410 protein-coding genes, 7 tRNA genes, 6 rRNA genes, 15 pseudogenes and 2 riboswitches (2 of these 440 cut by a window edge) are annotated in these 461,373 nt (G+C 56.9%); of the genes and pseudogenes, 201 read left to right on the top strand and 237 right to left on the bottom strand.

Features of this window, described 5'->3' with window-relative positions; genetic code table 11:
* The 7 genes from thiH to DTA24_RS26725 form a co-directional block, all read right to left on the bottom strand.
* Positions 1-301, bottom strand: the 5' portion of a protein-coding gene (gene thiH, locus DTA24_RS26755) for a 2-iminoacetate synthase ThiH (RefSeq protein WP_012543211.1). Its footprint begins 833 nt before the window's first position; 301 of the gene's 1,134 nt are visible here — the first part of the coding sequence; it begins with the start codon at positions 299-301; the stop codon falls past the left edge of the window.
* Positions 298-1,068 (bottom strand): thiazole synthase, encoded by a 771-nt coding sequence (gene thiG / locus DTA24_RS26750; RefSeq protein ID WP_016160090.1) that lies wholly within the window; start codon positions 1,066-1,068, stop codon positions 298-300. Before thiG ends, thiH begins: the two co-directional genes overlap by 4 nt.
* A gap of 1 nt (position 1,069) precedes the next feature.
* A complete protein-coding gene (gene thiS / locus DTA24_RS26745) occupies positions 1,070-1,270 on the bottom strand; it encodes a sulfur carrier protein ThiS (RefSeq protein ID WP_008807998.1) in 201 nt (66 codons plus the stop codon).
* Complete coding sequence (gene thiF, locus DTA24_RS26740) at positions 1,254-2,009, bottom strand: thiazole biosynthesis adenylyltransferase ThiF (protein WP_032732187.1); 756 nt, start codon at positions 2,007-2,009, stop codon at positions 1,254-1,256. The genes thiS and thiF overlap by 17 nt, the downstream gene beginning before the upstream one ends.
* Entirely contained in the window at positions 2,002-2,637 is a 636-nt protein-coding gene (gene thiE, locus DTA24_RS26735; protein WP_086892842.1) for a thiamine phosphate synthase, read from the bottom strand. Before thiE ends, thiF begins: the two co-directional genes overlap by 8 nt.
* Positions 2,637-4,532 (bottom strand): phosphomethylpyrimidine synthase ThiC, encoded by a 1,896-nt coding sequence (gene thiC, locus DTA24_RS26730; RefSeq protein WP_022064760.1) that lies wholly within the window; start codon positions 4,530-4,532, stop codon positions 2,637-2,639. The genes thiE and thiC overlap by 1 nt, the downstream gene beginning before the upstream one ends.
* An 86-nt stretch (positions 4,533-4,618) precedes the next feature.
* Positions 4,619-4,743: riboswitch (TPP riboswitch) on the bottom strand.
* A 53-nt stretch (positions 4,744-4,796) separates the two neighbouring features.
* Positions 4,797-5,294, bottom strand: a complete 498-nt coding sequence (locus tag DTA24_RS26725) for an Rsd/AlgQ family anti-sigma factor (protein WP_049139155.1) — start codon at positions 5,292-5,294, stop codon at positions 4,797-4,799.
* Between the two features lie 93 nt (positions 5,295-5,387).
* On the opposite strand from DTA24_RS26725, the gene nudC reads away from it, so the two are divergent.
* From nudC to DTA24_RS26695, 6 genes are all read left to right on the top strand, one after another.
* Positions 5,388-6,161 (top strand): NAD(+) diphosphatase, encoded by a 774-nt coding sequence (nudC, locus tag DTA24_RS26720; RefSeq protein WP_008807994.1) that lies wholly within the window; start codon positions 5,388-5,390, stop codon positions 6,159-6,161.
* Between the two features lie 40 nt (positions 6,162-6,201).
* Positions 6,202-7,266 (top strand): uroporphyrinogen decarboxylase, encoded by a 1,065-nt coding sequence (gene hemE, locus DTA24_RS26715; RefSeq protein ID WP_008807993.1) that lies wholly within the window; start codon positions 6,202-6,204, stop codon positions 7,264-7,266.
* A 12-nt stretch (positions 7,267-7,278) separates the two neighbouring features.
* Positions 7,279-7,950 (top strand): deoxyribonuclease V, encoded by a 672-nt coding sequence (gene nfi / locus DTA24_RS26710; protein ID WP_008807992.1) that lies wholly within the window; start codon positions 7,279-7,281, stop codon positions 7,948-7,950.
* Positions 7,951-7,992: 42 nt separating this feature from the next.
* Entirely contained in the window at positions 7,993-8,583 is a 591-nt protein-coding gene (locus DTA24_RS26705; RefSeq protein ID WP_012543208.1) for a YjaG family protein, read from the top strand.
* A 186-nt stretch (positions 8,584-8,769) separates the two neighbouring features.
* A complete protein-coding gene (gene hupA / locus DTA24_RS26700) occupies positions 8,770-9,042 on the top strand; it encodes a nucleoid-associated protein HU-alpha (RefSeq protein WP_002884342.1) in 273 nt (90 codons plus the stop codon).
* Positions 9,043-9,054: 12 nt separating this feature from the next.
* Complete coding sequence (locus DTA24_RS26695; protein WP_012969176.1) at positions 9,055-9,750, top strand: DUF1481 domain-containing protein; 696 nt, start codon at positions 9,055-9,057, stop codon at positions 9,748-9,750.
* Positions 9,751-9,753: 3 nt separating this feature from the next.
* On the opposite strand, the gene zraP is transcribed toward DTA24_RS26695, so the two are convergent.
* Positions 9,754-10,191 (bottom strand): zinc resistance sensor/chaperone ZraP, encoded by a 438-nt coding sequence (zraP, locus tag DTA24_RS26690; RefSeq protein ID WP_012969175.1) that lies wholly within the window; start codon positions 10,189-10,191, stop codon positions 9,754-9,756.
* Between the two features lie 259 nt (positions 10,192-10,450).
* On the opposite strand from zraP, the gene zraS reads away from it, so the two are divergent.
* Both zraS and zraR read left to right on the top strand, forming a co-directional pair.
* On the top strand, positions 10,451-11,845 hold the full coding sequence (gene zraS / locus DTA24_RS26685) for a two-component system sensor histidine kinase ZraS (protein WP_008807988.1): 1,395 nt from the start codon (positions 10,451-10,453) through the stop codon (positions 11,843-11,845).
* A complete protein-coding gene (gene zraR, locus DTA24_RS26680; RefSeq protein ID WP_123837143.1) occupies positions 11,832-13,163 on the top strand; it encodes a sigma-54-dependent response regulator transcription factor ZraR in 1,332 nt (443 codons plus the stop codon). The genes zraS and zraR overlap by 14 nt, the downstream gene beginning before the upstream one ends.
* On the opposite strand, the gene purD is transcribed toward zraR, so the two are convergent.
* The gene (gene purD / locus DTA24_RS26675) at positions 13,153-14,448 is read right to left on the bottom strand and encodes a phosphoribosylamine--glycine ligase (protein ID WP_123837142.1); all 1,296 of its coding nucleotides are present in this window, start codon (positions 14,446-14,448) and stop codon (positions 13,153-13,155) included. The two genes, zraR and purD, sit on opposite strands and share 11 nt — an antisense overlap.
* Before the next feature lie 15 nt (positions 14,449-14,463).
* A complete protein-coding gene (gene purH, locus DTA24_RS26670) occupies positions 14,464-16,053 on the bottom strand; it encodes a bifunctional phosphoribosylaminoimidazolecarboxamide formyltransferase/IMP cyclohydrolase (RefSeq protein WP_016160095.1) in 1,590 nt (529 codons plus the stop codon).
* A 627-nt stretch (positions 16,054-16,680) separates the two neighbouring features.
* On the opposite strand from purH, the gene DTA24_RS26665 reads away from it, so the two are divergent.
* The 4 genes from DTA24_RS26665 to rrf (DTA24_RS26650) all read left to right on the top strand — a co-directional run bounded on the left by DTA24_RS26665 (position 16,681) and on the right by rrf (DTA24_RS26650) (position 21,783).
* Positions 16,681-18,220 (top strand): 16S ribosomal RNA (locus DTA24_RS26665).
* 85 nt (positions 18,221-18,305) lie between these two features.
* Positions 18,306-18,381: transfer RNA gene (locus DTA24_RS26660), tRNA-Glu, on the top strand.
* A 191-nt stretch (positions 18,382-18,572) separates the two neighbouring features.
* Positions 18,573-21,476, top strand: a 23S ribosomal RNA gene (locus tag DTA24_RS26655).
* Between the two features lie 191 nt (positions 21,477-21,667).
* Positions 21,668-21,783 (top strand): 5S ribosomal RNA (rrf, locus tag DTA24_RS26650).
* Together the 16S, 23S and 5S rRNA genes with 1 tRNA gene alongside form the textbook arrangement of a ribosomal RNA operon.
* A 380-nt stretch (positions 21,784-22,163) precedes the next feature.
* Here the strand turns inward: rrf (DTA24_RS26650) and DTA24_RS26645 are convergent.
* Positions 22,164-22,619 (bottom strand): acetyltransferase, encoded by a 456-nt coding sequence (locus tag DTA24_RS26645; protein ID WP_008807332.1) that lies wholly within the window; start codon positions 22,617-22,619, stop codon positions 22,164-22,166.
* 156 nt (positions 22,620-22,775) lie between these two features.
* On the opposite strand from DTA24_RS26645, the gene metA reads away from it, so the two are divergent.
* The 4 genes from metA (at position 22,776) to aceK (ending at position 28,838) form a co-directional block, all read left to right on the top strand.
* Positions 22,776-23,705: a homoserine O-acetyltransferase MetA gene (gene metA, locus DTA24_RS26640; protein ID WP_012969171.1), complete on the top strand. Its 930-nt coding sequence runs from the start codon at positions 22,776-22,778 to the stop codon at positions 23,703-23,705.
* Positions 23,706-23,965: 260 nt separating this feature from the next.
* The gene (gene aceB, locus DTA24_RS26635) at positions 23,966-25,567 is read left to right on the top strand and encodes a malate synthase A (RefSeq protein WP_008807330.1); all 1,602 of its coding nucleotides are present in this window, start codon (positions 23,966-23,968) and stop codon (positions 25,565-25,567) included.
* A gap of 79 nt (positions 25,568-25,646) precedes the next feature.
* Entirely contained in the window at positions 25,647-26,951 is a 1,305-nt protein-coding gene (gene aceA, locus DTA24_RS26630; RefSeq protein ID WP_032701149.1) for an isocitrate lyase, read from the top strand.
* A gap of 102 nt (positions 26,952-27,053) precedes the next feature.
* Complete coding sequence (aceK, locus tag DTA24_RS26625) at positions 27,054-28,838, top strand: bifunctional isocitrate dehydrogenase kinase/phosphatase (RefSeq protein WP_046621885.1); 1,785 nt, start codon at positions 27,054-27,056, stop codon at positions 28,836-28,838.
* Positions 28,839-28,888: 50 nt separating this feature from the next.
* On the opposite strand, the gene iclR is transcribed toward aceK, so the two are convergent.
* Complete coding sequence (gene iclR / locus DTA24_RS26620) at positions 28,889-29,719, bottom strand: glyoxylate bypass operon transcriptional repressor IclR (protein ID WP_004206826.1); 831 nt, start codon at positions 29,717-29,719, stop codon at positions 28,889-28,891.
* Between the two features lie 194 nt (positions 29,720-29,913).
* Between iclR and metH the strand changes: the two genes are divergently transcribed.
* Positions 29,914-33,597 carry a methionine synthase gene (metH, locus tag DTA24_RS26615; protein WP_008807326.1) on the top strand — a complete coding sequence of 1,228 codons (3,684 nt, stop codon included), beginning with the start codon at positions 29,914-29,916 and terminating at the stop codon, positions 33,595-33,597.
* Between the two features lie 130 nt (positions 33,598-33,727).
* A complete protein-coding gene (locus tag DTA24_RS26610; RefSeq protein ID WP_008807325.1) occupies positions 33,728-35,359 on the top strand; it encodes a Na/Pi cotransporter family protein in 1,632 nt (543 codons plus the stop codon).
* Positions 35,360-35,446: 87 nt separating this feature from the next.
* Here DTA24_RS26610 and DTA24_RS26605 read toward each other — a convergent pair whose 3' ends face one another.
* The 8 genes from DTA24_RS26605 to DTA24_RS26570 all read right to left on the bottom strand — a co-directional run bounded on the left by DTA24_RS26605 (position 35,447) and on the right by DTA24_RS26570 (position 41,988).
* Positions 35,447-36,256 (bottom strand): shikimate 5-dehydrogenase, encoded by an 810-nt coding sequence (locus DTA24_RS26605; RefSeq protein ID WP_008807324.1) that lies wholly within the window; start codon positions 36,254-36,256, stop codon positions 35,447-35,449.
* The gene (gene sorE, locus DTA24_RS26600; RefSeq protein WP_008807323.1) at positions 36,249-37,481 is read right to left on the bottom strand and encodes an L-sorbose 1-phosphate reductase; all 1,233 of its coding nucleotides are present in this window, start codon (positions 37,479-37,481) and stop codon (positions 36,249-36,251) included. The genes DTA24_RS26605 and sorE overlap by 8 nt, the downstream gene beginning before the upstream one ends.
* A 72-nt stretch (positions 37,482-37,553) precedes the next feature.
* Entirely contained in the window at positions 37,554-38,378 is an 825-nt protein-coding gene (locus DTA24_RS26595; RefSeq protein WP_002884590.1) for a PTS system mannose/fructose/sorbose family transporter subunit IID, read from the bottom strand.
* A gap of 11 nt (positions 38,379-38,389) precedes the next feature.
* Positions 38,390-39,190 (bottom strand): PTS mannose/fructose/sorbose transporter subunit IIC, encoded by an 801-nt coding sequence (locus tag DTA24_RS26590; protein ID WP_002884608.1) that lies wholly within the window; start codon positions 39,188-39,190, stop codon positions 38,390-38,392.
* A gap of 65 nt (positions 39,191-39,255) precedes the next feature.
* A complete protein-coding gene (locus tag DTA24_RS26585; RefSeq protein WP_004151751.1) occupies positions 39,256-39,750 on the bottom strand; it encodes a mannose/fructose/sorbose PTS transporter subunit IIB in 495 nt (164 codons plus the stop codon).
* Positions 39,750-40,157: a PTS sugar transporter subunit IIA gene (locus DTA24_RS26580; protein WP_002884611.1), complete on the bottom strand. Its 408-nt coding sequence runs from the start codon at positions 40,155-40,157 to the stop codon at positions 39,750-39,752. Before DTA24_RS26580 ends, DTA24_RS26585 begins: the two co-directional genes overlap by 1 nt.
* 9 nt (positions 40,158-40,166) lie before the next feature.
* Positions 40,167-40,970: an SDR family oxidoreductase gene (locus DTA24_RS26575; protein ID WP_022065225.1), complete on the bottom strand. Its 804-nt coding sequence runs from the start codon at positions 40,968-40,970 to the stop codon at positions 40,167-40,169.
* Positions 40,971-41,040: 70 nt separating this feature from the next.
* On the bottom strand, positions 41,041-41,988 hold the full coding sequence (locus DTA24_RS26570) for a sugar-binding transcriptional regulator (RefSeq protein ID WP_002884616.1): 948 nt from the start codon (positions 41,986-41,988) through the stop codon (positions 41,041-41,043).
* Between the two features lie 349 nt (positions 41,989-42,337).
* Here DTA24_RS26570 and rluF point away from each other — a divergent pair, with 349 nt between their 5' ends.
* A complete protein-coding gene (rluF, locus tag DTA24_RS26565; protein ID WP_004178264.1) occupies positions 42,338-43,213 on the top strand; it encodes a 23S rRNA pseudouridine(2604) synthase RluF in 876 nt (291 codons plus the stop codon).
* On the opposite strand, the gene DTA24_RS26560 is transcribed toward rluF, so the two are convergent.
* A complete protein-coding gene (locus DTA24_RS26560; RefSeq protein ID WP_012969166.1) occupies positions 43,210-43,482 on the bottom strand; it encodes a DUF3811 domain-containing protein in 273 nt (90 codons plus the stop codon). The genes rluF and DTA24_RS26560 overlap by 4 nt on opposite strands.
* 199 nt (positions 43,483-43,681) lie before the next feature.
* On the opposite strand from DTA24_RS26560, the gene DTA24_RS26555 reads away from it, so the two are divergent.
* Positions 43,682-44,038, top strand: a complete 357-nt coding sequence (locus DTA24_RS26555) for a type II toxin-antitoxin system RelE/ParE family toxin (RefSeq protein WP_012969165.1) — start codon at positions 43,682-43,684, stop codon at positions 44,036-44,038.
* The gene (locus tag DTA24_RS26550; RefSeq protein WP_008807319.1) at positions 44,035-44,373 is read left to right on the top strand and encodes a helix-turn-helix domain-containing protein; all 339 of its coding nucleotides are present in this window, start codon (positions 44,035-44,037) and stop codon (positions 44,371-44,373) included. The genes DTA24_RS26555 and DTA24_RS26550 overlap by 4 nt, the downstream gene beginning before the upstream one ends.
* Before the next feature lie 36 nt (positions 44,374-44,409).
* Here DTA24_RS26550 and panS read toward each other — a convergent pair whose 3' ends face one another.
* Both panS and lysC read right to left on the bottom strand, forming a co-directional pair.
* On the bottom strand, positions 44,410-45,339 hold the full coding sequence (gene panS, locus DTA24_RS26545) for a ketopantoate/pantoate/pantothenate transporter PanS (protein WP_002884627.1): 930 nt from the start codon (positions 45,337-45,339) through the stop codon (positions 44,410-44,412).
* A gap of 139 nt (positions 45,340-45,478) precedes the next feature.
* Positions 45,479-46,828 (bottom strand): lysine-sensitive aspartokinase 3, encoded by a 1,350-nt coding sequence (lysC, locus tag DTA24_RS26540; protein WP_008807318.1) that lies wholly within the window; start codon positions 46,826-46,828, stop codon positions 45,479-45,481.
* A gap of 179 nt (positions 46,829-47,007) precedes the next feature.
* Positions 47,008-47,243, bottom strand: a riboswitch (Lysine riboswitch).
* Between the two features lie 349 nt (positions 47,244-47,592).
* Here lysC and pgi point away from each other — a divergent pair.
* Entirely contained in the window at positions 47,593-49,242 is a 1,650-nt protein-coding gene (gene pgi / locus DTA24_RS26530) for a glucose-6-phosphate isomerase (RefSeq protein WP_012543196.1), read from the top strand.
* 47 nt (positions 49,243-49,289) lie between these two features.
* Here pgi and DTA24_RS26525 read toward each other — a convergent pair whose 3' ends face one another.
* Together DTA24_RS26525 and DTA24_RS26520 are read right to left on the bottom strand one after the other, a co-directional pair.
* Positions 49,290-49,745 (bottom strand): acyltransferase, encoded by a 456-nt coding sequence (locus DTA24_RS26525; protein ID WP_032734029.1) that lies wholly within the window; start codon positions 49,743-49,745, stop codon positions 49,290-49,292.
* A gap of 8 nt (positions 49,746-49,753) precedes the next feature.
* Entirely contained in the window at positions 49,754-50,263 is a 510-nt protein-coding gene (locus DTA24_RS26520) for a GNAT family N-acetyltransferase (RefSeq protein ID WP_123837141.1), read from the bottom strand.
* Between the two features lie 144 nt (positions 50,264-50,407).
* On the opposite strand from DTA24_RS26520, the gene psiE reads away from it, so the two are divergent.
* Positions 50,408-50,818, top strand: coding sequence for a phosphate-starvation-inducible protein PsiE (gene psiE / locus DTA24_RS26515; RefSeq protein WP_046882476.1), 411 nt, complete (start codon positions 50,408-50,410; stop codon positions 50,816-50,818).
* Between the two features lie 193 nt (positions 50,819-51,011).
* Here psiE and malG read toward each other — a convergent pair whose 3' ends face one another.
* From malG to malE, 3 genes are all read right to left on the bottom strand, one after another.
* On the bottom strand, positions 51,012-51,902 hold the full coding sequence (gene malG, locus DTA24_RS26510; RefSeq protein WP_002884725.1) for a maltose ABC transporter permease MalG: 891 nt from the start codon (positions 51,900-51,902) through the stop codon (positions 51,012-51,014).
* 156 nt (positions 51,903-52,058) lie between these two features.
* A complete protein-coding gene (gene malF / locus DTA24_RS26505; protein WP_008807314.1) occupies positions 52,059-53,603 on the bottom strand; it encodes a maltose ABC transporter permease MalF in 1,545 nt (514 codons plus the stop codon).
* 117 nt (positions 53,604-53,720) lie between these two features.
* Positions 53,721-54,911, bottom strand: a complete 1,191-nt coding sequence (gene malE, locus DTA24_RS26500; protein ID WP_008807313.1) for a maltose/maltodextrin ABC transporter substrate-binding protein MalE — start codon at positions 54,909-54,911, stop codon at positions 53,721-53,723.
* 370 nt (positions 54,912-55,281) lie between these two features.
* On the opposite strand from malE, the gene malK reads away from it, so the two are divergent.
* The 5 genes from malK to ubiA all read left to right on the top strand — a co-directional run bounded on the left by malK (position 55,282) and on the right by ubiA (position 60,374).
* Entirely contained in the window at positions 55,282-56,391 is a 1,110-nt protein-coding gene (gene malK, locus DTA24_RS26490) for a maltose/maltodextrin ABC transporter ATP-binding protein MalK (protein ID WP_008807312.1), read from the top strand.
* An 85-nt stretch (positions 56,392-56,476) separates the two neighbouring features.
* Positions 56,477-57,766 (top strand): maltoporin, encoded by a 1,290-nt coding sequence (locus DTA24_RS26485; protein ID WP_008807311.1) that lies wholly within the window; start codon positions 56,477-56,479, stop codon positions 57,764-57,766.
* Positions 57,767-57,880: 114 nt separating this feature from the next.
* The gene (gene malM, locus DTA24_RS26480) at positions 57,881-58,810 is read left to right on the top strand and encodes a maltose operon protein MalM (RefSeq protein ID WP_008807310.1); all 930 of its coding nucleotides are present in this window, start codon (positions 57,881-57,883) and stop codon (positions 58,808-58,810) included.
* Between the two features lie 187 nt (positions 58,811-58,997).
* On the top strand, positions 58,998-59,495 hold the full coding sequence (ubiC, locus tag DTA24_RS26475; RefSeq protein ID WP_022065222.1) for a chorismate lyase: 498 nt from the start codon (positions 58,998-59,000) through the stop codon (positions 59,493-59,495).
* Positions 59,496-59,507: 12 nt separating this feature from the next.
* Positions 59,508-60,374 (top strand): 4-hydroxybenzoate octaprenyltransferase, encoded by an 867-nt coding sequence (gene ubiA, locus DTA24_RS26470; protein ID WP_008807308.1) that lies wholly within the window; start codon positions 59,508-59,510, stop codon positions 60,372-60,374.
* 57 nt (positions 60,375-60,431) lie between these two features.
* Here ubiA and plsB read toward each other — a convergent pair whose 3' ends face one another.
* Positions 60,432-62,855, bottom strand: coding sequence for a glycerol-3-phosphate 1-O-acyltransferase PlsB (gene plsB / locus DTA24_RS26465; RefSeq protein ID WP_008807307.1), 2,424 nt, complete (start codon positions 62,853-62,855; stop codon positions 60,432-60,434).
* 128 nt (positions 62,856-62,983) lie between these two features.
* Here plsB and DTA24_RS26460 point away from each other — a divergent pair, with 128 nt between their 5' ends.
* From DTA24_RS26460 to DTA24_RS26445, 4 genes are all read left to right on the top strand, one after another.
* Complete coding sequence (locus tag DTA24_RS26460) at positions 62,984-63,352, top strand: diacylglycerol kinase (RefSeq protein ID WP_008807306.1); 369 nt, start codon at positions 62,984-62,986, stop codon at positions 63,350-63,352.
* 122 nt (positions 63,353-63,474) lie between these two features.
* Complete coding sequence (gene lexA / locus DTA24_RS26455; protein ID WP_004206291.1) at positions 63,475-64,083, top strand: transcriptional repressor LexA; 609 nt, start codon at positions 63,475-63,477, stop codon at positions 64,081-64,083.
* 69 nt (positions 64,084-64,152) lie between these two features.
* Positions 64,153-65,469, top strand: coding sequence for an MATE family efflux transporter DinF (gene dinF, locus DTA24_RS26450; protein WP_008807305.1), 1,317 nt, complete (start codon positions 64,153-64,155; stop codon positions 65,467-65,469).
* 235 nt (positions 65,470-65,704) lie between these two features.
* Entirely contained in the window at positions 65,705-65,914 is a 210-nt protein-coding gene (locus DTA24_RS26445; RefSeq protein ID WP_004206293.1) for a CsbD family protein, read from the top strand.
* A gap of 95 nt (positions 65,915-66,009) precedes the next feature.
* On the opposite strand, the gene zur is transcribed toward DTA24_RS26445, so the two are convergent.
* Complete coding sequence (gene zur / locus DTA24_RS26440) at positions 66,010-66,525, bottom strand: zinc uptake transcriptional repressor Zur (RefSeq protein ID WP_012543190.1); 516 nt, start codon at positions 66,523-66,525, stop codon at positions 66,010-66,012.
* 249 nt (positions 66,526-66,774) lie between these two features.
* Between zur and DTA24_RS26435 the strand changes: the two genes are divergently transcribed.
* From DTA24_RS26435 to pspG, 3 genes are all read left to right on the top strand, one after another.
* Positions 66,775-67,263 carry a cupin domain-containing protein gene (locus DTA24_RS26435; protein ID WP_002884935.1) on the top strand — a complete coding sequence of 163 codons (489 nt, stop codon included), beginning with the start codon at positions 66,775-66,777 and terminating at the stop codon, positions 67,261-67,263.
* Positions 67,264-67,363: 100 nt separating this feature from the next.
* Positions 67,364-68,362: a tRNA dihydrouridine(20/20a) synthase DusA gene (dusA, locus tag DTA24_RS26430; RefSeq protein WP_100751362.1), complete on the top strand. Its 999-nt coding sequence runs from the start codon at positions 67,364-67,366 to the stop codon at positions 68,360-68,362.
* Positions 68,363-68,501: 139 nt separating this feature from the next.
* Complete coding sequence (gene pspG / locus DTA24_RS26425) at positions 68,502-68,744, top strand: envelope stress response protein PspG (protein WP_012543188.1); 243 nt, start codon at positions 68,502-68,504, stop codon at positions 68,742-68,744.
* A 181-nt stretch (positions 68,745-68,925) separates the two neighbouring features.
* Here pspG and DTA24_RS26420 read toward each other — a convergent pair whose 3' ends face one another.
* Entirely contained in the window at positions 68,926-69,909 is a 984-nt protein-coding gene (locus DTA24_RS26420; RefSeq protein ID WP_008807300.1) for a quinone oxidoreductase, read from the bottom strand.
* 169 nt (positions 69,910-70,078) lie between these two features.
* Between DTA24_RS26420 and dnaB the strand changes: the two genes are divergently transcribed.
* The 6 genes from dnaB (at position 70,079) to DTA24_RS26390 (ending at position 75,789) form a co-directional block, all read left to right on the top strand.
* Positions 70,079-71,494, top strand: coding sequence for a replicative DNA helicase (gene dnaB, locus DTA24_RS26415; protein ID WP_008807299.1), 1,416 nt, complete (start codon positions 70,079-70,081; stop codon positions 71,492-71,494).
* A gap of 31 nt (positions 71,495-71,525) precedes the next feature.
* Positions 71,526-72,605: an alanine racemase gene (gene alr, locus DTA24_RS26410; RefSeq protein ID WP_008807298.1), complete on the top strand. Its 1,080-nt coding sequence runs from the start codon at positions 71,526-71,528 to the stop codon at positions 72,603-72,605.
* A gap of 176 nt (positions 72,606-72,781) precedes the next feature.
* Positions 72,782-73,975 carry an aromatic amino acid transaminase gene (tyrB, locus tag DTA24_RS26405; protein ID WP_008807297.1) on the top strand — a complete coding sequence of 398 codons (1,194 nt, stop codon included), beginning with the start codon at positions 72,782-72,784 and terminating at the stop codon, positions 73,973-73,975.
* A 193-nt stretch (positions 73,976-74,168) separates the two neighbouring features.
* On the top strand, positions 74,169-74,882 hold the full coding sequence (gene aphA / locus DTA24_RS26400) for an acid phosphatase AphA (RefSeq protein ID WP_008807296.1): 714 nt from the start codon (positions 74,169-74,171) through the stop codon (positions 74,880-74,882).
* 130 nt (positions 74,883-75,012) lie between these two features.
* Positions 75,013-75,429 carry a secondary thiamine-phosphate synthase enzyme YjbQ gene (locus DTA24_RS26395; protein WP_008807295.1) on the top strand — a complete coding sequence of 139 codons (417 nt, stop codon included), beginning with the start codon at positions 75,013-75,015 and terminating at the stop codon, positions 75,427-75,429.
* A 3-nt stretch (positions 75,430-75,432) separates the two neighbouring features.
* Positions 75,433-75,789, top strand: coding sequence for an MmcQ/YjbR family DNA-binding protein (locus DTA24_RS26390; RefSeq protein WP_008807294.1), 357 nt, complete (start codon positions 75,433-75,435; stop codon positions 75,787-75,789).
* On the opposite strand, the gene uvrA is transcribed toward DTA24_RS26390, so the two are convergent.
* Complete coding sequence (gene uvrA / locus DTA24_RS26385) at positions 75,790-78,615, bottom strand: excinuclease ABC subunit UvrA (RefSeq protein ID WP_008807293.1); 2,826 nt, start codon at positions 78,613-78,615, stop codon at positions 75,790-75,792.
* A 251-nt stretch (positions 78,616-78,866) separates the two neighbouring features.
* Here uvrA and ssb1 point away from each other — a divergent pair, with 251 nt between their 5' ends.
* Complete coding sequence (gene ssb1 / locus DTA24_RS26375) at positions 78,867-79,394, top strand: single-stranded DNA-binding protein SSB1 (protein WP_008807292.1); 528 nt, start codon at positions 78,867-78,869, stop codon at positions 79,392-79,394.
* A gap of 150 nt (positions 79,395-79,544) precedes the next feature.
* Here the strand turns inward: ssb1 and DTA24_RS26370 are convergent, their stop codons facing one another.
* The gene (locus DTA24_RS26370; protein WP_012543186.1) at positions 79,545-81,125 is read right to left on the bottom strand and encodes a lytic transglycosylase F; all 1,581 of its coding nucleotides are present in this window, start codon (positions 81,123-81,125) and stop codon (positions 79,545-79,547) included.
* Positions 81,126-81,713: 588 nt separating this feature from the next.
* Here DTA24_RS26370 and DTA24_RS26365 point away from each other — a divergent pair.
* Positions 81,714-83,972: a TonB-dependent siderophore receptor gene (locus DTA24_RS26365; protein WP_008807289.1), complete on the top strand. Its 2,259-nt coding sequence runs from the start codon at positions 81,714-81,716 to the stop codon at positions 83,970-83,972.
* A gap of 263 nt (positions 83,973-84,235) precedes the next feature.
* Here DTA24_RS26365 and DTA24_RS26360 read toward each other — a convergent pair whose 3' ends face one another.
* Positions 84,236-84,604, bottom strand: a complete 369-nt coding sequence (locus tag DTA24_RS26360) for a helix-turn-helix transcriptional regulator (RefSeq protein WP_008807288.1) — start codon at positions 84,602-84,604, stop codon at positions 84,236-84,238.
* A 33-nt stretch (positions 84,605-84,637) separates the two neighbouring features.
* Positions 84,638-86,398 (bottom strand): tannase/feruloyl esterase family alpha/beta hydrolase, encoded by a 1,761-nt coding sequence (locus tag DTA24_RS26355; RefSeq protein ID WP_032741334.1) that lies wholly within the window; start codon positions 86,396-86,398, stop codon positions 84,638-84,640.
* Between the two features lie 625 nt (positions 86,399-87,023).
* On the opposite strand from DTA24_RS26355, the gene bamA reads away from it, so the two are divergent.
* Positions 87,024-89,447 carry an outer membrane protein assembly factor BamA gene (gene bamA / locus DTA24_RS26345; protein WP_032731696.1) on the top strand — a complete coding sequence of 808 codons (2,424 nt, stop codon included), beginning with the start codon at positions 87,024-87,026 and terminating at the stop codon, positions 89,445-89,447.
* Positions 89,448-89,486: 39 nt separating this feature from the next.
* On the opposite strand, the gene DTA24_RS26340 is transcribed toward bamA, so the two are convergent.
* Complete coding sequence (locus DTA24_RS26340; protein ID WP_023323470.1) at positions 89,487-90,653, bottom strand: L-dopachrome tautomerase-related protein; 1,167 nt, start codon at positions 90,651-90,653, stop codon at positions 89,487-89,489.
* A 129-nt stretch (positions 90,654-90,782) separates the two neighbouring features.
* On the opposite strand from DTA24_RS26340, the gene DTA24_RS26335 reads away from it, so the two are divergent.
* Entirely contained in the window at positions 90,783-91,730 is a 948-nt protein-coding gene (locus tag DTA24_RS26335) for a LysR family transcriptional regulator (protein ID WP_110196172.1), read from the top strand.
* Between the two features lie 270 nt (positions 91,731-92,000).
* Positions 92,001-92,354, top strand: a complete 354-nt coding sequence (locus DTA24_RS26330; protein ID WP_008807283.1) for an anti-adapter protein IraM — start codon at positions 92,001-92,003, stop codon at positions 92,352-92,354.
* 38 nt (positions 92,355-92,392) lie between these two features.
* Here DTA24_RS26330 and DTA24_RS26325 read toward each other — a convergent pair whose 3' ends face one another.
* Genes DTA24_RS26325 through DTA24_RS26315 form a run of 3 tightly spaced genes read right to left on the bottom strand, consistent with a single transcriptional unit; the run spans position 92,393 to position 94,945 of the window.
* A complete protein-coding gene (locus DTA24_RS26325; protein WP_110196171.1) occupies positions 92,393-93,154 on the bottom strand; it encodes an inositol monophosphatase family protein in 762 nt (253 codons plus the stop codon).
* A gap of 10 nt (positions 93,155-93,164) precedes the next feature.
* On the bottom strand, positions 93,165-94,178 hold the full coding sequence (locus DTA24_RS26320; protein WP_023323471.1) for a LacI family DNA-binding transcriptional regulator: 1,014 nt from the start codon (positions 94,176-94,178) through the stop codon (positions 93,165-93,167).
* A complete protein-coding gene (locus tag DTA24_RS26315; RefSeq protein WP_012969156.1) occupies positions 94,175-94,945 on the bottom strand; it encodes an MBL fold metallo-hydrolase in 771 nt (256 codons plus the stop codon). Before DTA24_RS26315 ends, DTA24_RS26320 begins: the two co-directional genes overlap by 4 nt.
* 162 nt (positions 94,946-95,107) lie before the next feature.
* Here DTA24_RS26315 and DTA24_RS26310 point away from each other — a divergent pair, with 162 nt between their 5' ends.
* The 4 genes from DTA24_RS26310 to DTA24_RS26295 are packed head-to-tail and all read left to right on the top strand — an operon-like array spanning position 95,108 to position 99,056.
* Entirely contained in the window at positions 95,108-96,139 is a 1,032-nt protein-coding gene (locus DTA24_RS26310) for an ABC transporter ATP-binding protein (RefSeq protein ID WP_023323472.1), read from the top strand.
* Positions 96,140-96,168: 29 nt separating this feature from the next.
* Positions 96,169-97,308 carry an extracellular solute-binding protein gene (locus DTA24_RS26305; protein WP_008807278.1) on the top strand — a complete coding sequence of 380 codons (1,140 nt, stop codon included), beginning with the start codon at positions 96,169-96,171 and terminating at the stop codon, positions 97,306-97,308.
* A gap of 60 nt (positions 97,309-97,368) precedes the next feature.
* Positions 97,369-98,202 carry an ABC transporter permease gene (locus DTA24_RS26300; protein ID WP_063105933.1) on the top strand — a complete coding sequence of 278 codons (834 nt, stop codon included), beginning with the start codon at positions 97,369-97,371 and terminating at the stop codon, positions 98,200-98,202.
* Positions 98,199-99,056: an ABC transporter permease gene (locus DTA24_RS26295; RefSeq protein ID WP_012543174.1), complete on the top strand. Its 858-nt coding sequence runs from the start codon at positions 98,199-98,201 to the stop codon at positions 99,054-99,056. The genes DTA24_RS26300 and DTA24_RS26295 overlap by 4 nt, the downstream gene beginning before the upstream one ends.
* A gap of 46 nt (positions 99,057-99,102) precedes the next feature.
* Here the strand turns inward: DTA24_RS26295 and DTA24_RS26290 are convergent, their stop codons facing one another.
* Complete coding sequence (locus DTA24_RS26290; RefSeq protein ID WP_008807275.1) at positions 99,103-99,384, bottom strand: YjcB family protein; 282 nt, start codon at positions 99,382-99,384, stop codon at positions 99,103-99,105.
* Positions 99,385-99,892: 508 nt separating this feature from the next.
* Here DTA24_RS26290 and DTA24_RS26285 point away from each other — a divergent pair.
* A complete protein-coding gene (locus DTA24_RS26285) occupies positions 99,893-101,497 on the top strand; it encodes an EAL domain-containing protein (RefSeq protein WP_032731712.1) in 1,605 nt (534 codons plus the stop codon).
* On the opposite strand, the gene soxS is transcribed toward DTA24_RS26285, so the two are convergent.
* Complete coding sequence (gene soxS, locus DTA24_RS26280) at positions 101,482-101,811, bottom strand: superoxide response transcriptional regulator SoxS (RefSeq protein WP_004151738.1); 330 nt, start codon at positions 101,809-101,811, stop codon at positions 101,482-101,484. The genes DTA24_RS26285 and soxS overlap by 16 nt on opposite strands.
* Before the next feature lie 84 nt (positions 101,812-101,895).
* Between soxS and soxR the strand changes: the two genes are divergently transcribed.
* The 4 genes from soxR (at position 101,896) to DTA24_RS26260 (ending at position 106,816) form a co-directional block, all read left to right on the top strand.
* Positions 101,896-102,354, top strand: coding sequence for a redox-sensitive transcriptional activator SoxR (gene soxR, locus DTA24_RS26275; protein WP_004206331.1), 459 nt, complete (start codon positions 101,896-101,898; stop codon positions 102,352-102,354).
* Between the two features lie 259 nt (positions 102,355-102,613).
* The gene (locus DTA24_RS26270) at positions 102,614-103,282 is read left to right on the top strand and encodes a glutathione S-transferase family protein (RefSeq protein WP_012543173.1); all 669 of its coding nucleotides are present in this window, start codon (positions 102,614-102,616) and stop codon (positions 103,280-103,282) included.
* A 390-nt stretch (positions 103,283-103,672) separates the two neighbouring features.
* Positions 103,673-105,022, top strand: a complete 1,350-nt coding sequence (locus DTA24_RS26265) for an NCS2 family permease (protein WP_008807272.1) — start codon at positions 103,673-103,675, stop codon at positions 105,020-105,022.
* Positions 105,023-105,169: 147 nt separating this feature from the next.
* Positions 105,170-106,816, top strand: coding sequence for a Na+/H+ antiporter (locus DTA24_RS26260; protein WP_012543172.1), 1,647 nt, complete (start codon positions 105,170-105,172; stop codon positions 106,814-106,816).
* A 162-nt stretch (positions 106,817-106,978) separates the two neighbouring features.
* Here DTA24_RS26260 and DTA24_RS26255 read toward each other — a convergent pair whose 3' ends face one another.
* The gene (locus DTA24_RS26255; RefSeq protein ID WP_012543171.1) at positions 106,979-107,860 is read right to left on the bottom strand and encodes a LysR family transcriptional regulator; all 882 of its coding nucleotides are present in this window, start codon (positions 107,858-107,860) and stop codon (positions 106,979-106,981) included.
* A 105-nt stretch (positions 107,861-107,965) separates the two neighbouring features.
* On the opposite strand from DTA24_RS26255, the gene DTA24_RS26250 reads away from it, so the two are divergent.
* From DTA24_RS26250 to DTA24_RS26220, 7 genes are all read left to right on the top strand, one after another.
* Positions 107,966-108,376 carry a CidA/LrgA family protein gene (locus tag DTA24_RS26250; protein WP_008807270.1) on the top strand — a complete coding sequence of 137 codons (411 nt, stop codon included), beginning with the start codon at positions 107,966-107,968 and terminating at the stop codon, positions 108,374-108,376.
* Positions 108,369-109,058, top strand: a complete 690-nt coding sequence (locus DTA24_RS26245; protein WP_008807269.1) for an LrgB family protein — start codon at positions 108,369-108,371, stop codon at positions 109,056-109,058. Before DTA24_RS26250 ends, DTA24_RS26245 begins: the two co-directional genes overlap by 8 nt.
* A gap of 510 nt (positions 109,059-109,568) precedes the next feature.
* Positions 109,569-110,126, top strand: coding sequence for a fimbrial protein (locus DTA24_RS26240; RefSeq protein WP_074442684.1), 558 nt, complete (start codon positions 109,569-109,571; stop codon positions 110,124-110,126).
* A gap of 60 nt (positions 110,127-110,186) precedes the next feature.
* Entirely contained in the window at positions 110,187-110,876 is a 690-nt protein-coding gene (locus DTA24_RS26235; protein WP_032691118.1) for a fimbrial assembly chaperone, read from the top strand.
* Positions 110,830-113,409, top strand: coding sequence for a fimbria/pilus outer membrane usher protein (locus DTA24_RS26230; protein WP_109849132.1), 2,580 nt, complete (start codon positions 110,830-110,832; stop codon positions 113,407-113,409). The genes DTA24_RS26235 and DTA24_RS26230 overlap by 47 nt, the downstream gene beginning before the upstream one ends.
* Positions 113,410-113,445: 36 nt before the next feature.
* Positions 113,446-113,997, top strand: a complete 552-nt coding sequence (locus DTA24_RS26225) for a fimbrial protein (RefSeq protein ID WP_044613841.1) — start codon at positions 113,446-113,448, stop codon at positions 113,995-113,997.
* A 19-nt stretch (positions 113,998-114,016) separates the two neighbouring features.
* The gene (locus DTA24_RS26220) at positions 114,017-115,114 is read left to right on the top strand and encodes a type 1 fimbrial protein (protein WP_038422004.1); all 1,098 of its coding nucleotides are present in this window, start codon (positions 114,017-114,019) and stop codon (positions 115,112-115,114) included.
* A gap of 54 nt (positions 115,115-115,168) precedes the next feature.
* On the opposite strand, the gene actP is transcribed toward DTA24_RS26220, so the two are convergent.
* From actP to acs, 3 genes are all read right to left on the bottom strand, one after another.
* A complete protein-coding gene (gene actP / locus DTA24_RS26215) occupies positions 115,169-116,821 on the bottom strand; it encodes a cation/acetate symporter ActP (RefSeq protein ID WP_024623073.1) in 1,653 nt (550 codons plus the stop codon).
* Positions 116,821-117,132: a DUF485 domain-containing protein gene (locus DTA24_RS26210; protein ID WP_004177812.1), complete on the bottom strand. Its 312-nt coding sequence runs from the start codon at positions 117,130-117,132 to the stop codon at positions 116,821-116,823. Before DTA24_RS26210 ends, actP begins: the two co-directional genes overlap by 1 nt.
* A gap of 183 nt (positions 117,133-117,315) precedes the next feature.
* Positions 117,316-119,274: an acetate--CoA ligase gene (acs, locus tag DTA24_RS26200; RefSeq protein WP_123837140.1), complete on the bottom strand. Its 1,959-nt coding sequence runs from the start codon at positions 119,272-119,274 to the stop codon at positions 117,316-117,318.
* 100 nt (positions 119,275-119,374) lie between these two features.
* On the opposite strand from acs, the pseudogene DTA24_RS26195 reads away from it, so the two are divergent.
* Together DTA24_RS26195 and gltP are read left to right on the top strand one after the other, a co-directional pair.
* Positions 119,375-119,575: pseudogene (locus DTA24_RS26195) on the top strand (hypothetical protein).
* 111 nt (positions 119,576-119,686) lie between these two features.
* Positions 119,687-121,000, top strand: coding sequence for a glutamate/aspartate:proton symporter GltP (gene gltP / locus DTA24_RS26190; protein WP_012543161.1), 1,314 nt, complete (start codon positions 119,687-119,689; stop codon positions 120,998-121,000).
* 34 nt (positions 121,001-121,034) lie between these two features.
* On the opposite strand, the gene DTA24_RS26185 is transcribed toward gltP, so the two are convergent.
* Positions 121,035-121,721 (bottom strand): tetratricopeptide repeat protein, encoded by a 687-nt coding sequence (locus tag DTA24_RS26185; protein ID WP_008807260.1) that lies wholly within the window; start codon positions 121,719-121,721, stop codon positions 121,035-121,037.
* A 353-nt stretch (positions 121,722-122,074) separates the two neighbouring features.
* Positions 122,075-124,222: a formate dehydrogenase subunit alpha gene (fdhF, locus tag DTA24_RS26175; RefSeq protein WP_077625434.1), complete on the bottom strand. Its 2,148-nt coding sequence runs from the start codon at positions 124,220-124,222 to the stop codon at positions 122,075-122,077.
* Positions 124,223-124,494: 272 nt separating this feature from the next.
* Here fdhF and DTA24_RS26170 point away from each other — a divergent pair, with 272 nt between their 5' ends.
* Positions 124,495-125,223 (top strand): response regulator transcription factor, encoded by a 729-nt coding sequence (locus DTA24_RS26170; RefSeq protein WP_082228431.1) that lies wholly within the window; start codon positions 124,495-124,497, stop codon positions 125,221-125,223.
* A 42-nt stretch (positions 125,224-125,265) separates the two neighbouring features.
* Here DTA24_RS26170 and DTA24_RS28950 read toward each other — a convergent pair.
* The 7 genes and pseudogenes from DTA24_RS28950 to DTA24_RS26140 all read right to left on the bottom strand — a co-directional run.
* Positions 125,266-125,349, bottom strand: a pseudogene (locus DTA24_RS28950) (hypothetical protein); the annotation flags it as partial.
* A 324-nt stretch (positions 125,350-125,673) separates the two neighbouring features.
* Positions 125,674-126,321: a transglycosylase domain-containing protein gene (locus DTA24_RS26165; RefSeq protein WP_123837138.1), complete on the bottom strand. Its 648-nt coding sequence runs from the start codon at positions 126,319-126,321 to the stop codon at positions 125,674-125,676.
* A complete protein-coding gene (locus DTA24_RS26160; RefSeq protein WP_123837137.1) occupies positions 126,300-126,848 on the bottom strand; it encodes a hypothetical protein in 549 nt (182 codons plus the stop codon). Before DTA24_RS26160 ends, DTA24_RS26165 begins: the two co-directional genes overlap by 22 nt.
* 480 nt (positions 126,849-127,328) lie before the next feature.
* Positions 127,329-127,544, bottom strand: a pseudogene (locus tag DTA24_RS26155) (sugar kinase); the annotation flags it as partial.
* Positions 127,545-127,618: 74 nt separating this feature from the next.
* Positions 127,619-128,560, bottom strand: coding sequence for an ABC transporter substrate-binding protein (locus DTA24_RS26150; protein ID WP_012543155.1), 942 nt, complete (start codon positions 128,558-128,560; stop codon positions 127,619-127,621).
* Positions 128,561-128,590: 30 nt separating this feature from the next.
* Complete coding sequence (locus DTA24_RS26145; protein WP_123837136.1) at positions 128,591-129,589, bottom strand: ABC transporter permease subunit; 999 nt, start codon at positions 129,587-129,589, stop codon at positions 128,591-128,593.
* A complete protein-coding gene (locus DTA24_RS26140) occupies positions 129,586-131,106 on the bottom strand; it encodes a sugar ABC transporter ATP-binding protein (RefSeq protein ID WP_064324014.1) in 1,521 nt (506 codons plus the stop codon). Before DTA24_RS26140 ends, DTA24_RS26145 begins: the two co-directional genes overlap by 4 nt.
* A gap of 179 nt (positions 131,107-131,285) precedes the next feature.
* On the opposite strand from DTA24_RS26140, the gene DTA24_RS26135 reads away from it, so the two are divergent.
* On the top strand, positions 131,286-133,571 hold the full coding sequence (locus DTA24_RS26135; protein WP_123837135.1) for an ATP-binding protein: 2,286 nt from the start codon (positions 131,286-131,288) through the stop codon (positions 133,569-133,571).
* A 70-nt stretch (positions 133,572-133,641) separates the two neighbouring features.
* Positions 133,642-133,995 (top strand): DDRRRQL repeat protein YjdP, encoded by a 354-nt coding sequence (gene yjdP, locus DTA24_RS26130; RefSeq protein ID WP_012543151.1) that lies wholly within the window; start codon positions 133,642-133,644, stop codon positions 133,993-133,995.
* Between the two features lie 22 nt (positions 133,996-134,017).
* On the opposite strand, the gene phnP is transcribed toward yjdP, so the two are convergent.
* From phnP to DTA24_RS26070, 12 genes are all read right to left on the bottom strand, one after another.
* Positions 134,018-134,776 carry a phosphonate metabolism protein PhnP gene (phnP, locus tag DTA24_RS26125; protein WP_044649739.1) on the bottom strand — a complete coding sequence of 253 codons (759 nt, stop codon included), beginning with the start codon at positions 134,774-134,776 and terminating at the stop codon, positions 134,018-134,020.
* 15 nt (positions 134,777-134,791) lie between these two features.
* A complete protein-coding gene (gene phnN / locus DTA24_RS26120) occupies positions 134,792-135,355 on the bottom strand; it encodes a ribose 1,5-bisphosphokinase (protein ID WP_012543150.1) in 564 nt (187 codons plus the stop codon).
* On the bottom strand, positions 135,355-136,491 hold the full coding sequence (gene phnM / locus DTA24_RS26115; protein ID WP_040971115.1) for an alpha-D-ribose 1-methylphosphonate 5-triphosphate diphosphatase: 1,137 nt from the start codon (positions 136,489-136,491) through the stop codon (positions 135,355-135,357). The genes phnN and phnM overlap by 1 nt, the downstream gene beginning before the upstream one ends.
* Positions 136,488-137,168: a phosphonate C-P lyase system protein PhnL gene (gene phnL / locus DTA24_RS26110; protein ID WP_008807247.1), complete on the bottom strand. Its 681-nt coding sequence runs from the start codon at positions 137,166-137,168 to the stop codon at positions 136,488-136,490. Before phnL ends, phnM begins: the two co-directional genes overlap by 4 nt.
* A 107-nt stretch (positions 137,169-137,275) precedes the next feature.
* A complete protein-coding gene (phnK, locus tag DTA24_RS26105) occupies positions 137,276-138,034 on the bottom strand; it encodes a phosphonate C-P lyase system protein PhnK (RefSeq protein ID WP_012543148.1) in 759 nt (252 codons plus the stop codon).
* The gene (locus DTA24_RS26100; RefSeq protein WP_002885202.1) at positions 138,031-138,879 is read right to left on the bottom strand and encodes an alpha-D-ribose 1-methylphosphonate 5-phosphate C-P-lyase PhnJ; all 849 of its coding nucleotides are present in this window, start codon (positions 138,877-138,879) and stop codon (positions 138,031-138,033) included. Before DTA24_RS26100 ends, phnK begins: the two co-directional genes overlap by 4 nt.
* Positions 138,872-139,936, bottom strand: coding sequence for a carbon-phosphorus lyase complex subunit PhnI (locus DTA24_RS26095; protein WP_072125546.1), 1,065 nt, complete (start codon positions 139,934-139,936; stop codon positions 138,872-138,874). Before DTA24_RS26095 ends, DTA24_RS26100 begins: the two co-directional genes overlap by 8 nt.
* Positions 139,937-140,521 (bottom strand): phosphonate C-P lyase system protein PhnH, encoded by a 585-nt coding sequence (gene phnH / locus DTA24_RS26090; protein ID WP_008807244.1) that lies wholly within the window; start codon positions 140,519-140,521, stop codon positions 139,937-139,939.
* On the bottom strand, positions 140,518-140,970 hold the full coding sequence (gene phnG, locus DTA24_RS26085; RefSeq protein ID WP_008807243.1) for a phosphonate C-P lyase system protein PhnG: 453 nt from the start codon (positions 140,968-140,970) through the stop codon (positions 140,518-140,520). The genes phnH and phnG overlap by 4 nt, the downstream gene beginning before the upstream one ends.
* The gene (phnF, locus tag DTA24_RS26080; protein WP_032701139.1) at positions 140,971-141,696 is read right to left on the bottom strand and encodes a phosphonate metabolism transcriptional regulator PhnF; all 726 of its coding nucleotides are present in this window, start codon (positions 141,694-141,696) and stop codon (positions 140,971-140,973) included.
* A 155-nt stretch (positions 141,697-141,851) separates the two neighbouring features.
* Positions 141,852-142,286 carry a VOC family metalloprotein YjdN gene (yjdN, locus tag DTA24_RS26075; protein ID WP_002885221.1) on the bottom strand — a complete coding sequence of 145 codons (435 nt, stop codon included), beginning with the start codon at positions 142,284-142,286 and terminating at the stop codon, positions 141,852-141,854.
* Between the two features lie 228 nt (positions 142,287-142,514).
* A complete protein-coding gene (locus tag DTA24_RS26070; RefSeq protein ID WP_008807241.1) occupies positions 142,515-142,850 on the bottom strand; it encodes a zinc ribbon domain-containing protein YjdM in 336 nt (111 codons plus the stop codon).
* A 544-nt stretch (positions 142,851-143,394) separates the two neighbouring features.
* On the opposite strand from DTA24_RS26070, the gene proP reads away from it, so the two are divergent.
* The gene (gene proP, locus DTA24_RS26060) at positions 143,395-144,897 is read left to right on the top strand and encodes a glycine betaine/L-proline transporter ProP (RefSeq protein ID WP_008807240.1); all 1,503 of its coding nucleotides are present in this window, start codon (positions 143,395-143,397) and stop codon (positions 144,895-144,897) included.
* Positions 144,898-144,946: 49 nt separating this feature from the next.
* Here the strand turns inward: proP and melR are convergent, their stop codons facing one another.
* Positions 144,947-145,885 (bottom strand): transcriptional regulator MelR, encoded by a 939-nt coding sequence (gene melR, locus DTA24_RS26055; RefSeq protein ID WP_008807239.1) that lies wholly within the window; start codon positions 145,883-145,885, stop codon positions 144,947-144,949.
* Positions 145,886-146,124: 239 nt separating this feature from the next.
* On the opposite strand from melR, the gene DTA24_RS26050 reads away from it, so the two are divergent.
* From DTA24_RS26050 to DTA24_RS26035, 5 genes and pseudogenes are all read left to right on the top strand, one after another.
* On the top strand, positions 146,125-147,477 hold the full coding sequence (locus tag DTA24_RS26050) for an alpha-glucosidase/alpha-galactosidase (protein WP_012969136.1): 1,353 nt from the start codon (positions 146,125-146,127) through the stop codon (positions 147,475-147,477).
* 93 nt (positions 147,478-147,570) lie between these two features.
* The gene (melB, locus tag DTA24_RS26045; RefSeq protein ID WP_008807237.1) at positions 147,571-148,986 is read left to right on the top strand and encodes a melibiose:sodium transporter MelB; all 1,416 of its coding nucleotides are present in this window, start codon (positions 147,571-147,573) and stop codon (positions 148,984-148,986) included.
* Positions 148,987-148,991: 5 nt separating this feature from the next.
* Positions 148,992-149,123: pseudogene (locus tag DTA24_RS29135) on the top strand (hypothetical protein).
* Between the two features lie 138 nt (positions 149,124-149,261).
* Complete coding sequence (gene parM, locus DTA24_RS26040) at positions 149,262-150,218, top strand: plasmid segregation protein ParM domain-containing protein (RefSeq protein ID WP_004146678.1); 957 nt, start codon at positions 149,262-149,264, stop codon at positions 150,216-150,218.
* A gap of 9 nt (positions 150,219-150,227) precedes the next feature.
* Entirely contained in the window at positions 150,228-150,599 is a 372-nt protein-coding gene (locus DTA24_RS26035; protein ID WP_016160127.1) for a plasmid partitioning/stability family protein, read from the top strand.
* A gap of 210 nt (positions 150,600-150,809) precedes the next feature.
* Here the strand turns inward: DTA24_RS26035 and cbpM are convergent, their stop codons facing one another.
* Together cbpM and cbpA are read right to left on the bottom strand one after the other, a co-directional pair.
* The gene (gene cbpM / locus DTA24_RS26030; protein ID WP_012543142.1) at positions 150,810-151,115 is read right to left on the bottom strand and encodes a chaperone modulator CbpM; all 306 of its coding nucleotides are present in this window, start codon (positions 151,113-151,115) and stop codon (positions 150,810-150,812) included.
* Positions 151,115-152,032, bottom strand: a complete 918-nt coding sequence (cbpA, locus tag DTA24_RS26025; RefSeq protein ID WP_123837134.1) for a curved DNA-binding protein — start codon at positions 152,030-152,032, stop codon at positions 151,115-151,117. The genes cbpM and cbpA overlap by 1 nt, the downstream gene beginning before the upstream one ends.
* Before the next feature lie 75 nt (positions 152,033-152,107).
* Here cbpA and DTA24_RS28560 point away from each other — a divergent pair.
* Positions 152,108-152,215 (top strand): annotated as a pseudogene (locus tag DTA24_RS28560) (hypothetical protein); the annotation flags it as partial.
* Here the strand turns inward: DTA24_RS28560 and DTA24_RS26020 are convergent.
* Positions 152,178-152,861, bottom strand: a complete 684-nt coding sequence (locus DTA24_RS26020; protein WP_008807233.1) for a TerC family protein — start codon at positions 152,859-152,861, stop codon at positions 152,178-152,180. The pseudogene DTA24_RS28560 and the gene DTA24_RS26020 overlap by 38 nt on opposite strands.
* Before the next feature lie 224 nt (positions 152,862-153,085).
* Here DTA24_RS26020 and DTA24_RS26010 point away from each other — a divergent pair, with 224 nt between their 5' ends.
* Complete coding sequence (locus DTA24_RS26010; protein WP_123837133.1) at positions 153,086-153,871, top strand: DsbA family protein; 786 nt, start codon at positions 153,086-153,088, stop codon at positions 153,869-153,871.
* A 46-nt stretch (positions 153,872-153,917) separates the two neighbouring features.
* On the opposite strand, the gene pgaD is transcribed toward DTA24_RS26010, so the two are convergent.
* Genes pgaD through pgaA form a run of 4 tightly spaced genes read right to left on the bottom strand, consistent with a single transcriptional unit; the run spans position 153,918 to position 160,159 of the window.
* Entirely contained in the window at positions 153,918-154,367 is a 450-nt protein-coding gene (gene pgaD / locus DTA24_RS26005) for a poly-beta-1,6-N-acetyl-D-glucosamine biosynthesis protein PgaD (RefSeq protein WP_123837132.1), read from the bottom strand.
* Entirely contained in the window at positions 154,367-155,695 is a 1,329-nt protein-coding gene (gene pgaC, locus DTA24_RS26000; protein WP_008807230.1) for a poly-beta-1,6-N-acetyl-D-glucosamine synthase, read from the bottom strand. Before pgaC ends, pgaD begins: the two co-directional genes overlap by 1 nt.
* Complete coding sequence (pgaB, locus tag DTA24_RS25995) at positions 155,688-157,703, bottom strand: poly-beta-1,6-N-acetyl-D-glucosamine N-deacetylase PgaB (protein WP_064160982.1); 2,016 nt, start codon at positions 157,701-157,703, stop codon at positions 155,688-155,690. Before pgaB ends, pgaC begins: the two co-directional genes overlap by 8 nt.
* Before the next feature lie 8 nt (positions 157,704-157,711).
* A complete protein-coding gene (gene pgaA / locus DTA24_RS25990; protein WP_164481357.1) occupies positions 157,712-160,159 on the bottom strand; it encodes a poly-beta-1,6 N-acetyl-D-glucosamine export porin PgaA in 2,448 nt (815 codons plus the stop codon).
* A 632-nt stretch (positions 160,160-160,791) separates the two neighbouring features.
* Between pgaA and DTA24_RS25985 the strand changes: the two genes are divergently transcribed.
* Complete coding sequence (locus tag DTA24_RS25985; protein WP_012969132.1) at positions 160,792-161,358, top strand: helix-turn-helix transcriptional regulator; 567 nt, start codon at positions 160,792-160,794, stop codon at positions 161,356-161,358.
* Here the strand turns inward: DTA24_RS25985 and DTA24_RS28555 are convergent.
* Positions 161,356-161,475 (bottom strand): annotated as a pseudogene (locus tag DTA24_RS28555) (hypothetical protein); the annotation flags it as partial. The gene DTA24_RS25985 and the pseudogene DTA24_RS28555 overlap by 3 nt on opposite strands.
* Before the next feature lie 128 nt (positions 161,476-161,603).
* Between DTA24_RS28555 and DTA24_RS25980 the strand changes: the two are divergent.
* On the top strand, positions 161,604-161,960 hold the full coding sequence (locus DTA24_RS25980) for a PerC family transcriptional regulator (RefSeq protein WP_306431235.1): 357 nt from the start codon (positions 161,604-161,606) through the stop codon (positions 161,958-161,960).
* A gap of 472 nt (positions 161,961-162,432) precedes the next feature.
* Here DTA24_RS25980 and DTA24_RS25965 read toward each other — a convergent pair.
* The 7 genes from DTA24_RS25965 to aspA all read right to left on the bottom strand — a co-directional run bounded on the left by DTA24_RS25965 (position 162,433) and on the right by aspA (position 170,464).
* Positions 162,433-162,508 (bottom strand) — tRNA-Phe (locus tag DTA24_RS25965).
* 115 nt (positions 162,509-162,623) lie between these two features.
* Positions 162,624-164,711 carry a DUF1176 domain-containing protein gene (locus DTA24_RS25960; protein ID WP_042946867.1) on the bottom strand — a complete coding sequence of 696 codons (2,088 nt, stop codon included), beginning with the start codon at positions 164,709-164,711 and terminating at the stop codon, positions 162,624-162,626.
* 67 nt (positions 164,712-164,778) lie between these two features.
* The gene (locus tag DTA24_RS25955; RefSeq protein ID WP_123837195.1) at positions 164,779-165,354 is read right to left on the bottom strand and encodes a transcriptional regulator; all 576 of its coding nucleotides are present in this window, start codon (positions 165,352-165,354) and stop codon (positions 164,779-164,781) included.
* A gap of 35 nt (positions 165,355-165,389) precedes the next feature.
* Positions 165,390-167,186: a protein-disulfide reductase DsbD gene (locus DTA24_RS25950; protein ID WP_123837130.1), complete on the bottom strand. Its 1,797-nt coding sequence runs from the start codon at positions 167,184-167,186 to the stop codon at positions 165,390-165,392.
* Positions 167,162-167,485, bottom strand: coding sequence for a divalent cation tolerance protein CutA (cutA, locus tag DTA24_RS25945; RefSeq protein WP_008807222.1), 324 nt, complete (start codon positions 167,483-167,485; stop codon positions 167,162-167,164). Before cutA ends, DTA24_RS25950 begins: the two co-directional genes overlap by 25 nt.
* 125 nt (positions 167,486-167,610) lie before the next feature.
* A complete protein-coding gene (locus tag DTA24_RS25940; protein ID WP_008807221.1) occupies positions 167,611-168,912 on the bottom strand; it encodes an anaerobic C4-dicarboxylate transporter in 1,302 nt (433 codons plus the stop codon).
* Positions 168,913-169,027: 115 nt separating this feature from the next.
* Entirely contained in the window at positions 169,028-170,464 is a 1,437-nt protein-coding gene (gene aspA, locus DTA24_RS25935) for an aspartate ammonia-lyase (RefSeq protein ID WP_123837129.1), read from the bottom strand.
* Between the two features lie 338 nt (positions 170,465-170,802).
* Between aspA and DTA24_RS25925 the strand changes: the two genes are divergently transcribed.
* Positions 170,803-171,279, top strand: a complete 477-nt coding sequence (locus DTA24_RS25925) for an FxsA family protein (RefSeq protein ID WP_012543133.1) — start codon at positions 170,803-170,805, stop codon at positions 171,277-171,279.
* Positions 171,280-171,329: 50 nt separating this feature from the next.
* Here the strand turns inward: DTA24_RS25925 and yjeH are convergent, their stop codons facing one another.
* A complete protein-coding gene (gene yjeH / locus DTA24_RS25920; RefSeq protein ID WP_012543132.1) occupies positions 171,330-172,580 on the bottom strand; it encodes an L-methionine/branched-chain amino acid transporter in 1,251 nt (416 codons plus the stop codon).
* 232 nt (positions 172,581-172,812) lie between these two features.
* Between yjeH and DTA24_RS25915 the strand changes: the two genes are divergently transcribed.
* The 3 genes from DTA24_RS25915 to DTA24_RS25905 all read left to right on the top strand — a co-directional run bounded on the left by DTA24_RS25915 (position 172,813) and on the right by DTA24_RS25905 (position 175,404).
* Positions 172,813-173,106, top strand: coding sequence for a co-chaperone GroES (locus tag DTA24_RS25915; RefSeq protein WP_003855929.1), 294 nt, complete (start codon positions 172,813-172,815; stop codon positions 173,104-173,106).
* A 37-nt stretch (positions 173,107-173,143) separates the two neighbouring features.
* On the top strand, positions 173,144-174,790 hold the full coding sequence (groL, locus tag DTA24_RS25910; protein WP_008807218.1) for a chaperonin GroEL: 1,647 nt from the start codon (positions 173,144-173,146) through the stop codon (positions 174,788-174,790).
* Positions 174,791-175,050: 260 nt separating this feature from the next.
* The gene (locus tag DTA24_RS25905) at positions 175,051-175,404 is read left to right on the top strand and encodes a DUF4156 domain-containing protein (protein WP_004152419.1); all 354 of its coding nucleotides are present in this window, start codon (positions 175,051-175,053) and stop codon (positions 175,402-175,404) included.
* A gap of 53 nt (positions 175,405-175,457) precedes the next feature.
* On the opposite strand, the gene yjeJ is transcribed toward DTA24_RS25905, so the two are convergent.
* From yjeJ to DTA24_RS25865, 8 genes are all read right to left on the bottom strand, one after another.
* The gene (gene yjeJ / locus DTA24_RS25900; protein ID WP_123837128.1) at positions 175,458-176,321 is read right to left on the bottom strand and encodes a YjeJ family protein; all 864 of its coding nucleotides are present in this window, start codon (positions 176,319-176,321) and stop codon (positions 175,458-175,460) included.
* 14 nt (positions 176,322-176,335) lie between these two features.
* Complete coding sequence (locus DTA24_RS25895) at positions 176,336-178,459, bottom strand: peptidase domain-containing ABC transporter (protein ID WP_123837127.1); 2,124 nt, start codon at positions 178,457-178,459, stop codon at positions 176,336-176,338.
* A complete protein-coding gene (locus DTA24_RS25890; RefSeq protein ID WP_110196165.1) occupies positions 178,452-179,738 on the bottom strand; it encodes an HlyD family secretion protein in 1,287 nt (428 codons plus the stop codon). The genes DTA24_RS25895 and DTA24_RS25890 overlap by 8 nt, the downstream gene beginning before the upstream one ends.
* Before the next feature lie 98 nt (positions 179,739-179,836).
* Entirely contained in the window at positions 179,837-180,187 is a 351-nt protein-coding gene (locus tag DTA24_RS25885; protein ID WP_012969127.1) for a hypothetical protein, read from the bottom strand.
* Between the two features lie 330 nt (positions 180,188-180,517).
* Positions 180,518-181,552 carry a fimbrial protein gene (locus tag DTA24_RS25880; RefSeq protein WP_012969126.1) on the bottom strand — a complete coding sequence of 345 codons (1,035 nt, stop codon included), beginning with the start codon at positions 181,550-181,552 and terminating at the stop codon, positions 180,518-180,520.
* A gap of 22 nt (positions 181,553-181,574) precedes the next feature.
* Complete coding sequence (locus DTA24_RS25875; protein ID WP_094955298.1) at positions 181,575-184,118, bottom strand: fimbria/pilus outer membrane usher protein; 2,544 nt, start codon at positions 184,116-184,118, stop codon at positions 181,575-181,577.
* 34 nt (positions 184,119-184,152) lie between these two features.
* A complete protein-coding gene (locus DTA24_RS25870; protein ID WP_016160140.1) occupies positions 184,153-184,839 on the bottom strand; it encodes a molecular chaperone in 687 nt (228 codons plus the stop codon).
* A 58-nt stretch (positions 184,840-184,897) separates the two neighbouring features.
* On the bottom strand, positions 184,898-185,461 hold the full coding sequence (locus tag DTA24_RS25865) for a fimbrial protein (RefSeq protein ID WP_016160141.1): 564 nt from the start codon (positions 185,459-185,461) through the stop codon (positions 184,898-184,900).
* Positions 185,462-185,939: 478 nt separating this feature from the next.
* Between DTA24_RS25865 and DTA24_RS25860 the strand changes: the two genes are divergently transcribed.
* Positions 185,940-186,584 carry a winged helix-turn-helix domain-containing protein gene (locus DTA24_RS25860; protein WP_023296918.1) on the top strand — a complete coding sequence of 215 codons (645 nt, stop codon included), beginning with the start codon at positions 185,940-185,942 and terminating at the stop codon, positions 186,582-186,584.
* Between the two features lie 132 nt (positions 186,585-186,716).
* On the opposite strand, the gene epmB is transcribed toward DTA24_RS25860, so the two are convergent.
* The gene (epmB, locus tag DTA24_RS25855) at positions 186,717-187,745 is read right to left on the bottom strand and encodes an EF-P beta-lysylation protein EpmB (protein ID WP_008807210.1); all 1,029 of its coding nucleotides are present in this window, start codon (positions 187,743-187,745) and stop codon (positions 186,717-186,719) included.
* Between the two features lie 41 nt (positions 187,746-187,786).
* Here epmB and efp point away from each other — a divergent pair, with 41 nt between their 5' ends.
* The 4 genes from efp to sugE all read left to right on the top strand — a co-directional run bounded on the left by efp (position 187,787) and on the right by sugE (position 189,323).
* Positions 187,787-188,353 (top strand): elongation factor P, encoded by a 567-nt coding sequence (gene efp / locus DTA24_RS25850; protein WP_002885506.1) that lies wholly within the window; start codon positions 187,787-187,789, stop codon positions 188,351-188,353.
* A 73-nt stretch (positions 188,354-188,426) separates the two neighbouring features.
* Positions 188,427-188,558, top strand: coding sequence for an entericidin A/B family lipoprotein (locus DTA24_RS25845; RefSeq protein ID WP_002885511.1), 132 nt, complete (start codon positions 188,427-188,429; stop codon positions 188,556-188,558).
* Between the two features lie 158 nt (positions 188,559-188,716).
* Positions 188,717-188,863: a lipoprotein toxin entericidin B gene (gene ecnB, locus DTA24_RS25840; RefSeq protein WP_004206423.1), complete on the top strand. Its 147-nt coding sequence runs from the start codon at positions 188,717-188,719 to the stop codon at positions 188,861-188,863.
* Between the two features lie 142 nt (positions 188,864-189,005).
* Positions 189,006-189,323 carry a quaternary ammonium compound efflux SMR transporter SugE gene (gene sugE, locus DTA24_RS25835; RefSeq protein ID WP_008807209.1) on the top strand — a complete coding sequence of 106 codons (318 nt, stop codon included), beginning with the start codon at positions 189,006-189,008 and terminating at the stop codon, positions 189,321-189,323.
* Here sugE and DTA24_RS25830 read toward each other — a convergent pair.
* From DTA24_RS25830 to frdA, 5 genes are all read right to left on the bottom strand, one after another.
* Positions 189,320-189,853 (bottom strand): lipocalin family protein, encoded by a 534-nt coding sequence (locus DTA24_RS25830; RefSeq protein ID WP_012969121.1) that lies wholly within the window; start codon positions 189,851-189,853, stop codon positions 189,320-189,322. The two genes, sugE and DTA24_RS25830, sit on opposite strands and share 4 nt — an antisense overlap.
* Before the next feature lie 113 nt (positions 189,854-189,966).
* On the bottom strand, positions 189,967-190,326 hold the full coding sequence (frdD, locus tag DTA24_RS25825) for a fumarate reductase subunit FrdD (RefSeq protein WP_002885526.1): 360 nt from the start codon (positions 190,324-190,326) through the stop codon (positions 189,967-189,969).
* Between the two features lie 10 nt (positions 190,327-190,336).
* Entirely contained in the window at positions 190,337-190,732 is a 396-nt protein-coding gene (gene frdC / locus DTA24_RS25820) for a fumarate reductase subunit FrdC (RefSeq protein WP_023339441.1), read from the bottom strand.
* A 10-nt stretch (positions 190,733-190,742) separates the two neighbouring features.
* Positions 190,743-191,477, bottom strand: a complete 735-nt coding sequence (frdB, locus tag DTA24_RS25815; protein ID WP_004177729.1) for a fumarate reductase iron-sulfur protein — start codon at positions 191,475-191,477, stop codon at positions 190,743-190,745.
* On the bottom strand, positions 191,470-193,260 hold the full coding sequence (gene frdA, locus DTA24_RS25810) for a fumarate reductase (quinol) flavoprotein subunit (protein ID WP_023339442.1): 1,791 nt from the start codon (positions 193,258-193,260) through the stop codon (positions 191,470-191,472). The genes frdB and frdA overlap by 8 nt, the downstream gene beginning before the upstream one ends.
* A gap of 275 nt (positions 193,261-193,535) precedes the next feature.
* Here frdA and epmA point away from each other — a divergent pair, with 275 nt between their 5' ends.
* Positions 193,536-194,513 carry an elongation factor P--(R)-beta-lysine ligase gene (gene epmA, locus DTA24_RS25805; protein ID WP_008807206.1) on the top strand — a complete coding sequence of 326 codons (978 nt, stop codon included), beginning with the start codon at positions 193,536-193,538 and terminating at the stop codon, positions 194,511-194,513.
* A 188-nt stretch (positions 194,514-194,701) separates the two neighbouring features.
* On the top strand, positions 194,702-196,204 hold the full coding sequence (gene yjeM, locus DTA24_RS25800; protein ID WP_012543119.1) for a glutamate/gamma-aminobutyrate family transporter YjeM: 1,503 nt from the start codon (positions 194,702-194,704) through the stop codon (positions 196,202-196,204).
* Between the two features lie 37 nt (positions 196,205-196,241).
* Here the strand turns inward: yjeM and mscM are convergent, their stop codons facing one another.
* The 3 genes from mscM to rsgA all read right to left on the bottom strand — a co-directional run bounded on the left by mscM (position 196,242) and on the right by rsgA (position 201,780).
* Positions 196,242-199,571 (bottom strand): miniconductance mechanosensitive channel MscM, encoded by a 3,330-nt coding sequence (gene mscM / locus DTA24_RS25795; protein ID WP_022064597.1) that lies wholly within the window; start codon positions 199,569-199,571, stop codon positions 196,242-196,244.
* A gap of 24 nt (positions 199,572-199,595) precedes the next feature.
* A complete protein-coding gene (asd, locus tag DTA24_RS25790; RefSeq protein WP_012969117.1) occupies positions 199,596-200,558 on the bottom strand; it encodes an archaetidylserine decarboxylase in 963 nt (320 codons plus the stop codon).
* Between the two features lie 160 nt (positions 200,559-200,718).
* Positions 200,719-201,780 (bottom strand): small ribosomal subunit biogenesis GTPase RsgA, encoded by a 1,062-nt coding sequence (rsgA, locus tag DTA24_RS25785; protein WP_008807202.1) that lies wholly within the window; start codon positions 201,778-201,780, stop codon positions 200,719-200,721.
* 94 nt (positions 201,781-201,874) lie between these two features.
* On the opposite strand from rsgA, the gene orn reads away from it, so the two are divergent.
* Entirely contained in the window at positions 201,875-202,420 is a 546-nt protein-coding gene (orn, locus tag DTA24_RS25775) for an oligoribonuclease (protein WP_004206435.1), read from the top strand.
* A gap of 40 nt (positions 202,421-202,460) precedes the next feature.
* Here orn and DTA24_RS25770 read toward each other — a convergent pair whose 3' ends face one another.
* Positions 202,461-203,192 (bottom strand): transporter substrate-binding domain-containing protein, encoded by a 732-nt coding sequence (locus DTA24_RS25770; RefSeq protein WP_016160145.1) that lies wholly within the window; start codon positions 203,190-203,192, stop codon positions 202,461-202,463.
* Positions 203,193-203,485: 293 nt separating this feature from the next.
* On the opposite strand from DTA24_RS25770, the gene DTA24_RS25760 reads away from it, so the two are divergent.
* The 3 genes from DTA24_RS25760 (at position 203,486) to DTA24_RS25750 (ending at position 203,853) form a co-directional block, all read left to right on the top strand.
* A tRNA-Gly gene (locus DTA24_RS25760) sits at positions 203,486-203,561 on the top strand.
* Positions 203,562-203,629: 68 nt separating this feature from the next.
* A tRNA-Gly gene (locus DTA24_RS25755) sits at positions 203,630-203,705 on the top strand.
* A 72-nt stretch (positions 203,706-203,777) separates the two neighbouring features.
* Positions 203,778-203,853: transfer RNA gene (locus tag DTA24_RS25750), tRNA-Gly, on the top strand.
* A gap of 270 nt (positions 203,854-204,123) precedes the next feature.
* Here the strand turns inward: DTA24_RS25750 and queG are convergent.
* Positions 204,124-205,263, bottom strand: coding sequence for a tRNA epoxyqueuosine(34) reductase QueG (gene queG / locus DTA24_RS25745; RefSeq protein ID WP_012543115.1), 1,140 nt, complete (start codon positions 205,261-205,263; stop codon positions 204,124-204,126).
* A gap of 13 nt (positions 205,264-205,276) precedes the next feature.
* Here queG and nnr point away from each other — a divergent pair, with 13 nt between their 5' ends.
* The 9 genes from nnr to hflC all read left to right on the top strand — a co-directional run bounded on the left by nnr (position 205,277) and on the right by hflC (position 215,519).
* A complete protein-coding gene (nnr, locus tag DTA24_RS25740; protein ID WP_164481355.1) occupies positions 205,277-206,788 on the top strand; it encodes a bifunctional ADP-dependent NAD(P)H-hydrate dehydratase/NAD(P)H-hydrate epimerase in 1,512 nt (503 codons plus the stop codon).
* Positions 206,781-207,242, top strand: coding sequence for a tRNA (adenosine(37)-N6)-threonylcarbamoyltransferase complex ATPase subunit type 1 TsaE (tsaE, locus tag DTA24_RS25735; RefSeq protein ID WP_012543113.1), 462 nt, complete (start codon positions 206,781-206,783; stop codon positions 207,240-207,242). Before nnr ends, tsaE begins: the two co-directional genes overlap by 8 nt.
* 16 nt (positions 207,243-207,258) lie before the next feature.
* Positions 207,259-208,614 (top strand): N-acetylmuramoyl-L-alanine amidase AmiB, encoded by a 1,356-nt coding sequence (gene amiB / locus DTA24_RS25730; RefSeq protein WP_008807196.1) that lies wholly within the window; start codon positions 207,259-207,261, stop codon positions 208,612-208,614.
* A 10-nt stretch (positions 208,615-208,624) separates the two neighbouring features.
* Positions 208,625-210,484 carry a DNA mismatch repair endonuclease MutL gene (gene mutL / locus DTA24_RS25725; protein ID WP_016160149.1) on the top strand — a complete coding sequence of 620 codons (1,860 nt, stop codon included), beginning with the start codon at positions 208,625-208,627 and terminating at the stop codon, positions 210,482-210,484.
* A complete protein-coding gene (gene miaA / locus DTA24_RS25720) occupies positions 210,477-211,427 on the top strand; it encodes a tRNA (adenosine(37)-N6)-dimethylallyltransferase MiaA (protein WP_123837126.1) in 951 nt (316 codons plus the stop codon). Before mutL ends, miaA begins: the two co-directional genes overlap by 8 nt.
* A gap of 92 nt (positions 211,428-211,519) precedes the next feature.
* Entirely contained in the window at positions 211,520-211,828 is a 309-nt protein-coding gene (gene hfq, locus DTA24_RS25715) for an RNA chaperone Hfq (protein ID WP_002885659.1), read from the top strand.
* A gap of 75 nt (positions 211,829-211,903) precedes the next feature.
* Positions 211,904-213,184, top strand: coding sequence for a ribosome rescue GTPase HflX (gene hflX / locus DTA24_RS25710; protein ID WP_004146725.1), 1,281 nt, complete (start codon positions 211,904-211,906; stop codon positions 213,182-213,184).
* Between the two features lie 65 nt (positions 213,185-213,249).
* On the top strand, positions 213,250-214,512 hold the full coding sequence (gene hflK / locus DTA24_RS25705) for an FtsH protease activity modulator HflK (protein ID WP_012543112.1): 1,263 nt from the start codon (positions 213,250-213,252) through the stop codon (positions 214,510-214,512).
* Between the two features lie 2 nt (positions 214,513-214,514).
* A complete protein-coding gene (hflC, locus tag DTA24_RS25700; protein WP_002885662.1) occupies positions 214,515-215,519 on the top strand; it encodes a protease modulator HflC in 1,005 nt (334 codons plus the stop codon).
* Positions 215,520-215,601: 82 nt separating this feature from the next.
* On the opposite strand, the gene DTA24_RS25695 is transcribed toward hflC, so the two are convergent.
* Positions 215,602-215,892 (bottom strand): hypothetical protein, encoded by a 291-nt coding sequence (locus tag DTA24_RS25695; protein ID WP_008807192.1) that lies wholly within the window; start codon positions 215,890-215,892, stop codon positions 215,602-215,604.
* Between the two features lie 223 nt (positions 215,893-216,115).
* Between DTA24_RS25695 and DTA24_RS25685 the strand changes: the two genes are divergently transcribed.
* From DTA24_RS25685 to DTA24_RS25660, 6 genes are all read left to right on the top strand, one after another.
* On the top strand, positions 216,116-216,313 hold the full coding sequence (locus tag DTA24_RS25685; protein ID WP_002885664.1) for a DUF2065 domain-containing protein: 198 nt from the start codon (positions 216,116-216,118) through the stop codon (positions 216,311-216,313).
* Positions 216,314-216,415: 102 nt separating this feature from the next.
* Positions 216,416-217,714 (top strand): adenylosuccinate synthase, encoded by a 1,299-nt coding sequence (locus DTA24_RS25680; RefSeq protein ID WP_008807190.1) that lies wholly within the window; start codon positions 216,416-216,418, stop codon positions 217,712-217,714.
* 150 nt (positions 217,715-217,864) lie between these two features.
* Entirely contained in the window at positions 217,865-218,290 is a 426-nt protein-coding gene (nsrR, locus tag DTA24_RS25675) for a nitric oxide-sensing transcriptional repressor NsrR (RefSeq protein ID WP_002885667.1), read from the top strand.
* A gap of 36 nt (positions 218,291-218,326) precedes the next feature.
* Positions 218,327-220,765, top strand: a complete 2,439-nt coding sequence (gene rnr, locus DTA24_RS25670) for a ribonuclease R (RefSeq protein WP_008807189.1) — start codon at positions 218,327-218,329, stop codon at positions 220,763-220,765.
* A gap of 82 nt (positions 220,766-220,847) precedes the next feature.
* Entirely contained in the window at positions 220,848-221,579 is a 732-nt protein-coding gene (gene rlmB, locus DTA24_RS25665; protein WP_008807188.1) for a 23S rRNA (guanosine(2251)-2'-O)-methyltransferase RlmB, read from the top strand.
* 125 nt (positions 221,580-221,704) lie between these two features.
* A complete protein-coding gene (locus DTA24_RS25660; protein ID WP_016160152.1) occupies positions 221,705-223,342 on the top strand; it encodes an isovaleryl-CoA dehydrogenase in 1,638 nt (545 codons plus the stop codon).
* Here DTA24_RS25660 and yjfN read toward each other — a convergent pair.
* Together yjfN and bsmA are read right to left on the bottom strand one after the other, a co-directional pair.
* Complete coding sequence (gene yjfN / locus DTA24_RS25655; RefSeq protein WP_008807186.1) at positions 223,333-223,608, bottom strand: DUF1471 family protease activator YjfN; 276 nt, start codon at positions 223,606-223,608, stop codon at positions 223,333-223,335. The genes DTA24_RS25660 and yjfN overlap by 10 nt on opposite strands.
* 137 nt (positions 223,609-223,745) lie before the next feature.
* Positions 223,746-224,054, bottom strand: coding sequence for a biofilm peroxide resistance protein BsmA (gene bsmA, locus DTA24_RS25650; RefSeq protein ID WP_008807185.1), 309 nt, complete (start codon positions 224,052-224,054; stop codon positions 223,746-223,748).
* 209 nt (positions 224,055-224,263) lie between these two features.
* Here bsmA and yjfP point away from each other — a divergent pair, with 209 nt between their 5' ends.
* On the top strand, positions 224,264-224,980 hold the full coding sequence (gene yjfP, locus DTA24_RS25645; protein ID WP_032736721.1) for an esterase: 717 nt from the start codon (positions 224,264-224,266) through the stop codon (positions 224,978-224,980).
* On the opposite strand, the gene ulaR is transcribed toward yjfP, so the two are convergent.
* Entirely contained in the window at positions 224,977-225,732 is a 756-nt protein-coding gene (gene ulaR / locus DTA24_RS25640) for an HTH-type transcriptional regulator UlaR (RefSeq protein WP_008807183.1), read from the bottom strand. The genes yjfP and ulaR overlap by 4 nt on opposite strands.
* Before the next feature lie 107 nt (positions 225,733-225,839).
* Positions 225,840-226,904: an L-ascorbate 6-phosphate lactonase gene (gene ulaG, locus DTA24_RS25635; RefSeq protein WP_123837125.1), complete on the bottom strand. Its 1,065-nt coding sequence runs from the start codon at positions 226,902-226,904 to the stop codon at positions 225,840-225,842.
* Between the two features lie 366 nt (positions 226,905-227,270).
* Here ulaG and ulaA point away from each other — a divergent pair, with 366 nt between their 5' ends.
* Genes ulaA through DTA24_RS25605 form a run of 6 tightly spaced genes read left to right on the top strand, consistent with a single transcriptional unit; the run spans position 227,271 to position 231,680 of the window.
* Positions 227,271-228,671, top strand: coding sequence for a PTS ascorbate transporter subunit IIC (gene ulaA / locus DTA24_RS25630; RefSeq protein ID WP_012543107.1), 1,401 nt, complete (start codon positions 227,271-227,273; stop codon positions 228,669-228,671).
* Between the two features lie 12 nt (positions 228,672-228,683).
* Positions 228,684-228,989, top strand: a complete 306-nt coding sequence (gene ulaB, locus DTA24_RS25625; RefSeq protein ID WP_123837124.1) for a PTS ascorbate transporter subunit IIB — start codon at positions 228,684-228,686, stop codon at positions 228,987-228,989.
* 9 nt (positions 228,990-228,998) lie between these two features.
* Positions 228,999-229,466 carry a PTS ascorbate transporter subunit IIA gene (gene ulaC, locus DTA24_RS25620; RefSeq protein ID WP_008807180.1) on the top strand — a complete coding sequence of 156 codons (468 nt, stop codon included), beginning with the start codon at positions 228,999-229,001 and terminating at the stop codon, positions 229,464-229,466.
* A gap of 13 nt (positions 229,467-229,479) precedes the next feature.
* On the top strand, positions 229,480-230,130 hold the full coding sequence (gene ulaD, locus DTA24_RS25615; RefSeq protein WP_016831385.1) for a 3-keto-L-gulonate-6-phosphate decarboxylase UlaD: 651 nt from the start codon (positions 229,480-229,482) through the stop codon (positions 230,128-230,130).
* Positions 230,131-230,139: 9 nt separating this feature from the next.
* Entirely contained in the window at positions 230,140-230,994 is an 855-nt protein-coding gene (locus DTA24_RS25610; protein ID WP_004177694.1) for an L-ribulose-5-phosphate 3-epimerase, read from the top strand.
* Positions 230,994-231,680 (top strand): L-ribulose-5-phosphate 4-epimerase, encoded by a 687-nt coding sequence (locus DTA24_RS25605; protein WP_012969108.1) that lies wholly within the window; start codon positions 230,994-230,996, stop codon positions 231,678-231,680. The genes DTA24_RS25610 and DTA24_RS25605 overlap by 1 nt, the downstream gene beginning before the upstream one ends.
* A gap of 65 nt (positions 231,681-231,745) precedes the next feature.
* On the opposite strand, the gene DTA24_RS25600 is transcribed toward DTA24_RS25605, so the two are convergent.
* Entirely contained in the window at positions 231,746-232,939 is a 1,194-nt protein-coding gene (locus tag DTA24_RS25600; protein ID WP_008807176.1) for an MFS transporter, read from the bottom strand.
* 149 nt (positions 232,940-233,088) lie between these two features.
* Positions 233,089-233,364, bottom strand: coding sequence for a DUF1471 domain-containing protein (locus DTA24_RS25595; protein WP_002885689.1), 276 nt, complete (start codon positions 233,362-233,364; stop codon positions 233,089-233,091).
* 341 nt (positions 233,365-233,705) lie between these two features.
* On the opposite strand from DTA24_RS25595, the gene rpsF reads away from it, so the two are divergent.
* Genes rpsF through rplI form a run of 4 tightly spaced genes read left to right on the top strand, consistent with a single transcriptional unit; the run spans position 233,706 to position 235,144 of the window.
* On the top strand, positions 233,706-234,101 hold the full coding sequence (rpsF, locus tag DTA24_RS25590; protein ID WP_008807174.1) for a 30S ribosomal protein S6: 396 nt from the start codon (positions 233,706-233,708) through the stop codon (positions 234,099-234,101).
* Positions 234,102-234,106: 5 nt separating this feature from the next.
* On the top strand, positions 234,107-234,421 hold the full coding sequence (gene priB, locus DTA24_RS25585) for a primosomal replication protein N (protein ID WP_002885722.1): 315 nt from the start codon (positions 234,107-234,109) through the stop codon (positions 234,419-234,421).
* Between the two features lie 4 nt (positions 234,422-234,425).
* Positions 234,426-234,653, top strand: coding sequence for a 30S ribosomal protein S18 (gene rpsR, locus DTA24_RS25580; protein WP_000135199.1), 228 nt, complete (start codon positions 234,426-234,428; stop codon positions 234,651-234,653).
* Positions 234,654-234,694: 41 nt separating this feature from the next.
* Positions 234,695-235,144 (top strand): 50S ribosomal protein L9, encoded by a 450-nt coding sequence (gene rplI, locus DTA24_RS25575; protein WP_008807173.1) that lies wholly within the window; start codon positions 234,695-234,697, stop codon positions 235,142-235,144.
* A gap of 108 nt (positions 235,145-235,252) precedes the next feature.
* Here rplI and DTA24_RS25570 read toward each other — a convergent pair whose 3' ends face one another.
* Positions 235,253-235,924, bottom strand: coding sequence for a LysM-like peptidoglycan-binding domain-containing protein (locus DTA24_RS25570; protein ID WP_012543105.1), 672 nt, complete (start codon positions 235,922-235,924; stop codon positions 235,253-235,255).
* Positions 235,925-236,142: 218 nt separating this feature from the next.
* On the opposite strand from DTA24_RS25570, the gene fklB reads away from it, so the two are divergent.
* Together fklB and cycA are read left to right on the top strand one after the other, a co-directional pair.
* Positions 236,143-236,763 (top strand): FKBP-type peptidyl-prolyl cis-trans isomerase, encoded by a 621-nt coding sequence (gene fklB / locus DTA24_RS25565; RefSeq protein WP_002886687.1) that lies wholly within the window; start codon positions 236,143-236,145, stop codon positions 236,761-236,763.
* A gap of 305 nt (positions 236,764-237,068) precedes the next feature.
* A complete protein-coding gene (gene cycA / locus DTA24_RS25560; RefSeq protein WP_008807170.1) occupies positions 237,069-238,472 on the top strand; it encodes a D-serine/D-alanine/glycine transporter in 1,404 nt (467 codons plus the stop codon).
* A gap of 63 nt (positions 238,473-238,535) precedes the next feature.
* Here the strand turns inward: cycA and ytfE are convergent, their stop codons facing one another.
* From ytfE to DTA24_RS25540, 4 genes are all read right to left on the bottom strand, one after another.
* Positions 238,536-239,198: an iron-sulfur cluster repair protein YtfE gene (ytfE, locus tag DTA24_RS25555; protein ID WP_008807169.1), complete on the bottom strand. Its 663-nt coding sequence runs from the start codon at positions 239,196-239,198 to the stop codon at positions 238,536-238,538.
* Positions 239,199-239,280: 82 nt separating this feature from the next.
* Positions 239,281-240,252, bottom strand: coding sequence for a DMT family transporter (locus tag DTA24_RS25550; RefSeq protein WP_012969105.1), 972 nt, complete (start codon positions 240,250-240,252; stop codon positions 239,281-239,283).
* Positions 240,253-240,328: 76 nt separating this feature from the next.
* The gene (locus DTA24_RS25545) at positions 240,329-241,153 is read right to left on the bottom strand and encodes an AraC family transcriptional regulator (protein ID WP_012543102.1); all 825 of its coding nucleotides are present in this window, start codon (positions 241,151-241,153) and stop codon (positions 240,329-240,331) included.
* A gap of 77 nt (positions 241,154-241,230) precedes the next feature.
* The gene (locus DTA24_RS25540; RefSeq protein ID WP_012969103.1) at positions 241,231-242,079 is read right to left on the bottom strand and encodes an SDR family oxidoreductase; all 849 of its coding nucleotides are present in this window, start codon (positions 242,077-242,079) and stop codon (positions 241,231-241,233) included.
* Positions 242,080-242,169: 90 nt separating this feature from the next.
* On the opposite strand from DTA24_RS25540, the gene DTA24_RS25535 reads away from it, so the two are divergent.
* Positions 242,170-242,541, top strand: a complete 372-nt coding sequence (locus tag DTA24_RS25535) for a winged helix-turn-helix transcriptional regulator (protein WP_012543100.1) — start codon at positions 242,170-242,172, stop codon at positions 242,539-242,541.
* A gap of 386 nt (positions 242,542-242,927) precedes the next feature.
* Here DTA24_RS25535 and cpdB read toward each other — a convergent pair whose 3' ends face one another.
* On the bottom strand, positions 242,928-244,871 hold the full coding sequence (cpdB, locus tag DTA24_RS25530) for a 2',3'-cyclic-nucleotide 2'-phosphodiesterase (RefSeq protein ID WP_012543099.1): 1,944 nt from the start codon (positions 244,869-244,871) through the stop codon (positions 242,928-242,930).
* Positions 244,872-245,063: 192 nt separating this feature from the next.
* Here cpdB and cysQ point away from each other — a divergent pair, with 192 nt between their 5' ends.
* The gene (cysQ, locus tag DTA24_RS25525) at positions 245,064-245,807 is read left to right on the top strand and encodes a 3'(2'),5'-bisphosphate nucleotidase CysQ (RefSeq protein WP_012543098.1); all 744 of its coding nucleotides are present in this window, start codon (positions 245,064-245,066) and stop codon (positions 245,805-245,807) included.
* Here cysQ and DTA24_RS25520 read toward each other — a convergent pair.
* The gene (locus tag DTA24_RS25520; protein WP_008807162.1) at positions 245,797-246,354 is read right to left on the bottom strand and encodes a YtfJ family protein; all 558 of its coding nucleotides are present in this window, start codon (positions 246,352-246,354) and stop codon (positions 245,797-245,799) included. The genes cysQ and DTA24_RS25520 overlap by 11 nt on opposite strands.
* Before the next feature lie 323 nt (positions 246,355-246,677).
* Between DTA24_RS25520 and DTA24_RS25515 the strand changes: the two genes are divergently transcribed.
* Positions 246,678-246,884, top strand: a complete 207-nt coding sequence (locus DTA24_RS25515) for a DUF1107 domain-containing protein (protein ID WP_002886707.1) — start codon at positions 246,678-246,680, stop codon at positions 246,882-246,884.
* A 61-nt stretch (positions 246,885-246,945) separates the two neighbouring features.
* On the opposite strand, the pseudogene DTA24_RS25510 reads toward DTA24_RS25515, so the two are convergent.
* Both DTA24_RS25510 and DTA24_RS25505 read right to left on the bottom strand, forming a co-directional pair.
* A pseudogene (locus DTA24_RS25510) lies at positions 246,946-247,083 on the bottom strand (helix-turn-helix domain-containing protein); the annotation flags it as partial.
* 62 nt (positions 247,084-247,145) lie between these two features.
* Positions 247,146-248,483 carry a hemolysin family protein gene (locus tag DTA24_RS25505; protein WP_008807158.1) on the bottom strand — a complete coding sequence of 446 codons (1,338 nt, stop codon included), beginning with the start codon at positions 248,481-248,483 and terminating at the stop codon, positions 247,146-247,148.
* Positions 248,484-249,005: 522 nt separating this feature from the next.
* Between DTA24_RS25505 and DTA24_RS25500 the strand changes: the two genes are divergently transcribed.
* Entirely contained in the window at positions 249,006-249,758 is a 753-nt protein-coding gene (locus tag DTA24_RS25500; RefSeq protein ID WP_123837123.1) for an oligogalacturonate-specific porin KdgM family protein, read from the top strand.
* 104 nt (positions 249,759-249,862) lie between these two features.
* On the opposite strand, the gene DTA24_RS25495 is transcribed toward DTA24_RS25500, so the two are convergent.
* Entirely contained in the window at positions 249,863-250,885 is a 1,023-nt protein-coding gene (locus DTA24_RS25495) for a LacI family DNA-binding transcriptional regulator (RefSeq protein WP_023339457.1), read from the bottom strand.
* Positions 250,886-251,176: 291 nt separating this feature from the next.
* Here DTA24_RS25495 and DTA24_RS25490 point away from each other — a divergent pair, with 291 nt between their 5' ends.
* The 3 genes from DTA24_RS25490 to DTA24_RS25480 all read left to right on the top strand — a co-directional run bounded on the left by DTA24_RS25490 (position 251,177) and on the right by DTA24_RS25480 (position 254,299).
* Positions 251,177-252,109, top strand: a complete 933-nt coding sequence (locus tag DTA24_RS25490) for a dihydrodipicolinate synthase family protein (RefSeq protein WP_022065390.1) — start codon at positions 251,177-251,179, stop codon at positions 252,107-252,109.
* A 129-nt stretch (positions 252,110-252,238) separates the two neighbouring features.
* Positions 252,239-253,528 (top strand): Nramp family divalent metal transporter, encoded by a 1,290-nt coding sequence (locus DTA24_RS25485; protein ID WP_012969097.1) that lies wholly within the window; start codon positions 252,239-252,241, stop codon positions 253,526-253,528.
* A gap of 99 nt (positions 253,529-253,627) precedes the next feature.
* Positions 253,628-254,299 carry a hypothetical protein gene (locus DTA24_RS25480; RefSeq protein ID WP_110196162.1) on the top strand — a complete coding sequence of 224 codons (672 nt, stop codon included), beginning with the start codon at positions 253,628-253,630 and terminating at the stop codon, positions 254,297-254,299.
* A 30-nt stretch (positions 254,300-254,329) separates the two neighbouring features.
* On the opposite strand, the gene msrA is transcribed toward DTA24_RS25480, so the two are convergent.
* Positions 254,330-254,965: a peptide-methionine (S)-S-oxide reductase MsrA gene (gene msrA / locus DTA24_RS25475; protein ID WP_008807152.1), complete on the bottom strand. Its 636-nt coding sequence runs from the start codon at positions 254,963-254,965 to the stop codon at positions 254,330-254,332.
* A 208-nt stretch (positions 254,966-255,173) separates the two neighbouring features.
* Between msrA and tamA the strand changes: the two genes are divergently transcribed.
* The 3 genes from tamA to DTA24_RS25460 are packed head-to-tail and all read left to right on the top strand — an operon-like array spanning position 255,174 to position 261,027.
* The gene (gene tamA, locus DTA24_RS25470; RefSeq protein ID WP_008807151.1) at positions 255,174-256,907 is read left to right on the top strand and encodes an autotransporter assembly complex protein TamA; all 1,734 of its coding nucleotides are present in this window, start codon (positions 255,174-255,176) and stop codon (positions 256,905-256,907) included.
* Positions 256,904-260,680: an autotransporter assembly complex protein TamB gene (gene tamB / locus DTA24_RS25465; protein ID WP_008807150.1), complete on the top strand. Its 3,777-nt coding sequence runs from the start codon at positions 256,904-256,906 to the stop codon at positions 260,678-260,680. Before tamA ends, tamB begins: the two co-directional genes overlap by 4 nt.
* 2 nt (positions 260,681-260,682) lie before the next feature.
* Positions 260,683-261,027 (top strand): gamma-glutamylcyclotransferase, encoded by a 345-nt coding sequence (locus tag DTA24_RS25460; protein ID WP_008807149.1) that lies wholly within the window; start codon positions 260,683-260,685, stop codon positions 261,025-261,027.
* 143 nt (positions 261,028-261,170) lie between these two features.
* On the opposite strand, the gene DTA24_RS25455 is transcribed toward DTA24_RS25460, so the two are convergent.
* Together DTA24_RS25455 and ppa are read right to left on the bottom strand one after the other, a co-directional pair.
* Positions 261,171-262,358, bottom strand: coding sequence for a hypothetical protein (locus tag DTA24_RS25455; protein WP_046881699.1), 1,188 nt, complete (start codon positions 262,356-262,358; stop codon positions 261,171-261,173).
* A 74-nt stretch (positions 262,359-262,432) separates the two neighbouring features.
* Positions 262,433-262,963: an inorganic diphosphatase gene (gene ppa, locus DTA24_RS25450; protein ID WP_002886766.1), complete on the bottom strand. Its 531-nt coding sequence runs from the start codon at positions 262,961-262,963 to the stop codon at positions 262,433-262,435.
* A gap of 403 nt (positions 262,964-263,366) precedes the next feature.
* Here ppa and ytfQ point away from each other — a divergent pair, with 403 nt between their 5' ends.
* The 4 genes from ytfQ to yjfF all read left to right on the top strand — a co-directional run bounded on the left by ytfQ (position 263,367) and on the right by yjfF (position 267,970).
* A complete protein-coding gene (ytfQ, locus tag DTA24_RS25445; RefSeq protein WP_046881700.1) occupies positions 263,367-264,323 on the top strand; it encodes a galactofuranose ABC transporter, galactofuranose-binding protein YtfQ in 957 nt (318 codons plus the stop codon).
* Between the two features lie 123 nt (positions 264,324-264,446).
* A complete protein-coding gene (ytfR, locus tag DTA24_RS25440) occupies positions 264,447-265,949 on the top strand; it encodes a galactofuranose ABC transporter, ATP-binding protein YtfR (protein ID WP_008807146.1) in 1,503 nt (500 codons plus the stop codon).
* Positions 265,950-265,959: 10 nt separating this feature from the next.
* Complete coding sequence (gene ytfT / locus DTA24_RS25435; RefSeq protein WP_022065395.1) at positions 265,960-266,985, top strand: galactofuranose ABC transporter, ATP-binding protein YtfT; 1,026 nt, start codon at positions 265,960-265,962, stop codon at positions 266,983-266,985.
* On the top strand, positions 266,972-267,970 hold the full coding sequence (gene yjfF / locus DTA24_RS25430; protein ID WP_002886825.1) for a galactofuranose ABC transporter, permease protein YjfF: 999 nt from the start codon (positions 266,972-266,974) through the stop codon (positions 267,968-267,970). Before ytfT ends, yjfF begins: the two co-directional genes overlap by 14 nt.
* 42 nt (positions 267,971-268,012) lie before the next feature.
* Here yjfF and fbp read toward each other — a convergent pair whose 3' ends face one another.
* Complete coding sequence (fbp, locus tag DTA24_RS25425) at positions 268,013-269,011, bottom strand: class 1 fructose-bisphosphatase (RefSeq protein ID WP_008807144.1); 999 nt, start codon at positions 269,009-269,011, stop codon at positions 268,013-268,015.
* 175 nt (positions 269,012-269,186) lie between these two features.
* Here fbp and mpl point away from each other — a divergent pair, with 175 nt between their 5' ends.
* Positions 269,187-270,560 carry a UDP-N-acetylmuramate:L-alanyl-gamma-D-glutamyl-meso-diaminopimelate ligase gene (gene mpl, locus DTA24_RS25420; protein WP_023296931.1) on the top strand — a complete coding sequence of 458 codons (1,374 nt, stop codon included), beginning with the start codon at positions 269,187-269,189 and terminating at the stop codon, positions 270,558-270,560.
* A gap of 68 nt (positions 270,561-270,628) precedes the next feature.
* A complete protein-coding gene (locus tag DTA24_RS25415; protein WP_123837122.1) occupies positions 270,629-271,156 on the top strand; it encodes a GNAT family N-acetyltransferase in 528 nt (175 codons plus the stop codon).
* A 47-nt stretch (positions 271,157-271,203) separates the two neighbouring features.
* Here DTA24_RS25415 and DTA24_RS25410 read toward each other — a convergent pair whose 3' ends face one another.
* Complete coding sequence (locus tag DTA24_RS25410) at positions 271,204-272,412, bottom strand: aldose 1-epimerase family protein (RefSeq protein WP_060876401.1); 1,209 nt, start codon at positions 272,410-272,412, stop codon at positions 271,204-271,206.
* Positions 272,413-272,596: 184 nt separating this feature from the next.
* On the opposite strand from DTA24_RS25410, the pseudogene DTA24_RS28540 reads away from it, so the two are divergent.
* Positions 272,597-272,712, top strand: a pseudogene (locus DTA24_RS28540) (hypothetical protein).
* 333 nt (positions 272,713-273,045) lie between these two features.
* On the opposite strand, the gene yjgA reads toward DTA24_RS28540, so the two are convergent.
* Positions 273,046-273,597 carry a ribosome biogenesis factor YjgA gene (gene yjgA, locus DTA24_RS25405; RefSeq protein WP_004177664.1) on the bottom strand — a complete coding sequence of 184 codons (552 nt, stop codon included), beginning with the start codon at positions 273,595-273,597 and terminating at the stop codon, positions 273,046-273,048.
* 95 nt (positions 273,598-273,692) lie between these two features.
* Here yjgA and pmbA point away from each other — a divergent pair, with 95 nt between their 5' ends.
* Together pmbA and cybC are read left to right on the top strand one after the other, a co-directional pair.
* Positions 273,693-275,045, top strand: a complete 1,353-nt coding sequence (gene pmbA / locus DTA24_RS25400; protein WP_064166991.1) for a metalloprotease PmbA — start codon at positions 273,693-273,695, stop codon at positions 275,043-275,045.
* A gap of 36 nt (positions 275,046-275,081) precedes the next feature.
* A complete protein-coding gene (gene cybC / locus DTA24_RS25395) occupies positions 275,082-275,468 on the top strand; it encodes a cytochrome b562 (RefSeq protein ID WP_100781444.1) in 387 nt (128 codons plus the stop codon).
* A 54-nt stretch (positions 275,469-275,522) separates the two neighbouring features.
* On the opposite strand, the gene DTA24_RS28535 is transcribed toward cybC, so the two are convergent.
* Complete coding sequence (locus DTA24_RS28535) at positions 275,523-275,654, bottom strand: hypothetical protein (RefSeq protein ID WP_012543089.1); 132 nt, start codon at positions 275,652-275,654, stop codon at positions 275,523-275,525.
* 103 nt (positions 275,655-275,757) lie between these two features.
* On the opposite strand from DTA24_RS28535, the gene DTA24_RS25390 reads away from it, so the two are divergent.
* The 12 genes from DTA24_RS25390 (at position 275,758) to DTA24_RS25335 (ending at position 285,120) form a co-directional block, all read left to right on the top strand.
* The gene (locus tag DTA24_RS25390; protein WP_008807140.1) at positions 275,758-276,096 is read left to right on the top strand and encodes a PRD domain-containing protein; all 339 of its coding nucleotides are present in this window, start codon (positions 275,758-275,760) and stop codon (positions 276,094-276,096) included.
* 10 nt (positions 276,097-276,106) lie between these two features.
* A complete protein-coding gene (locus DTA24_RS25385; protein WP_004206501.1) occupies positions 276,107-276,469 on the top strand; it encodes an SFCGS family glycine-rich protein in 363 nt (120 codons plus the stop codon).
* 2 nt (positions 276,470-276,471) lie between these two features.
* Positions 276,472-276,771: a DUF4312 family protein gene (locus tag DTA24_RS25380; protein WP_004206503.1), complete on the top strand. Its 300-nt coding sequence runs from the start codon at positions 276,472-276,474 to the stop codon at positions 276,769-276,771.
* A gap of 21 nt (positions 276,772-276,792) precedes the next feature.
* Positions 276,793-277,569, top strand: coding sequence for a DUF4311 domain-containing protein (locus DTA24_RS25375; protein ID WP_002886897.1), 777 nt, complete (start codon positions 276,793-276,795; stop codon positions 277,567-277,569).
* A gap of 13 nt (positions 277,570-277,582) precedes the next feature.
* Positions 277,583-278,227 carry a DUF4310 family protein gene (locus DTA24_RS25370; RefSeq protein WP_004152267.1) on the top strand — a complete coding sequence of 215 codons (645 nt, stop codon included), beginning with the start codon at positions 277,583-277,585 and terminating at the stop codon, positions 278,225-278,227.
* A 113-nt stretch (positions 278,228-278,340) separates the two neighbouring features.
* A complete protein-coding gene (locus DTA24_RS25365; protein ID WP_012969089.1) occupies positions 278,341-279,474 on the top strand; it encodes an amidohydrolase/deacetylase family metallohydrolase in 1,134 nt (377 codons plus the stop codon).
* Positions 279,458-280,576 (top strand): DgaE family pyridoxal phosphate-dependent ammonia lyase, encoded by a 1,119-nt coding sequence (locus DTA24_RS25360; protein WP_012543087.1) that lies wholly within the window; start codon positions 279,458-279,460, stop codon positions 280,574-280,576. Before DTA24_RS25365 ends, DTA24_RS25360 begins: the two co-directional genes overlap by 17 nt.
* On the top strand, positions 280,573-281,313 hold the full coding sequence (gene dagF / locus DTA24_RS25355; protein WP_008807137.1) for a 2-dehydro-3-deoxy-phosphogluconate aldolase: 741 nt from the start codon (positions 280,573-280,575) through the stop codon (positions 281,311-281,313). The genes DTA24_RS25360 and dagF overlap by 4 nt, the downstream gene beginning before the upstream one ends.
* Before the next feature lie 125 nt (positions 281,314-281,438).
* Complete coding sequence (locus DTA24_RS25350) at positions 281,439-282,593, top strand: lactonase family protein (RefSeq protein WP_123837121.1); 1,155 nt, start codon at positions 281,439-281,441, stop codon at positions 282,591-282,593.
* 22 nt (positions 282,594-282,615) lie between these two features.
* On the top strand, positions 282,616-284,526 hold the full coding sequence (locus DTA24_RS25345) for a BglG family transcription antiterminator (protein ID WP_032731805.1): 1,911 nt from the start codon (positions 282,616-282,618) through the stop codon (positions 284,524-284,526).
* A gap of 77 nt (positions 284,527-284,603) precedes the next feature.
* On the top strand, positions 284,604-284,846 hold the full coding sequence (locus DTA24_RS25340) for a type II toxin-antitoxin system RelB/DinJ family antitoxin (RefSeq protein WP_002886901.1): 243 nt from the start codon (positions 284,604-284,606) through the stop codon (positions 284,844-284,846).
* Positions 284,836-285,120: a type II toxin-antitoxin system RelE family toxin gene (locus tag DTA24_RS25335; protein ID WP_022065401.1), complete on the top strand. Its 285-nt coding sequence runs from the start codon at positions 284,836-284,838 to the stop codon at positions 285,118-285,120. Before DTA24_RS25340 ends, DTA24_RS25335 begins: the two co-directional genes overlap by 11 nt.
* Positions 285,121-285,123: 3 nt before the next feature.
* Here the strand turns inward: DTA24_RS25335 and nrdG are convergent, their stop codons facing one another.
* From nrdG to treR, 5 genes are all read right to left on the bottom strand, one after another.
* Positions 285,124-285,588 carry an anaerobic ribonucleoside-triphosphate reductase-activating protein gene (gene nrdG / locus DTA24_RS25330; RefSeq protein ID WP_022065402.1) on the bottom strand — a complete coding sequence of 155 codons (465 nt, stop codon included), beginning with the start codon at positions 285,586-285,588 and terminating at the stop codon, positions 285,124-285,126.
* 249 nt (positions 285,589-285,837) lie between these two features.
* Positions 285,838-287,976 carry an anaerobic ribonucleoside-triphosphate reductase gene (gene nrdD, locus DTA24_RS25325; RefSeq protein WP_077139001.1) on the bottom strand — a complete coding sequence of 713 codons (2,139 nt, stop codon included), beginning with the start codon at positions 287,974-287,976 and terminating at the stop codon, positions 285,838-285,840.
* Positions 287,977-288,361: 385 nt separating this feature from the next.
* Complete coding sequence (gene treC, locus DTA24_RS25320; RefSeq protein ID WP_077139002.1) at positions 288,362-290,017, bottom strand: alpha,alpha-phosphotrehalase; 1,656 nt, start codon at positions 290,015-290,017, stop codon at positions 288,362-288,364.
* Positions 290,018-290,068: 51 nt separating this feature from the next.
* Positions 290,069-291,487: a PTS trehalose transporter subunit IIBC gene (gene treB, locus DTA24_RS25315; RefSeq protein ID WP_008807131.1), complete on the bottom strand. Its 1,419-nt coding sequence runs from the start codon at positions 291,485-291,487 to the stop codon at positions 290,069-290,071.
* Between the two features lie 132 nt (positions 291,488-291,619).
* On the bottom strand, positions 291,620-292,567 hold the full coding sequence (gene treR, locus DTA24_RS25310) for a trehalose operon repressor TreR (RefSeq protein ID WP_008807130.1): 948 nt from the start codon (positions 292,565-292,567) through the stop codon (positions 291,620-291,622).
* Between the two features lie 113 nt (positions 292,568-292,680).
* Between treR and mgtL the strand changes: the two genes are divergently transcribed.
* A complete protein-coding gene (gene mgtL, locus DTA24_RS29130) occupies positions 292,681-292,800 on the top strand; it encodes a mgtA regulatory leader peptide MgtL (RefSeq protein ID WP_353074613.1) in 120 nt (39 codons plus the stop codon).
* Positions 292,801-292,945: 145 nt separating this feature from the next.
* Complete coding sequence (gene mgtA / locus DTA24_RS25300; RefSeq protein ID WP_123837120.1) at positions 292,946-295,654, top strand: magnesium-translocating P-type ATPase; 2,709 nt, start codon at positions 292,946-292,948, stop codon at positions 295,652-295,654.
* 71 nt (positions 295,655-295,725) lie between these two features.
* Here the strand turns inward: mgtA and ridA are convergent, their stop codons facing one another.
* The 5 genes from ridA to DTA24_RS25280 form a co-directional block, all read right to left on the bottom strand.
* A complete protein-coding gene (gene ridA, locus DTA24_RS25295) occupies positions 295,726-296,112 on the bottom strand; it encodes a 2-iminobutanoate/2-iminopropanoate deaminase (protein ID WP_002886926.1) in 387 nt (128 codons plus the stop codon).
* A 152-nt stretch (positions 296,113-296,264) separates the two neighbouring features.
* A complete protein-coding gene (pyrI, locus tag DTA24_RS25290) occupies positions 296,265-296,726 on the bottom strand; it encodes an aspartate carbamoyltransferase regulatory subunit (protein ID WP_002886927.1) in 462 nt (153 codons plus the stop codon).
* 13 nt (positions 296,727-296,739) lie between these two features.
* Positions 296,740-297,675, bottom strand: coding sequence for an aspartate carbamoyltransferase (pyrB, locus tag DTA24_RS25285; RefSeq protein WP_064160880.1), 936 nt, complete (start codon positions 297,673-297,675; stop codon positions 296,740-296,742).
* A gap of 2 nt (positions 297,676-297,677) precedes the next feature.
* Positions 297,678-297,737: a pyrBI operon leader peptide gene (locus tag DTA24_RS28965; RefSeq protein ID WP_227650304.1), complete on the bottom strand. Its 60-nt coding sequence runs from the start codon at positions 297,735-297,737 to the stop codon at positions 297,678-297,680.
* Entirely contained in the window at positions 297,712-297,816 is a 105-nt protein-coding gene (locus DTA24_RS25280; RefSeq protein WP_012969080.1) for a pyrBI operon leader peptide, read from the bottom strand. The genes DTA24_RS28965 and DTA24_RS25280 overlap by 26 nt, the downstream gene beginning before the upstream one ends.
* A gap of 194 nt (positions 297,817-298,010) precedes the next feature.
* Between DTA24_RS25280 and DTA24_RS25270 the strand changes: the two genes are divergently transcribed.
* Positions 298,011-298,463, top strand: a complete 453-nt coding sequence (locus DTA24_RS25270; protein WP_064324029.1) for a YhcH/YjgK/YiaL family protein — start codon at positions 298,011-298,013, stop codon at positions 298,461-298,463.
* Positions 298,464-298,524: 61 nt separating this feature from the next.
* Here the strand turns inward: DTA24_RS25270 and argF are convergent, their stop codons facing one another.
* On the bottom strand, positions 298,525-299,529 hold the full coding sequence (gene argF / locus DTA24_RS25265; protein ID WP_012543079.1) for an ornithine carbamoyltransferase: 1,005 nt from the start codon (positions 299,527-299,529) through the stop codon (positions 298,525-298,527).
* Entirely contained in the window at positions 299,499-299,594 is a 96-nt protein-coding gene (argL, locus tag DTA24_RS29125) for a putative translational regulatory protein ArgL (protein WP_370736902.1), read from the bottom strand. Before argL ends, argF begins: the two co-directional genes overlap by 31 nt.
* A gap of 98 nt (positions 299,595-299,692) precedes the next feature.
* Between argL and rraB the strand changes: the two genes are divergently transcribed.
* Positions 299,693-300,115 (top strand): ribonuclease E inhibitor RraB, encoded by a 423-nt coding sequence (gene rraB, locus DTA24_RS25260; RefSeq protein ID WP_008807126.1) that lies wholly within the window; start codon positions 299,693-299,695, stop codon positions 300,113-300,115.
* 49 nt (positions 300,116-300,164) lie between these two features.
* Positions 300,165-300,929 carry a tRNA isopentenyl-2-thiomethyl-A-37 hydroxylase MiaE gene (gene miaE, locus DTA24_RS25255; RefSeq protein WP_008807125.1) on the top strand — a complete coding sequence of 255 codons (765 nt, stop codon included), beginning with the start codon at positions 300,165-300,167 and terminating at the stop codon, positions 300,927-300,929.
* Positions 300,930-301,212: 283 nt separating this feature from the next.
* On the opposite strand, the gene DTA24_RS25250 is transcribed toward miaE, so the two are convergent.
* From DTA24_RS25250 to pepA, 4 genes are all read right to left on the bottom strand, one after another.
* On the bottom strand, positions 301,213-301,716 hold the full coding sequence (locus DTA24_RS25250) for a GNAT family N-acetyltransferase (RefSeq protein ID WP_008807124.1): 504 nt from the start codon (positions 301,714-301,716) through the stop codon (positions 301,213-301,215).
* A gap of 121 nt (positions 301,717-301,837) precedes the next feature.
* Positions 301,838-304,693 carry a valine--tRNA ligase gene (locus tag DTA24_RS25245; RefSeq protein WP_032736732.1) on the bottom strand — a complete coding sequence of 952 codons (2,856 nt, stop codon included), beginning with the start codon at positions 304,691-304,693 and terminating at the stop codon, positions 301,838-301,840.
* Positions 304,693-305,136, bottom strand: a complete 444-nt coding sequence (gene holC / locus DTA24_RS25240; RefSeq protein WP_008807122.1) for a DNA polymerase III subunit chi — start codon at positions 305,134-305,136, stop codon at positions 304,693-304,695. The genes DTA24_RS25245 and holC overlap by 1 nt, the downstream gene beginning before the upstream one ends.
* 121 nt (positions 305,137-305,257) lie before the next feature.
* The gene (pepA, locus tag DTA24_RS25235; protein WP_008807121.1) at positions 305,258-306,769 is read right to left on the bottom strand and encodes a leucyl aminopeptidase; all 1,512 of its coding nucleotides are present in this window, start codon (positions 306,767-306,769) and stop codon (positions 305,258-305,260) included.
* A 389-nt stretch (positions 306,770-307,158) separates the two neighbouring features.
* Between pepA and lptF the strand changes: the two genes are divergently transcribed.
* Together lptF and lptG are read left to right on the top strand one after the other, a co-directional pair.
* Positions 307,159-308,256, top strand: a complete 1,098-nt coding sequence (gene lptF, locus DTA24_RS25225; protein ID WP_012969078.1) for an LPS export ABC transporter permease LptF — start codon at positions 307,159-307,161, stop codon at positions 308,254-308,256.
* Positions 308,256-309,338, top strand: coding sequence for an LPS export ABC transporter permease LptG (gene lptG / locus DTA24_RS25220; RefSeq protein ID WP_008807120.1), 1,083 nt, complete (start codon positions 308,256-308,258; stop codon positions 309,336-309,338). Before lptF ends, lptG begins: the two co-directional genes overlap by 1 nt.
* A 52-nt stretch (positions 309,339-309,390) precedes the next feature.
* Here the strand turns inward: lptG and DTA24_RS25215 are convergent, their stop codons facing one another.
* Positions 309,391-310,893 carry a helicase HerA-like C-terminal domain-containing protein gene (locus tag DTA24_RS25215; protein ID WP_008807119.1) on the bottom strand — a complete coding sequence of 501 codons (1,503 nt, stop codon included), beginning with the start codon at positions 310,891-310,893 and terminating at the stop codon, positions 309,391-309,393.
* Positions 310,894-310,991: 98 nt separating this feature from the next.
* Positions 310,992-311,813 (bottom strand): TIM barrel protein, encoded by an 822-nt coding sequence (locus tag DTA24_RS25210; RefSeq protein ID WP_008807118.1) that lies wholly within the window; start codon positions 311,811-311,813, stop codon positions 310,992-310,994.
* A 352-nt stretch (positions 311,814-312,165) separates the two neighbouring features.
* Between DTA24_RS25210 and DTA24_RS25205 the strand changes: the two genes are divergently transcribed.
* Both DTA24_RS25205 and iolB read left to right on the top strand, forming a co-directional pair.
* On the top strand, positions 312,166-313,671 hold the full coding sequence (locus DTA24_RS25205; RefSeq protein WP_004146794.1) for a CoA-acylating methylmalonate-semialdehyde dehydrogenase: 1,506 nt from the start codon (positions 312,166-312,168) through the stop codon (positions 313,669-313,671).
* Positions 313,672-313,689: 18 nt separating this feature from the next.
* The gene (iolB, locus tag DTA24_RS25200) at positions 313,690-314,499 is read left to right on the top strand and encodes a 5-deoxy-glucuronate isomerase (RefSeq protein ID WP_022065407.1); all 810 of its coding nucleotides are present in this window, start codon (positions 313,690-313,692) and stop codon (positions 314,497-314,499) included.
* 725 nt (positions 314,500-315,224) lie between these two features.
* Here iolB and DTA24_RS25190 read toward each other — a convergent pair.
* Positions 315,225-316,082 carry a MurR/RpiR family transcriptional regulator gene (locus DTA24_RS25190; RefSeq protein ID WP_004206536.1) on the bottom strand — a complete coding sequence of 286 codons (858 nt, stop codon included), beginning with the start codon at positions 316,080-316,082 and terminating at the stop codon, positions 315,225-315,227.
* Positions 316,083-316,233: 151 nt separating this feature from the next.
* On the bottom strand, positions 316,234-318,147 hold the full coding sequence (locus tag DTA24_RS25185; protein ID WP_012543073.1) for a bifunctional 5-dehydro-2-deoxygluconokinase/5-dehydro-2-deoxyphosphogluconate aldolase: 1,914 nt from the start codon (positions 318,145-318,147) through the stop codon (positions 316,234-316,236).
* A gap of 505 nt (positions 318,148-318,652) precedes the next feature.
* Here DTA24_RS25185 and iolD point away from each other — a divergent pair.
* Genes iolD through iolE form a run of 4 tightly spaced genes read left to right on the top strand, consistent with a single transcriptional unit; the run spans position 318,653 to position 323,502 of the window.
* Positions 318,653-320,593 (top strand): 3D-(3,5/4)-trihydroxycyclohexane-1,2-dione acylhydrolase (decyclizing), encoded by a 1,941-nt coding sequence (iolD, locus tag DTA24_RS25180; RefSeq protein ID WP_008807115.1) that lies wholly within the window; start codon positions 318,653-318,655, stop codon positions 320,591-320,593.
* A gap of 46 nt (positions 320,594-320,639) precedes the next feature.
* Positions 320,640-321,653, top strand: coding sequence for a Gfo/Idh/MocA family protein (locus DTA24_RS25175; protein WP_004152192.1), 1,014 nt, complete (start codon positions 320,640-320,642; stop codon positions 321,651-321,653).
* Positions 321,654-321,694: 41 nt separating this feature from the next.
* Positions 321,695-322,579, top strand: a complete 885-nt coding sequence (locus DTA24_RS25170; RefSeq protein WP_004152193.1) for a sugar phosphate isomerase/epimerase family protein — start codon at positions 321,695-321,697, stop codon at positions 322,577-322,579.
* Between the two features lie 23 nt (positions 322,580-322,602).
* Positions 322,603-323,502 (top strand): myo-inosose-2 dehydratase, encoded by a 900-nt coding sequence (gene iolE, locus DTA24_RS25165; protein ID WP_048271432.1) that lies wholly within the window; start codon positions 322,603-322,605, stop codon positions 323,500-323,502.
* Between the two features lie 270 nt (positions 323,503-323,772).
* Here iolE and DTA24_RS25160 read toward each other — a convergent pair whose 3' ends face one another.
* The 8 genes from DTA24_RS25160 to DTA24_RS25125 all read right to left on the bottom strand — a co-directional run bounded on the left by DTA24_RS25160 (position 323,773) and on the right by DTA24_RS25125 (position 332,297).
* Entirely contained in the window at positions 323,773-325,083 is a 1,311-nt protein-coding gene (locus DTA24_RS25160; protein WP_110196153.1) for an ABC transporter substrate-binding protein, read from the bottom strand.
* Positions 325,084-325,222: 139 nt separating this feature from the next.
* Entirely contained in the window at positions 325,223-326,293 is a 1,071-nt protein-coding gene (locus DTA24_RS25155) for an ABC transporter ATP-binding protein (RefSeq protein ID WP_110196152.1), read from the bottom strand.
* Positions 326,294-326,298: 5 nt separating this feature from the next.
* The gene (locus DTA24_RS25150) at positions 326,299-327,123 is read right to left on the bottom strand and encodes a phosphodiesterase (RefSeq protein WP_064141883.1); all 825 of its coding nucleotides are present in this window, start codon (positions 327,121-327,123) and stop codon (positions 326,299-326,301) included.
* A gap of 10 nt (positions 327,124-327,133) precedes the next feature.
* Positions 327,134-328,021: a carbohydrate ABC transporter permease gene (locus tag DTA24_RS25145; RefSeq protein ID WP_019724873.1), complete on the bottom strand. Its 888-nt coding sequence runs from the start codon at positions 328,019-328,021 to the stop codon at positions 327,134-327,136.
* Positions 328,011-328,895: a carbohydrate ABC transporter permease gene (locus tag DTA24_RS25140; protein ID WP_004146807.1), complete on the bottom strand. Its 885-nt coding sequence runs from the start codon at positions 328,893-328,895 to the stop codon at positions 328,011-328,013. The genes DTA24_RS25145 and DTA24_RS25140 overlap by 11 nt, the downstream gene beginning before the upstream one ends.
* 130 nt (positions 328,896-329,025) lie before the next feature.
* Positions 329,026-330,045 carry an NADPH-dependent aldehyde reductase Ahr gene (gene ahr / locus DTA24_RS25135; RefSeq protein ID WP_123837118.1) on the bottom strand — a complete coding sequence of 340 codons (1,020 nt, stop codon included), beginning with the start codon at positions 330,043-330,045 and terminating at the stop codon, positions 329,026-329,028.
* A gap of 111 nt (positions 330,046-330,156) precedes the next feature.
* Positions 330,157-331,626, bottom strand: coding sequence for a SulP family inorganic anion transporter (locus DTA24_RS25130; RefSeq protein ID WP_123837117.1), 1,470 nt, complete (start codon positions 331,624-331,626; stop codon positions 330,157-330,159).
* On the bottom strand, positions 331,623-332,297 hold the full coding sequence (locus DTA24_RS25125; protein ID WP_123837116.1) for a carbonic anhydrase: 675 nt from the start codon (positions 332,295-332,297) through the stop codon (positions 331,623-331,625). The genes DTA24_RS25130 and DTA24_RS25125 overlap by 4 nt, the downstream gene beginning before the upstream one ends.
* 595 nt (positions 332,298-332,892) lie before the next feature.
* Here DTA24_RS25125 and DTA24_RS25115 point away from each other — a divergent pair.
* Positions 332,893-332,977, top strand: a tRNA-Leu gene (locus DTA24_RS25115).
* 164 nt (positions 332,978-333,141) lie between these two features.
* The gene (locus DTA24_RS25110) at positions 333,142-334,398 is read left to right on the top strand and encodes a tyrosine-type recombinase/integrase (RefSeq protein WP_123837115.1); all 1,257 of its coding nucleotides are present in this window, start codon (positions 333,142-333,144) and stop codon (positions 334,396-334,398) included.
* A gap of 32 nt (positions 334,399-334,430) precedes the next feature.
* Here the strand turns inward: DTA24_RS25110 and DTA24_RS25105 are convergent, their stop codons facing one another.
* The 13 genes and pseudogenes from DTA24_RS25105 to DTA24_RS25050 form a co-directional block, all read right to left on the bottom strand.
* On the bottom strand, positions 334,431-335,111 hold the full coding sequence (locus DTA24_RS25105; RefSeq protein WP_123837114.1) for a hypothetical protein: 681 nt from the start codon (positions 335,109-335,111) through the stop codon (positions 334,431-334,433).
* Positions 335,112-335,115: 4 nt separating this feature from the next.
* Positions 335,116-336,228, bottom strand: a complete 1,113-nt coding sequence (locus tag DTA24_RS25100) for a hypothetical protein (protein WP_227540383.1) — start codon at positions 336,226-336,228, stop codon at positions 335,116-335,118.
* Positions 336,216-337,283, bottom strand: a complete 1,068-nt coding sequence (locus DTA24_RS25095) for a hypothetical protein (protein ID WP_123837113.1) — start codon at positions 337,281-337,283, stop codon at positions 336,216-336,218. The genes DTA24_RS25100 and DTA24_RS25095 overlap by 13 nt, the downstream gene beginning before the upstream one ends.
* A gap of 646 nt (positions 337,284-337,929) precedes the next feature.
* Positions 337,930-338,496, bottom strand: coding sequence for a phage polarity suppression protein (locus DTA24_RS25090; RefSeq protein ID WP_123837112.1), 567 nt, complete (start codon positions 338,494-338,496; stop codon positions 337,930-337,932).
* Positions 338,497-338,513: 17 nt separating this feature from the next.
* Positions 338,514-338,759: pseudogene (locus DTA24_RS25085) on the bottom strand (ogr/Delta-like zinc finger family protein).
* Positions 338,756-338,893, bottom strand: a pseudogene (locus tag DTA24_RS28670) (glycoprotein 3); the annotation flags it as partial. The pseudogenes DTA24_RS28670 and DTA24_RS25085, both read right to left, overlap by 4 nt.
* Positions 338,880-338,987 (bottom strand): annotated as a pseudogene (locus DTA24_RS25080) (capsid protein); the annotation flags it as partial. The pseudogenes DTA24_RS25080 and DTA24_RS28670, both read right to left, overlap by 14 nt.
* A gap of 175 nt (positions 338,988-339,162) precedes the next feature.
* Positions 339,163-339,468 carry a hypothetical protein gene (locus DTA24_RS25075; protein WP_043875888.1) on the bottom strand — a complete coding sequence of 102 codons (306 nt, stop codon included), beginning with the start codon at positions 339,466-339,468 and terminating at the stop codon, positions 339,163-339,165.
* A 50-nt stretch (positions 339,469-339,518) separates the two neighbouring features.
* Positions 339,519-340,847: an McrC family protein gene (locus DTA24_RS25070; protein ID WP_123837111.1), complete on the bottom strand. Its 1,329-nt coding sequence runs from the start codon at positions 340,845-340,847 to the stop codon at positions 339,519-339,521.
* Positions 340,844-342,826, bottom strand: coding sequence for an AAA family ATPase (locus DTA24_RS25065; RefSeq protein ID WP_043875886.1), 1,983 nt, complete (start codon positions 342,824-342,826; stop codon positions 340,844-340,846). Before DTA24_RS25065 ends, DTA24_RS25070 begins: the two co-directional genes overlap by 4 nt.
* A 29-nt stretch (positions 342,827-342,855) precedes the next feature.
* The gene (locus DTA24_RS25060) at positions 342,856-346,104 is read right to left on the bottom strand and encodes a type I restriction endonuclease subunit R (protein ID WP_123837110.1); all 3,249 of its coding nucleotides are present in this window, start codon (positions 346,102-346,104) and stop codon (positions 342,856-342,858) included.
* Positions 346,101-347,459, bottom strand: a complete 1,359-nt coding sequence (locus DTA24_RS25055; protein ID WP_102781452.1) for a restriction endonuclease subunit S — start codon at positions 347,457-347,459, stop codon at positions 346,101-346,103. Before DTA24_RS25055 ends, DTA24_RS25060 begins: the two co-directional genes overlap by 4 nt.
* Positions 347,459-349,819: a type I restriction-modification system subunit M gene (locus DTA24_RS25050; protein ID WP_164481353.1), complete on the bottom strand. Its 2,361-nt coding sequence runs from the start codon at positions 349,817-349,819 to the stop codon at positions 347,459-347,461. The genes DTA24_RS25055 and DTA24_RS25050 overlap by 1 nt, the downstream gene beginning before the upstream one ends.
* A 348-nt stretch (positions 349,820-350,167) precedes the next feature.
* Between DTA24_RS25050 and DTA24_RS25045 the strand changes: the two are divergent.
* Positions 350,168-353,682 (top strand): annotated as a pseudogene (locus tag DTA24_RS25045) (AAA domain-containing protein).
* Between the two features lie 191 nt (positions 353,683-353,873).
* Here DTA24_RS25045 and DTA24_RS25040 read toward each other — a convergent pair.
* The 3 genes from DTA24_RS25040 to DTA24_RS25030 are packed head-to-tail and all read right to left on the bottom strand — an operon-like array spanning position 353,874 to position 355,379.
* A complete protein-coding gene (locus DTA24_RS25040) occupies positions 353,874-354,353 on the bottom strand; it encodes an Hcp family type VI secretion system effector (protein WP_072045965.1) in 480 nt (159 codons plus the stop codon).
* 2 nt (positions 354,354-354,355) lie between these two features.
* Positions 354,356-354,703, bottom strand: coding sequence for a hypothetical protein (locus tag DTA24_RS25035; RefSeq protein ID WP_008807090.1), 348 nt, complete (start codon positions 354,701-354,703; stop codon positions 354,356-354,358).
* Position 354,704: 1 nt separating this feature from the next.
* On the bottom strand, positions 354,705-355,379 hold the full coding sequence (locus DTA24_RS25030) for a hypothetical protein (RefSeq protein WP_100631264.1): 675 nt from the start codon (positions 355,377-355,379) through the stop codon (positions 354,705-354,707).
* A 451-nt stretch (positions 355,380-355,830) separates the two neighbouring features.
* Here DTA24_RS25030 and DTA24_RS25025 point away from each other — a divergent pair, with 451 nt between their 5' ends.
* The 3 genes and pseudogenes from DTA24_RS25025 to DTA24_RS28665 form a co-directional block, all read left to right on the top strand.
* Entirely contained in the window at positions 355,831-356,208 is a 378-nt protein-coding gene (locus DTA24_RS25025) for a DUF2778 domain-containing protein (protein WP_123837108.1), read from the top strand.
* Entirely contained in the window at positions 356,183-356,449 is a 267-nt protein-coding gene (locus tag DTA24_RS28940) for a hypothetical protein (RefSeq protein ID WP_123837107.1), read from the top strand. Before DTA24_RS25025 ends, DTA24_RS28940 begins: the two co-directional genes overlap by 26 nt.
* A 1-nt stretch (position 356,450) precedes the next feature.
* Positions 356,451-356,543 (top strand): annotated as a pseudogene (locus DTA24_RS28665) (type VI secretion system tube protein Hcp); the annotation flags it as partial.
* Between the two features lie 20 nt (positions 356,544-356,563).
* Here the strand turns inward: DTA24_RS28665 and DTA24_RS25015 are convergent.
* Positions 356,564-357,433 (bottom strand): phosphorothioated DNA-binding restriction endonuclease, encoded by an 870-nt coding sequence (locus DTA24_RS25015; protein ID WP_123837106.1) that lies wholly within the window; start codon positions 357,431-357,433, stop codon positions 356,564-356,566.
* A gap of 179 nt (positions 357,434-357,612) precedes the next feature.
* On the opposite strand from DTA24_RS25015, the gene DTA24_RS25010 reads away from it, so the two are divergent.
* Positions 357,613-358,251, top strand: coding sequence for an HNH endonuclease (locus tag DTA24_RS25010; protein WP_117133605.1), 639 nt, complete (start codon positions 357,613-357,615; stop codon positions 358,249-358,251).
* Between the two features lie 82 nt (positions 358,252-358,333).
* Here the strand turns inward: DTA24_RS25010 and DTA24_RS25005 are convergent, their stop codons facing one another.
* A complete protein-coding gene (locus DTA24_RS25005) occupies positions 358,334-360,013 on the bottom strand; it encodes a glycoside hydrolase family 43 protein (protein WP_123837105.1) in 1,680 nt (559 codons plus the stop codon).
* A 58-nt stretch (positions 360,014-360,071) separates the two neighbouring features.
* Positions 360,072-361,511: an MFS transporter gene (locus DTA24_RS25000; RefSeq protein WP_164481374.1), complete on the bottom strand. Its 1,440-nt coding sequence runs from the start codon at positions 361,509-361,511 to the stop codon at positions 360,072-360,074.
* Between the two features lie 427 nt (positions 361,512-361,938).
* Here DTA24_RS25000 and xylA point away from each other — a divergent pair, with 427 nt between their 5' ends.
* Together xylA and DTA24_RS24990 are read left to right on the top strand one after the other, a co-directional pair.
* Positions 361,939-363,258, top strand: a complete 1,320-nt coding sequence (gene xylA, locus DTA24_RS24995) for a xylose isomerase (protein ID WP_023296978.1) — start codon at positions 361,939-361,941, stop codon at positions 363,256-363,258.
* Between the two features lie 268 nt (positions 363,259-363,526).
* Positions 363,527-364,909, top strand: coding sequence for a carbohydrate porin (locus DTA24_RS24990; RefSeq protein ID WP_012543013.1), 1,383 nt, complete (start codon positions 363,527-363,529; stop codon positions 364,907-364,909).
* Positions 364,910-365,148: 239 nt separating this feature from the next.
* Here DTA24_RS24990 and DTA24_RS24985 read toward each other — a convergent pair whose 3' ends face one another.
* The 10 genes from DTA24_RS24985 to DTA24_RS24935 form a co-directional block, all read right to left on the bottom strand.
* A complete protein-coding gene (locus DTA24_RS24985; RefSeq protein WP_110196637.1) occupies positions 365,149-366,108 on the bottom strand; it encodes a YbgA family protein in 960 nt (319 codons plus the stop codon).
* On the bottom strand, positions 366,105-366,656 hold the full coding sequence (locus DTA24_RS24980) for a DUF3833 domain-containing protein (protein ID WP_080783384.1): 552 nt from the start codon (positions 366,654-366,656) through the stop codon (positions 366,105-366,107). Before DTA24_RS24980 ends, DTA24_RS24985 begins: the two co-directional genes overlap by 4 nt.
* Positions 366,653-367,177: a hypothetical protein gene (locus tag DTA24_RS24975; protein WP_012543011.1), complete on the bottom strand. Its 525-nt coding sequence runs from the start codon at positions 367,175-367,177 to the stop codon at positions 366,653-366,655. Before DTA24_RS24975 ends, DTA24_RS24980 begins: the two co-directional genes overlap by 4 nt.
* Entirely contained in the window at positions 367,174-367,659 is a 486-nt protein-coding gene (locus DTA24_RS24970; protein ID WP_064143110.1) for a DUF2878 domain-containing protein, read from the bottom strand. The genes DTA24_RS24975 and DTA24_RS24970 overlap by 4 nt, the downstream gene beginning before the upstream one ends.
* Positions 367,656-368,876 carry an SAM-dependent methyltransferase gene (locus tag DTA24_RS24965; protein ID WP_016160201.1) on the bottom strand — a complete coding sequence of 407 codons (1,221 nt, stop codon included), beginning with the start codon at positions 368,874-368,876 and terminating at the stop codon, positions 367,656-367,658. The genes DTA24_RS24970 and DTA24_RS24965 overlap by 4 nt, the downstream gene beginning before the upstream one ends.
* Positions 368,873-369,595: a DUF1365 domain-containing protein gene (locus DTA24_RS24960; protein WP_110196636.1), complete on the bottom strand. Its 723-nt coding sequence runs from the start codon at positions 369,593-369,595 to the stop codon at positions 368,873-368,875. Before DTA24_RS24960 ends, DTA24_RS24965 begins: the two co-directional genes overlap by 4 nt.
* A 1-nt stretch (position 369,596) precedes the next feature.
* Positions 369,597-370,856, bottom strand: coding sequence for an NAD(P)/FAD-dependent oxidoreductase (locus DTA24_RS24955; protein WP_032740360.1), 1,260 nt, complete (start codon positions 370,854-370,856; stop codon positions 369,597-369,599).
* Entirely contained in the window at positions 370,853-371,572 is a 720-nt protein-coding gene (locus tag DTA24_RS24950; RefSeq protein WP_032736750.1) for an SDR family NAD(P)-dependent oxidoreductase, read from the bottom strand. Before DTA24_RS24950 ends, DTA24_RS24955 begins: the two co-directional genes overlap by 4 nt.
* Positions 371,569-372,003 (bottom strand): nuclear transport factor 2 family protein, encoded by a 435-nt coding sequence (locus DTA24_RS24945; RefSeq protein WP_023323565.1) that lies wholly within the window; start codon positions 372,001-372,003, stop codon positions 371,569-371,571. Before DTA24_RS24945 ends, DTA24_RS24950 begins: the two co-directional genes overlap by 4 nt.
* Before the next feature lie 230 nt (positions 372,004-372,233).
* Positions 372,234-372,962, bottom strand: coding sequence for a MerR family transcriptional regulator (locus DTA24_RS24935; RefSeq protein WP_008807075.1), 729 nt, complete (start codon positions 372,960-372,962; stop codon positions 372,234-372,236).
* A 116-nt stretch (positions 372,963-373,078) separates the two neighbouring features.
* Here DTA24_RS24935 and DTA24_RS24930 point away from each other — a divergent pair, with 116 nt between their 5' ends.
* A complete protein-coding gene (locus tag DTA24_RS24930) occupies positions 373,079-373,612 on the top strand; it encodes a lipocalin family protein (protein ID WP_002887259.1) in 534 nt (177 codons plus the stop codon).
* A gap of 9 nt (positions 373,613-373,621) precedes the next feature.
* Here the strand turns inward: DTA24_RS24930 and DTA24_RS24925 are convergent, their stop codons facing one another.
* From DTA24_RS24925 to DTA24_RS24905, 5 genes are all read right to left on the bottom strand, one after another.
* Positions 373,622-373,969 (bottom strand): DUF1294 domain-containing protein, encoded by a 348-nt coding sequence (locus DTA24_RS24925; RefSeq protein WP_008807073.1) that lies wholly within the window; start codon positions 373,967-373,969, stop codon positions 373,622-373,624.
* A gap of 72 nt (positions 373,970-374,041) precedes the next feature.
* The gene (locus DTA24_RS24920; RefSeq protein ID WP_071583367.1) at positions 374,042-377,191 is read right to left on the bottom strand and encodes a CusA/CzcA family heavy metal efflux RND transporter; all 3,150 of its coding nucleotides are present in this window, start codon (positions 377,189-377,191) and stop codon (positions 374,042-374,044) included.
* Positions 377,192-377,202: 11 nt separating this feature from the next.
* Positions 377,203-378,465, bottom strand: a complete 1,263-nt coding sequence (locus tag DTA24_RS24915; RefSeq protein ID WP_123837104.1) for an efflux RND transporter periplasmic adaptor subunit — start codon at positions 378,463-378,465, stop codon at positions 377,203-377,205.
* A 44-nt stretch (positions 378,466-378,509) separates the two neighbouring features.
* Positions 378,510-378,854, bottom strand: a complete 345-nt coding sequence (cusF, locus tag DTA24_RS24910) for a cation efflux system protein CusF (RefSeq protein WP_038422771.1) — start codon at positions 378,852-378,854, stop codon at positions 378,510-378,512.
* A 17-nt stretch (positions 378,855-378,871) separates the two neighbouring features.
* The gene (locus DTA24_RS24905) at positions 378,872-380,257 is read right to left on the bottom strand and encodes an efflux transporter outer membrane subunit (RefSeq protein ID WP_123837193.1); all 1,386 of its coding nucleotides are present in this window, start codon (positions 380,255-380,257) and stop codon (positions 378,872-378,874) included.
* A 172-nt stretch (positions 380,258-380,429) separates the two neighbouring features.
* On the opposite strand from DTA24_RS24905, the gene cusR reads away from it, so the two are divergent.
* Positions 380,430-381,113, top strand: a complete 684-nt coding sequence (gene cusR, locus DTA24_RS24900) for a copper response regulator transcription factor CusR (RefSeq protein ID WP_110196632.1) — start codon at positions 380,430-380,432, stop codon at positions 381,111-381,113.
* Positions 381,103-382,536, top strand: coding sequence for a Cu(+)/Ag(+) sensor histidine kinase (locus DTA24_RS24895; protein ID WP_012543000.1), 1,434 nt, complete (start codon positions 381,103-381,105; stop codon positions 382,534-382,536). Before cusR ends, DTA24_RS24895 begins: the two co-directional genes overlap by 11 nt.
* A 63-nt stretch (positions 382,537-382,599) precedes the next feature.
* On the opposite strand, the gene DTA24_RS24890 is transcribed toward DTA24_RS24895, so the two are convergent.
* Positions 382,600-383,721 (bottom strand): cupin domain-containing protein, encoded by a 1,122-nt coding sequence (locus DTA24_RS24890; RefSeq protein WP_012542999.1) that lies wholly within the window; start codon positions 383,719-383,721, stop codon positions 382,600-382,602.
* Between the two features lie 592 nt (positions 383,722-384,313).
* Here DTA24_RS24890 and DTA24_RS24885 point away from each other — a divergent pair.
* From DTA24_RS24885 to DTA24_RS24855, 6 genes are all read left to right on the top strand, one after another.
* Positions 384,314-385,853 (top strand): 16S ribosomal RNA (locus tag DTA24_RS24885).
* Positions 385,854-385,938: 85 nt separating this feature from the next.
* Positions 385,939-386,014: transfer RNA gene (locus DTA24_RS24880), tRNA-Glu, on the top strand.
* Between the two features lie 187 nt (positions 386,015-386,201).
* Positions 386,202-389,105 (top strand): 23S ribosomal RNA (locus DTA24_RS24875).
* Positions 389,106-389,296: 191 nt separating this feature from the next.
* Positions 389,297-389,412 (top strand): 5S ribosomal RNA (rrf, locus tag DTA24_RS24870).
* A gap of 394 nt (positions 389,413-389,806) precedes the next feature.
* On the top strand, positions 389,807-390,082 hold the full coding sequence (locus tag DTA24_RS24860) for a DUF2574 family protein (protein ID WP_012542998.1): 276 nt from the start codon (positions 389,807-389,809) through the stop codon (positions 390,080-390,082).
* Between the two features lie 323 nt (positions 390,083-390,405).
* Complete coding sequence (locus tag DTA24_RS24855) at positions 390,406-390,723, top strand: hypothetical protein (RefSeq protein ID WP_012969041.1); 318 nt, start codon at positions 390,406-390,408, stop codon at positions 390,721-390,723.
* Positions 390,724-390,763: 40 nt separating this feature from the next.
* Here the strand turns inward: DTA24_RS24855 and DTA24_RS24850 are convergent, their stop codons facing one another.
* Genes DTA24_RS24850 through DTA24_RS24840 form a run of 3 tightly spaced genes read right to left on the bottom strand, consistent with a single transcriptional unit; the run spans position 390,764 to position 395,696 of the window.
* Positions 390,764-391,888 carry an ABC transporter permease gene (locus DTA24_RS24850; protein WP_012969040.1) on the bottom strand — a complete coding sequence of 375 codons (1,125 nt, stop codon included), beginning with the start codon at positions 391,886-391,888 and terminating at the stop codon, positions 390,764-390,766.
* Positions 391,888-394,632 carry a ribosome-associated ATPase/putative transporter RbbA gene (rbbA, locus tag DTA24_RS24845; RefSeq protein ID WP_123837103.1) on the bottom strand — a complete coding sequence of 915 codons (2,745 nt, stop codon included), beginning with the start codon at positions 394,630-394,632 and terminating at the stop codon, positions 391,888-391,890. Before rbbA ends, DTA24_RS24850 begins: the two co-directional genes overlap by 1 nt.
* Positions 394,629-395,696 carry an HlyD family secretion protein gene (locus tag DTA24_RS24840; protein WP_123837102.1) on the bottom strand — a complete coding sequence of 356 codons (1,068 nt, stop codon included), beginning with the start codon at positions 395,694-395,696 and terminating at the stop codon, positions 394,629-394,631. The genes rbbA and DTA24_RS24840 overlap by 4 nt, the downstream gene beginning before the upstream one ends.
* A 403-nt stretch (positions 395,697-396,099) precedes the next feature.
* On the opposite strand from DTA24_RS24840, the gene DTA24_RS24835 reads away from it, so the two are divergent.
* Positions 396,100-397,494, top strand: a complete 1,395-nt coding sequence (locus DTA24_RS24835) for a GGDEF domain-containing protein (RefSeq protein WP_123837101.1) — start codon at positions 396,100-396,102, stop codon at positions 397,492-397,494.
* Positions 397,495-397,542: 48 nt separating this feature from the next.
* Here DTA24_RS24835 and trpS read toward each other — a convergent pair whose 3' ends face one another.
* The 18 genes from trpS to DTA24_RS24745 all read right to left on the bottom strand — a co-directional run bounded on the left by trpS (position 397,543) and on the right by DTA24_RS24745 (position 413,102).
* Positions 397,543-398,550 (bottom strand): tryptophan--tRNA ligase, encoded by a 1,008-nt coding sequence (trpS, locus tag DTA24_RS24830; RefSeq protein ID WP_012542992.1) that lies wholly within the window; start codon positions 398,548-398,550, stop codon positions 397,543-397,545.
* A 200-nt stretch (positions 398,551-398,750) separates the two neighbouring features.
* Positions 398,751-399,080 (bottom strand): DMT family transporter, encoded by a 330-nt coding sequence (locus DTA24_RS24825; RefSeq protein ID WP_004204123.1) that lies wholly within the window; start codon positions 399,078-399,080, stop codon positions 398,751-398,753.
* A 17-nt stretch (positions 399,081-399,097) separates the two neighbouring features.
* Entirely contained in the window at positions 399,098-399,511 is a 414-nt protein-coding gene (locus tag DTA24_RS24820) for a DMT family transporter (protein WP_023296995.1), read from the bottom strand.
* Positions 399,512-399,542: 31 nt separating this feature from the next.
* Complete coding sequence (locus tag DTA24_RS24815; protein WP_032731572.1) at positions 399,543-400,208, bottom strand: hypothetical protein; 666 nt, start codon at positions 400,206-400,208, stop codon at positions 399,543-399,545.
* A 12-nt stretch (positions 400,209-400,220) separates the two neighbouring features.
* Complete coding sequence (locus DTA24_RS24810) at positions 400,221-400,841, bottom strand: phosphate propanoyltransferase (RefSeq protein ID WP_023296997.1); 621 nt, start codon at positions 400,839-400,841, stop codon at positions 400,221-400,223.
* Complete coding sequence (locus tag DTA24_RS24805) at positions 400,838-401,236, bottom strand: BMC domain-containing protein (RefSeq protein ID WP_012542988.1); 399 nt, start codon at positions 401,234-401,236, stop codon at positions 400,838-400,840. Before DTA24_RS24805 ends, DTA24_RS24810 begins: the two co-directional genes overlap by 4 nt.
* Before the next feature lie 12 nt (positions 401,237-401,248).
* Complete coding sequence (cutD, locus tag DTA24_RS24800; RefSeq protein WP_022065980.1) at positions 401,249-402,196, bottom strand: choline TMA-lyase-activating enzyme; 948 nt, start codon at positions 402,194-402,196, stop codon at positions 401,249-401,251.
* 85 nt (positions 402,197-402,281) lie between these two features.
* Positions 402,282-405,668: a choline trimethylamine-lyase gene (gene cutC, locus DTA24_RS24795; protein ID WP_123837100.1), complete on the bottom strand. Its 3,387-nt coding sequence runs from the start codon at positions 405,666-405,668 to the stop codon at positions 402,282-402,284.
* A gap of 131 nt (positions 405,669-405,799) precedes the next feature.
* The gene (locus DTA24_RS24790) at positions 405,800-406,981 is read right to left on the bottom strand and encodes a 1-propanol dehydrogenase PduQ (protein WP_123837099.1); all 1,182 of its coding nucleotides are present in this window, start codon (positions 406,979-406,981) and stop codon (positions 405,800-405,802) included.
* A 17-nt stretch (positions 406,982-406,998) separates the two neighbouring features.
* Complete coding sequence (locus tag DTA24_RS24785) at positions 406,999-407,256, bottom strand: EutN/CcmL family microcompartment protein (protein ID WP_004146127.1); 258 nt, start codon at positions 407,254-407,256, stop codon at positions 406,999-407,001.
* A gap of 24 nt (positions 407,257-407,280) precedes the next feature.
* Entirely contained in the window at positions 407,281-408,882 is a 1,602-nt protein-coding gene (locus DTA24_RS24780; RefSeq protein ID WP_123837098.1) for an acetaldehyde dehydrogenase (acetylating), read from the bottom strand.
* 53 nt (positions 408,883-408,935) lie between these two features.
* Positions 408,936-409,214: a BMC domain-containing protein gene (locus DTA24_RS24775; protein WP_004146125.1), complete on the bottom strand. Its 279-nt coding sequence runs from the start codon at positions 409,212-409,214 to the stop codon at positions 408,936-408,938.
* A 12-nt stretch (positions 409,215-409,226) separates the two neighbouring features.
* Entirely contained in the window at positions 409,227-409,511 is a 285-nt protein-coding gene (locus DTA24_RS24770; RefSeq protein ID WP_002442227.1) for a BMC domain-containing protein, read from the bottom strand.
* A gap of 17 nt (positions 409,512-409,528) precedes the next feature.
* Positions 409,529-409,807 carry a BMC domain-containing protein gene (locus tag DTA24_RS24765; RefSeq protein WP_012542984.1) on the bottom strand — a complete coding sequence of 93 codons (279 nt, stop codon included), beginning with the start codon at positions 409,805-409,807 and terminating at the stop codon, positions 409,529-409,531.
* Between the two features lie 446 nt (positions 409,808-410,253).
* Positions 410,254-410,772: a FidL-like protein gene (locus DTA24_RS24760; RefSeq protein WP_049152923.1), complete on the bottom strand. Its 519-nt coding sequence runs from the start codon at positions 410,770-410,772 to the stop codon at positions 410,254-410,256.
* Complete coding sequence (locus tag DTA24_RS24755; RefSeq protein ID WP_049152924.1) at positions 410,769-411,572, bottom strand: winged helix-turn-helix domain-containing protein; 804 nt, start codon at positions 411,570-411,572, stop codon at positions 410,769-410,771. The genes DTA24_RS24760 and DTA24_RS24755 overlap by 4 nt, the downstream gene beginning before the upstream one ends.
* Before the next feature lie 21 nt (positions 411,573-411,593).
* Entirely contained in the window at positions 411,594-412,178 is a 585-nt protein-coding gene (locus tag DTA24_RS24750; protein ID WP_123837097.1) for a TetR/AcrR family transcriptional regulator, read from the bottom strand.
* A gap of 141 nt (positions 412,179-412,319) precedes the next feature.
* Positions 412,320-413,102, bottom strand: a complete 783-nt coding sequence (locus DTA24_RS24745) for an NAD(P)H-dependent oxidoreductase (protein ID WP_012542981.1) — start codon at positions 413,100-413,102, stop codon at positions 412,320-412,322.
* 86 nt (positions 413,103-413,188) lie between these two features.
* Between DTA24_RS24745 and DTA24_RS24740 the strand changes: the two genes are divergently transcribed.
* Positions 413,189-414,097: a LysR family transcriptional regulator gene (locus DTA24_RS24740; protein ID WP_016160219.1), complete on the top strand. Its 909-nt coding sequence runs from the start codon at positions 413,189-413,191 to the stop codon at positions 414,095-414,097.
* Complete coding sequence (gene fosA, locus DTA24_RS24735) at positions 414,091-414,510, top strand: FosA5 family fosfomycin resistance glutathione transferase (protein WP_023297004.1); 420 nt, start codon at positions 414,091-414,093, stop codon at positions 414,508-414,510. Before DTA24_RS24740 ends, fosA begins: the two co-directional genes overlap by 7 nt.
* Before the next feature lie 72 nt (positions 414,511-414,582).
* Here the strand turns inward: fosA and DTA24_RS24730 are convergent, their stop codons facing one another.
* Positions 414,583-415,995 (bottom strand): PLP-dependent aminotransferase family protein, encoded by a 1,413-nt coding sequence (locus DTA24_RS24730; RefSeq protein WP_012969021.1) that lies wholly within the window; start codon positions 415,993-415,995, stop codon positions 414,583-414,585.
* Positions 415,996-416,172: 177 nt separating this feature from the next.
* Here DTA24_RS24730 and DTA24_RS24725 point away from each other — a divergent pair, with 177 nt between their 5' ends.
* From DTA24_RS24725 to DTA24_RS24710, 4 genes are all read left to right on the top strand, one after another.
* On the top strand, positions 416,173-416,337 hold the full coding sequence (locus DTA24_RS24725; RefSeq protein WP_008807599.1) for a DUF1127 domain-containing protein: 165 nt from the start codon (positions 416,173-416,175) through the stop codon (positions 416,335-416,337).
* Positions 416,338-416,502: 165 nt separating this feature from the next.
* Positions 416,503-416,967 (top strand): MarR family winged helix-turn-helix transcriptional regulator, encoded by a 465-nt coding sequence (locus DTA24_RS24720; protein ID WP_008807598.1) that lies wholly within the window; start codon positions 416,503-416,505, stop codon positions 416,965-416,967.
* Positions 416,968-416,973: 6 nt separating this feature from the next.
* Positions 416,974-418,041, top strand: coding sequence for an HlyD family secretion protein (locus DTA24_RS24715; RefSeq protein ID WP_008807597.1), 1,068 nt, complete (start codon positions 416,974-416,976; stop codon positions 418,039-418,041).
* A complete protein-coding gene (locus tag DTA24_RS24710) occupies positions 418,031-419,095 on the top strand; it encodes a DUF2955 domain-containing protein (RefSeq protein WP_008807596.1) in 1,065 nt (354 codons plus the stop codon). The genes DTA24_RS24715 and DTA24_RS24710 overlap by 11 nt, the downstream gene beginning before the upstream one ends.
* A 2-nt stretch (positions 419,096-419,097) precedes the next feature.
* Here the strand turns inward: DTA24_RS24710 and DTA24_RS24705 are convergent, their stop codons facing one another.
* The gene (locus tag DTA24_RS24705) at positions 419,098-420,012 is read right to left on the bottom strand and encodes a LysR substrate-binding domain-containing protein (protein WP_123837096.1); all 915 of its coding nucleotides are present in this window, start codon (positions 420,010-420,012) and stop codon (positions 419,098-419,100) included.
* Between the two features lie 363 nt (positions 420,013-420,375).
* Here DTA24_RS24705 and DTA24_RS24700 point away from each other — a divergent pair, with 363 nt between their 5' ends.
* The 3 genes from DTA24_RS24700 to DTA24_RS24690 are packed head-to-tail and all read left to right on the top strand — an operon-like array spanning position 420,376 to position 422,643.
* The gene (locus tag DTA24_RS24700; protein WP_008807594.1) at positions 420,376-421,059 is read left to right on the top strand and encodes a nucleoside recognition domain-containing protein; all 684 of its coding nucleotides are present in this window, start codon (positions 420,376-420,378) and stop codon (positions 421,057-421,059) included.
* Positions 421,052-421,519: a YjiG family protein gene (locus tag DTA24_RS24695; protein WP_038422074.1), complete on the top strand. Its 468-nt coding sequence runs from the start codon at positions 421,052-421,054 to the stop codon at positions 421,517-421,519. Before DTA24_RS24700 ends, DTA24_RS24695 begins: the two co-directional genes overlap by 8 nt.
* A gap of 20 nt (positions 421,520-421,539) precedes the next feature.
* Positions 421,540-422,643, top strand: coding sequence for a M20 peptidase aminoacylase family protein (locus DTA24_RS24690; RefSeq protein WP_023297005.1), 1,104 nt, complete (start codon positions 421,540-421,542; stop codon positions 422,641-422,643).
* A 134-nt stretch (positions 422,644-422,777) separates the two neighbouring features.
* Here DTA24_RS24690 and DTA24_RS24685 read toward each other — a convergent pair.
* The 8 genes and pseudogenes from DTA24_RS24685 to DTA24_RS24650 all read right to left on the bottom strand — a co-directional run.
* Positions 422,778-423,029 (bottom strand): annotated as a pseudogene (locus DTA24_RS24685) (DUF3343 domain-containing protein); the annotation flags it as partial.
* A complete protein-coding gene (gene yjiL, locus DTA24_RS24680) occupies positions 423,026-423,793 on the bottom strand; it encodes a putative 2-hydroxyacyl-CoA dehydratase activator YjiL (RefSeq protein WP_008807591.1) in 768 nt (255 codons plus the stop codon). The pseudogene DTA24_RS24685 and the gene yjiL, both read right to left, overlap by 4 nt.
* Positions 423,794-423,802: 9 nt before the next feature.
* Positions 423,803-424,954, bottom strand: a complete 1,152-nt coding sequence (locus DTA24_RS24675) for a double-cubane-cluster-containing anaerobic reductase (RefSeq protein ID WP_123837095.1) — start codon at positions 424,952-424,954, stop codon at positions 423,803-423,805.
* A gap of 97 nt (positions 424,955-425,051) precedes the next feature.
* On the bottom strand, positions 425,052-425,291 hold the full coding sequence (locus DTA24_RS24670; RefSeq protein WP_008807589.1) for a DUF2164 domain-containing protein: 240 nt from the start codon (positions 425,289-425,291) through the stop codon (positions 425,052-425,054).
* Between the two features lie 25 nt (positions 425,292-425,316).
* On the bottom strand, positions 425,317-426,564 hold the full coding sequence (gene mdtM, locus DTA24_RS24665) for a multidrug efflux MFS transporter MdtM (protein WP_012969015.1): 1,248 nt from the start codon (positions 426,562-426,564) through the stop codon (positions 425,317-425,319).
* A gap of 53 nt (positions 426,565-426,617) precedes the next feature.
* On the bottom strand, positions 426,618-427,910 hold the full coding sequence (locus DTA24_RS24660) for a DUF445 domain-containing protein (protein WP_008807587.1): 1,293 nt from the start codon (positions 427,908-427,910) through the stop codon (positions 426,618-426,620).
* The gene (locus DTA24_RS24655) at positions 427,903-428,565 is read right to left on the bottom strand and encodes a LysE family translocator (protein WP_008807586.1); all 663 of its coding nucleotides are present in this window, start codon (positions 428,563-428,565) and stop codon (positions 427,903-427,905) included. Before DTA24_RS24655 ends, DTA24_RS24660 begins: the two co-directional genes overlap by 8 nt.
* Before the next feature lie 47 nt (positions 428,566-428,612).
* A complete protein-coding gene (locus DTA24_RS24650; RefSeq protein WP_008807585.1) occupies positions 428,613-429,428 on the bottom strand; it encodes an AraC family transcriptional regulator in 816 nt (271 codons plus the stop codon).
* A 217-nt stretch (positions 429,429-429,645) separates the two neighbouring features.
* On the opposite strand from DTA24_RS24650, the gene DTA24_RS24645 reads away from it, so the two are divergent.
* Together DTA24_RS24645 and DTA24_RS24640 are read left to right on the top strand one after the other, a co-directional pair.
* Positions 429,646-430,584 carry an Rpn family recombination-promoting nuclease/putative transposase gene (locus DTA24_RS24645; RefSeq protein ID WP_100751434.1) on the top strand — a complete coding sequence of 313 codons (939 nt, stop codon included), beginning with the start codon at positions 429,646-429,648 and terminating at the stop codon, positions 430,582-430,584.
* 158 nt (positions 430,585-430,742) lie between these two features.
* Positions 430,743-432,113 (top strand): NAD-dependent succinate-semialdehyde dehydrogenase, encoded by a 1,371-nt coding sequence (locus DTA24_RS24640; protein WP_022065036.1) that lies wholly within the window; start codon positions 430,743-430,745, stop codon positions 432,111-432,113.
* A gap of 49 nt (positions 432,114-432,162) precedes the next feature.
* On the opposite strand, the gene DTA24_RS24635 is transcribed toward DTA24_RS24640, so the two are convergent.
* The 5 genes from DTA24_RS24635 to DTA24_RS24615 all read right to left on the bottom strand — a co-directional run bounded on the left by DTA24_RS24635 (position 432,163) and on the right by DTA24_RS24615 (position 436,854).
* Positions 432,163-432,483, bottom strand: coding sequence for a hypothetical protein (locus DTA24_RS24635; protein ID WP_072125496.1), 321 nt, complete (start codon positions 432,481-432,483; stop codon positions 432,163-432,165).
* Positions 432,483-433,028: a YfaZ family outer membrane protein gene (locus DTA24_RS24630; RefSeq protein WP_008807582.1), complete on the bottom strand. Its 546-nt coding sequence runs from the start codon at positions 433,026-433,028 to the stop codon at positions 432,483-432,485. The genes DTA24_RS24635 and DTA24_RS24630 overlap by 1 nt, the downstream gene beginning before the upstream one ends.
* Before the next feature lie 393 nt (positions 433,029-433,421).
* Positions 433,422-434,378 carry a GTPase gene (gene yjiA / locus DTA24_RS24625; protein WP_008807581.1) on the bottom strand — a complete coding sequence of 319 codons (957 nt, stop codon included), beginning with the start codon at positions 434,376-434,378 and terminating at the stop codon, positions 433,422-433,424.
* Between the two features lie 11 nt (positions 434,379-434,389).
* On the bottom strand, positions 434,390-434,593 hold the full coding sequence (locus DTA24_RS24620) for a YbdD/YjiX family protein (protein ID WP_002887451.1): 204 nt from the start codon (positions 434,591-434,593) through the stop codon (positions 434,390-434,392).
* Positions 434,594-434,703: 110 nt separating this feature from the next.
* The gene (locus DTA24_RS24615) at positions 434,704-436,854 is read right to left on the bottom strand and encodes a carbon starvation CstA family protein (RefSeq protein WP_008807580.1); all 2,151 of its coding nucleotides are present in this window, start codon (positions 436,852-436,854) and stop codon (positions 434,704-434,706) included.
* A 540-nt stretch (positions 436,855-437,394) separates the two neighbouring features.
* Between DTA24_RS24615 and DTA24_RS24610 the strand changes: the two genes are divergently transcribed.
* The 7 genes from DTA24_RS24610 (at position 437,395) to DTA24_RS24580 (ending at position 450,227) form a co-directional block, all read left to right on the top strand.
* Positions 437,395-439,077, top strand: a complete 1,683-nt coding sequence (locus DTA24_RS24610; protein WP_064160788.1) for a ShlB/FhaC/HecB family hemolysin secretion/activation protein — start codon at positions 437,395-437,397, stop codon at positions 439,075-439,077.
* 133 nt (positions 439,078-439,210) lie between these two features.
* On the top strand, positions 439,211-447,073 hold the full coding sequence (locus DTA24_RS24605; protein ID WP_413773790.1) for a hemagglutinin repeat-containing protein: 7,863 nt from the start codon (positions 439,211-439,213) through the stop codon (positions 447,071-447,073).
* Entirely contained in the window at positions 447,066-447,284 is a 219-nt protein-coding gene (locus DTA24_RS24600; RefSeq protein ID WP_012969007.1) for a hypothetical protein, read from the top strand. The genes DTA24_RS24605 and DTA24_RS24600 overlap by 8 nt, the downstream gene beginning before the upstream one ends.
* Before the next feature lie 81 nt (positions 447,285-447,365).
* Positions 447,366-447,611, top strand: coding sequence for a hypothetical protein (locus DTA24_RS24595; RefSeq protein WP_012969006.1), 246 nt, complete (start codon positions 447,366-447,368; stop codon positions 447,609-447,611).
* A 21-nt stretch (positions 447,612-447,632) separates the two neighbouring features.
* Positions 447,633-448,256 carry a hypothetical protein gene (locus DTA24_RS24590; protein ID WP_072001809.1) on the top strand — a complete coding sequence of 208 codons (624 nt, stop codon included), beginning with the start codon at positions 447,633-447,635 and terminating at the stop codon, positions 448,254-448,256.
* Positions 448,253-448,582: a hypothetical protein gene (locus tag DTA24_RS24585; protein ID WP_049017800.1), complete on the top strand. Its 330-nt coding sequence runs from the start codon at positions 448,253-448,255 to the stop codon at positions 448,580-448,582. Before DTA24_RS24590 ends, DTA24_RS24585 begins: the two co-directional genes overlap by 4 nt.
* Positions 448,583-449,207: 625 nt before the next feature.
* The gene (locus tag DTA24_RS24580) at positions 449,208-450,227 is read left to right on the top strand and encodes a hypothetical protein (protein ID WP_227540381.1); all 1,020 of its coding nucleotides are present in this window, start codon (positions 449,208-449,210) and stop codon (positions 450,225-450,227) included.
* A gap of 431 nt (positions 450,228-450,658) precedes the next feature.
* Here DTA24_RS24580 and DTA24_RS24575 read toward each other — a convergent pair whose 3' ends face one another.
* The 12 genes and pseudogenes from DTA24_RS24575 to DTA24_RS28510 form a co-directional block, all read right to left on the bottom strand.
* Entirely contained in the window at positions 450,659-451,171 is a 513-nt protein-coding gene (locus DTA24_RS24575) for a 4-hydroxyphenylacetate 3-monooxygenase reductase subunit (RefSeq protein WP_012542962.1), read from the bottom strand.
* 19 nt (positions 451,172-451,190) lie between these two features.
* Entirely contained in the window at positions 451,191-452,753 is a 1,563-nt protein-coding gene (gene hpaB, locus DTA24_RS24570) for a 4-hydroxyphenylacetate 3-monooxygenase, oxygenase component (RefSeq protein WP_002887473.1), read from the bottom strand.
* A gap of 225 nt (positions 452,754-452,978) precedes the next feature.
* The gene (hpaA, locus tag DTA24_RS24565) at positions 452,979-453,869 is read right to left on the bottom strand and encodes a 4-hydroxyphenylacetate catabolism regulatory protein HpaA (RefSeq protein WP_012969005.1); all 891 of its coding nucleotides are present in this window, start codon (positions 453,867-453,869) and stop codon (positions 452,979-452,981) included.
* Positions 453,870-453,878: 9 nt separating this feature from the next.
* Positions 453,879-455,255 (bottom strand): 4-hydroxyphenylacetate permease, encoded by a 1,377-nt coding sequence (gene hpaX / locus DTA24_RS24560; protein WP_123837093.1) that lies wholly within the window; start codon positions 455,253-455,255, stop codon positions 453,879-453,881.
* 118 nt (positions 455,256-455,373) lie between these two features.
* Positions 455,374-456,165 carry a 4-hydroxy-2-oxoheptanedioate aldolase gene (gene hpaI, locus DTA24_RS24555; protein ID WP_012969004.1) on the bottom strand — a complete coding sequence of 264 codons (792 nt, stop codon included), beginning with the start codon at positions 456,163-456,165 and terminating at the stop codon, positions 455,374-455,376.
* Positions 456,166-456,175: 10 nt separating this feature from the next.
* Entirely contained in the window at positions 456,176-456,979 is an 804-nt protein-coding gene (gene hpaH, locus DTA24_RS24550) for a 2-oxo-hept-4-ene-1,7-dioate hydratase (RefSeq protein ID WP_002887487.1), read from the bottom strand.
* Between the two features lie 108 nt (positions 456,980-457,087).
* A complete protein-coding gene (locus DTA24_RS24545) occupies positions 457,088-457,468 on the bottom strand; it encodes a 5-carboxymethyl-2-hydroxymuconate Delta-isomerase (protein WP_039102809.1) in 381 nt (126 codons plus the stop codon).
* 9 nt (positions 457,469-457,477) lie between these two features.
* Positions 457,478-458,335, bottom strand: coding sequence for a 3,4-dihydroxyphenylacetate 2,3-dioxygenase (hpaD, locus tag DTA24_RS24540; protein ID WP_002887492.1), 858 nt, complete (start codon positions 458,333-458,335; stop codon positions 457,478-457,480).
* 1 nt (position 458,336) lies between these two features.
* Positions 458,337-459,803: a 5-carboxymethyl-2-hydroxymuconate semialdehyde dehydrogenase gene (gene hpaE, locus DTA24_RS24535; RefSeq protein ID WP_023297017.1), complete on the bottom strand. Its 1,467-nt coding sequence runs from the start codon at positions 459,801-459,803 to the stop codon at positions 458,337-458,339.
* Complete coding sequence (locus DTA24_RS24530; protein ID WP_008807571.1) at positions 459,800-460,564, bottom strand: fumarylacetoacetate hydrolase family protein; 765 nt, start codon at positions 460,562-460,564, stop codon at positions 459,800-459,802. Before DTA24_RS24530 ends, hpaE begins: the two co-directional genes overlap by 4 nt.
* The gene (locus DTA24_RS24525; RefSeq protein WP_012969003.1) at positions 460,561-461,193 is read right to left on the bottom strand and encodes a fumarylacetoacetate hydrolase family protein; all 633 of its coding nucleotides are present in this window, start codon (positions 461,191-461,193) and stop codon (positions 460,561-460,563) included. Before DTA24_RS24525 ends, DTA24_RS24530 begins: the two co-directional genes overlap by 4 nt.
* A gap of 58 nt (positions 461,194-461,251) precedes the next feature.
* Positions 461,252-461,373, bottom strand: a pseudogene (locus tag DTA24_RS28510) (hypothetical protein) (it continues 43 nt past the right edge of the window).

Raw genomic sequence — 461,373 nt, 5'->3', positions numbered from 1 at the left:
TAATGCGATTGCTCATTGAGAAGCCGCAGTAGGTGCAGTCATTGGCGCACAGGTTGGAGAGATACAGTGGTACGTAAAAGCTGACGGTATTGCCGAAGCGCTGCCGGGTGAGCCGCTGCGCACGCTGGGCCAGCGGTTCAAGATAGTTGGCCGCCGCCGGTGAAAGCAGGGCCATCATGTCGTCACGGGTGAGCTGTTTGGCCGCCAGCGCCCGTTCGACGTCGGCGGCGGTTTTGCTGTTGATGCGCAGGCGGATGTCGTCCCACTCCAGCTCCCGCCAGCGATCGCTGAAGGTTTTCATGCCAGCGCCTCCAGGAATCCGGTCAGCGGGCTGGTGGCCTGCGCCTGCGTACTGCGTGCCCCCGGTCCGGCCTGACGCGCCAGTAATCCGGCATCGACTGCCATACGGAAGGCGCGGGCCATGGTCACGGGGTCGTCGGCGACGGCAATGGCGGTATTGACCAGCACCGCATCTGCGCCCATCTCCAGCGCCTGCGCCGCATGGCTCGGCACGCCGATCCCGGCATCAACCACCACCGGTACCGTCGCCTGTTCGATAATAATCTCCAGCATAGCCCTGGTTTCCAGCCCCTGATTGGAGCCGATCGGCGCACCCAGCGGCATCACCGCCGCGCAGCCAGCCTCTTCCAGCCGTTTACACAGCACCGGATCGGCGCCACAGTAGGGCAGGACGACGAACCCTTCGCGCACCAGCAGCTCCGCCGCCTTCAGGGTTTCAATCGGGTCAGGCAGCAGCCAGCGGGCATCCGGGTGGATCTCCAGCTTCAGCCAGTGGGTGCCCAGGGCTTCCCGCGCCAGGCGGGCGGCAAACACCGCCTCTTCCGCCGTCTTGGCGCCTGAGGTATTCGGCAGCAGGTTAACGCCCGCCGCCAGCAGCGGCGCGAGAATCGCGTCATTGTTCTGGCGTAAATCGACGCGCTTCATCGCCAGCGTCACCAGCTGGCTTCCCGAGGCGCGAATCGCCTCGACCATCACCTCCGGGGCGGCGAATTTGCCGGTACCGGTAAAAAGATGGGATTCAAACGTTTTGTCTGCAATACGTAACATGTCAGCCTCCAGCGATAACCTGAAAAAGCAGGATCCGATCGCCTTCCTGTAAGAGATGATCTTCCCACCGGTCGCGCGGCAGGATGTGTTGATTAAGCGCCAGCGCAACGCCCGGCTGCAGCTGTTCGAGCTGGGTCAGCAGGGCGCTGACGCTGAGATTGTCGGCACATGCCAGCGGCTCGTCGTTAAACCAAATCTGCATGCCGCCCTCCGCACACCGGGCAATTCCGGGAGCGCTGTAGCGCCAGATTACGCCAGTTGCTGGTGCGGGCGTCGAACAGCCGCAGGGTATTACGCGGCGTCGTCATGCCGCTGAGCAGCTTAATCGCCTCCAGCGCCTGCAGCGTGCCCATCATGCCGACGACCGGGCCGACGATCCCCGCGGTGCGGCAGTTGCGCTGCGGTTCGTCGCTATCCGGCCACAGGCAGCGATAGCAGCCCTGCGCCCAGGGGGGAGTGAGCACCATCAACTGACCGCCGAAGCCGACGGCGCTGGCGGTCACTAACGGGGTGTTGAGGGCCACACAGGCGGCGTTGATTGCCTGGCGGGTCACCATGTTATCGGTGCAGTCCAGCACCACGTCCGCTTTCGCCACCTCAGCGCGCAGCGCCTCGCCGCTCAGACGTTGCTGGAGCGCAACCAGTTTGATCTGCGGGTTTAGCTGACTGAGCCGGGTCTTTGCCGCCGCGGCTTTTGGCCGGTCGATATCCTCGCTGGTGAACAGGATCTGCCGCTGCAGGTTGCTGAGATGCACGGCGTCGTCATCGGCCAGGGTCAGCGTCCCGACGCCCGCTCCGGCAAGATAGAGTGCCGCCGGGGAGCCCAGCCCGCCAAGGCCGATAATCAGCACCCGGCTGGCTAACAGTTTCTGCTGACCCTCGATGGCAATATCCTCCAGCAGCAGCTGGCGGCTATAGCGCATAAAGTCGTGATCATTCATCGCCTGCTCCCGCCAGCGCCAGCAGCTGGTCTGTCGCTGCCCGCCAGTCCGCCGCCTGGGTAATAGCGCTGACCACCGCGATGCTGCCGACGCCGGTCGCCAGTACGCCCGGCGCTTTTTCCAGACTGATGCCGCCGATCGCGACGGTGGGGTAATCCGCCAGGCGTTGAATATGTCTGGCTAGCTGGTCGAGGCCCTGCGGCGCGGAAGGCATCTGTTTGGTTTGCGTCGGGAAGACGTGGCCCAGCGCGATGTAAGAGGGGCGCGCCGCCAGCGCGACATCAATTTCCATATCGTCGTGAGTGGAGACGCCGAGACGCAGTCCGGCTTTGCGGATAGCGCTCAGATCGGTGGTTTCCAGATCTTCTTGCCCCAGGTGTACCCCGTAGGCCTGATGCTTAATCGCCAGCTGCCAGTAATCGTTAATGAACAACCGGGCGTGATAGCGGCGGCCAAAGGCGATGGCGGCGATCACGTCATCCTCCACGTCGCTGTCACGTTGGTCTTTAATGCGCAGTTGAAGAGTACGCACTCCCGCCTCCAGCAGGCGCTCAATCCACGCCACGCTGTCAACCACCGGGTAGAGTCCAAGACGAAATGGGACGGGTGGAAAATCAGGTTGATACATCAGGCTTCCTCCTGTTTCAGGTAGATTTCGCCGCCACGGGCACGGAAGTGATGCGACATATCGGCCATGCCAGCTTCGATATTTTGCTTCGCGGCGTAGTCGCGGACTTCCTGGGTGATTTTCATCGAACAGAATTTCGGCCCGCACATGGAGCAGAAGTGGGCGACCTTGCCGGATTCCTGCGGCAGGGTTTCATCGTGATAGGCCCGCGCGGTGAAGGGGTCGAGCGCGAGGTTGAACTGGTCTTCCCAGCGGAATTCGAAACGCGCTTTGGACATCGCGTTGTCGCGGATCTGCGCCCCGGGGTGGCCTTTCGCGAGGTCGGCGGCGTGGGCGGCGATTTTGTAGGTAATCAGCCCCTGTTTCACATCCTCTTTGTTGGGCAGGCCGAGATGCTCTTTTGGCGTGACGTAGCACAGCATCGCGCAGCCAAACCAGCCAATCATTGCCGCGCCGATACCGGAAGTGAAATGATCATAGCCCGGCGCGATGTCGGTGGTGAGCGGGCCTAAGGTGTAGAATGGCGCTTCGTGGCAATGCTCCAGCTCTTCGGTCATATTGCGGCGGATCATCTGCATCGGCACGTGGCCGGGGCCTTCAATCATCACCTGCACGTCATACTCCCAGGCGATTTTCGTCAGTTCGCCCAGCGTATGCAGCTCGGCGAACTGCGCCTCGTCGTTGGCGTCCTGGATCGAGCCGGGGCGCAGACCATCGCCGAGGGACAGCGACACGTCATAGGCGGCGCAGATTTCACAGATTTCGCGGAAGTGCTGGTAGAGGAAGTTTTCCTGATGATGCGACAGGCACCACTTGGCCATGATGGAACCACCGCGCGACACGATACCTGTCAGGCGCTTCGCGGTCATCGGCACGTAGCGCAGCAGTACGCCGGCGTGAATCGTGAAGTAGTCGACGCCCTGTTCGGCCTGTTCCAGCAGGGTATCGCGGAAGGCTTCCCAGGTCAGGTTCTCGGCAATGCCGTTGACCTTCTCCAGCGCCTGGTAAATCGGGACGGTACCAATCGGCACCGGGCTGTTGCGCAGGATCCACTCGCGGGTTTCGTGGATATAGCGGCCGGTGGAGAGGTCCATCACCGTGTCGGCGCCCCAGCGGGTTGACCAGACCAGTTTTTCCACCTCCTCTTCGATGGAAGAGGTCACCGCCGAGTTGCCGATATTGGCATTCACTTTCACCAGGAAATTGCGGCCGATAATCATCGGCTCAGATTCCGGGTGGTTGATGTTGGCGGGGATGATGGCGCGTCCGGCGGCAACTTCATCGCGGACGAACTCGGGGGTAATGTTTTCCGGCAGGCGGGCACCGAAGCCTTCCCCGGCATGCTGCTGGCGCAGAACCTCGCTGCGGATACGTTCGCGACCCATGTTTTCGCGAATGGCGATGAACTCCATCTCCGGCGTGACGATCCCCTGGCGGGCGTAGTGCAGTTGGGTAACGCATTTCCCGGCGACGGCGCGTTTGGGCGTCAGCAGGCCGCTGAAGCGCAGCTCATCGAGACCGTCATCGGCCAGCCGCGCTTTGGTATAGGCCGAGCTGCGTTCGCTGAGCGGAGCGCAGTCGTTACGCGCGTCGATCCACGGCTGGCGCAGCTTTGCCAGCCCCTGGCGGACATCAATGCCAATATCCGGGTCGCCATAAGGGCCGGAGGTGTCATATACCGGGATCGGTTCATTGGCTTCGTACCGGGGGTTATCTTTATCGCCGCCGACGAGGGTCGGGCTGAGCTGAATTTCACGCATCGGGACGCGGATATCCGCTTGTGAGCCGTGAACGTAGATGCGGCGTGAATTGGGAAAAGCGGTACCTGCCAGCGTATCAATGAATCGCTGCGCGTGCTCGCGTTGTTCCCGACGGGTGAGTTTGGTAGTAGACATAGCGCATTCCAGTTAAAAAAGGAGATGGCTTGTCAGACGACGGATGGAGTAACAGATGCGACCGGTCCAGAACGGACAGGAGCGACCAGCAGTTTACTCTTGTTCCCTTCGCAGGTATTAGCCTGATCAGGTTCCGCGGATCCCGAATTAACGGTCTCAGCCTTTTCCACTTTAGCCAGCGCATGGAAAATAGGCACTCCGACAAGATGACGTCCCCTCCGGAGAGGGGGAATGGAGGTAAACTACTCGTTAATTGCGCACAACTCAAGCGGTCGGCGCAATATTATCGCGCACGTCGTTGCTCAGGTTATGCGCGACGGCGAGGGCGATCAGTTTATCCTCCAGCGCGAAACGTGCTTCCAGCGACTCGCCGATATCCGACAGCGCCTGCTGAAATTCAAGGTAGTTATCGTGATCGATAGCGTTTTCGAGGCAGGTATCGTAGTAGTCCATCATCTGCTGGGTATTGGCTTCCAGCTGTGGATAAAGCCGGGTGGCGGCTAAAAGTGGGGTATCGCCTTCCATTTCGCCAATAATGCGTTCATAAATATTAAAATGACCGGATGAGAGGTAATCCACCAGACTTTGGCAAAAGTCATCCAGCGCCTTTTCGTTTAGCCGCATAAATGACTCTTTGCCCGGTTTCAGGCCAACCAGATTGTAGTAAGCCACGAGCAGATGCTTACGCACTTGTAGCCAGCGATCGACCAGTTCATTACTACCGCCAACGCGCTCCGTCAGATTTTCCAGCTGGTTTAGCATGATTGACTCCGCTAGTTTTGATTTAAATCTGCTCACCAAAATGTAAATATAATGTTAACAACATGCCAGTGAAGCAAAGGTAGTGCAATAGATATGGATCGTATTATTGAAAAATTAGATCGCGGCTGGTGGGTTGTCAGTCACGAACAAAAATTATGGTTGCCTGGTGGAGAATTACCACATGGCGAAGCGGTTAATTTTGATCTTGTCGGACAGCATGCGCTGCATATTGGCGAGTGGCAGGGCGAGTCCGTCTGGATGGTGCGCCAGGATCGCCGCCATGACATGGGATCGTTACGCCAGGTTCTGGATCAGGATCCGGGTCTCTTCCAGCTGGCGGGGCGAGGGATCCAGCTCGCCGAATTTTATCGATCGCATAAATTTTGCGGCTACTGTGGCCATCCGATGCATGCCAGCAAAAGCGAATGGGCGATGCTGTGCAGCCACTGCCGTGAACGCTATTACCCGCAAATTGCCCCCTGCATTATCGTCGCTATCCGTCGCGATGATTCGATCCTGTTGGCGCAACATACCCGCCATCGTAACGGCGTGCACACCGTGCTGGCCGGGTTTGTCGAAGTGGGTGAAACCCTTGAGCAGGCAGTGGCCCGCGAGGTGATGGAGGAGAGCGGCATCAAGGTGAAAAACCTGCGCTATGTGACCTCTCAGCCGTGGCCGTTCCCGCAGTCGCTGATGACCGCCTTTATGGCGGATTACGCGGATGGCGATATCGTGGTCGACAAAAAAGAGCTGCTGACCGCGGACTGGTACCGCTATGACAATCTACCGCTCCTGCCACCGCCGGGCACGGTGGCGCGTCGGCTTATCGAAGATACGGTGGCGATGTGTCGGGCAGAGTTCGAGTGACATGTTACACTGGGCGCATCAACGCTAAAGGAATGTAAAAATGACCGAACTGAAAAACGATCGTTACCTGCGCGCGCTGCTGCGTCAGCCGGTTGATGTCACCCCGGTGTGGATGATGCGTCAGGCGGGCCGCTATTTACCGGAGTACAAAGCCACCCGTGCGCAAGCGGGCGACTTTATGTCGCTGTGTAAAAATGCCGAGCTGGCCTGCGAAGTGACGCTCCAGCCGCTGCGCCGTTACCCGCTGGATGCGGCGATCCTCTTTTCGGACATCCTGACGATCCCGGACGCCATGGGTCTGGGGCTGTACTTTGAAGCTGGCGAAGGTCCGCGCTTCACCTCGCCGATAAAAAGCAAAGCCGACGTCGACAAGCTGCCAATCCCGGATCCGGAGCAGGAACTGGGCTATGTCATGAACGCCGTGCGTACCATTCGCCGCGAACTGAAAGGCGAAGTGCCGCTGATCGGCTTCTCCGGTAGCCCCTGGACGCTGGCGACCTATATGGTGGAAGGCGGCAGCAGCAAAGCGTTCACCGTGATCAAAAAGATGATGTACGCCGAACCGCAGGCGCTGCATGCGCTGCTGGAGAAGCTGGCGAAGAGCGTCACCCTGTACCTCAACGCGCAGATCAAAGCCGGCGCGCAGTCGGTGATGATTTTCGACACCTGGGGCGGGGTGCTGACCGGTCGCGACTATCAGCAGTTCTCGCTCTACTACATGCATAAAATTGTCGATGGCCTGCTGCGGGAGAATGAAGGCCGCCGCGTGCCGGTGACCCTGTTCACCAAAGGCGGTGGCCAGTGGCTGGAAGCGATGGCGGAGACCGGCTGTGACGCGCTGGGGCTCGACTGGACCACCGATATCGCTGATGCTCGCCGTCGTGTAGGTCACAAAGTGGCGCTCCAGGGCAATATGGACCCGTCGATGCTGTATGCGCCAGCCCCGCGTATTGAAGAGGAAGTGGCGACTATTCTCGCCGGCTTCGGCCAGGGCGAAGGTCATGTCTTTAACCTTGGTCACGGCATCCATCAGGATGTCGACCCGCAGCATGCGGGCGTCTTTGTTGAGGCGGTGCATCGTCTTTCCACACCCTATCATCAATAGGAGATAAGCCGTATGGATTTAGCCGCGCTACGTACCCAACAACAACAGTTAGCCGCGTCGGTCGAGCGAGCGGATCGACTGGATCGCGACCCGCCGGCGTTGATCGGCGGCGCGGATGTCGGGTTTGAGCAGGAAGGGGAAGTGACCCGGGCTGCGATGGTGCTGCTGACCTGGCCTGAGCTTGAGCTGGTGGAGTATCAGGTGGCGCGCGTCGCCACCACCATGCCCTATATTCCCGGCTTTCTCTCGTTTCGCGAAACACCTGCGCTGCTGGCGGCGTGGGAGCAGCTTTCGCAAAAACCGGACCTGCTCTTCGTCGACGGCCACGGTATCTCCCATCCCCGGCGGCTCGGCGTCGCCAGCCATTTTGGTCTGATGATTGACGTGCCGACCATCGGGGTGGCGAAAAAACGGCTGTGCGGAAAAATCGGCGAACTGGGTGATGAGCCCGGCGCACTGGCCCCGCTGATGGATAAAAATGAGCAACTGGCCTGGGTCTGGCGCAGCAAAGTGCGCTGCAACCCGCTGTTTATTAGCACCGGTCACCGGGTGGGCATGGACAGCGCCTTAATGTGGGTTGAGCGCTGCATGCGAGGCTATCGTCTCCCCGAGCCGACGCGCTGGGCCGATGCGGTGGCGTCCCGTCGTCCGTCGTTTGTGCGTTGGCAAGCAAATCACGGCTGATTCAGGTACACTGCGCCTAATTTCTGACTTCGAGAATTCATCATGTTACAAAACCCGATTCACCTGCGCCTGGAGAAGCTGGAAAGCTGGCAGCATGTCACTTTTATGGCCTGCCTGTGCGAGCGTATGTACCCTAACTACGCCATGTTCTGCAAGCAAACCGAGTTCGGCGACGGCCAGCTGTACCGTCGTATCCTGGACCTGATCTGGGAAACGCTGACGGTTAAAGATGCGAAGGTGAATTTCGACAGTCAGCTGGAGAAGCTGGAAGAGGCCATCCCGGCGGCAGATGATTTCGACCTGTACGGTGTTTATCCGGCTATAGACGCCTGCGTGGCGTTGAGCGAACTGATCCATTCGCGTCTGAGCGGTGAAACACTTGAGCACGCGATTGAGGTGAGCAAGACATCCATCACCAGCGTGGCGATGCTGGAAATGACCCAGGCCGGTCGCGAAATGACCGATGAAGAGCTGAAAGCGAACCCGGCGGTAGAGCAGGAATGGGATATTCAGTGGGAAATTTTCCGCCTGCTGGCCGACTGTGAAGAGCGTGACCTTGAGCTGATAAAAGGTCTGCGCGCGGACCTGCGTGAGGCCGGTGAGAGCAATATTGGTATAAATTTTCAGCAGTGAGACCAGAAAACGTGATTTACCGCCTGAATTGTAGCGTCTGAAGGCTTCCATTCCGCCCCCCGTCTGGTCTACATTTGGAGGGCGAAAAAAAGTGGCTATCGGTGCGTGTATGCAGGAGGGTGCTTTTTTGGCATTTCCGTCGCACTCGATGCTTAGCAAGCGATAAACACATTGTAAGGATAACTTATGAACAAGACTCAACTGATTGATGTAATTGCGGACAAAGCTGACCTGTCCAAAGCACAGGCTAAAGCTGCCCTGGAATCTACCCTGGCTGCAATTACTGAGTCTCTGAAAGAAGGTGATGCTGTTCAACTGGTTGGTTTCGGTACCTTCAAAGTGAACCACCGCGCTGAGCGTACTGGCCGCAACCCGCAGACCGGTAAAGAGATCAAAATCGCTGCAGCTAACGTGCCGGCATTTGTTTCTGGCAAAGCACTGAAAGACGCAGTTAAGTAAGACCGCGTGGCAGTGAACAGTTTTATCGAAGGGGCTATTAAGCCCCTTTTGTCTGTCTGGCGCCGGCCTCTGGCGCTGGCGGGCATCCTGTTGCTGACTGCCTGCAGCCACGACGCCTCGCTTCCACCGTTTACCGCCAGCGGTTATGCGGATAATCAGGGGGCGATGCGTATCTGGCGTAAAGATTCAGGTGATGAAGTCCATCTTCTCGCCGCTTTCAGCCCGTGGCGTCACGGGGATACCTCGACCAGTGAATATCGCTGGCAGGGCGATCAATTGACGTTTATCGAACTCAATGTCTACGGTAAGCCGCCGGAACATATTCGCGCCCGCTTCGACGCGCAGGGCGATCTCAGCTTTATGCAGCGGGAAGTCGACGGGCAGAAGCAACAGCTCTCCAGCGACCAGGTCGCACTGTATCGTTATCGCGCCGAGCAGATCCGCCAGACCAGCGATGCTCTCCGCCAGGGACGCGTCGTCCTGCGTCAGGGGCGCTGGAACGCTGCCGCGCATACCGTGTTGACCTGTGAAGGTCAGACGGTTAAGCCTGACCTCGATAGCCGGGCCCTGGCGCATATTGAACGTCGCCAGAGTCATTCCTCCGCCGCGGTGAGCATCGCCTGGCTGGAGGCGTCTGAAGGCTCTCAACTATTGCTGGTCGCCAATGAAAACTTCTGCACCTGGCAGCCGACAGAAAAAAGCTTCTAACGATTACCAGTGGTTCATGCCCCTATGACCACCGCCGTTACCGCGGCAGCCGTTGTATCCCATTCCTGCGCCACGGGGAACGCCCGCCTCAGCCAGGGCGACATCAAACTTCACCCGCTGCTGATCCAGCTTCTGGCGTAAGCCTTCCATCTCCTGAGCGACAGCTTCAATCTTTCCACTGTCCGGCTTTTGCGTCGTGAGCAGCGCATTGTACTCATAGCGTTTGGACTGCAGCTGCTGGCGCAGGGCGCTGGTTTGCGCAGCGTAATCGTTATGCAGCTTTTGCGCGGTAGCCTGCTGCTCCTGGGTCAGCTGGCTGTAACCCTGATTGCCCATCCCGGTGTTATTGCCCCAGTGATGGTTGGCCCAGGCCGCGTTGCTGCCAAAGGTCAGTACGGCAAGGGTGACGAGGGTGAGAGGTAAGTTACGGTTCCGTTTCATGGCATTATCTCCTGTGTGGTTTCTCTCGTTATTGCATCTTCCATGCCAGCCTGAAAAAGCCCGCCCGTACGGGCCTGCCGGAGGAGCCGATGGGGAAGGTGAGTAAAAATGACCCGTTCCTGGCGGGTCAGGCGGGTCATTTTTACTCGCTAAACCGCAGGCGATATGTTTGAGAACAGGATTGACGGCGTGGGAAAATGGCATGATTTCTGCTGAAGGATCCTGCAGAAAGCGAAAAGGATATGACAAGGACTCACCGATGAAGATCAAACCTTTCTCCCGGCACGCCGCTGCGGACGCCCTGAGCTGGCTGCTGACCGGCGCAATGGTGCTGTTGGTCATGCTGTTCTCCGTAATGATCGTCCGCGACTACGGTCGTGAGACGACCGCCGCCCGACAAACCATTGAGGAGAAGGGGAGCGTGCTGATCCGCGCGCTGGAGTCTGGCACGCGCGTCGGGATGGGGATGCGTATGCATCATGCGCAGCTGCAGGCCCTGCTGGAAGAGATGGCCTGGCAGCCCGGAGTGCTGTGGTTCGCGGTGACCGATGAAAACGGTAAAATCATCGCCCATAGCGATCCGCAACAGGTGGATAACGCGCTGTACAGTCCGGCGCAGATGCGCGAACTCCACGTGAGCGAACAGGCCCGCTGGCGCCGGCTTAGCGAACCGCAGCCGGCGCTGGAGATCTATCGCCAGTTCCGCCCGCTCAATCCTGCTCGCGGCCATCATATGGGGATGATGAATCGCGGCAACAGCGCGCTGGCTCAGCCCACTGTCCCGCAGGTGATTTTTATCGCCTTTGATAGCCGCGAGCTGGATGCGGCGCAGGCCCGCGGCCAGCGCAACATGATGATCATGCTGGGTGCCGCGGCGCTGGTCATCGCGGCGACGATCCTCGCTCAGTTCTGGTTCCGCCGCTATCGTCGCTCACGCCAGCAACTGCTGGAGGCGATGGCCCGCAAAGAAAAGCTGGTGGCGCTTGGCCATCTGGCGGCGGGTGTCGCGCATGAGATCCGCAATCCGCTCTCTTCGATTAAAGGGCTGGCGAAGTATTTTGCCGAACGCACTCCCCCAGGCGGCGAAGCGCAGCAATTAGCCCAGGTGATGGCGAAAGAAGCCGACCGCCTGAACCGGGTGGTCAGCGAGCTGCTGGAGCTGGTCCGGCCCGCGCATTTAAATTACCAGCCGGTGGATATCAACGCGCTTATCCGGCACTCATTGCAGCTGGTAAGCCAGGATGCGCAGAGTCGCGGGATCGCACTGCAATTTACTCCGCGCCCTGAGTTAACCACGATCAACGCCGATGCTGACCGCCTGAACCAGGTGCTGTTGAACCTGTACCTGAACGCGATGCAGGCGATTGGCCGTGATGGCGTCATTCACGTATCGGCAAGCGAAGCCGATCGTCAGCGGGTGAAAATCGTCGTCACGGATAGCGGTAAGGGGATGAGCGATGAAGAGCTGCAGGCCATCTTCACACCGTATTTCACCACCAAGGCGGACGGCACGGGGCTGGGGCTGGCGGTGGTACAGAATATTATCGAACAACATGGCGGGACAATCCGCGCCGAAAGCCAGCCGGGGGCCGGAGCGATATTTACGCTTTGGCTACCGGTGGAGGCTCAACGGAGGGAAGATGAGCAGCGGTAAAGTACAGATTCTGGTTGTCGATGATGACGTCAGCCACTGCACAATTCTGCAGGCGCTGCTGCGCGGCTGGGGCTATCAGGTGGCGTTAGCTCACAACGGCCTGCAGGCGCTGGAGCAGATCCAGCACCAGGTCTTCGACCTGGTGCTGTGCGATATCCGTATGGCGGAGATGGACGGTATCGCGACGTTAAAAGAGATAAAAGCCTATAACCCGGCGATACCGGTGCTGATCATGACGGCGTTTTCCAGCGTCGGTACGGCGGTGGAGGCCATTAAGTCCGGGGCGCTGGATTATCTGGTCAAACCGCTGGATTTTGACACCCTGCAGCAGACGCTGGTTCAGGCGCTGGCACACACGCAACAGAGCAAGATCGATCCCAGCGTTGCGACGGATTCACGGTGGGGCATGATTGGCGAAAGCCCGGCGATGCAGGCGCTTATCAACAATATTACGCTGGTGGCGCCCTCGGATGCGACGGTGCTGATCTGCGGCGAATCGGGAACCGGTAAAGAACTGGTGGCGCGCGCCATTCACGCCTGCAGCGAACGCCGCGAGAAGCCGCTGGTGACGCTAAACTGCGCGGCGCTGAATGAGTCGCTGCTGGAGTCCGAGCTGTTCGGTCATGAAAAAGGGGCGTTTACCGGGGCGGATCGGCGGCGGGAAGGGCGTTTTGTCGAGGCGGATGGCGGCACGCTGTTCCTTGATGAAATTGGTGATATCTCACCGCTGATGCAGGTGCGTCTGCTGCGGGCGATTCAGGAACGCGAGGTGCAGCGCGTTGGCAGTAACCAGACGCTTGCCGTTGATGTGCGGCTGATTGCCGCTACCCATCGTAATCTGGCGGAGGAGGTGAGCGCCGGGCGCTTTCGCCAGGATCTCTATTATCGCCTGAACGTCGTGACCATTGATATGCCGCCGCTGCGTCAGCGCCGGGAAGACATTCCTCTACTGGCGCAACACTTTCTTAAGCGCTATGCCGAACGCAATCGCAAAACGGTGCAGGGGTTTACGCCGCAGGCGATGGATCTGCTGATCCACTACCCCTGGCCGGGTAATATCCGTGAACTGGAAAACGCGGTGGAGCGGGCGGTGGTGCTGCTGACCGGAAACTATATCTCCGAACGAGAACTGCCGCTGGCGATAGCGGGCACGCCGTTGCCGTCGGGTGGTAGCGAGAACGCGCTGATTCAGCCGTTAGTGGAAGTTGAAAAAGAGGTGATTCTGGCGGCGCTGGAAAAAACGGGCGGCAACAAAACTGAAGCCGCCCGTCAGTTAGGCATTACGCGGAAAACGCTGCTGGCAAAACTTAGCCGTTAGCTTTTTCACGTTCGATGGCGCGCCAGCCGATATCGTTACGGCTAAAGCTGCCGTCCCAGCGAATATCGGTCAGCAGTTGATAGGCGCGCTGCTGCGCCTGCGCCACGGTTTCACCCAGCGCGGTCACGCACAGCACGCGCCCGCCGTTGGTGACGACGCGCTGGTCGTCTGCCAGTTTGGTGCCGGCATGGAAGACTTTACCATCTGCCGCTTCCTGCTGCGGCAGGCCGAAGATCTCATCACCCGTGTTGTAATTGCCCGGATAGCCGCCGGCGGCAACCACCACACCCAGCGACGCGCGGTCATCCCACTCGGAGGTTTTCTCGTCCAGTTTGCCCGCGCAGGCGGCGAGGCACAGATCTACCAGGTCGGACTTCATGCGCAGCATGATCGGCTGGGTTTCCGGATCGCCAAAGCGGCAGTTGAACTCAATTACCTTCGGGTTACCCTGTTTGTCGATCATCAGACCGGCATACAGAAAACCGGTATAGGTATTGCCTTCAGCGGCCATGCCTTTCACGGTGGGCCAGATAATCCGCTCCATGGTGCGCTGATGGACTTCATCAGTCACGACCGGCGCCGGAGAATAAGCGCCCATCCCACCGGTGTTCGGGCCGGTATCGCCGTTGCCGACGCGCTTGTGATCCTGGCTGGTGGCCATCGGCAGGACGTGCTCGCCGTCGACCATGACAATAAAGCTGGCTTCTTCGCCATCGAGGAACTCTTCAATCACGATGCGGTGGCCAGCATCGCCAAAGGCGTTGCCGGCCAGCATATCTTTGACCGCCGCCTCAGCTTCCTCAAGGGTCATCGCCACGATAACGCCTTTACCCGCTGCCAGACCGTCGGCTTTGATGACGATCGGCGCGCCTTTCTCCCGCAGATAAGCCAGCGCAGGCTCGACCTCGGTGAAGTTCTGGTATTCCGCCGTCGGGATATGATGACGAGCGAGGAAATCTTTGGTGAAGGCTTTTGAGCCTTCCAGCTGCGCGGCGCCTTCGGTTGGCCCGAAGATGGTCAGCCCTGCGGCACGGAATGCGTCCACTACGCCAATGACCAGCGGCGCTTCCGGGCCTACGATGGTCAGATCGATGTTCTCATCCTGCGCGAAGCGAAGCAGCGACGGAATATCGGTAACGCCGATGGCGACGTTTTGCAGCGACGGCTCCAGCGCAGTACCTGCGTTGCCCGGCGCGACGTAGACGGTATCAACCAGCGGCGACTGGGCCGCTTTCCAGGCCAGCGCGTGCTCACGCCCGCCGTTGCCGATTACTAATACTTTCATCTGTAGCTCCGTGAATTAATGGCGGAAGTGGCGCATGTCGGTGAAGATCATGGCGATACCATGTTCGTCCGCGGCAGCAATCACTTCGTCGTCGCGGATAGAGCCGCCCGGCTGGATCACACAGGTGATGCCTACTGCGGCTGCGGCATCAATGCCGTCGCGGAACGGGAAGAAGGCGTCAGAGGCCATGGCGGAGCCTTTCACTTCCAGACCTTCGTCACCGGCTTTAATCCCGGCAATTTTCGCTGAGTAGACGCGGCTCATCTGACCGGCGCCTATGCCGATGGTCATGTTGTCTTTGGCATAGACGATGGCGTTGGATTTAACGAATTTCGCCACTTTCCAGCAGAACAGCGCATCGCGCAGTTCCTGCTCGCTCGGCTGACGTTTGCTGACCACGCGCAGTTCGCCCGCAGTGACCATGCCGAGATCGCGGTCCTGAACCAGCAGGCCGCCATTGACACGTTTGAAATCGAGGCCGGCAACGCGAGTATCCCACTGGCCACAGACCAGTACGCGGACGTTCTGTTTCGCGGCGGTGATCTTCAGCGCTTCTTCGCTGGCGGACGGCGCGATGATCACTTCGACGAACTGGCGAGAGATGATCGCCTGCGCGGTTTCTGCATCCAGCTCGCGGTTAAAGGCGATGATGCCGCCGAACGCGGAGGTTGGGTCGGTTTTGTATGCGCGATCGTAGGCGTCGAGAATCGAGTCGCTGACGGCAACGCCGCATGGGTTAGCGTGCTTGACGATCACGCAGGCTGGCTCATTGAACTCTTTCACGCACTCCAGCGCCGCATCGGTATCGGCAATGTTGTTATAGGAGAGCGCTTTACCCTGCAGCTGGGTAGCGGTTGCCACGGAAGCTTCTTTGACATTCTCTTCTATATAGAAGGCAGCCTGCTGGTGGCTGTTTTCGCCGTAGCGCATATCCTGCTTCTTAATGAAGTTCAGATTCAGGGTGCGCGGGAAGCGGCCAGCGGCTTCTTTGCTTTCGCCGTGATAGGCCGGAACCATGCTGCCGAAGTAGTTAGCGATCATGCTGTCGTAAGCTGCGGTGTGTTCGAAGGCTTTAATGGCGAGATCGAAGCGGGTGTTCAGCGTCAGGGAGCCTTCGTTGGCGTCCATCTCATTAATGATGGCGTCATAGTCGCTGCTCTTCACTACGATAGCGACGTCTTTATGGTTCTTCGCTGCGGAGCGCACCATAGTCGGGCCGCCGATATCAATGTTTTCCACCGCGTCTTCCAGCGAGCATCCTTCACGAGCGACGGTCTGGGCAAATGGGTAAAGGTTAACGACCACCATATCGATAGGCGCAATACCGTGCTGCTGCATGATACCGTCATCCTGACCGCGACGACCGAGGATGCCGCCGTGTACTTTCGGATGCAGGGTCTTCACGCGTCCATCCATCATTTCCGGGAAACCGGTGTAGTCAGAGACTTCGGTAACCGGCAGGCCTTTATCTGCCAGCAGGCGGGCGGTGCCGCCGGTGGACAGCAGCTCGACACCACGAGCGGAAAGCGCCTGCGCGAATTCGACGATACCGGCCTTGTCAGAAACACTGAGCAGAGCGCGGCGGACTGGACGACGTTGTTGCATGGTATTAAATCCCCAGGATTTGAACATTACAGAGAGCGTTAGGTGAGTTTTTGCCTAAAAACTCACCTAACGCACCCAACCGGGCATCCGTGTCATAGCGCGGCATTGTAACGAAAACGTTTGCGCAACGCTCGCGAATTTTTATCTTTCTCTTTCAGCCACCGTTTCTTCTTTATATAGAAGCTGACCCACCGGGCTTTTGTCGCCCTTTCATCGCGCTTCTGTGGATAATTCTGTGTGTAAAAGGGTATAAAGCGGGGTTTTGCTGGGGAATGCAGCAGTCAGTCATTTTTCTGCCATTTTTCTATTGCAGGCGCTCGAGAACTCCCTATAATGCGCCTCCATCGACACGGCGGATGTGAATCACTTCACACAAACAGCCGGTTCGGTTGAAGAGAAAAATCCTGAAATTCAGGGTTGACTCTGAAAGAGGAAAGCGTAATATACGCCACCTCGCGACAGAGCGCTAAAGCGCGTCGCAACTGCTCTTTAACAATTTATCAGACAATCTGTGTGGGCACTCAAAGTGACATGGATTCTTAACGTCCTCGGACGAAAAATGAATACCAAGTCTCTGAGTGAACATACGTAATTCATTACGAAGTTTAATTCACGAGCATCAAACTTAAATTGAAGAGTTTGATCATGGCTCAGATTGAACGCTGGCGGCAGGCCTAACACATGCAAGTCGAGCGGTAGCACAGAGAGCTTGCTCTCGGGTGACGAGCGGCGGACGGGTGAGTAATGTCTGGGAAACTGCCTGATGGAGGGGGATAACTACTGGAAACGGTAGCTAATACCGCATAACGTCGCAAGACCAAAGTGGGGGACCTTCGGGCCTCATGCCATCAGATGTGCCCAGATGGGATTAGCTGGTAGGTGGGGTAACGGCTCACCTAGGCGACGATCCCTAGCTGGTCTGAGAGGATGACCAGCCACACTGGAACTGAGACACGGTCCAGACTCCTACGGGAGGCAGCAGTGGGGAATATTGCACAATGGGCGCAAGCCTGATGCAGCCATGCCGCGTGTGTGAAGAAGGCCTTCGGGTTGTAAAGCACTTTCAGCGGGGAGGAAGGCGGTGAGGTTAATAACCTCACCGATTGACGTTACCCGCAGAAGAAGCACCGGCTAACTCCGTGCCAGCAGCCGCGGTAATACGGAGGGTGCAAGCGTTAATCGGAATTACTGGGCGTAAAGCGCACGCAGGCGGTCTGTCAAGTCGGATGTGAAATCCCCGGGCTCAACCTGGGAACTGCATTCGAAACTGGCAGGCTAGAGTCTTGTAGAGGGGGGTAGAATTCCAGGTGTAGCGGTGAAATGCGTAGAGATCTGGAGGAATACCGGTGGCGAAGGCGGCCCCCTGGACAAAGACTGACGCTCAGGTGCGAAAGCGTGGGGAGCAAACAGGATTAGATACCCTGGTAGTCCACGCTGTAAACGATGTCGATTTGGAGGTTGTGCCCTTGAGGCGTGGCTTCCGGAGCTAACGCGTTAAATCGACCGCCTGGGGAGTACGGCCGCAAGGTTAAAACTCAAATGAATTGACGGGGGCCCGCACAAGCGGTGGAGCATGTGGTTTAATTCGATGCAACGCGAAGAACCTTACCTGGTCTTGACATCCACAGAACTTTCCAGAGATGGATTGGTGCCTTCGGGAACTGTGAGACAGGTGCTGCATGGCTGTCGTCAGCTCGTGTTGTGAAATGTTGGGTTAAGTCCCGCAACGAGCGCAACCCTTATCCTTTGTTGCCAGCGGTTAGGCCGGGAACTCAAAGGAGACTGCCAGTGATAAACTGGAGGAAGGTGGGGATGACGTCAAGTCATCATGGCCCTTACGACCAGGGCTACACACGTGCTACAATGGCATATACAAAGAGAAGCGACCTCGCGAGAGCAAGCGGACCTCATAAAGTATGTCGTAGTCCGGATTGGAGTCTGCAACTCGACTCCATGAAGTCGGAATCGCTAGTAATCGTAGATCAGAATGCTACGGTGAATACGTTCCCGGGCCTTGTACACACCGCCCGTCACACCATGGGAGTGGGTTGCAAAAGAAGTAGGTAGCTTAACCTTCGGGAGGGCGCTTACCACTTTGTGATTCATGACTGGGGTGAAGTCGTAACAAGGTAACCGTAGGGGAACCTGCGGTTGGATCACCTCCTTACCTTAAAGAACCTGCCTTTGTAGTGCTCACACAGATTGTCTGATGAAAGTAAAGAAGCAAGGCGTCTTGCGATTGAGACTTCAGTGTCCCCTTCGTCTAGAGGCCCAGGACACCGCCCTTTCACGGCGGTAACAGGGGTTCGAATCCCCTAGGGGACGCCACTTGCTGGTTCGTGAGTGAAAGACGCGTGCCGATGTATCTCAAAACTCATCTTCGGGTGATGTTTGAGATATTTGCTCTTTAAAAATCTGGATCAAGCTGAAAATTGAAACGACACATATTTAATGGTGTGTTCGAGTCTCTCAAATTTTCGCGACACGATGGTGTTTTACGAAACATCTTCGGGTTGTGAGGTTAAGCGACTAAGCGTACACGGTGGATGCCCTGGCAGTCAGAGGCGATGAAGGACGTGCTAATCTGCGAAAAGCGTCGGTAAGGTGATATGAACCGTTATAACCGGCGATGTCCGAATGGGGAAACCCAGTGTGATTCGTCACACTATCGTTAACTGAATACATAGGTTAACGAGGCGAACCGGGGGAACTGAAACATCTAAGTACCCCGAGGAAAAGAAATCAACCGAGATTCCCCCAGTAGCGGCGAGCGAACGGGGAGCAGCCCAGAGTCTGAATCAGCTTGTGTGTTAGTGGAACGGTCTGGAAAGTCCGACGGTACAGGGTGATAGTCCCGTACACCAAAATGCACAGGTTGTGAACTCGAAGAGTAGGGCGGGACACGTGGTATCCTGTCTGAATATGGGGGGACCATCCTCCAAGGCTAAATACTCCTGACTGACCGATAGTGAACCAGTACCGTGAGGGAAAGGCGAAAAGAACCCCGGCGAGGGGAGTGAAAAAGAACCTGAAACCGTGTACGTACAAGCAGTGGGAGCACCTTCGGGTGTGACTGCGTACCTTTTGTATAATGGGTCAGCGACTTATATTCTGTAGCAAGGTTAACCGTATAGGGGAGCCGCAGGGAAACCGAGTCTTAACTGGGCGTTAAGTTGCAGGGTATAGACCCGAAACCCGGTGATCTAGCCATGGGCAGGTTGAAGGTTGGGTAACACTAACTGGAGGACCGAACCGACTAATGTTGAAAAATTAGCGGATGACTTGTGGCTGGGGGTGAAAGGCCAATCAAACCGGGAGATAGCTGGTTCTCCCCGAAAGCTATTTAGGTAGCGCCTCGTGAACTCATCTTCGGGGGTAGAGCACTGTTTCGGCTAGGGGGTCATCCCGACTTACCAACCCGATGCAAACTACGAATACCGAAGAATGTTATCACGGGAGACACACGGCGGGTGCTAACGTCCGTCGTGAAGAGGGAAACAACCCAGACCGCCAGCTAAGGTCCCAAAGTCATGGTTAAGTGGGAAACGATGTGGGAAGGCACAGACAGCCAGGATGTTGGCTTAGAAGCAGCCATCATTTAAAGAAAGCGTAATAGCTCACTGGTCGAGTCGGCCTGCGCGGAAGATGTAACGGGGCTAAACCATGCACCGAAGCTGCGGCAGCGACACTATGTGTTGTTGGGTAGGGGAGCGTTCTGTAAGCCTGCGAAGGTGGCCTGTGAGGGTTGCTGGAGGTATCAGAAGTGCGAATGCTGACATAAGTAACGATAAAGCGGGTGAAAAGCCCGCTCGCCGGAAGACCAAGGGTTCCTGTCCAACGTTAATCGGGGCAGGGTGAGTCGACCCCTAAGGCGAGGCCGAAAGGCGTAGTCGATGGGAAACAGGTTAATATTCCTGTACTTGGTGTTACTGCGAAGGGGGGACGGAGAAGGCTATGTTAGCCGGGCGACGGTTGTCCCGGTTTAAGCATGTAGGCGGAGGTTCCAGGTAAATCCGGTACCTTTTAACGCTGAGGTGTGATGACGAGGCACTACGGTGCTGAAGTAACAAATGCCCTGCTTCCAGGAAAAGCCTCTAAGCATCAGGTAACATTAAATCGTACCCCAAACCGACACAGGTGGTCAGGTAGAGAATACCAAGGCGCTTGAGAGAACTCGGGTGAAGGAACTAGGCAAAATGGTGCCGTAACTTCGGGAGAAGGCACGCTGGTGTGTAGGTGAAGTCCCTGCGGACGGAGCTGAGACCAGTCGAAGATACCAGCTGGCTGCAACTGTTTATTAAAAACACAGCACTGTGCAAACACGAAAGTGGACGTATACGGTGTGACGCCTGCCCGGTGCCGGAAGGTTAATTGATGGGGTTATCCGTAAGGAGAAGCTCTTGATCGAAGCCCCGGTAAACGGCGGCCGTAACTATAACGGTCCTAAGGTAGCGAAATTCCTTGTCGGGTAAGTTCCGACCTGCACGAATGGCGTAATGATGGCCAGGCTGTCTCCACCCGAGACTCAGTGAAATTGAACTCGCTGTGAAGATGCAGTGTACCCGCGGCAAGACGGAAAGACCCCGTGAACCTTTACTATAGCTTGACACTGAACATTGAGCCTTGATGTGTAGGATAGGTGGGAGGCTTTGAAGCGTGGACGCCAGTCTGCGTGGAGCCAACCTTGAAATACCACCCTTTAATGTTTGATGTTCTAACGTAGGCCCCTGACCGGGGTTGCGGACAGTGTCTGGTGGGTAGTTTGACTGGGGCGGTCTCCTCCCAAAGAGTAACGGAGGAGCACGAAGGTTAGCTAATCCTGGTCGGACATCAGGAGGTTAGTGCAATGGCATAAGCTAGCTTGACTGCGAGCGTGACGGCGCGAGCAGGTGCGAAAGCAGGTCATAGTGATCCGGTGGTTCTGAATGGAAGGGCCATCGCTCAACGGATAAAAGGTACTCCGGGGATAACAGGCTGATACCGCCCAAGAGTTCATATCGACGGCGGTGTTTGGCACCTCGATGTCGGCTCATCACATCCTGGGGCTGAAGTAGGTCCCAAGGGTATGGCTGTTCGCCATTTAAAGTGGTACGCGAGCTGGGTTTAGAACGTCGTGAGACAGTTCGGTCCCTATCTGCCGTGGGCGCTGGAGAATTGAGGGGGGCTGCTCCTAGTACGAGAGGACCGGAGTGGACGCATCACTGGTGTTCGGGTTGTCATGCCAATGGCACTGCCCGGTAGCTAAATGCGGAAGAGATAAGTGCTGAAAGCATCTAAGCACGAAACTTGCCCCGAGATGAGTTCTCCCTGAGACTTTAAGTCTCCTGAAGGAACGTTGAAGACGACGACGTTGATAGGCCGGGTGTGTAAGCGCAGCGATGCGTTGAGCTAACCGGTACTAATGAACCGTGAGGCTTAACCTTACAACGCCGAAGCTGTTTTGGCGATTTGAGAGAAGATTTTCAGCTCTGATTCAGAGTCCGAAGGATTTTGCGCTGAGACAAGGCGGCAAACGAGGCGATGGAAGGAGCATACATAAGTATGTGACTGACACTCGCGAGAGCAGCCAACGCAGTATGAGCGCAAAAGACACAGGACGAGCACAAAGAATTTGCCTGGCGGCACTAGCGCGGTGGTCCCACCTGACCCCATGCCGAACTCAGAAGTGAAACGCCGTAGCGCCGATGGTAGTGTGGGGTCTCCCCATGTGAGAGTAGGGAACTGCCAGGCATCAAATAAAGCAGAAAGCCCAGTCGAAAGACTGAGCTTTTTGTTTTTGTTATATCTGTTGTTTGACGATGAGCGCTCTCCGGAGCAGGACAAATCCGCCGGGAGCGGATTTGAACGTTGCGCAGCAACGGCCGGAGGGTAGCGGGCAGGACGCCCGCCATCAACTGCCAGGCATCAAACAAGTAAAAAGCCCATCCTGCCGGATGGGCTTTTTGCGTTTCAGTGGTCCGGCAACCGTGCCGGCATGTCTCCCCGGTGGCGCTGCGCTTACCGGGGCTACGGATTCGCACCCGCCCTGCACGACCTGTAGCCCGGACAAGGTGCGCAGCACCGCCTCCGGGGAGGCCCCTGTCTAAGAGTCAGCAGTTGCGACGTCAATCTTAGTCTGCTTCAGCCTGCTGCTCATGTATCAAATTCAATAACGGATACGGTTGCCCCAGATCGTCCGTCTCAGAACGCCCTGTCACGTTAAAACCCATCCTCTGATAAAACCCGACCGCTTGTTCATTCTGCTCATTCACATTCGTCGTCAGCTTTGGCGTTAACGACAGGGCATGCTCAATCAGCAATTTCCCCACGCCACAGCCGCGGACATCCGGATCGACGAACAGCGCATCCATATGCTCTCCGGTAAGCAGCATAAAGGCGATCGGCTGGTCCTGGGTGTTAGCCGCCACCCACAGCGGAGCCTCCGGTAAAAATGCGCGTACCATCTCCTCCAGCTCCTTTCGATACGCTTTTGACAGAAAATCGTGCGTGGCGTCGACCGACCGACACCATATCGCAATCAGTTTATCCCCTTCATCTGGCCGGGAACGGCGGATGCTAATAACCATATTTTCTCCTTTTCTTCATTCTTATATTCTAACTCAACGCGCGCCGTGAAATTTTCTCACCGTGAACATGCAGACTCGACATTCACCCGATTCCTGGTTATCTTCAGCTATCTGGATGTCTAAACGTTTATACGTATGCTATGAGGTAATACAGTTATGCCAATTCGGGTGCAGGACGAGCTACCAGCCGTCAGTTTCTTGCGCAATGAAAACGTCTTTGTGATGACGACAACACGTGCAACGACTCAGGAAATTCGCCCCCTGAAGGTGTTAATCCTCAACCTGATGCCGAAGAAAATCGAGACGGAAAATCAGTTCCTGCGTCTGCTGTCGAACTCTCCGCTGCAAGTGGACATCCAGTTGTTGCGTATTGATGCGCGTGAGTCGCGTAATACGCCGACGGAGCATCTGAATAACTTTTACTGCAATTTCGATGAGATCTGCGATCAGAACTTTGATGGCCTGATTGTCACCGGTGCCCCCTTAGGCCTGGTTGAGTTTAACGATGTTGCTTACTGGCCACAGATCAAACAGGTGCTGGAGTGGGCGAAGGATCACGTCACCTCCACGTTGTTCGTCTGTTGGGCGGTTCAGGCCGCGCTGAATATTCTGTACGGCATTCCGAAGCAGACCCGCGCCGAAAAGATTTCTGGCGTTTATGAACACCATATTCTGCATCCACACGCCTTACTGACCCGCGGTTTCGACGACTCTTTCCTGGCCCCGCACTCACGCTATGCTGATTTTCCGGCGGGACTTATCCGCGACTACACCGATCTCGAGATCCTCGCGGAGACGGAAGAGGGCGATGCGTATTTGTTTGCCAGCAAAGATAAGCGCATCGCCTTTGTTACCGGCCACCCGGAGTACGATGCCAATACCCTGGCAAGCGAATATTTCCGCGATGTGGAAGCCGGTTTGAATCCAGAGGTTCCTTACAACTATTTTCCGCAAAACGACCCGCAGAACAAACCGCGCGCCACCTGGCGGAGCCACGGCAATCTGCTGTTTGCTAACTGGCTTAACTATTATGTCTACCAGATTACACCATACGATCTGCGCCATATGAATCCTACACTGGAGTAATACTCTACACGAAACGATCCTAAAGCGTTTCAGCACTTTGCCTCTGGCACCTTCGGGTGCCTTTTTTATTTCCGAAATTCACTTCATGCTCAATGATAACTTTAATTCCATTGTTATCAATATGTTAACTCTATTTTAAAATTAAAATGGAAATTGTTTTTGATTTTGAAAATTAATTGAGTAGTCTTAATTGTGCTGAGCGAAAGCTACACAACGATCTCTCGCTCGCTTCCAGCGGATCAACCAAGAGGAACAGCACAATGACGCAGCAGGCGACAATCACCGATGAACTGGCCTTTAGTCAGCCCTATGGCGAGCAGGAGAAGCAGATCTTAACGCCTGAGGCGGTAGAATTTCTGACGGAACTGGTGAGCCGCTTTGCGCCGGCGCGTAATAAGCTACTGGCCGCGCGTCAGCAGCAGCAGCAGGCCATTGATCAAGGTGTACTTCCTGACTTTATTTCGGAAACCGCTTCCATTAGAAATGGAAACTGGACCATCCGCGGTATCCCGGCGGATTTGCAGGATCGCCGTGTTGAAATCACCGGTCCCGTTGAACGCAAAATGGTCATTAACGCGATGAATGCCAACGTCAAAGTCTTTATGGCGGACTTTGAGGATTCGCTGGCGCCTGACTGGCGTAAAGTCATTGATGGCCAAATTAACCTGCGTGATGCCGTGAACGGGACTATTAGCTACACCAACGAGGCCGGCAAAATCTACCAGCTGCAGCCCAATCCCGCTGTGCTGGTATGCCGTGTGCGCGGCCTGCACCTGCCGGAAAAGCACGTCACCTGGCGTAATGAGGCCATCCCCGGCAGTCTGTTCGATTTTGCGCTCTATTTTTTTCATAACTACCAGGCGCTGCTGGCGAAGGGGAGCGGTCCCTACTTCTATCTGCCAAAAACCCAGGCCTGGCAGGAGGCGGCATGGTGGAACGATGTCTTTAGCTTTACGGAAGATCGCTTTGACCTGCCGCGCGGCACCATCAAGGCCACGCTGCTGATTGAGACGCTGCCAGCGGTGTTCCAGATGGATGAGATCCTGCATGCGCTGCGCGACCATATTGTTGGCCTGAACTGCGGCCGTTGGGACTACATCTTCAGCTATATCAAAACGCTGAAAAACCATCCGGACCGCGTGTTGCCTGACCGTCAGGTGGTGACGATGGATAAACCGTTCCTCAGCGCCTACTCACGATTGTTGATTAAGACCTGCCACAAACGCGGTGCGTTTGCGATGGGCGGCATGGCGGCGTTTATCCCGAGCAAAGATGCCGAACGTAACCGTCAGGTGCTGAGCAAAGTCACCGCCGATAAAGAGCTGGAGGCGAACAATGGTCACGATGGCACCTGGATTGCCCACCCGGGGCTGGCGGATACCGCTATGGCGGTGTTTAACCGCGTACTGGGCGATAAGCCGAATCAGCTCTCGGTCACCCGGAGCGCGGATGCGCCAATTACCGCCGAACAGCTGCTGGCCCCCTGCGAGGGCGAGCGCACGGAAGCCGGGATGCGCGCCAACATTCGCGTGGCGGTGCAGTACATCGAAGCCTGGATCTCCGGCAACGGTTGCGTCCCGATTTATGGCCTGATGGAAGACGCCGCGACGGCCGAGATCTCGCGCACCTCTATCTGGCAGTGGATCCATCATCAGAAAACCCTGAACGACGGCACCCCGGTCACGAAGGCGCTGTTCCGCCAGTGGCTGGCGGAAGAGCTGATGGTGATTCAGGAGGAGCTGGGAGAGCACCGTTTCAGCCACGGCCGCTTTGACGATGCGGCGCGACTGATGGAGCAGATCACCACCTCCGACGAGCTAATTGATTTTCTGACATTACCGGGCTACCGCCTGCTGGCCTGATCGCCAGATGGTGTGGTTCGCCATTTAGTCCTTCACCAATGCGCCTGGGGAGCCAGGAAATTATATGGAGCATCTGCACATGAAAACCCGTACCCAACAAATCGAAGAATTAAATAAAGAGTGGACGAACCCGCGCTGGGAAGGCATTACCCGCCCGTACAGCGCGGAAGAGGTGGTGAAGTTACGCGGCTCGGTGAATCCGGAATGCACGCTGGCGCAGCTTGGCGCGGCGAAAATGTGGCGTCTGCTGCACGGTGAGGCGAAAAAAGGGTACGTCAACAGTCTCGGCGCGCTGACCGGCGGCCAGGCCTTGCAGCAGGCGAAGGCGGGTATCGAAGCCATTTATCTCTCCGGCTGGCAGGTGGCGGCGGATGCTAACCTGGCGTCCAGCATGTATCCGGATCAATCGCTGTATCCGGCCAACTCGGTACCGGCGGTGGTGGATCGGATCAACAACACTTTCCGTCGTGCCGATCAGATCCAGTGGTCGGTCGGGATTGAACCGAACGATCCGCGTTATATCGACTACTTCCTGCCGATCGTGGCGGATGCGGAGGCCGGTTTTGGCGGCGTCCTTAACGCCTTTGAGCTGATGAAATCGATGATTGAAGCCGGTGCAGCGGCGGTTCACTTCGAAGATCAGCTGGCGTCAGTGAAGAAGTGCGGTCATATGGGCGGTAAAGTGCTGGTCCCGACCCAGGAGGCGATTCAGAAGCTGGTGGCGGCGCGTCTGGCAGCCGACGTGATGGGGGTCCCGACGCTGGTGATCGCCCGTACCGATGCCGATGCGGCCGATTTAATTACCTCTGACTGCGATCCGTACGATCGTGAGTTTATTACCGGGGATCGCACCAGCGAAGGGTTCTTCCGCACCCACGCCGGGATCGAGCAGGCGATCAGTCGCGGGCTGGCTTATGCGCCGTACGCGGATCTGGTGTGGTGCGAAACGTCGAAACCGGATCTTGAGCAGGCGCGCCGCTTTGCTGAGGCTATCCATGCGCGTTTCCCGGGCAAATTGCTGGCCTATAACTGCTCACCGTCGTTTAACTGGAAGAAAAATCTCGATGATAAAACCATCGCCAGCTTCCAGCAGCAGCTGTCGGACATGGGATACAAATACCAGTTTATTACCCTCGCCGGGATCCACAGCATGTGGTTCAACATGTTCGACCTCGCCCATGCCTACGCTCAGGGTGAGGGGATGCGCCACTATGTTGAGAAAGTGCAGCAGCCGGAATTCGCTGCCGCGCCGGAAGGCTATAGCTTCGTCTCGCACCAGCAGGAGGTGGGCACTGGCTACTTCGACAAAGTCACTACCATTATCCAGGGCGGCGCCTCATCGGTGACGGCGCTGACCGGCTCGACCGAAGAAGATCAGTTTTGAGCCATGCCCGGCGGCGCGACGCTGACCGGGCCTGGGAAGGGATGCAGGCCGGATAAGCGAGCGCGCCATCCGGCATGACGTGGTGCCGGATGGGGGAAAGCGATGACGCGTGGCCTGGAACTACTGATTGCCCAAACCATTTTACAGGGATTCGACGCCCAGTACGGGCGTTTCCTGGAGGTGACCTCCGGCGCGCAGCAGCGCTTTGAACAGGCTGACTGGCACGCCGTACAGCAGGCGATGAAGCAGCGTATCCATCTCTACGATCACCACGTTGGCCTGGTGGTAGAGCAGCTGCGCTGCATTACCGAAGGGAAAAGTACCGACGTCGATTTTCTTCTGCGGGTGAAACAGCAGTACACCCAACTGTTGCCGGATTACCCTCGCTTTGAAATTGCCGAGAGCTTTTTCAATTCGGTCTACTGCCGACTGTTTGACCACCGCTCGCTGACACCCGAGCGGCTCTTTATTTTCAGTTCTCAGCCCGAGCGCCCCTTTCGCACCCTCCCGCGACCGCTGGCGAAAGATTTCTTTCCGGAACGCGGCTGGTCGCACCTGCTGGGCAAAGTACTGTCCGATTTGCCGTTGCGGCTGCCGTGGCAGAACAAAGCGCGGGATATCGGCTATATCATTGCCAGTCTGCAGGAGGCGCTGGGGGAGGAACTGCTCGCCACCTGCCATCTGCAGGTCGCCAATGAGCTGTTCTACCGGAATAAAGCCGCCTGGCTGGTGGGCAAACTGGTCATGCCGATGGCGACGCTGCCTTTTTTGCTGCCGATCCACCGCAGCGATGAGGGTGAGCTGTTTGTTGACACCTGCCTGACCACCCATGCCGAAGCGAGCATCGTTTTTGGCTTCGCGCGTTCCTATTTTATGGTTTATGCGCCGTTGCCCGGCGCTCTGGTGGAATGGCTGCGTGAGATCCTGCCGGGCAAAACGACGGCCGAGCTGTACATGGCGATTGGCTGTCAGAAGCACGCCAAAACCGAAAGCTATCGCGAATATTTACACTACATTACTCGCTGCGATGAGCAGTTTATTGAAGCGCCGGGCATTCGCGGGATGGTGATGCTGGTGTTTACCCTGCCGGGGTTTGACCGGGTGTTTAAGGTGATCAAAGACCGCTTCGCGCCGCAGAAAGAGGTGACCGCCGCCCACGTGCGCGCCTGCTATCAGCTGGTAAAGGAGCATGACCGCGTCGGGCGGATGGCGGATACCCAGGAGTTTGAAAATTTCGTGCTGGATAAACGGCAAATCGCGCCGGCGCTGCTGGCGCTGTTGCAGGCGGAAGCGGGGAACAAACTCACCGATCTCGGCGACCGCATCGTCATCAGTCATCTCTATATTGAACGGCGAATGGTGCCGCTCAACCTGTGGCTGGAGCAGGTTAACGGCCAGGCATTGCGTGATGCGGTAGAAGAGTATGGTAATGCTATCCGCCAGCTGGCCGCCGCCAACATCTTTCCCGGCGATATGCTGTTTAAAAACTTCGGCGTCACCCGCCACGGCCGGGTGGTGTTCTACGACTATGACGAAATTTGCTATATGACAGAGGTGAATTTCCGCCAGATCCCGCCGCCGCGCTATCCGGAAGATGAGCTGGCCAGCGAGCCGTGGTATAGCGTCTCGCCGGGGGATGTGTTTCCGGAGGAGTTCCGCCACTGGCTGTGCGCCGACCCGCGCGTTGGGCCGCTGTTTGAGGAGATGCATGCCGACCTGCTGCGCGCGGACTACTGGCGCGAGCTGCAGACGCGGATTAAAAACGGCCATGTGGAAGATGTTTACGCCTACCGGCGCAAGCAGCGTTTTAGCGTGCGCTATGGCGCCGACAGTAGGCCGGATAAGGCGTTTACGCCGCCATCCGGCAGGGTGCGCCGATCTGCCTGATGGCGCTACGCTTATCAGGCCTACTTAAAATGCCCCTGTGGGGCATTTTTTTATTTAACCCCGCCATACGCCAGCGTCACTTCCTTCGCCGCTTTGATCACCAGCGCGCCCAGCTCGGTCACCCGGTCATCGGTCATGCGTGAAATCGGCCCGGAGATGGAGATTGCCGCGAACGGTTCGCGATGTTCATCATAAATGCAGGCGGCGACGCAGCGCAGGCCGAGCGCGTGCTCCTCGTCATCGAAAGAGTAGCCCCGCTTGCGGGTCTGCGCTAAATCTTCCTTCAGATGCAGCGGCGAGACCAGCGTGGCATGCGTATAGGCATGCAGCCCTTTACGGTGCAGCAGGCTGGTGACCTGCTCTTCGCTTAATTGCGAGAGAAACGCCTTCCCGGCGCCGGAGGCGTGCATCGGCAGCTTACCGCCGATCGGCGCCGACATACGCATCAGCTGGGTGCACTGCACCTGGTCGATAATGATCGCCTGGTGGTCGCTCTGGTCAAGCACCGCCAGATTCACCGTTTCACCGGAATCTTCCATCAGCTGGCGCAGGATCGGGTGGACAATCGCCAGCAGATTGCGGCTTTGCAGAAAGCTGCTGCCGACCACGAAGGCATGCGCCCCGACGGCCCAGTGGCCCAGCTCGCCCACCTGGCGGACGAAGCCCAGCTGCTGCATGGTGGTCAGCAGGCGGTGGGTGGTGGAGTTGGGCAGACCCGCCTGCTGCGCCAGCTCGGTTAGCGCGACGCTGCTGTGGGACTCGGCAATCCATTCGAGCAATTTCAGGCCGCGGGTCAGCGACTGAACCTGACCGCCAGCCTGCTGGGCGGTGGCAGCCGCGGGTTTTCTGCCGCGTTTCGCGGGAACGGGGGTAGTGGCCATCGCGGACTCCTTTTTCTGTATCGTGGAAATGATTTTCGTTTTATTTGGCGATAATGCAATCACAACCGGACTCATCGGAGGAGTGAAGCTGAACATGTCTCATATTGCCTGTTGTTGTCTTTTCCGCTCCGGTGGTTTATGCCAGTATGGTTTGTTGGCTATTTGGCCTGAGTTGAGCGTTGTCGGGAGCAAGTGTGAGCAGCAAAGTTGAGCAACTGCATCAGCAGTTAAAAGAACGTATTCTGGTTCTGGATGGGGGCATGGGCACCATGATCCAGGGCTATCGTCTGAGTGAGCAGGACTTTCGCGGTGAGCGCTTTGCTGACTGGCCGTGCGACCTGAAAGGCAACAACGACCTGCTGGTGCTCAGCAAGCCCGAGGTGATCCGCGAGATCCACGACGCCTACTTCGAGGCCGGTGCGGATATCATTGAGACCAACACCTTTAACTCGACGACCATCGCGATGGCGGATTACCAGATGGAATCCCTGTCGGCCGAGATCAACTTTGCCGCGGCGAAGCTGGCCCGCGCCAGCGCCGACGCCTGGACGGCCCGCACGCCGGAAAAACCGCGCTACGTCGCGGGCGTGCTTGGCCCGACCAACCGTACCGCCTCTATCTCGCCTGATGTGAACGATCCGGCGTTCCGTAATATTACCTTTGACCAGCTGGTGGCCGCCTATCGCGAATCCACCCGGGCGCTGGTGGAAGGTGGCGTGGATCTGATCCTGATTGAAACGGTATTTGATACTCTGAACGCCAAGGCGGCCATCTATGCGGTGAAAGAGGAGCTGGAGGCGCTGGGCGTTGACCTGCCGCTGATGATCTCCGGCACCATCACCGATGCGTCCGGCCGCACGCTTTCCGGACAGACCACCGAAGCCTTTTATAACTCGCTGCGTCACGCCGAAGCCTTATCGTTTGGTCTGAACTGCGCCCTCGGGCCGGACGAACTGCGGCAGTATGTCCAGGAGCTGTCGCGCATCGCCGAATGCTACGTCACGGCGCACCCGAACGCCGGTCTGCCCAACGCCTTCGGTGAATACGATCTGGATGCCGACACCATGGCGACGCAAATTCGCGAATGGGCGGAAGCCGGTTTCCTCAATATCGTTGGCGGCTGCTGCGGTACGACTCCGGAGCATATCGCCGCCATGAGCCGGGCGGTGGCCGGTTTACCGCCGCGCCAGTTGCCGGAACTGCCGGTGGCCTGCCGCCTCGCCGGCCTGGAGCCGCTGAACATCGGCGACGACAGCCTGTTCGTTAACGTCGGCGAACGTACCAACGTCACCGGCTCGGCGAAATTTAAGCGCTTGATCAAAGAAGAGAAGTACAGCGAAGCGCTGGACGTTGCCCGTCAGCAGGTCGAAAGCGGCGCGCAGATTATCGATATAAACATGGATGAGGGGATGCTCGACGCGGAAGCGGCGATGGTGCGCTTCCTCAACCTGATTGCCGGCGAGCCGGACATTGCCCGCGTGCCGATCATGATCGACTCCTCCAAGTGGGAAGTCATTGAAAAGGGTTTGAAATGCATTCAGGGCAAAGGCATTGTTAACTCGATTTCGATGAAAGAGGGCGTTGAACCTTTTATCCACCATGCGAAGCTGGTTCGCCGTTATGGCGCCGCGGTAGTGGTGATGGCCTTTGACGAAGTGGGCCAGGCCGACACCCGCGAACGCAAAATTGAGATTTGCCGTCGCGCTTACAAAATTCTCACTGAAGAGGTCGGCTTCCCGCCAGAAGATATCATCTTTGATCCCAATATCTTTGCGGTAGCGACCGGTATCGAAGAGCACAATAACTATGCGCAGGACTTTATCGGCGCCTGCGAAGACATCAAACGCGAGCTGCCGCATGCGCTGATCTCCGGCGGCGTCTCCAACGTGTCGTTCTCGTTCCGCGGTAATGACCCGGTACGTGAGGCGATCCACGCCGTGTTCCTCTACTACGCGATCCGTAACGGCATGGATATGGGGATCGTCAACGCCGGCCAGCTGGCGATTTACGACGATCTGCCGGGCGAGCTGCGCGACGCGGTCGAAGATGTGATCCTTAACCGCCGCGATGACAGTACCGAACGGTTACTTGAGCTGGCGGAAAAATATCGCGGCAGCAAAGCGGACGACGGCGCGAATGCTCAGCAGGCGGAATGGCGCAGTTGGGACGTGAAAAAGCGTCTCGAATATTCGCTGGTGAAGGGCATTACTGAATTTATCGAACAGGACACCGAAGAGGCGCGTCAGCAGGCTGCCCGCCCGATTGAGGTGATTGAAGGGCCGCTGATGGACGGCATGAACGTGGTCGGCGACCTGTTCGGCGAAGGTAAAATGTTCCTGCCGCAGGTGGTGAAATCCGCTCGCGTGATGAAACAGGCGGTGGCCTACCTCGAACCTTATATCGAAGCCAGCAAAGAACAGGGCTCCAGTAACGGCAAAATGGTGATTGCCACCGTAAAAGGCGACGTTCACGACATCGGTAAAAACATCGTCGGCGTGGTGCTGCAGTGTAATAACTACGAAATTATCGATCTTGGCGTGATGGTCCCGGCAGATAAAATTCTCAAAACCGCCAAAGAGGTCAATGCGGATCTGATCGGCCTTTCCGGGCTGATTACTCCGTCACTGGACGAGATGGTTAACGTGGCGAAAGAGATGGAGCGCCAGGGCTTTACCATCCCGCTGCTGATCGGTGGCGCGACTACCTCGAAAGCGCATACGGCGGTGAAAATCGAGCAGAACTACAGTGGCCCGACCGTTTACGTACAGAACGCCTCGCGCACCGTCGGGGTGGTGGCTGCGCTGCTCTCGGATACGCAGCGCGATGATTTTGTCGCCCGCACGCGTAAAGAGTATGAGACCGTGCGTATCCAGCATGGGCGTAAAAAACCGCGCACGCCGCCGGTGACCCTGGCCGCCGCGCGGGAAAACGATCTGGCCTTCGACTGGGAGAGCTACACGCCGCCGGTGGCCCATCGCCTGGGGGTACAGGAGGTGGAAGCGAGCATCGAGACGCTGCGCAACTACATCGACTGGACGCCGTTCTTCATGACCTGGTCGCTGGCGGGCAAATACCCGCGGATTCTGGAGGATGAAGTGGTGGGCGAAGAGGCACAGCGCCTGTTCAAAGACGCCAACGATTTGTTAGATAAACTCAGCGCAGAGAAAACCCTGAACCCGCGCGGCGTGGTCGGGTTGTTCCCGGCCAACCGCATTGGCGACGATATTGAAATTTATCGCGATGAAACCCGCACCCATGTGCTGACGGTGAGCCATCACCTGCGCCAGCAGACGGAAAAGGTCGGCTTCGCGAACTACTGCCTCGCCGATTTTGTCGCGCCGAAGCTGAGCGGCAAGGCGGACTACATCGGCGCCTTTGCCGTGACCGGCGGCCTGGAAGAGGACGCGCTGGCGGACGCCTATGAAGCGCAGCATGATGACTATAACAAGATCATGATCAAGGCCATCGCCGATCGTCTGGCGGAAGCCTTCGCCGAGTATCTGCACGAGAAAGTGCGTAAGGTCTACTGGGGGTATGCGGCCAATGAGAACCTCAGCAATGAGGAGCTTATCCGCGAGAACTACCAGGGGATCCGTCCGGCGCCGGGGTATCCGGCCTGTCCGGAGCACACCGAAAAAGGCACCATCTGGCAGCTGCTGGACGTCGAAGCCCATACCGGCATGAAGCTGACCGAATCGTTCGCCATGTGGCCGGGGGCATCGGTTTCCGGCTGGTACTTCAGCCATCCGGACAGCAAGTACTTCGCCGTGGCGCAGATCCAGCGCGACCAGGTCGAAGACTACGCGCTGCGTAAAGGGATGACCCCGGCGGAAGTCGAGCGCTGGTTAGCGCCTAATCTGGGCTATGATGCCGACTAAATCGTCACCTTTCCTTACAACAAACAAGGCGCTCTGTGAGCGCCTTGTCTCTTTATTGAGGTTAACCCCTTATACTGAGAGAGGTTCCTGATCTTCGGAAAACCTATAACGATAAGGAGAAGCTGATTCCGTGTTAACTCTGCTACACCTGTTGTCCGCGGTTGCTCTGCTGGTGTGGGGCACGCATATTGTGCGTACCGGGGTGATGCGCGTCTATGGCGCTCGCCTGCGTACCGTTCTCAGTAGCAGCGTAGAGAAAAAGCCGCTCGCCTTCTGCGCGGGTCTTGGCGTCACTGCGCTGGTGCAAAGCAGCAATGCCACCACCATGCTGGTGACCTCGTTTGTCGCCCAGGATCTGGTGGGCCTGACGCCAGCGCTGGTAATGGTGCTGGGGGCCGACGTCGGGACGGCGCTGATGGCGAGGGTGCTGACCTTCGACCTGTCGTGGCTATCGCCGCTACTCATTTTTATCGGGGTGATCTTCTTCCTTGGCCGCAAGCAAACCCGCGCCGGGCAGCTGGGGCGAGTGGGGATTGGTCTGGGGCTGATCCTGCTGGCCCTGGAGCTGATTGTGCAGGCCGTGAACCCCATCACCCAGGCCAACGGCGTGCAGGTGATTTTCGCCTCGCTGACCGGCGATATCATGCTGGATGCCTTAATTGGCGCCGTATTCGCGATCATCAGCTACTCCAGCCTGGCGGCGGTGCTGCTGACGGCGACGCTGACCGCGGCGGGAGCAATCTCCTTCCCGGTGGCGCTGTGCCTGGTAATTGGCGCCAACCTGGGCTCCGGGCTGTTGGCGATGCTCAACAACAGCGCGGCAAACGCGGCGGCGCGCCGCGTGGCGCTGGGTAGCCTGCTGTTTAAGCTGGTGGGGAGCCTGATTATTCTGCCATTTGTCCATCCGCTGGCCGCGGCGATGCACAAGCTGCCGTTGGCGGAGTCTGAGCTGGTTATCTACTTCCACGTCTTTTATAACCTGCTGCGCTGCATCGCGATGGTGCCCTTTGCCGGACCGATGGCGAAGCTGTGCCAGCGTATGATCCGCGATGAGCCCGAGCTGGATAACCAGCTGAAACCCAAGCATCTTGACCCGTCGGCGCTGGATACGCCAGCGCTGGCGCTGGCCAATGCCGCGCGCGAGACGCTGCGCATTGGAGATGCGATGGAGCAGATGCTGGGGAGCCTGCATAAAGTGATGCATGGCGAACCGCGTCAGGAGAAAGAGCTACGTCGTATGGCGGACGATATCAACGTGCTCTACACCGCCATTAAGCTCTATCTGGCGCGAATGCCAAAGGATGAGCTGGCGGAGGAGGAGTCCCGGCGCTGGGCGGAAATCATTGAGATGTCGCTAAACCTCGAGCAGGCGTCCGATATCGTCGAGCGGATGGGCAGCGAGATCGCCGATAAATCGCTGGCGGCGCGGCGCGCCTTCTCGGTGGAAGGGTTAAAGGAGCTGGATGCGCTGTACGATCTGCTGCTCAGCAATCTGCAGCTGGCGATGTCGGTCTTCTTCTCCAGCGATGTACCCAGCGCCCGCCGTCTGCGGCGCAGCAAACACCGGTTCCGCATTCTTAACCGCCGTTACTCGCATGCGCACGTTGACCGTCTGCATCAGCAGAACGTGCAGAGTATCGAAACCAGTACGTTGCACCTGGCGCTGCTGGGGGATATGAAGCGTCTGAACAGCCTGTTCTGCTCAGTGGCTTACAGCGTGATGGAGCAGCCGGATGAAGACGACGAACGGGATGACTACTGAGACGGATTATTTTTCCGTCTATGTCGCTTCTTTTCTGGCGAGGTAGCCCTCCCGGGACGTGGCTGACGCCTTCCCGGGAGGGACATCCTAGCTTCTGGCAAACGCCGAGGCTTCTGCCACCAGCGCGTTATCCGGTCGTACGCCGGTATAAAGGGCGAACTGCTCGACAGCTTGCAGGGCAATGACTTCCGCACCGCTGATGGTTTGCTTACCCCGTTGTTGCGCCAGGCGGATCAGCGGAGTTTCCGCCGGCAACGCGACCACGTCAAACACGACGCTGGCCTGGGCCACCATGGCCTTGCTGAACGCCAGCGTGTTACTTTCCGCTCCCCCTGCCATGCCCAGCGGTGTGACATTGACCAGAATCTCGGCTGCGATCCCTTCGGGCAGGGGCTGCCACTGAAAGCCATACTGTTTTGCCAGCGCCAGGCCGCGCTGGCGATTGCGGGCCGCAATGATCACGTCGCGGAAACCGGCATCACGGAAGGCGGCAATGACGGCTTTCCCCATGCCGCCGCTACCCTGAATCATCACTCTGGCGTTGGTATCGAGCCGATGGCTGGCGATCAGGCTTTTGACCGCGATGTAATCGGTGTTTAGCCCGGTTAACTTCCCGTCGTCATTGACGATGGTGTTGACGGAGTCGATGACTTTTGCTGACGGATCGATCGCGTCAAGAAACGGTATGCAGCTCTCTTTAAACGGCATGGAGACCGCACAGCCGCGGATACCCAATGCGCGAACCCCTTTTACCGCCGCCTCAATATCCTTAGTCGTAAAGGCTTTGTAGAGGTAGTTCAATCCCAGCTTGTCATACAGATAGTTATGAAAGCGGGTGCCGAAGTTGCCGGGGCGACCCGCCAGGGAGATGCACAGCAGCGTATCGCGGTTAATCATGCGTAATATCCTCCGCGTGGGCCAGCAGATACGCTTCAGCCTCCTGGGACCAGATCCCATGGTGACGCGCCACAATCGCTGCCAGTTCGGGATCGGCGATCTCGCCCAGCGGCGTGAGCGGGAAGGCTTTTCCAGTATACACCAGCTTTTTTCCCCCGCCGACGGCAGGCAGATCGAGGGTGGTTTCGCCCGCGGCGTTCAGGCCGAGAATATGGGTGACCACTTTCGCCGTCTGGACCTTTTTCGCCTGCATCAGCGCCACCGCGGCGCGCATATCGTCAGTATTACCGCCGGAGGTGCCGACGTAGTGGGTAAAGGCGTAGTGCACGTCGTAGAAGTTGATCGGGGCGCTGAATTGCTTATCCTGGGGGCCAGCAAAGAAATTCAGGCAGCCGTCCGGGGCCAGCAACGAGGAGGCCAGGGTGATCAGCTGTTCGTTTGGCACAAACACGAAGATATCGTCGAAGCCATGGCCGCCGCTGAGCGCCAGCAGCGTATCGCGACTGGCCTCATGGCCGTCGAGGTAGTGGATCAGCGTCTGCGGCTCAGAGGGGTAATGACGGCGGGCGTAGCTGAGCTTCGGCTTATTGGTATCGGTCACTACCAGTAGTGAAGGATTGATGGGGCCGTGCAGCGCATAGTCGATAGCCAGCAGCCCCATCGGCCCCGTCCCGCCCAGGATCAGAGTGCGTCCCTGAGGACGGATCCCCATCACGTGGTTGTAACTCCCCTCCTGCAGATGATAATTGGCGTTGAAAGCGCCAATGACGCAGGAGAGCGGCTCCACCAGCGATCCTTCAAACCAGGTATCCCCCTCCCAGGTGAGCAGGCAATCCTGCGCCATCACCTCATTGGGGATCACCACATGGGTGGCTTCGCCACCGATCCATGGGAATGAGTAGCCGGGGCAGTCGGGTCGGTCGGGCAACTGCAGGTTGGCCTGGATCACGTAGCGCTGCCCTGGCTGAAACTTATGCTGCCACTTTTTACCGACGGCAAGGATTTCGCCGCAGAATTCATGACCGATAATAATGGGCCTGGTGGCCACATCATCTGGCACCTTTTTATGATCGGCACCCTGATTGGCCTCTTTCCATGAGGAAAGACACAGGCTGTCCGTGACCACCCGGGCGAGGATCTCATCGTCCTGCATCGCCGGGAGGGTAAAGGTTTCCAGGCGCAGGTCTCGTTTGCCATACAGGCGCAGGGCCGTTGTTGTTTGCATAAACCACCTCATCCCCTTCATCTTTCGGGGCTATGTTGTTGACGTCACCCCGGCATCGCCGGGGCGGAATAATCAGGACAGAAAGCCGAGGGCGTTGCCGATAATGCCTAAGCCGAAAAGGGCGAAAATCAGCCAGACCGGATTCACTTTCTTGTTCAGCAGACGCACCATCAGTAGCGTCAGGCCCAGCGCCAGCAGGCCGGGGCAGAGCTGATCGAGGATGTTCTGGACGGTCATCGTGACGGTGGCGCCGTCTGCACCGGGCGTTTGGGAAACCACCAGCGGCACATTGATGGTGGTCCATTTGGTCACCAGCACCCCCATGACAAACAGGCCGAGAATGGAGGCGCCTTCGGTCAGCTTCTGCAGCAGGTTACCGCCCATATCGCTGACGATATTGACCCCTTTACGGAAGCCCAGTTGCAGGCCGTACCACTTCATTGCCAGCCGCACTGCATTGAAAATAAAGAAAAATAACAAAGGTCCCAGAATGTTGCCGGAGAGGGCCAGCGAGGCGCCAAGGGCCGCGGTAATCGGCCGCAGCGTGCCCCAGACCAGCGGGTCGCCGACGCCGGCCAGCGGGCCCATCAGACCCACTTTGATGCCGTTGATAGCGCCATCGTCAATGGCCGCGCCGTTAGCCCGGGCCTCCTCCATGGCGGCGGTGACGCCGATCACCGGGCCACACACCGCCGGCGTGGTATTAAAGAACACCAGATGACGCTTCAGCGCCGCGACCTGATCGGCTTTGAGCGGATACAGGCGTTTGATCGCCGGGATCATGTCGTAGCAAAATCCCAGGCCATGAATACGTTCGAAGTTAAAGGAGGCCTGCTGGAGGTTGGAGCGGAGAAACATGCTCACCAGGTCGCCTTGCGTGATTTTTTTCTGTTCCATTTTCGGCTCCATTAGTCGTCAAGCTGGTCAAGGGCGGGGGCAGAGGGGGCAGTGGAGGCGGCGGGTTCAGCCTTACGCCACTGTGGATTGAGCTGGATGTAGATCAGCGCGATGATGACGCCCACGCCGCCGAAGGCCAGCAGGCTGAAGTCGAGATAACCCCCGGCGAGAAAACCGAGGAAAAAGAAGGGCATCAGGTATTTCACGCCCATCATTCGCAGCACCATCGCGTAGCCCACGACGACAATGAAACCACCGGCAATCTGCAGGCCGCGGGTGACGAATTCCGGGATCGCGCTGAGCATACTGCTGACCATATCCGCGCTAACGAACAGCGAGACCACCAGCGCCGGGATTGCCACGCGCAGTGCCTGCACCCCCAGCGCGGAGACATGCAGCAGGTCGATGGTGCGAAAGCGCGCCTCCTCGGCCGCTTTGTCCGCGGCGTGCTGGAACACCACGGTAATGGTGCGAGCGAAAACGGTCAGCACCTGCCCGGCGGCGGCCACCGGCAGAGCAATGGCGATACCGGTGGCAATGCTCTGGTGGCCCACAATCACCAGAATGGCGGAGATAATGCTGGCCAGCGCCGAATCTGGCGACTGCGCTGCCCCCACGTTCATCCAGCCGAGGGCGATCAGCTCCAGCGTACCGCCGAGCATAACCCCGGTTTTTAAATCGCCCAGGATGAGGCCAATCACGGTACAGGCGATAAGGGGCCGATGGGTCTGAAATTCATCCAGCACGCTGCCCATTCCGGCAATACAGGAAAAAATAAATATGGCTATTATCTGTAGGGTACTAATTTCCATAATTTTTGACCTTTAAGGTGTGAGTCATCCTGCCTGCTACGGCATATCACAACAGGCGCTATTTTTTATTCGCAGAAAGCTGTTTCGTTAATTTTGTCGAGAATATTGACTGACGGATCTGATGCGACCACGCGTAAATCGAGTTTTACGCCCAGTTTATCGAGTTCACGGAATGCCTGAATATCCTGCGGATCCAAAGAAACGGCTTTGGTTAGCTGTTTTTTACCGGGTCGCCAGGCCATGCCACCAATATTTAACGTGGCGATCTGCACGCCCTGGCGCACCATCGTTAAAACATCGTGTGGATTGGTAAATAAATAAAAGACGGTCTCGTCCTGATATTGCGGGTTATGATAGACCGCAACCGCTTTTTCCAGACTGACAACGTTTACCTTCATGCCTGGCGGAGCCGCCTGGCGCAACAGGGTCCGGCGAACCTCATCGTTAAATACATCGTCATTGCAGATAATTATCCGCTGGGCGTTGGCGACTTTTGACCACACGGTGGTGACCTGGCCATGAATCAGTCGGTCATCAATACGGGCGAGGGTAATTTGCATCAGAACTCCTCCTCAACGGTTTCTGGCTGCTGCCAGACCACACAGCACTGACTGGCGATGGCCTGCAGATGCTGGCATAAGTCATCGGCGCTCAGGGTATGCTGGTTATCCACCAGCTCGAGCGCCAGCGGCAGCGACAGGCCGCTAATCACCCGGATCTGCGGGTGACGCATTGCCAGCCCGGCTGCGGCATTCCATGGGCTTCCGCACTGCAAATCTACCGCGATTACCCACTCCTCATCGGTGTGGGCGCTTACTAACTTTTCCAGGTTAATGGCGATATCCGCCGCGTTTTCGCCGGGGACAAACGCGACGGCGCTGACGTTAACCTCGCCGTAGACCATGCATACCGAATCAAGCATGGCCCCGGCCAGCTGGCCGTGGGCGCAGAAGATAGCGTGAACCATACTGCCTCCTTAACCGCGCGTTTTTCCGCCGGCAATGTTAGTGGTGACTCCAGTGATGTAGCTGGCGCGCGCTGACAAGAGATAGCAAACAAAATCAGCCACTTCCGAGAGCTTTCCTGCCCGCCCGATGGGAATGGCGTTTTTGGTATATCCCTCGCGAAGTTGCTCGACGGTGATATTGCGCGTCCAGGCCAGCGCCTCTTCATATTCCGGTGTCCGCAGACCGGTTTTTTCGAGGATCCCCGGCGCAACGCCGACCACGCGGATCCCATATTTACCCAATTCTTTGGACCAGGAGCGGGTAAAGCTGTTGAGCGCGGCCTTGGTCGCGGCGTAGCAGCTTTGACCTTCAGAGCCTTCCAGGCCGCTCTCCGAAGAGACATTGACAATCACACCGGCGCGCTGTTTGACCATTTGACGCGCCACCGCCTGCGACATGAAAAACACCCCTTTCTGGTTGATATTGACCATTTTTTCAAAAGCGGCTTCGTTTAATTCATAGCGGCCGGCCGGTGCTTTTTCGTCGACTAATAAACGCGGGAAATTCACGCCAGCGTTATTGACCAAACCATCAATACGCGACCAGCGCTGAATAATGGCATCGATAGTCTGTTGCACCTCTGTCGCGCTGGAAATATCCGTCGGCCAGAAGTGATAATTATCGCCATTGTGATGACGATCGCCGCCATGAATATCAATCATCTGGACATGAGCACCTTGTGATAATAATTCATCGACAATGGCCAGCCCAATTCCCGAGGCGCCGCCGGTCACGATAATGATGTTATCTTTTAAATTTAACCAGGTATTCATTATTCACTCCCATTTCTTTAGATAAAGGGATCCCCCGCAGCGGGTGCTGCGTGAAATCATATCCTGTGTGTTATTTCAGTAATAACTCAGCCGTTTCTCTGTTTGTCACCAGACAATTAATATAGCGTCCGTGCAATGCGCCAAGAATGCCAGAGTATTTCTCTTCCCCCATGGCGATGCCGATGGAATAGCGAGCCTGGCGGAGCTTCGCCATTTCGATCGACAGGGTTTTTTCGCTCATATTGGTATCGACTAACCCGCCGTTAATATCGTAGAAACGCGAACAGATATCCCCGGCGACGTGGCGGGCGTTGAGATCGTCGCTCTCTTCGCTGCCGTAGAAGGCGTGCCAGTTTGCGCCGTCGCGAATGGCCGGTGAACCAATACCCACCAGCGCCACATCCAGGCTGTCCCAGTAGGATGAGATGGTTTTAAAATGCTGGGACTGCATGATGCCGTTGCGGATCAGCGGGTTATCCAGCAGAGCTGGAAAATCGGCAAGGTGGGATTCCGCTTTCAGTCTGGCTGCCGCGCCGTAGGTTAACGTATTCACATGGTAGCGGCTCTCCAGTTTACCGGAAGGCCCGCCGATGATGGGGACGCAGATCACCTGGCGTGACTGGCTGGCCTGCGGCAGGTTCTCCACCAGCGAACGCACGGCGCGACCCCATGAAAAACCGATGATATCGCCGGGCTCCAGCAACCGATCGACAAGCAGGGCGCCATGCTGGCCCATCGCACTCAGCTGTTCTTCTTCCAGCAGCCCATCACTGCTGGCAACCACCGCCTCTTTCAGACCAAATTTTTGCTTGAGCTGTTGCTCGAGCCACAGGTTCTCGTTGTAGTCATAGTTGATGGCGATGGTGACAATGCCCTGCTCGCGGCCGCGCTTCAGCAGGCGACTGATGGTGGTGCGATAGATCCCCAGCTCGCGAGCGATTTGCGCCTGAGTCATATCCTGCTCGTAATAGAGCTGGGCGATTTTGACAATCAACCGGATATCATCGCTGTTTTCCATGGTCATCTGCAGGCTCCTGCACATTTGTGCAAATCGCGGGTTTGTGCTGTTGATCTGATATAACCCTATTAGAGCCACCGTTTAAAGCGATTTTCTTTTATTTCATCACCCTAATCTGGCGAATAATCTTGCACATTTGCGTTATCAATAGCGGGTTGTTGGCACCTTTGTGCATTGCACGCTAAATCGCTGATTCTGTGATATTTCATCATGCAAAGTTGCCAGGCGTTGAGCGGGACACTTTTGTGAAAAAAGGCGTAGTCGATCACACCTTGCGCCGGAGGGCGCAAAGGCACATCTTTTTTCTCGCCCACAAGGTAGGGTATATTTCGCTTTTACAGGAGAATCTATGCTGCCCGACTCATCAACCCGATTAAATAAATACATCAGCGAAAGCGGCATCTGCTCGCGTCGCGAAGCGGACCGCTTTATTGAACAAGGCAACGTCTTTATCAATGGCAAGCGCGCCACCATTGGCGATCAGGTGAAGCCTGGCGATTTAGTCAAAGTTAACGGACAGTTGATTGAGCCGCGTGAAGCGGATGATCTGGTGCTGATTGCGCTGAATAAGCCGGTCGGCATTGTGAGCACCACGGAAGACGGCGAGCGCGACAACATTGTCGATTTCGTCAACCACAGCAAGCGAATCTTCCCTATCGGCCGTCTGGATAAAGATTCTCAGGGGCTGATCTTCCTCACCAACCACGGTGATCTGGTGAACAAGATCCTGCGCGCCGGCAACGACCATGAAAAAGAGTATCTGGTGACGGTCGATAAGCCGGTGACCGATGAGTTCATTCGCGGGATGGGCGCGGGGGTGCCGATTCTCGGGACGGTGACGAAAAAATGTAAAGTGAAGAAAGAGGCGCCGTTCGTTTTCCGCATCACTCTGGTGCAGGGGCTGAATCGCCAGATCCGTCGTATGTGCGAGCACTTTGGCTATGAAGTGACGAAGCTTGAGCGTACGCGGATCATGAACGTGAGCCTGACGGGGATCCCCTTGGGTGAATGGCGTGATCTAACCGATGACGAGCTGATCGACCTGTTCAAGCTGATTGAAAACTCCTCTTCCGAAGCGAAGCCGAAAGCCAGGCCGAAGGCCAAAGCGGCGACTCCCGGCATCAAGCGCCCGGTGGTGAAGATGGAAAATAGCAACGATAAGGGCCGCCCGGCTGGTAACGGGAAACGTTTCACCCAGCCGGGACGTAAAAAGAAAGGGCGTTAACGCCTGCCGCGGGTCGGCGTATTCGCCGACCAGGAAAAGGTCGCTTCTTTATCCGTTTTATAAGCCTGCTGTTTTTTCACCTGGCGGGCTTTCTTCGCATCCGCTTCACGCTGCGCCATCAGCTTATCGATATATTCCTTTTTCACGCTGTTCGTTTCCGCATTGCTCAGCGGGCGGCCATGCGCAATACGCGCGCGGTCAAGCAGCGTTTTCAATTCGCGCTGTTCGCGCTCGGTCATCTCTTTTTGTGTAATACGGGGGAGTGCCATGGTGGTGCCCTCAGTCAGACCAGAGCACCCAGTGTACGGCAATCAGCGCAAAATAGAACGCATCCGGAAAGCGCCTCGCAGAATATTTCCCTCGTTCGTGACCAGTGCGCGGGTCTGGCTTAGGGTAACGGCACGCCTACTGGCCAACGACGACAAATTTTGGGCGGGAGATGTATAAAATTTTATACAAGGATGTGGTATGCTCAATCAGCAACAGAAATTAAGGCGTATCGTCTGGATGGGCTCTTCCTTTGACGATCTGCGCCAGTTTCCTGAGGACGTCCGCAGAGATGCCGGATTCCAGCTTTATCGTTTACAGTCGGGTTTAGAGGCTGCGGACTGGAAAGCGATGCCTCAACTGGGGCGGGGCGTTGAAGAAATCCGCCTGCGCCACTTTTCCGGTGCATATCGGGTAATTTATCTGGCCCGTTTTGCAGAGGCGATATATGTCCTGCACTGTTTTAACAAAAAGACGCGGCGTACCGCCGAACACGAAAAACAGATTGTCAGAAACCGTTTGCAGGTAATACAGCAGGAACACAGGAGTCATAAATGAATCGTAAGAGGGTGGATGGTATTCGTCATGTGACCTCTGAAGAGAGCAATATATTCAGTGAACTGGGCTTTGATGATGCTGACGCAGAGCAGCTTCGGGGACAAGCGGAAAAAGAAGTTGAGCAGTTGATGGCGCTTAAACGACAGTTAATGCAGGAAATCGCTGAGTGGATAGATGAACATCAATTGAAGCAGGCCGATGCTGCCGCGAAGTTGAGCATTTCGCGCCCGCGTATTTCAGATGTGGTCAATCAGAAAACCAGTAAGTTTACCCTGGATGCGTTAGTCATGATGTTAATGAAGTTAGGTAAACCAGTACGTTTGCAGATTGGATAACGCACACGCCCGGGCCTGCGCCCGGACGTATCACGCTCAGCGCTTGTCGGCTTTTTTGGCGATAGGCTTTCCTGACCAGTACCCGGCCAGCAGCGAACCGGACAGGTTATGCCAGACGGAGAACAGCGCGCCTGGCAGCGCCGCCAGCGGGCCGAAGTAAATTTTACCCAGCGCGGCCGCCAGGCCAGAGTTCTGCATCCCCACCTCGATCGCCAGCGTACGGCAGGTGGATTCATCAAAACCAAACAGACGTCCGCCCCAGTAGCCGCCAAGCAGGCCAATGGTGTTATGCAGGATCACCGCGATAATCACCACCAGGCCGACGGAGGCGATATGGGCGGCGGAACCCGCCACCACCGCGCTGATGATCGCCAGTATGCATACCATCGAGAAAGCGGGCAGGAACGGCTCTACCGCTTTCACCACCTTCGGCAGCAGATGATGGACAATCAGTCCCAGCGCGATGGGGATGACCACAATCTGCAGAATGCTGAGCAACATGCCCATGACGTCGACCTGAATATGCGCGTCGACGTACAGACGGGTGAGCAGCGGTGTCGCCACGACGCCGACGAGGGTGGAGACCGAGGAGATGGTCACCGACAGCGCCACATCCCCTTTGGCAAGAAAGATCATCACGTTGGAGGCAGTCCCGCTGGCGACGCTGCCGACCAGCACCATCCCGGCGGAAAGCTCCGGCGGCATATGAAACAGCAGCGCCAGCAGCCAGGCGGCGAGCGGCATCACCAGATAATGGAGAAAGATCCCCGCAGCGACCGGCGCCGGGCGCGACAGGACGCGTTTGAAATCCTCCAGCTTCAGATGCACACCCATACCGAACATGATCAGCATCAGCAGGGTGGTGACCCATGGGCCAATTGGGGTGAAGGTGGTGGGAGTGTAATAGGCCAGAACGGAGAGCAGCAGTGCCCATAACGGGAACAGCCGCGTCAGAGTTGCGAGCATGTTGTGTTCCTTGCGATACGCGAACCGGGCCGCGCCATCCCGATGGGGCGGCGAGCAGGTCCGCTGGTTGTGTTGATGTTGTTATAAAAAAGCCGGGTTCGAGCCCGGCTATAGGTATTGTTTATCGTGCTAAGAAATTTTATTCAAACAAATTATGATGCAGCTTCTGCACCACCTTCTCCGCATCGGCGCCAGGCACCAGGAAGCAGAGGTTATGGCTGGAGGCGCCATAGCAGATCATGCGGATATTAAACGGCTCGAGGACGCCAAAGACCTCTTTACCGACGCCGCAGGCTTTCGACAGCTCATTGCCAATCAGGGCCACCAGCGCCAGGTCTTCCTCCACTTCCACGCGACACAGCGAGGAGAGCTCGGTCAGCAGCGCCTGGGTCAGCAGGGTATCGCCCGCAGAGGTCGAGCCGGTGGTGTCCATGGTCAGGGCCACGCTCACTTCGGAGGTGGTGATCAAATCGACGGAGATGTTATGGCGCGCCAGAATGCCGAATACCTCGGCGAGGAAGCCGCGGGAGTGCAGCATATTCAGGCTGTGCAGCGTCAGCAGCGTCTGGCGGCGACGCAGCGCCAGCGCGCGGAACAGCGGCGGGTTCTCGGTGGTTTTACACACCAGCGTACCGCCCGCTTTAGGCTCTTTACTCGAGCCGACAAACACCGGAATATCGCTGCGCACGGCAGGCAGCAGGGTCGCCGGGTGCAGCACTTTGGCGCCAAAGGTGGCCATTTCCGCTGCCTCTTCAAAGGCGATGACGTCGATGCGTTTCGCCGCTGGCGCCACGCGCGGATCGGTCGTATAGATCCCGGGCACATCGGTCCAGATATCGACGCGGGTGGCATTCAGCGCTTCGCCGAGCAGAGCGGCGGTATAATCGCTGCCGCCGCGGCCAAGGGTGGTGGTGCGGCCTTTCGCTTCGCTGCCGATAAAGCCCTGCGTCACCACCAGGCCTTCCGCCAGGCGCGGCGCCAGCTGCTGCTGGGTCAGTTCGGCGACGGCGGCGATGTCCGGTTCGGCGCGGCCAAAGCGATCGTTAGTGCGCAGCACTTTACGGGCGTCAAACCACTGCGCCTGAATACCGCGTTCACGCAGAATTTCTACAAACAGCAGGGTGGACATCAGTTCGCCATGGCTGACCAGTTCGTCGGTCAGGGCGGTCGAGGAGGCGAGCGCGGCGGCTTCCGCCAGCGTCGTGATATTTTCCAGCAGGCGCTCAATCTCTTCGCGGATCACGTTGGGATAGCGCAAACGCTCCAGAATATTGAACTGGATCTGGCGCAGAGCATCCAGCTGGGAAAAACGTTCGGTGGGTTCCAGCCCTCCCGCTAAGGCCACCAGAATGTTGGTCACGCCGGCAGAGGCGGAGAGCACAACAATACGGGTATTGGCATCGAGCAGCGCCACATCGATGCTGCGGTTCATAGCGTCAAAATCGGCAACGCTGGTGCCGCCAAATTTGGCGACGACTAGATCTGTCATAACAACCTCGTGTCAGGGGGCCTGACTTATTAAAACGATTCCTGAACACCGATCGTGGCAGGGGCTGGACGCCGCCGGATCGCAACAAAATGTCTTAATAAGCCAGGCCAAATTATTCAGCCATGGCACAAGGGAAGAGCGATAAACAGGGTGGCGCAGAGTGATAAACAACTACGATGTCACCCAGAAGTGCTCCACCTTGTAGACCCGACTCACCGCTCTGGGCGCTGAGGTGTTCGGGTATGAAACGCCCGACTGCGAACGTTTCTGGTGACAACCCAGGGGATTCAGCCCCTGTGGCCGGTGAGGAGCGTGACCAGACGCTCTTTCACCTCGGCGTTGCTCCCCCTCACGTATTTTCCCCGGACTGGTTCCTCCAATACGGTTACCTGGGCAACGCACCTCTTCTGGCAATTACCGACGTCTTTCACCTGGCCGGGGGAACAGGGACATTATATCCCCCGCGAATACCCTTTCGCTGTAGCGTGAAATGCGCGAGCAATAGATACCTACCAATACGTAAGCACTGCGGATATATAAAGGCTTAACACCAGCTATGTCAACGCTGCGGTTATGCGGATTTTTCATGCCCCTGCGGCTAACAGAAAAAAGCCTTATGATAGCTATACTAATGGGGCTTTTTACTCCGTTTTGACCCGATTCCTGACCGGCGTCAGGGACAAGTCACAAAAATCATCACAATTTTCCGTCACCGGCGCTACAATCGACCGAAGTCACAATCTCAAATCAGAAGAGTATTGCTAATGAAAAACATCAACCCAACGCAGACCTCTGCCTGGCAGGCATTACAGAAACACTTCGACGAAATGAAAGATGTCACTATCAGCGAGCTGTTCGCCAAAGATAGCGACCGTTTTTCTAAGTTTTCCGCGACGTTCGACGATCTGATGCTGGTGGACTTCTCCAAAAACCGCATCACCGAAGAGACGCTGGCTAAACTGCAGGATCTGGCGAAAGAGACCGATCTGGCAGGCGCCATTAAATCGATGTTCTCCGGCGAAAAGATCAACCGTACCGAAGACCGTGCGGTACTGCACGTCGCGCTGCGCAACCGCAGCAATACGCCGATTGTGGTTGATGGCAAAGATGTGATGCCGGAAGTGAACGCTGTGCTGGAGAAGATGAAAACCTTCTCAGAAGCGATTATCTCCGGTAGCTGGAAAGGCTATACCGGCAAACCGATCACCGACGTGGTTAACATTGGTATCGGCGGTTCCGACCTCGGTCCGTTCATGGTCACCGAAGCGCTGCGTCCGTACAAAAACCACCTCAACATGCACTTTGTCTCCAACGTCGATGGCACCCACATCGCTGAAGTGCTGAAGAACGTCAACCCGGAAACGACCCTGTTCCTGGTGGCGTCCAAGACCTTCACCACTCAGGAAACCATGACCAACGCCCACAGCGCGCGCGACTGGTTCCTGGCGACCGCGGGCGACGACAAACACGTGGCCAAACACTTCGCGGCGCTTTCTACCAACGCGAAAGCGGTTGGCGAGTTCGGCATCGACACCGCCAACATGTTTGAATTCTGGGACTGGGTTGGCGGCCGTTACTCCCTGTGGTCGGCGATTGGCCTGTCCATCATTCTCTCCGTGGGCTTCGACAACTTCGTTGAGCTGCTGTCCGGCGCGCATGCGATGGATAAACACTTCTCCACCACCCCGGCGGAGAAAAACCTGCCGGTGCTGCTGGCGCTGATCGGTATCTGGTACAACAACTTCTTCGGAGCAGAAACCGAAGCGATTCTGCCGTACGACCAGTATATGCACCGTTTTGCCGCCTACTTCCAGCAGGGCAACATGGAGTCCAACGGTAAGTATGTTGACCGTAACGGCCACGCGGTAGACTACCAGACTGGCCCGATCATCTGGGGTGAGCCGGGCACCAACGGTCAGCACGCGTTCTACCAGCTGATCCACCAGGGCACCAAAATGGTACCGTGCGATTTCATCGCCCCAGCTATCACCCACAACCCGCTGTCCGACCATCATCCGAAGCTGCTGTCCAACTTCTTCGCTCAGACCGAGGCCCTGGCTTTCGGTAAATCCCGTGAAGTGGTCGAGCAGGAATATCGCGATCAGGGTAAAGATCCGGCGACCCTGGAGCACGTGGTGCCGTTCAAAGTGTTTGAAGGCAACCGTCCGACGAACTCCATCCTGCTGCGTGAAATCACCCCGTTCAGCCTGGGGGCGCTGATTGCCCTGTACGAGCACAAAATCTTCACCCAGGGCGCGATCCTCAACATCTTCACCTTCGACCAGTGGGGCGTTGAACTGGGCAAACAGCTGGCTAACCGCATCCTGCCGGAGCTGAAAGACGGCAGCGAAGTTAGCAGCCACGACAGCTCGACTAACGGCCTGATTAACCGTTATAAAGCCTGGCGCGCATAATCTTGCGCAGCTAAGACGCAATGCCGACCCTTAGGTCGGCATTTTTTTTACAGCCGCCGCAGCAGCCTCGCCGGATTCCCCGCCCACACCCCTTTCTCGGTAATGGACTTCGTCACCACGCTGCCCGCGCCTATCACCACCCCATCGCAGATGCTGACGGCCAGAATCGTGGCGCCGCTGCCGATCGACACGTCATCGCCAATCTCAATTCGCCCCCAGCTGGCGCGGTCGGCGTTTGGTTTACCCTCGCGAAACAGGTCGTTGGCGAACATCACGCCGTGACCGATAAAGCAGCGCTGGCCGATGGTGACGTACTCGCAGATAAAGGTATGGGACTGAATTTTACTGTTCGCGCCGATGCGGGTATTGCCCTGGATCTCAACGAACGGCCCGACGAAGACGTTATCGCCCAGTGTGCAGTCGTACAGGTTGGCGGGCTGGTAGATCACCACGTTCTCACCGCTGGTGACGTTGCGGATCGCCGTTTCCCGAAGGGTATGCATAGTGCCTCTCAGATCGGTTTGGCCAGAATATGTAAGGTGCTTTGCTGGCTGGCGGAATGAAATGCGACATCTTTCACGTGCTGCATCCCCTGACGTTCGTAAAAGCGGCGCGCAGCGGGGTTATCGGCGAGCACTTCCAGCCACAGCCAGCGTTCACCGGCCGCTTTTGCTCTCGCCTCGACGGCGCGAAATATCTGCTCGCCGTAGCGTCGGCCCGTTGTGTCAGGCAGCAGATAGAGCTTATGCAACAGCGTACCGGACGGACCTTCAGGACTTATCGCCTGACGACAGGCGTATTTCGCAAAGCCGACAGGGTGGGGGGCTTCAGCAATCAACCAACAGCACTGGGAATCGGTCAGGCTGCGTTGCAGCGAGGCCAGGGAATACTCTTGTTGCAGGTAGCACGCCAGCTCGTCGGCGTTATGCCAGAGGTGAGCAAAGTGATGGCGATAGCTGGCACTGCCCATTTCATTGAGTAAAGCCGCATCCTCTGCGCGTGCGGTACGAATCTTCAGCATGGTTGTTTCCTTTTTAACCCGTCCGTCTGGGCTGTGATTGTTACATCTTCGCCGGTGGTGGCAAAAAGTTAGCGAATAATGTCGATCTGGATCACATTTTTGCGTTATACAGGTCTCAAAGAAGCATAATGATGAGGGGTATTTATGTCGTCGGTTTATCGTCCGCTGGTGAATTTTATCGCCACCGCGATGCAAACGGTTTTGAATCTTGGGCTGCTGTGCCTGGGGATTATTTTGATCGTCTTCCTCGGGAAAGAGACGCTGCATCTGGCCGATGTCCTCTTTACCCCGGAGCCGACCAGTAAGTACCGGCTGGTGGAAGGTCTGGTGGTCTACTTCCTCTACTTCGAGTTTATCGCGCTGATCGTCAAGTATTTTCAGTCGGGGTTTCACTTCCCGCTGCGCTATTTCGTCTATATCGGCATCACCGCGATTGTGCGCCTGATTATCATCGACCATGAGTCGCCGATGTCGGTGCTGATTTACTCTGCTGCGATCCTGATCCTGGTGATTACGCTCTGGCTGTGTAACTCCAATCGCCTGAAACGCGAATAAAAAAAAGCGGCCTCCAGGGCCGCTGACCAACAGTCACAAATAAAATTTATGTAGGGTCCAGTTGAGGATAGCAGTGGCATTGGCCTTACTTTTTCAGCTGAGGGCGACGGCGACAATACCCGGTTGGGGTCGTGTATTGCGGCTAGACCGTCGGCCCTCATCTGAAATTTGGGGCCGGTGTTACAAAAAAAACTTAACCTTTCACCCCACCCGCCGTCAGGCCGTTAACCAGCCAGCGCTGCGCCAGCAGGAAGACGACCGTGATCGGGATGGCGGAGAGCACCGCCGCAGCGGCGAAGTCGCCCCACAGATAGTTCTGCGGGTTGAGATACTGTTGCATACCTACCGCCAGGGTATAGCTGTTCACATCGCGCAGCAGCAGCGAGGCGACGGGCACTTCGGTGATGGCCGCGATGAACGACAGAATAAACACCACCGCCAGAATCGGCACCGACAGCGGCAGCAGCACGAGGCGGAAAGCCTGCCATGGGGTCGCGCCATCCAGCGCCGCCGCTTCTTCCAGCGAACCATCGATGGTTTCGAAGTAGCCTTTAATCGTCCAGACGTGCAGCGCGATACCGCCCATATAAGCGAAGATCACGCCGCCGTGGGTGTTGAGGCCGACGAACGGGATGTACTGGCCCAGGCGATCAAACAACGCATACAGAGCCACCAGCGACAGCACCGCCGGGAACATCTGGAAAATCAGCATCCCTTTCAGCAGCGTCGCTTTCCCCGGGAAGCGCATACGGGCAAAAGCGTAGGCGCAGGTGGTGGAGAGGGCGACGATACCGATCGCGGTAATGCCGGCGACCTTAATCGAGTTCCACAGCCACAGCAGCACCGGGAACGGCGGCGGCGTGACGCGGCCATCGGCGTGTTCGACGCTGAAGCCTAACGCCAGACGCCAGTGTTCCCAGGAGATGGTATCCGGGATCAGGCTGCCGGTGGCGAAGTTACCCTCGCGCAGCGAGATGGCGATAACCATCAGCAGCGGAAACATAATCGCCGCGATAAAAATCAGTAGCAGGAGATGCGTAGTAAATAAACGTAGCTTCTGCGATTTGGGTTGGACCATAGCCATTGTAATTTTACTCCCCTTGACTTCGCTCCAGGCTATTTTGCTTGCCATTTTGAACTCGGGCAGTGCTCAGAATCCTCACGTACTACGTGTACGCTCCGGTTCTTCCGCGCTGGCCGAGTCCAAACTGTCCGCGCCAATAACGCCTGGTAATTCCAATTAATCAAACTTCATGCGTGTGGCTTTCAGATTCACAATCGCTAACGCGCCAACCAGCAGGAAGATAAGCGTTGCGATAGCCGCCGCCAGGCCGAAGTCCTGACCGCCGCCGCCTTCAAAGGCGATGCGATAGGTGTAGCTCACCAGCAGGTCGGTATAACCGGCCGGGGTGGTGGTGCCGAGACGGTCCGGGCCACCGTTGGTCAACAGCTGAATCAGCACAAAGTTGTTAAAGTTAAAGGCGAAGCTGGCGATCATCAGCGGTGTCAGCGGTTTGATCAGCAGCGGCAGCGTAATTTTAAAGAAGTTCTGGAACGGACCGGCGCCATCCATCGCCGACGCTTCGTACAGATCGTCCGGAATCGCCTTCAGCAACCCCATGCACAGGATCATCATGTACGGATAGCCCAGCCAGGTATTGACGATGATGATCATGGTACGCGCGGTGGTCGGGTCGCTAAACCAGGCCGGCTTAATGCCGAACAGCGCGCTGAGCATCATATTGATTTCACCAAAGCTCTGGTTGAACAGCCCTTTGAAAATCAGAATCGAAATAAACGACGGTACGGCATACGGCAGAATCAACAGGACGCGGTAAATTGCTTTGCCTTTCAGCGCTTCCCACTGCACCAGACAAGCCAGCACCATTCCCACGGCCACGGTCAAAATCACCGTCAGCACCGAGAACACCACGGTCCAGACGAAAATAGCGAAGAACGGTTTCTGGATCCCTTCGTCCTGGAAGACGCGAGTGAAGTTATCCCAGCCGATCGTCACGGTGTAGCCCGGGCTCAGCTTTTCAGTGCCCCAGCTGCCGTCGGCGTTAATCGCCTGGTAGAAGCCTACGTCATTGTTCGGGCGGTATTTAACGTGGGTCTGATTGTTGGTCAGCACCCCATCTTCGCTAAGCGTATACAGCGGTTGAGTGCCAGAGAACTGACGCAGCGAGCTCATGATCACTTTGCTGTCATCCGGCAGCACCGCGGTCAGTTGGTTCAGCGCGGTGCGGTTCTGGGTAATGACGCGCAGGCTGACGCGCTCGCCTTCCGGCAGGGCATCGGTTTCTTTTAACGCCAGCTTCTGCTCACCGCCGAATTTAAAAGCGTCGGAAAGGTAGTTTTTACCGCTCTCGCCGTCGGTCAGGGCCAGTTTCCACTCGTCCCCCGCCGGGATCAGCGTGAAGTTATAGGCTTTGCCAGCCTGGAAAGAGCGATCCATCAGCACCTGCTGCGCACGTTCAAAGGTCAGCTGGTTGGTGCTGCTGTAGTTAGTGAAGGCGATGGCAATGGTACAGATCAGCGGAAACAGGACGAACAGACCCATGCCGGCGAGGCCGGGATAGACATAGCGCCAGGCATAAGCCTTGCGATTAGCGAAAATATACAGGCCAACTGAGCTTAAAATCAGCGTCATGATGGCGAACAGGTACTCCCCCTGGGCGTACATCAAAACAACAAGGTAACCCACCAGCAGGCACAGTAAGCCAATCACAGACCATGTGAGTTGCGGACTTTGCCACCAGTGTTTCTTTTTAACGGCATCCATGGGGATCATCCTCTACAGCGGTGAAAACTTATTTGTCAGGCGGCGCTTCGCTTACCTGACCTACGGTCCGAGCCGTAGTGGTAGGGCGGGTAAGCGCAAGCGCCACCCGCCGTTTTCTTACTTGGTGATACGGCTCTGTGCATCCTTCAGTGCAGCATCGACCGTCTGGCGACCGCTGGCGGCGTTGATTACCGCGGTACGAACGGCATACCAGAAGGCAGACATCTGCGGGATGTTAGGCATGATTTCGCCATTCTGGGCGTTCGCCATGGTGGCGGCGATGCGCGGATCTTTTTCCAGTTTCTCCTGGAAGGATTTCAGCGCGACAGCACCCAGCGGTTTGTCGTTGTTAACCGCTTCCAGACCCTGATCGGTCATCAGGTAGTTTTCGAGGAACTCTTTCGCCAGCTCTTTGTTCGGGCTGGCGGCGTTGATACCGGCGCTCAGCACGCCAACGAACGGTTTCGATGGTTTGCCTTTAAAGGTCGGCAGCAGGGCGACGCCGTAATTAACCTTGCTCTTATCAATGTTAGACCACGCCCACGGACCGTTGATGGTCATGGCGGTTTCGCCTTTGTTGAAGGCGGCTTCCGCGATGGAGTAATCCGTGTCGGCATTCATGTGCTTGTTCTTGATCAGGTCAACCAGGAAGGTGAGACCCGCTTTCGCGCCTGCGCTGTCTACGCCGACGTTTTTCACGTCATATTTGCCGTTTTCAAACTTGAAGGCGTACCCGCCGTCGGCAGCGATCAGCGGCCAGGTGAAGTACGGTTCTTGCAGGTTGAACATCAGCGCGCTCTTACCTTTCGCTTTCAGCGCTTTATCCAGCGCCGGGATCTCTTCCCAGGTTTTCGGCGGGTTCGGCACCAGGTCCTTGTTATAAATCAGGGACAGGGCTTCAACCGCCACCGGATAGGCGATCAGTTTGCCGTTAAAGCGCACGGCATCCCAGGTGAAGGGATAGAGTTTGTCCTGGAACGCTTTGTCCGGGGTGATTTCAGCCAGCAGGCCGGACTGTGCGTAGCCGCCGAAACGGTCATGCGCCCAGAAGATGATGTCCGGGCCGTCGCCGGTCGCCGCAACCTGCGGGAACTTCTCTTCCAGCTTGTCCGGATGCTCTACGGAAACTTTAATGCCGGTGTCTTTTTCAAACTTTTTACCCACTTCAGCGAGGCCGTTATAGCCTTTGTCGCCGTTAATCCAGATAACCAGCTTACCTTCTTCAATTTTTGCGAGGGCAGAGGCGGAAAACATCATCGTGGTCAGTGCTGACAGCGCGAGGATGCGAGCGCCAGTTTTGATTTTCATATACCCGTCCTATTTGGTGATGTACTCGTGGATACACTTCGGTGGCTTAACGATGATGAGTTTCCTTTTTTAACAACCCCTTTCCATCCTCCCCAGGTCTACGCCCCACCCGCTGGTTGTGTGATCTCCATTGCAAAAACGGCCGTATTGCGTCCTGGAGCACAGAAAAAAGTGCCCAATTTTGTCGTCCCCATCACGAAATCACGCTGCGTCCGCCATCCCCCGCGGCGAGAGGCAATCTCTCATCCTCCCATCTCCTCCCCCATAAAAAAGCCGGGGGGTGGAGGATTTGCCAGCCTAAGGAATGCCGCATAGTCGACCCATCTTGAATGTGTCTTTAAGTGACAGGTTGTAACGAAGGGAGAAGGGCATGGCGAGCGTACAGCTGCGAAATGTAACGAAAGCCTGGGGCGACGTGGTGGTATCTAAAGATATCAATCTCGAGATCCAGGATGGGGAGTTCGTCGTGTTTGTTGGACCGTCGGGCTGCGGCAAATCCACCCTGCTGCGTATGATTGCCGGACTGGAAACCGTCACCAGCGGCGATCTGTTTATTGGCGATACCCGGATGAACGACGTGCCGCCAGCCGAACGTGGCATCGGCATGGTATTCCAGTCATATGCGCTTTATCCCCATCTTTCCGTTGCCGAAAATATGTCTTTCGGCCTCAAGCTGGCCGGCGCGAAAAAAGAGGTTATTAACCAGCGTGTGACTCAGGTGGCTGAGGTCTTACAGCTGGCGCATCTCCTGGAGCGTAAACCGAAAGCGCTTTCCGGTGGTCAGCGCCAGCGTGTGGCGATCGGTCGTACGCTGGTGGCAGAGCCAAGCGTCTTCCTGCTGGATGAACCGCTCTCTAACCTGGATGCCGCCCTGCGCGTCCAGATGCGTATCGAGATCTCCCGTCTGCATAAGCGACTGGCCCGCACCATGATTTATGTCACCCACGATCAGGTGGAAGCGATGACCCTCGCCGACAAGATCGTGGTTCTGGACGCCGGCCGTGTGGCGCAGGTCGGGAAACCGCTGGAGCTCTATCACTATCCGGCTGACCGCTTCGTTGCTGGCTTTATCGGTTCGCCGAAGATGAACTTCCTGCCGGTCAAAGTCACGGCGACGGCTATCGATCAGGTGCAGGTAGAACTGCCGAACCGTCAGCAAGTCTGGCTGCCGGTGGACAGCGCCAACGTTCAGGTGGGCGCCAACATGTCCTTAGGTATCCGCCCGGAGCATTTACTGCCCAGCGATATCGCCGATGTGACCCTCGAAGGCGAGGTTCAGGTCGTCGAACAGCTCGGTCATGAAACGCAAATTCATATCCAGATCCCCGCCATCCGTCAGAACCTGGTTTACCGCCAGAACGACGTGGTGTTGGTAGAAGAGGGAGCCACATTCGCCATCGGTTTGCCGCCAGAACGTTGCCACTTATTCCGTGAGGATGGCACCGCTTGTCGTCGGCTGCATAAAGAGCCGGGCGTGTAAGGCTTCCCATTAAAAAAAGGCGCGAACCCGGCAGGCGGTACACCGGCGAAGCGTTCAAAGAAAAGCAATGATCTCAGGAGATAGAATGATGATTACTCTGCGCAAACTTCCTCTGGCGGTCGCCGTCGCAGCAGGCGTAATGTCTGCTCAGGCGCTGGCTGTCGATTTCCATGGCTACGCGCGTTCCGGCATTGGCTGGACCGGCAGCGGCGGCGAGCAACAGTGCTTCAAAGCGACCGGTGCTCAAAGTAAATACCGTCTTGGTAACGAATGTGAAACCTATGCGGAACTGAAGCTGGGCCAGGAACTGTGGAAAGAAGGGGATAAGAGTTTTTATTTCGATACTAACGTTGCCTATTCCGTGAATCAGGAAGATGACTGGGAAAGCACCTCTCCGGCGTTCCGTGAAGCCAACATCCAGGGTAAAAACCTGATCGACTGGCTGCCGGGCTCCACGCTGTGGGCGGGTAAACGCTTCTATCAGCGTCATGACGTTCACATGATCGACTTCTACTACTGGGATATCTCCGGCCCGGGTGCAGGTCTGGAAAACGTTGACCTTGGCTTCGGTAAGCTCTCTCTGGCCGCTACCCGTAACTCAGAAAGCGGCGGTTCTTATACCTTCTCCAGCGATGACACCAAAAAATATGCAGCGAAAACGGCCAACGACGTCTTTGACATCCGTCTGGCGGGCCTGGAAACCAACCCGGGCGGCGTGCTGGAGTTAGGCGTCGATTACGGCCGTGCGAACCCGCAGGATGACTACCGCCTGGAAGACGGCGCGTCGAAAGACGGCTGGATGTGGACCGGTGAACATACTCAGTCCATCTGGGGCGGCTTCAACAAGTTTGTCGTTCAGTACGCGACCGACGCAATGACCTCCTGGAACAGCGGCCACTCTCAAGGGACCAGCATCGATAACAACGGCAGCATGATCCGCGTTCTGGATCACGGTGCGATGGACTTCAACGATGACTGGGGCCTGATGTACGTGGCGATGTACCAGGACGTGGACCTGGACAGCAAAAACGGTTCGACCTGGTACACCGTGGGTGTCCGTCCGATGTACAAATGGACGCCGATCATGAGCACCCAGCTGGAAATCGGTTACGACAACGTGAAATCCCAGCGTACCAGCGAAAACAACAACCAGTACAAAATTACTCTGGCTCAACAGTGGCAGGCAGGCAACAGCGTCTGGTCTCGTCCGGCTATCCGTATTTTCGCAACCTACGCGAAGTGGGATGAAAACTGGGGTTACAGCAACGCCTCCGGTCTGCAGACCAAAGACAGCAGCGGAAGCGGCATGTACACCTCCAGCCGCGGTGACGACAGCGAAGTTACCTTCGGTGCCCAGATGGAAGTGTGGTGGTAATACCGTCCGCAGGACGGGTGTAACCTGGGAGGGGCGTCAGCCCCTCCTGACTATTCAGGGTTAGCGCGCTATTGCCTGGCTACCGCTAAACCGATGCTATCCAAGGTGAGAAGAATGAAAATGAAGAAAACTCTCGTCGCTCTGTGTTTATCCGCAGGGATGTTGGCATGCGTGCCGGGGATGAGCCTTGCCGATGTTAACTTTGTACCGCAGAACACCAGCGCCGCGCCGTCTATTCCAGCCAGCGCGCTGCAGCAGCTGATCTGGACGCCTGCCGATCAATCAAAGACGCAGAGCGTTGATTTAACCACCGGCGGTCAACGCCTGGATGTCCCGGGGATCGTCGGACCGGTCGCCGCCTGGAGCGTACCGGCCAATATCGGTGAGCTGACCCTGACGCTCGACAGCGAACTGAACAAACATAAGCAGATTTTTGCGCCGAACGTGCTGATTCTGGATCAGAACATGACGCCAGCGGCGTTCTTCCCCAGCAACTACTTTACCTATCAGCAGCCGGGCGTCATGACCGCTGACCGCCTGGGCGGCGTGATGCGCCTGACCCCGGCGCTGGGCCAGCAAAAACTCTATGTGCTGGTGTTTACCACTGAAAAAGATCTCCAGCAGACCACGACCCTACTGGATCCGGCGAAAGCCTATGCCAAAGGCGCCGGCAATGCGGCCCCGGATATCCCGGATCCGATCGCTAAACATACCACCGATGGCGTGCTGAAGCTGAAAGTGAAAACCAATAGCACCTCCAGCGTGCTGGTGGGCCCGCTGTTCGGCTCCTCCGGCCCGGGTCCGGTCACCGTAGGCAATACCGCCGCGCCGGTGGCCGCGCCAGCCGCCGCTGCTGCTGCTGCGCCGGCAGCCAAAAGCGAACCGATGCTCAGCGATACCGAAACCTACTTCAACAACGGTATTAAGCAGGCGGTGAAACAAGGTGACATCGACAAAGCTCTGAAATTGATGAACGAAGCTGAGCGCCTCGGCTCGAAATCCGCTCGTTCCACCTTTATCAGCAGTGTAAAAGGCAAGGGGTAATCGTCTCCCCACAATGCTGATGTTTAGGCACAGCCTTTAGGTGCATCCTTCGGGATGCACCTTTTTTTGCACGCGCGGCAGCCTGTTGCATGGCTGTTGCGTGAATGATCGTATATTGACGTTTGCCCGCCACCAACCGCCTATTCTGCGATACAATGCTTTCACGTTATGTACCGGAGAATCAGGCATGTCCCATCCTGCGCTTACGCGACTGCGTGCGCTGCGCTATTTTGCCGTTATGCCATCCCTGGCGCCGCCCCTGAGTGACTGGCTGCTGCTGGAGGACTCAATGACCCAGCGCTTTGAGCAACAAGGAAAGCAGGTCACCGTGACCCTGATTAACGAAGGGTATATTGAGCGTGAGGCGCTGACTGACGAAGCGGCGCTGCTACCTGACGAGCCGCGCTACTGGCTGCGGGAGATTATACTCAATGCCGATGGCGAACCCTGGCTGGCCGGGCGCACGGTGGTGCCGGAGTCGACACTGTGTGGTCCGGAGCTGGCGCTACAGCAGCTCGGGCAGATCCCGCTGGGCCGATACCTGTTCACGTCGTCGACATTAAGCCGCGATTTTATTGAAATTGGTCGCGATGCAGCGCTGTGGGGGCGTCGTTCCCGCCTGCGGCTGAGCGGCAAACCCCTGCTGCTGACCGAGCTGTTTTTGCCTGCGTCGCCGTTGTACTAAGAGGAAGAAAAAATGGAGTGGAGTCTGTCGCAGAATAAGCTGTTGGCGTTTCATCGCCTGATGCGCACTGACAAACCGATCGGCGCTTTGCTGCTGCTGTGGCCGACGCTGTGGGCGCTGTGGGTGGCCTCGCCGGGCGTCCCGCCGCTGTGGATCCTGGCGGTATTCGTCGCCGGCGTCTGGCTGATGCGCGCCGCCGGCTGCGTGGTGAATGACTATGCCGATCGAAAATTTGATGGTCACGTAAAGCGTACCGCCCGTCGTCCGCTACCGAGCGGCGACGTTACCGAGAAAGAGGCGCGAACGCTGTTTATCGTTCTGGTGTTGCTCTCCTTCCTGCTGGTGCTCACCCTCAACACCATGACCATTCTGCTGTCGGTCGCGGCGCTGGCCCTGGCATGGGTCTACCCGTTTATGAAGCGCTACACTCATCTGCCGCAGGTGGTGCTGGGGGCCGCCTTTGGCTGGTCGATCCCGATGGCCTTCTCGGCCGTTAGCGAATCGCTGCCGCTGAGCTGCTGGCTGATGTTCCTCGCCAACATTCTGTGGGCGGTGGCCTACGATACCCAGTATGCGATGGTGGATCGCGATGACGACGTGAAGATCGGCATCAAGTCCACGGCGATCCTGTTCGGCGAAAACGATCGTCTGATTATCGGTATCCTGCAGGTGGCCGTGCTGGCGCTGATGGGCGCGGTGGGCTGGCTGAATGGGCTGGGCTGGGAATACTACTGGTCGTTGTTTGTCGCGGCAGGTCTGTTTGGCTGGCAGCAGAAGCTTATCTTCAATCGCGAGCGCGATAACTGCTTCAAAGCGTTTATGAACAATAACTACGTCGGGCTGGTGCTATTCCTGGGCCTGGCGATGAGCTACCTGTAATCCCCTGTCAGCTTCCCCCCGGTGTATCGGGGGGAAGCGAGGGCAGAAAACACCGCGTTACGCGTCATCCTGCGTGACGCTTTCAATCGTCAGCCGCACATCCGACGTAATCAAGTCCGCCAGCATCCGATAAACCTTCAGGGTCTCTTCCGGCTCGGCATCGCCGGTGTCGCTAATGTAGCCTTCATCGCGCAGGGTCAGCACCAGGGTGCTGAACACCGCTTTGTCGAAGAACTCCGGCGCGTTAATGCCATGCAGCACCGACAGGCGCTGGGCCACGGTACGACTCTCTTTTTCCAGCGAACTGCGGTTGATTGACGGGTTGGCGCTCAGCAGCCAGAAGGTGATGGCATAGCGCTGCAGCGTCTCGCGCGCGCCCGCGGCCAGCAGTTGCAGGGAGCGAGAGTGCGACGGATTGAGGCTCATCACCTCGCCATCGACGACGATCAGCTCCTGACGCAGCATCTCGGCAATCAATGCATCCACCACCCCGGCCAGCTCTGCTTTCTCCCAGCGCAGGAACAGCTCGGCCTTGAGGAACGGATACAGCGTTTCGACATGGCGCAGCACTTCGGTGCGGCTGAGCTGACGATGCTGAGTCACCAGGGCGGCTAACAGCGACGGTATCACCAGCATATGGGCGATGTTGTTGCGATAGTAGGTCATCAGCACCGCCTGCTCGCGCGGCAGGATGATGATATCGCCGATGGTGTCCTTCTCCACTTCGAACTTGTTCATTTGCAGCGCGTGGTCGATAAGCTCGCTGGCCGAAGCGGAAGGTGTCGTCGCATCTGGCGAATAGGGCACATTGCGCAGCAGCGCGAGGTAGCACTCCAGCTGTTGGGTGAGCTGCTCCCGGGTCAGTGAACGCTGACGCGAGGCCAGCAGCGCCGTGCAGCACAGGTTCATGGCGTTGGCCGCGCCGGCGTTGTTGATGCGCACCATCAGGTCAGCGGCGATGTTGTTCACCGTTGGCGTCAGCCAGGAAGGGCGGATGGCTTCGATCGGGTCGATGGCTTCCCGCCACTCCGGCACATGGTGGTTAAGGTAGGTCATCAGCGGCAGTGGTTCGCCGAAGTTGACATAGCCCTGGCCAAGGTTGCGCAGCTTGCTCAAGCCACGCACCATCTGCGGCAGGCTCTCTTTCTCTTTGGTGGCGCCGCGCAGCTCTTTAGCGTAGGTGCCTACTTCCATCACGTGTTCATAGCCGATGTAGATAGGCACCAGAGTGATCGGCCGGGTGCCGCCGCGCAGCATCGCCTGGATGGTCATCGACAGCGTACCGGTCTTCGGATCGAGCAGACGGCCGGTACGGGAGCGGCCGCCTTCGACGAAATACTCGACGGAATAGCCGCGGCTGAACAGCTCGCCAAGATATTCACGGAACACCGTGGAGTAGAGCTTGTTGCCCTTAAAGGTGCGACGGATGAAGAACGCGCCCAGGCGGCGGAAGATCGGCCCGGCAGGCCAGAAGTTGAGGTTGATGCCCGCCGCGATATGCGGTGGCACCAGGCCCTGATGATACAGGACGTAGGAGAGCAGCAGATAGTCCATGTGGCTGCGGTGGCAGGGGACATAGACAATCTCATGGCCGTCGTGAGCCAGCTGGCGCACGCGCTCGGCGTTATGCACGTTGATCCCCTGGTACAGGCGGTTCCAGGTGAAGCCGAGAATGCGGTCGGTCAGGCGGATCATCTCATACGAGAAGTTCGCGGCAATCTCTTCCATCAGCGCGATAGCGTTCTGCTGAGCCTTCTCATGCGAAATTTTCTTGCTGCGCGCTTCGTCTTCCACCGCGCGGGCAATCGCTTTCGAGGCCAGCAGTTTATTAAACAGATCCTGGCGAGCCGGCAGACGCGGGCCGACGGCGGCCAGGCGCTGGCGGGCAAAGTGCATCCGGGCGACGCGAGCCAGCTTCTGGGCGATGATCTTATCGGTACCGTGCTCATCCGCCATGCGGCGCAGCGACACGGAAGGCGAGAAACGCACGAAACTGTCGCGGCCGAGCCAGGAGACGGCGAAAAATTTCTGGATACCGTTCAGCATCCGCAGCGGCGGATTGACTTCCCCTTTCTCACGACCCGGCGAGCGGCCGAACATCACCGAGACCGGCACCATTTGCACATCGAGGTCCGGATGGTTGCGGTGCAGATCGAGGTAGTCGTGGAACAGCTTGATGGACTCTTCTTTTGGCGTGTAATAGGTAAATACGCGCGGCCCACCGTGGATGAATACGTAACGCGGCAGCAGCGCGCCGTCGATCTCCAGCGGTTCAAGCGGATCGGGTAAATCATGCGCCAGGCATTGGGCGCGCAGCGTCAGCAGGTCCGCCTTGGAATTATAGGGCAGGACGTACATGACCGGACGCGAGGTATCGAGTCCTAATTCCTGGGCAGGCTCTGCCGGAATAGACTTGCTTTTTACCAGCACCCGTAATGGTAAATTCAGTAATTTATAGTAAATTCGTTGCCAGCCGGACATAAACGATGTGAAGCCTCTGGTTAATCATGCAAATGCGCGGCAAGAATAACAGAAAGTGGGCAAAATTTCCGTTACCACGCGGCAAACGCGTACACTCATCGACGTCATTTACGTAAAAAGGTTTTGTGATGGCCAATAATACCACCGGGTTAACCCGAATCATTAAGGCGGCAGGTTACTCCTGGAAAGGATTTCGCGCAGCGTGGATCAACGAGGCCGCGTTTCGTCAGGAAGGTATCGCCGCCATCGTGGCCGTCGCGATAGCCTGCTGGCTGGACGTCGACGCCATCACCCGCGTATTGCTGATTGGGTCGGTCCTGCTAGTGATGATAGTCGAAATTCTCAACAGCGCGATTGAGGCGGTCGTGGACCGTATTGGCTCGGAATATCATGAGCTTTCAGGGCGCGCCAAAGACATGGGGTCGGCGGCGGTCCTGCTGGCGATTATCATCGCGCTGATCACCTGGGGAACGCTGCTGTGGAGCCATTATCACTAACGTTCTTCGCTAAGCCTCGCAAAATATAAACAATCTGCCGATTTTTGTGTGCCATGTGGTTCCAAAATCACCGGTAGCTGTATATACTCACAGCATAACTGTATATACACCCAGGGGGCGGAATGAAAGCGTTAACGACCAGGCAGCAAGAGGTGTTTGATCTCATTCGGGATCATATCAGCCAGACGGGCATGCCGCCGACGCGTGCGGAAATTGCTCAGCGCTTGGGGTTCCGTTCCCCAAACGCGGCGGAAGAACACCTGAAAGCGCTGGCGCGTAAAGGCGCGATCGAGATCGTCTCCGGTGCTTCTCGCGGTATCCGCCTGCTGACGGAAGAAGAACATGGCCTGCCGCTGATCGGCCGCGTCGCCGCCGGCGAGCCGCTGCTGGCGCAGCAGCACATTGAGGGGCACTATCAGGTCGACCCGTCGATGTTTAAACCCAACGCGGATTTCCTGCTGCGCGTCAGCGGCATGTCGATGAAAGACATCGGTATCCTTGATGGCGATCTGCTGGCGGTCCACAAAACCCAGGACGTGCGTAACGGCCAGGTGGTGGTAGCGCGCATTGACGACGAAGTGACGGTGAAGCGCCTGAAAAAGCAGGGTAACGTCGTCGAACTGTTGCCGGAAAACAGCGAATTTACCCCTATCGTTGTCGATCTGCGTCAGCAGAGTTTTACCATTGAGGGGCTGGCCGTTGGCGTGATCCGTAACGGAGAATGGCTGTAGCGCCTGCCCCTGCGCAGCGTCATCTGATGCATGACGCTGCGACGTTTGTCCTCAATCAGGTCTCCGAACATGCTGCTCAACGCTGCCGATAAAGCGCTGTGGCGCCTTGCGATCCCGATGATTTTCTCCAATATCACCGTCCCGCTGCTGGGGCTGGTGGATACCGCGGTGATCGGCCACCTTGACAGCCCGGTATACCTCGGCGGCGTCGCGGTTGGGGCGACGGCTACCAGTTTCCTCTTCATGCTGCTGCTGTTTTTGCGCATGAGCACCACCGGGCTCACCGCTCAGGCCTGGGGTGCCAAAGATCCGCTGCGACTGGCGCGGGCGCTGGTGCAGCCGCTGGCTCTGGCGCTGGGCGCCGGGGTTCTCATCATCCTGTTTCGCCTGCCGCTGATTAACCTCGCTCTGCATATTGTCGGCGGCAGTGAGGCGGTGCTTGAGCAGGCGAGACGGTTTCTCGAAATCCGCTGGCTCAGCGCCCCCGCCTCGCTGGCCAATCTGGTGCTGCTCGGCTGGCTGCTGGGAGTCCAGTACGCCCGGGCGCCGGTGATTCTGCTGGTGGTCGGTAATCTGCTCAATATTGTGCTCGACCTGTGGCTGGTGATGGGCCTGCGGATGAACGTCCAGGGGGCGGCGCTGGCCACGGTCACCGCGGAGTATGCCACTCTCATTATTGGCCTGATGATGGCGAAGCGGGTGCTGACGCTGCGCGGCGTGTCGCTGGCAATGCTGAAAAACGCCTGGCGCGGGGATCTGCGCCGTCTGCTGGCGTTGAATCGGGACATCATGCTGCGTTCCCTGCTGCTACAGCTGTGCTTTGGCGCGCTGACCGTGTACGGCGCGCGTCTGGGCAGCGACATTGTGGCCGTCAATGCGGTACTGATGACCATGCTGACCTTTACCGCCTATGCGCTGGATGGTTTTGCCTATGCCGTGGAGGCCCACTCCGGCCAGGCCTACGGCGCGCGCGACGGCAGCCAGCTGCTGGAAGTCTGGCGGGCGGCCTGCCGGCAGTCTGGCATGGTGGCGCTGGCGTTTGCCCTGATTTATAGCCTGGCGGGGGAGTACATCATCGCCCTGTTAACCTCGCTGCCTTCTCTGCAGCAGCTGGCCGATCGCTATCTGATCTGGCAGGCCATCCTGCCGGTGGTGGGCGTCTGGTGCTATCTGCTGGACGGCATGTTTATCGGCGCCACACGCGGCGCGGAGATGCGGAACAGCATGGCGGTCGCCGCGGCGGGGTTTGCTGTAACGCTGCTTTCGGTCCCGCTGCTCGGTAACCACGGTCTGTGGCTGGCGCTGGCGGTGTTCCTCGCCCTGCGCGGCCTGTCTCTGGCGCTGATCTGGCGTCGCCACTGGCGACACGGCACCTGGTTTAGCTAGTCATTGCCGTTCATCACGGCCATCTATGAATTCCCGCAGTTGCGCGCCGCTTACCGGGGCAACTCAGTAGCCCGGCTCAGCGTAGCGCAAGCCGGGAAAATCGCCTCAGCCTTACCCATCGGTATGATGGTTAAAAATTCCGAATAACGAATCGGTACCAGCATTCTCATCTATAGTTAATACCATGTCCGGTACAAAACGGGCTGTAAACCCACCGAATGATGAGGACGTTATCATGAATAAAGACGAAATCGGCGGTAACTGGAAACAGTTGAAAGGTAAAGCCAAGGAACAGTGGGGCAAACTTACCGATGATGATATGACCGTGATCGAAGGTAAGCGCGATCAGCTGGTCGGTAAAATTCAGGAACGGTACGGCTATGCGAAGGATCAGGCTGAGAAAGAAGTCTCAGACTGGGAGCATAAAAACGACTACCGCTGGTAGCGTTCCGTGGCTCAAAGAATAAAGCATTTGTGTTAGTGCCTGTCTGAATGGCGTAAGGATGCGCCGTTAACCCTGTTTCCCGCTGCGGCTGACGCTCAGCGGGCTTTCTTTTTCAGCTGAATGGAATGGTCGTGCTGGCAGTGTCCCGGCGTGCTGCAGGCTTCGACTTCCACGCAGTCTGCACAAAGGCCGTGAGCTTCAATCACGTTGTGGCGCAGGGCAAAGCCCATTCTGGCCGCTAACGTATGCATGATATCTTCCACCCCTTCCGCCGCCTCTTCCTTCACCACGCCACAGCGGTCACAGATAAACATGGCTGAGCTATGGGTCGGCTGGTCAAAGAGATGGCACAGCACATAGCTGTTGGTCGATTCAACCTTATGAACAAAACCCTGCTCGAGTAAAAACTCCAGCGCGCGGTAAACCGTCGGCGGTTTAGCCTGCGGCTCTTTGTCACGCAGGAGATCCAGCAGATCGTAGGCGCTGATCGCCCCTTGTTGCAGGCTCATCAGGCGCAACACCTCCAGACGCTGTGGGGTCAGGCGTACGCCGCGCTGCGCGCATAGCTTTTCAGCATGCGCTAACATCTCTTGCGAAGGGGTCTTATCCATGAGCATCCTCGGGTTGTGTGAATTTGAATCTGTTACTTTATCACGTTCCTCAGAAAACACCGAGAGCCGGCAGGTGATACGGGTCATACTTCAGATTGTCGGTACCTGCGCCAGTTCCGGGTGCTGGCCGCTGACTTTCGTGCAGACTACGCCTTAGTCGATCGCTAAAACCGTCCTGCCCGATTTAATCGCAACACGCATGACCCTGGGTATGCTATATCTGAAGTGTCTCATTTTCGGGAGAAAACGATGAAACGACCTGATTGCATTCGCCACTGGCGCGAACTGGAAGGGCCCGACGATGCCACTTATCCCGACAGCCCGGAGCGTTTTTCGATTGGCGCGCCGCTGGGGCGCGGTTTACGTCTCAACCGGCTGGGGATCCACCACGAGCGACTGCCGCCCGGGCGGCGCACCTCGTACCCGCACGCGGAGAGCGATGAGGAAGAGTTCATCTACGTGCTGGAGGGCTATCCGGAAGTGTGGATAAACGGCTATCTCTGGAAGCTGGAGCCAGGGGACAGCGTGGGTTTTCCCGCGGGTACCGGTATCTGCCACACTTTTCTCAATAACACCGAGCAGGAGGTTCGTCTGCTGGTGGTGGGCGAGGCCAACAAGAAATACAACCGCATCTATTATCCGCTCAATCCAGGCTATGCCGCGACGCGCCAGGATCGCTGGGTTGACCATCCGCCGCAATTCTTCGGTCCACACGACGGCAAGCCGCGGAAAAAGTAATCGACCCGGGGAAGGGGCGAAGCGCGGCGCACTATGCGCCTGTGGTTTATCTTTGTGCTATAGTAGCGCCCCTTTTTACCCGGATGCTTATTTATTCGCCATGATGCCTGAATCAACGTCACCTGTTTTCCCTGCTCACCGCTTCTCCATCGCGCCGATGCTCGACTGGACTGACCGACACTGCCGCTACTTCCTGCGGCTGCTGTCGCGGCATACGCTGCTGTATACCGAAATGGTGACCACGGGGGCGATTATTCACGGCAAAGGTGACTATCTGGCCTATAGCGAAGAAGAGCACCCGGTTGCTCTGCAGCTCGGCGGCAGCGATCCGCAGGCCCTGGCGCAGTGCGCGAAGCTGGCTGAAGCGCGTGGCTACGATGAGATCAATCTCAACGTCGGCTGCCCCTCCGACCGCGTGCAGAACGGGATGTTTGGCGCCTGTCTGATGGGCAATGCGCCACTGGTGGCCGACTGCATCAAGGCGATGCGCGATGTGGTGTCGATTCCGGTCACGGTGAAAACCCGTATCGGGATTGACGATCAGGATAGCTATGAGTTTCTATGCGAATTCATTGAGACGGTCTCCGGCAAGGGCGAGTGTGAGATGTTTATTATTCACGCCCGCAAAGCCTGGCTCTCCGGCCTGAGCCCAAAAGAGAACCGCGAGATCCCGCCGCTGGATTACCCCCGTGTCTGGCAGCTGAAGCGCGACTTCCCTCACCTGACGATGGCGATTAATGGCGGGATCAAATCGCTGGACGAAGCCAGACTGCAGCTTGAACATATGGATGGGGTAATGGTCGGGCGTGAGGCCTATCAGAACCCGGGTATTCTGGCCTCGGTCGACCGCGAAATTTTCGGCACCACCGGCGCGGATGCCGATCCGGTGGCGGTGGTGCGAGCCATGTACCCGTATATTGAGCGCGAGCTCAGCAATGGCACCTATCTGGGCCATATTACCCGCCATATGCTGGGGCTGTTTCAGGGGATCCCCGGCGCTCGCCAGTGGCGTCGCTACCTGAGCGAGAACGCGCATAAAGCCGGCGCCGATATTGCGGTGCTGGAGCATGCGCTGAAGCTGGTGGCCGATAAACGTTAATTTCTGACGAAAACCTGGTGAAATTGACCACGCCTCGCGCACTGACGCGGGGCGTTTTCTTTTAAAGTCAAATGCTTATGTTTGGCATGCTTTTTGTAATACCTGCAGAGTGAAGTATTCATTCGTTGGGGAGAGAACCATGCTGGAACTGCTATTTGTCATTGGATTTTTTGTCATGCTGTTGGTGACCGGCGTATCGCTGCTGGGGATTATCGCGGCTATCGTGGTCGCTACCGCGCTGATGTTCGTCGGCGGCTTGTTCGCCTTGATGATCAAATTACTGCCGTGGTTGCTGCTGGCCGTGGTGGTGGTGTGGATTATTCGGGCGCTGAAATCCCCGAACGGAAACGCTTTTCGCGACAATAACCGTTGGCGTTACTAAGGTATTGAGGGGTCTGTCACAACCTGAACAATTTTGCAGACAACCGCGTAGGCATTACTGAGCAAATCTGTCACTATTAGCGCGTTAACGAATTCATCGCGCTGTACCCTACATACAGCCGAACTAAAAAAAAGTAAGGGCTTCCCAGGTGGAAGCCCTAAACTTTTGTCCCTTTGTCCGCTTACGGCAGCAGCAGACTAGACCCCTGAGTTACCCGGCTTTCCAGAACTTCATGCGCCCGACGGGCCTCGGTCAGCGGATAGGTCTGACTCTCGGGTACGTCCACTTTGATTACCCCACTGGCGATCAGTGAAAACAGTTCACTGCAGGCTTCCGCCAGCTCTTCCCGGTTGGTGATATAGCCCTGCAGCGATGGGCGGGTGACGTACAGAGAACCTTTCTGATTCAGGATCCCCAGATTGACGCCGGTCACCGGGCCGGAGGAGTTGCCAAAGCTGACCATCAGGCCGCGTCGCTGCAGGCAGTCCAGAGAGGCTTCCCAGGTATCTTTCCCCACCGAGTCGTAGACCACGGCCACTTTCTTACCGTCGGTAAGCGCCTTGAGCCGCTCCACGATTTGCTCTTCGCGATAGTTAATCACCTGCCAGGCGCCAGCCTCTTTGGCACGCTGGGCTTTCTGCGCGCTGCCGACGGTGCCGATAAGTTTCGCGCCCAGCGCTTTCGCCCACTGACAGGCAATCAGCCCCACGCCGCCGGCGGCCGCGTGAAACAGGAATACTTCATTAGGCTTAATTTCATAGGTTTTGCGCAGCAGATACCACACCGTCAATCCTTTCAGGAACGATGCCGCGGCCTGTTCGAAAGAGATGGCGTCCGGCAGGACCGCGGCTTTGTCGGCCAGCACATTGTGTACCGTGCTGTAGGCGCCGAGCGCCGACTGCGCGTACACCACCCGATCGCCTACCTTAATGTGCGTTACCCCATGGCCAACTTTACTGACGACGCCGGCTGCCTCGGTGCCCAGACCGCTCGGCAGCGATGGTGGCGGATAGAGGCCGCTACGAACATAGGTGTCGATATAGTTGATACCGATGGCTTTGTTTTCGACCTGAATTTCATGTTCCGCAGGATCGCGGGGCGTGAACTCAACCGCCTGAAGCACCTCCGGCCCGCCGTGTTTTGAAAATTCGATGCGTGTTGCCATGTTCGCTCCTGTGTTGTTCTGAGATTATCCAGTAAGCTTAACAGCCTGCGGCGGCGGTGACGGATTTTCTTATCCGCCTCAGGCCTGCCACGCTTAATGGGTTCTTTAGCGGCAATGGCTTTCTCGCTATACTGTCACGCTCTTTTCCGTATCGGTGAAATGTTAGGCTATGGCAGGAAATAAACCCTTCAACAAACCACAGACAGAAACCCGCGAACGCGATCCGCAGCTCGCCGGGCTGAAAGTCCCGCCGCACTCGATTGAAGCGGAGCAGTCGGTGTTGGGCGGTTTAATGCTGGATAACGAGCGCTGGGACGACGTCGCCGAACGCGTGGTGTCGGAAGATTTCTATACTCGTCCGCATCGTCATATCTTTACCGAGATGGCGCGTCTGCAGGAGTCAGGTAGCCCGATTGACCTGATCACCCTTGCGGAGTCGCTGGAGCGTCAGGGGCAGCTGGACAGCGTCGGCGGCTTCGCCTACCTGGCCGAACTGTCCAAAAACACGCCCAGCGCGGCGAACATCAGCGCCTATGCTGACATCGTGCGCGAACGCGCGGTCGTGCGCGAGATGATTTCGGTGGCCAACGAGATCGCCGAAGCCGGCTTCGACCCGCAGGGGCGAACCAGCGAAGATCTGCTCGATCTCGCCGAATCCCGGGTTTTCAAAATCGCCGAAAGCCGGGCCAATAAAGACGAAGGGCCGAAAAACATCGCCGATGTGCTTGATGCCACCGTCGCCCGTATCGAACAGCTGTTCCAGCAGCCGCATGACGGTGTCACCGGGGTGAATACCGGCTACGACGACCTCAACAAAAAGACCGCTGGCCTGCAGCCGTCGGATCTGATTATCGTCGCCGCCCGTCCGTCGATGGGTAAAACGACCTTCGCGATGAACCTCGTGGAAAACGCGGCAATGCTGCAGGATAAGCCGGTACTCATCTTCAGTCTTGAGATGCCCTCGGAACAGATCATGATGCGTTCTCTGGCCTCGCTGTCGCGCGTCGATCAGACCCGCATTCGTACCGGTCAACTGGACGATGAAGACTGGGCGCGGATCTCCGGCACCATGGGCATCCTGCTGGAAAAACGCAATATCTATATCGATGACTCCTCCGGCTTGACGCCGACGGAAGTGCGCTCCCGCGCGCGGCGTATCGCCCGTGAGCACGGCGGCATCGGACTTATCATGATCGACTACCTGCAGCTGATGCGCGTGCCGTCGCTCTCCGACAACCGTACCCTTGAGATCGCCGAAATCTCCCGCTCGCTGAAGGCGCTGGCGAAAGAGCTGCAGGTGCCGGTGGTGGCGCTGTCGCAGCTGAACCGCTCGCTGGAACAGCGCGCCGATAAACGCCCGGTCAACTCCGACCTGCGTGAGTCCGGATCCATTGAACAGGATGCCGACTTGATCATGTTCATTTACCGTGATGAGGTTTATCACGAGAACAGCGATCTTAAAGGCATCGCGGAAATTATCATTGGTAAACAACGTAACGGCCCGATCGGCACCGTGCGACTGACCTTTAACGGCCAGTGGTCGCGTTTCGATAATTATGCCGGCCCTCAGTATGACGATGAGTAAACCTCTGTCTGTCTTTTTTTAAGGAATTCAAATGCAAGCGGCAACTGTAGTTATCAACCGCCGCGCTCTGCGACACAACCTGCAACGTCTGCGTGACCTGGCGCCTGCCAGCAAACTGGTTGCGGTGGTGAAAGCGAACGCCTACGGACACGGCCTCCTTGAGACCGCGCGAACGCTGACCGACGCCGACGCCTTTGGCGTCGCCCGCCTGGAAGAGGCGCTGCGCCTGCGAGCAGGAGGCATCGCCCAGCCGATCCTCCTGCTGGAAGGCTTTTTTGCTGCGGAAGACCTGGCGGTGATCGCCGCCCAGCGCCTGCATACGGCGGTGCATAGCCCCGAACAGCTGGCGGCGCTGGAGCAAGCCGATCTCCCCGAGCCGGTAACCGTGTGGATGAAGCTGGATACCGGCATGCATCGCTTAGGGGTGCGCCCGGAGGAAGCCGAGGCGTTTTATCAGCGTCTGAGCCAGTGTAAAAACGTCCGCCAGCCGGTGAACGTGGTGAGCCATTTCGCCCGCGCCGATGAGCCGACCTGCGGCGCCACCGAACGCCAGCTGGATATCTTCACCACCTTTACCGAAGGCAAACCGGGGCTGCGCTCTATCGCCGCCTCGGGCGGCATTCTGCTGTGGCCGCAATCGCATTACGACTGGGTGCGCCCCGGGATTATCCTGTATGGCGTGTCGCCGCTGGACGATCGCTCCACCGGGAAAGATTTTGGCTGCCAGCCGGTGATGACCCTGACGTCCAGCCTGATTGCGGTGCGCGAGCATAAAGCAGGGGAGCCCGTCGGCTACGGCGGCACCTGGATCAGCGAACGCGATACCCGTCTCGGCGTGGTGGCGATGGGCTATGGCGACGGTTATCCGCGCGCCGCGCCGTCGGGCACGCCGGTGCTGGTCAATGGCCGGGAAGTGCCGATTGTCGGCCGGGTAGCGATGGATATGATCTGCGTTGACCTCGGACCGCAGGCCCAGGATAAAGCCGGCGACGCGGTAGTGCTATGGGGAGAGGGGCTCCCGGTAGAGCGCATCGCCGAGATAACGAAAGTGAGTGCTTACGAACTTATTACGCGACTGACCTCCCGCGTCGCCATGAAATACCTCGACTAAGCACCAGCCGTACCGGATAACCCTGATGTTATCCGGTACGCCATCGGCACAGCCGCGAGCGAATAAGCGGTTTATGCCACCTCGCGGTCATTTTCCCCTCAACATCCTCTCGACCTGCCGTCATATCCGGTTTATTGTGTAAGAACCTGCCCTATGTAAACCTGGAGATACATCGCGTGTTTCAAAAAGTTGACGCCTACGCCGGCGACCCTATTCTTTCTCTGATGGAACGCTTCAAAGAAGATCCGCGAAGCGACAAAGTCAACCTGAGTATCGGGCTGTACTACAACGATGACGGCATTATCCCGCAGCTGCAGGCGGTGGCGGAAGCGGAAGCACGCCTGAACGCCGGGCCGCATGGCGCCTCGCTGTATCTGCCGATGGAAGGGTTGAGCGGCTACCGTCAGGCGATTGCGCCGCTGCTGTTTGGCGCAGAGCATACCGCGCTTAAGCAAAACCGCATTGCCTCCATTCAGACGGTCGGCGGTTCGGGCGCGCTGAAGGTCGGGGCCGACTTCCTCAAACGCTACTTTCCGGAGTCTCATGTCTGGGTCAGCGATCCGACCTGGGAAAACCACATCGCCATTTTTGAAGGGGCTGGCTTCGAAGTAAGTACTTACCCCTGGTTTGACAAAGCCACCAACGGCGTGCGCTTTGAGGACCTGCTGGCGACGCTGCAAACGCTGCCGGCGCGCGATATTGTGCTGCTGCACCCTTGCTGCCACAACCCGACCGGCGCCGACCTGACGCCAGCCCAGTGGGACCGCGTGGTTGAGGTATTACAAGCGCGTCAGCTGATCCCCTTCCTCGACATCGCCTACCAGGGCTTTGGCGGGGGGCTGGAAGAGGATGCTTACGCCATTCGCGCCATCGCCAGCGCCGGGATGCCGATGCTGGTCAGCAACTCGTTCTCCAAGATTTTCTCCCTGTACGGGGAGCGTGTCGGCGGCCTGTCAGTGGTCTGTGAAGACAGCGAAACTGCAGGCCGCGTGCTGGGTCAGCTGAAGGCCACCGTGCGCCGCAACTACTCCAGCCCGCCAAGCTTTGGCGCGCAGGTGGTGGCGACGGTGCTGAACGATGCAGCTCTGAAAGCTACCTGGCAGGCGGAAGTGGACGCCATGCGCGCGCACATCCTGACCATGCGCCAGGCGCTGGTCGACGCGCTGCAGCAGGTTGCTCCGGGCAGCAAGGTGGATTACCTGCTTAAGCAGCGCGGGATGTTCAGCTACACCGGCTTCAGCGCAGCGCAGGTCGATCGTCTGCGCGACGAGTTTGGCGTCTACCTGATTGCCAGCGGTCGTATGTGCGTGGCAGGGTTAAACTCACGTAATGTTCAGCAGGTGGCGAAAGCCTTTGCTGCGGTGATGTAAGCCGCTCTCCAGTGGGTTGCCGCTGCCGGTCAACGGGCAGCGGCAACCTCCTCTCTGATTGTGATCATCCTCTTTTTCTATGACATCTACGCGAAAAAGGCTTTTCATCCACGCGATCGGCGGGTAAGGTCGGGGCGTTGCTAAGCATGCACATTATTAAAAATAATAATGATTGATAGATTTAGGGATAAATATGCGCAAACTTACTCTCGCCTTTGCGGCGGCTTCTCTTTTGTTCACGCTGAACAGCGCCGTTGTGGCGCGCGCCTCTACGCCACAGCCGCTGTGGGTGGGCACCAATGTGGCCCAGCTGGCCGAGCAGGCGCCGATCCACTGGGTTTCGGTGGCGCAAATCGAGAACAGCCTGCTGGGGCGGCCGCCGATGGCCGTCGGCTTTGATATCGATGACACCGTCCTCTTCTCCAGTCCGGGCTTCTGGCGCGGGCAAAAAACTTTCTCCCCCGGCAGTGAGGATTACCTGAAAAACCCGCAGTTCTGGGAAAAAATGAACAACGGCTGGGATGAATTCAGCATGCCGAAAGAGGTGGCGCGCCAGCTGATTGCGATGCATGTGAAGCGTGGGGACAGCATTTGGTTCGTCACCGGCCGCAGCCAGACCAAAACAGAAACCGTTTCTAAAACCCTGCAGGATGATTTTCTCATTCCGGCCGCCAATATGAATCCGGTGATTTTCGCCGGTGATAAGCCTGGCCAGAACACCAAGACCCAGTGGCTGCAGGCGAAGCAGATAAAGGTTTTCTACGGCGATTCGGATAACGACATCACCGCTGCCCGTGAGGCCGGCGCCCGTGGGATCCGCGTGCTGCGGGCCGCCAACTCCTCCTATAAGCCGCTGCCGATGGCCGGGGCGCTGGGCGAAGAAGTGATCGTCAATTCCGAATACTGACGATCGCCTGAACGCGATAAACGGCAGCGGTAGCGCTGCCGTTTTTTTATGCAAAATCAGGGGTGGAAGGTTTTACCTTTTCACGTATTGCTGCACACTTAGAAGGATTCATTCGCAAAAGGAGTCGATGATGTGGTATCAGCAAACCCTGACGCTTGGGCCAAAATCCCGCGGTTTTCATCTGGTCACCGATGAGGTCCTCGGTCAGATTCGCGGGCTGTCCGGGGTGAAGGTTGGCCTGCTGCACCTCCTGCTCCAGCATACTTCCGCTTCCCTGACGCTCAACGAAAACTGCGATCCCACCGTCCGCTATGACATGGAGCAGTATTTTCTCAACGCCGTGCCGGACAATGCGCCGTACGAACATGATTATGAAGGTCCTGACGATATGCCTTCGCACATCAAATCATCGATGCTTGGCGTGTCGCTGATGCTGCCGGTCGAGGACGGGCGCGTCAGGCTGGGAACCTGGCAGGGCATCTGGCTGGGGGAGCATCGGATACACGGCGGTTCGCGGCACATCGTTGCGACGCTCATGGGGGAATAAAAGATGACAATTTCGGAGTTATTGCAGTACTGCATGGCGAAACCGGGAGCGGAGCAGAGCGTCCATAGCGACTGGAAAGCCACGCAGATCAAAGTCTCGGACGTGCTGTTTGCCATGGTGAAGGAAGTGGAGGACCAGCGGCCGGCGGTCGCGCTGAAAGCGAGCCCGGAACTGGCGGAGCTGCTGCGAGAGCAGCATCGCGATGTCCGGCCCAGCAAGCATCTCAATAAAGCGCACTGGAGCACCGTCTTTCTGGATGGCTCGCTGCCGGATTCGCAAATCTACTACCTGGTCGATGCATCTTACCAGCAGGCGGTGAAAATGCTGCCGGAGTCGGTCCGGCAGCAGCTATCCCGCTAATTATTTCAGCATCGGCTTCAGGAAGCGCGCGGTGTGCGAGGCTTCGCACTCGGCGACGGTCTCAGGTGTACCGGAGACCAGTATTTCGCCGCCGCCGCTACCGCCTTCCGGACCCAGATCGACAATCCAGTCGGCAGTTTTAATCACATCGAGGTTATGCTCAATCACCACGATGGTATTGCCCTGATCGCGCAGCTGATGCAGCACTTCCAGCAACTGCTGAATATCGGCGAAGTGCAGACCCGTGGTCGGCTCATCGAGGATATATAGCGTCTGGCCGGTACCGCGTTTGGAGAGTTCGCGCGCCAGCTTCACGCGCTGCGCCTCGCCGCCGGACAGCGTCGTCGCCGACTGGCCGAGACGGATATAGGTCAGGCCGACGTCCATCAGGGTTTGCAGCTTACGCGCCAGCGCCGGTACGGCATCAAAGAATTCACGCGCCTCTTCAATGGTCATATCCAGCACTTCGTGGATGGTCTTACCCTTGTACTTAATCTCCAGCGTTTCGCGGTTATAGCGTTTGCCTTTGCACTGGTCGCACGGCACATAGATATCCGGCAGGAAGTGCATCTCAACCTTAATGACGCCATCACCCTGGCAGGCTTCACAGCGCCCGCCGCGAACGTTAAAACTAAAGCGCCCTGGCGTATAGCCGCGTGAACGTGATTCCGGCACCCCGGCGAACAGTTCGCGCACCGGCGTAAACACCCCGGTATAGGTCGCCGGGTTGGAGCGCGGCGTACGGCCGATCGGGCTCTGGTCGATATCGATCACTTTATCGAAGTGCTCCAGCCCCTGGATATCGCGATACGGCGCCGGTTCGGCGATGGTCGCGCCGTTAAGCTGGCGCTGAGCAATCGGGAACAGGGTGTCGTTAATCAGCGTCGATTTACCCGAGCCGGAAACGCCGGTAATGCAGGTAAACAGACCGACCGGCAGGGTCAGCGTCACATCCTTCAGGTTGTTGCCGCGCGCGCCGGTCAGTTTCAGCACTTTTTCCGGATTGGCGGGTACGCGCTGTTTCGGCACTTCGATTTTGCGCTTACCGCTCATGAACTGCCCGGTGAGGGATTCTGGTACCGCCATAATGGCGTCCAGTGGCCCTTCGGCCACCACCTGGCCGCCGTGGACCCCAGCGCCAGGGCCGATATCGATCACATGGTCGGCGGCGCGAATCGCGTCTTCGTCATGCTCAACGACGATCACCGTGTTGCCTAAATTACGCAGATGGATCAGGGTACCCAGCAGGCGTTCGTTATCGCGCTGGTGCAGGCCGATAGAAGGCTCATCCAGCACGTACATCACACCAACCAGCCCGGCGCCAATCTGGCTCGCCAGACGGATACGCTGGGCTTCGCCGCCGGAGAGCGTTTCCGCCGAACGGGAAAGCGTCAGATAGTTCAGACCGACGTTGACAAGGAACTTCAGGCGATCGCCGATCTCTTTCAGCACTTTCTCAGCGATTTGCGCCCGCTGGCCGGAGAGCTTCAGGTTGTTGAAGAAGTCCATCGCGTGGCCGATGCTCATATCGGAAATGGTCGGCAGCGGGGTGTTCTCTACAAACACGTGGCGCGCTTCACGACGCAGCCGCGTGCCGTCACAGCTGGCGCATGGGCGGTTGCTGATGAATTTCGCCAGCTCTTCGCGCACGGCGCTGGATTCCGTCTCTTTGTAACGGCGCTCCATATTGTGCAGCACGCCTTCGAACGGGTGACGACGTACCGAGGTGTCGCCGCGATCGTTCATGTATTTGAATTCAATATTCTCTTTACCGGAACCGTACAGGACCACTTTCTGCACGCTGGCGCTGAGGGTGCCCCACGGCGCTTCGACGTCGAATTTATAGTGCTCCGCCAGCGACTTCAGCATCTGGAAGTAGTAGAAGTTGCGGCGATCCCAGCCGCGGATGGCGCCGCCCGCCAGCGACAGCTCCGGATTCTGCACCACGCGGTCGGGATCGAAATATTGCTGAACGCCGAGGCCGTCGCAGGTCGGGCAGGCGCCCGCCGGGTTGTTGAAGGAGAACAGGCGCGGCTCCAGCTCGCGCATGCTATAGCCGCAGATCGGGCAGGCGAAGTTAGCGGAAAACAGCAGTTCTTCCGCTTTTTCATCATCCATATTGGCCACAATGGCGGTACCGCCGGAGAGCTCCAGCGCGGTTTCGAACGACTCGGCCAGGCGCTGCGCCAGATCGTCGCGCACCTTAAAGCGGTCGATGACCACCTCGATGGTGTGCTTCTTCTGCAGCTCCAGCTTCGGCGGATCCGAAAGATCGCAGACTTCGCCGTCGATCCGCGCGCGGATGTAGCCCTGGCTGGCGAGGTTTTCCAGGGTTTTGGTGTGCTCGCCTTTACGCTCTTTAATAATGGGCGCCAGCAGCATCAGGCGCAGGCCTTCCGGCTGCGCGAGGACGTTATCGACCATCTGGCTGACGGTTTGCGCCGCCAGCGGCACGTCGTGATCCGGACAGCGCGGTTCACCGACGCGGGCGTACAGCAGACGCAGGTAGTCGTGAATTTCGGTAATGGTACCCACCGTCGAACGGGGGTTGTGAGAGGTTGATTTCTGTTCGATGGAAATCGCCGGCGACAGCCCTTCGATATGGTCGACGTCCGGCTTCTCCATCAGCGACAGGAACTGTCGCGCATAGGCGGAGAGCGATTCGACGTAGCGACGCTGGCCTTCGGCATACAGGGTGTCGAAAGCGAGTGAAGATTTGCCAGACCCGGAAAGCCCGGTGACGACAATGAGTTTGTCGCGCGGGATAACGAGGTTGATGTTTTTGAGATTATGGGTGCGGGCGCCCCGAACTTCGATCTTATCCATTCACCTTTCCCGGTAGGTAGATACACGGATTGCCTGGTTTGCTTGAAGGACAAACGGCAGAAACGGCTAATTATGACACAATTTAACCTGAATGAATATACAGTATCGGAATGCAAATTCAGGGGGAGTGTGCAACAATGTCTTGTACGAGTGCTATCTCTGGAATCAGCCTCGCAGCTATCAAAATGCTACGTGGAAATGGTACACTCGCGCGTTTACACTATTAAGAAACGTATTCAGGAGACACGAACATGGCCAGCAGAGGCGTAAACAAGGTGATTCTCGTCGGTAATCTGGGGCAGGACCCGGAAGTACGCTACATGCCAAGTGGCGGCGCTGTCGCCAACTTCACGCTGGCAACTTCCGAATCCTGGCGTGACAAGCAGACCGGCGAAATGAAAGAGCAGACCGAGTGGCACCGCGTTGTGCTGTTCGGCAAACTGGCGGAAGTCGCTGGCGAGTATCTGCGCAAAGGCTCTCAGGTATATATCGAAGGCCAGCTGCGTACCCGCAAGTGGACCGATCAATCCGGTCAGGAGAAATACACCACCGAAGTCGTGGTTAACGTTGGCGGCACCATGCAGATGCTGGGCGGCCGTCAGGGTGGCGGCGCGCCGGCAGGCGGCGGCCAGCAGCAGGGCGGTTGGGGTCAGCCTCAGCAGCCGCAGGGCGGCAACCAGTTCAGCGGCGGCGCACAGTCCCGTCCGCAGCAGCAGGCCCCGGCAGCGCCTTCTTCTAACGAACCGCCGATGGACTTCGACGACGACATCCCGTTTTAAGGCTTGCCTTAAACGCGTTGCCTGCGCCGTAAAATACAAAAAGCCCCGGTTTCGCCGGGGCTTTTTCTTTATCCTTTCAGCATCATCCTTTCAGCATTTTTTCTGCGCCACCGTGTCAGAACCGGTTTTTCACCTGCGGCGACGAGCGTTTCAGGCAGAGGGCGCCTGAGCGGTCTCCGGCGTCGCCACGCTGGGCTGCGGTTTCACTGGCTCTGCTGCTGGCTCCTGTCGCGGCGCGGCCGTCGCTTTCTGTTTGCGGGCCATATCATCGACGATCAGCCGATAGGCGATGTAATACTTATAGATATTACTGACGTAGGTGACCGTCTCGGCGCCAATTTTTTCTGCCGCCAGATTTTCGACATTACCGAACCAGACGTTCGGGTCAAATCCTCGCTGTTTAGTCATGGTGCGCAGGCGGGCGATACGCGCCGGACCCGCGTTATAGGAGGCAAAGGCAAACAGCGCCTTATCGAGCCGGGTCATGGGCTCATCAGCATAGTAGCGATCTATCATCCAGCGCATGTATTTCACGCCAGCATGGATGTTGGGATCCAGCTGTTTAATATCGCCCACTTTCAGCTCTTTTCCGGTGCTGGGCATCACCTGCATTACCCCGACGGCGCCGACGTGGCTTCGCACCGACTGGTTCAGTCGCGATTCCTGGTACCCCTGGGCCGCCATCAGCAGCCAGTCGACATCGTAGCGATCGCCATATTTGCGGAAGACTTCCACCATGGCGAGGAACTTGCGCCGTTCCTTACTCGCGGCGGCATTTTTGACATATTTGGCATTTTTCAGGTAACGCAGCAGGAGGGTATTACCCAGCGTGGTGCCCTGACGATTCTTTTTGACGAAGTTGTTTAGCACCGCCAGCAGCTGCGGGCTGTCTTTGCGTACCGCCCAGGCAATGTTGCCGCCGTCGCGCAGCACCACGTTGTCATGGACCTGAATTTTCGGAAACACCTGTTTCCAGAAAACGGCTTTGTGTTGATCGACGACGATCAGCGGAATCAGCCCGGCGTTGAGCATTTCCAGCAGATCTTCATCCTCCAGCGCTTCCGGCGCTGCCTCCAGGATAACCGGCGGCCGCGACTCACTGGCAAATCGGGCATTCAGCGCCTGCAGACTCTCGTAATAGCTGGAGGAGCGGCGAACAAAGACGGTTTGGCCGGAGAGCTGCTCCAGGCTGTCGATCTTCGGCGATGCCGGCCCGGAGATCAGTAATTCTTTCACGTTGCTGTAGAGCGGCTGGGCGAAATCGACCTGGGCTTCCCGCGAGGGCGTGATGGTCAGATTGGCAGCCGCAATATCGCCTTTACCTTCATTAAGCGCGATAAAGAGATTATCCCGGCTGACCGGCACAAAAACGATATGCAGCTTCAGGTGGCGCTGTTTGAGCTTTTTATCCTTCGCCAACTGCTTATTCAGATCGTTTTCCAGCGCCATAAAGATATCGTGGGTTGCTCCGCGCTGAGTGCCTTTATCAATAAAAAAGAAGGTCTTGCTGTAGGTGGTTAATACCCGAATGGTGCGCCGCTCGGTCATGCCGGGCAGATCGCCTTTCCATGGCTGCAGCATATCGTCGATGTGGATCGACAGCGTATTGTCTTCGGTTGCGACTGGCGGCGCTTTTTCCGCCTCCGCCGCAAGCAGGATAGGGGCGAATAACAGCGCCGCGAGGCAGGTGAGCCAGGCGATAAACAGGCGTGATAGCAAGTTGGCGTTCATGGAGGAACACTCCGCAGGGGGATGTGATTATTTTAGCAGAACGGCTGCCGTTAGCCGGGCACGACAAGGGCGTAAAAAACATAACGATGCCGACAAATAGTCTTCTCCCATTCTATCGCTTGCTATTAATGTGCTTTTATCTTTACTTTAACTATGGAGATAATATGGCGGAAATGTGTTTTTTTAATGATAAATAGAAAATGATGATGATATTTTTATTTTATTCTTCTCCATTTGTTTTGTTGTAACCGTTTGATTATTTGTGTTTATTTTATTTTTCTCCGATATTGATTATTATCATCTTGATAATGAGTCTCATTTTTATTACCGTAGCACAGCACATTACTCTTATTATTCGCTGTCTGGATTACGCTATCAAAGAATAGCGCGCAGCGCTTTTTCTCTAATGATGAAACAGGGCACTTAATTTTATTATGCCTCATGCTGTTTTCTTATTCCCATGACTATCGGGAAGGGGCTGACCTACGCCAAAATCTGGCGAGGCGCAGAGGCGAGTATTTTATCCCATTGTTTTTTCAATTGGGGAAGGCGTTATGCCCGACAGCAACAGAAAACAGGGCATATTCTATGAAATACACGTCTCACTTCCCGCTGGGGATCGTCATTCCTTTGCTCGCCTGTAGCGTGCCGCTGCAGGCGGCAGAGAATATGACAGAACAATCGACGCGCGATAAGAGCACCCCAACGGCCGAAAACCAGGAGGAAACGATGGTGGTGACCGCTGCCAGGCAGAACCTGCAGGCACCTGGCGTGTCGACCATTACCGCAGAGGAGATTCGCAAACATCCCCCCGCCCGCGATGTATCGGAGTTAATTCGTACGCAACCTGGGGTAAACCTGACCGGCAACTCCACCAGTGGTCAGCGCGGCAACAACCGGCAAATTGATATCCGTGGCATGGGGCCCGAGAATACGCTGGTGCTGGTCGATGGTAAACCGGTGACCAGCCGTAACTCGGTGCGGTATGGCTGGCGCGGCGATCGTGACTCCCGCGGCGATACCAGTTGGGTGCCAGCGGAGATGATCGATCATATCGATGTGATCCGCGGCCCGGCGGCGGCGCGCTATGGTAATGGCGCGATGGGCGGGGTCGTCAACATCGTGACCAAACCGACCACGCCAGAATGGCACGGGTCGTGGAATACCTATATGAATGCTCCGCAGCACCGTAAAGAAGGGGCGACGAAACGTACCAACTTTAGCCTCAATGGTCCACTGTCGGACAGTGTCAGCTTCAATCTCTGGGGTAATCTGAGTAAAACCCAGGCTGATGCTCAGGACATTAACGCCGGGCATGAAGCGGAGCGTACCGGTTCCTACGCCGGTTCTTATCCCGCCGGACGTGAAGGGGTGGTGAACAAAGATATTCACAGTAAGCTGCGCTGGGAGTTTGCACCGATGCAGGCCCTGGAGTTTGAGGCCGGCTACAGCCGCCAGGGCAACCTCTATGCCGGCGACACGCAAAACACCAATACCAGTACGCTGGTGAAGAGTATGTACGGGAAAGAGACCAACCGTCTCTACCGGCAAACTTACGGCGTCACATGGACCGGCGGCTGGGATAATGGCGTGACCAGCAACAGCTATGCCCAGTACGAACACACCCGTAACTCGCGAATGAATGAAGGGCTGGCGGGCGGTACGGAAGGGATCTTCTCCAGTAGCGAGTTTTCAGATATCGATCTGGCCGATGTCCTGCTACATAGCGAAGTGAATATTCCGTTTACGCTGGGGGTCGATCAGAATCTGACGCTGGGCACCGAGTGGAATCAGCAGCGGATGAAAGATGGCGTATCGACAACCCAGGCGCTCTCTTACGGGACTATCGACGGTGTGTCGGCTACCGGTCGTAGCCCGTACTCCAGCGCCGAGATCTTCTCGCTGTTTACCGAAGATAATATGGCGCTAACGGACAGTACCATGCTGACACCCGCCCTGCGCTTCGATCACCACAGCATCGTCGGCAATAACTGGAGCCCCTCACTGAACCTCTCCCAGGAGTTGACGGATGACTGGACGCTGAAGCTGGGCATTGCCCGCGCTTACAAGGCACCTAACCTCTACCAGTTGAACCCGAACTATATTCTCTACAGCAACGGTCAAGGCTGTTACGCCAGTAGTTCCGCCTGCTATCTGATGGGGAATAGCGACCTGAAAGCGGAGACCAGCGTTAATAAAGAGATTGGCCTTGAGTACAAGCATGATGGCTATCAGGCGGGAATCACCTGGTTCCGTAACGACTATCACAACAAGATTGAGTCAGGGTACGCGGCGGTGGGCACCGCCAGCAACGGCACCACCAATATCTATCAGTGGGAAAACGTACCAAAGGCGTTAGTGGAAGGCCTGGAAGGAACGCTGAATCTTCCGGTGGGGGAGACGGTTAACTGGAGCAATAACCTGACATGGATGCTGCAGAGCAAGAATAAGACGACCGGCGACCGGCTGTCAGTGATCCCGCAGTTTACCCTGAACTCGACTTTGAGCTGGCAGGTTCGTGAAGATCTCTCCCTGCAGAGCACCTTTACCTGGTATGGTCGACAGAAACCAAAACGCTTTAATTATAAGGGCGAGGCGGTCAGCGGCAGCGAACTAAACGAAGTCAGCCCATACAGCATTGTCGGCCTCAGTGCGACCTGGGATGTGAACAAAAATCTGAGCTTCACCAGCGGGATAGATAACCTGTTTGATATTCGCCACTACCGGGCAGGGAATGCGCAAACGACCGGCAACGCGACGACGGGGGCTTATCTGTATGGCGCGGGTGCGGAGACCTATAACGAGTCGGGGCGGACCTTCTTTATGAGCGTTAATACTCATTTCTGATGATCCTGATGAGGAGTAAACCGGGTACAGCGCGACCCGGTTTTTTTATTTCAGATGAGAGCGGAGGAGGCGGTTATAAATCGTGACAAAATCTTCACGCCCTCTACATTATTAGCTCAACATATCCTTTTATACTGATTTCCGTCGCGCAAGGTCGTTGATCCCGACCGGGTTCGATAATAGCATCCTGCTATTTCCCTTCTGTAATATCCCCTGTCCCCCTTCCATTCCCAACCGCAGCGATGCGGAGGAGGGGGACCTCCTTATTTTTGCCGCGTGATCTGATAGCGATACTGAGTGGGTGTGAGCGCATAATATTTTTTGAAGGTACGATTAAACGCACTGAGATCGTCATAACCGACCATCATACAAATATCGACGATTCGGTAACCAGGCGTCGTCAGCAATAAACGGCAACACAGCGACATGCGCTGCTGGCGGATATATTCCATTGGCGAACGATCAAAATAATGGCGGAAGAGTCGAAATAAATGCCAGGGGGAATAACCAGAGATATCGCTCAGATCGTCGACGGTCAGTTTCTTATCCAGATTATTATCGATCCACAAGAGCAGGTCGTTTAATACCGATTGCTGGAGCGTTTTGCTACGCATGATTGCGGCTAATCCCATAACGAATGGCTCCTCAGAGAGGAGCCTTGGGGTTTATTGAACAGTGAGTTCGCCGTGGCGAACCTGATAATTTTTTTGATTATCAGGGCCAATATAGTCGCTGGCGGGTTTTGCCAGCTGCAGATGACCAAACGCGGTTGATTGCTCTGCATGATAATTTTCGCCGTCATTCACGTCGCCGTGCCCGTTATAACGGGCAATGGCCGGAAAGGGGTACGCCGGGCGAGTCGCGATAACGGCTGGGGCGGCGTCAGCGAAAGGCTGACTGACTTTCTGCACGCCGTGAAACTGCGTTTGGGCATCTGGTTTTTCTGTCATCGGCGGCAGGCTGGTGGCGGCTGGCGCCCGTTTTCCGGCCATGATCTCTTGCGGCGCGATGCCTTCCTCGGTCCAGCGCATCAGCGGGGTAAGGAGATCAATTTGATCGTAACCTTCGCCATTACCGCAATGGGCTACCCCAGGCAGCAGGAATAACCGCAGGAAGGTATCCGTTGCGGCATGGCCCATCTCTGCTTCTACGCTGCGGTAATAGGCGATAGAAAAGGCTGGGCTGACGGAGTCATCGGCCAGACCGTGCCACAGGATAAGCTTGCCGCCGCGCTGTTGATAGGCATGAAGATTGGTATTTGCCGCGTTATAGAGCGGTGCCAGTTGAGCGACGGCGTCAAAATTCTGCTGGTTCAGTGGGAAATCCCGCATCGATTGGATCTTCTGTTTTCCTCCCGGCAGGAGCACGGATTGCAGAGCCGGCAGTACCATCATTTCCGACATCGAGTGGCCGGTCGGGGTCTCGGGCACCGGCCAGCGTAGCTCGGAGCCCAGCGGCAGACCGCCAGCGACAAACTGGGCGCCGTGGCTGTCGTAAGCGCCGCGGTAGAGTTTTTTCACCACCTCGATCTCTTCCTGCGTCAGGCAGGTAGAACGGTCCTGAGCATCGGCAGGACAGCGGGGGAGCCATGACTCAGAGAACTGACAGGCATACGGATTTTGCAGGATACCATCCTGCACGCCGGAAAGCGTCGGGCAGTGAGCCAGCACGGCCTGGTGAATCAGAGGAAGGCGATCTTTCAGCAGGATAGCGGTACCGTCCGGACGCTGATTGGCGGCCACATTCCAGCCGTGGAAGAAGGAATTCTGAAACTGGAAAAAGGCCGCAGGCGCGCCAGCGCTGATACCGTCAAAATCTTGCGGAAAGCGCTGTGCTTCCATCAATGCTTCGCGACCGCCGTCTGAGCAGCCCATAAAGTACGCGTACTTTGGTTGCTGGCGGTAAAGCGTCTGAATCACCGCTTTGGTCAGCACGGCGGTCAGGTGGTTGGCGCGCCAGGCAAAATCGATGCGCTTTTGCGGATCCTCGGCCCATGAAGCATCCATCATACTGCCATGGTGCCCCATATCGGTTGCTGCCACCACAAACTCGCCGTTCATTGCCGGCAGGCAGCCGCTGGCATTCGACAGACTCAGGTTAATACTCCCGCACAGTCCGCCGCAGCCGACCTGCAAGAAACGTTGACTCCAGCGTTGGGTCGGCAGGGCAATCTGCACGCCAATCTGGGGGGCAATAGTGGCGCTCACCTTGCACCAGCTTCCCTGCGCGGAGGTTTGCATTTCAGTGTGGTTGATAGTGACCTTTGCGCCAACGGCGGCGCTGAAGTCGGTCGCGCTCAGCGCATCGCATGTTAGCGCGGGGAGAACCATCGGCAGACTGGCGGCAGCCTGCGTGGGTGAAGCGAACGATAACCCAAAGAGGGTGCAGAGGATGACGGGTAAGATCGTCTTGAGTAAGCGTGTCATACGCAGTTCCCTGTTGCTAATGATGGGAGGCGGCAGGATGGCGAAGCCTATGCCTCACCTTCCCTGGCGAGGCGCCACTGCTTGGCTATTGTAGATAACGATAGACTTTCCTTGATGCCTTGATAAGGCGACCCTACTGTATTCTGCTATTTTGAGGAAAATATGGAGATGTTCGTTAACGGCCTTTGGCAGTGTATACGGGGTAGAATGTTGTGATATCAGTTGCATAATTTATTCAATTTCTCTTCATTATATCTGCTGGGTTTCAGGATATTTTTCTCCCTGTTCCTGGTGATCCCAGAGAGCATCATTCCTAACGAGAATTTTCCCCCTTTCCATTAACAAGAAAGGGGGCTTTTTTAATAAAAAACGTTCAGGTAAATCTAAATATAGCTCTGGTGTTGGCCATTAGAACCACGGCGTTCAGCAAAAGTTCCATCATTAAATATATTTTTAAAGATGATTTAACATCCTTTTTTTCTCCATTTTATCGCCATAATTGCATGTAATTCTGCGCCTCGCTCAGGTTATTTTCTGTCGCACATTTTAGAGATGCATCCTGAACAAATAAGCTCAACACCAGCAGAATACTGCTATTGCTCATTATCTCGTAGACGACACATTCATGTTAAAAAAGACTCATATCATCAGCGGATTATTGATCGCCCCTTTAACGTTATATGCCGCAACATCATATCAAGTTGATGATATCCGTTTTGAAGGGCTACAGCGCGTGACCGTCGGGGCAGCGCTATTAAGTATGCCATTGCACGCGGGAGATGCGGTGACGCCAGAAGATGTCAGCGAGGCTGTGCGCGCGCTGTATGCGAGCGGCAATTTCGAGAATGTGCAGATCCTGCGCGATGGGAAAACGCTGGTGGTGCAGGTTAAGGAACGGCCCACTATTGCCAGCGTCAGTTTTTCCGGGAATAAGTCAGTGAAGGATGATGCGCTAAAGGAAAATCTCACCGCGTCCGGTATTTCTGCAGGTAGCGCACTGGACAGAAATTCGCTTAGCGAAATAGAAAAAGGGTTACAGGATTTCTATTACAGTGCGGGGAAATACAGTGCGCAGGTTCACGCGGTGGTGACCCCGTTACCGCGTAATCGCGTTGACTTAACGTTCGTCTTTCAGGAAGGCATCTCGGCGAAAATCGCACAAATAAACATTATCGGTAATCAGGCGTTTCGGGAAGAGACGCTCCTGGACCAGCTTCAGCTACGCGATAATGTGCCGTGGTGGAACGTGGTAGCCGATAAAAAATACCAGAAGCAGAAGCTGGAAGCCGATCTGGAAACGCTGCGCAGTTTTTATCTCGATCGCGGCTATGCGCGCTTTGCTATCGAGTCCACGCTGGTCAGTATGACGCCAGATAAAAAATCCCTGTATATCACTATCGCCCTCAATGAAGGCGAACGTTATCGGGTCGACCGAACTCAGGTGACAGGCGACCTGGCGCAGCATGGCCCAGAGATCGAGGCCCTTGCCCAGCCGCTGGCGGGGGCATGGTACAGCGGGGCGCAAGTCACCACAGTTGAAAATGAGATCAAAAAGCGTTTCGGTAAGTATGGTTATGCCTGGCCGCAGGTGACGACCACGCCGGAAATCGATGATGCGCATCACCGCGTGGCGCTGCATATTCAGGTCAACGCGGGCCGCCGCTACTCGGTACGCCAGATCCGATTTTCCGGTAACGACACCTCCCGGGACGCGGTGCTGCGTCGTGAAATGCGCCAAATGGAAGGGGCGTGGCTCAACAACGAAAAAGTCGAACAAGGGAAAGTACGTCTTGACCGAACGGGTTTTTTTGAGAACGTTGAACAGCAGATCGTTCCGGTCAGTGGGACGGCAGATCAGGTCGATGTGGTCTACAAGGTGAAGGAGCGCAACACCGGCTCATTTAACGTGGGCCTGGGATTTGGTACGGACAGCGGCGTGAGCTATCAGCTTGGCGTGACTCAGGATAACTGGCTGGGAACGGGTAATAGCGTTAGCTTCAACGGGACGCGCAACAGCTACCAGTCTTATCTTGAACTGGGTGCGACGAACCCGTGGTTTACCGTCGATGGCATCAGCCTGGGCGGAAAGATTTTTTATAACAGCTATGATGCTTCCGATGCGGATGCCGGGAGCTATAACCAGCAGAGCTATGGCTTAGGCAGTACGCTGGGGTTTCCCATTAGCGAAAATAACTCCCTGAACCTGGGACTGGATTATGTTCATAATCGCCTGACCAATATGGATCCGGAGCTGACGACCTGGCGCTACCTCAGCTCCCGGGGAATCGAGCCCAGCGTGGTGACGAAAGATGGCGACAGCGGTGCGAAATATAGCGCCAACGATTATTTTGTGAGTCTTGGATGGGGATATAACGATCTCGATCGCGGCTTCTTCCCGCGTGCGGGAAACAAGAGCAGTCTTAGCGGTAAAGTGACCCTCCCCGGTTCGGATAATAGCTACTACAAGCTCTCATTTGACACCGCCCAGTATCTGCCGCTGAGCGAGAATAAGCGCTGGGTCTGGATGGAACGTTTGCGTGCAGGCTATGCCGGTGGGTTAGACGGCAAAAGTGTACCGTTCTACGATAACTTTTACGCCGGCGGCTCGTCGTCAGTGCGCGGCTTCTCTTCTAACACCATTGGGCCTAAAGCGGCCTATTACCGCTGCAATGGTAGCGAAAGCAGCTATAGCGCCTGCCCGCTGGACGCCTCATCTGATGCGGTCGGCGGGAATGCCATGGCGGTGCTGAACAGCGAATTTATCATTCCAACCCCCTTTGTGAATGATAAGTACGCCGATAGCTTGCGAACCTCGCTGTTTGTTGATGCCGGGACGGTCTGGAGCACATCCTGGCAGAACACCGCGCAGACGCTGGCGGCAGGGATCCCTGATTACGGCGATCCGGGTCATATTCGTCTCTCCGCGGGGATTGCCGTGCAGTGGATGTCTCCCCTCGGTCCACTGGTCTTCTCCTGGGCAGAGCCGTTTAAAAAGTATGATGGCGATAAAGCAGAACAGTTTCAGTTTAATATTGGCAAAACCTGGTAAAAACGCAGGCAGGTCCAACGGGCCTGCCTGCCGTGTGGATCAGGGTTGCACCACTTTCCAGATGGTATATTTCTCTTCTCCCGGTTTAACCGCCTGAGCGAAGTGTTGGTTTAAATGGCTAGCGGTGAACATTACCGCGCCATCCGGGCCGATAGTCGGCGTATCGGGCCAGTACACGCGGTCGTCAGCGGCAAGCAGGGTGAACCGCCCGCTCTGCGGGCGATAACGGACAATACCGTTATGGGTCACATCGGTGATATAGAGTGCGCCATGCTTATCGACCACGATCCCATCGCTATTCCCGCCGACCTCACCCGCGGTACGGATGGCCGCGGCGAGCTGGCGTTCGTTCATCGCGGGATCGCGCAGCGCGGCGGTGGCGATGGTCCGCGCCGTGGTACCGGTGGTGACCGTCCAGTAGAGGGTTTCCTGGTCCGGTGACAGCGCAATACCATTGATACCAAGCATAATGGGGTTGCCCGGCCAGACCGTTTCCCCATGTGAAACCACCTGCAGACCGGCAACCGGCATCAACGCCGGGTGCTGGTTCAGTACCCGGCGGACCGTCCCACGGTTAGCATCCGCGACGATCAGTCCGGCCTGATTGTCCGGCGCGCTGCGCAGGCCGCTGTCGGCGATATACGCCACCCGGCGCGCCTCATCGACCACAATATCGTTGAGGAAGCTTCCTTCCCGGTCGGCGACGCTGTCGAGCGGAATACGCTGCACCAGATGACCGTCGCTGAGCGCATAGATCATGATTTTTTGCGCCCCCGGCGGCGCCGTCTTTTCCCCTGCGACAAAGCCCTGATCTAACGCCCATAGCCAGCCGTTGCGGTTATCGACGTAAAAGCCCAGCACATTGCGCAGGTGCGTGCGGGGATCGGCGCTGATGCTGTTGGCCGCGGTGGACGGAAAGGCGGTGAGTCGTGCCGGGCCGCTCAGGGACTTGGTATCGAGCAGGCTGAGCGTGGCGGGCGCCTGGGTCGAAATCAGACGTGGGGTGCTAACAAATGCCCGACCGGCGGCGTCAAAGTGCAATCCTGCGATGGGCGCATTGACGGAATGCGCATCGACGCGCTGCTGCCAGGTGACCCCGGTATAACTGCGCCATAGCGCCAGATGGGCAGGGGCGTCAGGCCCGGCCGCCAGTGCGGTCTGCCCCAGGGACAGCAGGCCGAGAACGAAGAGTGAAAAACGATGCATCATGGTCTCCAGAAAGCAGTAAAAAAGAGGGGCAGATGGCCCGGTTAAGCCTCGGTAAACGATTTTATTAAATCCCTTCGGGAAGATAAGATGCCTGGAATGACAATCATTTGTTCTCTGGAGAACCAAATGGCCCGGCGGTTTGATTATCTTGCGGATGTAGAAGTCTTTCTGGCGGTGGCCGAGCGCGGGTCGTTTACCGCCGGCGCGGTGGCGCTGTCGTCGACGCCGTCGGTGTTAAGCCGGGCCGTCACCCGTCTTGAAACGCGTCTGGGGTGCCAGCTGCTGCGCCGCTCCACCCGTCGGATCAGCCTGACCGAGGCCGGAAGCGCCTATCTGAGTCAGGTCCGCCAGGCGTTTGAGGTGCTGGATAATGCCGAACGGGAGACGCAGGGGCAAAAAGGGGCGTTATCCGGGCGCGTTAAATTGAGCGCCCCCACCACCTGGGGACACTATCGTTTGCCCGCCCGGCTGGCGTTGTACCGTCAGTTGCACCCCGACGTACAGATTGAGCTGAATATTACCAACCGTAATGTCGATATTATCGCTGAGGGCTTCGATCTGGTGGTGCGCCAGGGACATTTACCCGACAGCGGCCTGGTGGCAAAAAAGCTGGAAGATGCGGCGCTATGTCTGGTGGCCTCGCCGGCCTATTTACGCTCGACAGCGAGACCGCTGAGTAAAATAGCCGATTTGCGCCATCATTCATGCCTGACATTTATTATGCCGGCAACGGGAAAAGTCGCCGAATGGGTATTTCGTGAGGATGGCCGGGATATCAGCTGGCTGCCGACGTCATCTCTGCATGTCTCCGATGATGTGCTCGGGGTGGTCTCGCTGGCCCTGCAGGGGGTGGGGATCTGTCAGAGCTATGCGTTTATTGTGCAGGAGGCGATCGCGCGCGGGGAGCTGGTTCCTGTTCTTCCGGCGTTCGCCGGACGTTCACGGCCTTTCTCGGTGCTTTACCCGCCGCATAGAAGCCAGTCAGCCGCTGCCCGGGCATTAATTACCCTGCTGACCATGCCAGCCGAGGCGCTGGCGACGCTGTGCGCGACATTACCTGATGCCTATGGCTGAGGGCTCATCCACAAGGACTAAGACGTTTTGTCAATTATGTTTATATTATCTTATTTTTTATTATATTTTCTTTTCTGTGGTTAATTTATTTCTTTTTTTATAGAGGTTAACCATTAATCTCTTGATGAAAAATTAAGGTTACCGATAATGGGTTATGTTGTTAGGAATTGTCTTAAGTCACATAATTGTTAGGTGTTCTTGCAGTTTATAATAATGGATGCTATCACTATATAAGGTAATAATTTGTAGCATCTTTTATAAGGAAGGAATATGAAATGGACTATTCTTAATACTCTCATCTGCCCGCAATCCGGCATCGCCTTTTCGGCAATATCCAGCCTGCGTTTCTTAAAATTTATTATGTGGTACGAGGCCGATGTGATACTGCTGCCCGGCGAGTCGATGAAGCTCTATTCCTCGAGAGTTTTAATTAATGACCAGTATCATTCATTAAAAATCTACAATATTACGGTGTACGACGAGGCGCAATGGGAGAAATTACGCGAACGGCCATCTTGCCCGTATCAGGCTGGCGGCAAGCAGTCTGACTCCTGTTTTTTCCAGTCCTTTTGCGCGATTAAGCGCTGCCCGAATAATATTCCCCGCGGTGAACCCTGGCGTTAGCCCGAGAAAGCCGCCGGTCGGCTACCGGCGGCGCGATGTTATTTGACCAGCAGGGCGGCCATTCGTGGCTGGACGCTTGCACAGCCGGCGAGGACGAGGTTGCCTTGCCGCAGCCCTTCATTGGCGAGAAATGCATTGCACGTTCCGCCCGCCTCCTCAATCAACAGCATACCCGCCAGCGCGTCCCAGCTGTTCATATGCGCTTCAAAATAGCCATGGATCTGACCGGCAGCGACATGCGCCAGCATCAGGGCGCCTGCGCCAAAACGGCGATACTCCAGGCCGGCGTCGAGCAGCGTGTCGATGGCCCGGGCATAGTCGCTGGCCGGGGCGCGGCTGGAGCGCCCCATGCCGATCACCACCGCGTCGGGATCCGGTTCACGCAGCGTCAGGCGACGACCGTTGAGAAACGCCCCTTCGCCGCGGCCGGCGAAGAAAAACTCATCGCGATCGGGGGCGTAGATGATGCCGAACGAGAGTTCGCCCTGGCACACTCTCGCCAGTGAGATGCACCAGTAATCCATGCCAAGGATAAAGTTGGTGGTGCCATCCACGGGGTCAAGCACCCAGACGGTGTGCTCATCGCCTTCGAAACCGCTCTCTTCACCGAGGAAACCCTCCTGCGGAAAGTGCGCCTTCAGCCACCCTTTAATCTCCTGTTCTACCGCGAGATCTGCTTGCGAAACAAAGTCCTGGCGCGATTTTTTATCGACCTGCAATCCCGCATCGCGCAGCGCCTGGGCGTGGGCGCCTGCCTGGCGAATCAAGGCGCATAATGACTCTCGTTGTGCTTCCGTCATGGTCTTGCTCTCAGATAATAAAGGGCGACGTGCGCCGGTGAATTAATGTCACCTCCACCCAGGTGGTGCGTGAAGGTTGTAAAGGGTCGACGGTGCGCTCCTGCAGCCGGGCGAGGGTCTGGCGGGAGATCGCCGCCACATCCTGATGTAGCGTGGTGAGCTGGTAGCTATATTGCGCGGTCGGCGGCGTGTTATCAAAACCAATCAACTGATAATCCTCAGGCGCCTGTTTGCCGCGCTGGCGCATTCCATCGAGAAAGCCACAGGCAATCTGGGCGTTAGCGCAGAAGATCCCCTCCAGCGCCTCGTCGGCGAGCGCCGCGGCCTGAAACCCGCCCGTATAGCCCTCTTCCGGGCAGGCGAGGATCGCCAGATTGCGTTCGACGTCCACTCCGCGCGCCTGCAGTGCCCGGCTGAATGCTTCCCCACGCATGCGCCCGGCCCAGGTGGAAGGCGAGTGGTTGAGCCAGCCAAACCGCCGGCAGCCGCTGCGCAGCAGCTGGTCGGCCGCCAGTTCGGCGCCGGCGACGTTGTCAGAGCAGACATAATCCACCCCGGGGATCGTCGGCTGGCGGTTAATGCCCACTACCGGGATATGCTGCTGGACGCACTCGTTCACCAACGCCTCCGGCGGCTGGCCGGAGGTGACGATAACGCCGGAGACGCGAAACTGCGTGAAACGGCGCAGGGTGTGCGCCAGGTCCTGCTCGCTGTGGATCTCGCTCACCAGCGCCTGAAAGCCCTGGCGCTGGATCTCGTTGAGCAGGGCATCAAGCAGGGCGCTGCGAAAAGGATCGCTGATGCGCGAGACGATCACGCCGATTAAGTGGCTGCGCTGGCGATTGAGCCCCTGGGCAAGAAAGTTAACCTGGTACCCCAGCTCTTCGGCGGCGCGCAGCACCCGCGCCCGGGCGTCGGGAGAGATGCTGCCGTTGCTGCTCAGCGCGCGTGACACCACCGCCCGCGAGACGCCGGCCAGTCTGGCCACATCCTGGGCGGTGACGCTGGGTTTACGTGGGCTCATAGGGCATGCGCCTCGTCGGCGAATGCGGGACGCGGCAGCGTAAAGTGGTCCCCATCCTGCGACACGAATAATCCCTGCCACGGCTGACAGGCTTGCTTCAGCGCCGACAGGGCGGCGTCCTCGCAGTGATAGAGCCCCAGCGCCGGGAGCTTCAGCGTTCTGAACAGCATCAGGCAGGAGGGGAAATCGCCATGAGAAGCATCGTCGTCAAGGGCCGCCACTGAGGCACACTCCTGAAACGCCAGCCCGGCGCCGGCCATCAGGGCTATCGAGTCGGCGGTTGGCCGGCCATCGCCGCTGTAAAACAGCGTCTGCCCGGCAATGGTGATGCGGATGGCGCGATTACTCAGCTCATGCTGGGTGGCGGCGGTGCGGATCTGCCAGTCCTGCCACGTCCAGGCTTCGCGGCATTCCTGCCAGTCGATGGTGAAACCAGGGTCCGCCTGAGGCCAGTTCGCCAGCGCGGCCAGCTGCATGAGCACCGGCTGCTGCGCTGGCTGGCAGTAGATAATCAGCGGCTTCTGACGGGAGCCACTTTTCCAGTAATTCAGCAGCGCCGTCAGACCGGTACAGTGATCCGGATGGACGTGGGTGAAGTAGATTGCGTCAATATCATTGACCCCACCGCCGCGCTGCCAGAGTGCGCGGGGAACGGTGGGGCCGCAGTCGATTAACCACTGTTTGTTGTCCGCGTCGATCACCCGCAGCGCGGAGGTATTTTGCGTGCAGGAAAAGGCGCTCCCGCAGCCAAGCACATCTATTTTCATTGACCCTCGCCAAAATTTTTTGCCGCTTAATTAAATTGTCATAAATACCCGACAAAGTAGGCTCACATCATGTCGAGTTAACGTTGCATTTTTTTTACAGCCAAATGAACACGTGTTCACCTTGCTAAAAAAATGCCGCAGCAGCGCTTTCAGGTAGCGAATATGAGTTATTTACAGATCACCGGCCTTAAAATTAGTTATGGCGATAACGTGGTTTTACATAATATCGATCTGGCGGTCGAGCAAGGGGAAATGATTGCCCTGCTGGGTCCGTCGGGATGCGGAAAAACCACGCTGCTGAACGCGCTCTGCGGCTTTATTCCGGTGCAAAGCGGCGAGATGGCTATTGCCAGTCGAACGATCACCCATCTTGCGCCGGAGCAGCGCAATATCACCATGGTGTTTCAAAGCTACGCCCTGTGGCCGCACCTGACGGTAGCGCGCAATATCGGCTATGGCCTGAAGCTGCGCAAATGGCGCGGGGCGGATATCGCGCGGCGGGTGGCGGAGCTGCTGCGAATAGTGAATCTTGAGGGACTTGGCGAGGTGAAAGTGACCGAACTGTCGGGCGGTCAGCGGCAGCGGGTGGCGCTGGCGAGAGCCCTGGCCATAGAGCCCCAGGTGCTGGTGCTGGATGAGCCGTTATCTAATCTGGATGCCAAAGTGCGCCTGAATGTGCGCCATGAAATTAAATCTCTGCAAAAGAGACTGGGTTTCACGTCATTAATTGTCACCCACGATCAGCAGGAAGCCTTAGTGATGGCGGACCGCATTGCGGTATTAAATCAGGGGCGTATTGAACAAACTGGCACCCCGGAACAAATATATCAACGTCCCGCGACGCCCTTCGTCGCTGATTTTATGGGCGCCGATAATAAAATAACCTCCGGTGAATTATCTGCTGCTGCAATATCCGGTTTATCCGCCGCTCAGCAGGGGGAAAAAGTTATTTATTTTCGCAGCGCCGATGCCGCGCTCGCTGAATTAACGCAGCCTGCGCCGCAGGAGGGACTTGCTCTGGAGGGCGTGGTGGAGCAAAGCGCGTTTCTGGGCAATCTGTATCGCCACAGCGTGCGCTGTCATGACCGCCTGCTACTGGCCGATGCCGCGCAGTGCTGGCCGACAAAAAGCCGCGTTCGGCTCCATGTGCCAACGCCGGCCCTGCATATTTTTCCTTTACCACTATCACAGTGATATCAGCGTGTTCATTCTGGGGACAATCCATGTTGACTAAGACGAAAGCAGCGATCGTAACGACCCTCTTCCTGAGCCTTGGCGCACAGGCCGACACCATTCTGAATGTCGCCACCGCGGGCGATCAGAATATGGTGGATTATGTAAAAACCTGGCTGGGGCCAAAATTTGAAGCCGCTCATCCCGGCGTCAAGGTGCGGGTGATCGGTACCGGCCCCGGCGACGCCGGGTCGAATAAAATTAGCGAGAAGCTAACGGCCCAGCAGGAGAGCGGCGCGCAGCAGTGGGATATCGACGTCGCGGTAGTGCACCAGAAGGCGGGCGGTGAGCAGGTGGAAAAGGGATTACTGCAAAAATACCGTCAGGATATTCAGACCGGCGGCATGGTGAGTTCGCCGAGCGCCACTCAGGCGCTGGGCGTTAACGTCGACGGATACGTCATGCCGATGTTCTTAAGCCAGACCGCTATCGCCTGGAACAGCGATCTGCTCAGTACCCCACCGGCGTCGTATGACGAGCTGGTGGCCTGGACGCAGAAACATCCGCAGGCTTTTGGCTATAACGGCATCAAGAACGGCATGTCCGGCGTCAGCTTTGTGGTGGGCTGGATCTACGCCTACGGGACCGACGCCCAGCGTCTCTCCGCCGGGCCCTATGATAAAAGCGTCGAAAAAGGCTGGCAGCAGGCCTATGAGAAGCTGAAGGCGTTCAATAAAAACGTAACTTTTACCCCGGGCAACGCCGGGACGCTCGATATGCTGAGCCGGGGGGAAATCGCCATGGGCCCGGTGTGGGTCGATATGTTCTATAGCTGGAAAGATCAGGGCAAGCTGCCGCCCTCGATCAAGCTTGCTTTACTGGCGCCGGGTATGCCGGGTCAGCCGATGTATTACGTCATCCCGGCGAAGGCGGCGAATCCGCAGCTGGCACGCGACTTTATCGCGCTGGCCACCAGTCCGGAAGTGCAGGCGCAGGGGATCGTTAAGCAGTTTAACTGGTATCCGGGCATCGACGCCGGGCAGGTGAAGCCGAAGCTGGATACGGCGACCTGGCAAAAGCTGTTTGCCGAAATCTCGCCGGAAGCGCTGGCAAAGTATGGCAAAAGCTTCCCGATCGCTCCCTATTTTGACGACATCAAAGAGGGTTACGAAAGCCAGGTGGCCAACTAACGCCTTCTCCCGCCCGGGTTGTCGGCCCGGGCGCTTTCTTGTGCTGACGCCAGGTGCATTATGTCCAGTTCATTAAAATATCTGCTGCTGGTTGCTCCGGCGGCGCTGATGATCGCGATCCTGTTTTTGTATCCGCTGGGGTTTTCGCTGGTCTCGGCGTTTACCGCGCCGGGACAGCCGTTTACGCTCGATCACTTCCGCAAGGTCTATGCGCTTTACGCCATTGATGTGCTCTTTTCGCTGATTATCGTACTGGTCTCAGTGGCGCTGTTAGCGCTGATCGCCATTACCCTGTCGGCAGTGATTGCGCTGTCACCGTGCCGACCCGTTGTTCGTCTGCTGGGTTTTTTGTATCGCTTACCGCTGTTTATTCCGTTTATTGTCGTCGCCCAGATGATGCGCACTTTTCTCGCCAAAAATGGCCTGATGAACAATGCGCTGGTGGCGGCCGACCTGGTCACACCGCTGGAGACGCTCTCCTGGCTGGGATGGAAAGGGATAGTGATCACCTTTGTCTGGAAGCAACTGGCCTTTGCCACGCTGCTGATCTGCGGGGCGATGGCGGCGCTGGAGTCGTCGCAGATCCTTGCTGCGCGTAACCTTGGCGCCTCCCGGCCGCGGATCCTGTTCGATATCATGCTGCCGCAGGTCCTGCCGACCATCGGCGTGGCGCTGGTGCTGTCGACGGTGACCATGATGTCGGTGCTGTCGGTACCGTTGATGATCGGCGTCGGAACGCCGACGATGCTGACGGTGGATATGGCGTTTCGCGTGAATTCCTATGGCGATTACGCGGTGGCGAATGCGCTGGGTATGGTGTCGCTGGCGATCTGCGGCGCGCTGTCGTGGTTTTACCTGCGCCACAGCCTGCAGCAAAAAGGAGGGGAATCATGAAAGCGCTGACCCTCGCCTCATCCCCGTCATGGTGGATAAAAGGGCGCCGTAAAGTGCGCGCCAGCCTGGCGCTGCAGACCCTGCTGCTGCTGTTTATGCTGCTGGCGATGTTTGGCCCGTTGCTGAACCTGTTGATCTGGACCGTAGCGGAAAGCTGGTATTTTCCCCATTCGCTGCCCAGTCAGTGGGGTTTGAAGTACTGGTATCAGGTTTTCAATCCATACAGCGATGTGTCCGGTTCGCTGTTAACCAGCGTGTTGATCGCCCTGTTATCGGTGGGGGTCTGTTTGCTGATTTCCGTCCCCGCCGGCTATGCGCTTTCCCGGCGGAAAATGCCGCTGCGGGTGCTGTTTATGCTGCTGTTTCTCATCCCGCAGGCCTTTCCCAACCTGACGGTATACATGAATGTTGCCCGATTGTTTTATCAGTGGGGATTGAACGGCAGTATCGCAGGGGTGGTACTGGTGCATAGCGTTCACGGCCTGATGTATTCGGTGTGGATCTGTATGGCAGCCTTCTCATCCATCGACCCGCTGCTGGCGCGGGCGTCGCGTAACCTTGGCGCCGGACCGGTATATACCTTCTGGCACATTGTGCTGCCGCAGGCGGCGCCGGGGATCGTTGCCGCCAGCATCTTCGTTTTTCTGGAGTCGCTGGATGAGTTTACCGGCACCTTCTTTGTCGGCGCGCCGGATATCACCACGCTGCCGCTACTGCTCTATAACGCCAGCATGTCGGGTAACTATCAGGTCTCGTCGATTACGGCGCTGATTTTGCTGGTGCCATCGCTGCTCTTTATGGTGGTGATCCATAAATTTATGCGCCCGGAGATGATGGCGAAACTGGGGAAGTAAGGACCGTAGAAAACGAAAAAGCTTCCCGGTGGGAAGCTTTTTAACCTCAGGTCATCATCATTGGCCATTCTGGCGGCGTCTGACTCATGACCTCAATCATCACATCTTTGATATTACCCCAGATTTTTGCGATATCGATCAGGGTGATGCCCAGCAAACCGGTGGCGAACCAGCAGGCGGCGGCAAGGCCGAGGCAGCTGCAGATCACTGCCAGACCGGCATAATCGCTTTTCCGTAACTGGATATTCAACGAGCTGGCGAGAAACATCAGTACCGCGCTCACCAGGGGCCAGCGCAACAAAACGACACTGGTAGTAATGGAAGCCATTAACCTATCCTCAAAGAAAGTCGGGGAGCCATGGATGACCTGGCGCGACTGACGATGGCATAGCGCTCTGGTCTCGACTGGCAAACTAGAGAGTGATGAAACGTCATTTCTGTTTCATCAACTTGTGTGAACTATATCACACTTGGTGCTTTATTCGCCAGCCAAAAAATGAGCTTTCGCTGCGCTTAATAAGCTTTGATTTTGTGTGGATATAGGTAAGCAAAACCCGATTATCTTATTTTCATTCTCTTGCTAATGATTATTACTCTGCGGGTTTTATTACCAGTTCCTGTTTATTACACGGAGAAACCGAGTCAGATGCGCGTCTATTCTTAATCTGACGAGAATATCTTTCGAATACCTGATAAATAAGTATTATTCAACACCACCAGCTGAAAAGCTGACGCCCTGAAGGGCTGGCAGATATCTGCTGATGTCTATCGCAGTCGCGATTGCTAACGTGTTCGGGCTACCTTAATTAAGGCATATCGCATGGATGAAAGCGTAAATGGCTGACAGTGCGCCGCATAAGGCGCTCAGACTTGTCGGAATGGGGCTGGTTATTTTATTGCCGGTGATGTTGGCATTGTGGTTTGCCCAGCTGCGGGCCAAAGCCGAAACCATTGATCAATTGCACTCATTTTCGCAGCTGGCGCTGCAAAAAACAGAAATGGTCATCCGGGAAGCGGATCAGGCGCGGTTTAAAGCCAGCCGGTATCGTGGTGAGCTATGCTCAGCGGAGCACCAGCGTTATTTACTGCATATTGTTCGCGGTCTGCTGTATGTAGAAGATCTGATCTACGCCAACGGTCAGCGCTTTATCTGTTCAACGTCCGCTCATCCCGAGACCGGCTGGCGGATGCCCGCGGCGAATTACACCAAAAAGCCGGATGTGGCGATTTACTACTATCGGGATACGCCGTTTTACCCGGGCTTTGCCATGAATTATATGCAGAAGGGGCCCTATGTGGTGGTGGTCAACCCCTACTCGTTCAGCTCGGTGATTGCCAGCGACCGCGATTTAGCCTATGGCGTTTTCGATACTAAAACCAACCTCTTTTTCTCGCTGAGTAATAATGTTGAGCCCGCCGAACTCCAGGCGTTAATTCGCGAAGGCGATGCTTTTTTTAATCAGAATGGTCGGGTGTATACGATAGCCCGCTCCGCTATCCGGCCGATCGCGGTCATCATGTCCACCTCCCGGGCCAGCTACTACCACAACTTCTGTGACCAGGCGAGCCTGACGCTGCCGCTGGGGATCATTTGCAGTATTTTACTGGTGCTGGTGTGGACACGAACCCGCCGCCAGTATCACTCGCCGCGCAATATGCTACAGCGGGCTCTGAGCTGCCGCCAGCTGCGGCTGCACTACCAGCCGATTATCGATATTAAAAATAACCGCTGCGTCGGGGCGGAGGCGCTACTGCGATGGCCGGGGTTTGATGGCCCGGTGATGAACCCGGCGGAGTTTATCCCGCTGGCGGAAAATGAAGGCATGATTGCCCAGATCACGGACTACGTGGTGGACGAGCTGTTTTATGAAATGGGTGAGTTTCTTGCCAGCCATCCGCAGCTGTATGTGGCGATCAATCTCTCTGCGTCCGATTTCCACTCGGCGCGGCTGATTTCCCAGATCAGTGAGAAAGCGCACAGCTATGCGGTCTGCATCGGACAGATCAAAATCGAAGTGACCGAGCGCGGGTTTATCGACGTGGCGAAAACGACGCCGGTGATCCAGGCGTTCCGCGAAGCAGGCTATGAGATTGCGATCGATGATTTTGGTACCGGCTACTCGAATCTGCATAATCTGCACGCGCTGAATGTCGATATCCTCAAAATCGATAAAACCTTCGTTGATACGCTGACCACCAACAACACCAGCCATCTGATCGCTGAGCACATCATCGAGATGGCGCGCGGGCTGCGTTTAAAAACTATCGCGGAAGGGGTGGAGACCCCGGAGCAGGTAAGCTGGCTCTACAAGCGCGGCGTGCAATTTTGTCAGGGCTGGCTGTTTGCGAAAGCCATGCCGGCGCGGGAGTTTATGCAGTGGTTAGCGAATGCTCCCACGCCCATAAGCAGGCCTCAGCCGCCGCGTCACGCGGAGATCTGATGGCGGTAGTCGCTGGGAGTGCGGTCGAACTCGCGGCGGAACACCCGGGAGAAGGTTTGCTGCGAGACGTAGCCCAGATCCATCGCGATATCAAAGATAGGTCGCTGAGTGGTTCGCAACGCTTCCGCCGCCAGCAGCAGGCGGCGCTGACGAATATAATCACCCAGCGTCTGATGCATTACGGTACGGAACATCCGCTGCAGATACCATTTCGAGTATCCTGACTTTCTGGCGACTATATCAATGTTAAGTGGTTGATCGATATGTTCATCAATCCATTCAATCAGTGTTTGAATAATATCCTGATGGGACATAAAGCGGCCTCTCTCAATTCTCGATTCGTCGTTTTGTCTGCGGGCGAGTATAATTCCTCAAGTTAACTTGAGGTAAAGCGCTTTATGGAAAAGAAATCACCCCGCATCAAAATGCTGCTGACGCCCGGGGAAGTGGCAAAACGAACCGGCGTGGCGGTCTCGGCTCTCCATTTTTATGAGAGTAAAGGCCTGATCCATAGCCAGCGGAATGCCGGCAACCAGCGGCGCTACCGGCGCGATGTCCTGCGCGCGGTGGCGATTATCAAAATTGCGCAACGCATCGGCATCCCGCTGGCGACCATCGGCGACGCGTTTGGCGTACTGCCGGAAGGGCACAACCTCAGCGCAAAAGAGTGGAAGATGCTGTCATCGCAGTGGCGTGAGGAGCTGGACCGGCGTATTCATACCCTGACGGCGTTGCGCGACCAGCTCGACGGCTGTATCGGCTGCGGCTGTTTATCACGGCGCGACTGCCCGCTGCGCAACCCGGGCGATAAGCTGGGGGAAGAGGGGACCGGCGCCCGGCTGCTGGAAGAGGAATAATAAAACTAAAGCGCCACAACTGGGCGCTTTAGTTGTTTTCCGGTCTTTGTCTTTCGCATTATCTCGCTGGTTCACGAGAGGGTTTCCCCCGACATCGACGTCCCTCAGTATTGCGCAATCTGTTGATGGAGGTTCCGGTTTGCGTCGACACTTTAACTATGGCAGCTGCTGCCATTTTTTCCTTACTATTTTGCCGAAATTTTCCCGGCAATGAGCGCCTGTTCCTATAGTTAATTTGAACAAACCACGGGAGAGGCCCATGCTGACGGTACACCATCTTAATCAATCACGATCGCAACGCGTACTGTGGGCACTGGAAGAGCTGCAGCTGCCTTATCAGATAGTCCGCTATCAGCGGGAAAAGTCGATGCTGGCGCCGGCGGCGCTGAAGAAAGTCCATCCGTTGGGGAAATCGCCGGTGCTGGAAGACAACGGCTATGTGCTGGCGGAGTCCGGGGCCATTCTCGAGTATTTGCAGGAGACCTGGGACAGCGGCGGGCTGCTGAAGCCGCAGGCGATAGAGGACAAACTGCAGTACCGCTTCTGGCTGCACTATGCCGAAGGCTCGCTGATGCCGCTGCTGTTAATGAAGCTGGTGTTCGCCAGCCTGGGTAAACCCCCTGTGCCCTTTGGCGTCCGCTCGCTGGGCGCCCTGCTGGGCAAGGGCATTCAGAAAGCGTGGCTGGATCCCCAGCTGGCCACCCATGCGCGGTTTATTGACGACCATCTTGCCACGCGGCCATGGTTTGCCGGCGAGCGACTGAGTATGGCCGATATCCAGATGAGCTTCCCGGTGATGGCGCTGTTGGCGCGCGGTGGCGTGCATGACCTTGTCCATATCGAGGCCTGGCGACAGCGGGTGGAGCAGCGTCCGGCCTGGCAGCGGGCCATCGAGCGCGGCGGCCCCTTTTCCTTACCCGGCGCCTGAGGTATCAGCGGATCCGATGACGCCGACAAATGAAAGCAACTCACTAAAAATTTGTTAGCGGATTGCGCATAGACGATAACGTTTGCGCATCGTCTGGTTATTTTCTGCTCGTCATAAGCGAAATTTAGCGAAATACGATAAACATCGGTTGAAAAGGGTTATCTAAAGGCCGGATAATCGTTTGCCTTTCTGTTTTGCTCCCTCTTTTTTCTGCTATCCAGAGGGAGGAGATAAGGTTGACACACCGTAGTGTATGCGCGGAGTTAAACGTTTGCTTTTTTGCAGCCCCCCTGGCGCTGCGATTCGGTACAAGGAGATCGCGTTTAACTGGCAGTGGAGGGTCCACCACGCATATCAACGAACAATAAAAATTTTCAGGGGAAGTTTTCTATGTCTACGCCTTCAGCGCGTACCGGCGGTTCATTAGACGCCTGGTTTAAAATTTCGGCGCGCGGTAGCACCGTGCGTCAGGAGATTGTTGCAGGTCTTACTACCTTTCTGGCGATGGTTTACTCCGTCATCGTGGTGCCGGGCATGCTCGGTAAAGCGGGCTTCCCGCCGGCCGCGGTGTTTGTCTCGACCTGTCTGGTGGCGGGCGTTGGCTCGCTGGTGATGGGGTTATGGGCAAATCTGCCGATGGCTATCGGCTGCGCCATTTCGTTGACCGCCTTCACCGCCTTCAGCCTGGTGCTGGGGCAGCAGATCAGTATTCCGGTGGCCCTCGGCGCGGTATTCCTGATGGGTGTCCTGTTTACGGTGATTTCCGCGACCGGCATCCGCAGCTGGATCTTGCGCAACCTGCCGCAGGGCGTGGCGCATGGTACCGGGATCGGGATTGGCCTGTTCCTGCTGCTGATCGCCGCCAACGGCGTTGGTCTGGTGATCAAAAATCCGCTGGACGGTCTGCCGGTGGCGCTGGGCAAATTTGCCAGCTTCCCGGTGGTGATGTCGCTGATTGGCCTCGCGGTGATCATTGGTCTGGAAAAAATGAAGGTGCCGGGCGGTATTCTGCTGACCATTATTGGTGTGTCGATTGTGGGCCTGATTTTCGATCCGAACGTCCATTTCTCCGGTATTTTCGCCATGCCATCCCTGAGCGATGATAAAGGCAACTCGCTGATCGGCAGCCTCGACATCATCGGCGCGCTGAACCCGGTCGTGCTGCCCAGCGTGCTGGCGCTGGTGATGACGGCGGTCTTTGACGCCACCGGTACTATCCGCGCGGTGGCCGGCCAGGCAAACCTGCTGGACAAAGACGGACAGATCATCAACGGCGGTAAAGCGTTGACCACCGACTCCCTGAGCAGCGTCTTCTCCGGTTTAGTTGGCGCGGCGCCAGCGGCGGTGTATATCGAATCGGCGGCGGGTACCGCGGCTGGCGGTAAAACCGGTCTGACCGCGGTGACGGTCGGTGTCCTGTTCCTGCTGATCCTGTTCCTCTCCCCGCTCTCTTATCTGGTACCGGCCTACGCGACCGCGCCGGCGCTGATGTACGTCGGCCTGCTGATGCTGAGCAACGTGGCAAAAATCGATTTCAACGACTTCGTTGACGCGATGGCTGGCCTGATCACCGCGGTGTTTATCGTGCTGACCTGTAACATCGTGACCGGCATCATGATCGGTTTCGCTACCCTGGTGATTGGCCGTCTGGTCTCCGGCGAGTGGCGTAAGCTGAACCTCGGTACGGTAATTATCGCCGTGGCGCTGGTGGCGTTTTACGCCGGCGGTTGGGCGATTTAAACCCTTCGTGCTCCTCACGGGCGGCTCAGGCCGCCCGTTTTATTTTTAAGCCACATCCTGTTTCCATTTGCGTTAATCTGGGTAGCGTATGATTCACAGGCACGACGCCTCACAGGTATAAAAGAAAACGCAGCAAACAGGGAACACATGGAAATATTCTTTACCATCCTCATCATGACCCTTGTGGTCTCACTGTCCGGGGTAGTGACGCGTGTACTGCCCTTTCAGGTTCCACTCCCACTGATGCAAATCGCCATTGGCGCGCTTCTGGCGTGGCCGACCTTCGGTTTGCACGTTGAATTTGATCCAGAGCTGTTTCTGGTCCTGTTTATCCCGCCGCTGCTGTTCGCCGACGGCTGGAAAACGCCGACCCGTGAGTTTATTGAACACGGGCGGGAGATCCTTGGTCTGGCGCTGGCGCTGGTGGTCGTGACGGTGGTCGGCATCGGCTTTCTGATCTACTGGATTGTGCCTGGCATTCCGCTGATCCCGGCGTTCGCGCTGGCGGCCGTACTCTCGCCGACCGATGCCGTGGCGCTCTCCGGCATCGTCGGGGAAGGGCGGATACCGAAAAAAATCATGGGTATTCTGCAGGGCGAGGCGTTAATGAACGATGCCTCTGGCCTGGTCTCACTCAAGTTTGCCGTCGCGGTGGCGATGGGCACCATGGTCTTCACCGTTGGCGGCGCGACCGTAGAGTTTCTGAAGGTGGCGATCGGCGGCGTGCTGGCCGGGTTTGTGGTGAGCTGGTCGTATGGCCGCTCGATGCGTTTCCTCAGCCGCTGGGGTGGGGATGAACCCGCCACGCAGATTGTCCTGCTGTTCCTGCTGCCGTTTGCCTCCTATCTGATTGCCGAACATATCGGTGTCTCCGGTATCCTGGCGGCGGTGGCGGCGGGGATGACCATCACCCGTTCCGGCGTGATGCGTACCGCGCCGCTGGCCATGCGTCTGCGCGCTAACAGCACCTGGGCGATGCTGGAATTTGTCTTCAACGGCATGGTCTTCCTGCTGTTGGGCCTGCAGCTGCCGGATATCCTCTCCAGCTCGCTGGTGGCGGCGGAAGCTGACCCCAACGTCGAGACCTGGATGCTGTTTACCGACATCATCCTGATCTATGCCGCGCTGATGCTGGTGCGTTTTGGCTGGCTGTGGTCGATGCGTAAGCTTAGTCAGCGCTTCCTGAAGAAGAAACCGATGGAGTTTGGCTCCTGGACCACCCGCGAGCTGCTGATCTCCTCTGTGGCCGGGGTGCGCGGGGCGATTACCCTCGCCGGTGTGCTCTCGATTCCGCTGTTGCTGCCGGACGGGAATGTTTTCCCTGCGCGCTATGAGCTGATTTTCCTCGCCGCCGGGGTGATCCTGTTCTCGCTGTTCGTCGGGGTGATTGCGCTGCCGATCCTGCTGCGCCACATTGAATCGAGTGACAACGTGCAGCAGCGGAAAGAGGAACGACTGGCGCGCGCAGCGACGGCAGACGTGGCGATTGTGGCGATCCAGAAGATGGAAGAGCGCCTGGCGGCGGATACCAAAGAGAATATCGATAATCAGCTGCTGACCGAAGTCAGTTCGCGGGTGATCGGTAACCTGCGCCGCCGCGTCGATGGTCGTAACGACGTGGAAACCTCTATGCTGGAGGAGAGTCTGGAGCGTCGCTTCCGCCTGGCGGCGCTGCGCTCCGAGCGTGGAGAGCTGTATCACCTGCGCGCCACCCGGCAGATCAGTAACGAGACGCTGCAGAAGCTGCTGCACGATCTCGACCTGCTGGAAGCGCTGTTAATCGAAGATCAATAACCTTTAGTCCGGATAGCGCGACGCTTATTCGGGCTACTGGCGAGACTGCAGTAAATGTGTCGCCCCGGTAAGCGTTAGCGCGACCGGGGGAAACCCGGGCAGCGGCGCAAGCGCCTGACCCGGGTTACCCATTCCTCTGTGAAATGCGTTGTCACCAGGGAATTATTCCAGCCAGAACGCTTTACTGCACGCCAGCCAGGCCTCAGCGCTGCGCGACATATACACGCCCTCCCGCCAAATCATCCCCAGCTCCCAGCGCAGCTCGCTTTGCAATGGGATCCAGCAAAAGTTCTGCGGGTCGAGACGCTGGCAAATCGGCTCGGGCAGGATCGCCACGCCAATGCCGGCCTGCACCATCGCGGCGAGAAAATCCCACTGGCCGCTGCGCACCGCGATACGCGGCTTTACGTCATGCTCGGCAAACAGGCGCATCAGCTGCTGGCTGAGGGCAAATTCTTCGTTGTAGATGACCAGCGGATACGCCGCCAGCTCGGCCGGCGAGAGCGAGGTCACGCCCTCCCACGGCGCGGTTCTTGGCGTCAGGACGCACAGCGGGTGGTTGAACAACGGCAGGGTGGTGAGGTGGCTACCCTCTTCGATGGGCAGGGCGGTCATCGCCATATCGAGCTCGCCGTTGCTGACCGCCTGCTGGACCGTCAGGCCGCCAAACTCGGCGATTTTCAGCTCGACGCCCGGGTAGCGCTCGCGGAAGCGGCTGATCGGCTCCGCCATCAGCATCCCGACCATCGGTGGAATGCCAAGCCGCAACACCCCTTTATGCAGGTGGTTGATATCGCTCAGTTCTGACTCCAGCTGGCTGAACTCGCCAAGGATCGCCTGGCCGCGTTCAAAAACAACGCGCCCGGTATCGGTGAGCAGCAGTTTACGGCCATCGCGGATCAACAGCGTGCAGTTCAGTTCATCTTCGAGATTTTTGAGCATCTTGCTGATGGTGGGCTGTGTGACGAACAGCTTTTCCGCCGCGCGAGTAAAACTCTGCTGACGAACCACTTCAACGAAATAGCGCAGCGTTCGGATATCCATAATTATTCCCTGAGACTATACCTGCGATGATTTTAATTCATTTCTGTCCGCTTCGGCGGCTCTCTATACTGCACCCCTGACTTCTTTTTTTCAGGAATATCGCTCATGGCCTTCGCGCCAGCTCGCGTTGCCCCCGCCGTGGCGCAGCGTCTTCAAATCCCGCTGCAGGTGCTCCTTTATGTCGGGTTATTTATTTTTGCGCAATATCTGGTGAACAGGTGGCAGGTACCCCTGCCGGCTAACCTGGTCGGCATGGTGATGCTCCTGCTGCTGATCGTCTGCCGGGTGATCCCCCTGAGCTGGGTTCGCGCCGGCGCCCGCTGGTTGCTGGCGGAGATGCTGCTGTTTTTCGTCCCGGCGGTGGTCGCGGTGGTCAATTATACCCAGCTGCTGATGGTTGATGGCTGGCGGATTTTCCTGGTGATTGCCTTAAGCACGCTGATGGTGCTCGGCGCGACGGCCTGGGTCGTCGACAGGGTCTACCGTTACGAAGTGAGCCGGCTAAAAAATGAGTGATGTCATGCTGAGCGTCCTGTGTCTGGTGGCGACGCTGGGTCTCTATTACGCCAATAAAAGACTGTATCGCCGTTTTCATAAACTGCCGCTGATGCCGCTGGTGTTCACGCCGATCCTGCTGGTGCTGATCCTGGTGCTGGGCCATATCTCTTATCAGAGCTATATGGGAGAGACCCACTGGCTGCTGTGGCTGCTGGGCCCCGCCACCATCGCCTTTGCCGTCCCGGTCTATGAAAATGTCGCGGTGATCAAACGCCACTGGATGTCGCTCAGCGCCGGGGTGGTAACGGCGGTGGTGGTGGCGGTGACCAGCTCCGTATGGCTGGCGCGCGGATTGATGTTGTCTGATGAAATCCAGCGCAGCCTGGCGGTGCGCTCGGTGACCACGCCCTTTGCGCTGGCGGCGGCGAAACCGCTCGGTGGTCAGCCCGATCTGGTGGCGCTGTTTGTGGTGATCACCGGCGTCTTTGGCATGGCGGTGGGGGATATGCTGTTTTTACGCCTGGCTATCCGGGAAGGGATGGCGAAAGGAGCCGGGTTCGGCGCGGCTTCCCATGGTGCCGGGACGGCGCGCTCCTATGAGCTGGGCCAGCAGGAGGGCGTGGTGGCCAGCCTGGTGATGATGCTGTCTGGCGTAGTGGTGGTGCTGGCGGCGCCGTTAGTGCGCTGGCTGCTGTTTTAGCGTTCTCGTGTAACCGGTTGTTATGAAATATTGAGGGGCGGAATAGTTGTGAACTATTTTCGCCCCTTTTTGTTTATGCCGGTTATTGGTCATCAGAAAAGATTAAGGCAATTCTTATTACCATCCTCTCTTTGTAACTAAATATTTCATAATCAATACTGATCTAATTATATTGCGAATGATGTATAGGCTTTTTATTATCTCTAAGAATTTTATAAGTTTGTATCGCTATGATTTCAAAGGAACTTCATCTTATTTTTCTCATTTTTTAAGGCGATTTGTTTAAAAATCAATTTTTACATTAATAATTGAGCTTTTACCCTCTGTTCGTTATTCTTTTTACGCGGGCTTGTATTATTGAATGGATTCAAATGCTGGTCATTTATTTATGTATAATATTAATTATCATAAATCATATGTCACGTAAATGTGTATGTGACGCCGCGCGGATGCAAATTCATTCTCTAATATATCTGCATAAAACAATTGACGGACTGATTGTCGTTTATAATGGATATGGGAATAAATATGAAGATGAGTAAAAAAATTCTGGCGGGTGCCCTGATTTTCTCTGCCTGCAGCGTGCTGTCTACCGTTGCTCAGGCCGATAACACCATTACTTTTAATGGTGTTGTTTCCGATACGACCTGTACGGCGACTATTGACGGCGGCGTAACGGCTATTGATATGGGCACCACCTCAGTGGCGGATCTGAAAGCGTATACCTTCGGCGCTGCCAAGAACTTCTCCTTTAGCTTAGCCGATTGCCCGACCGCGGAAGACGGTGGCAACAGTATCGCTCGCGTCACTTTTGGCGGTGTTTCCGATACCGCGAACAGCGATTATTTTAAAAACCAGGCGACTGATGAGCCGGCAACCGGTGTTGCTGTGGCCCTTTTCGACGAAGCGGGTAAGGTGATGAAGAATAATGAAGAGGGTTCGGATGTCGATATTTCTTCCGGTGCCGCAACCATTCCATTCACCGTTAAAATGGTGAAGTCGGGTGATACCGATCCGACGAAAGGTACCGTTCAGACAACTGTGACTTATAACGTGACTTATTATTAATTCGGCGTTTTGTTGAATGGAGAAAGGGGAATCGTCTGCTATTCCCCTTTAATTAAACGTATGAGATATCCTTTTTTTGTGGTCGGTTTTTTGCTGTCTTCCTCTATTGCGCAAGCCAGCGTGGTCGTGGGCGGCACGCGTCTGGTGTTTGATGGTGCGAAAAACAACGCCGTCATCACGGTTGAGAATAAAGATCAGAGCAGCAATATCGTCCAGTCCTGGCTCTCGGTGGTGGATGCCGCGTCGCCAGCCAAAGACGCGTTTATTATTACGCCGCCGCTGTTCCGTCTCAAAGCCGGAGAGAAAGGATTCGTGCGCGTTGTCCGCTCAGGAAAAAAACTACCCGACGATCGCGAGTCGATGTTTTGGCTCAATATCAAGGGGATCCCGGCAACGGAATATGTCCCGGATAAAAATGTGGTGCAGTTTGCCATCAACTCGAAAATAAAATTGATTTATCGACCTGCCGCGTTAAAAGGCAATACACCGGAATCGTATGCCGAAAAATTACAGTGGGGAAAAGCGGGGGACTCGGTGACGGTAAAAAATAACTCACCGCTGTATATGAATTTTTCCCAGGTTAGCCTTAACGGAAAAAATATTTCTGGCGCATGGTTTGCTGCCCCATTTTCTACTTTAAAAATACCCGTGCAGAGTACCCTGTCCGCGACAGGAAAAAAAGAGATCACATGGAGCGTGATTAATGATTATGGTATGTCAGGGAAGAAATATACCGCTATCATTCAGTAGCGTTGAGCTACTGTTTTCAACCAAAAGTATCTGCGTCGCTATTGTTTTGTGCCTGAGTACCTTGTCTTCTCGCGCTGAGGCCGGTGAATATTTCAACCCGAATTTACTCGAAGTCGCCGAGGAGCCTGCGGCTTCGGTGGATCTGTCCTATTTTTCGCAAGATGGCGTACCGCCGGGCACCTATCATCTGGATGTTTACATCAATGATAAGTATGTCAGTTCAGAATCGCTGACCTTTCAGGAAATTGGCCATGACGCAGGCGCGACCGCTTCTCCCTGTCTTTCCGCGGAGTATCTGAATTCGTGGTTGATTAATACCACCGCCTATCCCCAGCTGTTCGCGGCAGGGGAAACCTGCGCCCGGCTGTCGGCGATCCCCGGGATGACATTTTCGGTGTCTCTTGCCCAACAGCGAATCGATTTTACCGTGCCGCAGGCCGCGATGCTGAATCGCCCAAGAGACTATATACCGGAGAGCCAGTGGCAGCAGGGGATCAACGCCGGTCTTCTCAACTATAGTGTCACCGGGCAGCGCAATGCGCCGCGGCATAATGGCGCGACCGTAGACAGCCAGTTTGTTAGCTTGCAGCCTGGGGTGAATCTGGGGCCATGGCGTCTGCGCAACTACAGCACCTATAGCCACAGCGACAACAGCAGCCGCTGGGAGTCGGTTTACTCGTACCTTGCCCGCGATATTCACACCCTGCGCAGTCAACTGGTGGTCGGTAATACCTATACCTCTTCCGGCATCTTCGACAGTGTGAGCTTTACCGGCCTGCAGCTCAGTTCGGACAAAGAGATGCTGCCGGATAGCCTGCATGGCTTTGCGCCGACGATTCGAGGGATCGCGCGCACCACCGCGGAGGTCTCGGTTTATCAGAATGGTTACAGCATTTATAAAACCACCGTCGCTCCCGGCGCCTTTGAGATTAACGATCTGTATGCCACCGGCAGCGCCGGCGATCTGTACGTCACCGTTAAAGAGTCTGACGGCAGCGAGCAAAACTTTGTGGTGCCTTTTGCCTCGCTGGCGGTCCTGCAGCGCGAGGGCCAGCTGGACTATGCGCTGAGCAGCGGCAGGACGCGCTCAGGCAGCTCCGACGATAAAGAATACAACTTTATTCAGTCTTCCCTGGCCTATGGCGCCACCAGTAACTTTACTCTCTATACCGGCTTTCAGCAGGCGGAAGATAAATACACCAACCTGCTGTTAGGCGCTGGCTTTAACCTTGGCACCATCGGCGCGCTGTCGTTTGACGGCTCTCAGTCGTGGGCCGACGTGAAAACCAGCGATACGGCCTCGTCAACCCGCAAAGAACAGGGGCAATCGTATCGCGTCCGCTTCAGCAAAAGCTTTCTGCAGACGGGCACCAGCTTTTCCGTGGCCGGCTATCGCTACTCCACCGCGGGATACTATTCGTTTCAGGATTTTGTCGATAACGCCTCCACGCAGCGCGACTGCTGTACGCAGAGCGGCAGGACAAAAGGCCGGTTTGACGCTTCGCTGTCGCAGACGCTGTTTGGCTATGGTTCGCTCTCGCTTTCGCTGGTCAATGAAACCTATTGGGACAGCTCGCGCATGGAGTCGGTAGGCGTGGGCTATAGCGGGTCGATTGGCAGGGCCTCCTACTTTATTAACTATTCCTATAACCGCAATGTGCAAAGTACCGATGACAGCGGCAATAACCGGCCGGCCAGCGATACCATCGTCTCCCTGACGCTAAGCATCCCGCTTGGCGAGACGCTCTCGGCGAATTACACCTTGAACCATGGTCGGCATAACGACACCACGCACAGCGTGGGGCTCAATGGCTCGGCGTTCGAGGATCGCTCTCTCAACTGGAGTCTCCAGGAGGGTTACAACACCCAGGATAAGAGCACCTCCGGCAACCTCAGCGTCAATTATCAGGGAGCAAAAGGCGATGTCGCCGGCGGCTATGGCTACGACCACTACAGCAATCACTACAATTATTCGCTGCGCGGCGGCATGGTTGCTCACGCGGGCGGGCTCACGCTGTCGCGCTTTCTGGGTGAGAGTGCTGCACTGATCGAAACGCCCGGCGTCAGCGATGTGCGGGTGCAGGGCCAGACCAACGTGACGACGGATGCCGCCGGGTATGCCGTCGTACCGTATGTTCGCCCTTACCATCGCAACAGCCTGGCGCTGGATGAACAGCAGATGGCTGGCGCCGAGGTGGATAACGTCGCCAGAACGGTGGTCCCAACGCGCAATGCAATCGTCAAAGTGCAGTATGACACCCGAATTGGCTATAAGGCGATGCTCACCCTGCGTACTCGCAACGGTGTGGTGCCTTTCGGCGCGCTGGTGACACTTGATAATGATCGCGCCAGCGCGGCGCGCAGCAATATTGTCGGCGATGAGGGGCAGGTGTATCTCACGGGGCTGCAGAAAAAAGGCCAGCTGTTAGCGCGCTGGGGGGAGAAAAGCAGTGAGCAGTGCACCGTTCATTACGACTTCTCCAGCATGGCTCTTGGCGACGATATTCTGTTCTATCAGGCCGAATGCCGGTAATGGATGCAGGTTTTCAACATGGAAGAAGGGGCTGATATGAATATGCGAGACGGCAGCACAAGGGGCATCCTGGTGGCCAGCCTTTTGCTGCTCTCCCTTCCGGCGCTGGCTTATGAAGGCAGCAGCACGGTCAATTTTAACGTCACGGGCACCATCGAAGCGCCTTCCTGCGAGGTGGCCGTGGAACCGTCGAACAGTATCGATTTAGGCACCGTCTCCTCGCAGACGTTCTCCGGAAATGCCGGGTCGAGCGGCGCCAGCGTGCCGGTTAAGCTGGTCTTTTCCAGTTGTTCCGCCGATGCGTCGGCGGTAACCATCGCATTTAGCGGAGCAAAATTCGATAACACTTACACCTCGGTTTATAAAAACTTCCGCACAGGCAGCGACGGGGCCAGCGGCGTCGGTATGCAACTTCTCACTCTTGCCGATCAGCAGCCCCTCGGGCCTGGCGACCAGTATCTTTATACCTTTGGTGACCGTGCCGACGTCCATATCTTCAATATGGTAGCACGCATGTTTTCGCCCTATGGCCAGGTAAGGCCGGGGATTGTCGGCTTTACCGCCACGTTCGATGTGGCTTACAAATAACGTTTCGACAGGGATGGGTATGAAAAAACTGATCTTCTTGTTCATGCTGGTACTGTGTCCCCTCTATAGCTGGGCGGCCTGCACGGGAACCAACTATGGCGATGTCTCGATGACTAACTTGCCGGAAAAGATTCTGGTCAACGCCGGGAGCTACACCGCGGGCACCGTGCTGTATGACTCGGGGAAAATTACCCGCGCGCAAACGGAGCTGATTAACTGCGAGGGAAGCACCTACGCGGTGTTTGCCTGGTCCTCGAACAATGCCGGGTCGCTGATAGGGGATAATATCTATGCCACCTCGGTGCAGGGGATCGGCCTCCGCGTCAAGGTGTGGCTCAATATCAGCGGTGAATATGACGGTGATACCGATGATTTCAGCCCCGACTCGCAGGTGCATTATATCGGCGATGTGAATTACTATCTCGGTAAGCCCACCGGCCTGTTTGATTATTATGCCTCGACCCATTACACCCCGGCATATCAGCTGCAGCTGGTGGCCACCGGCGGCGCTATCGCCAGCAACAGTCAATTATCGTTCAGCGATCCGGTGGCTACGGTTTCGGCGAAGGATAGTAAGGCGACGCTCTCCATTTCCCGGCTGCACATCAGCGGCACCACCAGCATCCAGATGATCCCGATGGGGTGTATTGTCGGTAGCAATAATCTCAGTTTTGCCATGGGCAGCATCAATGCCAGCGAGTTCAACACCGCGACGAAGGTGGGGAACGCGCGGCAGTCCCTGACTCTTGCCTGCGAGCCGGGAACCAACGTTTCGATGCGTGTGGCGGCGGCGCAAGCGAGTGGGGATAACCCTGGCAACACGGTGATAGCCTTAACGGCAGAGGAGAATGTTGCCACCGGGGTGGGAGTTCAGTTGAATATGGATGGCGAAGCGCTGCCGTTAAATACCGATATCAGCCTCTATACTTCGAGCCGCACGACGGTGACCAACAGCGGCGCGGATGCCAGCTATAGCTATTTCACCAACCCCGACAGCCCAGGCGGGGCCGCGGCCATGCAGACGCTTGCCTTATCCACTAACTATTACAAGACGGGGAGCGCGGTGACCGCGGGTTCGGCAAACGCCACCGGGGTGATCACCTTAACCTATAACTAAGAGGTCGGGGGGGAACCCCTTCTCCGGACGGCGCCGGGGAAGGGGAGAGAACGATTAATGCGCCTGGCCGCGTTCGATACCGATCCCGGTTTGTGAACGGATAAACTGGGCGCGGAACTGCTCGCGCTCGCGCATCCCTTCCGGTGAGTTATCGGTGGCGGAGAAGACCCAGATACCGATGAACGCGATGGCGATGGAGAACAGCGCCGGATATTCATACGGGAACAGCGCTTTCTCATGGCCGAGGATCTGCACCCAAATGGTCGGGCCGAGGATCATCAGAATGACCGCAGTCAGCAGGCCCAGCCAGCCGCCGACCATCGCGCCGCGGGTGGTCAGCTTCGACCAGTACATCGACAGCAGAATAATCGGGAAGTTACAGCTGGCGGCAATGGAGAAGGCCAGGCCGACCATGAAAGCGATGTTCTGATTTTCAAACAGAATACCCAGCAGAATGGCCACCACCCCGAGGATCAGCACGGTGATCTTGGAGACCTTCAGCTCCTGACGCTCGGTCGCGCCCTTGCGGAAGACGTTGGCGTACAGGTCGTGCGACACCGCTGAGGCGCCGGCGAGCGTCAGGCCAGCCACCACCGCCAGGATAGTGGCGAAAGCGACCGCGGAGATAAAGCCGAGGAACAGATTGCCCCCCACCGCATCCGCCAGATGCACCGCCGCCATGTTATTGCCGCCGATAAGCTGTCCGGCCGCGTCTTTAAACGCCGGGTTCGCGCCGACCAGCATGATGGCGCCGAAGCCGATAATAAAGGTCAGGATATAGAAATAGCCCATAAAACCGGTGGCGTAGAAGACGCTTTTACGCGCTTCTTTGGCATCGCTCACGGTAAAGAAGCGCATCAGAATATGCGGCAGGCCGGCGGTACCGAACATCAGACCCAGACCCAGAGAGAGCGCGGATATCGGATCTTTCACCAGTCCGCCGGGACTCATAATCGCCGCCCCTTTCGGATGGACGGCCATCGCCTCGGTAAACAGGTTATTGAAGCTGAAGCCGACGTGCTTCATGACCATAAAGGCCATAAAGCTGGCGCCGCACAGCAGCAGAACCGCTTTAATAATCTGCACCCAGGTGGTTGCCAGCATGCCGCCGAACAGGACATAGAGCACCATCAGCACGCCAACCAGCACCACGGCGACATGGTAATTGAGGCCGAACAGCAGCTGGATCAGCTTGCCGGCGCCCACCATCTGCGCGATCAGATACAGCGCCACCACCACCAGCGATCCGCAGGCGGAGAGGGTGCGGATCGGCCCCTGCTTCAGGCGGTATGAAGCGACGTCAGCAAAGGTATAGCGGCCAAGGTTGCGCAGTCGTTCGGCAATCAGAAACAGGATAATCGGCCAGCCGACGAGAAAGCCCAGCGAGTAGATCAGGCCGTCGTAGCCTGAGGTATACACCAGCGCGGAAATACCGAGGAACGACGCTGCCGACATAAAGTCGCCGGCAATCGCCAGCCCGTTCTGGAAGCCAGTAATATTGCCGCCGGCGGTATAATAATCGCTGCGCGAACGTACCCGTTTTGAGGCCCAGTAGGTGATGTAAAGCGTCAGGGCGACGAAAATCAGGAACATGACAATCGCCTGCCAGTTGGTCGGCTGGCGCTGTACCGCGCCGGTAATGGCGTCTGCCGCGTGAGCGCCGAGGGGCAGCAGCGTGGCGGCGAGCGCCGTCAGGACTCTCTTGATCATGCTTTTACCTCGTTGAGAACGCTCTTGGTCAAACGGTCGAATTCACCATTGGCCCGCCAGACATAAATACCGGTCAGGATAAACGAAATGACGATCACGCCAATGCCGAGCGGGATCCCGCGGGTGACGCTGGTACCGGCGTGCAGCGGAGTGCCGAGCCAGCCGGGCGCGAAGGCGATAAGCAAAATAAAGCCCACGTAGATCACTAACATAATCACTGACAGAATGGCGGCAAACCGTTGCCGTGATGCAACTAACTCCCTGAAATGCGCACTATTTTCTATCCGCTGACAAAGTTGTTCATTCATCTTAGCGTCTCCAGAGGTCTCCCTTTCGTCATCCACTCAGCGGACGCTGGCGACAGCAACCCCTCCGGCGATGGAGCCGGGATACGGTTTGCTGACGGCGTTCCTGCGAGTGGAATCCTGGGGGAGGGACTTATTTTTATCCTCTCCCCGGCGGGGGAGAGGGTGTAGGGAATCGGTCCTTGCTTACGATGGCATCGTTATGGCCTGCTTCTCTTCGAGCAGTTTTTCCACGACGCCAGGATCGGCGAGCGTCGAGGTATCGCCGAGGTTGCTGGTGTCGCCCGCGGCAATCTTACGCAGAATGCGACGCATGATTTTGCCCGAGCGGGTTTTCGGTAGCGAATCGGTCCAGTGCAGCACATCCGGCGTCGCCAGCGGGCCGATCTCTTTGCGCACCCAGTTACGCACTTCGGCATACAGCTCCGGCGTTGGTTCTTCGCCGTGATTGAGCGTCACGTAGGCGTAGATGGCCTGGCCTTTGATGTTGTGCGGGATCCCCACCACCGCCGCTTCAGCGATTTTCGGGTGCGACACCAGCGCGGATTCAATTTCCGCGGTACCCAGACGGTGGCCGGAGACATTCAGCACGTCATCCACGCGGCCAGTGATCCAGTAGTAACCATCTTCATCGCGACGCGCGCCATCGCCGCTAAAGTACATATTTTTGAAGGTGGAGAAGTAGGTTTGCTCAAAGCGCTCATGGTCACCGAACAGGGTACGCGCCTGGCCGGGCCAGGAGTCGGCGATGGCAAGATTGCCCTCGGTGGCGCCATCCAGCGGCAGGCCTTCGTTATCCACCAGCACCGGCTGGACGCCGAAGAACGGACGCGTCGCGGAGCCGGCCTTCAGCTCGATTGCGCCCGGCAGCGGGGTGATCATAAAGCCGCCGGTTTCGGTCTGCCACCAGGTGTCCATCACCGGGCACTTCTCGTTACCGATCTTCTTCCAGTACCACTCCCAGGCTTCCGGGTTAATCGGTTCGCCGACCGAGCCGAGAATGCGCAGCGAGGAACGGTCTGTGCCTTCGATCGCTTTGTCGCCTTCCGCCATCAGGGCGCGGATAGCCGTCGGGGCGGTATAGAGAATGCTGACCTTATGCTTATCGACGACCTGGCACATACGCGCCGGGGTTGGCCAGTTCGGTACCCCTTCGAACATCAGGGTGGTGGCGCCGCAGGCCAGCGGACCATACAGCAGATAGCTGTGGCCGGTGACCCAGCCCACATCGGCGGTGCACCAGTAAATATCGCCCGGATGGTAGTCGAAAACGTATTTAAAGGTGGTGGCCGCGTAGACCAGATAGCCGCCGGTGGTGTGCAGCACCCCTTTCGGTTTGCCGGTGGAGCCGGAAGTATAGAGGATGAACAGCGGATCTTCGGCGTTCATCTCGACGGGCCGGTGCTCGGCGCTGGCATTGGCCATCAGGTCGCTCCACCACAGGTCGCGGCCTTCCTGCCAGTCGATTTTGCCGCCGGTACGTTTCAGGACCACGACATGCTCAATACTGTTGACGTTCGGGTTTTTCAGCGCGTCATCAACGTTTTTCTTCAGCGGGATGGCGCGACCAGCGCGCAGCCCTTCGTCAGCGGTGATCACCAGGCGCGAGCTGGAGTCGATAATGCGTCCGGCCACCGCCTCCGGCGAGAAGCCGCCGAAAATCACTGAGTGGATAGCGCCGATGCGGGCGCAGGCCAGCATCGCCACCGCGGCTTCCGGCACCATCGGCATATAAATGGCGACCACATCGCCTTTTTTAATCCCAAGGTCGAGCAGCACATTGGCGAAGCGGCACACGTCCGCATGCAGTTCACGGTAGGTGATGTGCTTGCTCTGGCTGGCGTCGTCGCCTTCCCAGATGATGGCGGTTTGATCGCCGCGCTCGACGAGATGGCGGTCGAGGCAGTTGGCGGCGAGGTTCAGGGTGCCATCTTCATACCATTTGATGGAAATATTACCCGGCGCGAAAGAGGTGTTCTTCACGCGGGTATAGGGGCGTATCCAGTCAAGGATCTTGCCCTGCTCGCCCCAAAATGTATCAGGGTCGGTTATGGATTGTTGGTACTGCGCCTTGTACTGTTCCGGGTTAATCAGGCAACGTTCCGCGATATTAGCGGGAATAGGGTGTTTGTGTATTTGGCTCATGGCTTTTTTTCTCCTTTGAACTTGTTAAATATATGTCAAACAAACGTTAAGAGTAGGGGTTTTGACAGCTTTGTTTGTTAATTGGGGGGCAGATCACGCAATGATTCAACTGAGTGAAATTTCATCAAATGAAACTTTGAAGTGAAATAATTACGTAAATGAATTTATAGAAACGGAAGGTGTGAAATATTTTTTATTACAAATACTTATGCATTGTAACTGGGGAAAATTCGTGACTTTATGCAGAAAACCAGAAGAAAGCCCTATTCTTAAAGGCTTGCGCAGCATGCCGTGCAAATGATACTGATATTGCGCGTTAAATAACCCCACAAAGCAACGCAACACAATTCATACCCCCTGCAGTGGGTACCATGACGAAAAGGAATGGTGCCTTTCATTGAGGAAGTCAGTAGTGAAGAAAACGAAAAAAGTCAGTCTGGCCTGGCAAATCTTGCTAGCCCTGGTGCTGGGTATCCTTCTGGGCAGTTATCTGCATTACCACGCCGAAAGTCGCGATTGGTTGATTAGCAATTTGCTGACGCCGGCGGGCGATATCTTTATCCATCTGATTAAAATGATCGTGGTCCCGATTGTCATTTCGACCCTGGTGGTCGGGATTGCCGGCGTGGGCGATGCCAAGCAGTTAGGCCGGATCGGCGCCAAAACCATTATCTATTTCGAAGTGATCACCACGGTGGCGATCGTGCTGGGTATCACCCTGGCCAACGTCTTCCAGCCGGGGACCGGCATTGATATGTCACAGCTGGCGGCGGTTGATATTTCGAAATATCAGAGCACGACTGCCGAGGTGCAAAGCCATGCGCATGGCCTGATGGGCACTATCCTGTCGCTGGTCCCGACCAACATCGTGGCGTCGATGGCGAAAGGCGATATGCTGCCGATTATCTTCTTCTCGGTGCTGTTTGGTTTGGGGCTCTCCTCGCTGCCGGCGACCCACCGTGAGCCGTTGGTGACGGTTTTCCGCTCCATCTCCGAAACCATGTTTAAAGTCACCCACATGGTGATGCGCTATGCGCCGATCGGGGTGTTCGCCCTGATTTCGGTGACCGTCGCCACCTTTGGTTTCGCCTCGCTGTGGCCGCTGGCCAAGCTGGTACTGCTGGTTTACTTCGCGATCCTGTTCTTCGCGCTGGTGGTGCTGGGGATTGTCGCGCGTCTGTGTGGTCTGAGCATCTGGATCCTGATCCGTATCCTGAAAGATGAGCTGATTCTGGCCTACTCCACCGCCAGCTCGGAGAGCGTGCTGCCGCGCATTATCGAGAAGATGGAAGCCTATGGCGCGCCGGCGTCGATCACCAGCTTTGTGGTGCCGACCGGTTATTCCTTTAACCTCGATGGCTCAACGCTGTATCAGAGCATCGCGGCGATCTTTATCGCCCAGCTGTACGGTATCGACCTCTCTATCTGGCAGGAGATCACCCTGGTGCTGACTCTGATGGTTACCTCGAAAGGGATCGCTGGCGTGCCGGGCGTCTCCTTCGTGGTGCTGCTGGCAACCCTGGGTAGCGTCGGGATCCCGCTGGAAGGCCTCGCCTTTATCGCCGGCGTCGACCGTATCCTCGACATGGCGCGTACCGCGCTGAACGTGGTGGGGAATGCGCTGGCGGTGCTGGTTATCGCCAAGTGGGAGCATAAGTTCGACCGCAAAAAAGCGCTGGCGTATGAACGCGAAGTGCTGGGCAAGTTTGATAAAACCGCCCAATAAAACACAAAGCCCGGCGCGAACGCCGGGCTTTTTCTTATCCTTTACTGATCCGGTCAAACTCTTCGCAGCCGGTATCAAACCCCTCCAGGCAGCTGACGTTAAGCCAGTGCAGCGCCTTCTGCTTATTCGGTTCGATAAAGCCTTTCTCTCCCTGCTGGAACATCATCCCGGCCCAGTATTCAGCATAGCCGGTCCGTGAGAGCGCCGAGCTGCCTTTGAAGTATTCGCTCGCTTTCACATCATCTTCCGGGCCGTGCACGCCGCTGGCGTAGATCAGCCCCAGCAGCATCTGGGCGTCCACCGCTGCATCGCTTTCGCTATCCCGGGCGGCATCCTGCAGCAGCGTGATGGCGTGCGCCACATCGGTGGGGCCAGCCTGACGGTTCACCAGCACCCGCGCCAGAACGATCTCCCCGGATTTACTGCCGACCTTGACGGCTTTTTCCGCCAGCTGGCGGGCCTGCGGATAGTCCGCCTGCTGAGGGTTGCGAATTTTGAGCTGCGCCAGCAGCGCCAGTGCATCGCCATCGCCCTGGGCGGCGGCCTTCTGCGCCCAGTATTCGGCTTTCTCATAATCGCCGGAGCTGACCCAGGTATCGGCAAGGTAATATTGCGCGCGTCGATCGCCGGCTTCCGCCTGCTGTTGATACTGGCTGCCCGGTTCGGTGGCGACCGCTGCGCCGCTGGTGAAAACCAGTAAAAATAAAAAGAGGTATTTCATTTGTATTTATTATCAGCAAGGAACATAGCGCGCAGTATAAAGGGAGGCGAAAAAGAAGAAAATGGCGGGAATTAGCGGGGTAAATACCCGGAGAAGGCGCAATGCGCCGCCTCCGGGGAAAATCCCCGGTGGCGCTAACGCTTACCGGGGCTACAGCGTTGTGCGATTTGGTAGCCCGGAGAAGGCGCAATGCGCCGCCTCCGGGGAAAATCCCCGGTATCGCTACCGCTTACCGGGGCTACAGCGTTGTGCGATTTGGTAGCCCGGAGAAGGCGCAATGCGCCGCCTCCGGGGAAAATCCCCGGTAGCGCTACCGCTTACCGGGGCTACTCAATGGTACAAAGGTTCGAACCTTAACCCATTGCGCTTTCGCGCAGGCGGGCTTTCAGCTTGTTGTACTCGTCGATCACGTACTGTTCCGCCGCGCGCTGATCGGCAATCCGCTCAACGTTGACCGCGCAGTACTTGTACTCCGGCGTTTTGGTTATCGGACTCAGGTTCTCTGAGACCAGCTCGTTACAGGCACCGATCCACCACTGGTAGGTCATATACACCGCGCCTTTGTTCGGCCGGTCGCTGACCTGCGCGCGGGTGATGATCCGACCCTTACGCGAATTCACCCACACCAGCGCTTCATCTTCGATGCCTAACCGTTCGGCGTCGGCGGTGTTGATTTGCGCATAGCCAGGTTCATCCGCCAGTGCCGCCAGCGCCGCGCAGTTACCGGTCATTGAACGACACGAGTAGTGGCCGACTTCGCGCACTGTCGACAGCACCATTGGGTACTCGTCGGTGAGCTTATCGATCGGCGCGACCCAGTCGCAGGTGAAGAACTGCGCCAGCCCGTTCGGGGTATCGAACTTCTCTTTAAACAGATACGACGTCCCCTGGTCGGCGTCGGACTCATCGCGGCATGGCCACATGACGTAGCCGAGTTCGCCCATTTTTTCATAGGTGGCGCCGTAGAAGTCCGGGCACAGATGCCGCAACTCATCCCAGATCTCCTGGGTATTGTTGTAGTGCATCGGATAGCCCATCCGGGTGGCGATTTCGCTGATGATCTGCCAGTCGGTTTTCAGGTCCCACTTCGGCTCCACGGCTTTAAAGAAGCGCTGGAAGCCGCGGTCCGCTGCGGTATACACTCCTTCGTGCTCGCCCCACGATGTGGACGGCAGGATGACGTCGGCCGCGGAGGCGGTTTTGGTCATGAAAATGTCCTGGACGATAACCAGTTCCAGATCGTCGAACGCTTTGCGGACCGCCGAGAGTTCGGCATCGGTCTGCAGCGGATCCTCACCCATGATGTACGCTGCCCGCACTTCACCGTGCGCCGCGCGATGCGGCAGCTCGCTGATGCGATAGCCGGTATGTTCCGGCAGGCTGTCGACGCCCCAGGCTTTGGCGAACTTCTCGCGGTTCTCCGGGAATTTGACGTACTGGTAGCCCGGATAGGTATCCGGCAGCGCGCCCATATCGCAGGCCCCCTGGACGTTGTTCTGGCCGCGTACCGGGTTGACGCCGACGCTCGGCTTGCCGAGGTTGCCGGTGAGGATCGCCAGGCTGGTCAGCGACCGGACCGTCTCCACGCCCTGATAGAACTGGGTGACGCCCATGCCCCACAGGATGGCGGCGGATTTGGCGCTGGCGTACATCCGGGCGCAGGCGCGGATCTCCTGGGCGCTAACCCCGGTGATCTCTTCCACCGACTCCGGCGTATAGCCTTCAACGATTTTGCGATACTCCTCGAAGCCCTCAGAACGGCTGGCGACGAAGGATTTATCGTACAGATCCTCTTCAATAATCACGTGGCCAATGGCGTTGAGCAGCGCGATATTCGAGCCGTTCTTCAGCGCAATGTGCATGTCGGCGATGCGCGCGGTTTCAATTTTGCGCGGGTCGCAGACGATGATTTTCGCCCCGTTGCGTTTGGCGTTAATGACGTGATTCGCCACGATAGGGTGGGAATCCGCCGGGTTATAACCGAAGATAAACACCAGATCGGTGTTATCAATCTCCGTGATGGCATTACTCATGGCGCCGTTACCGACCGACTGGTGCAGACCTGCAACCGAAGGGCCGTGTCAGACGCGAGCGCAGCAGTCGACGTTATTGGTACCAATAACGGCGCGCGCGAATTTTTGCATCACATAGTTGGTTTCATTACCGGTGCCGCGGGAGGAGCCGGTGGTTTGGATCGCATCCGGGCCATATTTGGCTTTAATGGCGCTGAGGCGAGTGGCGACGTAATCCAGCGCCTCATCCCAGGAGACAGCTTCCAGCTTGCCGCCGCGTTGACGACGGATCATGGGGGTTTTCAGGCGCGGCGTCAGGATCTGGGTATCGTTAATAAAGTCCCAGCCATAATAGCCCTTCAGGCACAGGGTTCCCTGGTTGGTTTTCCCCTGCGCCGCTTCAGCCCGAACGATTTTGCCGTTATCGACCACCAGGTTGATTTTGCAACCTGATGCGCAATACGGGCAAACCGTGACGACTTTTTTCATCGGTCTTGCTCCAGTTATTCAATGGGCGCGTTTGCGCTATCGCGCCGTCACTATGCATCTTCTATGCCATATTTTCATTGTGGATATTCCTTGATGATACGCGGCTTTTTTGGGCGAAATGCTGACGAAAAACAGCCTGTCGACAGATTTGACGTGTCGATACGCCGGAGATGTGACGGCGCTTGAAAAAATGTCACCGGGAGAGGAATTTGTCGGCGCAGGCTTGCAGAATCGATCAGACTGACACTAATTCCCCGCGGGCAGAGGCAAAGATGAAACCAGTCATTTTGGTGGTGGATGACGACATAGCGATGGGCGAAATGCTCAGCGATGTGCTTGGCGCGCACGCGTTTGAAGTATTGGTCTGCCAGACCGGCGGCGACGCGCTGGCGAGGGTGGCGCAGCGGGCAGACATCGCGCTGGTTTTGCTGGATATGATCCTGCCGGATACTCATGGTCTGCAGGTGCTTCAGCAGCTGCAGCGCACGCGGCCTGAGCTGCCGGTGGTGATGCTGTCTGGTCTGGGCAGTGAGTCTGATGTAGTGGTGGGCCTGGAGATGGGCGCCGATGATTACATCGCCAAACCTTTCAGCTCGCGGGTGGTGGTCGCCCGGGTGAAAGCGGTACTGCGACGCAGCGGGGCGCTGGCCGGCGAGACGTCGGGCGTCGGCAGCGGCCTGACGTTTAACGGCTGGCGGCTGGATACCACGCGCTGCGAACTGTATAACCCGCAGCAGCAGGCGATCCCGCTGACCCAGGGAGAATATGGCCTGCTGCTGGCGCTGGCGCAGAACGCGCGCCGGGTATTGAATCGCGAACAGCTGCTGGCGCTGACTCATAATGAAAGCACTGAGGTGTTCGACCGGACCATCGACGTGCTGATCATGCGCCTGCGCCGCAAAATCGAGTTAAACCCGCATCAGCCGACGTTGATTAAAACCCTGCGCGGTCTGGGCTATGTCTTTTCCGCCGATGTGACCCACAGCGATAAGGCGGCGTAGGGCGGGTTTGCTGCCTGACCGGCCCGCCCGGCGCTGGAGTATCTAACCATTCTGCAACTGAATAAACGCCAGCAGCTCAGGGAGCGTTTTGGCGCCTTCGATCGCGTTGGCGGCCTGCAGGCTGGCGTGTGTATGGTTCAATTATGCAGAAACAGCAAATGCAGCTACTAACAAATTTAGACCTAAGAGTGGTAGCCGTTTCAATAGTAGAGCAACTGAAGTCGAAGAGGTAAGGGAGCAATTAGGCATTTAAATTTTGTTTTTCGACTTAAGAATATAAAAAAAGATAAGTGAAGAAAGAACTCTTAAATGATTGATAATAAAATAAGTATCAAATTAAAATCTGAATAGAAAGTGGAAAAATGAACGAGCTAAACAAAACATAATAATTGGAAAACGGGCTGAAAGCTACCATTGTTAAAATTCAATGAAAGGAGTTGTAATTTTTATCTATAATTTATGCTTTGAATTGTTACGTAGAGAAATTGATATTTTTTTAGCTTTTTTATGATGTAAGTGTCTGAGATAAAAAATTCGTTGGTGGTATTTCATCTCGGTTCTAAGATCAAAGTTTTTTCTGAATGGGTATTTAATTCTGGCGATTATACCATATTCACAAATATTTTCCTCCTTGGCTAAAAGTTTATCAATTCCATAAGTGTTATAGCCATAATAGCAACATGATATGTAGCACTTACAAATATCATTTGGCGTTGATACACGCCTTATAAGAATAGCTAGTATTTGTTCCCTGAGCTTTCTCCGTATTGTTTTCTCATATCTTTTAGTTATTGTTCTAACAAGTTGCTGATCAATTGTGCTTGCTCCTTGATGTGTATTTTTAAATGTTTTTAGATAGATTGCTCTAATAATAGCAATTGGATCAATACCCATATGTAGTAAGTGACGATGGTCTTCAGCCACTATTAATATAGAAATCAGCGACGAGGCTATTTCATTTTTTGAATTGATATTTATATAATCAATACATTTTTTATAATCATTGACTATGCTTTTAACTCTAATTTTCGTAACTACAAAAGTTAGTAACAAATAAGGTACTGATAGAATTAAAATCAAAAAACGTTTCGCTTCCATTTGACATTTCCTGAGGAATCTGCAGCAGTCGACCAAAACTTTCCATACATAACTTCGGTATTTACTTTACGGAAATATAATAATATTGTATATTCTCTTCTTTCCCCATTTATTTTTATATTCAGGGATGCATGGTTAGGTCTCAAGTAATTTCTTTTAATGATCCCACTCACTTCACCAATATTCCTTTGTTTACCAATGTAATTTCTTATAAAACAATTACTTTCGATATCTCGTATTTTCTCGATATGTCCTTCAATTACATTGTTATCACAAATTAAAATCAAGTTATAATATGATATTAAATTTATATATGGATTATAAGCAGAGTTTAATGTTGTACACTCTATTTCAAAGACGCCAGAAAAATTTGGTGGTTTTTTTATATATTCTTTAAATACGAATATAAGGAATGCGGCAAATAAAGTTGCTATAGTACCACTAAGAATTGAATTTTCAGATATATATGTAGCAAAATCTTTCATCCAAACCCAGACGATTGTACACAAATTAGTTAATTGCTCCATAAAGATACCCAAGTTATCTGAACACAAAAACTGTGACTTAGAATGTAACATTTAATAACAAAAAGCAATACAGACTACGAGAATTAGGTTGTAGAAGCTTCGGCCACGGCATATCCGTTGAACAGAATGACGGAAGCAGATATGCATTGTCTGACAGTACCGCTAGCTTTGAGGATGCTGTTCCCAAATATAATTTGCTCAACAAAGCCTATTTCTTTTGATAATGATCAAGAAGATGTAGTCGTTGTTTACTCTATCTATTGACAAAATTATAGGGATAATGAAGAAGACACCAGTACGGGATTTCAGTCTCAGAAGCAGATCATGCTAAGCCCAATGGAAGAGATGAAGATTCCTATCTCGCTGTAAAGCAATCTTCTTAGTGGAAAGGTAGAAAATTGAAGAAATAGATATATAATACAAAATAAAATCGGGAAAATTTCATATTATTGATTTTATTAAAAATTTGATGGGATTTTAATCGCCGTCGTTATCCTCGCCAATCAGGCCAACCGCCTGCAGCGGCAGTCCGGCATGCATTTTAGCCAGGGTCAGCAGGACATTCAGCGGGGCGCCGCCGGTGGCGCGTTCGCTATGGACAATTTCCACCAGCCAGCCGCGCTCCGGCCACTGCCTGATCTGATGGACATGATCGACCAGCATGTTGCCTGCGGCAATAATCCCTTTACGTTCCATGATCGCTACTCCGCGCCGTCATACTCGTTAAGCGTAGCGCACAATCGGCGGAACGATTGTGCGCCGGGTTGCGCTTATTTCACGGTCCAGCCTTTGTAAGAGCTGACGTTGTTTTTGTCGATCATCGTCACCGGGATTAGCACTGGCGCGGTCGGCGCCGGCTTGCCCTGCAGGATGTCGTAGCCAATCTCCACCGCCTTCGCCGCCATCACCTGCGGATCCTGCGCCGGCGTCGCGACGAACAGGGAGTTCTTACGCTTCAGCGCCTCTTCGCCGTCCGGGCTGCCGTCGACGCCCACGATGAAGAATTCGCTACGCTGCGCCTGTTTCGCCGCCAGATCGGCGCCAATCGCCGTCGGATCGTTGATCGCGAACACGCCGTCAATCTTCGGATTGGCCGCCAGCAGGGAGGTCATCACCTCCAGGCCGCCTTCCCGGCTGCCTTTAGCGTTCTGGTTGGAGGAGAGGATTTTTATATCTGGGTGTTTTTTGAACTCCGTTTCGCAGCCTTCGACGCGGTTTTGTACCGCAGATACCGGCGGCCCGTTGATGATCACCACGCTGCCTTTGTTGTTCAGGCGGTCGCTAATGTATTTACAGGCCAGCTCGCCCGCCTGGGTGTTATCGGAGGTAATGGTGGCGTCGGCGCCTTCGGCGGCGACGTCAACCGCCACCACCACGATCCCGGCCTCTTTGGCCCGCTTCACCGCCGGGCCAATGCCCTTCGAATCGGCGGCGTTGAGGATGATCATATCGACTTTGGCGGCGATAAAGTTATCGATCTGCGCCACCTGCTGGCCCAAATCGTAGCCGCTGGAGACCAGCGTCACTTTGACATTATCTCCCGCCAGCTTGCGGGCCTCCAGCTCCGCCCCTTTGGTGATCTGCACAAAGAACGGGTTGGCAAGGTCGCCCACTGTCACGCCAATCGCTTTCAGTTCTTTGGCCGACGCAAAGGGGGAGGCGGCCAGCAGCGCGCCAGCACACAGCGCGGTCACTATCGGTTTTAAACGCATTCGCTTTTCCTCGCAGGTAAGATGGTGTTGTTATGCACTTTGATGGTGTCGGGTACGGTATTTGTCGATCAGCACCGCAATGATGATCACCGCCCCTTTGATCACCAGTTGCCAGAAGTAGGAGACCCCCATCAGGGTCATGCCGTTATTGAGGGTGGCGATAATCAGCGCCCCCACCAGCGTACCGGTGATGGTGCCGATACCACCGACGAAGCTGGTGCCGCCGAGAATGACCGCGGCGATGGCATCCAGTTCGTAGCCGACGCCGAGGTTGCCGTTGGCGCTGTATAACCGCGAGGCGCTCATCACCCCGCCAAGACCGGAGAGCAGGCCGCTCATGCCGTAGACAAACAGCAGCACCAGCCAGACTTTGATGCCGGTCAGCCGCGCCGCCTGCATGTTGCCGCCCACCGCGTAGATATGCACCCCAAGGGTAGTGCGGCGCAGGATAAACCAGCACACCGCGATAACCGCCAGGGCGATGACCACCAGCCACGGCACCGGGCCGAGATAGTCATTGCCGATCCACTCAAAGCTGATATCGGAGTTGATCACCGTGGTGCCGTCAGCCAGCAGATAGGCGGCGCCGCGCAGCGCCGTGTAGGTGCCGAGGGTGACGATAAACGGCGGTAACCCGGCGAAGGCGACCAGCGTGCCGTTGAACAGCCCAAGCAGCAGGCCGAGCATCAGCGCCGCCGGAATCGACAGCAACGCCAGCTCCGGGATCAGCGACACCACCATTGCCGCCACCGCGGTGGTGCCGAGAATGGAGCCGACGGAGAGGTCAATGCCGCCGGTAAGAATGATGAAGGTCATTCCCGCCGCCAGCACAATGTTGATCGAGGCCTGGCGGGTGATATTCAGCAGATTGCTTTCCGTGAAAAAGTTGGGGGCGATAAAGCCGAAAACGGCGACGATCAGGATGAGGATCGGCAGAATGCCGACGGTCTGCATCAGGTCGCCCATCAACATTTTTTTCGCCGAAGCGGATTTCGCGACCGGCGCGGAGGTCTCTTTCGGTATGCTCATAGTTGCCCTGCCTTAAGGTGAGAATCGTTCACGCCGGTGGCCAGCGTCATGATACTTTCCTGGCTGATATCGCCGGCCTGTAACTCGCCGGCGATAGCGCCCTCGCGCATCACATAGACCCGGTCGCTCATGCCCACCACTTCGGGCAGTTCGCTGGAGATCATCAGAATGGCGACGCCCTGGCGCGCCATGTCGTTCATGATGCGGTAAATCTCGCTTTTCGCGCCGACGTCGACGCCGCGGGTGGGTTCATCGAGGATCAGAATGCGCGGGCCAATCGCCACCCAGCGTGAAATCAATAATTTCTGCTGGTTGCCGCCGGACAGCCCGCCGGCGCGCACCTGGGCGTGCGGCACGCGGATGTTAAGCAACTGGATGGCGTCATCGGAGATGGTTTGCGCCTTCCGGCGGTTGAGCATCCCCCAGTTCGCGTCGCGCTCCAGCGTCGCCATGGTGATGTTTTCCTGGGCTGCCAGTTCGAGAAACAACCCCTGTTCTTTGCGGTTTTCGGTCAGAAAGCCGATCCCGAGGTCGATGGCTTCGCGCGGCGAGTGGATCACCACCGGCTCGCCGTCGATCTCAATCACCCCGCCAGTGGCTTTGCGCACGCCGAAGATCAGCTGCGCCAGTTCGGACCGTCCGGCGCCGACCAGCCCGGCGAGGCCGACGATTTCGCCAGCATGCACCACGAGGCTGCTGGGCTTAACCTTGCCGCCATCGGTCAGATCCTCGACCCGCAGGCGCGGCTGGCCGCGGGGAATGTCACGTTCTTTATTGAACAGATCGCTGAGCGGGCGGCCGACCATCATGCGCACCAGCTCCGGCGCGTTGAGCTTGTCGCGCACCAGGCTGCCGACATACTGCCCGTCGCGCAGGACGCTGACGCGGTCGGAGAGCTCATACACTTCCGCCATGCGGTGGCTGATATAGATAATCGCCATTCCCTCATCGCGCAGGCGCAGGATGAGCTCGAACAGGCGCTGGGTTTCCCGCGAGGAGAGGGCGGCGGTGGGTTCATCCATCACCAGAATGCGGCTTTGACGGTGGAGCGCCCGGGCGATCTCCACCTGCTGCTGTTCGGCGATGGTCAGGGTCATCACCCGGTCGCTGGCTTTGAACTGGGCGCCGAGACGGTCGATCACCGCCTGCGCCTGGCTGAGCATGGCTTTGCGCTGCACCAGGCCACCGCGCGCCAGCTCGCTGCCGAGGAAAATGTTTTCCGCGACGGTCAGGTTCGGCGCCAGCTGCATCTCCTGATAGATCAACGTGATCCCAGCGGCCAGCGCGTCCTTGGGGCCGCGGATGGTTTGCGGTTTTCCGTCGATCAGGATCTCGCCGCTGGTGGCGGTATAGGCGCCGGCAAGGATCTTCATCAGCGTGCTTTTTCCGGCGCCGTTTTCTCCCATCAGGGCATGGATCTCCCCTGGCCAGACCGTCAGGTCGACGCCTTTCAGCGCGTAGAATTTGCCAAAGACTTTGGCAATATGGCGCATTTCCAGTACCGGGGTGGCGGTCATCGCGGCGCTCCTGTCTGTGAGAACAATAGCTGCAGTCCACCACCGGAAAATAAATGCAGAATGTCAGAATCCATTCATATTTGTCATAGTGATAAATAGTTAACCGCGATCACAGTTACGCGGCGTCATTTTCTGCACCGTCACGCTTATCTGCCGACCGATCCTTCACCGGAGTTGCTATGACCGCTCGCCGACACCCGTTTTTCACCAGCGCCCGTGGCCGCCTGCTCTCCTTTAATCTGCTGATGGGCGTGGTCACCCTGTTGGTGAGCGGCGTGGCGGTGTTCGGCTTTCACCACGCCAGCCAGCTGCAGGAGCAGGTGCAGCGCCAGACTCTCAACGACATGCGCGGCAGTATGGATCTGGCGCGGGACACGGCGAATGTCGCCACGGCGGCGGTGCGCCTGTCGCAGGTGGTGGGGGCGCTGGAGTACAAAAGCGAAGCGGAACGGCTGCTGGCGACGCAGCAGGCGCTGAAGCACTCGCTGGCCCAGCTGGCGGCGGCCCCGCTGGCGCAGCAGGAGCAGGCGCGGGTGGCCAATATTATTCGACGCAGCAACGCGCTGCAGCAGAGCGTGGCGGAGATGCTGGAGCGCGGCCAGCGCCGCCATCTGCAGCGCAATGCGCTGCTGAGTTCGCTTTACCAGAATCAGAGCAACCTGCGCCATCTCGCCGATCTTAACGATCGCGGCGGGGATAAGGCGATCGATCCGCGCCGGCTGGCCGAGATGGACCGGCTGATCGTGGCCGCGATCCATACCGTTACGCCGCGGTCGATCGTTCTGCAGCTCGACCAGCTGCGCGGCGACCTGCCGGCAGGCAGCGCCGATCCCGCGCTGGCGTTTTTCCTGCCCGACGTCAACCGGGAACTGGCGACGCTGGCCCCGCTGTCGGCCCAGCTGGAGGAGAGCGATCTGACGATCAGCTGGTACATGTACCACATCAAAGCGCTGGTCGCGTTGCTTAACGAGGATATCAATCAGTACGTGACCCGGGTGGCGGAAGCCTCAGAGCAGCGGGCAGCGCAGAGCCATCGGGAGCTGCGCTCCATCAGCATGTTTATTCTGCTTTCCGCGCTGCTGGCGCTGGCGATCACCGGCTGCGCCGGGTGGTATATCTACCGTAACCTTGGCTCGAACCTGACCGCCATCTCCCTGGCGATGTCGCGGCTGGCTCAGGGGGAGCCGAACGTCTCGGTGCCGGCCCTGCAGCGGCGCGATGAGCTGGGCGAGCTGGCGCGAGCCTTTAACGTTTTCGCCCGCAATACGGCGTCGCTGGAGCACACCACCCGGCTGCTGAAAGAGAAGACCACCCAGATGGAGATCGATCGAATTAAGCGCCAGGAGCTTGAAGAAGCGCTGCTGCACAGCCAGAAGATGAAGGCCGTCGGCCAGTTGACCGGGGGGCTGGCGCATGACTTTAACAACCTGCTGGCGGTGATCATCGGCAGCCTCGAGCTGGTGGAACCGGACGCACGCGATGCGCCGCGCCTCTCCAGGGCGCTGAAGGCGGCGGAGCGTGGGGCGCTTCTGACTCAGCGGCTGCTGGCCTTTTCGCGCAAACAGGCGCTGCATCCCCAGGCGGTGGCGATGGCGCCGCTGCTGGAGAACCTCAGCGAGCTGATGCGTCACTCCCTGCCGGCGACCTTAAGTCTGGAGATTGAGGCGCAGTCGCCGGCGTGGCCGGCATGGATAGACGTTGGCCAGCTGGAAAACGCCCTGATCAATCTGGTGATGAACGCCCGTGACGCCATGGCCGGGCGCGACGGGGTTATCAAAATACGCACCTGGAATCAGCGGGTCACCCGCAGCAGCGGTCAGCGGCAGGATATGGTGGCCCTGGAGGTGATCGATCATGGCAGCGGGATGTCACAGGCGGTGAAAGCCCGGGTGTTTGAACCGTTCTTCACCACCAAAGCCACCGGCAGCGGCAGCGGTCTGGGACTGTCGATGGTGTATGGCTTTGTGCGCCAGTCGGGCGGCCGGGTGGCGCTGGAGAGCGCGCCGGGGCAGGGGACGACGGTGCAGCTGCAGCTGCCGCGGGCGATGACCGAGGTTGAGACGACGGTGGCGCCAGCGGAGGACGAGCCGCTGCCGGCGGGAGAACGGCTGGCGCTGGTGCTGGAAGATGAAGAAGATGTACGCCAGACGCTGTGTGAACAGCTGCATCAGTTGGGCTGGCTGACGCTGGAGACGCCGAGTGGCGAAGAGGCGCTGCAGCTGCTGGAGGCGTCGCCGGATATCGCTCTGTTGATTAGCGATCTGATGCTGCCCGGCGCGCTGAGCGGCGCCGACGTGATCCATACCGCCCGACGCCGCTTTCCGGCGCTGCCGGTGCTGCTGATCAGCGGCCAGGATTTGCGTCCGGCGCAGAATCCGGCCCTGCCGGAAGTGGAGTGGCTGCGTAAGCCGTTTACCCGCGCCCAGCTGGCGCAGGCGCTGAGCGCGGCGTACGCGAGGATTTGAGATTCCTCCGCTACTCGGGGGTTGTACGCTTGATTAAGGTAGCGGCAGGACTCTGACGAGATTGGCCCCGATGAAACGTTACGCAACTGCACTGCTCTTTTGCACCCTGTCGCTGACCAGCCTGGCCGCTCGCGCCGATATTATCGATGACGCGATCGGCAATATTCAGCAAGCCATTAACGACGCCTATAACCCGGGTAGCAACCGCTCCGATGACGACGACAGATACGATGATGATGGCCGGTATGATGACGGGCGCTATCAGGGGAGCCGTCAGCAGAGCCGCGACAGCCAGCGTCAGTATGACGATCGACAACGGCAACTGGACGATCGCCGCCGCCAGCTTGACGAACGCCAGCGCCAGCTCGATCAGGATCGTCGCCAGTTAGAAAGCGACCAGCGTCGTCTGGATGATAGCTACTGATCGCTCCGCAACGGACCTGCACTTAATCCAGCACGATTTCCATCCCGTCATATCCCGCTTCGAAACCTGTCGGCAGCGGGTTATCCATCATCCAGACATCTAACTGGTGGCTGATATGGGTGAGGATCACCCGCGGACAGCCTATCACCTGGTTAAGGTGGCGGACGGTGTTTAGATCGTTGTGGTTACGCGGGGTCTGCGCGCGCGGCTCATGACTGCAATCAATGATCATCGCCTGCGGGCGGTTGTTGAGTAAAAACTTCAGCGTCTTGTCCGGCAGCCCGACGGTATCCGAGAGCCAGGCCACCCGGCTGTGGGCCGACTCCAGCAGATAACCGAAGGTGAGCTTCGAGTGGTTGAGCGGCAGGGGCGTTACCCGCAACCCCTGCAGGTCAAACACCACAAACGGCGTGACGGTTTGGCTAAAATCGAGCAGGCCGGGGTGCTTGAGCAGATCGTCGCAGCCGGCGTCGTCCGGCGGGCCATAGACCGGGATCGACGCGCCGACTCCCCAGCGCAGCGGAAACAGCCCCTGCACATGATCCAGATGGTAGTGGGTCAGCAGCACCTGCTGAAAACTACCGGCGGGATGATGTTCCATCAGATCCGGTCGTCCGGCATCAAGCAGCGTCACGGCGCTGTTGAACGTGACCACGCCGCTACAGGGGCGGCGTCGGTGGCTCTCCTCGCGGCGGGCGCGGCGGCAGGCCGCGCAGTCGCAACCGAAGACGGGCACCAGCTGGGCGCCGCCGGTGCCGGTTAAACGGATTGTCAGGCTCATCGTGTCACCTTTCACTCATACCGGCTGATCCTCTACGCGTGCCACGTGGCTGCGCAGCAGGCGGAAGAAATCGTCAACCGATTGTCGAAGACTCCCGTCATTATTCAACGTCAGGCAATTGTCCGGCTTATAGCGCGCGGCGCGATCCAGACGCTGGGCGATTTCCAGTGCGTTTTCCCGGCCGCGCTGCTCCAGCCGCTGGCGGAGCACCGGCGGCGAGACGGCGAGACAGATCGGCACCAGCACCTCGCCGTAGCGTTCCCGGGCCAGCGCCAGGTGGGCGCGGGAGCCGTTGGCCACCACGTCAAAGCCAGCGTGCAGCCACAGGTCGATCTCCACGCCAATGCCATAGTAAGTATTGTTGGCGTGCCAGCTGAGAGCAAAAAGATGCTGCTCGGCGCGGGTAAAAAATTCATGTTCGCTGAGGGCGATATGATTCTCGCTGCCCGCGTTAAACGGGCGGGTAATGTAACGATGGGCCACCAGCAGCTGCGGGTGCTCGCGCTCGCGCAGCGCCGCCAGCAGGCTGTCTTTACCGGAGCCAGAGGGGCCCACCAGCCAAATCAGTTTTCCCGGCATTAAAAGACCCTCGTTCCCTGGCGCCAGACATGGTCGATGTGCACATGCTCGCCGCGACGGCGCGCCAGCACCAGGTCGGCGCGTTTCCCCTCGGCGATGACGCCGCGATCGTCAAGGCCCAGCGCCTGCGCCGGATGCTTGCTGACCAGACGGATCGCCTGCGCCAGGGTGAAGGCGTTATCCTCGGCGTCGGCGATGCGGAAAGCGGCATCCAGCAGGCTGGCGGGGTAATAGTCAGACGAGAGAATGTCCAGCAAACCACTGCTCGCCAGCTGGTGCGCCGCGATGTTGCCAGAGTGGGAACCGCCGCGCACGATATTGGGGGCGCCCATCAGGACGTGCATCCCATGCTGACGTGAAGCCTGCGCTGCGGCCAGTGTGGTGGGAAACTCGGCGATGACGCTACCTAACTGACGGGATTCGGCCACATGCGCCTCGGTGGCGTCGTCGTGGCTGGCGAGGGCGATACGACGGGCGCGGCACATGGCGGCGATGGTCTGACGATTCGGCTGCGACCAGGTGGCGGCCAGGGCCATCTGCTCGGCTTCAAAACGGTCCATTTCGTCGTGAGTGAGATGGTATTTGCCCTGATAGTAATCGCGGTACTTGCTGCGATCGGCGTACTGACGCTGGCCTGGCGAGTGGTCCATCAGAGAGACCATGCTCACCGACTCGCGGTCAATCAGCTTTTCAAACAGCGGCAGCGTGGTGTGATGCGGCAGCTCGCAGCGCAGGTGCAGGCGATGCTCGGCGCGGTTGAGGCCGCGCTTTTGCGTCTCTTCCACCGCATTGACCATCTTCTCCAGATTCTCAAGACGATCGCCGCCATCACGCACGTCGCCAATCGCCACGGCGTCGAGCACGGTGGTGATGCCGCTGGCGACCATCATGGCGTCATGGCTGCTCATCGCCGAGTGGGCCGGCCAGTCCACCTTCGGTCGCGGGGTAAAGAACTTGTCGAGGTTATCGGTATGCAGTTCGATAAGGCCCGGCAGCAGCCAGCCGCCTTCCCCATCCAGCGCCTGCGGCAGCCGACTCTGGCTTTCGGCGAAAGCGAGGATGCGACCGTGCTGGACTTCCAGTGAACCGTGGACCACGTCGTCGTCGAGAACCAGTTTTACGTTATTGATAATCATGCTGTCATTCCCATGGGGTGCAGTCGGTCGGCGACCTGACGGCGTACCCCTTCGTCATGGAAAATCCCCACGATGGCCGCGCCGCGCGCTTTGGCATCGTGGATCAGGTTGACCACGGCAGCACTGTTTTTGGCATCCAGTGAGGCGGTGGGCTCATCAAGGAGCAGAATCGGATAGTCGACCGCAAAGCCGCGGGCGATGTTGACCCGCTGCTGCTCGCCGCCTGAAAAGGTCGACGGCGCAAGGTGCCACAGGCGTTCCGGAACGTTGAGGCGGGTCAGGAGCTGGGCGGCTTTCGCGGCGCTCGCTTCACGCGGCGTCCCAAGGTCGAGCAGCGGCTGCATCACCACCTCCAGCGCTGAAATGCGCGGGATCACCCGCAGAAACTGGCTGACCCAGCCGATGGTGGTTTTGCGCACTTCCAGTACCTTGCGTGGGGTGGCGGTGACCAGATCCACCCATTCCTCGCCGTGGCGGATGTGGATATGGCCGCTGTCCGGCAGATAATTGGCATACAGCGAACGCAGCAACGTCGATTTGCCGCTGCCGGAGTGACCGTGGAGTACCACGCACTCCCCGGCGTTAACGGTCAGCGAGGCGTCGGCCAGCACCGGCAGGCGCACGCCGTGCTGCTGGTGCAGAACAAAGGTTTTATGGATGTTTTCAACGCGGATCATGTTAGCCCTCGCGGGGTTGGGTTGCCGGGTGGCGCTTCGCTTACCCGGCCTACGAATAACGCACCTGTAGGCCGGGTAAGGCGTAGCCGCCACCCGGCAAAACAGCATCAATTCTGCAACACCGACGACACCAGCAGCTGGGTATAAGGGTGATGCGGATCGTCGAGCACCCGGTCGGTTAAGCCACTCTCGACTACCTGGCCCTGCTTCATCACCAGCAGACGGTTCGCCAGCAGACGGGCGACGCCGAGATCGTGGGTAACAATCACCACCGCGAGATTCAGCTCCACCGCCAGGCCGCGCAGCAGATCAAGCAGCCGCGCCTGCACGGACACATCCAGCCCGCCGGTGGGTTCATCCATAAACACCAGCTTCGGCTGGGTAACCAGATTGCGGGCGATCTGCAGACGCTGCTGCATGCCGCCGGAAAAGGTAGTGGGCAGGTCGTCGATGCGTGAGGGCGGGATCTCCACCTCCTGCAGCCACTTTTCGGCGGTGGCGCGAATGTTGCCGTAGTGGCGGGCGCCGGTGGCCATCAGCCGTTCGCCGATGTTGCCCCCGGCGGAGACCTGGCGACGCAGGCCGTCCATCGGGTGCTGATGCACCACGCCCCATTCGGTACGTAGCAGGCGGCGGCGTTCGGCTTCGCTCATGGCATACAGCGAGCGCTGCTGGTACAGCACCTCGCCCTGCTGCGGCGTCAGGCGGGCAGAGATCGCCTTCAGCAGGGTGGTTTTACCGGAGCCGGATTCCCCGACGATGCCGAGAACTTCTCCCGGCCACAGTTCGAAGGAGACATCGCGAAAACCTTTGTCCGGGGCGTAGAGATGGGTCAGGTTATTCACAGCAAGTAATGGCTGGCTCATTTTTTCTGCCCCTCGCTCTGCTGGCGGCAATAGTCGGTATCGGAGCAGACAAACATCCGCTGGCCGCTGTCATCCAGTACCACTTCGTCGAGGTAGCTGTGGCGCGAGCCGCAGATGGCGCAGGGCTCATCCCACTCCTGCACGGTAAATGGATGGTCATCGAAATCGAGACTTTCCACCGGGGTATAGGGCGGCACCGCGTAGATCCGCTTTTCGCGCCCGGCGCCGAACAGCTGCAGCGCCGGCATCATGTGCATTTTCGGGTTATCGAATTTCGGGATCGGCGAAGGGTCCATCACGTAGCGGCCATTGACCTTCACCGGGTAGGCGTAGGTGGTGGCGATATGGCCGAAGCGGGCGATATCTTCATACAGTTTCACCTGCATGACGCCGTACTCTTCCAGCGCGTGCATGGTGCGGGTTTCGGTTTCGCGCGGCTCGATAAAGCGCAGCGGCTCCGGGATCGGCACTTGATAGATCAGGATCTGATCCTCCACCAGCGGCGTCTCCGGGATCCGGTGGCGGGTCTGGATCAGGGTGGCGTCTTCGGTACGCTCGGTGGTGGCGACACCGGTGACGCGCTTAAAGAACTGACGAATCGACACCGCGTTGGTGGTGTCATCCGCGCCCTGGTCAATCACCTTCAGCACGTCGTTCTCGCCGATGACGCTGGCGGTCAGCTGGATGCCGCCGGTGCCCCAGCCGTAGGGCATTGGCATTTCGCGACCGCCGAACGGCACCTGGTAGCCGGGAATGGCCACCGCTTTGAGGATCGCCCGGCGGATCATGCGCTTGGTTTGCTCGTCGAGATAAGCAAAGTTATAGCCAGTCAGTGGGTTAGCCACGTTCGTTCTCCCGTTGCAGGCGTTTCAACAGCGCCAGTTCGGCCTGGAAATCGACATAGTGCGGTAGTTTCAGATGCGAGACGAAGCCGGCCGCTTCGACGTTATCGGCATGGGCCAGCACAAACTCTTCATCCTGAGCCGGGCCAGCAATCTCTTCGTCATAGTCTGGCGCCTGCAGGGCGCGGTCGACGAGGGCCATGGCCATTGCTTTGCGCTCGCTCATGCCGAAGGTCAGACCGTAGCCGCGGGTGAAGTGCGGCGGCTCATCCTGCGGGGCGACGAAGCCGTTGACCATTTCGCATTCGGTGAGCAGCAGCTCGCCAATATTGACGCTAAAGCCCAGCTCTTCCGGCACGATTTCCACCTGCACGTAGCCGCTGCGGATCTCGCCGGCAAACGGATGGTTGCGGCCATAGCCGCGCTGGGTCGAATAGGCCAGCGCCAGCAGGTAACCTTCATCGCCGCGCATCAGCTGCTGCAGGCGCGAGGAACGCGAGCAGGGGTAGACCGGCGGGGTGCGGGTGATATCGTCGGGCGGCGTGCCGCGATCTTCCTCGGCCTTCGCCAGCCCCTGCTGCGTGAGCAGGCTAAAGACGTGCGGCGTCGGCTCTGCTTCGCCATCGGCTTTCTGCACAGACGGCGCTTCGCCGTTGGCCAGCAGGGTAAAATCGAGCAGGCGATGGGTGTAGTCGTAGGTGGGGCCCAGCAGCTGGCCGCCGGGAATGTCTTTGTACACTGCGGAGATGCGGCGTTCGAGGCGCATCTCCGCAGTGTTAATCGGTTCGCTGACCGCCAGCCGCGGCAGGGTGGTGCGGTAGGCGCGCAGCAGGAAGATCGCTTCGACGTTATCACCGCTGGCCTGCTTGAGCGCCAGCGCCGCCAGTTCGCGGTCGGCGATGCCGCCCTCGGTCATCACCCGGTCCACCGCCAGGTTGAGCTGGTCGCCTATCTGATCAACGCTCAGTTCGGGAAGCCGTCCATCGCCCCGCCGTTTCTGTTCCTGTAAGGCGTGAGCGGCGAGGATCGCCTTCTCGCCGCCCTTGACGGCTACATACATTTAGCAAACCTCCACGTGGGTGGTGCGCGGGATCGCCAGCAGGCGCTCGCCGCAGGTGAGGATCAGGTCGATGCCCAGCGGGAACGGATGCGGGCGTTCAGTTAATTCGTCGATGATGCAGTCCGGCAGCTGCGGCGCAATCATTCGCTCTTCGGCAATGCCTGCCCCGGTCAGGCGCAGCATGCGTCCGCCGCTGAGGCTGGCGAGCTGAACAATCAGCGTGACGCCGGTTTCCGGAGCGGTGACGGTGCCAGCGGAAAGGACGTTGAGCTGCTCGGCGCTGATGCCGTCATTGGCGACGGCAAAAACCGCCTGCTGCGGCTGGTCCACCAGCGGCGCGCCGGTATGAAAGCGTAGATTCTGTCCCACCAGATCGTTATGCAGAGCGCTGGCGAGCCAGACCGGCGTTTCATGATCGGCAAGGGTCAACAGCAGGCTGGTGGAGGCCACGTTCAATGGCTGCCAGCCGTGCTGAAGCTGCTGCAGGGAGACAATCACCCCCGGCTCGCTCATCGCTTTCAGCAGGCGACGAAAACTGTGTTGGGCATCCTGCACAGCCAGGGTAAAAGCGGGTTGTAAGGTCATGCGTTATCTCCGCGAACCAGGGTAAAGAAGTCGACCCGGCTGGCGTTGACTTCGGCGCGTCGGGCTTCAATGCGCGCGCTGCGTAGCGCTTCCAGCGGGGTTATCAGGGTTTCCATTAACGTATGAAAATGGCGAGGCGACTGCAGCAGGGCGTCGATGGCCGCGCAGCGTTCGGCATGCGGGCGGTCGCGGCCTAAGATCCAGCTGTAACCAAGCGTCCCGTCGGCCAGACGTACCGCCGCACGGGTGAGCGTGGCGTCGCCGGCAAAGAAACGGTCGCCGATGCCACCCATGCGGGCCTGGAGCTGTACCAGCCCGGTTTCCGGGGTGCGAATCAATTCATACGCCGGCGCCAGCTGCAGGGACTGCATGCGCGCCAGAAGATCTTGCGGTTCACTGTGAGCCAGCACGGACATCCAGCGCTGGCGGGTGGCGGTATCGAAGTGCATTCAGTGCTCCATGGTAAATTCAATCATGTCGGCGCGGGTCAGGCTGACGGAGTATTCGATGGGGGTCTGCTCGCCCTGGCGGCTGTTGAGGGTGCGTACGCAGAGCAGCGGCGCCATGTTGGGGATCTCCAGCAGCTTGCTCTCTTTCGCCTGCGCGCGGCGGGCGCTGATTTTGGTGCGTGCCCGGGTCAGTTTGACGTCGAGTTCATCGCGCAGCAGGTCGTGCAGCGATCCGTGGCTGAAGGTTTGCAATACCGGCCAGAAGCGCAGGTCGGCGAAGTAGTGGTCGATCAGGCACAAGGCGACGCCATTGACCCGGCGCAGGGTGCGCAGGTGGATGATGTTCTCGCCCTCATTGATGTCAAAGGCCTCGGCAACATGCGCGCTGGCGGGGCGCAGCACCGACAGCAGCTTTTCGCTGGTGGGATCGCTGCCCTGTTCCAGCAGGTTCTGGCTGAACCGCGCCTGAGCATTAAGCGGGTAATCGATCGGCCGCATCAGCACCAGCACGCCGACGCCCTGACGGCGCTGCACCCAGCCGCGTTCAACCAGCTGGTCGATAGCCCGGCGCAGGGTATGGCGGTTAACGTCAAAGCGCGTCGCCAGCTGCTGTTCGGCGGGCAGATAGTCGCCGCAGCGATAGTGGTGGCGCAGCTCCTGCTCAAGTCGGGCGGCGATTTCCTGATAGCGCGTGGGATAACTGGTCGGATGTCTGGACAGGTGCATAGTCATCAAGCCTCACACAGCATAGGCGAGGAGGTCCCTCGCGTTGTGGGCCGATCCTGACCGGTTTATGTTGCATTTCGGTTAAGTGATGATGACCAAAGGATGAAGAGTTGGTGCCAGACGGATGACAGGGCGGCCGGGCCGCCCTGGCGGGGTCAGCCTTGTTTGACCACGTTGATCATCCAGGGGACGCCAAAGCGGTCGACGACTTTGCCGAAGCCGTGGGCCCAGAACGTTTCCTGCCAGGCCATCTCAATGCGCCCGCCGACGGCCAGCGCGTCGAACCAGCGCTGGCCTTCAGCGACATCGCTGGGATCGAGGACGAGGGTGAAGCCGGCGTAATGCACATCGGGCCCGAAGGCGCTGTCGCTCAGCATCAGCTCGCCATTATTGATGCGCAGGCTGGCGTGGGCGATGGCATCATCTGCCATCTTCTGGCCAGACGGGCAGCCGTCTGACGCTTCTTGCGCCGGGGGCGGCATTTCGCCAAAGGTCATTTTAAACATCAGCTCCGCGCCCAGCGTCTGCTGATAGAAGGCGATTGCCTCGGCGCAGTTGCCTGCAAAGGCAAGGTAGGGACTTAAGGACATGGTGAATACCTCAGTGACCGTAACCCGTAAAGCGTAGTCGCCGGGGACGCTGTTGAGCCAGACGGCAGCGCGAAAATGTGTAGCGGCATAGCGGCGAAATGGTCATTGAAAATAGCAGGGACTGAGGCGGAAAATAACAGGTTGCACAGGGAGCGGGTGGGGCACGATGATATCGGGAGCGGCGACGGTGGTGCAGGAAAATAATGACGCCGCCCTCCCGGAAATAAATCAGTTCTTTTTGACGAATTCCGACTTGAGCTTCATCGGACCAAAACCGTCAATTTTGCAGTCAATATTGTGATCGCCTTCGACCAGACGGATATTCTTCACTTTGGTGCCGATTTTCAGCATCGAAGAGCTGCCTTTTACCTTCAGATCTTTCACGACGGTAACGCTATCGCCATCGGCCAGTAAATTGCCATTGGCATCTTTAACGATCAGAACGTCGCTCTCTTCTGTCGCCTCGGCAGGGTTCCACTCATGGGCACATTCCGGGCAGATGTACATGCCGTTATCTTCATAAGTGTAAGTCGAATCGCATTTTGGGCAGTGTGGCAGTTGCATGACGTTCCTCGTGATGTCGTCGGAAAACAGGACGTTGGTCCTCTAAACAGCGGCTGATAGCCGAAAGTGTGGCTGATTATAGCGCAATCACCCACTTTTGTCGGGTGTTTTTTTAGTAAAAATTACCCATCACACTATTCGGGTGAAAGCAGAATAACCGCCAAAATTATCCGCCAGAGGATAAGGGGGAGTGAGGAAATAATTTTTGCGAGCAGCCAGTAAAATGAACTTATTTATTTTCGGACACTCTGTAATAGGGCGGTAAATTTATGTGAAGTTGATCGCAGATATAAACGCTGTTAGGGTAAAAAAGGGGAGCAGGTCAATTTCATCAGGTATCACGATCGGCCGCTCTATTTATTCACCAGTAGCCAGAGCAGGCGTCAACAGGTTCGGTTGTACATTCTGTCAGCAGACAGTGCAGGCAAACCTGCTACGCTTGAAATGAGGAGCACAGCAATTCACCGCTCCTGACGCACGATACGAATGGCCTTGTCATTCGGCGATGATGCGTGTACTCAAGGCGGAGTAGCAGAGGAAAAATATGCTTAAAAGGAAAAAAATAAAGCCCATCACCCTTAAGGATGTGACCATCATCGATGATGGTAAACTGAAAAAGGCGATCACCGCGGCCTCCCTGGGTAACGCGATGGAGTGGTTCGATTTCGGCGTCTATGGCTTTGTGGCCTACGCCTTAGGTAAAGTCTTCTTCCCCGATGCCAACCCAAGCGTGCAGATGATTGCCGCACTGGGTACCTTCTCCGTTCCATTTTTAATTCGTCCGTTAGGCGGCCTGTTTTTCGGGATGTTGGGCGATAAATATGGTCGGCAGAAAATCCTCGCAATAACCATCGTGATCATGTCGATAAGTACTTTCTGTATCGGCCTGATTCCGTCGTATGCCACGATAGGCATCTGGGCGCCGATCCTGCTGCTGCTGTGTAAAATGGCGCAAGGCTTCTCGGTCGGCGGTGAATATACCGGGGCATCGATCTTCGTCGCGGAATATTCTCCTGACCGTAAACGCGGCTTTATGGGCAGCTGGCTGGACTTTGGCTCCATCGCCGGGTTTGTGATGGGGGCCGGCGTGGTGGTTCTCATCTCCAGCGTGGTGGGGGAACAGAACTTTCTCGACTGGGGTTGGCGTATCCCGTTCTTCCTGGCGCTGCCGTTAGGCATCATCGGTCTCTATCTGCGCCATGCGCTGGAAGAGACCCCGGCGTTCCAGCAGCATGTGGACACCATGGAGCAGGGCGACCGTGAAGGACTGCAGGACGGGCCGAAGGTCTCTTTTAAAGAGATTGCCACCAAGCACTGGCGTAGCCTGCTGACCTGTATTGGTCTGGTGATTTCCACCAACGTGACCTATTACATGCTGCTGACCTATATGCCGAGCTACCTGTCGCATAACCTGCACTACTCGGAAGATCATGGGGTGCTGATCATCATCGCCATCATGGTCGGGATGCTGTTTGTGCAGCCGGTTATCGGTATGCTCAGCGACCGCTTTGGCCGTCGTCCGTTCATCCTGATTGGTAGCGTGGCGCTGTTTGCCCTGGCGATCCCGGCCTTCATTATGATTAACAGCAACGTGATTGGCCTGATTTTCGCTGGTCTGCTGCTGCTGGCGGTCGTGCTGAACTGCTTTATCGGGGTGATGGCCTCCTCGTTGCCGGCGATGTTCCCGACGCACATCCGCTTCAGCGCCCTGGCCAGCGCCTTTAACATCTCGGTGCTGGTTGCTGGTCTGACGCCAACCCTGGCAGCGTGGCTGGTGGAAACCACTCAGAACCTGATGATGCCGGCGTACTACCTGATGGTCATCGCGGTGGTGGGGATGGCGACGGGTCTGTCGATGAAAGAGACGGCTAACCGCCCGCTGAAAGGGGCGACCCCGGCGGCGTCGGATATCCAGGAAGCGAAAGAAATCCTTGGCGAGCACTACGATAACATCGAACAAAAAATCGAAGATATCGATCAGGAGATCGCCGATCTGCAGGCAAAACGGTCGCGTCTGGTGCAGCAGCATCCGCGTATCAACGACTAACCGTTTTCACTGTTAATCATGCCGCCTGGGGAGACCCCGGCGGCATTTTTTATGCCTCCGGCAAGGCCAGCCCGTGACGTCGCTGCTGGCTAAGTTTACGGTACTGCTGCGGCGGCATGCCCACGTAGCGGGTAAAGGTGCTGTAGAAGCGGCTGCTTGAGCGAAAACCGGCGGTAAGGGCAATATCCAGGATGGTCTTGTCGGTATCGCTCAGCAGCGCCCGCACATGGTTGATCCGCATGGCGGTAATATACTGCTTCATGGTCTGCTGCATCACCCGCTGAAAGACCCCCATCGCGTAGTTCGGGTTAAGCTTCACGTGCTCGGCAACGGCATTGACGGTCAGCGCCTGGTCATAGTGGGCGGCGATAAACTCCAGCATCTGGCTGACATAAAACTGCGCGTGGCGCGAGACGCTATTCTTGTGGGTGCGCGAGGTTTTGTTGACCAGAATCGGCTGCCAGCCGGAGAGGCTCAGCCGCTTGAGCATCAGGGCGATTTCATCGATCGCCAGCTGGCGAATCTGTTCATTGTCGTGGTTCAGCTCCTGCTGCCAGCGGCGCACTTCAAAGGCGCTTAACTGCTGCGCGGCGAGGGACTTAATTACCATTCCATGGGTGACGTGGTTGATAAGCTCCCTGTCCAACGGCCACGACAGAAACAGATGCATCGGCAGGTTGAATATCGCCATCTGCTGGCAATCGCCGGGGCGGGTCAGCTGATGCGGCGTACAGGCCCAGAACAGGGTGATATAGCCTTTCTCAATGCGCACCACTTCGTTATTAATCAAATACTCCACGTCGCCATCGAACGGCACGTTGACCTCCACCTGGCCGTGCCAGTGGCTGGTGGGCATGGCGTGCGGCGGGCGCAGTTCGATATCCATACGCTGATACTCGGAGTAGAGCGCCAGCGGGCTGCGGCTCTGCTTTTCGTCGCTGCTGCACATAAAGGGATCGGGGGGCAGGGAAGTAAAGCGGTGTTCCATGATTAACCTATTCCTGGATTGTCAGAGTGGCTGCATTTTTCGCCAGAACTGACTACAGCTTAGCGGAATAACCGGCCCGTTTTCTCTCCTTTTAAGTCGATCTATTGCCAAAAACTCAGATTTTGTGGCGCTTAATGGCCGATCTGAGTTTACGGGAATGCTCCGGCGGGAACAGGGCAGCGTAACGCTGAACGACGTGCCACTCTGCAAGTGTTCAATGACCTGATGGAGAGTGCGTGATGACCGCCCCAAAAATTACTTTTATCGGCGCCGGTTCGACGGTGTTCGTCAAAAATATTCTCGGTGATGTTTTCCAGCGCCCGGCGCTGAAATCGGCGCATATCGCGCTGATGGATATCGATGAAACCCGGCTGGAAGAGTCGCATATCGTGGTGCGCAAGCTGATGGATTCGGTGGGCGCGAACGGCGAAATCAGCTGCCATCGCGATCGTAAAACCGCCCTGCAGGGTGCCGATTTCGTTGTGGTCGCTTTCCAGATTGGCGGCTATGAGCCCTGTACGGTCACCGATTTTACCGTCTGCAAGCGCCACGGCCTGGAGCAGACCATTGCCGATACGCTGGGGCCGGGAGGCATTATGCGCGCGCTGCGCACCATCCCGCACCTGTGGGCTATCTGCGACGATATGACCGAGGTCTGCCCGGACGCCACCCTGCTTAACTACGTCAACCCGATGGCGATGAATACCTGGGCCATGTACGCCCGCTATCCGCATATCAAGCAGGTTGGCCTCTGCCATTCGGTACAGGGGACGGCGGAAGAGCTGGCGCGCGACCTCGATCTCGATCCGGCGGATTTACGCTACCGCTGCGCGGGAATCAACCATATGGCGTTCTATCTGTCGCTGGAGAAAAAGCTCGCGGATGGCAGCTACGTCAGTCTCTATCCCGACCTGCTGCAGGCCTACGCCGAGGGCCGGGCGCCGAAGCCTAACCTGCACGGCAACCCGCGTTGCGAAAACATCGTCCGCTACGAAATGTTCAAAAAGCTGGGCTACTTTGTCACCGAATCGTCGGAGCATTTCGCGGAATATACGCCATGGTTTATCAAGCCGGGCCGCGATGACCTTATTGCTCGCTATAAAGTGCCGCTGGATGAATACCCTAAACGCTGCGTCGAGCAGCTGGCCAACTGGCATCAGGAGCTGGAGAGCTATCAGCGCGGCGAGCGCATAGAGGTGAAACCATCCCGCGAGTATGCCAGCACCATCATGAACGCCATCTGGACCGGCGAGCCAAGCGTGGTGTACGGCAATGTGCGCAACGATAATCTCATCGACAACCTGCCGCAGGGTTGCTGCGTGGAAGTGGCTTGCCTGGTGGACGCCAACGGTATTCAGCCGACCAAAGTGGGCGCGCTGCCGGCGCATCTGGCGGCGCTGATGCAGACCAACATCAACGTACAAACGCTGCTGACGCAGGCGATCCTCAACGAAGACCGGGATTACGTCTATTACGCCACGATGATGGATCCGCACACCGCCGCGGTGCTGGGGATCGAAGAGATCTACGCGCTGGTGGACGATCTGATCGCCAGCCACGGCGACTGGCTGCCGGCCTGGCTGCACCGTTAATCCTCTCATGCCGCCGGGGGCAACGAACCCGGCGGTGCCTGTCACGCTCTATCAAACGCTGAAGGAGGCGCTGGCGACAGCGACCTGTACCCTATGAGTATTTCAATGACAACAAAGCTCAGCTACGGATTTGGTGCCTTTGGTAAAGATTTCGCTATCGGTATCGTCTACATGTATCTGATGTATTACTACACCGATATTGTTGGCCTGTCGGTTGGGGTAGTCGGCACCTTGTTCCTGGTGGCAAGGATCCTCGATGCGATAGCCGATCCGATCATGGGATGGATCGTCAACTGCACGCGATCGCGATGGGGGAAGTTCAAACCGTGGATCCTGATCGGCACGATAACCAACTCGGTGGTGCTGTATATGCTGTTCAGCGCCCATCACTTCAGCGGCGGGGCCCTACTGGCGTGGGTGTGGCTGACCTATCTGCTGTGGGGCTTCACCTATACCATCATGGATGTGCCGTTCTGGTCGCTGGTGCCGACCATTACCCTCGATAAACGTGAACGTGAACAACTGGTGCCTTACCCGCGCTTTTTCGCCAGCCTTGCTGGGTTTGTGACGGCCGGCGTCACGCTGCCGTTTGTCAGCGCCGTGGGCGGCGCCGACCGCGGTTTCGGTTTCCAGATGTTTACCCTGGTGCTGATTGCCTTCTTTGTGATTTCCACCCTGGTCACCCTGCGTAACGTGCATGAGGTTTACTCCTCGGATAGCGGCGTGAGCGAGGATTCCAGCCATCTTTCACTGCGCCAGATGGTGGCGCTCATCTATAAAAACGATCAGCTGGCCTGCCTGTTAGGCATGGCGCTGGCCTATAACACGGCGGCGAACATTATCGCTGGCTTTGCCATTTATTACTTTACCTACGTGATTGGCAGCGCGGAGATGTTCCCGTACTACATGTCCTACGCGGGGGCGGCGAATTTGCTGACGCTGATCCTGTTCCCACGACTGGTGAAAGGGCTGTCGCGGCGCATTCTGTGGGCGGGTGCTTCGATCATGCCCGTGCTGGGCTGCGGCGTGCTGTTGCTGATGGCGCTGAGCGGCGTTTACAACATCGCGCTGATTTCGCTGGCCGGGGTGCTGTTGAATATCGGCACCGCGCTGTTCTGGGTGCTGCAGGTTATTATGGTGGCCGATACCGTCGACTACGGCGAATATACGATGAATATCCGCTGCGAAAGCATCGCCTACTCGGTACAGACGCTGGTGGTGAAAGCGGGCTCGGCGTTTGCGGCCTGGTTTATTGCCATCGTGCTCGGTATCATCGGCTACGTGCCGAATGTTGTGCAGTCATCTCACACGCTGCTGGGGATGCAGGCGATTATGATTGCGCTGCCGACGCTCTTTTTCGCCCTGACGCTGTTTCTCTATTTCCGTTATTACAAACTGAATGGCGATATGTTGCGCCGTATTCAGATTCACCTGCTGGATAAATATCGCCGGGTACCGGAAAATGTCGTCGAGCCGGAACGGCCGATTGTGGTACCCAACCAGGTGTAAAAAGCGTGCGAAAACCGCTGAGGAAAGAGGGGAGGGATGCTCTCTTTTTGTACAAGAACAGTGTCTGAAACAGACAGAAAGAGAGAAACTGTATTTCTCTATTTTGTCTCAGTTATTTCTCTTTCAGGGCGCATTGAATTGTTCGTTTCTCCATTTTTTCTCAAATAAAACTCGGAATTGTCTCTTTTTCGTGCACTTGCGCGGCTTTTTAACTCTTGCTACTCTTTTGGGGTCTTACATTTTTCTCTTATTTGTCTCAGTGATGGAGCAATGCGATGCGCATTTTTATCGATGATGGTTCAACCAATATCAAAATGCTGTGGGAGCAAGATGGCGAAACTTTCACCCATATCAGCCCCAACAGTTTCAAACGCGGCTGGTCTGCCACCTTCGGTTCCGGGAAGCCTTTTAACTACACCGTGGATGATGAAAAGTACTCATTCGACCTGATCACTCCCGATGCGCTCCCCACCAATAACATTGACTGGCAATATAGCCCGTTGAACTCCATCGCTGTCCATCACGCGCTGCTGACCAGCGGTCTTGAGCCGCAGGATGTCGAGATTGTGGTCACCCTGCCGCTGACCGAATTTTACGACGAAGATGCGCAATATCGCCTCGACAATATTGAGCGCAAGAAAAAGAGCCTGCTGCGCGACGTTAAACTGAACAAAGGCGTGGTGTTCAATATCACGAAAGTTACCGTGCGTCCGGAATCCATTCCGGCGGGGATCAGCCTGTGCGATGAACTGAAACCGTCGCATTCGGTGCTGATTATCGACCTTGGCGGCACCACGCTGGATATTTCAATGGTCGCCGGGCAGATGACCTCGGTTTCGCGCATTTACGGCGATCCGAAGCTGGGTGTATCGCTGGTGACCGATGCCGTTAAGCTGGCGCTGGCCCGGGCGAATACCGACACTTCCAGCTATAACGTTGACCAGATAATCATCAACCGCCACGACGAAGAATACCTGACCGACAACATCAACGATCCGGATGCGGTTTCTGAGGTGAAGAAGGTGATCAATAACAGCATTGAACGTCTGACCACCCGCGTCCTGACGGCGATTGATAGCTTTAAAGGCTATTCGCACGCCATCGTGATTGGCGGCGGCGCGCCGCTGGTGGCCGATGCGATTCGTGAACGTATGGGGCTGCGCGAGGACCGTTTCGTGGTGGCTGAAGAGCCGCAGTTTGCCCTGGTGCGTGGTCTGAAAATTATTGGCTAAGGAGCGTCTATGACTCTGGATCGCAGAAAAGTGCTGATTTACCTGCGCCCGGATATCAGCGCCAGCGAGCGCTTCGCGGACGCAAAAATTGAGGCCCACCACCGTGGCGACCGCGGCGATATGTCGCGTACGGCGCTGCTGGCGGGGCTGGCGTTAGGGGAAGTTGATAGCCGCTTGCCGTCGATGCTGGCGGCGCTGCTGGCGGAAGATACTAAACCGGAAACGCTGCGTAAGATGCTGGCTTCGTTCCTTGAGATCCAGCCGGCCTCTTCCGCCCCGGCATCCGCGCCAGCGGCGGCTCCAGCTAAGGCGCCGGAGCCGCCCGCGCCGGTCAGCGAGAGCGTCTCCGCGCGTAATCTCGCCGGTTCGTTACCGGATTAAGCGCTATTCCCGGTTTGCGCTATCCGGGAAACTCCCCGGCTTGCGCTGCGCTTAGCCGGGCTACTGTTTGCACTGTCCGGTAGCCCGGGTAAGGCGGAACGCCGCGACCCGGGAAATTCCCCGGCTTGCGCTGTGCTTAGTTTGTCGGCTGGATAAGGCGTAGCCGCCATCCGGCACGAAGGCGGAACGCTGCCACCCGGGATGTCGCCCCTATCCGTGGGCGAGGAAGCGGGCCAGGCGCTGCTGCAGCAGGCGATTTTCGCGGGTCAGCCGCGCGTTCTCATCCAGCAGGGTCAGCGCCACCGCGATCCCCGGCCAGTCCAGCTCCAGCTCGTTACGCAGGCGCACCGCGCGATGGACAATCGTCACCGCGCTGTCGTCGAATAGCCAGGTTTCCGCCTGCGGCTGGTGCGGTTCAATCATCCCCAAGCCGACGATCTCCGTCAGCTCCTCTTCCGATACCCCGGTACGCAGGCACAATTCGGTAATGGTAAACGTCACTGTTACTGTAGCCATCAGGCTTTCCCCCATGTCTTACGCGGATCGAAGCTGGCTTCGGCGGCGGCCAATTGTTGCCAGAGCTCACGCGCTTTTTCATCTGGTTTTGGCGGCATGACAACTTTGATGACGGCGAACAAATCGCCAGTGTGGGTTTTGCTCACCAGCCCTTTGCCCTTGATACGCAGTCGCTGCCCTGCCTGACTGCCCGGCGGCACCGTCAGCAGAATGCTCTCTTTCAGGGTGGGCACCGTGACTTTCGCACCCAGCGCGGCCTCCCATGGCGCCAGCGGCAGGACGATCTCCAGGTTATGGCCGACAATATCGAATAGCGGATGCGGAGCGATGTGGATAACCAGCCACAGATCGCCGTTCGGGCCGCCGTTTTCGCCCGGCGTTCCCTGGCCTTTCAGACGGATACGCTGACCATCGACTACCCCGGCGGGGATCTTCACATTCAGCATTTTCGGCGTTTCACTTTCGATCATGCCAAACACGTTGTACACCGGCAGGTTATAGCTGATGGTGCGGGTCTGCTCGGCCAGCGTCTCTTCAAGGAACACCGCCACTTCGATCTCCAGATCGTGGCCGCGTGCGGCATGCTGACGGCGACGCTGATGCGCCTGCTGGCCAAACATGGAGGAGAATATGTCGTCGAAATCTTGCTGGCTGTAGCTCTGCTCGTGTGTCTGCTGCTGGCGACCGAAGCCGGGATCGTTGCGATGCTGCCAGAGCTGATCGTATTCGGCGCGCCGCTGCTCATCTTTCAGGACTTCCCAGGCTTCGGCGAGATCCTTGAATTTGGCTTCGGCATCGCTTTCTTTACTGACGTCGGGGTGATATTTGCGCGCCAGGCGGCGGTAGGCGGTCTTGATAGTTTTCAGATCGTCGGTTGGTTGCACCCCGAGAATGGCATAATAATCCTTCAATTCCATGATTTTATCTCATCTATGCTCAGTGCGGTGGTTACATATTCCCTGGAACAGGCGTCAGTATAAAGCGTAGGGCAAATGCGCCCTGAAGGGGAAGAAAAGTGGCGGAAACTTGACGCCGTCGGGGTCGGCGGCGTCGTGGGCGAGGCTACTCTTTCGCCTGCGGCCGTGGGCGGCGGCGCCATCCTTCAAACAGCACCAGCAGCGCGCCGACGGCGCCAGCCACGCGCGCGGTGCCGTCCCCGGCGGCGGGAAACAGTTGCTGAATGGTGGGATCGCTGACCAGCATTGAGCCGGCAATCCAGCCGATGAGCATTCCGCCCAACAGCACCACGGCGGGAAAGCGGGTGAGCAGGACCAGGACCAGTTTACTGCCCGCGACGATAATCGGAATGCTGATCGCCACGCCGAGGGCGACCAGCGCAATGTGCCCTTTCCCCGCCGCAGCGACCGCCAACACATTATCCAGCGACATGATCACATCGGCGACGGTGATGGTGATCGCGGTGCGCCACAGGCTCGCGGAGCTGCCGACCTCGCTCTCTTCTTCCTCATTACTCACCAGCTTCATACCAATCCACAGCAGGAGCAACGCGCCGACTATTTTCAGCCACGGCAGCGACAGGAGATACAGGGCGAGCGCCAGCAGCAGCACGCGCGCCAGGATCGCCCCCACGGTACCGATGATGATCGCTTTGGTGCGCTTTTGTGGCGGCAGTTTGCGGCAAGCCATGGCTATCACCACGGCGTTATCGCCGCCCAGCAGTAAATCGATGGCGACAATCTGCAGCATAATCACCGCCATGTCCCATTGTTGGAGTAACGCATTCATTTCGAGAGAAACCACCTGAAAAAAGAGCAAGAAAAACCGCTGCGCAGGGTACTCCGCCTGGGGCGCATTGACCACTGACGCAGACCCACGCCGTCGCGCGGGAAAAGCGTGCCTGAAAAATAAAGTTACGAATCAACGCGCCGTTGGGCAAGGCTTCGGCGAAAAAGGGTGATATTTTGTCACCCAGGCTCACCTGCCGTTCACTTATCGCAAGGATCCCCACTATGTCTGGCCACAAGAAATACCTCTCTGTCGCCCTGCTGAGCGCTGTCTTACTGCCGGCGATGGCCTCTGCCGCTGACTCGCCGGCGACTTTCACCCCGGAACAGGAGGCGAAAATCGGCAAAATCGCCGCCGACTACCTGGTCGCCCACCCGGAAGTCCTCCTGCAGGCGAGCCAGAAATTGCAGCAAATACAGGCTGAACAGCAGGCCAGCGCGGCCACTCAGGCAGTGCTGAAAAACGCGGATGTATTGACCCAGGATAAAAATACCCCGACCTACGGCCCGGCCAACGGCAAAGTCACGGTGATCGAATTCTTCGACTACCAGTGCGTGTACTGCAGCCGTCTGGCGCCGGTGATGGAGCAGGTGATTAAAGCGCACCCGCAGACCCGTTTCGCCTTTAAAGAGTGGCCGATTTTCGGCGGCCGCTGGGAAAGCTCGCTGGAGGCGGCAAAAACCGGCCTGCAGATCTATCAGCAGAAAGGGGCGGATGCCTATCTGGCCTACCATAACGGGATTTACGCTACCGGCCATAACGAAGGTAAGCTGACGACGGCGGATATCCAGCAGCAGGCGAAGAAAGCCGGCTTTGATGCGAAGAAGGTCACCGACGTCGAACCGGTGCTGCAGAGCATTAACGATCTGGCGCAGGAGATTGGTCTGAGCGGCACGCCGGGCGTGATCGTGATGCCGACCACCGGCGCCACGGAAGCCAGCATCACCGTCTTCCCGGGGTTGGCGGATCAGGCCTCGCTGGAAGCCGCCATCAAAAAAGCCGGCGGCTGATCCACGGCGTCGTAACCCATACAGGCCGCCGACGGCGGCCTTGCTCTCATGCGCGATCGCTCTCTTCCTGCGGCGGCGGTAACGCGTGGCTTTTTAAATCAATAATCTGCCCGATTTGATCGTGGTAAACGGTGAGCAAATTATAGCGGCTCATCTCCGAGATAATCTGCGGCGCAACGTTAAAGCTGCTCGCCAGCTCATCATGTCGCAGGGTGAGCACCGCGGTATGATGCCGGGTGCGAGCGCGGCGCCGGTTGTAATGATACCAGAGGATCAACAGCCAGCCGTTCAGTGCGGCAATCAGCAGATACACCAGCGCCGTATTCAGTGAAGCCATCAGCGACTCCCAGCGCGGAGAGGGCGGCGCGATGAACTGCATCAGCAAATTGGTGTACAGAAAGAACAGAAAACCGAGCCAGGCCAGCAGCGTTAAACCGGCGTCGACCAGCCGGGGCAGCACACGGTGTTCGGTTAAGATGAGCGTATTTTCATTCATCACAGGCTTCCTTTTCCCCGGTCCGGACTCACCCAGCGCGCGCGGGAACGTTGACGTTTCACCATCACTTTCGGAAAAGCGACCAGCGTGGTCAGCAGGCCGATCATCCAGTAGACCATCGGGAACCAGATCACCCAGAACAGTGATTTGGCGACTTTTTTCTCGTAGCGTCGCTCGATATACAGACTGGCGACGAACTGCAGCAGGCACATCACGCCAAGCAGCATGCCGGTGAACTCCGGCGGAAACAGGCTGTGCACCGCCAGATTGTCAGGCAGCGGCATCAGGCGGCTGAGGATAAACAGCAGAATGGTAACCGCGTAGGCAAAGGCCCACAGCGTGGAGCAGGCATACTCCAGAAACAGCGGCCACATCCGATGATGCTCCCAGTGAAACAGGCGACGGAGGTTGACCAGAAAAACCTCCGCGCCGCCCTGCGCCCAGCGCAGACGCTGCTTCCATAACCCTTTGAGGGTCTCCGGCATCAGGATCCAGCACAGCGCCCGCGGCTCGAAAAAGATGTCCCAGTGGCGGAGCTGAAGCTTCCAGCTGATATCAATATCTTCGGTGATCATATCCGGGCTCCAGTAGCCGACGTCCGCCAGCGCCTGGCGCCGGAAGGCGGCAATCACACCGGAGACGGTAAAGACCCGGCCATAGATCCGCTGCGTCCGCTTGATAAGCCCAATGATCGACGAAAACTCACCCACCTGAATGCGGCCGATCAGCGTGGATCGGGTGCGGATCCGCGGATTGCCGGTGACCGCCCCGACGTGCGGATAGTGGATCAACGGCGCGACCAGCCAGGCCGCGGTATCCCGGTCCAGCAGGGCGTCGCCATCGATGCAGACCAGCAGATCGCCGCGGGCGGCGGCGGCGCCTGCTTTGAGCGCTACCGCTTTTCCCTGATTGGCGGCAAGGTGGATCACCCGCAGCCTCGGCTCCTCCTGCGCCAGCTGCTGGAGCACCTGGGCGGTGTTGTCCGAAGAGCCGTCGTTAATGGCGATCACTTCGAGATTGGCGTAACGCTGGGCCAGCGCCGCGCTGATGGTTTCCCGAGCGTTTTTCTCCTCGTTAAAACAAGGGATCAGGATCGAAATCAGCGGATTGCCCGGCAGCGTCGGCGGCGGGGTATCCTCCCCCCACGGCCAGTGGCGTTCCAGCTGAAACCAGAAATAAAGGCCCCCGGTGATCCACAGCACTGACATAAACAGCGGCCAGAAAAAGACAAAGTCGAGGATAAGCTCGCCGGTAAATACCGCTGCGACACCTAACGGCAGCCCGAATACGAGGCATAAAATACACAATGCGATGATGCGATCAGTCATGGTCAGGGTACCACCAGGAAGAAAATTGCGGCCTGATACGGGAGATATCAGGCTGGTTGTTAATAAAATCGTCAGGGTAGTAGCCGTAGTTTTTGACGCCGTTCAGCCGCAGCAAACGCATCCAGTCCGCCAGCTGCTGGTCGGGAATGGCGTTTTGCTGGCGTCGGTTCCAGTCTCGGGCCTGCAGTTCAAAGATGGTTTTCTTCAGCGCGCCCGGGTGGCTGGCGACGGCCTGGACCAGCCGCGTCAGCCAGGCCTGGCTGGCGTCAATCGGTACGGACTCCATCAGCGGCATCGCCATGGGTACCGTCCAGTCATAGGCGGCAAGGAAGTCATCCAGATTCTGCGCGAACCAGGCTTCGCTCTGCGGCTCCAGGATCGGCAGGGCGAAGAGATTACGCGCCGTTTTCACCTGCGGGCCGCGGATGGCCTGCACCGCCTGGCGTAGATCCAGAGTGAAGCGGGTCAGGGTTTGGCTTTTGAAACGCATCCATGCCTGGCGCTCTTGCGGACGTTGGGGCACCGGGCCGGCATCGTGCCCCAGACCCGTCTGCCGCCAGGCGGCGACCGCCTCCGGGCTCACGTCTTCAAAATCGGTCAGCACGGCGTCATCGTGAAACAGAATCCCGCTGAAGCTGGCGTGCCGGGCCAGATCTTCGTAGATGTCGGTGATCTGCTGGCGAACCCGGGGATCCCAGGGCGACAGGCGAACGTACGGCTGGCGGGCAAGTAACGCCTTCCCGGTTTGCGGATCCCAGCGCTGAACGCGCGGCAGATCGGACGAGAGATCGAAGGCCAGCACCGGCATCCAGGCATAGACCTTCACCCCGCCGCGGGTCTGCAACTGCCAGGAGACGAAGTTAAACAGGTCGGCGCGCATCGGCAGCCAGCGGTTGGGGAAATAGAGCGACTTGACCGTGCCGTCGCCCTGCGGGTCGGAAAAGGCCTGCAGAAAGACATGGCTGATTTTCATGTCATAGACGCGCTGCACCAGCTTATCGATATTTTTCGCCTGCTGGACGGGATTGGGGTCATAGACATAGTCCAGATCCACATGCATCACCCGAACAGGATCGGCTTCCTGAATCTGGGTTACGGCGTTGGCAAAGGCCTTGATCGACGGGTTACCGGCGATCAGCATGCGCGGAATATTGTCCAGATCTTTCACATTGCCCAGGCCGTCGTTCAGCGTAAACGCCAGCTGATACCCCTGCTGTTTGGCGATAGCCAGGGTGCTGCCGCTGGCGGCGCCATAGGGCCACACCCAGGCGCGCGGCGCTTTCCCGGCGACCTCGTGGATTTTCGCCGTCACTTTCTGCACGTCATCGGCCATGCGCCGGGTAAACTGCGCGTCGCTTTCATAGCGGCCGGTGGTTTTATCCCAGCCGCGGTTGGCGGCGGCGGGCTCGCGGCTGCCCTGCGGATTGGCCGGCAGACCGTAGTGCGAGGCCCAGGTGTGCGCGCCGATCTCCACCAGCGGCGAGCGGCTGAGCTCGCGCACCATCTCCCAGGTAGCGAAGCGCTCGCGCGGCGTCATCAGGCCGCCAAAATTAACGGGCTGGTCAGCGGGAGTGTCCACCCAGCTGCCCACCGGCGCCCACAGCGCCGGAACATTCCAGGCTTTAAGTAGCGGCCAGACGCGGGTGTAAAAGCTGCTATAGCCATCGTCGAAGCTGAGAAGAAAAGCCTTAGGTGGCAGTGGCTTAAGTCCTTGGTTCGCATCCAGAATGTCCTGAACGCTCACCGCATGGTAGCCGTGATCCAGCAGCCAGGCGATCTGCTCGTTGAGCGCACTGGTGCGCACTGAAAGATAACGCTGGTCGGCGGCATCGTCTTCCACGTCATGGTAGGCCAGCACCAGAAAGCGATCCGCCGGCCAGGGTTGATTGGCCTCCGGTTGGGGGCGCTGCTGCGGGGCGAGGAAGGGGACTTCCTCAGCACGCACGCTGAAGATAAGGCACAGCCAGACGAGAAGCATCAGGCCGTTGCGCAGGGTCGTGTTCAGCATGGTCATCCTTAAAACCGTATATTTGCATCAAGAGTGATGGCGAGGTTGTTTTCGCGTTTACCGTCGTAGGGGCGTTTGTCCCAGTTCAGCATCACCCCGGTGTCGACGACGTTGTTCCAGCGCAGGCGCTGCCCATAGCTCAGCACCGTGATCGCCCCGGCGGCGTGATTTTTTTGCCAGTAGCTGCCGCCGCCGGCGAGCAGCTGCTGGCTCCAGACGGTGTCATAGCGCTGGTAAAGCGTGTGATCGACGGCCAGCGCCGCGGTGGCGGCGAGGTCCCGTGCCGGACTGTAGTAGGCGGTGTCGGTGCGGCTATTGGCGCTGGCCGACAGACCGGGCTGCAGATCCAGCGTTAACCACGGCGTCTGCCAGAGGCGCTCTTTACCGGCGAGGGTGTACTCCTGGCGGCGGTTGCGATCGGTAAACCGGCTGGCGGCCATGCTGACGCGGTATTCCCGGCGTTCGTTTTGATACCAGCGCAGCCAGCCTTCGCCGCGGTTGGCGCTGACGCCGTTGCGTAACGCGCGCAGCGGAGTCTGCTGCGAAATCCGCTCCAGTTCGCCGCCCAGCTGCCAGCGATCGCTGACGTCGTGGGCGGCGGAAAGGCGGACGCCGGGCTTGTTCTCGCCGTGAAAATTGACGCTGGAGAGTTCAAGCTCGCCCCAGTAGTCGCGCGGGCGCCATTCAACGCCGGCGAACAGCTGGCGACGGCTGCCTTTCCCCTCTTCAAAATTGCCTTCAGCGAAGCGGTGCCCGCCGAACAACCGCCAGCTGTCGGCTAGCGGCGGGCTGTAGATCGCCGTCTCAAAACTGAGGTCGTGGGTGCCGCTCACCGGGTTGTCGGAGTGCAGCCCTTTGCCAACGCTCAGGCGAAGTTCGGAAAGATGATGGACCTCGCGCGCTCTGGCCAGGCGCTGGGTATTCAGATCCCGTGGCGAGCGGGCGACGATGTCGTCAGTCAGCAGATCCATTTGCCGCCACTCCTGCAGATCGAGGGCGACCCAGGCCTGCTGGCGCTCCAGCTGCAGGCTGGCGGGTTCCAGAGATTCCGCTGCTTTTAGCTGGCTTTCGGCGGCTCGCGGTAGCCCTCTGTCCTGCAGAAGGGCGGCATAATCTATCTGCAGGCCCTGATTGCCGGGGGCCGTTGCCGCCAGGCGCTGCATCCGGGCTTCGGCCTGCGGCAGGGCGTTGGTGGCCGCTAAATAGTGCACGTTAAGCGACTGTGCGGTGAGCCAGTCGTCATTCGGCTGCGGCGTCGGCGAACCGTAGAGACGACGGATGTAGGGTGCATTCCGGGTGAGGCGGGCGACATACTGTTGCGCCGCCGGGTACTGACCGGTGTCCAGCAGGGCGTAGAAAAGCTCGTGTTCCTCATTCTGTTGGCTTGTCAGCCACGAGGGATGCTGGTGAATAAGCGTCAGCGCAGGCTCAATTTGCTTAAGGGCGATATAAGAGGAGATGACCCAGCCGATGGCCCAGTCGGGAACGGTCTGCTGCTGCGCGATGAGATTTTGGTATTCACGGATGACCTGCGCGTAATCTGCATTGGCGTACAGCGCACCCAGACGATCAACGCGCGCCCGGATGATGTCGGGCGCAGCCTGTGGGTCGGGGTGCCAGGCGGCAATCATCGCGTCATACTGCGTGAGCGCCGTGCGGGCCAGCGCGTAACGCGCGTTTTCTTCGCGGGAAGGGGTATCGGCAAGGCGCACCAGTTCGGCGGCGGCGTTCAACTGCAGATTGCGCTTTTCCGCAGGCGTCAGTTCGACGCTATTCGCCAGGCCGAGAGCAGGGGAATCGATCCGGTTGCGGGTCAGGGTCGCCATCAGGCTGGCCAGCGCGGCTTTGTTTTGCGGCTCACGATCGAGGATCTGCGTGTCCACCAACAGCTGGTCCCAGCTTTTGCCAAGCCGCAGGTAGACATAAGAGAGGGTCTGCAGGTGCGCAACGCTCGCCTGCTCCGCTACCAGGCGACGCGCTTCGCTGAGCGCCTCGCCGTCCTTGCGGGCATCGGCCAGCGTTTTGATATAGCCGATACGATAATCGTCACTGTCAGGGGCCTGGCTGAGAGCCTGCTGCCAGAGGGTGAGCGAGGCTTGCCACTGTTTCTGGTTACGCAGGGCCTGTGCCGCCGCGGCGGTACCGCGTGCGGGAAGCGGCATATAAACCTGATAGCGTCGCCAGACTTTCACCACTTCATCGTCCTGGCCGGCCCAGAGAGCTACCTGCAGCCAGTCCGCCACCTGAGAAGGGGTTAAGGCATGCCGCAGCTGGTACTGCTGAAGATAAGAGAGAAAGGGGGCGTACTGGCCTTGACGCGCTTGCAGGATCTGCTGGTCATAGAGCGAATCTGCTCCCTGAACCAGCGCCGGGAAGAGCAAAAGCAAGCCGATTGACAGCGAGAGTTTCGTGTTGCGATTAAACAATAACGTATTTGAATAAGGTGATCTTTCCATTTCTATTTGCCATATGTTCATCAAGAATCCATTGCACAACACGACCGTCCTTTGACGGTGAGTTAAAGGATGAGGATGGTCCCATTTAGCTGACTGGCACTGCGGGTGAATGACTTATTGCAAACTAATAAACATATCTCCTGTTGATAATTGAATGGATAATTTATACCCGATACGGCAGCGGATAAATATGGATAAATGATGAGCTGCGTTTTAAGATAATTCTGTAAAATCGACTTAATTCGAGCGGCGTTGTTGAAGTTGGTTTCTTTAACTTACTGAAATAAATAAAAAAGAGAGAGGGTTGGAATTTTGTTTCAAAATTGATGTGCTGCTTATATTGTGAAGAGGTTGGTGGTTTTTACTGGATATTTAAGATGATTTCTGACAAAAATTCTTAATGCCAAAAAAAGCATCTTTTCTGTGGATTTTTTTTATTTATAATTAATCCGTTTATTTTCCATCAGAACGCAAGGAGGGTTTTCACAGCCAGAGTCAGATGCCGCGCTAATGAAAAATCACAGGTCTCGTTATTTTTACCGCCATGCGAAGCGTCCAAAGGGGGAAGGAAAACGTCTGGTTGACGAGAATTTGTTGATTAAATGTTAAAGGGACGATTTGTGGCAACTTCAATGATATTGGTTACTCAGGATTACTATCTTTTTCAAGGGGTTAAGAATTTCTTTCCTGATATCATTCAGTTAGATTCTAGCGGAAAAACGATTTTAGATAATGAGGTTGATGAGGTCTCTCTGCTGGTTGATAGCCGTTCGCCGCTTTGTCATTACGATTACCTGGTGATGGAGGCGGCACAATCCAGAAAGCGAATATGTTGTATCGTCCTCGATATGCGCCATCGGGAAGAGCATTTACTGAGTCTGAAATCGTTTTTAAACATGTCATTATCACCCGCCGATATGGCGACATTATTTGGGCTTTTTCTGGAGATGAAGAGCAAGCGGCTGACCAAAGAGTGGTTTGACGATCTGCGCTTAAGTTTGTCTGAACAGTTAATGCTACGTTTGCTTGGGGCGGGTATGACCATGGAGGAGGTGGCGGTGAATCTGAATACCTCGGTAAAAAGCCTTTACCGGAAGCGCACTGCGCTTTATGAGCGACTGGGGTTAGATAATTTTAATGAAGCCTGCTTATTTATCTTCAGAAATAAACTGCTGGAGCACTCCGTTAGGTCGCCATGAGGCTTGGTTGTACAGGGAGTAGATGACATCGCAAGGTATTTGATAACGGAAATATAATAAATTAAATAGCTATTGATAGGTACAACCGTCGATACCATCCGGTATCCATGGCGGCATTCGACATATAATTCCGGAGCTCTTTGGAAGTAATTACCGCGAATGCGGTTTGCTATGCACAGCGATTATTATAATGAATATATTCCTTGCGCTGCACAGGAATAGTTTTGTCATAAATTAACTCTACCATGGTATTCCGGCCCAGGTGTCGGAATACCATGGGATATCGTGAAAGCATCAGAGGAGCGAGGTGGATGAGAATAAGGGACAGTATTGCTGAACGGTTAGAGGCGAGTGGGCTCTACCGTCGGGCGGCATCCAGATGGATTGAGGTGATGCAGCGCTGCCTGAACGATGATGACAGAGAGTGGATCCGTCACCATCGTAATCAGTGTCTGAAAAAGGCGCAACGTCCGCAAGCGCCGAAAGAGGAGTTTGCCGACCTCCACCAGGCGGCCAAAGAGACACAATATCGCATGGGTATCGCGAAGCCCTATGGCGAAGCGTTCAGGCTGCCCGGCAAAGGGAAAACGGCCGCCGAGTAATCCCTTTCTTCATGGCGTTTGCCTGACGTCTTCGTCTTATCCGGCCTACGGGTCCCCCCGCAGGCTCAAACAGCGTAGGCACGCGCAAGCACAGTGCCACCGGGCGATACACATCAGACGCCGTACCTGCGGTTGTGCCGGATGGCGGCATAAATGCCTTATCCGGCCTACGGGTCCCCCCGCAGGCTCAAACAGCGTAGGCCCGCGCAAGCGCAGCGCCGCCGGGTAGGGGATCATAGAGTGGAGTTCGATGAAGAGTCCGGATGCAGAAAAGCAAAAACCCGCCTTTTGGGCGGGTTCTTTAAATAGTGGTGCCCGGACTCGGACTAACGCCGCAGGCGTTGAACAGCGCGCTTGTCGCGCTGGCCCCGAAGGGGTGAGCCGCTGTGCGGCGAATAATCGAACGGAGTTCGATGAAGAGTCCGGATGCAGAAAAGCAAAAACCCGCCTTTTGGGCGGGTTCTTTAAATAGTGGTGCCCGGACTCGGAATCGAACCAAGGACACGGGGATTTTCAATCCCCTGCTCTACCGACTGAGCTATCCGGGCAACGGGGCGCATTAAACCGTAATCCGCCCACCCCGTCAACCAAATTTCTTAAATTACTTATCGATTGCTTATCTTTGCGGCAATTCTGCGTTCAAAGGCGCGTTTTGGCTTAACTTCACTGCATGCCGTTATCACCCTCGCGGGTTTTCCAGCCGCTGGTAATGGCGATTACGTGGCGCAACCCGGAGATAATATAATCGCCAATGACCTCTTCATCCTCGCGCGGGGAGCTCAGCGTAATTTCCGCATCCACGCCGTGGCGATAGGCGCCATGGTGGCTAAAAATAGTGCCGATATAGCACTTCCCGTTCAGCCAGACCGGAATATAGGCCACTGTCTCATAGATATAGTTGATGGCGACGCCGCTGTAGTAGTTATCCGCCTCGTCGGCGGAGGTGCCCGGTGGGATGGGGCAGATCGGCGCATCGTTGTCGCTGACGGGTTTGTCTTTCAGCAGGCTGCCCTGCATGACCTCCAGCGAACGCAGCAGATCCGCTTTATCGCTGTCGCTGAGGGGTGGGGTTAACGGCTGGTCTTTCTCCGGGGAGCGGATGCTGTTCAGCGTATAGCGATAGCGAACCGTCACCGCGGGCGTCTGGCTCGCAGTGCTGAACGGGCGCAGCAGGTAGAGATTATCTTCGCCAAACTGGCCGTTGTACCACAGGGCATACACCTGACCGTTGATTTTGACCCAGTGGTTCCATTGGTTAGCCCCGCGGCCATTGATAGAAAAGAGGGCGCCGGGCACCCCGGCATCGAAATCATCGCCGTTATCACTGTCGCTGCCGTCGACGGCGGCAAAGTCATTATCGCCGCGCCGGAGCACCCCGGTGTAGCTGAAGAGCCCGGTGCCGCCCACGTAGCTGTCGATGATCAGATCGCGTTTGCCGTCACCGTCGAGATCGATCAGGGTAAAGCTGACTTTACCGTTTTCTGAATCTGCGCTGATCGAGGAGCGCAGAAACGCCTGCCACTCGTCATCGCTGATATCCGGGGAAGGTTTGCTGGTCGAAACCAGGGTGTCATCGGCGTAGGTGAGCGTGAAGTCGGTAATATGGCCGGTTAACGGAAACTGCTCGGCGACCTTATTCAGCGACAATTCTGGATCGCTTTTTTGCGCTTTTAACACTGCGTTATACAGCGTGCGCAGGGCGAGGTTATCCGCCTCTTTCTGCTGCCTGGGGATCACCTGGCTGACAAAGGTCGGCAGCATCCAGGTGCCGCCGGGGGTGATTTCCCGACACATACCGGTGCTGTACTTCAGGCTGGGGGTAAAGGTTTTACCGTCCCAGACGCGGGTTTCGCCGGTTAGGCAGTCGGCAATGCCCCGTTCTTTGTGCAAAAAGACGATAGTGCCGTTGGCGTAGCTCGAGGCCTCGGTGGTCAGCAACCGTGGCTTGTTCAGCTGGGCGTTATCGACCAGCCACAGCGCATAGCCGTCGTTATAGGGCGCTCGCCAGCAGAGCGCCTGCACCAGAGAATGGGTTTTATCCAGCGCGGTCAGCGTGATCTGGCGCTCTGCCGCCGGGATGGCCGGGTTCTGCCAGTCGTCACAGCGCTGGTTCAGCAGCGGCGTCAGGGAGGGCAGCAGCTTCTGGCGCTGAAGTATGCTCAGCGCCACCGGCTGCGCGTTATGGATCACCGGGGCGGCGATAATCTCCGGGGCGGCAGTGGCTGGCAAAATGGCATCGTCGCCGGCATCGCCTTTATCCAGCAGCGCGTCGGCGGTGCCGGTGCGTCGCTGAAACGCATCCATTTTACCCAGTACCTCGCGGCTGCCGGCGCTGGAAAGCGGCAGGTGCTGGCCGTTAAGGGTGAATTCGATTTTGCGCTGATTCGCCAGGGCCTGTAGCAGGGCGGCAGTCTGATCGCTGTCCAGACGGAAGTGGCTGTCGTCCTGGGCGTCCAGCGCGCCAAGATCCCGGTCGTCGATCAGCAGGCTGGCGGTGGAGTCGGCGGGGATATCGTGCTCGATTTGCGCAAAGGTGGCCGTGGCGGCGAGGCGCTGTTCGCTGCCGGCGTTGCGGGTCAACAGCACGCTGACCTCGCCCATGCGGACGCCGTAACCCGCCGCCCGGCAGGTGCCAGTGTTATCGCAGGCGAGCTCCCAGTCTTTTTGCGTAAAGGAAAAACCTTGCAGGGGAGCCGCCAGCAGAGGTGTGGAGCACAGCCCCAGCCAGGCAGCCCAGAAGAACGCGCGCATATCAATCCCTGTCAGCAATCAGTGAGGGGGAAATTATAGGCGCGACGTGGCGGTTAGGATATCAGAATCAGGTTAAGGCGCCGCCCATACGACACTGGGCGAAGCGCAGAATATCTTCTGCCAGCCGCCGGGCCGTATCCACATCCGTCTGGCTACGCTTGATCAGCAGACGGCTCAGGCAGCCCTCGACGATCAGCTCCATCTGTTTAGCGACCATTTCCGGGTCATCCACCTCCAGCTGAGTCAGCAGCTCATGAGTAAAGGCCAGCGAAGCCTGCTTCTGCTGTTCCGCCAGCTGGTGAATGGGGTGCTGGGGATCAGGATAGAAGGTGCAGGCGGCGATAAACAGACAGCCGGGGTAGCGGTGGTTACTAACGCAGGTGGTGAGCGCGGCATAGCGTGCCAGCAGCTTTTGCTCTGCGCTTAAGGTGTCGTCCAGCAGCAACTGTCGGCGCCAGGCATCCACCTGCTGGCTCAGATAGCGAAGCGCGTCGTACAGCAGCGCTTCGCGATCGGGCCAGAAGCGTTTCAGGTCGCTCGTCGGACAGGACACGCGCTCAGCGACCATCTCCAGCGACGTGTTGGCGATACCTTCAATTTCAAGAATTTTAATGGCTTCTGCCAGGACGTCTTCACGTAGCACGGTGTTCTCCTCCATCTTTCCTCCTAAAGTGTCGCTCACGCTTGCCAATCGCGCAAATGGGCGCTGAATGCCGCGGCATCCATAAAGCCGGTGACTCGCCGCTCAGGCTGTTCCTGACCCTCAGCGTTGAAGAACAAGATCGTCGGCAGACCGAGCACCTGCCGGTGTTTCAGCAGCGCGACGTCTTGCGGGCTGTTCTTCGTCACATCAATCTGTAATAACACGGTGCCTTTCAGCGCCTGCTGCACGTCAGGTGAACTAAAGGTGTATTTTTCAAACTCTTTGCACGCCACGCACCAGTCGGCGTAAAGATCGAGCATCACCGGTTGGCCTTTTGCCTGCGCCAGCGCCTGGTTAAGCTCGGCCACCGAGTTGACGCGGGTGAACGTCAGATGCGCCTGCTGCTCGACTGCCGGAGCGCCAAATGCCCAGTCCTGCAGGGGCCGCGCGCTGACCAGCGCGGCAGCAAGCAGGATGATTTGTACCAGCCGCATCCACGGCCGGGTAGCGCCCAGCGAGGTGATAAACGCCCAGCTGAAGAAGGCGACGCCAAGCATTGACCACAGACGTAATCCCCACGGGTCGCCGACAATGCGCTCCAGCAGGAAAACGGGCAGAGCCAGGATCACGAACCCGAAGGCGGTCTTCACATGGCTCATCCACGGGCCGCTCTTCGGCAGCAGACGGTTGCCAAATACGGTGACGAGGATCAATGGCAGGCCCATGCCCAGCGCGTAGAGGTACAGCGTGCCGCCGCCCAGCCAGAGATTACCGCTCTGGGCGATATACAACAGGATGGCGCTCAGCGGCGCGGTGGTGCATGGGGAGCAGATCAGTCCGGCAATGGCGCCCATCGCGAAAACGCCACCGGGCGAGCCGCCCTGGCGCTTATTGCTGAGCAGCGCCAGCCGCGTCTGCAGCGAGGAGGGCAACTGGAGCGTGAACAGGCCGAACATGGAGAGCGCCAGCAGAATAAATACCACCGACAGTCCCGCCAGGACATACGGGTGCTGCAGGGCCGCCTGGAACTGCAGACCGGCGGCGGCCACTACCAGCCCCAGCGCGGTGTAGGTTAAGGCCATCCCCTGGACGTAAATAAAGGCCAGCAGCAGGGCGCGCGCGGTGGAAAGCCGCTGCTTTCCGCCCAGCACAATGCCGGAAATCAGCGGGTACATCGGCAGCACGCAGGGGGTGAAGGCGATACCAATACCTATCAGCAGCGCCCACAGCGCCGTAAAGGGCAGGCGGGCAGGCGTGTCTGCAGGCGGCACTGCGGCAGGCGCAGGTGATGTGGCGAGCTCCGGGGCCGGTCGCGGCTCAACCGGCAGCGGCGGGTTGAACGCCGGACGGCTGCTCGTCGACGGCATGGGCTCGATGGCGGTTGCCTGGCCGTCGGCAGAAGTCGCCAGCACGGCGCTCAGCGGGATCACTTTGGTTTCCGGTGGATAACAGAATCCGGCATCGGCGCAGCCCTGCCAGGTGACGGTGAGGGTGGCGTCTTTCTCCGCCTGCTTCACCGTGACCGGCACGGTCAGGCGCTGGCGGAAAATCTCGCTTTTGCCGTAAAACTCATCTTGATGCCACTCTCCTGCCGGGAGCGCCGGTTCGTCGATCGTCGCCCCGGCGGCGCGAAAGGTAAACTGTTGACGATAAAGATAGTAACCATCCTTGATTTGCCAGCTCAGGTTGACATCGTGCTGTTGCTGCTGAAAGTCAAAGGCGAAGGCCTGGTCAGCAGGCACGAAGTTCGAGCGCCCCGGCGCGTCGAATAACCCGGCGGTGGCTGACGTGCTGCACAGCAGCAGGATCAGCGTAATGATGCGGTAAGCCATGAGAGGTAATCGTTGTCTCCATGAATGACGGGTAGAACCAGCAGTTCAGGGGTTTGATACGGGTGGTGAGACTTCAGGCAATCCAGCAGCGCCTGCTGATGGGCAAGGTCGGTTTTGAGCAGCATCTGAACTTCATACTCCTGCTCGAGTTTCCCTTCCCAGTAATAGAGCGAGGTGGCGCCCGGCAGCAGCGTGGCACAGGCGGCCAGCTTGTCCGCCAGCGCTTTTGCCGCCAGATCCTGGGCGGTCGCTTCATCCGGCGCGGTACAGAGCACAACAACAGCATCAGGCGTAGTCATCATGAACCTCGTATCAGCGAAAAGAGGCACTATAGCACGCAAGATGCGGGGATATTAGCGTCACGATCGGGGGTAGGGGAGGGAAACGGGCAGCGGGCCCGCGCGGGGCCCGCTGCCAGCGGTATTTACAGCATAATCCCGCCAAAGATAAAGCCCAGGATCACGCACAGCGTGATAGCGATAACGCCGGGGATCAGGAAGGCGTGGTTAAAGACGTATTTGCCGATGCGCGTCGAGCCGGTGTCGTCCATCTCCACCGCCGCCAGCAGGGTCGGATAGGTTGGCAGGACGAACAGTGCCGAGACGGCGGCAAACGAGGCGATCGCCGTCAGCGGGCTGACGCCGAGCAGCAGCGCGGCGGGCATCAGCGCCTTGGTGGTGGCTGCCTGTGAGTAGAGCAGCGTGGCGGCGAAGAACAGCACCACCGCCAGCAGCCATGGGTAATTGTGCAGCAGGTCGCCGGCCACGGCCTGGATATCGCTGATGTGCGCTTTAACGAAGGTATCGCCCAGCCAGGCGACGCCGAGGACGCAGACGCAGGCGCTCATCCCGGATTTAAAGGTGCTGGCGTTGAGCACTTCGCCAGTGTCGATTTTGCAGGTGATGCTAATCAGGGTGGCGATGGTCAGCATAAACACCACGATCGCTTCGTTACGCGGCAGCACCGGGTTCTTGATCAGGCCGACGGTATCGCTGATGGCCGTGGCGTAGAACATCACCGCCACGATGCCGATCAAAAACAGGAGGACAGAGCGTTTGGCGTGCGGCTTCAGCTCAAACACCTGGCTGCCGCGCAGTCTAACTTCCCCCTTGGCCAGCCGCTCCTGGTAAATGGGATCGTCTTTCAGTTCGCAGCCGAGGAAGTTGCAAACAATCGCGGTGAGCATTACCGCCAGCAGGGTGACCGGAATACAGATGGCCAGCAGCGTCAGGTAGCTAACGCCCAGCGGCTCAAGGATCCCGGCAAAGAACACCACCGCCGCGGAGATAGGCGAGGCGGTGATCGCTATCTGAGAGGCCACGACCGCAATCGACAGCGGACGAGATGGGCGAATGCCTTGCTCTTTGGCCACTTCGGTGATCACCGGCAGCGTGGAGAAGGCGGTATGGCCGGTGCCGGCGAGTACGGTCATAAACCAGGTCACCAGCGGGGCAAGGAAGGTAATGTACTTCGGGTGGCGGCGCAGCATCCGTTCGGCGAGGCTGACCAGGTAATCCATCCCGCCGGCGACCTGCATGGCGGCGATAGCGGCGATGACCGCCATGATGATTTCAATAACGTCGAAGGGGATCGCACCCGGTTTGATTTGAAAAATAAGCGTCAGGACAAGGACGCCAAGGCCACCGGCAAAGCCGATACCAATGCCGCCGAGCCTGGCGCCGAGATAAATCGCCAGCAGGACAATAACCAGTTCTGCACCAAACATATATGCCTTCCTTGTTTTTTAACAAGTTGATATTGGATTGTTGTATTTTAGTAAAACTAAAAAGCAAAAAAGGCATGTCATCGCTGACATGCCTTTCAATGACTAACCGGAAAGATTACTGTTCGCTTTCATCGGTATAACGCTTCGCTTTATAAGCAGGATGCATCAGGTTTTGCGCGGAGAAAATATCATCCAGCTCCGCCGCCGTCAGCAGCCCACGCTCCAGCACCACTTCCCGCACGCTCTTGCCGGTTTCGGCGCAGATCTTGCCGACGATATCGCCATTGTGGTGGCCGATAAACGGGTTGAGGTAGGTGACGATGCCGATGGAGTTGTAGACGTAGCCTTCACATACCGCTTTATTGGCGGTGATGCCGTTAACGCATTTCTCCAGCAGGTTGTAGCAGGCGTTGGTCAGGATATGTATGGATTCGAACATCGCCTGGCCGATCACCGGCTCCATCACGTTCAGCTGCAGCTGCCCGGCTTCGGAGGCCATGGTCACCGTGGTGTCGTTGCCGATGACTTTAAAGCAGACCTGGTTGACCACCTCCGGCACTACCGGGTTAACCTTCGCCGGCATAATAGAGGAACCCGCCTGCAGCTCCGGCAGGTTGATTTCGTTGAGGCCTGTGCGTGGACCGGAAGAGAGCAGGCGCAGGTCGTTACAGATCTTGGACAGTTTCACCGCCAGGCGTTTCAGCGAACTGTGAACCATAACGTACGCCCCGCAGTCCGAGGTGGCTTCAATCAGATCTTCCGCCGGAACGACCGGTAAGTTGCTCACTTCCGCCAGCTTCTGCACCGCCAGCTGTTGATAGCCGTCCGGGGTGTTGAGGCGTGTACCGATGGCGGTGGCGCCGAGGTTCACCTCCAGCAGCAGCTCCGCAGTGCGCAGAATACTTTTGGTCTCTTCATTAAGCAGCACATTGAAGGCATGGAACTCCTGGCCGAGGGTCATCGGCACCGCGTCCTGCAGCTGGGTGCGGCCCATTTTGAGGATGTCCTGGAACTCTACGGCTTTCGCCTGGAAGCCTTCGCCCAGCTGTTTAATCGCATCGATTAACTTCAGGATGGAGGCATACACCGCGATGCGGAATCCGGTCGGGTAGGCATCGTTGGTGGACTGGCATTTGTTGACGTGATCGTTTGGGTTCAGGTACTGGTATTCGCCTTTCTGATGGCCCATCAGCTCGAGGCCGATGTTCGCCAGGACTTCGTTGGTGTTCATGTTTACGGAGGTGCCGGCCCCGCCCTGGAAGACATCGACCGGGAACTGGTCCATGCATTTGCCGTTATTGAGGACTTCGTCACAGGCGGCGATAATCGCATTTGCCGCGCTTTTGGGAATGGTCTGCAGCTCCTTGTTCGCCAGCGCGGCGGCTTTCTTCACCATCACCATGCCGCGCACGAATTCTGGTATGTCGCTGATTTTGCTGTTGCTAATGTAGAAGTTTTCAATCGCTCGCAGAGTATGAACGCCGTAGTAAGCGTCCGCGGGAACTTCCCTGGTGCCCAACAGATCTTCTTCGATACGAATGTTGTTTAACATGTGAACCTTCTTTTCAAGCTGCCAATGAATTCACCAAATACACAGAATATCCAGGATTCAGTATATTTTCTGGCCGACGATTATTTCCTTAACCGGCCTGGTGCCCAAGATCATATGCTGATGATAGCGAATATCAGTAAGCTTGATCACTTATTACATCGCGGGTGTGAGAAGATTTATTAATCTGTGAAATGGGTCACCGCTTTCCTATTGCTGGAAAAAATAAGCATTTCCGCTGATTGAAAAGCCGCGCAGCATCCCCATCTTAGTGGGATGCGATCAGCAAATTGATGATTACGGGGGCTGAGCTCAGCGCCCGTTAGATGAAGGAGACGCCGGTGCGTTGGATTCCGTTTATTGCCTTTTTTCTTTACGTTTACATTGAGATATCGATCTTTATTCAGGTCGCGCACGTGCTGGGCGTCTTTATGACCCTAATCCTGGTGATCTTTAGCTCGGTGGTAGGGATGTCGCTGGTGCGTAACCAGGGCTTCAAAAATTTCCTGCTGATGCAGCAGAAGATGGCCGCAGGCGAGAGCCCGGCGGCGGAGATGATCAAGAGCGTTTCACTGATTATTGCCGGTCTGCTGCTGTTGCTCCCGGGGTTCTTTACCGACTTCCTTGGCCTGCTGCTGTTACTGCCGCCGGTGCAGAAGCACCTGACGATGAAGCTGATGCCGCATCTGCGCTTCAGCCGGATGCCGGGCGGCGGCTTTAGCGCCGGAACTGGCGGCGGTGAGACCTTCGAAGGGGAATTCCAGCGTAAGGATGAGCAGCGCGATCGTCTGGACCATAAGGACGATCCCCGCGATTAACATCCCCCGGCCCGGTCAGCAGATGCGACCGGGCCGCTTTCTTTCCAGGCCTACACGCTTCCCGTCGCCAGCTTGCGCCTGGGTAAAAACAGCCACAGCCCCGCCAGCATCACCAGCGCGTACAGACTCTTCCAGCCGACCATCGCCAGCAGCAGCAGACAGAGAATACTGCCCACCACCGCCAATAGCCGATAGCGCCCGCGCAGCAAACGACAGCCGGCCAGCATGCACAGCAGATAGATCATGATGAAAATGCCGTTGGCATAGACGATCAGCGCGTCCAGGTTGATATCGAGCAAATAGATACACAGGGTGCTGACCACGCAGGAGCCCAGCACGGCGTTGAGGGCATTGCGCGGGATCTGCCGTGGCGACAGGCGGGCGAGGTAGCTTTCGGGCTTATGCTGCGCCTGCGACCAGACCAGGCGGGCGAAGCTTTGAATATAGATGTTGAGGCTGGCGAAACAGGCGAGATAGCCGATGACGCAGGCCACCCACAGCGCTTCGACACCGAACAGACGGACCACGATGTTCGGTAGTGACGCCGCCGCCGCCATCTCCTCGCCAAAGGCGTGGAAGTGCAGCACCAGCACGGTACAGGCCCAGTAGACCGAACCGGCAAGCAGCAGGCCTATCATCAGCGCCCTGGGGAAGTCACGCTCGGGATGTTTAAACTCCGAGGCCAGGTGAGCAAAAGCTTCCAGACCGACAAAGCACCAGAACATGACCGACAGCGCGGAGAAGAGCTGACCATGGTCGATCTCCGTCAGGGCGGGGAAGGGGATCTGCGCCGGGCTTATCCCGCCACGCCACCAGACGGCGACGATCAGCGCCACAATCAGCACGGCAACCAGCGTCTGCAGGTTGGCGCTGGAGCTGGCGCCACGCGAACCGATCCACCAGACGATGGCCAGGGTGCCCAGCTCCGCCAGCAGTAGCTGCGCATCATGCCAGCCGAACAGCGCCTGGCCGAAGCCGGTGGCGATGTGCAGCGCGGCGGGGAGTCCGACCGGGATAACGGATAAAAACAGCCAGCCGGTGACGCTGGCCAGACGTGGGCCAAATGCCATATCGACAAAGTGGGCCACGCCGCCCGCGCTGGGAAAATGGCGGCCCAGTAGGGCAAAGACGATGGCAATCGGGAAAACAAGGAGAATGAGCAGCGGCCATGCCCACAGACTGTTATCGCCAGCGACCAGCGCCGCCAGCGCCGGGACGGCGAAGACGCCGGTACCCAGCAATGAGGTGGAAAGTAATCCGACTCCCTGTCCCAGTCCCAACTCCTGTTTTAAACCACTCATGATTCCATCCTGCGCCAGTGAAAAAAAAGAGAGTATCACAATCGCTTTTCCTTATGACGCATTGGCCGATAGCGCTGCTTTTTGCGCACTAGCGCAAAGGTAAAAATTTTTTTTGATTTTGCCCTTGAAGCGGGAAATGGCCACCCCCATCTCTCTCTGCACTAGCCGGTAAACCGCGTTCGGCCCGGCGTCACCCATAACTGATAATGACTTTCTCGAAGGAGAGCTATCAATGAGTATTCGTCCGTTACATGATCGTGTGATCGTCAAACGTAAAGAAGTTGAAACCAAATCTGCAGGCGGCATCGTTCTGACCGGTTCTGCGGCAGCTAAATCAACTCGTGGCGAAATCATCGCTGTCGGTAAAGGCCGCATTCTGGAAAACGGAACTGTGCAGCCGCTGGACGTTAAAGTTGGTGACATCGTGATTTTCAACGATGGCTACGGCGTGAAGTCTGAGAAGATCGACAACGAAGAAGTGCTGATCATGTCCGAAAGCGACATCCTGGCAATTGTTGAAGCGTAATTCGCACGACCCTGAACGAATTTGAGGAATAAAAGAAATGGCAGCAAAAGACGTAAAATTCGGTAACGACGCTCGTGTAAAAATGCTGCGCGGCGTAAACGTACTGGCAGATGCAGTTAAAGTGACCCTGGGCCCGAAAGGCCGCAACGTGGTTCTGGACAAATCCTTCGGCGCGCCGACCATCACTAAAGATGGCGTTTCCGTTGCTCGTGAAATCGAACTGGAAGACAAGTTCGAAAACATGGGTGCGCAGATGGTGAAAGAAGTTGCCTCTAAAGCGAACGACGCGGCAGGCGACGGTACCACCACCGCAACCGTGCTGGCTCAGGCTATCGTGAACGAAGGCCTGAAAGCTGTTGCAGCAGGCATGAACCCGATGGATCTGAAACGTGGTATCGACAAAGCTGTCATTGCCGCCGTTGAAGAACTGAAAGCGCTGTCCGTACCGTGCTCTGACTCTAAAGCTATCGCTCAGGTTGGTACCATCTCCGCTAACTCCGACGAAACCGTCGGTAAACTGATCGCGGAAGCGATGGATAAAGTCGGTAAAGAAGGCGTGATCACCGTTGAAGACGGTACCGGTCTGGAAGACGAACTGGACGTGGTTGAAGGTATGCAGTTCGACCGCGGCTACCTGTCCCCGTACTTCATCAACAAGCCGGACACCGGTGCCGTTGAGCTGGAAAGCCCGTTCATCCTGCTGGCTGATAAAAAAATCTCCAACATCCGCGAAATGCTGCCGGTTCTGGAAGCCGTAGCGAAAGCTGGCAAACCGCTGGTTATCATCGCTGAAGACGTTGAAGGCGAAGCGCTGGCGACCCTGGTGGTTAACACCATGCGCGGCATCGTTAAAGTGGCTGCGGTGAAAGCACCGGGCTTCGGCGACCGTCGTAAAGCCATGCTGCAGGATATCGCTACCCTGACTGGCGGTACCGTTATCTCTGAAGAGATCGGTATGGAGCTGGAAAAAGCGACTCTGGAAGATCTGGGCCAGGCGAAACGCGTGGTTATCAACAAAGACACCACCACCATCATCGATGGCGTTGGCGAAGAGTCTGCAATCCAGGGCCGTGTAGCTCAGATCCGTAAGCAGATCGAAGAAGCGACCTCCGATTACGACCGCGAAAAACTGCAGGAACGTGTCGCTAAACTGGCTGGCGGCGTGGCAGTAATCAAAGTCGGTGCGGCTACCGAAGTTGAAATGAAAGAGAAAAAAGCACGCGTCGACGACGCCCTGCACGCAACCCGTGCTGCGGTTGAAGAAGGCGTTGTGGCTGGCGGCGGCGTAGCGCTGGTTCGCGTTGCGGCGAAACTCGCTGGCCTGACCGGTCAGAACGAAGATCAGAACGTCGGTATCAAAGTTGCGCTGCGCGCAATGGAAGCACCGCTGCGTCAGATCGTGTCCAACGCCGGTGAAGAGCCGTCTGTTGTTGCTAACAACGTGAAAGCTGGCGACGGTAACTACGGTTACAACGCAGCAACTGAAGAATACGGCAACATGATCGACTTCGGTATCCTGGACCCAACCAAAGTGACCCGTTCTGCTCTGCAGTACGCGGCATCCGTGGCTGGTCTGATGATCACCACCGAGTGCATGGTGACCGACCTGCCGAAAGGCGACGCGCCTGACTTAGGTGCTGCTGGCGGTATGGGCGGCATGGGCGGTATGGGCGGCATGATGTAATCGTGCGCTCTACGGCATAAAAAAGCAGAAACCCCTGGCCAGCAATGGCTGGGGGTTTTTCTTTTGGCGCGCTTTTTAGTATAAGGCTTATACATAAAAATCATTTAAGCTGCATCAGAGCGGCAAGCACCTCCGTTTCGGGCGTGAACTGACAAGCGCGACCGGGGAGGAAATGAACGCGGCTCATGCCGACGCAGTTTGAAGGATGACAGATTTACATCCGGGCCAGTGCGTCCAGCTCATCGATCATGGGGAATAACATGCAGGTAAAATATTTAGCAGGGATTGTCGGCGCAGCCTTACTGTTGGCAGGTTGCAGTTCCAGCAATGAATTAACCTCTGCCGGCCAGAATGTGCGCTTCGTGCAGGAGAAGCCGGGCGCAGAGTGTCAGCTGTTAGGGACCGCGACGGGTAAACAGAGCAACTGGCTCTCCGGCCAGAATGGCGATGAGGGTGGTTCTATGCGCGGTGCGGCGAACGCTCTGCGTAACCAGGCGGCAGCGATGGGCGGCAACGTGATTTACGGCGTCAGCAGCCCGACGCAGAATCTGCTGTCGAGCTTTGTACCTACCGACAGCGAAATGAACGGCCAGGTTTATAAGTGCCCGAACTGATGCGTGACGCCTCTCTCTGCGAGCGCGGAGAGAGGCGTAGTTGAAGATGCGGATCAGGCACTAAGTTCTGCTTTCTTCTCAAGGTAGAACGCGTGCAGGGGACGCAGGCACTCTTCCAGACTGAGCATTCTTCCTGGCTGGGAAGGGATAATGGTACTGAAGATCTGGCATGGCGCCAGCTCCGCGTGTATCGCCTTAAGCTTGGGGCTTTTCTCGATAAGCTGCATCACGACGTTATTTTCCAGTTCAGACAGATGCGGCGCGCTGGTTTTGATCACAGCTCCGGAGACAATTTTCTTCCCTTCGTCCGTCTCACAGCAGTACAGCACGCCCAGATAATGGGAAAACAGGTTCAACTTCCACTCTTCCTGAGGATACTGCTGGTAATCAATATTGGGCTGGGTGGTTAAGTCCACGGTGTAGCACATTAAAAAATCCATATTTGAACTTAAATACTTAACCAGTTCCAGGTCGCCGACTGTTTTTAATGCTTGTTGAATACCGATAATTAATGCTTCGATTTGTAGATCGTCAATACATAAAGTACTAATTTGTTCATCCTGAAATACAAGAATTAACGTTGACTGTGTTTCGCCAGGTTTGAGCGTAATGGACATGATTCGCCGCTCAGGGGATGGTTGCTGTATTTCAGCCGTCTCAACCTGAGGAATATGGGCAACAAGTGCCTCATTATACGTGATAAGCTCATCTTTATAGGCCTCTCCCTGGTTTTCAAGCCGCTGGAAAACCACAGCCATTCTGCTCTGCAGTATCAGGAGCAGATCAGCTAGCACCGGTGCCTGAAGATAGTAAATCTCGCAAAAGCCATTTTCCTTCTTAACTTTCAGCAGCAACGCTAAAAATCGCTCTTCAAAGGTAATTCCTGCGGTATTAAAACCTATAAACGTTCCTTGCATATTCTTCTCCTTTATTAAGCAGTAGTCACCGACTTTGATTGTGAGAGATCGATAACACGATCGGCGGATGCAATTGTCGATGGTCGATGCGCGACGATAATGCGGGTGATACTTAGCGCTGAAATAGACTGATTGATAACCGACTCATTTCTGAGGTCAAGATGGCTGGTAGCCTCATCCATAAATAAAATACTCGGTTTGCGATACAGTGCGCGGGCGATGAGGATACGCTGCTTTTGCCCACCGGATATACCTAATCCCAGTTCGCCGACGATAGTTTCATACCCCATGGCCATCTTCATTATTTCGTCATGAATATTACAACGCTTGGCACACTCCATAACAAAATCAAGGTCGACGTTGTCATCAAAACCACTAATATTATCGATAAGTGAACCAGAAAAGAGACGGTCTTCCTGGAGTACGCAGGCGATCCCAAGGCGGTAGTTATTTAAACCAATCTTCTTAATCTCCAGGTTATCAGCGAGTATTTCACCGGAGTCAGGTGAGAGCAACCCGCACATGACTTTTAAAAGTGTGGTTTTGCCAACCCCGGACGGGCCAATTAACGCGACTGACTCTCCAGGAGTAATGGTTATGTTCAGATTAGTAAAAATGGGTTGTGAAAAAGGATCGTATTGATAACTAAGATTCCTTACTTCAAGTTGTACACCAGTATTTTCTGTGAAAACACGTCGAGAAGGCAGCTCTTTTTCTGGTTCACTAAACGCGATTTCGGAAAGACGTTCATTGTGGAGTGATAGCATTCTAAGCTGCATCACTAAATCAATGAGATTAGATGCACGCTGAGAAAACTGGCCCCGATAGGCGTTAAATGCCATAAACATACCGAGCGTCATTTCATTGTCAATAACCATTATTGCACCCAGCCACAGTACAGCGACCTGATCGATAGAGGTGATAAAGGTATTAATTCCACCATACATCATATCAAAACGAGTTTGCTTTATACCTGCGTTGCTGGCATCAACGTTAAGATTGAGCCAATGCTGTGAACGACGTCCTTTTAAATTCAGGGCTTTAATGGTAGCGATGCCGTAAAGTGACTCCATAAAGTGGGAATTTGCACGTGCACCCTTGACGACCTGTTCTTCCGTAACGCGACGATAAAACCCATAGGTTGCGAAGCGCATAATCGCATAGCAAACGGTAAAACCAACGACGACCCAGACTAACCAACCACCGTATAAGGTCAGCATTACCAGTAAGCCGATCGTCATTATGGAATCAATGATACCGGTGACGATACTATTGGTAAATATTGAGCGAATGGTATCCAGAGACGAGAAACGAGACTGAATATCACCTAAATGCCTTTTCTCAAAAAAGGATAATGGCAAACTTGCTAAATGGTCGAACAGCGTTGTTTTCCATTGAATATTTGTCAGCGTATTTAGTGTCAAAGAAGTCCATGCTCGTAGCATACTAATAAAAGTACGAAACAGAGTGAAAAATATCAAACCAATACAAATAACAGAAAGCAAGCTTTCATCGTGAGCCATGATAACATGGTCAGTGACTAACTGTGTACCAATGGGTAACAGGAGGCCGATAGCTTCAACAACAACCGAAAATGCAAAAATCTTAATTAGCGCCGATTTTAAGCCAACAATTTTATGCATTAAATCCAGGAGTCGTAACCGGGATTTGGCTTCTTCTTGTTGGAAATTATGATCGGGCCACAGTTCAAGTGCAACGCCGGTAAAATTCTTGGACATCTCACTGATGCCGATGATTCGTTTACCCAACGAAGGATCGTGAATGATAAATCCGTTTTTTCTTACTTTCGTAAGAACGACATAGTGATTCATTCCCCAGTGAATAACACAGGGAAGTTTAAGTTGCTTAATTTCATCGAGGTCGAGAGCTAACGCTCGGCTTTTTAGACCGGCATGCTCTGCAGTTTTGCTTAGAGACATCAGTGAGGAGCCCTGTGAGGGGCTACCAAACCGCTGACGGAAATTGAACAAATCGATATTCAGCCCGTAATAACCGCAGACCATCGCCAGACAGGCAATGCCACATTCTGATGATTCAGATTGTAGAATAACGGGCGTTTTGTTAATCAGAGAAAAATTCAACTTTGCAACAACGGTTTTAAATAGTTCGTTAGTCATTGATCGGCCCAGTAATGCTTTGAGTTATCTTATACACAGGGGTAAACATCCACATATAGAGTGGGCGCTCTTCCAGAAATACAATAGCTTGAGCCTTGAGGCCATTTGAAAGCGAAAGTGTTTTGCCATTATATTCAAAGGTTTTGTTTTCAATTTTCACAATGGTTTTATAGAGCGCCAGTTCCTGCTGATTGGTGCCGTCAGTGACGTTCGTATACTCAGACATTTCCTGTCTTGATGTTGGGACCGAAGATATTGAAAGTATCTTTCCAGGGAATTGACCAAATTTATCGGCTGGAAAAGCATCATAACGAATATTAATAACATCACCGGGCTTTACATAAGGGATGCTATTATTAGGTAACCATAGAATAAGATAGTACTCTATATCACCTGTGGGTTTTATTTGCGCTAAACTGCTGCCTTTGTCAACCATCTGGCCTTTTGTCACTGCCAGTGATTCAATGCGTCCTTCGGTAGTTGCTTTAATGATGATATTGCCATTGGCACTCGATTCAACCAACTGGTTTTTATAGTCATTTATTTGATTTTCCTGCGATGATATTTGATTATCAAAATCCGCTGTTTTGGTAATCTTGTCGCTATTTAACTGCGTGACCTGTGATTCCAGTTGCATTTTTTGGCTAACCAGAGATTGATAGGTACTTTGCTGTTGAAAATACAATGAGTGCTGGTAGTTGTACTGGTCTTTGGTGATAAGTCCGTCACTTAAGTATTTATCATAGCTGGCAAGATTATCGTGCATTTTTTTTAAGCCCGTTTGGGCATTAGCCAGCATCTGGTTAGTTTCTTTTAACGAATCATTGATAGTTTTCAACTGCTTATCTAAAGATAAACTTGTCTCTTCTTTATTATGCGAGAGCTTGCTAATAATATCTTCAGCGTTTGCTATTTTTTCATTAATGACTTCTATTTGCGCCGCACTGACGTTGCCGGTTGTGGTATTACGGGAAATATCAATTTCATATAAAGGTTGTCCTTTGTTGACAATATCACCGACTTTAGCATATTGAGAAATGACAAACCCTTGCTGCGGAGCATAAACGTTAACAGAGTGAGGAAGAGTAATCACCTCACCCTTAACATCAATGCGTTGGGTAAAAGAACAAAATATTGTTGTGGCGATCAAAATAGCCAGGAAGGAAAAAGAAAGCAATACAATAAGCCAGGCTGGAAGCCCTGCAAGCAACAGCGCCTTTCCTTTCCAGTGATGCTTTTTGTATTCAATCGCTTCCTTGCGATAGATTTTTTTTAACATAATATTCACTTACTGAAAATTAAAAGGCCTGATGTTCCAGGCCTTATTTAATAGTTGACTGATATCAATAATATTGAATCAGTTATGAGCACTAAAACTTAGTTGCTCCAGATGTTAAATGTACCGTCGATAAGACCGTCCAGACCCTTCATGACAACATCAAAGGTCGTATCCCAACCAACTACGGCAGCGGCAATGCCAAAACAAACACCACCAAGGATAACCCCGGCGATCATGCCCACGCCCTGGCCGATAGAGCCGATACCGAAGATACCGCCGCTCACGCCGCCCCAGCGGCCTGCGTAGGCCGTCCCTAACAGTGCCCCCAGAGATGCTCCAAGAGTGATGGCACCAATTTCTTGAGCAATCCAAGTGACGACATCAGACATGGTATCGCTCAGCGCACCACCAGAAATTTCTTCCATTTCGAATACAGTTAATTCTTTCATTAATATAATCCCTTAAAATAAATATTATATGTTGAAAATAACGGGGATAAGTAATCGCCCGGTGCAAAAAGATAGTGGAAAGTTTTAAGGTGTTCAATAAAAAGAATGTGATTTATATATGAATGATTAACTTCATGCTTCATTTCATGTTTTAGGGCAGGCATTAATATGACGATGAGAGATAGTGATGAGCGACTCATTAATGATTTCATATAACTTACTCCGTTGTCGTCATGTTTATATTAATGTCTTTGAGTTTGCTTGTTGTAATGGGGGCAAATTCATGCCCCTATTGGAGGTTTTTAGGAGGGTAGCGGTTTTTGGAGGAAGTTAATCCTCCTGGATTACAACTTCCATCATTCCTTTTACCAGTCCCAGTGTGACATCAGTGCTACTATCACTTTGTCGATAATAGTCGGCAGTTAAATTGATGGTTTTGTTGAGGTCATTGCTGGTATTTATTTTATAATTGTAACTATCGGTATCATAGAAAACAACAGGGCTGCCCGATAGCTTGAATATGACTCCTACCTTATTAGCTGCTTCTGTTCCGGTAAGCATGTTGTCGACAATACCATCACCTGAAGTGCTCATCCCACCTATCGGGTTGAACCAGTAGGTCACCGTGTTACCGACTGAATCATTCGGACAGCTAATGTTCATTGGAATGGTCTTCTGCGCTGGCGTTGTTGCCCCACGAGCCAGTGACATGAGTTGTCCTTTGTCAATACGATTCAGTGTCACCTGCGACCGTGGCGTAGAGATATTACAAGATGTAGTACGATAATTGATGTTTTTAATTGAAATGGAAATTGCTTCGTATATGAGTCTATCGTTTGCGACCGGGTTGGTTTTTAGATTCCCTACCGAAAAGGATACGGAGGGGTTTGAGCTGGACTTGGTGCTGGTATCAATTACGGTTTTAGTTTTGACTAGCCATACGGTAATAAATTGATAGTTATTCTCGGATGATTTTGTTATCGGCACCAGGGTCGAACCTGCCTCGGCAGCGACCAGAGCGCCATTTTTACTGCGCAATAAATCCGAGACTTGAAACCCAATGCCATCAATCCCCGTTTCATATACGGTACCGCCCTGAATACCGGTAACGCCTGAAACAGCGGCGGCCCCGACATCAATAATATATTGGTCATCGGTGCTTTTATCACAAGTGAAACCTTTATACGATCCAGTACCAAACTTATGGGTATACAATACAGTCCCTACCGGAATGGAAGTGTCCGTTGGAATTTTGACATTGTTCAGCGTTAAGCCTTGACGCTTGGTAGTGCCGCTATATGTGCACTTAGCAGCAGCCTCACTACCCAGCATCAGCAATGTTATTAGGATAAAAATTCTTTTCATCAATATATTCCCCTATGGATGACTAACGGCAAACCGCTTCGATTTGACTGATGCCAGTCGCTTTGCCTTCCCTGGCCGGTAAAGTAAATGAAGCATTGCACTGCTGCGCGGCGCTTTTGCCCCACTGAACGTTAAGGATCCCGGTCTGCTGCAAGCCGGACATATAGACCATGCCCGCGTCGCTGACGATACTTGGCTGCGATTTACTATTTCCGGCGAGCAGGACCATTGCGCCATAAGGTACGTCCTGACCATTGGCGGCTTTCAGATGCACAAAGGCCCGCTGGCCGATATTGCCGTCATAACTTGCACGCACGATGGCACCACGCGTCGGAACAACGCTCTTCGTGGTTTCTGGCAGTTCCATATCTTCACCAAGGGTGGTGCTGTCCAGTGTGATATCGGTGCGACGATAAGGTGTAACGTACGGGACAATAGCGTAACCGCGATAGTCGGTGGAGATGGTGTTATCGTTGGCCAGTCTGACGTTATCCAGCCCTGGTGCTTTAATCAGCACGGCAGCGTCGGTGATGTCCTGACCAAGCGTGATGCCATCGGCATGGGCAAGAATGCTGCCGTTGGCGCCGTAGTCAATACGTTGGCTGTTATTGTCATAACTGTAGCCGGCATTAACGCTGCCGCGGGCGCCGTTATAAGTCCCGCGCATATCGCCGCTGTAGTATTCCCGGTTGCTGTACCCTTGCTGCAGGCTCCACTCGAGGCTGTCGTTATCCAGCCCGACCCCCCCTATGGATACCGACTGATCGGTTGATCCCGGATTGCTGTTGGTTAACTGATAGCTGGTATATGTACCCGGCAGCCAGTTGCTCAGCGGCAGGGTCACCGTCAGGGTGATGCGCTGATCGTCCTGGGCGTCTTTACCGGAGCTATCCCCGCTCCAGGTGTAACGGTTATAGCTATAGCCCAGATAGTAGTTCACATTGCGGAAGCCGCCGTTGTACCCCACGCTGATCGACTTGTTGGTGCGCTTATCGTCCCAGTAATCTTCAATTAATCCACTAACGGACAGGCTACCCAGGTCTTTACCCAGGCTTTGGTTAACCGTCAGGTTGGTACGGTTACGCAGCGAACGCGGGCTATAGTTGCCGTCATTAGAGTAGCTATCCAGCACCTCGGAGAGGGTATTAAACCCGCGGGTGGAATAGCGGTAGCCCGCGATGGTGACGTTAGTGCCGGTTTCGACGATGTTTTTCCCGTAACGTACGCGCCAGGACTGCCCGGAGGTCTTTTCATCGTCTTTCATTTTCGACCAGGCTTGGGTGACGTCTGCCGAGGCGGCGCCTAGCTCGCCGAGGTTATAGCCGAGACCCGTCGATAGCGCCTGGTAGCGCGAGGCCGCCTGCATGCCGCCATATACTGTCAGGCTGCTGGAGACGCCGTAGGTCGCGGTAGCCTGAGTAAATGGCGTTTCATCGACTCCACCATCGTAAGGACGATATTTACCGGAAGTAATCTCATACTCCAGTTGATTTTCACGCACCATGACCGGCAGGGTGGCGAACGGCACAACAAATTCTTGCTTGGATCCGTCGGACTCTTCCACGCTGACGTAAAGGTCGCCGCTACCGCCGCTCGGGTACATATCGGTGATTTCAAATGCACCGGGCGCCACATAGGTCTGGTAAACCTGGTAGCCGTTCTGTTTAATGACGACGCGGGCGTTGGTTTTGGCGATACCGCGAATAATCGGCGCATAGCCGCGCATACTTTCCGGCAACATCGTGGTATCGGTGGCCAGCTGAATACCGGTAAACGGCACGCTGTCGAAGATGGTTGAGAGCGATGAACTTTCGCCCATCACCAGGTTACTGTTGATCGGACGAATGCTGCGCTGCATATAGAGATAGGCTGAATCCCAGTCCCCGGCATCGCCATTGTTTTTATTCCATGTGCTGAGGTTGCGGATACGCCATGGGCCAACGTTGAGGCCAGACTGCAGGTTCAGGCTGTAGTATTCATCATTGGCCTGCATGTCGTTCGAGCCGCTGAACTGGTAGTTCACCAGCAGGGCGTTGATGCCATCATCAAACTGATCCGGTGGAATATATCCCTGCGCGGTGGTGGATAAGGCCGCCTGCGGAATAGAGATATTTAAGCGCTGGGCGGTGAAGTCAAAGTCCGCTTTGGTGTCCGGAATGACAGAAAAGTTTGCACAGCCGTTTTGATCCTCGGCTAACTCTGGAAAAGCTTTTATCCTTACGCCATATTCCGCGAGAGCTTTTAGACTCAGGCAGGGAACCAGAGCGGGTTCGCGGTTATCGCTGCTGGCGCGATTGTTGGCGACAAACTTTATCGTCCTGGTATCCAGGTAGCGGCCATTAAACATGATATCGACCCGATAATCCCCCGGCGCCTGCGCGTTCTGGGTCTGAAATACGGATAAGTCAGGAGTGGTTGATGGATCGCTACCATTCAATGAGCTAATGAATGAGGGATCGAAAAAGTCACGTGCTTGCGCTTTATTATTCAAACCAGAAAGCAATGCCGGAAGCATTGCAAGGAAGATGGTGGATAGTTTGAATAATCCATTATTCTTATTTGGCATAGACACATCCCTATAATGATAAAATAAATTCTTATTACAGCGATGAGGAGTAGAGCGACCCAGCTCCGCCATAATCATTGACAACTTTCCAGGTAATGCTGGAGGCATTAATATTTTCTTTTAACGTCACTTCTTTAGTCGTCATCGGGGCGACCGAGTTGACTTCCGGTTTCACTTCTTTGCTGCCAATCTGGATGCTATGGAAATAGAAGAAAAAGGGCGTTGGATTTTTGATCGTCAGCTTAGTGCCAGATTTTCGCCATTCGAGCTTTTTCGCTTCCGTATTAGGGGAGAGGTCGAAAAGTGCTTTAGGGCGATAGACCAGACGCATGCGGTGACGGACTGCTAGTTGAATGGTGTTGTTATTCGCTTTGGCATCATCTGCCGGAGGAATCGCCATGACGTTAAAATAGTACATGGATTCCCGGTCGGTCGGCGCATTAACGTTTCCGTTAGAAAACAGACGAACCGTATTCTGTTGTTTCCCTTCAAGGCGGAACAGCGGCGGTGTAGCCATAAAAGAGGGCGCTTTTCCTGCCGGCGCTTCAACCCAGGATTTAATCAGATAGGGAATATCATCTTTATTTTCTATTTGCGCGGTGATTTCACGTGCGCCTTCTTTATACAGATAGCGGGTGGATTCCACTACAATACCGGCATGGGCAATACTGCTGAGGAGTAATGCACAGGAAGCGGTGAAAGTTAATAAAGTCCTGAACATGTTTTTTCTCTGAATGCAAAAAAGGGCCCGCCGTGAAGCGGGGCCCTTTGGGGAAAAATTAGATGGTGTAATCGATAGTAAAGGTCGCAACACCTTTAACCGGGCCTTCGGTTACCGGAGTAGCAGAGTTCACTTTTACATAACCAGTGGTGTACTTCAGCTGAGTACCGGTAGTAGCAGAGTAGCTTTCGGTCATGGTGTCAGAACCGTCGAAGGCTACGCGATGGGAATCGCTGAGACGCTGGATACCGATACCGATACCGGTAGCGCCGCCAGCTGCGGTGTTGTCCAGGATGGTTTTATCGCTGGAGGTGATACCGGCAACGTTTACAGTCAGGCCAGTAACCGGGTTAGCGCTGCCCTGTGCGCAGTCAGTAACTTTAAAACCGAAGTCCTGAGTTTTGAACAGAGTACCTGCCGCTTCAGCATTTGCTTCCGCAGTGGTCACAGTGATCAGCTGAACGATACCGTTGTTCAGGGTACCCGTCGGAGTCACGACGCAAGAGTTAGCTGCATCAGAGACTTCACCCAGTACAGTTACCTGAGCAGTGTTAGTTGCCATTGCCTGAGCACTCAGCACTGCAGATGCAGCGACCATTACAGCTACGATTGTCTTTTTCATTTAATTAATCCATATATAGATACTTAGTCCTGTGTAGAGTCGATAACAGTTATCAAGGGAATGGAGTATGCATTCGCATTGATATTGAAAATAAGCGCCAGCATTCCTTTATATAGTGCTGAGACTAATCATCCTGTTGAACAACGCTACCATATCGCTTGCCATAGCGAACCATGGGAAAGCGGGAGTAATTTAAAAGCATGGTGCAAAAAATGCTTGTGAATTCTTTATGAAATGCCTCTGAATTTAATGCTTTTATAGTAGATTGAGATGCTGCCATTATTTGAGGTGAATTTAATCTGAAAATGCGGGGGCTAAACAAGATAACTGTCGCATATTGATTTATCTCCTGTATTCTGTGTGGCGCCGGTCAATGTGAACTAAACTCGTTCCTTTTTGAAATGATAATGTTCATAGACCATGTTGGCTGAACCAATTAGAATTTATTATAGATAATGGTTTTTCGTGGGGCAGGGATATGGATAACGCTGCGTTATTTAATGGGTGTATGATTAATCATGAAGTTATCTTCAATGCAAATATGAATGAGCTGCGGCCGCTTTCAGGTGACGGAGAGTGTGTCAGCCTCAATGCGCCCACTGCCAGATGCTTGCTGTTACTCTTGCAGAATAGCGGTAAAGTGATTTCGCGGGATGAATTTCTGGCTGCTGTTTGGGAAACCCGGGGAGTGGTGGTGTCACAAAATACGTTCTATCAAAATATCTCTTTGCTGCGAAAATCATTGCTCAAAGCGGGGCTGTCGGCGGATATCATTATCACCGTCAGGCAAAAAGGGTTTAGCGTCGCGCCAGATACCCTCATCATCCCTCTCTCTGATGAAGAGTGCGAGAATATGAATCGGGCGACATTAACGCATTATCAAAATAATAAGGTTGCCGACGTTACTGCCGAGAGAAAAGGTCATTCTGACGATCACGTAGTTATTCCATTAACAGAAAGCTTAGCGATTCAGGGCAATGAGTTGATAGAGAATAAAGTGGAGATACCAGGAAAACAATCGGAACGATTACAGGTAACTTTTAAAATGCCCACCTGGTTAATCGCGCTGATTGTAGTGATGATTGTGATTAATATCGTGGTGCTGGTGGTGCTTCACCGTTAGCTTGTCGCAATAGGGGGTTATCACGTAATGCGATAGCTGACAGCTGATAGCTGTTTACCTAATCCTCTGGCAAGAAATGGCTTCACATGGTTTGTCTGCCAGAGCGTCCTGGCAGACAAGTGAATCTGACGTTTATCGCTGCTTCAGCCCTAAATCCAGCGGCGTCTTGCTGGGTTCCCCGCCGATCTCGCGCGCCAGCTTCGGCACCATGTAGCCGGAGATGAGGGTCAATAGTTCACGCATGATTTCACGGGCTTCATCATCGCTAACCATGAAGTGCGCCGCCCCTTGCACCCGATCCAGCACGTGCAGGTAGTAGGGCATTACCCCGGCGTCAAACAGCGCATTGCTGAGGTCGGCGAGGGTTTGCGCGTTGTCGTTCACCCCGCGCAGCAGCACGCTCTGGTTGAGCAACGTGACGCCCGCCTGACGCAGCATGGCCATCGCCGCGCGGAACTCATCGTCAATTTCATTGGCGTGGTTGACGTGGTTAACCAGGATTACCTGCAGCGACGAACGCTGGAAGCGGCTGGCCAGCGTCTCGGTGATGCGCGCCGGGATCACAATTGGCAGGCGGCTGTGAATACGCAGACGCTTAACGTGCGGAATAGCTTCCAGCTGGGTCATCAGCCAGTCAAGCTCATGGTCCTTTGCCATCAGCGGGTCGCCGCCGGAGAAGATGATTTCATCAAGCTGCGGATGCGCTGCGATGTAGTCCATTGCCGTCTGCCAGTTGCGCCTGGTGCCCTGATTTTCGGCGTATGGGAAGTGGCGGCGGAAGCAGTAACGACAATTTACCGCACAACCGCCTTTCACCAGTAGCAGTGCCCGGTTGTGATATTTGTGCAACAAGCCGGGCACCACGCTGTGCTGTTCTTCCAGCGGATCGGTGGAGTATCCGGGGGCGACGATAAACTCTTCCTCGGCGGTAAGTACCTGACGAAGCAGCGGATCGTTAGGGTTGCCTTTCTCCATGCGGGCGATAAACGCGCGCGGGACGCGCAGCGGGAACAGGCGTCTGGCCTCGCGTCCGGCCAGCAGTTTTTCATCAGCGTCTACATTTAAAAGACGCAGCAGTTCATCAGGACTGGTCACAACATTGGCAAGTTGCGTTATCCAATCTTCTCTGGATGGGGTATTTAGGGTTACAATATGCGCCATTTTGTGGCTTAGCTACCAGTTAAACAATTTCAGAGGGCCTTATGGCGACTTACTATAGCAACGATTTTCGTGCTGGTCTTAAAATCATGTTAGATGGCGAACCTTATGCGGTAGAAGCCAGCGAATTCGTTAAACCAGGTAAAGGCCAGGCGTTTGCGCGCGTTAAACTGCGCCGCCTGCTGACTGGCACCCGTGTTGAGAAAACCTTCAAATCTACCGATTCGGCAGAAGGCGCGGACGTTGTCGATATGAACCTGACTTACCTGTATAACGACGGTGAGTTCTGGCACTTCATGAACAACGAAACTTTCGAACAGCTGTCTGCTGACGCGAAAGCGATCGGTGACAACGCTAAATGGCTGCTGGATCAGGCTGAGTGCATCGTGACCCTGTGGAACGGCCAGCCGATCGCGGTCACCCCGCCGAACTTCGTTGAGCTGGAAATCATTGAAACCGATCCAGGTCTGAAAGGCGACACCGCGGGTACTGGCGGTAAACCAGCGACCCTGTCTACTGGCGCCGTGGTTAAAGTTCCGCTGTTCGTCCAGATTGGCGAAGTGATCAAAGTGGATACTCGCTCTGGCGAATACGTATCCCGCGTGAAATAATTTCGCGTCATGATGACTGGCGCAGCCTCCGTGCTGCGCCGCTCTTTACGCACAGGTACGACGAACACGAGACATGAAGCGCAGCGTAAAACTTCTGGTGTTACTGTTTCTGAGCAGCGCGTTACTGGCTGGCTGCAACACCGCCCGCGGAGTGGGTGAAGATATTCAGGGCCTGGGCCACGCCATCTCTCACGCCGTGAGCTAAATTTCCTTCCGTTTTGCTAGTGGCGGTTGCCTCCTGGCGCGCCAGCTTCCTCCACGAATATTCCTTTTCTCTTAAAAATCGCAAAGATCCCTTCATCTGTGGACGGTTTGTCTATGCTTATAGGGCATGAAAACAAAACTGACACTAAGGATGACATTATGGTGAAAAAAACGATTGCAGCGTTCTTTACGGTTTTGGTCCTCTCTTCAGCACTGACTGCTTGTAACACTACGCGCGGAGTGGGTCAGGATATTTCAGAAGGCGGCAGCGCAATCTCTGGTGCGGCAACCAAAGCTCAGCAATAACGCCGTCGACGGTACGGTTTTACGCCGTACCGTTCTTCACTTCCCCCATCCTGTTGGATATACTCACTGCGACTTTTCATCCACCTTACGGGACGACCCGTAAGCGTTTCTCATCCGGGGACGGCCCCAGCAAAGGAGCCTTATGTCCTGGATAGTCTTATTTATCGCTGGTCTGCTGGAAGTGGTATGGGCCGTCGGCCTGAAATATACCCATGGCTTTAGCCGGCTGGTTCCCAGCGTCATCACCATCGTGGCGATGGTCGTCAGCATGGCGCTGCTTTCGTGGGCGATGAAAACCCTGCCGGTGGGAACTGCTTACGCCGTCTGGACCGGAATCGGCGCTGTGGGCGCCGCCGTGACCGGTATTGTGCTGTTGGGTGAATCCGCCAGCGCTATGCGTATCGCCAGTCTCGCCTGCATCGTGGTCGGCATCATTGGCCTGAAGATTAGCGCGCACTAGTTGTAGCGCTGATTGACCCAGATCAGTTTGCTGACATCAAAGCCCTGCCGGGTAGCAATATCCAGCATCTGCTGCCTGACCTCCGGAGCGATGGTGGGTGCCCGCGCCAGTAACCAGAGATAGTCGCGATCGGGTCCGCAGACCAGCGCGTAACGATACTCCTTATCCAGGGCAATGACGTTATAGCTGCCGTAGAAAGGGCCGAAGAAGGAGATCTTCAACGCGGCGCGGCTGGGCTCCCCGGTAAAGTACGCCACTCCGTCCGTTTTCTGCCACATACCGCGGTCGGGGTTATAGCCTTTATTGACCACGTCCAGGCCGCCGTCATCGCGTGGGTGCCAGGCGATCGTGACCTTTTCCAGACCGCTTTCAAAAGGGTGGTCAAAGCGGGCGATTTCATACCAGGTACCCAGATAGCGCTGAACGTCGAAGGGACTGACCACGGTGATGCCCGGCGGCGGGGTGGGCGTGCTGCAGGCGACAGACAGGAACGAGACGGCAATCGCGGTGATTATCGGCAGGATACGCATGGCATGCTCCTTGCTGGCTTTTAAGCTAAGTGTAGAGTCCAGCAGGGAAAAGGCGGCAAGATTTTTACATGAAGCGAGCCCGGTAGCAGAAATGCGACCGGGCTCTTGCAGGATCAGATAAACAGTACGCCAACGAGGGTGATGACGCTGAGGATTGCCGCCAGGCCGTAGAAGACCCACTTACCGTTGGGTACATGGATTTTCAGGTCGTGCATGGCGTGGTGAATACGGTGTAGACCGCACCACAGCGGCAGAACAATCATCAGAAAGATGAATGCGCGGCCGATAAAGCTTTGGGCAAAAGCCAGCACGCGCTCATAGCTGAAGGCGTCTGCCGGGGCGAGCCCCAGCGGCAGCAAGATGCCGACCAGCAGCACCATCACCGGCGCGACGATCGCGCCCCACATGCCGCCTGCGCCAAACAGCCCCCAGAATACGGGTTCATCGGAACGTTTCGGATTGGGATTAATCATCTCAGCCTCCTTACCAGAACAGGGCGACAAACAGGATCACCACAGTGACCACCGCCGTTACCACCCAGAGCCCTTTAATGACCGGCTCTGGCCCCATTTTTTCGCCTTTGATGATGACGCTGGCGGCTTTCGGCGCCAGCTCAAACCAGGTTTTGGTGTGCAGCAGCGCCGCCGCCAGGGTAATCAGATTGAGGATCACCACCACCGGGTTTTGCAGGAATCCGATATATCCCGCCCAGCTTTCGGCGCCGTGCTTGAGGGCAAACAGCCCGTAAATCAGCACAATGCTAAACCATACTGTCGGTACCGCTGTCCCTTCCCGCACCATGTAGAAGCGATAAAACGGCAGCTTTTTCCACCAGGTGGAGGTCATTGGCCGCACGTAGGGTTTGCGTTTCGTCGTCATAATGCACTCCTTAGCGTGGTTTCAGGGTGGCGATAAGAAAGTCTTTCGAGCTTTCCACCTTGCCCTGCTGGATCGCGGCCGCCGGGTCGACGTGCTTCGGACACACTTCCGAGCAGTAGCCCACGAAAGTACAGGTCCAGACGCCGTTCTGGCCGTTAAGCTGCGCCATACGTTCCTTTTTGCCGTGGTCGCGGCTGTCTTCGTTGTAGCGGTGGGCGAGGGTGATCGCCGCCGGGCCGATAAATTCCGGATTCAGGCCGAACTGCGGGCAGGCGGCATAGCACAGCCCGCAGTTGATGCAGCCGGAGAACTGATGGTATTTGGCCATCTGGGCTGGCGTCTGCTTGTTTGGCCCCTGGTCCGGCGTGCGGTTATTGCCGATGATATACGGCTTAATGGCCTCCAGACTTTCGATAAAGTGGGTCATATCCACCACCAGATCGCGTTCGATCGGGAAGTTGGCCAGCGCCTCAACTTTGATGCCTTTGGTGTAATCGCGCAGGAACGTTTTGCAGGCCAGCTTCGGCACTTTGTTGACCATCATGCCGCAGGAGCCGCAGATCGCCATCCGGCAGGACCAGCGGTAGCTCAGGTCTGGCGCCAGGTTGTCTTTGATGTAGCCCAGGGCGTCCAGCAGCGAGGTCTGCTCATCATAGGGCACGTCATAGAATGCGCTATGCGGTGCGGTGTCGACCTCCGGGTTGTAGCGCACCACTTCGACTTTCAGGTTTTTCATCTCAGCCATGGGTGGTCTCCTTCTTCTCAGCCGCTTCCGCTTCGGCGCCATAGACACGTTTTGCCGGTGGCAGCGTGGTGATCTTCACGTCGCCATATTCCAGACGGGTGGTGCCATCGGCCTCGCGGAAGGCGAGGGTGTGCTTGAGGAAGTTGACGTCGTCGCGCTCGGTACAGCCCTCATCCAGACGCTGGTGCGCACCGCGCGATTCTTTTCGGGCGATGGCCGAGTGCGCCATACATTCGGCAACGTTCAGGCCGTGTCCCAGTTCAATGGTGTACAGCAGGTCGGTGTTGAACACGCTGGAGTTGTCGGTAATGCGCACGCGCTTGAAGCGCTCCTGCAGCTCAGCCAGCTTATCGATAGTTTTCTGCATCAGCTCCGGCGTACGGTAGATGCCGCAGCCTTCCTCCATCGACAGCCCCATTTCGTCGCGGATTTTCGCCCAGTTTTCGTTACCTTCCTGGTTAACGAGATTTTTCAGCCGTTGCTCTACATCGGCGGCCTGTGCATCCAGTGCGGCACTATTTGCCTCAGTCGTCTGTGCGGCGCGCTGCATAGCCTGTTCCCCGGCCAGGCGGCCGAAGACCACCAGCTCGGCCAGCGAGTTGGAACCCAGACGGTTGGCGCCGTGCAGACCGACGGACGAGCATTCGCCCACGGCAAACAGCCCTTTGATCCGGGTTTCGCACTGCTGATCGGTTTCGATACCGCCCATGGTGTAGTGCGCGGTCGGGCGGACTGGAATCGGCTCTTTCACCGGATCGACGCCGACATAGGCTTTCGCCAGCTCACAGATAAACGGCAGGCGCTCCAGCAGCTTTTTCTCGCCGAGGTGGCGGAGATCGAGATAGACCACGTCACCACGCGGCGTCGGGATGGTGTTCCCTTTCCGCCATTCGTGCCAGAAGGCCTGGGACACTTTGTCGCGTGGACCCAGCTCCATATATTTGTTCTTCGGTTCGCCGAGCGGGGTTTCCGGACCCATGCCGTAATCCTGCAGGTAGCGATAGCCGTTTTTGTTGACCAGAATCCCGCCTTCACCGCGGCAGCCTTCGGTCATCAGGATCCCGGAGCCCGGCAGGCCGGTCGGGTGATACTGAACAAATTCCATATCGCGCAGCGGCACGCCATGGCCCAGCGCCATACCCATACCATCACCAGTAACGATGCCGCCGTTGGTGTTGTAACGATAGACGCGCCCGGCGCCGCCGGTAGCCAGCACGACCGCGTTAGCGCGGATCTGCACCAGGGTGCCTTCCATCATATTCATCGCCACCAGGCCGCGGGCCTGCCCGTCATCGACCAGCAGGTCAAGGACGAAATGTTCATCAAAGCGCTGAATTTGGGGAAACTGAAGGGAGGTCTGGAAGAGAGTATGCAGCATGTGGAAGCCGGTTTTATCGGCGGCAAACCAGGTGCGTTCGATTTTCATCCCACCGAAGCGCCGGACGTTAATGCTGCCGTCGGGGCGGCGGCTCCACGGGCATCCCCACTGTTCCAGCTGGGTCATTTCCGTTGGGCAGTGATGAACGAAATAGTCGACGACATCCTGCTCGCACAGCCAGTCGCCTCCGGCGACGGTGTCGTGAAAATGATACTCAAAGCTATCGTGATCCTGGGCAACGGCTGCGGACCCCCCTTCTGCAGCGACCGTATGGCTGCGCATCGGATAGACTTTAGAAATCAGGGCGATTTTGGCATTGGGGTTGGCCTGGGCGGCGGCGATAGCGGCGCGTAGGCCTGCTCCGCCAGCACCAATTACGGCGAGATCGGCTTGAAAAGTTTGCACGACATTCCTCCAGTTTTAGTGTATTTCGCCGCCGGGCTGGCGAAAAAGTATCACTGCTCCTTTATAGGTACAGGAGTATAGCCGTAGGGTCAGTAAGGAAAATTGACGTGTTCGATTTTTTTATCGATATGTGCGGTTATTTATCAGTGATATTTATGCATTCAGGTTAACGATAGATTAATGGCATGTAATCTGCCGGGGATTGCACAAAATTTGTTTCACTCGCCGGTTGCGAGTAGACTTCGTGCCCTTAATTTGCAATCGGAGAAAGTACCATGAGCGAGACGGCAACCTGGCAGCCGAGCGCACCCATTCCCAATCTGTTGAAACGCGCGGCGGTGATGGCGGAAATCCGCCGTTTCTTTACCGATCGCGGCGTGCTGGAGGTGGAGACGCCTTGCATGAGTCAGGCGACGGTAACGGATATTCATTTGTTCCCGTTCGAAACCCGTTTCGTCGGCCCGGGCCATTCACAGGGACTCAATTTGTACCTGATGACCAGTCCGGAATACCATATGAAGCGCCTGCTGGCGGCGGGCTGCGGTCCGGTTTTCCAGTTGTGTCGCAGCTTTCGTAATGAAGAGATGGGCCGGCATCACAACCCGGAATTCACCATGCTGGAGTGGTATCGTCCGTGCTATGACATGTATCGCCTGATCAACGAGGTGGACGACCTGCTGCAGCAGGTTCTGGAGTGTCAGCCAGCGGAAAGCCTCTCCTATCAGCAGGCGTTCCAGCGTCATCTGGATATTGATCCGCTCTCTGCTGATAAAACGCAGTTGCGTGAAGTCGCGGCGAAGCTGGATTTAAGCAATATCGCCGATACTGAAGAAGATCGCGACACGCTGCTGCAACTGTTGTTCACCATGGGCGTGGAGCCGCACATCGGTAAAGATCGGCCGACGTTTATCTATCATTTCCCGGCCACCCAGGCCTCGTTAGCGCAGATCAGCCCGGAAGATCATCGGGTCGCTGAGCGCTTCGAGGTTTACTACAAAGGTATTGAGCTGGCGAATGGTTTCCACGAGCTGACCGATGCCCGCGAACAGCGTCTGCGATTCGAGCAGGACAACCGCAAACGCGCCGCGCGCGGCCTTCCGCAGCAGCCTATCGATAACAACCTGCTGGCGGCACTAGAGGCGGGCCTGCCGGACTGCTCCGGCGTGGCGCTGGGCGTTGACCGTGTGGTGATGCTGGCGCTGGGTGCCGAAAGCATCGGCGAGGTGATCGCCTTTACGGTCGACCGCGCCTGATGGCGCTGTCACCTCCTGCCGCCTTAGAGCGGGGGAGGTGACAGACCCGCCCTGACCGATCCTCCCTCACGCTATCCCGGTTTTCGCCCGAATACCCACAATCTCCTTCCGTGCTTTTGCTACTATCCGCGCTCATTTTTTGAGGCCAGGCGTTGCCTGTTGGGTGATGCCCACGTTTGGATAGATTTATGCATCAACAATTCAAGAAGATGAGCCTGATTGGGCTGATTCTGATGATCTTCACTTCGGTGTTTGGCTTTGCCAACAGCCCGTCGGCGTTTTATCTGATGGGCTACAGCGCGATGCCGTTTTATCTTTTTTCCGCCCTCTTTTTCTTTATTCCGTTCGCGCTGATGATGGCGGAGATGGGATCGGCTTATCGTCGCGAAGAGGGCGGGATCTATTCCTGGATGAACCACAGCGTCGGGCCGCGCTTTGCTTTCATCGGCACCTTTATGTGGTTTGCGTCGTACGTGGTGTGGATGGTGAGTACGGCGGCTAAAATTTGGGTGCCGTTATCCACCTTTTTGTTTGGCGCGGACAAAACCCAGACCTGGGCGCTGGCTAGCCTGACCCCGACGCAGACGGTGGGCATTCTGGCAGCCTGCTGGATGGGTGTCGTGACCTTTATTGCCGTCAAAGGGATCAATAAAATCGCCAAAATCACCGCCGTCGGCGGCATCGCGGTGATGGGGCTTAACCTGGTGCTACTGCTGGTGAGTGGGGCGATCCTCCTGCTCAACGGCGGCCATTTCGCCCAACCGTTAAACTTCACCCTTTCACCTAATCCCGGGTATCAGTCGGGCATGGCGATGCTGTCGTTTGTGGTATTTGCCATCTTTGCCTATGGCGGAATTGAGGCGGTCGGCGGCTTAGTGGATAAGACTGATAAGCCGGAAAAGAACTTTGCCAAAGGTATTATCATCGCGGCGATCGTTATCTCGGTCGGTTACTCGCTGGCGATTGTGCTGTGGGGCGTGAGCGCCAACTGGCAGCAGGTGCTTGGCGCGCGTTCGACCAACCTCGGCAACATCACCTATGTGCTGATGACCAGCCTTGGGACGACGCTCGGCCAGGCTCTGCACCTGACGCCAGAGTCGGCGGCCCTGACCGGAGTCTGGTTCGCCCGTATTACCGGCCTGTCGATGTTTCTCGCTTACACCGGCGCGTTCTTCACCCTCAGCTATTCTCCCCTGAAAGCGATTATCCAGGGCACGCCAAAAGCGCTCTGGCCGTCGGTGATGACCCGTCTCAACGTCAACGGCATGCCCGCCGCGGCGATGTGGCTGCAGTGTCTGCTGGTCGGGGTGTTTATCGTACTGGTATCGTTCGGTGGGGATAGCGCTTCGGCGTTTTATAACAAGCTGACGCTGATGGCCAATGTCTCCATGACCTTGCCCTATCTATTCCTGACCATCGCCTTCCCGTTCTTCAAGGCGAAAACGCATCTTGACCGACCGTTCGTGATTTTCAAAAACCGTTCGTCGACGCTGCTGGCGACCGGCGTGGTGTTGCTGGTGGTGACTTTCGCCAATATCTTCACCATTATCCAACCCGTCATCGACAGCGGGGACTGGAACAGTACCCTGTGGATGGTCGGTGGACCGATCTTCTTCTCACTGCTGGCGCTGGGGATCTACGAAAGCTACCGTCGGCGCATGGCGTCCGGCGCGCTGGTGATGGAGAGTTAAAGAACCTGCCCGGCGGTGCAGCCGGGCAGGGGATGGTTTACAGGCTACCAGCCGTACGGCGGCTGGTTTTTCCGGCCGAGGTCATGGTTTTACTGCTTTGCCTGCCGTCGATACTTTCCAAACGCATCTGGAACGGAGGGAACGGCATATCAATGCCATGTTCGCGGAAGCCCGCCAGGATCAGCTGATGCATCTCATGGCGCAGCGGCATGCGATGCCCCATCTCCGCGGCAAAAATACGCAGCTCGAAAATCTGGATCCCCTGCTGCAGGTCGACGAGAAACGCTTCCGGCGCCGGGGTATCGATGACCAGCGAGCAGCGATGCGCCGCGGCAATGAGAATTTTCGTGACCTCGTCGGTATCGGCATCCACGGGTGCCGGCACCGTCAGCACCACGCGGGTGACTGAGTCTGACAGCGACCAGTTGATAAACTGTTCGGTGATGAACGCCTTGTTCGGCACGATAATCTCTTTCCGGTCCCAGTCACTGATGGTGGTCGCACGGGTATTAATGCGGGTGACGCTGCCCGTCAGGTCGCGAATGGTGACTGTATCGCCGATGCGGATCGGCTTCTCAAACAGGATAATCAGGCCGGAGATAAAGTTGGCGAAGATCTCCTGCAGGCCAAACCCGAGACCCACACCCAGCGCGGCGACCAGCCACTGCAGCTTCGACCACTCAATACCGATCATCGAGAAGCCCACCAGCCCGCCGACGAGCATCAGCAGATATTTGGTGATGGTGGTGATGGCGTAGCCGGTGCCGGGCGTTAAATCGAGATGCTGGAGGATCGCCAGTTCCAGCAGTGCGGGCAGGTTGCGCACCAGCTGAGTGGTGATGATCAGCACCAGAATGGCAATCAACACCGCGCCAAGCGTGATCGGCTCAAGGCTTTCCACCCCTTGTACCGTCGAGGTCACGTCCCACAGCGAGATATTCTCAAGGAAGCCAAACGCCGAATGAATTTCCGACCACAGCACGATGACCGACAGCAGCGCGATCAGCATCAGCAGGGAACGCACAAGCCGCAGCGACTGGGTACTGATGGCATCGAGATCGACCTCGCTGACCTCCGTCTCCACCGACCCCTCCGGACTGCTGACGTGAACGGGCTCATCTTCGCCGCGGGCGCGCTGGGCGAGAATTTCCGCGCGACGGTGGCGGGCCCGGTCGAAGGCCAGCCGGCGGCGCTGGATCAGCATCCAGCGGCGGATGATGTGATAGACCACCAGCAGCAAGAACCAGATGGCGACCGAGGTTTCCAGACGCGCAAGCAGCGCCTGGGCGGTGGCGAGGTAGCCGACGGCGGCCGCCAGCATGGCCACCAGCGGGGCGCCAAGCATCAGGTTCCACAGCAGGCGGTTCACCATATTGTCGCCATTCCCCTCTTTATCCAGATAGAGCGGAATACCGGCGTGCTTAAGGCTCAGGGTAACCACCGCCAGCGCGCCGCAGATCAACAGGAAGCACAGGCGGCCCAGCGAAGCGGAGAACTCGCGGTCGTTAAGATTATCAAACATGATCAGCGCCATAATCAGCGGCACAATCAGCCCGATGCTCATCAGGTAGTAGCGCATCGCTTTCGCCACGCGGTTACGCGGCCAGCCGAAGTGGGCGATAAACAGCCCGTTTGGCCGGGCGAAGGTGGCGCAGATCATCACCACCCACAGCAAAGGCACGGTCGCCGTGACCCCATCGCCTATCGCCACCGCCAGCGGGAAGGGCCAGGCGGACTGCAGGCCATAGCCGAGCGTCATCCACAGCACCGGCAGCGGCGAGGCCACCAGTATCGACCAGAAGACCGTGCGCAGCGTCAGCCAGAAGTGATCCTGGGTGACTTTCCCCACCCGGGCGCTGGAGCGCTCAAGGAAGCGGGTGAAATGGCGCCGCGAGCTGATGCTGAAGCCGACCAGCAGCAGGGCGGCAAACAGCGGCAGCAAGGTCTCTTTGCTGGTGAGCATCATCGCGCTGGCTTTGCCCAGCTCGCTGATGGTATCCAGGGAGATCAGACGCCGTAGATCCTGGACAATCTCCAGCGGCCAGGAGAAGCCGATGGGGCTGACGTCCGAAGTCCAGAACAGATAGCGGTGGGTCGCTTCGTTGATCTCTTTCAGCGCGTCTTCCAGCTGGCCGTTGGCGACCTTCAGCTTAGTGAGCTCCAGCATCAGAGTATCGCCGCCGCGCAGCAGCGAGTTCAGCAGCTCGTTCTGCGTGCGCAGCTGCGCCTGCAGGATCTTGTTCTGCTCGCTGGTCAGCGGTTGGCCGTCGGCCTGACGGATCTGCCGCAGCTGTGGTTGCTTACTGAGTAAATCTTCAAAGCGCAGACGCTGCACGCGCAACTGTGCCATTTCCGTATCCAGCTGCTGTGGGCGAGGGCGTTCCGGCAGTCGCGCCACCTGGGCGCGTAAGGCTTCACCCAGCAGGTTGGAAGAGCCCAGCCACTGCGATTGCTCGCGCAGGGTGTTTAACGCCTGGCGCACCTGCAGCGTTTGATTCGTCGCCTGCCGCTGCTGGGAGGCCACCAGATCCATGCGCTGCGCCTGCTGGTTCAGCGCCTGGGAGAGCTCCCGGTTGACCTTGAACTGCGCGGTGATGTCCGGCGGCAGGTTTTCACTGTTCTCCGCCAGCAGTTCGGTGCTCTCCAGCGCCTTTTCCGCCTCCCGCTGGCGCTGGCTGTTCTGTAAATTGCGCAGCGCCTGCAGATAGGCATCCAGTTGTTCGCTCTGCTTTTGCGCCAGCTCGGAACGGGCGCGCGACAGCTCCTGGCGGTTGTTGGCGGAAAGCTGGGCGAGGTCGAGTTCATCCACCAGCGCCTTCAGGCGCGCCGATTCCGCCTGCAGGGCAAGATTTTGCGCCTGGGCGAGAGCATTGTTGCCGGTTTGCGTGCCGATGCGGCGCTCAACCTCATTGAGCTGACGACGGGCATCGGTTTGCTGTTGCGGCAGCTGGTTCAGGGAGTCGGCGATTTCACGCGCGCGATCCTGCTCCTGCTGCGCCTGGCGGCTCGATTCCAGCAGCTGGCTGCTGACCTGCAGGATCTCCTGGTTCAGCGCATCGGCGGTCAGGCCGGTTGGCACCTGGCGCGGTTCTTCGCTCAGATTGTTGAGCTGGGAGCGCAGGCTTTGAAACAGTTTGGGGAAATTATCGATAACGTCCTGATACTGACGGGCGCGCTCGAGGGACGATTTTTGCTCCTCAAGCGCGTTCAGCGCGGACTGCAGAACTTCAACGGTTTCAGGCTGGGCGGGCTTTGCCGCCTTCGCCTGTTCCAGTTCCTGGGTTATCTGTTTAGCATCCGGGGCTGTCGCAGCGTACGCCCCGAAACTGAGGCTCAAGGCCAACAGGAAAGTGTATATCAGGCGCACGGCATAACCCTTTTTGCTGAAGAATTAACCTTGGTCTTGTGTATCGTCAACCAGCGGGCTGGCGCGGTGTTCGGCGCGGATCTCTTCTTCCGGTAACGGCGCGGGTTCAGCAGCGGTGCTGGCTTCCACGGCGGTCGCCAGCGGTTGGCCGATTTTAGTCACGGACAGGCTTTGCAGCGAGTCGACCAGCTTCACCTGGCCCGGGGCAAACAGGTTGATCACGGTGGAACCCAGTTTGAAGCGGCCCATCTCCTGGCCTTTCAGCAGGGCGACGGAGCCTTCGCTGTCGCCAGCGGGCCAGGTCCAGCGTTTAATAATGCCTTCGCGCGGTGGGGTCACGGTGCCGGACCACACGGTCTCGATGCTGCCGACGATAGTCGCGCCCACCAGAATTTGCGCCATCGGGCCAAACTCAGTATCAAACAGGCAGATGACGCGCTCGTTACGGGCGAACAGGTTAGGCACATTCTGCGCCGTCAGATGGTTAACCGAGAACAGGTCGCCAGGGACGTAGATCATTTCGCGCAGGATGCCGTTGCACGGCATGTGCACGCGGTGATAGTCGCGCGGCGACAGATAGGTGGTGGCGAAGCTGCCGTTACGGAACAGGTCGGCCATTTGATAGTTGCCGGCCAGCAGGGCTTCCAGGCTGTAGTCATGACCTTTGGCCTGCAGGATTTTATCGTCTTCAATGGCGCCAAGCTGGCTGATCACGCCGTCTGCCGGCATCACCAGCACGTTGGGATCGGTATTCAGCGGGCGAACGTCGTCGCGCAGCGGACGCACAAAGAAATCGTTGAAGGTGCGATAAGCCGCGGTATCCGGCTTCTGCGCCTCTTTCATATCGACCTTGTAGTATTTCACGAACAGATCGATGACCAGTTTCGTCAACCAACCTGCGCGTTTGCTCGCACCCCAGCCTGCGAGGCGGGTGAGCCACAGTTTAGGCAGAATGTATTGCAGTGAAAGTTTAAGATCGTTTAACAAAGTAGCCTCCAGGCCATGATATGTCGTTCCTGACCCCGCCCGCGGGCGGGGTCCTGAAAAAAGGGGACGATTCTATACGTAAACCTCGCCAAATGGCATCCGCGTTAGTCGCAGTTTGACCGCGTCCTGGCAGAGCCTGACGTGATGCTCAGCTTAATGATCAGTCATCGGACGAGGAAAAGTTTTTACGCGTTTTTACCTGTACCTGCTCCATGCTTTCGAGGATGCGGTGGTAGTTCTCAAAACGGCTTTCGGCGATCTTGCCGTTCTCTACCGCTTCGCGAAGCGCACAGCCAGGATCGTTATCGTGTTTACAGTCGCGGTATTTGCAATGGCCTAAATAATCATGGAATTCGACAAAGCCATGGGTGATTTGTTCCGCTTCCAGATGCCAGAGGCCAAATTCACGAACGCCCGGCGAATCAATCACATCGCCGCCGTGCGGGAAGTGGTAGAGGCGCGCCGCGGTGGTGGTGTGCTGGCCTAAGCCGGAAACGTCCGAGACATCATTGGTGAGGATCTGATCCTCATTCAGCCCCAGCAGGGCATTCAGCAGACTCGATTTACCGACCCCGGACTGCCCGGCGAAAATGCTGATGCGGTCGGTCAGGGCCGCTTCCAGCGGCTTGAGACCGTCCTGAGTCCGGCTGGAGACCATGAGCACGCGGTAGCCGATATTGCGGTAGATGTCCATTTGCTCATTGACGAAGCGCAGGCCATCGTCATCCAGCAGATCGATTTTATTCAGGACGATCAACGGCTCGATATCCTGCGCCTCGCAGGCCACCAGATAGCGATCGATAATATTCAGCGACAGTTCAGGCAGGATCGCGGAAACCACCACGATCTGATCGATATTGGCGGCGATAGGCTTCACGCCGTCGTAAAAATCCGGACGCGTCAGGACGGAGGCGCGCTCGTGCACCGCTTCGACGATCCCTTTGACGTTTACGCCGTCGGCGGCGTCTTTACCCGGCCGCCAGACCACGCGGTCGCCGGTGACCAGCGAACGGATTGTCCGGCGAATGTTGCAGCGATGGACGCTACCGTCAGCGGATTCGACGTCGGCATGCATACCAAAGCGACTGATGACAATGCCTTCCGACGTTTCGCCAAACAGGTTGTCATCGTAGTCGGCCTTCTCCGCAGTGGTTTTCAGGCGGCGCTGGTGGTTGGCGTTGACGCGGCGCTGCTGGCCTTTGGAGAGTTTATTTTTACTCAATCGAACTGGCTCCTGGTCGCCCTGATGGGGCAAAACCTCTATGATACACGCTATTTTAGATGAATATAGTCACGCAAGAAGGGTGGAAAATAGCATGAGTGCAAATGAAAACAACCTCATTTGGATCGATCTTGAGATGACAGGGCTGGATCCGGAGCGCGATCGCATTATCGAAATCGCCACCCTGGTGACCGATGCCAACCTGAACATTTTGGCTGAAGGGCCGACCATCGCCGTGCATCAGTCGGATGCTCAGCTGGCATTAATGGACGAGTGGAATGTGCGGACGCATACCGGCAGCGGACTGGTGGATCGCGTGAAGGCCAGCGCCGTCAGCGAGCACGATGCCGAACTGGCGACCATTGAGTTTCTTAAGCAGTGGGTGCCGGCGGGCAAGTCGCCGATCTGCGGCAACAGCATCGGCCAGGATCGTCGCTTCCTGTTTAAGTACATGCCGCAACTGGAAGCCTATTTCCACTACCGCTATCTGGACGTCAGCACGCTGAAAGAGCTGGCTCGCCGCTGGAAGCCGGAAATTCTCGACGGCTTTAAAAAGCAGGGCACCCATCAGGCGATGGACGATATCCGCGAGTCGGTTGCCGAGCTGGCCTACTATCGCGAGCATTTCATTAAGCTGTAAACCAATACCGGGCCTGGTGCGGCCCGGTACATCTTTCTGATTATTTAAACCACTTTTGCTGCATCTGCTGGAAGTCAGGCGTCGCCATGACCGCGGTCAGGGCATCGTTGATGGCATTCAGCAACTCCGGATCGTCTTTGCGCACCGCAATCGCATACTGCTTACCGTAATAAGCCGGGTCGGTGGCCCGCTCATCCATGATGGCGTAGTCAGGGTTCTCTTGTTGCCAGGCGTCAAGGGTGGCGAAGTCGCTCATGACGCCGGTTATTTCGCCGGCTTTCAGCGCGGCTAAAGCGCTGGCGACGTCGTCGTAAGGGATCGCCTGCACGGCCTTCTGCTTATCGCGCAGATAGTGCTGGTGCAGCGTGCCTTTCACCACGCCGATTTTTTTGGCTTTCAGATCGGCAAAGGTATGGGCGACATCTTTATTGACGATCACCACCCCGGAGAGGGCCTGGCGATAGGGGCGGCTAAAGGCGACCTGCTTCTCGCGCATTGGGATCACTTCCATACCGGCAATCACCGCATCAAACTTCTTAAAGCGCAATGCCGGGATCAGGGTATCGAAACGCTGCGCCGTAAACTGGCACTGCGCCTGCATCTGCTGGCACAGGGCGTGAGCGAGATCGATATCGAAGCCGACGGGCTGATTTTTGCCGTTGGCGGTGACAAACGGCGGATTGGCCGTGGTAGTGCCAAAATGGAGCGTCTCGGCTGACGCGGTTCCGATGGCCAGCGTGCTCAGCAGCAGGACGGTGAGGACTTTTCTCATGCTAATTCCCTGTTTGGCGTCGTGGTGGCCACGTTATACGTCGCGCCACCGCACTATGATGCGAGCGATTTTGCGTCATTCAGCCGGGCGGAAAAAGCAATTTTGCCCGTTATGACGCTTATTTATACAATTCAGCGGCGTAGGTGGCGAGAAAATGTCCATTTAAACAAAAAACGCAAAAAAGTGATCGTCAGGGGGTTGCAGGGGCATCGAATTCTCGTATAATGCGCCTCCCGTAACGACGCAGAAATGCAAATTACGACGCCATCAAAATATGGCAAAAAAGCAGTAACGCGGGAATAGCTCAGTTGGTAGAGCACGACCTTGCCAAGGTCGGGGTCGCGAGTTCGAGTCTCGTTTCCCGCTCCAAAATTTGAAAGCACCATCCTGATCACAGGGTTTCAACTCGCAGATGCGAGGCGAAAGCCGAAGATTAAGCGGGAATAGCTCAGTTGGTAGAGCACGACCTTGCCAAGGTCGGGGTCGCGAGTTCGAGTCTCGTTTCCCGCTCCAAAATTTGAAAGACATACCACACCAGTCGCAGTATTCAGGTTGCTACACGGTAGCTTGAATGACGATGATTAAGCGGGAATAGCTCAGTTGGTAGAGCACGACCTTGCCAAGGTCGGGGTCGCGAGTTCGAGTCTCGTTTCCCGCTCCAAATTTTCTTCCATCTCTTATTTATCCACAGTGCAATCCAGCGCCGGGGATGATTTTCATTTGATATCCAGAAATACTGTGAACAGAGTTATCCACAGGTTGTCGTTCCGTCTTTGACGGCGTAAATGCTTCGCTTTGTAAATAGTATCTTTATATACCATTGAAATTTAACAATTAAATTTCATTTCAAAATGTTAATCCGATCACTTGACCTCGGTCTGCGCCTTGAAACGCAATGTGTTTTAGATTTTATTCACAGCCTGTGAATGAATCAGGCGTCGCGCGGCAAGCCTTTCTCTACTACCCTGACCAGACGTAATTTTTTCGGCAGTTGTACTTCGACGGCGTCGGCGTTCCGCTTGTTTATTTGCTCAGCGATAGCCCATTCGATGTGCTCGTCGAGAAGCGGGTGCTCACCCCGGCGACTCTCCAGCGCGCGAAGATGGGCTTCATCCCAGGGCGCATTGCCCAGCGCGACGGCGATATTGCGCAGCCAGCGCAGGTGGCCAATGCGACGAATCGCCGACCCTTCGGTTACCTTCAGAAACCACGCTTCGCTCCAGGCGAACAGCTCCACCAGCGGTGGCGCATGCAACGCTTTGCGTGGACTGAAATCCTCTTCATCGGTGAGCTGTGAGAAACGGTTCCACGGACAGATCAGCTGACAATCATCACAACCGTAAATACGGTTGCCGATAAGCGGACGGAACTCCTCCGGGATAGCGCCTTCCAGCTCGATGGTGAGATAGGAGATGCAGCGCCGGGCGTCGACGGTGTAGGGCTCAACGATGGCGCCGGTGGGGCAGATGGTCATGCAGGCGACGCAGCGTCCGCACTCCTCCGCAACCGGGCTGTCGACCGGTAGAGGCAGATCGATCAGCAGTTCGCCGAGGAAAAAGAATGATCCCGCGTCGCGGCTTAAGATAAGTGAGTGCTTACCTGTCCAGCCAAGGCCCGCTTTTTCTGCGATTGGCCGCTCCAGGATAGGCGCGGAATCGACAAAAGGTCTAAAATTGAGCGAAGCACACTGTTCCTGAATCTTCTCCCCCAGTTTTTTCAGGCGATTACGTAGCAGCTTATGATAATCACGCCCGAGGGCATAACGGCTGACGTAACCCAGTGCGGGATCTTTCAGGGTGCGGGCAAAGGCGGCGTTGGCGGGCAGATAGTTCATCCGCACGCTGATAACGCGTAACGTACCGGGCAGCAGTTCGTGGGGACGGGCGCGCATCATACCGTGACGGGCCATCCACTCCATTTCGCCGTGGTATTGTTTATCCAGCCATGCCTGCAGTTTGGGTTCACTGGCGCTGAGGTCGGTATCGGCGATACCCACCTGCTGGAACCCGAGCTCTGTGCCCCACTGTTTGATTTGTTGCGCTAACTGAACGAGATCGAGGGGCTGTGACATGATGGACCATACAATGACGAAAAACCCTGACAGTATACCATACAACATTTGGCCTGCGGAGGCGCTGCGCCTGGCCGAACGAGAGGCGGCGGACAGCCTGGGGCTGACGCTGTTCGAACTGATGCAGCGCGCGGGCGAGGCGGCCTTTCAGCTGGCCAGCCGCGCTTATCCCGCCAGCGCGCACTGGCTGATCCTCTGCGGACATGGCAACAACGGCGGCGACGGATATGTTGTCGCGCGTCTGGCACAGGCCGCGGGGCGGCGGGTGACGCTGCTGGCGGTAGAGAGTGACAGCCCGCTGCCGGAAGAGGCGCAGGCGGCGCGGGAGGCGTGGCTTAACGCCGGCGGCGTGATCCATGCGGCGACTATCCCGTGGCCCGACGATATCTCACTGATTATTGATGGCCTGCTCGGCACCGGTCTGCGCAGTGCGCCGCGCGATCCCGTCGCGGCGCTCATCCACCAGGCTAACCACCACCCGGCGCCGGCGGTGGCGCTGGATATCCCTTCCGGCCTGAATGCGCAGACCGGCGCGACGCCAGGTGCAGTGGTTCAGGCTGACCACACCCTGACCTTTATCGCCCTCAAACCCGGGCTGCTGACCGGCAAGGCGCGGGATGTCGTCGGGCATCTCCATCATCATGCCCTTGGGCTCGAGCGCTGGCTCGCCGGGCAAAGTACTCCCCTGACGCGGTTTTGCGCCGCCCACCTCGCCGACTGGCTGCCGCCGCGGCGGGCCACCTCCCATAAGGGCGATCACGGCAAGCTGGTGATTGTCGGCGGCGATCGCGGCACAGCAGGCGCTATCCGTATGTGCGGTGAAGCGGCCCTACGCAGCGGTGCAGGGCTGGTGCGAGTGCTTACTCACCCGGAGAACGTGGCGCCCATTGTCACCGTGCGGCCGGAATTAATGGTGGATGAACTGACGCCCCAGACCCTGAAAGCCGCGCTGGAGTGGGCTGATGTGGTGGCGATTGGCCCGGGTCTGGGGCAGCGCGAATGGGGGCGCAGCGCCCTGCGCACGGTGGAAAGTTTTAACAAACCGATGGTCTGGGACGCCGACGCGCTGAACCTGCTGGCATTCAATCCCGATAAACGTCACAATCGCGTGTTAACGCCGCACCCCGGCGAAGCGGCCCGTCTGCTGAACGTCAGCGTGGCAGAAATTGAAAGCGATCGCTTACTTTCTGCGCAGCGTCTGGTAAAACGGTATGGTGGCGTGGTTGTGCTGAAAGGCGCGGGCACGGTGGTGGCCAGTGAAAGCGGGGCGATGGGCATTATCGATGCCGGCAATGCCGGGATGGCCAGCGGCGGGATGGGCGATGTGCTTACCGGCATTATTGCCGCATTGTTAGGACAGCACCTGACGCCGTATGATGCAGCCTGTGCCGGGTGCGTCGCTCATGGCGACGCCGCCGACCGGGTGGCCGCTCGCGAGGGCACCCGCGGTATGCTGGCGACCGATCTCTTTTCCACGCTCAGGCGTGTTGTTAACCCGGATGTGATTGACGTAGACCATGATTAACCGAGTGATTCCTTTACCCGATGAGCAGGCCACGCTGGCCCTTGGCGACCGCATCGCGCAGGCCTGTACCGGCGCCACCGTGATTTATCTGTATGGTGATTTAGGCGCGGGGAAAACGACCTTCAGCCGCGGATTTTTGCAGGCGCTCGGTCACCGCGGCAATGTCAAAAGCCCAACCTATACCCTGGTGGAGCCGTATACCCTCGAGAATCTGATGGTATATCACTTCGATCTCTACCGACTGGCGGATCCTGAGGAGCTCGAATTTATGGGGATCCGTGATTATTTTGCCGACGATGCCATCTGCCTGGTGGAATGGCCGCAGCAAGGCGCAGGTGTCCTGCCTGACCCGGATGTTGAAATTCACCTTGATTACCAGGCACAAGGGCGTGAGGCGCGTATTACCGCGATCTCCTCACGGGGTGAATCTTTACTGGCGCGTTTAGCCATTTAGCCTGAAGGATGACGGGATGAAGTATCGCATAACCACCTGGCTTGCCGCTGCGCTAATGCTCTCGAGTCTTCACGCCACTGCGGCGAGTTTATCCGATATCCAGGTCTCCAACGGAGACCAGCAGGCCCGTATTACCCTAAGTTTTGTCGGTGAGCCGGAGTACTCCTTTACCCCACAGGGTAAACGTCTGGTCGCGCTGGATATCAAGCAGACCGGCGTATTGCAGGGACTACCGCTGCAGTTTAGCGGCAGCAACCTGGTGAAGAGTATTCGCGCCGGTACGCCGCAGGATACGCAGACGCTGCGTCTGCTGGTGGATTTGACGGAAGATGGTAAAACGCGAGCGGTGAAGCAGCAGAACGGGGCGAATTACACGGTGGTCTTTACCATCAACGCCGACGCACCGCCGCCACCGCCACCGCCGCCTGTGGTGGTGAAACGGGCTGACCCGCCGCCAGTGATGCCTTCCCGGACGGCGACGTCAGGGCGTAACCCGTTCAGCTCGTCGGGTCATGAACGGCAGACGGCGATGACCTCCTCCCAGCCGGCGATGACCAACAATCAGACCGTGACTCGCCCGGCGGCCCGTACGGTGTCGGCGGATGATAAGGTGATTATCGCCATCGATGCCGGACACGGCGGTCAGGATCCTGGCGCAATTGGTCCGAATGGCACCAAAGAGAAGAACGTCACTATCGCTATCGCGCGCAAGCTGCGGGCGTTACTGAACGCCGATCCGCAGTTTAAGCCGGTGCTGACCCGCGACGGAGATTACTTTATTTCGGTGATGGGCCGCTCTGACGTGGCGCGTAAGCAAAACGCCAACTTCCTCGTCTCTATCCATGCTGATGCCGCGCCAAACCGCGATGCGACCGGCGCCTCGGTGTGGGTGCTCTCGAACCGTCGCGCCAACAGCGAAATGGCCGGTTGGCTCGAGCAGCATGAGAAGCAGTCTGAACTGCTCGGCGGGGCAGGCGACGTGCTGGCGAACAGCCAGGCCGACCCCTACCTGAGCCAGGCGGTGCTGGATCTGCAGTTCGGTCATTCCCAGCGCGTCGGCTACGATGTGGCGACCAACGTGCTGAGCCAGCTGCAGCGCATTGGCAACCTGCACAAACGCCGCCCGGAGCATGCCAGCCTCGGTGTATTGCGCTCGCCGGATATCCCGTCGATCCTTGTGGAAACGGGCTTTATCAGTAACAACGGTGAAGAGCGGCTGCTGGGGAGCGATGATTACCAGGAGCAGATTGCGGAGGCGATTTATAACGGCCTGCGCAACTACTTTATGCAGCATCCGCTGCAGTCGGCGCCTCGCGGCGAGGCGGCGCAGACCGCCAGCGCCGCAGCGCCAGGCGGGATGTTGATTAACTAAGGAGCAGGGGATGCCGATTCAGGTTCTGCCGCCGCAGCTCGCCAACCAGATTGCCGCCGGCGAAGTGGTGGAGCGGCCCGCGTCGGTGGTGAAAGAGCTGGTTGAGAACAGCCTTGATGCTGGCGCTACGCGGATTGACATTGATATCGAACGCGGCGGCGCGAAGCTCATTCGCATCCGCGATAACGGCAGTGGCATCAAAAAAGACGAGCTGGCGTTGGCCCTGGCCCGTCATGCGACCAGCAAGATCGCCTCGCTTGACGATCTGGAGGCGATTATCAGCCTCGGCTTTCGCGGCGAAGCGCTGGCCAGTATCAGTTCGGTGGCGCGCTTAACGCTGACTTCGCGCACGGCGGAGCAGCAGGAAGCCTGGCAGGCTTATGCCGAAGGCCGCGATCAGGCGGTAACGGTGAAGCCGGCGGCGCACCCGGTCGGCACCACCCTGGAAGTCCTCGATCTGTTCTACAACACGCCGGCGCGGCGCAAATTTATGCGCACCGAAAAAACCGAGTTCGGCCACATTGACGAGGTGGTGCGCCGCATTGCGCTGGCGCGCTTCGACGTCACCATTAACCTCAACCATAACGGTAAGGTGATACGACAGTATCGGGCAGTGGCGCAGGATGGCCAGCGGGAGCGGCGGCTGGGAACCATTTGCGGCGCCGCTTTTCTCGAACATGCGCTGGCGATCGAGTGGCAGCATGGCGATCTGACCCTGCGCGGCTGGGTTGCCGATCCGCTCCATACCACCCCGGCGCTGGCGGAAATTCAGTACTGTTACGTCAACGGCCGGATGATGCGCGACCGGCTGATCAATCATGCTATCCGCCAGGCCTGTGAAGACAAGCTGGGCGCCGATCAGCAGCCGGCGTTTGTGCTGTATCTGGAGATCGATCCCCATCAGGTGGATGTGAACGTCCATCCGGCCAAGCATGAGGTGCGTTTCCATCAGTCTCGCCTGGTGCATGACTTTATCTACCAGGGCGTACTGAGCGTGCTGCAGCAACAGCTTGATGCGCCGCTGGCGGAAAAAGACGACCCGCCGACGCCGCGCCAGATGCCGGAGAACCGCATCGCCGCAGGCGGCAACCAGTTTGCTCGGCCGTCGGAAGCGCGTGAACCGGCAACCCGATTCAGCATGACATCGTCGCGTGAGCCGGCTGTCTCCGGCGGCAGTTCTGGCGGCGCGAGCTGGCCGCATGCGCAGCCCGGTTACCAGAAGCAGCAGGGCGCGCTTTATCGTCAGTTGCTCGACACGCCCGCCGCTCCGCGACCCGCGCAGCCGTCCGCCGCCCCGGCGGAACTGGCTGGTCACAGTCAGAGTTTTGGCAGAGTGCTGACGATCGTCGGCGGCGATTGCGCGCTGCTGGAGCGCGAGGGCAGTCTGGCGCTGCTGTCGTTGACCGTTGCCGAGCGCTGGCTGCGCCAGGCGCAGTTGACGCCGGGTACGGAAGCGGTATGTGCCCAGCCGCTGCTGATCCCGTTGCGGTTAAAAGTCACGGAAGGGGAGAAGCGGGCGCTGGCCGCTGCGCAGTCGGCGCTGACGCAGTTGGGGATCGAGCTTCATACCGATGCCCTGCACGTGACGGTGCGCGCGGTCCCTTTACCCTTAAGACAACAAAATTTACAAATCTTGATTCCTGAACTGATAGGCTACCTGGCGCAGCAAAACGCATTCGACGTCGGCAACATCGCCCAATGGATGGCGCGTAATCTGACGAGCGAACAGGCGTCATGGAATATGGCGCAGGCGATTGCGCTGCTGGCGGACGTCGAACGTCTTTGCCCGCAGCTGGTGAAAACGCCGCCGGGTGGCCTGTTACAACCTGTAGATCTCCATTCGGCGATGAATGCCCTGAAAGATGAATGATGTAACCGAGGCGAGCCTGCCCAAGGCAATTTTTTTAATGGGCCCGACGGCCTCAGGTAAAACCGCGCTGGCGATAGTTTTACGTAAAGTTTTGCCAGTAGAGTTGATTAGTGTTGATTCCGCCCTCATTTATCGGGGAATGGATATTGGCACTGCCAAACCGGATGCCGCGGAGCTTAGCGCTGCGCCGCACCGGCTGCTGGATATTTTGGATCCCGCAGAAGCCTATTCCGCGGCTGATTTTCGCCGCGACGCGCTGGCGGCGATGGCCGATATTGTCGCCGCCGGGCGTATTCCGCTGTTAGTCGGCGGAACGATGTTGTATTTCAAAGCGTTGCTGGAAGGATTGTCGCCCTTACCGTCGGCTGACCCAGAGGTCAGAGCGCGGATTGAGCAGCAGGCCGCAGAGCAGGGGTGGAACGCGTTACATCAGCAATTACAGGAAATTGATCCCGTGGCTGCTGCGCGTATTCATCCAAATGATCCGCAAAGGCTTTCCCGGGCACTGGAAGTTTTTTTCATTTCGGGTAAAACTTTAACGGAACTGACGCAAACGTCAGGAGACGCTCTGCCATATCAGGTGCATCAGTTCGCCATCGCCCCGGCGAGCCGTGAACTGCTCCATCAACGCATAGAACAGCGTTTTCATCAGATGTTAGCTTCAGGTTTTGAAGCAGAAGTACGGGCGCTTTTTGCCCGCGGAGATTTGCATACGGATATGCCTTCCATCCGTTGTGTTGGATACCGCCAGATGTGGTCATACCTCAATGGCGAGATCCCTTATGATGAGATGGTTTATCGAGGTGTTTGCGCCACGAGACAGTTAGCCAAACGTCAGGTCACCTGGCTGCGCGGTTGGGAAGGTGTGCACTGGTTAGACAGTGAACAACCTGAACAAGCGCTCAACAAAGTATTACAGGTTGTTGGTGCGAGCCAGAACTGAACGTGTACAATTGAACGGTATCGTGCGTAATTTTTTTTAAGAATCGTAAGGTTCTGAGTACAAAACAAGCATACATATAAGGAAAAGAGAGAATGGCTAAGGGGCAATCTTTACAAGATCCGTTCCTGAACGCTTTGCGTCGGGAACGCGTTCCGGTTTCTATTTATTTGGTGAATGGTATCAAGCTGCAAGGGCAAATTGAGTCTTTCGATCAGTTCGTGATCCTGTTGAAGAACACGGTCAGCCAGATGGTCTATAAGCACGCAATTTCTACTGTTGTCCCGTCTCGCCCGGTGTCTCACCACAGCAATAATGCTGGCGGCGGTTCCAGTAACTATCACCACGGTGGTAGCGCGCAGGGCTCTTCTGCGCCGCAACAAGACAGCGACGACGCCGAATAAGGCCAGTGCTGTTTTTCCACGCCGGGGAGCCAGGTTTTCTGTGTTCCCCGCTGGTATTTTATAAGGGGTTTACGCTTGTTTGACCGTTATGACGCCGGTGAGCAGGCGGTACTGGTACACATCTATTTTTCGCAAGACAAAGATATGGAAGATCTCCAGGAGTTTGAAACTCTGGCCTCTTCCGCCGGTGTCGAAGCAATGCAGGTGATTACCGGTAGCCGTAAAGCACCGCACCCGAAGTATTTTGTTGGTGAAGGTAAGGCAGTCGAAATTGCGGAAGCCGTTAAAGCGACCGGCGCGTCGGTCGTGCTCTTCGATCATGCCCTGAGTCCGGCGCAAGAACGCAACCTGGAACGTCTGTGCGAATGCCGGGTTATCGATCGCACCGGTCTTATTTTAGATATTTTCGCCCAGCGCGCGCGCACCCATGAAGGGAAACTGCAGGTTGAGCTGGCGCAGTTGCGCCATATGGCAACCCGTCTCGTCCGCGGCTGGACCCACCTTGAAAGACAGAAAGGCGGGATTGGTTTGCGTGGCCCGGGTGAAACCCAGCTCGAAACCGACCGTCGTTTATTGCGTAACCGCATCATGCAGATCCTGTCGCGACTGGAAAAAGTTGAGAAACAGCGTGAGCAGGGGCGGCGGTCGCGCGCGAAAGCCGATATTCCAACCGTGTCGCTGGTGGGCTACACCAACGCCGGAAAATCAACGCTCTTTAACCAGATCACCGCTGCCGAGGTCTATGCCGCGAACCAGCTGTTCGCCACCCTGGACCCGACGCTGCGCCGCATTGACGTCCCTGACGTCGGCGAAACGGTACTGGCCGATACCGTCGGCTTTATTCGCCATCTGCCGCACGATCTGGTAGCCGCGTTTAAAGCGACGTTGCAGGAGACGCGTCAGGCGACGCTGCTGCTGCATGTGATTGACGCGGCGGATGTCCGTGTGCAGGAAAACATTGATGCGGTAAATACGGTTCTCGCTGAGATTGAAGCCGATGAGATCCCCGCGCTGCTGGTGATGAACAAAATCGACATGCTTGACGATTTTGAACCGCGCATCGATCGCGACGATGAAAATAAACCGATTCGGGTCTGGCTTTCAGCCCAGACCGGGGTTGGCGTACCACTGCTTTTTCAGGCATTAACGGAACGTCTTTCCGGTGAAGTGGCCCAGCATACGCTGCGCTTACCGCCGAAAGAAGGGCGACTGAGAAGCCGTTTCTATCAGCTTCAGGCGATAGAAAAAGAGTGGATGGAGGATGACGGCAGCGTGAGTCTGCAGGTGCGCATGCCGATCGTTGACTGGCGGCGCCTCTGTAAGCAAGAGCCAACGCTTGTTGACTATGTGGTTTAACCTTGCAGCTTGCCTGAAGATATTGACCCCTGTGGGGATATCAAAAACAAATATGGAGCATATACATGGCGTGGAATCAGCCCGGTAATAACGGACAGGACCGCGACCCGTGGGGGAGCAGCAAACCTGGCGGCAACTCTGAGGGAAATGGCAACAAAGGTGGTCGCGAGCAGGGGCCGCCGGATCTGGATGATATCTTCCGCAAGTTAAGTAAAAAACTTGGCGGGCTCGGCGGCGGCAAGGGCGGACTGGGCGGTGGTAATAACGCGCAGACCCCTCGCGGACCGATGGGCGGGCGTATTGTCGGCATCGTTGCCGCGGCGGCAGTGATTATCTGGGCGGCCAGCGGTTTTTATACCATTAAAGAAGCCGAACGCGGCGTCGTGACCCGTTTTGGTAAGTTCAGCCATCTGGTTGAGCCAGGCCTGAACTGGAAACCGACCTTTATCGATAACGTTCAGGCGGTGAACGTGGAGTCGGTACGTGAACTGGCCGCTTCCGGCGTCATGCTGACCTCTGACGAAAACGTCGTGCGCGTTGAGATGAACGTGCAGTACCGCGTCACCGATCCGGAACGCTATCTGTTTAGCGTTACCAGCGCGGATGACAGTCTGCGTCAGGCGACTGACAGCGCGCTGCGCGGCGTGATCGGCAAATACACCATGGATCGCATTCTGACCGAAGGTCGTACTGTGATCCGTAGCGATACCCAGCGCGAGCTGGAAGAGACTATCCGCCCGTACAACATGGGGATCACCCTGCTGGACGTCAACTTCCAGACGGCACGTCCGCCGGAAGAGGTGAAGGCGGCGTTTGACGATGCCATTGCCGCGCGTGAGAACGAGCAGCAGTACATCCGTGAAGCGGAAGCTTATACCAACGAAGTACAGCCGCGGGCGAATGGCCAGGCGCAGCGTATCCTTGAAGAGGCGCGTGCCTACAAGACCCAGACCGTCCTGGAAGCCCAGGGTGAAGTGGCTCGCTTTGCTAAGCTCCTGCCGGAATACAAAGCCGCGCCGGAAATTACCCGCGAGCGTCTGTATATCGAAACCATGGAAAAAGTGCTGAGCCACACCCGTAAAGTGCTGGTCAATGACAGCAAAAACGGCAATCTGATGGTTCTGCCGCTTGACCAGATGCTGAAAGGCGCCGCTGCGCCGGCAGCAAAGAGCGATAGCAGTGACGCCAGCGATCTGCTGCGTCTGCCACCTGCATCCAGCACAGGCAGCGCCAGCACCTCATCAACCTCGAGCTCAACCGGGGGTAGCATTATGGACCAACGCCGCGCTAACGCGCAGCGTAACGACTACCAGCGTCAGGGGGAATAACGATGCGTAAATCTGTTATCGCGATCATTGTCATCGTGCTGGTAGTGCTCTACATGTCAGTCTTTGTCGTAAAGGAAGGCGAGCGCGGGATTACGCTGCGTTTCGGTAAAGTTCTGCGCGACGACGAAAACAAGCCGCTGGTGTATGCGCCGGGCCTGCACTTCAAGATCCCGTTTATCGAATCGGTGAAGATGCTGGATGCGCGTATCCAGACCATGGACAACCAGGCTGACCGTTTTGTGACCAAAGAGAAAAAAGACCTGATCGTCGACTCCTATATCAAGTGGCGCATCAGTGACTTCAGCCGTTACTACCTGGCAACCGGCGGCGGCGACGTCTCCCAGGCCGAGGTGCTGCTGAAGCGTAAATTCTCTGACCGTCTGCGTTCTGAAATTGGTCGTCTGGATGTGAAAGACATCGTCACCGACTCCCGTGGCCGCCTGACGCTGGAAGTGCGCGATGCGCTGAACTCGGGTTCTGCTGGCACGGAAGACGAGGTCAGCACCCCGGCGGCTGATGACGCTATCGCCAAAGCCGCTGAGCGGGTGGAAGCGGAAACCAACGGCAAAGTGCAGGTGATCAACCCGAACAGTATGGCGGCGCTGGGTATCGAAGTTGTCGACGTGCGTATCAAACAGATCAACCTGCCGGCAGAAGTGTCGGAAGCGATTTATAACCGTATGCGCGCGGAGCGTGAAGCGGTTGCTCGTCGCCACCGTTCACAGGGTCAGGAAGAAGCTGAGAAACTGCGCGCGACCGCAGACTACGAAGTCACCAAGACGCTGGCGGAAGCCGAGCGCCAGGGTCGTATCCTGCGTGGTGAAGGCGATGCGGAATCGGCAAAACTGTTTGCCGACGCGTTCAGCCAGGATCCAGGCTTCTACTCCTTTATCCGTAGCCTGCGCGCCTATGAGAAGAGCTTCCAGAGCAACCAGGATGTGATGGTCCTGAGCCCGGACAGTGATTTCTTCCGCTATATGCGTTCACCGGATTCGGCGCGTAAATAAGCCGCAGAGGGTGTAAGCCTGAAGTGCTAACGCGAAAAGGCGCCTGTTTCAGGCGCCTTTTTTCATACTGCGGGGGCGTGAATTAGTTGCCGAGCAGTTTGTTCAGCAGGCCACCGATCACCGGCAGGCTCGCCAGCGCACTTTCGATGGTGCCACCGATAGTCGACCCAACGCTTTCGCCCAGGGTTTTGCCCAGGTCTGGCGCCAGGTCGGCCAGATTGAGGGTGCCAATCAGCGGCAGGTTGATGCTCAGGGCATCGGTACCCATCGTCCATGCGGCGGCGCCGACCTTGCTGCCTAAGGAAGCCAGGCCATCCTGTAACCAGCCTGCGCCGCTCACATTTTCGATTTCAAACGCGGTTAATTCTCTCATGATAATCTTCCTGATTATGTAGACGTACCGGGTTGTAGTACGCGACGGCATAGTTACAATTTAAAAAATATGCAGCAATACAATTAGTTGTGAATTTTGTTTCACCTTGCCAGTTCATAATGAAGATGAAATACGGGACAATATGAAATGAGTGAATGAATTCACCATGCTGGCCGATGACGCCCGCGAGGGCGACGATAATACTTTTCAATTAGGGTTGATAATGAACTCCACCATTTGGCTGGCGCTGGCGCTGGTTTTAGTACTCGAAGGGCTCGGCCCGCTGCTCTATCCTCGCGCCTGGCGCAAAATGGTCGCCAGCCTGAGCCAGTTACCGGATAATTTATTGCGCCGCTTTGGCGGCGGACTTGTGGTTGCAGGGATTGTGATCTACTACATGTTGAGGAAATCGATTGGCTGATCAAAAAGTGGTCGGATTTGCCTTATTTTGGATGCAAAAAGTGCTGTAACTCTGAAAAAGCGATGGTAGAATCCATTTTTAAGCAAACGGTGATTTTGAAAAATGGGTAACAACGTCGTCGTACTGGGCACCCAATGGGGTGACGAAGGTAAAGGGAAGATCGTCGATCTCCTGACAGAACGGGCTAAATATGTTGTGCGCTACCAGGGTGGCCATAACGCAGGCCATACTCTCGTAATCAACGGTGAAAAAACCGTCCTCCATCTTATTCCATCAGGTATTCTCCGTGAGAATGTAATCAGCATCATCGGTAACGGTGTTGTGCTGTCTCCGGCTGCGCTGATGAAAGAGATGAAAGGTCTGGAAGACCGTGGTATCCCTGTTCGTGAGCGTCTGCTGCTGTCCGAAGCCTGCCCGCTTATCCTCGACTATCACGTGGCGCTGGACGTCGCACGTGAGAAAGCACGCGGTGCGAAAGCTATCGGTACGACCGGTCGCGGTATCGGCCCGGCTTACGAAGATAAAGTTGCTCGTCGCGGTCTGCGCGTTGGCGACCTGTTTGATAAAGCCACCTTCGCTGACAAACTGAAAGAAGTGATGGAATATCACAACTTCCAGTTGGTGAACTTCTACAAAGCAGAAGCGGTTGACTACCAGAAAGTGCTGGACGATGTCATGGCGATTGCCGACATCCTCACCGGCATGGTCGTTGATGTTTCCGATCTGCTGGATCAGGCGCGTAAGCGCGGCGACTTCGTGATGTTCGAAGGCGCGCAGGGCACGCTGCTGGATATCGACCACGGTACCTATCCGTACGTAACTTCCTCTAACACCACCGCGGGTGGCGTGGCGACCGGTTCTGGCCTGGGTCCGCGTTATGTGGATTACGTACTGGGTATCATCAAAGCTTACTCGACTCGCGTAGGCGCGGGTCCGTTCCCGACCGAGCTGTTTGATGAAACTGGCGAGTTCCTCTGCAAGCAGGGTAACGAATTCGGCGCCACCACCGGTCGTCGTCGTCGTACCGGCTGGCTGGACGCGGTTGCAGTACGCCGCGCGGTGCAGATTAACTCCCTGTCCGGCTTCTGCCTGACTAAACTGGACGTCCTCGACGGCCTGAAAGAAGTGAAAATCTGCGTCGGCTACCGTATGCCGGACGGCCGTGAAGTGACCACCACTCCGCTGGCTGCCGACAACTGGGAAGGTATCGAGCCTATCTACGAAACCATGCCGGGCTGGTCCGAAACCACCTTTGGCGTGAAAGAGCGCAGCGGTCTGCCGCAGGCAGCGCTGAACTACATCGCTCGTATTGAAGAGCTGACCGGCGTGCCGGTGGATATCATCTCTACTGGTCCAGACCGTACCGAGACCATGATTCTGCGCGACCCGTTCGACGCGTAATCACTCTCAAGGGGCGCCGTTCGGGCGCCCTTGTTTTTGCTGTTCGCCCGCCCCATTTCAAATAAATTAGCGGCCTGAGCGCTGGCTGGTTTATCATCAATAATAATGATGTCGCTCGACATACCCTGTTTTCTTTTCCCTGAGGTTTATGTGCAGTTAACGAGTTTCACCGATTACGGATTACGCGCGCTGATTTATATGGCGTCGTTGCCGGAAGGACGCATGACCAGCATCTCGGAAGTGACCGAGGTCTATGGCGTCTCCCGTAATCATATGGTTAAAATAATCAATCAGTTAAGCCGCATGGGCTACGTGACTGCCGTGCGGGGGAAGAATGGGGGCATTCGCCTCGGTAAACCAGCAGGGCAGATCCGCGTGGGCGACGTGGTGCGCGACCTTGAACCCTTATCGCTGGTCAACTGCAGCAGCGAATTTTGCCACATTACACCAGCCTGTCGTCTGAAACAGGCGCTAGCTGAAGCCGCGCAGAGTTTTCTCAAGGAGCTGGATAACTATACGCTGGCTGATTTGGTTGAGAAGAATCAACCGCTTTATAAATTATTACTGGTGGAGTGACGCCACTCTGCTGGAGATGACAACGGAGGAACCGATATGTCACAAGATCCATTCCAGGAACGCGAAGCTGAGAAGTACGCGAATCCCATCCCGAGCCGGGAATTTATCCTCGAACATTTAACCAAACGGGAAAAGCCTGCCAGCCGCGATGAGCTGGCCATCGAGTTGAATATTGAGGGTGAAGAACAAATAGAAGCGCTGCGCCGCCGCCTGCGCGCGATGGAGCGCGACGGTCAGTTGGTCTTCACACGCCGCCAGTGCTATGCGCTGCCGGAGCGTCTTGATCTCCTCAAAGGTACCGTTATTGGCCACCGTGATGGCTATGGATTCCTGCGCGTTGAAGGGCGCAAGGACGATCTGTATCTGTCGTCAGAGCAGATGAAAACCTGTATTCACGGTGACCAGGTGCTGGCCCAGCCGCTGGGTGCGGACCGTAAGGGCCGCCGCGAGGCGCGCATCGTTCGTGTGCTGGTACCGAAAACCAGCCAGATTGTTGGCCGCTACTTCACCGACGCTGGCGTCGGCTTCGTCGTCCCGGACGACAGTCGCCTGAGCTTCGATATCCTGATCCCGCCTGAAGATATTATGGGCGCGCGGATGGGCTACGTGGTGGTGGTCGAACTGACCCAGCGCCCAACCCGCCGCACCAAAGCGGTCGGGAAAATCGTCGAAGTGCTGGGCGACAACATGGGCACCGGCATGGCCGTCGATATGGCGCTGCGTACCCATGAAATTCCTTACGTCTGGCCGCCGGCGGTGGAAAAACAGGTTTCCGGCCTCAAAGAGCAGGTGCCGGAAGAGGCGAAAGCCGGACGCGTCGATCTGCGCTCTCTGCCGCTGGTCACTATTGATGGCGAAGATGCCCGCGACTTCGATGACGCGGTGTACTGCGAGAAGAAACGCGGCGGCGGCTGGCGTCTGTGGGTGGCTATCGCTGACGTGAGCTACTATGTGCGCCCTGGTACGCCGCTGGACGGCGAAGCGCGTAGCCGCGGGACGTCGGTCTACTTCCCGTCGCAGGTGGTACCGATGCTGCCGGAAGTGCTGTCGAATGGCCTGTGCTCGCTGAACCCGCAGGTCGATCGCCTGTGTATGGTGTGCGAGATGACGATTTCGTCAAAAGGCCGCCTGACCGGCTTTAAGTTCTATGAAGCGGTGATGAGTTCACATGCTCGCCTGACCTACACCAAAGTGTGGCATATGCTGCAGGGCGATCAGGAGCTGCGCGAACACTACGCGCCGCTGGTGAAGCATATTGAAGAGCTGCATAACCTCTACAAAGTGCTGGAGAGCGCCCGCGAAGAGCGCGGCGGTATCTCATTTGAAAGTGAAGAAGCTAAATTCATCTTCAATGCCGAACGCCGTATTGAGCGTATCGAACAGACTCAGCGTAACGATGCGCATAAGCTGATTGAAGAGTGTATGATCCTGGCGAACATCTCCGCCGCGCGTTTCGTTGAGAAAGCGCAGGAGCCGGCACTGTTCCGTATCCACGATAAGCCAAGCACCGAAGCGATTACCTCGTTCCGTACCGTGCTGGCTGAGCTGGGACTGGAGCTGCCGGGCGGCAACAAACCGGAGCCGCGCGATTACGCCGAACTGTTGACCTCCATTGCCGATCGTCCGGATGCCGAAATGCTGCAAACGATGCTCCTGCGCTCCATGAAGCAGGCGGTCTACGATCCGGAAAACCGTGGCCACTTTGGCCTGGCACTGCAGTCATACGCCCACTTCACCTCGCCGATTCGCCGCTACCCGGATCTGTCGCTCCACCGCGCCATCAAGTATCTGCTGGCAAAAGAGCAGGGACATAAAGGGAATAGCACCGAGACCGGCGGCTGGCACTACAGCATGGAAGAGATGCTCCAGCTGGGCCAGCACTGTTCGATGACCGAGCGCCGCGCCGACGAAGCGACGCGTGAAGTGTCCGACTGGCTGAAGTGCGACTTCATGCAGGATCAGGTGGGCAACACCTTCTCCGGTGTCATCGCCAGCGTGACCGGCTTTGGCTTCTTTGTCCGCCTGAACGATCTGTTTATCGATGGTCTGGTGCATGTCTCCTCCCTGGATAACGACTATTACCGTTTTGACCAGGTTGGCCAGCGGCTGATCGGCGAGTCCGGCGGCCAGACTTATCGTCTGGGCGACCGCGTGGAAGTCCGCGTGGAAGCCGTCAACATGGATGAGCGTAAGATTGATTTCAGCCTGATTTCCAGCGAGCGTGCGCCGCGTAATGTTGGCAAAACCGCCCGTGAGAAAGCGAAAAAGAGCACCTCTGGCAAACCGGGTGGCCGTCGCCGCCAGGTGGGTAAACAGGTGAACTTCGAGCCGGATAGCGCGTTCCGCAAAGAAAAAGACCAGGCTAAAGCGAAGCCCAAAGGCGAGAAGAAAGCGAAAAAACCGTCGGCGAAAACACAGAAAATCGCCGCCGCGACCAAAGCCAAGCGCGCGGCAAAGAAGAAAATCGCCGAGTGATTGACGTCCCTTCACCCCAGCAGTCTGCTGGCGCAGAACGGGGTGAAGGGGACGGATAACAGAACCTAAAACGAGTACATCAATGAGTGAAATGATTTACGGCATCCATGCGGTGCAGGCACTGCTGGAACGCGCACCTGAGCGTTTTCAGGAAGTTTATATTCTGAAAGGCCGTGAGGATAAGCGCCTGCTGCCGCTGATCCATGCCCTGGAAGCGCAGGGCGTGGTGATTCAGGTGGCCAACCGCCAGTTCCTCGATGAGAAGAGCGAAGGCGCGGTGCATCAGGGGATCATTGCCCGCGTGAAGCCAGGACGTCAGTATCAGGAGAACGATCTGCCGGATCTGCTGGCGCAGCACGATCAGCCGTTCCTGCTGATCCTCGACGGCGTAACCGATCCGCACAACCTCGGCGCCTGCCTGCGTAGCGCTGATGCCGCTGGTGTGCATGCGGTGATCGTGCCAAAAGATCGTTCCGCTCAGCTGAATGCGACGGCGAAGAAAGTGGCCTGCGGCGCGGCGGAGAACGTCCCGCTGATCCGCGTGACCAACCTGGCGCGTACCATGCGTCTGCTGCAGGAAGCGAACGTCTGGATCGTCGGGACCGCTGGCGAAGCCGACCATACGCTGTTCCAGAGCAAAATGACCGGCCCGATGGCGCTGGTGATGGGCGCTGAAGGTGAAGGTATGCGTCGTCTGACCCGCGAGCACTGCGATGAGCTGATCAGCATCCCGATGGCGGGTAGCGTCTCCTCGCTGAACGTCTCGGTGGCCACCGGCATCTGCCTGTTTGAAGCGGTGCGCCAGCGCAGCTAAGCTGAACCGTCGACGAATCCAAAAAAGCCATCCTCCGGGATGGCTTTTTTGTGACCGCTTTCGCGGGCGAGAATCCCCCTGGAAAACCATACTTATGGCTATCGCCATTGATGGAGGGAGACACGATGCACTGGCAAACGCACACCGTTTTTAATCAACCGACTCCGCTGAATAACAGCAATCTTTTCCTGTCCGATACCGCCTTGCGTGAAGCGGTGGTCCGCGAAGGCGCCGGCTGGGATGGCGATCTGCTCGCCAGCATTGGCCAGCAGCTGGGGACCGCCGAATCGCTGGAGCTGGGACGCCTGGCCAACAGTAACCCACCGGAGCTGCTGCGCTATGACGCCACTGGCGCCCGGCTGGACGACGTACGCTTCCATCCCGCCTGGCACCTGCTGATGCAGGGGCTGTGCGCGAACCGGGTGCATAACCTCGCCTGGCAGGAGGATGCCCGCGAAAGCGCGTTTGTGGCGCGTGCCGCCCGCTTTCTGCTTCATGCCCAGGTGGAGGCCGGGACGTTGTGCCCGATTACCATGACCTTCGCCGCGACGCCCCTGCTGCAGCACGCCCTGCCCGCGCCCTTTCGCGACTGGCTGTCGCCGCTGCTGAGCGACCGTTACGATCCCCACCTCGCGCCTGGCGGCCAGAAGCGCGGCCTGCTGATCGGCATGGGGATGACCGAGAAGCAAGGGGGCTCCGATGTGCTGAGCAATACCACCCGCGCGGAGAAAACGGCGGAAGGGTTTTACCGGCTGGTGGGACACAAGTGGTTCTTCTCAGTGCCGCAGAGCGATGCCCACCTGGTGCTGGCCCAGGCCCCCGCGGGACTGTCGTGCTTCTTTGTGCCGCGTCTGCTGCCCGACGGGCAGCGCAACGGCGTGCGTCTTGAACGCTTAAAAGAGAAGCTTGGCAACCGCTCCAACGCCAGCAGTGAAGTGGAGTTTTATGATGCCTGCGGCTGGCTGGTGGGCGAAGAGGGCGACGGCGTGCGGCAGATCCTCAGGATGGGCGGCCTGACCCGCTTTGACTGCGCGCTGGGCAGCCATGCCCTGATGCGTCGCGCCTTCTCGGTGGCGCTGTATCACGCGCTACAGCGTCAGGCGTTTGGCAAAAACCTGGTCGATCAGCCGATGATGCGCCAGCTGCTGGGGCAAATGGCGCTGCGTCTGGAGGGGCAAACCGCGTTTCTGTTTCGCCTGGCTCGCGCCTGGGACCGTCGGGAGGATGCCCGGGAAAGCGCCTGGGCGCGCCTGTTTACGCCGGCGGCCAAATTTGCCATCTGTAAGGCCGGCATCCCGTTTGTCGCCGAGGCGATGGAAGTGCTCGGCGGCATCGGCTATTGCGAGGAGAGCGAACTCCCGCGCCTCTACCGTGAGATGCCGGTCAACAGCATCTGGGAAGGTTCCGGCAACATTATGTGTCTCGATGTCATGCGGGTGCTCAGCAAGCAGCCGGCGGCGATGGAGCTGCTGGCGGCAGAGTGCGCGGAGGTGAAAGGACAGAATCGCCATCTCGACCGCGCGTGGCGTCAACTGCAGCAGCTGCTGAGACGGCCCGCCGAAGAGCAGGGGAGAGAGATTGCCCGGCTGGTCTATCGTCTTGGCGCGGGGGCGCAGATGCTGCGCCACGCTTCGCCGCCGCTGGCTGAAGCCTGGTGTCGGATGATGCTCGACACCCGCGGCGGCATGCGTCTTGATGCGCCGACCCTCGACGACCTGCTGCTGCGGGCCATGGGGCGCGGGCGCCAGGCGCCTCAGGCGTAGAGAATGGCCTGTACGCGCCAGCTGTCCGGCTGTTGTTCTTCGTACATCTGAATAATGCGATACCAGGAGGCGCCTTGCTCGTCCGCTTTGCGGGCAATGGCGTGCTCCACATCCTGTTGGCTGCCGGAAAGATTAGTGACGGAGATCAGACCGATTTCATTCAGGCCAGTGACGCAATCCGCGCTGGCGAATTCGGCTGACTGCGCGGACGTATTGGCCGTCGCAGCGGTAAACAGCAGGCTGGGTAGGGTAAAAGATCGTTTCATCGTCAGCTCCATTTCACGTAGTCCCAAGGGCAGTCCGTTGCTAACGTCCTGCCAGGTGGCTGGCCGAACGTTATTATGCACAGGAGAACGTGAATGGACGCAAAGCTGTGTAAAGCAGATTTAAAGACGCCGCCTCGTCATCGACGATAGAGGATCGCCTGCGAATACCACTGGCCGGGTACCATGGTGTCATCGATCATGATGATGACGTAGTAATCGGCTTTGGCCGCTTCTGCTTTGGCCTTCAGCGCCGCTTCGACATCCATCGGCGAACCGTACATCAGCACACTCACCGTGGCCATTTTCTGCAGGCCAGCCGTCTGGTTACGCTGGATCTCCTGCGGATGGTCGGTGGCGGGCGGCGGGGCTTCCGGCGTTCCCTGCAGGGCACTACACCCGCTGAGGACGATAGCCAGTAACCACGGTGAAAACCTGCGCATAACCATATCTCGTTTCCTGATAGTGATAGTGTAGTGGTAGCCTTAACAGGATTGCCGGGGAATGTTCCCGAACTGTTATCTCTGACGCGATTTTCGAATGAAAATGTTGTGAAAGCGTAACCGGGTTCTCAACATTATGAATCGTAGCAAACTGGGTTGCCCGGTGAATGAATTTTCCCATGACGCCTTACCACGATAGAGAAGGGAGACGATAAATGATTGCACTAGAAATGCGCAACCTCGGCGGCGGTGAAATTTTGCATGCCTGCCCGCAGGAGAGTCTGGATAAACCCTTGCCCTGTATCGTCTTTTATCATGGCTTTACCTCCTCGAAGCTGGTCTACAGCTACTTTGCGGTGGCGTTGGCCGAGGCGGGCTTCCGGGTGATCATGCCGGATGCGCCGGAGCATGGGGCGCGTTATCAGGGCGACGAGGCCGGGCGGATGCAGCGCTTCTGGCCGATCCTGCAGCAGAATTTCAGGGAGTTTCCCGCGCTGCGCGAGGCGATTATCGCCGAGGGATGGCTGGAGGGAGAGCGGCTGGCGGTGGCTGGCGCCTCGATGGGAGGGATGACGGCGCTGGGCATCATGACGCACCATCCCGAACTGAACTGCGTCGCTTGTCTGATGGGGTCGGGCTATTTTCGTTCGCTGTCGCAAACCCTGTTTCCCTCGCCTGGCTTTGATGCTGACAGTCTCCGCGAATGGGATGTCAGCCATCAGCTGGCGTCCCTTGCCCGGCGGCCGCTGTTGCTCTGGCATGGGGACGCTGACGATGTGGTGCCGCCGGAAGAGACCTTCCGTCTTGAGCAGGCGCTGCGGCAAGGCGATCTTACCGCCAGGCTGACCTGCGTCTGGCAAAAGGGCGTCCGCCATCGCATTACGCCAGAGGCGCTGGCTGCGACGGTCGCCTTTTTCCGCCAGCATCTTTAAACGCGGATCACGCTGACGCCCTGATCCTCAAGCTGTTTGAGGATTGCGGCATCAGCCTGTTTCCCGGTGATCACCACGTCAATTTGCCCGGCCTGGCTGAATAACATCCCGGCGCGCTCGCCGACCTTGCTGCTGTCGACCAGCACCGCCAGTTTGCCGACCACGTTGAGCATTTTCTGCTCGGCCATGGCGGTCAACATATCGGTTTTGTAGAGCCCTTCGGCGGTGAGTCCTTTGCCGCTGGTGAACATCCAGTGTCCGGCATACAGGCTGTTTTCGCTACCGTGGGGGCTGAGCGTGATGGCGTGGCTACGGTTGTACTGTCCACCCATGATAATCACGCTGTCGTGCTCCTGGTCGATCAGGTAATTAGCCAGCGGCAGATAGTTAGTGATGATCTGCACCGGTTTACCGCACAGTTCCCGCCCCAGCAGAAAGGCGGTGGAGCCGCAGTTAATGACGATACTTTCCCCCGGCGCGATCAGCTGCGAAGCGGCGCGTGCGATACGCACTTTTTCATCCAGGTTTTGCGCCTGATGGATATTCATCGGCGTCCAGCGGGGGCGCTGCTCACTAATGGCTTCCGCGCCATTGCGAACCTTTTTCAGTTTGCCGCTTTCATCCAGCTTGTTGATATCACGTCGGGCGGTTGCGGGTGAGATCCCGAGCCGCGACATCACCTGCTCTACGGTAACAAACCCCGTTTGGGCGAGCAGATCCAGCAGAATTTGGTGCCTTTGCGCTTCCGTCATGAGCGAATCCGATTAAAAGTGAACGGCAAAGATGATATTTGAAATCATGTGAAAATACTAACCCTGCGGCGGGGTATTTCCGGCAGGCAGTGCCTGCCGGAGGCGGCTTACAGGAAGGATTTGAACGGCAGGTCCGGCTCAATGGTGAAGCAGTCATCGAAGCCGCGCGGGTAGTGATATTCGAAATTGTCTTTATCCAGCGGCCAGGTAAATTTGCCGCCGACCTGCCAGATAAACGGCTTGAAGCCGTACTTCAGACGATCCTTTTTCATCTCCCACAGGACGCGGATCTCCTGCGGATCGGCCTGAAAGTTTGACCAGATATCATGGTGGAACGGGATCACCACTTTAGCGTTGAGCGACTCCGCCATACGCAGGATATCGGCGCTGGTCATTTTGTCGGTGATGCCGCGCGGGTTCTCGCCATACGAGCCGAGGGCGACGTCAATTTGATGCTCGTTGCCGTGTTTCGCGTAGTAGTTGGAGTAGTGGGAATCGCCGCTGTGGTAGAGATTGCCGCCCGGTGTTTTAAACAGATAGTTGACTGCGCGCTGGTCCATGCCGTCCGGCAGCACGCCGGCGGCTTTTTGATCCGCCGGGAGGGTGATCAGCGCCGTGCGATCGAACGCGTCGAGCGCGTGGATCTCAATGTCTTTGATCTTCACCACATCACCGGGCTTCATGACGATACAGCGCGCTTTCGGTACGCCCCAGCCGATCCACAGGTCGACACAGGTTTTCGGCCCAATAAAGGGCACATCGGCCGGGCAGTTCTGCATCACGGCGGCGGCGACGTTGACGTCAATATGATCGTTATGATCATGGGTCGCCAGTACGGCGTCAATCTGGCGAATGGCGAACGGATCGAGCACGAACGGGGTGGTGCGCAGGTTCGGTTGCAGTTTCTTCACCCCCGCCATCCGCTGCATTTGATGGCCGGTTTTCATCAGCGGATTGCCGTGGCTCTGTTTGCCGGTGCCGCACCAGAAATCGACGCAGACGTTAGCCCCACCCTCGGATTTTAACCAGATGCCGGTACAGCCCAGCCACCACATGGCGAAGGTGCCTGGCGCAACCTGCTCTTGTTCAATCTCTTCATTCAGCCAGCTACCCCATTCCGGAAAGGTGTTCAGGATCCATGATTCTCGGGTGATGGTTTGGACTTTATTCATCGCGGTCTTCCTCATGCATTTTCAAAAGTAATCAGTATTTGATTGGTTTTGATTTATGTTGTCACTGTGTTTTCAAGATTGCAATCTTGTTTTCCTGCATTTTTGCGAGGCATCGCGCATAATTTCCGGGCTCTATCCGCTCAAATTGACGTTAGGTGTTGTTTTATCTATATGATTTAAAGATGTTTATTTGTGTGTCTACGTACATAATTGGTAATGACCAGAGTGAAAGTGAGGATTATTGCGGCGTACGTCACATTTAATCAAATTCAATCTTGTTGTGATTATTTTTGATTATTAGAGTGAGGGCGACGACAACTGCTGAGCGACATGCGCGTTCAAAGCCTTCCTCTTCTGGAGTGTGTTATGGAGATCCTCTACAACATCTTTACCGTCTTCTTTAATCAGGTCATGACCAATGCTCCGCTGCTGCTGGGTATCGTGACCTGCCTTGGCTATATCCTGTTGCGTAAAAGCGTCAGCGTGATTATCAAAGGTACGATCAAAACCATCATTGGTTTCATGCTGTTACAAGCCGGTTCCGGCATCCTCACCAGCACCTTTAAGCCGGTGGTGGCGAAAATGTCAGAGGTCTATGGCATCAATGGCGCGATTTCCGATACTTACGCCTCTATGATGGCGACCATCGACCGGATGGGCGAGGCCTACAGCTGGGTAGGGTATGCGGTGCTCCTGGCACTGGCGCTGAACATCTGTTACGTCCTGCTGCGCCGCATTACCGGTATCCGCACCATCATGCTGACTGGCCATATCATGTTTCAGCAGGCGGGGCTGATTGCGGTCTCGTTCTTCATCTTTGGTTACGGGATGTGGACGACCATTATCTGCACCGCGGTACTGGTCTCTCTGTACTGGGGGATCACCTCCAACATGATGTTCAAGCCGACTCAGCTGGTCACCGACGGCTGCGGCTTCTCCATCGGTCACCAGCAGCAGTTTGCCTCGTGGATTGCCTACAAAGTGGCGCCGTATCTGGGGAAAAAAGAGGAGAGCGTCGAAGACCTCAAGCTGCCTGGCTGGCTGAATATCTTCCACGACAACATCGTCTCTACCGCGATTGTGATGACCATTTTCTTTGGCGCGATCCTGCTTTCCTTCGGTATTGACGTGGTGCAGGCGATGGCGGGCAAAACCCACTGGACGGTCTATATCCTGCAGACCGGTTTCTCCTTCGCGGTGGCCATTTTCATCATTACCCAGGGCGTGCGGATGTTCGTCGCCGAACTGTCCGAAGCCTTCAACGGCATCTCGCAACGCCTGATCCCCGGCGCGGTGCTGGCGATTGACTGCGCCGCGATCTACAGCTTTGCGCCGAATGCGGTGGTGTGGGGCTTTATGTGGGGCACCATCGGCCAGCTGATTGCCGTCGGCATTCTGGTCGGCATCGGCTCTTCAATTCTGATTATTCCAGGCTTTATCCCGATGTTCTTCTCCAACGCGACGATTGGCGTTTTTGCCAACCATTTCGGCGGCTGGCGTGCGGCGCTCAAGATCTGCCTTGTGATGGGCATGGTTGAAATTTTCGGCTGCGTATGGGCGGTGAAGCTCACCGGTATGAGCGCCTGGATGGGGATGGCGGATTGGTCGATTCTGGCGCCGCCGATGATGCAGGGCTTCGCCTCCATCGGGCTGGCGTTTATGGCCGTCATCATCCTGATTGCACTGGCTTATATGTTCTTCGCCGGCCGCGCGCTGCGTGCCGAGGAAGACGCGGAAAAACAACTGGCAGAGGCCTCTGCCCAATAAGGAGTTCTGATTATGACCGTACGTATTCTGGCTGTGTGTGGCAACGGGCAAGGCAGTTCCATGATCATGAAAATGAAGGTGGATCAGTTCCTGACGCAATCCAACATCGACCACACGGTAAACAGCTGCGCGGTAGGTGAATACAAAAGCGAACTGACCGGCGCGGATATCATCATCGCTTCAACCCATATCGCGGGGGAGATTACCGTCTCCGGCAATAAACACGTGGTGGGCGTACGCAATATGCTGTCGCCGGCGGATTTCGGCCCAAAACTGCTGGAGGTGATCAAAGCTCACTTCCCGCAGGACGTGAAATAAGGAGCGGCCATGAAACTGCATGACTCACTGGCGCAGAACCACTCCATTCGCCTGCAGGCGGAAGCGGAAACCTGGCAGGAGGCGGTGAAAATCGGCGTCGATTTGCTGGTGGCCGCCGACGTCGTGGAACCGCGCTACTACCAGGCGATCCTCGACGGCGTCGCGCAGCATGGCCCCTATTTTGTTATCGCGCCGGGGCTGGCGATGCCGCACGGGCGGCCGGAAGAGGGCGTTAAGAAAACCGGCTTTGCGCTGGTGACGCTAAAAAAACCGCTGATTTTCAACCATGAAGATAACGACCCGGTCGACATTCTGATCACCATGGCGGCGGTTGACGCCACCACCCACCAGGAGGTGGGCATCATGCAGATCGTTAACCTGTTTGACGATGAAGCCAATTTCGACCGTTTACGCGCCTGCCGTAGCGAGCAGGAAGTGCTGGATTTAATCAAAAACGCCACCGCGGCGGCTGTTTAAAAGGAACACTATCATGTCATTACCTATGTTACAGGTCGCACTGGACAACCAAACGCTGGCTAGCGCCTACGAGACCACCCGCCTGATCGCCGAAGAGGTGGATATCATTGAAGTCGGCACCATCCTTTGCGTCGGGGAAGGGGTGCGCGCGGTACGCGATCTGAAGGCGCTGTATCCGCATAAAATCGTGCTGGCGGACGCCAAAATTGCCGACGCCGGCAAGATTTTGTCGCGGATGTGCTTTGAAGCCAACGCCGATTGGGTCACGGTGATCTGCTGCGCCGATATCAATACCGCCAAAGGGGCGCTGGATGTCGCCAAAGAGTTCAACGGCGATGTGCAAATTGAGCTGACCGGCTTCTGGACCTGGGAGCAGGCGCAGGCATGGCGCGAGGCGGGTATTCAGCAGGTGGTCTATCACCGCAGCCGCGACGCACAGGCGGCAGGCGTGGCGTGGAGCGAGGCGGATATCAGCGCGATTAAACGTTTGTCCGATATGGGCTTCAAAGTGACCGTCACCGGCGGCCTGGCGCTGGAAGACCTGCCGCTGTTCGCTGGCATCCCCATCCACGTCTTTATTGCCGGGCGCAGCATCCGCAATGCCGCTTCGCCGGTGGAAGCGGCGCGCCAGTTTAAACGCTCTATCGCCCAGCTGTGGGGTTAAGGAGCGACTATGTTGGCGAAATCCATTCCGCTCGGCATCTATGAAAAAGCGCTCCCCGCCGGGGAGTGCTGGCTGGAGCGGCTGCAGCTGGCGAAGGCGCTGGGCTTTGATTTTGTGGAAATGTCTCTCGATGAAACGGACGTGCGCCTTGCGCGACTGGACTGGCGCCCCGAGCAGCGTCTGGCGCTGGTCAAGGCGGTGGCTGACACCGGCGTCCGGGTACCATCGATGTGCCTTAGCGCCCATCGCCGTTTTCCGCTGGGTAGTGAAGACGACGCGGTGCGTCATCAGGGGCTGGAAATTATGCGTAAAGCCATCCAGCTGGCGCAGGATGTGGGGATCCGGGTGATCCAGCTGGCAGGCTACGACGTCTATTACCAGCAGGCGAACGATGAGACGCGCCGCCGCTTTCGCGATGGCCTGAAACAGAGCGTCGAAATGGCCAGCCGTGCCCAGGTCACGCTGGCGATGGAGATCATGGATTACCCGCTGATGAACTCGATCAGTAAGGCCTTAGGCTACGCCCATTACCTGAATAATCCGTGGTTCCAGCTTTACCCTGATATCGGCAATCTGTCAGCGTGGGATAACGACGTCCAGATGGAACTGAAGGCGGGGAGCGGGCATATCGTGGCGGTACACGTCAAAGACACGAAACCTGGCGTCTTTAAAAACGTGCCGTTCGGCGAAGGGGTGGTTGATTTTGAACGCTGCTTCGAAACGCTCAAGCAAACCGGCTACTGTGGCCCGTATCTGATTGAGATGTGGAGCGAAACCAGCGCTGACCCGCTGGCGGAGGTGGCGAAGGCACGTGACTGGGTGAAGGCGCGGATGGCCCGCGCAGGCCTGATGGAGGCGGCGTAATGCAACAGCTGAAACAGCAGGTGTTCGAGGCCAATATGGATCTGCCGCGCTACGGCCTGGTGACCTTCACCTGGGGCAACGTCAGCGCCATTGACCGGCAGCGCGGGCTGGTGGCGATCAAGCCCAGCGGCGTCGCCTATGAGACCATGAAGGCGGACGATATGGTTGTCGTGGATCTTGAGGGCAACGTGGTGGAAGGGCTGTATCGCCCCTCCTCTGATACCGCCACCCATCTGGCGCTCTATCGTCGTTATCCCGACCTTGGCGGAGTGGTGCATACCCACTCGACGCATGCCACCGCCTGGGCGCAGGCGGGGCTGGCGATCCCGGCGCTTGGCACCACCCATGCGGACTACTTCTTCGGTGATATCCCCTGTACCCGGGCGCTTAGCGCACAGGAGGTGGACGAGGCTTACGAGCTGAACACCGGGCAGGTGATTATCGAAACGCTGGGCGCGTCGAATCCGCTGCATACGCCTGGGATCGTCGTCTATCAGCACGGGCCGTTTGCCTGGGGCAAAGACGCCCACGAGGCGGTACACAACGCGGTGGTGATGGAAGAAGTTGCGCGCATGGCGTGGATTGCCCGCGGGATTAATCCGCAGTTGCAGCCCATCGATAGCTGGCTGATGAATAAGCATTTTCAGCGTAAGCATGGGCCAAACGCCTACTATGGGCAAAAGTAGATAGCGCGCTCCGGGGCTTTCACCCCTCACGGTGAAGCAACTGGTCTGGCCCCGGAGCCGTTTTTTTAGCCCTGACGATAGGCCGACGGCATCACGCGCATGCCGATGAGCGTGACCATACAAATTATCGCGCCGGCGTAAAACGTCGAGGCGGCGCCGAAGGTTTCCCACAGTACCCCTGCGCCGGTACTGGCCAGCAGCAGCGCCAGGCCGCTCATCAGGTTGAACATGCCGAATGCCGTACCGCGTAGTTCCGGCGGCGCGGTATGCGCAACCATCGCTGCCAGCAGGCCCTGGGTCATTCCCATATGAATCCCCCACAGCGCGACGCCGAGCAGTAGCGTACTCCAGTGGCCGCTGAGCGCCAGCACGATATCGGCGAGGATCAGCACCAGCAGTCCCCACTGCAGCAGTTTGCTGTGGCTCATGCTGTCTGAGAGTTTACCGAACGGGTAAGCCGTGAGGCTGTAGACCAGGTTCATCGCCACCATCACCAGCGGGATGGTAAACAGCGGGATCTCCATCTGCTGGGCGCGCAGCACCAGAAAGGCTTCGCTGAAGCGGGCGAGGGTGAAGATGCTGCCGATGGCGACTACCCACCAGTAGGCGGCGGAGAGCTTTTTCAGGTTTTCGCGCTTCAGCGGATTGCTGCGTTTGTGTGCGATGGCGGATTTTGGCTCCTGCAGGCCAAACCCGAGCAGGAGAATGGAGAGCACGGCGGGAATGACCGCCACCCAGAAAATAGCGTGAAAATCGTTGGCCCAGATAAACATCAGCAGCACCGCCAGCAGCGGGCCGAGAAAGGCGCCGACGGTATCCAGCGCCTGGCGAAGCCCGTAGGCGGCGCCGCGGATCTCCGGCGGGGTGACGTCGGCAACCAGCGCATCGCGCGGCGCGCCGCGAATACCTTTCCCTACGCGGTCAATCATGCGGGCGCTAAACACCACTCCGGCGGTGGGGGCGATGGCAAACAGCGGCTTACTGAGCGCGCCCAGGCCGTATCCCAGCAGCGCCAGTCCTTTGCGCTTGCCGACATAGTCGCTGATCACGCCGGAGAAGACTTTCAGGATCAGGGCGGTGGCTTCCGCCAGTCCCTCGATAAGACCGATAATTATCACGCTGGCGCCGAGGGTGGTGGCCATAAACAACGGTAAGAGGCTGTGGATCATCTCGGAGGAGACATCCATCAGCAGGCTGACGCCGCCGAGTACCCAAACGCCTTTGGGGATACGGCCTAAGGTGGCGAAACGCGGAACCATCAATCACTCCTGATTATCAAATGGCGAGTGGCTGATTAAATCAGGTTGCGATGGCGCTGATAAGTCGGTTTGTAAAATAATTCTCAATTGCGTTTAGGTGAAAACCTCGCTTCGCCCCTCGCGAAGAGAGGCGAAGAGTCGGGCAGGCGTTAGCGGTATATCACCGCGCTGGCGCGAAGCGGGCCGTTGGTTTCGGGTTCGTGCATCAGGATAGGCTGAAAGTATTTCGCCCCCTGCGCATCGCTCATCTGGCTAAGGGCCTGCTCGGCCTCGTGCTCAGTGGCCATGTTATGATTGATATAGATAACGCCGAGGCTCTGCACATCGTCCATGTTGCGGGCCTGACGTTCGGTGATTTGGATAGCTGCCAGCGCGTTGGCGCTGAAGAAAAGCGCAGCCATCATGGCGATGATTTTCAGTTTCATATACTACGCTCCTGACTGACAGTCCTGACGCTGACTCGGGGGCTCTCCTGTGGTCGTTTGGCTCTGATATAAGTGTAATCGCTGCGCGTTCGTCGCATGGCGACCTTTTCTGATGCAGTCGTTCAAAAAAATGCCGCTTCCTTTATTGGTTAATTTTAAATCACCCACTTAGCGCCACTTGGCGCTTAGTGCGAATTATTTGTGCAAATCCGCTTGTGTTCCTGGGGGGGCGCCATTAGAATGACGCGTCAATTTTTCAGCCGCCCTTTAACACGTTCCTTGCCTCCATGGGCCGCGGCTGACCCAGACAGGAGGCTGAATAATCCGTAAGGAGCAATTCGATGCGTCATTACGAAATCGTTTTTATGGTCCATCCTGACCAGAGCGAACAGGTTCCGGGCATGATCGAACGTTACACTGGTGCAATCACTGCAGCAGCAGGTACGATCCACCGTCTGGAAGACTGGGGCCGCCGTCAGCTGGCTTATCCGATCAACAAACTGCACAAAGCTCACTACGTTCTGCTGAACGTTGAAGCGCCGCAGGAAGCGATCGATGAGCTGGAAACTAACTTCCGCTTCAACGACGCCGTTATCCGCAGCATGGTAATGCGTACTAAGCACGCTGTTACCGAAGCATCTCCGATGGTTAAAGCGAAAGACGAGCGCCGTGAGCGTCGCGAAGATTTCGCCAACGAAACCGCAGATGATTCTGAAGCTGGGGATTCTGAAGAGTAATCCTGATGACCAACCGTCTGGAGCTGTCCGGCATTATTTGCAGGACTCCACTTCGTAAGGTCAGCCCGTCAGGAATTCCTCACTGCCAGTTCGTGCTTGAGCATCGTTCAGTGCAGGAGGAAGCCGGTTTTCACCGGCAGGCATGGTGTCAAATGCCCGTTATTATTAGCGGTCACGAAAACCAGGCCATTACTCACAGTATAACGGTCGGTAGCGCAGTAACCGTTCGAGGGTTCATCTCTTGCCATAAGGCAAAGAACGGCTTGAGCAAAATGGTTCTGCATGCCGAGCAGATTGAATTGATAGATTCTGGAGACTAGCCATATGGCACGTTATTTCCGTCGTCGCAAGTTCTGCCGTTTCACCGCGGAAGGCGTTCAAGAGATCGACTATAAAGATATCGCTACGCTGAAAAACTACATCACCGAAAGCGGTAAGATTGTCCCGAGCCGTATCACCGGTACCCGTGCAAAATACCAGCGTCAGCTGGCTCGCGCTATCAAACGCGCTCGCTACCTGTCCCTGCTGCCGTACACTGATCGTCATCAGTAATCGGTCACGGTCCATTAATACGACTTTGAGAGGATAAGGTAATGCAAGTTATTCTGCTTGATAAAGTAGCAAACCTGGGTAGCCTGGGTGATCAGGTTAACGTTAAAGCGGGCTACGCTCGTAACTTCCTGGTCCCGCAGGGTAAAGCTGTTCCTGCTACCAAGAAAAACGTTGAATTCTTCGAAGCACGTCGCGCTGAACTGGAAGCCAAACTGGCTGACGTTCTGTCAGCTGCTGAAGCTCGTGCTGCGCAGATCAACGCCCTGGAATCCGTAACCATCGCGTCCAAAGCTGGCGACGAAGGTAAACTGTTCGGTTCCATCGGTACTCGCGACATCGCTGACGCTGTTACTGCAGCAGGCGTTAAAGTTGCTAAGAGCGAAGTTCGCCTGCCGAACGGCGTTCTGCGTAACGTTGGCGAGCACGAAGTGGACTTCCAGGTTCACAGCGAAGTATTCGCTAAAGTTATCATCAACGTGGTTGCTGAGTAATCGGCCTCTGACGTTCTGGTAACAACAAATCGCCGGCCTTGTGCCGGCGTTTTGCTTTTTAGCGCCTTTCATTTTGCGGCGGCGTAACGCTTGCTGTCGTCTTCTCCGCTATCGCGCACGCACAAAGCTGCCGTTCGACTGGCGGGTAAACAACACCTGCTGGCCGTTGCCGGTATCGATAGTGAGGCCGGTGACTACGCCGTTGGCGTTCTGCCGAATTTGCACCGTCTGTCCGCTCTGCAACGTGCTTAATGGTTTGCCAGCGCCTTCAACCTGCGCCATCGCGTAGACGTCGGTGGCCGGCAGCCCATGATCGCGGAACAGCTGGGCCAGGGTTTTGCCTGACTCGATGCGATAGGTCCGCCACTGCTGCTCAATGCCCGGTGCGGACTGCTGCTGCGAGGATTGATACGGTTGGGAAGCAGGCTGCTGCGTCTGCGCCTGATCTGGCTGCTCGTCCTGAATCGGCTCCGGGGCGACGGGCGCCATCTGATCGGCATCGCTCACGGTCGGCGTATTGGTGATCGGCGGGAGCGGAACGGCCTGATTGCCGCCAGCTTGCGGCTGGGACTGTGACTGCAGGTTCAGATTCGCTTCACGGCTGGTGGAGGCCGGGCTTTGGTTATCGTCGGCGGGGAGCAGAATACCGATAATGACTAACAGGAAGCCAGCGATGATACCCCGGCGGTGCATCGGAGGCAGCGGGTCCAGGAGGCGAAAATCATCCGGAGCGTGCCAGATTTTCGCCAGAATAGATGTCAGTTCAACGCGCCCGGGCATGGCTTTCCTCCTGCTCCGCATATTTTTATCCTGCCTATGAGTATAGATGGCTAACGTCCTGATGACCGGAACAAAGTAAAGTTAACCTGCTGCCACCTATTGTTTCTGTTTCGCTGAGATTTGTCATCATCCGCCGACAAAGTTTTACCCATTTCGCTATGGCTGTTATGCTTTCGCACGCTTTTCTCTTGATGTTTATCACCCAAAAAGGAACAACGATGGCAACCCCAACTTTTGACACTATCGAAGCGCAGGCAAGTTACGGTATCGGCTTGCAGGTTGGACAACAGCTGAGCGAATCCGGCCTGCAGGGGCTGCTGCCGGAAGCGCTGGTGGCGGGTATCGCCGATGCGCTGGAAGGTAACCAGCCGCAGGTGCCGGTGGAAGCCGTTCACCGCGCGCTGCGTGAAATCCACGAGCGCGCTGACGCCGTACGCCGCGAACGTTTCCAGGCCATGGCCGCCGACGGCCAGAAATACCTCGATGAAAACCGCGAGAAAGAGGGTGTGAATAGCACCGAATCTGGTCTGCAGTTCCGCGTACTGACCCAGGGCGAAGGCCCGATCCCGGCACGTACCGACCGCGTACGCGTGCACTACACCGGCAAACTGATCGACGGCACCGTCTTCGACAGCTCCGTCGCCCGTGGTGAGCCAGCTGAATTCCCGGTGACCGGCGTGATCGGCGGCTGGATTGAAGCGCTGACCCTGATGCCGGTCGGTTCTAAATGGGAACTGACGATCCCGCACAACCTGGCCTACGGCGAACGCGGCGCTGGCGCGTCGATTCCTCCGTTCAGCACCCTGATCTTCGAAGTTGAACTGCTGGATATTATCTAAACAGCAGAGGCTTCCTCTTCCCCTGAGGTGGGGGAAGCCGCAAAAATAGCGTAAAATCCTTAAGTTAAAAATTAATTAGAATTATGTTTTGCATTCATCGCGTATGGGTGTATTTTTGTGAGCTATTTCGCGGTGGATGAGTGATATAACACTCACTTTAAACATAAAATTAACATTATATCTAAATCATAGTATTCATCCCTCCGATTCTTACCTAATATCGACTAGCCCTTGCTGGGGTTAATGACAGACGACGGGCCATCAGAGCCTGAACAACACAGACAGGTACAACAGGAAGAAATCACATGGTAGATCAGGTTAAAGTCGCTGCTATTGAGCAGGAGCCGACTGAACAATCGCTACGGCGAAATCTCACAAACCGACATATTCAGCTGATTGCGATTGGCGGGGCGATCGGCACTGGGTTATTTATGGGTTCTGGCAAAACTATCAGCCTTGCCGGGCCATCTATTATTTTTGTTTATATGATTATCGGTTTTATGCTGTTTTTCGTTATGCGAGCCATGGGCGAATTACTGCTGTCGAACCTCGAATATAAATCCTTCAGCGATTTTGCGGCCGATCTGCTGGGGCCGTGGGCGGGTTACTTTACCGGCTGGACCTATTGGTTCTGTTGGGTCGTCACCGGAATGGCGGACGTAGTGGCGATCACCGCCTACGCGCAGTTCTGGTTTCCCGGACTCTCCGACTGGGTCGCCTCGCTGGCGGTGATCCTGCTGCTGCTGGGCCTGAACCTGGCCACCGTCAAAATGTTTGGCGAAATGGAGTTCTGGTTCGCGATGATCAAAATCGTCGCCATTGTGGCGCTAATCGTCGTCGGCCTGGTGATGGTCATGATGCATTTCAAATCGCCGACCGGCGTCGAAGCCTCTTTCGCCCATCTGTGGAATGACGGCGGCTGGTTCCCGAAAGGGCTGAGCGGCTTCTTTGCCGGCTTCCAGATTGCGGTGTTCGCCTTCGTGGGGATTGAGCTGGTGGGGACCACCGCCGCCGAAACCAAAGACCCGGAGAAATCCCTGCCACGGGCGATTAACTCCATCCCGCTGCGTATCATTATGTTCTACGTCTTCGCGCTGATTGTGATTATGTCGGTGACGCCGTGGAGCTCCGTGGTGCCGAGCAAGAGCCCGTTCGTTGAGCTGTTCGTGCTGGTCGGCCTGCCGGCGGCGGCGAGCCTGATCAACTTTGTGGTGCTGACTTCCGCAGCCTCCTCGGCCAACAGCGGCGTGTTCTCTACCAGCCGTATGTTGTTCGGTCTGGCGCAGGATGGTCAGGCGCCGAAGATGTTCGCCAAGCTGTCGAAGCGTGCGGTGCCGGCGAAGGGTTTAACCTTCTCCTGCATGTGCCTGCTGGGCGGTGTGGTCATGCTGATGGTCAACCCGAGCGTGATTGCCGCGTTCACCATGATCACCACGGTGTCGGCGATCCTGTTTATGTTCGTCTGGACGATTATCCTCTGCTCTTATCTGGTCTACCGTAAAAAGCGCCCGCAGCTGCATGAGAAGTCCAAATACAAGATGCCGCTGGGCAAATTCATGTGCTGGGTGTGCATGGCCTTCTTCGTCTTCGTACTGGTGCTGTTGACCCTGGAAGATGATACCCGTGAAGCGCTGATGGTTACCCCGCTGTGGTTTGTTCTGCTGGGCGCGGGCTGGCTGTTTGCCGGCAAAAAACGTCTGGCGAAATAAAAAAGGCCACCCGGAGTGGCCAAAGTAAGACGGACAATGTCGAGGGCGCCTGCGGGCGCCTTTTTATTTTCCGGCAAGGGCGCGCGGGAACAGTACGTTATTTTCCAGACTGATGTGCTCCATCAGATCGTCAATCATCTCGTTGATACCGTTATACATCGCCTTCCAGGTGGTGCAGGCTTCCGGCGGCGGCGTCACGTTATGGGTGATGTGCTTAATGACCTCCAGCAGTTCACCCGCTTCATCGTGCTCGCTTTCCATTACGCTGATCGGCCCCCCGGCCTGGGTGCCCATCCCCTGTTTGATCATCGGGAACAGGATCTGCTCCTCTTTCATCATGTGGCTGGAGAGTTCCTGATGCAGCATGGTCAGGTATTTGGTCAGCCCTTTCGGCACGTTCGGTTTATCGGCGTGGACACGTTCAACCTTGGTGGCCTGCAGGATCAGCTCCGGCAGCTGTTCGCGGTGCCGGTCGTGATAGCGGACGATGATATGGTCGATAATCTCCGGGAGGGGCGCCGCGCGCCAGTCGCGGGAGAGGGGCTGCTCGGCCAGTTTCGCCAGCTCGGCTTCAATCACCGCGACATCCAGCGCTTTCCGCGATGCGGCGCGCGCCAGGGTCTGTTTGCCGCCGCAGCAGTAATCCATATCGTATTGACGGAACAGGGCGGAGGCGCGCGGGATGGTCAGCGCCAGCTCGCCTAAAGGTTGGTCACGGAAAGCCATAGCAGTTACCTCGTCATCAGGAATATAAGATGTATTTTAAATGCATCTTTTTGGCGAGGGAATACCCCTTAAGGAGGCCTGGCTACTTTTTTTCGTCCGTCAGCGGCTGCAGCATCGGTTTTTCCGGTCTGGCGCGTACGGCGGAGACCACGCCGAGCACCAGCAACAGGATCCCGCTCAGGGTCAGCAGCGGCGGTAAACTTTGCCGCAGCAGGAAGGTATACAGCAGCCCGGCCAGAGTTTCGAAGACGATCAGCGGCCCGAGGATCACCGTCGGCAGCCGCTGGCTGGCGATATTCCAGCACAGCGCGCCGACCCATGAGCAGAGCACCGCGATGGCCAGCATCAGCGTAATGAACACCGCCGGGCGCGGGCCGAAGGGCAGGGGAAACCCGGCCTGCTGGCCGTGCAGCCAGGCGCAGGCGGCGAGATAGCCGGCCAGCGAAACCGGAAGCGTGACCAGTGCCTGAGCGGTAGCCCACATCATCGGCGGCTGATGCGGATTTTCCCGCAACCAGCGGGCGTTGCGCAGGGCATACCAGGCCCAGCAGGCCACCGATCCCAGCGCCAGCGCGATGCCGGAGCCGTAGCGCCACGGGCTAAAATCAGGCAGCCCCTGGCGCAGTTCTGCGACGTTAACGCAGATCAGGCCCACGGCGATGCAGACCAGCGCCGGAAACAGACGCCGCCACGGCAGCTTTCCGTCGCGCTGGCTGTAGAGCAGATTGGCGAACACCGGCAAGACCACCGGCAGCGTGCCGATAATCATGGTGGAGACCGGCGCCCCGGTGCGCTGAATGGCGCTGGCCAGGCAGGCGTAATAGATAAGATTTCCCATCATCGTCAGGCCCAGCGCAGTCCACCAGTCGTTGCGGCTCAGCTGGCGCAAACGCGCGCGCCCGAGCCACGCCAGCGGCAGGGCGATCAGGCCCAGCGCCAGATAGCGCCCCATCGACTGCAGCATCGCCGGGTACTCTGGCACCAGCAGAGGCCCGACAAAAATTAATCCCCACATCAGCCCCGCCAGCAGGGCGTACAGCACACCACTAATCATCATTGCATCCGTTTTCATCACTGTTGGTCTGCAGTGTAGAAGGGGGCCGGGCAGGAATATTGTATGAGATTGCGCATTAGCGCCTGGCGACCTGCTTCTGATAGCGTACCGGCGTAATGCCGTAACGCAGGGTGAAGGCGCGGGTCAGGTGGGACTGGTCGGTGAGGCCGACGGCTATCGCCACTTCGGCGGCGGGCATACCGTGGGTGAGAAACGCTTTGGCGCGCCACAGACGGATGGCCATCAGCATCTGATGGGGCGTCACGTGATAGTGGGCTTTAAACTGGCGCTGAAAGTGGTATGGGCTAAGCGCCGCCACCTGCGCTAGCTCGTCGAGGGTGATGGGGCGCATATAGTTATCGTGCAGGTAGTCGCGCACCCGGTCGAAGCGATGCCCGGCCTCACCCTGCGCAGAGGCATGGTGGGCCAGAGGGCGGAAGGCGTCGATGAGGTCGAGCAGCAGTCCCTGCTGTGCCAGCGGATCGTCGCTATGCCACAGGCCATAAATCAGCTGGCCAATCTGTCGGGAACGCAGGGGATCCTCGCGGACCACCTCGCTGAACCACCAGTCGCGCACCCCGGTGATGGCTTCCAGACGGTCCGGCTCCAGATAAATCATCCGGTAGCGCCAGCCGTCAGCGGTTTCCGCTTCGCCGGTATGCAGCTCGTCGGGATTCATGGTGACAATGGCGTTCGCGGCGGCGATATGCTGGCTGCCGCGGTAGCGAAAGCGTTCAGCGCCTTGCTCAATCACGCCGATACCGAAGGCTTCGTGGGTATGGGGTTCAAAGGCGTAGCGAGAGATATGGGCGTGGTAAAGCTCCACCCCGGGCAGCTGTTCGAGATGGCGAAAGCGCGCGCGGTCTTTTTCATCACTAAATTGGGGTGGTACGCCCTGCATGCCTGCCTCCCGACGGTTATCCCTTCAATATGAGAGAGGAACCGCCGGGACGCAACCGCAAAAGCTGACAGGGGTGGTTACAGAATGCCTTTCACGCTTTCAGCAAGGGAGGTGGTCGGACGGCCGATCAGCGTACTCAGGGTGCGGCTGTCGTCAAACAGCCCGCCTTTCGACGCGCCGACATCGGAATCCGCCAGCATATCCGCCAGACCCGCCGGCAGACCGACGCTTTTCAGCGCGGCGGCGAAATCGGCTTCGCTGAGGTTCTGGTAGACCACGTTTTTTCCGCTTTGCGTGCTCAGCTCAGCAGCCAGGTCGCTCAGCGTCCAGGCGTTATCACCCGCCAGTTCGTAAATCTTCCCTTCATGGCCTTCACCGGCGATAACGCGGGCGGCAGCGGCGGCATAATCCGCGCGGGTGGCGGAGGCAATTTTACCCTCGCCGGCGGCGCCGATAAACACGCCATGCTCCAGCGCCGGCGGTGCGCTGGCCAGATAGTTTTCGGTATACCAGCCATTGCGCAGCAGGGCGTAAGCGATACCAGAGTCGGCCAGCATCTGCTCGGTTTCAATATGCTCTGCGGCCAGGCCCAGCGGCGAGGTGTCGGCGTGCAGCAGGCTGGTGTAGGCGATGAATGTCACCCCAGCGGCTTTGGCGGCGTTGATGACGTTGCGGTGCTGAACGGCGCGCTGACCGACTTCGCTGGAGGAGATTAACAGCAGTTTATCCACGCCCTGCAGCGCGGCGGTTAGTGCCGCTTCATCGCCGTACTCGGCCTGACGGACAACGACGCCCTGCTGGCTGAGCGCCTGGGCTTTGGCCGGGTTGCGGACAATCGCCACAATCTGGCTGGCAGGGACGGTTTTTAACAGGTCTTGCAGAACGTAGTGGCCAAGCTGGCCGGTGGCACCGGTAAGGGCGATCATGAGTCTTCTCCTTCGTGTTTAGTGGCAGTTGTGGTAAGCTAACACCTTAACTAACTTTTAGTAAGTACGTACAAAAAGGTAAGTGTGAAAATGGCCGAACCGACGCTGAGCGAGAAACTGCGCAACGGCAACCTGTTTGCGGAACAGTGCCCGTCGCGCGATGTGCTTAAACATGTCACCAGTCGCTGGGGCGTGTTGATTCTGGTGGCGCTGCGCGAGGGGACCCATCGCTTCAGCGATCTGCGCCGCAAAATGGGCGGGGTCAGCGAAAAGATGCTGGCGCAGTCGCTGCAGGCCCTGGAGCAGGATGGTTTTATCGACCGCGTCTCTTATCCGGTGGTACCGCCACACGTTGAATATAGCCTGACGCCGCTCGGCCTGCAGGTGAGCGAGAAAGTGGCGGCGCTGGCGGACTGGATCGAGAGCAATCTGCCTGCGGTGTTGGCTAACCACGGGGAGTGAAAATGTATCACTCCCTGTAGCCCCGCCACCGGGGAGATGTACCCGGATAGCGGCTGGCGCCTTATCCGGGCTACCCGTCAGCCTCGGTTTGTAGCCCCGGTAAGCGCAGCGCCACCGGGGAGATATTCCCGGATAGCGGCTGGCGCCTTATCCGGGCTACCCGTCAGCTCCGGTTTGTAGCCCCGGTAAGCGCAGCGCCACCGGGGAGATGTACCCGGATAACGGCTGGCGCCTTATCCGGGCTACCCGTCAGCCCCGGTTTGTAGCCCCGGTAAGCGCAGCGCCACCGGGGAGATATTCCCGGATAGCGGCTGGCGTCTTATCCGGGCTACCAGCCAGCCCCGGTTTGTAGCCCCGGTAAGCGCAGCGCCACCGGGGAACAGGCATTACTTGCTCAAATCCAGCTGATAAATGGCGAAGCCGATATCATCGGTGGCCACCTGGCGCATTGGATACTGTGCTTTCTCTTTGATAAACGCCGCGGCTTTGTCGCCTGGCGAGGTCTCAAAACGAATATCCAACGGCGTGTTGCTGTGGATCGGCGCCAGACGCCAGTTGTTATCCGCCGCCGGATGGATCGCGCCATCCTTCTTCGATTGCGCGCCTATCCACGCCGCCAGCACTGAACGGTTTTCATCCGGTGAGGCAAAGGCGATATGGCTCTCACCGGTGCCGGCGAATTTGCCGCCGTAAGCGCGATAGTTATTGGTCGCGACCAGGAAAGTGGCCTGCGGATCGACAGGTTTACCGTTAAAGGTCAGGTGCTTAATACGCTCTGCCTGCGGATGGATCATCTGACATTCGCCGTCGTAGCGGGCCGGCTGGGTGACGTCAATCTGGTAGTTCACCCCGTCAATGACGTCGAAGTTATAGGTGCGGAAGCCGTCCCAGTTGATCAGCGACTGCGGCTTGCTGCTGGCGGGATCGATCTGGTTAAACTGTCCTGCGGAGCACTCCAGCCACTCCTTGACCTCTTTCCCGCTGACCTTCATCACCACCAGGGTGTTGGGGTAGAGATAGAGGTCGGCGGCATTGCGGAAGGTTAGTTGGCCTTTCTCCACTTCGACAAAGCTCGCCGGATCGTTTTTACGTCCGCCGACTTTAAACGGCGCGGCGGCGGAGAGCACCGGCAGCTTCGCCAGATCCGGATCGCCCTGAATATAGTGTTCTACATAGGCTTTCTGCGCCATGTTGACCACCTGCACCGTCGGGTCGTCCTGCACCAGCGCCAGATAGCTGTACATGTTGTCGGCGGACTTGCCGATCGGCTTGCTGACGAATTCGCGAGTGGCGTCGTGGTCGGCTTTCAGCACCGCCACCAGCTTGCCGTCTTCGGCCGCCAGCGATTTCTTCGCCACCGCGTCATAGATTGGCCGCGCTTCCGCTCTACTCTGAGTTACCTGCCATTTGCCGCTGTCGTTGTTCAGCACCAGATCAACCACCCCGAGATGATCGCCCCACATTCCCGGCATCACCGCCGGTACGCCGTTCAGCGTCCCTTTGGCGATATCCGCGCCTTTGATGTTGGCGAAGTCTTTGCCCGGGAACACCGCGTGGGCATGGCCGAACATAATGGCGTCCACGCCGGGCACCTGGCTTAAGTAGTAGACCGAGTTCTCGGCCATCGCCTGATACGGGTCGGCGGAGAGGCCGGAGTGCGCGACCACGACCACCACATCAGCGCCTTTCGACCGCATCTCCGGGATATATTTGCGCGCGGTTTCGGTAATGTCGTTGACCGTCACTTTACCGCTGAGATTGGCTTTATCCCAGGTCATGATCTGCGGCGGCACAAAACCGATATAGCCGATGCGCAGGGTGTGGGATTGACCGTCGCTGTCCACGACCCGGGTATCCTGGATCAGGTACGGCGTAAACATCGGTTTGCCAGTTTTGGCATCGATGATATTGGCGTTCACGTAGGGGAATTTCGCCCCGGCCAGCGCCTTATGCAGGAAGTCGAGGCCATAATTGAATTCATGGTTGCCCAGGTTGCCGACGGCGTAATTCAGGGTATTCATCGCCTTATACACCGGATGCACATCGCCTTCTTTCAACCCTTTCGCGGCCATGTAGTCGCCTAACGGGCTCCCCTGGATAACATCCCCGTTATCCACCAGCACGCTGTTTTTCGCTTCTGCCCGCGCCTGTTCGATCAGGGTGGCGGTACGGACCAGGCCGAATTTCTCCGTGGCGGCATCTTTGTAATAGTCAAAGTCCATCATATTGCTGTGCAGATCGGTGGTTTCCATGATCCGCAGGTCGACCGTCGCGGCGTTGACGCTGGCGGCGATCAGCGTGGCCAGGAGCGTTGCGCTAAACTTAATCATCAGAGGCGTCCTTTTTTTATGAGCGATAGCACAGTAGAAAATGTATTTATATTCTGTTGCTTACAGAAATGTGAATCTTGCCAGAAAAGCGGGCAGAGAAACCGCCATCGTTATCACAGATAGCGGAACTCGCGGTGATGCGATATAAATAAAACAACGAGTTAACGCCACTGTAACCAGACGAGGTGGAGAATGTTAGAACAAGTATGTCAGCTTGCACGGAACGCGGGCGATGCCATCATGGAAGTCTACGATGGAAACCAGCCGATCAACGTCGCCAGCAAGAAAGATGATTCTCCGGTCACGGCGGCGGATATCGCAGCGCACAACGTCATCATCAGCGGTCTGAAAGCGCTGGATCCTGACACCCCGGTTCTTTCCGAGGAGGACCCGCCGGCCTGGGAGGTACGTCAGCACTGGCAGCGCTACTGGCTGGTCGACCCGCTGGACGGCACCAAAGAGTTTATTAAGCGTAACGGCGAATTCACCGTCAATATCGCGCTGATCGAAAACGGCAAGCCGACACTGGGCGTGGTTTATGCGCCGGTGATGAAGGTGATGTACAGCGCGGAAAAAGGCAAAGCGTGGAAAGAAGAGTGCGGGGTGCGCAAGCAGATCCAGGTCCGCGATGCCCGTCCGCCGCTGGTGGTGATCAGTCGCTCTCACGGTAACGATCCGGAGCTGCAGGAGTACCTTGAGCAACTGGGCGAGCATCAAACTACTTCTATCGGATCTTCGCTGAAGTTCTGCCTGGTGGCGGAAGGCCAGGCCCAGCTCTATCCGCGCTTCGGGCCGACCAGCACCTGGGACACTGCCGCCGGCCACGCGGTCGCGGTGGCCGCCGGGGCGCATGTTCACGACTGGCAGGGCAAAACCCTCGACTACACGCCGCGTGAATCCTTCCTCAACCCAGGCTTCCGGGTCTCTATTTATTAAGCAATTTATGCAGCAGGTCGATGACCTGCTGCACCTCCTGCTGGGTCAGCGCACCGTCTTTGGCCCACTTTACGCGACCGTCCTTATCCAGCACCACGATCGCGGAACTCTTCTCGTCCAGTTGCCAGGCTTTACGCACCAGCCCGTTGCTGTCGACGATAAACTGCGACCATGGAAAAAGCTTTTTATTACTCTCAATGCTGCTGCGCACGAACATGCCGGTGCCCGGAATGGCATCGTCGGTGTTAACGATGGTGGTAGTCTGGTAACGATCGTGCGGGAAACCTGCCGCTTTAATCGCCTCGATCAGGTTGGCATTTTTCTCTTTGGCTGACGAGCGACCGGCAATGTGCTGGATAACTCGCACTTTTCCCACCAGCTGCGAGCTGTTCCAGTTTTTATAGCTAAACTTATCCTTATCCAGAATGAGTTCTCCCCGATCCGCGACGCCGACCGGCGCCACACGCTGGCCGTCGACGAAGTTATGCGCTGTGGCCAGCAGCGGGAGAAGCAGTAACGAGGCGGCCAGTATGCTACGTAGGGTCATGCGTAATCCTTAATCATTTTTATGCAGGTGATCCGACCACTTGGTCTCGTTTAATCATAAGTGCGATTGGCGGCGATTACCCGCAATGAGGATGCCAGTTTGCGTGTTGACGCACAAATTAGTAGAAAAATGGCGACTTATACTTACTTCATCGTATGTCCGAAACGAAAATTCTGAATTATTGTCATCAAACGGTAAATAAACTTATACACACTGGGTCCCTCTGAGATTCTGGACTATAGTTTTAGGGCATTAAAATTTGCGCTCCCGATACGTGGGCTAACTGTGGCACCACAGGAGCGTAACCTTGGCAGGAGAGAAGAATGAAAATTTTCCAACGCTACAATCCGCTGCAAGTGGCGAAGTACGTGAAGATCCTGTTTCGTGGACGGTTGTACATCAAGGACGTTGGCGCATTTGAATTTGATAAGGGCAAAATCCTTATCCCGAAGGTCAAGGACAAGCTGCATCTGTCAGTGATGTCCGAAGTCAATCGTCAGGTGTTGCGTCTGCAAACTGAGATGGCATAACCTGAAACGTAGCAGTACGTAGTAGGTAAAAGACGGCTCCCGATGGGAGCCGTTGATGTTTTTAGCCCTTCATTTCCGCATAGCGTTTGCGATATTCGCCCGGTGGGACGCCGTTATGTTTACGAAAAAGGCGGGTGAAATAGACCGGATCGCTGTAACCCACCGATAAAGCAATTTTGTTTAGTGGGAGCGAGGACGTTATATTCGGGCAATAAAAAGGGCGGATGGTTATCCGCCCTGAAAATAGAGGAAGGGTTACGCTCAGGCGTTCTGGCTTTCCGCCGCTTCCGCCTGCTTCGGCACCAGCACCGTTGGCTTGTTATCGATGCGGGTCACCAGCAGCTGGTCGATCCGGTAGTTATCGATATCCACGACCTCGAACTTATACCCGGAGAACTTCACCGCGTCGGTGCGTTTCGGGATTTTACGCAGCATAAACATCATAAAGCCGCCGATGGTCTCGTAATTCCCGGACTGCGGGAACTCGTCGATATCCAGCACACGCATCACGTCATCAATCGGCGTACCGCCATCGATCAGCCACGAGTTTTCATCGCGGGCGACAATCTGCTCTTCCAGCCCCTGGCCGACGAGGTCGCCCATCAGGGTGGTCATGACGTCGTTGAGGGTGATGATCCCGACCACCAGCGCGTATTCATTCATGATCACCGCGAAATCTTCGCCGGCGGTTTTGAAGCTTTCCAGCGCTTCTGACAGGGTCAGGGTATCCGGCACGATCAGCGTGTTGCGGATCTGCACGCCGCCGGTCAGGACCAGGCTCTGGTTGGCCAGTACGCGGTTCAGCAGATCTTTTGAATCGACGTAACCGATAATGTGGTCGATATCTTCATTACAGACGAGGAATTTCGAGTGCGGATGTTCGGCCACTTTATTCTTCAGGCTCTGCTCGTCTTCGTGTAAATCAAACCAAATGACGTTTTCGCGCGAGGTCATGGAGGAAGGAACGGTACGGGACTCCAGCTCGAACACGTTCTCAATCAGCTCGTGCTCCTGCTTGCGCAGCACCCCGGCCAGCGCGCCGGCTTCAACGACGGCATAGATATCGTCGGAAGTAATATCGTCTTTACGCACCATCGGCAGTTTGAAGATGCGGAAGATCATGTTGGCCATGCCGTTAAACAACCACACCAGCGGGCGGAAGACTAACAGGCAGAAGCGCATCGGGTTGATGATGCGCAGAGCCACGGTTTCGGGCGCAATCATACCGATGCGTTTCGGAGTCAGGTCAGCAAACAGGATGAACAAGCTGGTGACCAGGGTAAAAGAGATGATGAAGCTCAGCTGCTCGGACAGCTCCGGCGACATATACCCGCTGAGCAGGCTATGAAATGCCGGGGAGAAGGCCGCGTCGCCCACGATACCGCCAAGAATGGCGACGGCATTGAGGCCGATTTGCACGACGGTAAAGAAGGTGCCCGGGTTCTCCTGCATCTTCAGCACGCGCTGTGCGTTGACGTTGCCTTCATCGGCCAGCAGTTTCAGTTTGATTTTACGTGAGGCGGCCAGTGAGATTTCCGATATCGAAAAAAAGGCACTGACGGCTATCAGACAGAGTATTACTAAAATACTGTTTAACATATCTTTTCTGACCGTTGAGGTCAGATCCTCGGAAGGGAAGTTGATCGAACTATAAGGAAGCTACTTGAACACCCGCCCACAGGCGTGGGCTGGCAATTTCAGAAGGTAGTATAGCGTAACAGTCAGCAAAATCGCCAGAGCATTGATTAATCATTGTTAATTACGCGGTTATCTCTCCGCCACGCGTCAGCGTAAACGCGTACTTATGATGACAGGTGCGTCGCAGGATAATTCCCGCAACAAGAGCGACTCATCTGCAGGTGAAAGGGAAGTCGATGATCGGCTAATAAAGGGAGCGGAGTCGATCACAGAAATTCACCTGCCATGATAATAACGGATGAAAATTTGTGATGAGAATAGCATCGGTATTTTTACCGTCTTGACCATTCGTATTTAGTAATAGAAATATATCTGTAATTGAAAACGATACTGCAAACGATTTCATATTGATTTGTAAAATATATAGATACGGTCATATTCTTTTCCGTTTTATTTCGAGATGATTAATTTTAGGGATAAAATATGCGTACAAAAACCGCTTTTATTATGTGTTGCGTTCTTGGCATTCCTGCAGCAGGCCACGCGCTGACCTTTGATGTCAGGGGAGGATATCGGGCGGGAAGCCACTCTTACGAGTCCCGCTATAAGGTCAGCCAGGGGGGGGAAACAGGCTGGTGGGCGAGTATGGAGATGGATAACAAAAACAACAAAAATAACCATCAGTGCAACCAGGGTACCGACAGAGCTGATGGTTCCCACTCCTTTGGCGACAGCACGGTCGATTATAATGAAATAGAGGCTAACTATAGCTGGCCATTCGCCGATAAATGGGCCTTGCAGCCTGGCGGCATCTATCACTGGAGCAACAAAGGCACTCAGCTACGGCCTTATCTGCGCGTTAATTATAAAGCCACGCCCGACCTTACCTTTGGGCTGCGTTATCGCTATGACTACAACACTTATGAAACGGTCAATAGTGCCGGTGAGTCGCATCGGGATAGCGTCAATCGTCTGGATTTATATGTTGCCTATAAATTTAATGCACAATGGAGCGCCTTATATCAAGGCACGGTCTATCGCCACGTCAATGACGACTATAAGTATAAAAATGATAAGTCTTCGGCGACAGAAAATGCGCTAACGCTACGCTATAAATGGAATGACTGGTTTAGTCCCTATATCGAATATGATTATCTCGGGAAACAGGGCTACCATGACGGCCAAAATAAAATCTCAGAATCACGGTATCGTATTGGCATGACGTTTACGCTATAACCTCCCCCTGAAGAGCAAGAATCAATATCTGATAACATTAGCTGGCATAATATTAAATACTGCCCCGGCCCTGTCACACCCTTTGGGCCGGGAACCTTCGCCGCTTAGCGATAAGGCCGCGTGGAAGCGCGCGGGATCAGCGTGGGTAGAGAATAGCGCTGAGGATTTTCCACATGGTTGCTTAACAGTAACTCGACAGCATGGCTGGCAAGCTGATCAAGCGGCGTTTTTACCGAGGTTAAGGGGATCGGCAGGCGGCTGACCAAAGGAATGTCGTTATAACCCACCAGAGAAACGTCTCGGCCTATCTCCAGTCCGAGTCGATGTGCCGCCGCCATCACGCCGATCGCCAGGTCATCATTGACGGCGAAAATGGCGCTGGGGCGCGCAGGACTATTCAGTATTTCATAACCGGCGTTTTCACCGGCCACAATGGTAAAATCGGAATCTCGCCACCACTGGGGATTCACCTCGGCCTGCGCTTCCTGCATGGCACGCAGGAAACCCTTTTGCCGGTTTAAGGTGCTTGATGAAAAATTCGGCCCGGCAATGATGCCGATTTCCCGGTGCCCTAAATCCAGTAAATGGCGGGTCGCCAGATAACCCCCCAGTTCGTCATCACCAATGGCCGATGGGCTTATACCGTCGGTACGTAGCGCCAGAACATGGTTGATCTGTTTTTCCCGTAGCTGCTGGGGCAGGCGATCGCCCAGGCGGCAGGTGGAAAGGATCAGGCCGTCCACCCGGCGGTCTAACAGAGATTGCGTGGCGCGCTCTTCCGTTTCTGGATCGTTGCCACAGGTGGCCACTACCGTGAAATACCCATGGCGCGCAGCGGCCTGAGAGACGGCTTCATAGAACATCGCCGTCACGGTATCAGTCAATCTGGGCACCAGAACGCCTATCGTGCCGGTATCGCCCCGGCGCAGACTTGACGCCACATAGTCACGTCGATAACCCAACTGCTTCGCCGCTTCGCGTATTTTTTCAGCGGAAGGGCTGCGGGACGGGGGGAGACGTTCATCCAGCACGCGTGAAACAGTTGAAACACTCACGCCTGCAGCGCGTGCCACATCCTGCATCGTGATCGTTCTTCCATTTTGCTCTGAAGATGACTGATTTCCCATGACCGATTCCCTGTTTAAATTCAGCTGAGATTGTATTCGTAGTTATTTCGCCCACGCAACTGAATTGGCGTGAGCGGTAACAGGCAATAATGTGGGAAATAGATCACGTAATGCAGATTGATAAACATTTAAGCCGCTCTTTTTTGTGATGCGAATTGCATTTATTCGCAGAGTACCCTTGATCTTGCGGAGTAAAGGGAAGACATTTCAACTCACTTGCAATCGTTCCTGCAATCGATTTCAAGAAGGGGATTTTATCATCTTTATTGTTGAAATGTGTAAGGAGTTAACATGAAAGCACTTGATTTGCGTGGTATTGTTCCAGCCCCCGTTACCCCTTTTACCCGCGATGGACGCATCGATCATCAAGCGATCAAACGCTTAGGTTCCTGGCTTGGCAGCGTGAAAGGCGTGAAAGGTCTGGTGGTGCTGGGACATGCCGGGGAAGGTACCTTCCTGACTCAGCAGGAGCAGGCCGATGTTATCCGTAGTTTTGTGGACTCGACCGAAGGCCGCGTGCCGGTTATCGCCGGTATTACCGGCGAAGGGACGGAAGTGGCGGCGCTGGAAGCACAGCGTGCCGTGGAAGCCGGGGCCTCTGCTGGCCTGCTGTATCCCTCCCATGGCTGGCTGCGTTTTGGCTACCAAAAAGGGGCGCCGCAGGATCGTTATCGCGTGGTATACGAAGAGAGCGGCCTGCCGCTTATTCTGTTCCAGTATCCGGATGTCACGAAAGCCACCTATAACCTCGAAACGATGCTGGATATCTCCGCGCAACCGGGAGTCTTTGCGATGAAAAATGGCGTGCGGAATATGCGCCGCTGGGATACGGAAATTCCGGTGATTCGCCGCGAACGCCCTGATTTACAGATCCTCAGCTGTCATGATGAATATTTGCTGCATACCGCTTTTGATATTGATGGTTTCCTGGTGGGGTATGGCAATATTGCGCCGGAACTCCTGTTAGAGCTGCTGGAGGCCGGAAAAGCGCAGGATTATGTGAAGGCCAAAGCGGTTCACGATCGTCTGCTGCCGGTTACCAAGGCCGTTTATCACCGTGGCTCGCATATGGAAGGCACGGTCGCGCTGAAACATGCTCTGGTTGAACGTGGCATCCTGGAACACGCGACCGTTCGTTCACCGTTGTTACCGCTGGAACCCGGCGCGGAAGAAGAGATCAAAGCGGCTATCCGTGAAGCAGGTATTAAAAAAGCGGTTATTTAATTCATTATTTGTATGTTAAACCCGTATTCTTCATGAATACGGGTTGGTTTTACCAGGGACTATCCGGTTTTATTCAATATATAAGGTTGGCCATATAATATTCTGTAAAGATAATATAATGAGGCTGTCATGAATAATTTAGAAAAAACATCTTCCACTGTACCCGCACAAATAGAAAAACTTCCCTTCTCTCAATTAATTCGCCGTATTGGTCCGGGTATTGTTCTTACCGGGGTCGTTGTCGGTCCCGGCGCTATCACCACCGCGTCGATGTTAGGGGCGGACTATGGCTACTCTTTGCTATGGCTACTGATCCCCATTGCCTTTATGGGGATCACGTTTATGTTGACGACCTATCGTATCTCGATGCTCACCGGAATGCCGTCAATCGAGGCGATACGTCACTATTATGGTAAAGTCGCCTCGGGGTTTGTCGGGGTGGCTACTTTTTTAGCCTGTCTTTTTTTTACCATGGGGAATATCTCGGGTACCGGGGCCGGCATGAACCTGGTTTTCGGCATTGACTGGAAACTCGGTGCGTTAATTATGATTGCGGTGATGATCTATTGCTATTTCTCTAAAGGCGTTTATTCCAAAGTCGAAAAAGGGATCACTATTTGTATTGTGGCAATGATTATCGCTTTTTATATTACCCTGGTAGGGACGGGGGGACCAGACTGGAAAGCCAGTGGCGAAGGGTTAACGCATTGGATGTTTCCTGCGGGGAGTTTAGTCACCGCCCTGGGCTTTATCAGTACCAATGCCTCCCTGACGACCGGGATCTACGGCACTTACCTTGGCAAAGAGAAAAAATGGAAAAAAGATGACCTCTTTAATGGCGTGATGGTGGCGGATACCGTCGCCCATATTATCGGTGTGCTGCTGATCAGCGGGGCGATTATTCTGGTGGGGGCCATCGTCCTTTTTCCGCAAGGGATATCAATCAATACGCCGACGCAGCTGGCCGATTTGTTAACGCCCAGTATGGGACGGGCGGCAAAATACATTATGGGTGTCGCCCTATTGGGGGCGGGTTTCTCATCTCTACTGGGGAATACTCAGCGTGGGGTTGTGCTGCTCAATTCCGGCTTCAATAAATCTACCGCGCTGGAGAGTAAAGCGGTCCAGTGGGGATCCATGGTGGTGCTGGTGGTGGCGGGGTTAATCTGCTTTAGCTTTGGCGGTTCGCCGGTGCAGTTAATTTACTTAGCGAATGTGGCAACGGCGGTATCCACGCCGGTCGCCGGCTTGTTTATTTGCCTGCTGCTGTGGCGAAAGGATATTAATAAAGGATACAAGGCGCCACGGTTATTACAAATATGCATGGCGATCAGCTATCTCTTTTGTTTGTTGCTCACTCTCGTTGCGCTGATAAATACCTTACCTAAGTTTATGTCCTCTCTTTCACCCCTGTTTTGAGGTGGGGTATGACAGATGCTGCGCGGTTAAGCGAAGGCTGGAATCAGATGCGTCCCGGCATGGGCGTTGTGCAAGTACGTATAACAGAGGGAAAATAAAATGGAAGAGACTGTTTTACTGGATGTGCAGAGAATACAGACCTCCGAACAGAGCAACATTATTCTTCACTCTGTCCGGGCGGTGGATTTAGTGAATCACCTGGTACCTGAGTTACACCTCCTCGATAGCCACAGCGAGCCATACAACGTCCAAAAAACAGTGGTTAACTGCCTTTATGCCGGACAGCAGCTTGCCAGAGAACGGCGGGTTGTTTTGCCATTATTGCCAGAGTCGCTCTATTTGCTGGGTGGGATGGTGATTGCTGCCGGGAAGACCATCGAGAAAAAAGAGGTTATTACCCATAATCGTCTGTGCGAAGAGGCCGGGAGGCTGCTGAAAGACGAGGCGGTATGGGAGAGTATCGACATTATAAGAAGTGTTGCTCTGCCTGTTTACCGCCGGCTGGTGAAAGAGCAGCGCACCCACGTCGCCTCTTTATTACAGGCTCTGCTGCATATCCTTGCCTGGCGTAGCGAGAGTGGCTGGGCGCGGGACCAGGCGCAAAGAATACTATGGGCCGGGGGCGTGTTCGGAACGGCAGGCATCGATTCGCTAATCGCTTTCGATCGGGCATTGGCAGAGAAAGAGATGACGTTTCCGTCATTGCGTGAATGGTTAACCGTGACGGCATTTCTGGCCCACTTCCCTGCGGGCCCGGTCTTTTCTGATTAACCACCACACCCCGATAGCGCAATCGGGTTGTTACTGAGGCGGCAGGCACACGCCGATGCCGCCGATGCCGCAATAGCCGTGCGGGTTTTTATACAGATACTGCTGATGATCGTCTTCGGCATAGTAGAAGGGTTTGGCGGTAGCGATCTCGGTAGTGATGTGACGAGTATCGTGCGCGTCGTTCATCGCCGCCTGGAAGCGGGCGAGGCTGGCCTTTGCCGCTGCCGTTTGTTCCGGCGTCAGCGGGTAAATCGCCGAACGGTACTGGGTACCGTGGTCGTTGCCCTGTCGCATGCCCTGCGCCGGATCGTGATTTTCCCAGAACACCTGTAATAACTGCTCATAGCTAATGACCTGCGGATCGTAAACCACGCGCACTGCTTCCGCGTGACCGGTCTGGCCGCTGCACACTTCGCGATAGGTCGGATTTGGCGTATAGCCGCCGGTATAGCCTGCGGCGGTGCTGTAAACCCCCGGCAATTGCCAGAACAGGCGCTCCACTCCCCAGAAGCAGCCCATGGCGAACAGCGCCACTTCCATCCCCGCCGGGACGTTGGTCATCGAGTGGCCGTTAACTGCGTGGAGCGTCGCCACTGGCATGGGGGTATTGCGTCCAGGCAGCGCATCCGCCTGGGCGACAAGATGCGTTTTATCAAATAGACTCACGGTTGGCCTCTCAATACAGAAATCGTCGTTAAGGTTGTAACGAAGCGTGTCTTTTAACACAATAAACACGCGTAATACGTCTAGATTAATACATAAGAATTATTTGGGTTATTGCCACTTTTTCAACCCTGGTTGTTAGGGTTTTGTTAAGCCGTGGAGCGGCGCCAGTGTTTCCTGTAGGGGGAAACAGGGAGATTCAGGAGAAAATGTGCTAAAAATCCGCCAGTTATGTATCACCAGCCTTTTGCTGGTCAGCGGGGTCGCCAGCGCAGCGAATGTGCGTTTGCAGGTTGAGGGATTATCCGGGGAGCTGGAGAGAAACGTTCGCGCCCAGCTTTCCACCATCCAGAGTGATGAGGTCACGCCGGATCGTCGCTTTCGCGCGCGCGTCGATGACGCCATTCGCGAAGGTCTGAAAGCGCTGGGTTATTACGAGCCGACGATTGAATTTGATTTACGTCCGCCGCCGAAAAGGGGGCGTCAGGTGCTGATCGCCAAAGTGACCCCGGGTGAACCGGTGCGCATTGGTGGAACCGAGGTCATTCTGCGCGGCGGCGCCCGTACCGATAGCGACTATCTGGCGCTGCTAAAAACGCGTCCGGCCATCGGGACGGTGCTGAACCATGGCGATTATGACGGTTTCAAAAGCTCGTTGACCCGCGTCGCCCTGCGCAAAGGCTACTTTGACAGCGAGTTCAACAAAAGCCAGCTCGGGGTCTCCCTTGACCGCCACCAGGCGTTCTGGGATATCGATTACGACAGCGGCGAGCGCTATCGCTTTGGTCACGTCACCTTCTCCGGATCGCAAATTCGCGATGAATACCTGCAAAACCTCGTGCCGTTTAAAGAGGGCGACTACTACACCTCGCAGGATCTGGCCGAGCTAAACCGCCGCCTGGCGGCGACCGGCTGGTTCAGTTCAGTCGTGGTGGCGCCTGATTTCGCTAAGTCACGGAAAACCAAGGTGCTGCCTCTGCAGGGCGTTGTTTCGCCACGCAAAGAGAACACCGTGGAAACCGGGGTTGGTTTTTCAACCGATGTCGGGCCGCGCGTGAAAGCCACGTGGAAAAAACCGTGGATGAACTCGTATGGCCACAGCCTGACCTCCAGCGTCAGCCTCTCTGCTCCGGAGCAGCAGTTCGACTTTACCTATAAAGTCCCGCTGCTGAAGAGCCCGCTCGAGCAGTACTATCTGATGCAGGGCGGCTTTAAGCGCACCGATCTTAATGACACCCAGGCCGACTCCACCACGCTTGGGGTATCGCGTTTTTGGGAGATGTCGAGCGGCTGGCAGCGGGCGATCAACCTGCGCTGGAGCCTGGACCACTTTACCCAGGCGAACGTCACCAACACCACCATGCTGATTTACCCTGGGGTCTCGGTGAACCGCACTCGCTCTCGCGGCGGTCTGATGCCCACCTGGGGCGATTCACAGCGCTACTCCGTGGACTACTCCAACACCATGTGGGGCTCGGACATCAACTTCATCGTGATGCAGGCCCAGGACGTCTGGATCCGTACCCTCTATGACCGCCACCGCTTTGTGGTGCGCGGCAACCTTGGCTGGATCGAAGCGGACAACTTTGACAAGGTGCCGCCGGATCTGCGCTTTTTCGCCGGGGGCGACCGCAGTATTCGCGGCTATAAATACAAATCTATCTCGCCGAAGGACGATGACGGCAAGCTGATCGGGGCCTCGAAGCTGGCGACCGGCTCGCTGGAGTATCAGTACAACGTCAGTGGTAAATGGTGGGGCGCCGTGTTTGTCGATAGCGGCGAAGCGGTCAGCGATATTCGCGAGAGCGATTTCAAAACCGGCGCCGGGGTGGGCGTGCGCTGGCAGTCGCCGGTGGGGCCGATCAAGCTGGATATCGCCCGGCCGATCGGCGACAAAGAAGAGCATGGTTTACAGTTTTACATCGGTCTGGGGCCTGAATTATGAGTTTATGGAAGAAAATAAGCCTCGGCGTCTTAATCGTGTTGGTGCTCCTGCTGGGCACCGTCGGGTTCCTGGTGGGGACGACCACCGGCTTACATCTGGTGTTCAAAGCGGCGGATCGCTGGGTACCGGGGCTGGATATCGGCAAAGTCACCGGTGGCTGGCGTGATTTAACCCTCGATAATGTCCGCTACGAGCAGCCCGGGGTGGCGGTGACCGCCGGTCAGTTTCACCTCAGCGTCCGGTTGCGCTGCCTGTGGGACAGCAGCCTGTGCGTAAACGATATCGCGCTGCGCGATATTTACGTCGCCGTCGATACGAAGAAGATGCCGCCCGCCGCGCCGGTCGAGGAAGAAGACAGCGGGCCGCTGAATCTCTCCACCCCTTATCCGATCACCCTCAGCCGCGTCGCACTGCATAACGTCAACGTCAAAATCGACGATACTGCAGTGTCCGTGCGCGATTTTTCCACCGGCCTGAACTGGCAGGAGAAAAACCTGACCCTGACGCCGACCTCGCTGCAGGGGCTGCTAATCGCCCTGCCGAAGGTGGCGAAAGTGGCGCAGGAGCAGGTGGTCGAGCCGAAAATCGACAACCCGAAGCCGCAGGAAAAACCGCTCGGCGAGACGATGACCGACCTCTTCTCGCAGCCGGTGCTGCCGGCAATGACCGATGTCCATCTGCCGCTGAACCTCAATATTCAGGCGTTCCGCGGAGAACAACTACGCCTGACCGGCGATACCGACATCACCGTGTATAACCTGCTGCTGAAAGTCAGCAGTATCGACGGTCAGATGAAGCTCGACGCCCTCGATATCGACTCCGATCAGGGCAAGGTCAGCGCCTCGGGCCACGCGCAATTGCAGGATAACTGGCCGGTGGACATTACCCTCGCCGGAACGCTGAACGTTGACCCGATGAAAGGGGAGAAGGTGCAGCTGAAGGTGGGCGGCGAAGTGCGTAAAACGCTTAAGGTCGGGGTGGACTTAAGCGGGCCGGTCGCGGCCACGCTGCGCGCGGATGCGCAGCTGGCGGAGGCCGGGCTGCCGCTCAATATGGAGCTGAAGAGTAAGCAGCTCGCCTGGCCATTCAGCGGCGAGAAGCAGTTCCAGGCCGACGACGTCCAGCTGAAGTTTAGCGGCAAAATGACCGACTACGCGCTGGCCTTCTCCACGGCGGTGAAAGGTCAGTCGCTGCCGCCGGCGAAAATCACCCTCAACGCCAAAGGCAATGAGCGGCAGATTAATCTCGACAAGCTGACGGTCAACGCCCTGGAAGGGAAAACCGAGCTGAAGGCGCTGCTCGACTGGCAGCAGGCGATCAGCTGGCGCGGCGAGCTGACCCTCGATGGGATCAACACCGCCAAAGAGGTGCCGGACTGGCCGTCGAAGCTCAACGGCATGATCAAGACCCAGGGCAGCCTGTACGGCGGCAGCTGGCAGATGTCGGTGCCGGAGCTGAAAATTACCGGCAACGTGAAGCAGAACAAAGTGGATGTTTCGGGCTCGCTGCAGGGTAACAGCTATCTGCAGTGGAAAATCCCGGGCCTGCACCTGGCGTTAGGCCCGAACAGCGCCGATATCAAAGGTGAGCTTGGGGTGAAGGATCTTAACCTCGACGCCACTATCGATGCCCCGCATCTGGATAATGCATTGCCGGGGCTTGGCGGAACGGCGAAGGGGCTGGTGAAAGTGCGCGGCACTGTCGATGCGCCGCAGCTTCTGGCCGACATCACCGCCCGGGCGCTGCGCTGGCAGGAACTGACGATCGCCCAGGTCAACGTCAAAGGGGACGTGAAATCCACCGATCAGATTGGCGGTAATCTGGATGTGCGGGTCGATCGCATTAGCCAGCCGGGGGTCAATATCAGTTTGGTGCAGCTCAATGCCAAAGGTACTGAGAAGCAGCATGAGCTGCGGCTGCGCGTGCAGGGCGATCCGGTTTCCGGCCAGCTGACGCTGGCAGGCAGCTTCGATCGTCAGGCCGAACGCTGGAGAGGCTCGCTGAGCGATACCCGCTTCCAGACGCCGGTAGGGCCGGTAGCGCTGACGCGCAGCATTGCGCTGGACTACCGCAACCAGGAGCAGAAAATCAGCATTGGGCCACACTGCTGGACCAACCCGAACGCCGAGCTGTGCGTCCCGCAGACCATCGACGCGGGCGCCAGCGGGCGGGCGCGAGTGAACCTCAACCGCTTCGATCTGGCGATGCTTAAGCCGTTTATGCCGGAGGCGACCCAGGCCAGCGGCGTGTTTACCGGTAATGCCGATGTGAGCTGGGACACCACTAAAGAGGGGCTGCCGCAGGGCAAAGTGACCCTCAGCGGGCGCAACGTCAAGGTGACCCAGGTGGTCAACGACGCGCCGCTGCCGGTGGCATTCGATACGCTGAACCTCAGCGCCGACCTGCATAACAATCGCGCCGAGCTGGGCTGGCTTATCCGCCTGACCAACAATGGTCAACTGGATGGGCAGGTGCAGGTCACCGACCCGCAGGGGCGGCGTAATCTCGGCGGCAACGTCAATATCAGCAACTTCTCGCTGGCGATGATCAACCCGATTTTCGCTCGCGGTGAAAAAGCCGAGGGGAGGCTCAACGCCCGTCTGCGTCTGGGCGGCAACGTGAAAAGCCCGCAGCTGTTCGGCCAGATGCAGCTCAGCGGGGTGGATATCGATGGCAACTTCATGCCGTTTGATATGCAGCCGAGCCAGCTGGCGATGAACTTCAACGGCACGCGCTCGACCCTGCAGGGGACGGTGAACACCCGCCAGGGGCAAATTGCTCTCAGCGGCAACGCCGACTGGACGCAGATCGATAACTGGCGGGCGCAGATTGCAGCGAAGGGCAGCCGGGTGCGGATCACGGTGCCGCCGATGGTGCGTCTCGATGTGTCGCCGGACGTGGTGTTTACCGCCACGCCGAGCCTGTTCAGCCTTGATGGCAAGGTGGATGTGCCCTGGGCGCGGATCGTGGTCAACGAGGTGCCAGAGAGCGCGGTTGGCGTCTCCTCTGATGAAGTGATGCTGGATAAAAACCTCAAGCCGATTAATCAGCAGAGCGCCGGTATCCCGATCAACAGCAACCTGACGATTCACGTCGGCAACAACGTGCGTCTGGAAGCCTTTGGTCTGAAAGCGCGTCTGACCGGTGATTTGAAAGTGGCGCAGGACAAGCAAGGCTTGGGCCTCAACGGGCAGATCAATATTCCGGACGGCCGCTTCCACGCCTATGGTCAGGATCTGATTGTTCGCAAAGGGGAGCTGCTGTTCTCCGGTCCGCCGGATCAGCCGCTGCTGAATATCGAAGCGATTCGTAACCCGGATGCTACCGAAGACGATGTGATCGCCGGCGTTCGCGTCACCGGCTCCGCCGATCAGCCGAAAGCGGAGATCTTCTCTGACCCGGTGATGTCCCAGCAGGAAGCGCTATCTTATCTGCTGCGCGGCCAGGGTTTGAGCAGCGGACAGAGCGATAGCGCCGCGATGACCTCAATGCTTATTGGAATGGGGGTTGCACAAAGTGGTCAGGTTGTGGGTAAAATCGGCGAGACGTTTGGCGTAAGCAATTTGGCGTTGGACACCGAAGGGGTAGGCGACTCTTCCCAGGTGGTGGTCAGCGGCTATGTACTGCCGGGTCTGCAGGTAAAATATGGGGTCGGTATTTTCGACTCCCTGGCGACGCTGACTTTACGTTATCGCCTGATGCCTAGGCTATATGTGGAAGCGGTGTCTGGCATTGACCAGGCGCTCGATTTGCTCTATCAGTTTGAGTTTTAGCAATGCGAATATTTGTTTACGGCAGTTTACGACGCAAACAAGGCAACAGCCACTGGATGACCAACGCCCAGTGGCTGGGCGCTCATAGTGTCAACGATTATCAGCTGTACAGCCTGGGCCACTATCCAGGCGCGGTGCCCGGCGAAGGCACAGTACATGGTGAAGTTTATCGTATTGATGCATCGACGCTGGCCGAACTGGATGCGCTACGCACGAAGGGGGGCGAGTATGCGCGCCACCTCATTCAGACGCCTTACGGCAGCGCATGGATGTATGTGTATCAACGTTCCGTTGAGGGATGCACGTTGATAGCGAACGGCAACTGGTTGGATCGCGACCAGTACTAACCACGACAGCGCCACCTTCGGGTGGCGTTGTTTTTTCTGCTCCATGCCTTACCAGAGTGGCAGACGATCCTTCGCCAGCCACATCGCGGAAGCCAGCGTCGTCAGCGCGAGAAAGAATAATCGTCGTGTTGGAGTACTGAACATTACATGATCTCCTCGAGCGCGGTATGGCGGGCCACTCCCTGCAGGTAGCGCCGCATCACCGAGCGCATCTTCAGCCAGTCAGCCACCCGGTGTGATAATAACCAGGCCGTCGGGCCAATCAGCTCCAGTACCGCCAGGATCCCGCCGAAACTGAGTAATAATAGGGACAGCATGTCCAGTGAATCCTGAACCTGCCACCAGACGCTCCGGCCTGACTGAAGGGCACTGATGAGTTCAACAGCGAGAAATAGCAGATACATCACCAGCGCGAGGCCGTAAAACAGGTAATAGAGCAGCGCCAGTTGTCGGCGACCTGGATAGAGTGGATGGTTTTTTATATAAGCCGCGCCGTCGCTGGCATTGTATAGCGCGTGGATCGCACGGCTGTCGCGCTCGTACACGGCGACGAGGCGATCGCCAATGGCGATAAACGGTGGCTGACGACGATAGAGAACGGGATGCAGCGCGAAATTGGCGCAGCCTGTCTGCCACCAGAAGGCCAGCGGCGCCGTGTCGCATTGTATCCCAACGCCATGGTATTCCCGCGTTGGGTTCCCCGCGAACCACTTCTTAAAAATGATAGTGCTAATTTTTCCCGTCCGGACGGCATAGCGTTCCGGCAGGGCTTGCGTAAAAGGCATTGCCGACTGGCGGACGGCCCGCGCCGTTGCAGGTAGCCGCTGGCAAAAGGAAAAGTCGCGGCGGCGGGCCTGCGCCATCTTCGTCAGCAGATCGCGCATGGCGGGGTGCCGTTTTAGTACCGGGTGGAACAGTCGCTCATAGAGCCCTGTTAACAGTCCGATGAAGGCCAGTATCGCGATAATGCCGCAGCCGAACCTTCCCCATTCTGAGGTGCTCATCACGAGCGGGATAAGAGCGACGATGAGCGTCAGCAGGCTGATAATCAGCAGCGGACGGGCCCAGCGCGTTACCCGTTGACTGGGTTCAAGGAGCGTTTCGCCATCGCTGAGCCAGTGGATCCAGTAACAGCCGTTGTCCAGACGGCGGACGCCAAGGTGCAGAGGCTGATTGATCGTCAGGCGGTCAAAAAGCGCGGGGTCTTTAAAATAGCGTTTATCGGTATAAAAGACATGCTCGCCGGCGATAAGGCGCAGATATCCCTGTTTTTCACAGGCGGCGGTGGTGAAACCGGTATAGTTCAGAGTGAAATAGCGAACGCTTTTCACGGGACACCCTCCATGGTGTTATCGCGGCTATCCGTGCCGCAATCAGGCAGGGGATGACCCTGCCTGAGACAGAATTACTTCTGCTTTGCGCGCTCGAAAGAGGCAACGATTTCAGCTTTCGCCGCTTCCGCGTTGTCCCAACCGTCGACTTTAACCCACTTGCCTTTTTCCAGATCTTTGTAGTGCTCAAAGAAATGAGTGATCTGGGCTTTCAGCAGTTCCGGCAGATCGTTCACATCGTTGATGTGATCGTATTCTTTGCTCAGCTTGGTGTGCGGTACGGCAACCAGTTTCGCATCTTCACCGGATTCGTCGGTCATCTTCAGAACGCCAACCGGACGGCAGCGGATCACGGAGCCCGGCTGCAGCGGGTACGGCGTCGGGACCAGCACGTCAACCGGGTCACCGTCCAGGGACAGGGTGTGGTTGATGTAACCGTAGTTGCACGGATAGAACATTGCTGTGGACATGAAACGGTCAACGAATAGTGCACCGCTCTCTTTGTCGACTTCATATTTGATAGGATCTGCGTTCGCCGGGATTTCGATCACGACGTAGATGTCTTCCGGCAGATCTTTGCCCGCAGGTACGTTGAGTAAGCTCATGTCTGTTTCCTTTAAAATGTATGGCAAACAAGTGCTCGGTATTATAGCCAACTCACATCGAAAGTCTTCGCTTCTTTTTCCCGATATCGCCGCGGAGTGCTCCGAATTTTTCGCGTAATAATGACATGAAAATCCATAAACATAGCCACATCATGAATAAATTTATGTAACCGTTTTCATTGCATGTGATTGATTTATCAAACTGCTTAAAAAAACGTCATAAACCGCAACGGCCGCGCTCCCTGCGAAGCCTTATCGGCTCTCCGCTGGGCAGCGGGGCCATCATTAACATCTCATTTACTTTTTTGAAGTGTGATGTAACGCATTCAGTTACATCACCGATTGTCTATAGTTTGTCCGCAGGTGAGACTTTAACCAACAATAACCCTACGAGGATACCCTTATGTGGAAGCGCTTACTTCTTGTCACAGCAGTTTCCGTAGCTATGTCGTCTATGGCGATAGCTGCCCCGCTAACCGTAGGTTTTTCGCAGGTCGGTTCTGAATCCGGCTGGCGTGCGGCGGAAACCAGCGTCGCGAAAGAGGAGGCCGCCAAGCGCGGTATCACCCTGAAGATCGCTGATGGTCAGCAAAAACAGGAAAACCAGATCAAAGCAGTGCGCTCCTTTATCGCTCAGGGGGTGGACGCGATCTTCATTGCACCGGTGGTGGCCACCGGCTGGGAACCGGTGCTGAAAGAGGCGAAAGAGGCCAAGATCCCGGTCTTCCTTCTCGACCGTTCCATTGATGTTAAAGATAAAGATCTCTACATGACCACCGTGACCGCCAACAACGTGCTGGAAGGCCAACTGATTGGCGACTGGCTGGTGAAAACCGTCGACGGTAAGCCGTGTAACGTCGTTGAACTGCAGGGCACCGTTGGGGCCAGCGTGGCCATCGATCGTAAGAAAGGGTTCGCCGACGCGATTGCCAAAGCGTCGAATATCAAAATTATCCGCTCTCAGTCCGGCGACTTCACCCGCAGCAAAGGGAAAGAGGTGATGGAGAGCTTTATCAAAGCTGAGAATAACGGCAAAAACATCTGCATGGTCTTCGCCCATAACGATGACATGGTAATCGGCGCCATCCAGGCCATTAAAGAGGCGGGTCTGAAGCCGGGCAAAGATATCCTCACGGGCTCCATCGACGGCGTGCCGGATATCTATAAAGCCATGATCGCTGGTGAAGCCAACGCCAGCGTCGAACTGACGCCAAATATGGCCGGTCCGGCGTTTGATGCGCTGGAGAAATACAAAAAAGACGGCACCCTGCCTGAGAAGCTGACCATTACCAAATCGACGCTGTATCTGCCGGATACGGCGAAAGAAGAGTTAGAGAAGAAGAAAAATATGGGTTACTGAGTGGGGAGCCCCTCATTCCATCCCTCTCCCCAGTGGAAGAGGGTAAAAAGCAGCGTTCCAGTAACCCCGGGAAGCCCAGCGCGACCCGGGGTAACCTGACATCATTTAAAGGTGACATCGATTATGAGCGCCGAGGCACACCAGGAGATCCTTCGCACCGAAGGACTCAGTAAATTCTTCCCCGGCGTTAAGGCGCTGGATAACGTCAACTTTAGCCTGCGGCGCGGCGAAATCATGGCCCTGTTGGGCGAAAACGGCGCCGGAAAATCGACGCTGATCAAAGCGCTTACCGGCGTTTACCATGCCGATCGCGGCACCATCTGGCTGGAAGGCCAGGCTATTTCGCCCAAAAATACCGCCCATGCCCAGCAGCTGGGGATTGGCACCGTCTACCAGGAAGTGAACCTGCTACCTAATATGTCGGTGGCGGATAACCTGTTCATCGGCCGTGAGCCGCGGCGGTTTGGCCTGCTGCGACGCAAAGAGATGGAGGCGCGGGCGACGGCGCTGATGGCCTCCTACGGCTTTTCTCTCGACGTGCGCGAACCGCTGAACCGCTTTTCGGTGGCGATGCAGCAGATCGTCGCTATCTGTCGGGCCATCGACCTGTCGGCCAAAGTGCTGATCCTCGACGAACCCACCGCCAGCCTCGATACCCAGGAGGTGGAGATGCTGTTCACCCTGATGCGCCAGCTCAGGGATAACGGCGTCAGTCTGATCTTCGTCACCCATTTTCTCGACCAGGTCTATGCGGTCAGCGATCGCATCACCGTGCTGCGCAACGGCAGTTTCGTCGGCTGCCGCGAGACCCGCGAACTGCCGCAGATTGAGCTGGTGAAAATGATGCTGGGTCGCGAACTGGACCACAATGCCCTGCAGCGGGCGGGCCGTACCCTGCTGAGCGATAAGCCGGTGGCGGCGTTTGAAGGCTACGGTAAAAAAGGCACCATCGCCCCGTTCGACCTGCAGGTCCGTCCGGGCGAAATTGTGGGCCTCGCCGGCCTGCTGGGTTCCGGACGCACGGAAACCGCCGAGGTGATCTTCGGTATTAAAACGGCGGACAGCGGGAAGGCGTGGATCAAAGGCAAACCGCAGACCCTGCGCTCTCCGCATCAGGCTTCCTGCCTCGGGATCGGCTTCTGTCCTGAAGATCGCAAAACCGACGGCATTATCGCCGCCGCTTCGGTGCGGGAAAATATCGTCCTCGCCCTGCAGGCGCAGCGCGGCTGGCTGCGGCCGATCCCCCGGCGTGAACAGAACGAGATCGCCGAGCGCTTTATTCGCCAGCTGGGGATCCGTACCCCGAGCGCGGAGCAGCCGATCGAGTTTCTCTCCGGCGGCAATCAGCAGAAGGTACTGCTCTCCCGCTGGTTACTGACCAAACCGCAGTTCCTGATCCTCGATGAGCCGACCCGCGGCATCGACGTCGGCGCCCATGCGGAAATTATTCGCCTGATTGAAACCCTCTGCGCCGATGGTCTGGCGCTGCTGGTTATCTCCTCTGAACTGGAGGAGCTGGTGGGTTACGCCGATCGGGTCATTATCATGCGCGATCGCCGACAGGTGGCGGAGATCCCGCTCGCCGAGCTCTCTGTACCGGCGATCATGAACGCTATTGCGGCATAAGGAGTAACTCATGATGCCTCGATCTCTTTCGCAAACCGGTCCGGAGAAGCGACGCTTCAGCTGGCCGAAGGGTACCCCGCAGATTATTGCCCTGCTGCTGGTGTTGCTGGTCGACAGCCTGGTGGCGCCCCATTTTTATCAGGTGGTGCTCCAGGATGGCCGCCTGTTTGGCAGCCCGATCGATATTCTTAACCGCGCCGCGCCGGTGGCGCTGCTGGCCATCGGCATGACGCTGGTGATCGCCACCGGCGGCATCGACCTGTCAGTGGGGGCGGTGATGGCGATTGCCGGCGCGACGGCCGCCTCGATGACCGTCGCCGGGCACAGCCTGGCGGTGGTGGTGCTGGCCTCGCTGGGGGCCGGTGCGCTGGCCGGGCTGTGGAACGGCATCCTCGTCGCCGTCCTTAAGATCCAGCCTTTTGTGGCGACGTTGATCCTGATGGTGGCCGGGCGCGGGGTCGCGCAGTTGATCACCGCCGGGCAGATCGTCACCTTTGATTCCCCGGCCCTGGCGTGGCTCGGCAGCGGATCGTTTCTGCTGTTCCCGATGCCGGTGATCATCGCCGCCGCCACCCTGCTGCTGTTCTGGCTGTTTACCCGTAAAACGGCGCTGGGCATGTTTATCGAAGCGGTAGGGATCAACATCCGCGCGGCGAAAAACGCCGGCGTGAATACTCGTATCGTGGTGATGCTGGCCTATGTCCTGAGCGGCGTCTGCGCAGCGATTGCCGGGATTATCGTGGCGGCGGACATACGCGGCGCGGATGCGAATAACGCCGGGTTGTGGCTCGAACTGGACGCCATTCTGGCGGTGGTCATCGGCGGCGCCTCCCTGATGGGCGGGCGCTTCAACCTGCTGCTGTCGGTGGTGGGGGCGCTGATTATCCAGGGCATGAATACCGGCATTTTGCTTTCTGGCTTTCCGCCGGAGCTCAACCAGGTGGTGAAAGCGGTGGTGGTGCTGTGCGTACTGATTGTCCAGTCGCCGCGCTTTATCGGATTACTGAAAGGGGTACGCGGCCATGATAAAACGTAATTTACCGTTGATGATCACCCTGGCGGTGTTTGTACTGGGCTATCTCTACTGCCTGACGCAGTTCCCCGGCTTTGCCTCAACGCGGGTGATCTGCAATATCCTGACGGATAATGCCTTCCTCGGGATCATCGCCGTGGGCATGACCTTTGTGATCCTATCCGGTGGGATCGATCTGTCGGTGGGGTCGGTGATCGCTTTTACCGGCGTCTTCCTCGCCAAAGCGATTGGCTTTTGGGGAATATCGCCGCTGGTGGCGTTTCCGCTGGTGCTGGTGATGGGCTGCGCCTTCGGTGCGTTTATGGGGCTGCTTATCGACGCGCTGAAGATCCCGGCTTTTATCATCACGCTTGCCGGCATGTTCTTCCTGCGCGGCGTCAGCTATCTGGTGTCGGAGGAGTCGATTCCGATTAACCATCCGGTCTACGACACCTTGTCCGGGCTGGCATGGACCATCCCCGGCGGCGGTCGTCTCAGCGCCATGGGGCTATTGATGCTGCTGGTGGTGGTGGCCGGTATTTTTGTCGCCCATCGCACCCGCTTTGGCAACCAGGTGTATGCCATCGGCGGCAACGCGACGTCGGCGAATTTAATGGGGATTTCGACTCGCAGCGCCACGATCCGTATCTATATGCTTTCCACCGGGCTGGCGACGCTGGCCGGGATCGTCTTTTCCATTTATACCCAGGCGGGCTATGCGCTGGCGGGCGTCGGCGTGGAGCTGGACGCGATTGCCTCGGTGGTGATCGGCGGTACGCTGCTCAGCGGCGGTGTTGGCACCGTGCTGGGAACGCTGTTCGGGGTGGCGATCCAGGGGCTGATTCAGACTTACATCAACTTCGATGGCACCCTCAGCTCATGGTGGACGAAAATTGCGATCGGTATTTTGCTGTTTATCTTTATCGCGCTGCAGCGTGGGCTGACGGTGCTGTGGGAAAATCGGCAGAATGCGGCGGTGACGCGGGTGAGCGGAGCGGGGAGTCGCTGACAGGGAACTCCCTTCCCGCAAGGCGGGAAGGGAGGGCAGGGATCAGGCGTCCGGGAATGCTTTAATGAAGTTCTCGACGTCTTCAACCATGTGGTTGTTACCGACAAAGAAGGAGCGGCGCTGGTGCAGGCTTTCCGGGATAATATCCAGAATACGCTCTTTACCGTCGCTGGCCTTACCGCCCGCCTGTTCGGCGAGGAAGGCCATCGGGTTGCATTCATACAGCAGGCGCAGCTTGCCGTCCGGGTGGCTGGCGGTGCTCGGATACAGGTAGATGCCGCCCTTCAGCAGGTTACGGTGGAAGTCCGCCACCAGCGAGCCGATATAGCGTGAGGTATAAGGACGCTGAGTCTCTTTGTCCTCTTCCTGGCAGTACTTAATGTACTTCTTCACGCCCTGCGGGAATTTGATGTAGTTGCCTTCGTTGATGGAGTAGGTATTGCCCTTCTCCGGGAAGCGCATGCGCTCCTGACACAGACAGAAGACGCCGAGGGACGGGTCGTAGGTAAAGGCGTGGACGCCGCAACCGGTGGTATATACCAGCATCGTCGAAGAGCCGTAGACCACATAGCCCGCGGCCACCTGCCTGTTACCCGGCTGCAGGAAGTCTTCTTCTGTCACCGGCGTGCCGACAGGCGTGACGCGGCGGTAGATAGAGAAGATCGTTCCGACAGAGACGTTAACGTCGATGTTAGAGGAGCCATCCAGAGGGTCCATCAGCACCACGTATTTGGCGTGTTCACACCCTTCGAAGACGACAATTTCATCTTCTTCTTCGGAGGCGATCCCGGCAACAATATCGCGTGCTCGCAGTGCGGCTTTTAATTTTTCATTAGCGAACAGATCGAGTTTTTGCTGAACCTCGCCCTGAACGTTTTCAGCACCGCTGGCACCCAGGATATCGACCAGACCGGCCTTGTTGATATCGCGGTGGATGATCTTGGCGCCCAACTTTATTGCTGACAACAAAGCAGTCAGCTCACCGGTGGCGTGGGAGAACTCGTGCTGCTTTTCAACAATAAACTCACCTAACGTTTTCATAACTCGTTCCCTGCATTTTTATGTTGAGTAAAACGAACGCAACAATCTTAACAAAGAATCAAAAAAGTGCGCACTGGTGAATCGCGCCAGCAAAATACAGATTCGCCTGAAATGCATTTCGCCAGGGCCCGGGATATGGGTAAAATGTGCCCCGGATAAGAGAAGGAAATGACGAATGCGCATTCATATTTTAGGAATCTGTGGCACGTTTATGGGGGGCCTGGCCATGCTGGCGCGCTCCCTCGGTCATGAGGTAACAGGGTCGGATGCTAACGTCTATCCGCCGATGAGCACCCTGCTGGAAAACCAGGGGATTGATTTAATTCAGGGTTATGACCCCAGCCAGCTGGATCCCCGGCCGGATCTGGTGATCATCGGTAATGCCATGACTCGCGGCAACCCGTGCGTTGAAGCGGTGCTGGAAAACAATATTCCGTATATGTCCGGCCCGCAGTGGCTGCACGACTTCGTGCTGCGCGATCGCTGGGTGCTGGCCGTCGCCGGGACCCACGGCAAAACCACCACCGCCGGGATGGCGACCTGGATCCTCGAAGCCTGCGGCTATAAACCGGGCTTCGTGATCGGTGGCGTACCGGGGAACTTTGATGTTTCCGCACGCCTGGGCGACAGCCCGTTCTTTGTGATTGAAGCCGACGAATATGACTGCGCCTTCTTCGACAAGCGCTCCAAGTTTGTTCACTACTGCCCGCGGACGCTGATCCTCAACAACCTTGAGTTCGACCACGCGGACATCTTTGACGACCTGAAGGCGATTCAGAAACAGTTCCACCATCTGGTGCGTATCGTGCCGGGCAAAGGCAAAATTATCCTGCCGGAGAACGACATCAACCTGAAGCAGGTGATGGCGATGGGCTGCTGGAGCGAGCAGGAGCTGGTGGGCGAGCAGGGCCACTGGCAGGCGAAGAAGCTGAACGCCGACGCCTCGCAGTGGGAAGTGCTGCTCGACGGCGAAAAGGTTGGTGAAGTGAAGTGGGCGCTGGTCGGCGAGCATAATATGCATAACGGCCTGATGGCGATTGCCGCGGCGCGTCACGTCGGCGTGCTGCCGGCGGATGCCGCGAACGCGCTGGGCAGCTTTATCAACGCCCGCCGTCGCCTGGAGCTGCGCGGCGAAGCCAACGGCGTTACCGTGTATGACGATTTCGCCCATCATCCGACGGCAATCCTCGCCACGCTGCAGGCGCTGCGCGGCAAAGTGGGCGGCACCGCGCGCATTCTCGCCGTGCTGGAGCCGCGCTCTAACACCATGAAAATGGGCGTCTGCAAAGACGATCTGGCGCCGTCTCTCGGTCGCGCTGATGAAGTGTTCCTCCTGCAGCCGCAGCATATTCCGTGGCAGGTGGCGGAAGTGGCGGAAGCCTGCGTCCAGCCGGCCCACTGGAGCGCCGACGTCGATACCCTGGCGGAGATGGTGGTCAAAACCGCCCACCCGGGCGACCATATCCTGGTGATGAGCAACGGCGGCTTCGGTGGCATTCATCAGAAGCTGCTGGATAAGCTGGCGCAAAAAGCGGCCGCGGCAGAATAAGCGCGAACGCCTCCGATCACTGCCCTCCGTGTGAGGGCAGTTTTGTTTTCGCCACCAGGGATTGTGCCATGCTGAACTGCGAAAGATTACGTTCTACCGACTCGCCCCATTTCGCCACGCTGGACGCGCTCTACGCGCGCGCCTTTCCGTGGCACGAGCAGCGGGAAAGCGACGCCAAACTTCAGGCGCTGAGCCACCCGCGCTACGCGCTGGAAGCGTGGTTCGATGAGGGCGTATTTATCGGCCTCAGCGGCTGCTGGCAGTTTGCCGGCTACGGTTATATCGAACATCTGGCGATCGACGATACGCTGCGCTCCGGCGGCTATGGTAAACAGCTGCTGGCGCAGATCCTGACGCGCGCGCCGCTGACCATTCTGGAAATCGATCCGCTAACCACGGCAATCGCTCATAAACGGCTGCGCTTTTATCAGTCGATGGGATTTCATGCCAATGCGTGGGCGCATCATCACCCGAGCTATCATCAGGGCATCGCGGATCATGAGTTGCTGGTGCTGAGCTACCCGCAGCCGATCGATGAGCGACAGTACCAGCAGTTTGCCCGGGATCTCGGGCGCGAGGTGATGGGGCGGGAGTAGTCCGGAACGGGGCGTCGCCCCGCTCCGGGAATTCACTGGTTACAACCTTACTCTTTGGCGATCGGCGTCTCGTTCTCCGCGACTTTATTGTCGCCCTGAATCTGCGCGATTTTCTGCTCAACGGCGGCCACCTGAGCGCTGTCGTGCAGCAGGGTGTAGGTCAGATCAAACTGCGCGCTGGCGCCCGGCTGCAGCTGCTTCACGCGTTTTTGTTCGCGTTCAATGGTGACCGGATAGGCGTAGCTGGTGCCCGGTTCGATACCGGTGACGTAGCCCTGTTTGATGGTGTCGGTGTTTTTCCATAGCGTCAGGACCGGCAGCTGACGGGTATCAAACTGAATGGAGGCCCCTTTATCGCCCGCTTTGTTGACCACCGCGGCCAGGGTCTGGTGATTTTCATCGGCCAGCGGCTGAATATTAAATACCATCTCGTCAAAATCTTTGGTCGGTCCCTGATAGGTCTGCCAGGTTTTTAACCCGCTCTTCGCGTAATCATTGAACGGGCTGATGCTGGACATCGGGGCGAGGAAGCGCGCGCCTTCTTCCAGAATCGGGGTGCCGAAGTTGCTGTGGTAGATAATCTGATAATCATGCGGATAGTCAGCATGGTTGGTTAAGACATCATGCAGGCTGAAGCTGTTGCTGCCCGGCACGTAGCGCAGTTCGGTCAGGGTCTGCAGATCGGCTTTTTTGAAGGTGCTCTCTTTCACCAGGCCGCGGATGCGGATTTCATACGGCGCGCTGTCAGCCACCTCGACTTCTACCCGCGAGGCCGGAGTGTTGCCCGCCTTGCCGTGCAGGGTATAAATCTGCCCGTCCGCGGTCACCGGATGGCCGGTCCATTCATAGCCGCAGCGGACCATCATCTCGTTGAATCCTTCCAGCCAGCCGAGTCCATTGCGGCTTTCCAGGTTGATAAACGCCGGGTTGACGACCTCTTTAACCGGCGAATCCCAGCCCATCCGGCTGCCGAAACCCTCAATACGCAGTAAGTTCATGCCGCGGGTTGGGCTGAGAGTGATGGTCAGGCCGTCTTTACTGTGAATGGTGAGGATTTTGCTGCCTTCCTGCTTACCGCCGTGCAGGACTTTTTGCTCAATGCTGAACACATGGTCTTTCACCTTCAGCTGATCGCTGCTGATCTGCCAGTTTCCTTTATCCATCCCCTCTTCAGCGTTCGTCAGCACCCATGTTTTTGCCGCGGCCGAGCCGGAAACCAGCAGGGCGATCGTCGTCAGAACCAATGTCTTTTTCATTTTTATTCCCTTTTTGCTGAATCGATTGTGTCATTGACGTGTGAAATCTACCGGCATGGGGGTGATTAAAATGTGAAGCGCCTCACCTGGTGAGAAAGTGGCCGTTTTTATGATGTTAAATGAGATTAAAGTCGTATTATTTTGCTAAGTAATGCGTATTTATCACCAGGATATGTGATCTACATTGTTTTTAGCTTTAACGATTCAGCTTGGCAACAAGGCAAAAAACAAACGTATCGTCGTGCGGATGAGGGGACTCATCCGATGCGACGGGAATCCCCCTGCTGGCGCAAGCCTTAGAACTGGGGTGAAGGTAGGCCGGATAAGGCGTTAGCCGCCATCCGGCACAATGACGGGAACGGAGTCTGATGCAGGTTGCCCGGCGGCGCTGCGCTTGCGCGGGCCTACGGTGTTGAGTAACCGTTTGATATACAGGGCTCCGTAGGCCGGATAAGGCGTTAGCCGCCATCCGGCACAACGACGGGAATGGAGTCTGGTACAGGTTGCCCGGCGGCGCTGTGCTTGCGCGGGCCTACGAAACAGAGTAACCGGTTGATATACAGGGATCTGTAGCCCGGATAAGGCGCAGCGCGCCGCCATCCGGGAGACTATTGCGGGCAAAAACAGCGGGACTTAGCCTTCGTTTTCCGCCAGTTCACGCAGATACTGGAAGATCAGGCGCGCCGATTTCGGCGGCTTGTTGCCTTCTTTCTCTTTCTTCGCATTGCGGATCAGCGAACGCAGCTGCTGACGGTCAGCATCTGGCCACAGGTTCAGCACTTCAGCGACAGCGTCATCCCCATCGTCAATCAGTCGGTCGCGGATCTGCTCCAGCTTGTGGAACAGCGCAACCTGCTGGTTGTGACGGTTTTTCAGCTTGTCCAGCGCCTGACGAATCGGATCGACATCGCGGTTGCGCAGCATCTTACCGATAAGCTGCAGCTGGCGGCGGCGACCCTCTTTTTTGATTCGCTGGGCGAGTTCGATGGCGTCGCGCAGGTCAGTATCCAGCGGAATTTTATCCAGCGCGTTTTTCCCCAGGTCAACGAGTTCCGCGCCAAGACGCTTCAGTTCTTCCGCGTCGCGCTTAATTTCACTCTTACTGACCCAGATGATTTCATCATCTTCATCTTCAACGTCATCACCGGGCACGTCGTCGAGCCAGTCTTCGGGCTGCTTTGTCATCTCAGGCTCCTTAAAAAAAGAGGCTAATGTTACCAGTTAAGGCGCGCACTGAAAAACGGTTCTCTGTTAGACTTCAGTTAACTCCTTCTTACATTATGGCATTAGCAATGAAAGTCATCTCTCAAGTTGCACAGCAGCGTAAGACGCTGGAAGAAGCCGTTACCACGGCACTGGAACTGGCGGCAGGTAAATCTGACGGTGCGGAAGTCTCCGTCAGCAAAACGACGGGCATCGGCGTCAGCACCCGCTATGGCGAAGTGGAGAATGTAGAATTCAATAGCGATGGGGCGTTAGGCATTACGGTTTACCATCAGAACCGCAAGGGCAGCGCCTCTTCCACCGATCTTAGCCCGGACGCCATCGCCCGCACCGTGCAGGCGGCGCTGGATATTGCGCGCTACACCTCCCCGGACCCGTTTGCCGGCGTGGCCGATAAAGATCTGCTGGCCTTTGACGCCCCGGATCTGGACCTGTTCCACCCGGCGGAGGTCTCCCCGGACGAAGCCATCGAACTGGCCGCCCGCGCGGAGCAAGCGGCGCTGAAGGCCGATAAACGCATCACCAACACCGAAGGCGGCAGCTTTAACAGCCACTACGGCATCAAAGTGTTCGGTAACAGTCACGGCATGCTGCAAAGTTACTGCTCGACTCGCCATTCGCTCTCCAGCTGCGTCATCGCGGAAGATGATGGCGATATGGAGCGCGACTACGCCTACACCATTGGCCGGGCGATCGAGGATCTGCAGTCCCCGGAATGGGTCGGGGAAGAGTGCGCTCGCCGCACCCTGTCGCGTCTGGCGCCGCGTAAGCTGTCGACCATGAAGGCGCCGGTCATTTTCGCCAACGAAGTGGCGACCGGGCTGTTTGGCCACCTGGTCGGAGCGATTGCCGGTGGTTCGGTATACCGCAAATCCACCTTCCTGCTCGATTCGCTGGGCAAACAAATTTTGCCTGAGTGGCTGACCATCGAAGAACATCCGCACCTGCTGAAAGGGCTGGCCTCCACGCCGTTCGACAGCGAAGGCGTGCGCACCGAGCGTCGTGACATCATCAAAGACGGCGTGCTGACCCAGTGGCTGCTGACCAACTACTCGGCGCGTAAGCTGGGGATGAAAAGCACCGGCCACGCCGGGGGCATCCACAACTGGCGCATTAACGGCCGCGGCCTGAGTTTTGCAAAGATGCTTAAAGAGATGGGCACCGGTCTTGTGGTTACCGAACTGATGGGGCAGGGTGTCAGTGGCGTCACCGGCGACTACTCACGCGGCGCATCCGGCTTCTGGGTAGAAAACGGCGAAATTCAATATCCTGTCAGTGAGATCACCATTGCAGGAAATCTGAAAGAAATGTGGCGTAATATCGTGACCATTGGCGATGATATTGAAACGCGCAGCAACATTCAGTGCGGTTCTGTGCTGCTGCCGGAGATGAAAATCGCCGGGCAATAACACCTGTTTGCTTAAATAATAAAAAGGAAGTGAGCAATGCGTAAAAAACTGTTAGCGATGCTGGCTGTCTCTGCTTTTGCGCTCGGTTCAGCGTCGGCCTTCGCCGACCTGGGCGAAGACATGGACACTCTGGCAGAAAACCTGCAAGTGGTACAGAAGACCTCCGACGCCGGCGAGCTGAAAGCGGTGCTGAATAAGATGCGTACCGCCGCGGTCGATGCCCAGAAAGAGACCCCGCCGAAGCTGGAAGGCAAAGCGGCCGACAGCGCTGAGATGAAAGATTACCGTCATGGTCTGGATATTCTGATCGGCCAGATCGACGGTGCGCTGAAGCTGGCGAACGAAGGCAAGGTGAAAGAGGCGCAGGCCGCCGCGGAGGAGTTTAAAACCACCCGCAACACCTACCATAAGAAGTACCGCTAACCGTTCTTTTCGGGAGGCATCAGCCGATGCCTCCCGCCTGAAAGCCTACCGATATCACATTTTTCCACTCTCTTTTTCCGGCCTTTCCGCTGCCGCGGGCGCCTTGTCCACGCTCATTGTTGTGATACATCTCACGTCATAGCCGTCGTTTTTGCCTTTTCCCTGTGAATATGTGGGGTCGATCACGCCTGCCGTCTCCCTTTCCACTTCGAAGTGGAAAACAACTCGCTACAAACTCCCATCCCCCGGCGCTACCTTGATTTCCAGAGACATCAGCGGGGTATCAGAAGTGAATAACGGAGCGGTAATACACGACGAAGGGGAGCAGGCAGCGCAGACTGAACGGCTGGCTGACAAGATGCTGCAGCAGGTTTACGCCTTGTTAAACCGTCACGGCATCGTCCCTAACGACGTTCAGGAGCAAATGCTGACTTCCCACGTGCGGGCCATGGCCCACCGGTCAATCAGTGGCGAACCGCTGCCGGAAGTGGATGCCAGCCTGTTCGAAGAGATTTCACCAGATTCAATGACGCTGGCCCGCGAAGTGGTCGCGCAGTTCGGCAACCTGCCCGATGAAGAGGCCTGGCTGCTGTCCGTCCATTTCGAAGTCGCAAAAGAAAACCTGTAAGGAGCAAAACATGGAACAAATCACCGTAGTCATTGGCGACCGTCTGGGTAAAGGCCAAAAAGTCGCTGCAGGCGCTGAGAAAGCGGGCGCACGTGCTGTGGTCGTCCCTGGCGTTGCTGCCGATATGAAGCTTGGCGACATGATGAAAGCGGAAAACGCTACCTTCGGCATCTCCTTCTGCGGCAGCGGCGGCGCCGGGGCCATCACCGCCCAGACCAAATACGGCTACAAAGCGAAATATGGCATGCGTTCGGTGGAAGAGGGCGTCACTGCCATCAACGAAGGGTGCAACGTGCTGGGCTTCGGCTTTATGGATAAAGAAGAGCTGGGCGAGCGCCTGGTAGAAGCCTGGAAAAAGAAATACGGCGCATAAGTATGAAAGAGCAATTCACCACCACGGTGAGGGTTGCCGGCAAAGGCGAAAGCAAATCACGGGCCTTCGCCGATGCCCTGAACCATGTGCAGGCTGCGGTGATGAAAACCTCATCGCACATTCTGCTGCGTATTGAGCCACAGGACGTGACGGTTGTTCATGCGCGCGAAGCGGTACGAAAAGAGGCCTTCCTGTTCTTCTTTTTGCGCCGTGAACGACGGACCTACAGCGTGGAGCTGGACGTCACCGTCAACGTGACCGCCATCGATCTCGATAAAGTGGATTTCGTCACGCAAACCTGATTGTTAGCAAAGGGTCTGACTATGTTCCTGATAATTTTAATAAAATCGCTCATTATCGGCGGCCTGGTCGGCGTCGGCGTGGGCGCCGGAGCGGCACGCATGTTTCACGCCCCTACCACCCAGGGGATGGGGGCGTTTCGAACCCTGGGCGAGCTGAATTCCTGCGAAGGCGATCCGGCTTCCCACTTCTCCTTTGGCCTCGGTTTCTTCTTTAACGCCTGGGCCTCTTCCGTGGCAGCAGGCTCCTTCACCCAGGATGTTGACCACCGCATTATCCCCAACTGGGGCGCGGCGGCGCTAATGCTGAAAAATCGTAACGTCGGCGAAACGCTGCACGATCCGAAAAAAATGGCCATCTCCTGCGGCATCATCGGCATGATTGTCGTCGCCTTCCTCAACCTCACCGCCTCGTCCGTACCGGAAGCGCTGCAGGTGACCGCGGTTAAGGTCCTGGTGCCGGCGGCAAACCTGCTGGTGAACACCGTGATGCCGGTGATCTTCTGGCTGGCGGCTATCGATGCCGGTAAGAAATCAGGCTTCTGGGCGACGATTTTCGGCGGCGCCGCGCAGCTGATTATGGGTAACGCCGTACCGGGTCTGGTGCTGGGGATCCTGATCGGTAAAGGCGTCGAAGAGAGCGGCTGGAACCGGGTGACTAAAGTGATGATGGTGGCCATCGTCGCGCTGTTTGTCCTCAGCGGCTTCTTCCGCGGCTTCGACATGAAGATGATCGAATCCTTCCATCTGACCGTGCCGAACTGGCTGGACATGATCCACAACTCACTCAGCGGCAAGTAACGGGAGCCTGATAATGGAACAGAATAAAGGTTTTTGGTATGCCGACTGGTCGTTCCCGATCTTTGTTGGCCTGCTCTCCTCCGGCGTCTTCGCCGGGACACACATGTACTACCTGTACGGCATCGGCGCCTTTAACGAAGTGGCCTTCGTGGCCATGCTGAAGTCGGGGATTGATACCGGCGTTTACGGCGCGGTGGCGGCGTTTGGCGCCAGCTTCCTGTTCGCCCGCATCATCGAAGGGTCGCTGGTGGGGATCCTCGATATCGGCGGAGCGATACAGACCGGTATCGGTCTTGGCGTACCGGCGCTGCTGCTCGGCGCGGGCTTTGTCTTCCCGGTGGCGAACTTCGCCGCCTCGCTGGTCACCGGCCTGGTCCTTGGTCTGGCAGTGGGTTACATCATCATTCTGGCGCGTAAGTTCACCATTAACCAGAGCGATTCAACTTACGGCGCCGACGTGATGATGGGGGCCGGTAATGCCTCCGGCCGCTTCCTCGGTCCCTTGATTATCCTCAGCGCGATGACCGCCTCGATTCCTATCGGGATTGGCTCGCTGGTTGGCGCACTGCTGTTCTACATCTGGCAGAAACCGATCACCGGCGGCGCCATCCTCGGCGCGATGATCCTCGGCTCCATCTTCCCGGTGGCGATTAGCTAATCGCCCGATGGCGCTGCGCTTATCGGGCCTACACGTCAGCGCGATTGGTAGGCCGGATAAGGCGGTACGCCGCCATCCGGCAACAGATTCACCCTTTTCATCAGGAGATAGCTATGTTTGATTTACTCCTGCGCCGTGCGCGCCTCGTCGACGATACCCTGACTGATATCGCCATCCAGGACGGGAAAATCGCGGCGCTGGGCGAGATTAGCGCGCCCTCCCGCAACACCCTCGATCTGCACGGCAACAGCTACGTCAGCGCCGGCTGGATTGACTCCCACGTTCACTGCTACCCGAATTCGCCGATTTATCACGATGAGCCGGACAGCGTCGGCATCGCCACCGGCGTCACCACCGTGATTGATGCCGGCAGCACCGGCGCCGACGACGTCGATGACTTCTATCAACTGACCCGTAACGCGGCGACGGAAGTTTATGCGTTGCTCAATATCTCCCGCGTCGGGCTGATTGCGCAGAATGAACTGGCGAATATGGCCAATATCGACGCCGCTGCGGTGAAGCAGGCGGTGCAGCGTCATCCTGATTTTATCGTCGGCCTGAAGGCGCGGATGAGCAGCAGCGTCGTCGGCGAAAACGGCATTACGCCGCTGGCGCGCGCCAAGGCCATTCAGCAGGAAAACGGCGATCTGCCGCTGATGGTGCACATCGGCAATAACCCGCCGAACCTCGATGAAATCGCCGATCTGCTGAGCCGCGGCGACATCATTACCCACTGCTATAACGGCAAGCCGAACCGCATTCTGAATCCCGCCGGCGAACTGCGTAGCTCGATTACTCGCGCTCTGCAGCGCGGCGTGCGCCTCGACGTTGGGCACGGCACCGCCAGCTTCAGCTTTGAAGTGGCGCGGCGGGCGATTGCGCTGGGCATTCTGCCGCACACCATCAGCTCCGACATTTACTGCCGCAACCGTATCGACGGTCCGGTGCGCTCGCTGGCGCTGGTGATGTCGAAATTCCTCGCCATCGGCATGACCCTGCCGCAGGTCATTGCCTGCGTGACCGTCAGCGCCGCCGAGGGGCTGCGCCTGTCGCGTAAAGGGCGGCTGGAAGTGGGCTTCGACGCCGATTTAACGCTATTTCGCCTGGAGCACCGGCCCACGCTGCTGGTGGATGCCGAAAAAGAGAGCCTCCAGGCTGACAACATTCTGGTGCCGCTGGCCGCGATCCGCGCGGGCAAAGGCTATCTGACCGAACAAGGGAGCGCGGAACATGCCTTCGATTTTTGAGAAATACCATTTAAAACAGGTGATTAATACTTCGGGCCGCATGACGGCGCTGGGCGTTTCCACGCCGCGCCCGGAAGTGGTGGAAGCCGCGATGGCCGGTATGAACCAGTACTTTGAAATGAAAGACCTGGTGAATAAAACCGGCGAGTACATTGCCAGGTTGCTGGACGTGGAAGGGGCGACCGTTGTCTCCTGCGCGTCGGCGGGGATTGCCCAGTCGGTGGCGGCGGTGCTGGTGAAAGACAGCGACTGGCTGCTGGAGAACCTGCACGTTACGCCGATTGAGAATAACGAAATCGTGTTGCCGAAGGGCCACAACGTCAACTTCGGCGCGCCGGTTGGCACCATGGTGGCGCTGGGCGGCGGTAAGCTGGTGGAAGCGGGCTACGCCAACGAATGTTCCGCCGATCAGTTGGCGGCGGCAATCACCCCGCGCACCGCGGCGATCCTGTACATCAAATCCCACCACTGCGTACAGAAAAGCATGCTCAACGTCGCGCAGGCTGCGGAAGTGGCGCGCCAGCATGGCTTGCCGCTGATTGTCGATGCGGCGGCGGAAGAAGATCTACAGTGCTACTACCGCATGGGCGCCGACCTGGTGATCTACAGCGGCGCAAAAGCCATTGAAGGGCCGACCAGCGGGCTGGTGATCGGCAAAACGCAGTACGTCGAGTGGGTTAAACGCCAGTCGATGGGGATTGGCCGGGCGATGAAAGTGGGTAAAGAGGGCATTCTCGGCCTGACCTGCGCCATTGAACACTACCTGACGGCGAGCAAAGAGAGCGGCGAGCAGATGGTAGCCAAAATGACGCCGTTTATCGAACAGCTCAACACGCTTAACGGCGTGACCGCCCGGGTGGTGTGGGATAGCGCGGGTCGCGATATCGCCCGCGCCGAAATCAAATTCAACGAAGCGGTGACCGGCGTGAAGACCGGCGATCTGGTTAACGCGCTGAAGCAGGGCGAATACGCCATCTACTTCCGCGGCTATAAAGCTAACGAAGGCATTATCGAAGCCGATGTCCGCAGCGTGAACGCGGAGCAGCTGGCGGTGGTCGCCCGCCGCATCGCGGAAGTGCTGAACAAGGAGAAACAAGCATGAAACTGACCCCAAACTTTTACCGTGATCGCGTGTGCCTGAACGTCCTGGCGGGCAGCAAAGACAACGCCCGCGAAATTTACGACGCGGCGGAAGGTCACGTCCTGGTCGGCGTGCTCTCCAAAAACTATCCGGATGTCGCCAGCGCGGTGGCCGATATGCGTGACTACGCGAAGCTTATTGATAACGCGCTCTCCGTCGGGCTGGGCGCAGGCGATCCAAACCAGTCGGCGATGGTGAGCGAGATTTCTCGCCAGGTGCAGCCGCAGCATGTCAACCAGGTCTTCACCGGCGTGGCTACCAGCCGCGCGCTGCTCGGGCAGAATGAGACCGTGGTGAATGGCCTGGTCTCGCCGACCGGTACGCCGGGAATGGTGAAGATCTCCACCGGCCCGCTGAGCAGCGGCGCGGCGGATGGCATTGTGCCGCTGGAAACCGCCATCGCGCTGCTGAAAGACATGGGCGGCAGCTCCATCAAATACTTCCCGATGGGCGGCCTGAAGCACCGCGCCGAATTCGAAGCCGTCGCCAAAGCCTGCGCTGCGCACGATTTCTGGCTGGAACCGACCGGCGGTATCGATCTGGACAACTACAGCGAGATCCTGAAAATCGCTCTCGATGCCGGGGTGAGCAAAATCATCCCGCATATCTACAGCTCGATTATCGATAAAGCCAGCGGCAACACCCGCCCGGCCGATGTGCGCCAGCTGCTGGAGATGACTAAACAGTTAGTGAAGTAGTGCTATTGCCGCTCATCCTAACTTTCTCCCGGAGGGAGAGGGAACTATCTGGTTTTCTCCCTCTCCCTTTGGGAGAGGGCCGGGGTGAGGGGCAACTTATCCCACCGAACCATCAAGGAGTTGCTATGCCTGTCGCTCGTCATCTGCTTGTCGCTTCACTGTCCCTGTTTGCCGCCGCCGCGGGCGCCGCGCAAACCCACTATGCCTGGGTGGGTACCTATAATCCCAATGGCGAAGGTCTGTACCGCTTTACCGTCGATGCCAACACCGGCGCGCTGCGTGACAGGGCGCTGGTGAGCGCGTTGCCAAACGTCGCGCAACTGACCGTGTCGCGCGATGGCAAAACGCTGTATGCCGCCAGTGAAGTCGAAAAAGGCGTCGTGCAGGCGTGGCGCATTGAGAAGAATGGCGAGCTGACCGCGCTCAGCCAGGTTGCCTCCGGCGGCGCCGGGCCGGTGTATCTCTCCCTGACGCCGGATGGTAAACATCTTCTGGTGGCCAACTACGTCAGCGGCAGTATCGCCGTGCTACCGGTGAAAGAAGATGGTAGCCTGGGCGAGGCAGTGGACAAGCATCAGGATGAAGGCCCGGCAGGCGCCGAACGCCCGGCGGCGGCCGTCGAGGGCAGCTTCGCCATCAGCGATCACAATGGCCCGCACGCCCATATGATCGCCGCCGATCCCAGCGGGAAATTTGTTTATTCCACCGATCTGGGGCTGGATCGGATCTATCAGTACCGGCTGGATAGCGACAGCGGCAAGCTGACGCCGAACGATCCGCCGTTCATCGCCGCTTCGTCGCCGGGCGCCGGCCCACGCCACTTCGTCTTTACGCCAAAGGGCGACGGCCTGTGGCTGATCAACGAAGAAGCGTCGACGCTGACTTTCTATCATCTGAATAAGCAAAGCGGCTTGCTGCGCGAAGGCAAAACCGTCTCCGCGCTGCCGAAAGAGTATAAGGGCACCAGCTTTGCCGCCGGTCTGGCGCTGAGCAACGATGGTAAGCAGCTGTATGTCGCCAACCGCCTGCATAACAGCATCGCCCACTTTACGGTGCAGGCCGACGGCCGCCTGAGCCACCAGGAGGATATCTGGACGCGTGGGGATTACCCCCGTACGCTGACCCTGGATAATCAAGGGCAGTGGCTGTACGTCATGAACCAGCGTAGCGATAATATTACCCGCTTCAGCGTGGCGCCGAAGGATGGCAAATTAACCTTTGCCTCCGACTACACGCCGGTTGGTAGCCCATCGCAGATGGTGATATCCGCCCAACCCTGAGCCGTAACCACAAGGAACTGACATGCGATTTCCCAACCAACGCTTAGCGCAACTCTTCACCCTGCTGCGAAATGAAACGCTGCCGCAGGATGAGCTGGCGCAACGCCTGTCGGTTTCCACCCGTACCGTGCGCGCCGATATTACCGCCCTGAATGCGCTGCTGGCGCAGTATGGCGCGCAGTTTATCCTCAACCGCGGCAGCGGTTATCAACTGAAAATTGATAACCCGGCGAGCTTTCAGGCGCTGGAGGAGACGGCGCCGAAGACGCAGCACGTGCCGCGAACCGCCCAGGATCGCATCACGTTTCTGCTGGTGCGCTTCCTGACGTCGGCGTTCTCCATCAAGCTGGAAGATCTGGCGGATGAGTGGTTCGTCAGCCGCGCGACGCTGCAAAATGATATGGTCGAGGTGCGTGAGCGCTTCCAGCGCTATCAGCTTACCCTTGAAACCCGCCCTCGCCACGGCATGAAGCTGTTTGGTAGCGAGGTGTCGATTCGCGCCTGCCTGACCGATCTGCTGTGGGAGCTGGCCCAACAGGGCGGTATCAATCCGTTGATCGGTGCCGAGGCGCTGGAGGCGGAAGTGCCTGCGCTGCTGGAGCCGATGCTGCAGGAGACGCTCACCCGGCACCATATTCGCCTCACTGATGTCGGTGAGCGCTTTATCTGCCTGTACGGCGCAGTGGTGGTGCGCCGCGTCAGCGAAGGCTATCCGCTGGCCGATTTCAGCGCCGAAGATGTGGCGCAAAACGTCCGCGACGCCGCGCGCGATTTGGCGGGAGAGCTACAGCGGCTGGCCGGAAAGCCCTTCTCGCCCGCCGAAGAAGAGTGGCTGTGCGTGCATCTCGCCGCCCGTCAGGTGCAGGACGTCGACCCGGAAACCATCAGCGCCGACGATGACGAAGCGCTGGTCAATTACATTCTGCGCTACATCAACAGCCAGTATAACTACAACCTGCTGGACGACGCCCAGTTGCACGCCGATCTGCTGACCCACATTAAGACCATGATCACCCGCGTGCGCTACCAGATCATGATCCCCAATCCGCTGCTGGATAACATCAAACAGCACTACCCGATGGCCTGGGATATGACCCTGGCCGCGGTCTCCAGCTGGGGGAAATATACTCCGTACACCATCAGCGAAAACGAAATCGGCTTTCTGGTGCTGCATATCGGCGTCGGGCTGGAGCGTCACTACAACATTGGCTACCAGCGTCAACCACAGGTGCTACTGGTCTGCGATACCAGCAATGCGATGGTACGGATGATCGAAGCGATCCTGCAGCGCAAATATCCGCAGCTGGAGATCGCCGCCACGATTTCCCAGCGCGAGTATGAACAGCGGGATGCGATCGAGGCGGATTTTGTTATCTCCACGGTGCGCATCAGCGAAAAAGACAAACCGGTGGTGACCATCGCGCCGTTTCCCACCGACTATCAGCTGGATCAGATTGGCAAGCTGGTGCTGGTGGACCGTACCCGTCCGTGGATGCTGAATAAGTACTTCGATGCCGCCCACTTCCGGGTGGTCGATAAGCCGATGGATCAGCAAACGCTGTTCGCCGAGCTGTGCCAGCAGCTGCTGGAGGAAGGCTTTGTTGACGCCGAGTTTCATGCTTCGGTGGTGGAGCGTGAGGCGATTGTCAGCACCATGCTCGGCGATGGCATTGCGCTGCCGCACTCCCTGGGACTGTTGGCCAAAAAGACGGTGGTTTATACGGTTATCGCCCCGCAGGGCATCGCCTGGGGCGACGAAACCGCCCATATCATTTTCCTGCTCGCCATCAGTAAGCGCGAGTACGAAGAGGCGATGGCGATCTACGATATTTTCGTGACTTTCCTGCGCGAGCGCGCCATGAGCCGCCTTGCCACGACCCGCAGCTTCAATGAGTTTAAAACGGTGGCGATGGAGTGCGTCAGCCGGTTTTGAGAGGCGTTTTCCAGATTCGAATGTAATTCAAATGTAATGCTATACTGCATTACAAAATTCCCCTTTCTGGAGGCATAATGGCCACGCTCAATGTTCGACTGGACGATAAACTCAAAAAAGAGGCTTATGCCGTGCTGGAGAAACTCGATATGACACCAACGGAGGCGGTACGCCTGCTGTTTCAATACATTGCGGAAAATGGCCGCATGCCGGTGAAAAGTATGACCATCAGTGATGGCGAAGCGGCGTTATTACGCACCGTTCGCGAACGGCTGGAAAACCCACGGCCGGGGGTTAAGGTGAGTCTGGATGACCTATGAACTGGAGTTTGATCCACGAGCCTGGCGCGAATGGCAGATGCCTGGCGAGACGGTCAAAAAACAGTTCAAAAATAAGCTCCAGCAGATTGTGCAGAATCCGCGAATTGAGTCGGCCAGGCTGAGCGATTTACCGGATTGCTACAAAATCAAGCTTAAGGCGTCAGGTTATCGGTTGGTGTATCAAGTACGAGATAGTGTGGTGGTGGTTTACGTTATTGCCATTGGCAAAAGAGAGAAAGCGGCCGTTTATCATCAGGCGAATAAACGGCTCTAAACGCTATCGCAAATGATGTACCACCTGGTTGCTGCTGCCGCGCCAGATCAGCGCCGGGTCTTTTAAATCCTGCACAAACTTACCGTCGACCAGCACGTTGATCAGGTTCACCACCTGCATTTGCGCCTCATTCAGCTCATCCAGCTTATAGCCGGTCCAGACCCAGATATCTTTGCCGGGGCATTCGGCGCGCACGCGCTGAACCAGCTTGAGGATCTCCGCGATGTTTTGCGGATGCAGCGGATCGCCGCCGGAGAGTGAAATCCCCTGGCGCTTGATGCGGGTATCGTTGAGGTCGGCAATGATGCGGTCGGCCATCTCAGCGGTAAACGGCATACCGGAGTTCACCCGCCAGGTGCTCTTGTTGTAGCAGCCTGGGCACTCGTGGACGCAGCCGGAGACAAACAGGGTGCAGCGGGTGCCGGGGCCGTTGACGATATCTACCGGGTAGTACTGATGGTAATTCATTTTTCGCTTCTCAATTAACGCCATAGCCGCGTTGGCTGCGCTCGCTCACCCCAGTCACGTACTGAATGTACGCTCCCGGGGATTCCCTCGTTTGCCGCCTTGCTCTGACGCTAATTGCTTTGCGAAAACGGAGGAATGCGGCCATTTCCCGGGTCGCGGCGTTCCGCCTTACCCGGGCTACCGGACGGTGCAAAACAGTAGCCCGGATAAGGCGCTGCGCGCCGCTATCCGGGAAAAGCGCATTGGTCTTTAACCGATCTGCCCATTGGCCAGGTGCTTAACGCGGCGCTTCACTTCTTCCTGCTTGCCGGCGTTGAACGGACGCGCGTCCGGACTGCCGAGATAACCGCATACCCGACGAGTAACCGACACGCGAGCGGCATCGTGATTACCACATTTCGGGCAGGTAAAGCCCTTGCTGGTGCACTCGAACTCGCCGGTAAAACCACACTCGTAGCATTCATCGATCGGCGTATTAGTCCCGTAGTACGGCACGTGCTCATAGCTGTAATCCCACACGTCTTCCAGCGCCTTCAGGTTGTGCTGGATATTCGGGTACTCGCCGTAGCAAATGAAGCCGCCGTTGGCCAGCGGCGGGTACGGCGCTTCGAAATCGATCTTGTCGTACGGGTTGACCTTCTTCTCGACGTCGAGGTGGAAGCTGTTGGTGTAGTAACCTTTATCGGTCACGCCCTCCACTATGCCAAACTCGGCGGTGTCGAGACGGCAGAAGCGGTCGCACAGGTTTTCGCTCGGCGTGCTGTACAGACTAAAGCCGTAGCCGGTTTCTTCCTTCCACACATCGACGGCGTCGCGCAGGCGCTGGACGATGGCCACACCTTTCTCACGCAGCGCCTCGCTGTCGTACATATGCTGATTACCGTACAGCGCATTGATGGTCTCATGGATACCGATGTAACCCAGTGAAATGGACGCGCGGCCGTTTTTGAAAATCTCGGAGACGTCATCGTCGGCTTTCAGCCGCACGCCGCAGGCCCCTTCCATATACAGGATCGGCGCCACGCGGGCCTTCACCCCTTCCAGACGGGCAATACGGGTCATCAGCGCTTTGCGCGCCAGCTGCAGGCGCTCGTCCAGCAGCGCCCAGAAGGCGGCTTCGTCGCCTTTCGCTTCCAGGGCGATACGCGGCAGGTTGAGGCTAATCACGCCGAGATTGTTGCGCCCGTCATGCACCTGCTCACCGTTCTCGTTTTCCCACACCCCGAGGAAGCTGCGGCAGCCCATCGGCGTTTTAAACGACCCGGTGACTTTCACCACCTGATCGTAGTTGAGGATATCCGGGTACATGCGCTTGCTGGCGCACTCCAGCGCCAGCTGCTTGATGTCGTAGTTCGGATCGCCGAACTTATGGTTCAGACCGTCGCGAATGGCGAAGACCAGTTTCGGGAATACCGCGGTTTTGCGATTTTTACCGAGGCCAGCGATGCGGTTGCGCAGAATCGACTGCTGGATCATGCGCGACTCCCAGCTAGTGCCGAGGCCAAAACCAAAGGTGACAAACGGCGTCTGACCGTTGGCGGTATGCAGCGTGTTGACTTCATACTCCAGCGACTGGAAGGCGTCGTAGCACTCTTTTTCGGTACGGGCGCGGGCATAGCCTTCGGCGTCCGGGATCTGCCACTCTTCGGCGATTTTACGATGCTTTTTGAAGCTTTCGGTGACGAACGGCGCCAGCACTTCATCGATACGGTTGATGGTAGTGCCGCCATAAATATGGCTGGCGACCTGGGCGATGATCTGCGCCGTCACCGCGGTGGCGGTAGAGATAGACTTCGGCGGCTCGATCTCCGCGTTGCCCATCTTAAAGCCCTGGGTCAGCATCCCTTTCAGATCGATCAGCATGCAGTTGAACATCGGGAAGAAGGGCGAGTAATCGAGGTCGTGATAGTGGATCATGCCGCGCTCATGGCCCATCACCACATCGTGGGGCAGCAGGTGCTGCCGCGCATAGTGCTTGGCGACGATACCGGCCAGCAGGTCGCGCTGGGTCGGGATGACTTTACTGTCCTTGTTGGCATTTTCGTTGAGCAGCGCGGAGTTGGTCTGCTCGACGAGGCCGCGGATCTCCTGATTGAGACGGCCGCGCTTTTCGCGCTGGCTATCACGGTCATGGCGATACTCAATGTAGGCGCGCGCCAGCTGCTTATAGGGGCCGGACATCAGCTGGTTTTCTACCGCAGTCTGGATCTCGTTGATGTCGACCTGGGCGCGGCCCTGCATTTGTTGGCTAACGACTTCTGCGACGGTGGCGCAATAGTCTGCGTCATCGACTCCCGCTGCTTTAGCTGCACGTAGAATTGCTTCCTGAATGCGCTCTGATTTGAACGGCACTTTACAGCCATCACGTTTCATCACATGCGGTGTCATGATCACTCCATATATAGAACAGGTTATCCACAGAGGCGGAGGTTATCCCGAAGGCGCTGCACGCTACGGCTCGTGCTGTTTGCCTTCAGATCCGGCCCGTTTTATCCACATCTCATCACCGCCAGACATCGACAAGATATGGTGACATAATAGACGATTAATACAACATGTAGGGCCGGGACGCATTTTAAGTTCTATATGTAGTGATTTGCATCAAAGATGTTTGCGATTTTATTGACCCAGAACAAGGTAAAAAGGTGAGAGTACGGATGATGGGCGCTGGCGATAAATGTAAATTTATCTGGCTGGAAAATAAGCAAAAATGCCTGGCATCCACCTCCGATGCCAGGCATTACGCTCCGGTTTCTGTCGGGCAAGAAGTACCTTACGCCTGCAGCCACCATACGGCTTCGAACGGCCGCAGCGTCAGACCGGTCGGGCGGGGCGTGGTTTCGGCATAGTTGCTGATGATCATCTTCCAGTCGCCCTGGGCTTCCTCTGGCTGCCAGGTCTGCAGGTCGCGGCTCAGGTTGGCGGCCACCACCAGCGTTTGCCCCTGCCACTGACGGCGATAGCACCACAGCGATGGATGGTCCGGCAGGAGATCCTGGTAATCGCCCCAGGTCAGCAGTGGCAGGGTTTTGCGCAGCATAATCAGCTGCTGATAGGCATAAAACACCGAATCGGGGTCCGCCAGCGCCGCCTCAACGTTGATCTCCCGGTAGTTATCGCCAAGGCCGATCCACGGCTCACCGTCGCTGAAGCCGCCGTTCTCCCCGGCGTGCCATGGCATCGGCGTGCGGCTGTTGTCGCGCGACTTGCTGGCGAGGATCGCCAGCAGTTCGTCCGGGCTTTGCCCCTGCGCTGCGCGCTCGATAAACATATTGTGGCTTTCGACGTCACGGTAATCGCTGATGCTGCTGAAGTGCGGATTGGTCATGCCGATCTCTTCGCCCTGGTAGATATAGGGCGTGCCCTGCATGCCGTGCAGCACCATCGCCAGCATCTTCGCCGCCGGCACCCGGTACTCGCCTTCGTCGCCAAAGCGCGACACGATGCGCGGCTGATCGTGGTTACACCAGAACAGCGCGTTCCACGCCCGATTGTGCATCCCCTGCTGCCAGTGGCGGAACAGCGCTTTCAGCGCCACATAGTCCGGGCGGGCGAGGGTCCATTTTTCACCGCCGGGATAATCGACCTTTAAATGGTGGAAGTTAAAGGTCATCGACAGCTCGCGGCCGTCCAGCGCGGCGTACTGCTGGCAGTGCTCCAGCGAGGTGGAGGACATCTCGCCGACGGTCATCAGGTTACGGGGAGTAAAGACATCGCGGCTCATCTCCTGCAGGAATTCATGCACCCGCGGGCCGTCAGTGTAGAAGCGGCGGCCATCACCCTCCGCATCGCAGGGGAAGGTCTGGTCTTTCGAGATCAGGTTGACGACGTCGAGGCGCAGACCGTCGACGCCGCGGTCGGCCCAGAATTCGCAGACCTTTTTCAGCTCAGCGCGTACCGCCGGGTTCTCCCAGTTGAGATCCGCCTGTTCAATGGCGAACAGGTGCAGATAATACTGCCCGCTGTCGGCGTGCCACTGCCAGGCGTTGCCGCCAAATTTGGAGCGCCAGTTGTTCGGCAGCGCGTCCGGTTCGCCGTCGCGCCAGATATAGAACTGCCGGTAGGGACTCTCCTTATTCAGCGACTGACGGAACCATTCATGCTCGGTCGAGGTATGGTTCAGTACCATATCCAGCACGATGCGGATACCACGGGCCTTCGCCTCCGCCACCAGGGCGTCAAAGTCGGCCATCGTGCCGTAGGAGGGATCGATAGCGGTGTAGTTCGCCACATCGTAGCCGTTATCCACCTGCGGTGAGACATAGAACGGCGTCAGCCAGATGGCGTCGACCCCAAGCTTCTGCAGATAGTCGAGGCGGGAAGTGACGCCGCGCAGATCGCCGGTACCGCTGCCGGTGGTATCCTGAAAACTCTTCGGATAGATTTGATAAATAACGCCGTTTTGCCACCAGTGGGGAAGATGATTCATAGTGCTTTCCTGCTGCAACGAGGGGCGCCAAAGGCGCCCCGAAAGAAGAAGTTAGACAATCTGCAAGGTGCCCTGACGGTACTTGCGCTGATACACCACGGTGGTCAGGATAATCGGCACCACCACCGCGATAGCCATCGCCATGGCGTACACCTGCCAGTAGGTTGGCTGGATGGAGAGGATGCCCGGCAGGCCGCCGACGCCGATGCCGTTCGCCAGCACGCCGTTCAGGCCGCACAGCAGGCCGGCAAGACCGGAGCCGATCATCGCGCACAGCATCGGGAAGCGGTACTTCAGGTTGATACCGTACATCGCCGGTTCGGTAACCCCGAGGTAAGCAGAGATTGCCGCCGGCACCGAGATTTCGCGTTCATTCTGTTTACGGCTGGCAATAATAATGCCGACTACCGCCGATGCCTGGGCAATGTTGGAAAGCGCAATCAGTGGCCACACCGGGGTGCCGCCCATGCTCTGGATCATCTGCATATCGATAGCGAGGGTGGTCTGGTGGACACCGGTAATCACCAGCGGCGCGTAGAGGAAGCCGAACAGCGCGGCGCCGATTGGCGCGAAGCTGCCGGTTAACAGATGGCGTACCGCGAAGGCCACGCCGTCGCCGATCAGGCGGCCGAACGGACCGATAATGGCGTGCGCGAGGAACACCGCGAGGATCAGCGAGCAGACCGGGACAATGACCAGGTAGAGGTAGTCAGGCACGATGCGCTTGAGGCGCGTCTCGATAAAGCCGAGCGTCAGGCCCGCCAGCAGGGCCGGGATCACCTGCGCCTGGTAGCCGACTTTGGCAATGGTAAACAGGCCGAAGTTCCACACCTCCGGCACCTGCTGGCCGAGGAGATAGGCGTTCATCAGCTGCGGGGAAACCAGGGTGACGCCAAGGACGATCCCGAGGATCGGCGTGCCGCCCATTTTCTTCACCGCTGACCAGCAGATCCCCACCGGCAGATAGAAGAAGATCGCCTCGCCAATCAGCCACAGGAAGTCATAGATGGTTTTCAGCGACGGGTGCATCTGAGCCAGCGTCTGGCCGTTGCTCATGGGTAAGTCGCCGATGACGTTACGGAAACCGAGGATCAGACCGCCGCTGATCAGCGCCGGCAGCAGCGGGAAGAAGATCTCGGCAAAGTGCGAGATCAACTGCTCATGCCACTTCATATTTTGCCGCGCGGCCTGCTTGACCTGCTCTTTATCGGCGGAGGTCTGGCCGGTGGTGGCCAGCAGGGCCTTGTAGTAATCGCCCACCTCGGTGCCGATGACCACCTGGAACTGACCGGCGTTAGTGAAGCATCCCTTCACCATGCGCAGCTGTTCAATCTCTTTTGGTTTGGCGATGGCCGGGTCGTTCAGCACAAAGCGCAAACGGGTAATACAGTGGCTGACGGTGGCGATGTTGCCGCGTCCGCCCACCAGTTCGATCAGTTTATCGATGTCCTGCTGGTTTACTTTGCTCATGATGAAGCCTCAAAAACAGAGGGGGAGAGATGCCGTTTTTTACCTTGAGGGCATCCTAACCGTTCCGCTTGATTTGCAAAATGGGAACGTTCCCGAAACCCGGCGACGATCACATAAATCGTCCGAACGAGATTAATTCAGGGCGGCAGGAATCACGATCTGGCGGGGTTCGACGCTGCCGGCGATCTGCTCGATCAACTGCCGGGCGGCCCGGCGTCCGGACTCGGCATAGCCGGGATCGACGGTCAAGATTTCCGGGTGGAGAAACTTCATTAGCGGCGTGCTACCGACGCTGGCGAGCTGCAGCGCAGCGCGGCCCTGCTGCTGGAGGTACTTGCTGGCGCCGAGGGCGAGGGTATCCGTCGCGCAGACCAGGGCGCTGGTTTCGGCCGTCAGCACGCTGGCGACGGTGTCATACCCCTGCTTCATGCCCAAGCCCGGCAGAGCGGCGGTGGGCGTCAGGCGATGCTTTTTACAGAAAGCGAGGTAGGCGAGATGGCGGCGCTCGCCGGTGGTGACGTCGCTGTGCGGGACGCCAAGAAAACTGATGTGGCGATGTCCGCGATCGTAGAGCCGCTGCATCAGCAGCGTGATGGCGCCTTCGTCGTCATAGCACACCGAGGCGAAACCGGGGGCGTCGCGGGCCATCAGCACCAGCGTATCGCGCCAGGGGGCGAGCATCGCCTCATCAATGCCGGTAAATCCGAACAGCACTACGCCGTCAATATTACGCCGGGCGAGCATGCCGAGATGCTCTTCCACCAGTCCCGGGGAGAACTGACTCTCCATCATAATCGGATCGTAACCCTGTTCATAAAAGGCGGGCAGCATGGTCTGCACGGCAAGGTTTTCCGACAGGGAATCCAGACGGGTGACGATAATCGCCACCACTTTATCGCTCTGGCCGCGCATGGCGCGGGCGGAGCGGGAGGGTGAGAAACCGTGCTGCTGCATCACCGCTTCGACGCGCTCGCGGGTCCGTTCGCTGACCCCGCTCTCGTTGTTAAGGACGCGGGATACCGTCGATTTTCCTACGCCGCTTAAACGCGCAATATCTTTGATGGTCAGCCGGTTCTGCATGCGGAATTCTCGTCAGGGATGGTAGAAGTGAGCCTAATGCTACTCAACCAAACCGCAATGAGCAAAGTCTGGTTTACGTTCGGTTTAGTTGCGCGGGCTTATCATCGCCATAAATGCCACACATGTCTCAACGAGCGCGCTATAATCCGCGCCGTTTATATTCACTTACCGGAGAATTTATGGACCCCGATCCCACTCCTCATCCTCGATGGAGCAACCTTTCTTTCCGGTAAGCCTGTTTAACACTGCTTTACCGGAAAGCGTAAAGCAGTGATGTCCTTGATGTCCCTGCCATAAAAATTACATGCCTGACAGGTAGGCTTTGCTACGCCTGTTGGCGACGCTGCGTTCGCTCGCGCGAGCGCGGAGGGACTGTTTATGTTGAAAAATTATACCCGGCAGCTGTTCGCGCAGCTTAGCCGCCATCTGCCACGCCGTTTGGTCCAGCGCGATCCGCTGCCTGATGCCCGTAACCTGACCAGCGTGCCGATCCCGGACTCGCTCGGCAAGCGCTGCCTGGACGTTGCGGCGATGGATGACCAGGAGATCTGGCGTGCCTTTGACAGCCACCCTGAAGGGCTCAATGAAGGCGAAGTGGCGGCAAAGATCCTCAAACATGGTGACAATCAGATCCCGGCGCAGAAGCCCTCGCCGTGGTGGGTGCATCTGTGGACCTGCTATCGCAACCCGTTCAACCTGCTGCTGACGGTGCTCGGCATCGTCTCCTATTCCACCGAAGATCTGTTCGCCGCGGGCGTTATCGCGCTGATGGTCGGCATCTCGACGCTGCTTAACTTCATCCAGGAAGCGCGCTCGACCAAAGCGGCGGATGCGCTAAAGGCGATGGTCAGCAATACCGCCACGGTGCTGCGGGTGGTGAACGAGCAGGGGGAGAGCCGCTGGCTTGAACTGCCTATCGACCAACTGGTGCCAGGAGATATCGTCAAGCTGTCGGCGGGAGATATGATCCCGGCGGACCTGCGCATTATTCAGGCGCGCGATCTGTTTGTCGCTCAGGCCTCGCTGACCGGCGAATCGCTGCCGGTAGAGAAAGTCGCGCGCAGCCGCGACCCGCTGCAGCAGAACCCGCTGGAATGCGACACCCTGTGCTTTATGGGGACCAACGTGGTGAGCGGCTCGGCGCAGGCTATCGTCTACGCCACCGGCGGCAACACCTGGTTTGGCCAGCTGGCCGGGCGCGTCAGCGAGCAGGAAAGCGAGCCGAACGCCTTCCAGAAAGGCATCAGCCGGGTCAGCATGCTGCTGATCCGCTTTATGCTGGTGATGGCCCCGGTGGTGCTATTGATTAATGGCTACACCAAAGGCGACTGGTGGGAAGCGGCGCTCTTTGCACTGTCGGTGGCGGTCGGCCTGACGCCGGAGATGCTGCCGATGATCGTCACCTCGACGCTGGCGCGCGGGGCGGTGAAGCTGTCGAAACAAAAAGTGATCGTCAAACACCTCGACGCCATTCAGAACTTTGGCGCGATGGATATTCTCTGCACCGATAAAACCGGCACCCTGACTCAGGACAAGATCGTGCTGGAGAACCACACCGATGTCTCCGGTAAGTCCAGCGAGAGAGTGCTGCATACCGCCTGGCTCAACAGCCATTACCAGACCGGGCTGAAAAACCTGCTCGATACCGCGGTGCTGGAAGGCGTGGAACTGGAGGCCGCTCGCGGTCTCGCGGAGCGCTGGCAGAAGGTGGATGAGATCCCGTTCGACTTCGAACGCCGCCGCATGTCGGTGGTGGTAAAAGAGCAGGGCGACGCGCATCAGCTGATCTGTAAAGGGGCGCTGCAGGAGATCCTTAACGTCTCGACCCAGGTGCGCTACAACGGCGAAATCGTACCGCTGGACGACACCATGCTGCGCCGCATCCGTCGGGTCACCGATACTCTGAACCGTCAGGGACTGCGGGTGGTGGCGGTAGCAACCAAATACCTGCCGGCGCGCGAGGGCGATTACCAGCGCGCCGATGAATCCGACCTGATCCTCGAAGGCTACATCGCCTTCCTCGATCCGCCGAAAGAGACCACCGCCCCGGCGCTGAAGGCGCTGAAGGCCAGCGGCATCACGGTGAAAATCCTCACCGGCGATAGCGAACTGGTGGCGGCCAAGGTGTGCCATGAAGTGGGGCTGGATGCGGGCGAAGTGGTGATTGGCAGCCAGATTGAAGCCATGAGCGACGATGACCTGGCGGCGCTGGCGAAGCGCACCACTTTGTTTGCACGTCTGGCGCCGCTGCATAAAGAGCGTATCGTGACGCTGCTGAAACGCGAAGGTCACGTGGTGGGCTTTATGGGCGACGGCATCAACGACGCCCCGGCGTTACGCGCGGCGGATATTGGCATCTCGGTTGATGGCGCGGTGGATATCGCCCGCGAGGCGGCGGATATCATTCTGCTGGAAAAAAGCCTGATGGTGCTGGAGGAGGGGGTGATCGAAGGCCGCCGCACCTTCGCCAACATGCTCAAGTACATCAAAATGACCGCCAGCTCCAACTTCGGTAACGTCTTTAGCGTGCTGGTGGCCAGCGCCTTCCTGCCGTTTCTGCCGATGCTGCCGCTGCACCTGTTGATTCAGAACCTGCTGTACGATGTCTCCCAGGTGGCGATCCCGTTCGATAACCTCGATGATGAGCAGATCCGTAAACCGCAGCGCTGGAACCCGGCCGATCTCGGGCGCTTTATGGTCTTCTTCGGACCGATCAGCTCGATTTTCGATATCCTCACCTTCGGCCTGATGTGGTGGGTGTTCCACGCCAATACCGTGGAGATGCAGACTCTGTTCCAGTCCGGCTGGTTTATCGAAGGGCTGCTGTCGCAGACGCTGATTGTGCACATGATCCGCACCCGGCGCATTCCGTTCGTCCAGAGCCGCGCCGCGTGGCCGCTGTTCGCCATGACTCTGGTGGTGATGGCCGTGGGCATTGCCCTGCCGTTCTCGCCGCTGGCGGGCTACCTGCAGCTGCAGGCGCTGCCGCTCAGCTACTTCCCGTGGCTGGTGGTGATCCTGGCGGGCTATATGGTGCTGACCCAGACCGTTAAAGGTTTCTACAGCCGTCGCTACGGCTGGCAGTGAAGGGCGCATTTTCGGATGAGCCACGTAAAAAAGGCAGCCACTGGCTGCCTTTTTTCTGCCAACCAAAGCGATCAGCGACGCACGGCGATGGCTTCGATCTCGATCTTCACGTCTTTCGGCAGACGAGCGACTTCCACACAGGAGCGCGCCGGGAAGGTGGCATTGTGCTCGGTGAAGAACGCTTCGTAGGTGGCGTTAACGGTAGCGAAATCGTTGAGATCTTTGACGAATACGGTGGTCTTGACGATGTCGCCGACGGTGAGGCCAGCGGCTTCAACGATCGCTTTCACGTTGTTCAGCGACTGACGCGCCTGCGCGGACACGTCTTCCGGGACGCTGCCGGTTTTCGGGTCGACCGGGATCTGGCCAGAGGTGATGATCATGCTGCCCAGATCAACGCCCTGAACGTATGGGCCAATCGCTGCTGGTGCATTTTCCGTCGCAATAGTTTTGCTCATGTTATCTCCAGATGAACTGAGTAATGTTACGCAAAATCATTCAGGTTGCCGCCAGAGGGTAAGCGCTGTGCCGCCGGCGCAGACGCCGCCTGAAGGACGAAGCGTAGGGTGGTAGCCATTATAGGGAGGCCTACCACCAATACCAACCGCATTTAGTTGGCCAGCACCACATAATGAGAAAACTCTTTTTCACAGTATTTGCATTTGAGTGCGATGTCATCGGCGCGTTTTTTCACTGCAAAACTGGAAGAAACCGGTTCGGCGTGGCTGATACAGTTGCTGTTCGGGCAGACCAGCACGCTGTCAATGCGATCCGGCAGGCTCGGGCGGGATTTGCCCACCACTTCGTAATCATCAATGCGGTTTACCGTCGCCTGCGGGGCGTACAGCGACAGCTGGTTAACCTGCTCGTCGGTCAGGAAGGTGTTCTCGATTTTAATCAAATCCTTGCGGCCCATCTCGCCGGAGGGCAGGTTCAGGCCGATGGTGATGCGCTGGTCGGTTTCGGTCAGTTTGAACAGGGTGAGCAGCTTAAAGCCGACCTGCGCCGGGATATGGTCGATCACGGTGCCGCGTTTAATGGCTTCTACTTGCAGTTTATTGTCGTGTGTCATCTCTCATTCCCCCTTACAGTGCCAGCTCGCTATTCAGTACCAGTGCCAGTAACGCCTGGCGGGCGAAGATGCCGTTACCGGCCTGCTGGAAGTACCAGGCGTGCGGTGTTTTATCGACATCGGTGGTGATTTCGTCAATGCGCGGCAGCGGGTGCAGCACCTTCATGTTGGCGCGCGCCCCTTCGAGGTCGGCGGCGCGCAGGACGAACTGCGCTTTCACGTTGGCGTATTCCGACGGATCCAGACGCTCTTTCTGCACGCGGGTCATGTACAGAATATCCACTTCCGCCATCACGTCGTCGATGGCGCTATGCAGGCTCCAGGAGATACCTTTTTCATCCAGCATATCGAGGATGTACTGCGGCATGGCCAGCGCGTCCGGGGCGATAAAGTAGAAGCGGTTGCCGCTGAATTTGGCCAGCGCCTGGGTCAGGGAGTGGACGGTACGGCCATACTTCAGATCGCCGACCATCGCCACGTTGAGGTTTTCGAGGCGGCCCTGGGTCTCCTGAATGGTGAACAGGTCGAGCAGGGTTTGGGTCGGGTGCTGGTTAGCGCCGTCGCCAGCGTTCAGTACCGGCACGCCGCCGGAGAATTCGGTCGCCAGGCGCGCGGCGCCCTCCTGCGGATGACGCATCACGATGGCGTCAACATAGGTGCTGATAACGGAGATGGTATCCGCCAGGGTTTCCCCTTTTTTGCCCAGCGAGGTATTGGCGCTGTCAGAAAAGCCGACCACGCTGGCGCCCAGGCGGTGCATCGAGGTTTCAAAAGAGAGACGGGTACGGGTGGAGGCTTCAAAGAAACAGCTGGCGATAACCTTATGCTTCAGCAGCTCGGGTTGCGGATTGGCTTTCAGCTTTGCCGCCGTCGCCAGCACCAGTTCGAGGTCTTCGCGGCTGAGATCGTTTATGGAAATGATATGTTTTTGATATAGCGGGTTAGCCATGCTTATCTCCTGACGCCTGGGCAAAAAAAAAGCCCCTTAAATAAGGGGCTTCGGGAATCCAATGAGCAACGGAAAGAAAAACGCCAGGCCAGCGTCTGCGTTCAGACGCGCTAAGACAGAATGTCGTACGCAATTGGCCATGCTTCCTCCCGGCAAAACGACTGGCATTATACGCAGACCGTTATGACGATCAAGCGATTCATTCACAAACAGGTAATCGTTTGCCTGCAGAAAAGTGCGCCAGCGCAAAGAACGGTGAAACTGTACTGGTATGGCAGTGGCGATGGGGGTATAAAGTTATAAAATGAAATGCTGTTTTATATTCGAGGTAAGTGATGATTATTGGCAATATCCACCATCTGCAGCCATGGCTGCCTGCCGCGCTGCGCGAGGCCATTGAGCACGTCATCGCCCATGTCAGCGAGGCGACGCCGCTGGGTAAACACGATATCGACGGCAATAACCTGTTTTATCTGATTTCCGAAGACACCACCGAGCCGCAGGCCGCGCGCCGCGCGGAATACCATGCCCGCTATCTCGATATTCAGATTGTACTTCGCGGTCAGGAAGGGATGACCTTCAGTACCTTGCCGGCTGGAGAGCCGCAGATCGACTGGCTGGCGGAAAAAGACATCGCTTTTCTGGCCGAAGGCCAGCAGGAGAAAACGGTGATCCTCAACGAAGGGGATTTTGTGGTGTTTTATCCCGGCGAAGTGCATAAACCGCTGTGCGCCGTAGGCGCCCCGGCGAAGGTGCGCAAAGCGGTAGTGAAGATGCTGATGGCGTAAAATGGCGAGCCACATCCCGGATAAGCGCCGTGCTATCCGGGATGTGGCCACACGCGAAGGACTACTTGCTCAGCGTCGCCACCATCACCGCTTTGATGGTATGCATCCGGTTTTCCGCCTGATCGAAAACCACGCTCGCCGCCGACTCAAACACCTCGTCAGTCACTTCCATACCGCCGTGCAGGCCGTAATCGGCGGCCATCTGTTTGCCCAGCGTGGTCTGGTCGTCATGGAATGCCGGCAGGCAGTGGAGGAACTTGACCTGCGGATTGCCGGTCAGCGCCAGCATCGCGCTGTTAACCTGATAATCGCGGAGCAGGGCGATACGTTCGGCCCATTTTTCCTTCGCCTCGCCCATCGAGACCCAGACGTCGGTATAGATAAAATCGGCGCCTTTCACTCCTGCGGCGATATCTTCCGTCAGGGTGATGTTGCCGCCCTGCTGTTTGGCCAGCGCGGTACAGGTCTCCACCAGCTGAGACTCCGGCCAGCAGGCCGATGGCGCTACCAGGCGCAGATCCAGACCGGTCAGCGCTGCGGCTTCCAGCATCGAATTGCCCATGTTGTTGCGCGCGTCGCCGGCGTAGACCAGCGTCATCTGGTTAAAGGCTTTGCCCGGCAGGTGCTCTTTCATGGTCAGCAGGTCCGCCAGCAGCTGGGTGGGGTGGAACTCGTTGGTGAGGCCGTTCCACACCGGCACGCCGGCGTATTGCGCCAGGGTCTCCACCACCTCCTGGCCGTGGCCGCGATACTGAATGCCATCGTACATCCGCCCGAGCACGCGGGCGGTGTCTTTGATCGACTCTTTATGGCCAATCTGGCTGCCGCTTGGCCCCAGATAGGTCACGCGGGCGCCCTGATCGTATGCGGCAACTTCGAAAGAGCATCGTGTACGGGTTGAGTCTTTTTCGAAGATGAGCGCGATGTTTTTCCCTGCCAGTTTCTGGACTTCGATACCGTTTTTCTTATCGGCTTTGAGCTTTGCCGCCAGCTCGAGCAGGGCGGTGATTTCTGCAGGCGTAAAATCGAGTAACTTTAAAAAATGCTTCTGGTAAAACGCAGACATGGTTCCCTCACCTGGCATAGGCCACTAATTGAATTAAAATTCAATTTATATGTATGAATATTCATTTGCAAGTCTGTGATCGAAATCTTTCACTGAGAAGTGGAGGCAATGACGGCGGTATGTGACAATAGGGACAACTGCCGCACATTATGAGGAACGAGCCATGGCAAACCCGGAACACCTGGAAGAACAGCGTGAAGAGACGCGTCTGATTATCGAAGAGCTGCTGGAGGATGGCAGCGATCCGGACGCACTGTACACGATTGAGCATCACCTCTCTGCAGACGATTTCGAAACGCTGGAGAAAGTGGCGGTGGAAGCGTTCAAGCTGGGCTATGAAGTGACCGAGCCCGAAGAGCTGGAAGTGGAAGAGGGTGACATGGTCATCTGCTGCGATATTCTCAGCGAATGCGCGCTGAACGCAGACCTGATCGATGCCCAGGTGGAACAGCTGATGACGCTGGCAGAAAAATATGACGTCGAGTATGACGGTTGGGGTACCTATTATGAGGACCCGAACGGTGAAGAAGACGGCGACGATGACGAAGATTTTGTCGATGAAGACGACGATGGTGTTCGCCACTAAGCTGCAGATGGATACGGCGGCGCCTGCCGCCGTATAGCAAGGAACTTCCATGGATTACCCGCAGATACTCTCCCCGATTATCAACTTCCTGCACTGCCCGACACCGCAGGCGTGGATTGATGAAGCCCGCAAGCCGGAAAACCTGCCGCTGCTGCTGACCGACCATATGGTGTGCGAACTGAAAGCGGCGCAGAACGCCATGCTGCTGGTGCGTCGCTACGTCGCGGATAAAGCCGACGCCGACGAGCTGCTGGCCTGCCTGAAGCCGTATGAAGACTTCACCTACCGCTGGGGGCCGGAGCCGGATTTCGTCGCCCTGCATAAGCGGATCAACAAAAGCGCCATGCCGCAGACCGACGACCCGTGGGGCCGCCAGTTGCTGGACAGCATGATTTTGCTGATTAAAGAGGAACTACATCACTTCTGGCAGGTGCGGGAGATGATGCTGGCGCGTGATATTCCCTACGTCAAAATCACCGCCAGCAACTATGCCCGCGGCATGCGGCGGGAGGTGCGTTCGCACGAACCGGTGATGCTGATCGATAAGTTGATCTGCGGGGCCTATATCGAGGCCCGCTCCTGCGAACGCTTTGCGGCGCTGGCGCCGTGGCTGGACGACGATCTGCAGAAGTTTTATCTGTCGCTGCTGCGCTCTGAAGCGCGTCACTATCAGGACTATCTGGATCTGGCGCAGAAGATTGCCGGAGACGATATTAGCGAGCGGGTGCGCCAGCTCGGCGAGGCGGAAGCGGCGCTGATCCTCAGGCCGGAGGCCGAGTTCCGCTTTCACAGCGGTGTGCCGGTAGCGGCGTAACCCTCGGTATTCGGGCCCTGTAGCCCCGGTAGCCACTAACACCGGCAGTTTCAGTAGCCATGGGGAGAGAGATAGCGTTGAGAGCTTCAGCCCGCAATGGTATGGGCCGTAGGTCGGGTAAGGCGTTAGCCGCCACCCAACAAAAAAACGGCACCGGGAGCACGGGTAAGGTGCAAGGGGTTCCATCCGGGACATACCCCGGCTTGCGCTACCCTCAGCCGGGCTACCGAACTGTAGCCCCGGTAAGCGCAGCGCTACCGGGGACGCCTGCGATATCGAGGCGCTACAGCGTTTTCAGCATCCGCACTTCACAGTCAACGTGGCCGGTGCAACCCAGCGGCCCGTCAATGTGCTCAAAGCCGAGATGTTCATATAAGCCGATCGCCTCCGTCAGGAAGGCGGTAGTTTCCAGATAGCAGCGTTTAAAGCCCTGCTCGCGGGCGTAGTCCAGCGCCAGCAGCGCCAGCTTCTTCGCCAGCCCCTGACCGCGCGCGCTGGTCATAAAATACATTTTCTGTAACTCGCAGATATCCGGCTCGCTGCAGGCGAGCGGCGCGACGCCGCCGCCGCCAACCACTTCGCCCTCTTTCTCCACCACCCAATAGGCAGAGCCTGGCTGGCTGTACAGCTCATACAGTTCATCGAGATTCGGGTCGGCGACCGTATAGCCTTTATCGGCGGTCAGGCCATATTCAGCCGAGACCTGGCGGATGACCCTGGCGATGGCGGCATTGTCTGCCGCCGTAATGCGACGCAGCAACGTCGCCGCGGGGACGCTCGTATTCATACAATGACTCATTACCCAAAAAAGACGAATGATGATGTTAATAACATCGCGACAGGGGAAAGCGCAAGCGAGGATGTTTCATAAAAAAACGCCCCTTGCCGGGTGGCAAGGGGCGGGAGGATCACAGCGCGGCGATCACCGCCTGCTGCTCAATCAGCTTCGCTTTCGCTTCCGCGTAGCCTTCCAGCTTCTCGCGCTCTTTAGCGATCACCGCTTCCGGCGCGCGGGCGACAAAACCTTCATTGGACAGCTTGCTTTCGATGCGGCCAATTTCACCTTCGATTTTGGCCACTTCTTTCGCCAGACGCGCCAGCTCATCTTCTTTATTGATGAGGCCCGCCATCGGGATCAGCAGCTCGGCACCGTCGATAATCTTGGTCACGGAGACCGGACCTTTATCATCGGCAGGCAGCACGGTAATGCTTTCCAGACGCGCCAGGTTCAGCAGGAAGCTGCGGTTGTCGTTCACACGACGCTCGGCCTCTTTGCTGCAGCCGCGCAGCAGCAGTTCCAGCGGTTTGCCCGGGGCGATGTTCATTTCCGCACGGATGTTACGCACGGCGACGATCGCCTGTTTCAGCCATTCGGTATCGGCCAGCGCCGCGTCATCGACCTGAGAAGCATCGTACTGCGGGAACGGCTGCAGCATGATGGTGTCGGCGGTGATACCGCAGATCGCTTTCACGCGCTGCCAGATGGTCTCGGTGATGAACGGAATGATCGGATGCGCCAGGCGCAGCAGACCTTCCAGCACGGTCACCAGCGTATGACGCGTCCCGCGCAGCTCCGCTTCGCTGCCACCGTTCATCACCGGCTTGGTCAGCTCCAGGTACCAGTCGCAGAACTGGTTCCAGGTGAACTCGTACAGGATGCCGGCGGCGATATCGAAGCGGAAGTTATCCAGCGCTTCGCGATACGCTTTCACGGTGTGGTTGAATTCTGCGAGGATCCAGCGGTCGGCCAGGGAGAGCACCATTTCGCCGCCGTTGAAGCCACAATCCTGATCTTCGGTATTCATCAGTACGAAGCGGCTGGCGTTCCACAGCTTGTTACAGAAGTTACGGTAGCCTTCCAGACGCTTCATATCCCAGTTGATGTCGCGGCCGGTAGAGGCCAGCGCTGCCAGGGTGAAACGCAGGGCGTCGGTGCCGTGCGGCTCAATGCCGTTCGGGAACTGTTTCTCGGTGCGCTTACGGATTTTCTCCGCCAGCTGCGGCTGCATCATGTTGCCGGTACGTTTCTCCAGCAGCTCCGGCAGGGTGATGCCGTCAACCATATCCAGCGGGTCGATAACGTTACCCTTGGATTTGGACATCTTCTGGCCTTCGTCATCGCGGATCAGACCGGTCATGTAGACGGTCTTAAACGGTACCTGCGGCTTGCCGTTTTCATCTTTGATGAAGTGCATGGTCATCATGATCATGCGGGCGATCCAGAAGAAGATGATGTCGAAGCCGGACACCATCACGCTGGTCGGGTGGAACTGACGCAGGGCGTCGGTGTTTTCCGGCCAGCCGAGGGTGGAGAAGGTCCACAGCGCGGAGGAGAACCAGGTATCGAGAACGTCTTCATCCTGACGCAGGGCAACGTCGGCGCTCAGGTTGTTTTCCTGACGCACTTCGTCTTCGCTACGGCCCACGTAGACGTTGCCGTCGTTGTCATACCATGCCGGGATGCGGTGACCCCACCACAGCTGACGGGAGATACACCAGTCCTGAATATCGCGCATCCAGGAGAAGTACATGTTTTCGTACTGCTTCGGCACGAACTGAATGTCGCCATTCTCAACGGCTTCCACCGCCGGCTTGGCCAGCACGTCCGCACGCACGTACCACTGGTCGGTGAGCATCGGTTCGATAACCACGCCGCCGCGATCGCCGTAAGGGACGGTCAGATCGTGCGGTTTGATCTCTTCCAGCAGGCCGAGGGCGTCAACCGCCGCAACGACGGCTTTACGCGCCGCGAAGCGTTCCAGTTTCTGGAACTCCGCCGGGATCTCGCTGGAGTAGACGTCGGATTCATTGCCTTTGGTGTCGTAGACTTCCGCGCTTTCGCGGATGTCGCCGTCAAAGGTCAGGATGTTGATCATCGGCAGCTGATGACGACGACCCACTTCGTAGTCGTTAAAGTCGTGCGCCGGGGTGATCTTCACGCAGCCGGTGCCTTTTTCCATGTCGGCGTGTTCGTCGCCCACGATCGGGATGCGACGGTTAACCAGCGGCAGCACCACGAATTTGCCAATCAAATCTTTGTAACGCGGATCTTCCGGGTTAACGGCCACGCCGGTATCGCCAAGCAGGGTTTCCGGACGGGTGGTGGCGACCACCAGGTAATCTTTACCGTCAGCGGTTTTCGCGCCATCGGCCAGCGGGTAGCGGATGTGCCACATGGAACCTTTCGATTCGCGGTTTTCCACTTCGAGGTCGGAAATGGCGGTGCGCAGTTTCGGGTCCCAGTTAACCAGGCGTTTACCGCGGTAGATCAGATCTTCTTTGTACAGGCGAACAAAGACTTCTTTCACGGCATTGGAAAGCCCCTCGTCCATGGTGAAGCGCTCGCGCTCCCAGTCCACGGAGTTGCCGAGGCGGCGCATCTGGCGGGTAATGGTGCCGCCGGATTCCGCTTTCCACTGCCAGATTTTGTCGATGAAGGCATCGCGGCCGTAGTCGTGACGGGTTTTCCCTTCTTCCGCGGCAATCTTTCGCTCAACCACCATCTGGGTGGCGATACCCGCGTGGTCGGTACCGGCCTGCCACAGGGTGTTTTTGCCCTGCATGCGCTGGTAGCGAATCATGGTATCCATGATGGTTTGCTGGAAGGCATGACCCATATGCAAACTGCCGGTGACGTTCGGCGGCGGGATCATGATGCAGAAGCTCTCCTGGCTTTCATCACCATTCGGTTTGAAATAGCCCTGCTTTTCCCAGTGCTCGTAAAGCGGCTGTTCGATATCTTGTGGGTTGTATGTCTTTTCCATTATTTCCAGGTTGCCGTGTTCAGGTTGAAACCAGCCATGCGGTACGCTTTATAGCGTTCGCGCGCCAGTTGTTTCAGATTTTCTTCGTAAGGGACAAAGTCTATCACTTCTGTGAAAGCGGTGGCAAAATCTGCAAAGTTAAGCCGCAGACTGATCAGAATGTCCCGCGGGCTGCTGTTGCGTTTCTGCGGCCAGGCAATCTCCACCGGCGCGCCGCCTCTCGGGCCTTCGCCCGCCAGATTATGCGGCACAAAGCTCTCCGGCGGCCGCGACCACAGCGCCTCGTCGAGGCGAATCGCCTGCTGCTCATCTTCACAGGCGATCAGGACGCGCTTGCCGTTGCGCCAACGTTCTGCGGCAATGTCACACACCAGCTGCTCGACGGCGCTCAGGCCTTCGACGGTGTTTTCGTTGTCCAGAAGGTAGAACGTTGCATTCTTCATATATGGGGCTTCTTGTCGTGGATTTAAATGCAAAGCCGGGTGGCGCTACGCTTACCCGGCCTACAAACGGCATCTTTCCGTAGGCCCGGTAAGCGTAGCGCCACCGGGCAACAGACGGCAATCACTCTTCGCCGTTAAAACCCGCACGATTGAGCAGGAACTGCGACAGCAGGGCGACCGGACGACCGGTGGCGCCTTTGGCCTTACCGGAACGCCAGGCGGTACCGGCGATGTCGAGGTGCGCCCAGTTGTACTTACGGGTAAAGCGCGACAGGAAGCAGCCGGCGGTAATTGCGCCGCCAGGACGACCGCCGATGTTCGCCATATCGGCAAAGTTGGACTCCAGCTGATCCTGGAACTCGTCGGCCAGCGGCAGACGCCAGGCGCGGTCGCCCGCCAGTTCGGAGGCGCCGATCAGCTCATGAGCCAGCGGGTTATGGTTCGACATCAGGCCGGTGATGTGATGGCCGAGGGCAATCACGCAGGCGCCGGTCAGTGTCGCGACGTCGATAACCGCTTCCGGTTCGAAACGCTCAACGTAGGTCAGGACGTCGCACAGCACCAGGCGGCCTTCGGCGTCGGTGTTCAGGACTTCCACCGTCTGGCCGGACATGGTGGTCAGGACGTCACCCGGACGATAGGCGCGACCGCCAGGCATGTTTTCACAGCCCGCCAGCACGCCGATGACGTTCAGCGGCAGCTGCAGCTCGGCAACCATCCGCATCACGCCGTACACCGCCGCGGCGCCGCACATGTCGTACTTCATCTCGTCCATGCCTTCGGCAGGCTTGATGGAGATGCCGCCAGAGTCGAAGGTCAGGCCTTTACCGACCAGCACGATAGGGCGCGCGTCCTCAGACGGGTTGCCTTTATACTCGATGACCGACATCAGCGACTCGTTCTGCGAGCCGTTGCCGACGGCGAGATAGGAGTTCATCCCCAGCTCGCGCATCTGCTGTTCGCCGATCACGCGGGTAATGACGTTCTTGCTGTAGGTATCGGCCAGTTGACGCGCCTGGGAAGCCAGATAGGCGGCGTTACAGATGTTCGGCGGCATGTTGCCAAGATCTTTCGCCGCTTTGATGCCGGCGGCGATCGCCAGGCCATGCTGAATGGCGCGTTCGCCGCTGGTCAGCTCGCGACGGGTCGGCACGTTAAAGACCATTTTACGCAGCGGGCGACGCGGCTCGCTTTTGTTGGTCTTCAACTGATCGAAGCTGTACAGCGTCTCTTTGGCGGTTTCAACGGCCTGGCGAACTTTCCAGTAGTTGTTGCGGCCCTTGACGTGCAGCTCGGTCAGGAAGCAGACGGCTTCCATTGAACCGGTATCATTCAGGGTATTGATGGTTTTCTGGATGACCTGCTTATACTGACGTTCATCCAGCTCGCGCTCTTTGCCGCAGCCAATCAGCAGAATGCGCTCAGACAGAATGTTTGGCACATGGTGCAGCAATAACGTCTGGCCAGGTTTGCCTTCCAGCTCGCCGCGACGCAGCAGGGCGCTGATGTAGCCGTCGCTGATTTTATCGAGTTGTTCGGCGATGGGGGAGAGGCGACGTGGTTCAAAGACGCCGACCACGATACAGGCGCTCCGTTGCTTCTCCGGGCTACCGCTTTTTACACTGAACTCCATGCACTATGCTCCTGAATCTTAAAGACAACAGTGGTGGCTACGGCTATACTCGTCGCCTTTCAAGTTGCAGATGCGCCGGCTGCGCCTGCTTACCTGATGCGGGCCTAACGCGCGCGCCAGGGGTCACAGCCCTGCTGCCTTCTTACAACTCGAAATCCATTGAGTATATAATTGCAAGCTTTCGTAACTCATGTCCGCTGTTGCGGTGACTTCGTGTTAATCTTAACGTTATTAAGGCCTGGGTTCGTCAGAAAAGATCCTGACATGCAGAACCGATGAGTCATTTAATCTTAGCGATGTTTTCAACGACCAAAGAGAATAAATGACGTTTAAGCCATGAAACAAGCAATTTTCCTGCAATAAAACGGGTTTTTACGGGCGTATTTATAGTGATAATCATAAGATATCTGGTTCGTGAGACGCTGAAAAGCCAGTTGGCGATCCTATTCATCCTGTTACTGATTTTCTTTTGTCAGAAATTAGTCAGGATCCTCGGCGCCGCGGTGGATGGCGATATCCCAACCAATCTGGTGCTCTCGCTGTTGGGGCTCGGCATCCCGGAGATGGCGCAGCTTATCCTGCCGTTAAGTTTGTTCCTCGGCCTGCTAATGACCCTGGGCAAGCTGTACACCGAAAGTGAAATTACGGTGATGCACGCCTGCGGTCTGAGCAAAGCCGTGCTGATCAAGGCGGCGATGATCCTCGCGCTGTTCACCGGCGCGGTGGCGGCGGTCAACGTCATGTGGGCGGGGCCGTGGTCGTCGCGCCATCAGGACGAAGTGCTGGCCGAAGCCAAAGCCAACCCCGGCATGGCGGCGCTGGCCCAGGGCCAGTTCCAGCAGGCCAGCGATGGTAACGCGGTGATGTTTATCGAGAGCGTCAACGGCAACCGCTTCCATGACGTCTTCCTTGCCCAGCTGCGTCCGAAAGGCAATGCGCGCCCCTCGGTGGTGGTGGCGGATTCCGGCGAGCTGTCGCAGCAGAAAGACGGCTCGCAGGTGGTGACCCTCAACAAGGGCACCCGCTTTGAAGGCACCGCGATGCTGCGCGATTTCCGCATTACCGACTTCAATAACTATCAGGCCATTATCGGCCACCAGGCAGTGACCTCCGATCCGGACGACACCGAACAGATGGATATGCGCACTCTGTGGCAGACCCATACCGACCGCGCCCGTGCCGAACTGCACTGGCGCTTCACGCTGGTGGCGACCGTCTTCATTATGGCGCTGATGGTGGTGCCGCTCAGCGTGGTGAACCCGCGTCAGGGGCGCGTGCTGTCGATGCTGCCGGCGATGCTGCTTTACCTGGTGTTCTTCCTGCTGCAAACGTCGATTAAGTCGAACGGCGGCAAAGGCAAAATGGACCCGGCTATCTGGATGTGGGCGATTAACCTGCTCTATTTTGCGCTGGCGGTGCTGTTAAACCTGTGGGACACGGTGCCGATGCGCCGCTTCCGCGCCCGTTTTAATAAAGGAGCGGCCTGATGCAGGCGTTTGGCGTACTTGACCGTTATATCGGTAAGACGATTTTCAACACCATCATGATGACCCTGTTCATGCTGGTGTCGCTCTCCGGCATTATCAAGTTTGTCGATCAGCTGAAAAAGTCCGGGCAGGGTAGTTACGATGCACTGGGCGCTGGCCTCTACACCATCCTCAGCGTGCCGAAGGACATCCAGATCTTCTTCCCGATGGCGGCGCTGCTTGGCGCGTTGCTGGGGCTGGGGATGCTGGCCCAACGCAGCGAGCTGGTGGTGATGCAGGCATCCGGTTTCACCCGGCTGCAGGTGGCGCTGGCGGTAATGAAAACTGCGATCCCGCTGGTGCTGCTGACCATGGCGATCGGCGAGTGGGTGGCGCCCCAGGGCGAGCAAATGGCGCGCAACTACCGCGCCCAGCAGATGTACGGCGGTTCGCTGCTGTCGACTCAGCAAGGGTTGTGGGCGAAAGATGGCCACAACTTTGTCTATATCGAACGCGTGAAAGGCAACGATGAGCTGGGGGGCGTCAGCATCTATGCCTTCAATCCGGAGCGTCGTTTAGAGTCGGTGCGCTATGCCGCCTCGGCAAAGTTCGATAGTGAAAATAAAGTGTGGCGCCTGTCGCAGGTGGATGAATCCAACCTGACCGATCCAAAGCAGGTGACCGGGTCGCAGATGGTGAGCGGCACCTGGAAAACCAACCTCACGCCGGATAAGCTCGGCGTGGTTGCCCTGGATCCGGATGCGCTGTCGATCAGCGGTCTGCACAACTATGTGAAATACCTGAAGTCCAGCGGCCAGGATCCGGGACGCTACCAGCTCAATATGTGGAGCAAAATCTTCCAGCCGCTGTCGGTGGCGGTGATGATGCTGATGGCGCTGTCGTTTATCTTTGGTCCGCTGCGTAGCGTGCCGATGGGCGTGCGGGTGGTGACGGGGATTAGCTTCGGCTTTATCTTCTACGTACTGGATCAGATTTTCGGCCCGCTGACCCTGGTCTACGGCATCCCGCCGATCATCGGCGCGCTGTTGCCGAGCGCCAGCTTCTTCCTGATAAGCCTCTGGCTGATGATGCGCAAGGCCTAGCGGGTTAAGCCCGGAACGTATAAGCCCCCTCAACGATGAGGGGGCTTTTTTTTTAGCGCTTGCGTCCGCCCAGCAGGCTGCCCAGCATGCCGCGGACGATCTGATTGGTGACCTGGCGAACCGCGCTTTTCGCCGCGGTCTGCACGATACCGTCGCGTTTGCCGCCGCGCGGGCCGGTGCTGCCGAACAGAATATCTTTCAGGCCGCCGAGTAGCCCATCGTCATCGCCGCTCTGCTGGCCCTTCGCCGGCGGAGCCGACTGCTGCCCGGTGGCGACCTGCACCCCTTGCTGCAGCATCTCAAAGGCCGACTCGCGGTCCACCTCCTCCTCATACTTGCCGTACAGCGGCGAGTGATTCAGCAGGCCATTGCGCTCGTCATCACTGACCGGACCCATTCGCGAGCAGGGGGCGATAACCATCGCCCGCTCGACCACCGACGGACTGCCTTTCTCATCGAGGAAGGAGATCAGCGCCTCGCCGGTGCCCAGCTCCTGGATCGCCTGCTCGGTACTGAAGGCCGGATTGGCGCGCATGGTCTGGGCGGCGGTTTTCACCGCCTTCTGGTCCTTCGGCGTAAAGGCGCGCAGGGCATGCTGCACGCGGTTGCCCAGTTGGCCGAGCACGGCGTCGGGAATATCCGCCGGGTTCTGCGAGACAAAGTAGACGCCGACGCCCTTGGAGCGGATGAGGCGGATCACCTGTTCGATTTTATCCAGCAGCACCTGCGGCGCGTCGTTGAACAGCAGATGCGCCTCATCGAAGAAGAACACCAGCTTCGGTTTTTCGAGGTCGCCAGCTTCCGGCAGGCGCTCGTAGAGTTCGGAGAGCATCCACAGCAGGCTGGCGGCATAGAGCTTCGGCATCTGGTAGAGTTTTTCGGCGCTGAGGATATTGATCACCCCTTTACCACTGGCATCGACGCGCATCCAGTCGGCAATATCCAGCATCGGCTCGCCGAAGAAGTGCTCGGCGCCCTGCTGCTCCAGGGTTAACAGCCCGCGCTGGATGGCGCCGATCGAGGCGCTGCTGATATTGCCGTACTGATTCTGGAACGCTTTGGCGTTGTCGCCGATAAACTGGGTGATGGCGCGGAGATCTTTGAAGTCGAGCAGCAGCAGGCCGCGGTCGTCCGCGATGCGAAAAATAATGTTCAGCACGCCGCTCTGCACCTCGTTGAGATTGAGCAGGCGCGCCAGCAGCAGGGGGCCAAGATCGGAGACCGTCGCCCGAACCGGGTGACCCTTCTCGCCAAAGATATCCCAGAGCACCACCGGGTTGGCGTGCGGCTCCCAGTCGCTGACGCCGATCTTCTCCAGCCGCGCCTGCAGTTTCTCTGAGCTCTGCCCCGCGGCGGCAATGCCGGTCAGGTCGCCCTTGACGTCCGCCATAAATACCGGCACGCCAATCTCCGAGAACGACTCAGCCAGCTTTTGCAGGGTGACGGTTTTACCGGTGCCGGTCGCACCGGTGATCAGCCCATGGCGGTTGGCCATCGCGGGCAGCAAATACAGCGCGTTATCCAGCGTGCGCGCAATCAACAAGGGTGAGCTCATGATCGATTCCTCCATTTATCCTGCGACGATTATAGGCAACCTCGTCGTCCGGCGTTGGGAAAATCGTCACGCGCCGCGCACGCTGTCCAGAGCAGGCTTCAGGCGCAGTGGCGCTGGATAAGCGCGATGCTCTGCTCAATTTCGCGCTCGATATCCGCTTCGCTCCACTGCGCCAGCTCAGGTGCGAAGGGTTCAAAAGCGTATACCCCTTGATAGCCGCGGGCTTCCAGCGCTTTAACCTGCTCGCAGGTGCCGAGACGATCCTGCGGGGTCAGCATGATGCGCTCGGCATCGGTGAGCTGCTCGCTCGGACGGGTATCGTCCACCCCGGAGAGGTGCACCAGACCGATGTCCGCCACCTCCACCTGGCTGAACTCGTCCGCCGCCTGCGGGTAGAGATGGTGATGGAAGGTGTCGATCAGCAGCTTAAACGGCACGCGGGCGTCGTGGATCAGCGTCTGCGCCTGGAGTGCCGAACGCAGCGAGCTTTGCGGGAAGCCCAGCGGCTCCACCAGGCCGTGGATGCCGTAGAAGGCGAACAGTGGCGCCAGGTCGCGCAGGGCGCTCAGGGTTTCGCTGGCCGGCACTTCGCTGCCGTCGTTGAGCGGACAGAGCACCAGCGATTTGGCGCCGATGGCCTGGGCCTCTTTCAGCAGCGATTCGGTCAGCTGCCGCACCTCTTCGCTACGACGGTTAAAGGGGTAGACTGCGTTAATCGTCAGGATCTCGATGTGGTAGCGCGCCGCCAGCTCGCGCACCTGCTGATGGCTCAGATCGTCGGTCACTTTTCCGCTGGGTAAATCGTTGCGTAGCTCAACCTTATTCAGGCCCAGACGGTTCACCAGACGGAAAAACGCTTCAATGCTGAGCGCTGGCGCGATTTTGCGGTTAATACAAAAACGTTGCATTGCGATGGCCATAGGACACTCCTGACGGAAGAGGGGGTAGGTTCGTTCAATTGGCTAACAGTCAAAACGTTTATTCCAAAATTAGCAAGAATGGAAATGATGAATGTTTGAGCTGTCTCGCAAAATATCACCGGCCCCGACTGCGGGAGCGACAGCAGCAGGAAGCCGGGCGTCTTGAGGCGACGAGGCGGGATGCGGGAAGCACACAGGCAATCCGTCGGCGCAAAATGCGACTGTTATCACCAAAATGAAATTTCATTTCACGACAATGTTGAAATATAAATTTCATTTTACTACGGTTATAGCACAGCAGAATCAGCGACGGGCCGGTGTGCGCTGGCCCCCTTCACTATGAGGTGAGAACATGACGATCACAGGAAACTTTATTGGCGGGAAAACCGTTATTAGCAGCAGCAACGAAACGATGCCGGTATACGACCCGGCGACGGGCAAAGCGGTGCGCGAAGTCACGGTGTCAACCGCGCAGGAAGTCTCCGAGGCGATTCAGGTTGCTCGCGATGCGTTTGACAGCTGGTCCCGTACCACGCCGCTGCGCCGCGCCCGCGTGCTGTTCAACTTCAAAATGTTGCTGGAGCAGCACGTGGAAGAGCTGGCGGGGATCATCGTCAGCGAGCACGGCAAAGTGTGGTCGGATGCGCTGGGCGAGCTGACCCGCGGCATGGAAGTGGTCGAATTCGCCTGCGGGATCCCGCACCTGATTAAAGGCGAATACTCCTCTGACGTCGGCACCGGCGTCGACAGCTATTCGCTGATGCAGCCCCTGGGCGTAGTGGCCGGGATCACCCCGTTCAACTTCCCGGCGATGGTGCCGATGTGGATGTTCCCGCTGGCGCTGGCCTGCGGCAACAGTTTCGTCCTCAAGCCGCCGGCGCTGGCGCCGACGGCCGCCGTGCGTCTGGCAGAGCTGCTGAAAGAGGCCGGTCTGCCGGACGGCGTGTTTAACGTCGTGCACTGCAGCAATGAAGATGCTGAGCAGCTGTACACTGACCCGCGTATTGCGGCGGTGAGCTTCGTCGGCTCCTCCGGCGTGGCGGAGTATATCTACAAGACCGCCAGCGCCCACGGCAAGCGCGTACAGGCCTTCGGCGCCGCCAAGAACCACGCGATTGTGATGCCGGATGCCGATCTCGACGCCACCGTTAACGCCATTATGGGCGGCGCTTTTGGCTCCGCAGGCGAGCGCTGCATGGCGCTGCCGGTGGTGGTGGCGGTGGGAGATGAAACCGCCGACAAACTGATCGCCCGCCTGAAGCCGCTGGTGGAAGCGCTGAAAGTAGGCCCGGGCTGCATGCGCGGCCAGGAAGAGAACGAGATGGGACCGGTGGTGTCTGATACCCACCAGAAAAAAGTGCTCGGCTATATTGATAAAGGCGAAAGCGAAGGGGCAAAACTGGTGGTCGATGGCCGCAAACTGCGCGTGCCGGGTTACGACGCGGGCTATTATGTCGGCGGCACCCTGTTCGATCACGTCACCCCGGAGATGACCATCTGGCGCGAAGAGATCTTTGGCCCAGTGCTGGGGATTGTGCGCGCGGCGGACTATGACAGCGCCCTTGAGCTGGTCAACAGCCACGAGTTTGGCAACGGCAGCGCCGTTTTCACCAGCAACGGCCACACCGCGCGTGAATTCGTCCACGACGTGCAGGCGGGGATGGTTGGGGTGAACGTGCCGGTCCCGGTGCCGATGGCGTTCCACAGCTTCGGCGGCTGGAAGCGCTCGGTGTTTGGCGCGTTGAACGTCCACGGGCCGGACGGCGTGCGCTTCTACACGCGCATGAAGACCGCCACCGTACGCTGGCCGGCAGGGCAGCAGACCGTATCTGAATTCAGCATGCCGACATTAGGTTAATCGGCGAAGGAGAGCGCCATGTCGTTACTGGCTAAATCGCGAAAAGAGGGACAGATCCAGCATATTACGCCGCAAAGCGCCGGTTGGCGCTATATCGGCTTTGATGTCTGGATGTTGAAAAAAGGGCAGACTGTGACGCTGGAGAGCGGCGATCGCGAGCTGTGCCTGGTGCTGGTCGCCGGGCTGGCATCGGTGAAAACGCAGCATGCCGATTTCCCGAATCTCGGTAAACGGATGTCGCCGTTTGAACGCACCCCGCCGTGGTCGGTCTACGTCCCGCCGCAGGATAAAGTCGAGGTAACCGCCGATTCCGATCTGGAGCTGGCGGTATGCAGCGCGCCGGGCAAAGGCCGCTTCCCGGCACGCCTCATTCGGCCGGAAGACGTCGGCGTAGAGCATCGCGGGAAAGGGCGCAACCAGCGCCGGGTGCATAATATTCTGCCGGACAGCGCCGAGGCGGACTGCCTGCTGGTGGTGGAAGTGTACACCGACGAGGGGGCCACCAGTTCGTGGCCATCGCATAAGCATGATACCGCCCTACCGGGCAAAGAGACGCAGCTGGAAGAGACCTACTATCACCGCTTCGATCCGCCGCAGGGCTTTGCCTTCCAGCGAGTCTACACCGACGACCGTAGCCTGGACGCCTGTATGGCGCCCTACAACCACGACGTGGTGATGGTGCCGCGTGGTTACCACCCGGTGGCGGCGATTGCCGGTTACGACAGCTACTATCTGAACGTGATGGCCGGGCCGGATCGGAAATGGTTGTTCACCTGGGAAGATGACCACGCCTGGATCAACACGCCGGAGTACCCGCGCCACGACTGACGCGCCGTGCAGAAGCGGATAAAAAAGGCCGGTTAGCGATGCTAACCGGCCTTCTTGTTTGAGGGCGGCAGGTGTTTTTTAGCGAAACGCTCCGCGGAATCCCACTCCCCGACCCCGCAAGCTCCGGCGCCATACCCGCCTTTGTGCCGGATGGCGCTACGCTTATCCGGCCTACGGTTCGTGCGACCTGCCGTTAATTTATTCACCATTCTTGCTGAAACTGCCGGTGCTGACGGCCTCAAAATCGCTGAGACGTTCCCGGAAGGCCGGGGCAGCCCGCATGGATGCGGGCTGAGGGCCGTGTTTTGCAGGGATGCTGCCTCGGCCCGACCCGAAGCCTGCAGGGATAAGTCGAAGGTACCACGCAGTGGCGATTTTGCTGGCCGGAGCCCGGGGGGACAGGGGGCGGCGGCGACTGGCCGCCCCCTGTGCGCTCCCTGCGCCATGAGTGACATAACGCAGACGATTAACCGGGAGCGCAATGTGCGTTGAAATCACATGCGACAAACGCTTTTCCCGGATTAATAAAGTTGCATACCAATAACATTATCTCTGGCACCCCGCAGGCGCATATACCTTAGGCCCGGCAAGCGCAGCGCCGCCGGGCAGTCAGGCACCGTACCCGTGGCTGTGCCGGATGGCGGCATAAATGCCTTATCCGGCCTACGAGATCCTCCCGCAGGCTTATACAACTCCGCCGGGTCACAAACGCCAGGCGACTTATCTCACGCCTTCTGCTTGGCCTCGGACTCCTGACTGCTGTTCAGCGCCAGCGAAACCGCCAGCGTCTGGGCCAGACACAGGGAAGCAACCTGCGAGCGGAAGCCATCCACCTGCGCTTCACGCACCACAAAGCAGACATCGCTGAAGGCCGCCAGCGGGCTGACCTGGCTGTCGGTAATGGCGATCTGCCGCGCTTTGCGCTGCGCGCCCAGCTCCACCAGCTCGACCACTTCCCGGGCGTACGGCGAGAAGCTCACCGCCACCACCACGTCTTTCGGGCCGACCAGACTCAGCTGCTCGGTGAACATGCCGCCGAGGCCGTCGATCAGAAAGGCTTTGCGATCGAGGTGGCGCAGCGCATAGGTCAGATAGGAGGCGACGCTGAACGACCGGCGCAGGCCAATGACGTAGATATTTTCCGCTTCGCCCAGCAGGGCCACCGCGCGCTCCAGCTCATCGCTGGAGGTCTGCATCGCCAGCTGCTGCAGCGCCTGGTTGTTCACCATCGTGAACATATTGAGGATTTCCGTCGGCGTTTCCGGCGGGCTGGACTCATCGCTGGTAGTCTGGCGGAACAGACGGGCGCGCTCGGTATAGTTGGCGGTCTCTTCCATCAAATGTTGCTTGAACATCTGTTTCATTTCGTTAAAGCCGCTAAAGCCGAAGGCGTTGGCAAAACGAATCAACGTGGAAGGGGGAACATCCGCCTGTTGCGCAATGGAGGCCACGGTATCGAAAGCCACGCTATTGCTGTTATCAAGGATATAGCGGGCGACCTGTTTCAGGCGTTTGCTTAACGTATCGTAGCGACGCCTGATTTCATCCTGCAGGATGGTCAGCTGTGTTGGGTTATTGGCCATAGAGTGCGCTCTGAGAAAATGGAAGGAATATGGCTTCCAGTGTACCAAATGAAGCGAATTTTTCATTTATTGCGACGAAATACGCGATTCATTTCACGAAGAAACAGAAAAACGCCCGCTCCGCAAGGTGACGGAGACGGGCGTCGGGGGATCAGCGGCGGGCTTCGCGCCAGTAGCCAATAAGCGTCAGGTAGTTGCGTTTCACTTCCTCTATCAGGGCCTCATCGCTGAGCTCACCCTGCATCCAGCGCCGCGACGGCAGGCCAAAGATGGTGCGCCCAACGGCGAAACCTTTGATCATCGGGTGTGCGGCCGCCTCGGCGAAACCGGCGCGCAGTTTGTCGGAAGGCGCGTCGAGGCCGAGGATCAGGATCCCGCGGCTCCACGGATCTTCGCGCTCGATAAGGGCGGTGATCTGCTGCCAGCTGGCGCTGGAGAGCGGCGGCAGCTTCCACCAGTCCGGCTTGATCCCCAGCTGATAGAAGTGTTCCAGCATGGTGTGGTAATGGCGCTCGTCTTTGTCCGGGCCATTTTCCGGCAGGATCACCTCCAGCAGCAGCTCATGGCCTGACTTGTTACAGGCCTGCCACACCTCGAGCAGCAGGGCGTCCTGCTCTTCACGCAGCGCCGCCGGGTCGGCAGGATGATAGAAGACCAGGCATTTGACGACATGCTCCAGCGGCCAGTCGATCAGCTGCGAGCCGATGTTGCCATGCTCCAGACGCAGCGGTCGCGAGCTGGGCAGCTCGATGGGGCGGCCGATCCACCAGCCCTTGCCGGTAATGGCGTTCAGCGCACGCTGGCCATAGGTGCCGTCGGCCAGAATGCCGCTGCGCTGATCGAGACCCGCCTCCTGCGCCGCCGCTTCGGCCGCGGCTAACAACAACAGCTTGAGCTGCGGAATGCAGGCTTCATCGCGCCCGGTCTCCCGTGCCAGGTCGGCCAGCTGTTTGCGATGGTCGAAGGCGAAAATGCACAGCTCCGGCCACTGCTGACGGCGGCTGGTGACCCGGTGCAGGTGGTTGAGGCGCTCGTCGACGTCCGGGCGCGGCACCGATTCGGCACGCAGCAGGTAGTCATCGAGTTCGACTTTGGTCGGCATCGCCGGCGCGCAGCCGTGGCGGGAAACCACCAGCGCGCCGCAGGCGTTGGCGTAACGGCAAGCCTGCTCCCAGCCTTCGTCGTTGAGCCAGCCGCGCAGCAGGCCCGACATAAAGGCATCCCCGGCGCCCAGCACGTTGAGAACCTCCACGCGCACGCCCTGCTGCAGCGGCACCTGGTCCCAGCTGTCCGGGATGTCGCCTTCCAGCACCACGCAGCCCATCGGCCCGCGCTTGCAGACGAGGGTGGCTTTGGTGGCATTGCGCACATTTTTCAGCGCGGTCAGGGTATCGGTGCTGCCCCCGGCAATATGAAACTCTTCTTCGGTTCCCACCACCAAATCGAACAGATGCAGCACTTCCTGCAGCTGGCTGGTGACCGGCCCGGACTCAATGAAACGGGTTTCGCCATCGCCGAGCGAGGTGAGCCCCCACAGCACCGGACGGTAATCGATATCCAGTGCGGTACGCAGGCCGTGACGACGAGCGTATTCCAGCGCCTTCAGCACCGCGGCGCGGGTGTTGGCGTGCGACAGGTGGGTGCCAGTCACCGCCAGCGCCCGGGAGGAGGCAATATACTCCTCGCTAATGTCGTCAGGCGTTAAGGCCATATCGGCGCAGTTATCGCGGTAGAAAATCAGAGGGAAGGTCTCCTGATCCTTAATCCCCAGCATCACCAGCGCGGTCAGGCGAGATTTGTCGGTAATCAGATACTCGGTATCCACCCCGGCGCGGTTGAGCGTTTCACGCAGGAAACGGCCGTTGTGTTCATCGCCAACGCGCGCCAGCATGGCCGATTTCAGCCCCTGAATCGCGGTGCCAAAGGCCACGTTGCCGGAGGAGCCGCCCAGATATTTCGCGAAACTGGCAACGTCTTCTAGCCGCGAACCGATCTGCTGGGCATAGAGGTCGACGGCCACCCGACCTATACAGATGACGTCGAGCCGCTTTACTGCTGCATTCATAGCTAGGATTTCCTTTTTGGTGTCTGCTGCCTGGAAGGGTCGGGATCCCGACGTCGACTCCGTGAACAGCCTGAGGGTTATTGGTTACCCTTAGTTTGAGAAATAAATATTTCATTTGCAAACTCGTTCGAAATTAAAAAACCAAAAGTGTGAGGGATCTACCACTCTGCCGCACTGAGCCTCGCGTGAGCGTGGATCGGCCCCTCTGTCGCCCCAGGGGAAAATGAAACGCCGGAAGCGGTTTCTTTACCTATGATTTTTAAGGGGATATTGTCGTGTTGCGCGGCAAAAACGGGTCCGAAAACGTGTCAGGAATGTAAGTGAAACGTATGAAATGGGTAGAGAGTTTGATCCCTCTCGCAAAATGAAATATTTCTTCTGTATTTGTATTTAATGAAAAAAATGTTTGCCTATAATCCACAGGTATTCCAGTGACGTGAACGACGGCCCCGGCGGCATCGGCGCGACGCCACACACAAATACTGAACAATAAGGATTGTGCATCATGGGCAAACTGAGACTGACAACGGCGCAGGCGCTGGTGAAGTTCCTCGATAACCAGTACCTGGAAGTGGATGGCGTAGAGCTGAAATTCGTGAAAGGCATTTTCGCGATTTTCGGCCATGGCAACGTCCTGGGGCTGGGGCAGGCGCTGGAGCAGGACAGCGGCGATATGCGCGTCTATCAGGGGCGTAACGAGCAGGGGATGGCCCACGCGGCCACCGGTTTTGCCCGCCAGGCCCTGCGCCGGCAGATTATCGCCTGCACCTCCTCCATCGGTCCGGGAGCGGCCAACATGATCACCGCCGCCGGCACCGCCAGCGCCAACCGCATTCCGCTGCTGTTGCTGCCGGGCGATGTCTTCGCCACCCGCCAGCCGGACCCGGTGCTCCAGCAGATTGAACAGAGCTACGATCTCAGCATCAGCACCAATGACGCTTTCCGCGCAGTCAGCAAATACTGGGACCGTATTACCCGCCCGGAACAGCTGATGAGCGCCTGCATCAACGCCATGCGCGTCCTGACCGACCCGGCGGAAACCGGCGCGGTGACGCTGTGCCTGCCGCAGGATGTGCAGGGCGAAGCCTGGGACTACCCGGAATCCTTCTTTGCGCGCCGCGTGCACCGTCTCGACCGCCGCCCGGCCAGCGCCGCGCAGCTGGCGGACGCCGTCGCGGCCATCAAAGCCAGCCGTAAACCGCTGATCGTCTGCGGCGGTGGGGTGAAATACTCCGGCGCGGGCGAAGCGCTGTCCCGTTTCGCCGAGCGCTACGGGGTGCCCTTCGCCGAAACCCAGGCCGGGAAGGGGACGGTGGTCTCGTCTCACCCCCTGAACGTCGGTGGCGTCGGCGAGACGGGCTGCCTGGCGGCGAACCTGCTGGCGAAAGAGGCCGACCTGGTGATCGGCGTCGGCACCCGTTTCAGCGATTTTACCACCGCCTCGAAATGGATTTTCCAGCACCCGGAGGTGCGTTTCCTGAATATTAACGTCAGCAACTTCGACGCCTGGAAGCTGGACGGCATTGCCATGCTGGCGGACGCCCGGGAAGCGATGACCGCCCTCGACGCGGGGCTGGCGGACAGCGGCTGGCAGGCCGGCTGGGGCGCGCAGATCGAGAGCGTGCAGAGCCGTCAGTTAAAAGAGACCCAGCGCGTCTACCAGGCGGTGTGGCAGGAAAAATCCTTTGTGCCGGAGATCGACGATCATCTCGATCGCGAATCGGTGTATCGCGAGTTCCGCCAGATCACCGACTCCACCCTGACCCAGAGCAGCGTCCTTGGGGTACTGAATGAAACGCTGCCGGCCGAGGCGGTGATCGTCGCGGCGGCGGGCAGCCTGCCCGGCGATCTGCAGCGCGTCTGGCGCAACCGCGCGGAAAACACCTACCACGTGGAGTACGGCTACTCCTGCATGGGATACGAAGTCAACGCGGCGCTGGGCGTGAAGCTGGCGCAGCCGCAGAGCGAAGTCTACTCCCTGGTCGGCGATGGCTCCTTCATGATGCTGCACTCTGAGCTGGTCACCTCCCTGCAGGAGCGGGCGAAGATCAACGTCGTGCTGTTCGACAACATGGCCAACGGCTGCATCAACAACCTGCAGATGGAACATGGGATGGACAGCTTCGGCACCGAGTTCCGCTACCGCCAGCCGGAAACCGGCCAGCTGCAGGGCGGCCTGGTGCCGGTGGACTTCGCCACCATCGCCGCCGGCTACGGCTGCAAAACCTGGCGCGTCACCACCCTGGACGAACTGCGCCACGCGCTGGACGCCGCCCGTCGCGAAACGGTCAGCACCCTGATTGATATTAAAGTGCTGCCGAAGACCATGGTGCACAAATACGGCAGCTGGTGGAACGTCGGAGTCGCCCAGACGGCGCTCTCTGAGCGGATCCGCAAGGTGGCGCAAATGATTAATGAAAAGCGCGCCCAGGCGCGTGATTACTAAAACGAACCTCTACCCTGAATCCTACAGACTTACGGAGAAAACCATTATGTCGCTCAAATTAGGTGTCATCGGCGCTGGCGCTATCGGTAAAGAACACATCCGTCGCTGCACCCAGGTTCTGCAGGGCGCCACCGTTGTGGCGGTGTCTGATATCAATGCCGACAACGCCCGTGCGGCGGTCGCGCTGCCGGGCGTGCAGGCGGAAGTCTACGCCGACGGCCACGACGTGATTAACGCCAGCGATGTCGATGCCATCCTGGTCACCTCCTGGGACCCGACCCACGAAGAGTACACCCTGGCTGCCATCGCCGCTGGTAAGCCGGTGTTCTGCGAAAAACCGCTGGCGATGTCTGCGGAAGGCTGCCGTCGCATCGTTGATGCCGAAATGAAGGCCGGCCGTCGTCTGGTGCAGGTTGGCTTTATGCGCCCGTACGACGAAGGCTATCTGGCGCTGAAAAAAGTGATCGACGATGGCGATATCGGCGCGCCGCTGATGCTGCGCTGCGCCCACCGCAACCAGTCGGTCGGCGAGAACTACACCACCGATATGGCGATCACCAACACCCTGATCCACGAGCTGGACGTGCTGCGCTGGCTGCTGAACGATGACTACCGTTCCGTGCAGGTGCGCTTCCCGCGCTCCACCTCGCACACCCATGCGCGCCTGAAAGATCCGCAGATCGTCTCCTTTGAAACCAAAAAAGGCACCCTGATCGACGTCGAAGTGTTCGTGAACTGCCAGTACGGGTATGACATCCAGTGCGAAGTGGTCGGCGAAACCGGGATTGCCCGTCTGCCGGAGCCGTCTGCCGTCCAGATGCGCAAGTCCGCCAGCCTGTCGACCGCCATTCTGACCGACTGGAAAGACCGCTTTATCAAAGCCTACGACGTCGAGCTGCAGGCCTTTATCAACGACGTCAAAGCCGGCCAGCTGCACGGCCCGTCGGCCTGGGACGGCTACGCGGCGTCGGTGGCGGCGGACGCCTGCATTAAAGCGCAGGGAACCAGCGAGCCGGTTGAGGTGACGCTGCCTGAGTGCCCGGCATTCTACAAACGTTAAGAGCGTTTTGCTGACGGAACTTCTTTGCACAGGTAACGACGATGAAAATTGCCTTTGATGTGGATGTCATTAAGGACCTCGGGATCACCCGCATGGTCCATCAGGTAGCGGAGTGGGGCTACAAGTACATTGAACAGTCGCCGCACCCGCAGATTAACCCGTTCTACAAGCACCCGCGCGCCAGCCGGGAGATCATGGCGGAGTACAAGCAGGCGCTGCGCGATACCGGCCTTGAGCTGTCGTCGTTTATCTGCGTCTACCGCTGGTCTGGCCCGGACGAACTGCGCCGTCAGGCGGCGGTGAAAAACTGGAAACGGCTGGTGGAAATTGCGGTGGAGATGGGCGTTCAGGTGATCAACACCGAGTTCTCCGGCGATCCGAATCAGCCCGAAATCTGCGATGAAATGTTCTATCGCTCCATGGAAGAGCTGTTGCCGATTTTTGAGCGGGAAGGCATCCGCGTGGAGATCCAGGCGCATCCCTGGGATTTCTGCGAAGAGAACAATGAAACCGTCGATATTGTGAAATCGTTCCGCAGCGATAACGTGAAGTACGTCTACAGCGTGCCGCACACCTTTTTCTACGACAAAGGCGTCGGCGACGTGGCGAGCATGCTGCGCTATGCCGGGAGCGATCTCTCCCATGTCCTGATTGCGGATACCCGCAACCATACGAAACATTGCCGCTATATCGTTAACCCGCCGGGCGTGGATGCCGTGGTGCACCAGCACGTAGGCGTCGGAGAAGGGGACGTGGATTTCGACGCGCTATTCCGCACCCTGCGCGAAATGAAATTCGCCGAGCAGACCTTCAAGGTCGGTGGGGAGCCGATTGTCGCCACCTCGCTGTTTGGCTACCCGGAAAAAATGAAATACCAGGCAGTGGAAACCCGTGAACTTATTGAACGTGAATTGCTGCGCCGCTAAGGCGCAGCGGCAGGAGCCCTACTATGAACAAAGATAACGTCAAACTGGCTATCGCCCCGATCGGCTGGACTAACGATGATATGCCGGAGCTCGGCAGCGAAAACACCTTCCAGCAGATCGTCAGCGAAATGGCGCTGGCTGGCTTTACCGGCAGCGAAGTCGGCAGCAAATATCCGCGCGACCCGGCGGTCCTCAAGCCGATGCTGGACATCCGCGGCATTCAGATCTGCAACGCCTGGTTCAGCACCTTTTTCGCCAACGGCCAGCGGGAAAAAACCATTGATGAATTCGTCAATCACATGAACTTCCTTCATGCGATGGGGGCGAAAGTGATTGGCTGCTCCGAGCAGAGCGGCAGCATCCAGGGGCTGGATAAACCGATCCTCGGCGATGCGAAGCCGTGCTTCAGCGAAGAGGAGTGGCAGCGGGTAGCGGAAGGCTATAACACCCTCGGTCGCCTGGCGGCGGAGAAGGGGATGCAGGTCTGTCTGCACCACCACATGGGCACCGGCATTCAGACCACCGCGGAAATCGACAAGTTTATGTCGCTGGTGGACGAGCGCGTCTTCCTGCTGTTCGATACCGGCCACGCCTGGTATTCCGAAGGCGGCGAAGCGCCGATGCTGGCGATCCTCAAAAAGTATCTGCCGCGCATCAACCACGTCCACCTGAAAGACGTCCGCCCGCCGGTGATCGACCAGGTGCGCCGCGACGGCCTGTCGTTCCTCGACGGCGTGAAAAAAGGCACCTTCACCGTCCCGGGCGACGGGGTGATCGATTTCCGTCCGGTGTTCAAGCTGCTGGACGACGCTGGCTATAAAGGCTGGATGGTGGTGGAAGCCGAGCAGGATCCTGCCCTGGCCAATCCTTTCGAATACGCCGTCAAAGCGCGCAAATATATCCGCGAAACGGCAGGGATCTAATCGTTGTGACATTTTCAGGCCATACCGGGTATGGCCTGCTTTTTTTCCTTTCACAACCGGACTCAGGGCTTAACCACGGCGCCGGACAGTTCCCTCTCCCGGGCCCAGGGCTCAACCACGGCGCCGGACAGTTCCCTCTCCCGGATTCAGGGCTTAACCACGGCGCCGTACCGTCCCCTCTCCCGGACTCAGGGCTTAACCACAGCGCCGTACCGTCCCCTCTCCCTCAGGGAGAGGGCCAGGGTGAGGGTGACGATGACGGGTAAAGCGTCACTTCACTTCCGCCAGCGCGGTCTTATCCACATAAGGTTTCATCAGCGCGTCGGCTTCCTTCTGCGCCGCCTGAACAGCCGCTTCCGGCGTCACTTTGGCATCATTGACTACCGCCGCCAGCTGGTTCTCCATCGCCTTACGCACCGCCACGGTCTCCCAGGTGGAGTACCACGGATGGGCGTACTTAAGCTGCTCAAGCGCGATCGCCGCCCGCGGATCCTGCTGCAGATAGGCCTTCATCTCCGGCGTATCATATGACGCCTTGCGCGGCGAGAAGTAGCCGGTGAAGCGGCTCCACGCGCCGTTCACGTCGGGGCTCACCAGATAGGTCAGGAACTGATACGCCGCTTTCTTCTGCGCCTCGTTGATGCCTTTAAAGCTCACCAGGCTGGCGCCGCCGATCGGCACCGCGCGCTGCTCTTTGGCCGGCAGCATCGCCACCCCAAGCTCAAAGTCTTTGCTGTTCTCGCGCATAAAGCCCAGCGCGCCAGTGCTGAGCATCGCCATCCCGAGCTTACTGGAGAAGAACGCGGCGCTGATCTGCTTCGAGTTCAGCACCCCGGACGGCATCACCTTGTCCTTGTAAATCAGATCCTGCCAGAAGCGCAGGGCGCCGATGGCGGTCGGCGAGTTGTAATAGACCTCGCCCGGATAGTCTTCGTTAAAATATTTCCCGCCGTTGGCGCGTACCAGCGCCGAGAAGATCCAGCCGCCGTAGTCGTCGTTGGTCGACGGCAGCATGATCCCCCACTGGCCTTTGCTCTCGTCGGTCAGCTTTTTGGCATCAGCCAGCAGCTCGGCCCAGGTCTGCGGCGGCTGTTTGATCCCGGCCTGATCGAACATCGTCTTGTTGTAGTAGAGGATCGGCGTCGAGTTATGGAACGGGATCGCATAGGTGGTGCCCATCACCTGGGCGTTCTTATGCATCGCGGGCCAGAATTCCTTTTGCAGAAAATCGCCAGCCTTTTGGTCGCCATATTTAAACAGCTCGTCCATCGGCAGGATCTCATCCTTCAGCGCCAGATCGGTGGTGAAGTTGGCGGACATGATCACCAGCGCCGGCGGCTGGCCGGCCTTCTGCGCCGATTCGGCTTTGATCTTGGTGGTGTCGTAGTTGCCGGTGAAGATCCCGCGCACTTCGACATCCTGCTGCGAGTCGTTGAATTGCTTAATGACGCGGGTCATCTCCATGGTCAGCTTGCCGTCCACCGGCGCCGGGAACATGAAGTCTATTTTCTCTTTTGCCAGCGCCGCGCCGCTCAGGGCAAGACTGAGGCCAACCGCGACTACCGTAAGAGGTTTAAACATGATCTGTCTCCATCAGTAAGCACCTGTCCACAGGCTATTTTATTTGCCAGTTTGGCCCTGAGCAGTGCTCAGAATCCTCACGTACTACGTGTACGCTCCGGTTCTTCCGCGCTGTCCGCGTCCAAACTGACTGCAACAATTACGCCTGATGTACCGGCGCTAAATTATGCTGGGTCTCAGCATGAAAAAGATGCACATCGGCAGGCGAGAAGCCGACCAGTAGCGACTCGCCTTTCTCCGGCACCGTGCCGCGGTGGCGGCGGCTAAAGCGCAGGGTGCCGATCGGGGTGCTGACGTGGAGCAGGTAGTCGGCCCCCATCAGTTCTCGTTGCAGAACGGTGGCCGGCAGGCGCAGATGGCCCTCCTCCACGCGGTCGGTAATATGTTCCGGGCGAATGCCCAGCCAGACGCGGGTCTGATCCCGGTGGCGCGGCGGCAGCGGATGGCGCTGTTCTCCCAACAGTACGTCACCATTGGCGCAGGGCAGCGACAGGAGGTTCATCGCTGGCGAACCGATAAACCCGGCGACGAACAGGTTGGCCGGGTTGGCATACAGATACTCCGGGCGCCCGACCTGCTGTACGTGGCCGCCGTTCATCACCACGATGCGGTCGGCCATCGACATCGCCTCGGTCTGGTCGTGGGTCACATAGATGGTGCTGGTTTTCAGCTGCTGATGGAGGGCCATAATGCTGTCACGCACTTCGCTGCGCAGGCGGGCGTCGAGGTTGGAGAGCGGCTCGTCCATCAGGAACAGCCGCGGATTGCGCACAATCGCCCTGGCCATCGCCACCCGCTGGCGCTGGCCGCCGGAGAGTTTCGCCGGTTTGCGATCGAGCAGCGCCTCCAGCTGCAGCATCTGCGCCACTTTATCCACCCGTGGCTGCCAGCTGCTTTTCTCTTCCTTGCGCACCTTCATGCCGAAGGTGATGTTGCCGCGCACCGACAGATGGGGGAACAGGGCATAGTTCTGGAAGATCATCGCGAAGTTGCGCTCGCGCGGCGTGGTGGCGGTGATGTTCTCATCATGCAGCCAGATTTGGCCTTCGCTGACCGGCTCCAGCCCGGCGAGCAGGCGCAGCAGGGTGCTTTTCCCGCAGCCCGACGGGCCGACCAGCACCACGAATTCGCCTTCGTGAATATCCAGCGACAGGGCGCTGAGCGCCGGTTTGCCGTCGAAACGTTTACTGATGTTTTGCAGACTGAGCATGGCGGTTAGCGCTCTTCCGTTGGGCAACTGATGTTTTCGTCGTACAGCCAGGGGCCGGCGTAGTGGGCCAGCGAGTGCTGGTAGCTCACCCACTGATCGCCGACCTGACGGTGCATCAGGCACGAGGCCGGGGAGAGGTCGTAATAGGGCCGGGTGTCTTCGTGGCAGTACGGCACCTGATGGACGGTGCCAGGGATAGTGGAGATCAGCGCCTGGCGATACTGGGTCATGGTCAGGCTGTGGTTGTGGCCGCAGAAGATGCGCGTCAGCGACGGGAAACGCTCCACCAGCGCCAGCAGACGGTGGCCGTTTTCGCAGGCGATCGGGTCCATCTGCGCATTGCCCAGCGGCAGCGGCGGGTGGTGCATAAACACCGTTGCCGGTTTGTCGCCGCCCTCGAACAGCTGGGCTTCCAGCCAGCCGATGGTCTCGTCGGTCAGCCAGCCTTTTGACGTGCCGGCATGACTGGAGTCGATAAACAGCAGGCGGGTGGCGAAGTCATCCACCGCATAGCGCATATTTTGCGGATCGTTGCCCAGCTGCGGGCACAGCGGGTGAAGATGCTCCAGAAAATGGGCTTTGTCGTCGTGGTTGCCGGGGATCAGATACAGCGGATAGTTCAGGCTGCCGAGGATCTGGCGGGCCACCTGATACTCCTCCGGGCGGCCGCAGTTGACGATATCCCCGCTCACCACCACCGCGTCCGGGCGCTCGCGCAGCGCGTTAAGCTGGGAGACCACGTCGGCGTTGGCGGCATTGACGTCGATAAAGCCGTACAGCTTCTCGCCGCGGCTGCGGAAATGGGTATCGGAAATGTGCGCTAACAGCATGAATCACTCCTTATTTGATCCCGGAGAAGCCGAAGCTCCGCAGGAACTGTTTCTGAAAAAGGATGAACGCCAGCATCAGCGGCAGGCAGACCATCAGCGTCCCGGCGCCGATGGTGCCCCACTGGCCGCCGGATTCGGCGCCCATGGCGAAGGAGACCAGCCCGACGGTCAGCACCTGCTTATCGGGATCGTTGAGCATCATCAGCGGCCACAGGTACTCGTTCCAGTGGTAGGTAATGCTGACGGTGGCGAAGGCCAGCACCGACGGCCAGGACATTGGCAGCAGCACGCGGAACAGCACCTGCCACCAGCGGCAGCCCTCCATCAGCGCCGCCTCCTCCAGCTCTTTCGGGATGGCGAGGAACGCCTGACGCATCAGGAACACGCCGAACGCCGAGGTGAAGTAGGGCATCATCACCCCGGTGAGGGTGTTGAGCAGGCCGAAGGTTTTCAGGGTCAGCATGTTCGGCACCATCATCACCACCGGCATGATCATCAGCTGCACCAGGAACAGGAGAAACAGCGTCTGCTTGCCGCGAAACTCGTGGCAGGCGAAGACGTAGCCGGCGGTGGTGATGGTCAACAGCTGCACGAAGAAGGTGCCGAAGGTGAAGATAAGGGTGTTGGCATACAGGCTCAGCCAGTCGGCGCTGTTCCAGGCGTCGCGGAAGTTATCGAGGGTCAGCGGCAGGCGGGGCAGCAGCGACGCCATATCGTCGCCGAAGGTGGTAGCGCTGAACGAGGTCGCCAGCATCCAGATAAACGGGCTCACCCATAGCAGCGCCAGGCAGCACATTAATACTGTGAGCGTAAAGGGCGACGAGCGGCGCAGGCGCAGCCACAGCGGACGGGCAGCGGCGGGCGTGCGGACCAGCAGCGGCGAGATGTCAGCGCTCATAGTGGGCTCCTTTCTCCAGCAGTTTCAGGTTAATCAGCGAGAAGGCGAACAGCCCGGCCAGGGTCAGGAAGGTGGCGGCGGAGGCTTTGCCGAGGTCGTGGGTATCCCAGGCGAGATTCTGGATGTAATAGAGCAGCACGGTGGTGGCGTTGTCCGGCCCGCCGCGAGTCATCACCGCCACATGGTCAATCTGGGTGATGGAGTAGATCAGCGCGGTGGTGATCACAAAGCTCAGCGTCGGGCGCAGCAGCGGTAGCGTGACCTTAAAAAAGACCTGCGTGCGGGTAGCCCCCTCCATCAGCGCCGCTTCCCGCGTCGAGGCCGGAATGCTCTGCAGCCCGGCGAGGAAAAACAGCATGTAGTAGCCGGCGAACTTCCACACGCCGATCAGCGCCAGGGCCAGCAGCGCGCTGTTGCTGCGCCCCAGCCAGTTGTTGTTCATCGGCCCGAACAGCTTCGCCAGATAGTGGTCGAGCAGGCCGAGGCCGGGCATAAAGATAAACAGCCACAGCGCGGCGGCGCTGACCATCGGGATAATCATCGGGAAGAAAAAGGCGGTGCGCAGCCAGCGGTTGACGCGATGGTTCTCGCTCAGGGCGACCGCCAGCAGCAGGGCGAGGGTCACCCCGGGCACTACCGTCAGCAGGATATAGAGCAGGTTATTGCCCAGCGACTGCCAGAAGACGTTATCGGCAAACAGGCGGGCGAAGTTATCCAGCCCGACGTACTGCGCGCCGTCGCTGGCCATGCGGGTATCAAACAGGCTGTCATACACCGAACGCCCCAGTGGGAACCAGGTAAACAGCAGTAAAAACAGCAGGGAAGGCGACAGGATCAGCCAGGGAAGCCAGGTCTTTCTCATGGTGACGCGCATCTCGTTCAGCCATTTATCGAAGCCCGGATTGTGGGAAGCAATGACTACAGAGGCATGGCGGGGAGATGACGGTTTGATTAAGCGACGGGGAAAACGCCGGGCGAGCGGGCCGCCCGGCGGGAGAGAACCATCAGAAGTCGGCTTTCAGCACCGCGCGGTAGCGGGCTTTGCCTTCGCGAACGTGCTTCAGCGCTTCGTTAATCTGCGACATCGGGAACAGCTCGGTGGTCGGAGCCACTTTGCTGCGCCCGGCGAACTTCATCAGCGTGCGCAATTCGGACGGATTACCGGTCGCCGAGCCGGAGATGCTGCGGTCGCCGCCGATAAGGGTAAAGGCCGGCACCGGGAACGGCTTCATCACCGCGCCGACGGTATGGAAGTTGCCGCCGTAAGCCAGGGCTTCGAAGTACGGCTGCCAGTCGAGATCCACCGCCACGGTGTTGATGATCAAGTCAAACTGACTGGCCAGCGCTTTTAAGGCTTCAGGATCGCGGCTGTTCACCACGCGATCGGCGCCCATCGCCAGCACTTCCTGCTCTTTGGCCGGGTTGGAGCTGAAGGCGGTCACTTCCGCGCCCATCGCCCGCAGCAGCTTAATGGCGATATGGCCGAGGCCGCCGATGCCGATCACCCCGACGCGGCTGGTGGCGGTGACGTGGTGGGTCAGCAGCGGTTTAAAGACGGTGATGCCGCCGCACAGCATCGGGCCGGCGGACGCCAGATCGATGCTCTCCGGCAGGGGGATCACCCACTGCCAGTCAGCGCGCAACTTATTGGCGAAGCCGCCGCGGTTGAGAATGGTCGGCACCGAGCCTTCCAGACAGTTGATCTGGTTGCCGCTGATGCAGGCGTCGCAATGGCCGCAGCTGCGCGCCGTCCAGCCGATGCCGACCTTCTGGCCAATCTTCAGCCCTTTATCCTGCGCCGCGCTGCCCAGCGCCGCCACCCGGCCAATCACCTCGTGACCGGCCACCAGCGGGTAGCTCGACATCCCCCATTCGTTGTCGATCATCGACAGGTCCGAATGGCAGATCCCGCAGTATTCCACTTCAACTTCGACATCTTCCGGCTGCAGCTCGCCGGCATCGTATTCCCACAGCGACAGATCGGCGCCCGCTTCTTTGGCGGCGTAGCTTTTAATGATGCTCATGTTCATTTCCTTGGGGTTGGCGTGATAACCCAGAAAGTGTAGAGCATGGTATTCCCCGGCGCTTGGCAATCGGAGGGGTCGCGAAACGGGCGGACCAGCCGCCCGTTAAGGTCAGCGGCTGGCGAGCGGCCACTGATTAAGGCGGATGCCGCGCTGCGGGGCGTTCTCGGCAAAATCATCCAGCACCGCCTGCACGTCCGGGTCGAGATAGCCGACGCTGTCGTGCTCGACGATCACCACGCTCTTTTCCGGAATCTTCGCCAGCAGGGCCAGCAGATGCGGATTGTGCATAAAGGTCAGATTCTGCTGGATGCGCAGCACGTAGTGGTCATCGTAGCGCGCCAGCTGCAGCGAGTGGCGATGGCTGCGCCAGAGGCTGAATGCCATCTGGGTGGCAAGACCAATCCCGATCCCCGCCAGCATGCCGAAGGAGATAATCCCGCCGATGGTGGCGAGGAACGGGACGTACTGCGCCGCCCCCTGGCGGAACTGCTCGATGAACAGCCGCGGCGGCGCCAGCTTATAGCCGGTATACAGCAGCACGGCGGCGAGGCTGGCGAGCGGGATTAAGGTCAGCAGGCCGCTAAACCACAGGCCGCAGATCAGCAGCAGTACGCCGTGGATAAAGATCGACAGCTTGCTCTGCGCGCCATTGCTGACGTTCACCGAGCTGCGGACGATCACCGCGGTGATCGGCATCGCCCCCAGCACGCCGGAGAGCAGATTGCCGACGCCCTGGGCGACCATTTCGCGGTTCGGCGAAGGGGGCGGATTTTGCGGGCGCAGCTTTTTCAGCGCCTCCTGGCTGAGCAGGGTTTCGAGGCTGGCGACCAGCGCCAGGGTCACCGCCACCACCCACACCGACGGATTACGCCAGGCGCTCCATGCGGGGGACTCCAGCTCGCCCAGCAGATCGCCGAGGCTGCCGAACGCCGGCAGGGTAATACGCGGCAGGGCGGCCAGCTGCTGCGGCGCAAAATGGGTCAGCAGCAGGGTGGTCACGCAGCCGAGCAGGACGGCGATCAGCGGCCCGGGGATCCAGCGCAGGCTCTTCACCCGGCGGATAAGCGGCGAGCCCCACAGCCAGAGCACGAGCAGGCCGCCCGCGGCGACGGTAATCGCAGTGACGGAGAAAGCGGCGTTGCCCTGAACCACTTCGGCAAGTCCGGTCTCTTCCGCCGTGCCAAGCGCGACGGGGATCTGCTGCATAATCAGCAGGATGCCGATCGCCGCCAGCATGCCTTTGATGACGCTGGCGGGAACCAGCGAGATAAAGCGCCCGGCCCGCAGAATGCCGAACAGCAGCTGTAGCACGCCGGCCAGCACCAGCGCCATCAGGAAGACGGAGAAGGAACCCAGGGATTCAATGGCGGCGACGACGATGGTGACCAGTCCGGCGGCGGGGCCGCTGACGGCGAAGCGGGAGGGGCTGAGGGCGGTGACGACCAGGCCGCCGATGATGCCGGTCAGCAGGCCGACGAAGGGCGGTAAGCCGCTGGCCTGGGCGATGCCGAGGCACAGCGGCAGGGCGACAAGGAAGACGACGATGCCGGCGAGAGAGTCCTGACGAAACGTATTCATGGGGCGTGCTCCTGCGGTGAGAGGTGTTCAACGAGGGTGGTTAAATGGCCTGAAGCCAGATCGTAGACGCAGCCGTGCAGGCTGAGCGGTCGCCCGCTGGCGAGCACCGTCTGCACCGGTTCACTCTCCAGCAGACGGGCGAACTGGGCGCGAACGTTGGCTTCCACCAGGGCATCCAGCGCATGGCAAGAGGGCTCCGCGTCGGTGCTGGCGCTGGCGCCGGGGGAGGCCGCAACACCACACCCATCGGCGATCTGCGCAATTTCGTGATGCAGGGTGTGGCGCAGCTGGCCGATGCGACGAGCCAGCGTCGAGGACTCCTGCGCCAGCGGCAGGGTGGGCAGGGAGAGCGCCGCCTGCACGCCGCCGCAGCCGTAGTGGCCGCAGAGCACCACCCGCTCCACCTCAAGGTAGTGGAGGGCATACTGCAGGACGCTCATGACGTTGTCGTCGGCGGGATCGAGCATGTTGGCGATATTGCGGTGGACAAAGAGCTCGCCGGGCTGGCTGCCGGTGAGCACCTCGGCGGGAACGCGGCTGTCGGAGCAGCCGATCCACAGCGAGTGGGGCCGCTGCCCGTCGACCCATTTTTCGAAATAGTCCGGGTCATGCTGACACTTCTGCAGCGCCCAGCTGCGGTTGCGGGCCAGCAAAGGTTTTAACGTCGTCACAAGTATTCTCCTGAGTTAATTCATCGAGTGAATATGTCCATCAAGACTCGTACAGCGACTAGTAAAAATAGTGTTTACCGGAACCCTTCACGCCTGAGGAAAATCCTGGAATAAACGGCAAAAAGAAAACTTTTCATTAATGTAAAGTTATAAAAATATTGATTAAATTAATATTTGGCTGCGGAGCGAGTGAATAACAAAAAGGTATTGGCTAAAACTTTCTGGAATATATGGGAATGATAGTGGGTGGGGTTGGGGGAGTATTGGGGGAGGGGATATTGGGGATTTGTTTGGGGAGAGATGGGCTGTGCTGGGGATGCGGGTGAGAGTAATGTGAGAACAATTTGAGATGATTTTGAGTGGGGTTTGGGTGTTATTGAGGGGGAAAGAGGTAATGGTTGGCGTGTGGAGTTGGGGTCGCGGGGTTGTGAGAGGAGGGTTGCTGGTGGCAGTTGCGCCCCGGAACGGTGGTAAAAGCTGACGCCGCGCAGGATAGCGCTGTTTTTTTCAACACTTAGCGCAATGACGACACGCTGTCGCTTGCATGACCGCCGCCGACAGGTATAATCCAGAACGTTTCCGCATCCCCTTCAGTGCCGAAGTGGCGAAATCGGTAGACGCAGTTGATTCAAAATCAACCGTAGAAATACGTGCCGGTTCGAGTCCGGCCTTCGGCACCATTAGTACTTCCAAGACCATCCGAGAAAGTCCAATTTTACCTTAAAAATCAATGCTTGCAGCGATTTTTACGTCCTGAGTCGTCCGAGGTTGTCCGTTGAAATCCGGATGTCATTGGGGGCATAATTGGGGGCATCTTAACTTCGATTAGAAATGTGCCCCCAAAATGAAGCTCAACGCCAGGCTGGTAGAGACCGCAAAGCCCAAAGACAAAACCTACAAAATGGCCGATGGCGGCGGTTTGTATCTCGAAGTTTCGGCTAAGGGGTCTAAATACTGGCGCATGAAATACAGACGCCCCTCTGACAAAAAAGAGGATCGCCTTGCTTTTGGTGTTTGGCCTACTGTGACGCTTGCTCAGGCAAGAGCCAAGCGCGACGAAGCTAAAAAGCTGTTAGTACAGGGCATTGACCCAAAAGCCGAACAGAAAGAAGCTCAGGCCGAGAATTCGGGTGCATATACTTTCGAAACCATTGCTCGCGAATGGCATGCCAGTAACAAGCGCTGGAGTGAAGACCATCGATCGCGCGTTCTTCGCTATCTTGAGCTTTATATCTTCCCTCATATCGGTTCGTCCGACATTCGCCAGCTCAAAACCAGCCACCTGTTAGCCCCGATTAAAAAAGTTGATGCTAGTGGCAAACATGACGTCGCACAGCGTCTTCAGCAGCGTGTGACGGCCATTATGCGTTATGCCGTACAGAACGATTACATCGACTCTAACCCGGCCAGTGATATGGCTGGTGCTTTATCAACAACCAAAGCACGACACTATCCTGCTTTACCCTCTAGCCGGTTCCCTGAGTTTCTTGCACGCCTTGCGGCATACCGTGGCCGCATGATGACACGGATCGCGGTCGAGCTTTCCTTGCTAACTTTTGTGCGTTCAAGTGAGTTGCGCTTTGCGCGTTGGGATGAGTTCGACTTCGATAAATCTCTATGGCGAGTACCTGCAAAACGAGAAGAAATTAAAGGTGTGCGTTACTCGTATCGTGGCATGAAGATGAAAGAGGAGCATATTGTTCCTCTCAGTCGACAGGCGATGATTTTGTTAGAGCAGCTTAAGCAGATTAGTGGTGATAAAGAGCTTCTTTTCCCAGGAGATCATGACGCAACTAAGGTCATGAGTGAAAATACGGTAAACAGTGCGTTGCGTGCCATGGGATATGACACGAAAACTGAGGTTTGCGGGCATGGATTCAGGACGATGGCGCGTGGTGCGCTTGGGGAATCAGGGTTGTGGAGCGATGATGCTATTGAGCGCCAGTTGAGTCACTCAGAGCGCAATAATGTGCGTGCAGCTTATATTCATACGTCTGAGCATTTAGATGAACGGCGTCTCATGGTGCAATGGTGGGCTGATTTTCTTGATGCCAATGGAGAGAATGTTATTTCACCATTTGAATTTGGGAAAAAATATTAAGGAAGGCAGTAAAATAATTACTGCCTAAATTCTTAAACATAAATAATGCTTATTAGCTCGTTGAAATTAAAATCTTCATTATTAATGGAGATAAGCCCGGATTTTGACATCTCAAAAGATATCTTTTGTTCATCATAATACATCTGACCCTTGATTTTATCTATTGTATACTTAGAGCCGTTTGCATAAGTCTCTACTTCTTTAACTGCATTTCCTTTTGATATTATATCAATGCAGGCTGTAGAAGTATCGTTAAGCTTTAAACCACTGGCTTTAAGTTTATTTATGTGAAGTAGTTGTATACGCTCATTCGATAGTAATTTATGAATGATCTCATTCAAGTTAAGAACAACCATACTGAAAGTGACTTCATACTCAAAATAAGAACTAAGTCGCTCGATGAATTTTTTTATAGATTTAGGCGGGTTGCAGATGGAGAGTAGATATATTCCTTTATCTAAAGTTGTAATGCTGAACTCGAAGACATTATAACTTACAAATGTCTGCTCATATCTTTCGCCAAGTGGATCGATATAATCTTGATGAATTTTTTCCATCTCTACATATGTAGATTTAATTTCATTGGATTGAGAGTTAACATCTAGGAATCCATACTCGGAGCCCACTGAAAACCCCTTTTTATGAAAAAGAACAGAAAAATCATCCAGACTTTTTCGGGTCTTAATCCTTATTAATTTAACACGTCGAGTCATTGTGTTATTCCCCTTGTGCTTGTTTTTCTAAATCTATTATAATTGAATAAGCAGCACTTTCAATTAATTTAAGAAATTTACTTTCTTCTGATTTTGTTAGAGACACGAAATTTTTGTTATATTTTCCGAAGCCTTTGTACTTTTTTACGCTTTTAGCTGAATATGAAAAATCTTTAAATTCCTCTTGATTACTGAATTGTGCTTCGAATTCATAAATATCTGGGTCGGGGACATTCTCCTTTGCAGTCCATCTAATCTTCCAAATATAAAAGCCTCTTTCATAAAGTGAACTTAACTCTTCAGATTTTAAAACTCCCTCTCCCTTGAGTGATGCTCTACTTACATGCACTCCTGTCTCAGTATTTCCATCTTCTTCTTCCAGACGTTCAGGTTTGGGATGGTATACGTAAGCGTCTGTTACATCTTCTAAAATGAAGCCTTCTAGGTTTGTTATTAGCTTAGTGAAGAATGTTGTCCTCATATCAGGGTCAGTTAGATCTTCCATACTTATCTCTTTAATGCTTAACGGAGGGATTTCCTCTTCAATCCCATCTTCATTGTTATTTTTATGTATCTCTTTTTCTATACTGGCTAATAACTTGACTTCATAGTTTTCAACTTGTTCATTGTCTGGTCTTCTTATTACATAAGAGTTTTTCTGGCGTTCTATTTCTATTACGGCTTCTTTCTTGATTACTTGTTTGAAATCACTTCGGCCATAATTTGTAGATAGATATGTAATGCTTACATATATTTTTCCATTGCTCTTGTATACTTGGCAAAGATCACTTTCTTTCTCTATGCTAGATTTTAACTCATCAGCTGCAGCCAAGATAATATCATCGGTCATATCGGATTTTATTATTTTTGAGGTGGAGCGCTCCTTTCTATTTCCTCCGCCTAAATAAGAAGCTATTTTTTGGTGATCGTAATAATCATGATTGAATTTTGAAAAGTTTTTAGCCAAGTCCTTCCTGGGAGTTTTCTTTGATATAATGATACCCCTATCTAAGAATAGATCGCTCATTTCTCCCATGCTAATTTGGGATTGATTAAGAGCATCATAAAGAGCTTTGTCAGTAACACAATGTATATTCTTCATTTTTAATAGTCCCATGATATTTCTTGTGTTGAGTAAAATTCTTTCGCTACAGGCACTAAATGTAACTCTATTTTGAAGAGTTTTTGTTTTGCAGTGTCATCAAAGCCCCATTCGTGAGCATATTTTTCGAGCGCTCTATTAAAACTTGAACGGATGGAGTCACTTCTATCTTTTGATGCAACTCTTATTCTTATATTGTTTTCAAGGTTAAGTATTTGATAGCTTGAAAGTAAGTCTAATAAATACATGAATTCTAATTCACTTGCACCAGTCCGATTATAGTAAACAACATAACCATTAGGATATGTTTCGATTGATGTCTGTGAGTTGTAATCTATTCCAATTGCTTTATCATGCTTAATTATCAAGAATGGTGCGGTAAGTAATTCGATGGTCGCAGGTAGATAGATATCATTTACAAGTACTTTGTGATAAGTTAGCTGAGGATAGAAAAATCCATATCGCTGCCCTTGAGGAAACGTACCTTCAGCAATCATTTCATTCATGTCTGCAATTATTGACATTAGGTAGTTAATAGTTTTTGGTTCAATTATATGTATTTGCTGATTAGGCTGGATGCTGATTTTTTCCATATTAACTGATGCAGGCCTTCTTTTTGCCCCATCAGGTTTTTTAGGATTGAAATATTCATAAAAATTATGTGAAAAATCATTATCATGATTATATACAAATAGCATTCCTCTTATTTCATTGGCGCCAACTTCAGTATCGTATTTGCTTTTCCAGTCATCACTGTGTCGTGCGCAATCAATAGTATGCGCAAGAGATGATAAGGCCGCTTCAATTTTTGCAGGAGTTATAGAGCCTTTTTTATAACTTTTTAAATCGGTATTTAAATATATAATTTTATTTAGATAGGGATCTTTGTAGCTAAAGACAACATCAACAGGGTGTGTGTGACCTTGCTCCTTATTTACTGGTTTATGTTTCTCTTCTTTTTCGCATGAAAAATCCTGATCGCAAGGACCCACTTGTTTCCATAAAAATTTATCAAAGATTTTATTAGAAATTATTTTTGCCAATTCCTCAATCGGCCCGTTCTCTGCCATGTGCTTAGCTCCAAAGTTGAACCATCAATTGCACTATAAAACATAAGGCTTAGGCATACATGATGCAAGTATGTGCTTGTGACAGTGTGCGGTGGGACGGCGTAGTCTTCTATCTATCAATGGGTTTTATGTTGCCTCAGGTTAAAGGGAGAGAGGATTCGCTATGACCACCTAAATGAATATGTACTTTTTGTTAGCTCTGAATGCTCTCTCCTCCACGCCTGCCCGCGTAGTGGAGCGGCTTCAATAATTACATCTTAGAAACTGTAATTGGCTGATTTTCCGTGTTTCTCCATATGTTTCTTCCTCCCAAGATAAACCACCTCAGAACCTCGTCATGACCTCAAATTTCCTTACATTGCCCATAGTATCCCCGTGAACCCGCGCAGCGCAGCGACGCGCTCAGGCCGCCAAATTAAATATCATTAAATAAATACTTTACCGCTGGCGCGCGGTGCTTTCCCCGCCTCGCCTGCACGCTTCGTGGGTCGGTTTTCATGCAGGTGCATCGACAGTCTCAAACCGCGCCGGGACAGGGTTGCGAAGGGAGTTACGGGACGGAAGAACGCATGCAAAACCATGCACCCTGTGGATGCATGGCTTAATTCGGGAAAAATAGCGGTATTTTCGGGGATTTTTTGCGGGGCTATCTGCCGGCCAGTTCCGTGCGCCGACAGGCATAAATCAGGCTCTGTGCGGGGGTGTATTTTTCCTGATTATGCACCCGCGAAGCCGCGTCAGGCCTGAATCCGATGGCCGTTAAAATATCGCTGTCTTCTGCGGCATAATTAATTTCTTCACCGGTACTCAGCCACACGGACAGCGCTTCGCGCAGGTAATGCGCCGAACGGTCGAGCGCATGGCCGGTCAGGAGTGCGGGCTGCTGGCTGAGTCCCATCAGCTCCGGGGCAAGCGTGGCGGCGAGCTCTGTCCCGTGCGCCTGCATAAAGTCATTCAGCCGGTTGCGGATACTGATGCGCTGTACCGCTTCATGGGAGCGGATATAGCGCCCGGCGGCCTGATTAATCTCCCATTTTTTGACGTCCATAATGTCGCGCAGTTCCTGCATTCTGCCCGGAATACGGTCATCCCCGGCCAGCACCTGTTCCTGATATTCCTGCTCTGCGGCCGCGAGTTCGGCTTTACGGTTCACCCAGGCGGTTTTGTTATTCTGACAGGCCTCAAAGGCCTGCTGTAGCGTGAGGGTGGTCATGGTCAGTTCTCCCCTGATTAATGACGGTATGGCGAGCTGTAGCAGCCCTGCACTTTACGGGGTGCCGGGGTGTGACCGGCTCCGCGACAGGCGGCGTTTTCTCCGCCGGGGGCCAGATAACCATCGTCAATGGCTTCGATGGTGTGAAACGTCGCCGAGCACTCAATATTGGTGCACTGGTGATAGCGCTGTTTGACGTTCTCCGACAGATAGCGGGAGGTGCGGGCATGCGCCGACTTTTTGCAGAACGGACAGTGCATCATGGCAGCAGCCCCCGCGCTTTCAGGTCAGCCTCGCGCTGACGGATTTTCTCCTGCCAGACTTTAAGCTGGCCGGGCGTGCTGGCAGCGTCGAGGTCCATATGTGGAAGCGCGACGGCCGGGAATCCGGCCGGTGAACTCGTCAGCCAGCTCGCGACTGGCGATACGCCGGCTGTGCTCAGCTTTCATTTTAGGAGTGAGACTGCCGCGCAGGGTGCGGAAACGACTGCGCTAGCCATGCTCCGCCCTCCGCTAATAGACAACATCGTCCTGGGTTGGAGTCAAAACGCATCCCTGAGCTACTTAACAATAATGCGGTAAATTGGTGAGTTGAGGAAAGATAGGTCTGTGGTGGAGGGAATATTTGAGAAAGTTTCAATAAATAACCATCCATCGGTAAAGATGGCTATTTATTGCCAGGATTCAGCGAGTTTTTTAAAGTGATATATTTCATTGCAGCCAATAAATAGGAGGCTTTGAAAGTCACATCCTGGTAGTCTTTAGCTAACATGCTTCCATTTTCTTCAAACCGCTCAACAAATGCTGCGACTTCTTTGGGACCAATACGGCTGGTATTATCTTTTCCATTTCGAACAAACAGCTTTTGTTCTTCAACATACAGCGTAAAAGGTACATTTCTTGACTCAGTGTACAGTTCAACTGGTTGGGAAAAAGACTCCAACATTAAATGGTAAAAATCTCTATAAATCATAATGATTGCTTCCTTAGCTATAAGCTTTCAATAAATTACCGATTATTTGGTTAATCGCTATGAGCCGTTACAGCCTCTTCACAGGGAAAACAGTGGAAAGAAGTTTGCCACTCACCTTTCACTAATTTACCCGTTTCAAGATCAAAGGGCACACACCATAGAGACAAATTTTCATCGAAACGGAACACCGGCAGTGATGTGGCAAAGTACTGATGACGCGGATAAATGAGCATCATATTTCCTTTACCGCGAAGATACTTTTGTCCATAGGCGAACATTTGGTACAGGTCAGGCTGGCTGATTTCATACTTTCTCTGCCTATCATCAGCTCTGCTATCTAAAAGTTTCCATTTAGCATCCAGGACCACCGTCTGCCTGCCAGTGATAAGAAAGTCTGGTTTAAGCAAGAACCATCGTTGAGAAGACATTTCACCAACAGGTACATGCTCCAACAAGTACTGGCTCTTGGTTTGTTCTATGAGCCGGTGATCGTGATGCAATGCCCCAGCCAGACCGCATCCTACCCAGCCCTCATATAACTTCTCCATAGGAAATAACAAAGAGATTCCCTGATGCGATCCAAATTGAAAATCTGGATTCATCTGTTCAAGAATGAGCTGGCACCACGGTTTTATAGCGCGATATCCGAAGAGATATTTACCATCGCTCCATTGCCTCATTAGCTGTGTTGTACTGCCATAAATAGGCAATATGTCTTCCAGTTGATGGCTTAGAGAATTTGCCTGCCTCCAGCTCTGCCCTTGCCTGGCCATTTTAAGCGACCAATCCAAAGCCGTCCGTAGCAGACGGTTCTCGATGCGCTGAGGGGATAACTCGGCATAGAGCACATGAAAACGAGTGCCTCTGCCCGGAGGCATTCTCATTTGCGCAGTGACATTCAATTGACCGCGGATGAACGCACTATGTTCATCCTCATTGAGGTGATAATCGAAACGAAGTCCTTTGCGTACTAAATCAGCAAGATGCCGCAAAAACTCACTGATTATCCATTCATGTAGAGGCTGATCGCTACGTTGCAATGCAGCCTGATTTGCCTCACGAGGCGTAATCCCTAAAGAGGCGCTTAGCATTCTGCGTAAAAGTTGACGTAGAGGGACTACCTCAGCTGGAGCTTCAAGTGTGGTTTTAGGCAGAATTTCAATTGACTCGCCATTCGGGGATTGTAGATAACCAACATAGCTTCCCAAACGCAAAAAACGCTTCCCTTCCCGACTGAGAATTTGCGAAGAACCACGCCACTTGTGTTGCAATTGCTCAAGCCAGGAAAAGGTTGCCTCAGAAACTATTCCCAAATCCATACTGGCTGGTTGAGCGTTATCACAAGTCAGCAGAGCATATTCCCGGACCTGGATCATCATGCCACAATACCCTGATAAGCTTCTGCCGACGCGAAAGCATGTTCATTGATACGAAAGCGTCTGTCAGACAAACTATCCGCAATATCTTTCGGAAATAGTGCAGAAAGTGATGGTAGTTGTGCTGACTGCTGTAACAGAATAAAACGGTTTTCTTTCGCTTTTACCGAGTCATTAAGCACCCAACCGATACGCTCATAATCATCAAAGAAATACTCTCTCAGCAAGGGAATGATTTTGTCATGGAAGATGCTGGCCAGGCAGGCTTCGCGGTCGGCGTTATTGTCTAATTTCTTTAGTGGCATAAAGTAAGCATGACCAATCATATGCTCACTATCCAGTAGCGCTTCGATACGCTGATTAATACGCGTTAGCAACTGTGCGGCATCAACGCCATACGCAGTGATCCCAGCTAACAACTCCGGTCTTGCAGGCATTTCTGTAAAGCTAAAACGGCGCCTTAACGCCAGATCCATCTGAATTAATGATTTATCAGCAGTATTCATAGTGCCAATCACATAGACATTTTTAGGCACGGAAAACAGCTGCTTAGAATAAGGTAATACTAAAGTGCGGGCATCTTCGGCGCCCTGTCGTTTATCGGGTTCCAGCAGAGTAATTAGTTCACCAAAGATGCGGGCAATATTACCGCGATTTATTTCATCGATGATGAGAACGTGCGGCAATGCTTGATTATCAGTTGTTTCAACCGGAGCCAGTAGTTGAGACAGTTTTTCCCTGTCAATTGAGGTATCCCTCAACTCATATAATGTCATCTGTGAAAGTGCTTTTAAAAAAAGCTGTTCTTTCGGTAAGCTCGGAGAATAGGTTCGTAGCCAGTTGACCTTACGCATTTGATGATAGCCGACGCGTTCATCATTAGGTAAAAATTGATAATCGCCAGCGATCTCGGCAATGGCTCTAAATTTATGGTTGCCATCGGAAATAATAACTATATCACCATTTTGCATGATGTTTTTAAACATATTGACCGCAGTCAGCATGTATTCACTTCGCTCAACCAGACTATCACTTGCTTCATCGATGCGCAGTCGGATATCAGCAGCTGTCGTGCAGCCACTAAAATCAAGATTATCACCCCAACCTAATAGAATATAATTATTCACAAGGCACTCATCAAAAATATAATCTTCTCCGTCAAGCGTATTCCCGAGAGACATTTTCCAAATCCGTCTCCCATTCAAGGACAATGATTGGTTTGAACTACCACGTGTTTTAACTTCAGCATTCAGGCACAGCTGTTTAAAAATACCATCCACTACTTCGTAGCGAAGCGCACCCGATGTTTCATCAGTGGTCGCGCGGATCCCTTCGATAAAATCTTCATAGGAGAAGCTCTGGTGGAAGGTGGTAAACATAATGCGCTGCTTTTCTACTAACGACTTATAGCGTTCTTTTACCAACTCCCGTAAGTCATTGCCATGATGTTCGCGCGTAGCCTGTTGGTACCACGCATTATCGGCGATTTTTACCGCCATTTCGGTCGTAGAGTAGGTTTTACCTGTGCCGGGGGGCCCGAAGAGAATTTGGTTTAAGGGATACATTAATGATTGTTCCTTATTTTCGTTGTCTCTTATTAGTCCGGTTTGGGGAGTTATAGCTGGTTGGCCTCCCAGCAAAGTTACCAGCGCCTGTAACGCTTCAACTGACTCAACATCAGCCGCGAAACCATATTGGGATGTACCGTTATCTTTCGGATAACGGCGGTAGCTGGTGCTTTTTACTTTTTCCCAAAGGCAGTGGATACCCGAAATACGATCGATTTCCGCTTTTAAGGCCAGGGTTTCTGGTGCAAGAACCAATGGGCTCTTGTTAACCACACCGTCCTGACGGCGTTTGACATACAGATACTTTCCATTCCCGAGCGCATGCTCAGAAGCATAGCTTGGCTCGAATTTTCCAGACTCAAGACGATAACCCAATTCATTCAACGCCTGGTATATCTCGAGAGAATTCAGCATTTCCTACACCACTCCTTGATGAAAAAGCGTTAAGCCCCTTTCAACATATCAAACACAACCCGAGCAAAGCCCTTGGCCAGTTCAGGGTTAGAGAGATATTGCACCATCATCTCCTGCTGGGCCTCATTGCTGTCCATCACGGCATCATCAATGGCTTTCGGGAAATCGCCCAGCATTGCCTGCTCGCGTGTATTGTTAGCAATCTGGGTCATCACCGCCTGGTTTTCTGACAGCTTGTCGCGCACCGCGAAGGCATAGTTGATCATGTCTTTATCGGTGAGATTATCGGTGACAAACAGCTCATTCAGTCGAGCCAGGATATTCGACAGAAACTCTTCTTTCTTGTCCTTTGGCTTCGCGGTACCTACATCATTACCCGGTTTGATTTTGTATTCCGTCGCATCTTCCTGCAGCTTCAGGTGTTGCTCGTGGAGTTTTGACAAACGGTAATGGCTCATCTCCACGTTGCTTAAATCAACCTCATCTTCTTCGATACGTTGTTCATGCAGCAATGGGCGCAAGTGACGGGCAAACAGGCTCAGCTTTTCCAGGTCTTTGTCGTCGTAATCGACGATTTGCGACATAAACTCGTAAAAGCGGACAAAGCTACCGAGATCCTTCTTGAAGATATCCAGCTTACTTTTTTCTTTCTCGCAGTCCTTAAAGGTATTTTCCGCATTGGTGATCAGCACAACGTCGCCGGTCTTCTTCGTGCGTTCAAACATCTCTTTGGCTAGCACATAAGCATCAATCGCCGAGGTGTAGCGATGCTTCCAGCGCTCCACCGCAGGTTTGCAAATATTGCTAATAGCCGCGTTGGATTTATTTTTGCTGAAGAATGCCTCGCAGAACTGCTCCACTTCGTTCCACAGGAAAATGCCGCTGGTGCGCAGTTTTTCATAAAGTTCAAAGACCAACTGCGGATCGCTGACATCGGTCAGTTCCGCTGTCTGGTAGTACGGCTGGAAAGCCCCCAAAATCTCTTCAGGTTCGTTGTAGAAATCGAGCACAAAGGTGCCGGACTGCGCCTTCCCCGGATAGGTACGGTTTAGCCGCGACAGTGTCTGTACGCACTCCACGCCGCCCAGCTTTTTATCCACATACATAGCGCACAGCTTGGGCTGGTCAAAACCGGTCTGGAATTTGTTAGCCACCAGCATCACCTGGTAGTCGTCAGTATCAAACGCTTTACGCATATCCCGGCCCTTCAGTCCAGGGTTCATATTGATCTCGGTGAACTTCTGGTTAAGCAGCGCAAGGCTGTTGTGGTCATCTTCGTGGAATTCCACTTCCCCGGAGAACGCCACCATGGCGCTGATCTTGTCGTACTTTTGCTCGGCGATGTATTTATCGAACGCCAGCTTGTAGCGCAGCGCCGCTTTACGTGAACTGGTCACCACCATCGCTTTCGCCTGGCCAGCCAGCAAGTGCATCACATGCTTGCGGAAATGCTCAATAATCACCTTCACTTTCTGCGACACGTTATGATCGTGCAGCGAGACCCACTGGTTCAGTTTGATCTTCGCTTTCTTGCTGTCCACTTCCCGGTCAGGATCGTCCAGCTTTTGCAGCAGTTTGTACGCCACCTTGTAGTTGGTATAGTTCTTCAGCACATCAAGAATAAAGCCTTCTTCGATGGCCTGGCGCATGGAGTAAACGTGGAACGCTTCCGGTTTGTTCGTTTTCGATGCGGGTTCCTGCGGATTCGGGCGACGGCCAAACAGCTCCAGCGTTTTGGCTTTTGGCGTGGCGGTGAAGGCGTAATAGTTGAGGTTGTTGCTGCCTTTACGCGCGGCGACGGTGGCGTCCAGAATATCTTCTGAAGACATCTCCACATCGTCATCCGTTTCTTCGGTCATCAGCACTTCTTTCAGCTGACGCGCGGTAGAGCCGCTCTGCGAGGAGTGCGCTTCATCGGCGATCACCGCGTATTTGCGCTGCTTGAGGCTGACGCTGTTTTCAATCGCCTTCAGGACGAACGGGAAGGTCTGAATAGTGACGATGATAATCGGCTGCGAGTTTTCCAGCGCGCTGGCCAGTTTCTCCGATTTTGAACCGTCGCCTTCTTTGTTATTGATACGCCCGACCACGCCATCCTGATGTTCAAACTGATAGATGGTGTCCTGCAGCTGATCGTCCAGCACGGTACGGTCCGTCACCACAATCACCGAGTGGAACTGCTTTTCGCCATTCTCATCGTACAGGCGGGAAAGCTGATGGGCCGTCCATGCAATAGAGTTCGACTTGCCCGACCCGGCGCTGTGCTGGATCAGATATTTATTGCCGGTCCCTTCCACGGTGGCGGCGGTGATCAGTTTGTTCACCACGTCCCACTGGTGATAGCGCGGGAAAATCAGGCTCTCGCTTTTGTACTTCAGGCCAATGGCGTTTTCTTTTTCGACGATTTGCAGATGCACAAAACTGGCGAGAATTTTCAGCAGATTGTCCGGCAGCAGCACCTCATTCCACAGATAGCTGGTGGCGTAGTCATTGGCATCTTCCGGGATATCATTCCCCGCGCCGCCGTCATGGGTGCCTTTGTTAAACGGCAGGAAGAAGGTTTTATCGCCTTCGAGTTTGGTCGCCATAAACACTTCGTACTGGCTGACGGCAAAGTGCACCAGCGCGCCGCGTTTAAAGGTCAGCAGCGGCTCAGGTTTGTTGGTGCCAGGATCCTTCGGCAAACGCGTTTTCTTATATTGCGTAATGGCGTTTTGCACCGCCTGCTTAAATTCAGACTTCAGTTCCAGCGTCGCCACCGGCAGGCCATTGACGAACAGCACCAGGTCGATACGCCATTTCTTTGCCTTGCTACCCGTTTCTTCAAATGCAGCGTTCGACGCATGCGGGCTGTAAACCAGTTCCGGCACAATACGGCAGATATTCTGTTTGTAGCGTATCAGGGTTTCCGGATTGAGGTTATGTTCCGGCTTAAACTGGCACAGGGAAAAACGCGCGTTATGGCTTTTGATACCATGACGCAGCACGCCGAGCGTGCCGTAAGTGCGCGAAAGCATATCGGTAGCGTTGATATCCGCTTTTTTCAACTGAGCCACCAGCGCATCGAGGAAATGACGCTCGGTATCGGTAGGATAAATTTTGGCAAACTTCTCCCACTCCTGCGGCTGCGTGGTTTGCACAAAGGTCAGCGCATCCTGGAAATACAGCGCACGTTCGCGATCGTAGCCGTTATTTGTTCCACGAATCCAGCCTTTTGCCTCCATCTGAGCAATCATCTCATTCTGGAAGATAAGCTCTTTAGTGCTGTCCATGCTCATGCGGTGGCCTCCTGTGGCTCCTCAACGTCCTGCGTGTCAGGAGCAACCCAGTCGCGGACGTCAATTTTCCCGGTGACGGCGGCGGAGATCAGGGCGGTGCGGCGTTCTTGAAGTAATGCCTTAGCCTCTTCCTGTAGATGAATTAGGTCATCAATCTTGATTACTTTCTCGTTAATCTCTGAAATAATCGTTTTTTGCTGTGTTAATGATGGTAACGGAATCCATAACTTTTCAAAAAGATCGGTTCGTAAACATTTTGTTCCATGCGCAGAATTGTCAGTTAATTCCAATAAAATACGTTTTAGCCCACTCAAAACCAAATGTAGATAATCACAGGATATATTTTCATTAGGCACCAACGCTTTCATATCCTGGTTTATTGTCACTACTTTAGTGTTTATTGCTACTGGTACAGAGTGAGCCAATATCATACCTCGCACAACAATCAGAACAGAGCCTATAGGTATTTTTTTTGTTGAAGATTGCTTGACTGCATCTTCACTCACATGATCTTCAGCATCCGAAATATACTGAACTTTCATATCTTTTGGAGAAACCCATGGAATATTACCAACCCAAAAATTAGGATTGCTTTTTGATGGTGTTCCACCGCCATTTGAAGTGCACAAATGACGTATCTGTTTTAATTGCCAGTCTTCCGGCACTTTTCCCAACCACTCAACACCAGAATCTTTCATCGGTACATCAGGATTTAGCCCTTTGGTGACGGCATGGCTAATCACTGCCTGACGTTTTTCTTTCAGAAGTTCAATCAGTTGCTGTTGCTTCTCGATCAGGTTATCGATTTTTGCGGTTTCGTGATCCAAAAATTTAGCAACTTTCTTTGCTTCACTATGTGAAGGTGCAAGTAAAAATGAGTTTTTTATAAGCTCTTGGTTTAATATCTTTGCACCATAGATATTAGTTGATGCATTTTCAATAATAAATATCGGGAGTGCATAGTACAAATATGATAGAGGCAGTTGAGCTTGGTCCAAAAATGATGCGATAGCTTCATTTGTATAAAGATCACATCCTGCAAATGAAACTGCGCCAACCGATAGTTTAAAACTATACAGCAGAGAACCCCTAGGAGTGATATCCATTGACGCTTCTTTTGCAGCTTTATCAGAGATACATTTTGCTGTAGATGAAATAAATTTATCTTTTAAGTCAGAAATATTGACCCACAGATTATCACCAATGAAATTGGCATCATTCTTAGTTGGCGGGGTCCAACCAACCTGAAATGGGGCTAGATACTTTACTTTACTGATAGTCCAGCCCTTAGGAATAACTCCCAACCACTCAACTCCAGAATCCTTATACTCCGGATACGCCTTATACTTAGCCATCAGGAATGTACCTCCTGCAGCAGCTTCATAATCTCGGCGCTGACCGCGTCCAGATCGGCATCAATCTCTTCTAACGGGCGCGGTGGCTGATAGACGTAGAAATGGCGGTTAAACGGAATCTCATAACCGACAATCCCCACCTCGCCATCTTTCGCATCGCGCTTATCGGCGTTGATCCACGCGTCATTCACGTGCGGCAACACTTCGGCTTTGAAGTAGTTTTCAATCAGGTCGCTGGAGGACACTGCCGGGTTCAGTGGTACATTTTCGTTATCGCGCAGCTCACCGTCCTGTTCAAACTCCACAACTTTGCCTTTGTATTCAAATGCACCGTACAGCGGCTGAGCGGCTTCTTTCAGCACCTTCTTCACCACCGGCTCGGCATCCGGGTTTTTGGTGGTGATAGCATCGATAAACTGTTTGTTCTCTTTCGCATCCAGCTTTACGCCAGCCGTTTTAATGGCCCCTTTCAGAGTCAGCTGGAACTGGTTGAAGTCATTGCTCACCAGCGTTTTGCCACCCGCCTGCGCACCCAGAGCTGCCTGAATCTGCTGCGCTTTTTCCATTAAGGCGCGCTGTGCCAGCCACAGTTTGCAGTCGAGCAGGTCTTTGATCTGCTTCTCTTTCAGCTCGGCAAATTCAGCTTTGATGATGGCGCGCGCTTCGGCTTCCAGCTCGGAGAAATCACCATAGTTATCCGCCTGCCACTGGGACGCGAACTCTTCATACAGGCGTTCCATCGGCGCGTTAAACGGCTTCGGCGCAAAGCGCAGCGTCGCAATCGCCTCATCGGTCACCTGAGCGGATAAACGCAGCGGGCGTTCAATGGTCAGGCGGCGATAGCCAAAGTCGGTGCTGTTAAAGATTTTGCTGGCGAAGGTTTTCGGCGCTTCGGTTTTGGCGGTGGCAGGCTGACGGCCACGGTTAGATTTTTGCTCGGCGGCTTTTTCCAGCCCCAGTTCTTCCAGGGTTGTGACATTCACCACCTTAAAATCACCGAAGGTCTGCGTGATCAGCTTGATATCGTCTTCGCCCATCAGGTTACGCTTGGAACCCAGCGATTTACGCATTTTTCCGCACAGGTTGGTGCCATCAATCAGCTGTACTTTGCCTTTACGCTCAGGCGCTTTCTTGTTGGAGAGGATCCAGACGTAGGTGGCAATGCCGGTGTTGTAGAACATGTCCGTTGGTAGCGCGACGATACCTTCCAGCAAATCGGCTTCCAGAATGTAGCGACGGATTTCGCTCTCACCGCTGCCCGCACCACCGGTAAACAGTGGCGAACCGTTAAGGATAATCCCGATACGCCCGCCGTTGCTCACGGTACCATCCACATTGTGGCTGTCGCGCATTTTGCTGATCAGGTGCATCAGGAACAGCAGCGAGCCGTCGGAAACACGCGGCAGGCCCGGGCCAAAGCGGCCGTTAAAGCCTTTCTGCGTATGTTCGTCGTTAATCTCGCCCTCAATCTTCTTCCAGTCCACGCCAAACGGTGGGTTAGAGAGCATGTAGTCGAACTGGTCCTGCGGCAGCTGGTCGTTAGAGAGGGTGTTGCCCAGCTTAATACGGCTGACGTCCTGACCTTTGATCAGCATATCGGCTTTACAGATAGCGTAGGATTCCGGGTTCAGCTCCTGGCCAAAGGCGCGCATCACCGCGTTAGGGTTCAGTTCGTGCACATATTCCATGCCTGAAGAGAGGAAGCCGCCGGTCCCGGCCGTCGGGTCATAAATGGTGCGGATAATACCTGGCTGCGTCAGGGCTTCATCATCCTCCATAAACACCAGCGAAGTGGTCAGACGCACGATATCGCGTGGGGTGAAGTGCTCACCAGCTGTCTCGTTAGAACTTTCCGCGAAACGGCGGATAAGTTCTTCAAACACCAGGCCCATTTCATAGTTAGAAATTGCTTTTGGGCTGAGATCGGTGGTGGCGAATTTCTTCACCACTTTGAACAGCAGGTTGGCATCTTCAAGCAGGCCAACAAACTCACTGAATTTGAAGTGCTCGAAGATCTCACGGGCATCCGGGGAGAACGCCTGTACGTAGCTTTCCAGATTGGCTTTGATGTCGTTCTGCCCCATCTTGCCAAGATCCATCTTCGAGGTGTTGAAGAAGGAAAGCTCGCTGGCGCGTAGCAGAAACTTCTCTTTGGCATCTTCCGGCAGTGTGCTGGTTTTTAATTCATCATATTTCGCCACCACCGCATCTTTGGTTTCCGCCAACACACATTCAAGACGACGCAGCAGCGTGAAGGGCAGGATCACGCGCCCGTACTGAGACTGTTTGAAATCACCGCGCAGCAGATCGGCCACCGACCAGATAAACGCAGCCGTTTGAGAAAAGTTAGTGTTAGTCATGAAGCCCTCGGAAGAGATTGCGGCCATGGAGCAAAGTGCTCCGGCAAAAAATCGTTTTGGAACGTAGTACGCAAAATAATACCTGCTACAGGGACTATCGCAACCGGAAAGGGACAAAGAAATGACCAGTATCAGGAGTGCAATTCCTATCCTCATTTATTGCATTAGAGATATGACAAATAGCATATTAAAAATTGAGAATACCCGTTCAGTAGCCGTCGATATGTAAAGTGGCATGCCATGTTTAGCGATACAAACAATTCTTGCGATCCCCCTCGCATCGTGGACAATGTTTAACCATCATGAATTTATATGACAACATCAATTGTTTAAGCTACGGGATGGGGAATGGACAGTAATACTCAGGGATTCACTTCATATTGGCGTAATACCTTAGCAGATGCCGAGTCTGGAAAAGGGGCATTTGAGCGTAGAGAGGATGAATCATTTACGAAATGGACGAACGTCGATAGGGGGAGATTGGGTGAAGATATTGTGGAATTATTCTTCAATGGTGAAGACACCCAGGTCAAGACCGTCGAGGTGCTGTTACGGCCAGAGGTATGGATCCGCCTGTTAAAGCATGGCAAGGCGCGGACTGCTGGTGCTCCTGATATTGTTACACCTTTGGTCACCGCTGCGCTCCTCAACCGCGAAGGCTTTTTATTCCCTACATCGCCAGCCACCATTCCCCGTGACCTGCTCGAACCGCTCCCCAAAGGTACCTTTTCTATTGGTGAGATGGCGGAATATGACAAGTACAAAACCACGCATGATTCAATCACTTTTGATCCCGGTAATGAGGATGAGCTGCGTGAGGAGACTGATGAACAACGAGAGGGACGACATGCTCGTTATCAGCAGTGGTGGCAAAAGTATCTTAAAGATTCAGATGAACTTTTAAAGCATGTTGCTGGCAAATGGCTCGCATCACCTGAGCAATATGAAAAAACTGGATATGGCTACATTATTAAAGCCAACCAGCCTGGAGGGGCCAGCATCCATATCCTGCCTATGTACGATCATTTGCTGACGTGCAAAAAAGAGGTGCCATTGCTGGCGCGCTTTGCCTCGAAAGAGAAGCCTCCTGTTGAGCCGCTCCTCGCCAGTAATGCCATGTTTAGTGAGCGTCTGGGACACTCCGGTGATAAGTTTCCGCTGGCTGTCGCGCAGCGCGATGCCCTGAGCCATTACCTCACTCAACAGCCCGGCGATATTCTTGCCGTAAATGGTCCTCCGGGTACCGGGAAAACTACTCTGGTTCTCTCCATCATCGCTACTGAGTGGGCGAGAGCAGCTTTAAACAAAACTGAACCACCGGTGGTGGTTGCGACATCAACCAATAATCAGGCCGTTACCAACATTATCGAGGCCTTCGGCAAAGATTTTTCTATCGGTACCGGGCCTATGGCCGGGCGTTGGTTACCAGATGTAAAAAGCTTTGGCGCTTACTTCCCGTCTTCGGGACGAAGAGCCGAGGCGGTAAAAAAATACCAGACGGAAGCCTTTTTTAACGGTGTTGAATCCCTTGAATATGTTGAAGATGCCCGGTGCTTCTTCCTTGAAAAGGCAAGGGCAGCTTTTCCGAATGAGGAATGTCATTCACCTGAACAGGTTGTGGATCTCCTGCATCAGCGTTTGGTTGAACTCTCTGCAGAGCTTGAGCAAATCGAGCCTGCATGGGATGACCTGAACGCAATCCGTCAGGAGCGGCATGCCGTCAGTGACGATCTCGAACAGTATATTCAGGATAAGAGAACGTTACTGCTTAATAGCACAAATGAAATCTCGCTATTAACGCAGGGCAAAAAACAGTGGGAACAATATCGAGCCGGAGAGTCGATCATGTTCACTCTCTTCTCCTGGCTTCCCGCCGTTCGTACTAAGCGTCACTATCAAATGAAGCTGTTTTTGGACGCTACGTTTGGCGAAAGAATGACAGCATTCCAGGGATCTCAGCCTGATGGAATTGATGCCTTTATCGATGGATTGATTGAGCAAGCTCATAAAGAACAGGCCGGGTACCAACAGCAAATTGATCATGCTGAGGACATTTCCCGACGTGAAAGTGAAGCCGTCATCCGTTGGTGCGAGATAACCCATTCGCTGGGTTATGCAGGCGAGAGGGAGCTGAATCTGAGCGAAGCCGATGAGCTTGCCGATACACAGCTCCGTTTCCCGGCGTTTTTGCTGGCGACGCATTACTGGGAAGGTCGGTGGCTGATGGATATGGCGAATATCGATAACCTTCAAGAAGAAAAAGGTCGCAAAGGGGCGAAGACTATTAAAGCCCGCTGGCTGCGAAGAATGAAGCTCACCCCTTGTGTCGTCATGACCTCCTTTATGCTTCCTCATCATATGCTTATCAGAGAACATGTTAGCGGTAAGAAGTATGATAATGGTTATTTATATAACTTCGCCGATTTGTTGATCGTCGATGAAGCGGGGCAGGTGCTTCCTGAGGTTGCTGCAGCTTCTTTCGCACTGGCGAAGAAAGCTCTGGTAATTGGCGACACAGAACAGATTGCGCCTATCTGGAACAGCCTGCCTTGTATTGATATTGGCAATATGGTTGAGGAGCATATCCTTCCAGAAGGTTCTCAGGAAGAACTTACTGAAGCTTATGCTTTGGTGTGTGAATCAGGAAAGAGCGCTGCATCCGGCAGCGTTATGAAGATTGCGCGTTTAACTCGCGCTACCAGTACGATCCGGATCTGGCGCGGGGGATGTATCTGTACGAACACCGTCGCTGCTTCGATAACATCATTGTCTACTGTAACACCCTTAGTTATCACGGTAAGTTGCAGCCCAAACGAGGGGAAGAAAAAGGGACAATATTCCCTGCAATGGGCTATCTGCATATAGATGGTAAAGGTATGCAGGCCAATGGTGGAAGTCGTTATAACGACTTTGAAGCGAGGACGATTGCTGCATGGCTTGCAGCGCACAAAGAAGAGATTGAGCATCACTACAGTAAACCGTTACATGAATTAGTCGGCATTGTGACACCATTTTCGGCGCAGGTCAGTGCGATTAAATCGTCATTACTTAAGCTGGATATCAATTGTAGTGGCGATGAAAATTCGCTGACAGTGGGGACTGTTCATTCATTGCAGGGGGCGGAACGGGCAATTGTGCTGTTCTCTCCTGTGTATTCGAAGCATGAAGATGGCGGATTTATTGATAGAGACAGCAGCATGCTGAACGTTGCCGTTTCACGTGCTAAAGATAGCTTTTTGGTCTTTGGCGATATGGATCTGTTTGAGATTCAGCCCGCTTCCTCGCCGAGAGGGTTGCTTTCAAAATACCTGTTTGCATCCGATAATAATGCACTGCAGTTTGAGTATAAAGAACGCCAGGACCTTAATACAGCGCAAACACAGATCTCTACCTTGCACGGTGTTGAGCAGCATGATGTTTTCCTGAATCAGACTTTTGATGCTATTGGTAAAAGTATTACTATTGTTTCCCCTTGGCTGACCTGGGAAAAATTGGAACAAACCGGTTTTCTGACATCAATGATCCAGGCTCGTGCTCGTGGTATCGACATTACTGTTGTGACGGATAAAAGCTTTAATACCCAAGACGTCAGTTATGAAAAGCGCAAAGCAAAACAGCAACGCCTTAATGATGCAGTGGAAAAACTAAATGCGCTGGGCATTGTGACTATGCTGGTTAACCGTGTTCACAGTAAAATCGTGATTGGTGATGAAGGGCTGCTGTGCATAGGGTCGTTCAACTGGTTTAGCGCTACGCGTGATGAGAAGTACAAACGATACGATACGTCGATGGTATACCGTGGCGAAAGCTTACAAGCGGAAATTAGAGCGATTTATTCCAGCCTGGAGCAGCGGAAGTTATAGGGGCTTATCGCAATGCAGGTATCGAATGGGCTGAATTAATTCAGTTCTACTCAAGGAGGTATAGGCTTAAGATGCTATGCCTCCAAACCATGCGGTTGCATTTGGATGGTTTGTTTGGCGATGGTGGTTTAAATAATCAGTTGAACTTAGAAAAGGCCACTCTTTTGAATGGCCTTTAGTCTAAGGGGAGTTTATGCTGTTGCCCGATGATTCCAGGAATCTTTGTAAATGATATTCCCATCGCAATGTTTCCAGGTGATGGCCTCATACCTTAACTGAATCGTTTCGCTATGTGTGCCTGTACCAGAATCAGGAAATAAGTTGGGGGTAATTCCAGTTACTTTTACATTCTCTAATAATATATTAAAATATTCGCTTTCAACACCTGCATCAAGGATCTGATACATCTTTATGGTTGCCGATTTTAATGTTTGGTTCTCACTCAGCGCTTTGTATAAAAGGGGCGTTGTTTTATCAAAATATTTCTGTACCGTAATAGGCGTATGTACTCTGGTTCCTGTTAATCTCCCGGTGTTTCCATCCACAGGAATGGATAGGTGGTGCGTTACCGCTTTTAATTCAATAGCGCCAATACGCCCTGTAACGAGAGAACTACCCGTTATAGGGGAGCCGTTTGTATCGGTTAGCCAAAGATATGCTGGATTTGACATGATTATTCCTTATCTCTATTTATAAATGAAGGTAAACAAAACATTATAATGACCCATAAAAACAGACCAATAATCTTAACCGGCCACGGGTCAAGTAAGGCTATGCAAACAATAGCGCCTATAATTAGTAGCGGACCTGATAGTAAATTAAAAACACCGCTTATCACACCTATTTTTGTTCCCAGCAATCTATTCAACGCAATGGCGATGATGTAAGCGCTGCCGATTGTAATCGTTACTGCAATTATTTTATTCTGCCAGTTATTAAACTCAGCCAGGCAAATAAAGCATGTGGTAATAATATAGGTGCAGAGAACTATGTCGACGAGTGGCGTGATAGTTTTTTTCATATCACCCAGCCTTAGCATTCGTATTTAAATGATCTTCAACTCTTTTCATAATCTTGTCGAATACGGGGTTGCCCTCGGTGTTTCCTGCATGGATGGCATCAACAAAAGGTTGTACCGCATCGGCAAATAAGAAATAAAGAAGATCATAATCGCGGGGTCTTAATAACGAGTATACCTCGGGCGCTTCATTCCTGAGTTTATCAGAGGTCCTGATGGATCGCTCTGCCATTCCACCAAACAAGAGGATAGTACTTAAAAAGTCTATTGGATTCCCTTTCCCCTTAAATACTACATAAGTAAATGACGTTTTTTCTATAACGGCTTTAGCGATGTTCGATGCGATAATATTCGTAGAGATTCTACCCACGATAGAGGTAACTACACTTCTGTATATTCTATCTTGTTCTGATTCGGATAGATATTTATTAAATAACTGAAAGATTAATTTAACTGCATTAACTATATTTTCATAGTTAAGAATGTCATGTCTTATCGCGGTCATCATACGGATTCTTTCTGTTTCACGTTCATATCTTGTATCCGTATCAAAGATACCGTAAATCAGATAACCATAATCTAAAGGAACAGATAACCCACCATTGATAAGCCCTGTAACTGTATCAGGCGAGATAATGATGTTATATAACTTCCGCGCTATCCCTTCTATGTCTGCCATATAGCTATCCTATGTTTAAATAAATGACTGAAGATGTACATCATTTTTGCAAGAAATAATCGATGGTAATTTACAAGAGAATAAATAACTTGATAAGTGTTACCATAACCTAATTGTTACAAATTGTATTGTAAAATGGTTTTAAACCATTGATTTAAATAAAGTGTAAAACATCATTGTGTATCAGTTTACGGTGAATTACTATGATGAATGTTTTTGGTTTGAGATGTATTAATTCAATAAATAATAAAATCAATATAAGTATTCTATTCGTGATTGGATACGAAGAAATAGGGATGTTAAAATTATTAGTTTATATGTATTTGTGCGGACTTGTTCATGGCAGTATCAGGTTTATGACTCATGAACAGGCGGTTTATGTGAACACATCGACAGCCTCATGTTGTGCCGTTGCTATCCTTCACGAGCAAACATTGACGGATTCACCAGAGTGATATCCGCTTCCGGCGTGAGAGCGGGGGTTATAGCCAAGTGTTTTAAAATAAATAAAAGCAGGGCTAACACCAATCGTTTCATTACGTCCTGCCGCGAACTACGGCGAGGGAATAGCGATTGGTTTGCGTTATGGCGTGACGACCGCGGAATTGACGATGAGACTTGGGTAGAGGGTGTGAAACGTGGTAACTTCCGTTTGCATCCGGGTACGGTGTCCGAGGGTTGTATTATTATCGCCCATAATTCTGATTTTGCCATGATCCGGAATGCGCTTATGAATACATCGTTAGTACAGGTTCCCTGCATGCGTTCCCTGATGGCTCGCGGTTGGGTGGAGGTTGTTGCCAGTGACTCTAACAACGTTTGCCCGTAAAATCAGTAAGATTATTTATTTCATATTGCTGTTTTTGGTTCTGGGACGTGCACTTCCAAGGCCGGAAATCTATCTTGATTATGATATCGCAAGGGATATTTGCCACTTCTTGTTCGGGAGTGTGAACGCCGATACGATGTATGACACTTTCTTTTATATATCGCTAATAATAGTGATATGCCTTTCAACTGTACTCTACATTATTACATTGCAGTTAATTTCAACGATGAGGAGCAAATGAGATGCTAATTCCTCCGTATATGTGGCTTAAAGACGATGGTGGCGCAGACATGAAAGGAGCTGTTGATGTTCAGGAGCGAGAAGGCAGCATCGAAACCCGCTTATCACCATCCCCTCACCCCCTGAACACCTCCCGCCGGTGCCATGCCACAAACCCTTCCTGCGGATAGCATGCTTTCCCCTGCGGTAAGGTAATCGGCTTACCATCAAAATCCCAGAACAGCCTGCCAACGATGCCTCCGCCGTTCACCGCTGGCGAAACCTGGATGCGCATATCCTCATCCAGACCAATGGAGCCTTTATCAAAAGCCTTATGGTGAATCGCGCAGAGCGCCAGGCCGTTAGGGATTTCGCAGGGGCCGCCGTGTTGCTTCCATTTAATATGGGCCGCTTCCAGGGCGACGGAGGTATTATCATGGCGCATATTGAAGCCGCAGATCGCGCACTCATAGTTATAGGCGCGCAGCACCTGCTGGCGAAAATGCGGGTCGCGCTCTTTACGGATCTGCAGCAGATCAAACCCCATCTCTTCTGCCAGTTCTTCCTGAATACTTTCCGGGAAATGCGCTTCGAGGATCTGATGGGCGAGGGTATTGATCAGCTTCTTATTTCTGTTGAGTAGTGCAAAATGCGGCTCATCGAAGCCGCCGGCGACCTGACAGAGCTCCAGCTCTTTGCCGGGCGGCTGTCGGCTGCCCTGGGTTGAACACTGTTCGCTGTTGTGCAGCTCCCAGAAGCCGTCGCCTTTCAGGCGCCAAAAGGGCATGTCCGGCCGGTACTGGCGGCGCTGCGGGCCAAAGCGTTCCAGCAGGCTATGCAGCTCATCGCGTATCTCTGAGGTGTAGTCGAACATCCGCGCATGGCCGCGCTGGTACTGTGAGAGGACGTACAGCAGCAGCAGTGGCTTATGCGGTGCACGCTGTTCGCCTTTGCGCCAGATGGTGATGTTCTCGATTGCGTGTTGCAGGGTCGTGCTGGAGGGCATAGCGTTACATTGGCAGCTAAATAAATGCGATGATGCTCGCAAAATCCTTGCCGATCAACCCACCAGATGCGGCGGTTCTACGTGGATCGCTTTTTAACTATCACTGCTAGTTATTTGTTCGAAAAGCCCATAGCTTTCTATTTATACTCAAGCTTCGCGCCATCAGATAGCTATGTCTTATGAAAAAACTACCGGACCATTTATCCAGGGAATGCATCATCACCGCCATTCGCGCTTACGATGCAGGCGTTGCGCATCAGTTTAAAAGCGCGCGTCTGTATGAGATCGAATTTGAGGGGCGTCGGTATCCTTCAAAAGCCATCGTCGGGTTAGCGGCCACGTTTGCGACGGGGACGGAATTTACCCCGGCGGATTTCAGCGGGGGGATTAAATCCAAATGCGTGCGTCTGTTACTGGAGCAAGGATTTACGATCGTGTCGCAGGGCGCTGGCGATGACGAGGTTGCGCTTTTCCCCGATGAGGGACAGACGACCATGGAGTACGTGGAAGGGGCGGCGATGCAGGTGGTGGTCAATCGCTATGAGCGCGACCGTCAGGCTCGTCAGGCGGCGCTTCGCCTGCACGGCTGCCAGTGTCAGGTATGCGGTCTGGATATGGCCAGCCGCTATGGCGATATCGGCCAGGGCTTTATCCATATCCACCATCTCATTCCGCTGTCCGGGATAAAGCAGGACTACCGTCTGAACCCAGAAACCGATCTGATCCCGGTATGTCCCAACTGCCATGCAATGCTGCACCGGCGAGATCCGCCGTTTACCCCAGAAGAGCTGAAGGCCCGGCTGCGCCCCGCAGACTGACATCCGACAGCGCTCGCTTTAATTACATCAAACACACCACAAAACCCACGCTACCTCACCGGTAGCGTGGGCCCGCTCTCTCTTACTTATCCCGCGTCTCGCCAGCCTCCCAGCTGTAGCTCCCATCGGCCGCTAACCTATCGCCCAGCTCCTGATACTCGAACTGATAAAACTCAGCCTGGGTACCGTACCCGGCGTAGTCTACCGCCGCCAGGCCGACGAACGCCCCGGTAAAGAACCCGCCGTAGCTCTGCAATACATAGTCATCGGACAGTACCGCGGCATCCAGCTGGACCGGGATCTCGGTGAAGGTCACGCCATCGAAGCTGTATTCATAGCTGTAGGTCTGCTTGCGGACCTTAGTCCGGAACCAGACGTATTCGACGCCGTCTGGCACCTTGATGGCGTTATCTTTCAGGTACGACGTGTATTTCCCGCGGTTATTTTCGCCGACTTCGATGACCTTGCCGTTAATTTCATTCCAGGTCAGGAAGACAAAGCTCCAGTGGCGGTCGTTATAGTAATTCGTTAATCCGGCCATCTGCTGGTAGCTGAAGGGCTCGAATTTCACCTTCACCGCGGCGTCAAAATAGAAGGCCTGCCAGCGGCGGGCAATCAGCGACAGGTCATGCGTATTGGCTAACGAACCCTGGCCGATTAAGGTTAATTTGCCGTCGCCGGTGGTGCCCATTTTGGCCGTAAACGGCACCCGCAGGGTATTCCAGTTCGGGTCGGGCGCTGGCGAGGTAAAGTCATCCTGCTGGCTATTATCGCCGGCGCTTTCGGTGAAGATGGCGTCTTTCGGCCCTTCGACGAAGGTTTTCCCGCCGTGACCGCCTTCAATACGCGGCCAGCCCTCATCGTCCCAGTACACTTTCTGGATCGAGGTTTCCCGGCCGAGGGTTGACCAGCCGCGCGGGTCGTAGATGGATTCCCCCGGGCGATTCCACGGCCGGGCGCAGAGCGAAGCGTAATACCATTCGCCTTCCGGAGTGGAGACCAGCGCGCCATGGCCCTGTTTCTGGATGTAGCTGTCCGGCGTGTCGACGTTGGTTAAGAACACGTCGCCCGGTTCGGTTTCGAAGCTGTCGGCCTCGAGGGTTTTCGACCGCGCCACCACTTCCTGGTGGGTAAACACGGTGCCGCCCTGGGCGGCAAACAGATAGTAGTAGCCGTTCAGTTTATAGAGGTGCGGCCCCTCGACCAGCGCCACGGCGGTGCCGCGGTAAATGGTGCGCGCGGTTTCCGGCATTAACTTCAGCGTGTTGGTATCCAGCTCCGTTAAGGTAATGCCATCGAAGGGGTGATGGTACTCCCGGTGATCCCAGGTTTGCTGGACGATATATTTCCGGCCATCGTCGTCATGGAACAGCGAGGCGTCAAACCCGACGCCGTTCAGCTTGATCGGGTCGCTCCACGGGCCCCGAATATCCTTCGCGGTGGTCAGATAGTTGGTCATGTCTTTAAAGGCGCCTTCGGTGACCTTCACATCGGTATACACCAACCAGAATTGCCCATCGGCCCAGGAGAGCGCCGGCGCCCAAATGCCGCCGGAGGAGGGGTTGCCCTTCATATCCAGCAGGGTGGTGGTGGAGAGCGGCGAAGGCAGCAGGTTCCAGTTTTTCAGGTCTTTCGACTCATGTAAACGCACGCCCGGGAACCACTCAAACGTCGAGTTGGCAATATAGTACGTATCCTCGACGCGAATAATACTGGGGTCGGCATTAAAGCCGCGTAATATCGGGTTTTGAATAAGTGACATTTCATTACACCTTTTAAAATGGAAAGTGACGAATCGGTCTGATTTATAATTTTTTTAACTACACGCGGATCTCATCCAGCTGACGGTTAATGTCGGTCACATGTTTATCGGAGATCGGATAAACCTGGATAATCACCATCGAAATAGCGGCCAGCGCAATCGGGATCCACACCGCGGTCATAATGATCCCGTCGATGGCGCTGGCGCTCTGCACGGCGCCGCTTTCATTAAATCCATACACCGCCAGCAGCCACAGCGGGATAGCGCCGCCGATGGTGAAGCCGATCTTGAAGAAGAGTCCCATAATGGCATTGATAATGGCGGCATTGCGTTTGCCAGATTTTAATTCGCCGTACGCGATGACTTCCGGTACCAGCGCCCACATAAAGCCGGTGGCGGAAGTTAAGCCCCACTGTTTAATAAAGGTGGCGATGTAGGCCAGCCACAGGGCGTCGTGCATCCCTTCGCGTGACCAGACGTAGGTCAGCAGTTCGCCGACGATGAACATGGCGAGGAACAGATGGAAGAAGCCTTTTTTACCAAAGATTTTTTTCAGTTTCGGCCAGAACACCGGGAAGGCGATGCCTGGAATAGACGCGACGAGACCCACGGCGCCCATCCATTCGGAGTGGCCGACGACGAATTGGTTGAAGAAGCCGTTAACGGTGTTCATGAAGAACATGAAGGTAAAGGCCAGCATAAAGAACATGCCGAGAATAACCAGCGGGCGGTTATGTCTGAGTTCGTGGAAAAGGTCAGTGGTTTTGACGTTGGCGGTCTGCTCGGCGGTCGCGACAACGCGTTCTTTGGTGAATTTATAACAGATAAACAGGGCCACCGCGCCGATGATCATATAGATGGCGTACACACCAAACCAGGCGTAGTTCGCCGACGGATCGGTATAGTTGCCCAGATTCAGCTTAAGGCCGAAAAAGCCGGTGTCCTTCAGGCTGCGATCTTTCGGCGCCGCCATCTGCACAAACATCGGGAACAGGGTATAGACCAGCAGGTTGGCGCTGTTGGCCAGCATCATGCGGGTACTGGTCAGTTTATCGATCGATTCCGGGTCGCGGGTCAGCGACGCATTCAGCGAGCCATAGGGAATATTGACTAAGGAATAAACTAAGTCCAGCGCCAGATAAATAATAAAGGCGAAAGCCACCGAACCTTTAACGCCAGGGATCGGCGCGAACAGTAATGCCGACAGGATCACCAGCGGCACGCCGGCTCGTAACAGCCACGGACGATATTTCCCCGCCTTCGAGGTTCGTTTATCCACGTAGGTTCCGACCATCGGATCCCAAAACACATTAATGATGCGGACAAAAAGAAAAATAAAGCCTGCCGTTGCCGTGCTGATGGTATTTACCGTCAGCATATGCAAAGCCAGAAAACCCCCAATTGTGCCGAAAACCAGGTTTTGCGCAAAGTCGCCCATGCCATAACCAATTCGTTCTCCGCGGGTTAATTTATGATATTCATCATGCCGACTGTGCATTATGTTTTTACTCATTCTAAGCAGACTCCGGTTTGTTTTGTGTAGGTGAAACACTTTCTGACACAGTTGACCTGGAAGAATCTATTACGTTTTTAAATTACGTAATTATGTTTTTTTACTTCTGTGATCCTCGAAGCAAAGGCCTGTGTCGCCTGCATTGAACCGCTATCCGCCGCTAATTTTTTTGGCAGGCAGGCATTGTGACAAAACCGGCATTTTAATTTGGTATGGATACCTGAATTCCCCAGAAAGTGTACTCTATACGCGCGCGAAGCGAGATATTTAAAATAGTTTTATTTGCGAGATGGCTCACATTTGAGCATTTTCTCAATCGCTGAGTGAAATAACGTAATTGAGCAACCGACGATGAGAATACACGATGTGTCACAGTTGTTAATTTTCCTGTTTCTCAATTTCGGAGTTCATCATGCAAACCTATTTCGACCAGGTTGATCGCGTTCGCTTTGCCGGACCCAAAACCGATAATCCGCTGGCATTTCGCCACTATAATCCGGATGAAATCGTGCTGGGAAAACGCATGGCAGACCATCTGCGTTTTGCCGCCTGTTATTGGCATAACTTCTGCTGGAATGGCGCGGATATGTTTGGCGCTGGCTCGTTTGAGCGTCCCTGGCAGGCCGCGGGCGATGCGCTGGAAATGGCCAAACGCAAAGCGGACGTGGCGTTTGAATTTTTCTACAAGCTCAATGTGCCGTATTACTGCTTCCACGATGTCGACGTCTCGCCAGAAGGTGCGTCGCTGAAAGAATATCTGCACAATTTCGCCGTGATGACCGAAGTGCTGGCGGAGAAACAGCAGCAAACCGGCGTGAAATTGCTGTGGGGCACCGCCAACTGCTTTACCCACCCGCGCTACGGCGCCGGAGCGGCGACCAACCCCGATCCGGAGGTGTTTGCCTGGGCGGCCACGCAGGTAGTGACCGCCATGAACGCCACCCACCAGCTCGGCGGCGAAAACTATGTGCTGTGGGGCGGCCGCGAAGGTTACGAGTCCCTGCTCAATACCGACCTGCGCCAGGAGCGTGAGCAGATTGGCCGCTTCCTGCAGATGGTGGTGGAGCACAAGCATAAGATTGGCTTTGGCGGCACGCTGCTTATCGAGCCGAAACCGCAGGAGCCCACCAAGCATCAGTACGATTACGATGTCGCGACGGTGTATGGTTTCCTGAAGCAGTTTGGTCTGGAAAATGAGATCAAGGTGAACATTGAAGCCAACCACGCCACTCTGGCGGGGCACTCTTTCCACCATGAAATCGCCAGCGCCATCGCGCTGGGGATCTTTGGCTCTGTTGATGCCAACCGCGGCGATGCGCAGCTCGGCTGGGATACGGACCAGTTCCCGAACAGCGTGGAAGAAAATACCCTGGTGATGTACGAGATCCTCAAAGCCGGGGGATTCACCACCGGCGGCCTGAACTTTGACGCCAAAGTTCGTCGGCAGAGCACCGACAAATACGACATGTTCTATGGCCATATTGGCGCCATGGACGTGATGGCGCTGTCCCTTAAGCTGGCCGCGCGCATGATTGAGGATGGCAAGCTCGATCAGGGTCTGGCAAAACGCTATGCCGGCTGGCAGGGCGAGCTGGGGCAGAAAATTATGACCGGGCAGATGTCGCTGGATAATATTGCCCGATACGCTGAGCAGCATAATCTGAATCCGCAGCCTCAGAGCGGGCGTCAGGAATTACTCGAAAATCTCGTCAATACCTATATCTTTGGTTAATTTTTGCTGACATGCCCCTGCGGGGCATGTATTACGCCGTCTGCCTGCCGCCGAAAAATAGCGTTTATTGGTTCGTGCTATGTTTTTTGTCAGTGGCGAAAGACCACCTTTTTAATACCAGCGAAGGGGGGAAAGTAGCGATAATTGTGTAATGCCTCTGTGACCGTACAAAATAAAAAATAACTTGTTCTGATGATAGCGACATATTCTGTCAGCTCAGAATAGGCTGGTTATTGTCTGAATAAAATTAACCTATATTGAGAAACTCATGACAATGATAAAAAAGCTTCCATTAACCATGGCGGTTATCGCCGCGTTTTTTCCGCTTACCTCTGTAATGGCGCAAGAATTTACTCAGGAACAGATCGACGCCATCGTCGCGAAAGCCGTCGATAAAGCGCTGGCCGACCGCCAGGCGAAAATCGACGCCGCGGCCAACAAAAAGGTCGATGTGATCACCAACCCGCAGACCACCGCCGCCTCGCCGGATATGGCCATTCCGTTCGGCCTCAAGTTCAGCGGCTATGCCCGCTATGGCGCCCACTTCCAGACCGGCGACCAGAAATATGTCGGCGTCGACGGCTCCTATAACGGCGCCTCGGCGATCGGCCGTCTCGGCAACGAAAGCAACGGCGGCGAATTCCAGATCAGCAAGGCCTTCAAAAGCGCGCAGGGGGCTATCTGGGATCTCAACGTCATGTTCGACCACTGGAGCGACGAAGTTAACCTGAAGAAGGCCTACGTCGGCGTCACCAACGTGCTGGAATCCAACCCCAACGCCTATATCTGGGCCGGCCGCGACTTCCACCAGCGCCCGCAACAGGGGATCAACGATTACTTCTGGATGAACCACGACGGCCAGGGCGCCGGGGTGAAGAACTTTGATATCGGCGGCGTGCAGTTCGACGTGGCGACGGTCTCGCAGGTGAAATCCTGTAGCCCGGAAGTGATGGCCGATGAAACCAACCCGTCGCGTATCACCTGTACCGGCAGCTCCGATACCGGCGACAACGGCCACTACGCGCTGACCACCAAAACCCACAACATCAAGGCCGGGCCGATCGACGTCGAGGTGTACGCCAACTACGGCTTTGACTCGAAGGCGGTGGACAGCGACGCGCGCCTCGAAGCCTGGCAGGGCGGCCTGGTGCTGAGCCACACCAACGACAGCGGGGTGAACAAGGTGATCCTGCGCTACTCCGACAACTCGGATAACAGCGTCTACAACAAAACCGACGACCTGACCACGGTCTACGCCAGCTTCGAGGGCAGCCATAAGTTCACCCAGCAGGCGCAGATCGAATACCTGCTGGCCTTCCACGACTACGACAACGGCAAGGACAACACCGACAACCGTAAAAACTACGGCGCCATCGTCCGGCCGATGTACTTCTGGAACGACGTGCACTCCACCTGGCTGGAAGCAGGCTACCAGCGCGTGGATTACGACCAGGGCGGGGATAACCACGGCTGGAAGCTGACGCTGTCGCAGAACATCGCCATCGGCATGGGGCCGGAGTTCCGCCCGATGCTGCGCTTCTATGTGACCGGTGGCCAGGTGGACAACGAGCATACCGCGAAGGTTAACGGCACCCAGGACCAGCAGCTGGATTCGCTGAACGTCGGCGGGATGTTTGAGGCGTGGTTCTGATGCGATAACGTTGTCGAAGGCGCGTTCCCGGCTGGCGCTACGCTTAGCCGGGCTACGACTGAGGAGGCCTGCGGGATACCACCCGTAGGCCCGGCAAGCGCAGCGCCGCCGGGCGGTCAGGCGCCGTGCCTGCGGTAGTGCCGGATGGCGGCATAAATGCCTTATCCGGCCTACAGAAAACCTCCTTCCCCCGTAGGCCCGGCAAGCGTAGCGCCGCCGGGCAGCTGGCCCTGGTTCCCTCAGTTCACCGTCAGGCGCAGGGCCAGATCCTGCGGGTAGGGGTCAAAATAGTTCTGCGCCTGGAGGTAGCGATCCGGATACTCGGCCAGATAGTGCTTAAGCAGCGTCAGCGGGGCGAGGATCGGCAGCAGCCCGGCGCGATAGTTGAGGATCACCTCCCGCAGCTCGCCGCGCTGGCGGCTGTTCAGCTGGTCGCGGAAATAACCCTGAATATGCATCAGCACGTTGGTGTGGTTTTTCCGCGAGGCGGGCTGCTTGAGGATCGCCATCAGCTTTTCGCGATAGACCTCGAAGAACGCCTCCAGATCCTCCCATTCATGCAGCGAGGCGACGAACGGGCCGATCTCCCGGTAGCCCGCCTGGTGGTGAGCCAGCAGCTGCAGCTTGTAGCGGCTGTGAAAGGCCAGCAGGCCGTGACGGGTCAGGCCGCGGGCGCGCAGGGCGTTGAGTTCATGCAGGGCGAAAACGCGCTCGACAAAATTCTCCCGCAGCAACGGATCGTGCAGCCGGCCATCCTCTTCCACCGGCAGCCACGGGTAGCGCGCCATTAGGGCGCAGGTAAACAGCCCCACGCCTTCCTTACGCCCGCGGTTGCCTTTTTCATCGTACAGCCGCACGCGCTCCATCCCGCAGCTCGGCGATTTGGCGCAGACGATAAAGCCCGACAGTTCGCCCAGGGTTGCCAGGTGGGCTCTGGCGAAATCAGCCATCTTCTCCGTCACATCCTCGTGTGGGGCGTGGCTGAAGCGCATGCGGATCTCCCCGACCGGGGTCTGCACCAGGCGGAGCGCCGGGCGGGGAACGGGCAGGCCGATCGCCATCTCCGGGCAGACGGGTTTAAACGCCACCCACTGCGCGAGCTCATCCATCACAAAGCCCATACGCTTATGCCCGCCGTCGAATCGCACGGCTGAGCCGGTTAAACATCCGCTGATCCCAATGACAGGTTGCGTGTTCATGGCGCTGTCCTCTCTTCTGCTGTGGTTCGGGTAAAGAAAAGGGTCACGGTGGCGACCGTAATGCCGAATTTCTTCATCTCGGTTTTGTTAAACAAATGGCTGCCGTCCTGCAGGAACATCCAGTCGTCAAAGTGCAGCAGCCACCGGCTGCCGCTGGCCTCGACGTTCATGCTGTAGCGCCAGTGAAAGGCATTGCCCGCCGCCTGGCCGATGGCCACGCCTTCGATGTCCCCGGCGGTGCCCTGATAACGGTTATCGCCGGTGCGGCGAATGCGCCACACCCGCTGCTGCTTCTCGCCATCGTCATAGACAAAGCGCTCATGGAGCGTCAGGGTGTCGCCGACGACGTCGCCATCGATCGCCACATGGAAGCGGCGCAGCTGCTTGCCGTTGCGATCCTGCACCATCCCCCACGCCTCGGTTCGCCCCTGAAAATAGTGAAAGATGTCGAGGGCGGGCTGCTGCTGCCGGTACTCCGTGACCTCGGTGCTGCAGCCGGCGAGGATCAGCATCAGCAGCGCCAGGCCAAGGGTCAGAATGCGTTTCATGGTGTACCTCCGATCAACTGCTGACGCAGTTCGGGATAAGTGGTGCGCGGATCGAGCCAGATGGCGAGAAAGCGGGTGCTGAACGCCGCCGACTGGCGCGGGCCGAGCGGGGTAAAGGCGGTCTGCGCGGCGCTGGCGCGGTACCAGAACTGCCCCTCGCCGCCGCTGACCACGAACGCCAGCTGGCTGCCCGGCGCGACGTCCGGCCAGATCCCCTGCAGCATGCGCAGCCAGGCTTCGCTGCGCGGCTCCTGCTGCAGAATGCCCTGCGCCTGCCACTGGTCGCGGGTGGCGTCCACCAGCGCGTCGCGATCGATGTCGCGCCGGTAGGTGATGATCAGCGCCCGATCCTGCTGCGGGCCGTCATACCGGCCATTGGGCGTGCGCAGCTGCGAGTGATAGACGGTGAACGGCCCCCAGGTGAGGGTCGCCTCGCCGACGCGACGCCACGTCAGCCAGTCGGCGGCGTGGGCCGCCGGGGCGAGGGTGGTCAGCCACAGCAGTAACAGGGCGAATCTCATTTTCGCCTCCCCATCCCCAGATGGAATAACAGCATGAGCACCAGCCAGCCGCAGGCCATGGCGGCCACGGCAAGCGCCATCGGCACCAGCAGGGTCATGGCGCCGAGGCGAGCGCCGATCAGGTAGGCCACCGGGCCGCCGAGGGTCGCCACCGTGGCCAGCACCCAGCCGGGAAGCGTCGTGGCGCGGGTCAGTCGGGTCCAGACGACGGCGAACATCAGCCACAGGGCCACCATCCACAGGGGCAGCAGGCAGTCGCCGCGAAAATCGATCAGCCCCGCCAGCGCCCAGCAGGCGTCCAGGCCGCAGCCCGCCGCGGCCAACAGCAGGGCGGGCGGACGGCTGGCCGCCGGCAGCCGCAGCCAGGCGAAGAGGGCCAGCGTCAGCCAGATCAGCAGACCGCGCTCGCGCAACATCACCACCAGCGTCCAGTAAACATCGAACGCGAGGGCCATCAGCAGATGCTGCGCCGGGCGTGTCATACCCGCTCCGCGGTGAGCTGCACCACGCTGATGGTGCGGGCGTTAAATCCGGCTTCGCAGTAGCCGAAGTAGTAGAGCCACATCCGGCGGAAACGCTCATCAAAGCCGAGCTTTTCAATATCCTGCCAGGCGTGGGTAAAACGCTGCCGCCAGTGGGCCAGGGTGCGGGCGTAATCCGGGCCCATGTCGAACAGGTTGCGCACCACAAAATCGGTATGGCGGGTCATCAGCTCGCTCATTGCCGTGATGCTGGGCAAAAAGCCGCCGGGGAAGATGTAGCGCTGGATAAAATCGACGCTTTTGCTGTAGTCGCGATAGCGCTGATCCTGGATGGTGATCGCCTGCAGGGCCATTCTGCCGCCCGGGCGCAGGCGCGCCTGGCAGGTGCGGAAGAAGGCCGGGAGGTAGCGCTGGCCCACCGCCTCAATCATCTCCACCGACACCAGTTTGTCGTACTCGCCGCGCAGATCGCGGTAGTCGCAGAGCAGCACCTCGACGCGATCCTGCAGCCCGGCGCGGGCCATGCGCTCGGTAGCCCAGCGGTGCTGCTCCCGGGAAAGGGTGGTGGTGGTGACCCGGCAGCCGTAATGGCGGGCGGCGTACTCGGCCAGCGCCCCCCAGCCGGTGCCAATCTCCAGCAGATGATCGCCGGGAGTGAGCGCCAGCTGGTCGCACAGGCGCGCCATCTTGGCCCGCTGGGCCTGGGTCAGATCCTGCTGGTCATCGGTAAACAACGCGCTGGAGTAGAGCAGGTCGTCATCCAGAAAGTGGGCATAAAATTCGTTGCCGAGGTCGTAATGGGCGGCGATGTTCTCCCGCGCCTGGGCGCGGGTGTTGCGGCGGGTCCAGTGGTGCAGGCGGGCGACGGGCTTGCCCAGCAGACGAAAGCCGCGCTCCAGACGCCCCAGCACCTCGCCGTTGCGCGCGAGGATCTGCAGCAGCGCCGTCAGCTGGTGACTCTCCCAGTCGCCGTCCATCCAGGCCTCGGCCGCCGCCAGGCTGCCGCCGGTCAGCAGACGCCAGTACACCTCCGGCGTGCAGACCCGCGCCTCGGCGCGCAGCGCGGCGGCGGGGTCGCCAAAATGAAAAGTCTGCGCCCCTTCGCGCACGGTGAGCGAGCCTTCGCGGAGGCCGCTCAACAGACGAAAGAGCAGCCAGCGCGCGAGCCGCACGTTGCGCGGCACATCGGGTTCAAGCGCAAAGACGGGATCGGTCATGAGCGTTCACTCCTGCTGACAGGATGGTTGTACAGCGGCACGCGCTTCAGCCACAGCCGCAGCGCCTGCCAGTAGATGGCGAGGACGGTTTTCAGGGGCATCAGCGGCAGACGCAGCAGCAGCCCGCGCAGGTTGGCGCGGGTCAATGGCACGCGGCTCAGGGCCAGCGTGGCGTCGAACACCTTACTGGCCTGATGGTTTTCAATATGCATATGCAGCGTTTTGCCGGGCGCGTTGAAGCGCCAGTGATAGACCATGTCCATCGGGTTAAACGGCGAAACGTGAAAGGCTTTCTCCAGCGGGCGCGCCTGCTGGCCGTCCACCGCGTAGTAATGACGCTCATTCCACGGCGTGTTACGCACTTCGGCCAGCACCCAGCGCAGGGTGTCGGCCTCGTCATAGCAGTAGTAAAAGTTGACCGGATTAAAATGGAAGCCGAAGTAGCGCAGCTGGGTCAGGAGCATCACGCGTCCCGCCGGGCGGCAGCCGGTCAGGCTCTCCAGCCGGTTCAGCACCTGGGCCTTCAGCGGCGCGCCCAGCGGATAATCGGCGTCGTACCAGGCAGCGGCGGCCAGGCGGTTGCGGCGGATGCCCGCCTCAGGCAGCCTGTCCAGTTCGTCGAGGTCGAGCCAGGCCATAAACAGGCGGTAGACGAAGTGGTGCGCCTTCGGCTGCAGGCGACGGTGGCGCAGGACGCCCTGATAGAGGCAGCTGTTCATCTCAGTTGCCCTCCGCCGCGGCGATGCCCTGCACCACGTCGAGCGCGCTGCGCACCCCGTCCTCATGAAAGCCGTTGTACCAGTAGGCCCCGCAGTACCAGCTCCGCTGCTGGCCGTTAATCTCTTCGCGCCGAAGCTGGGCCGACCAGCTTTGCGGGTTAAACAGCGGATGCTCATAGACGAAGCGCTGCCAGACGTAGCGGTCATCCACCGGCGCGTCCGGGTTCAGGGTGACGCAGAACAGCGGCGCGTCCGCGGGCAGCCCCTGGAGAATATTCATGTTGTAGGTGACGCAGGCCCGGGCCCGATCCCCGTCGCTCAGGCGATAGTTCCAGCTGGCCCAGGCGCGCTGGCGCTCCGGCAGCCAGCGCGGATCGCTGTGCAGCACCACCTCGTTGCGCTGCCAGCCGATATCCCCGAGGACTTCGCGTTCGGAATCGGTGGGCGCCGCCAGCATCGCCAGGGCCTGCGCGGAGTGGCAGGCGAAGATCACCTGGTCAAAATGCGCCTCCCCGGACGCCAGCCGCAGGGTGACCCCCGTCGGGTGACGGTCCACCTGCTGTATCGGCGCGTTGAGCCGCAGATTCAGACGATCGCCGAGCCTGGCGAGCAGGGCGCGAACGTACTCCCGGGAACCGCCGGGCACCACGTACCACTGCGGGCGATCGCGAATATCCAGCAGGCCGTGGTGTTCAAAGAAGCGTAAAAACAGCGGCAGCGGGAAGCGACGCATCTCCTGCAGCGACGACGACCAGATGGCCGCCCCCATCGGCAGAATATAGTGGCGGGCGAAGAAGGGGCTGAAGCGGTGGCGGGCGAGGAAGCTCTCCAGCGTCGCCCCCGGATCCAGCGCCTCGGTCAGCGCCAGTTTCGCCAGCCGGTTAAAGCGGACGATCTCGCTCAGCAGCCCCCAGAAGGCCGGCTTCAGCAGATTGCGCCGCTGGGCGAAAAGCGAGGTCAGGCTGTGACCGTTGTACTCCAGGCCGCTGGTCGGGTTGTGAACCGAGAAGCTCATCTGCGTTTTTTGCCCGTCGATCCCCAGCTCGCTGAGCAGGCCCATAAAGCGCGGATAGGTGCGATCGTTGTAGACGATAAATCCGGTATCGATGGCCCAGGTGCCCTGCGGCGTGGCGACATCCACGGTGGCGGTGTGGCCGCCCGGCGTGGCGCCCGCTTCGAACAGCGTCACCTGATGGTGTCCGGCCAGCCGCCAGGCGCAGGTCAGCCCGGCGATGCCGCTGCCGATGATGGCGATGTTCATGAGCGCACCATCCTGCGCAACAGCAGGCGCTGGATACCCGATGGCAGGCTGGCCAGCAGCCGCAGGGCCAGGCTGAAACCGGTGGGGAAGGCAATGTGGTTTTGGCCCTTCGCCAGGCCATGGCGGATCGCCGTCACCGCCCGATCCACGCTCACCCGGCCGGGCATGGCGAAGTCGTTTTTGCGCGTCAGCGGGGTGTCGACGAAGCCCGGAGAGACCACCGTGACGGCGACCCCTTTCGGCTCCCAGTCCAGACGCAGGCTGTTGGCAAACCAGGTCAGCGCCGCCTTGGAGGCGCCATAGGCTTCCGCGCGCGGGAAGGGTAGCCAGTGCGCCATCGAGCTGACCAGCACCACCCGATCGCCTGCCTCCAGCTGCGTCTGCAGCGCCGCCAGGCAGTTCACCGGCCCGAGGAAGTTGGTGGCCATCACTCGCTCCACGAGGGCGGCATCCACCTGCCCGTGGTCGAGGTATTCGCAGGTCCCGGCGCAGAGAATGATCAGGTCGGCAAAACAGCCCGTCAGCGCCTGGCGACAGGCGTCCCTGTCTGTCATATCGAACAGGCGCCCGCTGATGTTGGGGCTGAACTGCTGGAGCGCCGACAGGCGCGAAGCATCTCGCCCGCAGGCGATAACCAGATGGCCATCCGCCGCGAAGGATTTCGCCAGACCGGCGCCGATCCCGGAGCTGGCGCCGGTGATGAGTACCGTCATCATGAGCGCACCCTCCGCTTCACGCCGCGCACCGCCCAGCCCAGTAGAGGAAGATGCTCGTAGATCATCTCCCCGGCGTCGTAGTAGTCGCGCTGGTGAAGGATCTGCTCCCCGGCGATGTCCACCATGGAGCAACCCGGCAGGGCCAGGGTTTCTCCACCGGCAATGCGCGGATGCGACCAGTGCATGGTCCAGGTCACGGCGAACCGTTGGCCGTCGCAAAGCGGCGTGTCGATGGTGAACCGGCACTGCTCCACGTTGGCCAGCAGATGGGTAAAGTAGCGCTGGATGGCGAACAGCCCCTGATGCTGACCAAAAGGATCGCTCAGCGTCGCGTCCGGATGGTACAGCGCGGCCAGCGCCGCGGGCGGCTGCGCATCCAGCCCGGCGTAGTACTCAACGAAACGACGAATCACAGACGGCGAGGTGCTCATGGATCACATCCTGGCTAGATAGGGTGGCGTTATGGCATACTTAAAACTTACACAAATAAAATTATTTGTCCAAGTTTGTAGAAAAATATATTTTATTTGTGTTAAAAATCATGTTGTTATGATTGGTGTTTTAAGGGGTGAAAATCGCGTGTGTTGCAAAAGGCAAGCGTGCGCCCGCCGCGCCACCGGGCGCTGGCGGAACAGAGAGTGGGGTAAGTTAAAACAGGGAGTTAGAGCGGAATTACCTCGAGGGAGACGACCTGCTGCTGCCAGAGTTCGACCTGCCTCTGGCGGGCGGCGGAAAGTTTGCCGCTGGTGACCAGCAGCCAGTTGCGCTGGGGGAAAATCTCCGGCGCCAGGGCGGCGGGAGGCACCGGCAGGACGTCGATGCGATGACCCTGGCCGGTACGTTTGAGCGCCTCAAGCCAGATTTCGCAGGCGTCGGTCAGGTGCCAGCCGGTGATCAGAAAGTTGTCCCCGGGCGCCTTCTTGTCGCCTTCGAGGCAAAACGAGGTATAGGCGATGATGATGCCGTCGAGAATTTCGCGCAGCGTCATGATGGCCGGCACGTTGGCGGAGACCTGGCTGCGCAGCGGACGCAGCACTTCGGTTACCAGCTCCTGGCGCGGATATTCGCGCCCGGCGTCGTAGATCAGCTGGCGCAAGGACTCGATTTTTCCCTCTTTCAGCCGCTGCAGCATGGTCTCCTGCAGCGTCAACCAGTTATTGGTGCGCCGCGCGCCGGGGCGCGACAACAGGGGCTTCACCTGGCTGACTGGTACCCCTTTTTTCACCCAGTCGAGGATCTTCAGCGCCTGCTGGACGTCGTCATCGCTGTACTGACGGTGACCACCATCGGTGCGCAGCGGCTTGAGCAGGCCATAGCGGCGCTGCCAGGCGCGAAGCGTGGTCGCATTTATCCCGCATAGTCGGGCAAATTCGCCGATGGAGTAAGGCATGGAGGCCACCTGTTAACAAAGAATATTCTCAATATACTACGAATCACGTCGGCTGGCGTGAAGTGTAGTGGCTTTGCACTACACTTTCCCCTACCGCGTAAATGAAAGGAGTTCTCATGAAGCTATGGCCTGTTGTCACTGGCGTTGCTATCGCGTTGACCCTGGTGGCCTGCAAATCGCCCACCCCGCCGAAGGGCGTTCAGCCGATTAGCGGGTTTGACGCCAGCCGTTACCTTGGAAAATGGTATGAAGTCGCCCGCCTGGAGAATCGCTTCGAGCGAGGCCTGGAGCAGGTGACCGCCACCTACGGCGCCCGCAGCGACGGGGGGATCAGCGTCGTCAATCGCGGTTATGACCCGGTCAAAAAACGCTGGAATGAGAGCGACGGAAAAGCCTACTTCACCGGCGCCCCCACCACCGCGGCGCTGAAGGTGTCGTTCTTCGGGCCATTCTACGGCGGCTATAACGTGATCCGCCTGGACGATGACTACCAGTACGCGCTGGTCAGCGGCCCCAACCGCGACTATCTGTGGATCTTGTCGCGCACCCCCACCATTCCGGCGGCGGTGAAGCAGGATTACCTGAATACCGCGCGCGAGCTGGGCTTTGACGTCGATCGCCTGGTGTGGATCCGCCAGACGCCGCGCTAGCCTCGCCCCTTAGCGGCTGAGCAGGTGGGTATAAACCACGTACAGCCCGGCCAGCGCCGCCACGTTCAGCGCCACGCTGACGAAAAACCACCGCCGGAAGGGCTGCTTTTGCGTTTTATGACGAAAGCACTGCTGGCCGAGGATGGCCCCCGGCCAGCCTCCCGCCAGGCCCAGCACCAGCAACGTGGTTTCCGGCACCCGTCGCCAGGCTTTGCGCGCCGCCAGCTTGTCGGCGCCATAGATAAGCCATGTCAGAAGGCTGCTCAGTAAAAACCACATCGCCAGCGGGTAGGGCAGCAGGGCGCTGCCCACGGCGGTGAGCAGCAGCAGGGAATAACACACCAGGTTCAGATTCATAGGGACGTTCACGCCGGCCAGAAGAATGGCGCCACTATAGCCAATTTCCCGGACCGGCGTAAACGCGGCGGGTTATTCGCTACGCTTGCTCCGATGCCGGGACAGCCACATCAGCTTATATGCCGCCGGAATGATAAATAGCGACAGCAGCGGGGCGGTGATCATCCCGCCAATCATCGGTGCGGCGATACGGCTCATGACTTCCGACCCGGCGCCGGTACCCCATAAAATCGGCAACAGGCCGGCGATAATCACCGCCACGGTCATCGCCTTCGGCCGCACGCGCAGCACCGCCCCCTGGTACAGCGCCTCGTCGAGCTTATCGACGCTGAAAGTCTGCGGATTCTTCAGCGACGGTTCCGCCTCGATGGCGTGGCGCAGGTACATCAGCATCACCACGCCAAACTCCGCCGCCACCCCGGCCAGGGCGATAAAGCCGGTCCCGGTGGCTACCGATAAATGGAACCCCATCCAGTAGAGAAACCAGATCCCGCCGACGAGGGCGAACGGCACGCTGGTGATAATCAGCAGCGCCTCGCCGACGCGGCGGAACGCCAGATACAGCAGCACGAAGATAATCATCAGCGTCATCGGCACCATCAGCTTCAGCTTCTGATTGGCGCGCTCCAGCAGCTCAAACTGCCCGGAGTAGGACACACTGATGCCCGGCTTCAGCTTCACCTCCTTGCCGATGGCCTGCTGCAGATCGTGCACTACCGACACCATGTCGCGGTCGCGGGCGTCGATGTAGATCCAACTGGTCGGGCGGGCGTTCTCGGTCTTCAGCATGGATGGTCCGGTGACCACCTTTACCTCAGCCACGTCGCCGAGGACGATCTGCTGCTTCAGCGGCGTGAGGATCGGCAGCTGGCGGAGGGTCTCCGGGCTGTCGCGATAGCTCTGCGGGTAGCGGATGTTGATCGGGTAGCGCTCGACGCCCTCTACCGTTTCGCCAACCATCGCGCCGCCGATGGCGGACGAGACGAACAGCTGCACGTCGCCGACGGTCATCCCGTAGCGGGCCGCCTTCTCACGCTGAATATCAATATTGAGGTAGCGCCCGCCGACCAGCCGCTCGGCTAATGCCGACGTGACTCCCGGCACGGTGCGCGCCACCCCTTCAATTTGTTCGGCGATGGCGTCGATATCGGCCAGATTAGTGCCGGAAACTTTAATGCCAATCGGGCTCTTGATGCCGGTGGAGAGCATGTCGATGCGGTTGCGGATCGGCGGCACCCACAGGTTCGCCAGCCCCGGCAGACGCACGGTTTTATCCAGCTCCTCGACGATCTTCTCCATGGTCATCCCCGGTCGCCACTGATCCTGCGGCTTGAGCTGAATCGTGGTCTCTACCATCTCCAGCGGCGCCGAGTCGGTGGCGGTTTCGGCCTTGCCGGTTTTGCCGAACACCCGCGCCACTTCCGGCACCGTCATGATCAGCTTATCGGTTTTCTGCAGCATATCCGCCGCCTGCGCAGCGGAGATCCCCGGCAGCGTTGACGGCATATAGAGCAGATCGCCTTCGTTAATCTGCGGCAGAAACTCGCCGCCGACCCGGTTAAGGGGCCAAATCACCGTCAGGATCGACAGGAGCGCAATCAGCAGGGTAGTCTTCGGCCAGTGCAGCACCTTCAGCAGCAGTGGGTGATAAATGCGGATTAAAAAGCGATTCAGCGGGTTGCTGTTCTCCGCTGGGATCCTGCCGCGGATCCAGAAGCCCATCAGGATCGGGATCACCACGATCGCCAGCAGCGCCGCCCCGGCCATCGACCAGGTTTTGGTGAAGGCCAGCGGGCCGAACAGTTTGCCCTCCTGGCCTTCGAGGGTGAAAATCGGGATAAACGACAGAGTAATGATCAGCAGGCTGATAAACAGCGCCGGGCCGACCTCCACCGACGCCTCGGTAATGATTTTCCAGCGGATGTCGTTGCTTAGCTTCTCTCCCGGGTGCTGATGTTCCCACTCCTCCAGCCGCTTATGGGCGTTCTCAATCATCACGATGGCGGCATCGACCATCGCTCCCACCGCAATGGCGATCCCGCCCAGCGACATGATGTTGGCGTTGAGCCCCTGGAAATGCATCATGATAAAGGCGAAGCACAGGCCGAGCGGCAGCGAGATAATCGCTACCAGCGCCGAGCGCACGTGCCACAGGAACAGGGCACAGACCAGCGCGACGACGATAAACTCTTCCAGCAGCTTATGGCTGAGGTTGTCGATGGCGCGGTCGATAAGCTGGCTGCGGTCGTAGGTGGTGACCACTTCAACCCCTTCCGGCAGGCTGCTTTGCAGCGACGCCAGCTTCGCTTTGACCGCCGAGATCACCTCGCGGGCGTTCTTGCCGGAGCGCAGGATCACCACGCCGCCGGCGACTTCGCCCTCGCCATTAAGCTCGGCGATACCGCGGCGCATCTCCGGGCCAATCTGCACCCGCGCGACGTCGCCGAGATACACCGGCACGCCGTTATCGCCGGTTTTCAGCACGATATTTTTGAAGTCGTCGAGCGTCTGCAGGTAGCCGCTGGCGCGCACCATATATTCGGCTTCCGCCAGTTCGACGGAAGAGCCGCCCGCCTCCTGGTTAGAGGCGTCCAGCGCCGATTTCACCTCGCCGAGGCTGATGCCGTACTGGGTCAGCTTCATCGGGTCGACGACAATCTGGTACTCCTTGACCACGCCGCCCACCGACGCCACTTCCGAGACGTTAGGGATGGTTTTCAGCTCATATTTTAAGAACCAGTCCTGCAGGGAGCGCAGTTCGGCGAGGTCGTGCTTGCCGCTGCGGTCGACCAGCGCGTACTCGAAGACCCAGCCGACGCCGGTGGCGTCCGGGCCCATTTCGGCGCTGACCCCGGCGGGAAGTTTGCCCTGCACCTGGTTGAGATACTCCAGCACCCGCGAGCGCGCCCAGTAAGGATCGGTGCCGTCTTCAAAAATCACGTAGACGTAGGAGTCGCCAAACTGCGAGAAGCCGCGAACCGTTTTGGCGCCGGGTACCGACAGCATGGTGGTGGTCAGCGGCCAGGTGACCTGGTTTTCGACGATCTGCGGCGCCTGCCCCGGGTAGCTGGTTTTGACGATCACCTGTACGTCGGAGAGGTCCGGCAGAGCGTCCACCGGGGTATGGACGATGGTCCAGGTCCCCCAGATGCTGAGAAACAGCGCCGCCATCATCACCAGGAAACGGTTGGCCACCGAGCGGCGGATAATCCATTCAATCATGGTTCCGTTCCTCAGTGCGCGTGGGCGGCAGGAGCCGTGACATCAGGAGCCTGCGCGCGCATGCGCTCCAGCGCGCCGGCGATATTGGCTTCCGAGTCGATCAGGAACAGGCCGCTGGCGACGACTTTCTCACCCTCCTGCAGCCCGCTGCGAATGGCCGTGACGCCAGCGGATTCATGGAATACCTGCACGCGTTTCGGCACGAAGCGGCCCTCATTATCCACGGTAATCACTCGCTGCTCGCTGCCGCTGTCGATCAGCGCTTTGGAGGGGATCAGCAGCATCGGTTCGCTTTCACTGGTCAGTTGCAGATAGGCATTCATCCCCGGCTTCAGCGCTTCATCCGGGTTGTTGACTTGCAGGCGCAGCTGCAGGGTACGGGTGGCGCTATCGACGCTGGGGAGAAGGGTCCATTTGTTGATGCTGAAGGTTTTTCCCGGCCAGGCGGGAACCTGAATGGCGAACTGCGAGGCGTCTTTAATCAGCCAGACGATGGATTCCGGCACCGCCACGCTGACCCACACCGGGTCCATGCCCTGAATTTTCGCCACCACATTATCTTTGGCGATATTCATTCCGGCACGCAGATCGAAGGCGGTAATCACGCCATCGATCGGCGCTTTGAGGGTAAAGCGGGTCTGGATTTTACGCGTGGTTTTCAGGCGGCGGATATCGTCATCCGGCATTCCGGCGAGGCGCAGGCGCTCGAGGATCCCCTCGACCTGGGTGGCGGTGCCCCCGGTCTCCTGCAACAACAGATATTCGCTCTGCGCTTCCACCCAGTCAGGGATGGTCAGCTCGAGGAGCGGCGTGCCTTGTTTCACCTTGTCGCCGACGGTCAACGGATAGACTTTATTGATAAAGCCCGCCGCCCGCGCCTGCATAATCACATACTGGTACTCGTTATAGCTAATGTTGGCCGGGAAGGTCTGAGTGTAGCGCAGCGGCCCGCGGGTGACCGCGGCGGTTTTTACGCCGAGATTCTGGGTCTGCGTCGGGTCGATACGCACCCCCGACGCACCAGCGGCGGCATGCTCCTCATCGGCGTATTTCGGCACCAGATCCATATCCATAAACGGCGATTTACCCGGTTTATCGAAGCGGGTGTTCGGGTACATCGGATCGTACCAGAACAGCACTTTACGCTGCTGCTCGGCCGCCGGAGCGGCAGAGTGGGTCGGTGCCCATCGGGCGTACAGCGCCGTGGTAAGCGCGCCGCCAATCACCATGCTGCCGAGGATCAGCGCCGTATTTTTCAGTGTCAGGGATGCCATGTGTCGTCCATTTAGTCGTTGAGGGGCTTACCGTCGCCGGGCCATTAGTGGGCGCGAATATCCTGCAGCAGCGACAGGTTGCCCTGCTGAACGAAGGTGAAGTCCACGCTGTCGCCATTCTTCACATTGTTGAGCTGCGTCTGCGGGGTGATGGTGAAGCGCATGGTCATCGGCGGCCAGTTCACCGCCGGGATGGCCTCGTGGGCGATGGTGATTTTTTTGCTATCCATATCAATAGCTTTAATGACGCCTTTGCCGCTGATGCTTTGCGCCTGCGCGGCGGCGGGCTCCTCGTGCATCGCCATGCCGGCGTGCGGGTCGGCGGCCTGGGCGGCGAACACCGTGCCAGAGAGCAGGGTGAACAGGGCGATTTTAGATAGTGAATTCATCATCAAGACTCCTTGGGTTATTCCATCCAGCCGCCGCCGAGGGCGGCGAACAGGGTGATTTCATTTGCCTGACGGGAATAGTTGAGTTCCAGCAGGGTTTGTCGGGTGGTAAAAATGTCGCGCTGGGCGCTCAGGACTTCGATGTAGCTGACCGCGCCGTGACGATAGAGCGCAGTAGCGCGCTGCAGGGTGATATTTAGTGAAGCGAGATAGCGCTCCTGGGCGGCAATTTGATCGGCCAGGCTCTGGCGCAGGGCCAGCGCGTCGGCCACCTCTTTAAAGGCGGACTGGATTTTTTGCTCATAGTTGACCACCTGCTGCTGCTGGCGGATTTCCGCCAGATCGAGGTTGGCCTGATTGCGCCCGGCGTTGAAAATCGGCAGTTCAATTTTGGGGATGAAGTTCCACATCGCGCTGCCGGCGTTAAACAGGCTGGAGAGCTCGCTGCTGCTGCCAGAGAGCGAGCTGGTCAGGGTAATCGACGGGAAGAAGGCCGCCCGCGCGGCGCCGATGTTGGCGTTGGCCGCCAACAGGCTGTGTTCGGCCTCTAAAATATCCGGCCGCTGCAACAGGATCGCTGAGGAGAGCGATGGCGGCAGGGTTACGCCTTTCAGGTCCACCGCGCTGCTGGCGTTATCGTCCCGCAGATGCTGGTAGCTGCCGAGCAGCAGCTGCAGGGCGTTATTGGCCTGCGCCAGCTGGCCCTGACGTTTGGCGATATCGGCACGGGTGCTCTCGATCATCCCGCGCGCCTGCTCCAGCGCCAGCACGGTGGTGCTTCCGGTCAGCAGCTGTTTTTCAACGAAGGCGTAAGACTGCTGATAGTTCTGTAAGGTGTCGTTGGCCACCTGCAACTGCGCTGCCGCCAGCCGCTGGTTGAAGTAGCTTTGTGAAACGTTAGCAATCAACAGGATATGTACCGCACGCCGGGCCTCTTCGCTGGCGAAGAAGTTCTGCCGGTCGGCCTCGCTGAGGTTTTTCAACCGGCCAAAGAAGTCGAGGTCATAGCTGAGATTCAGGCCGGCGGCATAATCGCTGCTGGTGGTGGTGTCGCCTTTAAGCTTGCCGCCATAGGTGGTGCTGCCGTCACCGTTCAATTGCGGGTAGCGGTCGGCGTCGGTAACCCGATATTGCGCGCGAGCCTCCTGCACTTTCAGCGTCGCCATCCGTAAATCGCGGTTGTTGGCCAGCGCGGTACTAATCAGGCTCTTCACCTGCGGGTCGACGAAAAAGGTGCGCCAGCCGGTCTCCTGATAGCCCGCTGTCGCGGTAACCAGCTTGTTCTGGCTGAGTGAGAACTGCTGCGGCACCGGCGCGGCGGGGCGCTGATAGTCCGGAGCAAGTGACAGACAGCCGGTTAAGGCGAATATCACGCTGAGGGTAAGAAGCTTTATTGGGCGCATGGCGGCAGACGGTTTCGACGATTTATCCATGGCGGCTACTTTACGTAGCGGGCTCTGTTCAGGGCGTGACAGGAAAATGACAAAGCTGTCATTTTCCTGATATTTCATTGCTATCCGGAGGCGCTCCTCTAAAATTGAATACCCGCACGAAGCGCGCGTGAAGGAGCCTGCCGTGAAGATTTTGATTGTCGAAGATGAGAAGAAAACCGGGGAGTACCTGACCAAAGGGCTCACCGAGGCCGGCTTCGTCGTCGACCTGGCCGATAACGGCCTTAACGGCTATCACCTGGCAATGACCAGCGATTACGATCTGCTGATCCTCGACATCATGCTGCCGGATGTGAACGGCTGGGATATCGTCCGCATGCTGCGCGCCGCCAATAAAGGTATGCCGATCCTGCTGCTTACCGCGTTGGGCACCATTGAGCATCGGGTGAAGGGCCTGGAGCTGGGCGCCGACGACTATCTGGTGAAGCCATTTGCTTTTGCGGAGCTGCTGGCGCGAGTGCGGACCCTGCTGCGCCGCGGGGCGGCGGTCATCGTCGAAAGCCACTTTCAGGCGGCGGATCTCAGCGTTGATTTGGTCAGCCGCAAGGTTACGCGCGGCGCGACGCGTATCACCCTGACCAGTAAGGAATTCACTCTGCTGGAGTTCTTCCTGCGCCATCAGGGCGAGGTGCTGCCGCGTTCGCTGATTGCCTCGCAGGTCTGGGATATGAATTTCGACAGCGACACTAACGCCATTGACGTGGCGGTGAAGCGGCTGCGCGCCAAAATTGATAACGACTTCGAGCCGAAGCTTATCCAGACCGTGCGCGGCGTCGGCTATATGCTTGAGGTGCCGGATGGCCGCTAAGCGCCCCTTTTCCCTGGCAACCCGGCTGACCTTCTTTATTAGCCTCGCCACCATCATTGCCTTCTTTGCTTTCACCTGGATCATGATCCATTCGGTGAAGGCCCACTTTGAAGAGCGCGACGTGCACGATCTCAGGCAGCTCAGCACCACCCTGGAGACGGTGCTCAACCACGCCGACTACCCGCAGGCGCGGCGACTGGAGATCGTGAGGAATATCATTGCGGGTTACGCCAACGTCTTTATCTGTCTGGACGACGGCCAGGGCAATATTTTGTTTCAGTCGCCAGACGGGCCGGATCTCAGCCATATGCTGAGTACGCCGGGGCTGGCGATGCAGCTGCGCGACGGGAATGTGATTTCATGGACTGACCCGCAGCCGCGGAAGATGGTTCATGATAATCATCCAATGGAGACCCGCGCCTGGCGGCTGATCATGCTGCCGCTGGGCAAGCAGGCGGACGGCAAACCGGCGTACCACCTGCTGATGGCCTTATCCATCGATTTTCACCTGCACTATATTAACGAGCTGAAAGCGAAGCTGATTTCCGCGGCGACGATAATCAGTTTGCTGATCATCGCCATCGTGCTGTTTGTGGTCTATCAGGGGCATAAGCCCATCCGCCAGATCAGTCGCCAGATCCAGAATATTACCTCGCGGGATCTCGACGTGCGCCTTGACCCGCAGGCCGTGCCTATCGAGCTGGAACGGCTGGCGCTGTCGTTTAACCATATGCTGGAGCGCATAGAGGATGTCTTTACCCGCCAGTCCAACTTCTCCGCCGATATCGCCCATGAAATCCGCACGCCGATTACTAACCTGGTGACGCAAACTGAAATCGCCTTAAGCCAGAGCCGCAGCCAGCAGGAGCTGGAAGAGGTGTTGTATTCCAATCTCGAAGAGTTCTCGCGGATGTCGCGGATGGTCAGCGATATGCTGTTCCTCGCCCAGGCGGATAATAACCAGCTGATCCCTGAGCAACAGGCGCTGGATCTGGCCGAGGAAGTGCATAAGGTGTTTGAGTTCTTTGAAGCGTGGGCGGAAGAGAAGGCGGTGGCGCTGCGCTTTGTCGGCAGCCACTGCCGGGTGATGGGCGATCCGCTGATGCTGCGGCGGGCGATCAGCAACCTGCTGTCGAACGCGATCCGCTACACGCCGGCCGGCCAGGCGGTGACCATCCAGTTGAGCGAAAGCGCCGAGACGATCCGTCTGGTGGTGGAGAATCCCGGTACGCCGATTGCCGCCGAGCATCTGCCGCGGCTGTTTGACCGTTTCTATCGCGTCGACCCCTCGCGTCAGCGCAAAGGCGAGGGCAGCGGTATCGGCCTGGCGATTGTGAAATCCATCGTCAGCGCCCACCACGGCAGCGTAGCGGTGCAGTCCGATCTGCGCTCTACGCGTTTTATTATCGTGCTGCCGAAATAGACGCAATAACGGCTGAAAGTCAGCGGGCAGCGCCAGGCGGCCGCCCGCAGTATTGCCGCTCTCTTACTCTTCGAAGTACCAGTAGCCCTGATTAATCAGCCGCGTCAGTTCGCTCACGAACGCCGGATTCTGCAGGCCGCTGCCGAGCTCCTCCTGACCTAATGAGGTATAGCGGCACAGCGCATCCAGCGCTTCGGCATCGGTGGTGTCCAGCTGTTCGCTATGCACGAAGAAGCTGTCGCCGATATGCAGAACGCGCAGGCCGCTCAGACGAGAAAGCTTTTCGCCGCCCAGCAGCGCATCGACCACTTCCTCTTCTTCATACGGTGGTTCCGCCGGCGCAATATCCAGCTCGTGACGCGGGGTGGTCACGAAACTGCCGAACCACTGCTTGAAGTCTTCCGGCTGGCGAATCATGTCGATCATCATGGTGCGCAGACGTTCGAGTTCATACTCCTCAACCCGGCCCGGATGCTCGCGGCAGGTGAGGTCCGGATCGCTGTAGTGCTCGCCGCCAAGATCGTTCTCCAGCACATAGTCGGCGAAGCTGCTGATCAGGTCGCGACCGTTTGGCCCGCGGAAGCCGACGGAGTAGTTCAGTGCGGTTTCGTGGGTCACGCCATCGTGCGGGAATCCTGGTGGAATATAGAGGATATCGCCCGGCTGCAGATCTTCATCAATGATCGGCGGGAACGGATCGACGTGCAGCAGTGCCGGATGCGGGCAGAACTGACGCATCGGCAGCTTATCGCCCACGCGCCAGCGGCGGCTGCCCATGCCCTGAATAATAAAGACGTCATACTGATCGATATGCGGGCCGACGCCGCCGCCGGGGACGGAGAAGGAGATCATCAGGTCGTCCAGACGCCAGTCCGGCAGTACGCGGAACGGGCGCACCAGCTCGGCGGCGGGCATATGCCAGTGGTTTACCGCCTGGGCCAGCAGCGACCAGCCGGTTTCGCCCAGCCCGTCGAAATGTTCAAAAGGACCATTGCTGGCCTGCCATTTGCCGTTGGTCAGGCTGACCAGCCGGCTGTCGACTTCCGGTTCCATGGCTAATCCGGCCAGCTCGTCCGGAGTAATCGGGTCGACGAAGTCCGGAAACGCGTTTTTTAATACCACCGGCTGTTTTTGCCAGTACTTCTCTAAAAACTCGGGCCAGTTAATGTTGAGTTGATAAGCCATCGATTATTACCAGTAAGAAGAAACGGGCCTGATTATAGAAACGGGGGCCAGGTGGGCGCTTTGTCGTGGGTCAAGAGTGGTGCTTAATTCACCATCGGCGCGATAATGGCGTTGGGTAAGAGAGAAAAATCACATTTTTGCCAAAAACCGATCTTAGCGTAAATGGCGCTGCAGGCCGCATGAACACTGGGATGGCGCCTTGAATGGTAAGAAGATGAATAAGCGAAAAGTTCAAATAATGAGCGGTCGATAAGATTTTTCTATTTTAACGCTTGCTACTTCCGGCGAACTCCCTATAATGCGCTCCCACTGACACGGCAGATGTGAATCACTTCACACAAACAGCCGGTTCGGTTGAAGAGAAAAATCCTGAAATTCAGGGTTGACTCTGAAAGAGGAAAGCGTAATATACGCCACCTCGCGACAGAGCGCTAAAGCGCGTCGCAACTGCTCTTTAACAATTTATCAGACAATCTGTGTGGGCACTCAAAGTGACATGGATTCTTAACGTCCTCGGACGAAAAATGAATACCAAGTCTCTGAGTGAACATACGTAATTCATTACGAAGTTTAATTCACGAGCATCAAACTTAAATTGAAGAGTTTGATCATGGCTCAGATTGAACGCTGGCGGCAGGCCTAACACATGCAAGTCGAGCGGTAGCACAGAGAGCTTGCTCTCGGGTGACGAGCGGCGGACGGGTGAGTAATGTCTGGGAAACTGCCTGATGGAGGGGGATAACTACTGGAAACGGTAGCTAATACCGCATAACGTCGCAAGACCAAAGTGGGGGACCTTCGGGCCTCATGCCATCAGATGTGCCCAGATGGGATTAGCTGGTAGGTGGGGTAACGGCTCACCTAGGCGACGATCCCTAGCTGGTCTGAGAGGATGACCAGCCACACTGGAACTGAGACACGGTCCAGACTCCTACGGGAGGCAGCAGTGGGGAATATTGCACAATGGGCGCAAGCCTGATGCAGCCATGCCGCGTGTGTGAAGAAGGCCTTCGGGTTGTAAAGCACTTTCAGCGGGGAGGAAGGCGGTGAGGTTAATAACCTCACCGATTGACGTTACCCGCAGAAGAAGCACCGGCTAACTCCGTGCCAGCAGCCGCGGTAATACGGAGGGTGCAAGCGTTAATCGGAATTACTGGGCGTAAAGCGCACGCAGGCGGTCTGTCAAGTCGGATGTGAAATCCCCGGGCTCAACCTGGGAACTGCATTCGAAACTGGCAGGCTAGAGTCTTGTAGAGGGGGGTAGAATTCCAGGTGTAGCGGTGAAATGCGTAGAGATCTGGAGGAATACCGGTGGCGAAGGCGGCCCCCTGGACAAAGACTGACGCTCAGGTGCGAAAGCGTGGGGAGCAAACAGGATTAGATACCCTGGTAGTCCACGCTGTAAACGATGTCGATTTGGAGGTTGTGCCCTTGAGGCGTGGCTTCCGGAGCTAACGCGTTAAATCGACCGCCTGGGGAGTACGGCCGCAAGGTTAAAACTCAAATGAATTGACGGGGGCCCGCACAAGCGGTGGAGCATGTGGTTTAATTCGATGCAACGCGAAGAACCTTACCTGGTCTTGACATCCACAGAACTTTCCAGAGATGGATTGGTGCCTTCGGGAACTGTGAGACAGGTGCTGCATGGCTGTCGTCAGCTCGTGTTGTGAAATGTTGGGTTAAGTCCCGCAACGAGCGCAACCCTTATCCTTTGTTGCCAGCGGTTAGGCCGGGAACTCAAAGGAGACTGCCAGTGATAAACTGGAGGAAGGTGGGGATGACGTCAAGTCATCATGGCCCTTACGACCAGGGCTACACACGTGCTACAATGGCATATACAAAGAGAAGCGACCTCGCGAGAGCAAGCGGACCTCATAAAGTATGTCGTAGTCCGGATTGGAGTCTGCAACTCGACTCCATGAAGTCGGAATCGCTAGTAATCGTAGATCAGAATGCTACGGTGAATACGTTCCCGGGCCTTGTACACACCGCCCGTCACACCATGGGAGTGGGTTGCAAAAGAAGTAGGTAGCTTAACCTTCGGGAGGGCGCTTACCACTTTGTGATTCATGACTGGGGTGAAGTCGTAACAAGGTAACCGTAGGGGAACCTGCGGTTGGATCACCTCCTTACCTTAAAGAACCTGCCTTTGTAGTGCTCACACAGATTGTCTGATGAAAGTAAAGAAGCAAGGCGTCTTGCGATTGAGACTTCAGTGTCCCCTTCGTCTAGAGGCCCAGGACACCGCCCTTTCACGGCGGTAACAGGGGTTCGAATCCCCTAGGGGACGCCACTTGCTGGTTCGTGAGTGAAAGACGCGTGCCGATGTATCTCAAAACTCATCTTCGGGTGATGTTTGAGATATTTGCTCTTTAAAAATCTGGATCAAGCTGAAAATTGAAACGACACATATTTAATGGTGTGTTCGAGTCTCTCAAATTTTCGCAATCTGAAGATGACAAGACATCTTCGGGTTGTGAGGTTAAGCGACTAAGCGTACACGGTGGATGCCCTGGCAGTCAGAGGCGATGAAGGACGTGCTAATCTGCGAAAAGCGTCGGTAAGGTGATATGAACCGTTATAACCGGCGATGTCCGAATGGGGAAACCCAGTGTGATTCGTCACACTATCGTTAACTGAATACATAGGTTAACGAGGCGAACCGGGGGAACTGAAACATCTAAGTACCCCGAGGAAAAGAAATCAACCGAGATTCCCCCAGTAGCGGCGAGCGAACGGGGAGCAGCCCAGAGTCTGAATCAGCTTGTGTGTTAGTGGAACGGTCTGGAAAGTCCGACGGTACAGGGTGATAGTCCCGTACACCAAAATGCACAGGTTGTGAACTCGAAGAGTAGGGCGGGACACGTGGTATCCTGTCTGAATATGGGGGGACCATCCTCCAAGGCTAAATACTCCTGACTGACCGATAGTGAACCAGTACCGTGAGGGAAAGGCGAAAAGAACCCCGGCGAGGGGAGTGAAAAAGAACCTGAAACCGTGTACGTACAAGCAGTGGGAGCACCTTCGGGTGTGACTGCGTACCTTTTGTATAATGGGTCAGCGACTTATATTCTGTAGCAAGGTTAACCGTATAGGGGAGCCGCAGGGAAACCGAGTCTTAACTGGGCGTTAAGTTGCAGGGTATAGACCCGAAACCCGGTGATCTAGCCATGGGCAGGTTGAAGGTTGGGTAACACTAACTGGAGGACCGAACCGACTAATGTTGAAAAATTAGCGGATGACTTGTGGCTGGGGGTGAAAGGCCAATCAAACCGGGAGATAGCTGGTTCTCCCCGAAAGCTATTTAGGTAGCGCCTCGTGAACTCATCTTCGGGGGTAGAGCACTGTTTCGGCTAGGGGGTCATCCCGACTTACCAACCCGATGCAAACTACGAATACCGAAGAATGTTATCACGGGAGACACACGGCGGGTGCTAACGTCCGTCGTGAAGAGGGAAACAACCCAGACCGCCAGCTAAGGTCCCAAAGTCATGGTTAAGTGGGAAACGATGTGGGAAGGCACAGACAGCCAGGATGTTGGCTTAGAAGCAGCCATCATTTAAAGAAAGCGTAATAGCTCACTGGTCGAGTCGGCCTGCGCGGAAGATGTAACGGGGCTAAACCATGCACCGAAGCTGCGGCAGCGACACTATGTGTTGTTGGGTAGGGGAGCGTTCTGTAAGCCTGCGAAGGTGGCCTGTGAGGGTTGCTGGAGGTATCAGAAGTGCGAATGCTGACATAAGTAACGATAAAGCGGGTGAAAAGCCCGCTCGCCGGAAGACCAAGGGTTCCTGTCCAACGTTAATCGGGGCAGGGTGAGTCGACCCCTAAGGCGAGGCCGAAAGGCGTAGTCGATGGGAAACAGGTTAATATTCCTGTACTTGGTGTTACTGCGAAGGGGGGACGGAGAAGGCTATGTTAGCCGGGCGACGGTTGTCCCGGTTTAAGCATGTAGGCGGAGGTTCCAGGTAAATCCGGTACCTTTTAACGCTGAGGTGTGATGACGAGGCACTACGGTGCTGAAGTAACAAATGCCCTGCTTCCAGGAAAAGCCTCTAAGCATCAGGTAACATTAAATCGTACCCCAAACCGACACAGGTGGTCAGGTAGAGAATACCAAGGCGCTTGAGAGAACTCGGGTGAAGGAACTAGGCAAAATGGTGCCGTAACTTCGGGAGAAGGCACGCTGGTGTGTAGGTGAAGTCCCTGCGGACGGAGCTGAGACCAGTCGAAGATACCAGCTGGCTGCAACTGTTTATTAAAAACACAGCACTGTGCAAACACGAAAGTGGACGTATACGGTGTGACGCCTGCCCGGTGCCGGAAGGTTAATTGATGGGGTTATCCGTAAGGAGAAGCTCTTGATCGAAGCCCCGGTAAACGGCGGCCGTAACTATAACGGTCCTAAGGTAGCGAAATTCCTTGTCGGGTAAGTTCCGACCTGCACGAATGGCGTAATGATGGCCAGGCTGTCTCCACCCGAGACTCAGTGAAATTGAACTCGCTGTGAAGATGCAGTGTACCCGCGGCAAGACGGAAAGACCCCGTGAACCTTTACTATAGCTTGACACTGAACATTGAGCCTTGATGTGTAGGATAGGTGGGAGGCTTTGAAGCGTGGACGCCAGTCTGCGTGGAGCCAACCTTGAAATACCACCCTTTAATGTTTGATGTTCTAACGTAGGCCCCTGACCGGGGTTGCGGACAGTGTCTGGTGGGTAGTTTGACTGGGGCGGTCTCCTCCCAAAGAGTAACGGAGGAGCACGAAGGTTAGCTAATCCTGGTCGGACATCAGGAGGTTAGTGCAATGGCATAAGCTAGCTTGACTGCGAGCGTGACGGCGCGAGCAGGTGCGAAAGCAGGTCATAGTGATCCGGTGGTTCTGAATGGAAGGGCCATCGCTCAACGGATAAAAGGTACTCCGGGGATAACAGGCTGATACCGCCCAAGAGTTCATATCGACGGCGGTGTTTGGCACCTCGATGTCGGCTCATCACATCCTGGGGCTGAAGTAGGTCCCAAGGGTATGGCTGTTCGCCATTTAAAGTGGTACGCGAGCTGGGTTTAGAACGTCGTGAGACAGTTCGGTCCCTATCTGCCGTGGGCGCTGGAGAATTGAGGGGGGCTGCTCCTAGTACGAGAGGACCGGAGTGGACGCATCACTGGTGTTCGGGTTGTCATGCCAATGGCACTGCCCGGTAGCTAAATGCGGAAGAGATAAGTGCTGAAAGCATCTAAGCACGAAACTTGCCCCGAGATGAGTTCTCCCTGAGACTTTAAGTCTCCTGAAGGAACGTTGAAGACGACGACGTTGATAGGCCGGGTGTGTAAGCGCAGCGATGCGTTGAGCTAACCGGTACTAATGAACCGTGAGGCTTAACCTTACAACGCCGAAGCTGTTTTGGCGATTTGAGAGAAGATTTTCAGCTCTGATTCAGAGTCCGAAGGATTTTGCGCTGAGACAAGGCGGCAAACGAGGCGATGGAAGGAGCATACATAAGTATGTGACTGACACTCGCGAGAGCAGCCAACGCAGTATGAGCGCAAAAGACACAGGACGAGCACAAAGAATTTGCCTGGCGGCGATAGCGCGGTGGTCCCACCTGACCCCATGCCGAACTCAGAAGTGAAACGCCGTAGCGCCGATGGTAGTGTGGGGTCTCCCCATGTGAGAGTAGGGAACTGCCAGGCATCAAACAAAGCAGAAAGCTCAGTCGAAAGACTGAGCTTTTTGTTTTTGCGTTTTAACAAGAACCCCGTCCCGAAAGGTGCGGGGTTTTTTGCTGTGTGGGGTATATCTCCCCGGTGGCGCTGCGCTTACCGGGGCTACGGATTCGCACCCGCCCTGCACGACCTGTAGCCCGGACAAGGTGCGCTGCACCGCCTCCGGGGAAACATCCGGCCCGACCGCCGGGTTCGTTAACATCAGTAATACCTATCACATTAATAGGTTACCCTGTAATTGTCCTTATTAATTATATGGATTATCTTCCCTGCGTGATGAATCAACGCATCATCTCTCCCAAGGGAGAAAAATAGAAAGCAACTCGCTTATTTCTCATCCTGTTAACTGGTTATAAAGTCAATGAAAAAACCGCTAATTGGGATTCTGGCTTTCGCTTATGGACTAAGCTTACCTCTGTTTGCTGCTGATACCGCCACATTAACGCTCTCCGGGCGGGTGGTTTCAGAAACCTGCAGTACCGATATCGTCAATAAACAACCTCAGCAGCGTTGCGGAAAGAATACCTATCTTATTGCTTCGCAAAATAGCGTGACGAATGCTCGCGGCGTGATCACGCGGACGGTGAATTTACCGGATGATGCAAGTCGGAAAATAATTATTAGTAGTTACGATTAATATGATCTCTCTATTTCAGCGCCATTTTATTGTGCCTCGGTAAAATAATGGCGCTGCCTCTTCCTCCCGCAAAATAACGCACTTACGATTCAGAAAAAATATTTCCGTGACTGAATACTTCGCTCCCGGATGTATTGTGCCAAACAGTATGCTTCTTCCCTGTTTTTGTCTTAATGAGCTACATCATTAACACTTTGTTAACTTGATCTGGTTTATATGGCGGAAAATTTGTTATACAAAGGGGGATGATTGCCTGTATGGATGCTGCCCGAAATACCTTGCGAGACATATGCAGGTTATCGGCTGGCAATATGAGAATAGAAATGAAAATCCTGCTTAACTGGTCGCCACTGCGCCAGCTCTTCACTTACATTCAGGAGCGCTTTACCTTTCTGGTGCTGCTCTGCTGGCCAGCGATTATCTGGCTGTTCTGCCGGGTCGGCGTATGGCTTATGGATAACGTTTATGAACTGCTGGGGAAATCACCCGCCCAGTCCTTCACCGTCTACCTGCAGCCGTTTATGACCCCCGGCACGCTGCTGCGCATCTCCATCAGCTGGATTGTCTTATTGTTTATCCTGTTTAGTATGGCGATGGCCTTCACCTGGGGTTTACGTCGCTTTATGAACCGCCACAAATAAATCCCTGGGCCGCCGTCAGTCGACGGCCCTTCTTAAGCCCTTACGCCATCTCGCCAATAGTCTTACGAAAACGCAGCAACGCGATAGTAAAGAATACCCCGCCGATAGCCAGCAAGGTTAAGAACTGCGGCCAGACGATGGCGAAGCTGGCGCCGCGGTACAGTATCGCTTGCGCCAGACTGACGAAGTGGGTGGTCGGCATGGTCAACATAATATCCTGTACCAGCTGCGGCATACTTTCCCGCGGCGTGGATCCGCCGGAGAGCATCTGCAGCGGCAGCAGCACCAGAATCATCAATAGCCCCAGCTGCGGCATCGATCGGGCGAGGGTGCCCATAAAAATGCCGATTGAGGTCGTGGCGAACAGGCTGAGCGCCACCCCCAGCATAAACAGGGGAATCGACCCTTCAATGGGCACCTGCAAAATCCCCTGCACCATCAGTATCAGCGACAACCCGGAGACCACCAGCACCACCAGGCCCATCGACCAGATCTTGGCCATCATGATTTCAAACGGCGTTACTGGCATCACCAACAAGTGCTCTATGGTGCCATGTTCCCGCTCGCGGATCAGCGCCGAACCGGTGAGGACGATCGCCAGCATGGTGATGTTGTTGATGATCGCCATCACCGCGCCAAAGCGCTCCTGCTCAAGGTTAGGGTTAAAACGCATCCTTACCGCCAGCTCTACCGGCAGTACGCTGTTATCCCGATAGCGGGCGACAAAACTGTTGACTTCGCCACTGATAATATTCTGGATATAGCCGTTGCCGGTAAAGGCCTGGCTCATGCGCGTGGCGTCGACATTGACCTGGACTTCCGGCTGCCGACCGGCCAGCACATCGCGCTGGAAGTTAGGCGGGATGTTGATGGCGAAAGTGTAGCGCCCGGCATCCAGCCCGGCGTCCATCTCATCAGCGGTGATCAGCTCCGGCTCAAGAAACCAGGGACGGTAGAAAGCGTTAATGATGCGTGAAGAGAGCTGGGATTTATCCATATCAGCAACCGCGATCGGCGCCAGGTGCAGCGAACCGGGCATCACCGTGGCCGAGGAGTACACCGACACGGTAAAAGCAAACACGATCAGCGCCAGCATCGCTTTATCGCCGAGCAGGCTGCGCAGCTCTTTGACGCCAAGATTATAAATATTGCGTAATCCGCGCATCATCCCTCCTGTTTCTTCAGCAGCAGCACGCTCAGCCCGAGCACCAGCGGCACCGCAAGCAATAGCGGAATGAACGAGCCCCACAAATCGCTGAGATTCAGCGCCTTGGAGAAGGTGCCGCGAGCGATAGTCAGGAAGTGGCTGGTCGGATAAATTTGCCCGATCCAGCGCCCGGGCCCTTCCAGCGACGCCACCGGATCGATCATCCCGGAGAACTGGGTTGCCGGGATCAGCGTAATGATCGCGGTACCGAAGATGGCGGCGATTTGGCTCTTCATAAAGGTTGAGATCAGCAGCCCCAGACCGGTGGCGATGGTGACATACAGCAGCGCCGCCAGGGTCAGCGTCAGGAAGCTGCCCTTATGCGCGACGCCAAAGACAAAGACCGACAGCGCGCACAGCAGGAAGAAGTTAAACATCCCCAGTACGATGTAAGGCAGCTGCTTGCCGAGCAGGAATTCGCTGCGGGTGGTTGGCGTCACGTACAAGTTGATAATCGATCCGAGCTCTTTCTCACGGACTACGCTCAGGGCGCTGAGCATCGCCGGGATCATCATCAGCAGCAGCGGGATCACCGCCGGGACGATGGCCGGCAGGCTCTTCACGTCCGGATTATAGCGATAGCGGGTCTCGATGGAGATGAGCGAGGTATCGCGCTGTGGGCTGCTCTGCCGGCCAGCCATCTCCTGCAGCCAGGCGAGATGCATCGCCTGCACGTACCCGCGCACGGTTTCCGCGCGGTTGGGCATCGCGCCGTCCACCCAGACGCCGATTTGCACCGGTGTGCCGCGGGCGATATCGCGACCAAAGTTCGGCGGGATCTCTATTGCCACCGCCAGTTCGCCGTCACGCATCCGGCGGTCCAGTTCGTCATAGCTGTGCAGTGGCGCCTGCTCGATAAAGTAGCGTGAACCGGCTATGTTCTGCGACCAGCCCTGGCTGCTGAGGGTTTGGTCGCGGTCGAGTACGGCAAAGCGCAGATCCTCAACGTCCATGCTGATCCCATAACCCATGATAAACATCAGGATCACCGTCCCCAGCAGCGCCAGCGTCGATCGCACCGGATCGCGGCGCAGCTCCAGCGCCTCGCGGCGGCTGTAGCTAAACAGGCGGCGTAGACTGAAGGCCTGCCGTGGGGCCGTGTGTTCCGAATGCGATGCGACAGCAGACGTGGGGTCCTCTGGTACTAGAGAGGACGGTTGGGCCTCTTTAAGCCAGGCGATAAACGCCGCTTCGAGGCTGGCGCAGCCGCGCTGCTCAACCAGCGCCTGCGGCGTATCGCTGGCCAGCACCTTGCCAGCGTGCATCAGGGAGATGCGATCGCAGCGTTCCGCCTCATTCATAAAGTGGGTGGAGATAAATATAGTAACGCGATCCTGGCGCGCCAGGTCTACCATCAGCTGCCAGAACATATCGCGCGCCACCGGGTCGACGCCGGAGGTCGGCTCATCGAGGATCAGCATCTCCGGGCGGTGGATGACCGCCACCGCTAACGACAGGCGCTGACGGATCCCCAGCGGCAGATCGGCGGGAAGCGCGTCTTTAACCTCGGTCAGCATAAAGCGCTCGCTCATCTCAGCGACCCGGTGGGCTATTTCGTCGTCCGGGATATGAAACAGGCGGGCGTGCAGCTCGAGGTTTTGCCGAACGCTCAGTTCGCTATAGAGCGAAAAGGCCTGTGACATATAGCCCACCCGCTGGCGGGTGGCGATATCCTTCGGGTCGACCGGCTGGCCGAACAGCCAGGCTTCACCTTCGCTGGCGGGCAGCAGGCCGGTGAGCATCTTCATGGTGGTGGATTTGCCGCAGCCGTTAGATCCAAGGAAGCCAAAGATTTCGCCGCGGGCGATGCGAAAGTTAACGTGGTCGACGGCAACAAAGTTGCCGAAGCGCATGGTCAGGCCGCGCGCTTCGATGGCGATCTCTTCCTCGCGGCTGTCGCGCGGCGGGATAACTACCGTCTTATGCGCTTGACGTTGTGCTTCAGGTAGCAGGGCGATAAACGCCTGCTCCAGGGTCTGGCTGCCGGTCTGGGCTTTGAGCTCCGCGGCGCTGCCGGTCGCCAGCACCTCGCCGGCATTCATCGCCACCAGCCAGTCAAAGCGCTCGGCCTCTTCCATGTAGGCGGTAGCGACCAGCACGCTCATCTCCGGCTGGCGCTGGCGAATACTGTCGATAAGCTCCCAGAACTGCGCCCGGGAAAGCGGGTCGACGCCGGTGGTCGGTTCATCAAGGATCAGCAACTGCGGGTCGTGGATCAGCGCGCAGCACAGGCCGAGCTTTTGCTTCATCCCACCGGAGAGTTTACCGGCGGGGCGATCGCGAAACGGCGCCAGCCCGGTGCTCTGCAGCAGCTCGTTGATTCGCAGTTCGCGCTCGGCTTTATCGTGGCCGAACAGGCGGGCGAAGAAGTCGACGTTTTCATACACCGAGAGGGTGTGATAGAGGTTTTTCCCCAGCCCCTGTGGCATCCACGCGATTTTCGGGCACACGTCGCGGCGGTGATGCACATCACGCATATCGCCGCCAAGCACCATCACGTTACCCTGTTCAATGGCCCGCGCCCCGGCGATCAGCGAGAGCAGGCTCGATTTGCCGACGCCGTCCGGGCCAATCAGACCAACCATACGCCGTGCCGGGATCGCCAGGCTGATATCCCGCAGCGCGATGGTGGCGCCATACTGCTGGCCAACGTTTTCCAGCAGGGCGACGGGGGGCGAGGTATCCTGCGGCGTCAGTTTCATTGCGGCAACCTCACCGTTAGCGCCTCAGGCCAGGGTTGTTGTTTATCCACCCGCACGTAAGCCATGCCGGGCAGGCCGGTTTTGACATATTCCAGATGCTGCGCCAGCAGCTCCGGCGGGATGCGTGCTTTGACGCGGAACATCAGCTTAAGGCGCTCGTCGCCGGTTTCTACCGTTTTCGGCGTGAACTGGGCGACGCTGGCGACAAAGCTGATGTTGGCCGGGATCACCAGATCCGGCGCGGCATCAAGGATCAAGCGCGCTTCGCTGCCGAGCGCCAGCAGGCCAGCCTGTTCGGTTGGCAGAAAGAAGGTCATATAGACATCGGCGAGATCGACCATATTCAGCACCCGGCCACCGGCGGCCAGGACTTCGCCTGGCTCAGCGACGCGATACTGAATGCGGCCATCACGGGGTGCTTTCAGCTCGCTATCGTCAATATCGGCAAGGATCCGCCGTTCGGTCGCCTGGGCGGCTTCGACGCGGGTTTGCGCCTGAATAATGCTGGTGCGGGCAGCTTCGATGGCGGCGCGGGCGGCAGAGACCTGGGCTTTTGCCGATTCCAGCGCCGCGCGGGCGCTCTCTGCTGCCGCGCGGTCGTCATCCAGCTGCTGGGCGGAGACGGCGCCGCGCTGCGACAGGGCATTCGAGCGGACATGGCGTTTCGCCGAGGAATCCAGCTCCGCCTGGCGCTGCTTCACCACTGCTTCGCTGGCGCGCATTTCACTCTGCCGCTGATCGAGCAAGGCTCTGGCGGCGAGCACCGCGCTTTCCGCCTCCTTGATTTGTGCGGCGGCTTCAAGACGCTGCTCGTTCAGTACGCGGGTATCCATCCTCGCGAGGACTTCTCCCTGACGCACAAACTGGCCCTCTTTGACCAAAATCGTGTCGATACGCCCGGCGATTTTACTGGCAATATCGACTTCGGTGGCTTCGATTCGGCCGTTGCTACTGGCAAAACCGTCCGGGAGACCTGGCGGGCGCAGCAGCCACCATGCGGCGGCGGCGAGCACCACCAGTAAGCCGACAAGATACCCTGCCCAACGTTTCTTTATTTTGTCCATACGCGACTCGCTTGATTCCCTTTGCTGAGTGGTGCGCGTGTTTCCTCCGCCGAGCGGAGCGTCCTCCTTGCGAGGGACGAAAAGGTGGGGATAAAGGCCGCTGACGCCGCGCTCTGCCGCGTCGATGCGCAGCCGATCGCTGTGCTACTTATGTGGTCATCATCAGCGATCCTGGCCTTAATGAAACACGCATAGTGAGAGCTACCGTCATCGCGATAGTAACATTCGTGGCGATGTTGTCCATACGAAGTACATGGTCTTGTCGGTGCGTTAACAGAAATACCCACCGTCAGGATAAAACCGCGAAAACAGGGCGCCTGTTTTGTTATCTGGTTGCCCCCCGGTAACTACGATATGATTCCGCTCCTGGCATTGAGAAACATCCGACGAGTGCTTTAATTTCATGAATGAAGAAAGCCAAAAATATATCGCCGTGATTTTTAAGGAATGGTTACCGCCGTATGACAGCCTGACGCCGGACGTCCGTGCATTGCTTAAAAAAATGGCTGATGAGCGATCGTCGATGTTAGCGACCCGCTTTTACGATTTTATTTTTCAGGATCCGGATATCGCCAGGCACCTCTCTTATGAGCTGGTTGAGGAACGTCTGAGCCGCTCTCTGGCGGGATGGGTACAGCAGATCCTGACCTGTGAAAAAGAGGATCTTCAGGCTCTTGCGGAGCGCCAGTATCAGATCGGCAGCATTCATTCGCGGATTGGCATCCCGGCAGAGGCGGTGCTGCGCGGCGCGCGGCAGATAAAATCCGGGCTGGTGGAGGCGATTCGTGACAGCCAGGCCGCGCGGGACACCGGGATAGCGGCTATCCATTACGCGATCATGGCGATGAATATGGCGGTGGAGATGATGTGTCACGCCTATACGCTGTCGCATTATCGGGCTACCAAAAATGAAGAAGCTTTTCGTCTGTACAGCCTGATGGATAACGTCCCGATGGAGTATGGCAAGCAGCAGGCATCGCTTTCGGGTTGGGAAAATAGTGCGATTTTTAATATCGTCAGCGAGAACAGGACGGACCTTAACGCAACGTTATTATCTGAATCCGAATTTGGTTTGTGGTTTCGCCATAAATGCGTTCGCTATTTTAACCACAATCCGCAGATGGGGGAGATTACTGAGTTGATCGGTCAGGTGGATGCGCTGATTACCGAATGGCGTACCGCGGAACAGGATGCTGGTTATAAAAATACTCAGAGCCTGCTGCAAAAGATCCATATCCATTGCCAGCACATCAGCAGCCAACTGGGGGTATTGTTCAGTAGTCTGTCGCAGATGCAAAACGGCAAAGACGCACTGACCAGCCTGCTTAACCGTCGCTATCTGCCGGTGGTGCTCAAGCATGAAGTCACCCTGGCGATTGAGTATGACCTGCCGCTGACGGTAGCGATTATCGATATTGATTTCTTTAAAGAGATCAATGACAAATGGGGCCATATGGTCGGCGACCGCGCCATTAAGCACGTAGCCGATCTGCTCAGCGATAATATTCGCTCCAGCGACTATCTCTTCCGCTACGGCGGCGAGGAGTTTCTGCTGGTGCTGGTGGAGACCCGCGCGGCAGAGGCTTTCCCTCTCCTTGAACGTCTGCGCAAAAAGATTGGCCAGCTGGCGTTTAACGTTGGCGGCGACACGCAGATCCCCATCACCGCCAGCATTGGCTTTGCCGCCCACACCGGTCACCCCGATTACAACCTGCTGCTGCGCGACGCCGATAACGCGCTGTATGCCGCCAAGCGCGAGGGGCGCAACTGCGTGAAGATGCACAAAGGCGGGGGATAAAACCGTAGCCCCGGTAAGCGTAGCGCGACCGGGGAAGGGCTCTGAAACTCAGAACAGCACCGGCAGCCCCAGCCCGCGCTTCACTTCATGCAGCGTCTGCTGCGTGAGCTGGTGGGCGCGTTCGCTGCCCTGGCGCAGCAGCTCAAGCAGCATCCCTTTATCCTGAATATAGGTAGCCCGGCGTTCGCGGATCGGCGCCAGTAGCGCCTGCAGGCAGGTTTCCAGTTCATTCTTACACTGGCGATCGCCCAGCCCGCCGCGCTGATAGTGGGCTTTCATCTCTGCCACCAGCGCCTTATCGCTATGGAAAGCGTCGAGATAGGTGAACACCACGTTGCCGTCGACATGTCCCGGATCGCTGACTCTCAGGTGCGTCGGGTCGGTATACATCGCGCTGACCGCGCGGTGGATCTCCTCTTCACTGGCCGATAACGTCAGCGTATTGCCCAGCGATTTCGACATTTTGGCATTACCGTCGACGCCCGGCAGGCGGCTCACTTCGCTGAGTAGCGCCTTGCAGTGGCGCAGCACCGGCTCGCCGGTGAGGCTATTCATCTTGTGGACGATCTCGTTGGTCTGCTCAATCATCGGTAGCTGATCGTCACCCACCGGCACCAGCTCGGCCTTGAAGGCGGTGATATCGGCCGCCTGGCTAATCGGATAGGCAAGAAAGCCCACCGGCAGCGAACGGGCGAATCCCTTTTGGGCAATCTCATTTTTGACCGTCGGATTACGTTCCACGCGGGCGACGGTGACGATATTCATATACAGCGCGCTGAGCTCCGCCAGCGCGGGCAGAGCGGACTGCAGGCAAATAGTGGTGAGCCTGGGGTCGATGCCGACGGCCAGATAATCGGCCATGACTTCGAGGATATGGTGGCTGATTTTTTGTGGGTTGCTGCCGTTATCGGTGAGCCCTTGCAGGTCGGCGATCAGGATAAACTGCTGGTGGTCGTGCTGCAGCGCGACGCGCTGGCGTAGCGAGCCGACGTAGTGGCCAAGGTGCAGCTGGCCGGTCGGCCGGTCGCCAGTGAGGATGGTTTGCGAATGGTTCATCAGGGACTCCTTATCAGACTGTTCAGCCGAAAGACGTCCTGAAAACACCAAAGCCGCCTTCCGGCGGCTTTGAAAATGGAAACGTGTATCGTGCCGCCTGTTATGCAGGCAGCCACCAACGACGGGGATAGGTAACGATAACGTTTCTGTTCATCTTTTTATCCTGCCACGAAATCACGGCGGGGTAAACCCGCCTCGTATTACATGGTCGAGAAGACGTTCATGATCACGCCGCCGGAGATAATCAGCGCCATGGCGATAATGGCCGCCAGGTCCGGTTTCTGCTTATAGAGGATCATGGAGCAAATCGTCACGCCGACGATACCGAAGCCGCACCACAGCGAGTAGGCTACGCCCACCGGAATGGTGCTCATCGCGCGGGTGAGGGCGAAGTAACACAGGCCGTAGGCGCAGACCACCAGCACCGAAGGCGCCAGTTTGCTGAAGCCGTTGGTTTTTTTGATCATCGAGGTGCCGGTGATTTCGGAGCCGATAGACAGCGCCAGCCATAAAAATCCGAGATTAAACATAGGGTATTCCTTTCCTGTTAGTTAGCGATGTTCTTATCCATGGAGGCGACTGGCGCGGCGGGCGCGGGCTCTTCGCTCGCTTCGGAACCCATCTTCGAGAACAGGTTCATGATAACGATGCCGCTGGCGATCACCGCCATGCCGATGATGGCGGCGGTATCCGGATGCTGGCCGTAGAATGCCATTCCCAGCGTCGAGACCACCAGGATACCGGTTCCGGACCAGGTGGCGTATGCCAGGCCGACCGGGATATCTTTCACCGCCCTTGAGAGCGAGTAATAGCAGGTGCAATAGAGCGCAATCAGCAATACGAGCAGCAGCATTTTTGTGCTGCCTTCGCTGTTACCGAACATTTTTAACGTCGAGGTTGCCGAGGTTTCGGAGAGGATAACCAGCAGCATCCATAACCAGCATTTTGTTTTCGAAGACATCGTTAAGCTCCAGGTTCATAGTTGGGTAAGGTCATATCTTTCTGTTTTTTAAATAATCAATGGCTGCATCGGTCAGTTGCGCGTGCGGGGCCGCCGCCAGCGCCGGATTATTCACTATGTCTGTGACGGTGAGATAACGGCGCGGTTCGCTGCTGGCGGCAGGCGCGGTGGGCGCGTCCAGCGTCGCCAGCAGCTCATTCATGGTGCCGAGGAAGACGCCGCAGGCTTCCAGGCGAGTCAGCGTGGCCTGCAGATGCCCGGTATAGGCGCTGTCGGCCTGCGCCCCGCGCAACTGGTTGAGTTCGCTGAGCGGATCGCAGTGGTAGCGCAGCGCCAGCACGGGAATACCCGCCAGCAGCGCCTCGTGCGCGCAGCGGGCGAGCGGGCTGCGCAGCGTGCCGTTCAGCAGGTCTGAAGCCAGCGGGTAATCGAGAAACGGTAGCAGTACCGCCCGCCACGGCGCTGACGGCAGGGCATCCTGCCAGGCCGATGACGGGATAATCTCGCCCACCTCCCGCCACGCGGCGGCGTCGGCGAGGCCCTCCTCCAGCGCGAGGCGCAGCGGGTAGCCGCAGCTTGCCAGGCGCTGGCGGATTGCCGTGCGGTAGCCGTCAGCGGCGGTCACCATCACCAGTACCGGCGGGCGCAGGCGCTGTAAAATTCGCGCGACTAAACCTTCAATCTGTTCGTCGGTCATGGCGAGCCTCCGTTAGCCGATGAGCGTCACCTGCGCGCCGTTTTTCAACCCGGCGGCATTGGCTTCTTCGGTATCGATGTGAAACTCCAGCGCGAAGTCATCGCGCACCCGCACCACCACTTCATCGAAAGTCAGCTGACGCTTGCCGTTGCTGCGCACGCTGACCTTCTGGCCATTGCTAACGTTGAGCTGGCGCGCGTCCTGCGGCGACATATGAATATGCCGCCAGGCGCAGATCACCTGCGAATGGAGTTCAACGTGGCCTGCGGGCCCAATCAGCAGCGCGCTACCGGCATTATCCAGCTGGCCGGACTCACGAACCGGCGCCTTAATCCCGAGCGTGAAACAGTCGGCGCGCGATACTTCCAGCTGCGATACCGGGCGGGTCGGCCCGAGGACGCGGACGTTGGTCAGCGAGCCTTTCGGCCCGACAACGGTCACGCACTCCTGGGCGGCGAACTGCCCCGGCTGGCGCAGCGGTTTGAACGGCGTCAGGCTGTAGCCTTTGCCGAATAGCGCCTCGACGTCCTGTTGCGCGAGATGGACGTGGCGGTTGGAGATCCCCACCGGGATCGCCGGCGCCGTTGCGCTCAGGCGGGCGGCGATTTTTTCGCGAACCAGGGTGTCGATCATGACTTCTTCCCTTTCTTCAGCGCCGGATGTTTATCTTCCGTTTCGTTCGGGGCGGCAGGGGGGACGATGGGTTCCGGGGCGGCGATAACCACCGGTTCGGCCGCTTTTTTCGCAGGCGGCGGGTTGCCTTTGAGGTTGCTTAACGCTTCAACCACACAGCGCTCCGGGCGGGCAATCACCAGCGACTTCACGGTGTGCTCGGCGCCGGCCACCGCCACGCCGCGTTCAATGGCGGTGTGGATGGCGCTGATCTCCCCTTCAAAGCAGACGCTCACCAGCCCGGAGCCTGGTTTGCGATAGCCAATGCAGGTCACTCCCGCAGCTTTACAGGCGGCGTCGACGGCCTGAATGGCGGCGACCCATCCTCGCGTTTCAATTACGCCTAAACTTTTCATGGTCGGCTCCTGTTAATGGCGGACTAAGCGAATATCAAAATCAAATTGCCGGAAGAAGGTTTCCAGCCGGTCCAGTTCGTCCGGTGAATAAGACGGGTCCTGGGTAATCGGGTAGGGCATATCCAGGCGTTCGTACTTTTTGCGTCCCAACTGGTGGTACGGCAGCATGTCGATGCGGCGGATATTCCCGCGCTTCGCCAGCTTCTGTACGTAATCAATGGCGCCGGTAATGGCGTCGAATGAGTCGTTGTAGCCGCGTATGAGCGGCATACGCACAATGACGTTGGCGCCGGAATCCACCAGCCATTCGAGATTGCGGCGGATCCCTTCGTTGCCGATGCCGAGCATCGCCCTGTGGTGATCGCTGTTAATCTGCTTTATGTCGAATAAGAAGGTGTCGGTGACCGGCGCCAGCTTCTGGTAGTTGGCAAGCGGGGTGGTGCCCTGGGTTTCGACGGCGGTGTTAATCATCATCTTTTTGCATTCGCTGAATAAGGCGACGGCAAAATCGGTCTGCAGGCTCATCTCGCCGCCGCCGATGGTGACGCCACCGCCGGAGGAGATGTAGAAGTCGTAGTCCTGCATGATGATCTCCATCAGCTCGCTGACGGTGACGTCCTTGCCCATAATGTCCAGCGCGTTCTGGGTGCAAATCTCTTCGCATTTGCGGCAGCCGATACAGTCTTTATTGCGGTCGACGAAGTGCTTCATTTCGCCGTTTTCTTCCGCCCGATAATGAATACCCGCCGGACAGACGCTGACGCAGTCGCCGCAGTTAATGCATTTGTCGTGCGAGAACATCACCTGGAACTGGCTGTTCAGCCCTTCCGGGTTGGCGCACCACGGGCAGCGAATGTTGCAGCCCTTAAAAAACACCAGCGTGCGAATGCCATCGCCGTCATAGATCGAATATTTCTGGATATTGAAAATTCGGCCCGTTAATTCTTGTTTTGCGATCACGCTTGCCTCCCGCTCCGTCCCGTTACGGGACGGAGAACTTCCGGTTATTTCTCAAATACAGCTCATTTAATTCTCTTTAAGAGAACTAGAACTTCTCAATCACCGTACGGCTGATGATCTCGTCCTGGACCTCTTTGCACAGCTCGACGAAGTAAGCGCTGTAGCCGGCGACGCGGACGATCAGGTCGCGGTATTTCTCCGGCTCCTGCTGCGCCTTCTTCAGCACTTCGTTATCGACATAGCTGAACTGCATCTGGCCGTTGCCGAGAATCGAGGCGGTACGCAGCAGGGTAATCAAGCCGTGGCGACCTTCCGGGGTATCCAGCAGTCCTTTGAGGAACTTGAAGTTGTGCACCATGCCGATGTTCATGGTTTCCACATTCATCTTGCTGACCGACTTGATAATCGCCGTCGGGCCTTGTTTATCCGCGCCCTGGGTTGGGCTGATGCCGTCGGAGAGCGGCATCCACGCCAGGCGGCCGTTCGGCGTGGCGTTGGTCAGCTCGCCGATTGGCGTGTTGTTGGAGATAGACAGGGTGCCGTGGCTGAGGGTCGAGTAGAGCATCTTGTACTTACGGCACTCTTTCTCGGTCCATTCGGTAATATCCAGCGCGTACTGGTCGACGTAGTTATCGTCGTTACCGTATTTCGGCGCGTTCAGGCAGTCGCGGCGCAGCGCTTCGTAACCTTCAAAGTTGGCCAGCAGCGCATCGCGGATCTGCTCAAGGGTGTATTTCTTCTCTTCAAACACCAGCTTGCGGATCGCCGCCATCGAATCGACGTAGGTCGCCAGGCCGGAGAAAATCAGCCCCGGACCGTGGTTGACCATCGCGCCGCCGGCGGCGACATCTTTGCCGCTCTCCATACAGCCTTCAACCAGCAACGACATCAGCGGCTTCGGCGCCACATCGCGGTGGACGCGCTGGCTGATGACGGTGCCGATGGCCGACAGGCGCACGATATGGGCGATCTGCTGTTTCACTGCCGCGTCGAAATCGTCGAAGGTGCGCAGGTCGCGCAGGTCGCCGGTATCCAGCCCCTGATAGCTATCGAACAGCACCATCCGCCCGCGGTTGAGCACGAACTCGATAGCGATAGGCCACTGGGTGTAGCCGGTGGAGGTCCACTGGTAGATGCGCCCGGATTTCTGCGGCTCAACGCAGCCCATCAGGCAGTAATCGCGGGCGTCTTCAAAATCGAAGCCTTTGCGCAGCATCATCTTGATGTGGGAGTCATCGAAGTGGCAGGCCGGGAAGCCCATTCCCGCCTTCACCACGTCGACGATTTTTTCCATGTATTTCTGCGGCGACTGGTTGTGGATACGGCAGGCCAGCGACGGCTGGTAAACCTTCACGAAGCGCACGGCGTCCATAATCAGATAGGTCAGGTCGTTACAGGCATCGCCGCCGCTACGTTTCTGGCCGCCAACGGTGAGGTTGATAAACGGCTGATAACCCGCGAAATATTTCGCTCCCAGCTCGCTCGACATCCACATCAGTTCGGCGCATTTGATGATGAACGCCTGCAGCAGCTCCAGCGCGGTGTCGTGGGTCAGGCGGCCTTCGCGGATAGCGGCTTCGAACATCGGGTAGCAGTACTGGTCGACGCGCCCCAGCGACAGCCCGGTCTGGTTTTCTTCGATTTCAAACAGTGATTCGACGGTCCAGATACTCTGCAGCGCTTCCTGCAAGGTCTTCGGCGGATTGGCCGGCACGTTTTCGTTGACGTCGGCGATGGTCAGCAGCTCGGCGCGGCGCTGGGCGTTTTGCTCTTTAGCCGCCAGTTCGCGGGCATGGGCGGCGATGCGGCGGGCGTAGTTGACCACCCCTTCACAGGTTTCAATCGCCGCTTTGTAGTAGTAAATGCGGTCGATATCTTCTGGGTTTTCCATGCTCAGGCTGGCCAGATGCGCCTCGGCATCGGCTTTAATGCCGTTCATCCCTTTGGTGAACAGCAGAACGTCGTAGCCCGGGCAGGTATCGCCGCCGCCGTTAATCTGGTGATAGGAGAGGTCGCTGACGAAGGTCTCGCCGCTGAAGGCCCAGACTCCAGCCTCACGGTATTGCGCTTCGCAAATCTCATCCAGCGAACGGCCTTCCCAGAATGGGACGATCTCTTCGCGAATGGTTTTTTTATCTGCTTCGCTGATCTCAAACGGATCCTGCGGGCGGGTGCTCATGGTGTCGAGCTCGTCGCGCACCCAGCGCCAGGCGATATCCGGCGAGAAGGCGCCCGCGCGCGGCTTGCCGCACGGATGGCCGACGATCAGCTCATCGTCCTGAATCAGAATCGGCGCGGTTTCGCAGGCGTGGCGAAAAGCTTTCGCCCGCAGCAGAATGGTCGGCATGCCCGGGTTGGCTTTGACCACTTCGGTAAAGGCCAGCGCGCGATAGATAGAGACGCTCGGGCGTACCGTCAGGTAGTGGTTACGCAGGCGCTGCATGCGCGGGGTTAAGCCTTCCATCACCGGCATGTCGGCGCAGGCGGCGAACGGCGCGTGGCTGACCGGCTGTACGCCGCTAAACAGGCGCACCGGCAGATTCAGCGCGCTGAGGTTGCGCTGGGCGCTGATAAACATCGCCGAGAGTTCGTTCACTTCAGCATGGTCAAAAGCGGCGCCGTGCAGCATGGCGTCGAGCATCGGATAGCCGTCAATGGCGCAGGCGGCGCGGACTTCGCTCAGTTCCGCCAGCTTGAACCACAGGCACTCCACGATCTCATAGGCCTGCTGGGTATTGAGCGCGCCGCTGTTGATATCGCGTTGGAAGTAAGGCAGTAGCGCGATATCCGCCCCTTGCGGGTTAACCGCATAGCTGCCGTTGTCCAGCTGTAGCGCCAGCTGGAACAGATAGAATGCCTGGCAGGCTTCTTTGAAATTACGCGCCGGATGGGCCGGAACGTGGTGCAGAATGGCCGCGCTATCGAGCAGCTCGGCTTTGCGATAAGCATTGGTTTCCGCTGCCGCCAGCTGTTCGGCGCTGTTGGCCAGATTTTGCGCCAGCGCCAGCAGGGCGTCGCAGGCGTAGATGGCGGCGCGACAGCCGTTGACTTCATCCATACCGCTGCGGCTGACCGCGCTACCGAGGGCGCGGGTTTTCTCTTCTAACTGGTGCTTAATCGCCAGCACGCCTTTTTCGACCACCAGTTTGTAATCCGGCGAGTCCAGCTCGCTATTGAGGTTGAGGAACTGGAAAACCGATGGACGACGGGTCGCGTTTTCGTCATGGAAAATCGCCCCGTGCGGTTTACGGGTCTGGTTGCCGACGATCAGCTCGTCGGCGCTGATGGTCAGCGGCAGCTGGCGCATCAGTTCATAGAAGCGGCGCGCCGGTTTAACGGCGGCGGGAACGCCCGCGATGTCGCCACCAAGAGCGTTCAGCGTGGTGGCATGTTCGGTGCACAGCGTGCTTTTCTGGGCGAGTAAACGGTCTGCCAGCACTTTGACGCGCGGCGTTAAGTTGTAGTGTGCCATGAAGTATTCTCCAGATGTTCTTTTCCCGCGGCTGATGACAACCCGGTTGTGGATACAGTGTCCGTTTCTGCCGGGTGGCGGCTGACGCCTTACCCGGCCTGCAAATAACCCAGCGATCACCCGGTTATCTGTTACCCGTAGGCCCGCGCAAGCGGAGCGCCGCCGGGCGATGTCTGTTGTCCATGCCACGCCTGGCGATAAAGTTCGGTTAACGCGTTAGCGTCTGGCGCGCGTGGGTTGGTCGGAGTACAGCTGTCGCGCAGCGCCTGGCCGACCATCTCCGGCAGGCGGCGCTCGAATTCAGCCGCCGCGATGCCGGTGTCGCTAATGCCGGAGGGCATGCTCATCTCTTCTTTTAACGCCTGAATGGCGACCAGCAGGCTGGCGACGCCCTGGCGTGGCGAGGCGGCAGGCAGATCCAGCAGATGCGCCAGACGGGCATATTTATGCGCCGCGAGGGTGTCGCACTGGCCGTCGACATCGGCGTTCCAGGCGACGACGTGCGCCATCAGCAGGGCGTTGGCGCGGCCATGGGGCACGCGGAAGACGCCGCCGAGAGCGTGTGCCAGGCTGTGGGTTATCCCCAGCGAGGCGTTGGTGAAGGCTATGCCCGCCATGCAGGAGGCGTTGTGCATCTTTTCGCGCGCCAGCAGGTTGTCGCCGCTGCGCCAGCAGGTCGGCAGATAGCGAAATACCTGCTGCACCACTTTCTCCGCCAGCGCGTCGGAAAAGTCGCTGGCGGCGCGGGAGACGTAGGCCTCAAGGGCGTGACACAGCACGTCCATGCCGGTGTCGGCGGTAATTGCCGGCGGTACCGAAGTCACCAGCGCCGGGTCAAGAATGGCGATATCCGGCAGCAGCGACGCATCCACCAGCACCAGCTTCTCCGCGTTGGCTTTCACCACCGAAAAGGCGGTGACTTCCGAACCGGTACCGCTGGTGGTGGGGATGGCGACAAAGCATGGACGCGGCCGGTTAGCCTGCGGACGGGTTTGCGCCAGGGAGAAAATAACCGCTTTGGCGGCATCGATTACCGAACCGCCGCCGAGCGCGATAACCAGATCCGGATAGTGGTTATCCATCAGCTTCATGCCGCGCACCACGGTGGCGATATCCGGATCGGCCACCACGTCGTCCCACATCTGCCAGGCGATCCCGCGCTGGCGCAGCAGGGCGGTGACGCGCTCGGCGAGGCCAAACTTGATCATCGCTTGATCGGTCACCAGCAGTACGCTGCGGGCGGAGAGTTCGTTCAGCACCGAGAGGGCGTCCTGACCGAAGCAAATCCGCGGTTTCAGTAAAAATTCACTCATTGGGCTATTCACTCCTGTTAGGCGTCCCGAAACACGTTCTCGACAATGGCGACCACCGACATCGCTTTGTAGCGCTCTTTATTGAGCGCGAAGTACTCTTCCGCCAGCACGATGTCGTGCATGCCGGCGCCGACGTTATCGACGGCGACCCAGGTCTGGTCCTTCATCGGCTGCTGATTGTCATCCAGTCGGGTGACCAACAGCAGGTTGCTGCCGCGTAGCTCATCGCATTTCTGCGTGGCGACGACATGGCCGGTTACCTTTGCGAGAATCATCGTTTATCGCCTTATATCAGTGCGTTACTTAGCAAGGCGCTCCAGCACCTGGCGGATAACGCGTTCCACGTTTTGCTCGTTGATTTCGCCTTCCATGCTGGCGGCGCCTGCGCTGGCGAAACGGTCATCGCTGCCTGCGGATCGCGCTGGCGCGGCGTTAGCCGGGGCGTTGAAACGCAGGTCATCAAGAATGCTGCGCTGCGGATCGCTCGTCGGAGAGACGATGGTCGGCTGTGGTTCAGGGCGGCTGCCCGGGGCGCGAAGCTCGTCGATCGACCGCACGCCGTAGCCGACTTTGCGGATATTGAGCAGGTTCATCGGGCCGACGTTGTCGGAGCTGGAACCGCCGCCGACCGCGCCGCAGCCGAGGGTCAGCGCCGGGGAGATGTTGGTAGTCGCGCCGATACCGCCGAGCGCCGCCGGAGTATTAATCAGAATGCGATTGACCGGTTTTTCGAGGCTGAACTGGCGGATGACGTCCTGATTACGGGTGTGGATCACCAGCGTATGGCCGAGTCCTTCGTTGGTCAGCAGCTCCACCACGCGGTGGCAGGCGGCTTTCCAGTCTTCTGCCACGTACAGGCCGAGCACCGGGCACAGTTTTTCGCGCGAGTAGGGGTTTTTCGGCGATACGGTGGTCTGTTCGGCGATCAGCACTTTGGTGCTGGCCGGAACACAGAAGCCCGCCATCTGGCTGAGGTACAGCGCGGTTTTGCCGACCACTTTCGGGTTGATGGTGCCGTTCGGGCGCAGCAGCAGCGCCGCCATTTTCGCCGCTTCATCTTCATTCATGAAGTAAGCGCCCTGCGCTTCCAGCTCGCGGTGAACCTCGTCGTAAATGCAGCCTTCGACGATGATCGACTGCTCGGAGGCGCAGATCACCCCATTATCGAAGGTTTTGCTGGTGATGATATCTTTCACCGCGTGGTGGATATCGGCGCTGCGTTCGATAAACGCCGGGCCGTTGCCCGGGCCGCCGCTGATGGTTGGGGTGCCGGACGCATAGGCCGCACGCACCATGCCTTCGCCGCCGGTGGCGAGGATCAGCGACACGTCTTTGCTGTGCATCAGCTCAGAGGTGGCTTCGAGCGTCAGCTGGGTGATGCCGTCGACGCAGCCCTCCGGCGCACCGGCCGCTTCCGCCGCGCGTTTGACGATTTCAATCGCCTTCCAGCTGCACTGACGCGCGCCCGGATGCGGGGAGAAGATAATGGCGTTGCCGGCCTTGAGGGCGATCAGCGCTTTGTAGATAACCGTGGAGGTTGGGTTCGTTGAGGGGACCAGCGCGCAAATCACGCCCAGCGGCACGCCCACGTCCATCACTTTTTTTACCGGGTCGTCATGAATGATGCCAACGGTCTTCATATCTTTGATGGCGTCGTAGACGCGCAGCGAGGCGAAGCGGTTTTTCAGCACTTTGTCCTGCCAGTTGCCAAAACCGGTCTCTTCCGAGGCCATTTTCGCCAGCGCTTCGGCGTGGTGCGCTGCTTCCTGGGCCACGTTTTTCACGATGGCGTCGATTTGCTGCTGCGAAAAGGTGGCCAGCATCGCCTGCGCCTTTTTGGCGTTGCGCACCAGTTCCCGGGCGTTCTGCCGGGACTGCAAATCGTTATCCAGTTCAATCATGAGTCTATCCTTCATCAGACGAAAAGAGTGGGGACGGGGCGCGCCCTGTCAGGTCATGCTTTGTGCTGCGCCGCGATTTTTTCGATGTCGTTATGTGGACGCGCAATGACGCGAGAGCTGACGACTTCGCCGATGCGTTTCGCCGCTTCCACGCCGGAGTCGACCGCTGCGTTGACCGCGCCGACGTCGCCTTTCACCATCGCGGTGACCAGGCCGGAGCCGACGTTTTCATAGCCAATCAATTCGACGTTGGCGGCTTTGCACATCGCATCCGCGGCTTCAATACAGGCCACCAGACCTTTGGTTTCGATAAGACCAAGCGCTTCTTTCATCAGGTTTCTCCGTTAGTCCGCAATTTTGTAATGCGAGACGATTTTGTTGATGTCGTTATGCGGACGCGCGATGACCAGCGAGGTCACCACTTCGCCGATGCGTTGTGCGGATTCCACGCCGGAATCGACTGCCGCTTTTACCGCGCCGACGTCGCCTTTCACCATCGCGGTGACCAGGCCGGAGCCGACGTTTTCATAGCCGATAAGCTCGACGTTGGCGGCTTTACACATCGCATCCGCCGCTTCAATGCAGGCCACCAGACCTTTGGTTTCAATCAGACCTAATGCATCACCCATTTGCGTTCTCCTGGCCTTCAGGCCTTGTGTTTAATGACGATTTTGTTGATGTCGTTATGCGGGCGAGCGATGACCAGCGAGGTCACCACTTCGCCGATGCGCTGCGCGGATTCCACACCGGAATCCACCGCCGCTTTTACCGCGCCGACGTCGCCTTTCACCATCACGGTGACCAGGCCGGAGCCGACGTTTTCATAGCCGATCAGTTCGACGTTGGCGGCTTTACACATCGCGTCCGCTGCTTCAATACAGGCCACCAGACCTTTGGTTTCGATAAGCCCCAATGCATCACCCATCGTGATCTCCTCCAGAACAGGTTTTGTTATTCGGGAAAACCGTCCGCGTAACGGCATCAACACGCGGAAGCGGCGTTCGGGGTTCACTATAGGGAATGGGGAGGTAAGTGAAATTTAAATCCGTGAAGATGAATATTTTAGGTTTTTACTCTGTGATTTAGTCTTATTTAAACTTCTTTTTATCTGTTCGTTATGTTTTATGCGTATTGATTTTTATGATGATATGGCGCTTTTTTAGGCTATTTATCGGTGGGAGATGAATGTTAATAAGATGCTAATTACTTGCCAGCGGTTAGTAATATAGGCACGTGATAATTGTGGGTATGCTCATGTTTTGGCGACGAAGCTAAATGCAAAACGTGCGCTTTTAGCATCGTGGAAAGAGGGGGCAATAATGGAGCGTGAGCGAGGGCGCATTTTCCTCGCGGCGGTTCAGGGGGGACGGGTTAGTTAAGCGTGCTGCCGGACTTCAGCGTGCAGATGTAGAGCGGCGAGTTGATAGAGCTCATCAGGATAGCTTTGTCGTTAAGCTTTTGCGCGTTGAGGAACAGACCGTCATGGCTGTCGGACATTTCGCGCATGAAGTAGTCGAAGATGACATTCGGCGATTCGTCGATGGATGAGGCGCTGGATTCCCACTTTTTGATGCGGTAGTGGCGTTCGGTTGCCGAGATGCGTTGGCTGGTGTAGCTGAATTTGACGTAGCGCTGCAGGTAGAGCCAGCCGGCGGCAGAATCGGTATAGCCTTCCACCACCATCGAACCGTTGCCGTTAGCGGCAAAGTTAAAATGGATATTGCCGTTCACATTCTCTTTTTCCATGTTTTCAAAACGCATGATCGCTTTGGTGGAGCAGCTCATCACGCCATCGTTGGCATCTGGCAGCAGGCGCCAGACGCTAAACCCGGCGGCGGCGATAAACGCGAGGGCGGAGAGGGCGAAAAAGGGGCGGGGCGCGAGTTTCATTGCGGCTTCCAGGAGTAGTAAAAGTAGTTATCGCAATAGCTAAACGGGTTGTCCTCGTGCATCGCGCAGTGGGCGAGAAATACCCGGCCCAGGCCGTTAGTCTCCAGCCGGTCGCCGTAGAAGAAAACGAAACGCTCCCCCGGCTTGCAGCCGAGCTTCAGCCGCTGACGCACCTCATCGAAATTCTTAGCGTAGGCCGTGGCGGAAACCGAACGCAGCATCTCATCGCTGGCCAGCAGTTCGCACTGGCTGTGGCTCATCAGCGTCAGATTGATCGGTCGGGCGACGTGGGTACCGGCAAAAGTGAATGCCACCAGCAGCAGGGCGATGATCAGCAGACAGCCGCCGGCCAGATACCAGCACATTCCGCGCGCATGTGGCGAATCGGTGGGCGGCGTTGTCGCCGCCGGGGGGACGGTTTCAGCAGCCCTCTCGGGTGGGTTAGCGGCCTCGGTAAGCGCCGGCCCGGCATCGAGCAGTTCAATACTCAGATCCTGGTTCAGCTGCAGCATGCCGCGCGACACGGTGACGATAATGTTATCGATATCGTAGTGGCGGAAGGTTTTGCGCAGCATACTCAGGTATTGATTGAGGTTGCTGTTGGAAGAGGTTAAGCCGTTATCATCCCAGACTTTTTTCAACACTTCATCGCGACTGACGACGCCGGTATGGCGGAGAAAAAAATAGAGTAGCGCGCTGGCGGTGATGGATAGCTGGCTATCCGGTTCATCGCTGCCGGGCAGGGTAAGCGTGCCGTCCGTTGCATCATAAATGAGACGGGCATTGATGTTGTAGCGCATCGCGGCCTCACTCTATTCGCTTCACGCGGGAAGCGTCATTTTGGTCAGATCGTTCACCAGCGACTGGCGGTATTCACTGCTCATGGTGCGCCCTTCGGTCAGTTCCGATAACCAGATGCCGTCGGCCGCGTAGCGTACCAGCGTGCCGGTCGGGCCGTTATCCAGCGCATCGCCCTGCGCCAGGTGATCCAGCATCCAGTCGCGCCAGCATTTTCGCAGCACCGGCTCGTCCGGCATCGCCAGCGACAGCACCATCAACTGGCGGCTTTCGTGAGTGTCCGTCAGCTCCGGGTTGGACAGATAGCGCAAATAGGCGCGGGTAAAGCGCCCGTAAGCGATGTTATCGGCGGCCATCAGTTCGCTAATCGCCTTTTCCATGATCGCCAGCAGCCGGGCGAACAGGGCGAAAATCAGCGCCTGCTTATTGGGAAAGTGATGCAGGAGGCCACCTTTGCTCACGCCAGCCTCGCGGGCGACGGCGTTCAGCGACAGGGCGGCGATACCATCCCGGCCGGCAATCATCGCTGCCGATTCAAGCAACTGACGGTGGAGACGGACGGGATCTTTTTTACGATGCTGGGCTTCCATATTCATGGCCGGAATCATACCGACCAGACGGTATGATTATTCTTGATCGCTATCAATATGAGAGGTGGCTTCGTGCGACGGGATACCGTTAATGCGTGGAGGCTCACAAATTGTCATATTAATGAACGCGATAACCCGGATGGGCTATCGCGTTGAGGTTTATTTCGTTGCCAGATGCACCGCCAAGCCGCTTTGCCCCGGCGCCAGCTCCGGGCGCAGCGTCAGCGACGGGATCAGATAATCGCCATGATTTTGCCGGCGGAATGGAATGGGCTCGGTTTGCCACAGCGTGTCCAGCCGCTCGGCCAGCGTGGCGCACTGGTCGGCGAATTGCCCGGCATCGGTTTTATCCGTGCGGTAGAACACCAGCGGCGGAAGCACCTCAAAGCCGGGATAGAACAGCATACCGTGCTGAATGGGGAACAGGATGTCGTCGATGGGGCCATTGATCCCGCGCGGTGAATAGTGTTCCGCCCAGCCGCCGGCGGTGACGATCAGCATCGCCCGCTTGCCGACGAAGGTGCCTTCCCCATAGCGATCGCCCCAGTGGCGGTCGCTGTGCTCGCCGACGCCATAGGCAAAGCCCCAGGCGTACACCCGGTCGATCCAGCCCTTCATGATGGCGGGCATTGAGAACCACCACAGCGGGAACTGGAAAATCACCGTATCGGCCCACAGCAGCTTTTCCTGCTCGGCTGCGATATCCGCACTTTGGGTGCCCTGGGCAAAGGCCTGTTTGGAATCGAGGGTCGGCCGCCAGAACTCGCCGACCGGCGGGGCGCCGCTGTCATCGGCGTCATACCCGGCCTTCCAGCGCATGGCGTAGAGATCGGAGACTTGCACTTCATGCCCGGCCTGCTGCAGATGGCGGACGGCAAAATTTTTCAGCGCGCCATTAAGCGAGCGCGGTTCCGGATGGGCGTAAATCAGTAGTACTTTCATAACATCACCTCTGGCGTATGGAGAGCTGCAGAGTAGGAAAGCTGACGCTATAGTAGAAATTAATTACTTAAATTCCAGGTATAGCCGTGATTAATTTACATCGTCTGGATCTTAATCTGCTGCGCACGCTTGATGTGCTGCTCAGTGAAAATAATGTCACCCGGGCGGCGCAGCGGCTGAATCTGTCGCAGCCCTCGGTGAGCATTCAGCTCGCCAGGCTGCGGGAGATTTTCGCCGACCCGCTGCTGATGCCGGGCCCGCGCGGCATGCAGCCCACCGCCCGCGCCGATGAGCTTCGCCAGCCGCTGCGCGCAGCGCTAGCCGCACTGGAGCAGGCGGTGGCGCCGGTCAGCCCTTTTGATCCGGCGACGGCGGCGGAGACCTGGCGGGTGGCAGCGACGGACTATATGGCCTCGGCGATCCTCCTGCCGATGCTGGGCAGGCTACGGCTGGCCTCTCCCGGCAGTCGGCTGGCGGTGTTCGAGCTACAGCCGGCGCGGCTGGAGCAGCAGGCGGCCAGCGATACAGTAGATCTCTTCTTTCATACCCGCGAGGGCGCGCCGCCGGGGCTACATCAGCGCCTGCTGTTTCGCGAACGCTATGTGCTGGCAGGCCGGGCGGAGCATCCGGCGCTGCGGCCTGGGCTTAGCCTGGAAACGTTCTGTCAGCTGGAGCACGTGATCGTCTCCCCGGACGGGGGCGGCTTCAGCGCGGCGACCGATACCGCGCTGGCGAATCTTGGCCTGGCGCGGCGGGTTGTCCTTTCCGTGCCACATTTCCTGTTTATGCTGGAGACCCTGCGCAATAGCGATCTGGTGGCGGTGCTGCCGGAGCGGCTGGTGCGCGGGCAGAGCGGGCTGGAAGTCGTCGAGCCGCCACTGGCGGTCGCCGGCTTTGAGATGCTGATGCTGTGGCACGAGCGCTGGCACCGCGACCCGGCGCATCAATGGCTGCGTCAGTTCATTGTGAATTCACTGGAGGAACAGACATGCTGAGTGGACTGAATCACCTGACCCTGGCAGTCAGCCAGTTGGCGCCGAGCGTGGCGTTTTATCAGCAACTGCTGGGCATGACGCTGCACGCCCGCTGGGACAGTGGCGCCTATCTCTCCTGCGGCGATCTGTGGCTGTGCCTGTCGCTGGATCCGCAGCGGCGCATCACCCCGTCGGAAGAGAGCGACTACACCCATTATGCGTTTAGCATTAGCGAGGCGGATTTCGCCAGCTTCGCCGCCCGCCTGGAGGTTGCCGGCGTGGCGGTCTGGAAGCTAAACCGCAGCGAAGGCGCCTCGCACTATTTCCTCGATCCCGATGGCCACAAGCTGGAGCTGCACGTCGGCAGTCTCGCCCAGCGGCTGGCCGCCTGCCGTGAGCAGCCGTATAAGGGAATGGTGTTTTTTGATGAGTGAAGCTGATTTGCGGACGCGGGGTAACCCGTAGCCCCGGTAAGCGCAGCGCCACCGGGGAGAACAGGTTAAACTTCACTCCATCGCCACCTTCACCGCTTCTCCCAGCTTCACCATCACCGCTTTATGTTTCTCGGTCGGCGGCAGGGCGCAGTTGATCCTGACGCAGTTGCGATACTTGCCCGCTGCCGAAAACAGCGAGCCCGGCGCGACCTGGATCTTCAGCCGGCACAGCTGTTTGGCGACGCAGACCATATCCACCTGCTCCGGGAGCTCCACCCACAGCATAAAACCGCCTTTCGGCCGGGTGACGCAGATCCCGCACGGGAAAAACTCCCGCAGCCAGCAGGTGTAGATCTCCATATTACGCTGATAGATCTGCCGCATCCGCCGCACGTGACGGTGGTAGTGGCCTTCGCGAATAAAATTGCAGGCCGCCAGTTGGGTTGAAGGGACGTTAGTGCCGCTGGCGGCATACTTCATCTGTAGCAGCTTGTCGTAGTAGCGCCCGGGCGCTATCCAACCGATGCGCAGGCCGGGGGCGATGGTTTTGGTAAAAGAGCTGCAGAGCATCACCCGGCCGTCGATATCCCAGGAGTGAATGGTGCGCGGGCGCGGGTACTCGGTGGCCAGCTCGCCGTAAATATCATCCTCGAAAATCACGATATCGTGGCGCTGGGCCAGGTTCAGCACCGCGCGCTTGCGAGCGTCCGGCATGATAAAGCCCAGCGGGTTATTGCAGTTTGGCACGAGGATCACCCCTTTGATCGGCCACTGATCCAGCGCCAGCTCCAGGGCCTCAATGCTGATCCCGGTTTCCGGATCGGTAGGGATCTCAATGGTCTTTAATCCCAGTCCGCGCAGCATCTGCATCGTGCCGTAGTAGCAGGGAGATTCCACCGCCACGATATCGCCAGGCTGGCATACCGACAGCAAGGCCAGAGACAGCGCGCTATGGCAGCCGCTGGTGAGCACCAGATCGTCAGCCGTCACTATCGAGCCGCCGTCAAGCATCAGACGGGCGATCTGCTCCCTCAGCTCGCGGCGCCCGGCCAGCTCGTCATAGTTCAGCACTTCGCTGAGGTTATGCTGGATCGCCCGGCTCAGTTCGCGCCAGATAGGCTTCAGGCTTGGCTGTGTGACATCCGGCGAGCCGCCGCCGAAGGGGATAATCGATTTATCGTAGCGGGCGTCGAGCATGGTCAGCACCTGATCCCACTGGGTGATCTCCACCGGGCGCTGTACCGGACGCGACATCGGCGGCACCGGCGGCTGGGCCTTGCGGGGGGCAACGAAGTAGCCCGATCGCGGCTGCGGCACGATCATCTGCTGCTGCTCAAGCAACTGATAGGCCTGCTGGACGGTGCTGATGCTGACGCCATGTTCCTGGCTCAGGCTGCGCACCGACGGCAGTTTTTCGCCGTGGCGATACAGGCCCTGTTCGATGCGTTCGGCCAGCAGCGTAGCGAGATGTTGGTAGCGGGTCATGCTGTATCCTTAATTTCCGCCATACAGATGGAATAACCAGTACAGATTGGCGTAAAAATTGGGCTCTGGTGTACGTTTTAGCTAATCTGTATGTTAAAGAAAAGCGTTTTGTGAATCTGTATTCCTTGGCCCCAAATCCGTGAAGATAAAGCCTCTGGCAAGGTGAGGAGGTAGAGGATGGAATTTCACGAGAACAGGGCAAGACAGCCATTTATTGGTTTCGTACTGCTGGTGCGGTTTATCAAAAAATGGTGGCTTCAGGAGCAAACGCGCAGAGCTTTGCAGCGAATGAGCGACGAACAGCTGAAAGACATCGGCCTGCGTCGGGATCAGATCAATTAAAAAGTGCGGTTTTTTTCAGGCATCATTCCTTCTTTGCCCCGGTAAGCGCTGGCGACGCCGGGGAATACATTCACGAAATTTATCAATTGATGCGGCGCGATCGTCCGTTTCTTGATACTTACCCTGATAAGTATTATTTTCTTCTCAACAATGAGAGGAAAACCTGTGACCGAAGACGACCTGTTTGCCCGCCGCCCGTTGGGGATGAGAATGGCCATGGTGGTGCGCCAGTGGCGCGCTATTATTGACTCCGCTATCACCGATACCGGACTCACCCAGTCTAGCTGGACGGTGTTGATGCAACTGCATCAGCTGGGAGACAACGTCTCGGTCAGCGAACTGGCGGAGGTGCAGGGGATTGAACTGCCGCCGCTGATGCGCACCCTCTCGTTACTGGAAAAGCAGGGCTATCTGGTGCGTTCTACATCGCCATATGACAAACGCATTCGCCTGCTGACGCTGACCGCCGAGGGGCGGGCGATTCTGGAAAAACTGAGCTGCGTGATCGAGACCTATCAGGAACGCGTGACTCAGACCATCCCGGAGGCCGACCTCGCCACCTTCAGCGCCACATTAAATCAAATCGCCTGCCGTTTGCGGAATATCCGCGAAGAAGATAACAAGATCTAACACACTATGATGACGCCTGAACAAAAATTTGCCCGCTGGGTACGGGTGAGTATTGCCGCTTTTCTGGGAATATTCGCCTGGTTTATCGTTGCCGATATCTGGATCCCGCTGACGCCGGACTCCACCGTCATGCGCGTGGTGACCCCGGTTTCGTCGCGGGTCTCCGGCTATGTCTCGCACGTTTACGTGCACAACAACAGCCAGGTGAAAAAGGGCGACCTGCTGTATGAGCTCGACCCAACGCCATTCATTAATAAAGTTGAAGCGGCGCAGATCGCCCTCGAGCAGGCGAAACTGAGCAACCAGCAACTGGATGCACAAATCGCCGCCGCCCGCGCCAACCTGCGCACCGCACAGTACACCGCCCGTAACGATAAGGTCACGCTCGATCGCTACCAGCGCCTGAGTACGATGCAGAACGTCTCGCAGTCCGACCTCGATAAGGTGCGGACCACCTGGCAGACCAGCGAGCAGTCGGTCTCGGCGCTGAACGCGCAGATCCAGAACCTGCTGATCCAGCGCGGCGAGCGCGACGATAAGCGCAACGTCACTCTGCAGAAATACCGTAATGCGCTGGAGGAGGCGCAGCTGAACCTGGCCTGGACCCAGGTGCGTGCCGAAACTGATGGTATGGTCAGCAACCTGCAGCTTAACCCGGGGATCTACGCCACCGCGGCGACGGCTGTGCTGGCGCTGGTCAACAACAACACTGACATCGTCGCCGACTTCCGTGAAAAGAGCCTGCGCCACACGGCGGTGAATACCGATGCAGCGGTGGTCTTTGATGCCCTGCCGGGGCAAGTCTTCCCGGCGCACGTCACCAGCAGCGATGCCGGGATTCTGGCGGGGCAGGAGGCGGTGAACGGCCAGCTGTCGCAGCCGGAGCAGTCCACCCGCTGGGTGCGCGACGCACAGCGCATGCGCATTCACGTCGCGCTGGATCAGCCGCTGGCGAAACCGCTGCCGACCGGCGCCCGCGCCACGGTGCAGCTGTACAATAGCGAGGGACCTTTCGCCCGCACCTTCGCCGGCCTGCAGATCCACCTGGTGAGCTGGTTGCACTATGTCTATTAATACCCTGGCGCACGTCTTTACGCCGCACGGCAATATCGTCTACACGGCGAATGATTTTCGCCAGACGGTGCGTATCGCCGTGGCCGGGACGATTGCGCTCAGTATCTCCACCTTCTACGACGTGCAGTACGGCGTATTTTTTGTGGTGTATCCGCTGATGCTGATGTCGCTGGTGCCGGTGTTCAACCGCCATGTCGCCCGCCAGTTTGTGTTCAGCGCGGCGGTGAACTGCGTCGAAATGGTATTGATTGTCGGCTATTTGTCACAGTGGCCGGTGATCATGACCCTGGTGGTGTTCGCCCTGTACGTGATGCGTTTTCGCTTTATGAGCCAGGGGCCGCTGTTTCTGCTGGGGTCGATGGGCGTGGTGTGCCAGAGCACGATGCTCAACTTTATGAGCTATCCCACCAGCAACTGGCACACCCTGATGTTCTCCAATATGGAAGCCTGCGTGCTGGCGGTGGCGCTGAGCGCGCTGCTGCATTACCTGATCCCGGACGTCGAACCGCGCAAGCCGCCGCCGCGCATTGAAAAAGACGCCGCCCGCATTCGCCACGAGTCGCTGCTCTCCGGTACGGTCGCGACGATCATCTTTGTGGTGTTCCAGATCTGCGATCTCAGTGACTCGCTGTCGGCGCTGATGGCCGGGATCCTGATCCTGTTTCCGATGCACTATCGCGGGGCGGTGATCAGCTCGATCTGGCGCGTCGTCGGGGTGGTGCTGGCCTGTCTCTATATTCTGGTGGTGCAACTGATCATCTATGATTTCAGCAACCACATGATCCTGATGATGCCGCTGATTGGTCTCGGGCTGGCCTTCAGCGCCCGCCTGCACGTGATGGAGAAAGTGGGCGCCGGGGTGGGCTTCGCCAGCATCACCACCATCGGCATTATGTTCGGCCAGAATCTGCATCCCTATCAGGATCTGGTATTCAGCGACCTGTACCGCATCACCTCGGTGACGGTCTCGCTGGTGGTGACGCTGACTCTGGTCTTTCTCATGCACCGTCTGCTGAACTGCTTTGCGGCGACGCGCTTTGTGGTGAGCGAATAGGGTCACACCGTCATCGCCCGCTGCGCATCGCGAAAGGCGTTATGGAGTAAGCGCCACATATGGTGCGCGGCGGGGGGAAAGCGGCGGTTCGAGTTGCGTAATAAGTGGCATTGGGCGCTGCTGGCGATCGGATGATCGATGGGGACCGCCTTTAGTATGCCGTGAGCGATTGCTTCCCGGGCGGCGAATTCGGTCATGAAAGAGATCCCCAGACCGGCCTGGCTCAGGCTCATGGCGGTGGAAAAGAGGTTGCAGCGATAGGCCGGATGAAACTGCCGCCCGGCGGTTTTAAACATGGCGTTCATATGGCGCTGTAGGCCAAAGCTTTCTGTCAGGGCGATCAGGCGATATTGCGTCAGCTCATCGATGGTCACCATTGACTGTCGCGCGATGGGATGCTGCGGAGAGACCACCGCGCAGATGGGCCCCCACTGGAAGCTGTGGCGTTTAAGCTCCGGATTGCCGATGGGGCCGAAGGCGACCGCCATATCCGCTTCACCGCTGGCGATATCGTTGAGCATCTCCTGCATATTGCCGACGCTAATATCAACGAATACGTTCGGCCACGACTGCGAAAACGTGCTCATCACCGACTCGATAAAGGTCGTCACCAACCCCCCGCCAATTCTCACAGAGATGGTGCCGCCACGCATATGGCGTAAATCCTTTAGATGACTCTCCAGCTTTTCCCGCCGCTGGCGGCTTTCGTGGTAATCCTCGGCCAGCAAACGTCCGGCTTCAGTGAGCGCCACATTGCGCCCCTGTCGCTCCAGCAGAGGGAGTTCCAGCGTTCGCTCCAGCTGCGCTATCTGGCGGCTGATAACCGACGGATTAATCCCCAGAATATCAGCGGCCCGCCGAATGCCCCCCTGGATCCCCACTTCGTACAGATAGCTCATGGGATGTTCGTGCAACATCCTGTCTCCCTCCTTTGTTGACTTCAGGTCAACAATAACATCCTTTACCAGACATTTATCATCCCGGCTAGTTATAGATAATCGTGATTCAGGTACATAACAGACAAGGGGAGTCACGGAACGGATTAACTGCCATGGCAATAAACCAGTACCACCGGTGGTTGCCAATAATAAGATATCGATATGCCAGTAAAAAGATAAATAAGTGAGGTATATGCCAGTTGCCGGCTTTTCGGGAAAAGAGAGGCACCTTATTTATTGATGGGTGTTTTACGTCAAAATAATCAATGCCAAAACCAATACATTGAAAAGCGTCCAAATGGCAAAAGACCAATAAGATATTTCATAATGTGAGGACAGGGTATGAGTGAAAATAAAACGTTGGAACGTTCCTCCGACGACGCGACAAATGAGTGGCGGGTAGGACCTGGGGCATGGATCTCGCTGGTGGTGGTGTTATTAGTCTTCTCCGGGCTGCTGTTTAAAGTGGAAGGGATGGCCTGGCTGGGGGCTTTCGACTTTACCACCCTCGGCGGCGCATTTGGTACGATGAAGACCCCGGAAACTAACACTTTTATCGGCAGCGGCGGCATCAGCGCCAAGGCCGGTTTCTTGTTTGCGCTGTCGCTGGTCCCTACGGTGATGCTGGCGCTGGGGTTGCTGGAAATCTTTACCCATTATGGCGCGATACGTGCAGCGCATAAGCTGCTGACGCCGTTGTTACGCCCGTTACTGGGGATCCCGGGTTATACCGGTCTGGCGTTAATTACCGACCTCCAAAGCACCGATGCCGGGGCCGCGTTGACCAAAGAGCTGTATGACAGCAAAAAAATTAGTCGGAAAGATGTGGTGATTATGGGGGCATGGCAATATTCCGGCGCCGGTCTGATCAATAACTATTTCTCCATTGGCTCAGCGCTTTTCGCGTCGTTAACCATCCCTATTATTATTCCGCTGCTGTTAATGTTTGTGCTGAAATTCGTTGGCGCGGCAATCACCCGTCTGGTTTTGAATACGGCCTATAAAGGGGATTTTGATAATGAGTAATTCGGAAAAAGTGGCCAGTAATCCGTTTGATATTTTTGTTATCGGTGCACGTAAAGGATTTAATATTGCCATAAACAACCTGATGCCGAATGTATTAATGGCATATGTGATCGCCGAAATGCTTAATTTGCTCGGGGTGATGCAGTTGATAGGCCAGGTCTGCGCGCCGCTGATGGGCCTGTTTGGCTTACCGGGCGAAGCGATTACCGTGCTGCTCACCTCCTGGCTTTCCGCCTCGGCGGGGACGGGAGTGGCGGTGAGCCTGTTGAGTAAAGGCACCCTCAACGTGGCGGACGTCACCATCCTGATCCCGGCCATCTTCCTGATGGGTTCGCAACTACAGTATATGGGGCGGCTGCTTGGGGTGGCGGATGTACCGAAAAAATACTGGCCGCTGCTGATGGCGGTGAGCATTATCAACGCCGTCATCGCCATGCTGGTCATGCGCGTGATGGCATAATGAAAGGCAAGGAGTCAGTCGTGTCGCGAACGTTAGAGCATTTCAATTATCTGCACCAAATACCTGAGCTGGGCTTTGAGGAGTACAAAACCTCGGCTTACATCGGCGACGCCCTGGCGGCGGCAGGGTTCCGGGTTCACCGCAACGTTGGCGGGACTACCGGGATTGTCGCCGAAATCGATAGCGGGGAACCGGGGCCAGTGGTGGCGCTACGGGCAGATATGGATGCGCTGGGCCATATTATCGATGGCCGCTTAGAGGCCCGTCATACCTGCGGTCATGATGGCCACTCGTCGGTGGTATTAACCGCCGCCGAAGAGATCCTCGCCGAGGGGCTGGTAAAGCGTGGGAAGTTAAAAGTGCTTTTTCAGCCTGCTGAAGAGCTGGGGACGGGCGCGATCGCTTTAACGGAGGCCGGGGTACTGGATGACGTAGAGATGCTGTTCGGCTTCCATCTCCGGCCGCTGGAAGAGTGTCCGATGGGCCAGGCGGTACCGGCAATGTACTATTCCGCTTCGGCGACGGTGATGGTGGATTTTCACGGCAAAGCCGCTCACGCCGCTCGTCCGCATCTGGGCATTAACGCGCTGGATGCCGCCTCGCATGCAGTACAGGCGGTGAACGGTATCCATCTGGCGCCGTCGCTTACCTGGAGCGCGAAAGCGACGCGCTTTCTTTGCGATGCGGGCGTCACCAATTCGGTGCCGGCGAAAGCGCACGTTTGTTGGGATCTGCGCTGCGAGGAAAATGACGGCATGGCGACACTCAAAGAACGCGTGGTCAGGGCTATCGAGAGTAGCGCAGCAGCATATGGCGCCAGCGTCGACATCCGGGTAGTCAAAGAGATGCCGGCGGCGATTATCGACGCAGAAGCCACGGCTATCATAAGCCAGGCAATATGCGAAACCTTTGGCGAGGCAGGCTTAACGACCGCGAAGAGTACGCCGGGCAGCGAAGATTTTTTCCACTATTTGCGTCTGCGCCCGGCGGTGAAAGGTGGCTTCTGGGGACTGGGCTGCAACCTGCTGCCGGGCCTGCATCATCCGGAAATGCATTTCGATCGCACCGCGCTGGCGGATGGCGTGCGGGTATTCAAATCCTGCGTTCGCCAGCTGTTGGGCTGAAGCTAAGCTGCCAGCCCCCGGGTAGCGGCTTACGCCTTACCCGGGCTACGGTTGGGCATTTTGTCGGTAGCCCCGGTAAGCGTAAGCGCTACCGGGGAAGCGTCCCGGATGTCGGCTAACGCCTCATCCGGGCTACCGCGGTGCGCATAGGTCGCCAACAGGTGATAGTCATTTCCGGCGACGCGAAACAGGGCTGCCGTTTCGCCGGGTATAACCCATCGTTGCTCATCGCCTGGCATGCAGCTCAGGTAAATGCACAGCCCGCAGCCGCTGCGCAGCTGGCGCGGAATATCCTTCACCTCGAAGGTCATTCCCGCCGCCTGCAGGGCTTTGCGCATCCGCACCACCCCCACCGTGGAATGAAATAAAAACAGGAAGGTTGTCATCCGCGCCTCCGCTGGCGCTGGCCGATCAGCGCTGCGCCGATCGCCCCGGCAAACTGGGCGTCGGGATGGGTTGTCACCGCCATGCCGACATGGCTTTCCAGCATCCGGGCAAAGGTGGCGCAGTGGCTGACGCCGCCGGTAAACAGCAGTGGCCCCTGCGCCGATAAGCGGCCAATAAAGTTCGCGCTGCGCCGGGCCATGGCATTAATCACCCCGGCCAGAATCGCCTCTGGCGCGACGCCGGCCGACCGCAGGCTAATGACCTCCGATTCGGCAAACACCGTGCACATGCTGGTAATCGCATGCGGCTCGACGCCTGCGGTGATGCTGTCGAGTTGTTCGACGCTGGCGCCAAGCGTCCGTGAAATGACCTCCAGGAAACGTCCGGTACCGGCGGCGCATTTATCATTCATCAGGAAGTCGCTGAGATTGCCCTCAGTGTCCAGCTGGATAACTTTGCTGTCCTGGCCGCCGATGTCAATCACCGTGCGGGTGTCCGGCGCCAGCAGGCGAGCGCCGAGGCCGTGACAAGAGATCTCCGTCACCTGCTTATCGGCAAAATCCACCAGCTGGCGACCATAGCCGGTGAGGGTTAAAAAAGGCGTCTCCGTGAGGCCAGCGCGTAGCGTTTCCCAGGCCTTATGGATGGCGTCGGCGGGGCGAAAGGGAGTGGGGCAGAGGAAGCGGCGTACAATGACGCCGTCCGCCAGCAGGATGCCTTTTGTGGCGGTGGAGCCGGAATCAATGCCAACCGTATAGTTCACGCCAGCTCCTTACAGCATTTCGATAAAGGCGGTGACGCGGGTGCTGAGCTGGCCGAGGTCCGCCGTCGAATAGTCGGTTTCTATCGCCATATAAGGAAGGTCGTGCTGCTGGCGCAGATGGCGTTTAATCGCCAGCGATTCCACGGCATAGGTATGGCAGGCCTGCAGAATGACGTCGATCACCCCGTCGGCCTGATACTCCTCCACCATCTGGCTCAGCAGCTGCAGACGCTGGTCGTTGGGGGAGATACAGGAGCAGCCGATGGCGAGATATTTATCGGTTAAGGCGTCGTAGACGTCGCCCTCTTCCGCCACGCAGCGCTCGGTGGCTTTCGCGCCGGTGCAGTTTTCATAGCCGACCACCCAGCCGCCGTTTTCCTCGATGGCGCGGACCACTTTTTCCGCCGCGCCGCCGATCGGGCAGCCGGTGATCAGGATCCGCGGACGAGGTTCCAGCCGTTTACCCTGCCGCCACTCCTGATGGATGCGGTCCGCCATGGCATGTAGTTCATCAATCAGGGCGGTTTTGTCGAAACGGAAGGTGGCGCCATACACCACTTTCAGGATGTCGCCGCCGCTGAGCGCCGGCGGATTGAGTTGCCCGAGACGATAAAAGTGGGCCAGCGCCCGGCGCTCGCGATTTTTCAACACGATGGCTTCGCGTAGCGCCGCCTCGCTAATCGGCGTGCCAAACCGGGTCTCAATCACCTGCTGCAGGCGCAGGATCTCCGTTTTCCACAGCGTGCGGGAAGCGGCGTCGCTGGCGCTGTTCGGCAACTGCATGACGTGGACCGCCTTGAACTCGGCCATGTACTCGTACATCTTCTTTTTACCGTCGCAGGTGGTTTCCCCAACCACCAGGTCAGAGAAATAGAAGTACGGGCATTTATCGGTTTTGCCGAAGCCATAGCTGCTTTTGATAAGCGGGCAGAGGTTGCGCGGCAGATCTTTTTCCGCTTCCTCGATGGTTTCATCGGAGGTGGAGCACAGTGAAACGACAATGGCGCCCGCCGCCATGGCGATCTCCTGAGGTATAAAGGTGCAGTAGGTGCCCACCAGCGGCACGTTCTGCTCTTTAAGATCCATGACGGTGAGAAAGCCCTTCTGGCGAGCTTCTGAGAACTGGTCAAAAATGGCGGGTAGATCGGTGATAAGCGACATGATTTTCCTTCCCCGTACACGGGAGATGCTGAAAGAGTCGCCATTATAGCCCTGTTGTTTGTGAGCTTTTATTGATCTCCTGCGTCTGCGCGCGGCGTTAATAGACCTTCTTCAAATCCATCTCTTCCTGGATCCGCTCGCTCCACGCCAGATGGGTGCGGATGGCCTCTTCGATACCGGCGTTGTAAAACAGCGGCCCCAGCTCTTTGGCGATAAAGTCGACAAAAAACTCGGCATCAAACTGCTCCAGCTCGAGGTTGAAGGTCTCTTCGCAGTACTTGCTGAGCTTATCGCGCAGCAGGTCGCGCTGTGCCGGGCTGAGTTCAATGTCGTTCATGATGGAGCTTTCTCCGTAAAAGGGCTCACGACTGCCGGGCTTCGATCACCGCTTGCCCACACTGGCGCTGATGGCGTAACAGTCCGGCCAGGCAGCAGGCGGCGACGATCCCGGCGGCCACCGCCAACAGGTGGAAGGGGAGTCTGCCGCCATGGAACCACAGCCAGCGCGCGCCTTCAATCGATAACGCGCTGACGCTGAGGATCACGATATTCAGCGAGGCGGAGACCGTGCCTTTCGGCAGGTCGTTGGAAAAGAGGGTAAAGCGAAACAGCGTCGGGAAAATCAGCCCGATGCCGAAGGCGTAGAAGCAGGTGCCGAGCACTGACCACAGCCAGACGTGCGGCCATATCAGATTCCCAACGATCAGGATGGCCAGGCCGAGCATTTGTATCGGGACCGCGCTGAGCACAAAGCGCGGGCGGGTGGGATCTTTTACCCAGCGCGCCACCGACAGGTTAGCGATGATGACGGCGCTGAAGACTGGTACCTGGCTCCAGGCGAACTCGCTGGTGGTCAGTCCGCCGGCGTCCATTAAAATCACTGGCGATACCGCCACCCAGCTCATCAGCGGAATATAGCTCAGCGACAGCGTGGCGGCGCCGAGTAAAAAGATGCGGTTACGAAAGACGGCGCGGAAATCCCGCAGCACGCCGGGCAGGCTGAATGGCACATCGCCGCGGCGCACCGTCTCCGGCATGGTCAACAGCAGGCCGAGCCAGGCCACCAGCCCCATGGCGGCGATGATGCCGAACAGCGCTTTCCAGTGGATGAAATGCATCAGCGCCGCGCCGGAGAGCGGGCCGACGATCGGCGCCACCAGCACGACGGAGGTGATCACCGCCATCAGCCTGATCGATCTTTTTTCCTCAAAGGCCTCCTGCACGGTGACGTAGCCGACGGTGGCGATAAAGCAGATGCTGGTGCCCTGCACGAAGCGGGCAATCAGGAACTGGGTCATGGAGGTGGTGAACAACGTCGCCAGGCACGCGAGGGTGAAAATCAGCGCGCCGGTGAGCAGTACCGGACGCCGTCCGATCCGGTCAGAGAGCGGCCCCAACAGCCATTGCAGCGCCATGCCGCCGGCCATATACAGGCTCACCGAGGCAGGAGCCAGCGCCACATCGGCATTGAAATCCCGCACCACGTGGAGGATCCCCGGCTGGATCAGGTCGGTAGTGAGATAGGCTGAAAAATCATACAGAATGAGCGCCGCCGGGAAGAACAGCGCGGCGGCGTGGCGGGTCAGCCAGTGGGAAATCCGGTGCATCATTTCTCCCTCCCTGTGGAATATTTATCAGCGCTATTGTTCGGATAGTATCATTGCTAACCAATATGCAGATGCAGCAGCGAGGGGATCTGCGAGAACAGCCACAACATCAGGCCGATGGTCCCCCCCACCAGGGTGCCGTTGATGCGGATAAACTGCAGATCTTTACCGATATTGAGCTCGATCTGCCGCGACATATCGCGGGCGTCCCAGCTCTTCACCGTGTCGCTGATATGGCGGGTGAGGAAGGCGGCGAACTCCGGCGCCACCCGGTGCGCCGCCTGTTCCAGGTGTTCGTTAAGCGATTCGCGCAGGGCGTCGTCGCGGAGTAAGGTTTCACCGAACCACTGGCCAGCCTCGGCGATGCGCTGCTTAATACGTGAGTCATCGCTGCTGATATCGTTTTTTACCCAGCTGCGCAGGTCGCCCCACACTTCACCGAGATAGCGGTTAAAGGTCTCATCATTTTTCAGATATGCTTTGATGTTCTCGGCCTTCTGCGCCATGAGCGGGTCGGATTTCAGGTTGTCGATAAGCTTCTGCACCGCGTGGTCGAAGGCCTGGCGGATCTGGTGGGTACGGTCATGGCTCACCTCGTCCAGCAGGGTATTCACCGCATCGGTGACCATCTCGGCGCTGTGCTCGCCGAGCCACTCGGTGGGTAACAGTTTGGCCTTCAGCGGGTGCTCGGTCTCCAGCCAGCGCACGATGCCGCGGGCGATAAAGGCGCGGGAGTTGTCCCGCTGCAGCAGGGCGATAAGCTGGCTTATCAGCGAATCCAGCAGCTTCTGGTGGCGATTGTCGCGGGTCATTCCCTCCAGCATCATGGCGCTGGTCTGCGTCAGGTCGACTTTATCGATCGCCTTATGTACCGCGCGGCGCAGCAGGCGCTGAATGCGCGCGTCGTCGGTCAGTTCAAGAAAACCGCTCATCACCTGCAGCAGATGCTGGCCGACCCGCCGGGCATTCTCCGGCTGGCTGAACCAGTTGCCGAGCATCAGGGCTGGCTCATAGCGGCGGATCAACGCGACCAGCGACGGGGTATCGAGGAACTTCTCCTCGACAAAGCGGCCAAGATTATCGGCGATGCGGTCTTTGTTACGCGGGATAATCGCGGTATGTCGGGCGACAAAGGGCAGCGGAATACGACGAAACAACGCGACCACCGCAAACCAGTCGGCCAGCGCCCCGACCATCGCCGCTTCGGAAATGGCCTTTAGCGCGCTGACCCACGGCGTCGGCGGCAGCAGCAGGGTGGTGATAAATAGCGCGGCGGCGATCAGCAGCAGCGACAGCGCCAGCAGTTTGGCGCGTTTGAGTTCAGCGAGTTTTTCCATAAACTTAAGCATATAACCTGACGGCGAGGTCGTGCAAAAATCGCCAGATAATCCACAGACCGAAGATCATCAGGACCGCCCCTGCCGCCCGCTCGACTCGCCAGACGATGGCGCCCAGGCGGCGCTGTACCTGCGGCAGCGCAATCGCACTCACCAGCAGTAAATCCCAGAAGAACACCACGCTGACCATCCACAACCCGCTCACCGTTTGCTGCAGCAGGGTGACCGCCGGCCCGAGCAGGGAAGTCATCAGCGCCAGATAAAACAGAGCGTTTTTGGGGTTGAGCAGCGATGACCCCAGCCCGAGCAGCAGCTGCCTGCCGAACCCCGGACGCGATGCGCGAATGCTCTCCACCGCCAGCGTCGCGGGACGGCTGCGTATCAGCAGGCTGCCAACCCACAGTAAATAGCCCGCCCCCAACAGCTCAATGAGCAAAAACAGCAGCGGCGCCTGGCGCAGAAGCCCCCAGCCGACGATGGCGAGAACAATATACAGCGCATTGCCGGCGGCGATGCCGAGACACAATCCGATGCTGCCGCGGATCCGGTAGCGCACGGCGTAGCCGACCAGCAGAAAAAAATCAGGGCCCGGGCTGAGCAGAGCGACAAAGTGAGACAGGGCTAGCGCCGGGAAGGCGGCGGGAAAGAGCGTCGATAAGGTATGCATAGTGGCCTCGATAATGGTACTGAGGCCACCCTAAGCGAAGTGCCGTATTACTTATTGTCGGATATTGATCTGCTGTGCGCATATTGCCGCGGCGTGGCGGCGGTATAGCTGACAAAGGTTTTATGGAAATGGCTCTGATCGGCAAAGCCAGCCTGATAGCCGACATCGGCAATAGGGTCCCCGGCGCGTAAACGCGTTTTCGCATATTCGATGCGCGCCATGTTGATCAAACTGGCGGGTGTCAGGCCGGTATCCTGTTTCACGGCGCGGATAACGGTCTCTTTACGAAGCGCGCTGTCGTGGGCCAGCTTATCCAGCGACGGCGGCGCTGGCAGTTCTGTCGCCAGGCGCTGAAACAGCAGGGCGCTGGCGTGATGTGGTGCCTGCGGCGCGGCGGCGCACAGCGGCAGCGCGTGCAGGAGTTGCGCCAGCCGGGCGGGCAGTTGTTCAAGGCTCCCGCGGCTCATCAGGGCGACAACCTGCTGGAAACAGGCAAAGAGAGGGCTGTCGCGCAACAGTGGCTGCGGCGAGGCGATACTGGCGCCAGGGGGAATATCCGGGCGCTGCGCGTGGCACCATGCCGCCTCCAGGTACAGCATATGATAGCTGCGCGGCCTGTCATGCAGCGGATTACAGCTATGCGGCGCGTGCGGGGGGATCACGATCAGATCCCCGGGCTGCAGGAGATATTCCTCACCATTGCACAGGCAGCGCGTTTCCCCCTCGATAATCGCCCCCACCGAGAGCTGCGGGTGGCTGTGGCGTTTGTAGGCCTGGCGGCTGCGCCAGGTGCTGCGCAGCTCCAGCCACGGTAGACGATCGTCTCGCCAGAAGGTTTGGGGGATATCTCGGGTATGGTTCACCGCATCGACCTTTGCTGAGGAGGGAGAGGTCGTTTATAGCATGCTGCGCGGAGGCTGTCGCCCGCCTGGATTTGCGTACCGCCTCGAAAAAGGATGTCGCGCTTGCAGTCCGGAGAAATCTATTTTCGTGGCGGTGCGTAAAGGTTGTATTGCCCGGGTGTCAGAGACATTCCGAGCGCGTAGAGTCCCTGCAGGATAAGCAGGCAGGGATGAGCCGATGGCAAAGGGCACCACCTCGACGCCGCATGATGCGGTGTTTAAACAGTTTCTCACTCAGGCCGACACCGCGCGTGATTTCCTGGCGATCCACTTACCGCCTGCGCTGCGTCAGCGCTGCGACCTCGATACCTTACAGCTGGAATCGGCAAGCTTTATCGAGGAGAGCCTGCGGGCCTGGTACTCCGATGTGCTGTGGTCACTCAAAACCGCGTCTGGCGAGGGCTACATTTATGTGGTTATCGAACATCAGAGCTCGCCGGATGCGCAGATGGCCTTCCGCCTGATGCGCTACGCCATCGCCGCGATGCAGCGCCATCTTGATAGTGGTCATACCAGACTGCCGCTGGTGGTGCCGATGCTGTTCTACCACGGGGCGACCACGCCATACCCGTGGTCGCTCAACTGGCTGGACTGCTTTACCGATCCGCAACTGGCGAGGGAGCTTTATATCTCGCCCTTTCCGCTGGTGGATATCACGGTGATCCCCGACGATGAGATCGTTAGCCATCGGCGCGTGGCGTTACTTGAGCTGATACAGAAGCATATTCGCCAGCGCGATTTAATGAACATCGTTGGGCAACTGACGACGATTTTACTTAGCGGGGACGCTAATGACAGACAGCTAAAAACGCTGTTTAATTATCTGCTGCAGACTGGCAACGCGCGCCGCTTTGGCCGGTTTATCCACGAAGTGGCGCAACGGGTTCCTCAGCACAGGGAGAGATTGATGACCATCGCCGAAAGATTACAGGAAGTGGGCCGCAGAAAAGGCAAACGGGAAGGCCGGCAAGAAGGATGGCAACAAGGCAGACAAGAAGGACAGCATGCCGAGGCGCTGCGCATTGCACAGAGGATGCTGGACGACGGTATTGCCCGCGAGACGGTAGTGAAAATCACTGGCCTGGCCGCCGACGAGATCGCCGCGCTGGAACATTGATAACGCCGGGGCGGCCTGAAGGTAGCCCCGGTTAGCCTTTTTATGGAATATTCCGGATATACCTAACTTTACCCGCATCGCCAGCCATCTCGACTACCCTTAATATCCTTGACGGCATTTTTGACTGCCTTAATAGCGATAACAAGGAGACATGCGATATGGCCTATCAGACGGTGAATCCTGCGAATAATCAGCTTATTAAAACGTACCCGGCGCACAGCGACGCGGACGTGGAGGCGGCGCTGCAGCAGGCGGATGCGCTCTACCATTCAGCCTGGGCAAAAGGCGATATTGAACCGCGGCTGGCGGTACTGCATAAGCTGGCTGATCTGATCGACAGCCGGGCGGAGGAACTGGCAAAAATCGCCAGCCAGGAGATGGGGAAACTCATTAAGCAGAGCCGCGGCGAAGTGAAACTTTGCGCGCAGATCGCCCGCTATTATGCCGATAACGCCAAATCGTTGCTGGCGCCGGTGAAATATCCCTCCGAACTCGGCGACGCCTGGGTTGAGCATCATCCCATCGGCGTCTTAATGGCGGTGGAGCCGTGGAACTTCCCCTATTACCAGCTGATGCGCGTCCTGGCGCCAAACCTGGCGGCCGGCAACCCGGTTATCGCCAAACACGCCAGCATTGTGCCGCACTGCGCGGAGACCTTTGCCCATCTGGTGCGTGAGGCCGGCGCACCGGAAGGGGCGTGGACCAACCTGTTTATCTCCCAGGAGCAGGTGGCGAAGATTATCGCCGACGATCGCGTGCAGGGCGCGGCGCTCACCGGGTCGGAGAAAGCCGGCAGCGTGGTGGCGGCGCAGGCGGCGAAGCATATTAAGAAATCGACGCTGGAACTGGGCGGTAACGATGTATTTGTGGTACTGGACGATGCCGACCTGGAACGCGCGGTGAAAATCGGCGTCCAGGCGCGGCTGAATAACGCCGGCCAGGTGTGTACCGCTGCCAAGCGTTTTATCCTGCACGAAAATATCGCTGAGTCGTTTCTGGCGAAATTTAGTGAGGCGTTTCGCCAGGTGAAAATCGGCGATCCGCTGGATGAAAGCACCACGCTGGGGCCGCTCTCTTCCAAAGATGCGCTGGACACCCTAAGCAAACAGGTGGACGAGGCGGTGAAAAATGGCGCTACGCTGCATCTGGGCGGCAAAGCGGTGGCACGAGAAGGCAATTTCTTTGAACCCACCATTTTGACCGGTATCACCCGTGACAACCCGGCGTACTTCGAAGAGTTCTTTGGCCCGGTGGCGCAGATCTACGTGGTGAAAAATGACGAGGAGGCAATCCAGCTGGCCAATGATTCCCACTATGGTCTGGGCGGCGCGGTCTTCAGTCAGGATATCGAACGCGCCAAACGGATGGCCTCCGCCATTGAAACCGGGATGGTTTATATCAACTGGCTTACCGATACCGCGCCGGAGCTGCCGTTTGGCGGCGTGAAGCGTTCCGGTTACGGACGGGAGCTCTCCGATCTCGGCATCAAAGAGTTTGTGAACCAGAAGCTGGTGGTGGTGCGCCGCTAAGCCCGGCCATAAAAAAACCTGCCATTCGGCAGGTTTTTTTATAATAGATTCATTGCACTTCGACTTTATCCCAGCCGCTTTTGAACATACAGCTGTCGACTAAGGTCTCCCGCTGATATTCATTCGCGTCTTCTACCGTATAGCTTGTTTCAACATCCTGTTTCTTATGTTTTTTGTCCGTTTTTTCTGAACTGGACCTGGTCACCACGTTATCCGGAGGGAGATCGACCAGGGCCTGCGCTTCACATTCGGTGAGCTTTTTATGCATTTCGGCATCGCTTAAACCCGGCTTCACCCAGGTATACTGAGTGCAGCCGGTCAGCAGCAACGCCAGGCTCAGCGCAGAGAGCGCGGCGAGACGTGGTTTCATCAGAAGGTGACTCCGCCGCCCACGTAGGCGCCATCAATCAGGGTGTGGTTTGGGCGACCCTCTTTGCCGTCAACGCTCACGTGACGGTAACCCACTTTCAACGTCACTGGACCAATCGGGGACCAGCTTACGCCGCCGTTCGCTTCGACATAGTTTTTTACGCTGTTGTTCAGGCCGTCCGGCGCGACATACCCTTCGCCAAACACGTGGATGCTGTCGGTCAGGGCCACGTTCACCCCGCCGCCGACCGGAAACGCGACGCCGTTATCGCCTTTTTTCGGCCCGAGGTAGATAGCTTTCGCGCCAGCGTTGAGCATAACCGGACCTACTTCCAGATTGTAACCCGCGCCAACGCCGCCGGTCTGGCTACCATCATCGGTATTCTTCAGCCAGTGGCTTTCGGCGTACAGGCCAGAAGAGGATTTACCCATTTCCATATTCAGATTGGTGAAGTTTTTACCTTGTTCAACGGTAAATCCCATCGCCATGGCGGAACCAGAGACCGCGGTCAGGGCAGCAACAATCAGGATGTTAAGCTTTTTCATGGTTTGCTCCTCGTCATTAAATTTGTCTGAGCGCACCTTAACAATCGATGTTTACCTCTGCAAATGTGACTTAAGTCAATTTTTTATGCTGGGTTTGTCAGGGCGGTGTTTTGAAAATGTTGTAATGACGTTGGGTTACGGCGAGGTCAATCAGCAAATTTGGTCTGTTTAGCCGCGGTTTAATGGGTGGGCTAAACAGAAACTGAACAGGGCGGGCATTAATTATTAAGGATCCTATTCATTTAGTTTCTTATTATTTCCAAAAGTGTTTCTGCTGTTACTTATTAAAACGTTGCTTTACATTTTTCGACGCGCTGCCGACGTTTGGTCCCTGTTTTTGGCGAGGTGTCAGAGAGAGGATGGTGCCTGCGCCTTGGGGCGCAGGCGGGCAGGTTAGCGTCGTAACCCGGCAAATGCGGCGCGAATTTCCTCTTCCGGCAGCTGAATGCCGATAAATACCAGCGTGCTGTGCGGCGTTTCATCGCCCCACGGGCGATCCCAGTCGGCGCTGTAGAGGCGCTGCACGCCCTGAAACAGCAGGCGATTTGGCTCGCCGTCGATCCACAGCATGCCTTTATAGCGCATCAGTTGCTCGGCGAAGGAGAGCAACAGGTTTTCCATTACCCGTGAAACTTCACTGATATCCACCGGATAGTCGAGCTCGACCACAATCGACGAGACGTCGTTCTGCTTTTCTGCAACAAAATGAAAACGCGGTGTGGCGCTGACAACCTTTTCTTCCAGCATAAAGCCGCTGGTGTTAAACAGCTGGCTTAGATCGATATCGCCGTGAATGACGGTATAAACCGGCGCCCGCGCATTGATGCGCGCCAGCCGTTCGCGCAGCTTCTCGGTGTCGCCGGCAACGTCGGTTTTGGTTAGCAAAATGCGGTCCGCATAGCCGACCTGCGACTGGGCGATGGTGAACTGATCCATCTGCTGGTCGGCATGGACGGCATCCACCAGGGCGATCACGCCGTCCAGCAGATAGCGCTCGCAGAGCACCTCATGGGAGAAAAAGGTCTGGATAATCGGCCCCGGGTCGGCCATGCCGGTGCACTCAATCACCAGCCGGTCAAACTCGATTTCGCCGCGATCGCGACTGTCGAGGAGATCGAGCAGGGCGTCTTCCAGTTCGTTGGAGCGCGTACAGCAAATACAGCCGTTGGTCAGGGTTTTGATCTGCGTGGCGCGGTCGCCGATCAGCTGATCGTCAACGGAGACTTCGCCAAATTCATTTTCAATCACGGCGATTTTGAAACCGTGCTGCTCATTCAGGATATGGCGCAGGAGGGTGGTTTTTCCTGCGCCGAGAAAACCGGTGAGTAGGGTGACTGCAATCGGTGCCATTATTGCCTCCATTAACAGCAGCGTACGCCGCCTTTGCCGTCTCCGCCGTAGCGGGCCTGCTGGCGTTCGCGGAAGAATTCTTCATAAGTCATGTAGGGCTGATCCGGATGGTTGGTTTGCATATGCGTGACGTAGTTGTCGTAATCCGGAATGCCAATCAGCATTTTTGCCGCCTGACCGAGATATTTTTTTGCCTGACCTAAGTTACCAAACATTGTAAGTTCCAGATAACGAATAAAGCCGGATGGCGGCTAGCGCCTTATCCGGCCTACGTTGATGCACTTTTCTGTAGGCCGGATACGCGTAGCACTATCCGGCATCAGGGTTAATGATGTGACGAGGTCTTCACGCCGCCTTCCGGTACCGGCACGTACGGGGTCTCTTTGTCGGTACGCACCTTATTGTTGCGCACGTTGAGCCAGGTTTTGATGCCGTAGAAGATGATGCTGTACACCACCACCAGGAACAGGATACTCAGCCCGGCGTTGGTGTAGTTGTTGACCACGATATGATTCATGTTGGCAATCTGCTGCGCGGTCAGCTCGCCGCCGGCGGCAATCTTCTCTTTATACTGCTGAGCCATAAAGAAGAAGCCTTCCATCTGCGGATTGCTGCTGAACAGCTTCAGACCCAGCGCCCAGGTGGTGCACAGCAGCAGCCACGCTGCCGGGATAACGGTGACCCAGATATATTTGGTGCGCTGCATTTTGACCAGCACCACGGTGCCAAGCACCAGCGCCACGGCGGCCAGCATCTGGTTAGAGATACCGAACAGCGGCCACAGGCTCTTCACACCGCCCAGCGGGTCGACCACGCCCTGATACAGCAGGTAGCCCCACAGCCCGACGCAGCCCGCGGTACCGATAATCCCGGCGACCAGCGAGTCGGTTTTTTTCAGGAACGGCACGAAGTTACCCAACAGATCCTGCAGCATAAAGCGGCCTGCGCGGGTACCGGCATCCAGCGCGGTGAGGATAAACAGCGCTTCAAACAGGATACCAAAGTGGTACCAGAAGCCCATATCCGCCATCGGGATGATTTTATGGAACACATGGGCGATACCGACGGCCAGCGTCGGCGCGCCGCCGGCGCGGTTCAGTACCGAAGGTTCGCCGATATCTTTCGCCGTCTGCAGGATCTGCTCAGGGGAGATCACGAAGCCCCAGGAGCTGACGGTCGCCGCCGCATGGACGGTCACTTCTTTCAGCTGCGCGGCGATCATCGCCGCGTTTTCACCGCCCATTTCATGCAGGTTCGGCATGACGATGCCAAGGCCCGCTGGCGGGGTGTTCATCGCGAAGTAGAGACCCGGTTCGATAATCGAGGCGGCGACCAGCGCCATGATGGCGACGAACGACTCCATCAGCATCGCACCGTAGCCGATAAAGCGGGCATCGGTTTCGTTGGCCAGCAGCTTCGGCGTGGTGCCGGAGGCGATCAGCGCGTGGAAGCCGGAGACCGCGCCGCAGGCGATGGTGATAAACAGGAACGGGAACAGCGCGCCTTTCCACAGCGGGCCGGTACCATCAATGTACTGGGTCACCGCCGGCATTTTCAGGTCCGGGTTGAGGATAACGATCCCCAGCGCCAGGCCGACGATCACGCCGATTTTCAGGAAGGTGGCCAGATAGTCACGCGGCGCCAGAATCAGCCATACCGGCAGCAGCGCGGAGATAAACGCGTAGCCAATCAGGGTAAAGGTGATGGTGGTGTCTTTAAAGGTCAGCGCCGGGCCCCAGTATGGGTCGTGGGCAATGATGCCGCCAAACCAGATGGACGCCACCAGCAGCACGATACCGATAACCGAGACTTCACCCACGCGGCCAGGGCGCAGGAAGCGCATGTAGATCCCCATAAACAGGGCAATAGGTACCGTCGAGCAGACGGTAAAGACGCCCCACGGGCTTTCCGCCAGCGCTTTCACCACGATGAGCGCCAGCACCGCGAGGATGATGATCATAATCAGGAAGCAGCCGAACAGCGCGATAGAGCCCGGAACCGGCCCCATTTCCTGCTTGATCATCTCGCCCAGCGAGGCGCCGTTACGCCGTGAGGAGATAAACAGCACCATGAAGTCCTGTACCGCGCCCGCCAGCACCACGCCGGCCAGCAGCCACAGGGTGCCCGGCAGATAGCCCATCTGCGCGGCCAGTACCGGGCCAACCAGCGGGCCGGCGCCGGCAATGGCGGCAAAGTGGTGGCCAAACAGCACGTAGCGGTTGGTTGGCACATAGTTCAGGCCATCGTTATTAATGACCGCCGGCGTCGAGCGCGTTGGGTCAAGCTTCATCACCTTCTGCGCGATGTACAGGCTGTAATAACGGTAGGCGACGAGGTACACAGAAACCGAGGCGACGACGATCCACAGGGCACTGACGTGCTCACCGCGGCGCAACGCGACGACTGAGAGGCAAAATGCCCCGATGATTCCGAGAATCACCCAGGGTATGTGCTTGAATAGTTTTTTGGTATCCATAGTAAAACCTGGCGTTAATTAGATGAATAATTGGCCGAAGCCGTCTGGTTTTAAGTAAGGGTTGATGGAGGTATTGATTAGCTAGGCTGCCTCCGATCTTGCCAGAACAGCGCGCGCGTAAAGTTGGGTAAATCGGTGAGTGGTTGTATGGAAGGTTAAGCGGTCGCTAGCTGAAATAAGCGGTTGGCCATCAAGTGAACAAGAGATAATTATGTGATTGAGATCACGGCATATTTCAGCCCAGTGCGATGGGGGAGCGGCAGAATCTAAAAAGAGGTCGCGCTAATGCTCTCAGTGTGAATCGATATTAATTCATAATCTCATATTCTTATTTCATGATGATTTCATATTGTCTTTGGCAGAACTTAGCGGTGATTCATCCATATCATTAGAATGGAGTAATGATCGCGTTTATAATTTTAAGCAATAATTTTTGAAGTGGCTTGAATAATATGTGTTGATATTGATATGGGTTTGGTTGTATTAAATGCCACGCTTCGCTTTTTATTACTCGACATGGAACGTTGTGACTTAACTATAATGAATAAATGGAATTTCGTTCATAAAGTTTTAATTATCTGTATATTGCCTGCCTGGGCATGGGCTGCGCCTGTGGATACCGTACGTGAGCAGCAGTTCATCAACCAGCAGCAGCGCCAGCAGGCGCTGGAAAACCAGCTCGCGCCGCCGTCACCGGATATTCATTTATCAGCGGAAGAAATAAATACCGATGATGGTTTGTTTCCCGTGGAACAACCTTGCTTTGCTATTTCTCAGGTTATTTTGCAGGGCGCTGAAGCCTTACCGCATTGGCTTCCGCTCCAGCGCCAGACAAATAAAGCAATTGGGCGTTGTCTGGGAGGGAAGGGCATTAATCTACTGATGGCCCAGTTGCAGAATATATTAATCGATCGCGGTTATATCACCAGCCGGATCCTTGCCCCGCAGCAGGACTTAAAAAGCGGTGTTTTGCGCCTGGTGGTGATGCCGGGTTATATCCGTGAAGCCAGGCTTACGGAGGACAGCGATGATTATCTGTGGCTGGCGAGCGCGTTTCCGGCGACTGACGGGAAACTACTGGACCTGCGCGATATTGAACAGGGGCTGGAAAACTTGCAGCGCCTGCCGACGGTACAGGCCAGCATGGAAATTGTTCCGGGCGAAACGCCTGGGCAAAGCGATATTGTTATTAACCGCCGACAGGAACGCTTCTGGCGCGTCGACGCCTCGCTCGATGATTCCGGCTCTAATGCCACCGGCCGCTATCAGGGTAACCTGACGCTATCCCTGGATAACCCGTTAGCCTTAAGCGACCTTTTTTACCTTTCCGGCTCACATAACCTCGATGGCAATGGCGGTAAATCCTCAAAGAACCTGACCGGCCACTATTCGATTCCGCTGGGTTACTGGCAGCTCGGATTAACCGCCAGCCAGTATGATTACATGCAAACCGTGGCGGGGGCCAACGGCGATTACCAGTACAGCGGTAAAAGCAAGAACGTTGATTTCCAGATGAGCCGCGTACTGCACCGGAGCGGTAGTCAGAAGACCACTCTTAGCGCCGATGTGTTAGCCCGCGAGCAGCGCAACTTCATTAACGACACCGAGATTGCCGTTCAGCGGCGGCAGACGGCGGCCTGGAAGCTTGGTCTGCAGCATCGCCATTACCTGGGCAACGCCACTCTCGATGCCGGAGTGAGCTATCAGCGCGGTACCCGCTGGTTTGGCGCTCAGCCCGCGCCGGAAGAGCAATGGGGGGAAGCAACCGCCCTCAGCAAAATCCTGCAATTCAATGCTCAGCTCAATTTGCCTTTTGCCCTGGGCGGGCAAAATTTTCGCTTTACCAGTCGCTATCAGCGGCAGATGAGCAGCACGCCGCTGACTTCGCCGGATATGTTTTCCATCGGCAACCGTTGGACGGTTCGCGGCTTTGACGGCGAGCGCACCCTGACCGCCAGTCACGGCTGGTACATACGTAACGATATCGCCTGGTCGACCCCGTTACCGGGGCAAGAGTTTTATCTGGGGGCGGATTACGGCGAAGTCGGCGGCGCGGGCAGTGAAACGCTGGTGGGCAAACACCTCGCCGGGGGCGTGGCAGGGCTGCGCGGCCAGTACCACCGCGCCAGCTACGACCTGTTCGCCGGTATCCCTTTAGCCCAACCCGATGGCTTTAAAACCGATCCGGCAACTTTTGGTTTCAGCGTTAGCTGGAGCTACTGATTTTCACTCATGCGCCGTTTGGCGGCGCGTGCTGCGCACAGGGATGATTTTCCGCGCCGCGGTGGACAATGGATGACGAGTAACGGCAATGAATAAACGCTTTTATCGAATCGTATTTAATAAGGCTCGCGGGATGCTGATGGTGGTGGCGGAAACGACCCGCTCTCATCGGGCGGGCGTGTCGCCGCAATCCGGCGCCGACGCGCGAACCGGGTCGATGCTGACCTCCACCCTGGCGCCGCTGGCCTTTAGCTTTCTGCTCGCTTTTTCCTGTCTTACCCCGGCTCAGGCGGCGATTGTCGCCGATAACCATGCGCCAGGCGGCCAGCAACCGCAGATCGCCAATAGCGCTAATGGCACGCCGCAGGTCAATATTCAGACACCGAGCGGCGCAGGCGTTTCACGCAACGTTTACAGCCAGTTTGACGTCGATGGGCGCGGCGTGGTGCTGAATAACAGCCGTGCCAACACTTCAACCCAACTGGCCGGGATGGTCGCCGGGAACCCGAATCTGGCGAAAGGGGAAGCCAGAGTGATCCTCAACGAGGTGAATACCCGCGATCCGAGCCGGCTGAATGGCTATATCGAGGTTGCCGGACAAAAAGCGCAGGTGGTTATCGCTAACCCTGCCGGAATTAGCTGCGACGGCTGCGGGTTCATCAATGCCAACCGCGCAACGCTGACGACAGGCCAGGTACAGTACGGTAACGGGCAGATTAGCGGTTATGATGTCAATCGCGGCGAAATTCTCGTACAGGGCGGCGGCCTTGATGCGAGCTCGGTAGACAGTACCGACCTGCTCGCCCGCGCGGTGAAAATCAACGCCGGGGTTTGGGCGCAGGAGCTAAAGGTCACCGCAGGGCGTAATCAGATCGATGCGGCGCACAGCCGAACGACGGCAAAATCAGCCGACGGCAGTGCGCTGCCTGCGGTGGCGATAGACGTCAGCGCGCTGGGCGGGATGTACGCTCATAAAATTCGTCTTGTCGGTACCGAGCGCGGCGTAGGCGTTCACAATGCCGGCAATATCGGCGCGGCGGCGGGGGATGTAGCAATCAGCGCTGATGGCGCGCTCAGCAACAGCGGCGTGATTCAGTCCGCGCAGAATCTGCAACTGTCCGTTAAGGGCGATCTTCACAACCAGGGGCAGCTGTACGCCGGAAAAGATAGCGTGGTGACGGCCAGCGCGACGCTAACCAATGACGGCATGATCGCCGCGCAAGGCGATACGCAGATTGCCGCCAACGCTTTGCGCAGCGCGCAAAACAGCACGCTCGCCGCCGGATTAAATAGCGATGGTTCTACCGCCAGCAGCGGCGCGCTGACGCTGAATAGCCAGAGCTCGCTGGCGCTGAATGGCCGCAATATGGCGGCAGGAACGCTGACGGCGCAGGGCAGGACGGTGGATCTTGATAACAGTCGAACCTCGGGGGCGCGGATCGTGGTCAGCGCCGCGACCGGGGATATCACCACCCGAGATGCGGTGGTGGCGGCCAGCGAAAAACTCCAGTTGGCCGCCAGCGGCAAACTCAACAACCACAGTGGCCTGTTGACGGCCAGCCAGCTTGAGCTGAAAGCAATGGCGCTGGATAACCAACAGGGCGTAATCCAGCAGACGGGCGAGGACGATCTACGCCTTGATTTTCGCGCGGGGTTGGACAACCGCGGTGGTGAGATCGCCAGCAACAGCCATGCTTTGACGCTCAGAACCAGCCAGTTGTTCAATCAAAACGGAACGCTGCTGCATACCGGCAGCGGCGGCATATCTATTACCAGCGAAGGCGCGCTGGACAACGGCGAAGGCACTATTGCCGCTAACGGCAATATCGTTTTGTACTCCGATAACATTAATAATCGCAGCGGTAAAATCAGCACGACGCAGGGCAATGCTCAGCTCACTACGCGGCATGAGCTGGAAAATTCGCAAGGGAATATCGTTGCTGGCGGCAGCCTTTCTCTACAAGTGGCCAGCCTTCGGAACCAGCAGGGGCAAGTGATTGCGGCGCAGGGCGACCTGGCCATGAGCGCTGAAGGAGGGCTGGATAACCGCGAAGGCGTTCTTGCCGCAAATGGCTATATCAAGCTTGACGCCGACAATCTGACCAACCATGGCGGAAAAATCAGCGCGGCGCAGGGCGACATTCAGCTCACTGCGCGCCATGGGGTGGATAACTCGCAGGGGAATATCATCGCCAGCGGCGACATCCAACTACAGGCTGAAAATCTTAATAATCGTCACGGGCAGATAGGCACGGCGCAGCGGGGCAGCGTCAACCTGACGACGAGCGGTTTACTGGATAACCAGCAGGGCACAATCACCGCCTTTGATGCCCTGGGTATTCAGAGCGCCACCGTTGATAACCGGCAGGGAGAACTGCAGTCCGGCGGTAATCTCAACATCACCATTCACAACCGGGGGCTGGATAACCGACAGGGGCAGATCGTCTCCGCCACCGCTCTGGAAATAGCAGGCGTCAACCTGGCGTTGGCTAATACGGGCGGAACGTTACTTGCCGCGAGCAAACTTAGCCTCGATGCCGATTCCCTCAGCGGCGATGGCGAGGTGCTCTCTCAGGGCGATATGTCGCTCACGTTGCGTCAGGCATTTCATAACGCCGGGAGGGTCATCGCCAACGGCAACCTGCAGTGGAATCTCTCCGGCCTGGGGCTGATTAACCAGGGGGTTATCAGCGCCGGCCAGGCGCTCAATCTCTATGCGGCAAAGCTGGATAACCGTCAGGAAGGTGAAATCAGCGCTGGCGAGAACCATTTGACGGTCAGCGGCGAGTTGGTCAATCGGGGGCTGATTGACGGTGGTTTAACCCATATTGTCGCCACGACGTTAACCAATATCGGCAGCGGGCGCCTGTACGGCGACGCCGTCGCGCTGCAGGCGGCAACGCTGACTAACGCCGCAGAGAACGGCGTGGCGGCGACGATTGCCGCACGGGCATCGCTGGCAATGGGCGTCGGCACGCTCAATAACCAGGATCACGCGCTGATCTACAGCGACGGTACGCTCGCCATTGGCGGCCAGCTTGCCGAAGACGGTTCGCTCAGCGGCCGGGCGGGAGTGTTTAATAACCACAGCGCAACGCTTGAGTCCGCCGGTGATATGGCGCTCGATATCCAACAAATCAATAACTACAACGACCATCTGGTGACGAAAGATGTGATGGTCGAGCAGTCATGGCGCCATGAAGCGGCGCTGAAAGGATCGGTACAGCGCTTCGACTGGTCGCTGGTCGATACCAGCTATAAAAACAAATACGGCGTTCACGACGCCATCATGCCGGACGGTAGCCGCGGCGATGAGTTCTATGAATACCAGTACCAGCGTACCGTTGTGGAAACGCAGGTGGTGGAAAGCGATCCTGGCAAAATCCTCTCCGGCGGCCGGCTCATCATCAACAGCGATAAGCTGAATAACTACGATAGCCAGATTATCGCCGGAGGAGCGCTCGGTGGCGTGATTGGCGAACTAAACAACGTCGCCACGACCGGCAAACGGGTGACCACCGACGTCGGCACCCAGACCCGTTGGTATGAGAAAAAGACCAGCCGCCCGTTTGGCGGCACTAAAACCAGCCAGGGGAAAAAAAGCAGCGAATATGAACCGACGCCGACGGTTCAGACCATCGATTTGCAAACCATGAAGTGGCAGGGCAATACCCAAATTGATGGCCATAGCGGTGTGATTAATCCGCGCGATCGCGCCGATGAAACAGGCGAAATACCCGCCGGACGACTGGTGGAAGTGACGCCGGTTAACGCTGACGGAACGGTTATTCGCGTCATCACGCCGGATACCCGGCTTCCTGTCAGCAGTCTGTATCAGATCGACCCGCAGGCTAAAGCAGGCTATCTGGTGGAAACCGATCCGCGTTTTACCAACGGTAAAGCGTGGCTCGCCAGCGACTACATGCAAAATCAGCTGGGCGTTGATCAGGCGATGAAGCGGCTTGGCGACGGCTATTACGAACAGCGGCTGGTGCGTGAGCAGATCGTTAAGCTGAGCGGCGGGCGCTACCTGCAGGGCTACAGTAACGATGAAGAGCAGTACCGGGCGCTGATGGACGCGGGCGTCGCCTTCGCCAAACAGTACAACCTGACGGTCGGGGTGGCGCTGACGCCAGCGCAGATGGCGCTGTTGACCAGCGATATGGTCTGGCTGGTCGCCAGAGAGGTCACGCTAACGGATGGCTCCGTGCAGCAGGTGCTGGTGCCGCAGGTTTACGCGCGGATTAAAGCGGGCGATCTCGATGGCAGCGGCGCGTTGCTCGGCGGTGAAAACGTGGCGTTCAGCGTGAGCCGTGATGTGACCAACAGCGGGCACATCCAAAGCCGCGGCGTGACGCAGCTAACCGCGGAAAACATTCATAACAGCGGCTATATCGGCGGCAACCAGCTCACGCTAAACGCGCGTACTGATATCAACAATATTGGCGGAACGCTGCAGGGCGGCGATAGCCTGATCGCGCAAGCCGGGCGTGATATCAACAGCGCCAGCACCCTCGGCGGCGGCCCGGGTAACATCAGCCTCGATCGGCCCGCGGGGATTTATGTCCAGAATGAAAACGGCCAGTTGGGGCTGCTGGCGTTACATAACATTAATCTGACGGCAAGCATGGTGAGTAACAGCGCGGCGGGCAGCCAGACGCAGATTATCGCCGGCAACGATCTCAACCTGCAGACGCTCGCCACCACCCATAGCGAAAGCGGAAACTGGGGGAAAGGCAACGATCGTTCCTTGACCCAGCGTAGCGATATCGGCACGCAAATTAACGGCGGCGCGGTGGCGCTGTCCGCCGGCCACGATATGAATGCCCGCGCCGCCAGCGTGACGGCGACCAGCAGCCTGACGGTTGCCGCCGGCAATGATATTAACCTCAGCAGCGGCGAGTCCTCATGGCACCTGACGGAAAACAGTCATCAAAGCAGCAGCGGCCTGCTGGCTCGCCGTTCGCTCACCACTCACGATGAAGTGTGGGCGCAGAACGCCATCGGCAGCAATTTTAGCGGTGACAGTATTGTGATGCAGGCCGGGCGCGACCTGCTGGTGTCCGGCAGCAGTGTTGCCGGCACCCAGGACGTCAACCTTGCGGCGGGGCGTAACCTGACCATCACCACCGCCGAGGAGCGTCGCCAGGAAAACCATCTACGTAAAGAGAAACATAGCGGCTTTTCCGGCACCGGCGGTGTCGGCTTCAGCGTCGGCAGTTCGTCGCTGAAAGCCACCGATGTAACGACGGCGCTGAGTAGCGCCGCCAGTACCGTCGGAAGCTCACAGGGCAACCTGAGCCTGAGCGCCGGTAATGTATTGACGGTTCAGGGATCTGACCTGGTGGCCGGCAACAATATGGCGTTGACCGGTAAAACCGTGAATATTCTGGCAGCGGAAAACCAGAGCACCCAGACCCATACCGTGGAGCAGAAAACCAGCGGCCTGACGCTGGCGTTATCCGGGATGGTGGGCAGCGCCATTAACACCGCGGTTTCCAGCGCCAACCAGGCCAGCACCGAGAGCAATGGCCGTCTCGCCGCGCTGAGCGGGCTGCAGTCGGCATTATCGGGCGTACAGGCGTATCAGGCATCGCAGATGCAGACTGCGGATTCCAGTCCGGAGAGCATGATAGGGGTCAACCTCTCCTGGGGTAGCCAGTCCTCGAAATCCACTCAGCGACAAACGCAGAACACCAGCCGCGGCAGCAGCCTGATGGCCGGCAACAATCTCAGCATTATCGCCACGGAGACGGATATCAACGTTGAGGGCAGCCAGCTGCAGGCCGGCGGCAGCGCGTTGCTCAATGCCGCGCGCGATGTGAATTTATTCTCTGCGGAGAACGCCAGCACCCTGAGCGGTAAAAACGAGAGCCATGGGAGTTCGTTTGGCGTCGGTATTAACTTCGGTCAGGGCGCGAACGGGCTGACGGTCAGCGCCAGCGCCAACGCCGGGAAGGGCCACGAGAAGGGCAACAGCCTGACGCATAACGAAACGACCCTCAGCGCCGGTGAGCGGGTGACTATCGTCAGCGGTCGCGATACGACGCTGACCGGCGCGCAGGTGAGTGGCCATCAGGTGACAATGGACGTCGGGCGTAACCTGACGCTGACCAGCGAGCAGGACAGCGATAACTACGATTCGAAGCAGCGTAGCGGCAGTGCGGGGGCGAGCGGCAGCATGGGCGGCGGTTCGGGTTCTCTTAACCTGAGCCAGAGCAAAATGCACAGCACCTGGGCGTCGGTGGAGGCGCAGACGGGGATTTTTGCCGGCGAGGGCGGTTTTGATGTGAAGGTGGGCGGGCATACGCAGCTGAACGGCAGCGTGCTGGCGAGCACGGCGGCGGCGGAGCTGAACCGGCTGGATACCGGGACGCTGGGTTTCCGGGATATTAAAAACTATGCCGAGTACAGCGTGGAGCAGCAGAGCGAGGGAGTGAGCACGAGCGGTAGCGTGGCGGGGCAGTTCCTCGGGAATGCGGCCAGTGGACTGCTGATGGGGGCGAACGGCAGCGGCAGCGACAGTTCGCTGACGCGGGCGGCGGTGAGCGAGGGCAGTATCGTTATCCGCGACAGCGCGAATCAGCAGCAGGACGTGACGGGGTTAAGCCGGGATGCGGCGCATGCGAACCAGACGCTGAGCCCGATATTTGATAAGGAGAAAGAGCAGAACCGGCTGGCGACGGCGCAGAAGACAGGTGAAATCGGGCGCCAGGTGAGTGATGTGCTGGTGACGCAGGGCAAGCTGAACGCGCAGGCGGCGCAGAGCGACCCGGCGGCGCGGGCAGCGGCGCGGGCGAAGCTGGTAGCGGGAGGGAATGGCAGTCCGAGCGAGGAGCAAATCAACGCGCAGGTGAGCCGAACGGCGACGGCGGACTACGATACGGGCGGAAAGTACCAGAAGGTGGCGCAGGCGGTAACGGCGGCGATGCAGGGTCTGGCGGGGGGCGACCTGGCGCAGGCGGCGAGTGGCGCAGTGAGCCCGTATGTGGCGGAAATCATTCACAGCCAGACGACGGACAGCGCGACGGGCAAGGTGAATGTGGAAGCCAATGCGATGGCGCACGCGGTGTGGGGAGCGATAGCGGCGGCATCGGGAAATAACAGCGCGCTGGCGGGAGCGGCAGGCGCAGTGAGTGGCGAGCTGCTGGGGCGCTGGATAGCGGCGGAATATTATCCGGGTGTTAAGACAGAAGAGCTGTCGGATGAGCAGAAGTCGACGATAAGCGCGCTGAGTACGCTGGCGGCGGGACTGATGGGGGGGCTTAGCGGAGGCAGCAGCGCGGATGCGGTGACGGGTGCACAGGCCGGGAAGAATGCGGTGGAGAATAACTTACTGAGCGGCAGTGAAGATGCGCAGGCGGCATGGTTGCGCCAGCACGGCATCGATATGGCGAGTTGTTCCGATAACCCAGGCGGGTCGGCATGTCAGAAAGCGATAAATGAGCGTAATGCGGTAGGACTTGCGCTGGCATCGGGTAGTGTGGCCCTGTTACCAGGTGGTGCTCAGGCAATGTGGGGACTGGGAGCAAGTGCAAATGCCGGTATCAGTTATCTGGCAGATGGCACGATAGATCCGGCAAATGCGACTATTGCTGGCTGGGTAAACGTGCTCAGTATGGGGAATGGTCTGGCAGGTACGGTAGGCTGGAATGCCGCAGGTGGTGCGCTGGGCAACTGGATAGATGACAAAGATCCACTGTCTGGTGCGCTTATCAATGGTGCCGGTTCGGGTATTGGCTATGGCATTGGTAAAGGACTCTCATGGGGTGTTAATGCCGGGGCAAACTGGTGGAAAGGAGGCTGGGATCCGAAGTTTAACGCTGAATTGAGGCAGTTTACTGAAATTAAGGGGGATTTTGGTATTTCGAAGGAAATGACTCCGAGCCGCGTTCCTGGGGCTTTTGGTGATTTTGGTGGTTCATTCTTCTCGGAAATAACAGGTAAAGGTATAGAGAAGCGCGCGGATTCTATGGGGGAGAGAAAAAATGATTAATGTTCTCTTTTTTATCTTCTCTGTGGTGGCGGGGATTCTCATGGCCGAACTGGCTTATGTGTCCTTACTTATTGTTGATTATGTCATACAGGGTAGCTTCAGTTTTTCTTCCTCTGAAGCTCTGCATAATCTGAAAGTAGGTTTTGGTGGTGGCTGCATTATTGGTGCAGGGATCGTTTTATGTCGTCTTTTTAAGATTAAAGGATTTTAGTGGAGAATAATGCGCTGAGTCTGCAACCGTTTCTGGTCTTTCCAATTATGCTACGAGTGATAAAAATGGGGAGGAAGAGAAATGATGAAAGTACCAACATGGCAATTAGTATTGTTATTTTTTTATTCCTGTACAGCTGTTCCCGCCACTATGTTCATGCTGAGTCTGGTATTTCAGTGGATCCTTGTACCTGGATTTGATGTTGATTTCTTTGGCTATGAACAAGTGTATGTTGCTCTCAAAATGGCAGTTATAGGTTTTTTTGTCGGGATATGTCTATGGCTTTCCTATTACTTGTCTTATAGAAAGCGAATGTTAAATAAGTAAGCTGTTGTTGAGAATAACCTGATGGGTGGGAACGAATGGGGCCAGGGTGAGAAAGCCAGAGAGCATGGCGCAGATGTTCTCTCATGCGCAGATAACCCGTCTGGTGAAGCCTGCCAGCGAGGAATTGCTGAGAATAAAGCTTATGCAGGTGCGTTGGCTTCAGCGGGGCTAATCTATCTGCCGGGAGGAATGCAGATTACTGGCGCGATAGGCGGAACGGCAAATGCAGGTATTCAGTATGCGATTAATGGAACGGTTAATCCAACTGATGTATTAATCGCGACTTATGTTGGAGCATTTACTGCAAATACGGGAGTCTGGGGAACTGTGGGCTGGAATGCGGCAGGTGGTGCAACATCCAGCTATCTGAACGGTGATGATCCATTTAAAGGTGGCGTAATAAGTGGTGCCGCTTCGGGTATCGGTTATGGAATAGGTAAAGTTGCCAAAATTTCATTAGATAAATGGGTTAATCCTGCATGGAAAAATTACGAGTGGGTTAATTTGGGGATGGGAATAAGTAAGCGATTACCTTTGGATCCTCGTCCTGCCGTGATAGGGAATATTATTGCTTCTGGTTCAACTGAGAGCATTGGCCAAGGCAGTTCTAAAGCGGCCAGAACTCTAAGAGAAGGGGATAAATGATGCGTAGCCTCCTCAATTTGATTGCTACAATATTTCTTGTTATAGCGGTGACTACCATTGGGATTTTTATTGTTCGTAGTCTATTCAGTATTATTGAAATGAGAGATGTTAATATCCCACTCTTTGATATATTGAAGGTTAGCGTTAAGGCAGGTACAGCAGGAGGATTAGTTGGGGGGGTAGGAATATATTTTATCCATTATTTTTCTAAAAAAATCTGGACTAATAGTACCAGTTTAAACGTTCTCGGTTCTCGTGCTGGGAGCGTTTTATCAGTTCTTATAAAGAATAAATTTTTCGGAGCGAGTGCAGGGACAAATCTCTGAGTAATTGGCTATTGGATGGGTAAATATCTTATCAAAACCCCGTAAAATAAAGCTCTCAATCCTATATGGAAGAACTATGAGTGGATTGATATGGGGATGGGGGTAAGTAAACCAATGCAGTTGAGCTCATTACCCGGTATATCTGGTAACAGTGGTGCAGCGTTAGCTACTGAGATGGGAAGTCAGGGCGGCTCTAAACTCATTGATATATTGAACGAGGATTAATGTGAATATATACAATGAATTAAAAGTTTTTTCCATGATCGTAGGCCTCCACACATTGGTTATCTCTTTGTGTGCACTAGTTTTACAGTTTGTATTTATAGCCTATGTTTTTTTCTTGACAGGGACATGGGATGTTAATTTTATGCGAGCGCTATTATTTATTAAAGCTGGTGCCTTCGGTGGGTTTATTGCAGGTTTTGGTGTTTGGTTAATGTATTACTTTATTCCCAAGTTTAGGTAATACAGATCACTCTTCCCCAAAATTCTCCTGCGTATTTGCTCTGGGGTATGAAGATTAGCAGTTCAGACATAGCATAAGCGAGCCCGGCCATCGCGGCGGGATCGTTTTATCAGACCTTATCCACAGCCCGTTCCTGAAGGAACCCTCGTCATCTGCGATATGGCGAGTCAGCAGCAGGACGTGATGGGGTTAAGCCGGGATGCGGCGCATGCGAACCAGACGCTGAGTCCGATATTTGATCAGGAGAAAGAGCAAAACCGTCTGGCGACGGCGCAGAAGACAGGTGAAATCGGGCGCCAGGTGAGTGATGTGCTGGTGACGCAGGGCAAGCTGAACGCGCAGGCGGCGCAGAGCGACCCGGCGGCGCGGGCAGCGGCGCGGGCGAAGCTGGTAGCGGGAGGGAATGGCAGTCCGAGCGAGGAGCAAATCAGCGCGCAGGTGAGCCGGACGGCGACGGCGGACTACGATACGGGCGGAAAGTACCAGAAGGTGGCGCAGGCGGTAACGGCGGCGATGCAGGGTCTGGCGGGGGGCAACCTGGCGCAGGCGGCGAGTGGCGCAGTGAGTCCGTATGTGGCGGAAATCATTCACAGGCAGACGCCAGACTGCGATACAGACTGTAAAGGAAAACTTGCTGAAGATGTGGCAGAAGGGAATGCAGTAGTATCAGCCCATCTGGCAGATACTGTTGGGTTAGGCATATTGCCTAAGGGGGCTTTGGTAACAGCTGCCATCAGTGGCGGAGCCAATACTGCAATACAATATGCCACGACTAGTGAAGTGAATTACATAGATGCGTTGATAGCGACTTGGGTTGGAGCAGCAACCTCAAAAACTGGTTGGTTAGGAACTGTGGGATGGAATGCGGCAGGTGGTGCAATATCCAGCTATCTGAAAGGGGATAATCCTTTTACAGGTGGATTAAGTAATGGTTTGGCCTCTGGGGTGGGTTATGGTGCAGGAAAACTCATTGAGCTGCCTATGGATAAAATTTACTACCCGATGAAGCCATGGAAAGACTGGATCTGGACAGATGTCGGGATGGGAATATCCAAACCGCTGCCGATTAATCCAGTACCTGGTATTGCTGGTAATGCCTCGGGTAGTGCGGTGACAGAGATCCTCAATGATCAAGCGGGTAAAACAGGTGTGAAATTCCAAAAAGGGAACCAAAAATGAATAGAAAATCTTGGTTCTTTATTTTTTTCTATCTATTTTTTGCTTGCAATGTAGCAATGATCGTATTGTTTTTAATTATATACGTGCTCATTAGAGGTTACCTCTTATTGGTTTACCACATCCCATTTGAGCTGATTTGGAGTGATACATGGAAGTATACAAAAGCTGCATGTTTCACAGGGGCGTTGATAGCTACTGGTTGTTGGTGGATTTATTACCAGGGCTACAAGAAAAATCGTAATAGGTAGCGGGAGGGAATCCCCATCCGAGCGAGGAGCAAATCAGCGCGCAGGTGAGCCGGACGGCGACGACGGACTACGATACGGGCGGAAAGTACCAGAAGGCGGCGCTGACACAGTTTGCCCAGCAGGAACGCTAACGCGAATCTATGTAGCCCCTCCCCGTTATCCGGGGAGAGGCAGGCGAGGCCATTACACCGCGACTTCCATTTCCATCATCACCGGGTGGAAACGGCGTTTAAAGTAAATCAGGCCGTGCCCTTGCGGGCTCAGGGTAATATTGCGGATCTCCACCAGATACACCAGGTGGGTACCAATGGTTTGCACCTGGCTAATCTCGCCTTCGAGACTGGCCAGCGAACCTTTCAGCACCGGCTGTCCGAGCGCGCCCTGCTGCCAGCCGCTGAGGGCAAACCGCTCTTCCATCGTCACCCCGGTCATCCCGGCGAAATGACGGGCCATGATTTCCTGTTCGTGGTTCAGCACGTTGATGCACAACTTGCCGTTACCCTGAAACACCGGGTTCATCGCGCTGTTGGCGTTGATACACACCATCACCGACGGCGGCGTATCCGTCACCGAGCAAACCGCCGTGGCGGTAATGCCGCAGCGACCGGCTTCGCCTTCGGTGGTGACAACGTTAACCGCCGCCGACAGGCTGGCCATGGCATCGCGAAAACGCAGGCGTTGTTCATCTAATTGCATTATGACCTCCCGCTGTGAATTACTTCAGCAGCTTATCCAACATGTTGATATCAGCGTTATTGTGCAGATGCGGCACCGTCCAGCCGTTCTGGTCGTACTCGGACAGGCAGCGGTCGACCATCGCCATCATTTTGTCCATATTGCCGGAGCTCTGCGCCTGGCGCAGACACTGCAGGCGAATTTCATCCTGGCTACCGGAGTAGTTGATCTCATACAGTTCATGGCGACCGCCGAATTCGCTGCCGATCGCGTCCCACATCAGTTTGAGGATCTTGATACGTTCAACGTGATCCATACCGTTGGAGCCGCGCACGTACTTCGCCAGATACTGGTCGATCTGCGGGTTGTTCAGATCGCGGGCGCTGGACGGCAGATAAATCAGGCCGCTGGTGACGTTGCGCTCGATGATGTTCTTGATCTTGGCGTAGGCCATCGGGGCCATCACGCGATAGGTCTGCAGCGCGGCGTGATCCGGCAGCCATGCGCCATTGACCCACGGCGTCGCTTCCGAGCACATGGAATCGCTAAGCGCCCAGAACATGTTGCGCCAAGCGACTACTTCGCCGAGGTCGGCCTGTACGCCGCGGAACTCGAGGGTGCCGGTACATTCCAGAGAGCGTTTCAGCAGGGCGGTGATAAAGTCCAGTTTTACCGCCAGGCGTACGCAGGCCTGCAGGGGATACATGCGGGCGAAACCGCCTTCCATGGTCCAGCGACGGCAGCGGTCAAAGTCGCGGTAAATCAGCACGTTCTCCCAGGGGATCAGCACTTTATCCATTACCAGAATCGCGTCGTTCTCGTCGAAACGGCTGGAAAGCGGATAGTCGTACGGCGATCCGGTCGCGCCGGCGACCATCTCATAGGAGGCGCGGGAGATAAGCTTGACGCCTTCGGCATCCATCGGCGCGACGAACATCAGCGCGAAGTCCGGGTTCTCGCCCATCACCTGTGCGGAGCCGAAGCCGATCATGTTGTAGTGGGTCAGCGCTGAGTTGGTGGCGACCACTTTCGCGCCGCTGACGATGATCCCGGCATCGGTCTCTTTTTCCAGCTTGATGTAGACATCCTTCACTTCATCAGCCGGCTTGTGGCGGTCGATCGGCGGGTTGACGATCGCGTGGTTAAAGTACAGGCCGGTTTCCTGAATGCGGGTGTACCAGTTGCGGGCGTTCTGCTCGAACTGGCCGTAAAACGCCGGGTTGGCGCCCAGCGCGCAGCCGAAGGCGGCTTTGTAGTCCGGGGTGCGGCCCATCCAGCCGTAGCTTAAGCGCGACCACTCGGCGATGGCGTCGCGCTGCTGGCGCAGGTCGTCGGCGCTTTTCGCCACGCGGAAGAATTTATGGGTGTAGCCGCCGCTGCCGGTATCGGTGCCCCAGCACAGGGAATCCTGCATCTCCGGTTTGTGCAGCGCATCGTACAGCTGCGCGACGGAAGCGGCGGCGTTACGGAAGGCCGGGTGGGTGGTGACATCCTTTACGCGCTCGCCGTAGATATAAATTTCGCGGCCATCCTGCAGGCTTTTTAAATACTCTTCGCCAGTTAACGGGCGTTTCGCGTCGGCGCGGAAATCTTCAGGTTTCATAGGGGCCTCTTCAGTATTTATCGGAAAAATAATGTTAAATATATGTTTTGTTTTTGTTGTTTAATTGAAGCGGTTATTGCGCTTGCCGTGAAGGGACGTTTGCGACAACGGCGGGTACTTTTCAGGCGGGATTAAATTTTGTGATCTCGGCAGCTTTTGGCGGGTGGCGCGGCGCTGACCCGTCCTGTGGTCTGTAGCCCAGGCAAGCGCAGCGCCGCCGGGGTATTACGACACCGGTACTTTTTGCGCCCGGTAGCTGCTGGGCGAGCAGCCGACCTGGCGGCTAAAAAAGCGCGCAAAATAGGCAGGGTCTTTAAACCCCAGCTGCCAGGCAATCTCATTGACCGCGCTATCGGAAAACAGCAGCAGCCGCTTCGCCTCGCGCAGCTGGCGGTCGAATATCAGCCGCTTCGGCGAACGGTTGGCGAAGCGGCGGCAGATATCGGTCAACCGCGATTCGGTCAGATGCAGCTCCCTGGCGTAATCCGGTACCGTCCAGTGTTGATGGAAGTGGCTGTCGATCATCTGGTTAAAGCGCTGGAATAATTTCAGCTCGCCGCGCATCCCGCTGGCGGCATGATCGTCGAGCCTGGCGTTGCGCAGCAGCAGGGTAAATACCGCCTGCGCCAGCAGCGCCAGGGTGTGTTCCCGCCCGGGCAACTGGGCGGTAGATTCCCGACGAATCAGCTGCCAGTAGTGGGCCAGCGCCGCCAGCTCGTCGGGTTTATCTGCCAGCGACAGACAGATCCCCGGCAGGCCGAAGGTCTCCCGTGTACCGGGATAGAGCACCTCCAGCAGCGGCCAGATCAGCTCCTCATGGACCGTCAACACATGACCATCGCTATCGGACTCGGTAATAAACGCGTGCGGCACCGAGGGCGGCGTTAACACAAACAGCGGCGCCTGCACCGAATAGCGATGGTCATCAAGCTGCAGCTCAATCTGCCCGGTATCAAGGTAGTGCATCTGGAAATAACGGTCGTGACGATGCGCCTGCATGTCGCGGCCAAAAAAGGCCGCCATGCGGGAAAACGACTGGTAGTGCACCTCTTCGGTGCCCAGGCTCTCGTCGTACTCTTTATTGATATCGATGTTGGCGATTGGGCTTTGGCACATAGCGGCTCCTTACGGTGTCGCGCGAGGGCGCGAGCCCTTCATCGGAATCGCCCAGATGATCACCGCGCCAATCACCAGCAGTGCGGCGACGAACCACAGCCCGCTGCTGAAGCTGCCGGTAATATCCTTCAGCCAGCCGATCATAAAGGGACTGAGCGCCGATCCGATATTGCCGGTGGCGTTGATCACCGCAATGCCGATTGCGCGGGCACGCAGACTGATGGACTGATCCGGCGTGGTCCAGAAGATGGCCATAGCGCTAAACGATCCGGTGGAGGCCATCACGATCCCGAGCAGCTGGATCAGGTTATGATCGGTGGCTGACGCCAGCAGCCAGCCCGCAGCGGCGAACAGGAACGGCAGGGCAGTGTGATGCTTCCGCTCCTGGTATTTATCGGAGTGGCGGCTCCAGTAGATCATCCCGAGAATGGTACAAATTTGCGGGATCGCCGCCAGCAGACCGATGGTGATATTGCTGCTGCTTTCGTTAAAGCTTTTGAGGATCTGCGGCGTCCAGATGCTGATCGCGCTGAGCGTATTGGTCAGGCAGAAGTAGGCGAGGGTATACATCAACACGATCGGGGTGAACACTTCCCGCCACAGGCTGCGCTGCTGCATGGCGTGATGGCTGATGGCCCCTTCCGGCTGCACCAGAGTCAGGCGATCGTTATCCATCATCTCCTGCAGACATTTTTTGTCCTCCGCCGTCAGCCACCTGGCCTTCGACGGAGAATCATCCAGCCAGAACCAGACCATAATGCCGAGCAGCACCGACGGGAAGCCTTCCAGCAGGAACAGCCACTGCCAGCCGCGCAGGTTCAGCAGACCGTCGAGGGACAAGATATAGCCGGAGACGATCGACCCCAGCGCGGTGGTCACCGGCATCGCAATCATAAACAACGCGTTAGCGCGGGCGCGGAAAAATGCCGGGAACCAGTAGGTCAGGTACAGCAGGATACCCGGCAGGAAACCGGCCTCGGTGATCCCCACCAGCATGCGCAGAACATAGAGACTTTTTGGTCCGGTGGCGAACATGGTGGCGGTAGAGGCGATGCCCCACAGCACCATGATGGTAGCGATCCAGCGTCGTGCGCCGACGATGCTGAGCATCACGTTGCTGGGAATGCCAAAAATGACGTAAGTGGCGTAAAACAGGGTGGTGGCCAGGCCAAACATGGTGGCGTTGAGGCCCAGATCCTGCCCCATGGTTAATCCAGCAAAGCCGATATTGATCCGGTCTAAAAACGAAAAGATAAACAGGACGAATAAAAACACGATCAGACGGCGGAAGAGCTTGTTGATAACCGACTGCTGCTGCGCCGTCAGCTGTTTGTGCTGATTCGCCGGATCGAACTTTTCCGGGATGGCAGGTGATGTATCGCTCATTATTATTTTCCTCTAATGGGAATTTTGTAGGGTACTGCGGGTTGCCCGGTAGTGCTGCGCTTACCGGACCTGCGATTCGCTGCTGCTCCGGGCCGGATGAGCGTAGCGCCACCCGGCGTTAGTAGACGCCTGACGAACCCAGGTCGGTTTTTTCCGCGCCAAACCGCGCCGCCAGCGCTTCTGCGCCGCGGGCCAGCAGGGTGGTATCGACGCCGACGGCGACGAACAGCGCGCCCAGTTCGAGATAGCGTTTCGCCAGCTGTTCATTGGCCATCAGGATCCCCGGCGCCTTTCCGGCCTGGCGGATTTGCTGGATGGCATCTTCAATGGCGGCCTGCACTTCCGGGTGTTGTGGGTTGCCGCCGTGGCCCATATCGGCGCTGAGATCCGCCGGGCCGATAAACACGCCGTCCACCCCGTCGACATCGAGGATCTGCGGCAAATTTTTCAGCGCTTCGCGGGTCTCAATCTGTACCAGTACGCACATGGCGTCATTGGCCCGGTGGATATAATCCGGAATGCGATTCCAGCGTGAGGCGCGGGCCAGCGCGCTGCCGACTCCGCGGATGCCGGCAGGCGGGTAGCGGGTGGCGCTTACCGCCAGCCGCGCTTCTTCGGCATTCTGCACCATCGGCACCAGCAGAGTTTGCGCGCCGACATCCAGCAGTTGTTTAATTTGTACCGGATCGTTCCACGACGGACGCACTACCGGCTGGCTGGGGTAGGGCGCAATGGCCTGCAACTGGGTCAGCACCGTTTGTACGTTGTTGGGCGCGTGTTCGCCGTCGATCAGCAGCCAGTCGAAGCCCGCGCCGGCCAGCAGTTCGGCGCTGTAGCTGCTGCACAGCCCAAGCCACAGGCCGATTTGCGGACGGCCGGCCTTGAGCGCCTCTTTAAATGCGTTGTTCATGTTGCTCTCCTCAAACAAAGCGGCAGCTGATGGCGCCCATGTTGCCGTAGTCGACGTGGAAGGTATCGCCCTTGCGCGCCGGGACCGGGCGGGTGAAGGAGCCGCCGAGGATAATTTGCCCGGCTTCGAGCTGGACATCGTACGGCGCCAGTTTGTTGGCCAGCCAGGCCACGCCGTTGGCCGGATGATTGAGTACGCCCGCGGCGACGCCGGTCTCTTCAATCACGCCGTTGCGATACAGCAGGGCGGAGATCCAGCGCAGGTCGAGCTCATCCGGTTTAATCGGCCGGCCGCCGAGGATCACCCCGGCGTTGGCGGCGTTATCGGAGATGGTGTCGAACACTTTGCGCGGACGCTGGGTTTCCGGGTCGATGTTGTGGCAACGCGCGTCGATAAGCTCCAGCGCCGGGATAACGTAGTCGGTGGCGTTGTAGACATCAAACAGCGTACAGTTCGGGCCGCGCAGCGGTTTGGCCAGCACGAAGGCCAGCTCGACTTCAATACGCGGAACGATAAAGCGGTCGGTGGGAATATCGCTGCCGTCGTGGAAGAACATATCGTCGAGCAGCGCGCCGTAGTCCGGCTCGCTGATCTGCGAGCTGGCCTGCATCGCTTTAGAGGTCAGGCCGATCTTGTGGCCTTTGAGCACGCGGCCTTCGGCGATCTTCATCTCGACCCACTCGCGCTGGACGGCGTAGGCGTCCTCAATGGTGATCGACGGATAATCCAGCGAGATCGCGCGGATCTGTTCACGCTGTTTTTCGGCCTGGTTCAGCCGCTGGGCAATCAGGGTGCGGGTCTGTTTATCGAGCATAGTGATTCCTGTGGCATTGTATTGCCGGATGGCGCTTTGATTATCCGGCCTACAAATTCATGGCCGTTGTAGGCCCGGTAAGCGCAGCGCCACCGGGCAATTTGCACATTATTTAAATAACGCGTGCACGTTGTTCTGTTTGTAGTTCAGCGTCGGGTCGAGCTCTTCCATGGCGAACGACAGCGCCAGATAGCGGCTCTCCATCAGTGCGGCAAAGTGGGCTTTGATCAGCGCGAACAGCATATCTCCCACGTCCTGACGGCTCTCCAGACTGCGCCCGGCGCCGATTTTCAGGGTCATATGCACGAAGGCGTAATCCTGCCTGCCGTCGGCCATCTGCCAGGTATCCAGCCAGTGGGCGCGGCTGCGAATACCGCCGATCGGGAAGATACCGGTGGCGGCCAGCGCCTCGTTGACTTTGGCGAACAGCCCTGGCAGATCGGCCTGCTCGCGGATGTTGTCGGTACATTCGGCGATAAAATGCGGCATGGGGCCCCCTTACGCCTGCGCTGGCAACGGGAACACGGCGTTAACCTGGCCGGTACCGGAGCTGGCGAATAGCTCGGTGATAAACTCCACCTTGCCGTCGTATTTATCCCAACCCAGCAGACCGAGCAGCATCACCGTGTCGTGCATGTTGCCTTCGCCGTAGCAGTAGTCGGCGTACTCCGGCAGCATGGTGCAGAACTCTTTGAATTTGCCCTCCCGCCACAGTTTCACCACGCGCTCATCCATCTGATGATCAAACTCGCGGGTGTAGCTGTTCATGCCCTCTTCGGCGCGCTGGTCATCGATAAAGCGGTGCGACAGCGAACCGCTGGCCAGCACCGCTACGGTGCCGTCATATTTCTCAATGGCTTTGAGGATCGCTTCGCCCAGCCTGCGGCTGTCGGCAAAGTCGTGAACGGTACAGAAGGCGGAAATGGACACCACTTTGAAATGCTTATCGCTGTTCATGTAGCGCATTGGCACCAGGGTGCCGTACTCCAGCTTCAGGCTGGGAATATTGTGTGCTTTGGCGCGTACGCCGAGCTTTACGGCCTCGTCGGCGATAAGCTGGCCCAGCTCCGGGTTGCCGTCGTAGTCGTAGGTCATGTCGCGAATAAAATGCGGCAGTTCGTTACTGGTGTAGACGCCCTGAAAATGGTCGGCGCAGTTGATGTGATAGGCGCTGTTGACCAGCCAGTGGGTGTCGAACACGATGATGGTATCGACGCCCATTTCACGGCAGCGCTTGCCAATTTCTTTATGCCCGTCGATCGCGCCCTGGCGGCAGCCGTGGTTTTTCCCCGGCAGCTCAGACAGATACATCGACGGCACGTGAGTGATTTTTGCTGCTAACGCTAACTTACCCATATCAGACTCCCCATTTCGGGATCGGATGGTCGCCCATCGAGATGCAGACGTTTTTCATTTCGGCGAACACTTCAAAGCTGTACTCGCCGCCTTCGCGGCCGGTGCCGGAGGCCTTCACGCCGCCGAACGGCTGACGCAGGTCGCGCACGTTCTGGGTGTTGACGAACACCATCCCGGCTTCAATACCGCGCGCCAGACGCAGCACTTTGCTGACGTCCTGGGTCCAGATATACGACGCCAGGCCGTATTCCACATCGTTCGCCAGGCGCAGCCCTTCCGCTTCGTCTTTGAACGGCAGCAGGCAGGCGACCGGGCCAAAAATCTCTTCCTGGGCGACGCGCATGCGGTTGTCGACATCCGCCAGTACCGTCGGGCGCAGGAAGTTGCCGGCTTTCAGATGCGCCGGCAGGTCGGACGGTTTATCCGCGCCGCCGGCCAGCAGGGTGGCGCCCTCTTCGATGCCGAGGCGAATGTAGCCGGACACTTTCTCCCAGTGCTGCTTGCTAATCAGCGCGCCGACCTGGGTATTCGGATCGGTCGGATCGCCCACGCGCAGGCGGTTGGCGCGCTCGGCGAAGCGCTTGACGAACTCCGGATAAATACTCTGCTGAATGAAAATGCGCGAACCGGCGGTGCAGCGTTCGCCGTTGATCGAGAAGATGGTGAACAGCGCGGCGTCGAGCGCGCGCTCAATATCGGCGTCTTCAAAAATCAGCACCGGCGATTTTCCGCCGAGCTCCATAGAGTACTTTTTCAGACCGGCGTTCTTCATGATGTTGCGGCCGGTGGCGGTGCCGCCGGTGAAGGAGACGGCGCGCACATCATGATGGCGCACCAGCGCGTCGCCGGCGGTGGCGCCATAGCCCTGCACCACGTTGAGCACGCCAGCCGGGATCCCGGCTTCCAGCGCCAGCTCGCCCAGACGATCGGCGGTCAGCGGCGACAGCTCGGACATTTTCAGCACCGCGGTATTCCCCAGCGCCAGGCACGGCGCCACCTTCCAGGTCGCGGTCATAAACGGCACGTTCCACGGCGACACCAGCGCGCACACGCCAACCGGCTGCACGAGGGTATAGTTAAGCATCTTGTCATCGACCGGATAGGTCTTGCCGTTCATCTGCTGGCACACTTCGGCGAAAAATTCGAAGTTATGCGACGCCCGCGGGATCAGCACGTTTTTGGTCTGGTGGATAGGCAGGCCGGTATCGGCGGTTTCCATCGCCGCGATCTCCGGGACGTTCTGATCGATCAGATCCCCCAGGCGGCGCATCAGGCGCGCGCGCTCTTTCATCGGCAGGTTAGCCCACTTCGGAAAGGCCTCTTTCGCCGCCGCTACCGCCTGGTGAACCTCGGCTTCGCCGCCAGAGGCGACTTCAGCCAGTACCTCGCCGGTGGCCGGGTTGGTGGTATGAAAATAGTCTGCGCCGGCAACGTTTTTACCGTTGATCCAATGGTTAATCTTTTTCATGACAGTGTCTCCTCATACGCTTGCTGGCTGATGATATGGTTGACCAGGCGGCCCACGCCCTCGACTTCAACGATCACCTCGTCGCCCGGCACCACATCGGATAGCCCTTTCGGCGTGCCGGTGGCGATCATGTCGCCCGGTTGCAGGGTCATAAATTCGCTTAAATAAGCGATGAGGAACGGGATGCTGAAGATCAGATCGGCGGTGGTGCCCTGCTGGCGCAGTTCGCCGTTGACCCAGGTACGCAGGGCCAGATTATGCGGATCCGGGATCGCCTCTTTGGCGACGATCCACGGGCCGATCGGCGTCAGGGTGTCGCGGCTTTTCACCCGCAGGTTCGGGCGGTAGTAGTTTTCCAGATAGTCGCGGATCGCGTAGTCGTTGCACACGGTATAGCCAGCGACATAGTCCATGGCCTCGGCTTCGCTGACGCGGCGCGCGGTTTTCCCGATCACCACCACCAGTTCGGCTTCGTAGTGCATGTATTCGACGTTATCCGGGCGTACCGACTGCTGCTGGTGGCCAATAAAGGTGTTCGGCGCTTTGATGAACACCAAAGGCTCGGTTGGCGGCTTAAATTCCAGCTCGCTGGCGTGGTCGGCGTAGTTCAGCCCCAGCGCGAACAGCGTGCCGTCGGCGGGCGGCAACCAGCGGAATTCGCCTTCTTTCAATACCGTGCCATCGTTCAGGCGCACCTGGTCGCGTTCATCGACCAGCACGTCGCGTACCTGTCCCTGCCATTCAATGCGTGCCTGTTTCATGCCAGCTCTCCTTCTGCGACAACCGGGTTTTCCAGCGCCGGGAATCCGTCGGCGAGAATACGTACGCGGTCGCCGGGGCGCAGCGTGACGCGAGAGTGGGGCGTGCCGATAAGGATCGCGTCGCCGGGATTGAGGGTGGCGAACTCGCTTAAGGCGCTCAGCAGCTGCGCGGCGTTACGCTGCAGATCGCCGGTATGCCAGCTATCCGCCTCGCGGCCGTTGATTTCGGTGATGATGGTCAGGTTATCGACGTTACGCACCGCCGACAGCGCGCCGACGGGGCAGAAGCCATCGCGGCATTTCGCCTTGATCGCCGGGCGATAAAAACTCTCTTCCGGCAGACTCACATCGTTAGCCAGCGCGTAGCCGGCGATATAGTTCGCTGCCTCTGCCGCCGCCACTTTACGCGCGGTTTTGCCGACAATCAGCGCCACCGTCGCGCCGCTTTGTACGGTCTCGCCCTGCGGATAGGGGATCGCCTCGCCGTCGCCAATCACGGTATTGCGCGGCTTGATAAACCAGACCGCGGTTTTCGGCGGCGTCTTGTAGGGGGCCTGTTGAAACGCTTCGCGCCAGGCGTCGAGCTGGCTGCGATGATTGAGCGCAACGGCGAAGATGGTACCTTTCATTCACCACTCCTCTGGTACTGATTTCGGATTTAAATGCATTTCATTAATATGTTAATGATCATCTTTTATGCTTTGCGGCCAGGTTTAGCAACTGGAAGTGAATGTTTTGTGATCTGATTAACACAATATTTACACATCAATAACTTATTGGTTTTTAATCAATGAGTTGACTGTTTTTCA

The organism is Klebsiella sp. P1CD1, from assembly GCF_003790505.1.
GTDB lineage: Bacteria > Pseudomonadota > Gammaproteobacteria > Enterobacterales > Enterobacteriaceae > Klebsiella > Klebsiella variicola.
The sequence above is the reverse complement of the archived record's forward strand: the minus strand, read 5'-3'. Positions and strand labels throughout refer to the sequence as shown.

Coding starts and splice junctions, on each gene's coding strand:
- thiG (WP_016160090.1), bottom strand. CDS start 1,068: ATGTTACGTATTGCAGACAAAACGTTTGAATCCCATCTTTTTACCGGT.
- thiS (WP_008807998.1), bottom strand. CDS start 1,270: ATGCAGATTTGGTTTAACGACGAGCCGCTGGCATGTGCCGACAATCTC.
- thiF (WP_032732187.1), bottom strand. CDS start 2,009: ATGAATGATCACGACTTTATGCGCTATAGCCGCCAGCTGCTGCTGGAG.
- thiE (WP_086892842.1), bottom strand. CDS start 2,637: ATGTATCAACCTGATTTTCCACCCGTCCCATTTCGTCTTGGACTCTAC.
- thiC (WP_022064760.1), bottom strand. CDS start 4,532: ATGTCTACTACCAAACTCACCCGTCGGGAACAACGCGAGCACGCGCAG.
- DTA24_RS26725 (WP_049139155.1), bottom strand. CDS start 5,294: ATGCTAAACCAGCTGGAAAATCTGACGGAGCGCGTTGGCGGTAGTAAT.
- nudC (WP_008807994.1), top strand. CDS start 5,388: ATGGATCGTATTATTGAAAAATTAGATCGCGGCTGGTGGGTTGTCAGT.
- hemE (WP_008807993.1), top strand. CDS start 6,202: ATGACCGAACTGAAAAACGATCGTTACCTGCGCGCGCTGCTGCGTCAG.
- nfi (WP_008807992.1), top strand. CDS start 7,279: ATGGATTTAGCCGCGCTACGTACCCAACAACAACAGTTAGCCGCGTCG.
- DTA24_RS26705 (WP_012543208.1), top strand. CDS start 7,993: ATGTTACAAAACCCGATTCACCTGCGCCTGGAGAAGCTGGAAAGCTGG.
- hupA (WP_002884342.1), top strand. CDS start 8,770: ATGAACAAGACTCAACTGATTGATGTAATTGCGGACAAAGCTGACCTG.
- zraP (WP_012969175.1), bottom strand. CDS start 10,191: ATGAAACGGAACCGTAACTTACCTCTCACCCTCGTCACCCTTGCCGTA.
- zraS (WP_008807988.1), top strand. CDS start 10,451: ATGAAGATCAAACCTTTCTCCCGGCACGCCGCTGCGGACGCCCTGAGC.
- zraR (WP_123837143.1), top strand. CDS start 11,832: ATGAGCAGCGGTAAAGTACAGATTCTGGTTGTCGATGATGACGTCAGC.
- purD (WP_123837142.1), bottom strand. CDS start 14,448: ATGAAAGTATTAGTAATCGGCAACGGCGGGCGTGAGCACGCGCTGGCC.
- purH (WP_016160095.1), bottom strand. CDS start 16,053: ATGCAACAACGTCGTCCAGTCCGCCGCGCTCTGCTCAGTGTTTCTGAC.
- DTA24_RS26645 (WP_008807332.1), bottom strand. CDS start 22,619: ATGGTTATTAGCATCCGCCGTTCCCGGCCAGATGAAGGGGATAAACTG.
- metA (WP_012969171.1), top strand. CDS start 22,776: ATGCCAATTCGGGTGCAGGACGAGCTACCAGCCGTCAGTTTCTTGCGC.
- aceB (WP_008807330.1), top strand. CDS start 23,966: ATGACGCAGCAGGCGACAATCACCGATGAACTGGCCTTTAGTCAGCCC.
- aceA (WP_032701149.1), top strand. CDS start 25,647: ATGAAAACCCGTACCCAACAAATCGAAGAATTAAATAAAGAGTGGACG.
- aceK (WP_046621885.1), top strand. CDS start 27,054: ATGACGCGTGGCCTGGAACTACTGATTGCCCAAACCATTTTACAGGGA.
- iclR (WP_004206826.1), bottom strand. CDS start 29,719: ATGGCCACTACCCCCGTTCCCGCGAAACGCGGCAGAAAACCCGCGGCT.
- DTA24_RS26605 (WP_008807324.1), bottom strand. CDS start 36,256: ATGATTAACCGCGATACGCTGCTGTGCATCTCCCTGGCGGGTCGCCCC.
- sorE (WP_008807323.1), bottom strand. CDS start 37,481: ATGCAAACAACAACGGCCCTGCGCCTGTATGGCAAACGAGACCTGCGC.
- DTA24_RS26595 (WP_002884590.1), bottom strand. CDS start 38,378: ATGGAACAGAAAAAAATCACGCAAGGCGACCTGGTGAGCATGTTTCTC.
- DTA24_RS26590 (WP_002884608.1), bottom strand. CDS start 39,190: ATGGAAATTAGTACCCTACAGATAATAGCCATATTTATTTTTTCCTGT.
- DTA24_RS26585 (WP_004151751.1), bottom strand. CDS start 39,750: ATGCAAATTACCCTCGCCCGTATTGATGACCGACTGATTCATGGCCAG.
- DTA24_RS26580 (WP_002884611.1), bottom strand. CDS start 40,157: ATGGTTCACGCTATCTTCTGCGCCCACGGCCAGCTGGCCGGGGCCATG.
- DTA24_RS26575 (WP_022065225.1), bottom strand. CDS start 40,970: ATGAATACCTGGTTAAATTTAAAAGATAACATCATTATCGTGACCGGC.
- DTA24_RS26570 (WP_002884616.1), bottom strand. CDS start 41,988: ATGGAAAACAGCGATGATATCCGGTTGATTGTCAAAATCGCCCAGCTC.
- rluF (WP_004178264.1), top strand. CDS start 42,338: ATGCTGCCCGACTCATCAACCCGATTAAATAAATACATCAGCGAAAGC.
- DTA24_RS26560 (WP_012969166.1), bottom strand. CDS start 43,482: ATGGCACTCCCCCGTATTACACAAAAAGAGATGACCGAGCGCGAACAG.
- DTA24_RS26555 (WP_012969165.1), top strand. CDS start 43,682: ATGCTCAATCAGCAACAGAAATTAAGGCGTATCGTCTGGATGGGCTCT.
- DTA24_RS26550 (WP_008807319.1), top strand. CDS start 44,035: ATGAATCGTAAGAGGGTGGATGGTATTCGTCATGTGACCTCTGAAGAG.
- panS (WP_002884627.1), bottom strand. CDS start 45,339: ATGCTCGCAACTCTGACGCGGCTGTTCCCGTTATGGGCACTGCTGCTC.
- lysC (WP_008807318.1), bottom strand. CDS start 46,828: ATGACAGATCTAGTCGTCGCCAAATTTGGCGGCACCAGCGTTGCCGAT.
- pgi (WP_012543196.1), top strand. CDS start 47,593: ATGAAAAACATCAACCCAACGCAGACCTCTGCCTGGCAGGCATTACAG.
- DTA24_RS26525 (WP_032734029.1), bottom strand. CDS start 49,745: ATGCATACCCTTCGGGAAACGGCGATCCGCAACGTCACCAGCGGTGAG.
- DTA24_RS26520 (WP_123837141.1), bottom strand. CDS start 50,263: ATGCTGAAGATTCGTACCGCACGCGCAGAGGATGCGGCTTTACTCAAT.
- psiE (WP_046882476.1), top strand. CDS start 50,408: ATGTCGTCGGTTTATCGTCCGCTGGTGAATTTTATCGCCACCGCGATG.
- malG (WP_002884725.1), bottom strand. CDS start 51,902: ATGGCTATGGTCCAACCCAAATCGCAGAAGCTACGTTTATTTACTACG.
- malF (WP_008807314.1), bottom strand. CDS start 53,603: ATGGATGCCGTTAAAAAGAAACACTGGTGGCAAAGTCCGCAACTCACA.
- malE (WP_008807313.1), bottom strand. CDS start 54,911: ATGAAAATCAAAACTGGCGCTCGCATCCTCGCGCTGTCAGCACTGACC.
- malK (WP_008807312.1), top strand. CDS start 55,282: ATGGCGAGCGTACAGCTGCGAAATGTAACGAAAGCCTGGGGCGACGTG.
- DTA24_RS26485 (WP_008807311.1), top strand. CDS start 56,477: ATGATGATTACTCTGCGCAAACTTCCTCTGGCGGTCGCCGTCGCAGCA.
- malM (WP_008807310.1), top strand. CDS start 57,881: ATGAAAATGAAGAAAACTCTCGTCGCTCTGTGTTTATCCGCAGGGATG.
- ubiC (WP_022065222.1), top strand. CDS start 58,998: ATGTCCCATCCTGCGCTTACGCGACTGCGTGCGCTGCGCTATTTTGCC.
- ubiA (WP_008807308.1), top strand. CDS start 59,508: ATGGAGTGGAGTCTGTCGCAGAATAAGCTGTTGGCGTTTCATCGCCTG.
- plsB (WP_008807307.1), bottom strand. CDS start 62,855: ATGTCCGGCTGGCAACGAATTTACTATAAATTACTGAATTTACCATTA.
- DTA24_RS26460 (WP_008807306.1), top strand. CDS start 62,984: ATGGCCAATAATACCACCGGGTTAACCCGAATCATTAAGGCGGCAGGT.
- lexA (WP_004206291.1), top strand. CDS start 63,475: ATGAAAGCGTTAACGACCAGGCAGCAAGAGGTGTTTGATCTCATTCGG.
- dinF (WP_008807305.1), top strand. CDS start 64,153: ATGCTGCTCAACGCTGCCGATAAAGCGCTGTGGCGCCTTGCGATCCCG.
- DTA24_RS26445 (WP_004206293.1), top strand. CDS start 65,705: ATGAATAAAGACGAAATCGGCGGTAACTGGAAACAGTTGAAAGGTAAA.
- zur (WP_012543190.1), bottom strand. CDS start 66,525: ATGGATAAGACCCCTTCGCAAGAGATGTTAGCGCATGCTGAAAAGCTA.
- DTA24_RS26435 (WP_002884935.1), top strand. CDS start 66,775: ATGAAACGACCTGATTGCATTCGCCACTGGCGCGAACTGGAAGGGCCC.
- dusA (WP_100751362.1), top strand. CDS start 67,364: ATGATGCCTGAATCAACGTCACCTGTTTTCCCTGCTCACCGCTTCTCC.
- pspG (WP_012543188.1), top strand. CDS start 68,502: ATGCTGGAACTGCTATTTGTCATTGGATTTTTTGTCATGCTGTTGGTG.
- DTA24_RS26420 (WP_008807300.1), bottom strand. CDS start 69,909: ATGGCAACACGCATCGAATTTTCAAAACACGGCGGGCCGGAGGTGCTT.
- dnaB (WP_008807299.1), top strand. CDS start 70,079: ATGGCAGGAAATAAACCCTTCAACAAACCACAGACAGAAACCCGCGAA.
- alr (WP_008807298.1), top strand. CDS start 71,526: ATGCAAGCGGCAACTGTAGTTATCAACCGCCGCGCTCTGCGACACAAC.
- aphA (WP_008807296.1), top strand. CDS start 74,169: ATGCGCAAACTTACTCTCGCCTTTGCGGCGGCTTCTCTTTTGTTCACG.
- DTA24_RS26395 (WP_008807295.1), top strand. CDS start 75,013: ATGTGGTATCAGCAAACCCTGACGCTTGGGCCAAAATCCCGCGGTTTT.
- DTA24_RS26390 (WP_008807294.1), top strand. CDS start 75,433: ATGACAATTTCGGAGTTATTGCAGTACTGCATGGCGAAACCGGGAGCG.
- uvrA (WP_008807293.1), bottom strand. CDS start 78,615: ATGGATAAGATCGAAGTTCGGGGCGCCCGCACCCATAATCTCAAAAAC.
- ssb1 (WP_008807292.1), top strand. CDS start 78,867: ATGGCCAGCAGAGGCGTAAACAAGGTGATTCTCGTCGGTAATCTGGGG.
- DTA24_RS26370 (WP_012543186.1), bottom strand. CDS start 81,125: ATGAACGCCAACTTGCTATCACGCCTGTTTATCGCCTGGCTCACCTGC.
- DTA24_RS26365 (WP_008807289.1), top strand. CDS start 81,714: ATGAAATACACGTCTCACTTCCCGCTGGGGATCGTCATTCCTTTGCTC.
- DTA24_RS26360 (WP_008807288.1), bottom strand. CDS start 84,604: ATGGGATTAGCCGCAATCATGCGTAGCAAAACGCTCCAGCAATCGGTA.
- DTA24_RS26355 (WP_032741334.1), bottom strand. CDS start 86,398: ATGACACGCTTACTCAAGACGATCTTACCCGTCATCCTCTGCACCCTC.
- bamA (WP_032731696.1), top strand. CDS start 87,024: ATGTTAAAAAAGACTCATATCATCAGCGGATTATTGATCGCCCCTTTA.
- DTA24_RS26340 (WP_023323470.1), bottom strand. CDS start 90,653: ATGCATCGTTTTTCACTCTTCGTTCTCGGCCTGCTGTCCCTGGGGCAG.
- DTA24_RS26335 (WP_110196172.1), top strand. CDS start 90,783: ATGGCCCGGCGGTTTGATTATCTTGCGGATGTAGAAGTCTTTCTGGCG.
- DTA24_RS26330 (WP_008807283.1), top strand. CDS start 92,001: ATGAAATGGACTATTCTTAATACTCTCATCTGCCCGCAATCCGGCATC.
- DTA24_RS26325 (WP_110196171.1), bottom strand. CDS start 93,154: ATGACGGAAGCACAACGAGAGTCATTATGCGCCTTGATTCGCCAGGCA.
- DTA24_RS26320 (WP_023323471.1), bottom strand. CDS start 94,178: ATGAGCCCACGTAAACCCAGCGTCACCGCCCAGGATGTGGCCAGACTG.
- DTA24_RS26315 (WP_012969156.1), bottom strand. CDS start 94,945: ATGAAAATAGATGTGCTTGGCTGCGGGAGCGCCTTTTCCTGCACGCAA.
- DTA24_RS26310 (WP_023323472.1), top strand. CDS start 95,108: ATGAGTTATTTACAGATCACCGGCCTTAAAATTAGTTATGGCGATAAC.
- DTA24_RS26305 (WP_008807278.1), top strand. CDS start 96,169: ATGTTGACTAAGACGAAAGCAGCGATCGTAACGACCCTCTTCCTGAGC.
- DTA24_RS26300 (WP_063105933.1), top strand. CDS start 97,369: ATGTCCAGTTCATTAAAATATCTGCTGCTGGTTGCTCCGGCGGCGCTG.
- DTA24_RS26295 (WP_012543174.1), top strand. CDS start 98,199: ATGAAAGCGCTGACCCTCGCCTCATCCCCGTCATGGTGGATAAAAGGG.
- DTA24_RS26290 (WP_008807275.1), bottom strand. CDS start 99,384: ATGGCTTCCATTACTACCAGTGTCGTTTTGTTGCGCTGGCCCCTGGTG.
- DTA24_RS26285 (WP_032731712.1), top strand. CDS start 99,893: ATGGCTGACAGTGCGCCGCATAAGGCGCTCAGACTTGTCGGAATGGGG.
- soxS (WP_004151738.1), bottom strand. CDS start 101,811: ATGTCCCATCAGGATATTATTCAAACACTGATTGAATGGATTGATGAA.
- soxR (WP_004206331.1), top strand. CDS start 101,896: ATGGAAAAGAAATCACCCCGCATCAAAATGCTGCTGACGCCCGGGGAA.
- DTA24_RS26270 (WP_012543173.1), top strand. CDS start 102,614: ATGCTGACGGTACACCATCTTAATCAATCACGATCGCAACGCGTACTG.
- DTA24_RS26265 (WP_008807272.1), top strand. CDS start 103,673: ATGTCTACGCCTTCAGCGCGTACCGGCGGTTCATTAGACGCCTGGTTT.
- DTA24_RS26260 (WP_012543172.1), top strand. CDS start 105,170: ATGGAAATATTCTTTACCATCCTCATCATGACCCTTGTGGTCTCACTG.
- DTA24_RS26255 (WP_012543171.1), bottom strand. CDS start 107,860: ATGGATATCCGAACGCTGCGCTATTTCGTTGAAGTGGTTCGTCAGCAG.
- DTA24_RS26250 (WP_008807270.1), top strand. CDS start 107,966: ATGGCCTTCGCGCCAGCTCGCGTTGCCCCCGCCGTGGCGCAGCGTCTT.
- DTA24_RS26245 (WP_008807269.1), top strand. CDS start 108,369: ATGAGTGATGTCATGCTGAGCGTCCTGTGTCTGGTGGCGACGCTGGGT.
- DTA24_RS26240 (WP_074442684.1), top strand. CDS start 109,569: ATGGATATGGGAATAAATATGAAGATGAGTAAAAAAATTCTGGCGGGT.
- DTA24_RS26235 (WP_032691118.1), top strand. CDS start 110,187: ATGAGATATCCTTTTTTTGTGGTCGGTTTTTTGCTGTCTTCCTCTATT.
- DTA24_RS26230 (WP_109849132.1), top strand. CDS start 110,830: ATGATTATGGTATGTCAGGGAAGAAATATACCGCTATCATTCAGTAGC.
- DTA24_RS26225 (WP_044613841.1), top strand. CDS start 113,446: ATGAATATGCGAGACGGCAGCACAAGGGGCATCCTGGTGGCCAGCCTT.
- DTA24_RS26220 (WP_038422004.1), top strand. CDS start 114,017: ATGAAAAAACTGATCTTCTTGTTCATGCTGGTACTGTGTCCCCTCTAT.
- DTA24_RS26210 (WP_004177812.1), bottom strand. CDS start 117,132: ATGAATGAACAACTTTGTCAGCGGATAGAAAATAGTGCGCATTTCAGG.
- acs (WP_123837140.1), bottom strand. CDS start 119,274: ATGAGCCAAATACACAAACACCCTATTCCCGCTAATATCGCGGAACGT.
- DTA24_RS26185 (WP_008807260.1), bottom strand. CDS start 121,721: ATGAAATACCTCTTTTTATTTTTACTGGTTTTCACCAGCGGCGCAGCG.
- DTA24_RS26170 (WP_082228431.1), top strand. CDS start 124,495: ATGAAACCAGTCATTTTGGTGGTGGATGACGACATAGCGATGGGCGAA.
- DTA24_RS26165 (WP_123837138.1), bottom strand. CDS start 126,321: ATGGAAGCGAAACGTTTTTTGATTTTAATTCTATCAGTACCTTATTTG.
- DTA24_RS26160 (WP_123837137.1), bottom strand. CDS start 126,848: ATGGAGCAATTAACTAATTTGTGTACAATCGTCTGGGTTTGGATGAAA.
- DTA24_RS26150 (WP_012543155.1), bottom strand. CDS start 128,560: ATGCGTTTAAAACCGATAGTGACCGCGCTGTGTGCTGGCGCGCTGCTG.
- DTA24_RS26145 (WP_123837136.1), bottom strand. CDS start 129,589: ATGAGCATACCGAAAGAGACCTCCGCGCCGGTCGCGAAATCCGCTTCG.
- DTA24_RS26140 (WP_064324014.1), bottom strand. CDS start 131,106: ATGACCGCCACCCCGGTACTGGAAATGCGCCATATTGCCAAAGTCTTT.
- DTA24_RS26135 (WP_123837135.1), top strand. CDS start 131,286: ATGACCGCTCGCCGACACCCGTTTTTCACCAGCGCCCGTGGCCGCCTG.
- yjdP (WP_012543151.1), top strand. CDS start 133,642: ATGAAACGTTACGCAACTGCACTGCTCTTTTGCACCCTGTCGCTGACC.
- phnP (WP_044649739.1), bottom strand. CDS start 134,776: ATGAGCCTGACAATCCGTTTAACCGGCACCGGCGGCGCCCAGCTGGTG.
- phnN (WP_012543150.1), bottom strand. CDS start 135,355: ATGCCGGGAAAACTGATTTGGCTGGTGGGCCCCTCTGGCTCCGGTAAA.
- phnM (WP_040971115.1), bottom strand. CDS start 136,491: ATGATTATCAATAACGTAAAACTGGTTCTCGACGACGACGTGGTCCAC.
- phnL (WP_008807247.1), bottom strand. CDS start 137,168: ATGATCCGCGTTGAAAACATCCATAAAACCTTTGTTCTGCACCAGCAG.
- phnK (WP_012543148.1), bottom strand. CDS start 138,034: ATGAGCCAGCCATTACTTGCTGTGAATAACCTGACCCATCTCTACGCC.
- DTA24_RS26095 (WP_072125546.1), bottom strand. CDS start 139,936: ATGTATGTAGCCGTCAAGGGCGGCGAGAAGGCGATCCTCGCCGCTCAC.
- phnH (WP_008807244.1), bottom strand. CDS start 140,521: ATGACCTTACAACCCGCTTTTACCCTGGCTGTGCAGGATGCCCAACAC.
- phnG (WP_008807243.1), bottom strand. CDS start 140,970: ATGCACTTCGATACCGCCACCCGCCAGCGCTGGATGTCCGTGCTGGCT.
- phnF (WP_032701139.1), bottom strand. CDS start 141,696: ATGCACCTGTCCAGACATCCGACCAGTTATCCCACGCGCTATCAGGAA.
- yjdN (WP_002885221.1), bottom strand. CDS start 142,286: ATGTCCTTAAGTCCCTACCTTGCCTTTGCAGGCAACTGCGCCGAGGCA.
- DTA24_RS26070 (WP_008807241.1), bottom strand. CDS start 142,850: ATGCAACTGCCACACTGCCCAAAATGCGATTCGACTTACACTTATGAA.
- proP (WP_008807240.1), top strand. CDS start 143,395: ATGCTTAAAAGGAAAAAAATAAAGCCCATCACCCTTAAGGATGTGACC.
- melR (WP_008807239.1), bottom strand. CDS start 145,885: ATGGAACACCGCTTTACTTCCCTGCCCCCCGATCCCTTTATGTGCAGC.
- DTA24_RS26050 (WP_012969136.1), top strand. CDS start 146,125: ATGACCGCCCCAAAAATTACTTTTATCGGCGCCGGTTCGACGGTGTTC.
- melB (WP_008807237.1), top strand. CDS start 147,571: ATGAGTATTTCAATGACAACAAAGCTCAGCTACGGATTTGGTGCCTTT.
- parM (WP_004146678.1), top strand. CDS start 149,262: ATGCGCATTTTTATCGATGATGGTTCAACCAATATCAAAATGCTGTGG.
- DTA24_RS26035 (WP_016160127.1), top strand. CDS start 150,228: ATGACTCTGGATCGCAGAAAAGTGCTGATTTACCTGCGCCCGGATATC.
- cbpM (WP_012543142.1), bottom strand. CDS start 151,115: ATGGCTACAGTAACAGTGACGTTTACCATTACCGAATTGTGCCTGCGT.
- cbpA (WP_123837134.1), bottom strand. CDS start 152,032: ATGGAATTGAAGGATTATTATGCCATTCTCGGGGTGCAACCAACCGAC.
- DTA24_RS26020 (WP_008807233.1), bottom strand. CDS start 152,861: ATGAATGCGTTACTCCAACAATGGGACATGGCGGTGATTATGCTGCAG.
- DTA24_RS26010 (WP_123837133.1), top strand. CDS start 153,086: ATGTCTGGCCACAAGAAATACCTCTCTGTCGCCCTGCTGAGCGCTGTC.
- pgaD (WP_123837132.1), bottom strand. CDS start 154,367: ATGAATGAAAATACGCTCATCTTAACCGAACACCGTGTGCTGCCCCGG.
- pgaC (WP_008807230.1), bottom strand. CDS start 155,695: ATGACTGATCGCATCATCGCATTGTGTATTTTATGCCTCGTATTCGGG.
- pgaB (WP_064160982.1), bottom strand. CDS start 157,703: ATGCTGAACACGACCCTGCGCAACGGCCTGATGCTTCTCGTCTGGCTG.
- pgaA (WP_164481357.1), bottom strand. CDS start 160,159: ATGGAAAGATCACCTTATTCAAATACGTTATTGTTTAATCGCAACACG.
- DTA24_RS25985 (WP_012969132.1), top strand. CDS start 160,792: ATGATATTGGTTACTCAGGATTACTATCTTTTTCAAGGGGTTAAGAAT.
- DTA24_RS25980 (WP_306431235.1), top strand. CDS start 161,604: ATGGTATTCCGGCCCAGGTGTCGGAATACCATGGGATATCGTGAAAGC.
- DTA24_RS25960 (WP_042946867.1), bottom strand. CDS start 164,711: ATGCGCGCGTTCTTCTGGGCTGCCTGGCTGGGGCTGTGCTCCACACCT.
- DTA24_RS25950 (WP_123837130.1), bottom strand. CDS start 167,186: ATGGCTTACCGCATCATTACGCTGATCCTGCTGCTGTGCAGCACGTCA.
- cutA (WP_008807222.1), bottom strand. CDS start 167,485: ATGACTACGCCTGATGCTGTTGTTGTGCTCTGTACCGCGCCGGATGAA.
- DTA24_RS25940 (WP_008807221.1), bottom strand. CDS start 168,912: ATGTTTGGTGCAGAACTGGTTATTGTCCTGCTGGCGATTTATCTCGGC.
- aspA (WP_123837129.1), bottom strand. CDS start 170,464: ATGTTAAACAACATTCGTATCGAAGAAGATCTGTTGGGCACCAGGGAA.
- yjeH (WP_012543132.1), bottom strand. CDS start 172,580: ATGAGTGGTTTAAAACAGGAGTTGGGACTGGGACAGGGAGTCGGATTA.
- DTA24_RS25915 (WP_003855929.1), top strand. CDS start 172,813: ATGAGTATTCGTCCGTTACATGATCGTGTGATCGTCAAACGTAAAGAA.
- groL (WP_008807218.1), top strand. CDS start 173,144: ATGGCAGCAAAAGACGTAAAATTCGGTAACGACGCTCGTGTAAAAATG.
- DTA24_RS25905 (WP_004152419.1), top strand. CDS start 175,051: ATGCAGGTAAAATATTTAGCAGGGATTGTCGGCGCAGCCTTACTGTTG.
- yjeJ (WP_123837128.1), bottom strand. CDS start 176,321: ATGCAAGGAACGTTTATAGGTTTTAATACCGCAGGAATTACCTTTGAA.
- DTA24_RS25895 (WP_123837127.1), bottom strand. CDS start 178,459: ATGACTAACGAACTATTTAAAACCGTTGTTGCAAAGTTGAATTTTTCT.
- DTA24_RS25890 (WP_110196165.1), bottom strand. CDS start 179,738: ATGTTAAAAAAAATCTATCGCAAGGAAGCGATTGAATACAAAAAGCAT.
- DTA24_RS25885 (WP_012969127.1), bottom strand. CDS start 180,187: ATGAAAGAATTAACTGTATTCGAAATGGAAGAAATTTCTGGTGGTGCG.
- DTA24_RS25880 (WP_012969126.1), bottom strand. CDS start 181,552: ATGAAAAGAATTTTTATCCTAATAACATTGCTGATGCTGGGTAGTGAG.
- DTA24_RS25875 (WP_094955298.1), bottom strand. CDS start 184,118: ATGCCAAATAAGAATAATGGATTATTCAAACTATCCACCATCTTCCTT.
- DTA24_RS25870 (WP_016160140.1), bottom strand. CDS start 184,839: ATGTTCAGGACTTTATTAACTTTCACCGCTTCCTGTGCATTACTCCTC.
- DTA24_RS25865 (WP_016160141.1), bottom strand. CDS start 185,461: ATGAAAAAGACAATCGTAGCTGTAATGGTCGCTGCATCTGCAGTGCTG.
- DTA24_RS25860 (WP_023296918.1), top strand. CDS start 185,940: ATGGATAACGCTGCGTTATTTAATGGGTGTATGATTAATCATGAAGTT.
- epmB (WP_008807210.1), bottom strand. CDS start 187,745: ATGGCGCATATTGTAACCCTAAATACCCCATCCAGAGAAGATTGGATA.
- efp (WP_002885506.1), top strand. CDS start 187,787: ATGGCGACTTACTATAGCAACGATTTTCGTGCTGGTCTTAAAATCATG.
- DTA24_RS25845 (WP_002885511.1), top strand. CDS start 188,427: ATGAAGCGCAGCGTAAAACTTCTGGTGTTACTGTTTCTGAGCAGCGCG.
- ecnB (WP_004206423.1), top strand. CDS start 188,717: ATGGTGAAAAAAACGATTGCAGCGTTCTTTACGGTTTTGGTCCTCTCT.
- sugE (WP_008807209.1), top strand. CDS start 189,006: ATGTCCTGGATAGTCTTATTTATCGCTGGTCTGCTGGAAGTGGTATGG.
- DTA24_RS25830 (WP_012969121.1), bottom strand. CDS start 189,853: ATGCGTATCCTGCCGATAATCACCGCGATTGCCGTCTCGTTCCTGTCT.
- frdD (WP_002885526.1), bottom strand. CDS start 190,326: ATGATTAATCCCAATCCGAAACGTTCCGATGAACCCGTATTCTGGGGG.
- frdC (WP_023339441.1), bottom strand. CDS start 190,732: ATGACGACGAAACGCAAACCCTACGTGCGGCCAATGACCTCCACCTGG.
- frdB (WP_004177729.1), bottom strand. CDS start 191,477: ATGGCTGAGATGAAAAACCTGAAAGTCGAAGTGGTGCGCTACAACCCG.
- epmA (WP_008807206.1), top strand. CDS start 193,536: ATGAGCGAGACGGCAACCTGGCAGCCGAGCGCACCCATTCCCAATCTG.
- yjeM (WP_012543119.1), top strand. CDS start 194,702: ATGCATCAACAATTCAAGAAGATGAGCCTGATTGGGCTGATTCTGATG.
- orn (WP_004206435.1), top strand. CDS start 201,875: ATGAGTGCAAATGAAAACAACCTCATTTGGATCGATCTTGAGATGACA.
- DTA24_RS25770 (WP_016160145.1), bottom strand. CDS start 203,192: ATGAGAAAAGTCCTCACCGTCCTGCTGCTGAGCACGCTGGCCATCGGA.
- queG (WP_012543115.1), bottom strand. CDS start 205,263: ATGTCACAGCCCCTCGATCTCGTTCAGTTAGCGCAACAAATCAAACAG.
- nnr (WP_164481355.1), top strand. CDS start 205,277: ATGACGAAAAACCCTGACAGTATACCATACAACATTTGGCCTGCGGAG.
- tsaE (WP_012543113.1), top strand. CDS start 206,781: ATGATTAACCGAGTGATTCCTTTACCCGATGAGCAGGCCACGCTGGCC.
- amiB (WP_008807196.1), top strand. CDS start 207,259: ATGAAGTATCGCATAACCACCTGGCTTGCCGCTGCGCTAATGCTCTCG.
- mutL (WP_016160149.1), top strand. CDS start 208,625: ATGCCGATTCAGGTTCTGCCGCCGCAGCTCGCCAACCAGATTGCCGCC.
- miaA (WP_123837126.1), top strand. CDS start 210,477: ATGAATGATGTAACCGAGGCGAGCCTGCCCAAGGCAATTTTTTTAATG.
- hfq (WP_002885659.1), top strand. CDS start 211,520: ATGGCTAAGGGGCAATCTTTACAAGATCCGTTCCTGAACGCTTTGCGT.
- hflK (WP_012543112.1), top strand. CDS start 213,250: ATGGCGTGGAATCAGCCCGGTAATAACGGACAGGACCGCGACCCGTGG.
- hflC (WP_002885662.1), top strand. CDS start 214,515: ATGCGTAAATCTGTTATCGCGATCATTGTCATCGTGCTGGTAGTGCTC.
- DTA24_RS25695 (WP_008807192.1), bottom strand. CDS start 215,892: ATGAGAGAATTAACCGCGTTTGAAATCGAAAATGTGAGCGGCGCAGGC.
- DTA24_RS25685 (WP_002885664.1), top strand. CDS start 216,116: ATGAACTCCACCATTTGGCTGGCGCTGGCGCTGGTTTTAGTACTCGAA.
- DTA24_RS25680 (WP_008807190.1), top strand. CDS start 216,416: ATGGGTAACAACGTCGTCGTACTGGGCACCCAATGGGGTGACGAAGGT.
- rnr (WP_008807189.1), top strand. CDS start 218,327: ATGTCACAAGATCCATTCCAGGAACGCGAAGCTGAGAAGTACGCGAAT.
- rlmB (WP_008807188.1), top strand. CDS start 220,848: ATGAGTGAAATGATTTACGGCATCCATGCGGTGCAGGCACTGCTGGAA.
- DTA24_RS25660 (WP_016160152.1), top strand. CDS start 221,705: ATGCACTGGCAAACGCACACCGTTTTTAATCAACCGACTCCGCTGAAT.
- yjfN (WP_008807186.1), bottom strand. CDS start 223,608: ATGAAACGATCTTTTACCCTACCCAGCCTGCTGTTTACCGCTGCGACG.
- bsmA (WP_008807185.1), bottom strand. CDS start 224,054: ATGGTTATGCGCAGGTTTTCACCGTGGTTACTGGCTATCGTCCTCAGC.
- yjfP (WP_032736721.1), top strand. CDS start 224,264: ATGATTGCACTAGAAATGCGCAACCTCGGCGGCGGTGAAATTTTGCAT.
- ulaR (WP_008807183.1), bottom strand. CDS start 225,732: ATGACGGAAGCGCAAAGGCACCAAATTCTGCTGGATCTGCTCGCCCAA.
- ulaG (WP_123837125.1), bottom strand. CDS start 226,904: ATGAATAAAGTCCAAACCATCACCCGAGAATCATGGATCCTGAACACC.
- ulaA (WP_012543107.1), top strand. CDS start 227,271: ATGGAGATCCTCTACAACATCTTTACCGTCTTCTTTAATCAGGTCATG.
- ulaB (WP_123837124.1), top strand. CDS start 228,684: ATGACCGTACGTATTCTGGCTGTGTGTGGCAACGGGCAAGGCAGTTCC.
- ulaC (WP_008807180.1), top strand. CDS start 228,999: ATGAAACTGCATGACTCACTGGCGCAGAACCACTCCATTCGCCTGCAG.
- ulaD (WP_016831385.1), top strand. CDS start 229,480: ATGTCATTACCTATGTTACAGGTCGCACTGGACAACCAAACGCTGGCT.
- DTA24_RS25610 (WP_004177694.1), top strand. CDS start 230,140: ATGTTGGCGAAATCCATTCCGCTCGGCATCTATGAAAAAGCGCTCCCC.
- DTA24_RS25605 (WP_012969108.1), top strand. CDS start 230,994: ATGCAACAGCTGAAACAGCAGGTGTTCGAGGCCAATATGGATCTGCCG.
- DTA24_RS25600 (WP_008807176.1), bottom strand. CDS start 232,939: ATGGTTCCGCGTTTCGCCACCTTAGGCCGTATCCCCAAAGGCGTTTGG.
- DTA24_RS25595 (WP_002885689.1), bottom strand. CDS start 233,364: ATGAAACTGAAAATCATCGCCATGATGGCTGCGCTTTTCTTCAGCGCC.
- rpsF (WP_008807174.1), top strand. CDS start 233,706: ATGCGTCATTACGAAATCGTTTTTATGGTCCATCCTGACCAGAGCGAA.
- priB (WP_002885722.1), top strand. CDS start 234,107: ATGACCAACCGTCTGGAGCTGTCCGGCATTATTTGCAGGACTCCACTT.
- rpsR (WP_000135199.1), top strand. CDS start 234,426: ATGGCACGTTATTTCCGTCGTCGCAAGTTCTGCCGTTTCACCGCGGAA.
- rplI (WP_008807173.1), top strand. CDS start 234,695: ATGCAAGTTATTCTGCTTGATAAAGTAGCAAACCTGGGTAGCCTGGGT.
- DTA24_RS25570 (WP_012543105.1), bottom strand. CDS start 235,924: ATGCCCGGGCGCGTTGAACTGACATCTATTCTGGCGAAAATCTGGCAC.
- fklB (WP_002886687.1), top strand. CDS start 236,143: ATGGCAACCCCAACTTTTGACACTATCGAAGCGCAGGCAAGTTACGGT.
- cycA (WP_008807170.1), top strand. CDS start 237,069: ATGGTAGATCAGGTTAAAGTCGCTGCTATTGAGCAGGAGCCGACTGAA.
- ytfE (WP_008807169.1), bottom strand. CDS start 239,198: ATGGCTTTCCGTGACCAACCTTTAGGCGAGCTGGCGCTGACCATCCCG.
- DTA24_RS25550 (WP_012969105.1), bottom strand. CDS start 240,252: ATGATTAGTGGTGTGCTGTACGCCCTGCTGGCGGGGCTGATGTGGGGA.
- DTA24_RS25545 (WP_012543102.1), bottom strand. CDS start 241,153: ATGCAGGGCGTACCACCCCAATTTAGTGATGAAAAAGACCGCGCGCGC.
- DTA24_RS25540 (WP_012969103.1), bottom strand. CDS start 242,079: ATGATCGCCCTTACCGGTGCCACCGGCCAGCTTGGCCACTACGTTCTG.
- DTA24_RS25535 (WP_012543100.1), top strand. CDS start 242,170: ATGGCCGAACCGACGCTGAGCGAGAAACTGCGCAACGGCAACCTGTTT.
- cpdB (WP_012543099.1), bottom strand. CDS start 244,871: ATGATTAAGTTTAGCGCAACGCTCCTGGCCACGCTGATCGCCGCCAGC.
- cysQ (WP_012543098.1), top strand. CDS start 245,064: ATGTTAGAACAAGTATGTCAGCTTGCACGGAACGCGGGCGATGCCATC.
- DTA24_RS25520 (WP_008807162.1), bottom strand. CDS start 246,354: ATGACCCTACGTAGCATACTGGCCGCCTCGTTACTGCTTCTCCCGCTG.
- DTA24_RS25515 (WP_002886707.1), top strand. CDS start 246,678: ATGAAAATTTTCCAACGCTACAATCCGCTGCAAGTGGCGAAGTACGTG.
- DTA24_RS25505 (WP_008807158.1), bottom strand. CDS start 248,483: ATGTTAAACAGTATTTTAGTAATACTCTGTCTGATAGCCGTCAGTGCC.
- DTA24_RS25500 (WP_123837123.1), top strand. CDS start 249,006: ATGCGTACAAAAACCGCTTTTATTATGTGTTGCGTTCTTGGCATTCCT.
- DTA24_RS25495 (WP_023339457.1), bottom strand. CDS start 250,885: ATGGGAAATCAGTCATCTTCAGAGCAAAATGGAAGAACGATCACGATG.
- DTA24_RS25490 (WP_022065390.1), top strand. CDS start 251,177: ATGAAAGCACTTGATTTGCGTGGTATTGTTCCAGCCCCCGTTACCCCT.
- DTA24_RS25485 (WP_012969097.1), top strand. CDS start 252,239: ATGAATAATTTAGAAAAAACATCTTCCACTGTACCCGCACAAATAGAA.
- DTA24_RS25480 (WP_110196162.1), top strand. CDS start 253,628: ATGGAAGAGACTGTTTTACTGGATGTGCAGAGAATACAGACCTCCGAA.
- tamB (WP_008807150.1), top strand. CDS start 256,904: ATGAGTTTATGGAAGAAAATAAGCCTCGGCGTCTTAATCGTGTTGGTG.
- DTA24_RS25460 (WP_008807149.1), top strand. CDS start 260,683: ATGCGAATATTTGTTTACGGCAGTTTACGACGCAAACAAGGCAACAGC.
- ppa (WP_002886766.1), bottom strand. CDS start 262,963: ATGAGCTTACTCAACGTACCTGCGGGCAAAGATCTGCCGGAAGACATC.
- ytfQ (WP_046881700.1), top strand. CDS start 263,367: ATGTGGAAGCGCTTACTTCTTGTCACAGCAGTTTCCGTAGCTATGTCG.
- ytfR (WP_008807146.1), top strand. CDS start 264,447: ATGAGCGCCGAGGCACACCAGGAGATCCTTCGCACCGAAGGACTCAGT.
- ytfT (WP_022065395.1), top strand. CDS start 265,960: ATGATGCCTCGATCTCTTTCGCAAACCGGTCCGGAGAAGCGACGCTTC.
- yjfF (WP_002886825.1), top strand. CDS start 266,972: ATGATAAAACGTAATTTACCGTTGATGATCACCCTGGCGGTGTTTGTA.
- fbp (WP_008807144.1), bottom strand. CDS start 269,011: ATGAAAACGTTAGGTGAGTTTATTGTTGAAAAGCAGCACGAGTTCTCC.
- mpl (WP_023296931.1), top strand. CDS start 269,187: ATGCGCATTCATATTTTAGGAATCTGTGGCACGTTTATGGGGGGCCTG.
- DTA24_RS25415 (WP_123837122.1), top strand. CDS start 270,629: ATGCTGAACTGCGAAAGATTACGTTCTACCGACTCGCCCCATTTCGCC.
- DTA24_RS25410 (WP_060876401.1), bottom strand. CDS start 272,412: ATGAAAAAGACATTGGTTCTGACGACGATCGCCCTGCTGGTTTCCGGC.
- yjgA (WP_004177664.1), bottom strand. CDS start 273,597: ATGACAAAGCAGCCCGAAGACTGGCTCGACGACGTGCCCGGTGATGAC.
- pmbA (WP_064166991.1), top strand. CDS start 273,693: ATGGCATTAGCAATGAAAGTCATCTCTCAAGTTGCACAGCAGCGTAAG.
- cybC (WP_100781444.1), top strand. CDS start 275,082: ATGCGTAAAAAACTGTTAGCGATGCTGGCTGTCTCTGCTTTTGCGCTC.
- DTA24_RS25385 (WP_004206501.1), top strand. CDS start 276,107: ATGGAACAAATCACCGTAGTCATTGGCGACCGTCTGGGTAAAGGCCAA.
- DTA24_RS25380 (WP_004206503.1), top strand. CDS start 276,472: ATGAAAGAGCAATTCACCACCACGGTGAGGGTTGCCGGCAAAGGCGAA.
- DTA24_RS25375 (WP_002886897.1), top strand. CDS start 276,793: ATGTTCCTGATAATTTTAATAAAATCGCTCATTATCGGCGGCCTGGTC.
- DTA24_RS25370 (WP_004152267.1), top strand. CDS start 277,583: ATGGAACAGAATAAAGGTTTTTGGTATGCCGACTGGTCGTTCCCGATC.
- DTA24_RS25365 (WP_012969089.1), top strand. CDS start 278,341: ATGTTTGATTTACTCCTGCGCCGTGCGCGCCTCGTCGACGATACCCTG.
- DTA24_RS25360 (WP_012543087.1), top strand. CDS start 279,458: ATGCCTTCGATTTTTGAGAAATACCATTTAAAACAGGTGATTAATACT.
- dagF (WP_008807137.1), top strand. CDS start 280,573: ATGAAACTGACCCCAAACTTTTACCGTGATCGCGTGTGCCTGAACGTC.
- DTA24_RS25350 (WP_123837121.1), top strand. CDS start 281,439: ATGCCTGTCGCTCGTCATCTGCTTGTCGCTTCACTGTCCCTGTTTGCC.
- DTA24_RS25345 (WP_032731805.1), top strand. CDS start 282,616: ATGCGATTTCCCAACCAACGCTTAGCGCAACTCTTCACCCTGCTGCGA.
- DTA24_RS25340 (WP_002886901.1), top strand. CDS start 284,604: ATGGCCACGCTCAATGTTCGACTGGACGATAAACTCAAAAAAGAGGCT.
- DTA24_RS25335 (WP_022065401.1), top strand. CDS start 284,836: ATGACCTATGAACTGGAGTTTGATCCACGAGCCTGGCGCGAATGGCAG.
- nrdG (WP_022065402.1), bottom strand. CDS start 285,588: ATGAATTACCATCAGTACTACCCGGTAGATATCGTCAACGGCCCCGGC.
- nrdD (WP_077139001.1), bottom strand. CDS start 287,976: ATGACACCGCATGTGATGAAACGTGATGGCTGTAAAGTGCCGTTCAAA.
- treC (WP_077139002.1), bottom strand. CDS start 290,017: ATGAATCATCTTCCCCACTGGTGGCAAAACGGCGTTATTTATCAAATC.
- treB (WP_008807131.1), bottom strand. CDS start 291,487: ATGAGCAAAGTAAACCAGCAGGACATCGATAAACTGATCGAACTGGTG.
- treR (WP_008807130.1), bottom strand. CDS start 292,567: ATGCAGAACCGGCTGACCATCAAAGATATTGCGCGTTTAAGCGGCGTA.
- mgtL (WP_353074613.1), top strand. CDS start 292,681: ATGCCACACATGTCTCAACGAGCGCGCTATAATCCGCGCCGTTTATAT.
- mgtA (WP_123837120.1), top strand. CDS start 292,946: ATGTTGAAAAATTATACCCGGCAGCTGTTCGCGCAGCTTAGCCGCCAT.
- ridA (WP_002886926.1), bottom strand. CDS start 296,112: ATGAGCAAAACTATTGCGACGGAAAATGCACCAGCAGCGATTGGCCCA.
- pyrI (WP_002886927.1), bottom strand. CDS start 296,726: ATGACACACGACAATAAACTGCAAGTAGAAGCCATTAAACGCGGCACC.
- pyrB (WP_064160880.1), bottom strand. CDS start 297,675: ATGGCTAACCCGCTATATCAAAAACATATCATTTCCATAAACGATCTC.
- DTA24_RS25280 (WP_012969080.1), bottom strand. CDS start 297,816: ATGGCCAATTGCGTACGACATTCTGTCTTAGCGCGTCTGAACGCAGAC.
- DTA24_RS25270 (WP_064324029.1), top strand. CDS start 298,011: ATGATTATTGGCAATATCCACCATCTGCAGCCATGGCTGCCTGCCGCG.
- argF (WP_012543079.1), bottom strand. CDS start 299,529: ATGTCTGCGTTTTACCAGAAGCATTTTTTAAAGTTACTCGATTTTACG.
- argL (WP_370736902.1), bottom strand. CDS start 299,594: ATGAATATTCATACATATAAATTGAATTTTAATTCAATTAGTGGCCTA.
- rraB (WP_008807126.1), top strand. CDS start 299,693: ATGGCAAACCCGGAACACCTGGAAGAACAGCGTGAAGAGACGCGTCTG.
- miaE (WP_008807125.1), top strand. CDS start 300,165: ATGGATTACCCGCAGATACTCTCCCCGATTATCAACTTCCTGCACTGC.
- DTA24_RS25250 (WP_008807124.1), bottom strand. CDS start 301,716: ATGAATACGAGCGTCCCCGCGGCGACGTTGCTGCGTCGCATTACGGCG.
- DTA24_RS25245 (WP_032736732.1), bottom strand. CDS start 304,693: ATGGAAAAGACATACAACCCACAAGATATCGAACAGCCGCTTTACGAG.
- holC (WP_008807122.1), bottom strand. CDS start 305,136: ATGAAGAATGCAACGTTCTACCTTCTGGACAACGAAAACACCGTCGAA.
- pepA (WP_008807121.1), bottom strand. CDS start 306,769: ATGGAGTTCAGTGTAAAAAGCGGTAGCCCGGAGAAGCAACGGAGCGCC.
- lptG (WP_008807120.1), top strand. CDS start 308,256: ATGCAGGCGTTTGGCGTACTTGACCGTTATATCGGTAAGACGATTTTC.
- DTA24_RS25215 (WP_008807119.1), bottom strand. CDS start 310,893: ATGAGCTCACCCTTGTTGATTGCGCGCACGCTGGATAACGCGCTGTAT.
- DTA24_RS25210 (WP_008807118.1), bottom strand. CDS start 311,813: ATGGCCATCGCAATGCAACGTTTTTGTATTAACCGCAAAATCGCGCCA.
- DTA24_RS25205 (WP_004146794.1), top strand. CDS start 312,166: ATGACGATCACAGGAAACTTTATTGGCGGGAAAACCGTTATTAGCAGC.
- iolB (WP_022065407.1), top strand. CDS start 313,690: ATGTCGTTACTGGCTAAATCGCGAAAAGAGGGACAGATCCAGCATATT.
- DTA24_RS25190 (WP_004206536.1), bottom strand. CDS start 316,082: ATGGCCAATAACCCAACACAGCTGACCATCCTGCAGGATGAAATCAGG.
- DTA24_RS25185 (WP_012543073.1), bottom strand. CDS start 318,147: ATGAATGCAGCAGTAAAGCGGCTCGACGTCATCTGTATAGGTCGGGTG.
- iolD (WP_008807115.1), top strand. CDS start 318,653: ATGGGCAAACTGAGACTGACAACGGCGCAGGCGCTGGTGAAGTTCCTC.
- DTA24_RS25175 (WP_004152192.1), top strand. CDS start 320,640: ATGTCGCTCAAATTAGGTGTCATCGGCGCTGGCGCTATCGGTAAAGAA.
- DTA24_RS25170 (WP_004152193.1), top strand. CDS start 321,695: ATGAAAATTGCCTTTGATGTGGATGTCATTAAGGACCTCGGGATCACC.
- iolE (WP_048271432.1), top strand. CDS start 322,603: ATGAACAAAGATAACGTCAAACTGGCTATCGCCCCGATCGGCTGGACT.
- DTA24_RS25160 (WP_110196153.1), bottom strand. CDS start 325,083: ATGTTTAAACCTCTTACGGTAGTCGCGGTTGGCCTCAGTCTTGCCCTG.
- DTA24_RS25155 (WP_110196152.1), bottom strand. CDS start 326,293: ATGCTCAGTCTGCAAAACATCAGTAAACGTTTCGACGGCAAACCGGCG.
- DTA24_RS25150 (WP_064141883.1), bottom strand. CDS start 327,123: ATGCTGTTAGCGCACATTTCCGATACCCATTTCCGCAGCCGCGGCGAG.
- DTA24_RS25145 (WP_019724873.1), bottom strand. CDS start 328,021: ATGAGCGCTGACATCTCGCCGCTGCTGGTCCGCACGCCCGCCGCTGCC.
- DTA24_RS25140 (WP_004146807.1), bottom strand. CDS start 328,895: ATGCGCGTCACCATGAGAAAGACCTGGCTTCCCTGGCTGATCCTGTCG.
- ahr (WP_123837118.1), bottom strand. CDS start 330,045: ATGAGCATCATTAAAAGCTACGCCGCCAAAGAAGCGGGCGCCGATCTG.
- DTA24_RS25130 (WP_123837117.1), bottom strand. CDS start 331,626: ATGAATACGTTTCGTCAGGACTCTCTCGCCGGCATCGTCGTCTTCCTT.
- DTA24_RS25110 (WP_123837115.1), top strand. CDS start 333,142: ATGAAGCTCAACGCCAGGCTGGTAGAGACCGCAAAGCCCAAAGACAAA.
- DTA24_RS25105 (WP_123837114.1), bottom strand. CDS start 335,111: ATGACTCGACGTGTTAAATTAATAAGGATTAAGACCCGAAAAAGTCTG.
- DTA24_RS25100 (WP_227540383.1), bottom strand. CDS start 336,228: ATGGGACTATTAAAAATGAAGAATATACATTGTGTTACTGACAAAGCT.
- DTA24_RS25095 (WP_123837113.1), bottom strand. CDS start 337,283: ATGGCAGAGAACGGGCCGATTGAGGAATTGGCAAAAATAATTTCTAAT.
- DTA24_RS25090 (WP_123837112.1), bottom strand. CDS start 338,496: ATGACCACCCTCACGCTACAGCAGGCCTTTGAGGCCTGTCAGAATAAC.
- DTA24_RS25075 (WP_043875888.1), bottom strand. CDS start 339,468: ATGATTTATAGAGATTTTTACCATTTAATGTTGGAGTCTTTTTCCCAA.
- DTA24_RS25070 (WP_123837111.1), bottom strand. CDS start 340,847: ATGATGATCCAGGTCCGGGAATATGCTCTGCTGACTTGTGATAACGCT.
- DTA24_RS25065 (WP_043875886.1), bottom strand. CDS start 342,826: ATGCTGAATTCTCTCGAGATATACCAGGCGTTGAATGAATTGGGTTAT.
- DTA24_RS25060 (WP_123837110.1), bottom strand. CDS start 346,104: ATGAGCATGGACAGCACTAAAGAGCTTATCTTCCAGAATGAGATGATT.
- DTA24_RS25055 (WP_102781452.1), bottom strand. CDS start 347,459: ATGGCTAAGTATAAGGCGTATCCGGAGTATAAGGATTCTGGAGTTGAG.
- DTA24_RS25050 (WP_164481353.1), bottom strand. CDS start 349,819: ATGACTAACACTAACTTTTCTCAAACGGCTGCGTTTATCTGGTCGGTG.
- DTA24_RS25040 (WP_072045965.1), bottom strand. CDS start 354,353: ATGTCAAATCCAGCATATCTTTGGCTAACCGATACAAACGGCTCCCCT.
- DTA24_RS25035 (WP_008807090.1), bottom strand. CDS start 354,703: ATGAAAAAAACTATCACGCCACTCGTCGACATAGTTCTCTGCACCTAT.
- DTA24_RS25030 (WP_100631264.1), bottom strand. CDS start 355,379: ATGGCAGACATAGAAGGGATAGCGCGGAAGTTATATAACATCATTATC.
- DTA24_RS25015 (WP_123837106.1), bottom strand. CDS start 357,433: ATGCCCTCCAGCACGACCCTGCAACACGCAATCGAGAACATCACCATC.
- DTA24_RS25010 (WP_117133605.1), top strand. CDS start 357,613: ATGAAAAAACTACCGGACCATTTATCCAGGGAATGCATCATCACCGCC.
- DTA24_RS25005 (WP_123837105.1), bottom strand. CDS start 360,013: ATGTCACTTATTCAAAACCCGATATTACGCGGCTTTAATGCCGACCCC.
- DTA24_RS25000 (WP_164481374.1), bottom strand. CDS start 361,511: ATGCACAGTCGGCATGATGAATATCATAAATTAACCCGCGGAGAACGA.
- xylA (WP_023296978.1), top strand. CDS start 361,939: ATGCAAACCTATTTCGACCAGGTTGATCGCGTTCGCTTTGCCGGACCC.
- DTA24_RS24990 (WP_012543013.1), top strand. CDS start 363,527: ATGACAATGATAAAAAAGCTTCCATTAACCATGGCGGTTATCGCCGCG.
- DTA24_RS24985 (WP_110196637.1), bottom strand. CDS start 366,108: ATGAACACGCAACCTGTCATTGGGATCAGCGGATGTTTAACCGGCTCA.
- DTA24_RS24980 (WP_080783384.1), bottom strand. CDS start 366,656: ATGAAACGCATTCTGACCCTTGGCCTGGCGCTGCTGATGCTGATCCTC.
- DTA24_RS24975 (WP_012543011.1), bottom strand. CDS start 367,177: ATGAGATTCGCCCTGTTACTGCTGTGGCTGACCACCCTCGCCCCGGCG.
- DTA24_RS24970 (WP_064143110.1), bottom strand. CDS start 367,659: ATGACACGCCCGGCGCAGCATCTGCTGATGGCCCTCGCGTTCGATGTT.
- DTA24_RS24965 (WP_016160201.1), bottom strand. CDS start 368,876: ATGACCGATCCCGTCTTTGCGCTTGAACCCGATGTGCCGCGCAACGTG.
- DTA24_RS24960 (WP_110196636.1), bottom strand. CDS start 369,595: ATGAACAGCTGCCTCTATCAGGGCGTCCTGCGCCACCGTCGCCTGCAG.
- DTA24_RS24955 (WP_032740360.1), bottom strand. CDS start 370,856: ATGAACATCGCCATCATCGGCAGCGGCATCGCCGGGCTGACCTGCGCC.
- DTA24_RS24950 (WP_032736750.1), bottom strand. CDS start 371,572: ATGATGACGGTACTCATCACCGGCGCCAGCTCCGGGATCGGCGCCGGT.
- DTA24_RS24945 (WP_023323565.1), bottom strand. CDS start 372,003: ATGAGCACCTCGCCGTCTGTGATTCGTCGTTTCGTTGAGTACTACGCC.
- DTA24_RS24935 (WP_008807075.1), bottom strand. CDS start 372,962: ATGCCTTACTCCATCGGCGAATTTGCCCGACTATGCGGGATAAATGCG.
- DTA24_RS24930 (WP_002887259.1), top strand. CDS start 373,079: ATGAAGCTATGGCCTGTTGTCACTGGCGTTGCTATCGCGTTGACCCTG.
- DTA24_RS24925 (WP_008807073.1), bottom strand. CDS start 373,969: ATGAATCTGAACCTGGTGTGTTATTCCCTGCTGCTGCTCACCGCCGTG.
- DTA24_RS24920 (WP_071583367.1), bottom strand. CDS start 377,191: ATGATTGAATGGATTATCCGCCGCTCGGTGGCCAACCGTTTCCTGGTG.
- DTA24_RS24915 (WP_123837104.1), bottom strand. CDS start 378,465: ATGGCATCCCTGACACTGAAAAATACGGCGCTGATCCTCGGCAGCATG.
- cusF (WP_038422771.1), bottom strand. CDS start 378,854: ATGAATTCACTATCTAAAATCGCCCTGTTCACCCTGCTCTCTGGCACG.
- DTA24_RS24905 (WP_123837193.1), bottom strand. CDS start 380,257: ATGCGCCCAATAAAGCTTCTTACCCTCAGCGTGATATTCGCCTTAACC.
- DTA24_RS24895 (WP_012543000.1), top strand. CDS start 381,103: ATGGCCGCTAAGCGCCCCTTTTCCCTGGCAACCCGGCTGACCTTCTTT.
- DTA24_RS24890 (WP_012542999.1), bottom strand. CDS start 383,721: ATGGCTTATCAACTCAACATTAACTGGCCCGAGTTTTTAGAGAAGTAC.
- DTA24_RS24860 (WP_012542998.1), top strand. CDS start 389,807: ATGAAAAAACCGCTAATTGGGATTCTGGCTTTCGCTTATGGACTAAGC.
- DTA24_RS24855 (WP_012969041.1), top strand. CDS start 390,406: ATGAAAATCCTGCTTAACTGGTCGCCACTGCGCCAGCTCTTCACTTAC.
- DTA24_RS24850 (WP_012969040.1), bottom strand. CDS start 391,888: ATGCGCGGATTACGCAATATTTATAATCTTGGCGTCAAAGAGCTGCGC.
- rbbA (WP_123837103.1), bottom strand. CDS start 394,632: ATGAAACTGACGCCGCAGGATACCTCGCCCCCCGTCGCCCTGCTGGAA.
- DTA24_RS24840 (WP_123837102.1), bottom strand. CDS start 395,696: ATGGACAAAATAAAGAAACGTTGGGCAGGGTATCTTGTCGGCTTACTG.
- DTA24_RS24835 (WP_123837101.1), top strand. CDS start 396,100: ATGAATGAAGAAAGCCAAAAATATATCGCCGTGATTTTTAAGGAATGG.
- trpS (WP_012542992.1), bottom strand. CDS start 398,550: ATGAACCATTCGCAAACCATCCTCACTGGCGACCGGCCGACCGGCCAG.
- DTA24_RS24825 (WP_004204123.1), bottom strand. CDS start 399,080: ATGTTTAATCTCGGATTTTTATGGCTGGCGCTGTCTATCGGCTCCGAA.
- DTA24_RS24820 (WP_023296995.1), bottom strand. CDS start 399,511: ATGTCTTCGAAAACAAAATGCTGGTTATGGATGCTGCTGGTTATCCTC.
- DTA24_RS24815 (WP_032731572.1), bottom strand. CDS start 400,208: ATGACCGACGAACAGATTGAAGGTTTAGTCGCGCGAATTTTACAGCGC.
- DTA24_RS24810 (WP_023296997.1), bottom strand. CDS start 400,841: ATGATCGACACCCTGGTTCGCGAAAAAATCGCCGCCCGCCTGAGCGCA.
- DTA24_RS24805 (WP_012542988.1), bottom strand. CDS start 401,236: ATGAAAAGTTTAGGCGTAATTGAAACGCGAGGATGGGTCGCCGCCATT.
- cutC (WP_123837100.1), bottom strand. CDS start 405,668: ATGGCACACTACAACTTAACGCCGCGCGTCAAAGTGCTGGCAGACCGT.
- DTA24_RS24790 (WP_123837099.1), bottom strand. CDS start 406,981: ATGAGTGAATTTTTACTGAAACCGCGGATTTGCTTCGGTCAGGACGCC.
- DTA24_RS24785 (WP_004146127.1), bottom strand. CDS start 407,256: ATGATTCTCGCAAAGGTAACCGGCCATGTCGTCGCCACGCAGAAATGC.
- DTA24_RS24780 (WP_123837098.1), bottom strand. CDS start 408,882: ATGATTGAACTGGATAACGATTTGCAGTCCCGGCAGAACGCCCGGGAA.
- DTA24_RS24775 (WP_004146125.1), bottom strand. CDS start 409,214: ATGAAAGAAGCGCTTGGTCTTATCGAAACCAAAGGTCTGGTGGCCTGT.
- DTA24_RS24770 (WP_002442227.1), bottom strand. CDS start 409,511: ATGGGTGATGCATTAGGTCTGATTGAAACCAAAGGTCTGGTGGCCTGC.
- DTA24_RS24765 (WP_012542984.1), bottom strand. CDS start 409,807: ATGGGTGATGCATTGGGGCTTATCGAAACCAAAGGTCTGGTGGCCTGT.
- DTA24_RS24760 (WP_049152923.1), bottom strand. CDS start 410,772: ATGAAACTCGCGCCCCGCCCCTTTTTCGCCCTCTCCGCCCTCGCGTTT.
- DTA24_RS24755 (WP_049152924.1), bottom strand. CDS start 411,572: ATGCGCTACAACATCAATGCCCGTCTCATTTATGATGCAACGGACGGC.
- DTA24_RS24750 (WP_123837097.1), bottom strand. CDS start 412,178: ATGATTCCGGCCATGAATATGGAAGCCCAGCATCGTAAAAAAGATCCC.
- DTA24_RS24745 (WP_012542981.1), bottom strand. CDS start 413,102: ATGAAAGTACTACTGATTTACGCCCATCCGGAACCGCGCTCGCTTAAT.
- fosA (WP_023297004.1), top strand. CDS start 414,091: ATGCTGAGTGGACTGAATCACCTGACCCTGGCAGTCAGCCAGTTGGCG.
- DTA24_RS24730 (WP_012969021.1), bottom strand. CDS start 415,995: ATGACCCGCTACCAACATCTCGCTACGCTGCTGGCCGAACGCATCGAA.
- DTA24_RS24725 (WP_008807599.1), top strand. CDS start 416,173: ATGGAATTTCACGAGAACAGGGCAAGACAGCCATTTATTGGTTTCGTA.
- DTA24_RS24715 (WP_008807597.1), top strand. CDS start 416,974: ATGATGACGCCTGAACAAAAATTTGCCCGCTGGGTACGGGTGAGTATT.
- DTA24_RS24710 (WP_008807596.1), top strand. CDS start 418,031: ATGTCTATTAATACCCTGGCGCACGTCTTTACGCCGCACGGCAATATC.
- DTA24_RS24705 (WP_123837096.1), bottom strand. CDS start 420,012: ATGTTGCACGAACATCCCATGAGCTATCTGTACGAAGTGGGGATCCAG.
- DTA24_RS24700 (WP_008807594.1), top strand. CDS start 420,376: ATGAGTGAAAATAAAACGTTGGAACGTTCCTCCGACGACGCGACAAAT.
- DTA24_RS24695 (WP_038422074.1), top strand. CDS start 421,052: ATGAGTAATTCGGAAAAAGTGGCCAGTAATCCGTTTGATATTTTTGTT.
- DTA24_RS24675 (WP_123837095.1), bottom strand. CDS start 424,954: ATGTCGCTTATCACCGATCTACCCGCCATTTTTGACCAGTTCTCAGAA.
- DTA24_RS24670 (WP_008807589.1), bottom strand. CDS start 425,291: ATGAACGACATTGAACTCAGCCCGGCACAGCGCGACCTGCTGCGCGAT.
- mdtM (WP_012969015.1), bottom strand. CDS start 426,564: ATGATGCACCGGATTTCCCACTGGCTGACCCGCCACGCCGCCGCGCTG.
- DTA24_RS24660 (WP_008807587.1), bottom strand. CDS start 427,910: ATGCTTAAGTTTATGGAAAAACTCGCTGAACTCAAACGCGCCAAACTG.
- DTA24_RS24655 (WP_008807586.1), bottom strand. CDS start 428,565: ATGCATACCTTATCGACGCTCTTTCCCGCCGCCTTCCCGGCGCTAGCC.
- DTA24_RS24645 (WP_100751434.1), top strand. CDS start 429,646: ATGGCAAAGGGCACCACCTCGACGCCGCATGATGCGGTGTTTAAACAG.
- DTA24_RS24640 (WP_022065036.1), top strand. CDS start 430,743: ATGGCCTATCAGACGGTGAATCCTGCGAATAATCAGCTTATTAAAACG.
- DTA24_RS24635 (WP_072125496.1), bottom strand. CDS start 432,483: ATGAAACCACGTCTCGCCGCGCTCTCTGCGCTGAGCCTGGCGTTGCTG.
- DTA24_RS24630 (WP_008807582.1), bottom strand. CDS start 433,028: ATGAAAAAGCTTAACATCCTGATTGTTGCTGCCCTGACCGCGGTCTCT.
- yjiA (WP_008807581.1), bottom strand. CDS start 434,378: ATGGCACCGATTGCAGTCACCCTACTCACCGGTTTTCTCGGCGCAGGA.
- DTA24_RS24620 (WP_002887451.1), bottom strand. CDS start 434,593: ATGTTTGGTAACTTAGGTCAGGCAAAAAAATATCTCGGTCAGGCGGCA.
- DTA24_RS24615 (WP_008807580.1), bottom strand. CDS start 436,854: ATGGATACCAAAAAACTATTCAAGCACATACCCTGGGTGATTCTCGGA.
- DTA24_RS24610 (WP_064160788.1), top strand. CDS start 437,395: ATGAATAAATGGAATTTCGTTCATAAAGTTTTAATTATCTGTATATTG.
- DTA24_RS24605 (WP_413773790.1), top strand. CDS start 439,211: ATGCTGATGGTGGTGGCGGAAACGACCCGCTCTCATCGGGCGGGCGTG.
- DTA24_RS24600 (WP_012969007.1), top strand. CDS start 447,066: ATGATTAATGTTCTCTTTTTTATCTTCTCTGTGGTGGCGGGGATTCTC.
- DTA24_RS24595 (WP_012969006.1), top strand. CDS start 447,366: ATGATGAAAGTACCAACATGGCAATTAGTATTGTTATTTTTTTATTCC.
- DTA24_RS24590 (WP_072001809.1), top strand. CDS start 447,633: ATGGGTGGGAACGAATGGGGCCAGGGTGAGAAAGCCAGAGAGCATGGC.
- DTA24_RS24585 (WP_049017800.1), top strand. CDS start 448,253: ATGATGCGTAGCCTCCTCAATTTGATTGCTACAATATTTCTTGTTATA.
- DTA24_RS24580 (WP_227540381.1), top strand. CDS start 449,208: ATGGCGAGTCAGCAGCAGGACGTGATGGGGTTAAGCCGGGATGCGGCG.
- DTA24_RS24575 (WP_012542962.1), bottom strand. CDS start 451,171: ATGCAATTAGATGAACAACGCCTGCGTTTTCGCGATGCCATGGCCAGC.
- hpaB (WP_002887473.1), bottom strand. CDS start 452,753: ATGAAACCTGAAGATTTCCGCGCCGACGCGAAACGCCCGTTAACTGGC.
- hpaA (WP_012969005.1), bottom strand. CDS start 453,869: ATGTGCCAAAGCCCAATCGCCAACATCGATATCAATAAAGAGTACGAC.
- hpaX (WP_123837093.1), bottom strand. CDS start 455,255: ATGAGCGATACATCACCTGCCATCCCGGAAAAGTTCGATCCGGCGAAT.
- hpaI (WP_012969004.1), bottom strand. CDS start 456,165: ATGAACAACGCATTTAAAGAGGCGCTCAAGGCCGGCCGTCCGCAAATC.
- hpaH (WP_002887487.1), bottom strand. CDS start 456,979: ATGCTCGATAAACAGACCCGCACCCTGATTGCCCAGCGGCTGAACCAG.
- DTA24_RS24545 (WP_039102809.1), bottom strand. CDS start 457,468: ATGCCGCATTTTATCGCCGAATGTACCGACAACATCCGCGAGCAGGCC.
- hpaD (WP_002887492.1), bottom strand. CDS start 458,335: ATGGGTAAGTTAGCGTTAGCAGCAAAAATCACTCACGTGCCGTCGATG.
- hpaE (WP_023297017.1), bottom strand. CDS start 459,803: ATGAAAAAGATTAACCATTGGATCAACGGTAAAAACGTTGCCGGCGCA.
- DTA24_RS24530 (WP_008807571.1), bottom strand. CDS start 460,564: ATGAAACAGGCACGCATTGAATGGCAGGGACAGGTACGCGACGTGCTG.
- DTA24_RS24525 (WP_012969003.1), bottom strand. CDS start 461,193: ATGAAAGGTACCATCTTCGCCGTTGCGCTCAATCATCGCAGCCAGCTC.